This is a genomic window from Bradyrhizobium sp. USDA 4486 (assembly GCF_054057995.1).
The window spans coordinates 7,448,651-7,904,434 of sequence record NZ_JBSRZV010000001.1 but is presented as its reverse complement, the minus strand read 5'-3'; the positions used below and the strand labels follow the sequence as shown (position 1 = coordinate 7,904,434).

400 protein-coding genes, 4 tRNA genes, 20 pseudogenes and 1 riboswitch (2 of these 425 only partly in view) are annotated in these 455,784 nt (G+C 63.9%); of the genes and pseudogenes, 186 read left to right on the top strand and 238 right to left on the bottom strand.

Going from position 1 to position 455,784, the window contains the following annotated elements:
• The 3 genes from ACVWY3_RS37295 to ACVWY3_RS37285 all read right to left on the bottom strand — a co-directional run.
• Positions 1-691: the 5' portion of a cytochrome P450 gene (locus ACVWY3_RS37295; RefSeq protein WP_456842903.1), read on the bottom strand. It extends 611 nt beyond the left edge of the window; 691 of the gene's 1,302 nt are visible here — the first part of the coding sequence; the start codon lies at positions 689-691; the stop codon falls past the left edge of the window.
• A gap of 92 nt (positions 692-783) precedes the next feature.
• On the bottom strand, positions 784-1,986 hold the full coding sequence (locus ACVWY3_RS37290) for a cytochrome P450 (protein WP_456842902.1): 1,203 nt from the start codon (positions 1,984-1,986) through the stop codon (positions 784-786).
• Between the two features lie 615 nt (positions 1,987-2,601).
• Complete coding sequence (locus tag ACVWY3_RS37285; protein WP_456843548.1) at positions 2,602-2,685, bottom strand: hypothetical protein; 84 nt, start codon at positions 2,683-2,685, stop codon at positions 2,602-2,604.
• A 475-nt stretch (positions 2,686-3,160) separates the two neighbouring features.
• Here ACVWY3_RS37285 and ACVWY3_RS37280 point away from each other — a divergent pair, with 475 nt between their 5' ends.
• Together ACVWY3_RS37280 and ACVWY3_RS37275 are read left to right on the top strand one after the other, a co-directional pair.
• Positions 3,161-3,790, top strand: coding sequence for an FMN-binding negative transcriptional regulator (locus tag ACVWY3_RS37280; RefSeq protein WP_456842901.1), 630 nt, complete (start codon positions 3,161-3,163; stop codon positions 3,788-3,790).
• A 968-nt stretch (positions 3,791-4,758) separates the two neighbouring features.
• Positions 4,759-5,664 carry a TauD/TfdA dioxygenase family protein gene (locus ACVWY3_RS37275; protein WP_456842900.1) on the top strand — a complete coding sequence of 302 codons (906 nt, stop codon included), beginning with the start codon at positions 4,759-4,761 and terminating at the stop codon, positions 5,662-5,664.
• Between the two features lie 189 nt (positions 5,665-5,853).
• On the opposite strand, the gene ACVWY3_RS37270 is transcribed toward ACVWY3_RS37275, so the two are convergent.
• The 18 genes from ACVWY3_RS37270 to ACVWY3_RS37185 form a co-directional block, all read right to left on the bottom strand.
• Positions 5,854-6,093: a DUF2274 domain-containing protein gene (locus ACVWY3_RS37270; protein ID WP_456842899.1), complete on the bottom strand. Its 240-nt coding sequence runs from the start codon at positions 6,091-6,093 to the stop codon at positions 5,854-5,856.
• Between the two features lie 4 nt (positions 6,094-6,097).
• A complete protein-coding gene (locus ACVWY3_RS37265; protein ID WP_456842898.1) occupies positions 6,098-7,303 on the bottom strand; it encodes a TrbI/VirB10 family protein in 1,206 nt (401 codons plus the stop codon).
• Positions 7,300-8,334 carry a P-type conjugative transfer protein TrbG gene (gene trbG, locus ACVWY3_RS37260; RefSeq protein WP_456842897.1) on the bottom strand — a complete coding sequence of 345 codons (1,035 nt, stop codon included), beginning with the start codon at positions 8,332-8,334 and terminating at the stop codon, positions 7,300-7,302. Before trbG ends, ACVWY3_RS37265 begins: the two co-directional genes overlap by 4 nt.
• Entirely contained in the window at positions 8,331-9,014 is a 684-nt protein-coding gene (gene trbF, locus ACVWY3_RS37255; protein WP_456842896.1) for a conjugal transfer protein TrbF, read from the bottom strand. The genes trbG and trbF overlap by 4 nt, the downstream gene beginning before the upstream one ends.
• 93 nt (positions 9,015-9,107) lie before the next feature.
• Positions 9,108-10,337: a P-type conjugative transfer protein TrbL gene (gene trbL, locus ACVWY3_RS37250; protein ID WP_456842895.1), complete on the bottom strand. Its 1,230-nt coding sequence runs from the start codon at positions 10,335-10,337 to the stop codon at positions 9,108-9,110.
• On the bottom strand, positions 10,334-10,711 hold the full coding sequence (gene trbK-alt, locus ACVWY3_RS37245) for a putative entry exclusion protein TrbK-alt (RefSeq protein WP_456842894.1): 378 nt from the start codon (positions 10,709-10,711) through the stop codon (positions 10,334-10,336). Before trbK-alt ends, trbL begins: the two co-directional genes overlap by 4 nt.
• The gene (gene trbJ, locus ACVWY3_RS37240) at positions 10,708-11,442 is read right to left on the bottom strand and encodes a P-type conjugative transfer protein TrbJ (RefSeq protein ID WP_456842893.1); all 735 of its coding nucleotides are present in this window, start codon (positions 11,440-11,442) and stop codon (positions 10,708-10,710) included. Before trbJ ends, trbK-alt begins: the two co-directional genes overlap by 4 nt.
• Positions 11,439-13,880, bottom strand: coding sequence for a conjugal transfer protein TrbE (gene trbE, locus ACVWY3_RS37235; RefSeq protein WP_456842892.1), 2,442 nt, complete (start codon positions 13,878-13,880; stop codon positions 11,439-11,441). The genes trbJ and trbE overlap by 4 nt, the downstream gene beginning before the upstream one ends.
• A 10-nt stretch (positions 13,881-13,890) precedes the next feature.
• On the bottom strand, positions 13,891-14,154 hold the full coding sequence (locus tag ACVWY3_RS37230) for a VirB3 family type IV secretion system protein (protein WP_018317694.1): 264 nt from the start codon (positions 14,152-14,154) through the stop codon (positions 13,891-13,893).
• Positions 14,154-14,444, bottom strand: coding sequence for a TrbC/VirB2 family protein (locus ACVWY3_RS37225; protein WP_456842891.1), 291 nt, complete (start codon positions 14,442-14,444; stop codon positions 14,154-14,156). Before ACVWY3_RS37225 ends, ACVWY3_RS37230 begins: the two co-directional genes overlap by 1 nt.
• Positions 14,445-14,478: 34 nt before the next feature.
• Complete coding sequence (gene trbB, locus ACVWY3_RS37220; protein ID WP_456842890.1) at positions 14,479-15,393, bottom strand: P-type conjugative transfer ATPase TrbB; 915 nt, start codon at positions 15,391-15,393, stop codon at positions 14,479-14,481.
• A 229-nt stretch (positions 15,394-15,622) separates the two neighbouring features.
• Positions 15,623-16,951 carry an MFS transporter gene (locus ACVWY3_RS37215; protein ID WP_456842889.1) on the bottom strand — a complete coding sequence of 443 codons (1,329 nt, stop codon included), beginning with the start codon at positions 16,949-16,951 and terminating at the stop codon, positions 15,623-15,625.
• Positions 16,952-17,085: 134 nt separating this feature from the next.
• Positions 17,086-17,511, bottom strand: coding sequence for a CopG family transcriptional regulator (locus ACVWY3_RS37210; RefSeq protein ID WP_456842888.1), 426 nt, complete (start codon positions 17,509-17,511; stop codon positions 17,086-17,088).
• Between the two features lie 6 nt (positions 17,512-17,517).
• Positions 17,518-19,518: a conjugal transfer protein TraG gene (locus tag ACVWY3_RS37205; protein ID WP_456842887.1), complete on the bottom strand. Its 2,001-nt coding sequence runs from the start codon at positions 19,516-19,518 to the stop codon at positions 17,518-17,520.
• 36 nt (positions 19,519-19,554) lie between these two features.
• On the bottom strand, positions 19,555-21,318 hold the full coding sequence (locus ACVWY3_RS37200) for a relaxase/mobilization nuclease domain-containing protein (RefSeq protein ID WP_456842886.1): 1,764 nt from the start codon (positions 21,316-21,318) through the stop codon (positions 19,555-19,557).
• Positions 21,319-21,718: 400 nt separating this feature from the next.
• Positions 21,719-22,537, bottom strand: coding sequence for a lytic transglycosylase domain-containing protein (locus tag ACVWY3_RS37195; protein WP_456842885.1), 819 nt, complete (start codon positions 22,535-22,537; stop codon positions 21,719-21,721).
• Between the two features lie 2 nt (positions 22,538-22,539).
• The gene (locus ACVWY3_RS37190) at positions 22,540-23,052 is read right to left on the bottom strand and encodes a S26 family signal peptidase (RefSeq protein WP_456842884.1); all 513 of its coding nucleotides are present in this window, start codon (positions 23,050-23,052) and stop codon (positions 22,540-22,542) included.
• Positions 23,049-23,513 carry a DUF2840 domain-containing protein gene (locus ACVWY3_RS37185; protein WP_456842883.1) on the bottom strand — a complete coding sequence of 155 codons (465 nt, stop codon included), beginning with the start codon at positions 23,511-23,513 and terminating at the stop codon, positions 23,049-23,051. Before ACVWY3_RS37185 ends, ACVWY3_RS37190 begins: the two co-directional genes overlap by 4 nt.
• Before the next feature lie 278 nt (positions 23,514-23,791).
• On the opposite strand from ACVWY3_RS37185, the gene ACVWY3_RS37180 reads away from it, so the two are divergent.
• Positions 23,792-24,838 (top strand): IS110 family RNA-guided transposase, encoded by a 1,047-nt coding sequence (locus ACVWY3_RS37180; RefSeq protein ID WP_456842882.1) that lies wholly within the window; start codon positions 23,792-23,794, stop codon positions 24,836-24,838.
• Between the two features lie 587 nt (positions 24,839-25,425).
• On the opposite strand, the gene ACVWY3_RS37175 is transcribed toward ACVWY3_RS37180, so the two are convergent.
• The 10 genes and pseudogenes from ACVWY3_RS37175 to ACVWY3_RS37130 form a co-directional block, all read right to left on the bottom strand.
• Positions 25,426-26,307, bottom strand: coding sequence for a replication initiator protein A (locus ACVWY3_RS37175; protein WP_456842881.1), 882 nt, complete (start codon positions 26,305-26,307; stop codon positions 25,426-25,428).
• 22 nt (positions 26,308-26,329) lie between these two features.
• Entirely contained in the window at positions 26,330-26,611 is a 282-nt protein-coding gene (locus tag ACVWY3_RS37170) for a helix-turn-helix transcriptional regulator (RefSeq protein ID WP_456842880.1), read from the bottom strand.
• 131 nt (positions 26,612-26,742) lie between these two features.
• Positions 26,743-27,004: pseudogene (locus ACVWY3_RS37165) on the bottom strand (DUF2285 domain-containing protein).
• Between the two features lie 303 nt (positions 27,005-27,307).
• Positions 27,308-27,502, bottom strand: coding sequence for a transcriptional regulator domain-containing protein (locus ACVWY3_RS37160; protein WP_456842879.1), 195 nt, complete (start codon positions 27,500-27,502; stop codon positions 27,308-27,310).
• Positions 27,503-27,676: 174 nt separating this feature from the next.
• The gene (locus tag ACVWY3_RS37155) at positions 27,677-27,997 is read right to left on the bottom strand and encodes a DUF736 domain-containing protein (RefSeq protein WP_456842878.1); all 321 of its coding nucleotides are present in this window, start codon (positions 27,995-27,997) and stop codon (positions 27,677-27,679) included.
• A 1,157-nt stretch (positions 27,998-29,154) separates the two neighbouring features.
• The gene (locus ACVWY3_RS37150) at positions 29,155-30,078 is read right to left on the bottom strand and encodes a DUF2493 domain-containing protein (protein ID WP_456837109.1); all 924 of its coding nucleotides are present in this window, start codon (positions 30,076-30,078) and stop codon (positions 29,155-29,157) included.
• A gap of 334 nt (positions 30,079-30,412) precedes the next feature.
• Positions 30,413-31,474, bottom strand: coding sequence for a DUF7146 domain-containing protein (locus ACVWY3_RS37145; protein WP_456842877.1), 1,062 nt, complete (start codon positions 31,472-31,474; stop codon positions 30,413-30,415).
• Positions 31,475-31,572: 98 nt separating this feature from the next.
• A pseudogene (locus tag ACVWY3_RS37140) lies at positions 31,573-33,132 on the bottom strand (strawberry notch family protein); the annotation flags it as partial.
• A 183-nt stretch (positions 33,133-33,315) separates the two neighbouring features.
• A pseudogene (locus tag ACVWY3_RS37135) lies at positions 33,316-35,410 on the bottom strand (ParB/RepB/Spo0J family partition protein).
• A 126-nt stretch (positions 35,411-35,536) separates the two neighbouring features.
• Positions 35,537-36,484: an ArdC family protein gene (locus ACVWY3_RS37130; RefSeq protein WP_456842876.1), complete on the bottom strand. Its 948-nt coding sequence runs from the start codon at positions 36,482-36,484 to the stop codon at positions 35,537-35,539.
• A gap of 1,583 nt (positions 36,485-38,067) precedes the next feature.
• On the opposite strand from ACVWY3_RS37130, the gene ACVWY3_RS37125 reads away from it, so the two are divergent.
• The 3 genes from ACVWY3_RS37125 to ACVWY3_RS37115 all read left to right on the top strand — a co-directional run bounded on the left by ACVWY3_RS37125 (position 38,068) and on the right by ACVWY3_RS37115 (position 41,258).
• Entirely contained in the window at positions 38,068-39,930 is a 1,863-nt protein-coding gene (locus ACVWY3_RS37125) for a reverse transcriptase domain-containing protein (protein WP_456837107.1), read from the top strand.
• 414 nt (positions 39,931-40,344) lie between these two features.
• Positions 40,345-40,560 (top strand): hypothetical protein, encoded by a 216-nt coding sequence (locus tag ACVWY3_RS37120; RefSeq protein ID WP_456842875.1) that lies wholly within the window; start codon positions 40,345-40,347, stop codon positions 40,558-40,560.
• A 431-nt stretch (positions 40,561-40,991) separates the two neighbouring features.
• Positions 40,992-41,258 carry a hypothetical protein gene (locus ACVWY3_RS37115; RefSeq protein ID WP_456842874.1) on the top strand — a complete coding sequence of 89 codons (267 nt, stop codon included), beginning with the start codon at positions 40,992-40,994 and terminating at the stop codon, positions 41,256-41,258.
• 341 nt (positions 41,259-41,599) lie between these two features.
• On the opposite strand, the gene ACVWY3_RS37110 is transcribed toward ACVWY3_RS37115, so the two are convergent.
• The 9 genes from ACVWY3_RS37110 to ACVWY3_RS37070 form a co-directional block, all read right to left on the bottom strand.
• On the bottom strand, positions 41,600-42,067 hold the full coding sequence (locus ACVWY3_RS37110) for a hypothetical protein (RefSeq protein ID WP_456842873.1): 468 nt from the start codon (positions 42,065-42,067) through the stop codon (positions 41,600-41,602).
• 94 nt (positions 42,068-42,161) lie between these two features.
• The gene (locus tag ACVWY3_RS37105; protein WP_456843588.1) at positions 42,162-42,323 is read right to left on the bottom strand and encodes a hypothetical protein; all 162 of its coding nucleotides are present in this window, start codon (positions 42,321-42,323) and stop codon (positions 42,162-42,164) included.
• Between the two features lie 324 nt (positions 42,324-42,647).
• Positions 42,648-43,118 (bottom strand): response regulator, encoded by a 471-nt coding sequence (locus ACVWY3_RS37100; RefSeq protein ID WP_456842872.1) that lies wholly within the window; start codon positions 43,116-43,118, stop codon positions 42,648-42,650.
• A 216-nt stretch (positions 43,119-43,334) separates the two neighbouring features.
• On the bottom strand, positions 43,335-43,502 hold the full coding sequence (locus ACVWY3_RS37095) for a hypothetical protein (protein ID WP_456842871.1): 168 nt from the start codon (positions 43,500-43,502) through the stop codon (positions 43,335-43,337).
• Positions 43,503-43,669: 167 nt separating this feature from the next.
• Positions 43,670-44,620 carry a sensor histidine kinase gene (locus tag ACVWY3_RS37090; protein WP_456842870.1) on the bottom strand — a complete coding sequence of 317 codons (951 nt, stop codon included), beginning with the start codon at positions 44,618-44,620 and terminating at the stop codon, positions 43,670-43,672.
• A 531-nt stretch (positions 44,621-45,151) separates the two neighbouring features.
• On the bottom strand, positions 45,152-45,337 hold the full coding sequence (locus tag ACVWY3_RS37085; RefSeq protein ID WP_456842869.1) for a DUF3606 domain-containing protein: 186 nt from the start codon (positions 45,335-45,337) through the stop codon (positions 45,152-45,154).
• 149 nt (positions 45,338-45,486) lie between these two features.
• Positions 45,487-45,654, bottom strand: a complete 168-nt coding sequence (locus ACVWY3_RS37080) for a hypothetical protein (RefSeq protein ID WP_456842868.1) — start codon at positions 45,652-45,654, stop codon at positions 45,487-45,489.
• A complete protein-coding gene (locus ACVWY3_RS37075) occupies positions 45,654-45,956 on the bottom strand; it encodes a hypothetical protein (RefSeq protein ID WP_456842867.1) in 303 nt (100 codons plus the stop codon). The genes ACVWY3_RS37080 and ACVWY3_RS37075 overlap by 1 nt, the downstream gene beginning before the upstream one ends.
• Positions 45,957-45,990: 34 nt before the next feature.
• The gene (locus ACVWY3_RS37070; protein ID WP_456842866.1) at positions 45,991-46,389 is read right to left on the bottom strand and encodes an ATP dependent DNA ligase; all 399 of its coding nucleotides are present in this window, start codon (positions 46,387-46,389) and stop codon (positions 45,991-45,993) included.
• Positions 46,390-46,421: 32 nt separating this feature from the next.
• On the opposite strand from ACVWY3_RS37070, the gene istA reads away from it, so the two are divergent.
• The gene (gene istA, locus ACVWY3_RS37065; RefSeq protein WP_456843547.1) at positions 46,422-47,972 is read left to right on the top strand and encodes an IS21 family transposase; all 1,551 of its coding nucleotides are present in this window, start codon (positions 46,422-46,424) and stop codon (positions 47,970-47,972) included.
• A gap of 17 nt (positions 47,973-47,989) precedes the next feature.
• Positions 47,990-48,764, top strand: a pseudogene (gene istB / locus ACVWY3_RS37060) (IS21-like element helper ATPase IstB).
• 72 nt (positions 48,765-48,836) lie between these two features.
• Here istB and ACVWY3_RS37055 read toward each other — a convergent pair.
• Positions 48,837-49,505: an ATP-dependent DNA ligase gene (locus ACVWY3_RS37055; RefSeq protein ID WP_456842865.1), complete on the bottom strand. Its 669-nt coding sequence runs from the start codon at positions 49,503-49,505 to the stop codon at positions 48,837-48,839.
• A 359-nt stretch (positions 49,506-49,864) separates the two neighbouring features.
• Between ACVWY3_RS37055 and ACVWY3_RS37050 the strand changes: the two genes are divergently transcribed.
• Genes ACVWY3_RS37050 through ACVWY3_RS37040 form a run of 3 tightly spaced genes read left to right on the top strand, consistent with a single transcriptional unit; the run spans position 49,865 to position 52,308 of the window.
• On the top strand, positions 49,865-50,065 hold the full coding sequence (locus ACVWY3_RS37050) for a hypothetical protein (RefSeq protein ID WP_456842864.1): 201 nt from the start codon (positions 49,865-49,867) through the stop codon (positions 50,063-50,065).
• A complete protein-coding gene (locus ACVWY3_RS37045; protein WP_456842863.1) occupies positions 50,066-51,745 on the top strand; it encodes a PHP domain-containing protein in 1,680 nt (559 codons plus the stop codon).
• Positions 51,745-52,308, top strand: a complete 564-nt coding sequence (locus tag ACVWY3_RS37040) for an MOSC domain-containing protein (RefSeq protein ID WP_456842862.1) — start codon at positions 51,745-51,747, stop codon at positions 52,306-52,308. The genes ACVWY3_RS37045 and ACVWY3_RS37040 overlap by 1 nt, the downstream gene beginning before the upstream one ends.
• A gap of 177 nt (positions 52,309-52,485) precedes the next feature.
• On the opposite strand, the pseudogene ACVWY3_RS37035 reads toward ACVWY3_RS37040, so the two are convergent.
• Both ACVWY3_RS37035 and ACVWY3_RS37030 read right to left on the bottom strand, forming a co-directional pair.
• Positions 52,486-52,888: pseudogene (locus ACVWY3_RS37035) on the bottom strand (hypothetical protein).
• 15 nt (positions 52,889-52,903) lie between these two features.
• Positions 52,904-53,104: a hypothetical protein gene (locus tag ACVWY3_RS37030; RefSeq protein WP_456842861.1), complete on the bottom strand. Its 201-nt coding sequence runs from the start codon at positions 53,102-53,104 to the stop codon at positions 52,904-52,906.
• Positions 53,105-53,366: 262 nt separating this feature from the next.
• Here ACVWY3_RS37030 and ligD point away from each other — a divergent pair, with 262 nt between their 5' ends.
• Positions 53,367-54,314: a non-homologous end-joining DNA ligase gene (gene ligD, locus ACVWY3_RS37025; protein ID WP_456842860.1), complete on the top strand. Its 948-nt coding sequence runs from the start codon at positions 53,367-53,369 to the stop codon at positions 54,312-54,314.
• A gap of 27 nt (positions 54,315-54,341) precedes the next feature.
• On the opposite strand, the gene ACVWY3_RS37020 is transcribed toward ligD, so the two are convergent.
• The 3 genes from ACVWY3_RS37020 to ku form a co-directional block, all read right to left on the bottom strand.
• Positions 54,342-55,166, bottom strand: coding sequence for a ribonuclease HII (locus ACVWY3_RS37020; RefSeq protein ID WP_456842859.1), 825 nt, complete (start codon positions 55,164-55,166; stop codon positions 54,342-54,344).
• Between the two features lie 202 nt (positions 55,167-55,368).
• Entirely contained in the window at positions 55,369-55,614 is a 246-nt protein-coding gene (locus ACVWY3_RS37015) for a hypothetical protein (RefSeq protein WP_456842858.1), read from the bottom strand.
• 17 nt (positions 55,615-55,631) lie between these two features.
• A complete protein-coding gene (ku, locus tag ACVWY3_RS37010) occupies positions 55,632-56,561 on the bottom strand; it encodes a non-homologous end joining protein Ku (RefSeq protein ID WP_456843546.1) in 930 nt (309 codons plus the stop codon).
• A gap of 145 nt (positions 56,562-56,706) precedes the next feature.
• Here ku and ACVWY3_RS37005 point away from each other — a divergent pair, with 145 nt between their 5' ends.
• The 3 genes and pseudogenes from ACVWY3_RS37005 (at position 56,707) to ACVWY3_RS36995 (ending at position 58,026) form a co-directional block, all read left to right on the top strand.
• On the top strand, positions 56,707-57,102 hold the full coding sequence (locus ACVWY3_RS37005; protein WP_456842857.1) for a hypothetical protein: 396 nt from the start codon (positions 56,707-56,709) through the stop codon (positions 57,100-57,102).
• A gap of 46 nt (positions 57,103-57,148) precedes the next feature.
• Positions 57,149-57,598: a hypothetical protein gene (locus ACVWY3_RS37000; RefSeq protein WP_456842856.1), complete on the top strand. Its 450-nt coding sequence runs from the start codon at positions 57,149-57,151 to the stop codon at positions 57,596-57,598.
• Positions 57,599-57,601: 3 nt separating this feature from the next.
• Positions 57,602-58,026: pseudogene (locus ACVWY3_RS36995) on the top strand (hypothetical protein).
• A 92-nt stretch (positions 58,027-58,118) separates the two neighbouring features.
• Here the strand turns inward: ACVWY3_RS36995 and ACVWY3_RS36990 are convergent.
• The 4 genes from ACVWY3_RS36990 to ACVWY3_RS36975 all read right to left on the bottom strand — a co-directional run bounded on the left by ACVWY3_RS36990 (position 58,119) and on the right by ACVWY3_RS36975 (position 63,896).
• Positions 58,119-59,309, bottom strand: coding sequence for a DGQHR domain-containing protein (locus ACVWY3_RS36990; protein WP_456842855.1), 1,191 nt, complete (start codon positions 59,307-59,309; stop codon positions 58,119-58,121).
• Positions 59,310-59,313: 4 nt separating this feature from the next.
• Positions 59,314-60,207, bottom strand: a complete 894-nt coding sequence (locus ACVWY3_RS36985) for an HNH endonuclease (RefSeq protein WP_456842854.1) — start codon at positions 60,205-60,207, stop codon at positions 59,314-59,316.
• Between the two features lie 91 nt (positions 60,208-60,298).
• On the bottom strand, positions 60,299-61,495 hold the full coding sequence (locus ACVWY3_RS36980) for a PD-(D/E)XK nuclease family protein (RefSeq protein ID WP_456842853.1): 1,197 nt from the start codon (positions 61,493-61,495) through the stop codon (positions 60,299-60,301).
• A 7-nt stretch (positions 61,496-61,502) separates the two neighbouring features.
• On the bottom strand, positions 61,503-63,896 hold the full coding sequence (locus ACVWY3_RS36975) for a UvrD-helicase domain-containing protein (protein ID WP_456842852.1): 2,394 nt from the start codon (positions 63,894-63,896) through the stop codon (positions 61,503-61,505).
• Between the two features lie 473 nt (positions 63,897-64,369).
• On the opposite strand from ACVWY3_RS36975, the gene ACVWY3_RS36970 reads away from it, so the two are divergent.
• Genes ACVWY3_RS36970 through ACVWY3_RS36930 form a run of 9 tightly spaced genes read left to right on the top strand, consistent with a single transcriptional unit; the run spans position 64,370 to position 71,834 of the window.
• Positions 64,370-65,101, top strand: a complete 732-nt coding sequence (locus ACVWY3_RS36970) for a hypothetical protein (RefSeq protein WP_456842851.1) — start codon at positions 64,370-64,372, stop codon at positions 65,099-65,101.
• Entirely contained in the window at positions 65,044-66,216 is a 1,173-nt protein-coding gene (gene dbpB / locus ACVWY3_RS36965) for a DGQHR domain-containing protein DpdB (protein ID WP_456842850.1), read from the top strand. The genes ACVWY3_RS36970 and dbpB (ACVWY3_RS36965) overlap by 58 nt, the downstream gene beginning before the upstream one ends.
• Positions 66,213-67,496: a tRNA-guanine transglycosylase DpdA gene (gene dpdA / locus ACVWY3_RS36960; RefSeq protein ID WP_456842849.1), complete on the top strand. Its 1,284-nt coding sequence runs from the start codon at positions 66,213-66,215 to the stop codon at positions 67,494-67,496. Before dbpB (ACVWY3_RS36965) ends, dpdA begins: the two co-directional genes overlap by 4 nt.
• Positions 67,493-68,530, top strand: a complete 1,038-nt coding sequence (dbpB, locus tag ACVWY3_RS36955; RefSeq protein ID WP_456842848.1) for a DGQHR domain-containing protein DpdB — start codon at positions 67,493-67,495, stop codon at positions 68,528-68,530. Before dpdA ends, dbpB (ACVWY3_RS36955) begins: the two co-directional genes overlap by 4 nt.
• Positions 68,531-68,543: 13 nt before the next feature.
• Positions 68,544-69,179 (top strand): 7-carboxy-7-deazaguanine synthase, encoded by a 636-nt coding sequence (gene queE / locus ACVWY3_RS36950; protein ID WP_456842847.1) that lies wholly within the window; start codon positions 68,544-68,546, stop codon positions 69,177-69,179.
• On the top strand, positions 69,176-69,538 hold the full coding sequence (gene queD / locus ACVWY3_RS36945; protein ID WP_456843545.1) for a 6-carboxytetrahydropterin synthase QueD: 363 nt from the start codon (positions 69,176-69,178) through the stop codon (positions 69,536-69,538). The genes queE and queD overlap by 4 nt, the downstream gene beginning before the upstream one ends.
• Before the next feature lie 28 nt (positions 69,539-69,566).
• Positions 69,567-70,274 carry a 7-cyano-7-deazaguanine synthase QueC gene (queC, locus tag ACVWY3_RS36940; protein WP_456842846.1) on the top strand — a complete coding sequence of 236 codons (708 nt, stop codon included), beginning with the start codon at positions 69,567-69,569 and terminating at the stop codon, positions 70,272-70,274.
• A 15-nt stretch (positions 70,275-70,289) separates the two neighbouring features.
• Positions 70,290-71,069 carry a hypothetical protein gene (locus ACVWY3_RS36935; protein WP_456842845.1) on the top strand — a complete coding sequence of 260 codons (780 nt, stop codon included), beginning with the start codon at positions 70,290-70,292 and terminating at the stop codon, positions 71,067-71,069.
• Positions 71,070-71,072: 3 nt separating this feature from the next.
• Positions 71,073-71,834, top strand: coding sequence for an HAD family hydrolase (locus tag ACVWY3_RS36930; protein WP_456842844.1), 762 nt, complete (start codon positions 71,073-71,075; stop codon positions 71,832-71,834).
• Between the two features lie 601 nt (positions 71,835-72,435).
• On the opposite strand, the gene ACVWY3_RS36925 is transcribed toward ACVWY3_RS36930, so the two are convergent.
• The 6 genes from ACVWY3_RS36925 to ACVWY3_RS36900 form a co-directional block, all read right to left on the bottom strand.
• Positions 72,436-72,849 carry a hypothetical protein gene (locus ACVWY3_RS36925; protein WP_456842843.1) on the bottom strand — a complete coding sequence of 138 codons (414 nt, stop codon included), beginning with the start codon at positions 72,847-72,849 and terminating at the stop codon, positions 72,436-72,438.
• Positions 72,850-73,005: 156 nt separating this feature from the next.
• The gene (locus ACVWY3_RS36920) at positions 73,006-73,704 is read right to left on the bottom strand and encodes a hypothetical protein (RefSeq protein WP_456842842.1); all 699 of its coding nucleotides are present in this window, start codon (positions 73,702-73,704) and stop codon (positions 73,006-73,008) included.
• Positions 73,705-73,734: 30 nt separating this feature from the next.
• Complete coding sequence (locus ACVWY3_RS36915; RefSeq protein WP_456842841.1) at positions 73,735-79,143, bottom strand: hypothetical protein; 5,409 nt, start codon at positions 79,141-79,143, stop codon at positions 73,735-73,737.
• A gap of 3 nt (positions 79,144-79,146) precedes the next feature.
• Positions 79,147-87,321 carry a hypothetical protein gene (locus ACVWY3_RS36910; protein ID WP_456842840.1) on the bottom strand — a complete coding sequence of 2,725 codons (8,175 nt, stop codon included), beginning with the start codon at positions 87,319-87,321 and terminating at the stop codon, positions 79,147-79,149.
• Entirely contained in the window at positions 87,236-88,372 is a 1,137-nt protein-coding gene (locus tag ACVWY3_RS36905) for a hypothetical protein (RefSeq protein ID WP_456842839.1), read from the bottom strand. The genes ACVWY3_RS36910 and ACVWY3_RS36905 overlap by 86 nt, the downstream gene beginning before the upstream one ends.
• Positions 88,373-88,662: 290 nt before the next feature.
• Entirely contained in the window at positions 88,663-89,121 is a 459-nt protein-coding gene (locus ACVWY3_RS36900) for a M35 family metallo-endopeptidase (protein ID WP_456842838.1), read from the bottom strand.
• Between ACVWY3_RS36900 and ACVWY3_RS36895 the strand changes: the two genes are divergently transcribed.
• Positions 89,120-89,266 (top strand): hypothetical protein, encoded by a 147-nt coding sequence (locus tag ACVWY3_RS36895; RefSeq protein WP_456842837.1) that lies wholly within the window; start codon positions 89,120-89,122, stop codon positions 89,264-89,266. The genes ACVWY3_RS36900 and ACVWY3_RS36895 overlap by 2 nt on opposite strands.
• A 1,603-nt stretch (positions 89,267-90,869) precedes the next feature.
• On the opposite strand, the pseudogene ACVWY3_RS36890 reads toward ACVWY3_RS36895, so the two are convergent.
• The 3 genes and pseudogenes from ACVWY3_RS36890 to ACVWY3_RS36880 form a co-directional block, all read right to left on the bottom strand.
• Positions 90,870-92,206 (bottom strand): annotated as a pseudogene (locus tag ACVWY3_RS36890) (tyrosine-type recombinase/integrase).
• Between the two features lie 908 nt (positions 92,207-93,114).
• Positions 93,115-93,876: a bestrophin-like domain gene (locus tag ACVWY3_RS36885; RefSeq protein ID WP_456842836.1), complete on the bottom strand. Its 762-nt coding sequence runs from the start codon at positions 93,874-93,876 to the stop codon at positions 93,115-93,117.
• A gap of 41 nt (positions 93,877-93,917) precedes the next feature.
• Positions 93,918-95,243, bottom strand: coding sequence for a TAXI family TRAP transporter solute-binding subunit (locus ACVWY3_RS36880; RefSeq protein WP_456842835.1), 1,326 nt, complete (start codon positions 95,241-95,243; stop codon positions 93,918-93,920).
• Positions 95,244-95,959: 716 nt separating this feature from the next.
• Between ACVWY3_RS36880 and ACVWY3_RS36875 the strand changes: the two are divergent.
• A pseudogene (locus tag ACVWY3_RS36875) lies at positions 95,960-96,514 on the top strand (nucleotidyl transferase AbiEii/AbiGii toxin family protein); the annotation flags it as partial.
• On the opposite strand, the gene ACVWY3_RS36870 reads toward ACVWY3_RS36875, so the two are convergent.
• The 10 genes from ACVWY3_RS36870 to ACVWY3_RS36825 are packed head-to-tail and all read right to left on the bottom strand — an operon-like array spanning position 96,398 to position 105,596.
• Positions 96,398-97,756 (bottom strand): amidase family protein, encoded by a 1,359-nt coding sequence (locus ACVWY3_RS36870; RefSeq protein WP_456842834.1) that lies wholly within the window; start codon positions 97,754-97,756, stop codon positions 96,398-96,400. The pseudogene ACVWY3_RS36875 and the gene ACVWY3_RS36870 overlap by 117 nt on opposite strands.
• 24 nt (positions 97,757-97,780) lie before the next feature.
• Positions 97,781-98,464: a DUF2848 domain-containing protein gene (locus tag ACVWY3_RS36865; RefSeq protein ID WP_456842833.1), complete on the bottom strand. Its 684-nt coding sequence runs from the start codon at positions 98,462-98,464 to the stop codon at positions 97,781-97,783.
• Positions 98,448-99,140 (bottom strand): ABC transporter ATP-binding protein, encoded by a 693-nt coding sequence (locus ACVWY3_RS36860; RefSeq protein ID WP_456842832.1) that lies wholly within the window; start codon positions 99,138-99,140, stop codon positions 98,448-98,450. Before ACVWY3_RS36860 ends, ACVWY3_RS36865 begins: the two co-directional genes overlap by 17 nt.
• Positions 99,140-99,886, bottom strand: coding sequence for an ABC transporter ATP-binding protein (locus ACVWY3_RS36855; protein WP_456842831.1), 747 nt, complete (start codon positions 99,884-99,886; stop codon positions 99,140-99,142). Before ACVWY3_RS36855 ends, ACVWY3_RS36860 begins: the two co-directional genes overlap by 1 nt.
• On the bottom strand, positions 99,883-100,806 hold the full coding sequence (locus tag ACVWY3_RS36850) for a branched-chain amino acid ABC transporter permease (RefSeq protein WP_456842830.1): 924 nt from the start codon (positions 100,804-100,806) through the stop codon (positions 99,883-99,885). Before ACVWY3_RS36850 ends, ACVWY3_RS36855 begins: the two co-directional genes overlap by 4 nt.
• The gene (locus ACVWY3_RS36845) at positions 100,806-101,705 is read right to left on the bottom strand and encodes a branched-chain amino acid ABC transporter permease (protein ID WP_456842829.1); all 900 of its coding nucleotides are present in this window, start codon (positions 101,703-101,705) and stop codon (positions 100,806-100,808) included. The genes ACVWY3_RS36850 and ACVWY3_RS36845 overlap by 1 nt, the downstream gene beginning before the upstream one ends.
• Before the next feature lie 46 nt (positions 101,706-101,751).
• On the bottom strand, positions 101,752-103,140 hold the full coding sequence (locus tag ACVWY3_RS36840) for an ABC transporter substrate-binding protein (RefSeq protein WP_456842828.1): 1,389 nt from the start codon (positions 103,138-103,140) through the stop codon (positions 101,752-101,754).
• Between the two features lie 48 nt (positions 103,141-103,188).
• A complete protein-coding gene (locus ACVWY3_RS36835; protein ID WP_456842827.1) occupies positions 103,189-103,569 on the bottom strand; it encodes a cupin in 381 nt (126 codons plus the stop codon).
• 17 nt (positions 103,570-103,586) lie between these two features.
• Positions 103,587-105,056: a 4-hydroxyphenylacetate 3-hydroxylase family protein gene (locus ACVWY3_RS36830; protein ID WP_456842826.1), complete on the bottom strand. Its 1,470-nt coding sequence runs from the start codon at positions 105,054-105,056 to the stop codon at positions 103,587-103,589.
• Between the two features lie 21 nt (positions 105,057-105,077).
• Positions 105,078-105,596, bottom strand: a complete 519-nt coding sequence (locus ACVWY3_RS36825; RefSeq protein WP_456842825.1) for a flavin reductase family protein — start codon at positions 105,594-105,596, stop codon at positions 105,078-105,080.
• 154 nt (positions 105,597-105,750) lie between these two features.
• On the opposite strand from ACVWY3_RS36825, the gene ACVWY3_RS36820 reads away from it, so the two are divergent.
• On the top strand, positions 105,751-106,353 hold the full coding sequence (locus tag ACVWY3_RS36820) for a MarR family winged helix-turn-helix transcriptional regulator (RefSeq protein ID WP_456842824.1): 603 nt from the start codon (positions 105,751-105,753) through the stop codon (positions 106,351-106,353).
• An 86-nt stretch (positions 106,354-106,439) separates the two neighbouring features.
• Here ACVWY3_RS36820 and ACVWY3_RS36815 read toward each other — a convergent pair whose 3' ends face one another.
• On the bottom strand, positions 106,440-107,120 hold the full coding sequence (locus ACVWY3_RS36815; RefSeq protein WP_456842823.1) for a hypothetical protein: 681 nt from the start codon (positions 107,118-107,120) through the stop codon (positions 106,440-106,442).
• 511 nt (positions 107,121-107,631) lie between these two features.
• Here ACVWY3_RS36815 and ACVWY3_RS36810 point away from each other — a divergent pair.
• The 4 genes from ACVWY3_RS36810 (at position 107,632) to ACVWY3_RS36795 (ending at position 113,149) form a co-directional block, all read left to right on the top strand.
• Complete coding sequence (locus ACVWY3_RS36810; protein WP_456842822.1) at positions 107,632-109,083, top strand: hypothetical protein; 1,452 nt, start codon at positions 107,632-107,634, stop codon at positions 109,081-109,083.
• 264 nt (positions 109,084-109,347) lie between these two features.
• Positions 109,348-109,806, top strand: coding sequence for a hypothetical protein (locus ACVWY3_RS36805; RefSeq protein ID WP_456842821.1), 459 nt, complete (start codon positions 109,348-109,350; stop codon positions 109,804-109,806).
• A 137-nt stretch (positions 109,807-109,943) separates the two neighbouring features.
• Entirely contained in the window at positions 109,944-111,680 is a 1,737-nt protein-coding gene (locus ACVWY3_RS36800; RefSeq protein WP_456842820.1) for a type I secretion system permease/ATPase, read from the top strand.
• Positions 111,681-111,796: 116 nt separating this feature from the next.
• Positions 111,797-113,149, top strand: coding sequence for an HlyD family type I secretion periplasmic adaptor subunit (locus ACVWY3_RS36795; RefSeq protein WP_456842819.1), 1,353 nt, complete (start codon positions 111,797-111,799; stop codon positions 113,147-113,149).
• A gap of 97 nt (positions 113,150-113,246) precedes the next feature.
• Here the strand turns inward: ACVWY3_RS36795 and ACVWY3_RS36790 are convergent, their stop codons facing one another.
• The 3 genes from ACVWY3_RS36790 to ACVWY3_RS36780 form a co-directional block, all read right to left on the bottom strand.
• Positions 113,247-114,092 carry a LuxR C-terminal-related transcriptional regulator gene (locus tag ACVWY3_RS36790; protein ID WP_456842818.1) on the bottom strand — a complete coding sequence of 282 codons (846 nt, stop codon included), beginning with the start codon at positions 114,090-114,092 and terminating at the stop codon, positions 113,247-113,249.
• A gap of 146 nt (positions 114,093-114,238) precedes the next feature.
• On the bottom strand, positions 114,239-114,820 hold the full coding sequence (locus ACVWY3_RS36785) for a hypothetical protein (RefSeq protein WP_456842817.1): 582 nt from the start codon (positions 114,818-114,820) through the stop codon (positions 114,239-114,241).
• Between the two features lie 280 nt (positions 114,821-115,100).
• Positions 115,101-115,571, bottom strand: a complete 471-nt coding sequence (locus ACVWY3_RS36780) for a metallophosphoesterase family protein (protein ID WP_456842816.1) — start codon at positions 115,569-115,571, stop codon at positions 115,101-115,103.
• A 159-nt stretch (positions 115,572-115,730) separates the two neighbouring features.
• On the opposite strand from ACVWY3_RS36780, the gene ACVWY3_RS36775 reads away from it, so the two are divergent.
• Positions 115,731-118,934, top strand: a complete 3,204-nt coding sequence (locus tag ACVWY3_RS36775; protein WP_456842815.1) for a tetratricopeptide repeat protein — start codon at positions 115,731-115,733, stop codon at positions 118,932-118,934.
• Here ACVWY3_RS36775 and ACVWY3_RS36770 read toward each other — a convergent pair.
• A pseudogene (locus ACVWY3_RS36770) lies at positions 118,888-119,684 on the bottom strand (adenylate/guanylate cyclase domain-containing protein). The gene ACVWY3_RS36775 and the pseudogene ACVWY3_RS36770 overlap by 47 nt on opposite strands.
• On the opposite strand from ACVWY3_RS36770, the gene ACVWY3_RS36765 reads away from it, so the two are divergent.
• Positions 119,665-120,078, top strand: coding sequence for a hypothetical protein (locus ACVWY3_RS36765; RefSeq protein WP_456842814.1), 414 nt, complete (start codon positions 119,665-119,667; stop codon positions 120,076-120,078). The pseudogene ACVWY3_RS36770 and the gene ACVWY3_RS36765 overlap by 20 nt on opposite strands.
• A 463-nt stretch (positions 120,079-120,541) precedes the next feature.
• On the opposite strand, the gene ACVWY3_RS36760 is transcribed toward ACVWY3_RS36765, so the two are convergent.
• Together ACVWY3_RS36760 and ACVWY3_RS36755 are read right to left on the bottom strand one after the other, a co-directional pair.
• The gene (locus ACVWY3_RS36760; protein ID WP_456842813.1) at positions 120,542-121,735 is read right to left on the bottom strand and encodes an adenylate/guanylate cyclase domain-containing protein; all 1,194 of its coding nucleotides are present in this window, start codon (positions 121,733-121,735) and stop codon (positions 120,542-120,544) included.
• Positions 121,736-121,843: 108 nt separating this feature from the next.
• Positions 121,844-122,428, bottom strand: coding sequence for a HutD/Ves family protein (locus ACVWY3_RS36755; RefSeq protein WP_456842812.1), 585 nt, complete (start codon positions 122,426-122,428; stop codon positions 121,844-121,846).
• A 240-nt stretch (positions 122,429-122,668) separates the two neighbouring features.
• Between ACVWY3_RS36755 and ACVWY3_RS36750 the strand changes: the two genes are divergently transcribed.
• Positions 122,669-123,481 carry a class I SAM-dependent methyltransferase gene (locus tag ACVWY3_RS36750; RefSeq protein ID WP_456842811.1) on the top strand — a complete coding sequence of 271 codons (813 nt, stop codon included), beginning with the start codon at positions 122,669-122,671 and terminating at the stop codon, positions 123,479-123,481.
• Positions 123,482-123,505: 24 nt separating this feature from the next.
• On the opposite strand, the gene ACVWY3_RS36745 is transcribed toward ACVWY3_RS36750, so the two are convergent.
• From ACVWY3_RS36745 to ACVWY3_RS36710, 8 genes and pseudogenes are all read right to left on the bottom strand, one after another.
• Positions 123,506-125,071 carry a L,D-transpeptidase family protein gene (locus ACVWY3_RS36745; protein ID WP_456842810.1) on the bottom strand — a complete coding sequence of 522 codons (1,566 nt, stop codon included), beginning with the start codon at positions 125,069-125,071 and terminating at the stop codon, positions 123,506-123,508.
• A gap of 223 nt (positions 125,072-125,294) precedes the next feature.
• On the bottom strand, positions 125,295-125,513 hold the full coding sequence (locus ACVWY3_RS36740) for a hypothetical protein (RefSeq protein ID WP_456842809.1): 219 nt from the start codon (positions 125,511-125,513) through the stop codon (positions 125,295-125,297).
• A 160-nt stretch (positions 125,514-125,673) separates the two neighbouring features.
• The gene (locus tag ACVWY3_RS36735; RefSeq protein ID WP_456842808.1) at positions 125,674-126,369 is read right to left on the bottom strand and encodes an ABC transporter ATP-binding protein; all 696 of its coding nucleotides are present in this window, start codon (positions 126,367-126,369) and stop codon (positions 125,674-125,676) included.
• Positions 126,369-127,139: an ABC transporter ATP-binding protein gene (locus ACVWY3_RS36730; protein WP_456842807.1), complete on the bottom strand. Its 771-nt coding sequence runs from the start codon at positions 127,137-127,139 to the stop codon at positions 126,369-126,371. The genes ACVWY3_RS36735 and ACVWY3_RS36730 overlap by 1 nt, the downstream gene beginning before the upstream one ends.
• Entirely contained in the window at positions 127,136-128,428 is a 1,293-nt protein-coding gene (locus ACVWY3_RS36725) for a branched-chain amino acid ABC transporter permease (RefSeq protein ID WP_456842806.1), read from the bottom strand. Before ACVWY3_RS36725 ends, ACVWY3_RS36730 begins: the two co-directional genes overlap by 4 nt.
• Positions 128,425-129,372: a branched-chain amino acid ABC transporter permease gene (locus ACVWY3_RS36720; RefSeq protein ID WP_456842805.1), complete on the bottom strand. Its 948-nt coding sequence runs from the start codon at positions 129,370-129,372 to the stop codon at positions 128,425-128,427. Before ACVWY3_RS36720 ends, ACVWY3_RS36725 begins: the two co-directional genes overlap by 4 nt.
• Positions 129,373-129,492: 120 nt before the next feature.
• Positions 129,493-130,726, bottom strand: a pseudogene (locus tag ACVWY3_RS36715) (branched-chain amino acid ABC transporter substrate-binding protein).
• A 299-nt stretch (positions 130,727-131,025) separates the two neighbouring features.
• Positions 131,026-132,462, bottom strand: coding sequence for a lipopolysaccharide biosynthesis protein (locus ACVWY3_RS36710; protein WP_456842804.1), 1,437 nt, complete (start codon positions 132,460-132,462; stop codon positions 131,026-131,028).
• Between the two features lie 326 nt (positions 132,463-132,788).
• On the opposite strand from ACVWY3_RS36710, the gene ACVWY3_RS36705 reads away from it, so the two are divergent.
• Positions 132,789-133,856: an endo-1,4-beta-xylanase gene (locus tag ACVWY3_RS36705; RefSeq protein ID WP_456842803.1), complete on the top strand. Its 1,068-nt coding sequence runs from the start codon at positions 132,789-132,791 to the stop codon at positions 133,854-133,856.
• A gap of 12 nt (positions 133,857-133,868) precedes the next feature.
• On the opposite strand, the gene ACVWY3_RS36700 is transcribed toward ACVWY3_RS36705, so the two are convergent.
• From ACVWY3_RS36700 to ACVWY3_RS36690, 3 genes are all read right to left on the bottom strand, one after another.
• The gene (locus ACVWY3_RS36700) at positions 133,869-134,819 is read right to left on the bottom strand and encodes a DUF6492 family protein (protein WP_456842802.1); all 951 of its coding nucleotides are present in this window, start codon (positions 134,817-134,819) and stop codon (positions 133,869-133,871) included.
• A 95-nt stretch (positions 134,820-134,914) separates the two neighbouring features.
• The gene (locus tag ACVWY3_RS36695) at positions 134,915-135,709 is read right to left on the bottom strand and encodes a protein-L-isoaspartate O-methyltransferase family protein (protein WP_456842801.1); all 795 of its coding nucleotides are present in this window, start codon (positions 135,707-135,709) and stop codon (positions 134,915-134,917) included.
• Positions 135,706-139,176, bottom strand: coding sequence for an ATP-binding protein (locus ACVWY3_RS36690; protein WP_456842800.1), 3,471 nt, complete (start codon positions 139,174-139,176; stop codon positions 135,706-135,708). Before ACVWY3_RS36690 ends, ACVWY3_RS36695 begins: the two co-directional genes overlap by 4 nt.
• A 136-nt stretch (positions 139,177-139,312) precedes the next feature.
• Between ACVWY3_RS36690 and ACVWY3_RS36685 the strand changes: the two genes are divergently transcribed.
• The 4 genes from ACVWY3_RS36685 to ACVWY3_RS36670 all read left to right on the top strand — a co-directional run bounded on the left by ACVWY3_RS36685 (position 139,313) and on the right by ACVWY3_RS36670 (position 148,010).
• Positions 139,313-145,756 carry an amino acid adenylation domain-containing protein gene (locus ACVWY3_RS36685; protein WP_456842799.1) on the top strand — a complete coding sequence of 2,148 codons (6,444 nt, stop codon included), beginning with the start codon at positions 139,313-139,315 and terminating at the stop codon, positions 145,754-145,756.
• 142 nt (positions 145,757-145,898) lie between these two features.
• A complete protein-coding gene (locus ACVWY3_RS36680) occupies positions 145,899-146,069 on the top strand; it encodes a hypothetical protein (protein ID WP_456842798.1) in 171 nt (56 codons plus the stop codon).
• A gap of 232 nt (positions 146,070-146,301) precedes the next feature.
• Positions 146,302-147,033 (top strand): 4'-phosphopantetheinyl transferase family protein, encoded by a 732-nt coding sequence (locus tag ACVWY3_RS36675; RefSeq protein WP_456842797.1) that lies wholly within the window; start codon positions 146,302-146,304, stop codon positions 147,031-147,033.
• On the top strand, positions 147,030-148,010 hold the full coding sequence (locus tag ACVWY3_RS36670; protein ID WP_456842796.1) for an LLM class flavin-dependent oxidoreductase: 981 nt from the start codon (positions 147,030-147,032) through the stop codon (positions 148,008-148,010). The genes ACVWY3_RS36675 and ACVWY3_RS36670 overlap by 4 nt, the downstream gene beginning before the upstream one ends.
• A 134-nt stretch (positions 148,011-148,144) precedes the next feature.
• Here ACVWY3_RS36670 and ACVWY3_RS36665 read toward each other — a convergent pair whose 3' ends face one another.
• From ACVWY3_RS36665 to ACVWY3_RS36655, 3 genes are all read right to left on the bottom strand, one after another.
• Positions 148,145-149,170 (bottom strand): histone deacetylase family protein, encoded by a 1,026-nt coding sequence (locus tag ACVWY3_RS36665; protein ID WP_456842795.1) that lies wholly within the window; start codon positions 149,168-149,170, stop codon positions 148,145-148,147.
• A 190-nt stretch (positions 149,171-149,360) separates the two neighbouring features.
• A complete protein-coding gene (locus ACVWY3_RS36660; protein ID WP_456842794.1) occupies positions 149,361-150,302 on the bottom strand; it encodes an SMP-30/gluconolactonase/LRE family protein in 942 nt (313 codons plus the stop codon).
• On the bottom strand, positions 150,259-152,328 hold the full coding sequence (locus ACVWY3_RS36655) for a PQQ-dependent sugar dehydrogenase (RefSeq protein WP_456842793.1): 2,070 nt from the start codon (positions 152,326-152,328) through the stop codon (positions 150,259-150,261). Before ACVWY3_RS36655 ends, ACVWY3_RS36660 begins: the two co-directional genes overlap by 44 nt.
• Before the next feature lie 206 nt (positions 152,329-152,534).
• Here ACVWY3_RS36655 and ACVWY3_RS36650 point away from each other — a divergent pair, with 206 nt between their 5' ends.
• From ACVWY3_RS36650 to ACVWY3_RS36640, 3 genes are all read left to right on the top strand, one after another.
• Positions 152,535-152,768 carry a DUF6894 family protein gene (locus ACVWY3_RS36650; RefSeq protein WP_027562577.1) on the top strand — a complete coding sequence of 78 codons (234 nt, stop codon included), beginning with the start codon at positions 152,535-152,537 and terminating at the stop codon, positions 152,766-152,768.
• Positions 152,769-152,777: 9 nt separating this feature from the next.
• Entirely contained in the window at positions 152,778-152,948 is a 171-nt protein-coding gene (locus tag ACVWY3_RS36645) for a hypothetical protein (RefSeq protein WP_456843587.1), read from the top strand.
• A 592-nt stretch (positions 152,949-153,540) separates the two neighbouring features.
• Entirely contained in the window at positions 153,541-155,130 is a 1,590-nt protein-coding gene (locus ACVWY3_RS36640; RefSeq protein WP_456842792.1) for a gamma-glutamyltransferase family protein, read from the top strand.
• Positions 155,131-155,294: 164 nt separating this feature from the next.
• Here the strand turns inward: ACVWY3_RS36640 and ACVWY3_RS36635 are convergent.
• From ACVWY3_RS36635 to ACVWY3_RS36620, 4 genes and pseudogenes are all read right to left on the bottom strand, one after another.
• Positions 155,295-156,579, bottom strand: a pseudogene (locus tag ACVWY3_RS36635) (NAD(P)/FAD-dependent oxidoreductase).
• 13 nt (positions 156,580-156,592) lie between these two features.
• The gene (locus ACVWY3_RS36630) at positions 156,593-157,324 is read right to left on the bottom strand and encodes an amino acid ABC transporter ATP-binding protein (protein ID WP_456842791.1); all 732 of its coding nucleotides are present in this window, start codon (positions 157,322-157,324) and stop codon (positions 156,593-156,595) included.
• Complete coding sequence (locus ACVWY3_RS36625; RefSeq protein WP_456842790.1) at positions 157,321-157,974, bottom strand: amino acid ABC transporter permease; 654 nt, start codon at positions 157,972-157,974, stop codon at positions 157,321-157,323. Before ACVWY3_RS36625 ends, ACVWY3_RS36630 begins: the two co-directional genes overlap by 4 nt.
• A gap of 23 nt (positions 157,975-157,997) precedes the next feature.
• On the bottom strand, positions 157,998-158,756 hold the full coding sequence (locus ACVWY3_RS36620) for an ABC transporter substrate-binding protein (RefSeq protein ID WP_456842789.1): 759 nt from the start codon (positions 158,754-158,756) through the stop codon (positions 157,998-158,000).
• Positions 158,757-158,934: 178 nt separating this feature from the next.
• Between ACVWY3_RS36620 and ACVWY3_RS36615 the strand changes: the two genes are divergently transcribed.
• Positions 158,935-159,579 carry a helix-turn-helix domain-containing protein gene (locus ACVWY3_RS36615; RefSeq protein WP_456842788.1) on the top strand — a complete coding sequence of 215 codons (645 nt, stop codon included), beginning with the start codon at positions 158,935-158,937 and terminating at the stop codon, positions 159,577-159,579.
• A 96-nt stretch (positions 159,580-159,675) separates the two neighbouring features.
• On the opposite strand, the gene ACVWY3_RS36610 is transcribed toward ACVWY3_RS36615, so the two are convergent.
• Together ACVWY3_RS36610 and ACVWY3_RS36605 are read right to left on the bottom strand one after the other, a co-directional pair.
• On the bottom strand, positions 159,676-160,944 hold the full coding sequence (locus ACVWY3_RS36610; RefSeq protein ID WP_456842787.1) for a D-amino acid dehydrogenase: 1,269 nt from the start codon (positions 160,942-160,944) through the stop codon (positions 159,676-159,678).
• A 70-nt stretch (positions 160,945-161,014) separates the two neighbouring features.
• Entirely contained in the window at positions 161,015-162,343 is a 1,329-nt protein-coding gene (locus tag ACVWY3_RS36605) for an aminotransferase class III-fold pyridoxal phosphate-dependent enzyme (protein WP_456842786.1), read from the bottom strand.
• 148 nt (positions 162,344-162,491) lie between these two features.
• On the opposite strand from ACVWY3_RS36605, the gene ACVWY3_RS36600 reads away from it, so the two are divergent.
• Both ACVWY3_RS36600 and ACVWY3_RS36595 read left to right on the top strand, forming a co-directional pair.
• Positions 162,492-163,040 carry a cupin domain-containing protein gene (locus ACVWY3_RS36600; RefSeq protein WP_018646206.1) on the top strand — a complete coding sequence of 183 codons (549 nt, stop codon included), beginning with the start codon at positions 162,492-162,494 and terminating at the stop codon, positions 163,038-163,040.
• A 147-nt stretch (positions 163,041-163,187) separates the two neighbouring features.
• Positions 163,188-163,340, top strand: a complete 153-nt coding sequence (locus ACVWY3_RS36595) for a hypothetical protein (protein WP_456842785.1) — start codon at positions 163,188-163,190, stop codon at positions 163,338-163,340.
• Positions 163,341-163,382: 42 nt separating this feature from the next.
• Here ACVWY3_RS36595 and ACVWY3_RS36590 read toward each other — a convergent pair whose 3' ends face one another.
• From ACVWY3_RS36590 to ACVWY3_RS36580, 3 genes are read right to left on the bottom strand one after another with little or no spacing between them, the layout of a single operon-like run.
• Positions 163,383-165,644 (bottom strand): xanthine dehydrogenase family protein molybdopterin-binding subunit, encoded by a 2,262-nt coding sequence (locus tag ACVWY3_RS36590; protein WP_456842784.1) that lies wholly within the window; start codon positions 165,642-165,644, stop codon positions 163,383-163,385.
• The gene (locus ACVWY3_RS36585; protein WP_456842783.1) at positions 165,637-166,692 is read right to left on the bottom strand and encodes an FAD binding domain-containing protein; all 1,056 of its coding nucleotides are present in this window, start codon (positions 166,690-166,692) and stop codon (positions 165,637-165,639) included. The genes ACVWY3_RS36590 and ACVWY3_RS36585 overlap by 8 nt, the downstream gene beginning before the upstream one ends.
• On the bottom strand, positions 166,689-167,186 hold the full coding sequence (locus tag ACVWY3_RS36580; protein WP_456842782.1) for a (2Fe-2S)-binding protein: 498 nt from the start codon (positions 167,184-167,186) through the stop codon (positions 166,689-166,691). The genes ACVWY3_RS36585 and ACVWY3_RS36580 overlap by 4 nt, the downstream gene beginning before the upstream one ends.
• Positions 167,187-167,425: 239 nt before the next feature.
• On the opposite strand from ACVWY3_RS36580, the gene ACVWY3_RS36575 reads away from it, so the two are divergent.
• Entirely contained in the window at positions 167,426-168,067 is a 642-nt protein-coding gene (locus ACVWY3_RS36575) for a TetR/AcrR family transcriptional regulator (protein ID WP_456843544.1), read from the top strand.
• A gap of 1 nt (position 168,068) precedes the next feature.
• Positions 168,069-168,161: pseudogene (locus tag ACVWY3_RS36570) on the top strand (DUF4864 domain-containing protein); the annotation flags it as partial.
• Here ACVWY3_RS36570 and ACVWY3_RS36565 read toward each other — a convergent pair.
• Complete coding sequence (locus ACVWY3_RS36565) at positions 168,121-169,416, bottom strand: MFS transporter (protein WP_456842781.1); 1,296 nt, start codon at positions 169,414-169,416, stop codon at positions 168,121-168,123. The pseudogene ACVWY3_RS36570 and the gene ACVWY3_RS36565 sit on opposite strands and share 41 nt — an antisense overlap.
• 173 nt (positions 169,417-169,589) lie before the next feature.
• Between ACVWY3_RS36565 and ACVWY3_RS36560 the strand changes: the two genes are divergently transcribed.
• From ACVWY3_RS36560 to ACVWY3_RS36525, 8 genes and pseudogenes are all read left to right on the top strand, one after another.
• The gene (locus tag ACVWY3_RS36560) at positions 169,590-169,877 is read left to right on the top strand and encodes a hypothetical protein (protein WP_456842780.1); all 288 of its coding nucleotides are present in this window, start codon (positions 169,590-169,592) and stop codon (positions 169,875-169,877) included.
• A 214-nt stretch (positions 169,878-170,091) separates the two neighbouring features.
• Entirely contained in the window at positions 170,092-170,376 is a 285-nt protein-coding gene (locus tag ACVWY3_RS36555; RefSeq protein WP_456842779.1) for a hypothetical protein, read from the top strand.
• A gap of 7 nt (positions 170,377-170,383) precedes the next feature.
• Positions 170,384-171,805 (top strand): annotated as a pseudogene (locus ACVWY3_RS36550) (TolC family protein); the annotation flags it as partial.
• A gap of 16 nt (positions 171,806-171,821) precedes the next feature.
• Complete coding sequence (locus ACVWY3_RS36545; protein ID WP_456842778.1) at positions 171,822-173,153, top strand: multicopper oxidase family protein; 1,332 nt, start codon at positions 171,822-171,824, stop codon at positions 173,151-173,153.
• 32 nt (positions 173,154-173,185) lie between these two features.
• Positions 173,186-173,638, top strand: a complete 453-nt coding sequence (locus ACVWY3_RS36540) for a cupredoxin domain-containing protein (protein ID WP_456842777.1) — start codon at positions 173,186-173,188, stop codon at positions 173,636-173,638.
• Positions 173,639-173,655: 17 nt separating this feature from the next.
• Positions 173,656-173,952 carry a copper-binding protein gene (locus ACVWY3_RS36535; RefSeq protein ID WP_456842776.1) on the top strand — a complete coding sequence of 99 codons (297 nt, stop codon included), beginning with the start codon at positions 173,656-173,658 and terminating at the stop codon, positions 173,950-173,952.
• 323 nt (positions 173,953-174,275) lie between these two features.
• A complete protein-coding gene (gene flhA / locus ACVWY3_RS36530; RefSeq protein WP_456842775.1) occupies positions 174,276-176,417 on the top strand; it encodes a flagellar biosynthesis protein FlhA in 2,142 nt (713 codons plus the stop codon).
• A 294-nt stretch (positions 176,418-176,711) separates the two neighbouring features.
• Complete coding sequence (locus ACVWY3_RS36525; RefSeq protein ID WP_092193413.1) at positions 176,712-176,912, top strand: hypothetical protein; 201 nt, start codon at positions 176,712-176,714, stop codon at positions 176,910-176,912.
• 351 nt (positions 176,913-177,263) lie between these two features.
• Here the strand turns inward: ACVWY3_RS36525 and ACVWY3_RS36520 are convergent, their stop codons facing one another.
• The 6 genes from ACVWY3_RS36520 to fliI all read right to left on the bottom strand — a co-directional run bounded on the left by ACVWY3_RS36520 (position 177,264) and on the right by fliI (position 183,560).
• Entirely contained in the window at positions 177,264-178,481 is a 1,218-nt protein-coding gene (locus tag ACVWY3_RS36520; RefSeq protein WP_456842774.1) for an NAD(P)/FAD-dependent oxidoreductase, read from the bottom strand.
• 115 nt (positions 178,482-178,596) lie between these two features.
• Positions 178,597-179,556, bottom strand: coding sequence for an AraC family transcriptional regulator (locus ACVWY3_RS36515; protein ID WP_456842773.1), 960 nt, complete (start codon positions 179,554-179,556; stop codon positions 178,597-178,599).
• A gap of 157 nt (positions 179,557-179,713) precedes the next feature.
• A complete protein-coding gene (locus ACVWY3_RS36510) occupies positions 179,714-180,757 on the bottom strand; it encodes an anti-sigma factor (protein WP_456843543.1) in 1,044 nt (347 codons plus the stop codon).
• 74 nt (positions 180,758-180,831) lie between these two features.
• Positions 180,832-181,377 (bottom strand): sigma-70 family RNA polymerase sigma factor, encoded by a 546-nt coding sequence (locus tag ACVWY3_RS36505; protein WP_456842772.1) that lies wholly within the window; start codon positions 181,375-181,377, stop codon positions 180,832-180,834.
• 316 nt (positions 181,378-181,693) lie between these two features.
• Positions 181,694-182,113 carry a flagellar export protein FliJ gene (gene fliJ / locus ACVWY3_RS36500; RefSeq protein WP_011084990.1) on the bottom strand — a complete coding sequence of 140 codons (420 nt, stop codon included), beginning with the start codon at positions 182,111-182,113 and terminating at the stop codon, positions 181,694-181,696.
• A 121-nt stretch (positions 182,114-182,234) separates the two neighbouring features.
• Positions 182,235-183,560 carry a flagellar protein export ATPase FliI gene (gene fliI / locus ACVWY3_RS36495; RefSeq protein ID WP_456842771.1) on the bottom strand — a complete coding sequence of 442 codons (1,326 nt, stop codon included), beginning with the start codon at positions 183,558-183,560 and terminating at the stop codon, positions 182,235-182,237.
• A gap of 400 nt (positions 183,561-183,960) precedes the next feature.
• Between fliI and ctrA the strand changes: the two genes are divergently transcribed.
• The 4 genes from ctrA (at position 183,961) to ACVWY3_RS36475 (ending at position 186,785) form a co-directional block, all read left to right on the top strand.
• On the top strand, positions 183,961-184,662 hold the full coding sequence (ctrA, locus tag ACVWY3_RS36490; protein ID WP_016848562.1) for a response regulator transcription factor CtrA: 702 nt from the start codon (positions 183,961-183,963) through the stop codon (positions 184,660-184,662).
• Positions 184,663-184,822: 160 nt separating this feature from the next.
• Positions 184,823-185,227, top strand: a complete 405-nt coding sequence (locus ACVWY3_RS36485) for a DUF350 domain-containing protein (protein WP_456843542.1) — start codon at positions 184,823-184,825, stop codon at positions 185,225-185,227.
• A gap of 1 nt (position 185,228) precedes the next feature.
• Complete coding sequence (locus ACVWY3_RS36480) at positions 185,229-185,621, top strand: hypothetical protein (protein ID WP_456842770.1); 393 nt, start codon at positions 185,229-185,231, stop codon at positions 185,619-185,621.
• Positions 185,622-185,624: 3 nt separating this feature from the next.
• The gene (locus tag ACVWY3_RS36475; RefSeq protein WP_456842769.1) at positions 185,625-186,785 is read left to right on the top strand and encodes a glutathionylspermidine synthase family protein; all 1,161 of its coding nucleotides are present in this window, start codon (positions 185,625-185,627) and stop codon (positions 186,783-186,785) included.
• A gap of 156 nt (positions 186,786-186,941) precedes the next feature.
• On the opposite strand, the gene ACVWY3_RS36470 is transcribed toward ACVWY3_RS36475, so the two are convergent.
• The 7 genes and pseudogenes from ACVWY3_RS36470 to chpT form a co-directional block, all read right to left on the bottom strand.
• Positions 186,942-187,412: a hypothetical protein gene (locus tag ACVWY3_RS36470; RefSeq protein ID WP_456842768.1), complete on the bottom strand. Its 471-nt coding sequence runs from the start codon at positions 187,410-187,412 to the stop codon at positions 186,942-186,944.
• A gap of 260 nt (positions 187,413-187,672) precedes the next feature.
• Positions 187,673-188,545: a CheR family methyltransferase gene (locus ACVWY3_RS36465; protein WP_456842767.1), complete on the bottom strand. Its 873-nt coding sequence runs from the start codon at positions 188,543-188,545 to the stop codon at positions 187,673-187,675.
• A pseudogene (locus tag ACVWY3_RS36460) lies at positions 188,542-189,736 on the bottom strand (protein-glutamate methylesterase/protein-glutamine glutaminase). Before ACVWY3_RS36460 ends, ACVWY3_RS36465 begins: the two are co-directional and overlap by 4 nt.
• 74 nt (positions 189,737-189,810) lie before the next feature.
• Positions 189,811-190,176, bottom strand: coding sequence for a response regulator (locus tag ACVWY3_RS36455; protein ID WP_007600538.1), 366 nt, complete (start codon positions 190,174-190,176; stop codon positions 189,811-189,813).
• Between the two features lie 73 nt (positions 190,177-190,249).
• A complete protein-coding gene (locus ACVWY3_RS36450) occupies positions 190,250-190,720 on the bottom strand; it encodes a chemotaxis protein CheW (protein WP_456842766.1) in 471 nt (156 codons plus the stop codon).
• A gap of 80 nt (positions 190,721-190,800) precedes the next feature.
• A complete protein-coding gene (locus ACVWY3_RS36445; protein ID WP_456842765.1) occupies positions 190,801-193,656 on the bottom strand; it encodes a chemotaxis protein CheW in 2,856 nt (951 codons plus the stop codon).
• 197 nt (positions 193,657-193,853) lie between these two features.
• Entirely contained in the window at positions 193,854-194,507 is a 654-nt protein-coding gene (gene chpT, locus ACVWY3_RS36440; protein ID WP_456842764.1) for a histidine phosphotransferase ChpT, read from the bottom strand.
• A 189-nt stretch (positions 194,508-194,696) separates the two neighbouring features.
• Between chpT and ACVWY3_RS36435 the strand changes: the two genes are divergently transcribed.
• Positions 194,697-195,524: a 3'(2'),5'-bisphosphate nucleotidase CysQ family protein gene (locus ACVWY3_RS36435; RefSeq protein WP_456842763.1), complete on the top strand. Its 828-nt coding sequence runs from the start codon at positions 194,697-194,699 to the stop codon at positions 195,522-195,524.
• Between the two features lie 9 nt (positions 195,525-195,533).
• Here the strand turns inward: ACVWY3_RS36435 and ACVWY3_RS36430 are convergent, their stop codons facing one another.
• Positions 195,534-196,019, bottom strand: a complete 486-nt coding sequence (locus ACVWY3_RS36430; protein WP_456842762.1) for a YHS domain-containing (seleno)protein — start codon at positions 196,017-196,019, stop codon at positions 195,534-195,536.
• A 140-nt stretch (positions 196,020-196,159) separates the two neighbouring features.
• Between ACVWY3_RS36430 and ACVWY3_RS36425 the strand changes: the two genes are divergently transcribed.
• The 4 genes from ACVWY3_RS36425 (at position 196,160) to ACVWY3_RS36410 (ending at position 199,813) form a co-directional block, all read left to right on the top strand.
• Positions 196,160-196,765, top strand: coding sequence for a DUF1134 domain-containing protein (locus ACVWY3_RS36425; RefSeq protein WP_456842761.1), 606 nt, complete (start codon positions 196,160-196,162; stop codon positions 196,763-196,765).
• Between the two features lie 118 nt (positions 196,766-196,883).
• Positions 196,884-198,176 carry a hypothetical protein gene (locus tag ACVWY3_RS36420; RefSeq protein WP_456842760.1) on the top strand — a complete coding sequence of 431 codons (1,293 nt, stop codon included), beginning with the start codon at positions 196,884-196,886 and terminating at the stop codon, positions 198,174-198,176.
• 158 nt (positions 198,177-198,334) lie between these two features.
• Positions 198,335-198,409: transfer RNA gene (locus ACVWY3_RS36415), tRNA-Val, on the top strand.
• A 630-nt stretch (positions 198,410-199,039) separates the two neighbouring features.
• Positions 199,040-199,813: an SDR family NAD(P)-dependent oxidoreductase gene (locus ACVWY3_RS36410; protein WP_456842759.1), complete on the top strand. Its 774-nt coding sequence runs from the start codon at positions 199,040-199,042 to the stop codon at positions 199,811-199,813.
• A 205-nt stretch (positions 199,814-200,018) separates the two neighbouring features.
• On the opposite strand, the gene greA (ACVWY3_RS36405) is transcribed toward ACVWY3_RS36410, so the two are convergent.
• From greA (ACVWY3_RS36405) to ACVWY3_RS36395, 3 genes are all read right to left on the bottom strand, one after another.
• Positions 200,019-200,501, bottom strand: coding sequence for a transcription elongation factor GreA (gene greA, locus ACVWY3_RS36405; RefSeq protein ID WP_456842758.1), 483 nt, complete (start codon positions 200,499-200,501; stop codon positions 200,019-200,021).
• Positions 200,502-200,567: 66 nt separating this feature from the next.
• Complete coding sequence (locus tag ACVWY3_RS36400; protein WP_456842757.1) at positions 200,568-201,044, bottom strand: hypothetical protein; 477 nt, start codon at positions 201,042-201,044, stop codon at positions 200,568-200,570.
• A 136-nt stretch (positions 201,045-201,180) separates the two neighbouring features.
• On the bottom strand, positions 201,181-201,531 hold the full coding sequence (locus ACVWY3_RS36395; protein ID WP_456842756.1) for a hypothetical protein: 351 nt from the start codon (positions 201,529-201,531) through the stop codon (positions 201,181-201,183).
• Between the two features lie 271 nt (positions 201,532-201,802).
• On the opposite strand from ACVWY3_RS36395, the gene ACVWY3_RS36390 reads away from it, so the two are divergent.
• Together ACVWY3_RS36390 and ACVWY3_RS36385 are read left to right on the top strand one after the other, a co-directional pair.
• Positions 201,803-202,036, top strand: coding sequence for a DUF3551 domain-containing protein (locus ACVWY3_RS36390; protein WP_456842755.1), 234 nt, complete (start codon positions 201,803-201,805; stop codon positions 202,034-202,036).
• A gap of 335 nt (positions 202,037-202,371) precedes the next feature.
• A complete protein-coding gene (locus ACVWY3_RS36385) occupies positions 202,372-203,916 on the top strand; it encodes a peroxidase family protein (protein ID WP_456842754.1) in 1,545 nt (514 codons plus the stop codon).
• Positions 203,917-204,247: 331 nt separating this feature from the next.
• On the opposite strand, the gene ACVWY3_RS36380 is transcribed toward ACVWY3_RS36385, so the two are convergent.
• On the bottom strand, positions 204,248-204,481 hold the full coding sequence (locus ACVWY3_RS36380; RefSeq protein ID WP_456842753.1) for a DUF1127 domain-containing protein: 234 nt from the start codon (positions 204,479-204,481) through the stop codon (positions 204,248-204,250).
• A gap of 150 nt (positions 204,482-204,631) precedes the next feature.
• Between ACVWY3_RS36380 and ACVWY3_RS36375 the strand changes: the two genes are divergently transcribed.
• Positions 204,632-206,209, top strand: a complete 1,578-nt coding sequence (locus ACVWY3_RS36375) for a winged helix-turn-helix domain-containing tetratricopeptide repeat protein (protein ID WP_456842752.1) — start codon at positions 204,632-204,634, stop codon at positions 206,207-206,209.
• 141 nt (positions 206,210-206,350) lie between these two features.
• On the opposite strand, the gene ACVWY3_RS36370 is transcribed toward ACVWY3_RS36375, so the two are convergent.
• Both ACVWY3_RS36370 and ACVWY3_RS36365 read right to left on the bottom strand, forming a co-directional pair.
• The gene (locus tag ACVWY3_RS36370) at positions 206,351-206,869 is read right to left on the bottom strand and encodes a hypothetical protein (RefSeq protein ID WP_456842751.1); all 519 of its coding nucleotides are present in this window, start codon (positions 206,867-206,869) and stop codon (positions 206,351-206,353) included.
• Between the two features lie 86 nt (positions 206,870-206,955).
• On the bottom strand, positions 206,956-208,503 hold the full coding sequence (locus tag ACVWY3_RS36365; protein WP_456842750.1) for an acetolactate synthase large subunit: 1,548 nt from the start codon (positions 208,501-208,503) through the stop codon (positions 206,956-206,958).
• Positions 208,504-208,769: 266 nt separating this feature from the next.
• On the opposite strand from ACVWY3_RS36365, the gene ACVWY3_RS36360 reads away from it, so the two are divergent.
• Both ACVWY3_RS36360 and ACVWY3_RS36355 read left to right on the top strand, forming a co-directional pair.
• Positions 208,770-209,348, top strand: coding sequence for a L,D-transpeptidase (locus ACVWY3_RS36360; RefSeq protein WP_456842749.1), 579 nt, complete (start codon positions 208,770-208,772; stop codon positions 209,346-209,348).
• A 208-nt stretch (positions 209,349-209,556) separates the two neighbouring features.
• Positions 209,557-210,369: a DUF2927 domain-containing protein gene (locus ACVWY3_RS36355; protein WP_456842748.1), complete on the top strand. Its 813-nt coding sequence runs from the start codon at positions 209,557-209,559 to the stop codon at positions 210,367-210,369.
• 51 nt (positions 210,370-210,420) lie between these two features.
• Here the strand turns inward: ACVWY3_RS36355 and ACVWY3_RS36350 are convergent, their stop codons facing one another.
• The gene (locus ACVWY3_RS36350; RefSeq protein ID WP_456842747.1) at positions 210,421-211,548 is read right to left on the bottom strand and encodes a threonine synthase; all 1,128 of its coding nucleotides are present in this window, start codon (positions 211,546-211,548) and stop codon (positions 210,421-210,423) included.
• 395 nt (positions 211,549-211,943) lie between these two features.
• Here ACVWY3_RS36350 and ACVWY3_RS36345 point away from each other — a divergent pair, with 395 nt between their 5' ends.
• From ACVWY3_RS36345 to upp, 3 genes are read left to right on the top strand one after another with little or no spacing between them, the layout of a single operon-like run.
• On the top strand, positions 211,944-213,200 hold the full coding sequence (locus ACVWY3_RS36345) for a GTP cyclohydrolase II (protein ID WP_456842746.1): 1,257 nt from the start codon (positions 211,944-211,946) through the stop codon (positions 213,198-213,200).
• 7 nt (positions 213,201-213,207) lie between these two features.
• On the top strand, positions 213,208-214,449 hold the full coding sequence (locus ACVWY3_RS36340) for a URC4/urg3 family protein (RefSeq protein WP_456842745.1): 1,242 nt from the start codon (positions 213,208-213,210) through the stop codon (positions 214,447-214,449).
• A gap of 50 nt (positions 214,450-214,499) precedes the next feature.
• Positions 214,500-215,129, top strand: coding sequence for a uracil phosphoribosyltransferase (gene upp / locus ACVWY3_RS36335; RefSeq protein ID WP_456842744.1), 630 nt, complete (start codon positions 214,500-214,502; stop codon positions 215,127-215,129).
• A 111-nt stretch (positions 215,130-215,240) separates the two neighbouring features.
• On the opposite strand, the gene ACVWY3_RS36330 is transcribed toward upp, so the two are convergent.
• Both ACVWY3_RS36330 and ACVWY3_RS36325 read right to left on the bottom strand, forming a co-directional pair.
• On the bottom strand, positions 215,241-216,350 hold the full coding sequence (locus tag ACVWY3_RS36330) for a M48 family metallopeptidase (protein WP_456842743.1): 1,110 nt from the start codon (positions 216,348-216,350) through the stop codon (positions 215,241-215,243).
• 3 nt (positions 216,351-216,353) lie between these two features.
• Positions 216,354-217,499: a DUF898 family protein gene (locus ACVWY3_RS36325; RefSeq protein ID WP_456843541.1), complete on the bottom strand. Its 1,146-nt coding sequence runs from the start codon at positions 217,497-217,499 to the stop codon at positions 216,354-216,356.
• A gap of 305 nt (positions 217,500-217,804) precedes the next feature.
• On the opposite strand from ACVWY3_RS36325, the gene ACVWY3_RS36320 reads away from it, so the two are divergent.
• Both ACVWY3_RS36320 and ACVWY3_RS36315 read left to right on the top strand, forming a co-directional pair.
• Positions 217,805-219,070 carry a cytochrome P450 gene (locus ACVWY3_RS36320; protein ID WP_456842742.1) on the top strand — a complete coding sequence of 422 codons (1,266 nt, stop codon included), beginning with the start codon at positions 217,805-217,807 and terminating at the stop codon, positions 219,068-219,070.
• A gap of 190 nt (positions 219,071-219,260) precedes the next feature.
• Positions 219,261-220,535 (top strand): cytochrome P450, encoded by a 1,275-nt coding sequence (locus tag ACVWY3_RS36315; RefSeq protein WP_456842741.1) that lies wholly within the window; start codon positions 219,261-219,263, stop codon positions 220,533-220,535.
• Positions 220,536-220,761: 226 nt separating this feature from the next.
• Here the strand turns inward: ACVWY3_RS36315 and ACVWY3_RS36310 are convergent, their stop codons facing one another.
• Positions 220,762-221,682 carry a LysR substrate-binding domain-containing protein gene (locus ACVWY3_RS36310; RefSeq protein WP_456842740.1) on the bottom strand — a complete coding sequence of 307 codons (921 nt, stop codon included), beginning with the start codon at positions 221,680-221,682 and terminating at the stop codon, positions 220,762-220,764.
• 125 nt (positions 221,683-221,807) lie between these two features.
• On the opposite strand from ACVWY3_RS36310, the gene ACVWY3_RS36305 reads away from it, so the two are divergent.
• The 4 genes from ACVWY3_RS36305 to mdlC all read left to right on the top strand — a co-directional run bounded on the left by ACVWY3_RS36305 (position 221,808) and on the right by mdlC (position 226,692).
• Complete coding sequence (locus ACVWY3_RS36305; protein ID WP_456842739.1) at positions 221,808-222,977, top strand: acyl-CoA dehydrogenase family protein; 1,170 nt, start codon at positions 221,808-221,810, stop codon at positions 222,975-222,977.
• A 9-nt stretch (positions 222,978-222,986) separates the two neighbouring features.
• Positions 222,987-224,105 carry a CaiB/BaiF CoA transferase family protein gene (locus ACVWY3_RS36300; RefSeq protein WP_456842738.1) on the top strand — a complete coding sequence of 373 codons (1,119 nt, stop codon included), beginning with the start codon at positions 222,987-222,989 and terminating at the stop codon, positions 224,103-224,105.
• Positions 224,102-224,953, top strand: coding sequence for an FAS1-like dehydratase domain-containing protein (locus tag ACVWY3_RS36295; protein WP_456842737.1), 852 nt, complete (start codon positions 224,102-224,104; stop codon positions 224,951-224,953). Before ACVWY3_RS36300 ends, ACVWY3_RS36295 begins: the two co-directional genes overlap by 4 nt.
• A gap of 116 nt (positions 224,954-225,069) precedes the next feature.
• Positions 225,070-226,692, top strand: coding sequence for a benzoylformate decarboxylase (gene mdlC / locus ACVWY3_RS36290; RefSeq protein WP_456842736.1), 1,623 nt, complete (start codon positions 225,070-225,072; stop codon positions 226,690-226,692).
• A 141-nt stretch (positions 226,693-226,833) separates the two neighbouring features.
• On the opposite strand, the gene ACVWY3_RS36285 is transcribed toward mdlC, so the two are convergent.
• Positions 226,834-227,628, bottom strand: a complete 795-nt coding sequence (locus ACVWY3_RS36285) for an SDR family oxidoreductase (RefSeq protein WP_456842735.1) — start codon at positions 227,626-227,628, stop codon at positions 226,834-226,836.
• A 64-nt stretch (positions 227,629-227,692) separates the two neighbouring features.
• Entirely contained in the window at positions 227,693-228,388 is a 696-nt protein-coding gene (gene trhA / locus ACVWY3_RS36280; RefSeq protein WP_456842734.1) for a PAQR family membrane homeostasis protein TrhA, read from the bottom strand.
• A gap of 186 nt (positions 228,389-228,574) precedes the next feature.
• Here trhA and ACVWY3_RS36275 point away from each other — a divergent pair, with 186 nt between their 5' ends.
• Both ACVWY3_RS36275 and ACVWY3_RS36270 read left to right on the top strand, forming a co-directional pair.
• The gene (locus ACVWY3_RS36275) at positions 228,575-230,044 is read left to right on the top strand and encodes a YcjX family protein (RefSeq protein WP_456842733.1); all 1,470 of its coding nucleotides are present in this window, start codon (positions 228,575-228,577) and stop codon (positions 230,042-230,044) included.
• Positions 230,041-231,069, top strand: coding sequence for a YcjF family protein (locus tag ACVWY3_RS36270; protein ID WP_456842732.1), 1,029 nt, complete (start codon positions 230,041-230,043; stop codon positions 231,067-231,069). The genes ACVWY3_RS36275 and ACVWY3_RS36270 overlap by 4 nt, the downstream gene beginning before the upstream one ends.
• Here ACVWY3_RS36270 and ACVWY3_RS36265 read toward each other — a convergent pair.
• Entirely contained in the window at positions 230,978-232,609 is a 1,632-nt protein-coding gene (locus ACVWY3_RS36265) for a glycosyltransferase family 39 protein (RefSeq protein WP_456843540.1), read from the bottom strand. The two genes, ACVWY3_RS36270 and ACVWY3_RS36265, sit on opposite strands and share 92 nt — an antisense overlap.
• Before the next feature lie 463 nt (positions 232,610-233,072).
• Between ACVWY3_RS36265 and ACVWY3_RS36260 the strand changes: the two genes are divergently transcribed.
• The 4 genes from ACVWY3_RS36260 (at position 233,073) to ACVWY3_RS36245 (ending at position 236,952) form a co-directional block, all read left to right on the top strand.
• Positions 233,073-234,800 (top strand): adenylate/guanylate cyclase domain-containing protein, encoded by a 1,728-nt coding sequence (locus tag ACVWY3_RS36260; protein WP_456842731.1) that lies wholly within the window; start codon positions 233,073-233,075, stop codon positions 234,798-234,800.
• A gap of 221 nt (positions 234,801-235,021) precedes the next feature.
• Positions 235,022-236,221, top strand: coding sequence for a SorA family sulfite dehydrogenase catalytic subunit (sorA, locus tag ACVWY3_RS36255; RefSeq protein WP_456842730.1), 1,200 nt, complete (start codon positions 235,022-235,024; stop codon positions 236,219-236,221).
• 12 nt (positions 236,222-236,233) lie between these two features.
• Positions 236,234-236,542: a SorB family sulfite dehydrogenase c-type cytochrome subunit gene (sorB, locus tag ACVWY3_RS36250; protein ID WP_456842729.1), complete on the top strand. Its 309-nt coding sequence runs from the start codon at positions 236,234-236,236 to the stop codon at positions 236,540-236,542.
• 209 nt (positions 236,543-236,751) lie between these two features.
• The gene (locus ACVWY3_RS36245; protein ID WP_008563500.1) at positions 236,752-236,952 is read left to right on the top strand and encodes a cold-shock protein; all 201 of its coding nucleotides are present in this window, start codon (positions 236,752-236,754) and stop codon (positions 236,950-236,952) included.
• A gap of 171 nt (positions 236,953-237,123) precedes the next feature.
• Here the strand turns inward: ACVWY3_RS36245 and ACVWY3_RS36240 are convergent, their stop codons facing one another.
• Positions 237,124-237,585 carry an Lrp/AsnC ligand binding domain-containing protein gene (locus ACVWY3_RS36240; protein WP_027563828.1) on the bottom strand — a complete coding sequence of 154 codons (462 nt, stop codon included), beginning with the start codon at positions 237,583-237,585 and terminating at the stop codon, positions 237,124-237,126.
• 114 nt (positions 237,586-237,699) lie between these two features.
• Between ACVWY3_RS36240 and putA the strand changes: the two are divergent.
• From putA to ACVWY3_RS36225, 3 genes and pseudogenes are all read left to right on the top strand, one after another.
• Positions 237,700-240,697 (top strand): annotated as a pseudogene (putA, locus tag ACVWY3_RS36235) (bifunctional proline dehydrogenase/L-glutamate gamma-semialdehyde dehydrogenase PutA).
• Positions 240,698-240,847: 150 nt separating this feature from the next.
• Positions 240,848-242,053 (top strand): CaiB/BaiF CoA transferase family protein, encoded by a 1,206-nt coding sequence (locus tag ACVWY3_RS36230; protein WP_456842728.1) that lies wholly within the window; start codon positions 240,848-240,850, stop codon positions 242,051-242,053.
• 155 nt (positions 242,054-242,208) lie between these two features.
• On the top strand, positions 242,209-242,856 hold the full coding sequence (locus ACVWY3_RS36225) for a glutathione S-transferase family protein (protein ID WP_456842727.1): 648 nt from the start codon (positions 242,209-242,211) through the stop codon (positions 242,854-242,856).
• A gap of 159 nt (positions 242,857-243,015) precedes the next feature.
• Here ACVWY3_RS36225 and ACVWY3_RS36220 read toward each other — a convergent pair whose 3' ends face one another.
• The 6 genes from ACVWY3_RS36220 to ACVWY3_RS36195 all read right to left on the bottom strand — a co-directional run bounded on the left by ACVWY3_RS36220 (position 243,016) and on the right by ACVWY3_RS36195 (position 248,385).
• On the bottom strand, positions 243,016-243,180 hold the full coding sequence (locus tag ACVWY3_RS36220) for a hypothetical protein (RefSeq protein ID WP_456842726.1): 165 nt from the start codon (positions 243,178-243,180) through the stop codon (positions 243,016-243,018).
• A gap of 81 nt (positions 243,181-243,261) precedes the next feature.
• Positions 243,262-244,794: a hypothetical protein gene (locus ACVWY3_RS36215; RefSeq protein WP_456842725.1), complete on the bottom strand. Its 1,533-nt coding sequence runs from the start codon at positions 244,792-244,794 to the stop codon at positions 243,262-243,264.
• 93 nt (positions 244,795-244,887) lie between these two features.
• Positions 244,888-245,907: a hypothetical protein gene (locus tag ACVWY3_RS36210; protein ID WP_456842724.1), complete on the bottom strand. Its 1,020-nt coding sequence runs from the start codon at positions 245,905-245,907 to the stop codon at positions 244,888-244,890.
• A gap of 333 nt (positions 245,908-246,240) precedes the next feature.
• Complete coding sequence (locus tag ACVWY3_RS36205) at positions 246,241-246,738, bottom strand: TPM domain-containing protein (RefSeq protein WP_456842723.1); 498 nt, start codon at positions 246,736-246,738, stop codon at positions 246,241-246,243.
• 3 nt (positions 246,739-246,741) lie between these two features.
• Positions 246,742-247,638: a TPM domain-containing protein gene (locus ACVWY3_RS36200; RefSeq protein WP_456842722.1), complete on the bottom strand. Its 897-nt coding sequence runs from the start codon at positions 247,636-247,638 to the stop codon at positions 246,742-246,744.
• A 138-nt stretch (positions 247,639-247,776) separates the two neighbouring features.
• Positions 247,777-248,385, bottom strand: coding sequence for a LemA family protein (locus tag ACVWY3_RS36195; protein WP_456842721.1), 609 nt, complete (start codon positions 248,383-248,385; stop codon positions 247,777-247,779).
• Between the two features lie 270 nt (positions 248,386-248,655).
• Between ACVWY3_RS36195 and ACVWY3_RS36190 the strand changes: the two genes are divergently transcribed.
• Genes ACVWY3_RS36190 through ACVWY3_RS36180 form a run of 3 tightly spaced genes read left to right on the top strand, consistent with a single transcriptional unit; the run spans position 248,656 to position 251,866 of the window.
• A complete protein-coding gene (locus ACVWY3_RS36190; protein WP_456842720.1) occupies positions 248,656-249,510 on the top strand; it encodes an enoyl-CoA hydratase in 855 nt (284 codons plus the stop codon).
• A 4-nt stretch (positions 249,511-249,514) separates the two neighbouring features.
• Positions 249,515-250,654, top strand: coding sequence for an acyl-CoA dehydrogenase family protein (locus tag ACVWY3_RS36185; RefSeq protein ID WP_456842719.1), 1,140 nt, complete (start codon positions 249,515-249,517; stop codon positions 250,652-250,654).
• A 15-nt stretch (positions 250,655-250,669) separates the two neighbouring features.
• Positions 250,670-251,866: an acyl-CoA dehydrogenase family protein gene (locus ACVWY3_RS36180; protein ID WP_456842718.1), complete on the top strand. Its 1,197-nt coding sequence runs from the start codon at positions 250,670-250,672 to the stop codon at positions 251,864-251,866.
• Between the two features lie 122 nt (positions 251,867-251,988).
• On the opposite strand, the gene ACVWY3_RS36175 is transcribed toward ACVWY3_RS36180, so the two are convergent.
• The 4 genes from ACVWY3_RS36175 to ACVWY3_RS36160 all read right to left on the bottom strand — a co-directional run bounded on the left by ACVWY3_RS36175 (position 251,989) and on the right by ACVWY3_RS36160 (position 257,620).
• Positions 251,989-254,313 (bottom strand): xanthine dehydrogenase family protein molybdopterin-binding subunit, encoded by a 2,325-nt coding sequence (locus tag ACVWY3_RS36175; protein WP_456842717.1) that lies wholly within the window; start codon positions 254,311-254,313, stop codon positions 251,989-251,991.
• Between the two features lie 126 nt (positions 254,314-254,439).
• Positions 254,440-255,546, bottom strand: coding sequence for a S1C family serine protease (locus tag ACVWY3_RS36170; RefSeq protein ID WP_456842716.1), 1,107 nt, complete (start codon positions 255,544-255,546; stop codon positions 254,440-254,442).
• Between the two features lie 167 nt (positions 255,547-255,713).
• Positions 255,714-256,589 carry a dihydrodipicolinate synthase family protein gene (locus ACVWY3_RS36165; protein ID WP_456842715.1) on the bottom strand — a complete coding sequence of 292 codons (876 nt, stop codon included), beginning with the start codon at positions 256,587-256,589 and terminating at the stop codon, positions 255,714-255,716.
• 65 nt (positions 256,590-256,654) lie between these two features.
• Positions 256,655-257,620 (bottom strand): VOC family protein, encoded by a 966-nt coding sequence (locus ACVWY3_RS36160; protein ID WP_456842714.1) that lies wholly within the window; start codon positions 257,618-257,620, stop codon positions 256,655-256,657.
• Positions 257,621-257,840: 220 nt separating this feature from the next.
• On the opposite strand from ACVWY3_RS36160, the gene ACVWY3_RS36155 reads away from it, so the two are divergent.
• Positions 257,841-258,707, top strand: a complete 867-nt coding sequence (locus tag ACVWY3_RS36155; RefSeq protein ID WP_456842713.1) for a S1C family serine protease — start codon at positions 257,841-257,843, stop codon at positions 258,705-258,707.
• The gene (locus ACVWY3_RS36150) at positions 258,704-259,075 is read left to right on the top strand and encodes a response regulator transcription factor (RefSeq protein ID WP_456842712.1); all 372 of its coding nucleotides are present in this window, start codon (positions 258,704-258,706) and stop codon (positions 259,073-259,075) included. The genes ACVWY3_RS36155 and ACVWY3_RS36150 overlap by 4 nt, the downstream gene beginning before the upstream one ends.
• On the opposite strand, the gene ACVWY3_RS36145 is transcribed toward ACVWY3_RS36150, so the two are convergent.
• The 4 genes from ACVWY3_RS36145 to ACVWY3_RS36130 form a co-directional block, all read right to left on the bottom strand.
• Entirely contained in the window at positions 259,070-260,140 is a 1,071-nt protein-coding gene (locus tag ACVWY3_RS36145; protein WP_456842711.1) for a sensor histidine kinase, read from the bottom strand. The two genes, ACVWY3_RS36150 and ACVWY3_RS36145, sit on opposite strands and share 6 nt — an antisense overlap.
• The gene (locus tag ACVWY3_RS36140) at positions 260,127-260,819 is read right to left on the bottom strand and encodes a response regulator transcription factor (RefSeq protein ID WP_456842710.1); all 693 of its coding nucleotides are present in this window, start codon (positions 260,817-260,819) and stop codon (positions 260,127-260,129) included. The genes ACVWY3_RS36145 and ACVWY3_RS36140 overlap by 14 nt, the downstream gene beginning before the upstream one ends.
• A 100-nt stretch (positions 260,820-260,919) precedes the next feature.
• Positions 260,920-261,420, bottom strand: a complete 501-nt coding sequence (locus ACVWY3_RS36135) for a hypothetical protein (RefSeq protein ID WP_456842709.1) — start codon at positions 261,418-261,420, stop codon at positions 260,920-260,922.
• Positions 261,421-261,545: 125 nt separating this feature from the next.
• Complete coding sequence (locus ACVWY3_RS36130; protein WP_456842708.1) at positions 261,546-263,876, bottom strand: Tex family protein; 2,331 nt, start codon at positions 263,874-263,876, stop codon at positions 261,546-261,548.
• A gap of 241 nt (positions 263,877-264,117) precedes the next feature.
• Here ACVWY3_RS36130 and atzD point away from each other — a divergent pair, with 241 nt between their 5' ends.
• Entirely contained in the window at positions 264,118-265,227 is a 1,110-nt protein-coding gene (gene atzD, locus ACVWY3_RS36125; protein WP_456842707.1) for a cyanuric acid amidohydrolase, read from the top strand.
• A 106-nt stretch (positions 265,228-265,333) separates the two neighbouring features.
• Positions 265,334-266,803 carry an amidase gene (locus ACVWY3_RS36120; protein ID WP_456842706.1) on the top strand — a complete coding sequence of 490 codons (1,470 nt, stop codon included), beginning with the start codon at positions 265,334-265,336 and terminating at the stop codon, positions 266,801-266,803.
• Positions 266,804-266,988: 185 nt separating this feature from the next.
• On the opposite strand, the gene ACVWY3_RS36115 is transcribed toward ACVWY3_RS36120, so the two are convergent.
• Positions 266,989-267,300: a hypothetical protein gene (locus ACVWY3_RS36115; RefSeq protein WP_456842705.1), complete on the bottom strand. Its 312-nt coding sequence runs from the start codon at positions 267,298-267,300 to the stop codon at positions 266,989-266,991.
• Between the two features lie 130 nt (positions 267,301-267,430).
• On the opposite strand from ACVWY3_RS36115, the pseudogene ACVWY3_RS36110 reads away from it, so the two are divergent.
• Positions 267,431-268,341 (top strand): annotated as a pseudogene (locus ACVWY3_RS36110) (PaaI family thioesterase).
• A 68-nt stretch (positions 268,342-268,409) separates the two neighbouring features.
• Positions 268,410-268,775 (top strand): hypothetical protein, encoded by a 366-nt coding sequence (locus ACVWY3_RS36105; protein ID WP_456842704.1) that lies wholly within the window; start codon positions 268,410-268,412, stop codon positions 268,773-268,775.
• Here the strand turns inward: ACVWY3_RS36105 and poxB are convergent.
• The 3 genes from poxB to ACVWY3_RS36090 all read right to left on the bottom strand — a co-directional run bounded on the left by poxB (position 268,772) and on the right by ACVWY3_RS36090 (position 272,149).
• On the bottom strand, positions 268,772-270,508 hold the full coding sequence (gene poxB, locus ACVWY3_RS36100) for a ubiquinone-dependent pyruvate dehydrogenase (RefSeq protein ID WP_456842703.1): 1,737 nt from the start codon (positions 270,506-270,508) through the stop codon (positions 268,772-268,774). The two genes, ACVWY3_RS36105 and poxB, sit on opposite strands and share 4 nt — an antisense overlap.
• A gap of 80 nt (positions 270,509-270,588) precedes the next feature.
• Complete coding sequence (locus ACVWY3_RS36095; RefSeq protein WP_456842702.1) at positions 270,589-271,221, bottom strand: 2-dehydro-3-deoxy-6-phosphogalactonate aldolase; 633 nt, start codon at positions 271,219-271,221, stop codon at positions 270,589-270,591.
• A 13-nt stretch (positions 271,222-271,234) separates the two neighbouring features.
• The gene (locus ACVWY3_RS36090) at positions 271,235-272,149 is read right to left on the bottom strand and encodes a 2-dehydro-3-deoxygalactonokinase (protein WP_456842701.1); all 915 of its coding nucleotides are present in this window, start codon (positions 272,147-272,149) and stop codon (positions 271,235-271,237) included.
• A gap of 218 nt (positions 272,150-272,367) precedes the next feature.
• Between ACVWY3_RS36090 and ACVWY3_RS36085 the strand changes: the two genes are divergently transcribed.
• Complete coding sequence (locus ACVWY3_RS36085; protein WP_456843539.1) at positions 272,368-273,465, top strand: LLM class flavin-dependent oxidoreductase; 1,098 nt, start codon at positions 272,368-272,370, stop codon at positions 273,463-273,465.
• A gap of 57 nt (positions 273,466-273,522) precedes the next feature.
• Positions 273,523-274,077, top strand: a complete 555-nt coding sequence (locus ACVWY3_RS36080) for a flavin reductase family protein (protein WP_456842700.1) — start codon at positions 273,523-273,525, stop codon at positions 274,075-274,077.
• Between the two features lie 174 nt (positions 274,078-274,251).
• Here the strand turns inward: ACVWY3_RS36080 and ACVWY3_RS36075 are convergent, their stop codons facing one another.
• The 5 genes and pseudogenes from ACVWY3_RS36075 to ACVWY3_RS36055 form a co-directional block, all read right to left on the bottom strand.
• Positions 274,252-276,099, bottom strand: a complete 1,848-nt coding sequence (locus ACVWY3_RS36075; RefSeq protein WP_456842699.1) for a sigma-54-dependent Fis family transcriptional regulator — start codon at positions 276,097-276,099, stop codon at positions 274,252-274,254.
• A 222-nt stretch (positions 276,100-276,321) separates the two neighbouring features.
• Positions 276,322-279,624 carry a carboxyl transferase domain-containing protein gene (locus ACVWY3_RS36070; RefSeq protein WP_456842698.1) on the bottom strand — a complete coding sequence of 1,101 codons (3,303 nt, stop codon included), beginning with the start codon at positions 279,622-279,624 and terminating at the stop codon, positions 276,322-276,324.
• A gap of 190 nt (positions 279,625-279,814) precedes the next feature.
• Positions 279,815-281,498 (bottom strand): annotated as a pseudogene (locus ACVWY3_RS36065) (methyl-accepting chemotaxis protein).
• A 178-nt stretch (positions 281,499-281,676) separates the two neighbouring features.
• Positions 281,677-282,606 (bottom strand): CobW family GTP-binding protein, encoded by a 930-nt coding sequence (locus ACVWY3_RS36060; protein WP_456842697.1) that lies wholly within the window; start codon positions 282,604-282,606, stop codon positions 281,677-281,679.
• A 3-nt stretch (positions 282,607-282,609) separates the two neighbouring features.
• Complete coding sequence (locus ACVWY3_RS36055) at positions 282,610-284,100, bottom strand: amidohydrolase family protein (RefSeq protein ID WP_456842696.1); 1,491 nt, start codon at positions 284,098-284,100, stop codon at positions 282,610-282,612.
• Positions 284,101-284,355: 255 nt separating this feature from the next.
• On the opposite strand from ACVWY3_RS36055, the gene ACVWY3_RS36050 reads away from it, so the two are divergent.
• The 5 genes from ACVWY3_RS36050 to ACVWY3_RS36030 all read left to right on the top strand — a co-directional run bounded on the left by ACVWY3_RS36050 (position 284,356) and on the right by ACVWY3_RS36030 (position 289,197).
• The gene (locus ACVWY3_RS36050; RefSeq protein WP_456836948.1) at positions 284,356-285,456 is read left to right on the top strand and encodes an IS4 family transposase; all 1,101 of its coding nucleotides are present in this window, start codon (positions 284,356-284,358) and stop codon (positions 285,454-285,456) included.
• 1,028 nt (positions 285,457-286,484) lie between these two features.
• Positions 286,485-287,510 (top strand): alpha/beta hydrolase, encoded by a 1,026-nt coding sequence (locus ACVWY3_RS36045; protein ID WP_456842695.1) that lies wholly within the window; start codon positions 286,485-286,487, stop codon positions 287,508-287,510.
• A gap of 63 nt (positions 287,511-287,573) precedes the next feature.
• Complete coding sequence (locus tag ACVWY3_RS36040; RefSeq protein ID WP_456842694.1) at positions 287,574-287,849, top strand: hypothetical protein; 276 nt, start codon at positions 287,574-287,576, stop codon at positions 287,847-287,849.
• A gap of 278 nt (positions 287,850-288,127) precedes the next feature.
• A complete protein-coding gene (locus ACVWY3_RS36035) occupies positions 288,128-288,598 on the top strand; it encodes an aminoacyl-tRNA deacylase (protein WP_456842693.1) in 471 nt (156 codons plus the stop codon).
• A gap of 179 nt (positions 288,599-288,777) precedes the next feature.
• A complete protein-coding gene (locus tag ACVWY3_RS36030) occupies positions 288,778-289,197 on the top strand; it encodes a CBS domain-containing protein (RefSeq protein WP_456842692.1) in 420 nt (139 codons plus the stop codon).
• 99 nt (positions 289,198-289,296) lie between these two features.
• Here the strand turns inward: ACVWY3_RS36030 and dctA are convergent, their stop codons facing one another.
• The gene (gene dctA / locus ACVWY3_RS36025; protein ID WP_456842691.1) at positions 289,297-290,685 is read right to left on the bottom strand and encodes a C4-dicarboxylate transporter DctA; all 1,389 of its coding nucleotides are present in this window, start codon (positions 290,683-290,685) and stop codon (positions 289,297-289,299) included.
• 52 nt (positions 290,686-290,737) lie between these two features.
• Positions 290,738-291,814 carry a 4-oxalomesaconate tautomerase gene (locus ACVWY3_RS36020; protein WP_456842690.1) on the bottom strand — a complete coding sequence of 359 codons (1,077 nt, stop codon included), beginning with the start codon at positions 291,812-291,814 and terminating at the stop codon, positions 290,738-290,740.
• Between the two features lie 118 nt (positions 291,815-291,932).
• Here ACVWY3_RS36020 and ACVWY3_RS36015 point away from each other — a divergent pair, with 118 nt between their 5' ends.
• Positions 291,933-292,907 carry a LysR substrate-binding domain-containing protein gene (locus ACVWY3_RS36015; RefSeq protein WP_456842689.1) on the top strand — a complete coding sequence of 325 codons (975 nt, stop codon included), beginning with the start codon at positions 291,933-291,935 and terminating at the stop codon, positions 292,905-292,907.
• Between the two features lie 461 nt (positions 292,908-293,368).
• On the top strand, positions 293,369-294,400 hold the full coding sequence (locus ACVWY3_RS36010) for a helix-turn-helix transcriptional regulator (protein ID WP_456842688.1): 1,032 nt from the start codon (positions 293,369-293,371) through the stop codon (positions 294,398-294,400).
• A 43-nt stretch (positions 294,401-294,443) separates the two neighbouring features.
• Here the strand turns inward: ACVWY3_RS36010 and ACVWY3_RS36005 are convergent, their stop codons facing one another.
• The 6 genes from ACVWY3_RS36005 to ACVWY3_RS35980 all read right to left on the bottom strand — a co-directional run bounded on the left by ACVWY3_RS36005 (position 294,444) and on the right by ACVWY3_RS35980 (position 298,755).
• A complete protein-coding gene (locus ACVWY3_RS36005) occupies positions 294,444-296,435 on the bottom strand; it encodes an autotransporter outer membrane beta-barrel domain-containing protein (protein ID WP_456842687.1) in 1,992 nt (663 codons plus the stop codon).
• A gap of 122 nt (positions 296,436-296,557) precedes the next feature.
• Positions 296,558-296,956, bottom strand: coding sequence for a GAF domain-containing protein (locus tag ACVWY3_RS36000; RefSeq protein WP_456842686.1), 399 nt, complete (start codon positions 296,954-296,956; stop codon positions 296,558-296,560).
• A gap of 135 nt (positions 296,957-297,091) precedes the next feature.
• Positions 297,092-297,697: a PAS domain-containing protein gene (locus tag ACVWY3_RS35995; RefSeq protein WP_456843538.1), complete on the bottom strand. Its 606-nt coding sequence runs from the start codon at positions 297,695-297,697 to the stop codon at positions 297,092-297,094.
• Positions 297,698-297,745: 48 nt separating this feature from the next.
• Positions 297,746-298,003 carry an alpha/beta fold hydrolase gene (locus ACVWY3_RS35990; RefSeq protein ID WP_456842685.1) on the bottom strand — a complete coding sequence of 86 codons (258 nt, stop codon included), beginning with the start codon at positions 298,001-298,003 and terminating at the stop codon, positions 297,746-297,748.
• Between the two features lie 275 nt (positions 298,004-298,278).
• A tRNA-Glu gene (locus ACVWY3_RS35985) sits at positions 298,279-298,353 on the bottom strand.
• A gap of 57 nt (positions 298,354-298,410) precedes the next feature.
• A complete protein-coding gene (locus ACVWY3_RS35980; protein WP_456842684.1) occupies positions 298,411-298,755 on the bottom strand; it encodes a hypothetical protein in 345 nt (114 codons plus the stop codon).
• Here ACVWY3_RS35980 and ACVWY3_RS35975 point away from each other — a divergent pair.
• The 3 genes from ACVWY3_RS35975 to ACVWY3_RS35965 all read left to right on the top strand — a co-directional run bounded on the left by ACVWY3_RS35975 (position 298,754) and on the right by ACVWY3_RS35965 (position 301,428).
• Positions 298,754-299,761 (top strand): RluA family pseudouridine synthase, encoded by a 1,008-nt coding sequence (locus ACVWY3_RS35975; RefSeq protein WP_456842683.1) that lies wholly within the window; start codon positions 298,754-298,756, stop codon positions 299,759-299,761. The genes ACVWY3_RS35980 and ACVWY3_RS35975 overlap by 2 nt on opposite strands.
• Before the next feature lie 216 nt (positions 299,762-299,977).
• Positions 299,978-300,877, top strand: a complete 900-nt coding sequence (rpoH, locus tag ACVWY3_RS35970) for an RNA polymerase sigma factor RpoH (protein WP_456842682.1) — start codon at positions 299,978-299,980, stop codon at positions 300,875-300,877.
• Between the two features lie 209 nt (positions 300,878-301,086).
• Positions 301,087-301,428, top strand: a complete 342-nt coding sequence (locus tag ACVWY3_RS35965) for a hypothetical protein (protein WP_456842681.1) — start codon at positions 301,087-301,089, stop codon at positions 301,426-301,428.
• 117 nt (positions 301,429-301,545) lie between these two features.
• Here the strand turns inward: ACVWY3_RS35965 and ACVWY3_RS35960 are convergent, their stop codons facing one another.
• The 5 genes from ACVWY3_RS35960 to ACVWY3_RS35940 form a co-directional block, all read right to left on the bottom strand.
• The gene (locus ACVWY3_RS35960) at positions 301,546-302,169 is read right to left on the bottom strand and encodes a peptidoglycan recognition protein family protein (protein WP_456842680.1); all 624 of its coding nucleotides are present in this window, start codon (positions 302,167-302,169) and stop codon (positions 301,546-301,548) included.
• A gap of 34 nt (positions 302,170-302,203) precedes the next feature.
• A complete protein-coding gene (locus ACVWY3_RS35955) occupies positions 302,204-303,415 on the bottom strand; it encodes a GGDEF domain-containing protein (protein WP_456842679.1) in 1,212 nt (403 codons plus the stop codon).
• A gap of 649 nt (positions 303,416-304,064) precedes the next feature.
• Complete coding sequence (locus ACVWY3_RS35950) at positions 304,065-304,676, bottom strand: LysE family translocator (RefSeq protein WP_456842678.1); 612 nt, start codon at positions 304,674-304,676, stop codon at positions 304,065-304,067.
• Between the two features lie 66 nt (positions 304,677-304,742).
• The gene (locus ACVWY3_RS35945; protein WP_456843537.1) at positions 304,743-305,117 is read right to left on the bottom strand and encodes a response regulator; all 375 of its coding nucleotides are present in this window, start codon (positions 305,115-305,117) and stop codon (positions 304,743-304,745) included.
• Positions 305,118-305,366: 249 nt separating this feature from the next.
• On the bottom strand, positions 305,367-306,173 hold the full coding sequence (locus ACVWY3_RS35940) for a lytic murein transglycosylase (RefSeq protein WP_456842677.1): 807 nt from the start codon (positions 306,171-306,173) through the stop codon (positions 305,367-305,369).
• 791 nt (positions 306,174-306,964) lie between these two features.
• On the opposite strand from ACVWY3_RS35940, the gene ACVWY3_RS35935 reads away from it, so the two are divergent.
• Positions 306,965-307,201, top strand: a complete 237-nt coding sequence (locus tag ACVWY3_RS35935) for a hypothetical protein (RefSeq protein WP_456842676.1) — start codon at positions 306,965-306,967, stop codon at positions 307,199-307,201.
• Positions 307,202-307,413: 212 nt separating this feature from the next.
• Positions 307,414-307,758, top strand: a complete 345-nt coding sequence (locus ACVWY3_RS35930) for a hypothetical protein (protein WP_456842675.1) — start codon at positions 307,414-307,416, stop codon at positions 307,756-307,758.
• A 248-nt stretch (positions 307,759-308,006) separates the two neighbouring features.
• Here the strand turns inward: ACVWY3_RS35930 and rpoD are convergent.
• Both rpoD and dnaG read right to left on the bottom strand, forming a co-directional pair.
• Positions 308,007-310,146 (bottom strand): annotated as a pseudogene (rpoD, locus tag ACVWY3_RS35925) (RNA polymerase sigma factor RpoD).
• A gap of 376 nt (positions 310,147-310,522) precedes the next feature.
• Positions 310,523-312,535: a DNA primase gene (gene dnaG / locus ACVWY3_RS35920; protein WP_456842674.1), complete on the bottom strand. Its 2,013-nt coding sequence runs from the start codon at positions 312,533-312,535 to the stop codon at positions 310,523-310,525.
• Positions 312,536-312,793: 258 nt separating this feature from the next.
• Between dnaG and ACVWY3_RS35915 the strand changes: the two genes are divergently transcribed.
• A complete protein-coding gene (locus ACVWY3_RS35915) occupies positions 312,794-313,357 on the top strand; it encodes a chlorite dismutase family protein (protein WP_456842673.1) in 564 nt (187 codons plus the stop codon).
• A 42-nt stretch (positions 313,358-313,399) separates the two neighbouring features.
• On the opposite strand, the gene ACVWY3_RS35910 is transcribed toward ACVWY3_RS35915, so the two are convergent.
• The gene (locus tag ACVWY3_RS35910) at positions 313,400-313,798 is read right to left on the bottom strand and encodes a gamma-glutamylcyclotransferase family protein (protein ID WP_456842672.1); all 399 of its coding nucleotides are present in this window, start codon (positions 313,796-313,798) and stop codon (positions 313,400-313,402) included.
• Between the two features lie 201 nt (positions 313,799-313,999).
• On the opposite strand from ACVWY3_RS35910, the gene ACVWY3_RS35905 reads away from it, so the two are divergent.
• Entirely contained in the window at positions 314,000-314,803 is an 804-nt protein-coding gene (locus ACVWY3_RS35905) for an N-formylglutamate amidohydrolase (protein WP_456842671.1), read from the top strand.
• A gap of 130 nt (positions 314,804-314,933) precedes the next feature.
• Here the strand turns inward: ACVWY3_RS35905 and ACVWY3_RS35900 are convergent, their stop codons facing one another.
• From ACVWY3_RS35900 to ACVWY3_RS35890, 3 genes are all read right to left on the bottom strand, one after another.
• Positions 314,934-315,554: a LysE family translocator gene (locus ACVWY3_RS35900; protein ID WP_456842670.1), complete on the bottom strand. Its 621-nt coding sequence runs from the start codon at positions 315,552-315,554 to the stop codon at positions 314,934-314,936.
• A gap of 147 nt (positions 315,555-315,701) precedes the next feature.
• A complete protein-coding gene (locus ACVWY3_RS35895; RefSeq protein ID WP_456842669.1) occupies positions 315,702-316,235 on the bottom strand; it encodes a hypothetical protein in 534 nt (177 codons plus the stop codon).
• 2 nt (positions 316,236-316,237) lie between these two features.
• On the bottom strand, positions 316,238-317,683 hold the full coding sequence (locus tag ACVWY3_RS35890; RefSeq protein ID WP_456842668.1) for an LVIVD repeat-containing protein: 1,446 nt from the start codon (positions 317,681-317,683) through the stop codon (positions 316,238-316,240).
• 206 nt (positions 317,684-317,889) lie between these two features.
• Here ACVWY3_RS35890 and ACVWY3_RS35885 point away from each other — a divergent pair, with 206 nt between their 5' ends.
• From ACVWY3_RS35885 to ACVWY3_RS35875, 3 genes are read left to right on the top strand one after another with little or no spacing between them, the layout of a single operon-like run.
• Entirely contained in the window at positions 317,890-318,204 is a 315-nt protein-coding gene (locus tag ACVWY3_RS35885; RefSeq protein ID WP_456843536.1) for an ArsR/SmtB family transcription factor, read from the top strand.
• Entirely contained in the window at positions 318,197-318,667 is a 471-nt protein-coding gene (locus tag ACVWY3_RS35880; RefSeq protein WP_456842667.1) for an SRPBCC family protein, read from the top strand. Before ACVWY3_RS35885 ends, ACVWY3_RS35880 begins: the two co-directional genes overlap by 8 nt.
• Positions 318,664-319,176, top strand: coding sequence for an SRPBCC family protein (locus tag ACVWY3_RS35875; RefSeq protein WP_456842666.1), 513 nt, complete (start codon positions 318,664-318,666; stop codon positions 319,174-319,176). The genes ACVWY3_RS35880 and ACVWY3_RS35875 overlap by 4 nt, the downstream gene beginning before the upstream one ends.
• Positions 319,177-319,308: 132 nt before the next feature.
• Here ACVWY3_RS35875 and ACVWY3_RS35870 read toward each other — a convergent pair whose 3' ends face one another.
• The 4 genes from ACVWY3_RS35870 to ACVWY3_RS35855 form a co-directional block, all read right to left on the bottom strand.
• Positions 319,309-320,079: a DUF2189 domain-containing protein gene (locus ACVWY3_RS35870; protein ID WP_456842665.1), complete on the bottom strand. Its 771-nt coding sequence runs from the start codon at positions 320,077-320,079 to the stop codon at positions 319,309-319,311.
• A 274-nt stretch (positions 320,080-320,353) separates the two neighbouring features.
• A complete protein-coding gene (locus ACVWY3_RS35865) occupies positions 320,354-321,964 on the bottom strand; it encodes an acyl-CoA synthetase (RefSeq protein ID WP_456842664.1) in 1,611 nt (536 codons plus the stop codon).
• Positions 321,965-321,979: 15 nt separating this feature from the next.
• On the bottom strand, positions 321,980-322,690 hold the full coding sequence (locus ACVWY3_RS35860; protein ID WP_456842663.1) for a hypothetical protein: 711 nt from the start codon (positions 322,688-322,690) through the stop codon (positions 321,980-321,982).
• A complete protein-coding gene (locus tag ACVWY3_RS35855) occupies positions 322,690-323,148 on the bottom strand; it encodes a GatB/YqeY domain-containing protein (protein WP_456842662.1) in 459 nt (152 codons plus the stop codon). Before ACVWY3_RS35855 ends, ACVWY3_RS35860 begins: the two co-directional genes overlap by 1 nt.
• A 227-nt stretch (positions 323,149-323,375) precedes the next feature.
• Here ACVWY3_RS35855 and carA point away from each other — a divergent pair, with 227 nt between their 5' ends.
• Complete coding sequence (gene carA, locus ACVWY3_RS35850; protein ID WP_456842661.1) at positions 323,376-324,566, top strand: glutamine-hydrolyzing carbamoyl-phosphate synthase small subunit; 1,191 nt, start codon at positions 323,376-323,378, stop codon at positions 324,564-324,566.
• Positions 324,567-324,718: 152 nt separating this feature from the next.
• Entirely contained in the window at positions 324,719-325,240 is a 522-nt protein-coding gene (locus ACVWY3_RS35845) for a cupin domain-containing protein (RefSeq protein ID WP_456842660.1), read from the top strand.
• A gap of 112 nt (positions 325,241-325,352) precedes the next feature.
• On the opposite strand, the gene ACVWY3_RS35840 is transcribed toward ACVWY3_RS35845, so the two are convergent.
• Positions 325,353-325,877, bottom strand: a complete 525-nt coding sequence (locus tag ACVWY3_RS35840) for a Dps family protein (RefSeq protein WP_456842659.1) — start codon at positions 325,875-325,877, stop codon at positions 325,353-325,355.
• Positions 325,878-325,991: 114 nt separating this feature from the next.
• Here ACVWY3_RS35840 and ACVWY3_RS35835 point away from each other — a divergent pair, with 114 nt between their 5' ends.
• Together ACVWY3_RS35835 and ACVWY3_RS35830 are read left to right on the top strand one after the other, a co-directional pair.
• A complete protein-coding gene (locus ACVWY3_RS35835) occupies positions 325,992-326,693 on the top strand; it encodes a class I SAM-dependent methyltransferase (RefSeq protein WP_456842658.1) in 702 nt (233 codons plus the stop codon).
• A gap of 54 nt (positions 326,694-326,747) precedes the next feature.
• Positions 326,748-326,823 (top strand) — tRNA-OTHER (locus ACVWY3_RS35830).
• Between the two features lie 86 nt (positions 326,824-326,909).
• On the opposite strand, the gene ACVWY3_RS35825 is transcribed toward ACVWY3_RS35830, so the two are convergent.
• Positions 326,910-327,281, bottom strand: a complete 372-nt coding sequence (locus ACVWY3_RS35825) for an ArsR/SmtB family transcription factor (protein ID WP_456842657.1) — start codon at positions 327,279-327,281, stop codon at positions 326,910-326,912.
• Between the two features lie 113 nt (positions 327,282-327,394).
• Between ACVWY3_RS35825 and ACVWY3_RS35820 the strand changes: the two genes are divergently transcribed.
• From ACVWY3_RS35820 to greA (ACVWY3_RS35810), 3 genes are all read left to right on the top strand, one after another.
• Positions 327,395-328,564, top strand: coding sequence for an MFS transporter (locus ACVWY3_RS35820; RefSeq protein WP_456842656.1), 1,170 nt, complete (start codon positions 327,395-327,397; stop codon positions 328,562-328,564).
• Between the two features lie 254 nt (positions 328,565-328,818).
• Positions 328,819-332,283, top strand: a complete 3,465-nt coding sequence (carB, locus tag ACVWY3_RS35815; RefSeq protein ID WP_456842655.1) for a carbamoyl-phosphate synthase large subunit — start codon at positions 328,819-328,821, stop codon at positions 332,281-332,283.
• Between the two features lie 210 nt (positions 332,284-332,493).
• Positions 332,494-332,967 (top strand): transcription elongation factor GreA, encoded by a 474-nt coding sequence (greA, locus tag ACVWY3_RS35810; protein ID WP_027563740.1) that lies wholly within the window; start codon positions 332,494-332,496, stop codon positions 332,965-332,967.
• Positions 332,968-333,115: 148 nt separating this feature from the next.
• On the opposite strand, the gene ACVWY3_RS35805 is transcribed toward greA (ACVWY3_RS35810), so the two are convergent.
• Positions 333,116-333,595 (bottom strand): Lrp/AsnC family transcriptional regulator, encoded by a 480-nt coding sequence (locus tag ACVWY3_RS35805; protein WP_200498109.1) that lies wholly within the window; start codon positions 333,593-333,595, stop codon positions 333,116-333,118.
• Between the two features lie 265 nt (positions 333,596-333,860).
• Here ACVWY3_RS35805 and trxB point away from each other — a divergent pair, with 265 nt between their 5' ends.
• The 5 genes from trxB to ACVWY3_RS35780 all read left to right on the top strand — a co-directional run bounded on the left by trxB (position 333,861) and on the right by ACVWY3_RS35780 (position 337,826).
• Positions 333,861-334,826, top strand: a complete 966-nt coding sequence (trxB, locus tag ACVWY3_RS35800; protein WP_456842654.1) for a thioredoxin-disulfide reductase — start codon at positions 333,861-333,863, stop codon at positions 334,824-334,826.
• Between the two features lie 5 nt (positions 334,827-334,831).
• Positions 334,832-335,755: a LysR family transcriptional regulator gene (locus ACVWY3_RS35795; protein WP_027563737.1), complete on the top strand. Its 924-nt coding sequence runs from the start codon at positions 334,832-334,834 to the stop codon at positions 335,753-335,755.
• 446 nt (positions 335,756-336,201) lie between these two features.
• On the top strand, positions 336,202-337,110 hold the full coding sequence (locus ACVWY3_RS35790; protein ID WP_456842653.1) for a 4-hydroxy-tetrahydrodipicolinate synthase family protein: 909 nt from the start codon (positions 336,202-336,204) through the stop codon (positions 337,108-337,110).
• Between the two features lie 289 nt (positions 337,111-337,399).
• Entirely contained in the window at positions 337,400-337,546 is a 147-nt protein-coding gene (locus ACVWY3_RS35785; RefSeq protein ID WP_283084047.1) for a hypothetical protein, read from the top strand.
• 133 nt (positions 337,547-337,679) lie between these two features.
• Positions 337,680-337,826 carry a hypothetical protein gene (locus ACVWY3_RS35780; protein WP_456842652.1) on the top strand — a complete coding sequence of 49 codons (147 nt, stop codon included), beginning with the start codon at positions 337,680-337,682 and terminating at the stop codon, positions 337,824-337,826.
• Positions 337,827-337,946: 120 nt separating this feature from the next.
• On the opposite strand, the gene ACVWY3_RS35775 is transcribed toward ACVWY3_RS35780, so the two are convergent.
• Positions 337,947-338,624 (bottom strand): ParA family protein, encoded by a 678-nt coding sequence (locus tag ACVWY3_RS35775; RefSeq protein WP_235547902.1) that lies wholly within the window; start codon positions 338,622-338,624, stop codon positions 337,947-337,949.
• A gap of 472 nt (positions 338,625-339,096) precedes the next feature.
• A complete protein-coding gene (locus tag ACVWY3_RS35770; RefSeq protein WP_456842651.1) occupies positions 339,097-339,474 on the bottom strand; it encodes a hypothetical protein in 378 nt (125 codons plus the stop codon).
• A gap of 424 nt (positions 339,475-339,898) precedes the next feature.
• Between ACVWY3_RS35770 and ACVWY3_RS35765 the strand changes: the two genes are divergently transcribed.
• Positions 339,899-340,834 carry an AEC family transporter gene (locus ACVWY3_RS35765; RefSeq protein ID WP_456842650.1) on the top strand — a complete coding sequence of 312 codons (936 nt, stop codon included), beginning with the start codon at positions 339,899-339,901 and terminating at the stop codon, positions 340,832-340,834.
• Positions 340,835-340,849: 15 nt separating this feature from the next.
• Here the strand turns inward: ACVWY3_RS35765 and ACVWY3_RS35760 are convergent, their stop codons facing one another.
• From ACVWY3_RS35760 to ACVWY3_RS35740, 5 genes are all read right to left on the bottom strand, one after another.
• A complete protein-coding gene (locus ACVWY3_RS35760; RefSeq protein WP_456842649.1) occupies positions 340,850-341,326 on the bottom strand; it encodes an RES family NAD+ phosphorylase in 477 nt (158 codons plus the stop codon).
• A gap of 9 nt (positions 341,327-341,335) precedes the next feature.
• The gene (gene parS, locus ACVWY3_RS35755) at positions 341,336-341,920 is read right to left on the bottom strand and encodes a type II RES/Xre toxin-antitoxin system antitoxin (protein ID WP_456842648.1); all 585 of its coding nucleotides are present in this window, start codon (positions 341,918-341,920) and stop codon (positions 341,336-341,338) included.
• A gap of 302 nt (positions 341,921-342,222) precedes the next feature.
• Entirely contained in the window at positions 342,223-343,905 is a 1,683-nt protein-coding gene (locus tag ACVWY3_RS35750; RefSeq protein WP_456842647.1) for a DUF262 domain-containing protein, read from the bottom strand.
• Positions 343,906-344,093: 188 nt separating this feature from the next.
• Positions 344,094-344,170 (bottom strand) — tRNA-His (locus tag ACVWY3_RS35745).
• Positions 344,171-344,486: 316 nt separating this feature from the next.
• A complete protein-coding gene (locus ACVWY3_RS35740; RefSeq protein WP_456842646.1) occupies positions 344,487-344,921 on the bottom strand; it encodes a phasin in 435 nt (144 codons plus the stop codon).
• A 1,275-nt stretch (positions 344,922-346,196) separates the two neighbouring features.
• On the opposite strand from ACVWY3_RS35740, the gene ACVWY3_RS35735 reads away from it, so the two are divergent.
• Positions 346,197-349,598 carry a PAS domain S-box protein gene (locus tag ACVWY3_RS35735; protein WP_456842645.1) on the top strand — a complete coding sequence of 1,134 codons (3,402 nt, stop codon included), beginning with the start codon at positions 346,197-346,199 and terminating at the stop codon, positions 349,596-349,598.
• A gap of 93 nt (positions 349,599-349,691) precedes the next feature.
• Here the strand turns inward: ACVWY3_RS35735 and ltrA are convergent, their stop codons facing one another.
• From ltrA to ACVWY3_RS35680, 11 genes are all read right to left on the bottom strand, one after another.
• On the bottom strand, positions 349,692-351,071 hold the full coding sequence (gene ltrA, locus ACVWY3_RS35730) for a group II intron reverse transcriptase/maturase (protein ID WP_456837647.1): 1,380 nt from the start codon (positions 351,069-351,071) through the stop codon (positions 349,692-349,694).
• A gap of 471 nt (positions 351,072-351,542) precedes the next feature.
• Complete coding sequence (locus tag ACVWY3_RS35725; RefSeq protein ID WP_456842644.1) at positions 351,543-352,715, bottom strand: thiolase family protein; 1,173 nt, start codon at positions 352,713-352,715, stop codon at positions 351,543-351,545.
• A 224-nt stretch (positions 352,716-352,939) separates the two neighbouring features.
• On the bottom strand, positions 352,940-354,529 hold the full coding sequence (gene serA, locus ACVWY3_RS35720) for a phosphoglycerate dehydrogenase (RefSeq protein WP_456842643.1): 1,590 nt from the start codon (positions 354,527-354,529) through the stop codon (positions 352,940-352,942).
• Between the two features lie 227 nt (positions 354,530-354,756).
• Positions 354,757-355,929: a phosphoserine transaminase gene (locus tag ACVWY3_RS35715; protein WP_456842642.1), complete on the bottom strand. Its 1,173-nt coding sequence runs from the start codon at positions 355,927-355,929 to the stop codon at positions 354,757-354,759.
• Between the two features lie 79 nt (positions 355,930-356,008).
• Complete coding sequence (locus tag ACVWY3_RS35710; RefSeq protein WP_235540530.1) at positions 356,009-356,215, bottom strand: hypothetical protein; 207 nt, start codon at positions 356,213-356,215, stop codon at positions 356,009-356,011.
• Between the two features lie 255 nt (positions 356,216-356,470).
• Positions 356,471-356,935 (bottom strand): GNAT family N-acetyltransferase, encoded by a 465-nt coding sequence (locus tag ACVWY3_RS35705; protein ID WP_456842641.1) that lies wholly within the window; start codon positions 356,933-356,935, stop codon positions 356,471-356,473.
• 30 nt (positions 356,936-356,965) lie between these two features.
• Positions 356,966-357,556, bottom strand: coding sequence for a glutathione S-transferase family protein (locus tag ACVWY3_RS35700; protein WP_456842640.1), 591 nt, complete (start codon positions 357,554-357,556; stop codon positions 356,966-356,968).
• 74 nt (positions 357,557-357,630) lie between these two features.
• A complete protein-coding gene (locus tag ACVWY3_RS35695; protein WP_456842639.1) occupies positions 357,631-358,515 on the bottom strand; it encodes an outer membrane protein in 885 nt (294 codons plus the stop codon).
• 172 nt (positions 358,516-358,687) lie between these two features.
• A complete protein-coding gene (locus ACVWY3_RS35690; RefSeq protein ID WP_456842638.1) occupies positions 358,688-359,509 on the bottom strand; it encodes an outer membrane protein in 822 nt (273 codons plus the stop codon).
• A gap of 468 nt (positions 359,510-359,977) precedes the next feature.
• Positions 359,978-361,321 carry a phosphoglucosamine mutase gene (gene glmM, locus ACVWY3_RS35685; protein WP_456842637.1) on the bottom strand — a complete coding sequence of 448 codons (1,344 nt, stop codon included), beginning with the start codon at positions 361,319-361,321 and terminating at the stop codon, positions 359,978-359,980.
• A gap of 222 nt (positions 361,322-361,543) precedes the next feature.
• Entirely contained in the window at positions 361,544-361,711 is a 168-nt protein-coding gene (locus tag ACVWY3_RS35680; protein ID WP_456842636.1) for a hypothetical protein, read from the bottom strand.
• A 104-nt stretch (positions 361,712-361,815) separates the two neighbouring features.
• Between ACVWY3_RS35680 and ACVWY3_RS35675 the strand changes: the two genes are divergently transcribed.
• Positions 361,816-362,952 carry an alpha-hydroxy acid oxidase gene (locus ACVWY3_RS35675; RefSeq protein ID WP_456842635.1) on the top strand — a complete coding sequence of 379 codons (1,137 nt, stop codon included), beginning with the start codon at positions 361,816-361,818 and terminating at the stop codon, positions 362,950-362,952.
• 283 nt (positions 362,953-363,235) lie between these two features.
• Here ACVWY3_RS35675 and ACVWY3_RS35670 read toward each other — a convergent pair whose 3' ends face one another.
• The 7 genes from ACVWY3_RS35670 to ACVWY3_RS35640 form a co-directional block, all read right to left on the bottom strand.
• Positions 363,236-363,862 carry a hypothetical protein gene (locus ACVWY3_RS35670; RefSeq protein ID WP_456842634.1) on the bottom strand — a complete coding sequence of 209 codons (627 nt, stop codon included), beginning with the start codon at positions 363,860-363,862 and terminating at the stop codon, positions 363,236-363,238.
• Positions 363,863-364,000: 138 nt separating this feature from the next.
• Positions 364,001-364,840, bottom strand: a complete 840-nt coding sequence (locus ACVWY3_RS35665; protein WP_456842633.1) for a shikimate dehydrogenase — start codon at positions 364,838-364,840, stop codon at positions 364,001-364,003.
• 79 nt (positions 364,841-364,919) lie between these two features.
• Complete coding sequence (locus tag ACVWY3_RS35660) at positions 364,920-366,674, bottom strand: SulP family inorganic anion transporter (protein ID WP_456842632.1); 1,755 nt, start codon at positions 366,672-366,674, stop codon at positions 364,920-364,922.
• 94 nt (positions 366,675-366,768) lie between these two features.
• Positions 366,769-367,041: a helix-turn-helix domain-containing protein gene (locus tag ACVWY3_RS35655; protein WP_008566993.1), complete on the bottom strand. Its 273-nt coding sequence runs from the start codon at positions 367,039-367,041 to the stop codon at positions 366,769-366,771.
• A gap of 381 nt (positions 367,042-367,422) precedes the next feature.
• The gene (locus ACVWY3_RS35650; RefSeq protein WP_456842631.1) at positions 367,423-369,471 is read right to left on the bottom strand and encodes an elongation factor G; all 2,049 of its coding nucleotides are present in this window, start codon (positions 369,469-369,471) and stop codon (positions 367,423-367,425) included.
• Positions 369,472-369,671: 200 nt separating this feature from the next.
• Positions 369,672-370,154, bottom strand: coding sequence for a DUF992 domain-containing protein (locus ACVWY3_RS35645; RefSeq protein ID WP_456842630.1), 483 nt, complete (start codon positions 370,152-370,154; stop codon positions 369,672-369,674).
• 293 nt (positions 370,155-370,447) lie between these two features.
• Positions 370,448-371,650: a pyridoxal phosphate-dependent aminotransferase gene (locus ACVWY3_RS35640; protein WP_456842629.1), complete on the bottom strand. Its 1,203-nt coding sequence runs from the start codon at positions 371,648-371,650 to the stop codon at positions 370,448-370,450.
• A gap of 648 nt (positions 371,651-372,298) precedes the next feature.
• Here ACVWY3_RS35640 and ACVWY3_RS35635 point away from each other — a divergent pair.
• The 6 genes and pseudogenes from ACVWY3_RS35635 (at position 372,299) to ACVWY3_RS35610 (ending at position 376,596) form a co-directional block, all read left to right on the top strand.
• Positions 372,299-372,949 carry a glutathione S-transferase family protein gene (locus ACVWY3_RS35635; protein ID WP_456842628.1) on the top strand — a complete coding sequence of 217 codons (651 nt, stop codon included), beginning with the start codon at positions 372,299-372,301 and terminating at the stop codon, positions 372,947-372,949.
• Between the two features lie 154 nt (positions 372,950-373,103).
• Positions 373,104-373,232, top strand: a complete 129-nt coding sequence (locus ACVWY3_RS35630) for a hypothetical protein (RefSeq protein WP_456842627.1) — start codon at positions 373,104-373,106, stop codon at positions 373,230-373,232.
• Positions 373,233-373,352: 120 nt separating this feature from the next.
• Positions 373,353-373,535: a hypothetical protein gene (locus ACVWY3_RS35625; protein WP_456843535.1), complete on the top strand. Its 183-nt coding sequence runs from the start codon at positions 373,353-373,355 to the stop codon at positions 373,533-373,535.
• Between the two features lie 156 nt (positions 373,536-373,691).
• Positions 373,692-374,498 (top strand): annotated as a pseudogene (locus tag ACVWY3_RS35620) (PAS-domain containing protein).
• A gap of 438 nt (positions 374,499-374,936) precedes the next feature.
• On the top strand, positions 374,937-375,392 hold the full coding sequence (locus ACVWY3_RS35615) for a GNAT family N-acetyltransferase (protein ID WP_092215395.1): 456 nt from the start codon (positions 374,937-374,939) through the stop codon (positions 375,390-375,392).
• Positions 375,393-375,654: 262 nt separating this feature from the next.
• The gene (locus ACVWY3_RS35610; protein WP_456842626.1) at positions 375,655-376,596 is read left to right on the top strand and encodes an aldo/keto reductase; all 942 of its coding nucleotides are present in this window, start codon (positions 375,655-375,657) and stop codon (positions 376,594-376,596) included.
• A gap of 13 nt (positions 376,597-376,609) precedes the next feature.
• On the opposite strand, the gene ACVWY3_RS35605 is transcribed toward ACVWY3_RS35610, so the two are convergent.
• The 3 genes from ACVWY3_RS35605 to ACVWY3_RS35595 all read right to left on the bottom strand — a co-directional run bounded on the left by ACVWY3_RS35605 (position 376,610) and on the right by ACVWY3_RS35595 (position 379,951).
• Entirely contained in the window at positions 376,610-376,933 is a 324-nt protein-coding gene (locus ACVWY3_RS35605; RefSeq protein WP_456842625.1) for an antibiotic biosynthesis monooxygenase family protein, read from the bottom strand.
• A 250-nt stretch (positions 376,934-377,183) separates the two neighbouring features.
• Positions 377,184-378,401 (bottom strand): DUF1501 domain-containing protein, encoded by a 1,218-nt coding sequence (locus ACVWY3_RS35600; RefSeq protein ID WP_456842624.1) that lies wholly within the window; start codon positions 378,399-378,401, stop codon positions 377,184-377,186.
• Positions 378,402-378,403: 2 nt separating this feature from the next.
• Complete coding sequence (locus tag ACVWY3_RS35595; protein ID WP_456842623.1) at positions 378,404-379,951, bottom strand: DUF1800 domain-containing protein; 1,548 nt, start codon at positions 379,949-379,951, stop codon at positions 378,404-378,406.
• A 208-nt stretch (positions 379,952-380,159) separates the two neighbouring features.
• On the opposite strand from ACVWY3_RS35595, the gene ACVWY3_RS35590 reads away from it, so the two are divergent.
• Positions 380,160-380,363: a cysteine-rich CWC family protein gene (locus ACVWY3_RS35590; protein WP_456842622.1), complete on the top strand. Its 204-nt coding sequence runs from the start codon at positions 380,160-380,162 to the stop codon at positions 380,361-380,363.
• A 180-nt stretch (positions 380,364-380,543) separates the two neighbouring features.
• Here the strand turns inward: ACVWY3_RS35590 and ACVWY3_RS35585 are convergent, their stop codons facing one another.
• Positions 380,544-381,242 carry a glutathione S-transferase family protein gene (locus tag ACVWY3_RS35585; protein ID WP_456842621.1) on the bottom strand — a complete coding sequence of 233 codons (699 nt, stop codon included), beginning with the start codon at positions 381,240-381,242 and terminating at the stop codon, positions 380,544-380,546.
• Positions 381,243-381,443: 201 nt separating this feature from the next.
• Here ACVWY3_RS35585 and ACVWY3_RS35580 point away from each other — a divergent pair, with 201 nt between their 5' ends.
• The gene (locus ACVWY3_RS35580) at positions 381,444-382,559 is read left to right on the top strand and encodes an MBL fold metallo-hydrolase (protein ID WP_456842620.1); all 1,116 of its coding nucleotides are present in this window, start codon (positions 381,444-381,446) and stop codon (positions 382,557-382,559) included.
• Positions 382,559-383,158 carry an SCO family protein gene (locus ACVWY3_RS35575; RefSeq protein WP_456842619.1) on the top strand — a complete coding sequence of 200 codons (600 nt, stop codon included), beginning with the start codon at positions 382,559-382,561 and terminating at the stop codon, positions 383,156-383,158. Before ACVWY3_RS35580 ends, ACVWY3_RS35575 begins: the two co-directional genes overlap by 1 nt.
• 149 nt (positions 383,159-383,307) lie before the next feature.
• Here ACVWY3_RS35575 and ACVWY3_RS35570 read toward each other — a convergent pair whose 3' ends face one another.
• Together ACVWY3_RS35570 and ACVWY3_RS35565 are read right to left on the bottom strand one after the other, a co-directional pair.
• Complete coding sequence (locus ACVWY3_RS35570; RefSeq protein WP_456842618.1) at positions 383,308-383,538, bottom strand: hypothetical protein; 231 nt, start codon at positions 383,536-383,538, stop codon at positions 383,308-383,310.
• A gap of 13 nt (positions 383,539-383,551) precedes the next feature.
• Positions 383,552-384,331 carry a TSUP family transporter gene (locus ACVWY3_RS35565; protein ID WP_456842617.1) on the bottom strand — a complete coding sequence of 260 codons (780 nt, stop codon included), beginning with the start codon at positions 384,329-384,331 and terminating at the stop codon, positions 383,552-383,554.
• 186 nt (positions 384,332-384,517) lie between these two features.
• On the opposite strand from ACVWY3_RS35565, the gene ACVWY3_RS35560 reads away from it, so the two are divergent.
• The 4 genes from ACVWY3_RS35560 (at position 384,518) to uvrB (ending at position 389,100) form a co-directional block, all read left to right on the top strand.
• A complete protein-coding gene (locus tag ACVWY3_RS35560; protein WP_456842616.1) occupies positions 384,518-385,429 on the top strand; it encodes a LysR substrate-binding domain-containing protein in 912 nt (303 codons plus the stop codon).
• Positions 385,430-385,538: 109 nt separating this feature from the next.
• Positions 385,539-385,763, top strand: coding sequence for a hypothetical protein (locus tag ACVWY3_RS35555; protein ID WP_456842615.1), 225 nt, complete (start codon positions 385,539-385,541; stop codon positions 385,761-385,763).
• Positions 385,764-385,812: 49 nt separating this feature from the next.
• Positions 385,813-386,040 (top strand): hypothetical protein, encoded by a 228-nt coding sequence (locus ACVWY3_RS35550; RefSeq protein WP_456842614.1) that lies wholly within the window; start codon positions 385,813-385,815, stop codon positions 386,038-386,040.
• 93 nt (positions 386,041-386,133) lie between these two features.
• A complete protein-coding gene (gene uvrB, locus ACVWY3_RS35545; protein WP_456842613.1) occupies positions 386,134-389,100 on the top strand; it encodes an excinuclease ABC subunit UvrB in 2,967 nt (988 codons plus the stop codon).
• An 85-nt stretch (positions 389,101-389,185) separates the two neighbouring features.
• Here the strand turns inward: uvrB and ACVWY3_RS35540 are convergent, their stop codons facing one another.
• Both ACVWY3_RS35540 and ACVWY3_RS35535 read right to left on the bottom strand, forming a co-directional pair.
• On the bottom strand, positions 389,186-389,329 hold the full coding sequence (locus tag ACVWY3_RS35540; RefSeq protein ID WP_456842612.1) for a hypothetical protein: 144 nt from the start codon (positions 389,327-389,329) through the stop codon (positions 389,186-389,188).
• Positions 389,330-389,734: 405 nt separating this feature from the next.
• Entirely contained in the window at positions 389,735-389,971 is a 237-nt protein-coding gene (locus ACVWY3_RS35535) for a hypothetical protein (RefSeq protein WP_456842611.1), read from the bottom strand.
• Between the two features lie 268 nt (positions 389,972-390,239).
• Between ACVWY3_RS35535 and ACVWY3_RS35530 the strand changes: the two genes are divergently transcribed.
• The 5 genes from ACVWY3_RS35530 (at position 390,240) to ACVWY3_RS35510 (ending at position 393,885) form a co-directional block, all read left to right on the top strand.
• The gene (locus tag ACVWY3_RS35530) at positions 390,240-390,686 is read left to right on the top strand and encodes a nuclear transport factor 2 family protein (protein ID WP_456842610.1); all 447 of its coding nucleotides are present in this window, start codon (positions 390,240-390,242) and stop codon (positions 390,684-390,686) included.
• A 224-nt stretch (positions 390,687-390,910) separates the two neighbouring features.
• A complete protein-coding gene (locus tag ACVWY3_RS35525) occupies positions 390,911-391,351 on the top strand; it encodes a nuclear transport factor 2 family protein (protein WP_456842609.1) in 441 nt (146 codons plus the stop codon).
• Between the two features lie 399 nt (positions 391,352-391,750).
• A complete protein-coding gene (locus ACVWY3_RS35520; protein WP_456842608.1) occupies positions 391,751-392,665 on the top strand; it encodes a hypothetical protein in 915 nt (304 codons plus the stop codon).
• Between the two features lie 348 nt (positions 392,666-393,013).
• Positions 393,014-393,436 carry a hypothetical protein gene (locus ACVWY3_RS35515; protein ID WP_456842607.1) on the top strand — a complete coding sequence of 141 codons (423 nt, stop codon included), beginning with the start codon at positions 393,014-393,016 and terminating at the stop codon, positions 393,434-393,436.
• Positions 393,437-393,747: 311 nt separating this feature from the next.
• Positions 393,748-393,885 (top strand): hypothetical protein, encoded by a 138-nt coding sequence (locus ACVWY3_RS35510; protein ID WP_167336550.1) that lies wholly within the window; start codon positions 393,748-393,750, stop codon positions 393,883-393,885.
• Between the two features lie 49 nt (positions 393,886-393,934).
• On the opposite strand, the gene ACVWY3_RS35505 is transcribed toward ACVWY3_RS35510, so the two are convergent.
• The 3 genes from ACVWY3_RS35505 to ACVWY3_RS35495 form a co-directional block, all read right to left on the bottom strand.
• On the bottom strand, positions 393,935-394,081 hold the full coding sequence (locus tag ACVWY3_RS35505; RefSeq protein ID WP_007596790.1) for a hypothetical protein: 147 nt from the start codon (positions 394,079-394,081) through the stop codon (positions 393,935-393,937).
• A gap of 198 nt (positions 394,082-394,279) precedes the next feature.
• Positions 394,280-394,759 (bottom strand): MaoC family dehydratase, encoded by a 480-nt coding sequence (locus tag ACVWY3_RS35500; RefSeq protein WP_456842606.1) that lies wholly within the window; start codon positions 394,757-394,759, stop codon positions 394,280-394,282.
• Entirely contained in the window at positions 394,759-395,211 is a 453-nt protein-coding gene (locus ACVWY3_RS35495; RefSeq protein ID WP_456842605.1) for a MaoC family dehydratase, read from the bottom strand. The genes ACVWY3_RS35500 and ACVWY3_RS35495 overlap by 1 nt, the downstream gene beginning before the upstream one ends.
• A 172-nt stretch (positions 395,212-395,383) precedes the next feature.
• On the opposite strand from ACVWY3_RS35495, the gene ACVWY3_RS35490 reads away from it, so the two are divergent.
• Positions 395,384-395,680 carry a DUF4282 domain-containing protein gene (locus tag ACVWY3_RS35490; protein WP_456842604.1) on the top strand — a complete coding sequence of 99 codons (297 nt, stop codon included), beginning with the start codon at positions 395,384-395,386 and terminating at the stop codon, positions 395,678-395,680.
• 146 nt (positions 395,681-395,826) lie between these two features.
• On the opposite strand, the gene ychF is transcribed toward ACVWY3_RS35490, so the two are convergent.
• The 4 genes from ychF to ACVWY3_RS35470 form a co-directional block, all read right to left on the bottom strand.
• On the bottom strand, positions 395,827-396,924 hold the full coding sequence (gene ychF / locus ACVWY3_RS35485; protein WP_456842603.1) for a redox-regulated ATPase YchF: 1,098 nt from the start codon (positions 396,922-396,924) through the stop codon (positions 395,827-395,829).
• Positions 396,925-397,077: 153 nt separating this feature from the next.
• Positions 397,078-397,689 carry an aminoacyl-tRNA hydrolase gene (gene pth / locus ACVWY3_RS35480; RefSeq protein WP_456842602.1) on the bottom strand — a complete coding sequence of 204 codons (612 nt, stop codon included), beginning with the start codon at positions 397,687-397,689 and terminating at the stop codon, positions 397,078-397,080.
• Between the two features lie 59 nt (positions 397,690-397,748).
• Positions 397,749-398,474, bottom strand: a complete 726-nt coding sequence (locus tag ACVWY3_RS35475; RefSeq protein WP_456842601.1) for a 50S ribosomal protein L25/general stress protein Ctc — start codon at positions 398,472-398,474, stop codon at positions 397,749-397,751.
• A gap of 276 nt (positions 398,475-398,750) precedes the next feature.
• Positions 398,751-399,002 carry an accessory factor UbiK family protein gene (locus ACVWY3_RS35470; RefSeq protein WP_456842600.1) on the bottom strand — a complete coding sequence of 84 codons (252 nt, stop codon included), beginning with the start codon at positions 399,000-399,002 and terminating at the stop codon, positions 398,751-398,753.
• A gap of 168 nt (positions 399,003-399,170) precedes the next feature.
• Between ACVWY3_RS35470 and ACVWY3_RS35465 the strand changes: the two genes are divergently transcribed.
• The 6 genes from ACVWY3_RS35465 to ACVWY3_RS35440 all read left to right on the top strand — a co-directional run bounded on the left by ACVWY3_RS35465 (position 399,171) and on the right by ACVWY3_RS35440 (position 404,646).
• Positions 399,171-399,902, top strand: coding sequence for a dienelactone hydrolase family protein (locus ACVWY3_RS35465; RefSeq protein WP_456842599.1), 732 nt, complete (start codon positions 399,171-399,173; stop codon positions 399,900-399,902).
• Between the two features lie 13 nt (positions 399,903-399,915).
• Positions 399,916-400,764: a prolipoprotein diacylglyceryl transferase gene (gene lgt / locus ACVWY3_RS35460; protein WP_456842598.1), complete on the top strand. Its 849-nt coding sequence runs from the start codon at positions 399,916-399,918 to the stop codon at positions 400,762-400,764.
• A gap of 21 nt (positions 400,765-400,785) precedes the next feature.
• Entirely contained in the window at positions 400,786-401,901 is a 1,116-nt protein-coding gene (locus tag ACVWY3_RS35455) for a class I SAM-dependent methyltransferase (RefSeq protein WP_456842597.1), read from the top strand.
• On the top strand, positions 401,901-402,668 hold the full coding sequence (gene pgeF, locus ACVWY3_RS35450) for a peptidoglycan editing factor PgeF (RefSeq protein ID WP_456842596.1): 768 nt from the start codon (positions 401,901-401,903) through the stop codon (positions 402,666-402,668). Before ACVWY3_RS35455 ends, pgeF begins: the two co-directional genes overlap by 1 nt.
• A 200-nt stretch (positions 402,669-402,868) precedes the next feature.
• On the top strand, positions 402,869-403,498 hold the full coding sequence (locus ACVWY3_RS35445) for a hypothetical protein (protein ID WP_456842595.1): 630 nt from the start codon (positions 402,869-402,871) through the stop codon (positions 403,496-403,498).
• A 194-nt stretch (positions 403,499-403,692) separates the two neighbouring features.
• Positions 403,693-404,646, top strand: a complete 954-nt coding sequence (locus ACVWY3_RS35440) for a ribose-phosphate pyrophosphokinase (protein ID WP_456842594.1) — start codon at positions 403,693-403,695, stop codon at positions 404,644-404,646.
• A 96-nt stretch (positions 404,647-404,742) separates the two neighbouring features.
• Here the strand turns inward: ACVWY3_RS35440 and ACVWY3_RS35435 are convergent, their stop codons facing one another.
• Entirely contained in the window at positions 404,743-405,303 is a 561-nt protein-coding gene (locus tag ACVWY3_RS35435; protein ID WP_456842593.1) for a 6,7-dimethyl-8-ribityllumazine synthase, read from the bottom strand.
• Between the two features lie 76 nt (positions 405,304-405,379).
• Positions 405,380-405,538, bottom strand: a riboswitch (FMN riboswitch).
• A 407-nt stretch (positions 405,539-405,945) separates the two neighbouring features.
• Here ACVWY3_RS35435 and ACVWY3_RS35430 point away from each other — a divergent pair.
• Together ACVWY3_RS35430 and proC are read left to right on the top strand one after the other, a co-directional pair.
• Positions 405,946-406,446, top strand: a complete 501-nt coding sequence (locus tag ACVWY3_RS35430; protein WP_456842592.1) for a YbjN domain-containing protein — start codon at positions 405,946-405,948, stop codon at positions 406,444-406,446.
• Between the two features lie 201 nt (positions 406,447-406,647).
• Positions 406,648-407,472, top strand: coding sequence for a pyrroline-5-carboxylate reductase (gene proC / locus ACVWY3_RS35425; RefSeq protein ID WP_456842591.1), 825 nt, complete (start codon positions 406,648-406,650; stop codon positions 407,470-407,472).
• A 94-nt stretch (positions 407,473-407,566) separates the two neighbouring features.
• On the opposite strand, the gene ACVWY3_RS35420 is transcribed toward proC, so the two are convergent.
• The 4 genes from ACVWY3_RS35420 to ACVWY3_RS35405 form a co-directional block, all read right to left on the bottom strand.
• Positions 407,567-407,971 (bottom strand): thioesterase family protein, encoded by a 405-nt coding sequence (locus ACVWY3_RS35420; protein ID WP_456842590.1) that lies wholly within the window; start codon positions 407,969-407,971, stop codon positions 407,567-407,569.
• Positions 407,972-408,086: 115 nt separating this feature from the next.
• Positions 408,087-408,290: a tautomerase family protein gene (locus ACVWY3_RS35415; protein WP_025033847.1), complete on the bottom strand. Its 204-nt coding sequence runs from the start codon at positions 408,288-408,290 to the stop codon at positions 408,087-408,089.
• A 116-nt stretch (positions 408,291-408,406) separates the two neighbouring features.
• Positions 408,407-409,927, bottom strand: a complete 1,521-nt coding sequence (gene hisS / locus ACVWY3_RS35410) for a histidine--tRNA ligase (RefSeq protein ID WP_456842589.1) — start codon at positions 409,925-409,927, stop codon at positions 408,407-408,409.
• A 169-nt stretch (positions 409,928-410,096) separates the two neighbouring features.
• On the bottom strand, positions 410,097-411,179 hold the full coding sequence (locus ACVWY3_RS35405) for a branched-chain amino acid aminotransferase (protein WP_456842588.1): 1,083 nt from the start codon (positions 411,177-411,179) through the stop codon (positions 410,097-410,099).
• A gap of 338 nt (positions 411,180-411,517) precedes the next feature.
• On the opposite strand from ACVWY3_RS35405, the gene ACVWY3_RS35400 reads away from it, so the two are divergent.
• Genes ACVWY3_RS35400 through ACVWY3_RS35390 form a run of 3 tightly spaced genes read left to right on the top strand, consistent with a single transcriptional unit; the run spans position 411,518 to position 414,195 of the window.
• The gene (locus tag ACVWY3_RS35400; protein ID WP_456842587.1) at positions 411,518-412,060 is read left to right on the top strand and encodes a MarR family winged helix-turn-helix transcriptional regulator; all 543 of its coding nucleotides are present in this window, start codon (positions 411,518-411,520) and stop codon (positions 412,058-412,060) included.
• Positions 412,057-412,788 carry a response regulator gene (locus tag ACVWY3_RS35395; protein ID WP_456842586.1) on the top strand — a complete coding sequence of 244 codons (732 nt, stop codon included), beginning with the start codon at positions 412,057-412,059 and terminating at the stop codon, positions 412,786-412,788. Before ACVWY3_RS35400 ends, ACVWY3_RS35395 begins: the two co-directional genes overlap by 4 nt.
• Positions 412,789-412,806: 18 nt before the next feature.
• Positions 412,807-414,195 (top strand): ATP-binding protein, encoded by a 1,389-nt coding sequence (locus tag ACVWY3_RS35390; protein ID WP_456842585.1) that lies wholly within the window; start codon positions 412,807-412,809, stop codon positions 414,193-414,195.
• 179 nt (positions 414,196-414,374) lie between these two features.
• On the opposite strand, the gene ACVWY3_RS35385 is transcribed toward ACVWY3_RS35390, so the two are convergent.
• Together ACVWY3_RS35385 and ACVWY3_RS35380 are read right to left on the bottom strand one after the other, a co-directional pair.
• On the bottom strand, positions 414,375-414,905 hold the full coding sequence (locus ACVWY3_RS35385; protein ID WP_456842584.1) for a DUF3617 domain-containing protein: 531 nt from the start codon (positions 414,903-414,905) through the stop codon (positions 414,375-414,377).
• Positions 414,906-414,949: 44 nt separating this feature from the next.
• On the bottom strand, positions 414,950-415,243 hold the full coding sequence (locus ACVWY3_RS35380; RefSeq protein WP_456842583.1) for a hypothetical protein: 294 nt from the start codon (positions 415,241-415,243) through the stop codon (positions 414,950-414,952).
• Positions 415,244-415,425: 182 nt separating this feature from the next.
• Between ACVWY3_RS35380 and ACVWY3_RS35375 the strand changes: the two genes are divergently transcribed.
• From ACVWY3_RS35375 to ACVWY3_RS35360, 4 genes are all read left to right on the top strand, one after another.
• Positions 415,426-415,887 (top strand): hypothetical protein, encoded by a 462-nt coding sequence (locus ACVWY3_RS35375; protein WP_456842582.1) that lies wholly within the window; start codon positions 415,426-415,428, stop codon positions 415,885-415,887.
• Positions 415,888-416,005: 118 nt separating this feature from the next.
• Entirely contained in the window at positions 416,006-416,698 is a 693-nt protein-coding gene (locus ACVWY3_RS35370) for a ribonuclease T2 family protein (protein WP_456842581.1), read from the top strand.
• 158 nt (positions 416,699-416,856) lie between these two features.
• Positions 416,857-417,717 carry a 23S rRNA (adenine(2030)-N(6))-methyltransferase RlmJ gene (locus ACVWY3_RS35365; protein WP_456842580.1) on the top strand — a complete coding sequence of 287 codons (861 nt, stop codon included), beginning with the start codon at positions 416,857-416,859 and terminating at the stop codon, positions 417,715-417,717.
• A 250-nt stretch (positions 417,718-417,967) separates the two neighbouring features.
• Positions 417,968-418,183, top strand: a complete 216-nt coding sequence (locus ACVWY3_RS35360; RefSeq protein WP_008544396.1) for a cold-shock protein — start codon at positions 417,968-417,970, stop codon at positions 418,181-418,183.
• A gap of 70 nt (positions 418,184-418,253) precedes the next feature.
• On the opposite strand, the gene ACVWY3_RS35355 is transcribed toward ACVWY3_RS35360, so the two are convergent.
• Positions 418,254-418,877, bottom strand: a complete 624-nt coding sequence (locus ACVWY3_RS35355; RefSeq protein WP_456842579.1) for an outer membrane protein — start codon at positions 418,875-418,877, stop codon at positions 418,254-418,256.
• Between the two features lie 246 nt (positions 418,878-419,123).
• On the opposite strand from ACVWY3_RS35355, the gene uvrC reads away from it, so the two are divergent.
• The 7 genes and pseudogenes from uvrC (at position 419,124) to ACVWY3_RS35320 (ending at position 425,645) form a co-directional block, all read left to right on the top strand.
• Positions 419,124-421,184, top strand: coding sequence for an excinuclease ABC subunit UvrC (gene uvrC / locus ACVWY3_RS35350; protein ID WP_456842578.1), 2,061 nt, complete (start codon positions 419,124-419,126; stop codon positions 421,182-421,184).
• Between the two features lie 93 nt (positions 421,185-421,277).
• Positions 421,278-421,896, top strand: a pseudogene (pgsA, locus tag ACVWY3_RS35345) (CDP-diacylglycerol--glycerol-3-phosphate 3-phosphatidyltransferase).
• Positions 421,893-422,144, top strand: coding sequence for a molybdopterin converting factor subunit 1 (gene moaD / locus ACVWY3_RS35340; RefSeq protein ID WP_456842577.1), 252 nt, complete (start codon positions 421,893-421,895; stop codon positions 422,142-422,144). Before pgsA ends, moaD begins: the two are co-directional and overlap by 4 nt.
• 228 nt (positions 422,145-422,372) lie before the next feature.
• Positions 422,373-422,840: a molybdenum cofactor biosynthesis protein MoaE gene (locus ACVWY3_RS35335; RefSeq protein WP_456842576.1), complete on the top strand. Its 468-nt coding sequence runs from the start codon at positions 422,373-422,375 to the stop codon at positions 422,838-422,840.
• On the top strand, positions 422,840-423,820 hold the full coding sequence (gene prmB, locus ACVWY3_RS35330; protein WP_456842575.1) for a 50S ribosomal protein L3 N(5)-glutamine methyltransferase: 981 nt from the start codon (positions 422,840-422,842) through the stop codon (positions 423,818-423,820). Before ACVWY3_RS35335 ends, prmB begins: the two co-directional genes overlap by 1 nt.
• Before the next feature lie 108 nt (positions 423,821-423,928).
• A complete protein-coding gene (locus ACVWY3_RS35325) occupies positions 423,929-424,513 on the top strand; it encodes a phage holin family protein (protein ID WP_456842574.1) in 585 nt (194 codons plus the stop codon).
• A gap of 1 nt (position 424,514) precedes the next feature.
• A complete protein-coding gene (locus ACVWY3_RS35320) occupies positions 424,515-425,645 on the top strand; it encodes a YihY/virulence factor BrkB family protein (RefSeq protein ID WP_456842573.1) in 1,131 nt (376 codons plus the stop codon).
• A gap of 50 nt (positions 425,646-425,695) precedes the next feature.
• On the opposite strand, the gene ACVWY3_RS35315 is transcribed toward ACVWY3_RS35320, so the two are convergent.
• Positions 425,696-426,529, bottom strand: a complete 834-nt coding sequence (locus tag ACVWY3_RS35315) for a class I SAM-dependent methyltransferase (RefSeq protein WP_456842572.1) — start codon at positions 426,527-426,529, stop codon at positions 425,696-425,698.
• Positions 426,530-426,651: 122 nt separating this feature from the next.
• Here ACVWY3_RS35315 and ACVWY3_RS35310 point away from each other — a divergent pair, with 122 nt between their 5' ends.
• The 3 genes from ACVWY3_RS35310 (at position 426,652) to ACVWY3_RS35300 (ending at position 430,692) form a co-directional block, all read left to right on the top strand.
• Positions 426,652-428,202 (top strand): winged helix-turn-helix domain-containing tetratricopeptide repeat protein, encoded by a 1,551-nt coding sequence (locus ACVWY3_RS35310; protein WP_456842571.1) that lies wholly within the window; start codon positions 426,652-426,654, stop codon positions 428,200-428,202.
• Between the two features lie 144 nt (positions 428,203-428,346).
• Positions 428,347-429,822 carry an EAL domain-containing protein gene (locus ACVWY3_RS35305; protein ID WP_456842570.1) on the top strand — a complete coding sequence of 492 codons (1,476 nt, stop codon included), beginning with the start codon at positions 428,347-428,349 and terminating at the stop codon, positions 429,820-429,822.
• 15 nt (positions 429,823-429,837) lie between these two features.
• Positions 429,838-430,692, top strand: coding sequence for a TIGR01459 family HAD-type hydrolase (locus ACVWY3_RS35300; RefSeq protein WP_456842569.1), 855 nt, complete (start codon positions 429,838-429,840; stop codon positions 430,690-430,692).
• A gap of 166 nt (positions 430,693-430,858) precedes the next feature.
• On the opposite strand, the gene ACVWY3_RS35295 is transcribed toward ACVWY3_RS35300, so the two are convergent.
• Positions 430,859-431,254, bottom strand: coding sequence for a response regulator (locus tag ACVWY3_RS35295; protein WP_027551917.1), 396 nt, complete (start codon positions 431,252-431,254; stop codon positions 430,859-430,861).
• Between the two features lie 229 nt (positions 431,255-431,483).
• On the opposite strand from ACVWY3_RS35295, the gene ACVWY3_RS35290 reads away from it, so the two are divergent.
• The 7 genes from ACVWY3_RS35290 to arfB all read left to right on the top strand — a co-directional run bounded on the left by ACVWY3_RS35290 (position 431,484) and on the right by arfB (position 440,484).
• A complete protein-coding gene (locus tag ACVWY3_RS35290) occupies positions 431,484-432,455 on the top strand; it encodes a bifunctional riboflavin kinase/FAD synthetase (RefSeq protein ID WP_456842568.1) in 972 nt (323 codons plus the stop codon).
• Positions 432,456-432,655: 200 nt separating this feature from the next.
• Complete coding sequence (ileS, locus tag ACVWY3_RS35285; RefSeq protein WP_456842567.1) at positions 432,656-435,664, top strand: isoleucine--tRNA ligase; 3,009 nt, start codon at positions 432,656-432,658, stop codon at positions 435,662-435,664.
• A gap of 10 nt (positions 435,665-435,674) precedes the next feature.
• On the top strand, positions 435,675-436,169 hold the full coding sequence (gene lspA / locus ACVWY3_RS35280; protein ID WP_456842566.1) for a signal peptidase II: 495 nt from the start codon (positions 435,675-435,677) through the stop codon (positions 436,167-436,169).
• A gap of 96 nt (positions 436,170-436,265) precedes the next feature.
• Complete coding sequence (locus tag ACVWY3_RS35275; protein ID WP_456842565.1) at positions 436,266-436,991, top strand: hypothetical protein; 726 nt, start codon at positions 436,266-436,268, stop codon at positions 436,989-436,991.
• A gap of 200 nt (positions 436,992-437,191) precedes the next feature.
• Positions 437,192-438,583 carry a M16 family metallopeptidase gene (locus ACVWY3_RS35270; protein WP_456843534.1) on the top strand — a complete coding sequence of 464 codons (1,392 nt, stop codon included), beginning with the start codon at positions 437,192-437,194 and terminating at the stop codon, positions 438,581-438,583.
• A complete protein-coding gene (locus ACVWY3_RS35265; protein WP_456842564.1) occupies positions 438,580-439,947 on the top strand; it encodes a M16 family metallopeptidase in 1,368 nt (455 codons plus the stop codon). The genes ACVWY3_RS35270 and ACVWY3_RS35265 overlap by 4 nt, the downstream gene beginning before the upstream one ends.
• 120 nt (positions 439,948-440,067) lie before the next feature.
• Positions 440,068-440,484, top strand: coding sequence for an alternative ribosome rescue aminoacyl-tRNA hydrolase ArfB (gene arfB, locus ACVWY3_RS35260; RefSeq protein WP_456842563.1), 417 nt, complete (start codon positions 440,068-440,070; stop codon positions 440,482-440,484).
• Positions 440,485-440,547: 63 nt separating this feature from the next.
• On the opposite strand, the gene ACVWY3_RS35255 is transcribed toward arfB, so the two are convergent.
• A complete protein-coding gene (locus ACVWY3_RS35255) occupies positions 440,548-440,856 on the bottom strand; it encodes a hypothetical protein (protein ID WP_456842562.1) in 309 nt (102 codons plus the stop codon).
• 568 nt (positions 440,857-441,424) lie between these two features.
• Between ACVWY3_RS35255 and mutL the strand changes: the two genes are divergently transcribed.
• A complete protein-coding gene (gene mutL / locus ACVWY3_RS35250) occupies positions 441,425-443,236 on the top strand; it encodes a DNA mismatch repair endonuclease MutL (protein ID WP_456842561.1) in 1,812 nt (603 codons plus the stop codon).
• A gap of 22 nt (positions 443,237-443,258) precedes the next feature.
• Here the strand turns inward: mutL and rsmD are convergent, their stop codons facing one another.
• Positions 443,259-443,813 (bottom strand): 16S rRNA (guanine(966)-N(2))-methyltransferase RsmD, encoded by a 555-nt coding sequence (gene rsmD, locus ACVWY3_RS35245; protein WP_456842560.1) that lies wholly within the window; start codon positions 443,811-443,813, stop codon positions 443,259-443,261.
• A gap of 1 nt (position 443,814) precedes the next feature.
• Positions 443,815-445,746, bottom strand: a complete 1,932-nt coding sequence (locus tag ACVWY3_RS35240) for a pseudouridine synthase (RefSeq protein ID WP_456842559.1) — start codon at positions 445,744-445,746, stop codon at positions 443,815-443,817.
• Between the two features lie 120 nt (positions 445,747-445,866).
• Between ACVWY3_RS35240 and ACVWY3_RS35235 the strand changes: the two genes are divergently transcribed.
• Positions 445,867-446,325 (top strand): nucleoside deaminase, encoded by a 459-nt coding sequence (locus ACVWY3_RS35235; RefSeq protein WP_456842558.1) that lies wholly within the window; start codon positions 445,867-445,869, stop codon positions 446,323-446,325.
• Positions 446,326-446,471: 146 nt separating this feature from the next.
• Here the strand turns inward: ACVWY3_RS35235 and ACVWY3_RS35230 are convergent, their stop codons facing one another.
• Both ACVWY3_RS35230 and purD read right to left on the bottom strand, forming a co-directional pair.
• On the bottom strand, positions 446,472-447,374 hold the full coding sequence (locus ACVWY3_RS35230) for an alpha/beta fold hydrolase (protein WP_456842557.1): 903 nt from the start codon (positions 447,372-447,374) through the stop codon (positions 446,472-446,474).
• Between the two features lie 193 nt (positions 447,375-447,567).
• Positions 447,568-448,851, bottom strand: a complete 1,284-nt coding sequence (purD, locus tag ACVWY3_RS35225) for a phosphoribosylamine--glycine ligase (RefSeq protein ID WP_456842556.1) — start codon at positions 448,849-448,851, stop codon at positions 447,568-447,570.
• A gap of 528 nt (positions 448,852-449,379) precedes the next feature.
• On the opposite strand from purD, the gene ACVWY3_RS35220 reads away from it, so the two are divergent.
• Complete coding sequence (locus ACVWY3_RS35220; protein WP_456842555.1) at positions 449,380-449,778, top strand: hypothetical protein; 399 nt, start codon at positions 449,380-449,382, stop codon at positions 449,776-449,778.
• 137 nt (positions 449,779-449,915) lie between these two features.
• Here the strand turns inward: ACVWY3_RS35220 and ACVWY3_RS35215 are convergent, their stop codons facing one another.
• The 3 genes from ACVWY3_RS35215 to ACVWY3_RS35205 all read right to left on the bottom strand — a co-directional run bounded on the left by ACVWY3_RS35215 (position 449,916) and on the right by ACVWY3_RS35205 (position 451,943).
• Complete coding sequence (locus ACVWY3_RS35215) at positions 449,916-450,725, bottom strand: pPIWI-associating nuclease domain-containing protein (protein WP_456842554.1); 810 nt, start codon at positions 450,723-450,725, stop codon at positions 449,916-449,918.
• The gene (locus ACVWY3_RS35210) at positions 450,722-451,291 is read right to left on the bottom strand and encodes a hypothetical protein (RefSeq protein WP_456842553.1); all 570 of its coding nucleotides are present in this window, start codon (positions 451,289-451,291) and stop codon (positions 450,722-450,724) included. The genes ACVWY3_RS35215 and ACVWY3_RS35210 overlap by 4 nt, the downstream gene beginning before the upstream one ends.
• 352 nt (positions 451,292-451,643) lie before the next feature.
• Entirely contained in the window at positions 451,644-451,943 is a 300-nt protein-coding gene (locus ACVWY3_RS35205; RefSeq protein WP_456842552.1) for a winged helix-turn-helix domain-containing protein, read from the bottom strand.
• A gap of 185 nt (positions 451,944-452,128) precedes the next feature.
• On the opposite strand from ACVWY3_RS35205, the gene xseA reads away from it, so the two are divergent.
• A complete protein-coding gene (gene xseA / locus ACVWY3_RS35200) occupies positions 452,129-453,745 on the top strand; it encodes an exodeoxyribonuclease VII large subunit (RefSeq protein WP_456842551.1) in 1,617 nt (538 codons plus the stop codon).
• Positions 453,746-453,959: 214 nt separating this feature from the next.
• Here the strand turns inward: xseA and ACVWY3_RS35195 are convergent, their stop codons facing one another.
• Both ACVWY3_RS35195 and ACVWY3_RS35190 read right to left on the bottom strand, forming a co-directional pair.
• Entirely contained in the window at positions 453,960-454,109 is a 150-nt protein-coding gene (locus ACVWY3_RS35195; protein ID WP_456842550.1) for a hypothetical protein, read from the bottom strand.
• Positions 454,110-454,272: 163 nt separating this feature from the next.
• Positions 454,273-455,097, bottom strand: a complete 825-nt coding sequence (locus ACVWY3_RS35190) for a dienelactone hydrolase family protein (protein WP_456842549.1) — start codon at positions 455,095-455,097, stop codon at positions 454,273-454,275.
• Positions 455,098-455,273: 176 nt separating this feature from the next.
• Here ACVWY3_RS35190 and ACVWY3_RS35185 point away from each other — a divergent pair, with 176 nt between their 5' ends.
• Positions 455,274-455,498, top strand: coding sequence for a DUF2093 domain-containing protein (locus ACVWY3_RS35185; RefSeq protein WP_027563082.1), 225 nt, complete (start codon positions 455,274-455,276; stop codon positions 455,496-455,498).
• Between the two features lie 130 nt (positions 455,499-455,628).
• Here ACVWY3_RS35185 and ACVWY3_RS35180 read toward each other — a convergent pair whose 3' ends face one another.
• Positions 455,629-455,784 carry the 3' portion of a hypothetical protein gene (locus tag ACVWY3_RS35180; RefSeq protein WP_456842548.1) on the bottom strand. The gene runs 147 nt beyond the window's last position, so only the last 156 of its 303 coding nucleotides appear in the window; the start codon falls outside the window, past its right edge; the stop codon is at positions 455,629-455,631.

Genomic DNA, 455,784 nt, shown 5'->3' with positions numbered 1-455,784 from the left:
CGAGGACCAACATCGACACGATGTCGTGGCACGGATCGGTGCGCTTACGCTGTATGAGAGCGCCGAAGTAGGCCTTCACTTTGGCACTGGCCGCGTCCGCCGCGGCGAGCCGGGAATCGCTGGCGTGTGGGCTCAGGCCTTCCAGAATGGCGCCGGTGCCCGCGGCGAGCCCGAACATGTCGTCCTGGGGCATGCCGAACAGTTCGGCGAAGACCAGGATGGGCAAGGCCAGCGCGAACTCCCGATGCAGGTCCACGGCCTCCCCGCGCTCCAGCGCGGGCGTCATGCCGTCCAACCGCGCTTCGACGATCCGCGCGATGCTCGGCCGCAGGTTGTCGATCTGGCCCATGGTGAAATCGCGCGAGATCAGCCGCCGCAGACGCGTATGCGTCGGTGGGTCCTTCATCGCTAGCGTGGAGGCCAGCAGATTGAGCGACAGGCTGGTCGCCGCATGCGGAAAATAGCGCGCCAGTTCGCCCGGCGGCAGTCCCCGAAACGCATCGCCCGTGGCCTTGAGGGCCCAGTAGATGTCGGCGTGGCGGCTCAACAGAAAGAGGCCCGACGCCGCGCGATGCACCGGGTCGTGCTCGCGCAACCACCGCATGAACGGATACGGGTCGTGGATCCACGCTGGCGACGCCAGTTCGGCGAACGCGTCCCGGCATGCTGCCGTGGTTTCTTGCACGTCCATCTTCGTTACCTGTTGGCTGGCTGATCTGAGCGATGCAGGCAGGTGCGCCGGCAAACCGCGGACACGATTGCGTCCCCAGCGGCGTCCGCACATCACCAGAAAACCGGGAACTCCTCGAACCCGCCAGTGATGATCTCCTTGCGCAACTTCAATTGTTCGGGCGCGACAGCCAAGCGCAGCGCGGGAAAGCGCTGGAAGATCGAACCGAACACCGCCTTGAGTTCCAGCCTGGCCAGCTCTCCGCCGATACAGGAGTGCGGACCGTAAGAGAACGCCAGGTGCGGCTTTTCCTGGCGCCCGATGTCGAAGATTTCCGGCGCGTCGAAATGGCGCGGGTCGAACGACGTTGCCGGCAGGCCGACCAGCACCTTGCTCTCGGCGGGAATATGCACGCCCGCGATGGTCACGTCGGTTTTCGGATAGCGCATGATGCCGTCCCAGCCCGCGCCCGGCGGATACATGCGCAGGATTTCCTCCACGGCCTTGTCCACCAGGGATGGATCGCCGACCAGGCGTTCGCGCTGTTGCGGATGGCGGAACATGGCGAGCAGGCCGCATTCGATCTGCGCGACGGTGCTCTCGTGCCCCGCCACCAGTATGCCTGCCGCCAGGCCGATTGCTTCTTCCTCGGTCGCCTTGCCCTGGTCGACCGCCGCGAGCAGATCCGTCAGCAGGTTGTCGCCCGGATTCTGGCGCTTGTCCCGCATCTTGTCGCGAATGTAGGCGCGCAGTTCTTCCCAGGCCAAGCGCGACGCCCTGCGCGGGCCGCTTTCATGCTGGTGCGTCATCACCTCGTCGGACAGCCGAGCGAAAAAGGCGTGATCCTCATAGAGCAGGCCCATCAGGGCGCTGATGACCATCGCCGGAAGCGGAAACGAGAGGTGGCGCCGCAAGTCGGCGGGCTGGCGCTGGGCCGCCAGGTTCTCGAACAACTGCGCAGCGATCGCCTCGACATGCGGCGTCAGCAGCTTCACCCTGCGGCTGCTCAAGGCCGGCGCGACGAGCGTGCGTAACCGGACATGCTCGCCCCCCTCGTGCGACACGAGCCACCCCGGCGAACCAAGAATCACCGAATCCGGGGTGAACGCCGTCGGCGGCATTCCCGCCGGCCGGAACGCCGCGTCCGACAGCGCCGCCTTGGCCTCGTCGTAGCCTGTCACCCACCAGCCTTCGTGCCCAGACGGGAAACGCACGCGGTGTATCGGACCGTTGGCGCGTAGCGCCAACATCTCGGGCGAGGGCTCGATGTGATCGACGCGCCACATCGGCAGCATCGGCAGGGGTTGTTCGGACACGGTAGCACTTCACTCTCTAAGCGATGGAGGGGCGCAAGGTGCCCACAGGCGCTGCGGTCACCGACTTTACGTGCGCTTGCGTTCACTTCTGTTGGTCGATGATGCGGCGGGGAAGGCGACCGAACCGTAGGGCCTCAAGTTGGCTTTAGCCAGCTACCGAATCTTGTAGTAGCCTCCTAGGCTAAGCGCCTGGTGCCGCAAAACATATGCGGAAACTCTGTCGCCATGCGCTACCATAAGGAAACCTATTTTAGATGGGTATCCGCCTATGTTGGTCGGCCTCATGCGCGTCTCAGAACACGGGCCTGCAGCGCGATGCGCTGCTCGGCTCGCCATCGTGACCTCGCTCGAAGGACAATTGGGTGGCGTTCCACTCGCACGGCGATGCCCTCGGGCGAATTCCTTTTCCGGGTGCGCCGCGCTCGCGCAGAGCGCGGTTTAATCTAGGACCATGTTGCAAGCCACTTGCGCACGTTCGCGTTGGGACCATTGCCAAACTCAAGAACCGCGTTCTCGTCGATGAAATACGCGGTTGCGGAATCCGGCGCGGCGCAACCTCGCCCGCCTCGGCTTCGTCATCGAACCCAAGGCCGGCTAGCTCTGCCAGCGCCCGCTTCAGACTAGGGGCACCCTCGCTACGGCGTATTCGATCGCGGCCTCAACCTGATCGCGCGTCAGCGATGGAACATCGTCGACGATCTCCTCGGCCGATTGCCCTCGGGCGAGGCGTCCACCATAGACGGGAACTCCCGTGTTTTAATGACCGGTTGGTTGCGATCACCTTCGACTTCTACCAACCGACGCAGTTCAGACGATGAAGACGGCTTTAGACGTCGGTGTCGATCTTGCCAAGATCAAGGACTGGTTCGCCTAACCCGACTCGGTACGGGTCGAGGGACAGCTGCCGGATCGCTTCATACAGGCGAGCCGGGGTACGATCTCTGAAGGTCCATGGATGCCTGGCTCAGCCCGCAGGAAAATAGCTACGGAAACACCAACCCAACGGCAGCTTCACGCACTGAAGCGGCTGAGTGGAATTGCCCGCGTCCCAAATAAATCCGAAGCCGTCACGTCGAAAGAGGAAGCGGAGAAGCTCTACGGGAGCGACTAAAACTGGCAGTTTTCTCGCATATCGACTTGCGTCTATCTCGACGACCTGCAACGGAGAGCCTTCATGTACATACCAACCCACTTTCGAGATGACGACATCGAGAATATTCGAGCGACAATCCACTGCGCCCGATTGGCCAACCTAGTCACAGCGACATCAGATGGGCCACTTGCGACGCCTCTTCCGCTCTTCCTCGACGAGAGCGAAGGCGAACACGGCGCACTATACGGGCACTTGGCGAAGGGCAATCCGCAATGGCGCACGGCCCCGATCGGAGAAGCTCTGGCGATCTTTACTGGCGCAGAGGCTTATGTGACGCCATCCTGGTATCCTAGCAAGCGACAAGCTGAACATGTGGTTCCGACATGGAATTACATCGCGGTCCACGCCCATGGGCCGATTGAGTTCTTCGAGGATCCCACTCGCCTGCTTGAGGTTGTGACGCGTCTGACGAATATCCATGAGACATCACGTGCGACGCCCTGGGCCGTCAGCGATGCCCCCGCGGATTTCATCGCCGCCCAGTTGCGTGAAATCGTCGGCGTGCGCATCCCGATCACCATGGTCGAAGGCAAACGCAAGATGAGCCAAAACCGCCCCACGCCTGATCGCATTGGTATCGCCACCGGCCTAGCGGCGAGCAAACTGGCACGGGACCAGGAAGTTGCAGCTCTTATCTTGGTTCAGGACTGAGACGAAAATGCGCATGACCAGCAGCGCCGCAGCCATCTTACATCTACAGCTCTCACAAACCCCAGCGGTCGGGCCATCAATTAACTCGCGAAATTCACGAACGGAAACGTCAGCTCGGGCTTGCCGCACTGCGCAGACACTTGTCCGTATTCTGACAGAGGCACAATCTCGTGTCAGGTCCAGTACAACGCGCATAGTAAGCGTCCAGACTCTCGAAAGCCCATCCGACTCTGCGGCTCCCTGCGCCGCCTGGGACGGCCATTGCTCAAAATAAAGCAATCCAGAAAAGAGCCGCGGAGGCAGCAATGCTCACGCTCTCCAAACTCGATCTCGCACCCGGAAGCAATTACATTGTTGAACCAATTCGTGCACAAGTGACAACGACTTGGAATGGAGACTCACGTCAGCGACATTTTGACAGTTGCGAGCTGCGCAACTCAGTTTAGGAGCATGAGCAAGCAAGAGCCGCTACGCTTGTATATGCAGGCCAATGATTTGTCCCCAGAAAGAACCGTCATCGTCATAGTGAGCGATATGCCAGTTGAGACGGAACTTGCCCGCAATCTCGGTCTCGTCAACGTATCAATCGTGGGATGATTTTTGAGGCGCGCTTCCGCGCGGCAGGGCCGGACTACATAATTCATGACCACCATAAACTTCTGCCAACTCAACAAAAGCACTGCCTTCTTCAACGCTGTTAGTGATTACAAGAGCATGACCGAAGATCTGCCATTTGCTCGCTCCTGCTCTCGCTTCGCGATTCGACATTCGAAAGGGTGAGCTCGATGAGCGAGTTCTTTCGTCACTCGGCCCAACCACTGGCTCAGTTCGAGGGACTCGCGCCAAATGCCACGATTCGTTTACTGCCCATGATCGAGTACATGCTTGCGTTTTGCTTGGCACGATGCTTGCTGAAGATCATTTGTCCCAAGGGGTGAGGAAGAACTGCAAGGGCTTGGAAAAGCAAGATGAGCACAAACGCTTTGATCGCAGGCGCCATTCCGAGCACCGATGTTGTGAAACGTGCAGCGCGCATCGGAGCCGAAGTCAAAAATATCAAGCTATCAGGCGACCTACCGGACCACACGATCGCCGCGATCAACAGCTTATTGCTCGAGCACAAGGTGATCTTCTTCCGCAATCAAGGACATCTCAATGACGCTGAGCATGAGCGCTTTGCCGCTCGTCTCGGAAAGCTAGTGCCACATCCGATGCTCGGTGCTACCAAAGGGATGGCGTCTCTCCTCGAACTGGACTCCACTCGCGGCGGCGGTCGTGCCGACGTTTGGCATGCGGATGGGACCTTCGCCGACGCCTATCCCAAGATTTTGGTCCTGCGGGCCGTTGTAATGCCAGTGTTCGGAGGCGACACCGTATGGTCGAACACAGCTGCCGCTTATCTTGGTCTGCCGCCGCCGCTACAACGGCTTGCCGAGGCCCTATGGGCCGTTCACAGCAACGTCTTCGATTACGCCGGGATCGCACGGGTCCGTGAGGTCGACAAGAAACATTTTGACGAGGTGTTCACCAGAACGGTTTTTGAGACCGAGCATCCCGTCGTACGCGTCCATCCCGAAACGGGCGAGCGGACGCTAGTGCTCGGCGCCTTGGTGAAGCACTTTATTGGAATCCGCAAATACGACGGACAAAAGCTATTCGATCTGCTCCAGTCTCACATCACTGCGCCCGAAAACACTGTGCGTTGGAATTGGTTAGAGGGCGATATTGCGCTGTGGGATAACCGCGCAACGCAGCATTACGCGGTCAACGATTACGGGGACCAGCATCGCGTCGTACGTCGGGCCACGATCGAGGGTGACGTGCCTGTCAGTGTCGATGGCCGGAGCAGTGTAACGCGAAAGATGACCGAATAACTGCACGTCGACGCCCAGCGCCCCCCGCTGAAAACTGGGAAAAATTGGCAATCGGAGCTGTTTCGGGGCAAACTCGAAAGCACACACACTTTGCGACGCCATATCTCAGCTCTTGATGCCAACTGGGCAGCGTTTCGCTGTGCTGGCAACTATTTAGCGTGGGCAAGGGCTTCGAGGAAACCACGAGCATCACTGTCCTTCGGTGGCCGGTACGTGGCCTTCACGTTTCAGTTTAGAAAATTCTCGGTCAGTGGCCATAAAGCGCGCCAACATTGGGGCGATGAGTTTAGTTGGATCGACCAGTTGACCACACTGACGCGTAAGCACTTCTGCATATGCAATGAGATCACGATGCACGGCCGCGGGCAGCTCCGCACTCACTTTGACCGGCTTGTCGTCTGGAAGCTCTCCTATTTTAAGTTTGGGCATGTTGTCACCCTCTATACGGGGCAAGTATCAGATCATGATTGACAAGAACACGAACCGGGAAACCAGGTCGCACGGTCAGCGTGGGCTGGATGTTGAGACTGCGCCGAACTACCTGCTGTCCGGTCTGGTTCAGTGAGTCCGAGGCCCCGTGCCGCAATGCTTGGATGATTGCGCTGTCGTTGCTGTTGGTATCAGAGCCGGCTCCCAGTTCGGTCCCGACCGCCAGAAACGTGGACAGTGCCGCACCCTTAAACAGCTCACCCCAGTGATTGTCGACCTGGTCTTCGAGGCCTGCATATCCTGCGGCATCAGCGCCAGGCTGCCGCTCCAGAACGATTGAACGTCCATTCGGCATGATCAGCCGTGTCCAGACAAGCAACACACGGGATTGGCTGAACGCGACCTGGCTATCGTAGACCCCGATCAGACGCGCTCCCTGGGGCACAAGCAGAAAGCGGCCGGTCGGTGAGTCAAAAAGGTTCTCCACGACCTGCGCGGTCACTTGGCCTGGAAGGTCCGATCGGATCCCGGTGATAAGCGCCCCTGAAATCACCGTCCCAGCCTGCACGATGTATGGTGAAGAGGGTTTGGCGATACGGTCAGGGCTTACCGCTCGGCGGTCCACAGAGGCGTTCACGAAGGCAAGCTTGCGGTCCTGGCCGTTCTGCGCAGATCCATCGTCGCCAGTGCTCGTTGCATTCGGTGGCGTGACTCGGTCGTTTTCAACCGCCGCAGCGGGCGGACGCGCTCCGCCATTGATCGCAGCGAACAAATGGCTGGTGCGGGCTGCCTCGGTCTCTTGTTCCCGGCGCTGCTGCTCCGGATCGGCGCCGATCGCCGGCGACTGGCCCTGAGCGGCAAGGATCGGCCGACCAAGGTCCCCGGGGAGCGGCGGACCAAGCTGCGGGATTGGCTGGCGCGGAACGCCGGCATAGTCCTTCGGCAGCATCGTAATTCCGTCGGCAACATTGTGATGGTCGGTACTGTAAAGCTCATCGGCCGCTTGATTGCGTGGATGATTGCTCTGCAGCGACCACAGCACCGCTCCGCCGATGACAAGTAATGCAACTGCGCTCCCGCCGGCCAGGATCTTCCGCGACAATCGCGTCACGCGGGGATGCTCTGCTCTCAAGCGGAAGCTCTCTGACCGCTCCCCTTGTGTCTCCGGCGGAACTGCTTGCTCGTGATCGCTTACATTCCGAGTGTTCATGACGACGGCCTCCCGTCGGTCCGGACAATACGTACCTTCTGCTGGTGCTCACCGCCCAGCCGCAGTTCGGCGGCAGCAAACAGCCGATCGACGATCAAGACGTTGCCGTAAGCGCGATAGTTGACGAGTTCAGTCTTGCCGTCTGGACCGATGACGAAGAGCGGAGGCATCTCGCCTTGCACGATGCCTTGCGGGAATTCGACATAGACCTTGCGGCCATCGTCATATGCGGCGAGCGGCCGCCAGGGAGGACTGTCCCCTTCGATGGCATAGCGGGAGATGCGCTGCACCGGGTCCGGAAGAACGGGCTTCAGAGCGCCCGAACGGGATCGTTCGCGTGCCGATTCTGGATAGTACCAGGCAACGGATGGCATGTATGGCCGTTCGCGGGAGCGGAGCTCGATCAAGTAGGTGCGCCGGTCGGTATTGACGACGAGGTTGGTCTCGATCGAAGCGCGGGTCGGCTTGACCAGAATATGGACGCGCCGTGTGTCGCCGCTCCCGCTCTCGGTATCGCCGACGACCCAGCGCACGGTATCCCCGGCCGCGATCGGCCCCGATCCCGTCAACTGCTCTCCTTCCTCGAGTGCGATATCCGTGATCTGCCCGGGTGCGGCATAAATCTGATAGAGAGCCCCGGGACTGTAGGCGTAAATTTGCGCCGCATTGAAATACCCCCGCTTGCGCGGCTCGACCCGGGCGGCGCTGTTTGCCGTCTCGACCCGGCTCACGGGTTCGGCGTCTTCCTTCCCTCCCGACTTGCCGCCAAAAGCCGGTTTCCAGAGGGGTGGAACGTGAAGCGTTCTTGGTCTGTCGTCGAGAGCGACGGGTGGTGCTGGCAACGGAGGGACTTCAGCGTCATAGCTGATCTCCGGCGGAATGTACGTCGCGCACCCACCAAGCACCGATGAGCAAAGCAGGAGAGCCTGCAAACTTGTTCGCTTCAAGGTCACTAACCTGCGCCGGGCCAGGTTGAGCCTGCCTTGCGCGACAGGATGGTTCGAATGAACCTCAGACAGGGTCTTGATCACTGACTCAACTCCTTTGACCAGTTGATGGCGCGAACGTAGACGCCAAGAGGATTCTTGCGCAGGCGTTCGGCATCGCGCGGCGTTTCGATCACGATGGTGAAAATGGCAGTCCAGCGCTCGGTCGAGCTCAACGAACCGTTGTCGTAGACACGCTCGGTCCACGCGACGCGAAAACTTTCCGACGATGCGCGAATGACGCTCGATACGTCGACGGAGATTTGCGCCTTGCCCAACTTGGCAAAGGGGTCATTGTTGCGCGCGTAGTCGTTGAGCGCAGCGGCGCCGCGATCAGTTGTGAAATCATAGGCGCGGAGCCAGTTTTGGCGCAGAACGATGCCGTCGGCCGGCAGACCTCTGACATCCTCGATAAAGCGCGCCAGATGGTAGGCGATCTGCGCATCAGTGGGTTGATAATCGATTTTTGCTGGCGCGACCCTTTGAGCCTGGCCGAGATGATCCACTTCGACCACCCACGGCGTGATCGACCCCTGGCTCGATTGCCAGACAAGTCCACCCGCGAGTCCAGCCGATAACATCAAGCAGCCGAACGCCATCAGGCGCCAATTTTTGGCCTGGACGCGGGCAGATCCAATGCGTTCGTCCCAAACCTGCGCTGCTTTCTGATACGGTGTGACCGGTTCGGGCATGCGCCCGTAATGAACGGAAGTTCGTCTAAACATCGATGCTGCCCCTGATATCGAATGATTGGTTTCAAGTCGTGCGATGGGAAGGATTTGCGGCGCTCCTGTGCGGCGGAGGTGCATTTGTGCGTGTCAGCGCTCTCCTTCAGACAAATCGACGGAGGAGCCGCTGCCACCATGATCGCCCGAGCGAACGGCCTGGCTAGCGGCCGAGGCACCATGCCGAATAGACTCGGCGCGCTTCATGCGTCGCGCCCAATCGGGCTGCCCTTCGGCCGAAGTGTTCGCGGTCTGCGCACCGGCTTTCCCACCTCCACCGAGCACAGCCGCTGCACGACGCAACGGGCTCATTGAAGCGGAGCTACCCGCCTCCGCAACGCCGGCCATGCCTCCGCTTCGATAGGCGGCGGACGCACCGCTCAAGACGGCACCCCCACCGCGCGCGGCACCTGCAATCGCACCACCAGCAAGACTAGCGCCACCAGCGGCGAGACCTGCGCCCGCCGCAAGAACGCCGCCGGCAGCAAGGCCTGTTCCAACCGCGGCACCCACGCCGAGCTGCGGTCCGCCCGACACCAGGCCGTTTGCGATACCCGGACCAAAGATGCCGAGGCCCAGCAAGGAAAGCGCTGCGAGCACCAGCGTCATCGCGTCTTCGATTGTCGGCTGGGCGCCGCCGAAGCCTGCAGTGAACTGCGAAAACAGCGTCGAGCCGATCCCGACGATGACGGCCAGGACCAGGACCTTGATTCCTGAAGAGATGACGTTGCCCAGGACCCGCTCGGCCGCGAAGGCGGTCTTGCCAAACAATCCAAACGGAATGAGCACGAAGCCGGCCAGGGTGGTGAGCTTGAACTCGATCAGGGTAACGAAGAGCTGGATCGCCAGAATGAAGAAGGCGAGCAACACCACGACCCAGGCGAACAGGAGAACGACGATCTGGACGAAATTCTCGAAGAAACTGATGTAGCCCATCAGATTGGAGATCGAGTCGAGCAGCGGTCGGCCGGCGTCGAGCCCGACCTGTGCGATCTTACCGGGCCGAAGGAAAGCGGATGCGGACAGGCTTGCGCCCGATGCTTTCAGCCCAAGACCGGCAAAACTCTCGAAGACAATGCGTGCCAGACTGTTCCAGTTACTAATAAGATAGGCAAAAACGCCTACAAAGAGCGTTTTCTTGACGAGGCGCGCGATGATGTCTTCGTCTGGCCCCCAACTCCAGAACAACGCGGCGAGCGTGATGTCGATCGCAGCAAGGGTCGTTGCGAGATATCCGACATCGCTGCCGAGCAGCCCAAAACCGTTGTCGATATATCGCGTGAACGTTTCCAGGAATTGGTCGATGATCCCGGTACCAGTCATGGCTTGCTCGCGTCGGGTGTCGCCGGCTGCGTTTGCGGATATCCTTGTGGAATCCGGCTCTGATCCTTTGGGACGGGCGCCAACGCTGCGGCGGGTTCTTCTTGGCCAGAAACCGCGGCACCGGATTTCTTGGCCAAGAAGCGGCGCCTGTTTTCGGCCCAGACCTGCCTACAATGCTGATAGCCAGGCGTTTCCTCCGCAGTGACGCTGCGGCAGCGTGCGAGGTCCGCGCTGGTTGCATCGGTCGTCTGCTCCGCCTTCGGCGGCGGCGGAGAACCGTCTCCGCCACGAAGCTGAATCGTGCAGGCAGTGACAACAAACACGCCGATTGTCGTAAGTAGCGACAACGCCTTGAATGCCCTTATGTCGCTCATTGGTGGAACATCTGCACATTGGATGATTGATAGCCCTGCCCCGGTGTCAGGAAGCGCCGAAGCTGTTCCCGTCCCTGATCCTGGGCCGAGGTGCGCTGAGCGGCTTCGAGGCTCTGCGCCCTGCCTTGCGCCGTTACGACAGCGGTGAGGTCGGCGAGCTGCTGCGCGTTCAGCGCGAGGATCTGATTGCCGGCCTGCGTCGCTTGCAGAGCGCCGCTGGCGCCTTGACTCGATGTTACAAGCGCGGACGTCTGGATGCGGTTGGTGTCGAGATTACCAACGATGCCGGCCTGGACGCGAAGCGCGTCTTGTGTTGCCGAGTAAGTATTTTGCCACCGGGATTGGGCGTTGGAGATCAGCAACTGGTTCGATTGGCTGCCGATCGCCGGCGCGTAGCTGGTCGAGAAGGCACGATCGACCTGCTGCACGTCATAAGCGATACGCTGGGCCTGGGCCAGCAATTGCTGGGTCCGCTGGATCGAGGATTGCAATTGCTGCAGCGACGAATACGGCAGGTTTGCCAGGTTCTTCGCCTGGTTGATCAACATCTGCGCCTCGTTCTGCAGCGAGGTGATCTGATTGTTGATCTGCTGCAGCTCCCGCGCAGCAGTCAGAACATTCTGAACGTAGTTGTTGGGATCAAAGACGATCCACTGCGCCCGCGCGGGCACCGTGACGCCAAGCATCAGCGCGACGGTGCCAACGGCCGCCAATAGGCCAAAACGCCTCATAGCGATTTCTCCAGATTGACGAGATTGGGGATCAGGTCGAGGGCCCAGGCGACGCCACGGTGCTGGAGCCAGGCCGGCACGAAGCCGTCGGGTCCATGTTCGGCGAGGAGTTGCGCGATCGCGGCTTGGTCTGTCTTGGAAGAGGCTGCGGTAAAGGCGAGTGCGACCTCACCAAGCCCAAGTTCGAACATCCGGTTGCCCCGACGCGACTGGCAGTAGTAGTCGCGCTTTGGCGTTGCGCGGCTCAGAAGCTCGATCTGGCGGTCGTTGAGGCCGAAGCGACGGTAGATGGCGGTGATTTGCGGTTCGATCGCCCGTTCGTTCGGCAGCAACAACCGTGTTGGACAGCTCTCGATGATCGCCGGCGCAATCGCGGAGCCATCGATGTCCGAAAGTGACTGCGTGGCGAAGATGACGGACGCGTTCTTCTTCCGAAGCGTCTTCAGCCATTCCCGGAGCTGACCGGCGAAATCCTCGTCATCCAGGGCAAGCCAACCTTCATCGACAATCAGGAGTGTCGGACGGCCATCGAGACGGTCCCCAATACGATGAAAGAGATACGCCAGTACGGCCGGCGCAGCACTTGTTCCAATCAAGCCTTCGGTCTCAAACGCCTGGACCGACGCCTCGCCAAGGCGCTCGAATTCAGCATCAAGCAGGCGCCCGGATGGACCGCCGAGGCAATAGGGTTGCAAGGCGCGTTTTAGAGAGTTCGATTGGAGCAAGACTGACAGACCCGTCAGGGTGCGCTCCTCCCTCGGCGCCGAGGAGAGAGATGTCAGCGCCGACCAGAGATGATCCTTGACCTCCGGGGTGATCTCGACCTTTTCCCGTGCCAGGATCGCGCCGATCCATTCCGTGGCCCATCCGCGCTCAGAGGGATCATCGATCCAGGCTAGCGGCTGCAGGGCGACGGGGTTTCCACTCTCGTCAGACAATGCGCCGCCTAGATCATGCCAATCGCCACCCATGGCGAGGGCGGCCGCCCGGATCGACCCGCCGAAATCGAAGGCAAAGACCTGAGAGTTCGGGTAACGCCGGAATTGCAACGCCATCAGAGCGAGCAATACCGACTTGCCCGCGCCAGTCGGGCCGACCACGAGGGTGTGGCCGACGTCACCGACGTGAAGGGAGAAGCGGAACGGCGTTGATCCCTCGGTCTTGCCGAACAGAAGCGGCGGACCCTTGAAGTGCAGGTCCCTCGCCTCGCCCGCCCACACGGCCGACATCGGAATCATATGAGCGAGATTGAGGGTCGAAACCGGCGGCTGCCGGACATTGGCGTAGACGTGCCCGGGCAGACTGCCGAGCCAGGCTTCTACGGCATTCACCGTTTCAATCATACAGGTGAAATCGCGGCCCTGAATGACCTTCTCGACCAGCCGCAGCTTTTCATCTGCAGCATTGGGATCGCGGTCCCAGACAGTGATGGTTGCCGTAACAAAGGCTTGTCCGGTCTGATCCGATCCCAGTTCCTGCAATGCCGCGTCGGCATCGATCGCCTTATTGTGGGCGTCTGTATCGAGCAGCGCCGACGGCTCGTTGGTTATGACCTCCTTGAGGATGAAACCGATGGACTTTCTCTTCGCGAACCACTGGCGGCGGATTTTGGTCAGCAGCTTGGTGGCGTCGGTCTTGTCGAGCATGATCGCCCGGGTTGACCAGCGATACGAAAACGGCAGGCGATTCAGGTCATCCAGAATTCCCGGGGTCGTCGCCCCAGGAAAGCCCACGATCGTCAGCACCCGCACATTGGCCGAACCCAGCATCGGCTCGAGCCCGCCGGTCAGCGGCTGGTCGGCCAACAGCGCATCGATATACATCGGAATTTCTGGCACCCGAACACGATGACGCTTGGTTGAGATCGTCGAATGCAGGTAGGTCAGCGTGTCCTGATCATCGAGCCAGGTACATTCCGGCATGAACCCTTCGACGAGTTGCAGAACACGGTTTGTTTGGTCGACAAACCCGCGCAGCACCTCACGCGCGTCCGCTCCAACGGTACGATCACGACCCTCGTAAAGCAGTTGCTCTGCCCTGGCGGCCCCCTCCTCCGGCGGTAGATAGAGAAAGGTGAGGAAGTAGCTGGACTCATAGTGAGCGCCCGCCTCCTCAAACTGCGCTCTGCGCTCAGCGTCAACCAGTGCGGATGCGACATCCGGAAAGGTGCTCGGAGGATAGGTCCCTGCAAAATGGCGCTGCGCCTCGACAAACACGGCCCAGCCTGACCCCAGGCGACGCAAGGCGTTATTTAAGCGACCGGCGACGGCGACGAGTTCAGCCGGTACTGCGCTATCCAGGTCGGGTCCGCGGAACCTTGCTGTCCGCTGGAACGAGCCGTCCTTGTTCAGAATGATTCCTTCGTCGACAAGAGCTGCCCAAGGCAGGAAGTCGGCGAGGCGCGCGCTGGAACGGCGATATTCGGCAAGGTTCATCATGGACAGGAGCTCAGGTGTTGAGATGGGCGGGAATGCGCAGATGCCGGCGCACCACATCGACGAAGGCGGGATCGCGCTTGGTGGCCCAGACGGCGGCCATGTGGCCGATGAACCAGAGGACGAGGCCCGCGATCCAGAGCCGCAATCCCAGCCCAAGGGCTGCCGCAAGCGTACCGTTCACGATCGCAACTGACCGCGGCGCGCCGCCCATCAGGATCGGCTCAGTGAGCGCGCGATGAACGGGCACGACAAAGCCTGCGACCTGATCATCCATCAGATCACCACGCCGCCGCCGAATGAAAAGAACGACAGGAAGAAGCTCGAGGCCGCAAACGCGATCGAAAGACCGAACACGATCTGGATCAGCCTGCGGAAACCGCCTGACGAGTCCCCGAACGCGAGCGTCAGTCCGGTCACCACGATGATGATGACGGCGATGATCTTGGCGACCGGACCTTCCACCGACTGCAAGATCTGATTGAGTGGCTGCTCCCACGGCATGTTCGAGCCAGCCGCCCATGCCGGCGCCGCTCCTAAAAGCACCGTGCCGAAAGCGCCCAACATTGAATCTCGAAGAAAGCGAACTTTCTGACGCATGTCAGTCTCCTGCTGATGAAAGGTTGTAGTCGCCAGCGGCACTAAGCCCTGTTACGCGGGCGAGTTCAGCGAGGCGGCGGTCAGCGCCGCGGCCCGCAAGGACGGCGACGAGGTTGATCGTCTCAGCGATCAGGGCGCGCGGAACGGTGATGACGGCTTCCTGGATGAGCTGCTCGAGCCGCCGCAACGCACCGGTCGCGCTGCCCGCATGAATGGTGCCGATGCCGCCGGGGTGGCCTGTGCCCCATGCCTTGAGCAGGTCGAGCGCTTCGGCACCGCGGACCTCGCCAACCGGAATGCGATCAGGTCGTAGGCGCAGCGAGGACCGAACGAGATCCGATAGCGTAGCCACGCCATCTTTGGTCCGCAGCGCCACTAGATTGGGCGCTTTGCACTGAAGTTCGCGGGTATCTTCGATCAGCACGACCCGATCAGCAGTCTTTGCCACCTCGGTCAGGAGCGCATTCGTCAAGGTCGTCTTGCCGGTCGATGTCCCACCGGCGACAAGAATATTTTTTCGTGCGGCGACCGCGTTCTTCAGGATCCTGGCCTGCTCCGAGGTCATGATCTCCCTGGCGACGTAGTCGTCGAGCGTAAACACGGCGACGGCGGGCTTGCGGATGGCAAAGGCGGGTGCGGCAACGACCGGAGGCAAGAGACCTTCGAAGCGCTCGCCAGTCCCGGGTAGCTCGGCCGAAACCCGTGGCGCGCCGGCATGCACCTCGGCGCCTACGTGATGGGCTACCAAGCGAACAATGCGCTCGCCATCCGCTGCGGACAGGGTTTCGCCTGTGTCGATAAGGCCATTCGACAACCGGTCGATCCACAGCCGCCCATCGGGATTGAGCATCACCTCGATGATCGCTTCGTCTTCGAGGTAGCCAGCAATCGCCGAGCCTAGCGCGCTGCGCAGCATTCGTGCGCCGCGTGAACTCGCTTCCGATTGAAAGGAATGGATTGCCACCGTTCGTCCCCACCGAATGAGGGCGTCCACAGAGGGCCCTCAGATGGGGATGATTAGAAAAAGCACCAATGGACTTGGCGCAACAACCGCTTTCGGTGATCGTAGGCTGGCGTAGAAAAAGGAAGACTGAGACTGATATTCGGCGGCCACTCAATCGTACCCGTCCACGGCGAGGTGTTGTTTACCACGCGGCATCGTCTTCCGCGGGCGGGAGAATGACCCAATCCTCATACGAGGTTGCCGACAGGGCAAGGTCGAAAACATCAGCCGGCGCCAAGAACGGAGTCGACCTCATCCGTGAAGCTAGGTATCCGCCCCAAGGTAGCGCGAACCAGAGCAGCGCCGCGATCTGAAGTGCTACGTTGAGACCGAACGCGACTTGATAGGCCTGGACGGGCCTATGGCCACCATTCGCAGACCATTGCTCCAGAATCAGGCCAGTCCCGAATTGAGCCAAAAATGCCCAACCGAAGTGCAGGACGTTCAGGGCGCCATTGGCGCGACCAGCTACCTCAGGCGGAAAGTAATCCGCTATCACCGCGAAGCTGGCTACACTGGCCGTTCCGACGATGGCGACTACGGACCAGGGCACAATGGACGGCAGAGGTGCTCGCAAGGTCAAGGCTAACTCGGCTGCGACAAACAGAACTGCTACCATCACTAATATCCTCTCCGCCCCGATTCCCCTCCGCTTGATGTAATGGACCGTCGTACCGAACAACCAGGCACCGCCGCTCAAGACGATCGACATTGTAAGAAGCTGTCGGACCAGACTTGCGCGATCAAGCCCCTCGACGTCTGTCAGCCATGGCGATGCCCACAAACCTTGCAGAGACCAGGCCGATCCAATGCAAGTCGCCGACAACGGTGCGATTCGCCAGAAGCGCCGATCGCCGAAAACGGAGCCAAGGGTGGCGTGCACGGTTGATGGGACAATGGGTCGTTCAGGCACCACGACATAGATGAGAATGGCCGTCACACCCGTAGCGGCTGCCAGGATTTCAAAGAGCGGTCGCCAGCCCATCCAGGCGAGCAGGTGCTCGACGGGAGCCGTAGCGGTCACCGCTCCTAGCGATCCCAGCATGATCATGTAGCCGTTCAGCAAGGCAACTCGCTCCCTGGGGAACCAAAGGATGATGGATTTGAGTCCTGCCGTCAGCGCCGCGGCCACGCCGAGTCCAATCATTGCACGGGCGATCAAAAGTGACAGGAAGCTGGTCGATACCGCGAACAGCCCAGCGCCCGCTGCTGCGAGTAAGAGCAGAACACTTTGGACGCGCCGCGGACCAAAGCGGTCCAACAGTATACCGACGGGGATCTGAGCCGCCGCAAAAACCAGGAAATAGACTGACGTGAGCAACCCGAGGTCGGCAGTCCCAAGCCCGGCATCCGAGCTGAGATGACTGGCGATCAAAGCGTTGATCGTTCGAAATAGATACGAAAGATAGTATCCAGCAGCAAAAGGGAGAAAAACGCGCGCAATTCCACGCCATCCATTTGAAATTTGCATGCCGGCCCCTCTCGCTGTCAGCTCTTTTGAGCCGATAGCGCGACCAGCTTTTCGTCAGTTCGGCTAAATCGCTGCGATCGTAGGCTGGCGTAGAAAAAGAAGGACCGGCGAAGTGGTCTGTCTACATGGTTCGATCAGGTTTCTTCGGCCGGTTCCTGACGGCGGATATCTTCCGGAATTTCGCGCAGAAAGCTTTGCCCCTTTTGCAAGCGGCGCCCGAGCGCTTCGACAAATCCTTCAAACCGCTCCCGGCCTTTTGCCTGCGCGGCCGCCTGCGCGTCGTTGGGTAGTGGGGGCGTGATCATCAGCCAGAACCGAATGAAGAGCGCCAAAGTCTCGGCTGTCAAACCAACGTCGCGCTCTAACCTCTGCATCTGACGGGACAGCCGATCCAGGCGCCGGGCAAAGGCTGCCTCCCGCCTGTCCGCACCGTCCGGCGATAGAAACGAAGCGACAGCCGCTTCCACGATAGCAGACCGGGAAAGTTTTTTGTGATCGGCGAGGTCGGAGATCTGTTTCAGAAGTTCTGGCGGGAAATAGACGTTCATCCGGTCGCGCATATTGCCTCAGACCTCCATACCGTCATTCGGATCCATGGCGACCTGACGGGCGACGCCACGCATCTGCTGGCGTATAAGTCGAGACTGGCGGACCGCATCCTCGTCATCGTCAAGAACCACGGCAAACTCCTCTGCCGGTGTCGGTTCGGTTGTCTCCTTGGCGATCGCGACGTGATCGGGGAGTTCGGGCTCGCGACGGAGCCCGCTGTTCGCCGTGTCGTCCTCCGCCTCCGCGGCTTTGTCAGTTGGACCTGCCGTCGACTTCAATGGTCCGCGCGCTGACCATCCGTCCGACCATCCGTCCGTTCGCGATGATCGGCCGGCGCTCGCCGGATCGGGCGGCGGCAGAACCCGCTCGGTGAACCGCCGATCCTCGTAGTAGCGGACCTTCTTCGCCCGGATCGGCGCCGTCCCCGCCACCATGACGATCTCGTCCATCGGCGGAAGCTGCATGACCTCGCCCGGGGTCAAAAGCGGCCTTGCCGTCTCCTGGCGCGAGACCATCAGGTGCCCCAGCCACGGGTTCAATCTGTGACCGGCATAGTTCTTCATCGCCCTCATCTCGGTCGCCGTACCGAGCGCGTCGGACACACGCTTCGCCGTCCGCTCGTCATTGGTCGCAAAGCTGACCCGGACGTGGCAGTTGTCCAGAATGGCGTTGTTGGGCCCGTAAGCCTTCTCGATCTGATTGAGCGACTGCGCGATCAAGAAACTCTTGATGCCGTATCCCGCCATGAAGGCGAGCGCGGATTCGAAAAAATCGAGCCGCCCGAGTGCGGGAAACTCATCGAGCATCATCAGAACGCGATGCCGGCGATCGCGGGCGTGCAAGTCCTCGGTCAGGCGTCGGCCGATCTGATTCAGCACCAGCCGGATCAGGGGCTTGGTCCGCGAGATATCCGAGGGTGGCACCACCAGGTACAGCGTCGTCGGGCGGCTATCTGCGATCAGATCGGCGATCCGCCAATCGCAGCGGCAGGTCACCTGGGCCACAACAGGGTCGCGGTAGAGCCCAAGGAACGACATCGCGGTAGAGAGGACGCCTGAACGTTCATTCTCGGATTTGTTGAGGAGCTCGCGCGCGGTCGAGGCGACCACGGGATGGGCGCCCTGCTCGCCGAGATGCGCCGTGGTCATCATCGCCTTCAGTGTCACCTCGATCGGCCGCTTCGGGTCGGACAGAAAAGCGGCGACGCCAGCCAAGGTCTTGTCAGCCTCGGCATAGAGGACATGAAGGATGGCGCCGACCAGGAGCGAATGACTGGTCTTCTCCCAATGGTTCCGCTTGTCGAGGGAGCCTTCGGGGTCGACCAGAACGTCGGCCACGTTCTGGACGTCGCGAACCTCCCATTCCCCTCGGCGGACCTCGAGGAGCGGATTGTAGGCTGAGGACTTTGGGTTGGTCGGGTCGAACAACAAGACGCGCCCATGCCGCGAGCGGAAGCCGGCGGTCAGCTGCCAGTTCTCACCCTTGATGTCGTGGACGATGGCCGAGCCAGGCCAAGCCAGCAACGAAGGAACGACGAGCCCGACACCCTTGCCGGACCGAGTCGGTGCAAAACACAGCACGTGCTCCGGTCCGTCATGGCGGAGGTAGTCGCGGTCGAGCTTACCCAGCACCACACCATCCGGACCGAGTAATCCCGTCGCCCGAACCTCCTCCGCGTCAGCCCAGCGCGCAGAACCATAGGTCTCGACATTCTTGGCTTCACGTGCCCGCCACACCGACATGCCGATCGCCACCGCGATCGAAATGAACGTCCCCGACGCCGCGATGAAGGCCCCCTCGACAAAAACCTGCGGAGCGTAGGCGTCGTAGACGAACCACCACCAGAAGAAGACGGGCGGGTAATAGATCTTGAAGCCCAACAGTTCGAACCAGGGCCGCCCAAGCTCAGGCTGCCAGGCGAGCCGCCAGGCCGTCCACTCGGTTGCTCCCCAGATGGCCAGCAAGACGATCAGGCCGACAACGATCACCTGCCCCCAGAGTATTTTGGTTCCGGACATCCCGAACGCCCTTCCGCAACTGAACTAGCGAGATTGCTAGAGGCCAAGGTCGCGCTTCCGACCAAAGCCCCATTCGATGCCACCGCCGTCCTTCACGACGCCGGTGACATGTTGGCCGAGGCGCTTTTCGAGTTCGCGCGACCAGGGCACGAGCTGGAAGCCGAGCCCATTGTCGATCATGGCGAAGCGTCCCGAGGCGAGCGTCAGACGCTGGCGATACGTGCCCGCCACATGCTCCCCGGAGTCAGGCTTCACGTAAGGGAGGCTGGTGTCGGCCGAGACTTTTGCTGCCACCTCCTCCACCTCACGCCGGCGCAACGTGTTCAGGAGGTCCCGCTGCAAGATGACGCGTTGGCCCTGCCGCCGTGCCAGGCCCTTCTGGATCAGATGCTCGGTACGGGCTCCCATGGCGTCGCGGGTCTCGCGGCCGAATCCGCCCATGGCCAGCGGCATGGGGTCGCGTTCGACCAGCCTGTAGTCGAGCCAGGTTGCGCCCTTCGCGGTGACCTGCTCGGCTAGATCGAGGTCAGAGCGGATGGCCAGCACCACGGTCGTCCGCGGATCGCCGGCCTGACCGAAGCGTCGGACTTCGACGATGCCCCCGACCGGCGGTGCGTGGTCGAAGGCCTCGATCCCGCGGAAGCGCACGTGGTGTGCACGTCCGTCTGTTCCGTCGATCAAGGCGTAGGCCTCGCCAGTCAGTTCGTCATGCAATCCACGGCCGACCAGCCGTCCGATGATTTGGGACGTCGGCTGTCCACCCTCGATGACGAAGTCGGCAATGCCGCGCGCTTCACCACGCTCGGTAAAAGCGCGGTGCATGGTCTTGATGATGTCGCCGCGCATGCCAAGGTCGCGCAAGCTGCGCTCGGCCTCGAGCCCGACCATCCACTCCCCCGGCCCGGCGGAGACAGCAAGGCCCATCTTCTCCAGGTGTTGAAGGCGGCCGACCATCAGGCGCCGGATCTCGGGATCGGACTTGCCATGATTCTGTGGGCGAAGATCGATAGTGCCGGTCTCATCTGCCGCCAGCCGGATTTCCCGATCGAGCCGCGTCCATCGCTCCGCAGTGACTTCCCTCTCCAGCGAATTGCGGATCTCGTGCTCAGGTTTTGGACCGAGTTCAATGGCAACCAGTTCCTCGGCGCGTGAACGCAGGCCCCGGCTGATATAGTCGCGGGACATGACGAGATCCGCCCCTTCCTCATCTACTCCCCGAACCAGAAGATGGACGTGAGGATTGTCGGTATTCCAATGATCGACAGCAACCCAATCGAGCCGTGTGCCGAGATCGATCTCCATTTGCTTGGCGAGATCGCGGGTAAAGGCCTTCAAGTCGGTCATATCGCCGGCGTCCTCGGGGGAGACGATGAACCGGAAATGATGCCGGTCGTCCTTGCACCGTTCTGCGAAAGCCGCGCTATCGGCGCGGTCGCTGCCGGCATCGAACATCTCGGCCCGCTCACCACTCCGGGTCACGCCGTCGCGCTTCAGATATGAGAGATGGGCGGTCAATGGTGCTGAACGGAAGGCCCGTCCTTTGTGACGAACCACGCGCGCCTTCACCATGACACGCCGTGTCGGGCTGAACAATCTGGCGCGGCTGAAGGCGAGGCGCCCGCGGCCAAACGTCGAGCGCCCATAGGACGCAGAACGCCTGCTGGCCACGACCTGACCCGAGGTGTGTCCGGCTTTCTTCGCGGCGCGCAGCACCTGGTTGATAAAGCTCTTTTGCTTCGGCGCGCGGGTACTGCGGATGCGCCCGGGCCGAATACGCAGATCGCTGTCGCGCACGCTCACGGCATGGCCTCCAAACGATTAAACACCCACACGGTGCTGAAAACGCCCTTGATTACATTCGTCAAAATGCAAGGCGCGGCACGCGTCCCGACCGACCGGCACGCCAGAACCCAAGCCATGCCAATGGCTTGCGGTTCGACCGGCGAGCCCCTTTTATCTCGCCTGGTCTCCCGGTCGCTAGTCGTGTTCGTGGTCTCGCGCTCGCCGGTTCCCGAAAGAGCCGCCGCAAATTGGCAGCCAACTCGCGAAGCCCCCACTGCTTCCGAGCGCTTGCGATAGCGATCGTTACCCGAAGGGCCGAGACACCCGAAGGGTGGCTCGGTGAGGAGCGAAGCGACGAGTAGAGCGCGGGCCGAAGGCATCGCCCATACGCCATCGGCTTGCGAACCCGCACACTTGGTCATTGCGATGCTCCCGAATGCGATCGAGGGACGAACATGCCAATTGGCCGAGGCACCATGGGCGAAACATCGGGCGCCGAGATTGCGGTCGTGACGCCGCTCGACGGCATGAGCGCCGGTAACCGGTCGAGCGTTTTCATGAGATCGGATCGCCTGACAAACAGCGTCGCAACTGCTGATGCCTGTCCGCTGGATGTCCACCTCGGCGGGAGTTCGATGGCAAGCAGATTTGCAAGCTTTGCAACGTAGGCTCGCGTCTCCTCTGGCAAAGAGCCGCCTGCGAGATGCTCTTCATAGCGAGTTGGTCCCGCGTTGTACGCGGCAAACACGCCAGGCGCGCCATACCGATCGAGCAGTTCGCGCAAGTAGGCCGTGCCGGCCAGAATATTGTCACGCGGGTCGTAGGGGTCGTTCCCGAGATTGTAGCGCTCGCGAAGTTCCGCCCAGGTCGCTGGCATGATTTGCATCAGGCCCATTGCGCCTTTCGGCGATCTGGCGCGCACGTCACCAGCACTCTCGATGCTTTGGACTGATCGGATCCAGTTCGGCGGAATAGCAAAACGTTGTGAAGCTTCGTTGATGAAGCTTGCAAACGAGTTAGGTGTCTGACGTCCGGCTGATGCGCTCTGGGCCAAAGCAGCACTGTCGGACGCGGTCAGAAGAAGCAGCACGGGCAGGACAGCACAAACACACGCGCCCAACTGAGCCAAGCGTGCTGTCGCGCTCGCGCCGGCCTTACAGACCTGGATCGGAATGCAGGAATGGCCCCGCAATCGATCGAACAGAGGAATGGCGGGGTTGGAGCGGGGAACACGCACGATCACTCCTCCCACGTCCATACGGGCAGCGCACGGCCGATCACCGCCGACGCAGGCAAGAATCCGAAATATCGGCCATCCAGGGAGTCGCCGGACTGCCAGTTCATCAGAAACAGCTCGCCGTCTCCGATGACACGGCAGCCCTGCCATTTCGGCAATGGCCGCCCACGTCCGTCGCGATCCCTCGCCTCGCCCACCGAGACGTCATCGACCGAAATCGTGAGGCCGGTTCTGCAAACGGTCTGCCCAGGAAGGGCGAGCACGCGCTTCAGCATGGGGACTCCAATGGGCAAATAGCCGTTAAGGTCGAGCAAGGTTGCGAGCGGCTCCGGCGGCTGCACGGCGACCAATTCAGTGACTTGGAATTGGTCCGCCGGTCGGAGGCGGTAGAGACCGATCGGCACGCTCGCGGATGCGTTCCAGATGTAAAGCGGAAGCGGCTCCAGGACGATCGTCGCAATGAGCGCAGCAGCGAGCCCAATCGTCGCGGCCACCATCATGAGGCGGCCCCTCATCGCATCACCTTTTGGCGATGAAGCCAGGCCTGATGGCGCGCTTTCGTGTAGGAACGTGGGTTTTCGTTGACGGACAGGCGGTTATGAACGTGGTGCCAATGATCGGGCGCAACATCAACCGGATCGATGGCGAGCGCCTCAATGGCATCGATCATCTGCAGCACGCGCTCGACTTTCGACCAACCTGAGAGACGCAGCAAAATCTCTCCGCCGGGTGTCACATATGGCACGGTCGAGCAGCGCTGTCCCGGTGCGACCGCTCGCAAGATGTCGATGCGAGAAATGATCGTGCCAAAATCATTGGAGGTCCAACGGACGAAGGCAAAGATGCTGCCGGGCGCAAATGACAGGACGCGCCGATGGCGATCAAGCTTCCGTTCCTTGACGACGCGACCAAACCGAATGCGGTTTTCGATCCGCTTCTCGAGCCACAACACTTCCACTTCCGTGTGATCGCTCATGCGGCGACTCCCCGACACTGGAGCTGGCAGCCGTGAGCTTGAGGCTCGGTGGAGAATGTGTATGGCCTGCAAAGCGAGGCTGGACTCTCGGACTGCCGTTGCCGAGCGTCGCCATGTTCGCTTTTGGCCAGGTGTGTTAGAAGAAATCCGAAGGATTTCTGGTTAGCCGGGGTACTGACCGGTGTCCCCTCGGCGGCCGCATTGCGGCGATGATGCCTCACAACGATTCGCGAACGGAACGCGCGGTGCGTTCCGGCGATCGGCGGTGGAGGCGAACGATGGACTTCTATGCAGGGCTCGACGTGTCGCTGGAGGCGACAAACGTTTGCGTGGTCGATGGCGACGGCCAGGCCGTCCGGGAGGTGAAACTCGAGACCGATCCGGACGCGATCGAGCTGTTTTTGGCGGAACGGGGCATCCACCTGAAGCGCGTCGGCCTGGAAGCGTTCTCCTACTCGGCCTGGCTGTTCACGGCGCTTTCCGAAAAGGGCCTGCCGGTGATTTGCATTGAGACCCGGCATGCCAAGGCGGCGCTGAACGCGATGCTGAACAAGACCGATAGGAATGACTCCAAGGGCATCGCCCAGATGATGGGGACCGGCTGGTTCCGTGCCGTCCACGTCAAGTCGGAGGGCGCGCAGATGCTCCGCGCGCTGCTCGTCGGGCGCAAGGCGCTGCTCGGCAAGGTGCTCGACATGGAGAACATGATCCGCGGCCTGTTGCGCCCGTTCGGCCTCAAGGTCGGCGAGATCTCCGTCGGCCGCTTTGACGCGCGGGTGCGCGAGATCGTGGCCGGGAAGAGGGATTTGGAGGCCCTTGTCGCACCGTTGCTGGACGCCCGAGCTGCCATGCGGCTGCAGCTGGCAAAGCTGCAGCGCCTCGCGCTGGCAGCGGCGCGGAGCGACAATGCCGTGCGGCGGATGATGACGGTGCCCGGTGTTGGCGCACTGGTGGCGCTGACCTTCCGCGCCACTGTCGGCGATCCGGCGCGATTCAGGAAGTCGACCAATGTCGGCGCACATTTCGGCCTGACGCCGCGGCGTTATCAATCCGGACAGACCGATCGCATCGGCGGCATCTCCAAATGCGGCGACGAGCTGACGCGGGCGATGCTGTACGAGGCGGCGATCGCGATTCTCACGCGCATTCCGAAGAATTTCAAGCTGCGACTGTGGGGCCTGCGGCTGGCCAGGAAGAAGGGTCTGAAGCGCGCGGCAACCGCGGTAGCGCGCGCGCTCGCCGTGCTGCTGCACATCTGGATCGATGGCACCACCTTCCGATTTGGCGCCGGCGGCAAGCGCGGCCGGGTCGCTGCGGTGATGTAAGGGCCTCCGCAACCCGGCCGCTTCCACGCGCGCCTTTTCCTTCCGCCACGGCGGAGCAGCGTCTCCCGAGGAGACGGGGATGTGGGTGAGATCGCAACTTTTCTTGCCGGCGGCTTCATGCAGGCGATTGAAGCCATCATGCACGACGCAGGTTAGCCTGACCGCCCATTCCTCAGATTCTGGCTTGTGGTGGCCATCGCGCCAACCACGGATATTAGCGCGTTCTCCTCGACGAGCGAGTGGCCGCAAAAGGACGTGGCGCGCATCAGGTGATGATGTCGACGTCAACGATCGCGCAGATTTGCGCGCGATCGCGTTGGCGCGCGTGCATTGGCGACAACAATCGTATTGCAGCGAAGCTTTGCGCGTGAGAGAGTGGATGCATGAGGCATCCTCAAAGCACGCGCGGCCGACTTGTTCACAACGTACTGATTCACAACAAGAAGTTAGTGTCAGTATGTTAGTAAAGTTAGAGCGGCTAGAAAACGCGGAGAAACAACCTCTTAAGTCCGATTCCGGTCCTCGATAGCACGAGAGTCGGGTCCCCGATAGCACGAGGGTTGCGGTCCGCGATAGCACGAGCTGATTCACAGGTTGTCCTTTCGAATTTGAAGGAGACCGCGCCGACGCAGGCGGGCCGTTAAGGGAGCAACAGGCGTTGGCGTGAAGTTCAGCAGATCGATGCCGTTCGGGTCGCGCGTCAGCACGAGCTGATAGCCGGGCAATGTCTGGCGCTGAACGATCTGGCGCACGTCGTAAGCAAAGTGCTTGAGCGGCGAGAGGATGCCGGACTTGGCATGGAGGTGCCCAAGATCAAAACTCCAGCCGCCGTCCTGGTGCCCACCGTGCTTGCGCACGAGCCGGTACAGCCACCGCTCAAGCCCGCCTGTGAGCTCGAAATAGGCACGGTCGATCGTCAGCACGAGCGCGTCATCGATGACGCCCGCGTAGAACCAATCCGGCAGGATCAGCTCGAGTCCGAACGGACGTCCGTTTGCATCGGACGTCTCCTTCCACTCGTTGATCCAGGAGAAGCGATGTCGTCGCCGCTCTGCCGGCTGGCGGATCGACGTCAGCACGGTCGTTGACTGAAGTCTGTCAAGAGCAGCCTTCAGGCGGTCATAGTCACGTGCGCTGGTGCCGCGACCCACGAACGTCAAAATCTCGTAAGGCGTTGCAGCCATCAGGCGCGACGTCTTCAAGCCGGCGTCACGGGCTACAACGATCTGAGACGCGGCCCAGATCAGAACATCCGCATCCCAGATCGTCGCCATGCCATGTTCCGGCACGGCTTCGACACGAATTGCGATCGCGCCGGCTCGGAAATCGATCGGCACGATCCGCTTGGTCTTTGCGAGCGAGAAGAACGGATATGCCATCAGATCCTGCGCGTCGCGGGGCGCAAGATCACCGGGCAGCGCCCGAAAGAGCTCAAGCTGCTCGCGCTCGGAATTGTGTCTGCGCCGCATGGTCACTGCTCTCACGCGGCAATCAGCGACGTTCCTGGCCCGCATAAGGGCGCAGCACTGGGTGCTTCTTGGCCGGCAGCACGGTCCCCTTCCCGGGGTCGGAGGTCGACGTCTTGGCGCCGCGATCGGCCCACGCTTTCAGATCATCGACGGCGTAGACGACACGTCCGCCGATCTTCCGATACGTCGGTCCGGTGCCGTATGTGCGGTGCTTCTCGAGCGTGCGACCTGACAAGCCAAGATAGCGCGCGGCCTCAGGTGTACGCAGGAAGCGCGGGGGAAGACCGGCCATCGGATCGGACATTTGAGAGCTCCAGGAGGACATCGCACTACGCTCGGCTAGGCCGGCGGCTGTGCGGTCATCATGGAGGGGCAGGATCTCGGAGGGGGATGCCGAATCTTGAGGGAGCGATTTTCGGCACCCTTGGGACTGCGCTACTCGTCCTTGCGCCCGGGCCGCAGGAGTTTGCGGTAACCATCGCGCATCAACGCGATGCCGCCTTGTACCAGGCGGATCGTTCGATTGCGCAGATCATGCGTCTTCGGGGATGCGCTTTTTGCCGAACAGCGCTTCGGCGATAACGCGATAGCTACCGCCGGCGCTATGCGCATCGAGCGCGCGCATCGCGGCGCTCAGACGTTCGCGCCGCTGTTTGGACAGTGTGTGAAATGCCGGACCTGGCCCGCGACCATTCATCGCGCGCCACAGCCGTCGGGCTGCATAGGCGCGCGCGCCGAAATCGCCATCAAACGGCAGTTCGGCTGCGTATTTCGAGTCGAGCACCGGCGGCTCTTTGGAACAGACGCGGTGATCTACCGCACCGATGCGCAGCACGGCGCACCAGCCGTCGACAGTGCGGCGCTCCTGACCTGCTGCAAGGTCAAGCAGCGGCTGAGACGCTGAACTGCGATCGGCGGTCGAGGCAACCTTGACCGGAACGACCGCCCTAGAACCTCGGGCGCCCAAAAGATCGTCTTCTGGTCGAACGACCCCTGTGGGTCATGGGCGAAAGCAGATGCCCCATTTCCTCCTGAATGCGTCAGTCACTTCGCCGTTCGGACTGTTGGCAATCATCACCTCGTACTCACGCCGATAGTCGGCCTTACGACGAAGACATTCCCAGGCGATGTCGGTGACTTCCGCGTCTTGTAGGCTCTTGTAGGAATCCGGCGACCGCCAGTCGAATTCAGGCATTGCTTCCACCCCATTGCACTCAGCTAAAAAGGATTCGGGCAATTGCTGAAGCATTGGGGGTCGAACCGGGGGACCTGCTCAAAAAGGCTGCACGGCTTAGCAAATCGTAAGCCGCTTCAGGCTGTCCGCGAAGCGCCCCGCCCGGCGGACCGGACGGGGCTTGGTGGGGCGCTCTTAGTCGCCGGTCTTGCGCGGGCGCGACCAGAGCAGGGTGTAGCCTTCTCCGCCCTCGTCGTCGAACAGGCTTGCGTAGATCGGCGCGTTGAACGAGGGATCATCGAGCTTGAGCGAGAGGTAGTCGCGGCCCTCTTCCGATCGCTTCGACCAGGCCGCACCGATCTCCGCGCGACCCACATAGATGCGGTGGCTGGGAGCGTTGTCGTTGGACCGGTTGGTCTCGGCGACGATGCGGACCCCCTTGGCTTGCAGGCTCAGGGTGACGATCTCGCCCTGGAAATCGTTGCCGACCTTCTTGAAAGAACCGATGTTAGCCATGTTACTTCTCCTGTTATGTTTCGAGCCCGCGACCATCGCGGCCTCGATGGCGATCTAGGGCCGAGGACGATCGGCGACGCACCCGACTCGGGCCGGAGCGCAGCGGAGGACGTCGTTGTGGCGACTTTCTTGTCTCGCGAGGAATGGGCGAAGCCCAGGGGAAGAAAGTCGCATCAACGACGTTGCGGCTCAGACGATCGAGGCGAAGCCGGTCTTTGGCCAGATCAAGCCATCAACGAGGCGACGTGCGTCCGCGTGCTGAACCACAATCTTACGGAGAAGCGTGGCTATCTTGGTTTTGACGAACAAGAGGTCGGAACGATTTGGCGCAGAAAGAGAAACAATCTCCTGCAAAGGGCGGTATCGTCTCTCAAGAACGGATCGAGGTAACACCGCTCCGCCGCGGCTGCGTGGGCTAGGCCGAATGCCGACGGCTGGATTGAGGACTTCCGAGGAGGACTGCCTCTCTCGCGCTCAGGTTTCGAGCATCTCCCGCTCACCACGCCGATTTACGCACACCTGTTCGACGATGAAGGCGGGAAACGATCATCGCTCGGTCAATGCGGCCGTAAGAACTGCTTAGGACGGCTTCTCCACCACCCCGCCCGGCTCCGACGGGCGGGGCTCCGCCAAAACCATCAAGCGCGTCCATGACGTGACGCCAATGCAAACCGCGCCCAGGCAAGCGAAGACCTCACGCCAACCCAGCGAAGGCCCCCCGATCTGGGACAGGGCGACACCACATGATAGCCAGCGGCGGCGGCGGCGGGAACAGCGAATGCCGTCGCGATCGCGATGCGCAAGAGCAATGACCGGGTAATATCGACGGCGACCTGGCCGAGGACGAGCGTCAGCGAACGCCGGCCGTCGCGATAAGCAGCGCGCCAACGAGGCCGGCGCCGCTCTGAAACGCCGCGATCCCGCTACTCAGTGCGACAGGGCATACACTGCGAGCGCGAAAATCGCCCAGCAGAATAGGCCGATGCCGAGTGTCTTGAGAACAAGCCCAAGGGTGAGCATGGTGGTGGCTCCATGTGCACATATCGACCAGTCGCGCCTTCCACCACCACCACGGCGCAACTCTGGATCTGAGAAAGGAGGCGGAGTTGCGGCGTGAGCAATTTCGCCCCGATGGCTTGGAGTCGAGGAGACGGCGCTCACGCGCCGCCGAACCTCCAGACGGGAATGCCGAGCCGCCTTGCCTTGTCGGCGAGATTGTCCTGGATTCCCGTGCCCGGGAAGTGCATGACGCCGATCGGCAGGAGTTCGAGCATGGCATCGTTGCGCTTGAAGGGCGCTGCCTTGGCATGCTTCGTCCAGTCGGGCTTGAAAGCGATCTGGGGCACCTTGCGGGTCGTCGCCCATTTGGAGGCGATCAGTTCGGCCCCTTTCGGCGACCCGCCATGGAGCAGGACCATGTCGGGATGCTTGGCGTGAACCTTATCGAGACGATCCCAGATCAGGTGGTGGTCGTTGAAGTCGAGCCCGCCGGTGAGTGCGATCTTTGGCCCTGACGGCAACAGGACCTCGGTCTCGGCGCGACGCTTGGCCGAGATGAAGTCGCGAGAGTCAATCATAGCTGCGGTCAGCGTGCGGTAGCTCACCAGCGATCCTGATCGGGGGCGCCAGAATGTGCCGGTTTGAGTCTCAAAGCGCTCGATGGCTTGGTCGCGGAAGAGCTCCAGGCAATTGCGGCGCTCGATCAGTGTGATGCCTTCCGCCGTCACGCGCTCAAGTTCGACTGATCGAACTTCGGAGCCGTCCTGCTCGCGCTGGCTCTTCTGCTGCGCCAGTTCGTTGCCGTCGAGTTGGCGTTCGATGCGGTCGACGGCACGATGGAACAGGTTGACAGTCGACCAGAGCAGATCGTCGAGGTCCGGCTCGAGCCGAGTGTCGCTCAACGCCGCGACCAGGGCATCAAAGATGTCAATAACCGCGCCAGCAACGATTTTGCCGTCGGGAAGCGGCCGTGGATCGGGCTGCTCGTCGAACGGGCGGTACCCCAAGAGCTGCAATTCGGTGATAGCGTGGTCGGTCGGAGATATCGCGTACGGCGGTTCAATATCGTCGTGGTCGGTCATCGGGGAGGTCCTTTGCCGAATTGACCGCGACCATCGCGGCCTTCGTGGCGATCACTCAGACGGCAGGCGGAACGGGCCAGAACCCGGAGCAGAGCGGAGGGCCGAAGCGCAGCGAAGGATGGCGAAGACCGGCTATTTTGCTTCGCGATGCAAAGCGCGCTCCCAGATGGCTTATGTGCCTTCGCGTCTCCGGCGCGCGGCGGAAAATAGCCGAACGCAGCCATTGCCGGCCCGAGCCGCTTGCCGTCCGATCGCCCTCTAGAAGGCCGTGGTCGCGTCTCTCCCGGCATTGACCTCGGCCCGACCGATCTCGAAGCCGGTCGAAGCGCCAGGGCTATTCCCCGGCGAGCGCCGGAGAATGCAGGAAGCGCGCGACGTCCTCTGGTACGAGTTGAAGCCGCAGGCGTGCGCGGAGAGCATCAATCCCGAAGATATGCAGATCTTCGTTGAAGTCGCCCAGTCGAGGCGACAGCGGGATCGCTTCAATGCCGATGGCTTCAGCGCACTTGGTAAGGATAGCCTGTACGGCATCTCCGGCAGCATCGTTATCGCGGGCGATGTAGAGCCGACGCAGGCCAGACGGCAGCAACATGGCTGCGAGGTGATTAGCCGAAAGCGCAGCCGCCATCGGCAAGGTCGGCAACGCGTAACGAAGTGACAGCATGGTCTCGATCCCCTCGCCGGCGCCGAGCACGTCATCGACCACACCGAAACGAACGGCGTTGCCGAGCAAGTTTCCCATGGCGCGTCGCGGCGTCTCGATCGGAGCCTTGCCGAGCCGCACGCGATCAAAGCCGTCTGGATCAAGCCAGGTGCGGTGTACGCCAGTGATCTGTCCATCGCGGCCCGTGACGGAGGCTATCATCGCCGGCCAGGTTTCTGTCGGCGAATGCTCGTCCGGTCGATAGTAGCAACGAGGATGGAAGCGCAAGCTGCCACCATGGTTGATGCGGGTTATCCCCCGGCGCTGCAAGTACGTCTCGGCTAGCGTCCCTTCGATTCGGCTGGATATTGCAAAGAGCCGACGGGCAGCTTGCTGCGATCCGGCCACTACACCTGGATGAAGGGGTTTCGGAGCCAGCTGCGGCTCCAGACGAGGCAGTTTCAGAAACCGCCTCGCCTCCTCGGCGACCTCGCGAAAGTCTCGCAACGTCAGACTCTCGCGGATGACGTCGAGGAGATCGCCATGTTCGCCGGTTGCAGCATCGGTCCACTTGCCGGCGGCGCCCTTCGGCGTTTCCTGGAGACGCACGAACAACGAGCGGCCCGGCGTGTTGTGGACGTCGCCGACCACCCAATACCGACCCGCCCGCTTGCCATTGGAGAGATAGTGTCGGCACACCGCCTCGGCCTCGCGCGCGAGGCGGCGTGCCAGTTCGGAAGCATCGTGGGGCATCACGCGGCCTCCCGCGCACTGATGCGCGCCACTGGATAGGTGCCGAGCACCCTCGACAGGATCTCGACGCCGCTCGAGTCCGTAGGCACGAATATGCGGAGCTTCCAGGAGATGATCTCCCCAAAGAGGCCGTAAGCCCGGAGACGGTCGCGCATCGTGAGGTCGCGCGCCAGCACCTCCATGGCCGCGACGCCGCCCTGCTCGATCGCTTCGACGAGCTCGACGCGTGTGGCGAACGGGAAGTCGGCGCCGCCCCAAAGGCCGACGCGTTGGGCATAAGCGAGGTTATGAACCGTGGTGGCCCCGGTCGCTGACACATAAACCACGCGTGCATTCGGCAAGGCGTGCTGAAGCCTCAAGCCCGCGCGCCCCTGCTGAGAGGCCGCCTGGTCGCCGCGCTCGGCCCTGCCTCCGACCGCATTCTGTATGGCGTGGCTCTCGTCGAAGACGATCACTCCGTCGAAGTCCGAGCCCAACCATTCAACGATCTGCCTGACGCGCGAAAGCTTTTCGCCGCGCTCGTCGGTCCGTAGCGTGGCGTAGGTGGTAAATAGGATGCCTTCCGAAAGCCGGATCGGGGTGTCCCGGCTAAATCGGCACAGAGGCGTAACAAGCAATCGCTCCATGCCCAGCGCCGACCAGTCGGGCTGCGCCTCCTCAATCAGCTTGTCGGACTTGCTGATCCAGACCGCCCAGCGGCTGCCCTTGAGCCAGTTGTCGAGCAGGATGCCGGTGACCTGCCGTCCCTTGCCCGCCCCGGTGCCATCCCCCAAGAACCAGCCGCGGCGAAAGCGGATGGCATTCTCCGCGTCGTCGCGCGCGGCAGCCACAACTTCAAAAGTGGCGTCGACCGTCCAGGAGCCCGCGAGAAACTCGGAATGCGCTTCGCCGGCATAGATCACGCTCTCGAGCTGCGCGTTCGACAGAAGTCCATCCGCCACCAGGCTCGATGGCAGGTGCGGACGATAGGTCGGCTTCGGTGGCGCGACGGACGCCATTGCCGCGGACTGCACGAGTATCGTCGGATGCATGCGCGATCCCGGGATATGGATCGACTGCAATCCGTCCTCCCGGTAAAGCGCATCGGTCAGCCGGACGCCTTCCGGCGGCGACCATTCGGCCACCTCGAATGCAAGTTCAACGCCTTCTGGCGCTGCGCTGATCGAAGAGGACGATGAGCGAGGCGCAACGGCGCCGGTCGACCGCGACTTCGCGCGGTGTCTAATGACGTCGACCGCGGCCGCCGTGACGAGGGGTAGCGCAAGGGGGATCGGCGTCGAGAATCGCTGAAGCGCCTGGCTGTCCTCGGAACGCCGCGTATGGGTCGGCAAACAGCTCGCGATCTTCGCGCGCATCGGCAGCATGGCAGCCGTCGCGCCAGCCCTGGCCCGCATGGCCGGTCCGAACTTGCAAAGAAACAGAACGGCTGCCGCCTCGCAGACATCATAGGCGGTCTTCCAGTTCCAGGCGCCGGTCGCGTCGGCGGCGCCGAAGGCAGCCTCCATGGCGCTACGCAGAACAGCGGCATCGATGCGCCGGCCGCGTCCGAGCTCGGCCAGGAGCTGTCGCGCGGCCCTGACAGCAGCGGAGGTAAAAGTTGCAGCGGCGCGCAACGAAAGCGGCGCGGCGGCAGCGCCGCCAGCGAGAGATTCGGTCATGGCAGGATTTCTTTCGGAGAGCAGGAAGGGTCGAACCGCCAGGCGCTCTCCTCTGACCTCGACGGCTCAAACCCTTCCCGGCTCGGCTCTCCCTCTCAGACCTGGGGCATAAAATGGGGACCGGCGCTGCACACAGGTCCCCGAACAATCGCAGGACAGCTTCAGCCGTCCCGCCACATGATGTCACTCAGCCGCATCGAGTTGTCGCGGATCATCATCGCTGACGATTTCCGAATCCTCCTCGTCGGCGAGGGACTCGGGCAGCGGGCCCGCTTCGCCGTCCTGAGCCACTGGTGCCGTATCGGAATCGATCGGACGGAGAGGCTCCGGCAACCAGCCCGAGCAATCCAGAAGACGCTTGGCCTCCTTGGCCATGTCGGCCTTCTTCAGATGATCGATTATTTGCGCCGACGACTCGCCCTTGGCTTCCCGCACGGCCTCCAGAATACGAGACTTGGTGATCCGGCCGAGATAGTTGTCGACAGTCGGTCGCCAGCCAGCCTGCACCATGTCGAGCCCGACCGCGCGCGCCAGCACATCAGCCTGGTCGAGACGCGTGCGAATGCCATGGGCGGAGACGCGGCCCTGATTGTAGCGGTTGGCCGGTTCATAGACGGCGTTGGCCGCAAATGATGCACAGTGGGCGGACAGCGATGCTTGTGCACCACCATCGAGAGCCGTCAGCGCATCCCAAAGATCGTTCTCGCTCTTCGGCAACCGCGCCTTCCAGTCCTCATGCCGCGCCTCGACAGCTTTGGCCGAGATGCTCTCCCTCAGCCCCGGAGCTTGGGTGGGAAAGTTCGGTGTGCGAAGGCTGATCTCAAGACAGGTCCGGACGACGCGAACCGGTAAAAGGACGTCAGCACGAAGTTATGCAGCACTGCTTGGAACGCAATCGCAGGTTTCTCTGCCAACGCATCCCGCAACGCCAGCGTCCGATGCGCCGTCAGCTCGGCGATCAGCCGATCCGGCAGAGGCTTGGCGGCGTCCCCATCATCCTCTTCGGCATCAGCCGCACCACCTGCGACTGCGATGATCGTGCGCTGGACGGAGGGGCCCTCTTCTTGACCCTTGGCCGACGACGTTTCGGCGCCATCAGGATCAGTTGCCTGAATCTCGTCCTCTGGCCGGACGTAACCCCGGTCCACGGGGAGGCGTCCTTCGGAATCGATGCTGATGAAGACACCAGCTCGGGCGATGTCGGTCGCTTCGTAAAGCATCGGCCGGTCTTCAAGTGCGGCCAGTGCCGACTCGATTTCGCCGAGACGTTGATCGACTTCGTCGGGCAATTCGTCGGCATCTTCGAGCTTGGCCTGCTCGGCGCTCAGCGCATCGAAGGTCGCCTGCTCCTCAGGCGAGAGATCGGCAGGTCTGCGCTCGATTTCTCTTAGGCCTTGGGTGTGACCGTAGGGGAACTCACGGCGACCGATATCCACTTCCAACCTTCGGCGGCAATCATCTCAGCCTCGGCTTTGAGGTTTTCGGTTACGAGGCGGTCGAGCAACACGACGTCCTGAAGCCAGCCGCCGTCGTCGTGCTCGAACAGATCCCGCAGAACGCCGCCACCCGCGTGCTGATAGGTATCGAGGCCCACAAACTGCACTCGGCGATCGGACCCGCTCACGATGTTCTCAGTGAGCAGCCGGCGGGTCTGGTAATGCTCGTCATAGCTGGAGCGGCTGACGTTCTCCCAGACTTGCTCCTGGCGCGCGTGCTCGGCTGGGACCGAGAACGCCATGAGCTGCTCGAGCGTCATGCTATCTTCGGCATAGACGTCGTGCAGCTTTGGCGAGACCGACGCCAGGCGCAGGCGCTGCTTGACGATCGCTGGCGCCACGAAATGCCGTGCGGCGATCTCCTCTTCGTTCATGCCGCCATCACGGAGGATCTGGAACGCGCGGAATTGATCGAGTGGATGCAGGCCGATACGCTCGTCGTTTTCCGCGAGCGAGTCGTCCTCAGCGATACCGGCATCCCTGATCACACAGGGGACCGTTTTGGTCTTCGCCATGCGCTTCTGCTTCACTAACAGTTCAAGAGCGCGGTACCGCCGCCCGCCCGCAGGAACCTCGAACATGCCGGTTTCCATGCCGTCGGCATCGACGATGGCACGGGCGCTGAGGCTTTGTAGCAAGGTACGCTGCGCAATGCTCTCGGCCAGTTGCTCGATAGAGACGCCGGCCTTGACCTTGCGAACATTGGACTGGCTCAAGACCAGCTTGTTGAACGGAATGTCCCGGGATGGACTGAGTTTGATCTTCTGAACGGCGCTAGCCATGTCGGATTCTCCGCGACGGGCGGCCGAAAGACTCTCTCGACCTCCAACCCGTCACGAACTGCACCGCCCGTCCTCTCACTCTCTGAGGCCCCGCCGCGAAGGCAGCCGAAACAGCCGGCGGACGCATTAGGCGGCCTCCTCGTCGCCCTCGTCGAAGTAGGCGATCGGCCGTTGCTGAAAGCCGAGCAGGAAATCGGCGGCCTTCGACGCCGCGCTCGCCGCCCGTACAACTGCGCGGTTGTCTTCACGCAGCACCTCCAGCCAGGAGCCGATATAGTCGGCGTGGCGCACGGTCGGCACGATGCCAAGTGAAGCGCAGACGAACGCACCTGCCATCTCGGCGACCAGTTCCTCGCGCGCGTAAGATTTGGAGCCGAACGAGCCCGAGAGGTCACGACCAAGCCGGGAAGCAGCTCCGCTCCAATGCGACAGTTCGTGGAACGCGGTCCGATGCCAGTTGATCGGCTCGAAATACGCTGCCGGCGGCGGCACCTGCACAAAATCGCTGGTCATATTGTAGTAAGCGCGCACCCCGCCAATGCGGAAGTCGGCGCCGGTTGCGGCGATCAGCGCTTCCGCCTGCGGTTCGATCTGATCCGGTGGCGGCGGGACGACCGAGCCAGCAACGTCCTCGGGTAAGCCGGCGCATTGCTCAATGTTGAAAACGGTGAAGCGCTTGAGAAACGGAATCGTGCCCGGCTCCTCTCCGGTCTCTGCGGTACGCCGACGCTCGTCCTCGGGAATGAAGCGATCCGCGTAGACAACGGTCGTACCTCGCTCTCCCTTCCTGACATGGCCGCCGAGCCCGAGCGCCTGACGAAAGGTCAGCCAGCTCTGGCTGGAGAAGCCGCACTCAAAAACGGCACCCCACAAAATCAGCACGTTAATTCCGGAATAATTGCGTAGCGTCGAAGCATTGCGCGGCATGGCGAGCGGCGCCTTGATCGCCGCCGTTCCCCATGGCTGCACCCAAGGGATACGGCCCGCCTCCAGTTCTGCGATGATCTTGTCGGTGATTTCAGTGTAAAGGCTCGCCCGGCCATCGCCAACGCGAGCTCGTGTGTGTCTGGACATCGCGGCTCTCCGCGACAGGCGCCGGAAGCCTCTCTCCCGACCTTTGACCTGTCACGACGAACCCGGTCCGCACTCTCACTCTCAATCTCGATGGCAGCGCACAGCTGGAAGAGAGTTGCACACGCGGTAGAGTTCAAACCGAGTGGGCCACGTGTCGGCCCGTCTTTATAACCTTCGGCTCGATGCCGAAGATCATGAATCGCGCCGCGCCCTACCCGTCTGACGGCCCGCGACGTCTGAGCGGCGAGGTGGTGGAGGGGGAAGCTTTGTGCCTGAGGTGCTCGTCTCCCGTCATTAATATAGAAGAGAAGCGTGTGGGCGGAGCGAAGCGGAGACCACTAAGGGTCGCGAGACCCGGCTAAGAGGCACCCGCAGGAGGGTCAGCATAGCGCCGACGCGTAGCGGCGGGACCCGGGACCGAGTGCAGTCGCGAGACCGGTTAAAAAGGCACCCGACCCGAAGGGCAGTGATAGCGACGCCGGCATGCAATGACGGCGGGCCCGAGGGCGAGTGCCTCCGGCGAGCGACTCAATGCGGATTTACGTCGCCTTGGTATCAATTTTGCTTTTGTGATAACGTCTCACTCGTGTGCATGTCTATGCACGGCGTGGGCATGTTCACTGAGAGCCAATTCTTAAAGAGGACGACATGGCCAAGAAAGCGAAGAAGGCAAAGAAGACCGCGAAGGCAGCTACCAAGAAGGTGGCAAAGAAGACTTCAAAGAAAAAGAAGTAATCGTATCGGCGACTGATATATTGCCGCCTCCGGGTCGCAACCCGGATGAAAAGCGAGACCTTCCAAAGGATATGAAGCGTCCTTTGCAGCCGTTTGGTATCGCGGCACGCTAAGCTAAGGCCGGACCTTTGTGCAGGTGGCTGCTGCATAAAGGTCCGGTTTTTCGTTTCTGCCCCGCGGGGGCGCGATCTGCTCGTGCGCGAGGGATCGAAGCCGCAAGGCGTGCGCCGTTGAGGCGTGGAGAAGAAGGGAGTGTTCGAAAGAATGGAGCCTGCTGGTTATGGCTCTTACTTGCCCGGCTTACCGGTGTCGGAAACGACTGAAACTCCGAAAGGAGAACGGGACCAAAGCATGCCGGGAAACGTCTCGAAATCGAGCGCCGCAGCCTGATGGAGAGCACAGAGTAAGGTGTGCATGGTGAAAGCTGTATTGCCTGAATCCCAGTTTCCAGTTGCCAAAGGGCTGGCCGTAGCGAACGCGGCTGACACGCTATGCCACGCGGGGCAGATCGCACCGGCCAGTGCGATCCGCCACCAGTCCGCGTGGGACGACCACTATCCGTGGGTCAAGGAGACGAAGGGGACACCTAAACACACCGCAACTTCCTACACACGCAACTACGGGATCGCCTGCAGCAGGCTCTTTCAAGAACCTGTATGGCGACGGAGCCGTCATAGTACTCAAATGCCCGGCGTAATGGCTGGGACAGCCACCGCAAGGTGGACGATCATGCGTATAAGGCCGGGTGACCGGACCGAAAGCGCCTCCGATCGGGGGAAGGACGATGCCGCTAAAAACGGCATTTGCAGTATGCGTAGAAGAGATTCTTCGACGGAGAGGTTCTGCTGATGCAGGCCGCTACCATCCAGAGAAGAATTGAATCACTGCCGACTTTGTCGCGGTCGGGTAAGCGCGTAAATGGCCTTCACCGCCTGATGAGATCTCCGCATCTCTTCGAGTGGGCCTACGAAAAGGTCTCCCGCAACAAGGGAGCCCTGACGCCCGGTGTAGATGGCAAGACCTTCGACGGCATGTCGCTGGCGAAGCTCGCTGACATCGCCAGGCGCGTAGCGGATGGCACTTATCGCTTCCGACCAGTCCGGCGGGTCTATATCCCAAAGGACAACGGCAAAACACGACCGCTGGGTATCCCAACGGTGGAAGACCGGCTCGTTCAGGAGGCGGTCAGGATTCTGCTCGAGGCGATCTACGAACCTGTGTTCCTCGATGAGTCGCATGGGTTCCGCCCGAGACGATCCTGTCATACCGCACTCAAGTCCATCAAGAAGACCTGGACGGGCTGCAAGTGGCTGGTCGAAGTGGATGTGCGTGGGTTCTTCGACAACATCGACCATGACATTCTTCTTGGGCTTCTAAAGAATCGGATCGATGACGATAGGTTCATCGCTCTGATCGAAGGAATGCTCAAAGCAGGTTACATGGAAGATTGGGTCTACGGACGCACTTACAGTGGCACGCCACAGGGCGGCGTTGTCTCGCCCCTGCTCGCTAACATCTATCTGCACGAGCTGGACCAGCACATGCAGACGATGAAGGCGGACTTCGACAAAGGCCGCGACCGACGTCCATTCCCGCGCTACGCGGCGCTGGAACGGCGCGTCCTCAGTCTCCGCCGGAAAATTGAACGGCTCCGTGCCGACGGCGCGGAACAGGCCGAGATCGACGCTGCATTTGCAGAGATCAAAGCCGTCAACAAGGAGAGACGGAAAGTGCCGTCCGTCGATCCTATGGACCCCAACTTCAAAAGGCTCCGTTACTGCCGCTACGCCGACGACTTCCTCATCGGCGTAATCGGGAGCAAGCGGGAAGCGTGTGAGATCATGGCTCGCGTCGAACAGTTCCTGACGCAGGCCTTGAAGCTCGCCGTATCGCCCGAGAAAAGTGGAGTTCATGCCGCTTCAAAGGGAGTGACCTTCCTCAGCTATCGCATCTCGACATACACATCCTATGGGGCTGGACGCAAATCCAACCGCACGGGGCCGGATGGGCGGGCATGGCGCGTGGTACGCCGGCCGACCACCGGTAATGTCAGTTTGCGAGTGCCGCGCAGGGAGGTTACCGCGTTCTGCAAGCGACACGGCTATGGCGATCTCACCAGAAAGACCGGCCGTCCTCGCGAGCAGTTCTTGGTCACAAGCGATGTCGCAACCGTCCTCGCCTATAACTCAGAGTTCCGTGGTTTTGCGAACTACCATTCGTTTGCCGATGACTTCAAAAGCGCCTTGGGACTGTTGGAGCTTGTTGTGTTCCGCAGCCTTGTGAAGACGCTCGCGATGCGACATCGGACGACGAGAGCGAGAACCATGGCACGTCTGTGGAAGGGTACGGACTACGAAGTCAGCTCCGTGGTCCGTGGTAAACTTCGCAGTATCAAGCTGTGGAGACTGAAGCATCTGACCCAGACCTACTGGACGAGTCCTGTGGTGGACTACGTCACGGCAGGGGCGTGGTGGGTCAAAAGCCCAAATGATCTGATCGATCGCCTCAACGCTCGCAGGTGCGAAGCGTGCGGTGATAGGACCGGACCATTTGAGATGCATCACCTCCGCCGCGTTGGAGACCTGCGAGGCGGATCGCTGACGGTTTGGAAACAGTCCGGTTGGCGGCGCAAGACCATCGTCCTGTGTCCGTCATGCCGCGCAACAGTCTCCGGTCGAGCGCATGCGCGTATGGAAAGCCGTGTGCATTGAAAAGTGCCCGCACGGTTTGGGGGGAGGCGTAGGGATATCCTCGACGAGGTATCCCGCGCCTACCCTACCGAGACGCAAAGCGGCTCGGTTCACGAGAGCCCGGTGCGGCCCTGGCCGCACGCGCACGCCAAGGCCGATCGCCGACCTCCGGCGACACGGCTACAGCTCTCGCAGCGAGCCCGCCATGCGTCCGAGAGCCTGAATGTGTAACCTTTGCTCGATCACCACCAATCAGGCCGCGATCAGCGCGCTGTCCCGCATCGTCAACCTATACGTCAGCAACCTGTCGCCGAAGCCCGACGTCTTACGAAAATCCCGCGCTTTAATTCGACGCGCGTCGCTTACCGGACTCAAGGATTTCAGTCCTCGCCAAATACCTAGTGTTCGGCATCCGTTGGCCGTATGGTTCCATGCATGGACCTGCGGCTGATCCGAGAACACCTTGCTCAAGCTGAGCGCCACGTTGCGCTCAGCGATAAGCATATCGCCCGTCAGATCGAAATCATTGATGGACTGGAACGTTCCGGCCGCTCGACCGACTTAGCCTTGGACCTACTCGCCACGTTTCGGCTGCTTCGGGCTTCTCATGTCGAGCACAGAGATACGATCCGCAGAGAATTGGGGATCTAATCTGCTCGGTTGGCGCGCGACCTTGATATGCGTCAAGCGCAACGAAATTGCGCAGCAGACCGTAAGGTATGCCCCACTCCGACCAACAGACCGATAACAGGGATGTCAGACCCTCGCCCTTATCCGAGGCGCGCCGGGTAATCGAGGAGTACGCCGCCGAGCTGCGTGAGATCATCAAGAAGCTCCGCGGCAAGTTGCATTAGGGCCACGGTGAGCGGAATCCTTCATCCGATCCAAGAGGCTTCCTTTCAGGTGGTGTTCGATCGCTTCTGGAACAGCGAACGTCGCGGCCGGGCAGATCCTGGCTTTTTTCACAGGCAATACGGAACACGGGGACAAACTCCAGTCCCGCGGATCGCGAATCCCTGACCCGTGCTAACCGCCCGGAACGAGCAGGGGGGCGGAAGGATTCGTCCGCAGGAGCGATCTCGATGCTGATGACGAAGGAACGACGACCGGCGATCAGGACGCTGCGCGGCTGGGCGATCCAAGTGCTGCAGGAGGCAGGCGCCGTCCGCGAGTGCGAGGAGCACGGGTGGATGCAGGACCGTGGGGACCCGCACGCGCGCGAGCGAGCCTTCGACATCGCACGTCAGGATTCGCCGACCGGCTTGTCTCCGGAGGAGGCTGTCGCCGAGATCCGCGATGTTCTGGATTCGATCGGCGATTCCTGTCCGGAGTGCGCCTCCGACGACTAGGCCGTCTCTTCTCGCGGCTCGCGGCCGAACGATGCCCGCAGACGAGTGAGTTCGAGCCAACGCCAATGCGGCGTTGATCCATCTCTGCCGTTCGGCTCCATCGGCTTGCGCGGCGAGCTTCATCGCCGCCAGCGCCTCACGCTCGGGGTCGTACTCGACGTTCATGGGCTGAAATATAATCGCGGATGGTAAACGATCCCGGAGCGCTCGAACCGTAGGAATCCGGGGTCATGAAGGCTGATGTCTCCCCAAGTCTCCGGAAGCGTCAGGCCATCCTGTGGAGCATCGGGCCCTGGGTCGGCATGGTCGCTCCGATCAAAGCGGCACGCCGATTCGGACTACTACCTGCTGCGAAGTGACAGGCTGATGCGCCTGACGATGTCGTCCCAATCGTGCTCCTCGCTGGCAGGATAATTGATCAGCACGCAATGAACCATCTGGCCGACGAAGTTGCAGCGGTCGTACCAGACCTTGTCGCCCTTGTAGCTGGAGACTGCGAAGAAGCGACGCGTCACTCGCTTGTACTGAATGCGCGACGGTGGACCCTTCTTGGCGAGGAAGGCAGCCGGCGAATCCTTGGCGACGTTGGGGGCTGCTTGTATCGTAATGTCGGCGCGGCCGTCGGCGGTCCGGAAGCGCTGGCCATATCCGTCCGGTCGGCCCGCCTCCTCGGTGAATATCGAGGACGGGAAATCGACCGAGGTGCCGGTCTGAGGGATGCTGTAGGTCGTCCATCTGACCGGTTGCGCCGAGACCGCCGATGCGGAGGCTGCGAATGCAAATGCGATCGCCCGTGCCGTCGCTCTCATTGAAATCTCCTCCAACCTTCCCCAGCATTGCGCTGCTTGCCATTGGGGAAAGCTGGACGACCAACTCCGTTCCCATAGACAGGCTATCGAAGAACTACAGAGGTCCGTCTTCCTCGACCGGGGCGTTAGACTCGAGCCACGTCAGAGCGGTCTCGATCTTGGCGAGCAACCTCTCGATTTCTTCGCGCTCGTTCGGACCCGGATCGTTCTCCAGCCGTTCGATCAGCTGTTGCTTTTGCGCAAGCAGGTTCGCCACTGTCGACATCGCACGTCCTCCAGCAGGCTTCCTCAAGGTGGTGCGCCGGCGTGCCTCGTTCTATTGGCGCGGTCGTCTCACTCAGAAGATTCCGAGGAGGGCAAAAACCGCAACTTCGCCGACGAAGGCGATGGTCATGACGGCGACCGTGAGAACCATGTCGCCGATTGGCATGCTGGACATTGGCCGCGCCTCCCGTTGCAGCCCCTGACCTGAATTCATGAGGGCATGAAAAAGTTTCGGTTCCGGAAGGCCGGTTGCGGAGTATAGCGTCCGCGTGGGGCAGGAATCGAGCGGGGGCGCTGGATGCGATTCCTTGAACTATCATGCTGGTGCGTGACCGCGGTAGGTCTGGTTGCCATGGTCACGGTCGTTGCCCTGTTCTGAAGCGGGAGCGACACGCTCTCTCAGGGAGCGGCCTGTCCCTTGTTGAGAAGCTGCGAGACGGCGGTAACGAGCTGGGCGGGCGCGAACGGCTTGGTGAGCAGAATGCTGTTGGGCACTCCCGAGGCTCGCCCATTCGTCGGCGGCCATGCCGGTCATGTAGACGACGGGAAACTCCGGATCCGGCTCGCGAACAAGACGCGCGAGGTCCCAGCCGCTCGTCTTGCCCTTCAAGTTCACGTCCGCGACCAGTGCCCGGAATTCGTAGACGCCGCTTTTCAGAACGGTCGCGGCTTCTTCCGCCGACGACAGGATCTGCGGCCGGAAGCCAGCTTCGGTCAGCGCCTCCTCCAGCATTTCCTGGATCTGGTAGTCGTCCTCGGCGACGAGGATGGTGAGAGATTGGGTCAACTTGCGCCCTGCCTAGATGTCGACTCTACGCAGCGCGGATGACCAGGTTCCCTTGGAACTGTTCAAAAGTGAACATTGCGGAGGCGGGACCAAAACGATTTCTTGGCCGCGGCCCCGGCCCTCGCGCGGTGGCCGCGCGTGCCGCGCTCGGCGAGTTCCCCCTACGGGATAAAGGTCTCACGCCGGCTCCATTGCCAATTCCGACGTCTATCCCGACTACGACTCTTGCTCCCTCGGCCTGTCCAGATCGCGCAGACGCTCGATCAAGGATTCCAGAAAATCGGGCAGCTGCGGATCTGGGACGACATTCGAACGAAGGCGGTCGCCAATCTCACGAACGATCGCAAGGGTGTGGCGGTGATCCAGATCGACTGAGTTTTCCATGGCGTAACCTCGACGGAAAAACTTCGGTAGGACCGAATAGTTACGCCGGCGGGCGCTTCTATCACTCACTACGAGCGGCGAGGCCTCCTCGCCGCCCCTTGCGGCGCCTGTGACCAAGAGAACTGTGCTCGCTATTCGCTACTGCGCAGGCCGGAACAGGCCTGCAATTAGCGAGGCTTCGCCCGAACTCGGACGCGCAGACCGGCGTCGAGCCGTTCATAGGTGATCTCCCCCTCGAGCTGTTCGGTGAGAAGCTGGACGATGCGCGAGCCAAGTCCTCCCGGCTCGCCGGGGGCCAAAAGTCCAACCCCGTTGTCGGAGACTAGGAGTTCTATGCCATCGGCCTTAGAGAGCTCGATGGTGACGTGACCCGCAGCCTCGTTCGGAAAAGCGTACTTGAGCGCGTTGGTGACGAGCTCGTTGGCGATGATGCCGATCGCGAGCGCTTGGTTGTGCGGCAAGGAAAAGTCGCCGCAAACCACCTGGAAGGCGACGGGCCCAGATGGTGACAGAGACTGGAAGACCTTTTCGACGACGTCGTTCAGGAAGTATCGCATGTTGACCGAGCGGGAGTCCTGCTTGACCGAGAGGTGGTCGTAGACCTCGGCCATCACCTGCAGCCTCCGTGCGGTCGCCTCAAGCGCGGCGGCGGCCTCGGGTCCACCGTGCCTCGCCTCCAGCCGGATCATCCCGCCGAGGATCGCCAGGTTGTTCTTGGTCCGGTGCGCCATCTCCTGCAGCAGCAGGGCTTTGGTCTTGTCGGCCAGCATCACGCGCCGAAGCTCCGTCCGCTGGAATTCGGCGACGGTGGCGGTACCAGCCGCGGTGATGGCGAAGAGCGAATTCGTGGCCAGGAAATCAAGGCCGACCCGACCCGCGTAGCTGACGTAGGCCCCGACCCCCACGGCAATCACGGCGGCGAAGATTCCCGAGCCCCGATCGAAGATCAGACCGGACAGGAACACTCCGGGAAGCAACAGGAAGTACCCCGGCGCGCCCGTCTGCATCTGAAGCGCGATCTGCAGGACGGCGCAGACGAGCATGATGCAGGCCGAGATGCCGTACCGGACGAGAATCGGAAGCCGATGCTCCAGTACAAGCGGATATAGCCTGTTCATGGATTTGAAATCGCCGACGGAAAGGTGAAGTTCCCTCGCTCGTGCAGCAGTTCGGGACGTCGGTCGCCTAAGCCGACGTCTGCGAGGCATTGTCGCATAGACCACGGGAAGTTGAGATGCCTCAAAGCGAACCAATGCACCGGTCGTATAGTTGATTCCATACCGAGCGGCATGCGAGCGTCGGTGCTGTTACGGTTGCGGAGACCCGGACTCCTAGGCACTCCGGGCTCCGCTCCCAGTTTGCGACCGAGGCGACTTGCGACCGAGGCGACCGCACTATGCCGTGACCAGGCCGACGCTGCGCGTCTGGGCGGAGCAGACCGCATTCGGACTCAAGAACTCGCTGAAGAGGCGCGGCTATCGCTCGAACGAGGGCAGCGACGGCAGGCCGAGTTCTGGTTCAGAGACTTCGAGACCGCGCTCGACGACGAACTCGCGTTCCTGCGGACCGAGATCTACATGCAAGACGTTGAGCCAACCGTGCAGAGGCTGACCGCATTTACACGATTGTCCGGACGCATCTGAGACGACCTACCGGCCGAGACGCTTCTCGACGCGCTTGCGGGAATTGCCGACCTTCTTGACGGCCTTCTTCACCGCAGAGGCCGAGCGCCCGGTCTTCTTCGCTTCATACCGGACTTCGTAGTCCTGCCCTTTCGCGACCCGGGCGCGATCCTGTTTGCGTCCACGCGCGGTCTTCTTCTTCGTTGCGGCCATCGGCTCCTCCTCTTAGAAGAATGCAACGCTCCAGGGATTCGCGGGTTCCGTGCGAGCTATAGCCGCGGGTCAGTGGCCACAAGAACGGCCGTGGACTATGGGAGCCCAGCCGTCGAGCAACAGGCCGTCCCAGAACGTGTCCATCGAGTTCATGCCGGATGTCCGGGATCGACGTCCTTGGGCGTCTTCTTCTCCCGCTGAGGTGTCATCGTCGCCGGACTTTCCTTGCCGGGTACGCCGCGCGGACCCAGCTGATCGCGTTGAATGTCGTCCTCGGAGCGCTGGGGCTCCACGCCATTCATCGGCTTCGTAGTCATCATTCCATCCGAGCCTTCTCTTTCAGGTCGCGGATTTGGATCTCAGCCTCTTCATTCGAGGTGACAATCTCCGACTCATCCGGCACCCGTGCGATCGCGCTGAGCCTCTTGAGCTCGGCGAGTTGTTCTGCCGTTGGTTTTTCCATCTTCGAATCCTTGACCGCCTGCACGACGGCCTCGTCGAGCACATCCAGCAGCTGGTTTATGGTTTGCTCGCAATCTCTGGGGCCAGGCTCGACATACCGGGCCAGGATGCCCTGAGCGTCTTCCAAGGCCTTCGCAACTCGCCGTTCCGGATCCATGACCGGTACTCCAGATACTCTGAGGCAAACGCGGCTATGAACGGCGCGTTCCTTTGCTCAGCCCCTTGAACGAGCTGGCCCGCAGGAGTCCTTCGGAGGTGATGTCGCGGTACTCGATGTCGGCAAAGAACTTGGGTTCGACCCAGGTGGCCTTCGGTTTCCTGATGGTCTTGGTCAACTTCTGCTTGGGGCTGACGACGGTATCGAGCGCCTTGCGGATCTGCGCCGAGGTGGTCCGGCTCCATCCCGTGCCGACCTTTCCCATGTAGACGAGGTCCTTACCTTCCTGCTTACCCAGATTGCGTGTTTCGGCAATTTCCGGACACCGATTTCGGTAATTCGCGGACAGCGATTTCAGTAATTTCGGGACAGGGATTCCGCTAAATCGCGGACAGTTGCGGGAGGTTGGTTTTCGGGAGCGCCGTTCAGGCAATGTTCTCTCTCAAGCTGAGTTTGAGAGGGGCAATGCCGAGACGGAAGCAAGCGAAACGAACCACTGTGAAGGACCTACGATCGATCCTGAGGCTGACGTACGAGCAGGACCTGTCGGTTCGGGAGATCTCGGAACGGCTGCAGATCAGCAAGAGCTCGGTTGCCACCTACCTGCTGCGGGCACGCGAGGCGGGCTTAAGCTGGCCGTTACCGCCGATTTACGCGAGCGAGGCGGCGTTGCAGCGGGCTCTGTTCCGGCGGGTCGGGCGGCCTCCGCAGGACTTGAGCGAGCCTGAGTGGCCGCGGGTGGCGCAGGAGCTCAAGCGCAAGGGCGTGACACTGACGCTGCTGTGGCAGGAATACCGGACGGCGCATCCCGAGGGCTATGGTTACACGTGGTTCTGCGAGAAGTTTGACGTCTATCGGCGCCGGGCGAACCCGACCTTCCGTCATCGCCACGCGGCGGGTGCAGTTATGCAGACCGACTATGCCGGTCCGACGGTGGAGGTGATCGATCCGCAAACCGGCGAGATCCGTCAGGCGCAGATATTTGTCGCGGTGCTCGGGGCCTCGTCGCTGACCTTCGCTATGGGAAGCTTCGGTCAGCGACTACCAGATTGGATCGAAGGCCAGACCCGAGCCTTGTCGTACTTCGGCGGAGTTCCCAAGGCGATCGTCTGCGACAATCTGAAGGCCGGGGTCGTCAAGGCGTTGTGGTTCGAGCCGACGCTCAATCAAACCTTTGCCGCCATGGCCGAGCACTACGACACGACGATTTTGCCGACCCGCAGCCGCAAGCCCCGCGACAAGGGCAAGGTTGAAGGCGCGGTGCTGATTGTTGAGCGCTGGATTCTGGCACGGCTGCGCCATCGGCGGTTCTTCAACCTGACCGATCTCAATACTGCGATCGGCGGTTTGCTGGAGGAGCTGAACCATCGGCCGATGCGCCATATCGGCAAATCCCGCCGGCAGCTGTTCGAGGAGATCGAGCGCGCTGCGTTGACGCCGCTGCCGAGCGAACCGTTCGAATACGCCGAATGGAAAACGGCGAAGGTCCATCCCGATTATCACGTCGAAGTCGACAAGACCTTTTACTCAGTGCCGCACCGGCTGATCGGCCGTCGGGTGGACATCCGGCTCACCTATCGAGCCGTCGAGATCTTCCAGGATCACACGCGTGTCGCCAGCCATGTGCGCCGCTCTCAGCGCGGCGGCCATGTCACCGTGAACGAGCACATGCCCAAGGCCCATCAGCGTTATGCCAATATGACGCCGGCGAGCTTGATCAAGATGGCGGCGCGGATCGGCGTCAACACCGCCACTCTGGTCGAGCGGATGATGCGTGAGCGCCCGCATCCCGAGCAGGGTTATCTCTCCGCCATGGGGATCATCGCCCTGGCACGGCGCTACGAGCGCGATCGGCTCGAAGCGGCCTGCGAGCGGGCACTCGTCATCAACGCGATCAGCTACTCCTCGGTGAGCGCGATCCTCAAATCCGGGCTCGACCGCGCGAGCCCTGCTGCCGCACCCGTCAAAGCCACCCCCTCGCACACCAACATCCGTGGTGGGGGCTATTATCAATGAATGAAAGGAACATCGCGATGCTGACCCACCCGACCCTCGACCAGATGCAGGCGCTCGGCCTTGCCGGAATGGCGGCGGCCTACCGGCAATTGGCTGAACAGGACAATGCCGCCGATCTCAGCCGCGACGAGTGGCTCGGCCTGATGCTCGATCGCGAAGCTGCCATGCGCCGACCGGCGCCTGACCAATCGGCTGGCCGCAGCCAAGCTGCGCTTCGTCGACGCCTGTATCGAAGACGTCGACTTCACGTCCCGCCGTGGCCTTGACCGGCGCAACACCCTGCAACTGGCGCAAGGCGCCTGGCTGAAAGCCCATGAGAACTTCATCATCACCGGCCTGACCGGGACTGGCAAAACCTGGCTGGCGTGTGCCTTCGGACGCCAGGCGGCCAGGCTCGATCATTCCGTCCTTTATTTGCGTATGCCGCGCCTGTTCGAAGACCTCGCCATGGCCCGTCTCGATGGTCGCTTCCCGCGCCTCATCGATAAGCTCGCACGTGTCCAGGTGCTCATCCTCGACGACTGGGGCACCCACACCCTCAATGACCAGCAGCGCCTTGATCTCCTCGAAATCTTCGAAGAGCGCTACAGGCGCAAATCGACCTTGATTACCGCTCAGCTGCCCGTTGCCCAATGGCACGATATGATCGGCGAGCCGACAATCGCAGGTGCTATCCTCGACCGGATCATCCACAACTCCCACCGTATCGCCCTCGAAGGCGACAGCATGCGAAGGAAAAAAGCTGCGCGCCCCTTGACCGACGTCGAAAACAGCGAAACGAATACCAACTGACTTCAACAACCAGGCAACCAAAAGCCAGCGCCGCCACGCTGTCCGCGATTTAGCGAAACTGCTGTCCGTCAGTTAGCGAAACCACTGTCCCGTTTTTGCGAAATACGCACCCAGATAGAGGGCGGCCACGCCGGATGGGTCCTTGATGAAGCCGACCACGGGAAACTTGCCCTTCTGGACGACCTTGATCTTCTGCCAGGCTTCGACCCGCTCCGATCGGTATGGCGCGTCCACGCGCTTTGAGATGATGCCCTCATAGTTCAACTTGCTGGCGGCGACGAACAGAGCCTGCCCGTCGCCTTCATGATGTTCACTAAAGAAGATGGGCTCCTCGAGCCTGTGCTCCTCGATCAGTTCTTTGAGCAGCCTCTTCCGCTCGAGCTGCGGCTCCTTGCGCAAATCCTTGCCGTCGAGCCACAGCAGATCGAACGCGAAGAAGATCAGGCGGTCCTGGTCGCCTCTGCCGAGGTCTGCCTGCAGCTCGGAAAAATTGGTGCGGCCGTCATGGATGACGACGACTTCGCCGTCGACGATGGCCTGACCTTCAATGTCGAAAGCGCCAGCAATTCCTGAAAACTTGCTGACCCAATTGTAGCCGTTGCGGGTGTAGGCGCGGCGATCGTCACCGTCGATCCGGAGCTGGATGCGGTACCCGTCGTATTTGACTTCGTGAATCCATCGGGATCCCGAAGGTGCCTTCATCTTCAGGGTCGCCAGTTGGGGGCTGATGAACCCCGGCATCTGAGGAGCTTCTGGCTTCTCGGCCGGAGGCGCCGCTCTTGTACGCTTCGCCACGCTACGCAACTCACAAAAAACCCGCCGCCGGGTGGGGGCCCGTGGCGGGCAGTTTACCTACCTTACTCAACGAGTCTCGCAACTTCGAAGGTGGCGAGGAGTTCCTACGACCTCGCTGGTTCTCAAGCTTTCGAATATGAGCGACCCGGCCCGCGTTTAGTGCAGTGCCAAAACGGCCAATCCCTGCCGCATCGAACTCCGGTCGATAGCGGGCGTTTACTGACATCATGTCAGACGCATTCGATTACTTCCGAGCCTACGCGGTGCGAGCTCTCTGCAAAGCGAGATCCATGCCGCGGGGCAGGATGAAGCATCTGCAGCTGGTGGCCGGACGGATCTACAATCTCCTCAAGAAGGAAGCTGCCTACGGACCCAATATTCAGCACCTGAACGATTTCCGCGCAGCCCAGGAGCTTGAGAGCTCTCTCGATCGCCAGCCAAGTGACCGCCCCGGCGGTCGCCTTGCTCCAATGGCGACCCAAAGCGCGGACCGGGAGGCTCGCTGAATGCCAGCGCTCGACGCTCGCGGTGTGGCAAGTCTCCTGCGAGAGTACGCGCAGCGCACCGCCTTGCGAGGCGGCAATCCGTACCGGGCAAAAGCCTACTCGCGAGCTGCCGACAGCCTGGCGTCTCTTGCCGTCCCTCTGGACATGCTCATCGCCGAAGACCGTCTTACGGAGATCCCTGGCGTCGGCGACGCGATAGCCGACATCATCACCAAACTTCACAAGACCGGCACTCATCCGAGCCTGGAAAAGCTCAGGAAGGAAATACCAGCTGGCGTGCTTGAGCTGCTGGCTGTACCGGGCTTGCGGCCCGAGAAGGTGCTACGGCTCTACCAGGATCTCGGCATCACCTCGCTCGCGGAATTGGAAGCCGCGGCGAAGGACGACCGCATCAAGAAGGCCAAGGGTCTCGGCGCCGCGCTGCAGGCCAAGATCCTGCAGAACCTGGCGGTTGCGAAAAGCGGAGAAGGCCGCCTTCACCTGCACCGAGCCGCTGCCCTGCTCGCGCACGCGAAGGACTCCATCCGCAAGGCCCGGCCTGAGCTCAAGCGCATAACGATCGCTGGCGATTTCCGTCGAGGCTGCGAACTCGTCGCCGACCTCGCAATCGTTGCGGAGGCTGCCAAATCAGACATGACGGCAATGCCATCGTCCGAAGGACTGCAAGTCCGGGTGTCCGACCGCAAACATTTCGGCGCCGCCCTTCTCTTCGCCACCGGCTCCGCCGCTCACATCGAGCAGCTCCGGACGCTGGCCGCCGAGAAGGACATGCGGTTGGACGCTCACGGCCTGCACAAGGGCCGCACACTGATCGCCGGCGAGGAGGCTGACATCTACCAGGCTCTCGGGCTGCCCTTCATCGATCCCGAGCTCAGGGAGGGCCGCGGCGAGGTCGAGCTGGCCTTGAAGGGCAAGTTGCCGAAGCTTGTGACCGACAAGGACCTGCGCGGAATCCTGCACTGCCACACCGATGCTTCCGATGGGACAGAGACCCTGGAGACCATGGCGAAGGCGACCCGTCAGCGCGGCTTCGAGTATTTCGGAGTGGCGGACCATTCCAAGTCCGCCCACTACGCCGGCGGCCTCTCCCTCGAGGAGATCGTGCAGCAGCACCGGGAAGCCGAGCGCCTGAACAAGCGTTTCGGCAAGGACTTCCGGGTCCTGAAAGGCATCGAGTCCGACATTCTGGCTGACGGGTCGCTCGACTATGACGACGAGGTGCTTGAACGCTTCGACTTCGTGGTCGCCAGCGTCCACAGCCGTTTCAAGCTGGATCGCAAGGCGCAGACGCAGCGCCTGCTGCGGGCCATTTCCGATCCTCACACGACCATCATCGGCCACATGACTGGGCGGCAGCTCCAGCGGCGGCCGGGCTATGAGATCGACGTCGAGAAGGTGCTTCGGGCCTGTGTGAAGCACAACGTCGTCGTTGAGATCAACGCACATCCATGGCGGCTCGACCTGGACTGGCGTTGGCACCAGGCGGCCCTCGAATTCGGCTGCATGATGAGCATCAATCCGGACGCGCACTCGATTCCAGAGCTCGACCACATGCACTGGGGCGTCGAGATGGCCCGCAAGGGCGGCGTCCCCGCCGACCGTATCCTGAATGCGATGACGCTTCCCGAGATCACGCGCTACCTCCGCCAGAAGCGGCGCTCGCTCGCCCGCGCTGCCTGATGTCGCACGCGCTCGACCTTTCGCTTGAGGGAAGGGTGATTTCGGTGGCTGCCGATCGCGGGCACCACTTCAGCAAGCCGCCACGGGATCAGATCGTTCTGGTGGAAGGCCATGGTGTCGAAGGTGACGCCCACGCCGGTCCGTTTGTCAGGCACCGATACCTCGCCCGTCGCCGGCCCCGGCTTCCCAATCTGCGGCAGGTTCACCTGATCGCATCGGAGCGATTTGCGCACCTCCGGGAAGCTGGCTTCGCGGTCGCAGCGGGAGACCTCGGTGAGAACATCACCACGGCCGGACTGGACCTCGAACTGATGCCGCTCGGGACGCTGATCGAGTTCGGGCCCACGGCGATCATCGAGTTGACAGGCCTCCGCACGCCCTGTGTCCTGATCGACCGCTTCCGAGCTGGCCTGAATCGGCACATGCTCTCGTCGGCGGAAACGGGCCCTCCATTCAAATGCGGGGTGCTGGGAGTGGTTCGGGCCGGTGGAGCGGTAGCGGCCTTCGACATCGCGGGGGTGCGCCTCCCGTCCACCTCTTCTGAAACCTTGCCGGCGCTTTAAGAGCCCGGTGTACAACTCGGCCGATCGATGGCCGAATCGAAAAGCGTCGGTAGATCGGGCTGGCATGGCCGCAAACAAGGTAACGGCGGTACGCTAGGGGCTGGGGAAGCAATCGACGGTCCGGTACTGGCAAGCCGCCCAGCTTCGCTGGCGGCTTTTTCTTTGGCTCGACGTCCCTCAAGAGGCATTCGCCCTCGCTCGTTCACGGGCCTCACGGCGACGCTCCCGGCGCTCGCGGCGACGCTTGGCACGATCGGCGGGCTGCCGCAGAGGAGGAACGAGCTGTAGTCTCCTCGACCACCGACGCCTGGCTCGGCTCGGGTGCAGCAGGGCGGGCTTCCATGAACTCCAGCGCCGCCCGTCCTTTGGACGTGATCTTCCAACCGCCGCTGGTGCGTTCGACCAGCCCTTGTGACCAGATGTCGAGATCCGGGACCCGCGCCGCAAGGCGTCTGGTCCGATCCGCCCAATCGCGTTCGCTGGTTGCCAGGATGGCCATGTCCCTCTTGAGGTCCTCCATCACGGCAAACCCATCCGGATATGCCACCAGGATCTTGAGGACGGTCACCTGGAAATTCACGTCCGCTCCTCCGGATCAGCGCCACATCGTGGGCGCGTGCGAGAGGGCATCGCGACCGACCTGCTTAAGAGCCTCCGGAGAAATCTCGCCCCTGGTCGCGGCCTCCAGAATCTTCGAGCCGACGTGGGTACGAGCACCAATCTCGCGCTGCGAGACGCATTCGCAGACTTCATCAAGGACCGCGCGCAAAAGCGCGGTGGTTGCCGTGTCGAACATGAGATGCCCCCAAGAGGGAAAATCCCATCCTAACCGGTCTTTGCCGGCTTGTGGATTCAGGAATGTTAAGCTTCGCGGCAAGTACAGCTTCGAACTGGCGAGCAGAATTGTCACAACGGCCGCTCAGAGCGCGGGCAGCGCACCCGGTGACGTTGCACGCCCGAAGCTTTGGGACCTGGGCTCGACCATCTTCTTCGAGTGTCGTACGGAACTTACGATACATACCACTCGTTCCTCCCATCTCTCTTCCCGTCGTCCAGCCATGGCTCGAAAATCAACCCTGCCTCGCCGCCTGCAGCCCATGCTGGCCACGCTGACAGATTCACCGTTCGACGATCCAAATTGGTTGTTCGAGGACAAATTCGATGGTTTCCGTATGGTCGCGGAAATCCGGCGCGGTCGGGTCGCGCTCTACAGCCGCAACGGGAAAATCATCAGCCACTCCTATGTGGAGGTCGCGAAAGCCCTTGAGGGCGTGAAGGTGGATGCCGTGATCGATGGCGAGCTCGTCGCGATCGGGAAGGACGGCGTATCCCATTTCCAGTTGCTTCAAAACGCCCTGCGCCACGAGGCTAAGCTTTTGTACTGCGCGTTCGACCTGATGTTCGCCGACGGCGAGGATCTGCGTGCGCTGCCGCTCCTCGAGCGCAAGAAGCGGCTCAAGGCCATCCTGCCGCGCCACAAGCTGATCGCGTTCAGCAACCATCGCAAAGGCAGCGGCACAAAGTTTTTCGCAGAAGCCGAGCTGAGACATCTCGAAGGCATCATGGCCAAGCGCGCGGACAGCCCGTACGCGTCCGGACGCCGGACCGCCGACTGGCTGAAGGTGAAGACCGCGCAGCGGCAGGAGGTTGTGATAGCCGGCTTCACGGCGCCGAGGAGAACCCGGCCCTTCTTCGGCGCTCTCGTGCTGGCGGTACGCGAAGACGATGCATGGCGGTACATCGGCCACGTCGGCACCGGCTTCGGCCACCAGGCTCTCGAAGAGCTTCACGCCAAGCTCATGAAGCTAAAAACGGCAAAGTCGCCGTTCCCAGCCAAGGTGAAGGATGAGCGGGTCACGACCTGGGTACGTCCTTCCTTGGTCGCAGAAGTGAAGTTTGCGGAGTGGACCAGCAAGGGCGAGCTGCGCCAGCCGGTCTATCTCGGCCTGCGGTCCGATAAAAAGGCCAAGGACGTCGTGCGCGAAAAGAGCTGGTCGCGAAAATAGCTCCGGGACGAAGCGGCGACTTGGAATTCAGCCGGCTTCGCGCTCGGATGCCGAAGGCCATGGCGGCAGGGGCGGCAAGCCGAGAGCCTTGCGTACAGGTCCGAACGACCGCCGGTGAGCTGCGCATGCGCCAAGTCTGGCGAGCGCATCATAATGAGCGGGCACCGGGTAGCCCTTGTGATCCGCAAATCCGTAGCCGGGGTGACGCACGTCGAGCGTCCGCATAACTGCGTCGCGCTCGACTTTCGCGAGGATGGACGCGGCGGCGATGCTGGCGGACTTGGCATCGCCCTTAATAATCGCCTGCTGGGGGATGTCGATTTCCTTCAACCGTTTCGCATCGATCAGCAAGTGTTGCGGCGTCAGCCCTAGCCCCCGGACCGCGCGCTGCATAGCCTGGATGCCTGCCCAATAGATGTTGATCGCGTCGATCTCCTCGACCTCGACGAACGCCACATACCAACTGACTGCCTTTTCCTTGATCTCCTTCGCGAGTTCTTCGCGAGCCGCGGCGTCAAGTTTTTTCGAGTCGTCGATCCCAACTATCCGCGTGCCGGGTTTCAGGATGACGGCACCGGCGGAGACCGGCCCGGCGAGAGGGCTCATTCCAGCCTCGTCCACGCCTGCCACGGCATGATGGCCGCTTTCCCAGAGAGAGGTCTCGAAGCGGAGCATCTTGCGGAGCCGCTGCCCTTCGGACCTATTTTCATAGCGCCGTTTATCGATTGCAGCCAGGATGGCACGCGCTCCCGCGCGGCTGTCGGCCCGCAAGATCTGCTCCACGCTAGCCTCGAGCGGTCTTTTCTCGATGACATAGCGCTGACGCAAAACCTCAAGTGAATATTGGGACATCGCGGCTTTGGTGGAGAAAGGCTGTGGGGGATCGTGTCGGTGAACTTTGTGACGATTGTCTGAAGTATCTATCCCGCCTGATTGCTTGCGCAACGCCCTCTCGAAGGAACCGGCCGGCTCTCATTGGGCCCGATTCCGCGCCACCGCGCCCATCAGCCTCAGAGGAACCAATACTCGTGTGTTCATCCCGAGAGCCAGTACGTCATGCAAGCGACGGAGAAGAGGCGATCGCGTGGTAATCGCGGTAGCCGAGCGCTCGCTTAATCTCTTCCATGGCCCTATACGCCGTTGCTTCGGCTTCGCCGTCACCTTTCCTGGCGTCGCGCACCGCACGCCGGCCAACCATTAGTCTGTCGACGAAATGATCTCGCGTGACATTGTCGAAAGCGGGATTTGCCATCCGCCAGAGCTTGCCGCGAACGGAGAAGTAGTGGCCGTCCGGCGTCACCTGATGCTTAACTTCACCTAAGCCGACTTTCGCTGCGGCTTGGCCGTCGGCTTCTTCGCCGCGGTCTCCTTCGCTGGCTTTTTGCCTGCGATCGGCATCAGCATTTCCTTCTGCCCCGCAGCCGCCTTGCGCGGCTTCTTGCCTGGTTTCTTCGGCGCCTCTGTCGCGGCCTCCTCTCTTCCGATGCTCTTGCGCAGCGCGTCCATCAGGTCCACGACGTTCTCACCTCGAGGACGCGCTTTTGCCGTGATCGGTTTGCCGGCGCGCTTCTGGTTGATGAGATCGATGAGGGCGGTTTCGTACTGGTCTTCAAACTTATCGGGCTCGAAATGGCCCGCCTTCTGATTGACGATGTGTTTGGCGAGATCGAGCATGTCCTTGGTGACTTTGACATCCTGGATGTCGTCGAAATACTCCTTTTCGGAGCGAACCTCATAGGGATAGCGCAACAGCGTGCCCATCAGGCCCTTATCCAGCGGCTCGAGCGCGATGATGTGCTCGCGATTGGTCAGCACCACACGACCGATCGCGACCTTGTTCATCTCGCGGATGGTTTCTCGAATGACGGCGAAGGCATCGTGCCCGACTTTACCGTCAGGACGCAGGTAGTAGGGACGAATGAGATACCGCGGATCGATCTCGCTGCGGTCGACGAACTCATCGATCTCGATGGTTCGCGTCGACTCCAGCGCGACGTTCTCAAGCTCCTCCTTGGTCACCTCAATGAAGGTGTCGGTGTCGACCTTGTAGCCTTTGACGATATCTTCGTTGTCGACCTCCTCGCCGGTGTCGGCGTCGACCTTGGCGTATTTGATCCGATGGCCGGTCTTTCGGTTCAGCTGGTTGAAAGAGACCTTTTCGGATTCCGAGGTGGCCGGATAGAGCGCGACCGGACAAGTGACGAGGGAAAGACGCAGGAAGCCTTTCCAGTTGGCGCGGGGGGCCATCGCGGGGGAACTCCATACTGATGCCGGATTCAAGACGAACGGCCCGGCTTGGTTCCGACATTGCGGACCGTCCAACAGGAGGATTTTTCTTAGGCGGCGGCATCGTCGGACTCGACATTTGTTCTTGTTATGTTCTAATTCAGGCATGACTGACCGACCCGCGAGCTGGCGCATGCCGACCCCGAAGCAGATGGAAAAATTGGCCGCGGAAGCTGACCGCAGAAGATCGCCGTCCGCGGCGGGTCCGGATGCTCCCCTCCCGGCCGAATATTGGAAATCGGTCCTCAAAGACCCTCGCGCCGGCGCGACTGTGGCCCGGAGCCGACAGCGACGCGTTTCGGAAATTAAGGCCCACGTGCTGCGCGTCTCCTGCCGCCGCTGCGAGCGGACCGTGGAAATCCAGACCGCCGATGCCGTCCGTTTGTATGGCGCCAACGCAGTCTGGAAGGACGTAGCGCAGCGGTTGCTCGACAACACCTGCCAGCAGCGCACCGGCAGGCATGAAGAAGACGGGTGCTGGCCAGCGTTCGAAATGCCGTAGTCGCTCAGAATTTGCCGATCCGATCTCTTGGCGCCTGGATGTCCGGATGGCCCCGAAATATCACCCCACGCCCCTATCAGGCGGCGATCGCAAGGCTCTGGCAAAAGCGCTCGGCAAGGCACGCGCGATGTCTAACATCCTGGCGACCCAATCGGCGGAGATGCGGGCCAAAGGCGAGGCAATGATACAGCAAGCCGATAGGCTGCTCTGCGAAAGCTGGAACGAGCGGATGTGGAGTGACGGCGAACCGATCGATCCGTCACCGACCATCGACCAGGCTGTGAACGGAGGCTTCCCCTGGCTGGAGATCAGGTGCGCGCGCTGCAAGACGCCGAGCGATGTCGATCTTGCGGCGATGAAGCACCCGCCGACCACCTTCGTGCACGATCTCGCCAGCCGGCTGCGTTGCCGCAAATGCGCCAAGGCGGGCCGGCGTCCATCCGCGACTCTGCTACAGTTGACGTGGCAGCCGCGCCACCCTCGAACCGAATCCTGACCGATGTGCAATCTTTATTCGATCACGACCAACCAAACCGCGATCAGCGCGCTGTTCCGCGTCGTGAACCGATACGTTGGAAATCTGGCGCCGATGCCGGGGGTTTTTCCCGACTACAAGGCGCCGATCGTGCGCAACGGAGCCGAGGGTCGCGAACTCGCTACGGCGCGATGGGGAATGCCGTCGTCGTCAAAGGCGCTGAGACTACCAACGACCTCTATGCATTCCTCACGACGGAGCCGAACGCCGAGGTCGGTGCCATCCACCCCAAAGCCATGCCGGTAATCCTTACGACGCCGCAGGAAGTCGAGACCTGGATGACGTCCCCTGTGGACGAGGCCCTAAAGCTGCAGAGGCCGCTGCCGGATGGATCACTCCGGATCGTCGCTCGCGGAGTGAAAGAAGACACGGCCGGACAAGCAACTTGAGCATCAAGGGCGATGAAGGCCATGCAGCGTGGGCCGTAAGACCATTTATCTAGATAGATGCGCTGTTAGCGGCGAACGGACTTTCGAAGCGTTCAATCCTCTTCGCCTCCATCCTCCCTGTAGAGCTCCAGATTGGTTCTCCACTCAGCGCCAGCGGCCCCCTGCGAGAGGTTGAAGGATTTCTTGATGTTGGCGATGTCCTTGAGAATAATCTTTCGTCCTGCCTGAGTGTCGAGCCCCTTAAGAATCCACTCGGCCTTCCAGAACTCCTCGGGAATCTTTGCGATGTAACCTTTCGTGACCTCTTCAATGAATGAAGAGTTGGTAATGTCTATCTGGTCGGAGGTGTTCACCACCCGCTGTTCGATTGAGTTGGCGATGTGCTCCGTAATCGCCTGTATAGTTGGCTTCTTAAAGAGATTCCTGAACTGCTCAATGTCGGCGAGGGTTATCCCGTATTGCTTTTTGATCGTCGTCCATATCGTAAACATCATGTCTCTGATTGTGTCATCATCCTGATCCGGATAATCCTTGAAAGTCTTTTCGAGTACCTTGATGGAATTTTCGATGGCCTGAGGCGCCACGATCCTTCGAGCGTCTTTGGAGCGATTGTTGACCCAGTCTACACATTTGTAGAACGGACTATCCTTGTTCTCGTTGAAGACGTCGATTGTTGATGCGAATTGACCTACCCTGATCGAGGCGGTCGTAAGGCGCGACTTTAGATCAGCTTCGATAGCATCGAAATTAGCGATACACGCCTTGATATTATCGGTTGGAACCTTATTGGCTTTGTTGTTGATCGTGATGAACTGGAAGGCCCGTTCGAGCGCCGGCGCGCTTAGGAATAAGGAGACCGGCACTTTGACGTCGAAGTCGAGTTCAGACATGCCCTTGAGACGGTGTTGCCCGTCAATGGTGTACGAGCTTTCTAGCACGCCCTTTCCAAAACTGATGCGGACGAGGCCTTCTGCGTCAAGGTGTTCCAGACAGTATGCCTTTTGATCCTGCTTGAGATCGGCCATCGATTGCACCGACTGTACCTCAGGATCGAAAGCAATGATGACGCTGCTTGGAATCACGTTTTCATCCTTAGCGGTGAAAAATTTGCGGATTTGCTTCCATCGCGCCTGAGTCAACTCCCGCTGAATCCCGCCTCGATCTATCTCGATACTGTCGGCATGCGTCCACTGGACGATCTCTTTAGCTGGCGCGACAAGGCTCACAAACTGCAGCGACGTCATAGGAGTCTGGCGTACTAAAAAACCTCGATATTGAAACATGAAATCAATTCCTCAATGGGAGCGGAACGTCGATCTCTATTCCGTCAATTCCGACCCGTTCCGCGCACGGTTCGCACGCGACATAGCAATTCCGGAAATGATAGTAGTCATCCTCCTCGCGTCGTGTGAGCACGATTTTCTCCGGCGCGATGGCGTAGAAGTACCTCTCGCAATGAAAGCATTTCCCATCTTGCTTCATAAGAAGTGCGAAGACGATGTGGGGTCCAAGCTTCTGGGAAACGTTCTCCTTCTTGTCGCTCACGACGCAAAAATGTTCATGATAGACATCAACGAAGGACAGTCGATCCTCTTTAATCTTATTGCACCTGTTGCAGGCAACGGTGATGTTGCTGCGATGACTCGAACCGCCTAATGCCTGAGCGATTAGATGTTCAATCTCGAGGGCGGTTTCGGCCCCCTCGTCCCGCGTGAGCGAACTGCCGCAGAAGCGGCAATTGTGCAGATGCGTCCTAGCCAATTTAAGGATGCGCGAGCGATTGCCTTTGCTGATTTTGCCCTTCTTGTTCGTGACGAACTCCGAGACTCGTCGGCCCAATCTGAATATTCGTTCGAACAGCGCAGCGTCCACGTCGAGAAGATTCTCCAATTGGCGCCTGTACTCGTTCTCGAACTCACCGACGGCTTCCTTGCGCTTCGCCAGAAAAACTCCAAGTCTAATGATCCTGCCGACGATATGATGCGTAGTGCGCAACCTAACGTCGCGCTCGATATCCGGATCTTTCAGGATGGACGTCTGTACCCTTACGGTGTCATAGATCAGACCGATGAGCAGGCCGACGTCCGCGACCTGCTCAGCGGCGGCTTCGTCCTGCAAAGGATACTGTCGATCAAGGGTTGGATAGACCTTGCTTCGAACAGCGGCCCAATCTTCGCTCATGCAACGAACTCTACTGAATTTCCGGACAGAAGGATTGGCATTTGGTTCACAATTAAATTTGGTCCGTCATCTGCGGCGAAGGAGCGTGGCACTAGACATCGTCATCGTCACCAACCGCTTCCACTGTTGCCATTTCCTGTCGTGTGCCTGCCGGCCTCGGGCAGAAGTGCCGAAAGTCGCAGGCGACGCATGTCTCAAGCGAGTCGCAGGTCGGTGGCCACGTGTTGCGGATGCTTCCCCTGATCTCTTCATCCCGCACGCGCTGCTCGATTTCCGCGACGATTTGATCGAATTGCGTGGTAGCGTTGTCAATGCTCTGCTGGGTGACGGGAATGACCCGAATGGCGCGCCTGTATCGAAAGGCAGCGCTTAGTCGGGGTGCTGGTCCTCCTGTCCAAGTGTTCAACGCATAATAATCCGGATCGCCGCGGGTCGGAGCGACGTCGGTCCTGCCATTCTGGATCGCCGCCTTCATTTTTCTGATGTCGTCCGCGCCGGGCGCAAGTTCGTTGACGTAGATAAGTATCCCGGCGGCGACCGGGTATCCCAATTGCTGCCGTTGGCGTAACCATGCGTAGGTTTGAACCTGCCATTCGCCGAGCTGCCAATAGTCCTCCGCCGAATCGGGCCTGTGAGACCCTTTGTAGTCAACAATGACTTCAAATGTCCCCTGCAGCTCGGGACACGCTGCTCTCACAGCTTCACGGATGATGTTTCCTTCGCCCACGTTGGCCAACTCAACGTTTGTAAGGACGTCAATGACACCGTGGAGCGCGTACCGCTCGGATCTGAGCATCGTCCCCGTCGCCGAGCGGGGAAGCAGGCGCGTACCAATCACCTTCTGCTCGGCGTCCGCGATCAGCGGGAACAGATGCGGCCCCAGCATATTAACGGCCGCCTCAGCGCGACGATAGGCTGAGACGCGCGCGCGGCGGCTTCGCGCCCGCTTGCCTTCGTAAGCCAGCGCCTGCTCGATCGGCCATCCGATCACCCGAAGATCGTTCGCGGCGAGCCCGTCGGGCGGCGGCGCCGGAGGACCGGCATCCGGAATTGGAGTGGACGGCCAAGGAAAGGGATACACGCCGGGGTTCGCACGCCACATTCCGAACGCGCCTTCTAGGACGCCGTGAATGAACTCGCCATACCACATCTGGACCGGACGGGAAGGCGGCAGTGCACTGCCATTGTAGTAGCGGTACTGCATGGCGCAGCGCCGATACGAGAGAAGATCTCCAGTCAGGCTGTACTCAGGCACGACCCGGTCCGGCGGTTTAATCGGAAGCTCCATGCTCACCTCAAATCAGCGTAAGAGGAATGTTGTTCGCCAACGAGGGGGCGCTTCCACTTACGGGCCGTCGCCAGGCCCAGTCACCGTCGCGCGGCCAGAAAGTAGCGATGTTCTTGATCGTCGTATTGTAGCGGAGGCACGGCAGGCATCCTACCAGCAGAAGAACGCTCTGCGGCCTGCTGTATGCAACATAGTAGAGGCGAATCAGGTCCTCGAAACTACGCTGAATGGCAGTCCGTGCCGTACGCAACCCCCCGATCGGCGTGCAGCGCGCCAGATCATCCTCCATCTCGGTGACCGAGGAAGGAGAATCCGGAAATCTGCGGAAACGTTGCGTACGGTGATTGGTTTTGAAGTCGGATGCAACGTCGACGATGACCAGCGGGTACTCGAGACCTTTGGCCTGATGGATCGTCATGATATTCAGGCGATCCCGTGGGACGCTTGCCATGATATCCTCGTCCACCTCCACCAAATCGTCGGCAATCGGAGCGATGATGTCGCGGATGGTGGACTCGATGCTACGCGTCCGGTGAGGCTCGGTGATCAAGACGAGCGAACGGTAGGGGGAGAACGTGGCGGCCTGCGCCGCGGCTCGGGAGACGGCTTCCAAATAGACTTGATGCTCGGGATCATCCTGAAGCGAGGGCAGCCAAGGCAGAAAGCTGTAAAGAATGTCGAGCACTGGCCATTCCGTGGCTTCGCGCGTGCCGGTCGAAAAGCGTTCCTGCCACCGCTGCATTACACGGCGCAGGTTGTCTCCTCCTTGGATCGCAGCGCGCGGATTGGTAGCAACGAACGCCCGTGCGGCATTACGCCAGCGAAGCAGCACGTCCTTCGCGGAATTCGTGATCCGCATCGCGCCCACGATCCGGCCGTTGGGACTCGATTGGTCGGACGGGTCAATTGCTTCAAGCGAGAGCCCCAGCATCCGCTGGACTTCGTCGATATCTTTCAATGCCCGACCGCGCGGGTTGAAGCAAAACATCCCACGGTTCTCCAACTCTCGACGAAGGCGGAACGGCAGACGCTCTGTCGCCGGATTTCCAAATGCCGCACGCCGATACTCGTTCACTGTGTGGGCGATGAAAACCGCATCTCCGAGATCACCGCCGTTCGGCGCGGCTCTGATCGCTTCAGCCAACTGCGCGTCCGCGGGACGGCCGCCACCGCGGAAGATCGCCTGCAGAAGATCGGCGAGATCTATGGCAAGCGTTGCTGCATCGTCGCGGAACATGCCAAGCACCGGCACGTTCTCGGAAGGCCTATTGGCGACAATCCGCGGCTTAGGCGGCTGTATCCTGGCGCCCGCAAAGTCCGGATCATTCTGGGCGAAGCTGTTAAAGAACGCGACGATTTCGGGCGTCGACCGATAGTTCTGGATCAGATACAGCATGCGGGGTGTACTGTTTGGAATGGCCTGCCTGGCGCGCGCGCAGAAGTCCCTGAACAATTCTATGGTCGCTCCGCGGAAGCGATACAATGACTGATCGTCGTCGCCGACAACCGTGAGGGCGGCGCCCGATCGGGCCGCAAGCTCCAGATAGATGCGCTCCTGCACAGGATTTGTGTCCTGGTATTCGTCGACCAGCATGGCGCGGAGGTTGCCAACTAAACCGGGCGGGTTCGCTCCCCGGACCCTTTCGAGGAAGACGCGTTCGAGGGTTGGGAAGTCCATCTGATTGGTCGACTGCAGATATTCCCTATACTTGCGGAAGATCTCGGCTACGGCGCGCCGCGCGTTGAGATCCGGCCCGCGCGCAACGTAACCCCGCTCGTCCACCTCGTCTTGTACGAAGCGGTCAACGAGCGTCCTGACGACGCGAGTCATGTCCCCGAGCGTGTTCGGTGCGTCGCCCGAGTTACTGTATTTCCCAAGATAGTCCTGGAACTCGGACTGGAGGGTCCGGAAGGCCTCGTACACCTCACCTCGTCTCGCCAGAATTTGATTGGCAACGAAGGCCTCGACGACAACCGGGGGCCGCTCAGCCGGATCTCTAGCTTCAGAAAGCGCCTCTTCGCAGATGCTGTCGAGCGTACCTGTGACGAACCTGTTGATGTCGACATCGCGCAAAAAATCCCGCAGCCCGGCATCGGCCCGCCTATCGACGGCGGCAGCCTCGAGGAGCGGGATGTCCCACTCGATCAGGCGCGTGCGGATCTCCTTCGCTGCCTTCCGGGTGAAGGTCGTTATCATGATGTTCTCGGGAGCGATCCTGTCGACCACGACGTGCCGAAGGGCCCGCAACACCAGCACTGTTGTCTTTCCTGATCCGGGACCGGCCACGATCAGCAGCGGAGATGTCCCGTTTTCCAGGATGCAGGCGCGCTGCTCCTGATTCGGACGCCGTCGCGTTCCCAGGACCTGCGCGATCAGGTCGACAAAATCTTCAACATTCAAGTGCGATTTCCCCCGATTCTCAGACGGAGATTATAAACGGGTCAATCCGAAGTTGTCCCTTATCCATCAGTCGCTTATGGGCCGGAAAACTGCGGGGAGAAGTGAAAAAATGGCCTTAGAAACTGCAAATGGAAAATTGCGAATGGACGGGAGTTGCTCGATTAGCTAAGTAAGGTCGGAAATGCAACGCCAAGGATTCGCGAGACTTATGCGACTTGGGCCCGCTGCAGTAGGAGTGCGCTTTGGCGGCCAAACGAGCGACAGTTACGAAGAAGTCCGACGCAAGATCCCCTCGCAAACTCACGCTGGTAGTTACCACGTGCTCAGCGGGTAAGCGTTGCCGTCGGCCGCTATCCGCCGAAACGCTGCGACGCGGTAAGCTCGTGGATACCGCGGCGGCCTGGATCGCTAAATTGCATCGAGAGAGGGCTCTCGTGCCAGCTTCGTCCCTTTACAAAGGGCGGGCGTTTCGGATGGCGGTCGAGGCGTCGACAGCGACTTCGGCCGATCTGGCCATTCTGTCTGCCGGGTTGGGTTATGTTGGGGGCGAAACGCCAATACCTGGATACGACCTAACGATCAGGCCGAGCGGACCAGGCTCTATTGCATCCAAGATCACCGACGGGCTCGATGCGGCCCGTTGGTGGAAGGCCGTCAAGAAAGGCCCCTTCTCGGCGGATCCCATTCGCGACGCGCGCGGACGTGCGAGGATCCTGGTGTGTCTTTCAAAAGCCTACGCCGACATGGTCGAGACTGATCTCATCGCCATTTCGCGCATCGAAGGATTGGAGCTCAGGATATTCGGCCTATCGCTTGCCGAACATCTAGATGAAAAGCTGCGCCCCTTCGTAATGCCCTACGACGAAAGGCTCGATTTCCTCGGTCGTCCTGGTACGCGCGTCGACTTCCCGCAGCGCGCCTTGGTCGATTACGTGACCCATATCGCCCCCATGAGCGCTGGCAATCTCGAAGCGGATCGGCAGGCGGTCGCAGACAGGTTGGCCCCCGTTTTGGTAACGCGCACGTATCGGAGGCAGCGTCGGCTCCCGGACGCGGAGATCCGGGCACTCGTTGCTGACCTCATACCGAAGATTGGTGGCGCGTCGACGCGGGTACTTCGCCACCTTCGAGATGTCGAGCAGGTGTCGTGCGAGCAGTCACGTTTCGCCAGGATTTTCAACGACGTAAAGCGGAAAACGACATGAAACCTATCCCATCCGTCAACGTCCATGCTGTGAAGACGCACCAGAGCGGGAAGGAGGTATTCCTGTTCTTCATCCGCGGATCGCGCATTCAGGAGGTGGCGGACATTGCCCGCATCAAGCATTCGGCCGGCTCTCAGATCGAAGGATTCCAGCGTCCTGAGATCAAGGCACACGTGAGGGCAATCGCGGACTATCTGTCGGGGGGCGACGTTCTGTTTCCGAATGCCATCATTCTCGCGATCGCGTCGGACGCGAGATTCGTGCAGAAGCGAGGCACGAAGAACGCGTCCATTGACGGCACGAGCGAAGTCGGAGTGCTATCCATTCCTATCCGTCCGGGACGGAAGTCGGCTTGGATCGTCGACGGCCAGCAGCGGGCGCTCGCGTTGGCCGCCGCCGGTTCGTCCGACCTGTCTGTTCCTGTCGCCGCCTTCGTGTCCAGCGACATCGCGGTCCATCGCGAACAATTTATTCTCGTCAATAAGGCTCGTCCGCTCGACAAGCGGCTAATCGACGAGCTTCTTCCGACCGTTGGCACGGTACTTCCTCGCGACCTGTCTGCCCGTCGCGTTCCCAGCCTGCTGTGCGCTGCGTTGGCCGACACGCCCGGTTCGCCATTCCATCAACTGGTCAAGAGACCCTCGAACGCCTATCCATCCGCGATCGTGAACGACTCCGCGCTCGTAAACCTCATGAAGAGAAGTTTGCAGGATCCGCGTGGGGCTCTAGCCGCGCACGTCGACACAGACGGCACGGCCGACACCGATTCCATGTACAGGTTGCTCGTTTCATTCTGGACCGCGGTGAAGGACGTATTTCCCGACGCTTGGGCGCTTCCGCCCGACCGCAGCCGCCTGATGCACTCTGTAGGGCTGACCGCAATGGGCATCCTTATGGATCAGGTCATGACGCGCGCCGGGAATTTCGGAGGAGACTACGCCGCGGCGAAGTCCATCCTGACGCGCATTGCACCGTACTGCCGATGGACCGAAGGACGGTGGGAGGCCCTGGATAGAGACTGGAACGACCTTCAGTCGACGCCGAAGGACCAGCGTCTGCTCTCCAACTACCTGATCCAACTCGACCGCGACGTCTCGAGAGCTTCCGCGGCATGAAGTTCTTGTATTCCGATAGCCTTGACTTCGTAGATCCGGAGTTCGACTTTGTAGCCGACCGGGCCGGCAAGCGGCGGCGCGCGCACGCCGACGATGACTTCCCACACGAGCATCTCGATCGCCCACCTTACGATGGCCTGCTGGTCTCGCGCGCGATCGTCGGCGACGCGACCGTCACTGGAAAGTATTCGGAGGCGCAAGCAATGCGCTTCCGAAGAGAAGGAGCGCGGGAATTTCTCCGCTACCCACTTTCCAAATACCCCGAAAGCATTGTGATGGGGGACAATGGCGCCTTCACGTATCGCGATCGGAAGGATCCGCCTTACACGATCCACGACACCCTCGAATTCTACGAGGATGGCGGTTTCACGCACGGTTGCTCGATCGATCATCTCGTCTTCGACTTTCTCGAGGACGGCGCGAAGCCTTCGGCGGAGGCGAAGCGGCGCGTCGACATCACGATCGAGAACGCGCGCCGATTTCTTCCGGCGTCGAAAGCGCTGGGCAGAAGGTTCACTCCGGTCGGTGTTATCCAAGGCTGGTCGGCGCGGAGTATGGCCGACTGTGCGACCGCGCTCGCCAAGATGGGCTACAGCTATCTGGCGGTGGGCGGCATGGTGCCTTTACGCATCGAGCAGATCGAGAAGGCCCTGGCGACGATCCGGGGATCCTTGCCGAGGAGGGTGAAACTGCATCTTCTCGGCTTCGGCAAGACCGAGCACCTCGGAGCGGTCAGGAAATACGGCGTCGCGAGTTTCGACACCACGTCCCCACTGCTGCGCGCGTTCAAAGACGGAAAACGCAATTATTATGCCTTGGGCAAAGGCGGCGAACTGACTTATTACACTGCGGTTCGGATTCCGCAGGCGATCGACAACGACAAGCTCCTGAGGAACGCCCGCAGGGGTCGCCTCGACCAGGAGAACCTGCTCCGGCTTGAAACACGCGCCCTCGAAGCGGTCCGTAAGTTCGCTTCCCGAAGGATGAAGGTCGAGCCCGCTGTGGACGCCGTCATCGAGTACGGCCGATACGCACTTTGGGACGAGCGTGTGACCGATGCCCGCAACGAGGCGAAGCTCGCCGAATTGCGTACCGCCTATCTCAAGACCCTGGGCGATCGGCCGTGGGAACGCTGCCGCTGCCGTGTGTGCCGCGACGCCGGCGTGGAGGCGCTGATCTTCCGCTCGTCCAATCGCAACAAGAGGCGTGGCATCCACAATCTGCATGTCTTCTACGCCCATCTAACGGCAGACAGCCAACGAGTTAAAAAAGAACGATGACTAAGGTAAGGTTTGAGCCCACGATTTCGCCGCGCCAGGGTAAAGGTCCCAAGGTTATTTGCTTTTCAGCGACCCCGCAGGAGATCACGCAGATCGCCCGCATTGAGCGGATAGGTCGCGACGCGAAAGGCCGTCTCAACGGCTTCCAACGCCCGCAGATCGCTGGCCATATTAGGGAGATCAGCGACTATCTCGGACAGGAAGACGCCATGCTACCTAACGCGATCGTACTTGCGTTCGCCAAGGGAGCCTCTGCCACCCGTGACGGCGGCTTCGTGGTCGACACCTCCGACGGGCCGCCCGGATGGGTGGTAGACGGGCAGCAGCGTCTTTGCGCGGCGCTGACCTTGCCAGAAAGGAAGTTCGAATTCCTCGTCTCTTCCTTCCTTTGTGACGACATGGCCGAACTCAACCGCCAGTTCATCCTGGTGAACAACACGAGGCCGATCGCGAAACCCCTCATCTACGAACTGCTGCCGGGCCTGGATGGATTGCCGCATCGGCTATCAGATCGTGCCGGCGCCGCTCTGCTGACCGAACGTCTCAACTATGATCCAAACTCGTCGCTCCGCGGCCAGATCAATCAGCAAACCCACCCCGAAGGCATCATCAAGGACACCCTGCTGCAACGTCTGCTGATGAATTCATTGCAGCAAGGCGCGCTCCGCGGATTTGAAGACAGCGGAGAGCTGATGTCAGCGGGCGTGGAACTCGTTAGCAACTTCTTCGGAGCCGTCCAGCACGCGTTCGCGAAGGATTGGAAGGATCATACGCCGAAGACGTCGCGTCTCGTGCACGGTGTAGGTCTGATTTCCCTAGGCTACGTGATGGACGAACTTGTCATCAGGAACAAGGCGAAGTCGCAGCGTCAGTTCGAGAACGGGCTGAAGTGCCTCGTGGGCAAGACGCATTGGTCCAGTGGCGAATGGAATTTCGGTACTGAAAAGCGTCCGTGGCACGCGCTTCAGAACACAAAGGCCGACTATCGGTTGGTGTCGCACTATCTCGTGCGCCTCGTTCGACGCGCCAGTTGAAGGCGATCTGAAGATGGGTTCTTACGCAGTCAAGGAGATATTCCTCACGCTGCAAGGCGAGGGCATGCAGGCCGGGCGCCCTGCGGTGTTCTGCCGCTTCGCCGGCTGCAATCTCTGGTCAGGACGTGAACAGGACCGGCACGAAGCGGTCTGTCGCTTTTGCGACACAGATTTCGTCGGGACCGACGGTACGAAGGGCGGGCGGTATAGAGATGCCCAAAGCCTGGCCGATACGATTGTCTCCGAATGGACGGCCGGCGATGCCCATCGCCTATGCGTGCTGACGGGAGGAGAACCGCTGCTGCAGGTCGACGACGATCTCGTGCGAGCGCTCCACGAACGTGGCTTCCGCATTGCGATCGAAACGAACGGCACCCTGCCCGCCGTGGCTGGTATCGATTGGATCTGCGTCAGTCCCAAATCGAATGCCGGACTCGCGATCACCCGCGGACACGAGCTCAAACTCGTCTATCCGCAGCGGGAAGCTCAACCGGAACGGTTCGAAGAGATGGGTTTCGACAATTTCTTGCTTCAACCGATGGATGGCCCCGATGTGATCGAACATACGCGGCAGGCCATCGCCTATTGCCTTGCTCATCCGAAATGGCGGCTCAGCGTCCAAACCCACAAACACCTCGGCATCAGATGAAGATATCCCAGGCATTCACGTTCGAGGCCGCACACCGGCTTCCAAACGTTCCGCAGACCCATCGCTGTCACCGCATGCACGGTCACTCCTATCGAATCGAGGTCGTGTTGAACGGGCCCGTCGATGCGCATACCGGATTCGTCGTTGACTTCTTCGACATTGAGGAGGCCTTCGGCCCGCTTCTGAAAGCGCTCGATCATCATTGTCTGAACGACGTCCCCGGCTTGGAAAATCCGACGGCGGAAAACATCGCCACCTGGATTTGGGAACGGACGAAACCGCGCCTGCCACAGCTTTCGAGCGTGAGGGTCTACGAGACGACCGATTGCTGGGCGGAATACGACGGACCCGATCGCTGACCACGTACCTTTATCCCTGGAGATCGCGATGACGCAATCGGCAATCGTTCTGTTCTCGGGCGGCCAAGATTCGACGACCTGCCTGGCATGGGCCTTGTCGCGCTACGACAGCGTCGAGACGATCGGATTCGGATACGGTCAGCGCCACGCGATCGAGATGGATTGCCGCGAGACGGTACGGTCGGGCATCGCCGCTATTGACCGAGATTGGGAAGGCAAGCTCGGCCGCGATCACGTCATCGATCTCACCGTTCTCGGTCAGGTGAGCACGAGCGCCCTCACGGCGGATCTGCCGCTTTCGAAGCGACCTGACGGACTTCCCGCCACTTTCGTTCCGGGCCGCAATCTGGTCTTTCTGACCTTTGCGGCGATCGTCGCCCACCAGCGCGGCCTCAAGCACGTGGTCACGGGTGTCTGCGAGACCGACTTCTCGGGCTATCCCGATTGCAGAGACGATTCCGTGAAGGCGCTGCAAGTCGCGATCAACCTCGGAATGGAGGCCCGCCTCGTGCTCAAGACCCCTCTCATGTGGATTGACAAGGCTGCAACATGGCGCCTCGCTGAGGAGCTTGGAGGCCGGGCATTGGTCGATCTGATCGTCGAGAAGACTCATACCTGCTACCTGGGAGACAGGAACAATCGCCACGAATGGGGTTTCGGATGCGATAAATGCGACGCCTGCGGGTTGCGGCGCGAAGGATGGCGGCGATATATGGGCGACGCGGTCGAGCCGTAGAGTGGGTGATTCGGCATGTTTGGCATCAGCAAACCTCCCAGTGATACGGGCTTCGCGGAACTGTTGGTCAAGCTCGACGGGTGGTCTATACCGACGGATGCGCTCGATCGCGTCCACGACGGAGCGAAGGCGAGTCTCGCCGAAGTGAAGGCGCTCACCGAGTACGAGGACGGCAAAGCCTCGCGTTTGCTCACGATCGTGGCGTTCTTGAGCGCCGTAGTGGCCGCCGTCTTCACCCGATTCGCGACCGATTATCCCTGGCCTGGATTCGGAGCGATCGACACGGATCGTTATTCGGCGCTCACCATGGCGACTTATGCCGCATTCTTCACCTACGTCCTGCTGGTAACTGTGTCCGTTTTGATCATCCTCGGGGCGGTGAAGCCGCGATTCAACATACCCAAGACCTGGAAAGCAGGATCGAAGCCCGATCGACCGCCATCCATGCTCTTCTATAAGGGCATCCTGGACGTCACCGCTCCGACCTGGGGCGAAGCATTCATTGGTCTCGGCACCAAAAAGGGCGACGACCTGAAGGCCTACTATGCCAAATGCTACATCGCGGAATCGTATCTCATTGCGGAAAAGGTGGCCGACAAGCTCCGCCTGCTGAGCCCCGGTGTCGGACTGCTGCAAGCGGCGATGTGGGTGCTGTTGGTCTTCTTTCTCCTTTCCGGCGCCAATGTGATGATGGTCAAATCCTCGAACGCCGTCGCCTCGGCAGCCAAGGTGTCGTCTCCCGTCGCGCCGACTGCGCCGCCGCCCGGCACCGTTCCAGGTAAGAAAGGGGGCTGACATTTGAAGTCGCACCTCTTCACTGACGCCGACAATACACTTTGGGACACTGATTCCGTATTCGCTGCCGCGCAGTTGGGAATGCTGCGACAGATCGAGCGCCTCACCGGTCGAGACGCTCCGCAGGATGACGATCGAGCATTGGCGTTTTTACGGGACTTGGACCAAAAGATCGCGGCGACACATCCCGATCATCTGCGCTATCCCCCAGCGTTACTTGCGCAAGGACTCGCGATGGTGCTTCGCGGGCGTGCCGTGGAAGAAGCGCTCGCGCTGATCGCCGGACCGGAGGTTGGAACGGACGAGGTCTTCGAGACGGCTCAATCGCGCTTCCTGGAAGCTATCCAGAGCCTCCCGCCGCTTCGCAGCGGCGTTCGCGAGGGCCTTGACGCCATCTCGAAAGCTGGCGTGCCGATCACCATCGTTACCGAGGAGAAGGCCGAAAAGTGCCGTAAGTTCGTTGCCGGACACCACCTCGGAAATCTGATCGGCGAGGTAGTCTCTGTGCGCAAGACCCCGGCAGCCTATCTCGACCTCAAGCTGAGCACCGGCTCGGCTCGGTGTTTCATGGTAGGTGACCAGATCGACCGAGACATCCTGGCCGCCGCGGCGGCCGGCTTCTCTACATTCTACTTCCCAGGCGGCTTTGCCCCGTACTGGAACGAGGACCTGGAAATAGGTGAAGCGAAGACGATCGACCGGTATGATGCAATCGTTCCGGACATCGTTGCCGAGACCCTTCGGCAGTCTGATTTGTTTCGATGAGCCCCCGCTAGTTTCGGCCACTTCGCAATGAACCGACGCTAGGAATCCGATAGAACGGAACGACGCGACGCCGTGGCTACCGAGCTCCCCCGCGAACAAGCTGCCAAACGTCCTTCGTCGAACCCCGGATTTCGATCGGGTGGTTGGCACGCCTGTTCGAATCGAGACAGACAACGGAGGTTTAACCGACGCTCGTCACCGAGCCAGACGTTGCTTTTCATTAACGGGTCCTTTGGGTGAAGGTCGCACCCCCAGTTCGTCGACGACGTCAATCTGGCACAATGCGGAGATCGCGCGCGTTAGTAACCGCAGCGAGCTTTCCAAACTAACCCACAAAGTACCTCCCAAGGCCTTTGGCAGCGTCGACTCTGGGGCGATTTGCGAGAACAGGCTCGCCGACCTGGGGCGAAGGACAGACGGCCTCCAGATTTGCGCGGCCGGCCAAGCTGAACAAAGAGAAATGCGCTGCAACTTGATCCGGTCTCGACAGGTGAACACGCCCCTACTGTTCATCATCAAGGGACCCCGCAATATTTAATGACGAAAACGTTGTTGCCCTTGGGCGTTATTGGACTGGCAAACGGCCCCCAATCACTTGATCTTATCGGTTTGCTCGTAAGGCCATTTTTTCGATTTCCTGCGGCTTTTTGGACGGCGTCTTGCCGTCCTCGTCGGAAAACCAGACGACGAAGTGCTTGCAGTTTGCCACGTCGTCGGCCGCAGCATCCTTCGCCGCCGTCAGACATCTGTCCCAGATCGCCTTGGTATTCGGATTTTTGAGGTCTTCATCGGCTGGAATCACCGAGGGCGCCATTCCCCGTCCGTTCCGCTTGTAGGCTACTCCGGAAATGAAGCGCCCGGCTGCCTTCAGCTTATCCGCATTGTTGGAGAGTACGCTGGTCTCGCCGAAGACATGCCCGGCGCAAGTTGTTTCATCGAGTGACAGTAACACGTCTGTGGCGAAAAGCAGGCGTCCAATGGGCTCCAGAGTACCGGTCTTGCTTGCCGACTTCACCGCCCCTCTGGCTTTTTTCGTTCCGAGCTTACCCCGCTTGATAAGCAGCCCGATGTCGTACTCCTTTTTTCTTCGCGAATTTTCTCCTCCTGAGTTGCCGACGACCGCCGTCGACTGGGCGTGGCCGCCGGCACAGGACCTCAGGCCGACCTATCTCTAATCGCTTAGTGCCGTCACCGTGGTCTGGAGTGCCTTCAATGCCTCTCCGGCAAAGGAACCGAGGCACTTCGACAGGACTGCCTTGAACTGCGTTCGCGAATCTGGGTCGGTTATCGTTGAGCCCAGTCCGACTGTGTTGAGGATCTTCAGCATGTCAGTGGCGGGAAGGGTGCAGATCGAGGGATCGGAAAGGTAGCACTTGACGTGGGTCTCGAAAGCGAAGGCGCGCATTGCCTTGCAATCGCAAGAGGGATTTTCCGAAATATCGAGCTTCGGGACGATCGCCTCCTGCAGGCAGAGCAACGTCTTGTCTCGCCATTTCACACCGGTCTGAGAAAAGTTGCTGAGTCCGAGAAATTTCTCGCAGTATTTCTTGCCATACGCGAGGAAGTATTCGTTTTGTTCCTTGCACGGACAGTATTTCGCAAAACAGGTCGCATAAACGTTGCACGACAGGTTGACGTTGTTTGCGCACTGCGCCATCGCCGGTGCTGTTAATAGCATGCCAGAAAGCAAAACCAGGATCGCCGAGAAAGTCCTGATCTTTGCTTCCATAGCTGCCCTTATCGATACCACCGCTTGGCTGAAGTGTGATCGCATCGAAAGTTTGGCGAGGGACTGTCGTTTTGGTGCCAGGATGAATCGGACCCCGAGGAACTGCGCAACGGTACTCAAATTGCTGAAGCTGATCGACATTGTTACCTCCATCCCACGCCGGACAACGCATCACGAAATGACGTGAAAAACGATTCTCGCATTAAACCGCGGACCCGAGCTGACAATCGTTTCCTCGGCGAGGATGGCGTTCTTGTCGATGGGCTCGCTGGGATAGGTCGCAGGCATGCGCCTCTCCACTTCCTCGATATACGCAACGAGCGCTCCCTTGCCGAGGCCGGCAAGCCACGTTGCCTTTACCTCCTTGTCCTCTTTGAAGGTCCATCGCATCAATCCGTCGCGATAGCCGTTCTTGTCGAACTGAATCGGAGTGTCGAAGGGGACGAGCGTGCGCGTCAGCACGTTATCGGCCGTACGACCTTCGTGCCACAGCGTCATTTGCATGATCGGAATCTGAATATCGTTCAGGGTCTTTTCTTGTGGTTTGGTCAGAGTAACCTTGTTTCTCTCTTCATCCGTGCCCTCTTTGGTCCCGATGGAAGCCTGACCAGACACGGTCGCGCTGACGAAGACGCTCCCGTCCTTGTGGGAGTGGGTCAACTCGACGTCTCGCTGCGGCAGCAACTGGGTCCAGACGACAACCGGCTCGGACATCATTAGGTCAGCAGCAATGGAGTTCGGCTGATAGCGGACCAGTCCGAACCGAACGAAGGGGTTGGTCGCGACTGAGGGATGGAGATCGACGTCGACGTACCATTCCTCACGATCGAGGTCGAAGCAGGGCTCGTATGTGAGCAAAGAAACCTCGAGAAACTCCGGCGCTTCGTTCTCATCGACGACGACCTCTCCGGTCTCGGGGTTCACCTCTTCATGCACCCGAACGGGCATTCGGGCTTTCGCGACATAGCGAGGACGATGAGGCCCTTTATCCAACCGGTCGAAATCCTTGAAGGCAATTGCAGGAATGAAATTGCCATCCTGCTTCGCAACGTCTTTTCGGATTGGATCTCCGCCCCAGCGAGTCACAAACCGTCCGCCCGGACCGAGGTCGGCATCGTCCAGATCGGCAAGCAACATCTTGCGATCGCCGACGGAGACCTTGTTGTTGAGCATGTCGTCCGAGCTTTGCTCCTGGTAGCCGGGCGGCCAAAGCACGATGCCGATACGCTCGCCCTCTCCCGAGCTGAACATCCCCCGTCCGAAGTGCAGCCGTGTTTTTGCCGTGCGAGTCAACTTCTGGCAAAGCGGGCCGGCTTCACGTCCCACGACGAATTTCGGCGTCGGTGCGCGCACATCGCATTTTGGCGGCCTGATCGTGGCTGGAATCCAGATTTCCTGCTCGGCGCTCGATATCGTCTGATGGCCCGCCGCCAGCGCCTGGCGCCGCTTGAGCAGTTTCCGATCCGTGTAATGCGGCGCGCTCTCGAACAGCGAGCTGAACCGCGAGACGGCCACCACTTTCACCGCGAGTTTTCTAGCGCGCGCGTCCTCGAATACCGCAGGCGTGTTGGCGACGACGGTTCGCATTTCCGGGGTTGGGCAGGGCGCGGCGGTGCCAACCGGAATCTTGATCGGCTCCTTCAAAATTCCCGCGGCGTGGAGTCGCGCCAGATTAATTTCGGTCAGCCCACTGTCAGCTGGCTGGAAATAGTCATCCTGCGGCACTGCGCGCGGATCCGGCAGATTGTCGACCCGAAGCAGAGTCACCGCCTCCCGTTCGAACTCGACCTGCCCGTCGCCCGACACCTTGAAGCCGAGCACGTCCCGCGTCGACACATAGTGGCTTCGAACGCGGCGTTCACCGTTTTCATCATCGTTCCGGATAATTTCCGGCCAGCGTCCGGAACGCCGCGCCAGCAGGCTCCGCGACCTCGATCTGTCGTCGAGCGCCTTGCCGCCGGTTCCTGCCGCCCGCACTACGATCTCGAAGGCATCGATCTGCTCCAGGTCCAGGGAGACCCTGCCCTGCAGCAAGGATACCAGGGCTCCCTGAGCGCTATCTGCCTTAATCAGATCGGCGACCTTTTGGTCCTTCTTGACCAAGGGACGCGAAACTCGATCTTCCGGCTTCGCCGGCAACACGAGCGTGGCAGCCGCCAACGGCGCGTTGATGCCATGGGAAACGCGAAGCCTTTGAACGGCCGCCAGTTCCTCAACCTGCCACTTCGATTGGATGGTTCTGATGATTTCCCCGGCCACGAAGGTGATGGCCGGCATGGTCGGCGCCTTCCACCCGCCGAGTCCGACCCCGTCGGTCTTCTTGTCGGGGTTCGCGGCATTCATGCCATTCTTGATGTCCGACAACCTCCCGGTTGCGGTCGGTCCGCAGAGGCAGGAAAGATCATCGGCCGAACAGGCATCGGCGGTTGCGTGAGCGAGTTGCATCGCCATGGTCTCGGGCAAGGCGAACATGCCGGCAAGCGTAGCAACCTCTGGCAGACAGACCACCTCAAGGTCAAAATCCTCGCCCTGGCCAAGTCGTACGGTCAGATGCCGCACCTTGACGCCCGCCCCGCCCGCGCGAACGTTTCCGTTCGGGTCCATCGTCCTGATCGCGGTCGCCTCGCCGATGAAAACGTCGGTACAGGCGACGGCCCGTTTGGTGCGCCGGCGAGGAAGCTTTTCGATGCTGACCACGAGTGGCAGCGCGTGTGGATACGAGATTCCAGCCCGGGGATCGTAAAGCGACGTGACCCAGGCGCCATCGAGATAGCGGTCGGAGCCGCGAATCCGCAAACGCACGACCATCTTCTCAGCCGCGGGGTCCGGCAGGTAACCGGTCTCGCCTGACTTGGCCGTGTTCTTCCGATCAGATGCAAAGACAGCCAGTCCCCGCTTCTTTTGCTCAGGCTTTGCGTTGGTTGGATTCCTGACGATGGATCGCGTGACAGTGGCGACGCCGCCGTTGAATTCGGCAACCTCTTCGGTCATGGCCAACGGGAAACCGTCATTTGCCGGATCGTAGTCGACGTCCCGGAGACCGCCCCGCATAACTTCGATCCCGCCCACGCCGTCAAGCTTTCGGTGCCGGAGCACGGTATCCAGCGCGGCCATCGGGGCGACAAAGACACGTGCCGACATATCCGGCCCGAGCCGGTCCTGCAGGGCAATGTACCGGTCCGGCAAATCCGCATGATCGCTCGGTGTTGCGCTCCGCAACGCGACCCGGTCGGTGATTTCAAACCCCATTGCCTCCGATTTCGACAGAGCGATGCGTTTCGGGAGCAACGCGATCGGCGCATCAATACCTTCATGCCGCAGGAAGCGCTTGCGGACCGGCGTCGTTTTTCCGTCGTTCGACGTGAACGCCGGCGGCAGCATCTTGGCGCCTTTCGTAGCCTTGTGCAGCGCGGATGCCATCTCGGTCGTGGGCGAGCCGCCGCCCGCGAAAACAGACCGCATCGAAAAGGCATACGCTGCGCCGTAGCGCAGGGGCGGAGGACGATGGGATCCCGACGTCTCCAGCCGGTGCCTGCGTGTGAACGGCAATTGTGCCGTTCCCGGCTCGACAGGCTGGTCGGTACCATGCCTGGCCAGCGCCGCAAGCGGCGTTCCGTCCCACATCACGAGCGCTTCGTCCGCGATCGCCTCGACCTTGCGCACCGGCTGAACATCGTCTCCATCGTCGAGCAGCGGCATCGTGCGGGTGACCACCTGAAACGACGTCTCTTCCTGAAAGTAGTCGCCGCCGTGATTTTGGCCTGTGGCAAGGCCGAGCAATTTCCTGACCTCCGCTTCGACTCCGAAAGCCACATCGCGGCGCATCAAGCCTCGCCATTCGAGCGTCTCGACCGTGGACTTCTGCTTCACCACCGCGATATCCAGCCGGCGGCCAATCGTGAGTTCTTCGGCCCACAGGACCACGCAATGCCGGGTGTCCGTCGTGCACTGCGCCTGATCGCACACCTTCTCCATCTGCACCGCGGAAATCGCCAGATCGCGCGCGATCTGTTCGCCGCGGCCGCGGTCCATCACCGATATTCCCGCCGTGATGTGGCGCTGGCCGCGGTCGACCGTATCCGTCGTCGCATCGACGGCCCTGCGGAAATCGAGACTGGTGAGCTGATAACGCGGATCATGCGCATCGCCATACCCGCCGCCGAGATTCCAGATGCCGGACTGCTGTTCTACAAGGGCCTGTGCTTTCGAATCCGCTCCGGGCACGTCGAACCGCGAGACGGGCCAGAAACTCTTTCCGTCGTATCTTGCCGCGGTGAGGGTCTGCGTGGTCGCACGCGCCTCATCACAACCTTCCGCCACCAGATAGATGAAGAGCGGATTCGGCGCGTCTTTGATATGATCGGGAATCTTTATGGTTACGTCCGCGGCAAAGCAGAACAGTCGCGAGAGGAAATAATCGCCCTGAAAGCTGTAGTAGACGCCACGGACCTGCTCGAGAGCCGTCGCCTCTATGGCGGTAAGCGAAGCGCTTTTCGTCGCCATGTAAGGCTTGCCATCAGCGACCCGATCTCCCTCCTTGACCGTCTGGAGCCAGCCTCCGTATACGTGGCCGGCTCTGAGCTCACGTCTCCCCTTTCCTTTCAGTACCCGCTCGGCAGGAACGACTGCCGAGGAAGGACCGGGCTGGTGAGTTTTCAAGTTCGCGGCCACGCTGCCCGTGTTTTTGAGAAGCTTCTTGACGTCATCGAAGCGAGTATTGGAATCCTTTCGGCTGGGGTCCGTCGCGCGGACATTCTGCTTGAAATTATCGAAATGATTCTGACGGATTTGCTCGTCGAACCGCTTCTTCTTTTCGGCGTCCGCTTGGTCCTTATAGCGGTCGTCGGGTACCGATTGATCTTGCGAATTTCCGGCCGGCTGGTCGTCGGCGTCTCCCGGCAGTCCGGGGCCTGCGATGATCTTTCGCAATACCCGCTGCGCGCGCACGGCCTCTTCGTCAACGGCTAAAGCGCCTTGATTGTTCGCAACGACGCCGCTGACCTGGATCTTGTCGGACGGATTGGGGCGCCTGGCGACCATGGCGCCGTCAGAGGTGAAACTGCCCGGTGCCGCACCGAGTGGCTTCGAATATGTGTCGGAGAGTGCAGACTCGTGCTTGGCACCGGTCAAGGATGCGTCGATGTCGCCGCGCAGCTTATCCCACACCTTTGCGAGTGTCTGGTTTGCCACGCCATTGATCGACGTTTTTGCCGCACCCTCAATCGACGTTTTCCAGAGCGCGGTAACCCGCTTCCACGACGCTTCATCGTGCGCCGCGTGGCCGGCGATCGAGATATCGGAAGGCTTGATCTGGATCGTCTCGGCGGGACCGCCGGCAAATATCTGCAAGGCGATGGCGGGCAACAACGTTGCTTCACCCACGGGAACGCCGCCTGCCCCGAGGTGAACAGACTTCAAAATCCGCGCCATCTGGCCCGGCCAGTCCTTCAGCTCAAAACCGGGCGCCCCGGTCTTGGGCAGTTCGGGTGACATCAGCAACGTCGCCTTCAGCCTGCCGCCCTCGATTCCGTTTGCGACCAGCCGGTAGAAGGGCCTCACTAGCGTCGGATCGTCCGCCATTCGTTACACCTTGTCCAGAAGTCCGAGATCGAAATACGATAGATAGGAATGCAGGTTGGTGCCCGGCCCGACGGCTTCCGACATGACGTCGGAGCGCGGTAGTTCGGACTTGGGCTTCGGCTTCGGTTTCGGCTTTTTGACGTACTGCGCGTAAGCCGGAGGCGCATCCGACATCACCAATCCGTCGTCCGCCGAAGCGAGGCGAGTCCGGCCGTTGAATTGCTCCTCGTCCTCCATCTGGCCGGACGACTTGCTGCTATTGCCGATCGCCTTCTCGCGCTTGAACGCTGTAATCGAGTAGTCGTAGTCAACAATTCCCAACGAGAATGAAAACGAATAGATCGCCTCTCCATACATGTCGCCGCCGTCGCTGCGGCCGAGCCGCACGTAAAGCGAGGTCGCGAAGCTGAAGATCCAGATGCTGGCGCTGCCACCGGCGAAAAATGTTCCGAAGATGGTGCACGAGTTGGTGTTGTCGACGCGCAGCACCCTGACGAAGACGCCAACCATAATCCGGACCTGCGCCTGCAGCGGCCCGAAGCCGATGGAACCGCCGCCGCCAAACTCGAACGAGGCTTCGAATCCGCGGATTCCGTCGGGCGCGGCAAAAATCGAGAAATAGCCGGCGCCGGCAAACGGGATCACGCTGATGGTGAACGGCCGCAGCCGGCGCCCCAGCGACACCTTGAACAGCGACTCGCTGTTGGTGAACGGCAGCTCGGCGGACACGTTAAGCGTGACGTTGAAGAACGATGTCACGCCGCAGCCGATGCTGCCGAGATCAATACCGTAGCCGGCCTCGATTCCGGCGGTGCGCGTCATCGGCTGGATGAAGACGCCGTTACCGTCCTTGGGACTGAGGAACGACTGCAATTGCTGCGCGAACTTTAGAGATTCTCCGATCTCGAAATCCTTGTAAGCGACGTCGAAGTGCGGCGCGGAACCGTCGACCATCTCAAACACGGCGCCCTCGAACTTCAGCGTCAACGCATCGATCAGGCCACCCACGAGCTTGACGTCGAACGGACCCAGGGACCCGTTGGCGCGGAAGTCGATCTTGCCGGGCTTCAGCAGGTTGACGACCGCACGAACCTTGATCTCAAAGACGGATCCCTGCTGCGCCTGGAACAGCGCCGACTTGCTTGGCGGATTCTTGACGGTGCGCCTGAAATCGAAAGCCAGGGTCGCGCGGGACGGGATCAGCCCGGCGATCGCGTCTTCGATCGCGTCGCGGAATGTCGATACATCAATGAGACTCAGGACGTCGCCCTTGAGTACTTGAGCGGCAAGACCGCGCACCTGGGTGCCGATCACGAGCGGCGCGGCCTTGCCGTCGATCCAGCTTCCGAAGAAGCGTACGGCCAGATCCTGCTTAGCGGCATTCATCGTTCCGGTCATCTTGGTCAGAACGACCGCGTGCTCTTCGAACAGCCGGTCACAACCGGCCAGTTGGATGGGATCCGCGGCAGTATCTCCGATATTGCAAGCGGTGCCGTACGCAGGCGCCACCAGCAACACGTGCCTGGCCTGCGCCGACAGCAGCGGGACCTCGGCAAGTTTCGTGATCGCCGCTTTGCGGAGGTCGAGCAGCTTGGAATAGCCGGCGGCCATTTTGTCGAAGACACCGCTGGCGACGATCGCCTCCGCGAGTTTCTGTCGCGCGAGGTCCGGCAGGCCAGCGATCTTCTGTTGCAGTTTGCGCCAGGCCGCCAGCGCTTTCGCCTCGGTATCCCGCGCAGCGGCGATGATCTCGTCCAGCCGATTCTTGAGATCGGTGCCGTTGAGAGCCTGCTGGACCTCGACGTCGAGCCCCTTGAGCTTCGCCTCGCGCAACTGCTTGATGGTCGTGTAGGAACTCGGCGTATCGGGGAGATCGACCGCCGCCAGCTTCTTGAGCTGTTCGTTGAGGTCTCCGAGAGACGTTCCGACCTCGCTCGAGGCCTTGCCAAGATCGCGATCGAACTTGGCGAGTTCAGCGCTGAGACCGGAAACCGCCTTGCGGAGATCGTCGGCAAGCGTGGCGCCGAACATCGAGCCTTCATTCGTCAGCTTGAGCACGAACTTCAACAGGGTTGCGAGCGCTACCGCGAGCTTTGCTTCGACGGCGGCCCCCTTCGCTTGCAGATCTTTGGCTGCGATGGAAACCGGACCGGTCAGCCCCGCATCAAGAACGGCTTTGGCGCCACCGATAAACAGAGCGGCCCCAACATATTGAACATTTTGCCCGTCGCTCACGAATTTGACGACAACGTCGATGATTTTCGCCAGCCTGGCCGTAATCGTCTTGATCGAACCATCGATGCGCGCGTTGAACCGCGTGAGCTGCTCGAGGGCCTTCTGGTCGAGCGTGCTCCATGCATCGGTCGCCAGCCATTGCTTGACTTCGTTCAGCAGCGCCCAGGCTTCGACCGTCGCGCAATAGAGCTGCTTGTTAGCCTCGGTAAGATCCGCAACCAGCTTGGTAAGATTGGCGTGGAATGTGACCAGGCCATTCAATTGGGGCGGCAACGGATCGGGCTGCGCCGCCAGCGTCGCCCTGAACGCCTCCAAAGGTTGTCTCAGGGACTGGATTTCCTTCAAGGCCTGCGCGATTTCGCTGAGCGGCGTTTTGCTCAGCGGCGGATCTGTGAGTGAGGACGCCACCGGCAGAACAACACCGGTCTCACCATTCTTGTAACGCAGGCAGGCCGCTAGCTCTGCCGCCAAGCGATCGCGCTCGTTGTCATCTACAACCGTAAACGGCTTGATGAACGCCGTGATCCGCGCGTGCACCGCTCCGATCTTTGCCTTGTAAGGAGCCGTGGAGCCGGCGGCGTACGCATCGAGATTGAATCCGAACGCGTCCGAGGAGAACGTGCCGGCCGCGCGGATGACGCTGGTAACGTCGCCGGCCTTGGCCGCCTTGGCAATCGCGTCGACTTCGGCGTACAGCTCCAGCGCCCGGTTGATCGAGTCCAACACATAGATGCATTCGGGAAGGACACGATCGACCACCCATTTGCCGATGCGAGCTTCGAAGTCTTCGAGGGCCGCGGTCGCCGCGAGACGAACTGCCTCGACCTGGATATCGACTGCATCGCGAATCCTGAACTTCGCCGCCAGAACCGCCTGATGGAGGGCGTTCTTTTTCGCGGCGATCCAGCCGTTGAAAGCCTCCTTCAACGCGTCTTCCGGCTTTTTCTGGCCGAGCAGGACAGCGCGGGCAGCCGGCACCAGAATATCCGCCAAGTCCTTCGCCGTGGGTATCACCTGGTCGAGGTCGCTCACCGTGTCGTGCACCGATTGCGGGACCGGCTTGCTGCTCAAGCCGTTCGCAACCGCGACGAGATCCGGCCGAACGAAGCTGAAGGACAGTTGCTCCGTGAGGTCGGCAGCGACGTAATCCGCGACCCACTTCCAGATCTGCGCTTCATCGAGACTCTGCGCCACCTTGACGGCCGCGACCACCTGCTCCTTGAACTGGGAGAGCGTCTGGAAGTCGCCGCTGAATCCCTCGATGACGTCATTGATGGCCCGCGTCGCAGAGTCCTTCAGCCGCTCGACCGGATCGGCCGCTATGGCGGCAAGCACGCGGATGAACCGCCGCCCGCTCTCGTAGACCGTCGCCAGTTGATCGGCTAGGCGGATCGGGTCGGTCTCGTTACTGGCAGCGCTCAGCGCCTTCTCGATATCCGCAAGGCCGTTCTCAATCTCAGGAAAGATCTTCGCGAGCGTGAAACTGGATGCCTGCTGGCCAAACTTCTTCTTGAGCGATGCATCGAGCGTATCCCACTGCGTTCGCAGGCGGTGGATGACTTCCGCGAGTGGAAAGATCACGCGCGTCCGCACGTCGGTCGCAAGGTCTGCGATCCCATTGGCTGCGGCGGTGCCATATTCCAGTGTCTCACGCAGCACCGGAACAGCGGAGAGAAGGTCGTCGAGATCGAGCAGTGCCAGTAGATATTTGATCTTGACCGTGCCAAGCAACTTGGCTTCGCCGCTGAAATAGGATTGCAGGATCTGCAGCGTCTTGAGGACACTGTCCTTCTGCGAGTTGCCGTCCTGGCGCGGCACGACATCGACAGGACCAGGAGGTTGCGGATCCACCTTCGGAAGGCCGGGAGCCGTGAGTTCGTGCCGGTGATCGAAATAAGTCGCCAACGACCAGATCTTCTCCCAGCTGGCCGCTTCAGTGAAGATCGAGGTGTCTTCCGGAACCGCCGCTATCGAGACCAGCCTCGTCTGCGCCTCCGCAGCACCTTGTGTGGGTTCGTCGTAGCCGAGGGTCTCGTATTTGAGGTAGCGATCCCCGCCCAGCGGGCCTTTGGACCGGCTCACCGCGACGATGTTGGACGCCGGGCGGCCGATGGCGCCGCCGCGGGCGCCATTGTCTCCCATGCCCGACGTGATGATGTTGCGCAGGTTGAGATAGACCTCGAGCGGATTCCATTTCAGTTCGCCATCGCCCGGATTTTTCTCAGTGGCGAAGCCATGCCGCACATAATGCCCGTCGTATTGAACTGCCACTGGCTTGCGCTGGCCGCCGCTGAAGCGTTCGACCTGCTCCAGCCGCACGACAGCCATATCCATCGCTGGATAGAACGGCGGCTGCTGCGCGCCTTCGAGCGTACCCGTCGTATTGTAAGTGCTGAGGTTTCCTGCCCAGCCGCCGCCAAAGTCCTTTACACGGCCGTGCGCCGCAACCTGGATGCTTTCGGTCGTGAGGATCGTATCGCCGGAGCGGTTTTCCGGTGCGAAGCGGATCTTCTGGCCATTCATCGGTAATGTACGCCGCGATGACACCCATTTCTTGTCGGTGCTGTTGTAGAACTTAATCAGGTTTCCGAGCGAAGACGCGGTCGTGGACGCAATGTTGTCGACGAAGATCAATGGAAACCGCGTTGGAGCGCCGTCCACCAGCAATTCGAAGCTGACCAAGCCGCGCTCGGTAATGTCGGTGCGCGGGAAGAAGGCGAGACCGGGATTCCCGGCGCCAAGATCGATCCGCCCGTTCAGCGACTCGCCATTCTTGACGATCGGCGCCGCGGTCGGATCCAGGATGTCGGGCGTCCAGATGGTTCGCAGCGTGACCGACTCGCCGCACCACATTGCGCCGCGGTGCGGCTGTCCGAGCGCGGGAAATCTTTGCAATGGCTGCGCGACATGCAAGAAAATGCGCTGGCGCAGTATCGCTTTCACGCCTTGTGTCGTCGTCCGCAGGAATATCCGCTCGGTCTGCTTGATCATCGATGCGCGATGGCCGAACGGGAACAGATATCCCTTGTACACAACCTGACCCAGCACATCGCGTCCGAGCACAATGTTCTGTTGCCAGCGCTCGATCGAAAAGCCCTCGAAGAGCTTGCGACCCCACAGGTCGTCCGCACCCGCGGACGGCTGGAACGCCGTGTCGTGATTGAACGAGCCGCCCAAAGCCGTAAGCGTCAACTCGCGAACGCTAAGAGGAATCGGACGATAGATCGCCTGGTCATTACGGGCATCGCTGAGCGCATATTCGCCCGGATTTCCCGGCTCGAACTGGCCGGAGTCGGCAATAAGAGGCCCGACCGTTTCGACGTCCGATCCCACCGCCTGGCGCCTGCCGATGACCGGCAGGCCGTAGGCCGAGGACAACATCACCAGTTGATGCCGGTCGTAGGCATCGAGCGTGGTGCGGAACATCTGCCACGAGATTGGTGTCCCCTTCCGTACGTCGGCACGCCCGCAAAGCCACTTGAGAACCTGAAATACTTTTTCGGAAAACGTCGGGCCGTCGGGACCAACGGGCGGACATGAATCGTCCTTTAGTCGTCCGGAGCTTTCCTTCGGGAGCTTCGCGCTGACCTCTTCGGCCGTGACGGTCGTCGACTCCATCTGTTCCGCCCCGATGAACCAGGGCGCCAGCGGGCCGCGCGGCGGCGCGCCACGCCCGGGCATCGGCTGATTTCCGTCCTGCTTTGCCGGTGCGAGAACCATCGGTCGGAAATCGGGTGAATCGATAATGCGCAGCGAAGGATTGATGTCCTCGACCGCGAGACGCGCGGACCAAAGCGCGCCTTGAGGTGACTTGCCTGACGGCTGCTTGAACTGCCCCGCCTCAAGCACCGGAGACGGCAGCTTCTCTGCCACAGCACCGGCATTGAGCTTGTCGGCGGAGGGTAGTCGCCGCACGGTCTGCCAAACGGCGTCCTGAGCGGTCGAGAGAATGAGGCGCGAAGGAATCTCGACCGCGGTCTCGTAAAGCGTCGGCTTGCGGGCCATCGACGCCCTGATCTCGCCCAGTCGCTGCTCGGCCGTGACGAAGCCCTTGCTAATCCCCTGGAAGGCCAGCACTTCGTGATCGCTGAGATTAGCGGCGCGCTCTCCGAGCGGCGGAACGACACCCGAGGGCAATGCGCTGAACAGCTTCCTGGCGCGCAGCGTGACTGCGGGCTCGTGCCGGGACCAGTCGGTCAGGGCCTCGAAGGTGAATGGCATCGGATCGTAGGCGAAGCCGCCGCCTTTTGGCGTCCAGGGATTCGCGCCAGAGTTCTGGTGCAGTCCGGCTTCCTGACTCGTCGCATTCGACGGCGGCATGCAATTAACATGAAAGGCGAGCCTGCTGGGCCCCGAGAGGCGGCCTGACATGAGATCCGCAATTGGGTCGGCTCCACGCACTTGGTCGATGAATCCGTGAAGATCGTCCTTTCCGAGTAGGATGTCCCTGAACCATTGCTCCCGCTCGGTGGGCGTCGGATACTTCGTAGAGCCGTTCGGCACTTTTGGGCGATTGCCTTCCGACAAGAATTCGGTCCGCCAGAGCAGCCGGTTCGTTACCTCGGGCGGCTGTGGATTTGCGGGAGGGACCTTCTGTTCCGCGGCGAGCCTTTGTTCGCGGTAAAAGCTGCGGAATGCCGCATAGACGGGCTCAACTTCCTCAAACGAACGCTCGTTGCGAAGCGCGTTGTCGAAGCTCTCGCCCACCCGCTTGTCGTCGGCGGAATTGTCGCTGGTCGAATCCTTGAGGTGACCGGCAGCCATCAGACTCGGGATCACCTCGCTCTGAATTCGCGTGAATGTCTGCCTGACGACGGCCTCGACCGCGGCCTGCAGATCGTTTTTGAACACGCTGCGGGCCAGGTGCATCGCGTCCGCATCGAGCCCGTACGGGCCAAGGTAAATTCTCTGATCGTCCGGCAGGTTCGCGGACTTGGCCTTTTCGGCATATTTCTCCGCAAAAGTACGAAAGACGGGGGTAGCACCCGGGAAAGTTACGCCCGGATTGTCCCGCTCGAACTTCTCTTTTTCCTTGTCGATCCTGGCTTGTTCGGCGTCGTACTTGTCTTTCCGAATTCCTGTGCGGTAGTTGATCAGGCCGTCATGGTCGTTCTTCCGGCGTGCCAACTGAGCCAGGATTTCCTCGCGGGTGACCTGATCTTCCCCGTGCTTGATCTCGACATCAGGCAGATCAGGCGGCTCGGGCCGGAACAGCGCCTCCTCGAACACATGCTGCGAATCGAATTCGGCCACCAGCACAGGACGGCTGTCGATGTATTTACCGTCGTCGCTTCGGAGCAGCCGGCAGTCGGCGCGCGCCGGGCGAATGACCGGCGCGGGCGTGAACGCCAGCACAAAATCGAGAAACCGGAAGCGCAGTTTCATCAGGTCGTAGTCGCGAGCCACTGTCAGCGTCGCGCGCGACAGATCGATATCGGCGCGATGCCGCGATGGCTCATCGAGCGGCCCGACCCAGACGAAACTCGAAGGATTGACGCGCGGAAACTCGCCGCCGGACGGCCTGAGTTCCAACAACTGGTCGCCATCCTCAAAGATCAGCCGCAGGTCGCTTCCGTTGTCCCTGAACACGAGGCTGCTGAAGCTGACATCCTCAGGCGCGACATCGGCCTTCAACAACGCGAGGTCAAACGAGACCCGGCGCAACCTCCGTGAAGTGGTCGGCGTCTGTCCCTCCCGCACATCGTCCACGATCCAGGCGGTTGCCTGCCGCGCGCCGGCACGATCGCCGCAGGAAGCCCTGAAGAACAGTTCCCTTTCCTTCTTCTTGGCGGACGGGTCAGGCACTGTCGCAGACGGTGCCGGCGTGGGGACGGGATTACCAGGCACGGCATCCCTCTTATCCGAAGATACCGCCGCCTCGTCGGGCGGGAATGCGCCGACCGCAAGCCGTCCGATCGGCGTTGCGATTTCCTCGCTGATCACCTTTCCGGTTCCTCGGATCCGGCGCAGTACCGGCGCTGCCCCACAACGTCGTTCGCCTGGTTCTGGTCGTCGGCAGCACCGTTTGCGCCAAGATCAGGTCTCTGGACGTCAGCGGCCCCGCCATCGTCGCCTTGACGTCCTTTAGCGCTACAGAAGCCGCGCCGACCTCCAGCCGCGACACTACTTGGTCGAGCGACGGATACAGCGGCGATACGCCGATCCGGACGTCGAAGTTCCGCGCGCGGCCAGTGTCGGTGAGTTTCACCACGGCGTGGTGGCCGTTACCGATCGTGATCGTCTTCTCGTTTATTCCGTCGAGAGCTATCGTGCCGCTGCCTGACAGGGTGACTTCGCCGAGGATCTTTTCGTGCGCCGCGTCAAACTGATCGGCCTGCCACCCGAATTCGAACGTCTCGAGAAAGGCCTTGGCATCCAGCACCGCAAAAATATGCGTATTGACCGGACCTGAAGAATTTACCGCCGCCAGAGTCCAGAGCAGCCCGCTGTCGAAACCGGCGTTAAAGTGCGACGGCGCGGCGGCCGCAACCCGCACATGGTCGCGAAACACCTGCCGAAGCGTGCCATCGACGTCTGACGACCCGACCCGGCACACGAGCGGCGCCGCGGCCGTGGCAAATCGATTGAAAGCGACGGTCTTGGCATCTGCATTTCCGCCGCCGCCGGACGACCGCCACAGGCTGGTCGACAGATCAATGCTCCAGGGATCTTTCTCTTTCTTGCGGGTGAAGCTGAACGTAAATTCGACATCGTCGCGGTCGCCGAACCGGGCATCGAAGACTTTTAGCAAGAACTCGTTGGCCGATTGAGGTTTGACTAGATCGAACCACGCCTTGGGCCCGAACAGCACGGCGTGCATGGGCCACTTGGCAAGAACGACAGCGGTATCGCTTTGCTTGTAGACCGGCTTCTCGATGACGGTCAGAAGCCGGTCATCCTGCGACAGAATCAGTGAAAGCTCGTAGCTCTCAGGCGTGGCGGCGAGCGCTGCGGCCGGAGACAGCAGGATCGACGTCGACGCTGCGCCCTGCAATAGGTCACGCCGTGAAAGCGCACCCCCCGGGCCTCCCGCGGTACCCTCAACGCACGACGTGTCGGACGGCGAAGTGCCGTCTGGTTGGCCCGTCTTCATCAGCCTGCCCTTTGGCTATGTCGTCGGAATTTCCGCCTCACCGAAACCCATGAGACAAACTTGTCGAATGCAGCGACGTCCAGATCAGTGTTCAGATATTCACGACTCTCAATAAACCGGCTTCGAAATACTAACCTTGCGGCCGCGACCCACGGCAACGCCAAAAGGATTTCAACCGCCCGCGCTACCGACTACGGCAGGTCGAATGCGACGGCCTCGACGAAATATTCATAGTTGTTTGCGTTCCCGCGGGCCGCGACCGGATCGGTCAACGCCAGTGCCCGCGACGAAGCCACATCGAGCGCGAAGTCCTGCGTCGCTCCCGTCAGGCCAAAATGGGTCATCTCGTGAACCAGGGTGCCGGGCTTGGAATCGAATCCGCTATCCGGCGCGTTCCAGAAGAACGTCCCCAGTTTGATGACAAACGGATCACTCGGGAGAACGTGCGCATAGACGTCTCCAAGGGTGGGATAGGTCGAGTTGTCGCAAAGATAGGCGGGATCGCCCGCCAGCGTCAGGACCCGTTGCAGGACACCCTTGGCCGTCTGCGCATCGCTGGACGAGTGAACGCCAAGCCAGGTCGTCGCCTTGTCATCAGCGCTGTCCAACGCCGATATCGCGGTGGTCACGGCCTGTCTGGCGACGCCCATGGCGCTTTTCGCCGTCACCAAATCTGCTCCCGCGCAGGGAGGCGAAGCCGCGATGACCGACGACGAGACCCACGGCATTCCAACGGCAGCAAGAGTGAAAATTAAAACGGCATGTCTTCCCGCAAACAAAGGCAGCCTGAAATGACGTAGCATTGCCCCCTCCAACCTCAGGTCTATCTTCTTTCCTTCTTAGTGAATTTGCAAGCACCGGTTGCGCCCTTGGACCTCCCGAATCCGCTGCAGCGCACAATGTCGGCTGGTGCGACAATGCGCGGCCACTCGCAATTACCGGCTGAGCAGCGACAGCTGGCAAACGGGCAACTTCGAACATGACTTTTCGAGAGAGCATCGCTGCTACTGATCGATCGCGCCACTAGCTAGGGATGAGCGATGGTGATTGGCGGTGCTGGCGCTACCGCTAAAACCTGACCGGGGCGTAGCACGTGACGAGGATCGTGCTATCGACTACTCGCTTAATAGTCCGCACCTAGGCGGCTGTGGTGGCGGCTTGTCACCTTTGTTTTTCAGCTCGTCTTTCGCAGCGTCGAGCACGACATCAATTGCGAATCCTTTGCCCGTACTGCTCCTCCCACGCCTAACGCTTTGCTTTGACCTCAAGGGACGTGAGATAGTTGCGGTCGATCTTCATGCGGCCACAATGTCGCGCGGGTTTACCGCCGTATCCCCACCCTCCCTCTTGCATCATCAACTGCGTGCTACAATGGAGCCATGCAGAAGAAAAAGGAGCTACTAAAACAGGTTCGCATTTATTAGAAAGAGCATGGCATTTTGCGCCGCTTGGTCGGCCGCAAGCACCTTGGCAAGTCGAAAGACGACTACAGGATCGCTGACGCAATTCGCGATCTGATAGTCCGCTAAGCACAAGCACGATCCCACGTTGGCCGGTATGGGGGGCTAGAGGCCGGATCGTGCAGGCCCAGCAATTGGCGGCAATCTGGCCCGCCGATTCAAACCGCGCTGATTGTTTCCGGTTCTAGTCGCGCGTGAGGCAAGCTTTCCAGCGTACGTCCTGCCAGACCTCCAGCGACGGAGGCTTTGCGAGCAGAGATGTGAGCCTCGCGCTTGGCACCTTCGTCATCGACCGCGACAAGCTGATACGAGGCAGAGCGCCACGACGGAGTGATCCACCTGATGAGCCACGAAAGGGATCACCTTTTTGCGCACACAGGCCCTCTAATGCCGGAGGTGCTCCAATAATCGATTGTGCGCAGTTCTTCCCTAATGCGAGGTCTCTCTGACATTTAGGTACTGATCGGCGCCGCGACGCCCCTTACGAGGCCCCATCACCTCTCGGCAGATGGATGCAATTCGTCCTTTTTGCACGCCACAGCTACCCGGCAGCTATGCTTAAGCTCGAGATCTCTTTGTTCCTGGAGAAGCCTGCGCTTCTGTTGTCTCAGCGGGTCACGGTTCGGGCAAAGGCATGGGCGGGAAGACTCCGATCGAGGCATTAGGGGTGCCAGACGGTGGCAAGCAGCTGCACGCTACGAAGCGGCCACGCAAAAACCGTGGCATGCCGCCGCCCGCGACGTTCGATATCGATACGCTGCCCGGTAGCTCCAATTTGACGGCATTGGAAACGGCCGCGGTCATCCGGCGCACACCTGGCGCGCTGGAGCAGTGGCGGCGCGACCCGAACCACCCGCTGAAATGGCGCTACGTCGATGGCCGGCCACTCTATCGTGTCGATGCGGTTCGCGACTATCTGGCCCAGTGCGACAAAACCACTAAGACGCCTCAGCCGCATAGTGCTCACGGAGACGCCCGAGGAGCTCGGCCTTGATCAGATCAAGCGGGTTCGTCCGTTGCAGGCGCACGATCTTGCCGCCCCGTTTCGCGCCGACCAACTCCGCAATGTAGTCGTGAGCCGCTTCGAACGCCATCTTGCGGATGATCCATTGTTCGTCGTGATTGTAGACCTGATCGATTCCGCTTGGCTTTTGCCCAACACACAGCCGCTGGATTTCGTTGTCGTAACCACAGCGTGACATAATAGTGCGCAAGCTGCGCCTTAAGTCATGCATGGTGAACTTGGCGACGCCCGCTTCCTTGACCAGGCGGTTGACCATCTTGGTGAAGCCGGACATCTGGCCGCCGGTCTTTGGTGACGGGAAGACATAGTCGGAGGTTGCCCGCTGGAAATGTTTCGCGGCCGAGAGCACCTCGTCAACCAAGTGAGTGCGCGGCACATCATGGTGCAGCCCCATCTTGGTCCACGCCGCATCGAAGGTGATCCGGTCATCCATAATGTGCTTTCGCCACTCGATCATGGTCGGCTCGCTGCGGCGCGGGCCACCGAGCAGGCACACGCGAGCCAGGAGGCCGAAAGCCCCGAGCTTGCCGGATGCATCCCAGACCTTAATGATCTCCTCATCGGTCAGCGCGCGGCCCTTTGTTCGGCGCCCGACTCTCTGCGCTCGGGTTTCCTTGGGAGCGCGATAGCCAGCGAGCACGTTGTGCTCGACGTAACCTTCGCCGACGCACCATTCGAGGAAGGTATGCACGTGCTTGCGCAAGTCCTTGGCTGCGCCGCGCCTGCCGGTCTTGGTAATCTTGTCGACCGCAGCCATGATCTGCCGTCGCGTCAGGTCCCCCACGCCGCTCTCGGCGTGATCCTTCAGCCCGCGCCGGAGCGCCGACATTGCTGGCTTCCAGTTGACGACTTGACGTTCGGTCAAGGACGTCTGGTAGGGACCATCTTCAACAATGAGCGTCGCGAGCGTGGTGCGCTGTTTCTGTGCTACCTGTTGGCGCCTCTCCTCGCGCTTCGCGTCGTTCGGGTCCAAGCCCTTGACGACCTCGCCTGCGGCGATGGTGGCGGCCTTGCGCGCGGCCTTTTCATTATATTTGGGCCATGCACCGAGGGTCTTGCGCTGGGTCCCCCTCACCCCCGGCTTGGTGAAGAGGTAGACGTCGGCCAGGTCCGGCCGCCCGTGGCGCGCATGCGTAAGGCGAGGCCGGGCAGCTTGTCGTCGTGGAGATAATGCTGCGCCTTACCCGGCGGCAGCGTTGCGTTGCGGATCACCGTATCGGTGAGTGTCAGCTGGTTGGCCGGCTCCGTCATGATTCCTTCCCTCTCTCTGCGCCCGGTGCGCCCCAGAAGGCAGTCAGCCCTCGAACAGAACCGGCTCTCAGACCTCCCCTCATTTTGTGCCCCAAGGGAAAATCCACGGTGGGCACAACGGGGGCATACAAAATGTAGCGAGGCCGCTTATGGGCTCCTATGGTCGCATGGGCCGTAACTTCCCTCAATTAAAGGAGTTTTTACATTCTAACTATGGCCGGATTTGGTTGGCTCGGGTCTACGGATTGTGGTTCACGGGGGAGAGATCCAAGGTTCGATCCTTGCCCGCCCACGAAGCTCGCTACGCGTGCTACGGGCACTCCGCCAAAACAGCCAAGTCAGTTTCGGCTGGAGATTTACCGCACCAGTTTCGCACCAGAAACGGCCTGAACGAGATGCGGCGAACGCGGTCGAACTCGAACGAAAACACAAGAAAATCAGCGATCGCGATCATTGTCCCGCCGCTCATAACGGTCTGGTTGCAGGTTCGAGTCCTGCCGGGCCCACCAAAAAAAATGCATCATACGGACACTGTGAAAACGACTCGATTTCCCTTTAAGAGCGGCTCGATTTCGCTTTGAAAAGACGACTCGATCTCACATCCCGCTGATACGTCTTGCGAATTTCCCGTCGATTTTTCCGATTTTTGAGCGGGAGAAAAAGCGAAGGGATCGTTCAGTGTCTTTGTGTTCCCCAACACGCCTTGCATATCCCGGCTCCAAAGGCCGCACCAGGGAAAAGCCATGAAGCTGATGAAGTTCGTGCTTCATGAGCAGGAAGTCGCCGACGTCGCGTTTCGCGCGATGGTGGAAACCGGCGGTGTTGGCACTGAAGCATTCCGTTGCTTCGCCAGGCGCGATCGCGCCGTCCCACGGTACGAATGGCCGCGCGACGTAGAAAAAAGGGGCTTAGAGACTCAGTGGTGCGAGGGCGTTCCGCAGTGGCGCACTGGAGATTTGCATCAATCCCGCAAACGGCTGACCCAGCTCAAGGATCAAGTAAATCGCCCCGGCAGCCGACAGCGCAAAGATGAGCAGAGAGCCGATGATGATTGCATTTGGTTGGGCAAACAGACTGAAACTTGCAAAGATGATAGTCAGCCAGAAAATCAGCACCACGAGAAATGGCATGGGAATCGAATTGTCCGCCTGCGAGAACAGCAGCAGGCGTGTTTGTGCGATATCGGTGCTGATTTGTATTGCCCGGGCTTGCACCGAGCGTTGGGAATCGTTCGTTGGCGAAAGTTCCTGGAGCTTCGTATAGAACGCTTCGCTTGCAGCGCTTGCCTCGAAAGATGTCATCTTGGCAACATCGGACCTTTTCTCGCGCCACATGCGGTCGGCTAGAATGACGACGCCACGTCGCATGAGATTGCGGGCTGCGCCTGTCTCCGGCCCGTACTGCGCCAGGATTTGGTCTAGCAGGATAATGCTTGCCGTCATCTGATTGACCTGAGAACTCTGCGTGTCGTACGAACTCTTCGCCGAGGCGATGAGCAGGCCGAGCACGAGTGCCGCGATCGTCCCAATGAGGCCTGTACCCAGCCTGACCACATCCTTTGCATCCGCGCTGAGGTGATGGTCCGGCAACTTGTTGCGAAGAAACATACCAAGCAAGGCGCCGGCTGAAATGCACACGAACGTGATGGCCGATATTGCTATTGCGTTCATGATCTATCACTCATGCCTAGCTCAATTGGAGCGCAACTCGCTTAGGCCGCGGAAGCAACTGACGGTTTGTTCGCAAGCAGCGCTCGCCGATCGTGAATCAGGTTCTCCAGCCGGTGTGCCGCCACGTTCAACGTGACGGCATCCACCGCGCTCTCGTCGCCACTCGCGGCTTTGGCACGTTCTGCTTTGAGAATGTTGTCGATCTCCTCTTCGATCGCCGACAGCTCTGCCTCCGTGTCAACGTTCCGGATCCGTCGGGCCAAGGCATAGAGAGTATCCAAAGGACCATGCGGAGTGGCGGGCCCGCCGATCCCGAGGAATTTCCAGGCTGCGGCGAGAACGGTGGCGGCACCTCCCAGCACCATCGGCGTCAAATAGATCCAGTTGCCGTATTCATCCATGAAGCTCTGCGTGGTGCTGTTGTAGACGGCTGCCGCGCCAGGGTGCAGCGGAAGGTATGCATCCTGGTCGGTGCTGGGCGCGGTGATCTGCGCGAAAATCGGCTGCTCGCGGAGCAGATTCCTGCGCGCGCTCATGATCGCTTGCGTGAGGCTGGTTACCAGATCAGTGCCGAGCTTCTTTTGCGCAACCAGGTACAGCGAGGTCCTCAGGGTCGTCAGGTCATCGTCCGGCACCGGCGGCGATCCCCGCAGCGTGCCCTTCGGGACGTCGAAGCTTTCAAAGGCGCGTTCATTCTCTGCAATTGCCCCCGCGGACTCGATTGGGATCAATACCGGGACCTTCTTATGATCGAGCTGGAAAAATCCGCGAACGAGCGAGAGGTACTTTTCGGCGAGCGGGATCACAACAAGCAGGGCACTGACCTGTTTCGACTGAATGGCTTGCCGGACATCCGTCAAAGCAAGGTTCTTGAATGCAACTTTTGCGCTCGCCAGATCGTATTCCCTGGTTAGCACATCGACAATTTTGGCGTTCGCTACTCCACCGATCACGCCGACCGCGCGTCCCTTCAGGCTGCCAATGCTGTCGATGGGCGATCCCGGCGGAGCGATGATCAGCACGACCATATGGCTGACGACGACGACGGCTTGCGCCTGCGACAAGTCGCCGACATCGCCGCGAACCACAGCGAGATCGACCTTACCCGCGGAGAACGCGGCAGCAGCCTCAAGCGCGGTGCCGCTGTCGATGACCTTGAGCCGGACCGGCGCGTTCGTTGAAACGAGCTCGCCTGCTATCGCTGACATTGCCTTGGCCGCCTCGCCGTCGATGGAGCCGACCGCCACGGTCAGCGTTGCCGGGCGGCTGTAGTACCGATAGGCAAGGAGACCTGCGCCTGCCGCAGCAACGACGACGCCGAGAAGCAGGACAAAGCGAAGCCACAGCGGCAGTTTTATCGACATCATGCTCGTCACTCCAAATCCTCGGGCCGATTACCGCCGCTCCGCCAGCAGAGGCCACGATCGCGAAAGCCAGCGCAGCTCGCGTCTCCCATTCCTCGACGAGCAAGGCCTTTAAGCTTCCTGATCTCCTACTTCAGGTCGGCAATAAACTTCAAAGCGGGGATGCTGGACCGGAAGCAGTAGGCGACTGCCCGCGTTGTCATGAATCCAGAGAATCCATTGATCCTTAGCGGTCGTGCACCTCCCGACTGTGGAATCTCGAATACGCTGTCGGCGGCGGCGTTGGGGCGGTGATGACATCCTTGGACTTCGGATTGAGCCCTGCGCCGCCGACGAGCCCGAAGTCGTTCACCCACTCTCGCAGCAGAACTCGTATTGGTTCTCGATCGACGAATTGATCATATACCCAGCAATCCACGTTCGATACCATCCGGCGCCGAGACGGCAGGGGCGGAGATCAGCGCAATAAAGGTCTGCGAAAAACAGCCATTGCAACATCCCCCCGCGCGGGAAGGCATTGCAGATCGCATCTAGCCGTTGCGCCTTGATACAGATCAAACAAGCCGATGGGTGCAGAGGTCGAGCCAGGCCTGTTGTGCGTGCAAGATCAGCGCCGATTTCCCAGTATTTTTAATGGCTTGCAATCGAGTCGTTAACGCCATTCCCTGTTGGAGCGCGCACTTGAGCGGCTGACGCAGGCCACTTGGTCGAAACTCTCGATGGGCCTTCGGACCTGGAGCAACAGGGCCAGCGTGTGCCCGACTGGTTACTCGGTGGGGACGGCCCTGATGCTCTACGCCAATCATCGATGTAGTCGAGACATCGATGCGTTCCTCCACGATCCGCAATATCTCGCCGTGTTGTCGCCGGAGACGACGGACGTATGGAATTGCGACGATTGGGACAAGGCGGCCCAATACCCCAAGCTCAGGTATCCCGAAGGCGAGATCGATTTCATCGTCAGCGGCGCAATCTCTGATCTTGATCCCGTCGAGAAGGAAATCGACCTGACGTCAATTCGAGCGGGGTGGAAGCCAACGATTGCGATCGAACCGCCAGCGGAGATCGCTCTCAAGAAGATGTGCCATGGGGCGACGATGCTAAAGCCTCGCGACATTTTCGACATCGCAATCATCAAGGAATCGATGGCGGCCCCCTCATCGCAAACTTGGGCGAAGTCGCCTCCACTCCACCGCAGCAGAAACGTCTCGCAGCAGCGTTTCGACACTGGCCGCGATCTCCAGCAAGCGCCGGTCGGCGTTCCTACGACCGATCAGCATCAGACCGACGGGAAGACCGTCGAGCGGCAATGGCAGCGAAATCGACGGGCAGTCGAGCAAGTTGGCGATGCGTGGATTGCGCAGGACAAGACCGTTGAGTTCATGAAATGTCGCATCCTCCGCAACAGCGGAGAGAAGCGGCGCACGGATCGGCGTCGTCGGCAGGACGAAAACCTCATTGTTGCCGAAGGATTGTTCGAAGAACTGGATCGCCGCCTGCCGTAGCCGCACCATGCGCACATAGTCCGTGCCGAGGATGCTGGCGCCGGCTTCGATGCGAACCCGCGTTCGGGGATCGAGACCGTCCAGCCCGGGCAGGCCCAGACCGCGCAGCGTCGCGCCAACCTCGATTGAGGGAAAAGTGCCGATCTTGTCGATCTCTACGATGTCATCGAGAGTCGACTCGATCGATCCCTCCTCTATCCGCAAACCACCAGATCGAAGCCGCTCTATGGCGGCCTCGAACGCGCCGAGCACGTCCGGCTCGCAGCGATGAAACAGCCGCCCGCGGGCAACGACAAGGCGGAACGTGCCGGCAGGGGCCGGGCGCAGCCGCGCTGGCGTGCCTTCACCTGAAAGGACCTGATCAGCGACGAAGCAATCGGCGACATTCGCCGCGATCGGGCCGATCGTGTCGAGGCTCGAGGATAGCGAGAATGCGCCGGCGGTCGGCACGAAACCGCTGGTCGGCTTGAAACCGACCGCGCCCGACAGCGCAGCCGGGATTCGGAGAGAACCGCCGGTATCGCTGCCGATGGCGATGTCGGCCATGCCGTCGATCACCGACACCACCGCGCCTGATGACGAGCCCCCCGGCACGCGCTCGCGGTCTCGCGGGTTGCCCGGCGTTCCATCATGCGGGTTCGTTCCGAGCGCGGAGAAGGCAAACTCCGTCATCTGGGTCTTGCCAATGACGATGGCACCTGCAGCCCGCAGCCGCTGCACGACTTCAGCGTCCTCAAGGGCCGGCGGCAGACGGCGCAACACGGCGGATCCGGAGCTCGTGACCGTGCCCGCGACGTCGAACAACGCCTTCACCGAAACGATGCGACCATCGAGCGGACCGCGGGGCGCTCCGGCAGTAGCGCGGCGATCCGCAGCCTCGGCCTCCCACCTGGCGCTGTCTGCGAAAACGGCCGTAAACACGCTCCTTGCTTCAGGCGAGCGAATACGTGCAAGTGCCGCCTCGAGCCGTGCCACGGCGGAAGGCTGCGATCGATCCTGCGTTGCTGCCATCAGACGCGCTCGAGGGGAGAACGATCAGGAGACGACCGGGAGGACGTCCATGTCGTAACCATGGGTCAGGGTCCTGTTGAGGACCGGATCCTTCAGCTCCATCTCGAAACGCGTTCCCGGCCGAATGCCGCCGATCGCGCCCGGCGTACCGCAGAACATCAGCGTGCCGCCGGGCAGTGTGTCCGTTCCGTTGTAGCGACGAATGAGATCGCGCGGCGTCCTGAGAGCGGAAACACGGCTTTCCTGGTAGAGAATCCGTTTTCCGTCGATCGTCGCCCACGAGCGAAGGACCAATTCATCCCAATGCCGATCCACGTCGGCATAGGACCAGAGCTGAGGGCCGACCGGCTTGCCGCAGAGCTGCTTCGAAAGCGCGATGCCCGAAGCTTCGGCCTTGCGGTCGGTATGGTCGGATCCGATGCCGACCCAGAGCCCGTCAGCCATCGCGACAATGACCGGCTCGACCTCGCCGGAACTGTCCGGGCCGAGGACGGTCAGCTGGCTTTCCTGGGTCAGGGTTTGTGCGGCGACTCGATAGTAGAGTGGTGTCATCGAAGGGCGCGGGATGCCGAGCGCGGCGAGCTCCTCGATATGGTGCTCGATCGCCGCGGCATCCCTGCCCGCCCAGCCGGCAATGACGAGAGAGTTGATCTCGACACTGACGCGGTCGGTCCTGTCGTTTGCGACGCGGTCAAATTGCAGCAGCATGGGAGGGCCTACTCTTGGTCGATGTGGTCAGGATTTCGCCGCGCTCGATCTGCAGCGTCCTGTCGGCGATCCGATCGAGCAGCGCCGGCGACGATTCGGTGATCAGCATGGCAAGCTCGGGCCGGTGCTTGCGCAATTCGCCAAGCGTGCGCGCATAGTCGAGCGCGAGGGCCGGCGCCAGGCCCTGGAAAGGTTCGTCGAGCAACAGAACCTTGCGCGCCACCGTCAGTGCGCGGCCCAGCGCGACCATCTTTCCCTGCCCACCGGACACGCCGCCCGCGGGCCTGGAGCGCATCACGTGCAATTCAGGCAATAGCTGATAGATTTCGTCCAGCCTGCGAGCGATCTCGGCCCGATCGAGCTTCAACGCCAGCGCCGGCAGACGGATGTTCTCCTCGACGCTCAACTCCGAAATCAGGCGACGGTCCTCCGGCGCGTAGCCGATGCCGGCACGGGCGCGCGTGTGGGCAGGCCTGCGGCCGAGATCGTCGGCATCGAGCCGGATCGAACCCTCGTCATGCCCGATGAGTCCCATGATCGCGCGTAGCGTCGTGGTCTTGCCGGCACCGTTGCGGCCGATCAACACGGTCGTCTTGCCCGCGACGATCTCGCAACTGACCGCGCGCAGCACGCGGACGCCCTCGATCGAGACGCTGACCTTGTCGAGATTGAGCATCAGGCAACTCCCACGACACGTTGGCGGACTTGCGCGTTGCTGAACACCTCGTCGGGCCGCCCCTCAGCCATGATGTTGCCGGCGTTCCACACCAGGACCCGGCTTGCGTAACGCGCGACGACGTCCATATCGTGCTCGACGAACAGTGCGGTGATGCGGCGCTGGCGCAGCGCCCCCATCAGGGCCTCCATCAGCGGGAAGCGTTCGAGAGCGCTGACGCCACTGGTCGGCTCGTCGAGCAGCAGAAGGCGCGGCCTCAGCGCCAGCGCAACGGCAATGTCGAGCAGCTTGCGGTGCCCTTCGGGAAGCGTGCTGCTGATCCGGTCGGCATCGCCAGCGAGACCGACGAGGTCGAGCAACGCCGTTGCCTCATTGCGTCGCTTCGCGGTCTCGAGCGGGCGGACCGCGCTCCACAGGCCGTCCGTTGCCGCCAGCGCCAGCATCATGTTGTCGATCACGCGCTGTGCCGAGAAGAGCTGCGGGATCTGGAATGCGCGGGCGACACCGCGGCGCGCGATGGCGCGCGGCGACAGACGGGTGATGTCGTCACCGTCGAGCAGCACGCTGCCGGATCTCGGACGGATATAGCCCGTGCAGATGTTGAGCAGCGTCGTCTTGCCCGACCCGTTCGGGCCGATGATCGCGAGGAACTCGCCGTCATGAACCGCGATGCTGACGTCGTCGGCGGCCCTGACACCATTGAATGAGACGTGGAGACCCCTGGCTTCCAGGATGGGACGCGTCATAGGCTCGCCGCCTCCTTGCGCGCGAACAGTCCATAGACTCCTTGCGGCATGAACACGATCACGATGATCAGCGTCATGCCCACGATCAAATTCCAGGAATCCGTAACTGTCACCGCTGCGCTGTGCAGCAGTTCCAGGAACACGGCGCCTATGAACGCGCCCGGAACACCGCCGATGCCGCCAAGGACGGCGATGAGCACGAGGTGACCGGATGCGGTCCAGAACGCGAATTCCGGGACCACGCGACCGATCGCAAACCCGGCGATCGCGCCGCCAAGGCCGGCGAGCGCCGCCGAGACGACGTAGGCGATCAGCAGGATCGCCCAGACCGGGATGCCCAAATATTCGAGCCGGATCTCGTTGGTGTGCACGGCCGAGAGGGCATGACCGAGCGGGCTGTTCAGGTAGCGCTGCACGGCAAGACCGACGAGCACCATCAGCCCCAGGCTGAGATAGAACAGCACGCCTTTGAAAGCCGGTTCGCCAAGCAGAACGCCAAAGATTGCCGGGACCGGCACCGGCATGCCGTCGGTCCCGCCGGTGACGCCGTACAATTTTGCGCACAGCGCGTAAAACACCATCGAGACCGCGAGATTCAACATCGCGAAGAAGATCGCGCGATAGCGGACGAGAAACGATCCGGCGATGGCGCCCACGACGGCGCCGCCCAGCACCGACAGAATCAGCAGCAGCCCAAGATCGTTGACGCCGGCGCGCGCCAGGAACGCGACCGCATAGGCGCTCGCGGCAAAGAACATGGCATGACCGATCGAGATCAGCCCGGCGCGGAGCAGCACGGCGACGCCGAGGGCCGCAAATCCCTTGGCGATCGCCAGAGTCAGGACGAATTGAAGCCAGGGCGCGGCCACAGGCAACAGCGCGAGGACGAGGACCGCCGCGGCGGCCGTGATCGTTCGCATCATATCCTCCGCGCGGTTACCGATCCGAACAGCCCGTAGGGACGGATCAGGAGAACGACAAGCATCGCCGCATAGGGTGCGACGGCATCCAGCGACGGCGCCAGATATATCGCGAGCACGCGCGCCAGGCCGACGATCAAAGAGGCCAATGCGGCCCCCTCGATCTGTCCGAGCCCTCCGATCGCCGCGACCGCGAAGGCGAGCACCATGGTGTCGGCGCCGAGGCCCGGCGCGATGCCCGAGGTCGGCGTCGCCAGCGCGCCGCCCAATGCGGCGAGAAACACGCCGACAGAGAACGCCAGGATGAAGATCCGGTTGGTATCGATGCCGATCGACTGCGCCATCTCGCGATCAGTAACCACGGCCGTGATCAGGCGGCCCAACCGGGTGTGGTTGATCAGGAGTCGCAGGCCGATGACGACGAGGAGCGCCATGCCGACCAGGAGGATCTGGTAGTTGAGATAGACGACGCCACCGATGCTCGTGGTGCCGAGCAATCGCATCGGCGCGTCTTCGTAGAAAGATTGCACGCCAAAGATCACGCGCTGGAGATCCTCCAGGATGAGGAACAGCCCGAACGTGATCAGGATCTGCACGGCCTCCGACTTGCCATAGGTCCAGCGGACGAGCCCCCGTTCGATCAACGGACCGAAGATCGCCGCGACGCACACGGCACTGAACAGGAGCGCCAGGAACGACCAATACGGGTTGAGCTGCCGGCTGGCGATGAACAGGCAGATCGAGGCCGCGACATAGCCGCCAATCGAATAGAGGCTGCCATGGGCAACATTGAGGACGCGCAGCACGCTGAAGACGAGCGTCAGGCCGACCGCCGCGAAGAAGATCAACGCGGCACTCGCCAGACTGTCCAGCAACAGGGGGATGATTGCATTCAACATCGGCTCACGCCTTCCGTGATTGGAATCAGGTGAACGTGGTCCCGATCTATTTGTAGCTGCCCGGCTTCGGCAGGCTTTTGGCGAACGCGGGCCTGAGCGTCGCGATCCAGGCCAGCGGATCTTGACCTGCCTGCGGCATCAGGCTGTCGCCCTTGTAGCGGACCATGTCGCCAATGATGGGAAACTGCTGCGCCGACGTCTTTACGGTCACGCCGACGATCTGGTCGACAAGGCCGTCATTGTCGGCCCGCGTCTGCGCGGTGCCGGTCAGGGTCTCGACCTTGCTGCCCTTCATGGCGTCGGCGAGCTCGGCACGCGTCGGCCATTTGCCGCCGTTCTTCTGCATCGCGGCCTCGTAGGCGGCTTTCACATAGATCAGCGCGTTGGCCATCTTGATCGACGGGAACACCGGATACTCACCGAAGCGCGCTTTATAGGCTTCGGCGAACTTCACGGTCTCCGGCTTGGCCCTGGCGTCCGGCGACATCCACCAGCCGTCGCCGAGAACGCCGACGATCACGCCGTCGGGCAACGGCACGCGTTGCAGTACGGTCTCGCCGAGCGCCAGGATCACCTGACTGGAGGTGAAGATCCCACGCGGTGCGGCCTGACGAACGAAGTTCTCGAGATCGGCGCCCCAAAGGTTGGAGAAAACGACATCAGGGCGCGCGGTGGCGAGGCGCGAGATTTCGGTCTGGTAGTTCGGCGATCCCAGCTTCGGATAGAGCTCCGCGACGATCTCTACGTCCGGCTTCAGGGCTTTCAGCGCCGCTGTGAATATCTTTGCTGCGTCGTGGCCGAACGCATAGTCCGGGTTGATGATCGCAACCGTCTTCACGTCAGGCTTGTGATCGAGCAGGTAGATCGCGTAGGCGATGAATTCGGGTACGGTGTTGCCGTTCGGGCGAAACACATATTTGCTCTTGCCATCCATGAGCAGCTGATGGGTATCGCAGTTCCAGCCAACAGTGGGAACCTCGAGCTGCTCCGCGAGCGGCGCCAGTGCCAGGCAATTGGCGCTCGACAAGGCGGCGACCATCACCTGGTTCTTCGCGTCCCCGGCGAGCCGCCGATACTCCGCGATCACGCCTTGCGCGCCCTGCGCCTCGTCGACATAGGTCGCGCTGACCGGCACGCCTCCGATGCCGCCCTTTGCATTGATCTCGTCGATCATGAGGTCGGCCGCGTTCTTACCCGGCATGCCGTAGGCGGCGGCAGGACCGGATGTGAACGTGAAGATGCCCAGTCCCAACGCGCTCGGCTTTTCCTGTGCCGCGACCGGGGTCGCCGCCACGATGCCGATTGCAAGCGCGCCTGCAAGACCATCAACCACCAGCCGGACTTTGCTGCGCGGCAACCCGCGATCAAGCCTGAAGAGCCGTTCAAACGACGACAGGCAACGTGCAACGATGATGGACATACCTTTGGACGTCATGACTCCCCCTGAGCCGGTCAAAATGAGTTGTGCAGCGACGATCCGGCATCACACCGGATCGAAATAATGGATCTCCAGAAGCAGGCAGCCGTTTGCGGACTTGAACGGGCCATGCGGCGCGTGCGGCGGCCGGCAGGCATAGGTATTCGGCGGGAAGCTCTTGCCGCCCTCGCCGTTCGCGTCGTTGCCGACGATCAGGTCGCCCGAGACGAGATAGACCTCTTCCCAATATTCGTGCGAGAACGGTGCTGTCGTGTAGACGCCGGGCTCGAAGCGGAGCAGTCGCGTCCGCGTCCCGCGCCGGTTCTCCTCGTCCAGTCCACCCGCGATGATCTTCTGCTGGATTCCGGGCGGATAACCCGCCGGCACTTCCCAGCCGGTCGCCATATCAAGCGTATGGAATTCGTCGTGCTTCTTGTTGACGGGCATGAATTGTCTCCTTCGGATCAGGCGGCTTTGCTGGCGGTCGAGACGCCATTGAGATCGTAGGAATCGAGCATGGTCTGGACGAGCCGGTCGGCGCCCGCCCAGTCGTAGGTGCGATAGGAGTGGCCCTTGGTGACGAAGGTCGCGCCGGCGTAGAACATCTCGTATTGCTGGTGGCGCGAGCCGAACTCGGAGCCGACGGCATCCCAGGCGAGCTTGTAAAATTTCACGCGGTCATGCGAATTGGCCTTCGGCGACTGCTGGGTCTTGCCGATGAGCGCCGCGATCTCGGGGTTGTCGAAGTCCGCGACCGACGAGGGCAGCATGATCATGCCGCCGCCGGCGAGTTCGCGAAGCGTGTTGATGACGTGTCCATAGAGCTGCTGCGTCAGCACCTGCGCGGAGTAGAGCGTGTGCCGGTCCGGGATGAAATAAGGACCGACCTGCGTGCCCTTGGCCTCCATCGCAGCCACCAGCGCGTCGACCATGCCGGTCTCGGCCGCGAGCTGGCCGAGCATTTCGCGCACCTGCGGGAACTGGGTGACGCCGTTCATGTCGGCGGTCCGATGCGCAAGGCCGGTGAGGAATTTGAGCTTCACGCTCAACCGCACCATCGCCTGGTAATTCTGATAGACGTGGCAAGGCGTGGCGTGAAACTGCTTCTGGCACATTTCGACGTTGCCTTCGATGAAGACGCGATCCCACGACACCTTCACATCGTCGAAATAGAGCACCGAGTCGTTCTCGTCGAAGCGGCTCGACAACGGATTGTCGAACACGGCGCCGGCGGCGTCCTCGTAGGATTTGCGCGACAGCATCTTGAGGCCCCTCGTATTCATCGGGATCGCGAAGGACATCGCGTAGCGCTCTTCGCCCGGACGCATCGGCTGGATGGTCGTGACGAAGACCTCGTCGGCAACCACGCCGCCGGTGGCGAGCATCTTGGCACCGCGGATCGTGATCCCCTCCGCGTCGCGGTCGACCACGCCGGCGGTGAGGAACGGATCGGCCTGTTCGGCCGCACCCTTCGAACGATCGGCCTGCGGATTGATGATGACGTAGGTGAGGTAGAGGTCCTTGTCGCGGGCGTATCGGTAGTAGCTCTCGAGCGCGCCGGCGCGGGCAGGATCATACGACTTGAAGACGTCCAGACCCATGTAGAGCCCGGAGATACAGGACGCTACATGGTCCGGGGCCCGGCCCATGAAGCCGGCATGCAGCGAGGCCCACGCCTCCAGCGCCTTTCGCCGCGTCATGAGCTCGGCATAGGAGGTCGGAAGCTGCCAGATGCGGTTGGCGCGACCTGCGCCCGTGTCGAACGTCATCAGCTCCGAATTCTCGGGCGCGCTCGCGAAGTCGAACAAGCCGGCCATGGAGCCGGCGAGATTGCGAAAGGCGCGGTGCGTCGTGACATCGCCGACCGAGGCGCCGTTGATGTAGATGGCGCGGCCGTCCTTCAGGCCTGACAGATATTCCTTTGCGCTGCGCATGGCGGTTTCTCCGGTTCGAAACTAGTAGTGAATGGGAAGTGGCCAGCTCGGCTCGCGCTGGGTTTCATCGACGAGATCGCGATATCGACCACGAAAGAAGATCAGGGGAGCGGCTGCCTCGGCGCGGCTCGCGTGCCTGATGACGCGGACGACGAAGATCACGTGGTCGCCACCCTCGTAGACCGCGTAGGGCGCGCATTCGAAATGCGCCATCGCGCCCGAGATCAGCGGCGCCTCGGCATGGCCGACCGAGGTCTTCACCTGGTCCCACTTGTTCGAGAGAGCGCGTGCGAACTGGTTGGAGATGGCTTCCTGGTCTCGCGCCAAGATGTTCACGGCAAAGCCCCCCGCTTCAAGCATCGCGGGCAAGCTGCGCGCCTTGCGATCGACGCTGAAGAGAACGAGCGGCGGATCGAGCGAGACGGAGTTGAACGAGCTCATGGTCATGCCAATGAGCTCTCCCCCCTTGCCGCGCGCGGTCACCACCGCCACGCCGGTGGCGAATTCGCCGAGAGCACGCCTGAACGCACGATCCTCCATGGACACCCGCCTCGTCGCCTGGCACCTGATTTATAATTCTCAGATAGCTTTCTGACAAAGCTATATGGAAATGTCAAGCCCACTTGCTGGGCGGACGCATGCGTGCTTTTTAAGCAAGCGCGCAATGCCATGGTTTGGCGAGGAGATTGACCGCGTGACCGATGCACTCTTGACGGCGTCGAAACCCGAGCTGCTCGACAAGGAAGGAGACCGCACGCTTCGCGGCCTGCTCTACGACTATTTTGCGTTCGGACGCAGTCTGGAAGCCTGCCGTGAAATATTCGCAGGCTTCGTCGACCTATCGCCTACCCAGTATCTGATCCTGATCGCGATCAAGAATTCGACTGCGGAAGAACCGATGGGCGTGAATCAGGTCGCCGAGCGGCTGTACCTGAGCGGCGCCTTCGTCACCAACGAGATCAACAAACTGGTTTCCGACGACCTGATCGAGAAAAGCCCCCATCCCGAAGATGGACGGAGGGTGCAACTTGCCCTCACCCAGCGCGGAATGAGCCTATTGATCCGCCTTGCCGCCTTGCAGCGACCGGTCAATGACGCGCTGTTTGGAATGCTGACGCGCGAGGAGTTCAAGATGCTGGCCCAGCTGCTGTCCCGGCTTGCCTCAAACGCTGATAGCGCGTTGAAGCTGGCCGTGCATGTGCAGGCTACGCTCAAATTGGAGGATCAGCGGGCCTCCACAGCGAATGCGCCGGACTCCCGCAAGAAGCGGCGCGCGACGCGCCGCAACGGTCGATAACGCCAATCGGACCTTGTCGTTCAGCCTCATCCCGCGGCTCGATTTCGAAGGCGGAAGACGCGGAAACAGAAGCTGAAAACAACGGCTCAGGGCGAATGGCCGCTTTGCCGCACCTTTCCGCGAGGTCGCGTTTGGACCGGCATCAGCCTCTGGCCAGCGAAAGATGACCTCAGCTGGTGCAGCAGCACATCCGATCGAATGATTGGACTGGCGCTCAGGACCGACACAAGCCCCACAGCCATCAGCAGCATGCCAAGCCAGGTCCAGCCCCATTCGTTATCGCCCGCCTCAGTAGTGGAAAGTGCGAGCGGCATCGCCGCAGCGGCAACGACGTCACTGGCGGCCGGCGTCGCCGCCAGCAGTGCCTCGACGTCGACCTGGCGCGGCGTGATCTCGTCAGCCTGGAGCCTGTCGCGTTTGGAAAGGGAGGGCGGCGACGCGCGGGTTGCGATCCCGGTGGCGAGGACGGGACTGGCATCAACCACCTGCGCGGGCACGGACGGGCTCGGCCGAGACGCATCCGCAGATGCGGAGCGCGGCAGCTCTGCGCGCGCATCCACCATCGTCTTCCGCTTGGGCGTCGCGGTCTGGTTCTCTTCGGACGTGGCGACACGATATTTGGCGACGCGATGCCTGGCGGCGCGTTGCCGGACCAGCTTCTTCACCGTCTCTGTTCCTTCGGCGGCCTGGAACCAGCATCTGCGCTGGCCTTCCACCCGATAGACCCAATGCTGGCCATCGGCGGTCGACTTGCCGGGCCGCGTCAAGCACTCCGCTTCCGTGGAAGCGGGCGCAGGGACTGTGGTGCGACCGACATTCAAGAGTTCGGAAAGAGAGGCCGAAAACGCGGATGATGTCGACAGACCCGCAAGGAGTGCAAAAGCTATGTAACAAACTCGCAAATGACCGGACATGAAAACCCCGGTGTTGCGCCCCCTGCCCGGACGGCAGTTTTGGCCGTGACCTAGGTCGCAATGCGACTTAAATCGGGCAATGCGGTGGATTCATTTTGGCCGCAGGCGAGACGCAGGCGACCTGGCCGTCAGCCCGATTGTCCATTTTCGCCATCCCCCTCAAGGCCGCACTTTCAAGCATCGGCGCACGCAATTTGCGAAGGCCGCAGCTTTTACCCGAACGGATGTAGCCGATGTTACGGCTGCCAGACGAAGCGCTATATCCGAACTGACGACTGGGCTTTCGACCTTCCCGGGATGACATTCTGTCCGGAGTGCAGAACCCGTCCGATTGCGTGGAGCGATTGCGATGAGGGAGGCTAGGATGGATTTTTCGCGGATGTCGGATGGGATCCGGCTGCATCACGCCTCTCATCGACACGATGGCTACGATGGTGACGACGAAGCGGGCCCGGCACCGAGCGCCCCGTTCCTGACCGATGCGGTTGGCGGTAGCGCCCTGGTCCATGGTCCCGGCTCGTCTGCAGGTCAATTCTTGGGGCAATTTGCAAGTCCTGAAGCACACTCCGCGAGCGCGCATACCCAGTATCGTGACTCCGACCCGATTCAATTCAAACATCCCACAGCGGGCGTCGACATAGGTGGCCATGCCGGCAATCACGCTGCGGCGGGCCTCGATGTTTCGTCCACCAAACCCGCCGCCGGCACATCCCATCCCGGGATGGGCGTTGCTACGGTCGCGAGCGGAGCCAACACGGCCGGGAACGGCGGAGACGGCTACCTCTACGGAAGTCTCATTCACGCGTCCCTGTTGGTCTATGAACCGATCAACATCTCGGTGAGCCTGGGATACGGCTCGGTCGCCCTGGCCAACCAGTCCAACAATTTGAATGTCGATCAATCCGCCTTTCAGATGGCCGGCATCGGCGGCCATGGCGGCAATGACAACATGGCATCGGGCGGCAGCGTCAATACGTCCTTAGGCGCCGGCCTGATCGCGAGCGGCGACAATGGCGCCGGAAACGGCGGCAGCGGCTATTTCTCGGGTGCGATCGTGGACGCACCCGTGGTGATCTATCATCCGATCAATTTTGCGGTGGCGGCCTCGAGCGGCACTGCGCATGCAAGTCAATCGAACACGGTGGACATCGATCAGTCGGCCACCCAGATCGCGGGGGTCGGCGGCAATGGCGGAAATGGCAACCTCGCCGCCGGCGGCAGCGTGATGACGCTCGACCCCAGCTGGGGATCAAGCAACGCAGGGGGCGTCCTGAACGTTCAAACGGGCGGAGGCCAGGCCGGCAATGGCGGCGACGGCGCGTTCCACGGCGGGCTCGTCCATTCCTCCGTCGTGGTGTACGACCCGATCAACATCGCAGTCGCGGGTTATGGCTCCAACGCTCATTCGGTCCAGACCAACGACGCCTACCTGGATCAATCCATCATAGAGATCGCCGGCATTGGCGGGCACGGCGGCAACGCCAACGCCGCGGCGGGCGGCCATGCAAACGTTCTTTCTCATGGCCTGTGGAGCGGCTCCGACACGATCGCGACCGGTTCGAACGGCGCAGGCAATGGCGGCAACGGATATTTTGCCGGCGGTCTGATCGACGTCAGCGTCGCGATCTATGCGCCCATCAATATCGCAATCGCAGGTCCCCTTTCGACTGCCGTAGCCGATCAGGTCAACAACGTGCACATCGACCAGAGTGCGATCCAGATCGCCGGTATTGGCGGGGACGGCGGCCACGGCAATCTCGCGCTGGGTGGCGATCTCTCCTCCCATCTTCTGTCGGATCTTCACCTGATGGGATAGCGACACATTGCGCTGCTCGCACAAGGACCGATCGCGAGCTGCGTCGATGCTCTGCGCATGCAAGCTCGCCCTGCGGGCCCCCCGATGTCTCGAACTCCGGTGTTGCGCGACGAATGTCATACTTTCGTACGTAGGTCGTCCCGGCGGGATGGTGTCCGATTTGACATCTATCGCCATCGCGCGTGGGCGGATCAGACTTGCCGCGCGCGTCCGCCTGATCGGGATGGATGATGCACGAAAGCCAACAGAACGAGGGAGGCACACATGATGCCCAAAGCGATCAAGATCTCGGACTCGATCGAATTCAAATCGATCAGCACCGGTGGTCAGAGCGTCGGAAATGGCGGCGACGGCACCTTCAAGGGAGCCATCATCAGCAAGCCGACGCTCAACTTCGATCCGACCAACAAGGCAGTCGGTGCCGACGTGCACGTGAACACCGGCGATCACGTCAAACAGACGGCAGATTGGGATGCCGGCGGCGCCAACGCGAAGGCCTCGTGGTTTTCGAAGGCTCACGGCGGCGACGCCGAGTCGAACGGAAGCCAGAAGTCCTACAGCGGCTACGACACCTCCAAGGTCTACGCCAATACGGATGCGACCCAGATCAACAAGGTCTGGGTGGACCAGCACCAGGAGGTCGTGGCCGGCATCGGCGGCCATGGCGGAGACGGCAACGCCGCGCTGGGCGGCGAAGTCAGCTTCCATCTCGATACGTTCTGACCACCGGCTCGTCCGGCAGGACCGGTGGCCGCCGCCACCGGTCCTGAAGTTCGAGTCAATATCCCGCCGAACTCGTTGGCGGATGATTTTGGCCATCGACCAAGTGCGCCGGACCTCTATGTCAGGCGGTGACGATCATGCTGATGCCGCCCATTCGGTTGCCCATCCTGCCGCAGATCGGGACGCCGCTGCACGCGGCCCTTCGGTCCTGCGCGGGACCGCTCGGTCTCGTCTTCGCGTATAGCTGCAGCTATAATCTGCTTCTGTTTGCCCCCTCAATCTATCTTCTTCAGATCTACGACCGGGTGTTGTCGAGCCGGAGCGGCGACACGTTGCTCCTGCTCACGCTCATTGTCGCGATCACGGTGGTCGTCGGCGGCGTGTTCGATGCATTGCGGCGCGCCGTCCTTGGGCGCCTTGGCGCCTGGCTCGACGATCGCCTTCGTCCTTGCGTGCTCTCGGCCGGTCTCGAATCGGCGCTTCGCAGCGATTGGACGCAGGCATCGGGCGCATATCGGGATCTCACGGTGCTGCGCCAGTTCGTCGAGTCCGGCGCCTGTCCGATGCTGTTCGACGCGCTCTGGGCGCCCTTGTTCCTCCTTGTCCTCTTTCTGATCCATCCCCTGCTTGGCGTGGTGGGGGCCTGCTGCGTCGCCTTCCTGTTCGCACTCACGGTTGCCGGAGAGCTGGTCACGGAAGACGTTCTGCTCAGATCCGCCGCCGCGCTGTCCAGAAGCTGCGGCCGTCTCCAGACTGCAGCGACCAACATCCACATGATCCGCGCCATGGGAATGTTCGACAACGCTGCGCGCATGATCCACCGTGACGCGCAGCACGCGCGCAGGGAGCACGATGTGGCACTCCGGCGAGGCGAGATCGTCTCCCTGGCCGCCAAGCCGGTTCGCGCGCTGTCGCAGGTCCTGATCATGGGCGCCGCCGCATGGCTCGTCCTCGATCACGGGAAGAGTCCGGCCATCATCTTTGCTGCCACGCTGATGTTCAGCCGGGCGCTCGCGCCGGTCGAAAGCGCGGTCGCAGGCTGGAAATCACTCGTGACGGCGGTGAGCGCCTGTCAGCGGCTCGGCGCACTTCTGGCCGCATTCCCCGTCGCCCGGCAGCAGAGCGCTGAGCCTGCTCCGCTACAGGCGCGAAGCGGCCTCGTCGTCGACAATGTCGACGTGCGGCTCGCGGGGACCAACCACCTTCTCTTGAACGGCGTCTCGTTCAGCCTCCTGCCCGGAGAATGCCTTGGCATTATCGGTCCATCCGGGTCGGGCAAGTCCTTGCTCGGCCAGGTGATCGCCGGGCTGTCGATGCCAACGCGTGGCCGCGTCCTCCTCGACAACACCGACGTCGCGCTGCTTCGCGAGGGCCGAAATGGCGACCGCCTCGGATATCTTCCCCAAGACATCAACCTCCTCGGCGACACGATCAACGACATCATCGCACGCCTGGACGATGCCGATCGGCGGAAGGTCATCGAAGCGGCCAAGCTCGTCGGTATCCATGGGGCGATCATGCGCCTGCCGCTGGGTTATGACACGGTGGTTCAGAGTGAAACAACCTTCTCACGCGGGTATCGGCAGCGCCTCGGTCTTGCCCGCGCCTTTTTCGGCAATCCACGTCTTGTCGTTCTCGACGAACCCAACGCCAGCCTCGACTACGGGGGCGAGCGAATGCTCCTGGACGCGATCGAGCGCATGAAGCTCGCAGGCGTCATCCTTGTCGTCGTCACTCACCGGATGGGTCTCCTCGCGGCCACGGACAAGATTGCCATCATGGAAGACGGTGCGGTCGCCGCGTTCGGTGACAGCGAGGACATCTTTGAACGGCACCTGAGCCGCCCCCAGGTTACTTCGCAGATTGCGCCATGATCTGGAATTCTCTCGCCATATGGAAGCATCCCGCCGTCTCGAGACTTCCCGTGATCTGGCACCAGCTCATGCGAGCGCCGACAGGCCCCCCGCCCGCCCGGCGATCTGGCGTCGTGGTGACCGCGATCGACGATTTCGAGCCTCTGGAATTTCCGTGGTGCTCGACGCCCACGCCGACCTCTCCGCGCGGAAGGCTTCGCGGTATTACCGTTGCGGGCAATCTGCTGGTGCTCTGCTTCATGCTGGGGCTTGGGACGTGGGCGAGCTTCGCGCCGCTCGAGAGCGCCGCGATCGCGCCCGGCGTCGTGGAATCGGAATCGAGTCGCAAGACGATCCAGCACCTGGAAGGCGGCATCGTCAGCAAGATCCTGGTTTCAGACGGCGATATCGTGCGCAGCGGCCAGACGCTGATCGCGCTGGAGGACACAAGGGCGAGCTCGGAGGTGCAAAGTCTTCAAGGCCAATTTTGGGATGCAGCTGCTCGTGCTGCTCGGCTTCAAGCCGAGCAGCAGCGATCCGAGAGGATCGCAATTCCGGACGCGCTGGAACAAGACAGCAGGCAGAGCGGAGTGGCCGCCGCTGCGGTGTCGGCGCAGCAATTCATTTTCCAGGCGCGCCTGCAGGTTCACGAGTCGCAGCTTGCGGTCATTCGCGAACGAAGGCGTCAGGTCGAGAAGGAGATCGAAGGTCTCAAGGCTCAGGAAACCGCCGCCGGGCAGCGGGTCGACATCGTTCGGGAGGAATTGGATATGGTCACGACCCTCGTCAACAAGGGGCTTGAACGCCGGCCGCGGCTTCTGAACCTGCAGCGGGAGCTGGCCGACGTCGAGGGCCGCCGTGGCGAGATCGCCGCGCAGATTGCCCGCGCCGGGCAGGTCATCAGCGAACAGCAGGCCACCTTGTTCAAGCTCGAGAGCGAGAGGCAGAACGAGATCGCACAGTCGCTTCGCGAAGCACAGAACCAGATATTCCAGCTCCGCGAGCGGTTGCTTGCGGCCAGGGATCAGCTATCGCGAACGGAGGTCAAAGCGCCCGAGGACGGCGTGATAACCGATCTGCGGATTCATACGACCGGCGGCGTCATCGGAGCGGGTGCACCGCTCATGGACCTGGTGCCCCGGCAAGACCGCCTGATCGTAACCGCGCGCCTGAGGCCCGAGGACATCGATGTGGTTCATCCCGGCCTCAACGCCGAGGTTCACCTCGTACCGTACAATCAGCGCCGCGTACCCCGCCTGAAGGGAACGGTCGTGCACGTGTCCGCAGACCGGCTCCTCGACAAGCGTACCGACCAGCCATACTACGCGACCAAGATTCGGATCGACGACGGGCAGATCGTTGCGAACGACATCCAGATCGTCCCCGGCATGCCGGTTCAAGTGTTCATCACGACGGGGCGCGGCACCGTGGCTCTCTACGCGCTCAGGCCCCTGCTCGACAGCTTCCGTGGTGCCTTCAGAGAAGACTAAAGCGCGATGAGATTTGGATGAATCGTCATCGCGCTTTAGGTTGTTGTTTACGCATGATCTTCCCGGAAAACCGCTTCGCACTTTTTCGGATCATGCTTTAGGTCTCATGTATGGGAGCTGCGCCGCGGTCGTGATCGCGATTCTGCGCGGGCAACCGGCCGCGCCAGCGGAGGACGGCTTCCGTGCGATTGTGCGCAGCACATTTCCTCATGATATGCTGAATGTGCATTTTGACTGTGCTTTCCGAGAGCCCCAATTTGGCGGCGATCAGCTTGTTGGGCAGGCCGAGCTCCAGTTCCGCCAGAACCTGTTGCTCACGAGGCGTGAGATCGGTCACGCTCCTGTCGATAGCCACTCTGGCTCCCTCGTTCATCAGATATGCGGGTCCGCGCGCATCCGGTGGCTCGAAATCCGGTATCCTGTTGATCCCGGCGACGGGCAACGGCGTGTAGGCGCCGCCGACAAGAACAAGGCGCAGGCCAGCTATCGCGATCTCGATCGGTAGCGAGGCGGACAGAAAGCCGCGCACGCCCCGCTGCATCGCGGCCCGCACGGTCGGCTCGTCGTCATGGTTTGACAGGACCACAGTGGCGGCGTTGGGACAACACTCCGCAACGAAGGCGAGATCGTCCTCAACCGAGGGATCGCCGATGGGCTTGTCCGCGATACTCAGCATAACCAGACGAACATCGCGGGCTGACGTGCAGTCCAGGCCTTGGACCGTTGCCATGTCAAGGATCTCGAGTTCGTCCAACTCCCTCCTGAGGATGTGCAGAATGCATGTACGAGGCAACAGGAGCGGCTCGATGATCACCAGAACGGGCAAGTGAAGCGATTCGTCGAGCCGTTTTGAAGCGTTGGTTATGTCGTGCATGATGTCCTCGAGATGAAAAGAACTTCCGCGATATTCCCATTCCGCATTGCGTCTCCCTTGCTGCTGCATTCATCCTGAATGCATCATCACGAGAGCGGCGCAATGCCGCCGTTCGCGCCGCACCGACTGCGGGATCATTTGACACCTGGGTGGAAATTCTTTCCGCTCAAATCATTTGGGCGCACACCGCGCCGCGGCGCAGTCGACCCATTCCGTCAATTGCAGATATTTCGATACGCCGTTGATGCCGCCGACCACGACTTGCCGTCGACGACATATGCTTCATCCTCCTTCACGAGATAAAGAAACGGTCTCTCAGTCTCGGCGCCCGATGCGCTTCTTCCTTTTACACGCCCGCAAATCGTATCCACGGAGCGTCCAAGCATGTTCTTTCGCATTGTGCGCTTCACATCGGTGAATTCGACCGATCCTGGGTCCTCCATCTTCGCCGCGATGGTGACCTTCGCCTTGTCCAGGACAGGATCTGATACTTCCGCGGGCCGTTCGGATGCCGGGACGGCTAGCTTCGTCCGCGGGGACGCCGCTTTGGCAAGATCCGTCGATCCGCGCTTCTTCGGAGTTGATGGCTTGCCGGGCTTTGCCGGCGTTGTGGAATTCGATCTGACAGCCGCGGGCTCTGGCGCCAACGCCTTCGGCATTGGCTGCGCGGGTTGGGCGACAGCAACCCTGTCGAAACAGGGGCGTGACGCGCACCCGAGGAAATACCCCCGGGAAGGCGCGAACCAGCCAAAGCCGATCAGGATTCCTGCCAGCACTCCGACAAAAAGCAGTCCCATCCGATTCCCCTCCTCGGGAGCTCGGTTCGCACTCGTAACTAGGACTAATTCCGCGCTGGTAATCTATCTGTTGCGCAAAAGCATTAAGCGCCCATTAAGCGCGCGACGCTGGCCGGCCCATGCCCGGATGGCCGGATGAGATCGGGTTCCAGACCCCTGCCGAGATGACCGCAGTCGTGAGAGCCATCATGGTCATTTGGTCCGCTCTTGGACGGTTCCGCAACTTGCGAGTTTGTTGGAATGTTTTCGCTACCAAACGCTGTCGATCGCCGTGTGTCCGTCACACCTCGCCGAGATCATGAATAACAGGCTGGAGCGCGCCGTTTCGATCGAGATCGAGTGTCGCCAGCGTGATCGGCAGCTTGAAGCGCCTGCGCCCCGCACTTCCCGGGTTCAGGTAGAGCACGCCGTCGACGGCGCCGATCGCGACGCGGTGGGAGTGGCCCGATATCACGACATCGATCCCAAGCGCCTTCGGCTCGATCGTAAGCTGCTTGAGATCGTGCAAGACGTAGAGGCAGCGGCCGCCAAGGCGCAACGTTGCGGTCTCAGGGAAGCGCCTCGCCCAGGCGCCCGTGTCGACGTTCCCTCTGATGGCGGTCACGGGCGCGATCCGGGTAAGGCGGTCCACGATCTCCGGAGTGCCGATATCACCAGCGTGGATGATGTGGGACACGCCGGCGAGGCAGCGCTCCGCCTCCGGCCTCAACAGCCCATGCGTGTCTGAAATCACCCCAATCTTGAACGTCATCCTGGATCGCGATTCCCGCTTCTGATGAGGATCGAAAAGCGACGACCTTGAAGGACTACGGTAACAGTGCACTCAACGACTCGGCCGTCTTCACGGATCCAAAGATTCGTGAATTGACTGCGCCGCGCGCGCCCCATCCTCCATCAGGAGATCAGGGCGATGAACGCGACGATTCATCTTGCGAACCTGAGCATTCGATCACGGAAGGTTCAACCCGCATCAGCTTCACACCAGCTTCGCGCCAGAAACTGCCGCAACGGGACGCTACGGCCATGCTCGGTGGATTCCGCACACATGGCCTGGTCAACAATTTTTACCTGGTCTCCTTCTGGTCACCTCATGAATCGCCAAGAGCGCCGGGCTGCGGCCAAGCAACAGTCCAAAACGGTCGCACCACGAGCCTTGCCGCAGCATTTCGAGGCCTTGAAGCAAGGCCAATCGCTATTTCATCTCGGCCGCTATGCCGAAGCCCTGGAATGCTTCGACCTGTTCGAGCGGCACAATCCCGCTATCGCGCCGCTGTATCAGACGCGTGGGCTTTGCCTGCAGCGGCTGGGCCGGTTCGCGCAGGCGCAGGCGGATTTCGAGCGGTCGATCGCGCTCGCCCCCCTCGAGGCCGAGACTCACAAGAATCTCGGCACGCTTCATTCGCGGCTGGGCCGGATGGAGCAGGCCCTTGCCTGCATCGATCGCGCAATCGCGCTTCGTCCGAATTTCCCCGCAGCGCTGACCGAAAAGGCGCGGGCGTTGTGGAGCATGCATCTGCTGGACGAGGCGTTCGCGGCGCTCGGCGCGGCACTGGCGGCCGATCCAGCCAGTGCGCACACGATCTGGCATCTCGCGCTGCTCCAGATGCTGACCGGAGATTTCGAGCGGGGCCTGTCGGGACGCGAGGCGCGCTGGAAAGCCTCGCTCGGCCTCGTCGATCGCGGCTTTTCCGCGCCGCTCTGGCTCGGCGACAAGCCGATCGCAGGCAAGACCATCCTGCTGCATGCCGACGAGGGATTGGGCGATTCGATCCAGTTCGCGCGCTATGTACCGATGGTTGCCGCGCTCGGGGCTCGGGTCATCCTGGAGGTGCCGCCGCCGATCCAGCCACTCCTGCAAGGCATCAGCGGCGTCGCAGCATGTATCGGCCGATCGGCTGCGGCGTCGATCGCGTTCGACCTGCACTGTCCGCTTGGAAGCCTGCCGCTGGCGTTCGCAACGCGGCTCGACACGATCCCGTTCGCGGATGCTTACCTTCCTGCGCCGCCGGCGACGCGAGTGAATGCGTGGGAGGACCGGCTTGGCCGGCGCGGCCGCTTCCGCGTCGGCCTCGTCTGGTCGGGCAATCCGGATCACAACAACGATCACAACCGATCGATCGCGCTGAACACGCTCGCGCCGCTGCTCGATTGCGACGTTCAGTTCGTCAGCCTGCAGAAGGGCCCCCGGGATCAGGATCGCGCCTTCCTCGCCGAACGCCGTGATATCGTCGACCTGACGGAGCATCTCACGGATTTCAGCGAAACCGCGGCGCTGATCGGCTGTCTCGACCTGGTGATCGCGGTGGACACCAGCGTCGCTCACCTCGCCGGTGCGCTGGGCGCGCCGGTCTGGACCATGCTGCCTTTCAATCCGGACTGGCGCTGGCTGCTCCACCGCGACGACAGCCCGTGGTACCGGTCGATGCGGCTGTTCAGGCAGCCGAAGCGAGACGACTGGGCGAGCGTCGTCGACTGCGTTCGGCGCGAGCTCGATGGGCTGGTTTCCGAATGGCGGTCGGGAGCGCGGCAACGCCAGAGCAAGGCCCCGATCGCCAAACCACAAGATGCCGTCGTCGCGAATTACCTTGGCCATATGCACTGGCAACACAGGCGCACGGACGAGGCCGAGCAACACTTCCAGCGGGCGTTACGGCTGCATCCCCAATATCTGGAGGCGGCGAACAGCTGCGGAAGACTGTTGTTCAGTCTCGGGCGGTATGCAGAAGCGCTCGAATGCCTTGATGTCGCCGAGGAGCCGGATCCGAATTCCGCGCTCCTGCATCAAATTCGCGGCGATTGCCTCCAGGAGATGAAGCGATACGAGGAGGCGGAAGCCGCCTACGAGACGTCCATCGCGCTCGACTCCAGCCTGGCGGACACGCACAACAAATTCGGCGTGCTTCATGTGAAGCTTGGCCGAATGGATCAGGCCTTGGCGTGTTTCGACCGAGCGCTCGAGCTTCAACCGGCTTTTTCGGGAGCGCTCTCCAACAAGGCGTTGGTTCTGCTGAATCTGCAATTGCTGGATGAAGCTTTCGCGACCTTTGGCAGATCTCTGACCGTGGACCCGGGCAATGCGGTGGCCACCTACAATCTGGCGACACTTCAGCTGCTGACCGGAGACTTCGAGCCAGGCTGGCTTGGGCGCGAAGCGCGCTGGAAACTTCCGGTCGGTCTGCTCCATCGTGGTTTTTCCCAGCCTGTCTGGCTTGGCGACCAGCCGATCGAAGGCAAGACCATATTGCTTCATGCCGACGAGGGATTTGGCGACGCAATCCAGTTCGCGCGCTATGTCCCCATGGTGGCCGCGCTCGGAGCACGGGTCATCCTGGAGGTCCAGCCTCCGATCCAGCAGCTCCTGGCCGAGGTGACCGGCGTCGCAATGTGTGTCGGCCGACCGTCTGCGGCGTCGCTGCCGTTCGACCTCCACTGTCCTCTTGGAACCCTGCCCTTGGCGCTCAAGACACGGCCCGATACGATCCCGAGCCCGGAGCCGTACCTTCCTGCGCCCCCGGTGGCACGCGTGAAGGCCTGGGAGGACCGGCTCGGTGAGCGCAAGCGCTTCCGCGTCGGCCTGGTCTGGTCGGGCAATCCGGCGCACAAGAACGATCACGATCGATCGATCGCGCTCAAGACGCTTGCGCCGCTCCTCGATTGCGACGTTCAGTTCGTCAGCCTGCAGAAGGGCCCCCGGGATCAAGACAAGGCCTTGCTCGACGAACGTCCCGATATCGTCGACCTGACGGATCAGCTCACGGATTTCAGCGACACGGCGGCACTGATCGGCTGTCTGGATCTGGTGATCACGGTGGACACCAGCGTCGCTCACCTCGCCGGCGCGCTTGGCGCGCCGGTCTGGACCATGCTGCCTTTCAATCCTGACTGGCGCTGGCTGCTCAATCGCGACGACAGCCCGTGGTATCGGTCGATGCGGCTGTTCAGGCAGCCGAAGCGAGACGACTGGGCGAGCGTCGTGGACAGCGTTCGGCGCGAGCTGGAGCGCCTCTTGTCCGCGTGGCGCAGCCGCGACGCGGCGAACGAGGAAGGACTGGCTGCCCGCGCAGCCCTCAGCCCTCCACCCGGTACAGCCGCCAGCGCTCCGGCACGCCCTTGAGCTGATGGCTGCCATGGTCCCTGAAGCGGATCGTGGACTGCGTCTTCATCAGCTCCTTGACCGCGCTCGACACCAGCACCTCGCCGGCGCGCGCCTTGGCCGCGACGCGCGTGCCGATGTGGAAGGCGAGGCCGACCATCTCGCCGCCGCTGATGGTGTATTCGCCGGCATGCAGCCCACCCTGATCTCGAGGCCCAGCGTACGCACGGCCTTCTGGATCGCTGTCGCGCAATTGATGCCGGCAGCCGGTGCCTTGAAGGTCGCGAGCACGCCGTCTCCGGTCGTCACCACCTCCTTGCCGCGCGAGCTCTTCAGCTCCTTGCGCACCGCGGCGTAATAGTGGCCCATCACCTTGGTCCAGCGCGCATCGCCAAGTTTGGCCGCTTTTGCGGTTGAGCCGACAATGTCGACGATCAGGATGGTGGCGAGCGCCTGCTTGAGCCCGGCGCTTGGCGCGGCCGATCGGGGCCGGTTCGTGATGGACCCGCTCAACGGCTCATAGCGATGGCTGCGGCGGCGCGCGATCGCGGATTTCGCATAGTCCTGGGCGCGCTGCGCGGTACCGCAACGGATCGTTTTCTCCTGCGGCACGCGCGACCAATAGACCTTGCGCCCCTTGCCGGCCCCGTCCACCTCCACCGCCCCCCATTTCAGGAAGATCGTCGAGCCGACGCGCCTGACGCACCACGCCTTCGACGTGTACCCGGAGACATTCGACTGATGGAGACCGATGCGAAGGAATTTCGGCATGGAAATGCGGCCAATCGCAGGACCGTTTGAGCATCTGTGGGACGGAGCCTATTCGGACAATCCTGCATCGGCAATAGGGCTTCGCAGCGTTCGTTTCGGTCTCGCGAGGGATGCCTTTGATGCCGCACCTTCCGCAATTGGCACTTCCTGCGGTCAGGCGCGTTGCAGTCTATTCGAGGAGATGAAGATGACCAAGACGAAAGCTCCTGACACGCAAGGCGCAAAGGCCGCGCCGCAGCCGATGCTCAATCCCGGCGACGAAGCCCCGCCGGGAACAGTGGGCACCGGCGAAGATGTCTGTCCTGATTGTCATGGCAAGGGACGGATCGACGGCGCTCCGTGCGCCACCTGCGGCGGCAGCGGGACCGTCATCCGGGCAGTTGGCGGCGCCTGATCGGCATAACGCGCCGCTCCTGTCAGCCAGATAGGAACACTCATCCCTCACCGCGCATTGGCCCGCGCCGGGTCCCACATGTTCCGGCAAATGGCGGCTCCGGCTCGAACCCGCCCCCGGACCAGGGTCGGGGCTGCCTGACCTCAAGCAAAGGAGCAGACATGAAAGCGCTTGTAGTGGCGGGACTCATTGCGGCTCTCGCGGCACAATCCTCCGCGTTCGCGCAGAGCGGCGCGGGTGCATCCAGGACGGGGTCCAGCATCGATTCGACCGGCACCGGTGGTGCGGCGGGAGCCGGCGCTTCGAGCCTCAATACGTCGTCGGACAACAATGGCGGTGGCGCGAACGCTCCGGCAAAGTCGTCAACGACGGACACAAGACAAAGCCAGGGTGGCCAGATCGCGCCGGGTGCCGGAACGACGGGAACAAACCGCAAATAGTCCGGCTGGATTGCGCCGAACGTTCAACCGGGAAAGGCGAACAGCTCGATCGGATCGCTGAAGCCGCGCACCTCGTATTTGCCGATGCGCTCCAGCTCGAACTTCGGCTGGACCAGCTCGGCGAAGTCGCGCGAAAGCAGCACGTTCCGCCCGATCTGCTTGGTCAGCGCCTCGAGCCGCGAGGCCATGTTGACGGCGGGGCCGATCACGGTGAAGTCGAGCCGGCTCATTGATCCGATATTGCCGTACATGACGTCGCCGACATGGACGCCGATGCCATAGTTCAGCGGCGCGCGGCCCGTGCCGTTGTTGCGCGCGTTCAGCGCGGCCATGGCCTCACGGGCTTCGCTGACGGCATGCAGCAGGTTGGCGCAGGCGCCCGCCTGGCTGAGTGGGAAGATCGCGAGCAGGCCATCGCCGATGAATTTCAGGATCTCGCCGCCGTGCTTGGCGATCGGCTCTGACATCGCGTCGAAATAATCGTTGAGGAGATCGATGACGTCGTCGCGCGGCCAGTTGTCGGAGATCTTGGTGAAATCCCGCAGGTCGCAGATCATGATCGCGGCGCGCACCGTGGTGCCGGCGCCGCGCCTCGTGGCACCGGCGAGGATCAGCTCGCCGGCGTGCGAGCCGACATAGGTCTCGAGCAGCGTTCGCGCCAGGCGGTTCTTGATGCGGATCTCGCTGACCAGCGCCAGCACCGGCAACACGTTCTTCAAGGCCGCGAGATGCGCCTCGTCGAAGCCGCCGGGCCGGTCGGTCGCGAAGGTGACGAAATGGCGCTTGCCGAGGGTGTGATGGAGCGGCCAGACGACGTAGTCGGTGAGGCCCTTCGCGCGCATCTCGTCATAGATCGCATGCTTGCGGCCGAGCGACGGATCGCCCTCGAGCCGTTCGCGTAGCTCGGTCGCGCCGTCCATCATTTCATTGATGGGGCTACCGATGAACTCGGATCGCTCGAGGACGTCGAAGTCCACCCGCGTGATCGTCGCCTCACGCATACCGTCCGACCACATAAAGCCGGCGCCGAGCCATTGCGGATGCTGGATCCGGATGTGCATCGTCGACCGCTTGAGCGGAATGCCGGCCTGCTGCAGGCGGATGCACATCTCGGCGAAGATGTTGTCGATGAAGCGCTCGTCGCGCGTGCCGTTGGTCAGCCAGTCGACGACGCCGTCGGACAGCGTGGCGGAGGGTTTTTGGTCTGACGCGCTCATATCCTGCCCTTCGCGGCGGTCCTGCATCAGGGCAGATATCGTGCTCCGGCGCCGCCGCGTCAACCTGGCCAGTTGCGCAGATTGTACCCAGCGGCCGGGGCCGGCCGCTCAGCCGACGAGCTGGACCGACGCCAGCACCGCAAGTCCCGACACGAAGGTCAGCCTGGACGCCTCGGTCAGCTCGACCTTCAGCGTGCAGCCGCCGGGAATGACGAAATCCTCGCTATTGAGGCGAATGCCGCAATCGCCGGAAACCGCGTAAACCAGATGCGTGCCGGCGGACAATGGCCTTTCGCCGGGCTCCCTGAGCGCCGCCAGCGCGATCTCCGCCGCACCGCGCCGCGCCATCAGATTGACCACCTCGACGGGGCCTGCCTCGAGCGCGGTCACGATCTCGAGCTCGCCGGCGAAGCGCACGGTCGTGAAAGGCTCACGCTCGTCGAACTCCTGTCCGGGTGCTTTCAGCACCAGGCCGCGCCCGGCGACCACCATCTGCAGGCGGTCGATTCCGGGCATGTAGGAAAAGGGACCGGGCGCTACGATCGGCGTCGAGGCGAAGCGCCACAAAAGGCTATTCCAATCCTTCACCGGCGCGTCGGTGCGATGCGCCCCCGCGATGTCGGTGAAGATGCCGCCGCCGTTCTTCCAGGGCGAGCGGGTATAGTCTTCGGATGTCAGCAGCGTGGTTGTCATGGGATGAAGCTGTCTTGGCAAAACGGGCGAGCCGATGTCATCCGCGCATCATGCGCGCGATGAAACCGGCAACCGGCTATAGGCGCAACTCGCGCTACGGACAAGGCGCCCGCGCTGCCGCAATCCTCGATGAGCTTGCCGAGCTGTTCCACCGATGGCATCGCCAACCGGCTCAGCGCGCGGTGGAAGGCGAACCGTGGTAGCATAGAGCCTCGTGTCCGCACCTTCAGCGAGGCAAGCATGTCCAGCATCGACAAGGTTTTCGCCGGCTCGATTCCAAAAATCTACGACGAATATCTGGTCCCGATGATCTTCTCCGTTTACGCGGAGGACATCGCAAGACGCGTCGCGGCTCGCTCACCTGCCGTGCTGCTCGAGATCGCGGCGGGCACCGGTGCGGTGACGCGCGCGGTCGCGGCGGCACTGCCGCGCGGCGTCCGCTATGTCGCGACCGACCTCAACGAGCCGATGCTCGCGGTTGCAGCGCAGCGCCAGGCCGATGATGATCGCATCAGCTGGCGCCAGGCGGACGGCATGGCGCTGCCCTTTGGCGATGCCGAGTTCGACCTGGTCTGCTGCCAGTTCGGCGCAATGTTCTTTCCGGACCGCGTCAAGGCCTACGGCGAAGTGAAGCGCGTCCTGAAACGCGACGGCACTTTCGTGTTCAACGTCTGGGACCGCATCGAGGACAATGTGCTCACCGATGAAGCAACGGCCGCGCTCGCCAGGATGTTTCCCGACGATCCGCCCCGTTTCATGAGCCGGACGCCGCACGGCTATCATGACAAGGCGCTGATCAGATCCGACCTCGAACGTGCCGGCTTCCGCGGCATCTCGATCGAGACGCGCTCGGAGATCAGCCGCGCCCCGTCGGCCGACTATGTCGCGATCGCACTCTGCCAGGGCACGCCGCTGCGCAACGAGATCGAGGCCAGGGACGCCAGCAAGCTTCAGGCCGCGACGGATATCGTCGCCGAGGCGATCCGGACGCGCCACGGGCCGGGAGCGGTCGAAGGCAAGATTCAGGCGATCGTGATCGAAGCGCGGCCGTAGTCGCGCCCTTCGGAGGCCCGCCTCCTACCAGAAGCTCCGCGGCATCGGCTGCGCCGGCTGATAATATTGGTACTGGCCGCGGCGACGTGGATTGGCGGGCTGCACATACGGATCGCGCTGCTGGAAGAAGAAGCCGAAACCGTTGCCGCCATTGTCCCAGTAGCCGTCATCGCTGGCAACGTCCATCGGCGGTGCGGTCGGCTTGCGCGTGATGAAGCCGCCCTGCGGATGATTGCTCAGCACCGCGACGAATTCGGTGCGGTAGTTGGTCTCGCTGCTCAGCGGCTCGTCCGAGATGATGATCGACGAGCGCGGCAATGCGGTCGGCCCGATGCGATCCCAGACTTCCTGCGGGATGGTGATGCGATCGAGCGCGTTCCTGGCATTGTCGCCGTCGTCGATCGTGACCACGCTCCAGCGCAGGCCCGTATCGTTCTTCGCCATCGCCGTGAAGACATGCGTGCCAAGCGGCTGGTCGGGATTGCGGATGCTGACGGGAACCTCGATGCTGGTGTCGAACACCTCGCCGCCGCCGTCCGGCGCCGGCTTGTGGGTGTTCCGCCGCACATAGAGTTTCTGCGTCGACCGGCTGATGTAGACCGAGACCGGCTCGAGCGCGAGCTTGGCGTCGAGCGCAGCCTTCACGGCATCGGCCTTCCTGGTCGCCGCGATCTTGGCGGCTTCCTTGGTTGCGGCGACGGCATCGCGCTTCGGCTGCGCCGCGGCCTTGGCGGCATCGAGCTGGCTCGCCGCATCGGCAGCCTTGGCGGCCGCCTTCTGCTTCAGCTCCTCGGCCTTTGTCTTGGCCTGGTCGGTCTTGGCATTCGCAAGCAGCTTGTCGGCGTAAGCGTTCTCGGCGTCGGCGCGGGTCTTCTGCTGCTCCAGCTTGCGCAGCATCGCCGGGAGCGATTGCGCCTCTTTCGCCGCCGCGGCGGCGGCCCTCTTGGTCTCGTCCGCAGCGCGCGTCGCCTCCTCGGCTTCGGCCGAGAGCTTGCCGATGCGGCCTGGCGCTGCCGCGATGGCCTCCGGCTTCGGGACGAATAGCGAGGGATGAGTGAAATCGACCGGCGCTGCGTCGTTCGGCGAGATGATCACCCGCATTCCGATGTTGGTCTTGTCGAACAGGCCCTCGGCGAAGTCGAAGGGCATGCGCACGCAGCCGTGCGAGGCGGCATAGCCGGGCAGCGGCCCACCATGCAGCGCGATGCCGTTCCAGGTGATGCGCTGCATGTTCGGCATCCAGGCATCGTCATACATGGTCGAGTGGTGGTCCTTGTCCTTCTCGATGATGGCGAAGACGCCGGCCGGCGTCTCGCGGCCGGTGGTGCCGGTCGAGACCGGCGCCCGCAGGATCCAGCCGTCGGCGTCGTAAAAGGTGACCTGCTGGCTCTTGATCGATACGATCGCCATGATCGGCTCGCCGGCTACGCGCGGCGCCACCGCCTCGGCCGCCTGGCGGGCCTGCTTGGCCGCTTCGGCGCTGGCGGTCAGCCCGGCCAGGGCGGCGATCGTCGCGAGCGCAAGAAGTCCGGGGGTTCGCCAACGCCGCGTCGCCATAGTGGATTGCGCCGTCGTCATCAGGTCTTTCATGCCATACCCCGGTCCAATGCCAGTCCGCGCCCGTGCGTCGACCGCATGTCAGATTGCGGTCTTTGGATTAAGAATTCGCAGCCACCTTGCGTTCCGTATCTGGCGATATTCGGTCCGGTCCGGCGGCAAATCTCTCATATACGAGGGCCCGAAAAGGCGGAAGATGGTCCGGCGCCGGGGCTGGTCCGAGGCTGGCCGCGAATCACTGCGGCAGAATGTCCGGCTAGTGGGTCCTGCGCCCGATCAGCCGGGTCATTGCAGCGCCAAACAGGCCGAACAGCGCAAAGACCATGAGGGGCAGAGCGCGCGCTGCGGCCTGCGCGACCGGCTCATGCTGCATGATCAGCAGCACGGCGAACACGGTGAGGCTCAGCAGCGCGCAAATGAGCGCGGCGGCAACACCCAGCTTGCGCAAAACGGAAGCAAAGTCGGTGGCGGTCATGACCGGAACCCGGGCGAAGATGAACAAATCTGTGCTAGCGCCGTTTGGAGGCCGCACGATGTGACCGTCATCACACAGAGCCGTGTCATAGGCCTAACATGCCGGGCGCAGCCCGGGTGCAGCCCTGTCAGACGCCAGCGGAGGTCCTGTACCGTGAGCGTCAGACCTCGAGCCACTCTTGCCGCACGGCAGCATTGGCTTTGAGCTCGTCGGGCGTGCCCTCGAATACGACGCGGCCGTGGCCCATGATGTAGACGCGTTTCGAGATGCGCATCGCGATCGACAGCTTCTGCTCGACGAGCAAGATCGCGACACCGGCCTGTGCGATACGCGCGATGAGATCGCCGACCTGCTGCACGATCAGCGGCGCGAGACCTTCGGTCGGCTCGTCGATCATGATGAGATCCGGATCGCCCATCAGCGTGCGGCAGGTCGTGAGCATCTGCTTCTCGCCGCCGGACAGCACGCCCGCAGCCGTGTCGGCGCGCGCCGCGAGATTGGGGAACATGTCGAGCATGTCCTGCAATCGCCACTTGCCGGGACGGCGCGTGTCCTTGACCCCGAGCAGGAGGTTCTGGCGGACCGTCAGGCTCGGAAAGATGTCACGATGTTCAGGCACATAGCCAAGGCCAAGCCGCGCGATCCTGTAGCTGGGAAGACCTGCGATATCCTGGCCCTTGAAGCGGATCGTGCCTTGCGGCGCGACCTCGCCCATGATCGCCTTGACCGTGGTGGAGCGGCCGACGCCGTTGCGGCCGAGCAGGCTCACGACCTCGCCGGCGGCGACATCGAGATCGACGCCCTGGAGAATGTGGCTCTTGCCGTAATAGGCGTGCAGATCCCTGACCTCGAGCATCAGTGCGCGTCCTCGCCGAGATAGGCTTCCTTGACCTTGGGGTCGCGGCGGATCTGTTCCGGCGTGCCCGAGGCGATGATGTGGCCGTAGACCAGCACGGAGATGCGGTCGGCCAGACCGAACACGACGCTCATATCGTGCTCGACGATGACGAGGGTCTTGCTCTCGGTCAGCCGGCGGATCAGCGACACCGCGCGATCGGTCTCGGCATGGCTCATGCCGGCAGTCGGCTCGTCCAGCATGACAACCGTGGCGCCGCTCGCGATCGTGATGCCGATCTCGAGCTCGCGCTGCTCGGCATAGGTGAGGAGCCCGGCCGGAACATCGCGCCGATGCGTCAGATGGATGTCGTCCAGGATCTGCGCGGTGCGCTCGCGCACTTCTGGCAGGTTGTCGACGTTCTTCCAGAACGCGTAGCGATGGCCCGTTGCCCACAACACGGCGCAGCGGACATTCTCCCAGACCGACATGCGGGCAAATACGTTGGTGACCTGGAACGAGCGCGACAGGCCGCGCCTGTTGATCTCGAAGGGCCGCAAGCCCGAGATCAGGTCGCCATTCAGCCTCACCTCGCCCGAGGTCGGCTTGATGTGCCCGCTGATCAGGTTGAACGTCGTGGACTTGCCGGCGCCGTTGGGACCGATGATGGCGTGACGCTCGCCTTGCGCGACGCTGAGATTGAGGTCGCGGATGATTCCGACATTGCCAAAACGCTTTTCGACGGCGCGGACTTCGATGGCCGCGCGCTTTCCAGACACCGCTCCGCTCATGCGAGATACCCCCGGTCACGGGCGACCGTTGCCGCCCTGTCCCACGCATCCGCAGTCCGCCGCCAGGTCAGCCGCGCGACGAATCCGCCGCCGATCACGAGAACCGCGGCAGCGACCCAAGTCACCGGCGATGTCGGCTTGAAGCCGACCCCTAACAGGTTGATGACTTCCCCGCCCGAATAGCGCGCGATGGTCTCGATGGTGAGAATGATTCCGCAGGCAAGCGCCACCGTCGGGACAACAGCGACGAGATAGGACGGGATCACCGTCCACAGCGTTCCGGCGCGCACCAGCGGCCGGTGCATCATCACCAGGCCCGCGATGCCGCCCGGCGAGAACATCACGATGCCGATGAAGATGATGCCGAAATAGAGCTGCCACACGCTGGTGACACTGGTCAGCCCGAGCTGCAGGTAAGTCACCAGGATCGCGCCGAGGATCGGGCCGAAGAAATAGGCGGTGCCGCCGATGAAGGTGGAGAATAGCACGAGGCCGGACTGGATCGCGCCGAGATAGGCGGAGTTGGCGATCTCGAAATTGATCGCGGCAAGACCGCCGGCGACGCCGGCAAAGAATCCGGCAAAGCAGAAGGCGAGATAGCGCACGACATGCGGATCGTAGCCGATGAACTGGACGCGCTCCGGATTGTCGCGGACGGCATTGCTGATCCGGCCCAGCGGTGTCCGGGTCAGCGCGTACATCGCGATCGCCGACAGCACGAGCCAGAACGCAATGAGGTAGTAGACCTGAAGCTGCGGCCCGAACGACCAGCCGAACATTTTTGGCAACGCGGTGCGGTCCGTGGTGATGCCAGACTCGCCCCCGAACACGGAGCGCAGGATCAGCGAGGACGACGCCACCAGCTCGCCGATGCCGAGCGAGATCATCGCGAACACGGTGCCGGCGCGCTTGGTCATCACCCAGCCGATGATAATCGCAAAGACGAGGCCGCCGAGGCCGCCGAACAGCGGAATGAACGGCAGCGGGATCGGCCAGCCGTGCGAGACCACGGCGTTCATCAGGTGGCAGGCGGCGAAACCGCCGAGGCCGTAATGCACGGCATGGCCGAATGACAAGAGCCCAGTCTGGCCAAGCAGGATGTTGTAGGACAGCGCAAAGACGATCGCGATGCCGATCAGGCTGAACGACGTCAGCGAACCGCCGGTGGAGAAGACCATCGGCAGGACGATCAGCGCGGCAATGCCGATCAGCCAGACGCCGTAGAAGCGCAGGCCGTCGCCGGCGGGTTTGTCTGCAATCTTAGATGTCGAAGTCTTCGTGGCGGTCATGTCTCGCGCGTCCCCATCAGGCCCATGGGGCGTACGATCAGAATGATGACCAGCAGAAGATAAGGCACGATCGGCGCGACCTGGGCGATGGTGACGTTCCAGATGTCGGTAAGGACGGACGGGCCCGCCGAGGGATCGAGGGGGCCGAAGGCGCTGGCGAGCGAGCCGTTCAGCGCGACCGCAAAGGTCTGGACCAGGCCGATGACCAGCGAGGCGATGAAGGCGCCGGGCAAGGAGCCGAGACCACCGAACACGATGACCACGAACAGGATCGGCCCGAGCGCCGCGGCCATGTCGGACTGCGTCACCAGGGCGGGGCCGGCAATGACGCCGGCAAGGCCAGCGAGCGCGCTGCCGACGCCGAACACCACCATGAACACACGGCCGACATTGTGGCCGAGATGCCCGACCATGTGTGGATGCGTCAGCGCCGCCTGCACGATCAGACCGACACGGGTGCGCTTGAGCACGATCAGCAGCGCGACAAAGATCACGACCGACACGGCCAGCATGAAGATCTTGTAGGCGGGATAGTTGGTCGAGAACACCGTGAAGGCCGGAAAGTCGAGCAGCGTCGGCACGCGGTAATCGACCGGGCTCTTGCCCCAGATCATCGACACGATCTCTTCGATCGCGAACGCGAGACCGAATGTCAGAAGCAGTTCCGCGACATGGCCATGCTTGTGGGTGTTGCGCAGGCCGTAGCGCTCCACCGCCATGCCGATGGCGCCGACCAGCAGCGGCGCCAGCACCAGTGCCGGCCAGAAGCCGATCCACTTCGTCAGCTGGAAGCCGAAGAAGGCGCCGAGCATGTAGAAGCTCGCATGGGCGAAATTGAGCACGCCCATCATGCTGAAGATGACGGTGAGTCCGCTCGACAGCAGGAAGAGCAGCATGCCGAACAGCACGCCGTTCAGGATCGAAATGACAATGAGTTCAAGCACAGCGCACTCATGGATATCCGGGGCCTGATGGCCCCGGCGAACATCGCCCAATCAAAAACAGTCCTGCTGCCGTCAACCCGCGGCCCATGACGGCCCGCGGGACAACGACAGGGTTCATGCTTACGGCCGCGCCATCTTGCAGGTCGTGGAGACCATGGCCTGCGGCGTGTCGATTCTGGAGACCAGATGCCAGCCCCAACCGGTGCTCTCCTCGTCGAACGGCTCGCTCTCGGTCAGCTTGCCGAACGAGGAGATGTAGATCGGTTGCAAGAACTGATGGTCGTCCTTGCGCATGATGCCCTGCCCGCCGTCGAGGACCTCGAACTTCAGGTCCTCGAGCGCCGCCGCCACCTTCACGGGGTCAATCGAATTGGCCTTCTCGGCCGCCGCCTTGAACATGCGCATCTCGTTGACCGCGCGCGGATACCACAGCGACAGATTGACCTTGGCGCGGAACGCCCTTCTCGTAGTCCATCGCAGCCTTGTTGCCCGAATTCGCAAAGCCTTCGGTGATCTGGAAGACCTGATGATCCAGGCCGGTCTGCTTGACGGCAGTGGGACCGCCGGCGCCGCCGGCATAATAGGTGTACCAGTTGACCTTCAGACCGGCATCCGCCGCAGCCTTGAGCAGCAGCGCGAAATCCTGCCCCCAATTGCCGGTGACGACGCTATCGGCGCCGGACGCCTTGATCTTGGCGATGTAGGGCGAGAAATCCGTGACCTTCAGCAGCGGATGCAGCTCGTCACCCACGATCTGGATGTCGGGCCGTTTCGCACCCAGCATCTTGCGCGCATCCGTGCGGACCGACTGGCCGAACGAATAGTCCTGGTTGATCAGGTACACCTTTTTGATCGACGGCGCTTCCTTCATGTAGTTGGTGAGCGCTTCCATCTTGATGTCGGAGCTCGCATCCCAGCGGAAATGCCAATAGCTGCACTTCTCGTTGGTCAGGCTCGGATCTACCGCGGCGTAGTTGAAGTACAGGACCTCCTTGCCGGGATTACGCGAGTTGTTCTTGGTGACGAAGTCCGAGAGCGCCGCGGCGACGGACGAGCCGTTGCCTTGCGTGATGTAACGCACCCCGGCGTCGATCGCCTTCTGAGCCTGCACCAGGCTCTCCTGCGGATTGGTCTTGTTGTCGAGCGGGACGATCTCGATCTTGTGGCCGAGAATGCCGCCCTTGGCGTTGAGCTCGTCGGCCAGATACTGGAAGGTCTTCAAACCACCCTCGCCGACGCTGGCACCGCCGCCGGAGAGCGGATCGATATAGCCGATCTTGATGGTGTCCTCGGCCGACGCTGGTTGACCGAGCATCGGGGCGATCACGGCAATGGCCAATGTGAGCTTGCGCATTATTGTTTCCTCGCTGGCTATCGACTTTAGTCGATGGGTTTTTTGCGCAGGTTGCAGCGCATTTTCAAAACCCTAATGAGCAGAACGAACTTTGCTTTTCAAGCGCTACAGGACATGGCTCGGGCTGCCACCATGAAATCGTGATCCGGCCGCCTGACCTGTCTTCAGAATTCCGCGACAAGGAATAGAACGCAAGAGGAAATTCGCATGCGGCGGACAGCGGTACCGCCGGCGATGCTCTCCACCTAGAGCCAGTCGATCGGATCCTTGCTGTCTGCTTCCGGGTGCAATGCGCCGGGCTAGACCCCCAGCGCTTTGCGGTTGAAGGTCCGCACGAAGCGCAGCGACAGCGTCCGCACATTGGCGACGTTCAGCAGCCAGACGGCGGCAACGTAGGCAAGACCGCCGGCGAGACTCACGACGATGAGCGACACGGGTCCGGTGCCGCCGGCCTGCGATCGCACAATCAGGATTGCAGCCGCCATCACGGCGGCGGAGGCGGCAATGCCGGCGAGGCGGTTGAGGTCGAACGGGACCGGATGGGCGCGGTGCATCAGCACGATAGCGACGAGGAAGCCGATGGCCTCGGTCGCAAGCGTCGCCAGCGCCGCACCGTAGAGGCCGTAGCCGGCGACCAGGACGAACATCAGCGCCACGCTCAGAACGAGCGTGAGGAGGGACTGCGCCGCCAGCATGAACGGCCGCTCGGCGAGCTGGAAGCTGATCTGGACATAGAACTGGTTGGCGATGCCGAAGAATCGCGCGAGCACGAGGGTCGGCAGCAGCGCCGACACGCCGGCGCGGAAGTCCACGCCGACGAGCGTGCCGGCGACCTGGTCGGCCGCGAGCGCAAGCCAGACCGCGACCGGCGCGACGACGACGAGCAGCAGCTCGAGACTTTCGGTCAGCCGCTCCCGCGTCGTCTCCTTGTTGTTCTCGGACAGTGACCGGAACACCAGCGGCACGGTCGCCGCGGCAACGCTGGAGGCGATCATGACCATGAACTGGCGCGGCAGATCGGCGGCGACGCCGAAAATGCCGGTGGCGTCCTTGCCGAGGAGGTAAGCCACAATGAGCCGGTCGCAAGCCGAGTAGACTGCCACGGACAGTCCGGCCAGCGTCAGCGGCAGACCGTAGCGGGCGAGCTGCATGAATTGGCTGCGCTGGAAGCGACCAATTTTGGTGCGGTCGCCTACGAGATTGAGAATGATGCCGGTGAGCGAGCCGAGGCCAAAGGCCGCCAGCAGCCCCAATCCACCCCAGCCGAGCCAGATGCCGAGGAGGCCGAAGCCGACGCTGGAGACGCTGCGCACGATCGAGATCGCGGCGAATCGATAGGGGCGCAGCTTGGCGCGCTCGAACTCCTGGCCGACATCGACCGCATTGGCCATGATCGCGACGAACATGCTGGCGAGCAGCAGCTCGATGCTGAGATCGCTGCGGAACAGGAACGCCAGCGGCGCGGTGGCGCAGAGCACCGCCGCCGTCAGCGCAAAGGCGACCATCGCCGTGCCGCGAAAATCCACCTCCGCCGACATCGCCTGATAGCGCGACACCGACAGCTTGATCCAGGCAAAGAAGATCGCGCCCAGAATGCCGGCAAGGCTGATGCCGACGACATAAACGCCGTACTCCGCGGGCGTCAGCAGGCGCGTGTAGGCCGTGACGGCGAAGAAGCCCACCGCCGCGGGCAGGATATAGGCGACGAGATAGATCGAGAAATGGCGGTTCAGCATGCGAGCACGGGACCGGCAGCAAGACGTTGGCGGCCGTTCATCAATGGGGCCTTGTCAGGGACCTTGGCGGAGCGAACGAACTGCGCCGCAGCATCGCTCAAGAGTGTCACATAAGTCTGGAGATCGGGCGGCGAATGCGGCTGAGCGGCCGCTTTCGCGCGTTAGCGTTAAATTTGCCCTGTCGTCGAAGCGCATTTTTGCCGACCGTGAGGCGAAAGCCCTGATCCAGACCGGAACAGCGCCACAAGGTTAACCCAACAACGGAAAACCCCGACGTTGCAAGGCGCCGCTTGGTACGATGGCGCGTTGGTTCCGAAAGGACTGCTGTGACCAGGCTCAACAGACGCGAATTTCTCCTCGGCAGCGCCGTGACGCTCGCGGCCGGCGCATCGGTGTCGGCCGCTCCCGCGTCGAAATTTGCCCAGCGCCGGCCCGGCTATGGCGCAGCCGCGACGCTGTGGGATCTGCAAGCCGATCCGCGGCTCGGCGACGCCATCAGCACCTATTGCACGCAGGTCGTGCCGGTGCTCGAGCTGAAATGGCCGATGCTGCGGCCGGATGCGCATACATTCGCGTTCGAACGCGCCGACGCCATCTATGAATTCGCCCAGAAGAACGATCTGACCATGCGCGGTCACGCGCTCGCCTGGTATCACGACATTCCGGACTGGACCAAGCAGATCAAGGACGCCAAAGCGGTCGAGCGGGCCTATGTCGATCACATCGGCACCGTGGTCTCCTATTACAAGGACAAGCTGACCTCGTGGGACGTCGTCAACGAGCCGATCCCGGACAATCCGCGCAGTGCGAAGGATCGGCGCGACACGTTCTGGACGCAACATCTCGGCGAGCGCTGGATTCCGCTGGCCTTCCGCACGGCGGCGGCGGCCGATCCATTCGTCAAGCTCGCGATCAACGAATATGACATCGAATCGGCGAAGGACTCGTTCATCGCGAAGCGCGCTGCGTACCGCAACCTGATCATGGACCTGCTCGACCAGGGCGTTCCGCTGCATGCGGTGGGCCTGCAATCACATCTGCATGCCGAGCTCGATATCGATACGCATGGCCTCGCCGAGTTCGTCACCGAGCTGCGCTCGTGGGGGCTCGAGGTATACGTCACCGAACTCGACGTCGACGATCAGAAGCTGGCGGGCAGTCCGGCGGAGCGCGATGCCATCGTCGCCAAGCGTGTCGACGATCTCCTGACGGCGATCTCGACCAGCGGCCCGGTGCGCTCGATCCTGACCTGGGGCATCTGCGACCGTTACAGCTGGATCAACGGCACCTTCGCGCGCAAGGACAAGCAGCCGAACCGTCCCTTGCCGCTCGATGGCGAGTTCAAGCCAAAACCGTTCATGGACGTGATCAGCAAGTTCACGAAGGACGTTTGAGAACGGCGGCGCTTAGCGGGTCTTCGGCACTTCGAATTCCGCCGCATCGCTGATGTGATCCGGCGACAGACTCGGGCCGCGGCGATCGCGCGAGCTGAAGCGGAACACGTCGCGGATGTCGTCGATCGAGGTAGACGAATAGGACTGGATGCAGAGCGCGACCTGCTCCGGTGAAGCGGCCCGCATCATCGCCTCGATCGCCTCGCGGTCGAGGCGGGTGTCATCCCAATGCGAGACGGCGATGCCGTCCTCGGTGACGCGATGCGCCGCCAGATGTTCCGGCGAATTCGCGACGAAGTTTGCGTAGAGCAGGTATTCGGAGAACTTCTTCTTCCGGCACAACGCCAGCGTCCAGCTGAGGCCCGTCGCCGATTTGATGGCCGCGGTCATCGCCCGCGCGCTGTCCTTGTCCCAGACCAGTGCGTTGCCGACATAGTCGTCCGCGGGGAAGGACCGGTCCTTGATGCCGAGGAGCTGGTCGACGGTGCGCAGCCACAGCACGTGCAAGGGATGGTCGGCGTCGATCCCCTTGCGCGTGACGAAGAGCGGCGCCTTCTCACCGCCGGCATATTGGCCGACGTCGAATTCGCGAAAGAACAGATTGTCCGAGTCGAGGATGCAAACGCGCTGCTCGGGCGCGTTGAGGACGCCGGCGATCTTCAGGATCTGCTGGATGTGCCAACCGTGCACGGGCGACGACAGCAGCGACAACCAGACCCGACGGCTGCTGACGAACTGAAGCGCCGGCGGCAGGGCGAACAGCCATTTCGGCAAATAGCGCGAGGCCGGAACGATGACGCGCTTGTCGGACGCGAACCGTTCGAACAGCGGCACGTCCTCATCATTAACAAGGACATAATGCCGCGTGTATCCCGTCAGCCAGGTGTCGATGCTCTCGCTGAGCAGCGAAAAGCGTTCGATATCCTTGGCATAGCTGGCAGTCAGCAGTGCAACGGAATGCATGAAGCGCGCCCGAATGACCATCAAGCCGCAGTCATACAAGTGGTGCGCGACATTGGAAACTTGGATTCGCAATCAAGGTAAAATGAAACGAATCGTTAGCCATCCGATGGCAGCCCCTGCTCTATCCGCCGAAAGCGCAGCGGCTGCAGGGCGGAGGCGCGCTGCCACCAGTCCGCGACGCGGTCGTCGAGCGCGGTCACGCCGCGGCCCTGGCCGGGAAAGATCCGGATCTGCTGCACCGCCTCGGCTTCGAAGCCTTTGACCTTGCGCGTGATCTTGATCGCGGCGCCTTCGCGGTCCCGCTGGGTCAACGGCACCAACAGGCGGCCGCGCGGGCGGAGCGCCTGGAGCCAGAGCGGATGCGGGTGCGAGAAGCCGGCATGGATGATGATCACGTCGGCGCGTTCGCGGATCTCCTCACATCCATCGCCATGAAACACGATGACGTTGCGATAGGGGCGAAGATAGTGCGCAGCGCGGAATGCCAGACGCTCATCGCAATCGACCGCCATCACGCGCCCTTTCGGGCCGACCATCTTCGACAGTATTGCCGAGTAATAGCCGAGCCCGCAGCCGATCTGCACGACGCGGTCCTTCTCCTTGATGTCGAGCACGTCGATGAAATGCGCCCACAGGCTCGGCAGACCCACATCCAGCTTGCGGCGCGCGTCGATCGCGACCAGCACGTTGTCATAGAGATGAATCGGATCGGCATCGGGCGTCAGCCGGTAGCTGCGTGCCGCCTCACTCTTGACGCGCCAGCGCCCCCTGGGCAGAAAATCCTCGCGCGGGACGGCGGCCAGCGCTTCGAGCAGCCGCGGCGAGGAAATCCGCTCGCGCTTCGCAATCATCGCGACGTAACGCGCACGCGCGGCGGCAAGATCGCTCATCGCACCGGATCAGCCGGTTCGCGCACGGACAGGTTCGCGCCGAGCTCGTTGACCAGTTGCATCGCCTGCTTCAGGTCGGGCGTATAAAAGCCCTCGCTGAACTTGGCGACGATCGGCACCAGCAGGAGGCTTGCGTGCTCGCGCTTGCCCGCCTCGTGCGACAGGCGCGCGAGGCTGACGGCGGTACGGAGCTCCCACGACAGTGCGCCCTGCTTACGCGCGGTCTCCAGCGACAGCGCGAACAGATCCTCGGCCTCCTGGACCGAAGCCGGATCGCGGTCCAGCAGCGTGATCTCGCCTTGCAGGCGGTAGACCTCGGCGAGGTAGGAATGATCACCGGTCCTCCGCGCGGTCGCGAGCGCGCCGTCGAGCGCGCGCAAGGCGGCTTCGCGCATCCCGACCTTGGCATAGGCTTCCGCCAGCAGGCAGCGGAACCAGCAGCCGGCGAGCCAGGAATCCATCGCCTCGTACTCGTCGAGGCCGAAGCGCATCTGGCTGATGCCTTCGTCGGCCTCGCCGAGCTGCGCCAGCGCCCAGCCGCGCAGGATCGCGGCCTGCTGCTTCCAGTGCAGGAAATTGTGCTCGGTGGCGATGATCATGGCACGGTTGGCATAGTCGCGCGTGCCCTCGATATCGCGCAGATGCTGGCAGAGATAGGCGCCGAACACGAGCGCGAAGGCGAGCGAGAACGGATGCCGGAGCTTCTCCGCATGCAGGATCGCCTGCTCGCTGTGCTGGCGCGCCGCGTCGGGCCGGCCGAGAAACCACAGGAGATAACCGAGATAGGACAGCGAGACGACGCCGGGATCGGTGCCGTGCCGCTCCATCAGATCGGAGTGCAGGTCGGGGCTGTAGAGGTTGATGCAGCGGTGCAGATGATGCTGGGACGCGGCGAAGCGGCCGCGATAGAGCATCGTCATCGCGATCGAGCGGTGCGCCTCGATCAGGTAGCCGGTCTGCTGCGCCGAATGAGCCCGCTCGTTGAGCCGCTCGCGCTTGGCGAACTTCAACAGCTCGACGCTGAGATCGTGCGCGCGGGTCAGGTCAGCGCGGATGAAATGGCACACCCAGAGGCCGCGCGTGGCAGCAAAAGCCTTCTCCTCGTCGTCGAGCTGCTGGCCGAGCTCGAGCGCGCGGGTGTAATTCTCCTCGACCTCCTGCACCGCATAGCCCTTGGCCGCGATCAGCGCGTTGCCGAGCGCAATACGCAGCTCAAGCTCCATCTCGTCGGCGCCCTGCATGCGCGCATTGGCCTGCACGACGCTGAGGCCGCGCCTGAGATGGCCGATCGCCTCCAGATTGCCTCCGCTCTTGGCCGCCTGCTTGCCGGCCTTGAGCCAGAAGCTGGCAGCGCCCTCGCTCTGGCCGGATTCGGTCAGGTGATGGGCGAGCAGCTCCGGCTCGCGCTCGGTCTTCTCCGGATACATCTCCGCGAGCACCTGCGCGATGCGGGAATGCAGCTTGCGCCGCTCGCTGTGCAAAAGGCTTGCATGCGCGGCGTTCTGGATCATCACATGCTTGAAGGAGTAGAGCGCATCGGGCGGATGGCCGCGGCGCATGATCAGCCCTGCTTCTTCCAGGTGATCGAGCGCGGCCTCGATCTCATCGGCCGGCGTGTTGGCGACCGCGTGCAGCGTCTCGTAGGAGAATTCGCGGCCGATGGTGGCACCGATCTGCGCGATCCGCTTGAACGGCCCCATCCGGTCCAACCGCGCCATCAGCGAATCGGTCAGCGTTGCCGGGATCGCGAGCTGACGCCACGGGCCAGACAGCACGTAGCGGCCGTGCCGTTCGGTGAGCAGGTTGGATTCAAGGACGGTCTTGGTCAGCTCCTCCAGGAATAACGGCACACCGTCGGTCTTGACGATGATCTCCTCGACGACCTCCTTGGGAAGCTCCCTGCCGGCGACGCGCTCGACCAGCGTCGTGCGGAGCTGCCGGCTCAGACGATTCAGCACCAGGGTGGTGATGTGCGAATGCGCGTTCCAGCTCGGCTGGAATTCGGATCGCGCGGTGATGATGACCAGGATCGGCCGGTTCTGCACCCGGTCGACCAGGAGGTCGATCACCTCGCGGGAGGTCGGATCGATCCAGTGCAGATCCTCGAACGCGATCACCAGCGGCATCTCGCGCGCAAGGCCGAGGAAGTGATTGACGAGCGCGGCGACGGTCGCATCCTTCTGCTGCTGCGGCGACAGGTCGAGCGGGGGGTAGCGATCGCCGGTCGGAATCGACAGCAGCGCGGCGAACAGCGGCGTGACCTGCTCGATGTCGCCATGCGCGGCAGCGATCGCGGTCTCCAGGTTCGCCAGCGACAACGCGGAGGCATCCTCGCGGTCGAGGCCAAGCGAGAATTTGAGCTGCTCGGCGAACGGATAGAACGCCGTCGAGGTGTAATACGGCGAGCACTGAAACGAAACCTGGCCGTGGCGGTCGCCCGAGATCCGCTCGAAGATCTCCTGGATGATGCGCGACTTGCCGATGCCGGGCTCGCCGAACTTGACCACGACCTGGCCGTCGCCGTCCTTGGCCTGCTGCCAGCGGCCGACCAAGAGGGCGATCTCCTCCTCGCGGTTGACGAGCGGTGTCAGCCGCCCGCCCATGGCGGCGGCGAAACGGGTCTCCACCCGCGTGGCGCGCACCACGTGCCAGGCCTGCGCCTTCTCCGAGAGGCCCTTCAGGGCATGGACGCCGAGATTGCGGTAGTCGAACTTTCCCTTCAGTAGCGACTGGGTCAAGGAGGAAATCACGACGCCATTGGGCGGCGCCAGCGCCTGCAGGCGCGCGGCGAGATTGACGGTCTCTCCGACCGCGGAGTCGCGCTCTTCGGTGCCTTGTCCAACGAGGTCGCCGACCACCACGAGCCCGGTCGCGATGCCGATGCGAACGGCAGGGGAGTGGCTAAGCGCCCCGCGCGGCTCGATCGCGCGCGCGGTCGAGAGCACGCGCACGATCTCGAGCCCGGCACGCACCGCGCGCTCGGCGTCGTCCTCATGCGCGGTCGGATAACCGAAATAGACCAGAATGCCGTCGCCGACGAAGCGGGCGGCGAAACCTTCGTAGTGCTTGACCACGCGAACGCAGGTCTCGCGAAAACTCGCGATCATGTCGCGCACGTCTTCCGGATCGAACTGCACCGAGAGCGAGGTGGAATCCACCATGTCGCAGAACATGGTGGTGAGCTGACGCCGTTCGGCGCCGACCTCCGTCCGGGTTTGCGGGCGCGCCGCCGGCGCCGGCGTCTCCGCGGTTTCCGCCTTGAACAGCGCGGCCATCGCCCGTTGGAGCCGCTTGCGATCGCCAAGCGGCAAGCCGAGCTCGACCAGATCGGATTCGGTCAGGTCCGCGATGACATCGAGATCGAGGCGGTGCTGCGCGAAGAGATCGCTGTAGTGGCCGAGGCCGATGGACTCGAGCCAGCGCTTCAGCCCGCTTTCCGCCCCGATGTCCGGCTCGTTCTCCAGCATGGTGATTTCTGCCCGACCCTCACTCCGTCGAAGGGCTTTGGGTCCCTCAACCACAGATTTTGGGGCCCGAACTTCACCTCAGACTGGACGCGTTCCGTAAGTCTTGGGAAGAATAGCCCAATCAGATCAAAAGGGAATGGCGTTGTCCGACATTGCATCCGGAGCGGGAGAGGGATCGGACGGCGAAAGCGCCGAAACCGGCACCTTTGCCCATATCGGCGGTCTTCTCGAGCATTATGCACGGAAGACGCCGTCGGCACCGGCCCTCCTCGCCCCTGGCCGGCCGGCCCTCACCTATGGCGGGCTGGGCGAGCTGATCCGGCATCTGGTCCGCACGCTGCGCGGGTCCGGCATCGGTCCTGCCGACCGCATCGCCGTTGCATTGCCGCGCGGCGCCGACGGCGCGCTGGCGTTGATCGCGGTCGCATCAAGCTGCGCCTGCGTTCCCGTCAACCCCGACCTGACCGCGGACGAGCTGCAACGCTATTTCAGCGAACTCGAGCTGACCGCGCTCGTCACCCGGGCCGACATGAACTCACCGAGTCGTGACGTCGCCAAGGCGCTCGATATCGCGGTGATCGATTTCGTGCCGGGACCGAAAGACGATCTCGGCGGCTGCGCATTCATCGGTCCGACGATTGCTCCAGCGAGCAGCAGCGGCGCTTCGCGCGCCGACGATGATGCGTTCATCCTGCTGACGTCGGGCACGGCGGCGCGACCGAAAATGGTGCCGCTGACGCAGCGCAATGTGTGCCTCTCCGCCCACAATGCCGGCCGCGTGCTGTCGCTCGCGCCGAACGACCGCCTGCTCAACGTCCTGCCGCTGTTTCACGCCCATGGCCTGATCTCCGGCCTGCTGACGGCGCTCGCCGCAGGCTCCAGCGTGATCTGCACCGATGGCTTCGACGCTGCATCCTTCTTCGGCTGGATGCGGGAGCTGCAACCGACCTGGTACACGGCTGTGCCGACCATCCATCGCGCGCTGCTGACAGCGGCGGAAGCCGACCCGGACCGCGCCCGCTCGTCGTCGCTGCGCGTGATCCGTTCGGCCTCCGCCTCGCTCGCGCCTGCGATCCTGAACGGATTGGAGACGACGTTCGGCGTTCCCGTGCTCGAGACCTACGGCATGACCGAAGCGGCCTCGCAGATCGCGGCCAATCCCTTCGAGCTGCGCAAGGTCGGATCTGTAGGGCGTGCCGCAGGTCCCGAGATCGCGATCATGGACGAGACCGGCCGGCTGCTCGCGAGCGGCGAGCGCGGCGAGATCATGCTGCGCGGCCTCAATATGAGCCGCGGCTATTATAATGACGAGGTGGCGACGCGGGCCGCGTTCCGCGACGGCTGGTTCAGGACCGGCGATCTCGGCTATCTCGATGCCGACGGCTACCTCTTCATCATCGGCCGCATCAAGGATGTCATCAATCGCGGCGGCCAGAAGATTTCGCCGCTCGAGGTGGAAGAGATCCTCTTGAGCCATCCCGCGGTGCTGGAGGCGGGCGTGTTCGCCGTTCCGCATCCAAAGCTCGGCGAGAACGTCGCCGCCGTCGTGGTGTTGCGGCCGAATTCCGCGGCGACCTCGGACCAGCTGCGCCAGTTCGCGCGGAAGCGTCTCGCCGCCTACAAGGTGCCGAGCCTGATCCGCCCCGTGGCGGCGCTGCCGAAAGGCGCCAGCGGCAAGGTCAAGCGCAATGCGCTCGCCGAGCTGATCGCAAGGACTGAGGACGCCGACGAAGAGCAACTGCCGCGCAATACGTTGGAGACCCAGCTCGCCACGATCTGGGCCAGCCTGCTGGAGCTGCCGCGAGTCGGCATCGATCAGGACGTCTTCGCGCTCGGCGCGGATTCGCTCGCGGTGACGCAGATGCGCTCGCGCCTGCGCGAACGCTTTGGCGTCGACTTCTCGTTCGAGGACATCTTCGATTGCGCCACGGTTACTGCGCTTGCGAGGCGGATCGAGACCGCCGTAAACCATCGTGAAGCCACGCTGCCCGCCTGGCGCCAGGCCAGAGGAACCGACGCGCCGCTGTCGTTCCAGCAGCAGCGAATGTACGTGCTTTCCCGGCTCGATCCGACCCGGTACAATTATAATGTCGTCGAAGTCGCGCTGCTGAAAGGGCAGGTCGATGTCGCCGCGCTTTCTGCGAGCCTCACCGCGATCTGCGCGCGCCACGAGGCGCTGCGCTCGGTCGTCGTGGAACAGCAGGGCGAACCGGCGCAGCGCGTGCTGCGATCGCCGCCGCGGTTCGATCGGATCAAGCTCAAGCCTTGCCCTGCCGGCAAGCAGCCCGCGGTCGTCAGGCGCGAGGCGCTCAAGCTCGCGCAATATCCATTTGATCTCTCGCGCGAGCCGCCACTGAAGGTCACACTGCTCTCGTTCGACAGATCCAGCCACGCGCTGGTGGTCAACGTCCATCACCTCGTCACCGACGGCTGGTCGCAGCGGCTGTTCTGGGAGGAGCTTGCCGCGCATTACGCTGCCGCGCGCAAGACGAGCGTGGCGGCGCTCCCCTCGCCGGCCTTCCAGTATCGCGACTTTGCGCTGTGGCAGCAGAGCTGGGCGCGGACGCCGGCGGCAAAAGAGCAGCTCGGTTACTGGAGGACCCAGCTCGACGGCGTCACCACGCTGCCGCTGCGGACCGACCGGCCGAGGCCGGAGGTCTGGAGCGGTCACGGCGCCCGCCATTATTTCGAGTTCTCCAAGACGCTGTCGGGCGATATCCGTGCGCTGAGCCAGGACCAGGGCGTCACGCCGTTCATGACGCTGCTCGCGACGTTCCAGTGCTTGCTGTTCCGCCACACCGGACATGAGGACGTCGCGACCGGGTCGCTGATCGCCAACCGTAACCAGATCGAGAGCGAGCGGCTGATCGGGCTGTTCGCCAACACGCTGATCCTGCGCAACGATTTCGGCGGCGATCCGAGCTTTGGCGAAATGCTGCGGCGAGTGCGGCAGGTCACGCTCGATGCCTACCGCAACCAGGACCTCCCGATCGAGGAGGTGCTGCGCGCACTGCAGGTGGCGCGAAGGACGGATGGCAATCCGCTGTTCCGGATCATGTTCATCCTCCAGAACGCCTCGATCGAGGCGGCGCGTTTCCCTGGCCTCTCGATGCGGCGGATCGAGATCGACCCGAACGTGGCGCGCTTCGACATCACGCTCGAATTGGTCGAGGCCGACGGCCGCTTCACCGGATTCTTCGAATACGCCACCGATCTGTTCGACGCCGAGACGATCGAGGACATGGTCAGGCAATTCAAGACCCTGCTCAAGGCCGCCATCGCCAATCCGGAGCAGCAGATCTCGCGCCTGCCGCTACTGACCGAGGCGGAACGCCGGCAGTTGCTGTTGCAAGGCCGCGGAGTCCAAATCAATTTTGGCAAGCGCGGCAATCTCGGCGAACGCTTCGATGCCCAGGCGAAAAAGACACCGTACGCGATCGCCGTGTCCGACGGTCGAACGTCCCTGACCTATCGCGAGCTGGCGCGCCGCAGCGCGGCGGTGGCGGGCTGGCTGGCGCGTGAAGGTGTCGGTGCCGAGAGCGTGGTTGCCCTGCTTGCGGAGCGCGGGCCCGGGCTGCTCGCCGCAATGATCGGCGTGCAACGTGCCGGCGCGGCTTTCCTGAACCTCGATCCCGAGCAGCCGCCGACGCGGCTCGCGACCATTTTGGGATCGAGCTGCGCCCGGGTGCTGCTGGCCGGCCGCGCGCAGTCGCCCATGGTCGAGGCGCTGCTCGAACCGCTGGTCGCGCGCATCCATGTGGCCGAGCTCGAAGACGCGATCGCGCCGGGCGCGACCAGGCCGGCCCGCGCCGCGCGGCGCGACGCCGCGAGCCTTGCCTATCTCATCTACACGTCCGGCTCCTCCGGCGCGCCGAAGGGCGTCACGATCGAGCAGCGCGGACTGTCCAATCATCTCGTCTCGCTCATCTCCGAGCTCGGCCTCACGGCCAGGGACGTGATCGCCCAGACCGCCCCACAGAGCTTCGTCATCTCGGTCTGGCAGTTCCTCGCCGGCCCGATGGTCGGCGGGCGCGTTCACATCTGCGCCGACGAGGTCGTGAAAGACCCGATCCGGCTCGCACAGGAGATCGCGCGCGAAGGCATCACGGTGCTGGAGGTCGTGCCGTCGCTGCTCCGCGTGATCCTCGATCGCATGGACGAGGCGCAGATCCGGCGCGCCTTCGCAAGGCTGCGGCTGCTGATCTCGACCGGCGAGCCGCTGCCGGTCGATCTCTGCCGCGCCTGGTTCGCCCGCTGCCCGAAAGTGCCGCTGATCAACGCCTATGGCGCGTCGGAATGCTCTGACGACGTCTCGCTGCATCGCCTGACCAAGGCGCCGGCGACAGCGACAGGCAACGTCCCGGTCGGCGCGCCGCTGCCGAACACCCAGCTCTACGTGCTCGATGCAAACCTCCAGCCGCAGCCGGTCGGGGTGGTCGGCGAGCTCTGCATCGGCGGCGCCGGCGTCGGCCGCTTCTATGTCAACGATCCCGCGCAGAGCCGGCAGCGCTTCCTGCCCGATCCATTTGCGCGCAAGGCCGGCAGCCGTCTCTACCGGACCGGCGACCTTGCCCGCCGCCGCAGTGACGGCACGATCGAATGCCTCGGCCGCGCCGACCATCAGGTCAAGGTCCGTGGCTACCGTATCGAGCTCAAGGAGATCGAGACCGCGCTGGCCGAGCATCCGGCGGTGCGCACCGGCATCGTCGAGCCGCGTCGCGAGGCGAGCGGCGAGGTCAGGCTGATCGCCCATATCGTCGCAAAACCGGGCAGCCGGAGCAGCGCCAGCGAGCTGCGTGAATTCCTGAAGACCCGGCTGCCGAGCCACGCCATTCCGTCGGCGTTCCTGTTCCTGGAGCAGGTGCCGCTCAACGCCCATGGCAAGATCGACCGGTCTGCGCTGCTCGCGCCGGCGCAGGTGGAGGCGTCCGGGCCGGATGCGGCCGTGCCGGCGCGGCGCTTCACCGAAAAGGTGCTCTCCGACATCTGGATCGACCTGCTCAAGGTCGAGAGCATCGGCGTCACCGACAATTTCTTCGATCTCGGCGGCCATTCGCTGCTGGCGGGCCAGGCGATGGCGCGCGTCGCCCGCGCGCTCGGCGTGTCGCTGCCAATCAAGACCATCTTCGAGGCACCGACGATCGAGCAGCTTGCCCGGCGGGTCGATGAGGCCGTGGCGGCAAAGCCGCGCAAGCTTGCCGCAACGGCGCCGCTTCTGACCGAGCGCGGACCTCCGACACTTTCGATCGCGCAGGACCAGATGCTGCGGATCGAGCAGAACCTGCCGGGACTGCCGCTGTTCAACCTGCCCTTTGCCTTCCATCTTCACGGCCCGCTCGATCCGGCCGCCCTGGCACAGGCGATCGATGATGTCGCAGCCCGGCACGAATCGCTGCGGACCGCGTTCGGCTGGAACGGCGAGGAGCCAACCACCCGCATCTTTCCGCCCGGAAAACTCCGCCGGGTGCTGACCGTCGAGACCATCGGCGACGGTCATCCCCACAACAACAAGCGCCGCAAGGCCCTGGAGCTCAGGAAGATCGGCCTCCTGATCGAACAGGAGACCTACACCCCGATCGACACCGCGCAGGCGCCGCTGCTGCGAGCCCGGTTGTTGCGGCTCCACGCGAACGATCACGTGCTGCTGCTGACGCTGCATCACGCCATCGTCGACGGCTGGTCGATCGGCGTGCTGTTCGAGGAGTTGTCGAGCCGCTATGCAGCGCTGGCCGGATATCCGTCGGTGCCGCTGCCGAAACCACCACCGGCCTTCGCGGACGTCGCACGCTGGCAGCGCTGGTGGTGCGGCACAGACGCCGCCCGCCGCCAGGCCGCCGACTGGACCGCGAGTCTGCGCGGCGCGGCGCCGCTCTTCGACGGCGAATCAAGCCCGGGTCCATCCACCGGCCATCATCCGGTCAGTCTCGAGCCCGACCTGATCGCACGGCTCACGGCCTTTGCCAGTCAGCACAATGCCACGCTGTTCATGTGCCTCCTCACCGGCCTGAAGGCCCTGCTGCTGGCGTGGACCGGCCGTAGCGACATCGCGGTCGCCACCGCGATGGCCAACCGTGCCCAGTCGCACACCGACCGAATCGTCGGCCCGTTCGAGAATACGGTGATCGTTCGCACGAGACTCTCGCCGGAGCTGTCGTTCGTGGAAGCCCTGGCCCGGGTGCGCCAGAGCGTGCTCGACGCGCATGCGCGGCAGGAACTGCCGTTCAATATCGTCGCCGACCATCTGGAGCAGGCGGGGATCGATCCGGCCGCCCTGCTCCAGGTCTATTTCACGCTGCAAAATCCGTTGCGGCAGCCGCTCGACCTGCCTGATCTCACGACAGCGTCGATCGGCAACATTGCACGCGAAGGCCAGCCTGTGCTGCCGATCGACCAGACCTGGCTCTCGCTGATGCTCAAGGAGCGTCCGACCGGAATCACGGGGTCATGCAATTACAAAAGCGAATTGCTCGACGGCGGTTTGGTCAGCGAGTGGATGGAAGATCTCGTCGCGCTGCTGGTGGCCGGAAGCGCCCAACCCAACGCACCGCTCGGCCGACTGCTCGCGCGCAGGGCGGCATGACCGGCTATACAGCACGGACGAATACGGGTTCACTCGCCAAAGCTGTGAATGAGCAAGTTGCATCTTGATTATTTGACGCCACCGCGCAAGATTATTCCCGTGTTTTGATTTGGACGATCATTTTTAACCGGGGGAGTGTGTTATGGGTTTCATCAAATTTACCAAGGGCACCTCGTTGAGCGACAAGGATCGCAAGGCCCTGCAAAAGCTACTGAGCGACGAGAAGAAGAAGCTCCAGGCCGCGCTGAAGGACGTCGACGTCAGCCTTTCGATGCTGGGCGGCGCGAAGAAGACCAAGAAGAAGAAGAGGTAAGACTCGCCGGCCGGGACGCCGCACGAATCTTCCAGCTTCATTTACGGAAATCAGCCGCTCGCACCTCGAGTTGGGGTCTCGCACAAGCTTGCGTCTGTAAACCGGCCTGCAAATCGACAAGAATTTGCCCGGGTGGACCGTTACAAGCGGTCCACTCAGTTGATTCTTGCTCGGTTGCTTCTTCTGTCGGGACCGGCAATCCAGCCTCCGCCCGATGCCAAAGGCCCAATTGATGGCAGACGACAGAATTGAACTGTTTGTCGGATTGATCGAGACCATTGACGCGCCGGGCGCCGCCGATGCGTGCCGCCGCCTGCTGTCGGTCGACGAACGCGTCCGCGCAGACCGCTTCATGTTCGAGCGGCACCGGCGGCAATATATTTTCGCGCACGCGATGCTGCGCTTGGCGCTGTCCCAGGTCGCGCCCAACGTCGCGCCCTCCGACTGGTCGTTTGGTGCCGGGCGATATGGACGGCCGTATGTCGCGGCGCCCAAGACCTCGACCGCGCTGCATTTCAGCCTGTCGCATGCCGACGGCTGCGTCGCCTGTGTCGTGTCAGGGCATGAGGCCGTCGGCGTCGACGTCGAAACCGTGTCGCGGCGCGTCGCACCGCTGTCGACCGCGCTTCGCTTCTTCGCGCCGGAAGAGGTCGAAACCTTGCGCGGACTGCCGGAGCCTGCCGCGATCGAGCGCTTCTTCGATTACTGGACGCTCAAGGAGGCCTATCTCAAGGCCAGGGGCTTCGGGCTCAATCTGCCGCTCGACGCCTTCGCAATGCAGGTGTCGCGCGAGGCGATCGAGATCAGCTTCAAACCGGATATCGCCGACGATCCCCAGGGCTGGCGCTTCTCACTTTGCTCGCCCTCCCCCTCGCATCGCCTCGCGATCGCCGACGGCTCGCGTGCGGACGGCGGCCTTCCGATCAGGCGCAACGCCTGGCCGTTCCAGGAAGCGGCGGAATGACGCCGCCGCGGCTGCGCGTCTTCCCGGCGATCTCGCGCAACCGCGACCCCAAAAAATATGTCGGCGAGCTGATGGGCGTCGCGCAGTTCGCCGACCGCAACGGCTTCGAAGGCATTTTGCTGTTCGAAGGCAATGACGTGTTCGTCGAGCCCTGGGCGATGGCCCAGCACATCATGGCGGAGACGACGCGGTGTTCGCCGCTGATCGCGGTCAATCCGGTCTACATGCACCCGTTCACGGCGGCGAAGTTCGTCTCCTCCTTCGCGCAGCTCTACGGCCGCAAGGTCTATCTCAATATGATCACGGGGACCGCGGTCAGCGACTTGCAGGGGCTGGGGGACGAGCAGTCGCATGGCGACCGTTATGTCAGGCTGGGCGAGTTCGTCGCGCTGATGCGCCAGCTGCTCTCGAGCCCGCGTCCGGTGAACATGGAGGGCCGGTTCTACCGCGCCAGCAATTTGCAGCTGCGTCCGCGCCTGCCGGCGGAGCTGATGCCCGAATTTCTGATCGCAGGTCAGTCCGAGGCGGCGCAGCGCGTGGCAAAGGAGACCGGCTGCATCAAGATGCAGATGCTGCCGCCCGACCTCGATCAAGGTCTCGATGCGCCGGCCGTGAATTTTGGAATATTCGCCCGCGAAAGCCGCGAGGAGGCGCGGCGGGCGGCGAAGGCGCGCTTTCGCGATAATGTCGATGATCGCGAACTGCTGGCGCTCACGGTGGAGAACAGCGACTCCGTGTGGAAGCGGCGGCTGTATGAGGGCCAGAGCGGCGAGCTTCAGGACAATGGCTACTGGCTATTGCCGTTTTTGACCTTCCAGGCCGACTGCCCCTATCTCGTCGGCAGCTACGCAGAGATCGGCGCGAAGCTGAAAGAGTTTGCCGCGAAAGGCCTGACCACGATCATGCTCGACATGGTCGCGGACGAGACCGAGATGCAGCACGTCTGCAAGGCGCTCGCGGCGAGCGGGATGTTTTGAATTTCGGCCGGCGCTCTCTCCACGTCATGGCCGGGCCTTGTCCCGGCCATCCACGCCTTGCTCCACGGCGCAAAGGACGTGGATGCCCGGGACAAGGCCGGGCATGAAGACCTACTCGGGGAGAGGTGAAAGCCTCACCTTGCCTCTTCAAACCCTGCCAGCACCGAGGTCAGGTTCGCGCCCAGAATATCCGAGAGATAGCCGCCTTCCTGCACGAACACGGTCGGCAGACCGAGCTTGGCGATGGCCTGGCCGATACGGCGGAAGCCGGGCGTGGTGACGGCAAGGCCCTTCAGCGGATCGTGCTCGGAGGCATCGAGGCCGAGGGCGATGACCAGGGCGCCGGGCGCGAAGGCCTCGATCGCCTTGCGCGCGACGTCCATTGCCTGAATGTAGCCGTCATCACCGGTGCCGATGGCGAGCGGGATGTTGAGATTGGTGCCGAGGCCGGGGCCCTCGCCGCGCTCATGCGCATAGCCCCACACGAACGGATAGTACGCGACGGGATCGGCATGGATCGAGATCGTGTAGACGTCCGGCCGCGCGTAGAAGATGCCTTGCGTGCCGTTGCCGTGATGGACGTCGACGTCGAGGATCACGACGCGCTCGTGCTTGAGCCGGAGATGTGCGGCGGCGATCGCGCTGTTGTTGAGGAAGCAGAAGCCGCCGGCCATATCGCGATAGGCGTGATGGCCGGGCGGACGGCAGAGCGCGTAGGTCGCATCCTCGCCGTCCATCACCATTTGCGCGGCGGTGACAGCAACGTCGGTCGCAGCGCAGGCCGCGGCCCAGGTGCCGGGACCGATCGGCGCCGCGGTGTCGGCGGTGTGCCAGCCGAGCTTGCCGACGATATGGGTGGGATAGGTCGCGGCATGACGCACGGGATGGATGTTGCCGATCATCTCCGGGCCGGAATCGCCGAGCGCCGTCCAGGCGTCCCAGGCTTCGCTCAGGAACGATAGATATTCCGGGCTGTGAATGCGTGCACGCGGGCCCTGCCCGAATGTCTTGGGCTCGACCAGTTGATGCTTGCCGTCCTTCAGCCCCTTGAGCAGGCGGTCGGCGCGCTCGGGTTGCTCGGTGGTGCGCTTGACGACGCCGCGAACCAGGAAGAATTGCGGATCGTGGCTCCGGTGCAGTTCGGTATGGACGGCTTTCACTCAAACACTCCGTGGTCGCGTGCTCTTGGGTTAGTGCCACAGATGTCTTGATCCCTGCGGCGGCCGGATGCAAGCAAGAAGAATGCCGCCTCTCATCGCGCCGCTCTGCGCGGAAGCAGAACGCCTCTGATGCTCTTTTAGTTGAGCATGATCTTTTCGGAAAACCGCTTCACACTTCTCCGGATCATGCTCAGCAGCGCCCGCGCTGGAGGCAGTGCTCGCGGCCCTCCTGGTCGGTGCGGAAGGCCTCGATGAAGCCGCCCTGGCGCTGGGTGACGATGACGGTCTTGCCGTCGCTGCCGCCGAAGGCGAGATTGGTCGGCTCCTTGGCCCTGAGCGCGATCTCGCGCTCGACTGCGCCATTGGGCCTCATCACCGCGATGGTGCCCTTGAGAATGCGCGCAACGAAAAGACGGCCGGCGACATCCGTGCGCAGGCCGTCGACGGTGTCGGGCTGGAACGCCTTGACCATCTTTGCAGCAGTGAGCTCGTTGCCGTTGATCGCGTAGGACCAGATCTGGCCGTTGCTGGATTCCCCGACATAGAGCGTCTTGCCGTCGGGGCTGAGATCGATGCCGTTGGTGGTGCCCATCGCACGCGGCGCCGACATCACCTGCCCCTGCACCGAGCCATCGGCGGCCTTGGCGATGCGCCAGATGTGGCCTTCCCTGCCCTTCCAGTTCGGATCGCTCGCATAGATCGTGCCGTCGCGCGCGACCGTGATGTCGTTGGGCTGGCTCATCTCGTCGGAATGAAACCACACGACGGGCTCGGTCGCGCCCTTCGGGATCGCGAAGATGTTGTGCTTCTTGTAGTCGGCGATGAACATGGTGCCGCTGCGATCGAAGCGGATGGCGTTGCCGACGCTGCCCTCGGGCAGCGCCGTGAACAGCTCCGACGCCGCACCACCTGCCGGCAGCCTGCCGATAGTGCCGGACTTGCCAAAATTGACCACGAACAGATTGCCGTCGAGATCCGCCGCTGGCCCTTCGATGCCGAAGGTGTATTCGCCCGGCGGCGTGACTTGCACGCTCTCGAACAGCTTCGTCTCCGCTTGCGCGGACGCCGCCGCGATGACGAGGAAAATGCTACCGCACAGGCACCAGAAATTCCTGCCGGATGTAATAGCCATCGTCGTCGCTGCACTCGCCGTTCAGATAGGGATCGGCTGGCCGGAAGAACCGGCTGAAGCCGGATTTGTCTACAGCGCTCCTTTGTGTCACGACGACGACCTTGCCGGCCGGTATTTCGCCGCATTCCTTGTTGGTTTTGCCAAAGAACTTGCGTTGCGGCGGACCGGCCTTGATCTGCATCCGCGTGCCCGGAACCATTTTTGCAACCAGCAAATCCGCGGTGTCGAGCAGGCGCGTGTAGCCGGGCTCCGTCTTCGGCAGGCTCTCACCGCCGGGCGGCATCAGCTTCTCCGCGCCGAGCCCGCGCAGCCGCGTGCGCAGCCTGCCGGACTCGGGGTCGCCGGGATAGATCCAGCCGTCCTGCGACAGCATGAAGCGCAGCACCGCCTTGTCCTTCTCGGCATCCGACTGTCCCGCCTTCAGGCCGAAGTCGGAATGGCAGCCGAGGCAATGCTTCTCGACGAGGCCCTTGCGCAAGCTGGTGAGGCGGCTGCTGTTCTGTACGTCCCTGGCAACGAAGGCCGCGAGCTGGTCGATCACCGACTGGCTGCGCGTGTCGCAGGGGAGCGGCTGACGCGCTTCGCCTTCAGCGCGATCGACGCGGATCACGGTCTGATTCTTGTCCTCCACCAGCCAGATCGCGCCGTCCTCGGCGACCGTCATGCCGACTGGCGCGCCTTGCGGCCGCGCGCCGTTGACGCGGTGCCAGCCCGCGATCAACTCCTCGAACGGTGCGGCCGCGATCTCGCCGGCCTCGGTCTGAAAGCTGTGGGTCGGATCGGCGGCACAGCTGACATGGTAGCGCACCGGCGCCGGGGCGGGTTTTGGGAAGCCGTGATCGTCGACGTCGTAGATAAGGACGCGGCTGCCGGTCGGGCGATAGCCGTGCAGGCCGACCAGCAGCTTGCCCTCGAGCTCCGGAAATTTTGTGCCGTGATAATAAAGCATCGCGAGCGGCGCCCCGTGCGGCGGCAGCAGCGAGAATGGCGGCTTGTAGAGCGCATTGGCAGTGCAGAGGGACTTGTAGACGCCCGATTGCAGCACCAGCCTGAATTCGGGGCTTGGCGTCGAAAGGTCGTAGCAATAGGGCCAGCCATAGTGCCTGCCCTGCTCGATCGCGTTGATCTCCTCATTCGGCTTGAAGATGTCGGGCAGGTCGCGCCCGTTCTCGCCTTGCAGGAAGGCGTAGCCGGCGTCGGGGAAATTCGGATGCAGCGCCAGCGCCATCGAATTGCGCAGCCCCCGCGCGTAGACCGTGTGCGGCGGATCGGGATCGTTCGGCTTCAAGGCCGGAAAGACGCCGCCCGCGGGCGGTGTGAACAGCCAGATCGATGCCATCGCGGAGGCGCCCTCGGCGGCCGCGCAAGGCTTTGTGATCGGCGCCGGCGTGATGCAGTCGTCGCTGTGCGAGCCGACATTGACGAACAGCCGACCATTTTTATCAAACACGAATTGCTTGAGCGGATGCGCGCTCTCGTCGAGCTTGGTGCCATCGGGCAGCTTGATCCGCCGGCCCGGCATATGACGGATGATGGTCTCGACCGTGCTGCGCGGATTCTCCGCCTGCGGATCGAACCGGAAGATCGCCTCGGCGCTCGAAGCATAGAGTTTCTTGTCCGGCCCGATCACGAGGCCGAACGGGTACTCAACGTCAGTCAGCAGCTCCTTGAAGCGCTGGCGCTGCGGCGCGTGCGGATCGAGCAGCAGTAGCCGGCCATTGGTGTGGCCCCAGCCACCCATGTCGGCGACCACGAACAGGTCGCGGCCCGGCACCTGGACGATCGAGCGCGGAAATTTGAGATGGTCCTCTTCGCTGCCGACGAGGCCGGCGCAGAAGCCCGCCTTCATGTCGATCTGGATTCTGGGAAAGGCGAGATCGCCGCTGCCGCAGAGTTCCGTGCCGAGCGCGTAGCCGCTCCTCCTCACCGGTTCGGAGGAGGCGACCGGCGCGACACCAAGCAGCACGCCGGCGAGGATCGCCGCCAACCGGCGTCGGTATCTGCGCGACAATGTGAGCTGATTCACGGCGGCCCCCAGATTTTCCCGTAAAGCTTGTTCCATGCCGCCCATACGCCGTCCAGTCGATCATCACCCCGCTGTGATTAAACCTGTAACGAGCTTGGAGCCGACCAATCTCCGTAATTTCCCTTACCGGGCTCGCCCCGAATGTTTCGCGAAGGCCTCGGGTGGTATCGGTTTGCCGTCCCAATCGCTCCCAATAGGAGACGCATATGGTCCAGGTCTACTTTCACTGCTCCAACACCGAGGGCACGCTGATTGATCGCAGCGGCGCTGCCGTGGCCAACCTGACTGAAGCGCGTGATCGCGCCGCCCAGATCATGAGCTCGATGATCCTGACGCCCGGCGCCGAAGACTGGCGCGACTGGGTAATCCATGTCAGCGGCTCCGATGGCGAAGATCTGTTCGATCTCCCCTTCACCGCCATGCTCGGCAAGCCGCATTGAGATGGTGCCGTGCTGCCACTGAGCCTCATTCGCCAGCCGCTGAGCTTCGTCGCCGCCAAATGGCAGAAGCTGGTCCGGATCGCCGGCAATCCCTATCGCCCCGAGCTTCACTACATGCGCGGGCCCGGCCCGAAATGGCACGCCAAGTATGAGGCCAGCCGCCTGAACCGCGGGATTTGAGCGCGGCGGCTTCGCCGTTTTTCAATTAACGGTCTCTCCACTCATGCCCGGGCCTGTCCCGGGCATCCACATTTTGGCCTCCACGAAACAATGTGGATGGCCGGGGCCTAGGCGAGCGGAAGCGACGCCGTCCTTCGGACCACTATGCCCGGCCATGACGGCTTGGGAAACTCTACCGCCCCTTAAACTTCGCCTTGCGCTTCTCGACGAAGGCGTTGCGGCCCCTCGATCGCATCCGCGCTCTTGCGGTGGCGATGTCCTCGCCGAGTGCTTCCGAGGCTCTTAAATTCTGTCCTGAGCAAATCCGCGCTCCGCGCCGGTGAGGACCAGCGCACGGACGTCGTCATCTCCTGTCATCTCGGCGCTGGCGGCGGCGAGCGCGCCGAGCAGGTCCGGCGTCATCGCGTTCAGGCTCGCGGGCTCGTCGAGCGTCAGGATCCGACCGCGCCATCCCGCGCCTGTTTCACACCTGCCATGTCGCTCCTCCGTTTGTTCTCGTTGACGGCAATGTGCCATCCTCCGCGCGCCCCGCCAATGCTGAGCTTCCCCGCCAGCGCCACAACGCAAAAACAACAGAGATCAAGACGACATCATGCCTCATCAGTTCAGCCTCAGCCAAACCGTCCGCAAGCCCGCCGTCACATCCAAGGGCGGCATCGTCGCCTCGCAATCGCAGCGGGCGGCTGAGGTCGGGGCGCAGGTGTTGGCGGCGGGCGGCGATTGCGTGGACGCGATCGTCGCGACCACCTTTGCGCTGAACGTGCTTGAGCCCTGGAACAGCGGCATCGGCGGCGGCGGCGCGATGGTGCTCTACCGCGCCAAGGAAAATCGCTATGACGTGATCGACTACGGCATGTGCGCACCGCAGAGCCTGCGCACCGCCGACTACCCGCTCAGCGGCGAGGGTGCGGCCTCCGACCTGTTTCCGTGGCCGCGGGTGAAGGACGATCGCAACATCCACGGTCCCGGCTCGATCGCCGTGCCTGGCGTCGTCGCCGGCATGGAGGAGGCGCATCGCCGCCACGCCAAGCTGCCGTGGAAGGATCTGGTCGCGCCGGCCGCCAGGCTCGCCGGCGCAGGGCTGCTGGTCGATTGGTGGACCACGGTGACGATCGCGGGCGCGGCGGCCGATCTCCGGCGCTATTCCGCCAGCGCGGCGGCATATCTGAAGGACGGCCTGCCGCCGAGTGCACCATGGGGCGTCAAGTCCGAGACGCGGCTGCCGCAGGACAGTTTGAAAGCAACGCTGTTGCATCTCGCCGAAGCCGGGCCGCGCGACTTCTATCAGGGCGATCTCGCCCGGAGCATCGCCTCCGACATCAAGGCCGATGGCGGCTCGCTCTCGGCGGAGGATCTCGCCGCCTTCCGCGCGCATCTGCGCGAGCCGCTGGCGATCCCCTATCGCGACGGCAAGGTGTATGCGACGCCGGAGCTGACGGCCGGGCCGACCATGGCGCATGCGCTGCGGCTGTTGCAGCAGAGCCTGAAGCCGGGAAGCGCGCCGGATGCAACCGCCTATGTCGAATATGCGCTTGCTTTGCAAGCGGCCTTCCGCGAGCGGCTCAAGGACATGGGCGATGCCGACGGCAAGCGCTCGCTCGGCGCCGAATATCTCGCGCCCGCCTGCACCACGCATTTCTCCGTGGTCGACCGAAACGGCAACATCGCGGCGGTGACGCAGACGCTGCTCTCGTCCTTCGGCTCGAAATACGTGACGTCACACAGCGGCATCACCATGAACAACGGCATCATGTGGTTCGATCCGACGCCGGGCACCACCAACTCGCTCGCGCCCGGCAAGCGCTGCCTCTGCAACTACACGCCCGTCATCGGCGAAACCAGGGACGGCAAGCGTCTCGCCGTCGGCGCCTCCGGCGGCCGCCGCATCCTGCCCTCGGTGATGCAGCTCGTGTCATTTGCGATGGATTTCGGCATGGACTTGGATGCCGCCATCCACCAGCCGCGCATCGACGCCAGCGAGGGCGCGATCGTGATCGGCGATGCCCGCCTGCCAGCCGACGTGCGCAAGACGCTGGCAGAGCGCTTCGATTATGAGGAGAGCCTGGTGCAGGCGGTGCCGCAGAAGTTCGCCTGCCCTAGCGTCGTAATGCGCGAGGGCGACACCAATTCGGGCGCGGTCGATATCTTCCAGCCCTGGGCCGACGCAGTGGCGGAAGGTTGAGGCTTAAGCAAAAACGATCGGGCCGTGAGCAGCACTGCACCTCTCCCGCTTGCTTGCGGGAGAGGTCGACGCGCACAGCGCGGCGGGTGAGGGCTCTCTCCTCTTAGGGGTTCTCGATTGCGGAGACACCCTCTGTCCTACCTCCCCCGCAAGCGAGCGAGGCGCTATATCCCCAGCCGGTCCCGGACGCGGCCCGTGATCACGGCCGCCGTCACGCCGACTGGCCAGAACGCATGCATCGGGATCGCTTTGATGCCCGATATCGGCATGTCGATCTCGGCCTTGGCACCGCCGATCAGGCGGCGCGCGAGCTGCGCGCCCATCGCGGTCGAGAGCGCGACGCCGCGGCCGTTGCAGCCGAGCGAGATCAGGATGTTCTCCGCCGGCTCGTGCACATGCGGGTAATGATCTTTGGTGATGGCGAGCCGGCTGTTCCAGCCATGAGTCCAGGTGACGCCCTTGAGCTGCGGCCACAGCCGCTCGGCATAACGCATGAGATAAGCGACGTCGTGCGGCGAGTTGATCCAGCGCATCGGGCCGCGACCGCCCATCAAGAGGCGGTTCTGCTGGTCGATGCGATAGTAGACGGTGATGTGGCCGCTTTCGTAGAGCACCGGGCGCGTCGGCATGATCGAGCGCGCGACGTCGTCGGACAGCGGCGCGGTGGCGGCGATCGAGGAAAACACCGGAACGATGGTGCGGGCGGAGCGCGGGCCAGAGATCGTCCGTAAAGCCATTGGTAGCGAGCAACACCTTTTCGGCATGCACCACCGCACGCGGCGTCTCGATGCGCCAGCGCGAGCCTTCGCGGCGCAGCGACAACGCCGGCGTCTCGCCGTGGACCTTCGCGCCGGCAGAGATCGCGGCGCGCGCGAGACCGCGGGCGTAGCTGAGCGGATGCAGATCGCCGCCGCGAGTATCAAGCATGGCGCCGATGTAGCGGTCGGTGCCCGTCATCTCGCGAAGCTGCTCGCGGTTCAGATAGGTCACCGGCATGCCGCGGCGGATGCATTGCTGCGCGGTGCTCTCGATCGCGGCGGCGCTGGCCTCGTTGTAGGCCGCACGCAGCGTGCCGTTCTGTCGCGCCTCGCACGGGATCTGGTAGCGGCGGATCAGATCATGCGTGAAATTCGTCGTGCCATAGGAGAACGCGATCATGCGGCGGCCGAGCTCCGCGCCGAAATCGGCCTCGATCTGATCGGGATCGTGCTTCAGGCCGGGATTGGTGTGGCCGCCATTGTTGCCGGACGCGCCCCAGCCCGGCTCCTGCGCTTCCAGCACCAGCGCCTCGACGCTCTGCTCCGCCAGATGCAGCGCGGTGGAAAGCCCCGTGTAGCCGCCGCCCACGATCGCGACGGAAACGCTCTTGTCCGTATCGAGCGGCGGCGTCGCAACCGCTGCGACGGCGGTGTCGGCGTAGAGCGAGGGCGGCAGAGGCAGGCGCGTCATTATGAAAGACCGGTCAAAGCGGATGCAGCACGCGCCGCAAGAAATCCTGCGTGCGCGGGTGCTGGGGTTGGTTGAGCAGCGTCTTGGCCGGCCCCTGCTCGACGATGACGCCGCCGTCGATGAACAGCACCCGATCGGCAACGTCGCGGGCAAAGCCCATCTCGTGGGTGACGACGACCATGGTCATGCCGTCGTCGGCGAGCTTGCGCATCACGCCGAGCACGTCGCCGACCAGTTCGGGATCGAGCGCCGAGGTCGGCTCGTCGAACAGAATCGCCTTGGGCTGCATCGCCAGCGCGCGCGCGATCGCGACGCGCTGCTGCTGGCCGCCGGAGAGTTGTGGTGGATGTGCATCGGCCTTCTCGGCGAGCCCGACCTGGGCAAGCAGCGCGCGGCCACGCTCTAGCACCTGGGCACGCGGCTCCTTTTTCACGAACAGCGGTCCCTCGACCACGTTCTCCAGCGCGGTTCGGTGCGGGAAGAGGTTGAAGCGCTGGAACACCATCGAGACCTGGGTGCGGATGTTCACGATCGACGGCGCATTGCAATCGACCTTGAGGCCCTCGACGCTGATCTCGCCACGGTCGTAGCTTTCGAGGCCATTGATACAGCGCAGGATGGTGGACTTGCCGGAGCCCGAGGGACCGATGATGCAGACCACCTCGCCCTTCTCGACGGAAGCCGTGATGCCCTTGAGCACCTCGACCTTGCCGAAGCTCTTGTGGATATCGCTCAGCTCGATCATTTCTTGCCAGCCCGCTTCTCGAAGTGACGAACCAGCAGGATCAGCGGAATGCTCATGGTGAGATACATCAGCGCCACCAGTGTGAACACGCTGGTGTTCTTGAAGGTGGAGGACGCGATCAGCTTGCCTTGCAGCGCTAGCTCGGCCACCGTGATCGTCGAGGCCTGCGAGGAATCCTTCAGCATCATGATCATGACGTTGCCGTAAGGCGGCAGCACGATGCGCACGGCCTGCGGCAGCACAACGCGGCGCATGGTCAGCCACCAGCCCATGCCGATCGACTGCGCCGCCTCGATCTGCCCCTTGTCGATGGCCTCGATGCCGGCGCGGAAATTTTCGGCTTGATAGGCGGAATAGGCGATCCCGAGGCCGAGGATCGCGGCCTGCAGGGCCGTCAGCCTGACGCCGAGATCAGGCATCACGAAATAGAGATAGAACAGCAGCACGATGATCGGGATGCCGCGGATCACGTTGATCAGGCTGGCGCTGAGCATCGACAGCGCCTTGATGCCGGAGACCCGCATCATCGCCCAGATCAGGCCGAGCACCGTCGAGAGCAGCAGCGAGCCGATGGTGACGATGATCGTCAGCGCGACGCCGTTCATCAGGATCGGGAAGAACTCGACGGTGTCGTGCCAAAAGCCTTTCATCGGCAGCCTTCAATGACGCGCTATCAGCCTTGAGCCTTCAGGCCCCATTTATCGAGGATCTTGTCGATGGTGCCGTTGGCCTTCAACTTGGCGAGCGAGGCGTTGATCTTGCCGAGTAGCGCGGCCTCGCCCTTGCGGACGCCGATGCCGACCGAGCCGACAGTGACGGGCTTGTAGCCGTCGACGAGCCGCACCTCGGGGAAGCCGCCCTGCTTCAGATTGTAGGCGAGGATGGGATAATCGGCATAGCCAGCCTTCAGGCGGCCGGTGTTCACGTCGCGCAGGATGTCGGGAATGGTGTCGTAGACCTTGACCTCGGCGAACAGGCCGGTCTTCTTCAGTGCGTCGACGAAAGCGGTGCCGACCTGCGCGCCGACCGTCTCGCCCTTCAGGTCGTCCTGCGTCGCATAGGCCTTGGTGTCGCTCTTCGGCACAACGAGGCCTTCGCCATAGGTGTAGATCGGGTCGGAGAAATCGACGACTTCCTTGCGCGGCGCGGTGATGAACATCGCGGCGGCGATGATGTCGATCTTGCTCGAGGTCAGCGACGGGATCAGGGCCGAGAACTGCATCGGCTCGATCAGCACGTTGAAGCCGGCATCCTTGCCGATTTCGGTGACGAGATCGACCATGATGCCCTGGATCGTGTTGGTCTTGGTGTCGAGGAAGGTGAAGGGAATGCCAGTCGGTGTCGAGCCGACCTTGAGCACCTGCTGCGCCGAAGCCGGCGTCGCCGCTGCAATTACGAGTGCCGCGACCGCGGCTAGACAAAAACGCTTCATGGCATCCCCTTTGGGCTCGGCCGATGACGGCGATCGCGCAGGTCGTGATCAGACGTTGCGGGCCAAGCCGTTTCGGCCTATTTTCACCAATATGAAATTTTGGTCACACTTTCGCGGACGATGCAAGCGGTTTTCATGCACATGAAGGAAGCGGTTTGACGTGAGCGGTGGCAAAAGAATGCGCAGACCGGCCGCCGCAAAGCCGGTGAAGAAGGCCAGGACGAAGGCCAGCATCAAATCGGCTGAGCCGGCGATGGACGTCGCAGTCGGCCGCCGCATCCGCGATCTCCGCCGCGTCAGGCAATTCTCGCTGGAAACGGTCGCTTCGCGCACGGATCTCTCTATCGGCTTCCTCAGCCAGATCGAGCGCGGCCTGTCGTCGCCGTCGCTGCGCGTGCTGGCAACGATTGCCGACGTGCTCGGTGTCGGCATCGCCGCGCTGTTCGGCGCCAGCCCGAGCGCCGACGGCGCATCGGATCAGGTGGTGACGCGCGGGTTGCAGCGGCCCGAGCTGAAGCTCTGGCGCACCGGCGTCTCAAAACAATTGTTGAGCCCGGCGAGCGCGGACAACAAGCTCAACCTGTTCCTGGTGCATCTGGAGCCCGGCGGCTCCACCGGCGACGAGCTCTACACCCATGACGGCGAAGAGGCAGGTCTCGTGCTCGACGGCGAGATGATGCTGACGGTGGACAGCGAGACATGGTCGCTGAAGACCGGCGACAGTTTTAGATTTGCGAGCCGCAGGCCGCACCGGTTCTCGAACCCGGCGAATGATGCGAAGGCCGTGGTGCTGTGGGTGAATTGCGTGACGGGGGCGGGGTAGATTGCACGTCATTCCTTGGGCGATGCAAAGCATCGAACCCGGAATCTCGAGATTCCGGGTTCGGCTCTTACGAGCCGCCCGGAATGACAGCGTCAATCACCCAAAGCGATGCTTGTACCGCTCCACCGTCAGCGAACTTACATCGATCTCCGGCTTCTTGCCGGACAGCATGTCCGCGAGCACGCGCCCAGAACCGCAGGACATGGTCCAACCGAGCGTGCCGTGGCCGGTGTTCAGATGGAGGTTGGCGTATTGCGTCGGGCCGATCACGGGCGGGCCGTCCGGCGTCATCGGACGCAGGCCGCTCCAGAAGGTCGCTTTGGAGAGATCATCGCCGCCGCGCGGGAACAGGTCGGTCAAGGAATGATCGAGCGTGGCGCGGCGCGCGTCGTACAGCTTGCTCGAATAGCCGGAGATTTCGGCGGTGCCGCCGACGCGGATGCGGTTGCCGAGGCGGGTGATCGCGACCTTGTAGCTCTCGTCCATCACGGTCGATTCCGGCGCGCCGGAGGCGTCCTTGATCGGCACCGTGATCGAATAGCCCTTCACCGGATAGACCGGAAGCGAGATCCCGAGCGGCGCAGCGAGCCGTGACGACCAGCTGCCGAGCGCGAGCACATAAGCGTCGGCCTGCAGCATCCCCGCGCTGGTCGCGACACCGCTGACGCGTCCGCTGTCTGTAACGATGCGGTCGATGCTGGTGTTGAACATGAAGCGCACGCCGAGCGCCGCCGCATGCGTGGCCAGCGCCTGCGTGAACATGTGGCAATCGCCGGTCTCGTCCTGCGGCAGGCGAAGCCCGCCGGCGAACTTTTCCTTCACGCCAGCGAGCGCCGGCTCGACGGCGATACAGCCTTCGCGGCTCAGCACCTCGAAGGGAACGCCATATTGCTTGAGCACGGCGATGTCCTCAGCCGTTCCGTCGAGCTGCGCCTGGTAACGGAACAGCTGGAGCGTACCTTTCGAGCGCTCGTCATATTGAATGCCGATGTCGCGGCGCAGATCGCGCAGGGAATCGCGACTGTATTCCGCGATCGGGATCATCCGGCTCTTGTTGACCGCGTAACGCGCGCTGGTGCAGTTGCGCAGCATCTTCAGCAGCCAGACCCACATGACGGGATCGAGCTTCGGCCGGATCACCAGCGGACCGTGCTTCATCAACAGCCACTTGACCGCCTTCACCGGCACGCCGGGGCCGGCCCACGGCGAGGAATAGCCGGGCGACACCTCGCCGGCATTGGCAAACGAAGTCTCCAGCGCCGGTTCGGGTTGACGGTCGACGACCGTCACTTCGTGGCCGGCACGTGCGAGGTAGTAAGCAGAGGTGACACCGATGACGCCGCTGCCGAGGATCAGAACTTTCACGCTTGGTCAAACTCCCGCGGCATCACGCTCGCCGCTGCAAGATAAAACTCCACAGCGGCAAGAGCAATTATCAGGCCACCTTCTTGATGGCGTCGCCGAGGATCGAGACGATCTGGTCGATGTGGCTCTTCTCGACGATGAGCGGAGGCGACATCGCGAAGCTGTCGCCGCTCATGCGCAGGTAAAGGCCGGTGTTGAAGCAGTCGACCATCACGTCATAGCCGCGCGCGCCGACGACACCGTCGCGCGGCGCGAGCTCGACCGCGCCCATCAGGCCGCAATTGCGGATGTCGACGACGTTCGGCAACCCCTTCAGCGAATGCAGCGCATCGCGCCAGTATTCGGCCATCGTCGCTCCGCGCGTGAGCAAGCCCTCGTCCTTGTAGATGTCGAGCGTGGCGATACCCGCGGCGCAGGCAGTCGGATGCGCCGAATAGGTGTAGCCGTGGAACAGCTCCATCTGGTTCTCGGGGCCGACCATCATGCCGTCATGCACCTTGCGGCTCGCGAACACCGCGCCGCAGGGAATCGTGCCGTTGGTGATGCCCTTGGCGGTCGTCATCAGGTCCGGCGTGACGCCGAAGAAGTTGGCGGCGAATGGCGTGCCGAGGCGGCCGAAGCCGGTGATGACCTCGTCGAAGATCAGGAGGATGCCGTGCTTGTCGCAGATCTCGCGCAGACGCTGCAGATAACCCTTCGGCGGCGGCAGCACCGCGGTCGAGCCCGGCACCGGCTCGACGATGACGGCGGCGATGGTCTCGGCGCCGTGCAGGCCGACCAGACGCTCGAGATCGTCGGCCAGCTCGGCGCCGTGCTCGGGCTGGTCCTTGGCAAAGGCGTTGCGGGAGAGATCATGGGTGTGGCGGATGTGGTCGACGCCGGGCAGCAGGGTCGCGAAGGCGCGGCGGTTGGCGACCATGCCGCCGACCGAGGTGCCGCCGAAACCGACGCCGTGATAGCCGCGCTCGCGGCCGATCAGGCGGGTGCGGCTCGACTGGCCGTTGGCGCGGTGATAGGCCAGCGCGATCTTCAGCGCCGTGTCGACCGACTCGGAGCCGGAGTTGGTGAAGAAGACGCGGTCAAGGCCCTTCGGCGCGATGTCGGCGAGCCGCTCGGCGAAATCGAACGCCAGCGGGTGGCCCATCTGGAAGGTCGGCGCGAAGTCCAGCGTCATCAGCTGCCGCTCGACCGCAGCCGCAATCTGCTTGCGGCCGTGACCGGCGTTGACGCACCACAGGCCGGCGGAGCCATCGATCACCTTGCGGCCGTCGACAGTGGTGTAGTGCATCCCCTCGGCCGAGGAGAACAGGCGCGGCGCCTTCTTGAACTGCCGGTTGGCCGTGAACGGCATCCAGAACGAGTCGGTCTTGATAGTGTTCGGAATCTGATGAAGGGTCACGGCCGCGCTCCTTTGCTGACCTGCTAGCAGAGCCACGGCTTCGATAGCGCAACAAGTCCTTTTCTGGTGACCTGCAAGCCATTGATTTCGCTGGGGCAGCCGGTCCATATTTGCGCGATCCGCAACACCTGCAACACGGGACCAGGGCATGAGCGTCGACATCGGTGGACGGCTGCGATTCATCCGGGCGCGCCACAAGCTGTCGCAGCGCGAGCTGGCCAAACGGGCCGGCGTCACCAATTCGACCATCTCGCTGATCGAATCCAACCAGATGAACCCTTCGGTGGGCGCGCTCAAGCGCATCCTCGACGGCATCCCGATGGGGCTCGCCGAGTTCTTCGCGCTGGAGCCGGAGTCCAGGCGCAAGATCTTCTACCGCGCCGAGGAGCTCACCGAGGTCGGCAAGAAGCCAATCTCGTATCGGCAGGTCGGCGACAATCTGTTCGGCCGCAGCCTGCAGATCCTGAAGGAACGTTACGAGCCCGGCAGCGACACCGGGCGCGTGCACCTCGTCCATGACGGCGAGGAAGGCGGCATCGTGATCTCAGGGAAGCTCGAAGTCACCGTCGAGGACGAGCGCCGCATCCTCAATCCCGGCGACGCCTATTATTTCGAGAGCCGCCGCCCGCATCGCTTTCGCTGTGTCGGGGGCAAGCCGTGCGAAGTGATCTCGGCCTGCACGCCGCCGACGTTCTGACGTACACCAACGTCACCCGGGATCCTACGCGATGCCCCGGTGTCTTACGGAGCTTGAGGCATCTCAATTTCCGCAGGGTCACTCCTCTATATGATGCGAGCCGTCGCCGAGAGACATTGCGGCGCCGCTTCATAACCGGGCTCGCAGATGAGGATCACGCCCACCAATGCAGAGGCTACGCTCGACGAAGTGCAGCGCGATGCCGACAAGCTTCATTCGCAGGAGCTGCGCAAGGCGATCGCCGACCACATCGAGACGCAGCGACAGGCGCTGAAGGCGCTTCGCAAGAAGCTGCATTAAGGTGCGCGGCGGAGCGAGACGATCTCGCCCCGCCTTCTTGCTTCAACGCGGCGTCAGCAATGCCTCGATCTTGATCGGAAAGCGACGGACACGCACGCCGGTCGCATGCCAGACGGCGTTGGCAATGGCGCCGGCACTGCCGGTGATGCCGATTTCGCCGACACCCTTGATGCCGAGCGCATTCACATGCGGATCGTGCTCCTCGACCGTGATCACGTCGAGCGGCGGCACGTCGGCATTCACCGGAATGTGGTACTCGCCGAGATTGGCATTCATGATCCGCCCGCTGCGGCGATCGGTGATGGCCTCCTCGTGCAGTGCAAAGGACAGCCCCCAGATCATGCCGCCGAACAGCTGGCTCTTCACCAGGTGCGGATTGACGATGCGTCCCGCAGCGAAGGCGCCGACCATGCGGGTGACGCGGACCTGGCCGAGCTCGGGATCGACCTTCACCTCCGCGAACACCGCGCCGTGGGCATGCATCGCATATTCCTGCATCGCCGCAGGGTTCGGCGCGCCGGTGCCGCGCGCCTCGACCTCAGCGACGCCGGCGCGCGCGAGGATCTCGACGTAGCTCTCACTGCGGCTCTCGTCGTCGCGGCGGACCAGCCTGCCGTCCCGTGCGATGACGCCGGCATTGCCGGCACCGAATAGCGGCGAGCGCTCGTCGCCAGTCGCGAGATCGGCGAGCTTTGCGATCACGGCCGCGCCGGCGCTGTGGATCGCGGCACCTGCGGTCGCCGTATGGGCCGAGCCGCCGGCGATGCCGGCATCAGGCAGGTCGGATGTGCCGGCCTTGAAGTCGACACGGTCGATGTCGAGGCCGACGGCATCGGCCGCGATCTGGGCGAGGGCCGTCCAGGCGCCCTGCCCCATGTCATGCGCACCAATCTCCATCGCGCCGCTACCATCGCGGCGGATCACAGCGCGCGCCTCGGCCTGGAACATCAGCGCCGGGAAGGTCGCGGTGCCCATGCCCCAGCCGACCAGCAGGCCGGCATCGTCGCGCATCTGCCGCGGCTGGAGCGAGCGTTTGGCCCAGCCGAAGCGCGTCGCGCCCTGCTCGTAGCAGGCCCGCAGCGCCTTCGAGGAGAAGGGTCGCCCCGTCATCGGCTCGACCTCGGCATAGTTCTTCAGGCGGAAGGCGAGCGGATCGATGCCGCAGGCCCAGGCCATCTCGTCGATCGCGCTTTCGAGCGCGATCGAGCCGGTCGCTTCCCCCGGCGCACGCATGAACAGCGGCGTGCCGGTGTTGACGCGCACGGCATCGTGCGAGGTGCGGATTGCCGGGCTCGCGTAGAGCGTATGCGAAGCATCAGCCGCCGGCTCGTAGAAATCGTCGAACGTGCTCGACACGGTCCTGGCGTGATGATCGAGCGCGGTCAGGCGCCCATCGCCGTCGGTGCCGATGCGCAGGCGCTGCCGCGTCGGCGCGCGGTGGCCAACCGGCCCATACATCTGCTCGCGGCGCAGCACCAGCTTGACCGGCTTGCCGACGAGCTTGGCCGCCATGATGCCGAGAACCGGGGGGCCGGCCATCAGCCCCTTCGAGCCAAAGCCACCGCCAAGGAACGGACTGCGGATGTGGATCTTGTCATGTGCAAGGCCGAACAGCTCGGCGACGCGTGCCAAGGACAGCATGAGACCCTGGGTCGGCATGTCGATCCGGAGATGGTCGCCGTCCCAGTGCGCGACGATCGCGTGCGGTTCCATCGCGTTGTGATATTGCGGCGGCGTCTCGTAGGTCGCGTCGATCTGCTTCTCGGCCGCGGCAAACCCCGCCTTGACATCGCCGCGGTGGCTTTCCGTGGGATTGCCGACGCCAACGACCGGCGGCACATAACTTTCGCCGGCATCGAGGCCGATCAAAGCGGGCAGCGTCTCGTAGCGCGGCGCAAGCAATGCGGCGCCTTCGGTGGCGGCTTCCAGCGTTTGCGCGATCACGACAGCGATCGGCTGGTTGGCGTAGCGGACCTCATTGCTCTGCAACACCTCCATCCGGAACACGAACGGATTGGTCTTGATCTCCGGATCGATCGCGAGCTGCGGTTTGTGGTCCGGCGTCATGACGTCGACCACGCCGGGATGACGTTTTGCGGCGGCGACATCGAGCGAGGTGACCCGGCCGTGCGCGATGCTGGCAACTGCCATCACCGCGAACAGCATGCCGGGTGGATGATTGTCGGCGGCATAGGTGGCACGGCCGGTGACTTTGAGCACGCCGTCGCGGCGGGTCAGCGGCTGGCCGATGTTCGAGCCGTGGCGCAGATGGGCGGGAGCGCTGGTGAGATTGAGCTCAGGCATGGATGGCTCCGGACATGGAGGCAAAGGGTGAGGCCGGCAGTGCGGGAATACGCGCGGGCGTCCCCGCGGCCGCAAGGGTCAGCGCGCGGACCAGGATGCGGCGTGCGAGCTCGATCTTGAAGCCGTTGTCGCCGGACGGTTTTGCGTCGGTGAGCGCGCGCCAGGCGGCTTCCTGGAAGGCGTCGGCCGTGGGCGCGACGTTCCTGAGAACGTCTTCTGCGGCGCGGGCGCGCCAGGGCTTTGCGGCGACGCCGCCGAGCGCAAGCCGCGCCTCGGCGATCTTGCCGTTGTCGATCCGCAGCGCAGCCGCAGCTGAGACGACGGCAAAAGCATAGGAGGTGCGCTCGCGAACCTTGAGATAACGCGCATGCGTTGCGAAGCTGCGCGCCGCAGGCGGCAAACGAACGGCAACGATGAGATCGCCGGGCTCCAGCGCCGATTCACGCTCAGGCGTGTTGCCGGGCAGACGATGCAGCTCGTCGAGGGCGATCTCGCGGGGGCCGTTCCTGCCCTCGATCTCGACGACAGCATCGAGCGCAACCAGGGGCACACAGAAATCGGACGGGTGCGTGGCGATGCAGCTCTCGCTCCAGCCGAGCACGGCATGGCCGCGGTTCTCGCCGTCGCGGGCATCGCAGCCGGAGCCCGCCTCGCGCTTGTTGCAGCGGCTGGCGGTGTCGTAAAAATACGCACAGCGCGTCCGTTGCAGCAGATTGCCACCGACGGTCGCGGCATTGCGCAGCTGCGCCGAGGCGCCGGAGAGCAGCGCTTCCGCCACGGCAGGATAGGACCGCGCGAACTCCGGGGCATGCGCGAGATCGGCATTGCTGACCAGCGCGCCGATGCGCAATGATCCATCGGCAAGACGCTCGATCTGATCGAGCCCGCCGAGATGCGTGACGTCGACCAGGCGATCCGGACGGCTGACACCGCCCTTCATCAGATCGAGAAGATTGGTGCCGGCGGCAAGATAGACAGCCCCCGGCTGGGCGGCGGCGGCAACGGCCTCAGCGACCGTGGCCGGCCTGACATAATCGAACTGTTTCATGCGGAGCGCCTCTGGTTGGATTCATCCATGCCGGCCTGCGCCTCCAGCACGGCATCGACGATGCCGGCATAGGCGCCGCAGCGGCAGAGATTGCCGCTCATGCATTCGCGGATGCGTTCGGGATCGTTGCCGGCCTGCGCCTCCTGCATCATGCCGATCGCGCTCATGATCTGCCCGGGCGTGCAGAAGCCGCACTGGAAGCCGTCATGGGCGATGAAGGCGGCCTGTACAGGGTGAAGCTGGTCTCCGTGCGCGACGCCTTCGATGGTGAGGACGTCGGCGCCGTCGTGGCTGATGGCGAGCGCGAGGCAGGAATTGATGCGCTTGCCGTCGATCAGAATGGTGCAGGCGCCGCATTGGCCGCGGTCGCATCCCTTCTTGGTGCCGGTGACATGGAGGCGCTCACGCAGGAGATCGAGCAGCGTGACGCGCGGATCGTCGAGGACGAAGTCGCGCCGCGCACCGTTCACGGTGAGGCTGATGGAGTGGTTCATACAAGGCTCCGATCAGATATGGACATGGCTCATCGCTCGGCGCACCACCGCCGTGGCCGCCGTCGATATCGCGTGGCCGGGGAAAACGCGGCCAACATCCCAGCGAAGATACGGAGGCATCCTCCGCTTAACAAGGGCCGCCAAAAAATATTGGAAATCCTCAAAACTCCATGCGCGTACAACGCGATGCAGCGAGCCGAGGGTTCAATCTAACCAATTCGTGATCTACATTGCCTGATATGGACGACCACACCGACCATACCCGCAAGCCTCGCGCCGATGCCGTGCGCAATCGCGAGCGCGTGCTCGAGGCGGCCAAGGTCGTGTTCAATGCGGGCGGACCGGAAGCCAGCCTGGAAGCGGTGGCCAAGCGCGCCGGCGTCGGCATCGGCACGCTCTACCGGCATTTCCCGACACGCGAGGATCTGTTCGAGGCGGTGTACCGGCGCGAGGTCGAGCAGCTCAGCGAACTTGCCGAGCAGCTCAAGAATGCCAAGGATCCGGTCGATGCGCTCCGGCGCTGGCTGCGCTCAGGTGTCGAATTCGTCGCCACCAAGAAGGGCATGGTGGCAGCGCTCGCGCTTGCGGTGCAGAGCGGTTCCGAGCTGCACGCATTCTCGTTCGATCGGCTGACGAAGGCCATCGGCTCGCTGCTCGACCGCGCAGTCGCGGCCTGCGAGATGCGCGCCGACATCAGTCCCGAGGACTTGCTGCGCGCGTTCTTCGGCATGTGCTACATGCACGACCAGCCCGGCTGGCAATCCTCGGTGCTGCGGATGCTTGATGTGTTCGTGGACGGGCTGCGGGTGCAGACCTCCACCAAGACTAGGGCGCGCAGTGCGGCCAAGCCCGCGAAGCCGGCGGTGAAACGGAAGCGATAGCGGCTGGGAAGCGCTCTACACGCTCGAGCAACAGGCCGACGGCAGCTACAAGATCACCGGCTGCTCGCTGCTGAAGGTGGGGCAGGAAGCCTAGTGGCAAAGCCGGTGTTGACCGCGTTCATGCGCGAGCGGATCAGCAGCAGCAGGACGATGCCGATGTTCAGGGCATTCCACGCCACGCCGTTCGCGAACGCCGCGGCATACGAGCCCGTGGCGTCGAAGATCACGCCCGACACCCAGCCACCGAAGGACATGCCGAACACCGAGGCGAAGATCACGATACCGACCCGGGTGGCGGCTTCGCTCGCCGGCATCGCCTCGCGCACGATGATGGCATAGCTCGGCACGATGCCGCCCTGGAACAGGCCGAACATCGCCGAGATGATGTAGAGCGAGGCGAGGCTGTCGAAGAACAGGTAAAACACCAGCGCAAAACCCTGCGCCAGCGATCCCACCAGCAGCGTGCGAATGCCGCCGATCTTGTCGGCGAGATAACCCGAGCCGATGCGGCTGACGATGCCGCAGGCCATCATCAAGGACAGCATCTCGGCGCCGCGCGCCACGCCATAGCCGAGGTCGCCGCAATAGGCGACGATATGGACCTGCGGCATCGCCATGGCGACGCAGCAGGAGATGCTGGCAATCGAGAGCAGCACCGTCAGCGTATTGGTCGAGAGCTTGAGATCGACCCGCGGCGGAGGTGCCTTGGCGTGGTCATGGACCGTGTCATTGCCAATCTGCGCGCGCAGGACCAGCACCAGGATGGTCATCAACCCCACGCAGACGAGACCGATGCCGATATGAGTGGTGCGCCAGCCGATCGCCTGCATGCCCCAATTGACGAGCGGCGGCCACATCGTGCCGGCGAAATAGTTGCCGCTGGCGACGATGGTCACGGCAAGGCCGCGATAGCGCTCGAACCAGTGCGAAGCCTCCGCCATCAGCGGCGCGAAGGTCGCGGACGTGCCGAGCCCGATCAGGAAATAGGCCGCAACGAACTGCCAGAGCTGCGTCGAAAGCCCTGCCAGCGTGTTGGCGATGCCGAGGAAGGCGATGCTGATCGCCATCGCCGGGACGATGCCGAACTTGTCGGTGATCTTGCCGGCGATCACGCCGCCGAGCCCGAAACCGAACATCATCAGCGTAAAGGCCAGCGACACCGCGCCGCGCGTGGCGGCGAAATCGGCCTGCACCGCGGGAATCATCACCACGATCGCCCACATGCCGACGCCGCCGATCGAGCCGATCACGAGCGCGAGCAGCAGCCGTATCCACGCCTGACGGGAATCAGGGGTGAAGGAAGCCGGTCTTTGTCCTGGGTGATTTGGCGCGTGCACGGGCGGAACCATGTTTGCTGAGCGCCTGACGGTCAAGCAGCGTGCCGCGATATTGGGCATGCGCGGTGCGCTGCGGTAAGAAGGGCTTGGCGAAAGCGCGCTTTGCCATTAGTTTGCAATCAGCGTGTGCAACACTGCCGCGCGAAGGACATGTCGACGGAATGTTGCTGCGATTGACACGATCGATGCGGATCAGGGTGGGGCGCCTCATTGCCCTCGCCTATCTGTTCTGCGTGCTCGCGCCGGCAGCAAGCCTCGCCTGGGGTACTGGTCCAGCGCCGTGCCTTGGTGACGACGTTGTGCTGGCTGATCTCGTGACGGCGCATCATCAGATGCAGGACGGCCACATCATGCATGGCGGTGTGCCGCATGACCGCGCAGGGTCACACCCGCATCACCAGGCGACCGCCGACGCCCCCACTCCGCATCAGCACGACGGCAAAGGCCAGGTTGGCCCCTGCTCGGCGCGATGATGTGCGTCAGCGCGCTGCCGGCCGAGCTGCCCGGCATCGCCACGCCGGCCCAGCCGATGTCGACCTGCGCGCCCGAGATCATGGCCAGCCTGCACGGCGCGGCGCCTTCCCGGCACTACCGCCCTCCCATCGCCTGATCTGACTCGCGACGACGTCAGGCCGCGCGCGTCCGCGCGAGCGAACCTGTGGTCTCCAGACAGATCAGGGATGATTCATGTTTACGCTTTCCGGGGCGAGATCCGCCGCCGCATCCGCGGCGCGTGGAGGATACTTTCGACTCCATTGGCCGCTGCTGGTCTTGGCTGCATTGGCGCCGTCCGGCTGCATGCCGGCAACGACGCAAATTGCGAGCGCGGATCCCGCCGATCCCGCTGCAAAGGTCGCGCGCGCCGGCTATCGGTCGACGATCGCGCCCTACACCAGCCTCCGGCCGGCAGCGCCGGCCCCATGGCGCGAGCGCAACGACAGCGCCGCGCCGCAGCCCAAGCAAGACCGGTAGGCGCGTCATGGCACACCATTTTGGACGAGGCCTGCTCGTTGTTGCTGCCTTCGGTCTCTCCGGCTGCGCCGTGTTCTCGCCCGACAGCGGCATGGGCACGGTTTCGGAGCTGACGAGCCAGACCATCAACAAGGACATTGCCTTCGTGCGCACGGCGGAGGGAGCAGGTGCGGTCGACGCGCGAGTTCGCCAACTGCTGTCGCGGCCGCTCAGCGCAGATGCGGCCGTTCAGATCGCGTTGCTCAACAACAAGGGGCTGCAAGCCGCCTATAACGAGTTGGCGCTGGCCGAGACCGATCTGGTCGAGCAGAGCTTGCCGCCGAATCCCGTGTTCTCGATCTCGCGGATCTCGGGCGATGGCGCCAGCGAGATCGAGCGTCAGGTGGTCGGCGACATCCTCGCGCTCGCCACCCTGCCCTTCCGCTCCGACATCGCGCGCGAGCGTTTCCGTCAGGCGCAATTGCGCGCAGCGCTGGCGACGCTGCGGCTTGCCGCCGACGTCCGCCGCGCTTACATCGGCGCAGTCGCCGGCCACGAGATGGTGGCGCTGCTCACCGACGCCAAGGCGACGGCGGAATCGACCGCGCAGCTTGCGGTGAAACTTGGCGAGACCGGCTCGCTCAACAAGCTCGACCAGGCTCGCGAGCAGGTGTTTTATGCCGAAACCACCGCCGATCTCGCCACCGCGCGGCAAACGGCAACGAGCGCGCGCGAGAAGCTGGCGCGGCTGATGGGATTATGGGACGGCGGCCTCGACTTCCGCTTGCCGAACCAGTTGCCGCCGCTGCCGCGCCGGCCGCAGGCGCTGCCGACGATCGAAGCCGACGCGGTCGCCCACCGCATCGATCTGCAGATCGCGCGGCTGGAGCTGACCGCCCTGGCGAAATCGCTGAACCTCACGGAAGCGACGCGCTTCGTGACCCTGCTCGATCTCGCCGGCATCTCCCGCCGCACCCAGGATCCGGAGGGGCCACCGTTCCGCGAGCGCGGCTTCGACGTGCAGTTCCAGATCCCGATCTTCGACGGCGGCGAGGTGCGGGTGCGGCAGGCCGCGGAGACCTACAATTTCGCCTTCAACCGCCTGACCGAGCGTGCCGTCAACGTCCGCTCGGAGGCACGCGATGCCTATCGCGTCTATCGCTCGACCTATGACATCGCCAGTCACTATCAGCGCGAGATTCTGCCATTGCGAAAGATCATCACCGAGGAGATGCAGCTCCGCTTCTCCAGCATGCAGGTTGACATCTTCGCGCTGCTGACCGAGGCGCGGCAGCGCCTGGCCTCACTGCGTGGCGCCATCGATGCCAGGCAGAGATTCTTCCTCGCCCAGTCCGACCTGCAGACCGCCGTCAACGGCGGCGCCGCACCTGCGATCGGTAGCGCCAATTCAACCACCATCGCCGCGGCAGGGCCTGCCGAGGGCGGCCACCGAGACGGAGACCAGCATGTTTTCCCGCCGAGGATTTTTGGGCACCGCCGCGCTTGCCAGCGCTTCGGCCATCAGCGGCCGCGTGCAGGCCGCCTCGATTCCGGAGGCCCTGCACATGGACAAGGTGGTCATGCAGCCGCCGCTGCACCCGACCAGCGGACCAGATTATCGCCCCGTGGTCACGCTGAACGGCTGGTCGCTGCCGTTCCGCATGAACGGCGACTGGAAGGAATTCCATCTCGTTGCCGAACCTGTGGTGCGCGAATTCGCCGAAGGCATGAAGGTGAATCTGTGGGGCTATAACGGCCAGTCGCCGGGCCCCACCATCGAGGCGGTCGAGGGCGACAAGGTCCGCATCTTCGTCACCAACCGCCTGCCCGAATACACCACCGTGCACTGGCACGGCATGATCATTCCCAGCGGCATGGACGGCGTCGGCGGGCTGACCCAGCCGCACATCCAGCCGGGAAAAACCTTCGTCTACGAATTCGAGATGAAGAAGAGCGGCACCTTCATGTACCACCCGCATTCCGACGAGATGGTGCAGATGGCGATGGGCATGATGGGCATGATCGTCGTGCATCCGCGTGACCAAAGTTTCCGGCCCGTCGACCGCGACTTCGTCTTCGTGATGAGCACCTATCGCGTCGATCCCGGCACCTATCTGCCGCAGGTCAACGAGATGACCGACTTCAACATGTGGACCTGGAATGCGCGGGTGTTTCCCGGCATCGATCCCTTGCCAGTGCGGCTCGGCGACAAGGTGCGCGTGCGCATCGGCAATCTCAGCATGACCAACCATCCAATCCATCTGCACGGCCACAGCTTTGCGGTGACCTGCACCGACGGCGGCTGGATTCCCGAGAGCGCGCAATATCCGGAGACGACGACCGATGTCCCGGTCGGCGCGGTGCGGGTGTTCGACGTGCTCGCAGACAATCCCGGCGACTGGGCGTTCCACTGCCACAAGTCGCATCACACCATGAACGCGATGGGCCACGAGGTGCGCAATCTCATCGGCGTGTCGCGCAAGGATCTCGCGAGGGCGGTCGGCAAGCTGGCGCCGGATGCGATGGCGATGGGCTCCACCGGCATGGCGATGGGCAACATGGAGATGCCGGCGCCCGACAACACATTGCCGATGATGACCGGCACCGGTCAGTTCGGGCCGATCGAGATGGGTGGCATGTTCACGGTGATGAAGATCCGCGAGGACCTCGCCCGCGACGATTTCTGCGATCCCGGTCCCTACAAATTCCCGCAAGGCACCGTCGCCTACGAGGTCACGGCACCAGCCGCGGAGCCAGCGCGGCAGCCCGGCGCGCCCGCGCGCAAGATGAAGATGTGAAGATTTCGATGACCCATCAACTGGAGAACAAGATGAAGACGATCAAACTCGCACTCGCGCTGGCCGCGCTGTCGATCGCGCCGGCTTTTGCCCATGAGCAGCACGGGCATGAGTCCTTCTCTGCCGGTGAGCCCGGCAATCCCAAGAAGCCCGCGCGCACCATCGAGATCCTGATGAACGAGATGGACTACACCCCCGCCAAGATCGAGGTCAAACGCGGCGAGCAGATCCGCTTCGTGCTGCGCAATGTCGGCAAGGAGGATCATGAATTCCTGCTCGCCACCACCAAGGAAAATCTCGCCCATGCCGAGGTGATGAAGAAGCATCCGCACATGGAGCACGACGATCCGAACGGCGTGCGCCTCGCACCAAGCAAGACCGCCGAGGTCCTCTGGAAATTCACCAAGGCCGGTACGTTCGAATTTTCCTGTCTCATCCCCGACCACCGCGAGTACGGCATGGTCGGCCACGTCACCGTGAAGTAACGCAAAGGAAGACTCCCATGAGCCGTATCATCCGCATCGCCGCAGCGCTGGCGCTGACCGTCGGTCTTGCCACTGAAGCCTTGGCGGCCGGCGCCGCCATCAGCGGCGAGGTCAAGAAGATCGACGAGAGCGCCGGCAAGGTCACGCTCAAGCACGGCCCCGCCAAGAGCCTCGGCATGGAGGAGCCGATGACCATGGTCTACCGCGTCAAAGACGCCACGATGCTCAAGCAGGTGAAGGTCGGCGACAAGGTGACCTTCGAGGCCGAGGAGGCGCCGGCCGGGTACACGGTGACGAAGATGGAGAAGAAGTAGAGCGGCGGCCTGTCATTCCGGGGCGACTCGAAGAGCCGAACCTGGAATCTCGAGATTCCGGGTTCGATGCTGCCCATCGCCCCGGAATGACGCCTCGCCTCCAATCCCCCCGCCCAGACCCCCTCCCGCCCCCTCCGTTAACCCTTTGCTAACCATACACCGGGCAAAAATTGCCGGGTGAAGTCGAGTGTCGTCGGCCGCGTTAGAACGGGGGATCCCCTGTGGACGCCAGTGCGGTGCCTCACTTTCGGAACGGCGGCCCCTCGGCCGCTGCGCAGACGTTTGGGGCGCGCGGCCGGCGGTCGCGCGGGGAGGCAGCTACCATGGTCGACGTCACCGCGGGTCAGGGCGTAGGCGCAGCAAGGCCCGGGATACCCTCCCTCAACGAGATCGTCAGTATCCTGAAGCGCGGCGACATCGCGCTCGCGCTCGGCATCCTCACCATCCTGGTGGTGCTGATCCTCCCGCTGCCCTCGATCGTTCTGGACCTGTTCTTGGCGATCTCGATCACGCTCTCGATCCTGATCCTGATGACCTCGCTGTTCATCCAGGCGCCGCTCGAATTCTCGGCCTTCCCGACCATCCTCCTGATCTCGACCATGCTGCGCCTGTCGCTCAACATGGCCTCGACCCGCCTGATCCTGTCGCACGGACACGAGGGCACGGATGCCGCCGGTCACGTCATCGAAGCCTTCGGCAGCTTCGTGATGGGCGGCAATTTCGTCATCGGCATCATCGTCTTTGCGATCCTGATCATCGTCAATTTCGTCGTCATCACCAAGGGCTCGGGCCGCATCGCCGAAGTCGCCGCCCGCTTCCACCTCGACGCCATGCCCGGCAAGCAGATGGCGATCGACGCCGATCTCTCCGCCGGCCTGATCGACGAGAAGGTCGCCAAGCAGCGGCGCAAGGAGCTGGAGGACGAGAGCGGCTTCTTCGGCGCCATGGACGGTGCTTCCAAATTCGTCCGCGGCGATGCCATCGCCGGCCTCCTGATCGTCTTCATCAACGTCGTGGGCGGCATGATCATCGGCGTCGCGCAGCAGGGCCTCTCCTTTGCCGACGCCGGCCGCAGCTACACGCTGCTGACCGTCGGTGACGGCCTCGTCACCCAGGTGCCGGCGCTGATCGTCTCGACCGCGGCCGGTCTGCTCGTCTCCAAGGCCGGCGTCTCCGGCGCCGCCGACAAGGCGCTGATGAAACAGTTCTCGGGTTACCCGCAGGCGCTGGCGATGTCCTCGGCGGTGATGCTGGTGCTGGCGGCCCTGCCGGGCATCCCGACCATCCCGTTCCTTGCGCTCGGCGCCGGCGCCGGCGCGCTGGCCTGGCACGCCCGCAACCACAAGCGCACCACGGTCAAGGCCGAGGAAGCCGCCAAGGCGGCCCCGGCGGCAGGTCAGCCCGGCGCGCCGGGCGCTGCTGCAGCCGAGGAGCCGATTTCCGCGGCGCTGAAGATCGACGATCTCAAGATCGAGCTCGGCTATGCCCTGCTGCCGCTCGTCAATGGCCCCGACGGCACCGACCGCCTCACCGAGCAGATCAAGGCGCTGCGCCGCTCGCTGGCGATCGAGATGGGCTTCGTCATGCCGGCGGTGCGCATCCTCGACAACGTCCAGCTCGAAGCCAACACCTACATCATCAAGATCAAGGAGGTCGACGCCGGCACCGGCAAGATCTGGCCGAACCAGTTCATGGTCATGGACCCCGGCGGCAGCCAAGTGCAGGTGCCCGGCATTCACACCACCGAGCCGACCTTCGGCCTGCCGGCGACCTGGGTCGACGCCAGCCTCAAGGAAGAAGCCTCGCTCAAGGGCTACACCGTCGTCGACGCCGCGACCGTGCTCTCGACCCACCTTACCGAGCTGCTCAAGGCCAACATGTCGGACCTGCTCTCCTACGGCGAGGTGCAGAAGCTGCTCAAGGAGCTGCCGAAGGAGCAGAGCGAGCTGGTCAAGGACATCGTGCCGGGCCAGGTCACGGTCTCCGGCATCCAGCGCGTGCTGCAGCTGCTGCTGGCCGAGCGCATCTCGATCCGCGACCTCTCAACCATCCTCGAAGGCATTGCCGACTCGCTCGCCTTCTCGCGCAACCCCGCGACCATGGTCGAGCACGTCCGCGCCCGCCTGGCGCGGCAGATCTGCGCGCAAAACACCAGCTACAACGGCTATCTGCCGCTGATCGCGCTGTCGGCGAAGTGGGAGCAGGCGTTCGCCGAATCCATCATCGGCCAGGGCGAGGAGCGCAGCCTCGCGATGCAGCCCTCGAAACTATCGGAGTTCATGACGGCCGTCCGCGAGGCTTTCGAGCGCGCCGCCCGCGAAGGCGAGGCTCCGGTGCTGGTCACCTCTGCGGCAATTCGTCCCTTCGTGCGTTCCCTGGTGGAGCGGTTCCGGGCCCAGACGACCGTGCTGTCGCAGGCCGAAATCCACCCCAGGGCGAGGTTGAAAACGGTCGGAAGCATCTGATTTGCCTTAAGAAGCCGTGTGTTTTTCGGCCACAGGCAAATGGTTTTTAAGTTCCTGGCGTCTTGTCGACCTGAGGTCGACAGAGCGCCAGATAAGCACATTACATCTTTGAAATAATTATATAATCGAACGATTCCGGCGCGTTTTCGATCGCGATCTTTCACGAGCTGTCACGCTCTTGTGATGGCCTCTTGGGAACGAATCCTTCCAATACTACGTTGTTGGGCACCGGAAGCATGAACCTGCCTGAACTGGCCGGCGACTACTTCGGGTAGATGGCGGCAGGAGGCTTCCATGAACCACTCGATCTACAGCGCCGATCGCTCGACCCATCTGAAGATTGTGGTCGTGGCCCTCGTCGCAGGGATCGCAGTGGCAGGCTTCGGCATCACGGCACGCTCGGGTTCGGATGAAGGCCTGACCCAGACGGCCCGCGTCATCAAGGCCGGCAAGCCGGTCGTTATCACCAGCTCGAACGCGTCCCTCGTTCGATAAGGAGATCTAGCGAGTTTTTTGAATTCACGCGGCTCTTTACCAGCCCCCCAAAGTCGCCACGTGGATATGTAGACGACCCCAACCCCAAGTCGACTACAGAAAGCGCCCGCCCCCCACGGGCGCTTTCTCATGTCTGGGGTATGGTTGTCGCAGCGGATGTAGCGAGTGCGCCGGCCCAAACACTACTTCATTCCCCTTGGAGGCGGGGAATCCAGTACGCCGCAGCCGCTCCGTATTGCCTTACTGCCTCAGGAATACTGGATCGTCCGCCCGCGCAATTGCGCTCAAGGCGGACGATGACAGCGAGAATGTGGTGCGAGCGGCCATCACACGACGATCCTCGGCGAGCAGCTACCGCGCCCCATACGTCGGCGGTGGTGCCTGCACTGTCGGCGCAGCAGCAGCGAACAGCTCTTCCTTGCTGCCCGAGAGCGGCGGATAGATCCGCTTGCGGTTGATGGTCTGCTTTGTCGCCTTCGCAGCCGCGCCGGTGGTGCGAACCTCGCGGTCCCAGCCCTCCGTGTAGAGCGCGCCCCAGCCGCCGAGATCGAGCACGGTCACGTACCAGTCGATCCGCAGCGGCAGCATCGGCCGGCCCGCGAGATCGGCCACGACATTGTGGCCGGCGAAGCGGCCCATCGGCCGCGCGAACTGGCAGGACATCACGGTCGGATGCAAGCCGTCGACCACGCTTGAGGCGACGTCGCCGGCCGCGAACACGCCGCCCACATCCGCAACCCGCATGAAGGGATCGACCAGCAGGCGCCCCAGGCGGTCGCGCGCGTCCGGAAAGCTCGCCGCCAGACGGCTCGCACGCATCCCGGCACACCAGATCACCGTCTGTGTCGGGATAAACTCGCCCGAGCTCAGGTGCATGCCGGCGGCCTCGACCGAGACGACGCGCACGCCGAGCCGTGTCTCGACCTCGAGCGAGGCCAGCGCGGTCTCAATGACGGGACGCGCATGCGCGCCAATGGTGGCGCCGACCGTCGGATTGGGATCGACCAGGATGATGCGGCGGCTGCCGGTGATACCCACACGCGCCAGCCGGTCCGGCATCTCGGCCGCAACCTCGATACCGGTGAAGCCGGCGCCGACCACCACGACCGTCGAGCGCCCCGGCGACGGCGCGCTGCGTCCGAGCGAAGTGAGATGGTCCTCGAGATTGAGCGCTGCAGCATAGGTATCGACGTCGAACGCATGCTCGGCAAGGCCCGGAATGTCGGGCCGCATCACTTCGCTGCCGAGCGCCAGCACAAGGCGGTCGTATCTCAGCGTCTCGTCGCCGCGGCCGGTGACGAGCGAAACCTCACGCCGTGCCGGATCGATGGCCTCGACCTCGCCGATGCCGTGGGTGACGCCGATCGGATCGAGCAGTTGCGGCAGCGGGATGGCGACCTCGGAAAGATCGACCTCGTAATTGCGCACGCGGATATTGTGATAGGGGTTGCGGTCAATGAGGCGGATCTCGATGTCGCCGACAGCGCCGATCTCCTCGCGCATGCGCGCAGCACCGATGGCCGACCACAGGCCTGCAAACCCGGCGCCGAGCACGACGATACGCGCCATCTCCGCCTGCTACGCTTTCCCAAGTTTGAGCGGTCAGCCCGCGCATCAGGTATAGCGCATTCGCTTCGGCAGACCAACTATGGCAGCACGGCGCCCGCTGCACAGCAACGTGGACTCAGGCCTCGCGCAATTCCGACGGCGTCGCGCCAAAGCGCTTGCGGAAGGCGCGGTTGAAGTAGGACAGATCCGAGAAGCCCGAGGAGTGCGCGATGTCGCTGATCTTGCGCGCCCTGGCGCGGGGATCGCCGAGCAGCTTGCGCGCCTGCAACAGGCGCTGCTCCAGCACGAATTCGGTGAAGGTGGTGCCGGCCTGCTCGAACAGCCGTTGCGCCTGGCGCGGGCTGAGGCCCGAGCGCGTCGCGATCTCGGACAGGCAGAGATCGTTGCGGCCGAGCGCCGCCATCACGTCGGCGCGCATGAGATCGAGGCGGGCCGCGGCATGTCCGCGGCCACGGGCGAGGCTTGCATGCTCGGCATCGGTGCCGAGCAGCAGGCCAACGAGATCGACCATGTGCTGCGCCGTCAGGCGCTGGCCCACGGCGTCGAGATGCGGCGCGTGATGGGCTGCAAGCGCGTGATAGCGGAAGATGGTCTCGGCAACCGCACCGTCGGAGAGCACTTGCGACAGCTTCTCCTCGGCGCGCGGATTGATGTCGAGCAGCGCGCGGCGCGGCATGCGGATGGTGGTGAATCGGTCCTCGTCGGTATGACCGACTGTACCGGTGACGCCCATGTCGACCAGCACCATCTGCGCCGGCGCAAGCTCGACGGTATGGCCGTTCTGTCCGACCCGGACGAGGCCCGCATGGGCCGATATCAAGACGAGGTCGTCGCTGCCGTCGGCAAGATGGCTTTGCGTGCGCGTATATTGCGCGGAGGTGCCTTCGGGAATGGCCAGCGCGATATTGTCGACGATGCTGATCTGGAGCCGGCAATCGATGCTGTCGCCGTGGCTCGGCCCGATATCGAGGCCGCAGGGACCGAACGCCCGCTCGCGCCAATGTTCGAAGGCCGGACCGTGCGGCAGTCCTGAATATTGGTGCACGAAGATGCCCGGCGTCCTTGCTGCATCCATCTGAATTCCTGCCCCTCTCCGGCATCATGATCGGCGACGCCGACTGCAAATTCCGGGCATTTGACGCCCCGAATTGCGGGGAGGTTCAAATCGAGGCGGGATTTGTCGGAATGCGACGGCGGAATGGGCCGTGACGACAGAAAAACAGCTCAGTCGCCTACTTCTGCGCGGGCGCCTGCGGCTGGGACGGCGGCACGGTCTCGATCAGCTTGCCGGAAAACACCGGCGCGGAGGTCGGCTGTCCCGTGGGCGAGCCGCCGGCCTGCTCGACGGTGACCGCGTAGGTGGCGCCGCTGACGACGTCGGCATCGTAGGATCCGAGCACCGGACGTGCCGTGAAATCGCCGGAGCCGATCACGCCGAGCGAGCGTGGACGCGGCAGCTTGTCGGAGATCAGCCAGAGCTCAAAACTCTTGCCGGGCTCCGGCGTCGCGCCGACCTTGCGCAGGGTGAAATTCCGCGTCGCGCCGTCGATGGTGAGGATGAAGGCCGGGCCGCCGCCCTGGCCCTGCAACAGCGCCACGTATTGCGCGGAGGCGGCGAGCGGCGCCGCCGGCGTCTTCACCTCCACGGTCTGGATGCGCGGTGCGGGACGCAACGCGCCCGGCAGCGCCTCGGGCCGGAAGATCTGGAGCGACAGCGTCACCAGCAGCGCGGCCGCAAGCGCACCGACGGACGATGCAATGGTGCGCCAGCGCTTCACGCGGCTCTCGAGATAGATCACGTTGGTGTCGTCGACGATCGGCACCTGCTGCACGCGCACGACGTCGGGATCGGGCGCGTGGACCTGCGGCATGAAGACCGGCGCGATGTCACCAATCGCATCGGATGAGGTGCGCATCGTCTCGGGCTGCCCTGCCTCGGCAGGCTGCGGCTCCGGCGTCTGCTCCGATGGAAAGTCCGGCGGCGCCGTTTCGGCCGGCGGAGGTGGCGGCGGCTCGACTGCGGACGGGACCGGCGGCCCCTGCGCAAGCGCTGTGCGCTCGATCTCGGACCTGATGTTCTCCCACACGATCGGACGCGGCTCGATATTGCCGACCATCTGGTTGAGGGCGCCGAGCCGATAAGACCAGGCCTGCACGATGTCGGCGAACGCCTTGTCCACCGCCATCATGGTCTCGACCTGCGCGCGCTCCTCGGCGTCGAGCGTACCGAGCACATATTCCGCGGCGAGCGCGATATGGTCCTCCGTGTAGGCCATCACTGTCCTTCACCTCTTCCGAAGGGAACGGTGAATCGAGAACGCTGCGTCAGCATACACACTCTCGTCATGCTCTAAAGTCCGAGGCACTCGCGGATATCCAACATGCTGCGCCGCAGCCACGTCTTCACCGTGTTGACGGGCGCGGCAAATTTCTCCGCCAGCTGCTCGCGGCTCCAGCCGTTGTAATAGGCGAGAAGGACGAGCCTCTGACGATCCGGCTCGAGCCGGCCGATGCATTCCAGGAGCCGCTTCAATTCCTCCGTCATCTCCCGCCGGGCCAGCGGATCGGGGCTGTCGGCCGCAACCTCCATCGCCTGAGGCTCTTCCTCGATGGAGACTTCGGACTTTTTGCGGATGATATCGATGGCGCGGTTGCGCGCGATCGACGCCATCCACGTGATCGGCGACGACAAGGCCGGATTGAACTGGGCGGCCCCGTTCCAGATCTTGACATAGGTCTCCTGAATGACCTCCTCTGCGAGATCCTGTCGGCGCAAGATACGGAGCACGACGCCATAGAGTTTCGCCCGCGTGGCGACGTAGAGACGCTCGAACGCGGCCTGGTCGCCCTTCGCCACCGCCTCGATCAGCCCGACCAGCTCTGTCGGCGTCAGCATTCAGCCCCCTGAAACGCGGCCCGTCGCTTCCCTTCACCTCTCCCCGACGGGAAGAGATCGATTTGCGCAGCAAATCGGGTGAGGGGGTGCAGGGCCAACGGGAGACCGTCACCCCTCACCCGGCGCTCCGCGCCGACCTCTCCCAAGGGAGAGGTGGACACCGCCGTCGCTGGCACAGCATTCATTTCCGCTACCATAGCGCGCGGCAAAGCCGACCACCAAGTGGGCGCGGCGCCACACTGTGGACAGCAGATGCAAAAACCCGGACCTTGCGGTCCGGGTTTTGTGAATTCCCAGCAGGTATGCCCTGGCGCCTTCAGGCGACGGCCCCGATGCGGGCGCGCATCAGGCCGATGCTGTCGAGGTCCGCCTGCTCGCGGGCGTTCTCCTCGGCGCGTTCGCGGGCCTGGTCGCGCTCGTCGAGCAGCTCGACCTTCTTCAGCTCTTCGAAGGCCTCGGCCAGCGCGGCCTTGGCTTCGTCGAGCTGGCCCTTGAGTTCGTCCGCCGAGCGAGTCAGGTTCTCGCGGCGCTGGATCGCGGCCTTGGCATAGGTCGGATAGGCGAAATGCGAGGGATCGTTGATCCCGGCGCGCTCCTGCTCGGTCTGGATCTCGCGCTCGAGATCGACCGACATCCGCTGGAAGTCAGCGATCATGGTCTCGATCTGGGTGACGCGGCGGCGCTTCTCGTCGACCTGAAACTTCTTCAGGCGGATGAGGGTATCTCGTGACTTCATCGACTCGTACTCCCCAGAAGTCCCCTAGCTGCGCGTGGGACAACACCGGTCTGCCCACAGGCCCAATTTGGGCCAAGACCGGCTCTGCTACTCTGTGGGATCGGATGATGACGCGACAAAGTTAGCGTTCCGTTTCCAAATCACCGAGGATTTGCGCCAACTGGCGATAGCCGTCCGCCAGTGATGCATTTTCGTCCTTGCGCTGGCGCAGGAAGGCCTCGAGCGGCTCGTGCAGGCGGATCGCCTCGTCGACCTCCGGGCTGGAGCCGGCCCGGTAGGCCCCTAACCGGATCAACTCCTCCATGTCGGCATAGGTCGCCATCACCTGGCGCGCCCGCTGGATGATCGGCCAGAACTGCGGATCGGCCGATTTCGGCATGGTGCGGGAGACGGATTTGAGGATGTTGATGGCGGGGTAGCGGCCGCGCTCGGCGATCGAGCGCTGCATCACGATATGGCCGTCGAGGATGCCGCGCACCGCATCCGCGATCGGCTCGTTATGGTCGTCGCCGTCGACCAGCACCGTGAAGATCGCGGTGATGGCGCCCGCGCCCAGGCCCGGCCCAGCGCGTTCCAGCAGCTTCGGCAGTTCGGTGAATACTGTCGGCGTATAGCCCTTGGCGGTCGGCGGCTCGCCGGCGGAGAGGCCGATCTCGCGCTGCGCCATCGCAAAGCGCGTCACCGAGTCCATCAGGCAGAGGACATCCTTGTCCTCGTCGCGAAAATATTCGGCGACCGCGAGCGTCAGATACGCCGCCTGGCGGCGCATCAGCGCCGGCTCGTCGGAGGTCGCGACCACGACGACGGAACGCGCGAGGCCCTCCTCGCCGAGATCGTCCTGCAAGAACTCCTGCACCTCGCGGCCGCGTTCGCCGATCAGCCCGATGACGCTGACCGCGGCATCGACGTTGCGCGCGAGCATCGAGAGCAGCACCGATTTGCCGACGCCGGAGCCTGCGAAGATGCCCATGCGCTGGCCGCGGCAGCAGGTGAGGAAGGTGTTCATCGCGCGCACGCCGAGATCGAGCGGGCTGCCGACGCGCTTGCGCGAATGCGCCGGCGGCGGTGAATTGCGGTACGGCATCGGCGAGGAACCCTGCGGCAGCGGCCCCTTGCCGTCGATCGGCTCGCCCAGTGCGTTGACGACGCGGCCGAGCCAGGCCGACGACGGCCGCACTTGATTTGCGGCATTGGCGATCACCGCCTTGCAACCGCGGCGCACGCCGTCGAGACCGGCGAACGGCATCACGACGGCGTTGTTGCCGGAGAAGCCGATCACCTCACAAGGAATGGACCGGTTGGCGCCGGTCTCGATCACGAGCCGTGCGCCGACCGACATCGCATGGATGGGTCCGGCGACCTCGACCATCAGGCCGCGCACGCCGACCACGCGGCCATAAATGTTGACGCCGTCGATGTCACCGATCTGTTCGGCCAAAGCCTTCATAAGGTGTGCGCCTTCATGATTTGGCCCTCACCGTGGAAACCTTAAGTTTCGCCATATTTCTGAACGGCGCTTAACTTCGTGTTTACCCGCATCATTAATCATTGCGTCACTGTCTTTGTGACTGAGCGTGACTCCCCTTCAGAAGAAGGCTGAGTCGCGGGAGTCGGTTAGCGCCGTCTCTTAAAGTGGAGCTTGAACGGAATCGGGTGACGAAAGCTGCTTCGCGCGCAAGACCTTAGGGCGATTCGACAAAAATTGCACCGGGGGGACTTGCGTTCCAGAATCAGGATTTGTTAACCATCTGTCGTCAGGATCCGAATCAGTTGTTCAAAGGCGTTTTGTTGAGTGCCGCGAATGCGGCCGACCTGACGCCCGGGAGCGGCGACTATGGGGAACTGGCATGCGCGTTTTGCTGATTGAAGATGACAGCGCCGTCGCGCAGTCGATCGAGCTGATGCTGAAGTCGGAGAGCTTCAACGTCTACACGACCGATTTGGGGGAAGAAGGCGTCGATCTCGGTAAGTTATACGATTACGACATTATTCTCCTCGACCTCAACCTGCCCGACATGTCCGGTTACGACGTGCTCAAGCAGCTGCGGGTCTCCAAGATCAAGACACCGATTCTGATCCTCTCCGGCCTCGCCGGCATCGAGGACAAGGTCAAGGGTCTCGGCGTCGGCGCCGACGACTACATGACCAAGCCCTTCCACAAGGACGAGCTGGTGGCCCGCATCCACGCGATCGTGCGCCGCTCCAAAGGCCATGCCCAGTCGGTCATCCAGACCGGCGATCTCGTTGTCAACCTCGACACCAAGACGGTGGAAGTCGGCGGCCAGCGCGTGCATCTGACCGGCAAGGAATATCAGATGCTGGAGCTGCTTTCGCTCCGCAAGGGCACGACCCTCACCAAGGAAATGTTCCTCAACCACCTCTATGGCGGCATGGATGAGCCCGAGTTGAAGATCATCGACGTCTTCATCTGCAAGCTCCGCAAGAAGCTGGCCAACGCCTCCGAAGGCCGCAACTTCATCGAGACCGTATGGGGCCGCGGCTACGTGCTGCGCGAGCCGCACGAGGCCGACGAGCGCATCCCCGCCTGATCTCAGGGTTATGTCGCGAGCCCATGGGGCTCGCTCCTTCCAGCCTCGACCCCGCCGCAAATGGCGGGGTTTTGTTTTTTGGGACGCTTCATCCGAAGCTTAATCTTTGAACCGCTATCCTCCCGAGGCCGACGAATGGTCGCTGCACGACGGGGGAACGATGATCCTGCAATCACTTGCCGGCCTGCCCGCCTTCCTGGTCTATTTCTGCACCGGCCTGACCGCCATCATGGCGTATCTGTTCGTCTATACACGCATCACCCCGCACAACGAGTTTCAGCTGATCCGCGACAACGAGCCGGCCGCGGCGATCGCGCTCGGCCTCAGTCTGCTCGGCTTCGTGGCGCCGCTGGTCAGCGCCATCGCGCATTCGGCCAACGTGCTGGACTGCATGGTCTGGGCGATCATCGCGCTGATCGTGCAGATCATCGTGCTGTTTCTCGTCAAGGTGCCGGTGCCGAACCTGTCGGCGCGGATCGCCGCCGGCGAGCTCGCGCCCGCGATCTGGCTCGGGCTGTCCTCGTTCGCGGCAGGCCTCCTGAACGCGGCCTGCATGATCTACTGAGATGGCCGACAAACCCGCCAAAAAGGATTTCGGCAAGCGCCGGCCGCCCGCTGAGCCGCCGCCTCCGCGGCCGCCGGTGAAGCGCTCCGGCCATGTCGCGCTGCTGGTGATGGGCACGATCGCGGTCGGCACCACTGCCTACACGCTGATGCCGCGCCAGACCTGCGAACCCTCCCCCGGAGCCGTGCCGGAGCAGACGACAACGACGTGCACGAGCAGCAGCAGCAGTTCGGCAGGCGGCAGCGGCGGCTCGCGCGGGTCGTCGCGCTCAAGCTTCTTCAGCGCCGATTCATCGAGCCACTCCCCGTCGAGCACGTCGTCGGATTCAGGCTCGAGCAGCGTGAGCCGCGGCGGCTTCGGCTCGTTCGGCCATGGCTTTTCCGGCGGCGGCTGAACCATGCAACGCATTGCCTGCCTCGAGCGCGACGATTGGCGAGAGACCGCAGCGCGATACGGCTTCGCCTTCCACACCATTAACGGCGAGCGCTATTGGGACGAGCGCGCCTATTACGCCTTCACGCTTGACGAGATCGAGCGCGGCATCGAGACGCCGACCGGCGAGATCGACGCAATGTGCCTGGAACTCGCCGGCCGCGTCATCGGCGATGAGCGCTATTTGCGGCGTTTGAAGATCCCGGAAGCGTTCTGGAGCTTCATCGCCGAAAGCTGGAAGCGCGACGACCGCAGCCTCTACGGCCGGCTCGACTTGAAGTTCGACGGCCAAGGTCCGGCAAAGCTGCTCGAATACAATGCGGATACGCCGACCTCGATCTTCGAGGCCGCCGTGTTTCAATGGACCTGGCTCGAGCAGGCGATCGAACGCCGCATCATCCCGTCGCGCGCCGATCAGTTCAACTCGATCCACGAGCGGCTGATCGCGGCATGGACGGAGATCGCTGCTGGCCGCCATGTTCACCTCACCGGCGTGACCGGGAACGACGAAGACGCCGGCACGCTGGCTTATCTCGAGGACACCGCACGCCAGGCAGGGCTCTCGACCAGGCTGCTCGACATCGAGGAGGTCGGCTGGCGCGATGCGCCCGGCGGCTTCATCGATCTCGACAATGACGATATCGCGCTCGCCTTCAAGCTCTATCCCTGGGAATGGATGTTCCAGGATGCCTTCGGTGCGAAGCTCGCGAGCGCAGCGACACGCTGGCTTGAGCCGCCATGGAAGGCGGTGCTCTCCAACAAGGGAATCCTGCCGCTGCTCTGGGAGATGTTTCCAAATCATCCCAATCTGCTGCCTGCCTTCTTCGAAGATGATCCGCGTGCCGCTGAGCTTGCGACTTCTTATGTGCGCAAGCCGCTGCTGTCGCGCGAAGGCGCCAATGTCACGCTGATCTCCGGCGGCATGCCGCTCGACGAGGAGGCGGGCCCCTATGGCGCTGAAGGTTTCATACGCCAGGCGTTGTCGCCGCTGCCGAATTTCTCAGGCAACTATCCGGTGATCGGAAGCTGGCTGGTGAACCACGTGCCGTGCGGCCTGTCGATCCGCGAGGACGAGAGCCCGATCACAGGCAACCGCTCGCGCTTCCTTCCTCATGCGATTTTGTGAAGTGCGCTCGCGACCTCATCGGCAAAGGCGCGCGAGCGCGAGTTTCGCGTGCCGGCCTAAAGCGCGATAGATTTGGATGAATCATTATCGCGCTTCAGGTTGTTGTTTGAGCATGATCTCTTCGGAAAACCGCTGCGCACTTTTCCGGATCATGCTCTACGGGGTCTTGACGATAAATCTTCCGTCGTACAGGCCGGCGCCCTTGAACCCACTTTGCACGCTCTCGAAGCCGCCCGTGCCCGTCGCGTTTGCGTACGTTCCGGTGCCCGACAAAATCGTATACTCGCCCTTTGCCTTTCCGTCCTTGACCGCGCCGGTGTAGCGCGCCGTGATCGAGGAGCCATCGTCGAAGGTGTAGGTGCTGTAGCCGAATATCGGTCCTGAGCCCTTGAGCAAGTCGGAGGAATTGACGAAGTCCTTCACGGCGATACGGCCGTCCTTGAAGAAGGCAACGCCGAACATCTTGCCGGACATGACTGTCTGTCCTTCGACATTCGCGACTTCAGTGACCTTGACGTCCACCGGCTTGGTGACGAGCTTGAATTCGAGCACCTGCTCGCCAGCAAGAGCGGTCGCGGGCAACGAGAGCGTCGCCAACAGGAAATAAGAGGCACAAGACATTCGCATGGTATGCCCTCCTCAAAATAGGTCATGATGTCGAACGAATTCCCGCCTCGGTCCGGCGGGACGATCGGGACCATAACACAACCGCCAGATGCTGATGAGGGTCGCGATCGCGTCGCATCACAGCGCGCGTTCTGCTGCGCGGTAGCGGAGTAATCTGCGCTGCTCAATTGCTGGTGATGCGTCACGCGCAAATGGAGGCGCCGGCAAGTACTGCCGGTCATCCGCAACAACGTCGCTCACTCCGATCGCCGCGCGGCAAATCACCTCGCCGCGGCAACCTTCAGCGGCTGCGGCATCAATCCGCCCATCGGACGGCCGGAGCGCGCGGGATTGAGCTGATAGAGACCGCGGCGCTCGGTGATGGGACGGAATGCATCGGTGATGCCGACAACGGATTCGGCGGCGCCAAGCAGCAGCGTGCCGTCGGCTTCCAACCCCTTCGCCATCCGCTCGAAGATCACCGCCTTGGTGTCCTGGTCGAAATAGATCAGCACGTTGCGGCAGAAGATCACGTCGAACGTGCCGAGATGGGAGAAGTCCTGCAACAAGTTGAGCTGGCGGAACTGCACCATGGCGCGGATGTCGGCGTTGAGCTGCCAGAGCTCGCCAACTTGCGTGAAGTACTTCATCAGGTGCTGGATCGGCAGGCCGCGCTGCACCTCGAACTGGCTGTAGACGCCGGCCTTGGATTTCTCCAGCACCTCCTGCGAAAGGTCGGTGGCGATGATCTCGATGCGCCAGCCGGCCAGAGCCGCGCCCATCTCCTTCACGCACATCGCGATCGAATAGGGCTCCTGCCCCGTCGAGGACGCCGCCGACCAGATACGCAAAGACTTGCGCGCCGCGCGCGCCTGGATCAGGCCCGGCAGGATGGTTTCGCGCAAATGATCGAACGGGATCTTGTCGCGGTAGAAGAAGGTCTCGTTGGTGGTCATCGCTTCGACCACGTCGGTCGCAAGCCGGCCGTCGCCGTTCCTGATCTTCAGCACGAGATCGGGAATGCCTGATAGACTTGCCTTGCGCGCGAGCGGCAGCAAGCGGCTCTCCACCAGATACTGCTTGTCGGCGGAGAGATCGAGGCCGGAGCGCTCTTTCAGGAACTTGCGCAGATAATCGTAATCTGCGGGCGTCACGAGCGGTCTCCCGCAAACAGGCGGTTGACCTTGGCGCCGATCTGGTTGAGCGGCAGGATCGCCGCGCAGATGCCCGCATTGGCAGCCGCGCCCGGCATGCCCCAGACCACGCTGGAGGCTTCGTCCTGCGCGATCACGCTGCCGCCGGCCGCGACGATGTCCTTGCCGCCGCGCATGCCGTCCGAGCCCATGCCCGTCAGAATCACCGAGAGAATGCCGCCGTGCCAGATGTCGATGGCGGAGGTGAACAACGGATCGACCGCGGGCTTGCAGAAATTGACGGCCGGCCCCGTCATCGAGCGCGATCGCGACGTCCGCACCGCTGCGCGCGACTCGCATGTGCTTGCCGCCGGGCGCCAGATAAATCCGTCCCGGCTTCACCGGCTCGCCATCGACCGCCTCGGCTGCCGGCCGGCGGCTCGAACGCGCCAGATGCTCGGCGAGAATGGTGGTGAAGGTCGGCGGCATGTGCTGGGTGATCAGCACCGGGAAGCGGTCGATCACCGAGCCAAGCTCGGTGACGAGCGCCATCAGCGCTTGCGGGCCGCCGGTCGAGGAGCCGATCAGCAGCACCTTCGGAACCTGAGTCGAGAACGGGCGTGTCGACAGCGCTCCTGACGACGGCGCATGCACGGTCGGCGCCGGCGCAGCAGGCCGCGCAACGATAGGTCCGCGTGCGGCCGGAGCCGGGCTCGCGGGCGCCAGCGGCGGGCTCGCAATGGCGGTCTTGCGGCGCAGCCGCGCGCCGAGGTGACGGATCTTCTGGATCAGGTCATGATGAAAGATGTCCGCGGCCTGCGCCTCGCGCGTCGATTCCGGTTTCGGAATGTAGTCGGCCGCGCCGAGCGACAGCGCCTTGAAGCTGATCTCCGCGTTGCGGCGGGTCAGGGTCGAAGCCATGATGATGACGAGGTCGCGCTTCTTTGCCAGCAGTCGCGGCAGCGCCGATAGGCCGTCGAGCTCGGGCATTTCGATGTCGAGCACGGCAACGTCGGGATTGATGCGTTCGAGCTGGTTGACCGCCTCGAGTCCGGTGCGCAAGGAGGCTGCGACCTCCATGTCGTGCTCGGCACCGATCCAGCGCGAGATCAGACCGCGGATGACGACGGAATCGTCGACGATCATCACCCGCAGCGGCCCGGCTTCGCGCGAGGGACCCGTGGTCGAATTACCTGCGAACGCAACACTCATTACTCACCAACTCAGACTGAAACGGTTCAGTTGAAACAATCGCCGAAGGATCCGTTCAGCCTCCGGGCGTTCGCTCAGATCAGGCCGACTTCCTGGAATTTCGCCGTCACGATGTCCTTGTCGAACGGCTTCATGATGTACTCGTTGGCGCCGGCGTGCAGCGCGCGCGCGATATGCGCGACGTCGTTCTCGGTGGTGCAGAACACCACCTTCGGCTGGTCGCCGCCCGGCATGCGCCTCAGGTGGCCGAGGAATTCGTAGCCGTCCATCACGGGCATGTTCCAGTCGAGCAGCACCGCATCGGGCAGACCGCGCTTGCAGGCCTCCAGCGCCTTCTCACCGTCTTCGGCTTCGAGGATCTGGAAGTCGAGGCCCTCCAGGATCCGGCGCGCAACCTTGCGGATGACGCTGGAATCATCAACGACGAGACAAGTTCGCATGTGAACCTCTGCTTCCTCCCCCTTTGCCGGGGGCACTTCCGATTGCAAGTCGTTGGCGGCGCTTGCTGCCGTATCAGGCCGCCATCATCTCGGGCGCGAGCTCGAGCACGCGGTCGACGTCGAGGACGACCATGAGCTGGCCCTCGAGACGGTGGACGCCGCCGGCGAGCTTGGCCATGCGGGGATCGAGGTTGACGGGGTTTTCCTCCTTGCCGTCCTCGGGCAGGCGCAGCACCTCGCCGATCTGGTCGATCAGAAGGCCGTAGGATTCACCGCGCAGATCGACGCCGACCGCCATCGGCGCCTTGCCGTCCTCGGCCTTGGGCAGGCCGAGACGGGCGCGCATGTCGATCACGGTGACGATGCGGCCGCGCAGGTTCAACACGCCCGCGATCTCGCGGGAGGCGAGCGGCACGCGGGTGACGCGCTCGGGCATGAACACGTCCTGGACGCGCGAGATCGGCAGGCCGAACAGCTGGCCGCCGATCATCGCGGTGACGTATTCGACCATGGCGCCTTCGGCGGACTGGGTCTTCTTGCTCATTGGCGAACTCCTCGTCCCGTTCCTTAGGTTTTGAGCATGATCTGATCGGAAAACCGCTTCACACTTTTCCGGATCATGCTCTAGGCCGCTGCCCGGCTCAGCTCGGAGGCGCCGGCCGCGCCCGCGGTCTGCTCCTTCAGCGCCGCGATCAGGCCGGGACGGTCGAACTTGGCGACATAGTCGTGGAAGCCGGCCTGCCGGCCGCGCTCGATCGCCGCCGGCGACACCAGCGCCGACAGGCCGATGATCGGCGTGGCCGCGAGGTTGTTGTCGGAGCGGATCACTTCCGCGAACTCGAACCCGTTCATGTCAGGCATCTCGATGTCGGTCAGGATCACGTCGAAGCTTTGCGCGCGCAGGGCAGCGAGGCCCTCCTGCGCGGTCGGCGCGGTGCGGACGCGGTAGCCGGCCGCCTTCAGCACGGGCGCCAGCATGTTGCGGAAGAAGGCGCTGTCGTCGACCAGCAGCACCGACTGCGAATGCATCGACGGCTTCATCTCCTTGCGGGTGAACCAGTCGGCGAACGCCATCGGCAGGAAGTGGCCGACGTCGATCACTTCGGTGGCCTGGCCCTTGATCACGGCCGAGCCGAGAATGCCGGAGGAGGAGCCGCCGACCTCGATGTTGAGCCGTTCCTCGACGATGTCGATGATCTCGTCGACGACGAGGCCCATGGAGCGGCCGTCGTCGGCGAACACCAGGATCGGCTGGGCGCCCTGGCTCGCGATGGTGACGCTCTCCATGGCGACCAGCGGCATCAGCTGCTCGCGGTACTGCACCATGTAGCGGCCGTTGGAGAACTCGATCTTGTCGGCGGGCAGCTCTTCCAGGCGCGTGACGAGGCCAAGCGGGACCGCCTTGGGCTGCGACGAGCCGGCGCGGAACACCAGCAGCGAGGTGGTCTGCTCGCCCGAGCCGACGTGATGGCCGGCGGCCTCGTCGGCCATGTCATGGGCCGAGGAGCCGGAGGCGCCGAGCGCTTTGGCGATGCCGTTGGGGTCGATGATCATGATGACGGCGCCGTCGCCCAAAATGGTGTTGCCGGAGAACATGTCGATGTGGCGCAGCTTCGTCGACATCGGCTTGACCACGATCTCTTCGGTGTGGAACACGCCGTCGACGACGATGCCGAAGGTCTGGCTGCCCACTTGCGTCACCACGATGAAGCCGTTCTCGGGATCGGAGGCCGCGCCGTCGTCGATCTTGAGCAGCTTCTTGAGATGGATCAGCGGCAGGAGCTTGTTGCGCAGGCGCAGCACCGCGGTGTCCTTGATGCGCTCGATGCGGTGCTCGGAGTTGGCGCGGGCGCGGACCAGCTCGACCACCGAGAGCTGCGGGATCGCAAAGCGGTCGCCGGCAGCTTCCACGATCAGCGCGGAGACGATGGCGAGGGTCAGCGGGATCTTGATGGTGACGGAGGAGCCTTCGCCGGCCACCGACTTGATGTCGATGGTGCCGCCGATCTGGTCGATATTGGTGCGGACCACGTCCATGCCGACGCCGCGGCCGGAGACCGAGGTGACGGCGGCCGCGGTGGAAAACCCCGGCGCGAAGATGAACTTGTGAATCTGCGCTTCGCTCATCTTCTCGAGCTCGGCCTCGGTGACGAGACCGGACGAGAGCGCCTTGGCCTTGATCTTCTCGGTGTTGAGGCCTCTTCCGTTGTCGGCGATGCAGATGATGATGTGGCCGCCCTCGTGGTAGGCGGACAGGCGAATGGTGCCCTGCTCGCCCTTGCCGCTCGCCAAGCGCTCGGCGGGGGTCTCGAGGCCGTGATCGGCGGAGTTGCGCACCATGTGGGTGAGCGGGTCCTTGATCAGGTCGAGCACCTGGCGGTCAAGCTCGGTGTCGGCGCCGTGCATCTCCAATTCGATCTGCTTGCCGAGTTCGCTGGAGAGGTCGCGGACGATGCGGGGCAGCTTCTGCCAGGCGTTGCCGATCGGCTGCATGCGCGTCTTCATGACGCCTTCCTGCAGCTCGGCGGTGACGTTGGAGAGGCGCTGCAGCGGCACCTTGAACTCGGTGTCCTCGTTGCGGCGGGAGATCTCCAAAAGCTGGTTGCGGGTCAAGACCAGCTCGGAGACCATGGTCATCAAATGCTCCAGCGTATCCACGTTGACGCGGATCGACTGGTTGGCGACGCGGTCGCCCTCGCCGGCACTCTCGTCGGCCATCGACTTCTTCGGCGCGGCCTTCTCCTTGGCGGGCTTGGCGGTTTCCTTGGCCTGCTTCGCTGCTTGCTTGGCGGCAGGCGCTTCGGCAGCCGGCGCGGGCTCGGCCTTGGCCACCGGGGCGGGGACCGGCGCTTCGATCGCGGTCTCGCGGAAGGCGCGCTCGAGCTCGTCGAGCGAGACTTCGCCCGGACGCAGCGGACGCTCCAGCGTCTGCTCGACCAGCGAGCCGGTGGTCATCTCTTTTGCCGGGGCCGGCTTGGCTTCGGCACCAGGTGCGTCCGGCACCAGCGGCGGCGCTTCGGCAAAAGGAGCAGAGCTTCCCGCGGCCGGCATCGGCTGCGCCGAGCCTGACGCGATCGGCAAAGCCGACGCTGACATCGCCGCCATGCCCTGCTCGACCATCGCTTCCAGCTTGTCGATGAGATCGCGGTCGTTGCCCTCGGGCTCGGCTTCGGTCGCCTCGAGGCCGGCGAGGATCTCCTTGATGCGGTCGATCGAGGACAGGATCACCGTCACGGCCTGCCCGGTTACCGGCATGCCGTCGCGGAATTTGCCCATCAGGGTCTCGCCGGCATGCGCCAGCGCTTCGAGCCGCGGCAGGCCGAGGAAGCCGCAGGTGCCCTTGATGGTGTGGACCAGGCGGAAGATGTTATCCAGGATCTTGGCGTTGTTCGGCTCCTGCTCGAACTTCACCAGCTGATTGTCAACGGTGTCCAGGCTCTCGCTGGTCTCCGTCAAGAACTCCCGCAACAGATCATCCATGAAAACAGGCCTTCATACAGCGAGGGCGCGCACGCGGCGTGATGCGCCATTTCGGAATGAGGCCAGCTTCACCGCAAAGCGTTTAATAATGGTTGAGTATGTGCAAAAGAACGGAACCAACAAAGAGATAAGGCGCTCCGGACAAGCCGAAGCGCCTCGTCAAGATTGGATTAACGCTTCAGGCCCGATGGGCGCGTTTACGAAGCGGTAACGATGATGGCTTCGCCTTCCGGCGCGAGCTTCACGCTGAGCCCGCAGGCCTCTGCGAGCAGGCGCGTGTAATAAGGCTGGATCGCGTGCGCATCCGCGGCAGGTCCCCGCTCGCCGCTCAGGAGCTCGGAGATGTTCTGCGGCAGGCGCGCATTGTGTCCGGTCGCGGTGATGCGGAAGCTCATGGTCTCGCCCTCGCCGATCGGATCGACCGTCAGCATGCCGCCGCGTGGAATCGTATGCTGGGCGACGACCAGCATGTTGAGCAGCAGCTTGACGCGGTTCTTCGGCAGCAGGAGCCGCGGCAGATTCCACGTGATCGCGCACTTGCCATCCTCGATGTGGCCGCGCGCCATGGTCTGGGCGTCGCCGAGGTCGATCTGCGCACCGGACGAGCCGGCTGCGCCGAAGGCGAGACGACAGAACTGGAGGCGGGCGGAGGCCGTCTTGGCGCTCTTGCGAATGAGGTCGAGCGCGAATTCGCGATCTTCCGGCTTGGGATCGTCGTCAAGCACTTCGAGTCCGTTGACGATGGCGCCGACGGGACTGATGAGATCGTGGCAGACCCGCGAGCACAGCAGCGCGGCGAGTTCGAGCATATCGGGAGCAGTAGCGGTCGCGGGCGACGAGGCGTCAGACATATAAAGGGGTCCTGGAGGGTTCCTGGAATTGCGCGGCGCTGGACGCCGCGAATCACGCATGCTTGACGGATGCTGCGGGTTCTAACATTCGCCAGCCCGTGGCAGCTAGCTTGCGATAGGCTCGAAGCGGCCATAAAGGGCTGCGGGCGAATCAGGTGAAGAGGGGCGAGATTTGCCGATGAATGAGGCATGCAGGTGAACATCATCGACGCCGAGGCCGCGGCCGAATTGATGGAGCCGCTCACCGCGCTGGTGGTGAAGGCGGGCGAGGCAATTCTCGCTGTCAATCGTGCGGCGATGCGGATCGAGGGCAAGAAGGACGGCTCGCCGGTGACCGAGGCCGACCTTGCCGCCGACCGCATCATCGCGGACGGCCTGGCGCAGCTTGCGCGGGATGTCCCGACGCTCTCGGAGGAGCGGACCCAGCTCGCCGCACCGCGGTTTCAAGGCAGCTTCTTTCTGATCGATCCGCTCGACGGCACCAAGGAGTTCGTCGCCGGCCGCGACGAGTTCACCGTCAACCTCGCCCTCGTGACTGAAGGCGTGCCGTTGCTGGGCATCGTCAGCGCGCCCGCGCTGGGGCTGCTCTGGCGCGGCATCGTGGGCCGCGGCGCCGAGCGCGTCAGGTTCAACGGCGCCAACATCGTTGCCGCTGAACCGATCCGCACCCGCAAGCTGCCGAAGCCGGGCGAGCCTTGGGTCGCGGCGGTGAGCCGCTCGCATGGCGATCCCGCGAGCGAGGCGTTCATCGCTGGCCGGCCCAATTTTGTGAGATTGACGTGTGGCTCGGCCGTGAAGTTCGGCCGGATCGCCGAGGGCAACGCCGACATCTATCCCCGCTTCGGGCCGACCTCGGAATGGGACGTCGGGGCCGGCTGCGCGGTCGTGACCGCCGCCGGCGGCAAGGTCACCGACGGCAAGGGCGGCGCGCTCCTTTTCGGCCAGCGCGGCGATACCGGCTTCATCATCCCGGACTTCATCGCCTGGGGGGACCCGCAGGCGGTAGGCAGCTACTGACCGGGCTTATCACTGGCTAAGCTTGTCCTGGAGCGCCGGCCAGCGCTTGCCGACCTCATAGAGGAAGCGTTCCGGATCGGCAGCGAAGGCGTCGCGATTGGCTTCCAGGCTGAACAGATAGAGCCGCTGCGCCGCGATCACGAAGAAGCGGGGATTGCCAGGGACGGTGACGCCGCGGGCGATGTCGGCGGGGTCATAGCCGCCGAACTGCGGGCCGTAGATCTCGGGATGGGCCAGGAAGGAGGCCCGGTTGCCCTCGTTCCGGAAGCGCCAGACCGCTCCCCAGAGGTTGGCCTCGAACTCCGCCGTCCCCTGCTCGGCGGTGCCGTCGACGAAATAACCGACGGGGTCGAAGCCCTCGATGGCGACGCCCGAGAAGCGGTTGACTACGATGCGCTCGGTCGTGGCCGCTTGCGCCGATGACCCCAAGCCCGAGAGCCAAATGCCCGCCAGCAAGCAGATCGCGAGCCCGATCAAGGCAATTCCGGGGCGCAAAGGGCTATCTTCCTGCCGTTGTGCCGTCATAGTTGCTGCGGATAACATCCGAGTCGAGGGGACATCCGGCGCAACCTAGAGCCGTGCCTGTTGGCGTCAGGTTAAGGAAGCGATCGGATTCGATAGCAGGGGTTTCTTTTATGACTTTCGCATCACGCCTTGCTGCGCTCGCGCTTGCCGCGATGGTGGGCTGGATCGTGCCGGCCTCCGCCCAGCAGGCGCCGCCGCCCAACCTGCCGCCGCCGCAGCGGGCCCCGACGCCCAACACCTACGGGCCGGACGAGCTGGTGACCGCCGGCCATCGCTTCTTCGGCAACGTCTCGCGCGGGCTCGCCTCGATCATCGAGAAGGCGGTCAGCCAATGGGGCCTGCCCAACGGCTATATCCTCGGCGAGGAAGGCTCCGGCGCCTTCGTCGCGGGCCTGCGCTACGGCGAAGGCACGCTCTACACCAAGAACGCCGGCGACCTCCGCGTCTACTGGCAGGGTCCGTCGCTCGGCTTCGACTGGGGCGGCGACGGCGCGCGCACGATGACGCTGGTCTACAACCTGCCCGCCACCAATGCGATCTACCAGCGCTTCGCCGGCATCGACGGCTCGGCCTATATCATCGGCGGCTTCGGCATGACCGCGCTCACCGCCAACAACATCGTGCTGGTGCCGATCCGCTCCGGCCTCGGCCTGCGGCTGGGCGCCAATATCGGCTATCTCAAATACACACCGCGCGCGACCTGGAACCCGTTCTAGGCCTCCCTCCCCGATCCAGTTCCGGATTCACGTTAACGACAGGGCGGGGCTGGCTTTTTGCCGGTCCGCCATGCATTGTCGTTGGTAAATTTTTCCTTAGCTCTCGGAGTTCTGGCCCATGGTCGAACCGATCATGTACCTGGCGATCGGTTTCCTGCTTTCGATGCTGTGCGGGCTGGCCATCGTGCCGCTGGTGCATAACCGCGCGGTGCGCCTGACCACGCGCCGGCTCGAGGCCGCCACCCCGCTGTCGATGGCCGAGATCCAGGCCGACAAGGACCAGCTGCGCGCCGAATTCGCGATGTCGGCGCGGCGGCTCGAGATGAGCGTCGAGCAGCTCAAGAACAAGACCACCAGCCAGCTCGCCGAGCTCGGCAAGAAGAGCGACGCCATCAACCGCATGAAGATCGAGCTCGGCGAAAAGAACGCCACGATCTTCGCGCTCGAGGCGCGCGAGAAGGCGGTGAAGGAGCAGCTTCGCGCCACCGAAGAGGAATTCAACGCCAAGACCGAATCCTTGCGGGCCGCCGAGCAGGCGCTGACCGACAAGCAAAGCGAGCTCGCGAAAATCACTTCCGAGCTGTCCGACCGTTCGATGATGGCGGAGAGCCGCCAGGTCGAGCTGGTCGCGGTGCGCGCCCAGATCGAAGAGCTCAAGAACCGCGTCGGCGATGCCGAGAAGGAATTTGCCGCAACCCAAGCGCGCCTCGCGCAGGAGCGCACCGAATCCGAGACCGCCTCGCGCGAGCTCGCCGATGCACGCGGCCGGGTCGAGAATCTGAGCCAGCGCGTCACCGAGCTCGATCGCCAGCTCCTGGTGCAGGTCAAGGAAGCCGAAATGCTGTCGGGCCGCGTCGCCGACCTCGAGGGACGGCTCGCCACGCAAGGCAAGCTGCTCGCCGAACGCGACTACGAGAACAACCAGCTGCGTCAGGCCAATGAGGCCTCCGAGCGCACCGTCAAGGAGCTGCGCGTCGAGATCGCGGCCTTGAGCGGCGGCAAGTCGTCGGCCGCGCTCGAATCGCTGCGCGCGGAAAAAACCGCGCTGGAGGAACAGCTCCGCACCGCGCGCGACGAGCGGGCAAAGCTGCAGCGCGACATCAACGCGATCCAGCAGCAGGCAGAAAGCTCCTGGGCCACCGAGCGGATGGAAAACGCGCTGCTGCGCGAGCGCATCAACGACATCGCCGCCGAGGTGGCCAAGCTCGCGATGCAGCTCGAAGGCCCGAACTCGCCGATCGAGGCGCTGCTCGCGGCCGAGGCCGGCCAGCCGCCGAAGCCGGCGCCGCGCCCGGCCAACGACGCCGCGAGCAATGGCACGCCGAGCCTGCCCGAGGGCGGTGGAACGCTCGCCGAACGCATCCGCGCGCTGCAGGCTCACGCCTCCCGCGCCCGCCAGCAGGGCGCGTAAGCGGGCCGAAACCCGGCCTTGCAGCCGGATTGCGCGACTGGCCGAGGTTTTCGCCCCCGCAGGGCACCTCGAAACTTGACACCTTCGGCCCACACTTCTAAATCGCGGGCTCCAATGCACCGGCCGGCCGCAAGTCCGGCCGCCTGCATGATGGTCCCGGGCGCATAGCTCAGCGGGAGAGCGTTCCCTTCACACGGGAGAGGTCCAAGGTTCGATCCCTTGTGCGCCCACCATCCATCTTCCTGAACCCCATCGGTTGCGGACGACCATCGACCATGGCGGCTTTTTGGGCTGCCTCGCCAAAAATCTCGAAAACAACCCCACGCACAGTAGGCCGACAGCAATCGGATCAAGGCGTTACGATTTTTCCGAATTTTTATTGACCCGTCGGGCAAAACAGGGGCATGATGGCAGGATCGGGACTGTCCCACGTGCCTTCATTGCGAGCGCAGCGAAGATCCAGAGTATGTCCGCGGAGGCAGACTGGATTTGCTTCGCTGCGCTCGCAATGACGGAGCATGACTGAGGCGGCGCCAGGTTGGGCACACGCCTCCAAGCTTTACGCACGCTCCCCGAGAGAAACCGTCTCATCCAAGCATCGGGCTTTGTTGCGCGGACATAGCGGAAACCATCGATATCAGAACAAGACGGCGGAAACGCATGGATCATGCGTCAGACGAATGCGACTGCTGCTGTCGATGGCGCGCTTTGCCGCGCAATCCTCAAGGAACCGGCAGGATGGCAGCGTCCGGAGAGAGGTAAGACACGGAGCCGAACGATGGAGAAAGTGAGCGACGAACAGTATCGGAAGCCGTGAGCGCGCGTTGTAGGGTGTCAGCAGAAACGCTTTCGAGGAGCAGCGCATGGCGACCATCTTCATCACCGGCAGCACCGACGGCCTCGGCCGGGCGGCGGCGCAATCGCTCGTCGATCAGGGACATCGCGTGGTGCTGCACGCGCGATCGGCGGGTCGCACTGGCGCGCTCGGCGAGCTCGCATCGCGTTCCGCCGGGATCGTGGTCGGCGACCTCGCGCGAGCCGCAGACGTGAGAAGCATCGCCGAACAGGTCAACGCGATCGGGCGCATGGATGCGGTCATCCACAATGCCGGCGTCTACACGCGGCCGGGCCGTGGCGCAACGCCGGAGGGCCATGCCGAAACGCTGGCCATCAACACGCTTGCGCCGTACATGCTGACGGCCCTGATCGAGCGGCCTCGCCGATTGGTGTATCTCAGCAGCGGATTGCACCGGGGTGGAGAGGGCTCGCTGGATGACCTCGACTGGACGAAGCGGTCGTGGGATTCGGCCAAGGCGTATGCCGAGAGCAAGCTGCACGTCGTCGCACTGGCCTTCGCGCTGGCACGACGCTGGCCCAAGGTCCTGAGCAACGCCGTCGATCCCGGATGGGTCCGCACCAAGATGGGCGGCGCGGGCGCGCCGGTCGATATCGACACCGGACAGCGGACCCAGGCCTGGCTGGCGGTGAGCGAGGATGCCGCGGCTCAGGTCAGCGGGCGCTATTGGCATCATCTCCAGCAGCAGCAGCCGGCAAGTGAGGCGAGCGATCCGGAATTTCAGGACGACCTCATTGAGAAGCTAGGCGGGCTGACCGGTGTGGAATTGCCGCAGGTCTGAGCGCGCGCCTCGTCCTTCGAGACGACCGCTTCCAGCGATCTCCTCAGGATGAGGTTCATCAGCATCGGTGCCCGCTGAAAGGGCTGCCGCGCACTCCCTCCTCATCCTGAGGAGCCCGCCCAAAAGCGGGCGTCTCGAAGGATGGTCGCAGCAAAGCCGCTTCCATATGCGACAACCCTGCCCACGAAAATCTGCGCACGACGCCCTACGCGATCGACAGGATTTCGATCTCCTGCGCGCCCGAACCCACGACGTCGCCGACCGCCTTTCCCATCAGCGACCTTGCGACCGGCGCGACGAACGAGATCGAACCCGCCTTCGGATCGGCTTCGTCCTCGCCGACGATGCGATAGGTCTGCACGCGGCCGTCAGCGCGGCTGAAGGTTACCGTGCTGCCGAAGGCGACCACATCTGATGACTCGGGCTTCGGAACAAGCTGTGCCGTGCGCAGCCGTTCGGTGAGATAGCGAACGTCGCGCAACGGCACCGCGGACTGCCGGCGCTTCTCGTTGACGTCCTCGATGGCCTGCGCAGCCTCATAGGCCTCGCGCGCCTCGGCAAGCTGCGTCTGCAACGCCTGCAAGCCGGCTTCCGTTACGAGATTGGGATGCGGCGAGATCGGGCGATCCGGCAATAGCGTCTCGGACGCGGTCTCGGCGCTTTCTTCCTTGGTAAAGGCGACGCTCAAATCGAAAATCCTGTCGAACTTGTCTGGCTGATCGCGGCGCGTTCGCGCCGCGGGCGATTTGCCAGATTATATCTCAAGTTCGACGAAACGACGGAGCTTGAACACGAGATCCGGCATGGCCTGGCGGAACCGTGTCGCGTTCTGGAAGCTGGTCGAGAACGGCGCGAAGGTGATCATGGCGTTCCAGTGGCGATAGCCGTAGACCGTGACCGAGGCGCCGGTTGCCGGAAAGTCTTCCAGCTTGCGCAGCTCGCCGAGCACGAGCTCGGCGATCGCTTCCGCGGGCAGCAATTGCTTGCCGTCCGCCGTCCTCGTGATTTTCGGAGGCGGCGCGACCGGCTCCGGCGCGATCGGTGCAGCCGCATCCTCGCGCTTGACCGGGGTCGCTTCGGGGACGATGGCGGCAATCCCATCGAATCCGTTCGACGGCGCGGTTGGCGGAACCTCCGCGAGCGGCGGCACAACGCTGTCCGCGCGCTTGTTGCCTCCCAGGATGCTGCTGATCATGGCCACAAGGCCAGCATCCTTCACGTCGTCGCTCATTCCTCCCCCCGGGATTCGGCCTACTCTATCATCGCTCGGGCAGGCCGCCACAAGGGATGCATCGCCCGATTCCGGCCGCTGGGACCACTGTGACGACGGCGCGACCCCAAGTCACGCTGCGCCGCCGCACAGGGGATCACTGCTTATCAAACGGAATATATCGCTGGTACTGCTTGGGCACCGAGCTGCGATAGCGCGCGGGAACCGTGCCGGTGTCGATCGAATGGTCGATCTCCTGCTGCCGCGTCATCTTCTTCTTGGCCGGCTTCTTCGAGGCGCTCTTCTTGGAGTCGGACGGCTGGCTGGCGGTGTCGGTGGTTGCGGCCGGCGTGGACGTTGTCGCGGCGGGCGCTGTCGTGGTCGACGGCGCAGCAGTGGTCGCGGGCGCCGCGGTTCCGTCCGCAGGCGCGTTCTGTGCCAACGCCAGCGGTGTTTGCGCAAGAATCGCCAGCGCTGCTGTCGCAGCCAGCAAATATGATTTTTGCATCAAAGCCTCCAAAATGTCCTGATCCGAACGAGACGAAGCGGCGGCTTCCCGGGGATCGGCGCGTGCAAGTCCGCACACGATAGGCACGAAGCCGGACGCCAACTGTGGCCGAGATCACATTGCTGACCGCGGCTCACGCCTCATCATAGACCCATGTCGAACGCAGTGCCCACTGCGCAGACCAAGACGGGCACGACAAAGTGTCGGCCAGGTCCCGGAACACAGATGGACCTTGCGGTTCCTCATCCACTCGTACTCGAAGGAGTTTGAAATGCGCCGCATGATTCTCACCCTCGCATCGTTCGCAGCCCTGAGCGCCGCGACCTTCCCGGCGTCCCAGGCTCACGCCGCAAACGACCGCTATTGCCTGCAAGGCCGCATCTGGGGCTATCCCGGCAATTGCCAGTTCGCGAGCTATCAGCAGTGCCAGGCCAGCGCATCCGGCACGTCGGCCTATTGCGGCATCAATCCGCGCTACGCATTCTCGCAGCAGCGCTATGACTGAGCGCATTGCGGCGGCGTGCGCACGAGGCGCGCGCCGCCACAATCTTCACGTGAAGACTTTCTGCTTCGCCGACAGTTCAGCGAACTCACGCACGCAAAGCCGCTTACGCCCGTCGATGACGAGAATGTTATCCCTCCTCGCTCCGGGATAAATTCGCAAAGCACGGCCAGAGCTTGCGCGCAACGCCCTCCCCCGGAACAGCATCGATGTCGCGAAGTGTGTGAAGCGACCGCTTGTGGCGCAAGAATCCCTGATCTAGCCTCACCTGCATATTACGTTACGAACAACTTTAACTTTAGTCTTTTTCGGTGTGACTTTTCAGGGAGGAATTTGAAATGAGCAGTCGCCACGCAATTCTTCCGCGCGGATTGAACAATATCCGTTCGCCGCTGTCGCAAGGCCGCTTCGGCCGCATGTTCCGCAAACCCAGCCTCACGCCGGCCACATTCGGCCTCACCGAAGCAGACAATATCGCCAACCTGTCGGCGCTCGCCGACAAGATGGTCGGTAGCTTCGATGCGCCGAAAGACGCGCCGGACGCGGAGGAGAGCGGCATTCCCGCGCTCTACACCTATTTCGGCCAGTTCGTCGATCACGACATCACCTTCGACCCGGTGAGTTCGCTGACCAAGCAGCAGGATCCCGACGGCCTGGTCGATTTCCGCACGCCGTCGTTCGATCTGGACAATCTCTACGGCCGTGGCCCGAGCGACCAGCCCTACATGTACGACGGCAAAAGGTTTCTGCTCGGCGAGAAGTTGACCGGTGCGGGCGTCCCCGATGCCAACGACCTGCCGCGCTTCAAGGGCCGCGCGCTGATCGGCGATCCCCGCAACGACGAGAACAGCATCGTCTCGCAGTTCCAGGGCCTGATGCTGCGCTTTCACAACCGCATGGTCGACGACAACGACAGCCTGTCGTTCGAGGAGGTGCAGCAGCGCGTCCGCTTCCACTATCAATATGTCGTGCTGAACGATTTCCTGCCGCGCATCGTCAAAGCCGACGTGCTGAACGCGCTGAAGACCGCGGGCCGCTACGACCGTAGCAAGCTCGCCCACTATCACTGGCACAACTACCCGTTCATGCCGGTGGAGTTCTCCGTCGCCGCCTACCGCCTCGGGCATTCCATGATCCGCCCGGGCTATCGGCTGAACGACGCGGACAACATGCTGCTGCAGATCTTCCCAGACCCCAACAATCCCGATCTCAATGCGCTGACCGGCTTCCGCGCCATGGGCCCGGGACGCGCCATCGACTGGGGCCGCTTCATCGACATCGACACGCGCCCCTATGGCGACGAGGACGACGAGAGCAATCCCGACAACAAGCGGCGGCTTCAGTTCGCCTATCGCATCGATACCTCGCTGGTCGATCCGCTGCGCAAGCTGCCGCCGGAAGTCGGCTCTAACCCGGCCTCGCTGGCGCTGCGCAATCTCGAGCGCGGTTGGCGGCTCAGCCTGCCCTCCGGCCAGGCCGTCGCCAGCGCGATGCAGCTGACGCCGCTGAGCGACGATGAGATCATCATCGGCAAGGCTGTCGACCACGCCGAAGCAGGCGATCCGCAAACCAGGATCGCAACCATCGCGAACGGCGTGTTTGCCGGCAATTGTCCGCTCTGGACCTATATCCTGGCCGAGGCGCGGCAGCAGCCCCCGACCGAGGTCACGATTCCCGTCTCCGGCGCCCCCCGCACTGTCAACACGCCGCAGCTCGGACCCGTGGGCGGCCGCATCGTCGCCGAGGTCTTCCTCGGCATGATGTTCGGCGACAGCTCCTCCGTGCTGTCGCTCGACCCGCAATGGACCCCGGTGACCGGCGCCGGCTTCGCACTGAAGGACCTCGTCGCCTACGCGCTGGGACAGGGCGATCCGCTGCATTGAGCCGCGAGGACGGTCATGCAGGGCCGCCCGCGTTGCGAGGGCGGCCTTGTCGTCTACTCGCGCCCCAAAGGGGGTAGGTGGACCGCGCGCCCTAAAGCGCGATGAGATCAGGATGAATCGTCATCGCGCTTTAGCTTGTTGTTTGCGCATGATCTTTTCGGAAAACCGCTGCGCACTTTTCCGGATCATGCTTTAGAAGCGCGATGAGATCAGGATGAATCGTCATCGCGCTTTAGCTTGTTGTTTGCGCATGATCTTTTCGGAAAACCGCTGCGCACTTTTCCGGATCATGCTTTAGGGCCGCGTCGATGCAACCAGAGCTCATTCCGGTTTAGAAGCCGCGTGGGTCGATCGAAGGATCAGCTCGAACGAGATAGTCGATCTCGCCCCTCGCAACCCCGATGTCCCTGAGCTCCAGGTCGCTCAGGTCCTCTAACGTCGCGCGCAAGGTCTGGCGGATACACCAAGCACAATAAGCGTCAAAATACCTCTTGAGAAAGTTTGGGGATCGCCGCGTCGCCGCGGACGTCTGCGCCGATCCGGCCGCAGTATAGATCGTGCTCATCGCTCTCTCCCGGGGAGGTGATTACCCACCGAGCGAACTTGCCAAGGCAGATCGGAGCGCGCTTGACACCGGGCTCACATTTTCCTCACCAGCAGCTTATTTTTCGCGTTGCATCCTATGCTACATTCCTGATGCTAGACGGGAGGGATCTTGCGCTATCTCTTCGAGGGCCATGCATTGGACACCGACCGGCGCGAGCTTCGTCGCGGACCGGATGTGTTGCCCGTGGCGCCCCAAGTATTTGACCTGCTCGCGTACCTGATAGGTCACCGGGAACGCGTCGTCAGCAAGGATGAGCTGATCAGTGTGATCTGGAACGGACGCGCGGTATCTGATGCCGCGCTCACGACCCGTTTGAATGCCGTACGATGCGCCATCGGCGACAGCGGTGAACAACAGCATCTCATCAAGACGCTGCCGCGCAAAGGTTTCCGCTTCGTTGGCGTCGTGCGGGGCGTGGATAACGTTATGGTTGAGCCTACAGGCTCGGCCATGCATGACAGCAACTCGACGCCAGTACCGTCACCGCCACATCTTTCCATTCTTGTGCTTCCTCTGGCCAGCCTCGGCGGTGAGCCGGATCAGGATTATTTCGCCGCCGGCATCACCGAAAGCTTGACCGCCGATCTGTCAAGGATCGACGGCACGTTCGTGATTGCCTGCAACACTGCGCTCACTTTCCGCGGCAAGGCTATAGACGTGCGACAGCTCGGCAGGGAGCTGAATGTAAAGTACGTCCTGCAGGGCTCGGTTCAGCGCGGATCCAATCGCCTCCGCGTGAATGTCCAGCTGATCGATGCCGAAACACGCGCCCATCTTTGGACCGATCGCTTCGACAAGCCGATGACCGACCTGCTCGAAATGCAGGATGAAATCGTTACCAGACTTGCCAATGCCCTGGACGCTCAGCTGATCGAAGCCGAGGCGCGACGCGCGGAGCGCGCGCCGCATCCCGATGCGATAGATTTGTGTTTCCAAGGCCGCCATTTGTGGAACACAGGACTGACGCCCGAACGCCTGGCACAGGCGCGCGGCTTTTTTGAACGGGCCCTGGTGCTTGATCCAGAGAATGTCGAAGCATTGGTCGGCATAGCTCACGTCGATCTGTCAACCGCCACCACGTTCATGGTGAATGACCGTGACGCGTATTTCAAAGCGGCGGAGGTTAACCTGACCAAGGTCCTATCGATGAATCCGCGCCACGCCCGCGCACGTCTTGCATTTGGCGTCTTGCACCTGTTCACGGGACGCGGGTCGGAGGCAATCGTCGAGTTCGAGCAGGCGCTGGCGCTTGACCGCAACATGGCCACGGCCCACGCGCTGATCGGATTTGCAAAGGTCTTTGTTGGCCAAGGCGCCGAAAGCGAGGCTCACATCCAGCAAGCGCTTCGGATTTCTCCCCGCGACAGTTTCACCTATCGATGGATGCACTGGCTCGGCGTCGCCAAGCTGATCCTGGGCGCCTATGAAGAGGCGATCGATTGGTTGCGCCGGAGTCTTGAAGCGAACCGGAACAATTCGATCGTGCATCTCCAGCTCGCTGCGGCCTTGGCGCTGGTGGGATCGATCGAAGACGCAAAGGCTGCCGCCCGCGAGGGACTTGCGCTCGATCCCGCCTTCACAACACGCCGCACGCGAGGGCTCATACTGAGCACTGATCCAACGTTTCGTGCCGGAAGCAGGCGTATTCGCGATGGCATGCTGTTGGCGGGCATACCCGAAGGCTGACATTGCTTCCACGGCCTTTGGCAGCCCACAGCCACCACCGAGCGCCGCGGCCGAGGTCATCGAGCAGGTCGAACACTTGTGGGGCGATCGAGAGGGGGGCCATCCCGCGATGCAGCTCGCGGTTCGCGCGCGGCACACCCGTTAACGCGCAGCGCCGAGACCGCTCTCGCCAAGCCGCGCCGCAAACCAGAGCGACAGCGGCTGGTCGACGAGGCCGCTGACATAGACTTCCGATGTCGTCACCCCGTGCTTGTCCAGCACCAGCAGCACGCCGATCCAATAGGCGAACCAGACATGCGGATCGGTCATCGCTTTCAGCTTGTGCTGGTCGTGATCGAGCGGGGTATGATTGCTGGCCTTGCGGATCTCCACAGCGAGCAGGTTGTTCGGGATCTCGCGCTGATGCACCACGACGTCGGGATAGATCGACTTGCCGAGATGATCGTCGGTCGAGATGATGGTGCCGTGCGGCAGATGCAGCGTGCGCTCGCCGAGCCGGTCGTAATTGCAGTCGACCGCCCAGCCCGAGAACTGCCGCTCCAGATAGACGGCGAAGCGATGCGTGATCGCACGCTCGCCGATGTCCTTCTCGAACAAAAATGCTTCGTGCGCGTAGAAGTCCCGGAGCGCCGCGATCACCTTGTTCAGCTCGGTCTGCATCGTGCCTCCCGGCCCCTCACACCTATCGATCAGGTTCCGCGCGGCGACCTCTCCCGGCAGAGGGGCGGGAGACGTCAAGATACATCCTACATCTGCACTTCGATCAGCCGCGGCCCGGGCTCGGCGACGGCTTCCGCCAGCGCCTTGTTGAACTCGTCGGCATTGGTGACGGCGCGGCCGGGCACGCCCATGCCTTTGGCCAGCGCGACGAAATCCAGCGTCGGACGGTCGAGGCGGAGCATGTCGTTGGCGCGCTGGCCGGGCTCGCCGGCGCCGACATTGTCGAACTCGCCGCGCAGGATCTGATAGATGCGGTTGGCGAACACGATGGTGACGATATCGAGGTTCTCGCGCGCCTGCGTCCACAGCGACTGGATCGTGTACATCGCGCTGCCGTCGCCGACCATGGTGATCACCTTGCGGTCCGGGCAGGCGATTGCGGCGCCGATCGACAGCGGCGTCGAGAAGCCGATCGAGCCGCCCATGTTCTGCAGCCAGTCGTGCGGCGCGGCCGCCGCGGTCGGCGGGAAGAAGCCGCGGCCGGTGGTGAGCGATTCGTCGACCATGATCGCGTTCTCGGGGATGGCGCAGGCGATCGCCTGCGCGATCGAGGCGAAGGTCAGCGCGCCGGTCGGCTTCACCAGTTCCTGCAACGCCTGCGGCTTGACGTCCTTCGCGCTCGCCTTCACGGCGCCGGCCAGCGCTTCGAGCGCTGCGACCGAGTTCTCGCCCCAGGAGGTCATGCGATGCACCTCGCAGCCCTGGGGCTTGAGCATGCTCGGCTTGTTCGGATAGGCGAAGAACGCCACGGGATCGTCGGACTCGACCAGCACGATGTGGCGGAACTTCGCCAGCATCGGCAGCGCGTTCTCGATCACGTAATGGATGCGGTCGATCGAGAAGCGGCCGCGGCCGCGCGCCATCTTCGGGCGGAAGGTCGGGCCCATCACGGTGCAGCCGGTCTTGCCGGCGATGCGCTCGGCCAGCGCCAGGCCCTGCTCGCTCAGCGCGCTGCCGGTCATCAGCAGCAGCGTACCCTCGCCGTCGCCGTGCAAGATCTTGGCAGCCCGCTCGACCGCCTGCGGCGAATAGCTCGCGCGCTGCTGCTCGGCCGGCACCTCGGCGATGCCGTCGGCCTCGTTCCAGGCGGTGTCGGCGGGCAGGATCAGGGTCGCGATCTGCGGGGGCGCGCTCTTCGCAGCCGCAATCGCCGCGGCGCCGTCGGCGGCGACCGATTTGGCATCCGGGGAGGTGCGGACCCAGGACGACATCGGCCGGGCCAGGCCCTCGATGTCGGAGGTCAACGGCGCGTTGTAGCCGATGTGGTAGACCGCGTGCTGGCCGACGATGTTGACAATACCGGAATTGGCCTTCTTGGCGTTGTGCAGATTGGCAAGACCGTTGGCGAGGCCCGGGCCGAGATGCAGCAGGGTCGAGGCAGGCGTGCCCTTCATGCGGAAATAGCCATCGGCAGCACCCGTCACCACGCCCTCGAACAGGCCGAGCACGCAGCGCATGCCGGGAACGCGGTCGAGCGCCGCGACAAAATGCATCTCCGAGGTGCCCGGGTTGGTGAAGCAGACGTCCACCCCGCCCTTGACCATCGTTCGCACCAGGCTTTCCGCACCGTTCATTCTGTCTGCTCCCGCAACCGGCGATTTCCAGTGACCCGTTCGATCAATCATTGTTCGCGCGTGCCGTCAAAGCAAGAGCGGCCATTGCGGCCCTGCCCCGTGTGACGACGCGCCGGTTTGGCTAACACTTTCTGCAGATTGGCGGGATTGCCGATTTGGTAACGCCAATGGCCAAGCATGGCGCCCCTCACGGGGCCGTGGCTTGCGAAAAGCCCGCAAATATGGCCTCTGGCCTTCGTTGAATCGATTTTTTGCTGGGGGTACCAATGATCCGGTTTTTCGCCGCGCCGATTACCGCCATCGCACTGCTGACCGCCACCGTGGCCGGTGCCTTCGCCGAAGAGTTCGACTCGCGCGACATCATGGGCGGCGGCCCGAACTTCTTCCGCGGCGGCTCGAGCCCAATCCCCCGCACCACCGTCATGTACAACGGCAACTATGCCCCCGGCACGATCGTGGTGAACACCGCCGAGCGCCGGCTCTATCTGGTGCTCCAGAACGGCCAGGCGCTGCGCTACGGCATCGGCGTCGGCCGCGACGGCTTCCGCTGGGGCGGGGTGCACAGGATCACCGCCAAGAAGGAATGGCCGGATTGGACGCCGCCCTCGCAGATGCTGGCCCGCCGCCCCGACCTGCCGCGCCACATGAAGGGCGGCATCGAGAACCCGCTCGGCGCGCGCGCGATGTATCTCGGCTCGACGCTGTACCGCATCCACGGCTCCAACGAGCCGGAGACGATCGGCCAGGCGGTGTCCTCAGGCTGCTTCCGCATGACCAACGAGGACGTCACCGACCTCTACAGCCGCGTCTCGGTCGGGACCACCGTGGTCGTGCTGAACAACTAAGGCCTGCGCGAACTTCCGTACGGTGGGCAAAGCCGAAGGAACGCGCCAACGCGCGGTCCTTTGGCGTGGCCACCATTTTGAGTTGGTGGGCACGGCGCTTTGCGCCTTTGCCCACCCTTCGGCATCGTGCTTGAGCGCCTGGAACCCGCCACACGCGTGAATTTGTGGTCTTGTGCGCGCGCGGCGAATACGGCAGCGTCGCGCGACGATGAGCGCATTCAACCAGCCCGCGGCTGCCGTCCGCCTCGCCCTGCTGGCGTTCGCCGCGCTCACATCCGTGCCTGACACCGCTACCATGGCCGCAGGCGAATTGCCCGCGATCGCCTCGCGCCAGCGCAGCGAGAAAAAGAGTTTTGCCGACGGCGAGATCGTCGAAGGTTTCCTGAAGACGGCGTTCGGCGCCGAATACCACCTCGCCGGCCGTGTCGATCGCATCCGCAAGTTCGACGGGCCGGTGCGGGTCTACGCCGAGAGCGACCGCGCCGACCGCAAGGCGCAGCTGGCAAAAGTCGTCGCCGACATCGGCAAGCGCGTGCAGCATCTCGACATCGCCATGACCGCCACCAGCGAGGCGGCGAACGTGCGGGTCAAGCTCGTGCGCGACCGCGATCTCTTCCGCACCATCGCGACCTTCTACGGCGTGGACAAGGCGCGCGAGATCCGCACCTCGCTCGATCCGCAATGCCTGTCCGGCTTCCGCAAGAACGACAATTTCGAGATCGAGCATTCCGACGTCATCCTCACCGTCGACAATGGCGACTTCACCTTCCTCGACTGCGCCTATGAGGAGCTCTTGCAATCGCTCGGACCGATCAACGACACCACGAGCGTGCCCTGGACCATGTTCAACGACAAAGTCTCGATGGGCTATTTCGACGTCTATGACCAGTACATCCTCAACCTGCTCTACGACCCCCGTATCAAGGCCGGCATGACCGTGCCGGAGGTCAGGGCCGTGCTGCCGCAAGTGCTCGCGGACGTGCGCGCCTGGGTGAAGCAGGTGAATGATCTGAAGGAGTGAGCTGCTCTTACCCTCCCCCTCCAGGGGAAGGTAAATCCAGCGCCGCTTCCGCTACTGCACGAGATCGGCGACCGTGGTCGCGGCCTTGAGGCCCGTGCCGGTGAGGACGGCGACCGTGGTCTCGTTCGTCCTGATCGATCCGGCAGCAGAGAGCTTGTCCAGCGCCGCCGCTGCGCTGGCGCTGGTCGGCTCGGCGAACAGGCCCTGACGCGCGAGGCGGCGCAAGGCGGTGACGATCTCGCCCTCGGTGAGCGCGATGGTGCCGCCGCCGCTCTCGCGCAAGGCGGCGATGATCTCGCGCAGGCGTAGCGGGTTCTTGATCGCGGTGCCCTCCGCAATGGTCTTGCTCACCTCGCGCGCGACGGGCGTATCGACGCCGGCCTTGAAGCTCGCATCGATCGGCGAGCAATTGAGCGGCTGCGCCGCGAACAGGCGCGGCAGCCTTGTAATCTGGCCGGCATTCAAGAGCTCGCGAAAGCCGAAGGCGCAGCCGAGCAGGCTGCTGCCGGCGCCGACGGGGACGATGACGTTGTCGGGCGCGCGGAAGCCGAGGTCCTCCCAGATCTCATAGGCGAGCGATTTGGTGCCTTCGAGGAAGAACGGCTGCCAATTGTGGCTGGCATAAAAAGTCTGGCTCGACTGGCGGATGGCCTCGGCCTCCGACTCTTCACGAGGCCCCTCGACGAGCTGTACCGTCGCACCGTAAGCGCGCACCTGCGCGATCTTGGCCGGCGACGTCGAGGCTGGCGCCAGAATCTTCACGCGCATGCCGCCGGCGGCACCCAGCCCCGCCATCGACGAGCCGCCATTGCCGGAGGAGTCTTCCAGGATGGCGTCGACGCCGATCTGCCGCAGGAAGGACAGCATCACCGAGGAGCCGCGGTCCTTGAAGCTGCCGGTCGGGTTGAACCATTCGAGCTTGAAGAACGGGCGCAGATCGCCCCAACCCTGCTGAACCAGCGGCGTGCAGCCTTCGCCGAGCGTGATCGGATTGTTGACGTCGACCGGCAGCGCCGCGCGGTAGCGCCAGAGCGAGCGCGTGCGGCTGTCGATATCGTCGCGCGCGATCCCCGCCCCCGGCGTCACCAGCAGCGGCGTGCGCTCGTCCGAGCACCAGCGCGGCTGGTCGAGCGGGTAGAGCTTTCCGTTGCGGGGATCGATGTAGGCGGCGGTGGACATGGCATTCTCCGGGGCAGAGCCGATCCGGACCATATGTCCGAATGCAGGCGGCTTATCCAGTCGGTCGTGGCCACGCCACCGCGCACGGAGCATGGCACGCCAGCGCCCGCCGCGGCTCCGCCGAATCCTTATAAATATAGTAATTTCAATATGTTACGCATTTCGCCGCGCGAGCCGCCGGACCCCGGCGGTCCGCCGGACCATGGCGCCTGGCAGCCGCGCGCCATATCTCATGGGACGAAGCAGCCCGCCCCGACGGCACGATTAACTTGTCTGTCGTGGCTCGCCGCTACAATATGTTGGATTGAGCTTGCGTCGCCGGTGCTCTGCATGGGCGATGCAGGTGAGCCAGGCCCGTCCGAGCGGCGGGCCGTTGGCTTTTTGGGAGCCTGGACATGAGCCGCGCGAACCGTACCGAGCATATCCGCCTGACCTCCCATCCGGAGCCGGGCAAGAAAGCCGCCTATCCGATCCATTGGGGCGCCGCAGACGCGCACGCCCGCGGGCCGATCATCGGCACGGTGTCGCGCGCCGGGGATCGCAACGTGATCGGCAGCCATGGCGGCTCCTATGCGATGTACCGCGCGCTCGCAGTGTCCGCCGGCGCGCTCGATCCGATCCGCCGGCCAGATCTCACCAACACCTTTCCGGCCGCGACCATCGGTCCGTTCGAGCAATGGCGCGATCCCGCAAAGATCGTCGCGCTCGATCCGTGGGGGCATCTCGTCGCCGAGAATTTCGGCAAGGACATCGCCGAGGGCGTCGATATCCGCCCGAGCATCGCGGTGACGCGCGCGCGGCTCGATCTGCCGGAGATCCGCGAGGCGCTGGCCGCGAAGCGGCTGCGCGCCGACGGCGAGGTCGTGCACGCCAATGGCAGCGTCTCGGTGGTGAAGATCGCGATCGATCCGGTCTGGTACCTGCCCGGCCTTGCGACGCGGTTCGGCACCAACGAGACCGAGCTGCGGCGCACGCTGTTCGAGCAGACCGCCGGCATGTTCCCCGAGCTCGTGACCCGGCCGGACCTGAAGGTGTTTCTGCCGCCGATCGGCGGCACCACCGTCTATCTGTTCGGCGATGTGACAAAACTGCCGGACCATCGCACAAAAATCACCTGCCGCGTGCATGACGAGTGCAACGGCTCCGACGTGTTCGGCTCGGACATCTGCACCTGCCGGCCCTACCTCATCCACGGCATCGAGGAATCCGCGCGCGGCGCGCAGGAGGGCGGGCTCGGGCTCGTCGTCTACAACCGCAAGGAAGGCCGCGCGCTCGGCGAGGTCACGAAATTCCTGGTCTACAATGCGCGCAAGCGCCAGGAGGATGGCGATGCGGCCGCCGCCTATTTCGAGCGCACCGAATGCGTCGCCGGCGTCCAGGACGCACGCTTCCAGCAGCTGATGCCGGATACGATCCACTGGCTCGGCCTGAAGCGCATCGACCGCTTCCTGTCGATGAGCGACATGAAATACGACGCGCTGACCTCGCAGGGCATCGACATCGTCGAGCGTGTGCCGATCCCGCCCGAGCTGATCCCGGCCGACGCCCATGTCGAGATCGCCGCCAAGAAGGCCGCGGGCTACTACTCGACCGACATTGCGCCGGAGAAGGACGTGGACGGCGTGGTCGGGCGTTCGCTGGAAAAATACTGATCGCGCGATGGCGAACGCTTTGGAACGACAGGCGCGCTCGCTGCTCACCGCGACGGCGGTGCGCGCGCGGGCCGGGCAGATGCTCGAGACCGGCCTCGCCGGCGGCGGCTTGAGTCACTTCACGATCGATCTCGGCCGCATGGATGGCGTCGCGGAGGCCGTGTTAGCGGTGACGCGCAAAGCCTATCCGGCGCTGGACATTCCCTTCCATGCGCGCTGGCGGCATTTCGTGCTTGGCGGCATCGATCGCTGGGCGCGGCTCGCCGACGCCGCATCCTGGCCCGACCGCGCGGCACGGGCGCGCACCGAGTTCGATCTCGCTATCGTCAGCGTGCTGCTCGACGCCGGCGCAGGTGCCGCGTGGCGCTATCGTGACGCGGTGACAGGGGAAAGCATCGGGCGGTCCGAGGGGCTGGCGATCGCGAGCCTCGACATGTTCGCAACCGGACTCTTCTCCGGCGATGCCCGCGCGCCATTCAGGGCCGACGCGGGCGTGCTCGCAGAGCTGCCGCTCGCGGCGCTCACATCAGCCTTTCAGGTAAGCGATGCCAATCCGCTGCTCGGGCTGGAGGGACGCACCGATCTGCTGCGGCGCCTGGGCCGGCTGATTGCCGGGCGTGCGGACATTTTCGGCCTGCAGGACACGCCGCGGCCCGGCGGGCTGTTCGACCACATCGCGGCCCGAGCCGTAAGCGGTGCTATCGCCGCGCCGGCGATCTTGTCCGCGGTGCTGAACCAGCTCGGGCCGATCTGGCCATCGCGGCTCGAGCTCGCGGGCGTCCCGCTCGGCGATTGCTGGCATCACCCTGCGCTCAAGACGGATGACGTAACCGCGGGCCTCGTGCCGCTGCACAAGCTGTCGCAATGGCTGAGCTATTCGCTGATCGAGCCGCTCCAGCGCGCAGGCTTTGTTGTCACCGACATCGACGGCCTCACCGGGCTTGCCGAATACCGCAATGGCGGCCTGTTCGTCGATCACGAGGTGCTGCGCCTGCGCGACGCCGCGGATGCCGAGCGCGCGCATCCGGTGGATTCCCTGCTCGTCGTCGAATGGCGCGCGCTGACGGTCGCGTTGCTCGACCGGCTCGCCGAACTCATTCGCGCGAAACTTGGCCGCACGCCCGAGACATTGCCGCTCGCCAGCATCCTCGAAGGCGGCACCTGGGCCGCGGGCCGCGCGATTGCCTTTGCGCGCCGCCCAGATGGTTCGCCGCCGCTCAAGGTGATCAGCGACGGCACGGTTTTCTGACCCTATTGTCGCTCACGCACCCACTTGATGAATTTCAGGAGCAACCGATCATGGAAGGCGTCACGATCGTCGATCATCCGCTGGTGCAGCACAAGCTGACGCTGGTGCGGGACAAATCCATCTCGACCAAATCGTTTCGCGAGCTGATCAAGGAGATCGGCATGCTCTTGTGTTACGAGGTGACGCGCGATCTGCCGCTCGCCGACACCGTGATCGATACGCCGCTGGCGACGATGCACTCGGCCAAGATCGCCGGCAAGAAGCTGGTGTTCGTGCCGATGCTGCGCGCCGGCACCACCTTCGTCGACGGCATGATGGACCTGGTCCCGACCGCGCGCGTCGCCCATATCGGTCTTTATCGCGAGCCGCACAGCTTTGCCGCGGTCGAATATTTCTTCAAATCACCGTCCGATCTCGGTGAGCGTCTCGCCATCGTGGTGACGCCTGTCGTCGCCACCGCCAACACCGCCGTCGCCGCGATCGACCGGCTGAAGGAACGCGGCGCCAGGGACATCCGCCTCGCCTGCCTGATCGCAGCACCGGAAGGACTGGAGCGGCTGCGCGGACTGCATCCGGACGTGCCGATCTGGACCGCCGCGGTCGACGAAGGTCTCGACGAGAACGGCTTCATCCTGCCGGGCCTCGGCGACGCCGGCGACCGCGCCTACGGGACGCGGTAGTTCAGAGACAATGATGTTAGGCCCGGTTGGCTGTCCGTTGCTTACCTCTCTCTTCGGGAGAGGTGCTTCGAGTTCTGGGCTCGCACCAATTCAAGCAAAGCTCATCCCGCGCTAAACCTTCCCGCTGCCGCAAATCCCCTTCAGCGCCTGCCATTCCTTGTCGCTCAAGAGCGGCGGGCCACTGGCGGGGCGATCCTCTTTCGTCATCCGCGCGAGACGGTCCTCGGTCAGCGGATGGCTCGCCAGGATCGTGAAGCCGCTGCCGCCTTCCTTGCCGGTGATGCGGAACATCAGCTCGGCCGCGGGTTTTGGCGAGCGACCGAGCTTGTGCATGATCTCGATCGCGAAGGTGTCGGCGCCGGTCTCGGCCTCGCGCGAATAGGAGGCTTCGACCACGCTGCGCGAGGCGAAGATCACGGCGCTCGAGCCGGTGATGTCGCCGAACAACAGGCCGATCAGGAACGAGGTGCCGCCGTTGTAGATCAGGCCGCGCATGTTGTCGTAGTGCTTGAGATGGCCGAGCTCGTGGGCGAGGATGCCGGCGAGCTCGTCGGGGTTTTGTGCCTTGTCGAGCAGCCCCCTCAGCACGTAGACCTTGCCGCCCGGCAGCGCGAACGCATTCGGCACCGAGCTCGGCAGCACTCCGGCGGTCATGGCATCGTCGTCGAGGCCGGCGGCATCGCGCAGGCGGTTGACGAGCTTGGTGAACGCGGCCTTGCCCGCGGGCTCTTCGCACACGCTGCCACCGAAGATGGTCTTCACCTGGACTTCGGAGGCATCCCCGATGCGGCGCTCGATCGGCTTCGGCACCAGTGGCGCCAGCCGGTCGGCCGCGAGCGGCACGCCGAACAGCACGACGCAGACGATGGACACGGCGGCGGCCACCGACCAGCCGACGATTTTCGCCAGCCCGCGGCGCGAGGTCTGGTGCTCGTCGAGCCGCGCACAGCGGACGATCACCTGCGTCGCCAGGGTGACGTCGCGGACCTCGAGCCGCGCCAGAGGCGGCGCGGTCGTGCAGGAAAGCCGCAAGATGCCGGCCGGACTGTCGGCGCGGCGGATGTCGGCATAGGCCCAGCGCACCGGTGCTGCGCCCTCCTCGACGATCTCGAGGGCATCGCCGAGCACCAGCGTCACCTGCCGCCTGCGGCTCGACACGCCGTCGAAGAAGATGGTCGGCTTGGCCGACTGCGCCGGGGCCCCGGTGAACAGCTCGCTCACAGATCAGAATCCCGCGACATCCAGCCCGTCGGCAAAGCCTTCGCCGAGCGCGCTGGCAAGCTCGCCGCTGCCGCGTACATCCGCGGCCGCGCCGATATTGTGCACCTCGACCGTTTCCAGCACCTTGGCCCAGAGATCGCGCTGAAGATAAACGCGCATGATGATGTTGACCGCGAGGGCAACGGCGAAATAGCCAACGACCATCATCACCAGCATAGCGATGTTGGCTCTATGAGCATTGGGCCCGAACACCTCATCGGCCGGGAGGCCGGTCAGCTTGCTGGCAAGCGCTATGGCGCCGCCGATATAGAAGCCGAAGATGGTGCTCAGCAGCAGCCACCAGCCGATCACCTTCCAGTACAGGCCGTAGAAGACATTGTGCGGCAACTCCGAAGACACGCTGACGCCGCCGATACGGATGCCGTCGAGCCACCAGCGCCATTCGCGCGCCTTGAACTCGGCATAGAAGAACGGGGCCAACGGGAAGATGATGAGCGCGATCGGGCTGAGCAGCCACAGCCACCAGCCGCGCTTGAAGAAGGTCCAGCCGTCGCCTTCGAAATCGCCGCGCAAATCGCCGTAATGGGTGTGCCGCATCTTGTAGCGTTCCAGCGAAGCCTCGCGCCAGGGCAGCGCCAGGCCGAGGGTGAGAAATAGCAGCAGGCCCCACGCCATGGCCCGGAACGAATAGGCCCAGCCCGAGCCGTCCATCCAGAACCGCACGCCGCGCCAGACCGTGCGCGTCAACCGATAGCGCCGCGCGCGAAAGATCGCGAACTGGCCGAAGGCGTAGAAGCTGATGAACAGCGGCGTCGAGGCGAAGCCCTGCCAGCGCTCGAACTCGATGCCGATGAGGAAATAGGCGAGATAGATCGGCACCAGGATCGCGAGCGCGAACAGGAAGCCGATCAAAAGCTCCTTGCCCCGCCCGGTGTATTCGGCGGCGTCGCCGTCGATCGAAGTGTTCGACCAGAGATGACGGCGGATGTCGGTGACCAGCCAGAACCGGTAGAAGCCGAAGGTGACCAGCTCCAGCACGGCACCCGTGGTGACCATTTTCCGGAACTTGGTGCGGTTGCCGGCGAAATCGACGCGCGTCGGCGGCAGCGGCGGCGGTAAGGGTTCGGACCCGATCGGGGTCCATTGCATGTCGTTCACGGCGGCAACCTCGGGGTGCTTACGGCCAAACTATAGATCACAAGATTAGTCGGTCCCCAAGATGAGGGGGTTCGATTGACCTCGTTTCCAGTCGATTTCTCGCTGGATTGCTGGGCAGCAGCGTGCGGGAGATCACGTTGACACATCCACGTGACATTCGCCCGAATCCCTCTCGCAAAGGTTGGATGCGGCAAAACTCTCCCTTGCTCCGGCGCAGACAACCGGCTGTAATTGCAAATCAAATACCGCGGCGCAGAATTCATAAAAAGGCGCGTGGGAAGCCAGGGAGAACGGTCATGCATGGGACCATGGAGAGCGCGTCCAAGCTCGACGCATTGCGCGAGCGGGCGTCGTCACTGCCGCTGGAGCAGTTCGATCCAGGCGATCCTGAATTGTTCAGGACCGATACGTTCTGGCCCTATTTCGATCGCCTGCGCCGCGAGGATCCCGTGCACTATTGCAAGCACTCGATGTTCGGGCCGTATTGGTCGGTGACGCGCTACAACGACATCATGGAGATCGAGACCAACCATGCGGTGTTCTCCTCGGCCTCCGCGCTCGGTGGCATCACCATCCGCGACATCGATCCGGATCTGCGCCGCGAAAGCTTCATCTCGATGGACCCGCCGCGCCACGCGGCGCAGCGCAAGACCGTGGCGCCGATGTTCACGCCGACGCACCTGGACAATCTCGCCATCAACATCCGCAAGCGCTCGGCCGAGTGCCTGGACAATCTGCCGCGCGGCGAGGTGTTCGACTGGGTCGACCAGGTCTCGATCGAGCTCACCACGCAGATGCTCGCGGTGCTGTTCGACTTTCCCTGGGAGGACCGCCGCAAGCTGACGCGCTGGTCCGACATCGCCACCACCATCCCCGGTCCCGACGGCTTAGTGGCGACCGAGGACGAGCGGCAGGCCGAGCTGACGGAATGCGCGGCGTATTTCTCCCGCCTCTGGAAGGAGCGCATCGCGCAGCCGCCGAAGAGCGACCTCCTGTCGATGATGGCGCATGGCGCCGCGACGCGCGACATGGATGCCAAGAATTTCCTCGGCAATCTCATCTTGTTGATCGTCGGCGGCAACGACACCACGCGCAACACGATGTCGGGTTCGCTTCTCGCGCTGAGCCAGCACCCGGAGCAATATCGCAAGCTGCGCGAAAACCCCGCGCTGCTCGACAGCTTCGTGCCGGAGGTGATCCGCTGGCAGACGCCGCTCGCTCATATGCGGCGCACCGCGCTCTCCGATTTCGAGTTCCGCGGCAAGCAGATCAAGAAGGGTGACAAGGTCGTGATGTGGTACGTCTCGGGCAATCGCGACGAGGAGGCGATCGAAAAGCCCTACGACTTCATCATCGACCGCGCCCGTCCCCGCACGCATCTCTCCTTCGGCTTCGGCATCCATCGCTGCGTGGGCCTGCGGCTTGCTGAACTCCAGCTCAAGATTATTTGGGAAGAGATTCTCAAGCGCTTCGACCATATTGACGTGGTCGGCGAACCGAAGCGGGTCTATTCGAGTTTCGTGAAGGGGCTGGAGACGTTGCCGGTGAAGATTGCGGCGTAGATTCGCAAAATGATGAGTTCGAGCAACATCCGCAAAGAAGCTGCGCCCCTCCCCCGCCTGCGGGGGAAGGCTGGGGAGAGGGTATCTCCACAATGGGACAATGCCCAAGAGGAGAAAGCCCTCACCCGGCGCTGCGCGCTCACCTCTCCCGCAAGCGGGAGAGGTGAGAAACCAACCTGGAGCCACCACCATGAACTTCCAAGCGCCGGTTAAAGCGGACAAGGCCGAACGCATGCGCAGGGCGCGCGAGGAGGCCTATGCGACGCCGCTGGCGCAGTTCCACCCCGGCGCTCCCAGGCTGTTCCAGGACGACACGCTGTGGCCGTGGTTCGAGCGGCTGCGCAAGGAAGAGCCGGTGCATTACTGCACCAACGCGCCGATCGAGCCGTACTGGTCGGTGGTGAAATACAACGACATCATGCATGTCGACACCAATCACGGCATCTTCTCCTCGGACTCGACGCTTGGCGGCATCTCGATCCGCGACGTGCCGGAAGGCTATGACTGGCCGAGCTTCATCGCCATGGACCAGCCCCGCCATTCGGCGCAGCGCAAGACGGTCTCGCCGATGTTCACGCCGACCCATCTCGACGAATTGGCCAAGCTGATCCGGCAGCGCTCGCAGACCGTGCTTGACAACCTGCCGCGCAACGAGACCTTCAATTTCGTCGAGCGCGTCTCGATCGAGCTCACCACGCAGATGCTGGCGACGCTGTTCGACTTCCCCTGGGAGGAGCGGCGCAAGCTGACGCGCTGGTCCGACGTCTCGACCGCGCTGCCCAAGAGCGGCATCGTCGCGTCCGCCGAGGAACGCCGCCGCGAGATGGACGAGTGCTATGCCTATATGTCGAAGCTCTGGAACGAGCGCGTCAACTCCGCGCCGCGCAACGACCTGTTGTCGCTGATGGCGCATAACGACGCCACGCGCTTCATGGACCCCGACAACCTCATGGGCAACATCATCCTGCTCATCGTCGGCGGCAACGACACTACGCGCAACACCATGACCGGCTCCGTGCTGGCGCTGAACGAGAATCCGGACCAGTACGACAAGCTGCGCGAAAATCCCGCGCTGATCGATTCCATGGTCCCCGAGGTGATCCGCTGGCAGACGCCGCTGGCGCATATGCGGCGCACCGCGCTCCAGGATACCGAGATCGGCGGCAAGCATATCAAGAAGGGCGACCGCGTCGTGATGTGGTACGTCTCGGGCAACCGCGACGAGGACATGTTCGAGAGGCCGAACGACTTCATCATCGACCGCCCGCGCCCGCGCACGCATCTGTCGTTCGGCTTCGGCATCCACCGCTGCGTCGGCATGCGCCTTGCCGAATTGCAGCTCAAGATCGTCTGGGAGGAGATGCTGAAGCGCTTCGACCGCATCGAGGTGGTCGGCGAACCCAAGCGGATCTATTCGAGCTTCATCAAGGGATATGAGTCGCTGCCGGTGCGGATTCCGGGGTAGCGGCGCCATCCTTCGTCGTTGCGAGGAGCTCTTGCGACGAAGCAATCCAGACTGCCACCGCGGAGGGATTCCTGGATTGCTTCGCTGCGCTCGCAATGACGAGGTTTTGGGTGCACCTGTGCATCAAACGCGCGGCATCCCAGCCCAGCTATAAAATTCCGGCATGACAGCTCGCAAAGGATGCGAAGTGCCGACCGCGCCTGGCTGGTCTACGACACGAGCGCATCTAACTCAATTTGATGTCCCACACGCCGTCCTTGCGGCAGGCGGCGACCTCCTCGCGCAGGAGTGCGGTGATGGCGATGGACGCTGTCGAAGGCGGGCGATCGATCGGAGAGGCAAAAATGAGCTCGCGTGTCATCGGCTTGGAAACCATTGCCGTTTCCAGCCGCCCGTCCGCGACCTCGCCATGGACCGACGAGGGCGGCAAGAGCGCGAACCCAAGCCCTTCCTCAACCAGACTCGTCAGCACGCGGAACGAATCTGCCTCCAGCTGGACGTTGAGCTTGATCTTGCGCTGGGCGGCGGCGTGCTCGATCAGCGCGCGGAGACCGTGGGAATGACTGGGCAGCACCAGCCGCTGCCGCAGCAGCCAACCAATGTCGACGTTCTTCTTGCGCGCGAGGCCGCAGCCGCGCGGGCCGACCGCGACGATGTTGTCGCGCCCCAGGCTCTGCACGTTGAGATGAAGATCGGCCGAGCGGCCATAGAGGATGGCGAGATCCATCTCGCCGCGATGCAGCCATTCGACGAGATGCCCGCTATAGCTCTCGACGATGCGCAGCGAGATGCCTGGAAATTTTTCGACGCAACGCCGTGCAAAACGCGCCGACAGCACACAGCTCACGGTCGGAACCAGGCCGAGCACGACCTGGCCCGACGGCGGCCCCTTGGCCGACTGGATGTCGTCGCGGATCTGGTCGATCTGCCGCACGATACCGGAGGTGCGCGCCAGCAGCAGACGGCCGGCTTCGGTCAGCACCATGCCGCGGCCGTTGCGGGTGAACAGATCGGTGCGCAGCTCGTGTTCCAGGAGCTTGATCTGCCGGGAGAGCGCCGGCTGCGCCACGCGCAGCGTGTCGGAGGCCTTGGACAGGCTGCCAAGCTCCGCCACGCAACTGAAGGTCCTGAGCTGCCGGAAATCCATGCTTGCCAATCCTGGAAGGCTACTCCATACGCTATAGCAAATGAGCATAGGGGGCTGACGTTGTTTTCACAACGCCAGAGCATCGGCCGGCGTTATCTTAACTGCCGCTAGATACGGGAAACGCCATGAGTGACGAACACCACACCGACGATCACGCCGACATCCGCGAAGCCGTCGCAAAGCTCTGCGCGCAGTTTCCCGGCGAGTATTGGCGCAAGCTCGATCGCGAGATGGCCTATCCCAAGGCCTTCGTCGATGCGCTGACCGAGGCCGGCTATCTCTCGGTGCTGATCCCGGAAGAATATGGCGGCGCGGGACTGAAGCTTTCGGCGGCGGCGGCGATCCTCGAAGAGATTCAGCGCGCGGGCTGCAACGGCGGCGGCTGCCATGCCCAGATGTACACGATGGGCACCGTGCTGCGGCACGGCAATGCCGAGCAGAAGGCAAAATACCTGCCGAAGATCGCGAGCGGCGAGTTGCGGCTGCAGGCCTTCGGCGTCACCGAGCCGACCAGCGGCACCGACACCTCCTCGCTGAAGACCTTTGCGCGCAAGGAAGGCAACGACAGCTACATCGTCAACGGCCAGAAGATCTGGACCAGCCGCGCCGAGCATTCCGATTTGATGATCCTGCTGGCGCGCACCACGCCGAAGGAGCAGGTCAAGAAGCGCACCGATGGTCTGTCGGTCTTCATCGTCGACATGCGCGAGGCCAAGAACAATGGGCTCGAGATCCGCCCGATCCGCACCCTGATGAACCATGCCACGACAGAGGTGTTCTTCACCGACATGAAGGTGCCGGCGGAGAATCTGATCGGCGAGGAAGGCAAGGGCTTCCGCTACATCCTCTCCGGCATGAATGCCGAGCGCATTTTGATCGCGGCCGAATGCGTCGGCGATGCCAAATGGTTCATCGCGAAGGCGACGAACTACGCCAAGGAACGCAGCGTTTTCGGCCGGCCGATCGGCCAAAATCAAGGCATCCAGTTCCCGATCGCGAAGGCCTACGCGTCGATGCGCGCCGCTGAATTGATGGTGAAGGAAGCCACGCGCAAATACGAGTCCGGGCTTGACTGCGGCGCGGAGGCCAACATGGCAAAAATGCTGGCGGCGGATGCGTCGTGGGAAGCGGCGAATGCCTGCATCCAGACCCATGGCGGCTTCGGCTTTGCCGAGGAATACGACGTCGAGCGCAAGTTCCGCGAGACCCGGCTTTATCAAGTCGCGCCGATCTCGACCAACCTCGTGCTGTCCTTTGTCGCCGAGCATGTGCTCGGCATGCCGCGCTCGTACTGAGGTCGCATCATGGGAGCACTTGACGGGATCAGGGTGATTGCGGTCGAGCAGGCGGTGGCGGCGCCGTTTTGCTCCTCGCGCCTGGCCGATGCCGGCGCGGAGGTGATCAAGATCGAGCGGCCCGAGGGCGATTTCGCCCGCGGCTATGACGCGGCGGCGAAGGGCCAGAGCAGCTACTTCGTGTGGCTCAACCGCGGGAAGCAATCCGTCGTGGTCGATCTTGCCACGAAGGAAGGCTGCGCCGAGTTGGAGAGGCTGATCGCGAGCGCCGACGTGCTGATCCAGAATCTGAAGCCGGGCTCGATGGACAAGCTCGGCTTTTCGCGCGAGCGCTTGCTGAAGGACTATCCAAAACTGATCTCGTGCACGATCACCGGCTATGGCGACGAAGGTCCCTACGCCCATCGCAAGGCCTATGATCTCTTGATCCAGGCCGAGAGCGGACTCGCCTCGATCACCGGCAATCCCGATGGCGCCTCGCGCGTCGGCATGTCGATCGTGGACGTTGCGACCGGCGCCACCGCGCATGCGGCGATTTTGGAGGCGCTGATCGGGCGCGGGCGCACTGGCAAGGGTGCCGATATCCGCATCTCCATGTTCGACGTCATGGCCGACTGGTGCACTGTGCCGCTGCTCAACTCCGAAGCCGGCAATCCGCCCAAGCGCATGGGCCTGCGCCATCCCTCGATCGCTCCCTACGGCGTGTTCACCTCGAAGGACGGCAAGGACATCCTGATCTCGATCCAGAGCGAGCGCGAGTGGAAGACGCTATGCGTGAAGGTGCTGGACCAGCCGGATCTTCCGGCCGATCCGCGCGTCGCCAACATGGTCGAGCGCGTTCGCAACCGCGATTTCACGGACACGATTGTCGCCGATATCTTCGGCAAGATGACGCGCGACGAGCTGCTGAAGCGGCTGTCGGACGCCGACATCGCCTTTGCCGAGGTCAACACCATGGCCGACCTCACCAATCATCCGCATCTGCGCCGCATCGAGGTCGATACGCCGAACGGCCGCGTCAGCTATCCCGCGCCGGCCCCGATCATCGTCGGCGAGACGCGCACTTATGGCGCTGTGCCCGCGATCGGCGAAAAGCCCCAGAACAAGCAACAGAGCGAGGCGTCATGACCGAGAAGCTCGACATCGATCACTTGCGGCAATGGATCGGCCGCAGCACGGAGGCGACCGACATCGTCACCGCGCAGCTCGTGAAAGGCCTGCGCGCGACGCTGTTCCAGGAGGTCGGCGAGCCCAAAAACGGCGATGCCGCACCGTTCACGGTGCATTGGTGCCTGGCGCAGCCGGTGTTTCCGATGTCGATGCTCGGGCCGGACGGCCACCCCACCCGCGGCGGCTTCCTGCCGCCGGTGCCGCTGCCGCGCCGGATGTGGGCCGGCGGCGAGATCGAGTTCTTGCTGCCGCTGCAGGTCGGCGATGAATCGACGCGAACCTCGCGCATTGCCGATGTGCAGGTGAAGACGGGCTCGACCGGCACGCTGTGCTTCGTCTCGGTCGAGCACAGCATCTCCTCCCCGCGCGGCACCGCGATCCGCGAGCGGCAGGACATCGTCTATCGCGAGATGACCAGCAACGTGCCCACCACTGCGAAGGCGCCGCCTGCGCCGCCGAAGGCGCAGCATCGCGAGACGCATGTCTCCGATCCCGTGCTGCTGTTCCGCTATTCCGCGCTGACCTTCAACGGCCACCGCATCCATTACGACCGCGACTACGTCACCAAGGTCGAGGGTTATCCGGGCCTGATCTTCCATGGGCCCTTGCAGGCGGCGCTCATCATCGAGATGGCCGCAAAGCTGCGCGGCGGCAAGGCGCCGAAGAAGTTTACCTATCGCGGCGTGCAGCCGCTGTTCGAGGGCACGGAGTTTTCGGTCAATGCCAATGAGACCGAGGCGGGCATGGAGCTGTGGACCGCGAATGCGGAGGGGCAGCCGACGATGAAGGGCACGGCGGTGTGGTAGCTCCGTCACCGTCATTCCGGGGCGATGCAAAGCATCGAACCCGGAATCTCGAGATTCCGGGTTCGCTCCGCGCCCCGGAATGACGAACCTGACAATAAGCACACGGGACGGAAACCATGTCCAAGAACGGCAAGACCGGCAGCAAGTCCGTCACCGTGAAGCAGGCGACGCTCGACCTGCTGCGCGCCTTCGGCATCAACAAAGTGTTCGGCAATCCCGGCTCGACCGAGCTGCCGTTCCTGAGCGATTGGCCCGACGACATTGACTATGTGCTGGCACTGCAAGAGGCCTCCGCCGTCGGCATGGCCGATGGCTATGCGCAGGCGACGCGCAATGCCGGCTTCGTCAACCTGCATTCGGCGGCCGGCGTCGGCAACGCGCTCGGCAATATCTACACAGCGCATCGCAACCAGACGCCGCTGGTGATCACCGCGGGCCAGCAGGCGCGCTCGATCCTCCCCTTGCAGGCGTTCCTCTATGCCGAGCGCGCCTCCGAATTTCCGCGGCCTTACGTCAAATACAGCGTCGAGCCGGCGCGACCCGAGGACGTGCCGGCCGCGATCGCACGGGCCTATTACACTGCGATGCAGCCGCCCTGCGGGCCGACCTTCGTGTCGATCCCGATCGACGACTGGACGCATGCCTGCGCGCCGGTCGAGGCGCGCAAGGTCAGCCGCGAGATCGGTCCCGACCCGGAAGCGATGGAGGCGCTGGTCACAGCACTCGGCTCGGCAAAGCGCCCTGCCCTCGTGGTCGGCCCCGGCGTCGATCGTGCCGGGGCAGTCGATTTGATGGTGCGCGTCGCCGAGAAGGCCAAGGCGAGCGTCTGGGTGAGCCCGTTCTCGGCGCGCTGCTCGTTCCCCGAGCGCCACCCGCAATTCGCAGGCTTCCTGCATGCCTCGCCCGCACAACTCTCCGATGCGCTGCGCGAGCACGACCTCGTCGTCGTCATCGGCGCACCGGTGTTCACCTTCCATGTCGAGGGCCACGCCGCGATCTTTGACGGCGGCGCGACGATCTTCCAGATCACGGACGATCCGGATGCGGCTGCGGTGACGCCGGTCGGGACCAGCATCATCGCGACGATGAAGCCGGCGCTGAGCCTGCTGCTCGATATGCTGCCGGAAAGCAAGCGCGCTACGCCGAAGGGACGCACGCTGCCGCCGGCGCCGCAGGCCGCCGATCCGTTGCCGGTCGAATTCCTGCTGCATTCGCTATCGCAGGCGATGCCGGATGGCGCCTCGCTGGTCGAGGAAGTGCCCTCGCACCGGCCGGCGATGCAAAAATTCCTGCCGATGCGCGGCCAGGATTCCTTCTACACCATGGCGAGCGGCGGCCTCGGCTACTCCCTGCCGGCTGCCGTCGGCATGGCGCTCGGCAAGCCGAAGCAGCGCACCGTCTGCCTGATCGGCGACGGCTCGGCGATGTATTCGATCCAGGCGCTGTGGACCGCCGCGCAGCGCAAGCTGCCGCTGAGCATCGTCGTCATCAACAATTCCGGCTATGGCGCGATGCGCTCGTTCAGCCAGGTGATGCAGGTGCGCAACGTGCCCGGGCTGGAGCTGCCGGGGATCGATTTCGTGAAGATCGCCGAGGGCATGGGCTGCCATGCGGCGCGGGTGAGCAAGGCCGCAGAGCTCGGCGAGGCGCTCAAGCGCGGGATGGCGTTTGAGGGCACCAGCCTCGTCGAAGTCGTCGTGGATTCGGCGGTGCCGGTGCTGTATGGGCAGAAGCATTGATCGCGTCGTCCCCGCCTCGAGCGCAATTGCGCACCAGGCAGGGACGATAGGGAGTATTTGGCGCGAGCGGTGGCTAGCAACGTAGCCCGCTCTCGAGATCTCGGGTTCGGTCCTGCGAACCGCCCAGGGATGAGCTAACGGTCACTTCCCGAACTCCTCCCGCATCCTGGCCTGGATCTTCGCCATGCCGCCGATCCAGCGGTCGTAGTTCTCGGTCTTCTTGCGCATGTAGCCGAGCACCTGGGGGTGCGGCAGGATCAGGAACGTCTCTTGTTCGAGGCCGGCGAGCACGTCCTTGGCCACCTGCTCCGGCGTGAGATCGCCGTCGCCGGATTGCGGGCCTTTCGGGATCGAGCGCAGCATGCTGGTGTCGACGCCCTGCGGGCACAGGATCGAGACCTTGATGTTGTGCGCCTTGTGCGAGATCGCGAGGTTCTCGGCAAAGCCGACCGCGGCATGCTTGGTCGTCGAATAGGCCGGGCTGCCGACCTGCGACAAAAGGCCCGCCGCCGAGATGGTGTTGAGGAAATAGCCGCCGCCGCGCGCCTTCATGCGGGGGATCAGATGCCGCGCGGCATAGACATGGGCCATGACGTGGATCGCCCAGCTGCGCTGCCAGGGCTCGTCGGAGTTACCGCCGGCATTCTCCGACATCGGATCGAAACCGCCGCCGATGCCGGCATTGGAGCAGAAGAGATCAATGGGGCCGAACTGCCGCTCGGTCTCCTCGATGACGTGCGCGATGTCCTTTTCCTGCGCGACGTCGCATTTGAACGCCGCGCCGTTCACCGTGGCGGCGACCGCCCGCGCATTGGCGGCGTCCATGTCGGCGACGACGACCTTGGCCGCGCCCGCATGATGAAAGGCCTCGCACAGCGCCTTGCCGATGCCGTTGGCGCCGCCCGTGACGACCACGACCTTGCCGGTCACCTGCATGCGACGTCTCCTCTTGCCTTGTACCGCTTTATACCGCGCCGCTTATTCCGCGTCGCGGTCCTGCTCAGCTCAACACGAGGTCGAGCACCGCGGTATAATGGCATGCCGCGCCGGCCAAGACAAAGCCGTGCCAGATCGCATTCTGGAAGCGCAGCCGTCGCCAGGCATGGAAGATCACGCCGAGGCTGTAGAAGATGCCGCCGGCAAACACGAAGCCCAGCGCGAGCGCAGGCAGTGCCTTGACCACGGCGTCGTAGAGCATGACGCCGCTCCAGCCCATCGCGAGGTAAATTCCGACCGAGACGCGATCGAACCGGCCGGGGTAAAACAGCTTCAGCACGATGCCGAGGATGGCGACGCACCAGACGCCGGCGAGCAGCACCAATGCGAACACGCTGTCCTTCACTTCCAGGATGAACGGCGTGTAGGTCGCGGCGATCAGCAGGTAGATCGCGGAATGGTCGAACCGGCGCAGCAGCCATTTGGCCGGCGAGACCGGCCAGAGATTATAGATCGCCGACAGCACCAGCATCGAAAGCAGGCCGGCGACATAGATCGAGACGCCGACGATGTCGATCGCGGTTGCATAGATCACCGTCAGCACCACCAGCACGGTCGCGGAGATGAGGCCGGCAAGGACGCCGATCGCATGGACGATTCCATCGGCGATCACCTCGGCGCGATCGTAGTCCCAGCCGATCACGTCGGCCGCGGCGTGGACTGAGGAGGATGCGAACTGTTTCAGTTGGAAGACGGTCATGGCAATCCGGGAAAGCTTGAGGCAATGCCCCTCTTTATCGGTCTTTCGGCGTCGGCGCGTCGTTCAAACGGCTGATTTGCCGACAAAGGCGGTAGAAGTATGAAAGCTTGATTTTCCTCAGGCAGTTGCCACTTTTGTGATTAGTCCATTTTGCGTATCCCTCGCCCGAGCCCCCTCAACGTTCATATGGCATTCAGTTTCCAGGACATGGTCGAGGAGGCGCGCCTGTCGGCCCGGGCGCTGATCGACTATGGCGAGCACTTCTTCAACCCGACGGTGCGGCTCGGTGTCACCGGCTTGTCGCGCGCCGGTAAGACCGTATTTATCACCGCGCTGATCCATGGCCTCACCCGCGGCGGGCGGTTTCCGGTGTTCGAAGCCTATGCCTCGGGCCGGATCGCGCGGGCGCATCTGGCGCCGCAGCCGGACGATGCCGTGCCGCGATTTGCCTATGAGAACCATCTGCGCGCGCTGATCGAGGAACGGCGCTGGCCCAACTCGACGGTCGACATCAGCGAGCTGCGCCTCGTCATCGACTACCAGCGCCCGAACGGCGCCGACCGCACGCTGACGCTCGACATCGTCGACTATCCCGGCGAGTGGCTGCTCGACCTGCCGCTGCTGCAAAAGAGCTATGAGCAATGGTCCGCCGAAAGCCTGGCGCTGTCGCGCGAGGCGCCGCGGGCGCATCTGGCTGCGGACTGGCACGCGCATCTCGCAACGCTGAAGCCGGAGGCGCGCGAGGACGAGCAGGCGACGCTCACGGCCGCAAGGCTTTTCACCAACTATCTTCGCGCCTGCCGCGACGAGCGCTTTGCGATGAGCCTGCTGCCGCCCGGCCGCTTCCTGATGCCCGGCAATCTCGCCGACACGCCGGCGCTGACCTTCGCGCCGCTGGACCTGCCCGTGGGCGAGCAAGCGGGCGAGGGATCGCTGTGGGCGATGATGGTGCGCCGTTACGAGGCCTATAAGGACGTCGTGGTGCGGCCGTTCTTCCGCGATCATTTCGCCCGGCTCGATCGCCAAATCGTGCTGGCCGACGCGCTCGCCGCATTCAACTCCGGCCCCGAGGCGCTGCACGATCTCGAGGCCGCGCTGGCCGGCATTCTCGACTGCTTCAACATCGGCCGGAGCACCATCCTCTCCAGCCTGTTCCGGCCGCGCATCGACCGCATCCTGTTCGCGGCGACCAAGGCGGATCATCTGCATCATTCCAGCCACGACCGGCTCGAGGCCGTGCTGCGCCGCGCGGTGAGCCGCGCCGTGGCGCGCGCGGAAAATACCGGCGCGGGAATCGATGTCGTCGCGCTCGCAGCCGTCCGCGCCACGCGCGAAGCCCAGGTCGCGCATGGGCGCGACAAATTGCCGTCGATCCTGGGAACACCGGCCGCGGGCGAAAGCGCCGGCGGCGAGTTCTTCGACGGCAACACCGAAGTTGCTACCTTTCCGGGCGACCTGCCGCTGGATCCCGAGCCGCTGTTCAACGGCAGGGACGCGTTCCGCGGGCTGTCAACTGAGGCCGCCGAGAGAAGCGATTTCCGTTTCCTGCGCTTCCGCCCGCCCAAGCTCGAGCGCGAAGGCGCGAGCGAGCCGGCGCTGCCACACATCCGCCTCGACCGCGCCTTGCAGTTCCTGATCGGAGACAAGCTCGCATGAACGACCGATCCCAGCCGCGGCGGCCGGCAACGTTCCGGCTCGACGATCCCGGCGTCGTCGTCACCGAAGCCGACGAGATCAGCCGACTCAGCCGCGCCACCATCCAGATCACGCCGGAGCACGATCCGCAGGCGCTGCCGGTGCCGATTGAAGCTGCGCTGCCGGCGCGGCGCCGATTTTCGTGGGGCACGCTGTTCTGGTCCGGTCTCGCCGGGCTGACGCTGCTCGGCACCGGGCTCGGTGTCGTTCATCTGATCGAGGATCTGTTTGCGCGCAGCGAAAGCCTCGGCTTCGTCGGCCTCGCCCTCGCCTTCGTCACCGCGCTCGCGCTTGCAGTGGTGATCGGACGCGAGGCGTTCGGGCTCGCGCGTCTTGCGACCATCGAAAAGCTGCATCAGCGCGCAGCCGCCGTGCTTGCCAGCGACGACCGCAAGGAGAGCCGCGTCATCGTGCAGGACCTCATCAAGATCGCGCACCAGAACCCGCAGCTGGCGCGCGCCCGCGCCACGCTGGAAAGCCATGCCGGCGAGATCATCGACGGCGCCGACATGATCCGCCTCGCCGAGCGCGAGCTGATGTCGCCGCTGGATGCGGAGGCGCGGCGGCTGGTGTCGTCGGCCGCGCAAAAAGTCTCGATCGTGACCGCGGTCTCGCCCCGCGCGGCGATCGATGTGCTGTTCGTGCTCGTCGCAGCGCTGCGGCTGATCCGCCAGCTCGCTTATCTCTACGGCGGCCGTCCCGGCGCGCTCGGCATGATCCGCCTGCTCCGCCACGTCATCGCCCATCTCGCCATCACCGGCGGCATGGCTGCAAGCGACAGCCTGGTGCAGCAGATGCTCGGGCACGGGATTGCAGCAAAGCTGTCGCAGCGGCTGGGCGAAGGCGTGCTGAACGGGCTCTTGACGGCCAGGCTCGGGTTGGCGGCGATCGACGTCACGCGCCCGCTGCCGTTCGCGGCCCTGCCGCCGCCAAAACTGTCGGACCTCGCGACGGATCTGCTGCGGAAGAAGGACGAGGAGGAGTAGCCACTTCGCCTCTCCGCGCTTGCGGGGAGAGGGAGAGAGAGGCCAGCACTTTCCACCAGAACAGCGGCGAGTCCTTCGGCGGGGACAGCTCCGGGGTCCAGCCGGTGAGCCTCTCAATCACATAGGTATCCGCCAGGACACCGCGCCAGCGGCGTTCGACGTCACCGAGCGGCTGGCGCTGCGCGGGGATCGAATCCCACACCGGGGCGCGATTGTCCGGCACGCGGCCGACGTAGATGCCGGCGTGGCCCTTGATCCGGTCCATGCCGGGATCGCCGAAATCCTGGAAGCGGCCGCGCTCGTTGATCTCGATCACGGGCACGCGGCCGCGGAACAGCCAGCGCATCATGGCGTAGGTGCGGTAGTCCGTGGTGGCGATCCAGGTCGCGCCGGTCTCGTCGAGCGCGGCCTGCGCACCGGCGGCGACCTGCTCGTAGCCGCCCTCGGCGCCGATCGGGTCGATCTTGCCGAGCAGATTCCAGGGCGCTGCGACGTAATACAGGAACACGATGACGACGAAGGCGAGGCCCGAGACGACCGCCGTGTCGAGCCAGAACACGCTCGACCGGATCAGCCTTGCCGACCAACCCTCGCGCGACAGCACGACGAGATTGACGGCCGTGGCGGCGAAGCCCACCGGCCACATGAACATCGGCCAGGTGTCGCCGACGCGGAGCGTCATCGACTTCACGAGGAAATAGAGGAACGGCACCAGCACCGCGGTCGAGAGCAGGATCGCGACCGGCTCGCGGGCGCGATAGCCGCGCCACGCCGTCATCCCGAGGCCCGTCAGCACCACCGGCAGCATCACGAAGCCGACGAGGCCGAATTGCAGGCCGATGTAGTCGCCGATCGTGCGCAACGAGATGCCGTAATTGGCGGTGGCGCGCACGCCCTGGAAGCGGAACGAGGCCCAATCATGCTGCGCGTTCCAGATCAAGACCGGCGAGAATAGTGCGATGGCGATCAGCACCGCGAGGTAGGGATACGGGCTGCGCAGCCAGCGCCAGCGCCAATCCGGCACCAGCAGGAACGCCGCAACCGCTGGCGCGAACATGATCGCGGTGAATTTCGACAGCAGCGACAGGCCGGCGAACAGTCCGGCCGCGAGCCACCACCGTCCGTCGCCGCTTTGCCCCAGCCGCACCAGCGACCACATCATCGCCATCGCAAACGGGATCATGGCGACATCGGGCGCGACTTTGGCCATCAGCAGGCCGTAATAGAGCGCGGCCTCCGGCATCAGCAGCGCGAACATGATCGCGCGGGCATCATGGGTGAGACGGCGGACGATGTCGGCGAGCAGCAGCTGCGTCACCAGCATGGCGACGATTCCGCCGAAGCGCACGCCGAGCGTGGTGTCGCCGAAAATCGCCGTGCCGAAGCGGATCAGCCAGGCGATCATGGGGGGATGATCGAGGAAGCTGAGCGCGCCCTCCTTCGACCAGGTCCAATAATAGGCCTCGTCGGTGCGCAGCTCGAGCGCGGAGGCGTAGACGATGCGAAGTACCGTCATCGCGGCGACGACGAGCACGGCCATGAGGATGAGCCGGCGCTGGGCGCCGTCAGGCTTCGCAGAGATGTCGGGAGCGATCGTCACGGCCGCGCTTTTCCCCGACTTGAGAGGGGGAGTCAATGTGTGGGAGGTGCAGCACACACCGCTGTCGTGCCGGGGCGCGACGTAGTCGCAAGCCCGGGCACCTGATCACCAGGGGAGAAGTTTGACGACGACTTGCAACCACGCCCTGTCGTTATCGCGACGAGCGCAAGCGCTCGCGCGGGGGTCCCGGATCGGCGCGCGCCTGGGGGCGCGCTTGTCGGGGACGACAGTGGGCATAATGGGTGCCGATCGGTGGGCACGGCGCACAAGAGCGCGCCTTTGCCCACCCTAGAATTCCCTACGGTTTCGTAACCTGCCGCGCATGTGACCGGCCCTGCTGTCCACTCCGGGAATTAAACGCTAGGCTGGCTGTTCTCGTTGATGAAACTGATACAACCGAATCATGGCCACCGCTCTCGCACAGATGACCGAACTCGTCCGCTCGACCGGCGTGCGCCAGGTGCGGCTGGTCTGCGGCGTCATCCTGTTCGCTTACGTGATCAGCCATTTCCTCAACCATGCGCTCGGCAACATCTCGGTCGATGCCATGGAGGCCGGCGTCTACTATCACATGGCGTTCTGGCAATTCCTGCCTGTCGCGATCGTGTTCTACGGCGCCGCTCTCACCCATATGGGGCTCGGCGTCTACGCGCTGTATCAGCGCCGGCAGTTCCGCTGGAAGACGATCGAGCCGCTCCAGCTCGTGCTGGGACTGAGCATTCCGGCGCTGGTCATGGCGCATGTGATCGGCGTGCGGCTCGGCCAAACCTTGTATGGGCACCAGAAGCTCTACCCGCAGGAGCTTTATCTCTTCTTCAGCTCAAACCGCATCTGGACCATGACGATCCTGCTCACCATCGCCTGGATCCACGGCTGCATCGGCATCTATTTCTGGCTTCGCCTGAAACCATTCTTCACGCGTGGGGCGCCCTATCTGCTCGCGGCCGCCGTGCTGATTCCGACGCTGTCGCTGCTCGGCGTCTACCAGGGCGGCCGCAGCGTGATGCTCGATGCCGATGACGGCGAATGGCGCACGCACAATCTCACCCGCCGCCAGCTCGGAACGACGGCCGAGGCTGCAACGCTCGACCGCATCACCAACACCCTCACCATCGGCTATGTCGGCCTGCTCGGACTGGTGCTGGCGGCGCGCGGTTTGCGGGCCTTGCGCGAACGGCGCGGCGGCATGATCGCGCTGTCCTACGGAAACGGCAAGACGGTGCGGGTCCCCAAGGGCCTCTCTGTGCTGGAGGCGAGCCTGCGCCACAACGTGCCACATGCCAGCGTCTGCGGCGGCCGCGCCCGCTGCTCGACCTGCCGCATCCGCATCATCGGCGACCATGCCGCCCTGCCCGAGCCGTCGCAGCGCGAGGCTTTCGTGCTCGCCCGCGTCGGCACCGCCGATCCCTCGATCCGGCTCGCCTGCCAGCTGCGGCCCGAGTGCGACCTCTCCTTCTTCCAGCTCTTCACCCCGCACACGCATGCAGCGGGCGGGCAGGCCTCGACACCGGCCCGGATCGGTCAGGAGCGCTATCTCGTCAGCCTGTTCGTGGACATGCGCGGCTCGACGCAGCTGGCCGAGAAGCGGCTGCCGTTCGACACCGTCTTCATCGTCAACCGCTTCCTCGGCGCGGTATCGCAGGCGGTGATCGAGCATGGCGGCCAGCCGAACCAGTTCGTCGGCGATGGCATGCTGGCGCTGTTCGGGCTGTCGGCCGATCCGCAACAGGCCTGCCGGCAGGCGCTGAAGGCGGCCAGCAGCATCGCCGCGAATATCGACGAGCTCAACGAGCTGCTCAGCCACGACCTCCGCGAGCCGATCCGCTTCGGCATCGGCATCCATGGCGGCGAAGTCATCATCGGCGACATCGGCTATCGCGATCACATCGTGTTCACCGCGCTCGGCGATGCCGTCAACGTCGCCGCCCGCCTCCAGGACATGACCAAGACGCTGGCCTGCGAGGCCATTGTCTCCGAGGAAGTGCGCCGCACCGCGGGCCTTGGCGACGATTCGCTGCCGCAGCAGGAAGTCGCGATTCGCGGCCGCGACGAGCCGATGGCCGTGCGCGTGGTCGCGGATGCGAGGCAGCTTGCGGCGCTGGTCGATCGCGGCGAGCGCGTGGCGGCCTGATTCTTCTTCAGCTCTCCCCGCAAGAACGGGGCGAGGGAGCACACCTTCGCCGCCGCGACAATCCGGCTCAATCTCGTGACAGCATAACCCGGCTTGCTGCAACGCAGCGGCATGGCCTTGCTGCGAAAGCACGAATTGACTCCGCCCGAGTCGTCGCGACAGATGCGCGAGGGATTGCGGTGATGACCGCTGCTCCAACGAAAGCTCCGGGAGGAGACCACATGTTCGATCGACGCGACCTGCTCAAAGGAGCGGGCCTTGCCGCCGCGGCGGCGACACTGAATTCGACCAAAGCGCTGGCCCTCGAGACCGTCACGCTGCCCTTCGCCAATGGCGAGCGGTCGCTGGTGAAGTACCCGCAGAAGCGGCCGATGATCGTGTTGACCAGCCGGCCGCCGCAGCTCGAGACGCCGTTCGCGGTGTTCAACGACGGCCCGATCACGCCGAACAACGCGTTCTTCGTGCGCTATCATCTCTCCGACCTGCCCTACAATCTCGACCCCGACAAGTTTACGCTTCAAGTCAAGGGCAAGGTCGACAAGCCGCTCAAGCTGTCGCTCCAGGACATCAGGAAAATGAAGGCGACCGAGATCGTCGCCGTCAACCAGTGCTCCGGCAACAGCCGCGGCTTTTCCGAGCCGCGCGTCGCCGGCGGCCAGCTCGCCAACGGCGCGATGGGCTGCGCGCGCTGGCGCGGCGTGCCGCTGAAGGCCGTGCTGGAGATGGCCGGCGTGCAGGCCGGCGCCAAGCAGGTCACGTTCAACGGCATGGACGGCCCGGCCAGCGACAAGACGCCCGATTTCATCAAGGCGCTCGACATCGACCACGCCAGCGACGGCGAGGTGATGCTGGCCTACGGCATGAACGGCGAGGACCTGCCGTTCCTCAACGGCTTTCCGTTGCGCCTGGTCGTGCCCGGCTATTACGGCACCTACTGGGTCAAGCACCTCAACGAGATCACCGTCATCGACAACGTCTATGACGGCTTCTGGATGAAGTCGGCCTATCGCATTCCCGATACGCCGAACAATGCGATCGAGCCGGGCACCGCGCCGAAGGCGACCATCCCGATCAACCGCTTCACCATCCGCTCCTTCATCACCAGCGTCGCCGACGGTGCCAAGCTGAAAGCGGGACGCACGACGCTGCGGGGGATCGCCTTCGACGGCGGCAAGGGCATCAAGGAGGTCCAGGTCTCCACCGACGGCGGCAAGACCTGGGCGAGCGCCAAGCTCGGCAAGGATCTCGGCAAATACGCATTCCGCGAATGGAAGCTGCCGGTGCAACTCGCCGCCGGCGGCGTCGAGCTCAAGGTGCGCGCCACCGGCAATGACGGCGAGACCCAGCCGGATACACCGCGCTGGAACCCGGCGGGTTACCTGCGCAACGTCATCGAAACCACGCGCGTCACCGTGGCCTGAGGGAGAATGATCATGCAGCGCACCGCTCTCCTCGCCGCCTCGCTCACGCTCGCCAGCATCATCAGCGCAGTGACTGCGGCGCCGATCAACTACAAGACTCCCGATGAGGTCGCCGCGTTCAAGCCTGGTCCCAATCTGGAGGTGGCGCAGGGCAACTGCACCGCCTGCCACTCGTCCGACTACGTCGCCACGCAGCCGCCGATGAAGGACAAGAAGGGCTTCTGGCAGGCCGAGGTCACCAAGATGATCAAGGTCTATGGCGCACCGATCGACGATGCCGATGTCGGCAAGATCGTCGATTATCTGGCCGCGACTTATTGACGGAGGGCACGCGGCATTCCCGGCCATTTGACCGCTAAACGGGCAAAACCGGCAAAAACGCCGCGAAGTTGAGCTGAATTCGGCGAAATGCGGATGTGGTTTGAGCTACCAAGCCCGCCACAATCCGCGTATTCTGTTAGGACCGAACCGGCCGGTTGGCGGGGATTGGCGGTTCGCGATCTCGGAGGAAGACCCGCGGAGAAGTCGTGATGGCTAAAGGTACGGTCAAGTGGTTCAACCCGACGAAGGGTTATGGATTTATCCAGCCTGCGTCGGGGGGCAAGGATGTGTTCGTGCATATCTCGGCAGTGCAGAAAGCCGGCCTGTCCACCCTCAACGAGGGACAGACGGTTGAATACGAAGAGATCGCAAACCGGGGCAAGACCTCCGCAGAGAACCTCAAAGTATAAGCCCGCCAGCCTTTGCTGACTCCCGGATCAGTCCGGGAGCGGGGCCAAGAAAATTTCAGAAGACAGCCAGTGCATTCGACGACAGGCGTTGCGACTGCACACGGAAAGCTATTTTTCCCGCGAAAACCGCATCCTTAACGCCACAGCAACGACAATCGCGACCGCACTTCGTTACTCCACCGGCAACGGTGCGTCGCGCTTGATCTCCTCCATCACCGCATAGGTTCGCGTCTCGCGCACGCCGGGCATCGACAGCAGGGTCTCGCCGAGGAAGCGTCGATAGGCGGTCATGTCCGCAAGCCGCGCCTTCACCAGATAATCGAAGCCGCCTGCAACCATGTGACACTCGAGCACCTCAGGGGCGAGTTTCACGGCGCGCGCGAAGCGCTCGAAATTGTCGGGCGTGGTCTTGTCGAGCAGCACCTCGACGAACACCAGAAGACCGAGGCCGAGCCGGTGCGGATTGAGCCGCGCGCCGTAGCCCTCGATAAAGCCCTCGCGCTGCAACCGCTTCAGCCGCTCGCCGATCGAGGTCGGCGACAGGCCGATGCGCTCGGCCAGCTCGACATTGGCGATTCGCCCGTCCTGCTGCAAAACCGAGAGGATCTTGCGGTCTATGCGGTCAAGTTCCATATTTTCTTTGGCTAGATCATCGATAATCTTCATTTCTTAAGGCAAAACAACTAGATTGTCTATCGAACGACGGTCATGCCGGCCTTATCTTGGATTTCAGCCACAGGACACGCCATGCCGAACATTCCCCCCTTCACCGCGCCGTACGCGCCCGACGATGCCGAGATCGCGGCAAAGCTTCTGCCCGCCTCGCATCTGGCGCCGCCGCAGGAGGCGCGGATCGACCGCACCGCGACGCGGCTGATCGAGGCGATCCGCAAGCGCGATGACCGGCTCGGGGGCGTCGAGGACATGCTGCGCGAGTTCGCGCTCTCGACCAAGGAGGGGCTGGCGCTGATGGTGCTGGCCGAAGCACTGCTGCGCGTGCCTGATACCCGCACGGCCGACCAGTTCATCGAGGACAAGCTCGGCGAGGGCGACTTCATCCATCACGAGACCAAGTCCACGGCGTTTCTGGTCAATGCCTCGGCCTGGGCGCTCGGCTTGTCGGCGCGGGTGATCCAGCCCGGCGAGACGCCCGACGGCACCATCGGCCGCCTCGTGAAGCGGCTCGGCGCCCCGGCGGTGCGCACCGCGACGCGCCAGGCGATGCGGCTGATGGGCAATCATTTCGTGCTGGGCGAGACCATCGAGCAGGCGCTGGAGCGGGGCAGGCCGCGCTCAGGCCAGAAGCCGCGCTATTCCTTCGACATGCTCGGCGAAGGCGCCCGCACGGCGGCGGACGCCAAGCGCTATTTCGATGCCTATGCCAGTGCGATCGAGACTATCGGCAAGGCGGCCGGTGATCATCCCCTGCCCGACCGACCCGGCATCTCGGTCAAGCTCTCGGCGCTGCATCCGCGTTTCGAGGCGATCAGCCGCGACCGCGTGATGGCCGAGCTGGTGCCGCTGCTGCTGGACCTCGCTCAGCGGGCCAAGGCCCACGACTTGAACTTCACCGTCGACGCCGAGGAGGCCGACCGGCTGGAGCTGTCGCTCGACGTGATCGCGGCGACGCTCGCCGATCCCTCGCTGGCCGGCTGGGATGGCTTTGGTCTCGCGATCCAGGCCTATCAGAAGCGCGCCAGCGCGGTGATCGATTATGTCGACGCCCTGGCGCGCGCGCATGACCGCAAGCTGATGGTGCGCCTCGTCAAGGGCGCCTATTGGGACACCGAAATCAAGCGCGCGCAGGAGCGCGGGCTCGACGGCTATCCCGTGTTCACGCGCAAGGCAATGACGGATCTCAACTACGTCGCCTGTGCCGCCAAGATGCTGGCCTTGCGGCCGCGCATCTTCCCACAATTCGCCACTCACAACGCGCTGACGGTCGCGACCGTGCTGGAGCTTGCGCACGGCAGCGGCGGCTTCGAATTCCAGCGTTTGCACGGTATGGGTGAAGCGCTCTACGAGCAGCTCGCCAAGGATCACCCTGATATCGCCTACCGCACCTATGCGCCGGTCGGCAGCCATCGCGATCTGCTCGCTTATCTGGTGCGGCGGCTCTTGGAGAACGGCGCCAACTCTTCGTTCGTGGCGCAGGCGGCCGATTATCGCGTCCCCGTTTCCGCACTGTTGCAGCGGCCGGCGGATGTCATCGTCCGACCCGAGGCGGCGGTGCATCCCAAAATTCCGTTGCCGGGCGATCTGTTCGCGCCGGAGCGGCGCAATTCGCGCGGCATCGAGTTCGGCGAGCGCGCCGCGCTCGATCGGTTGCTGACGGACGTCAGGGCTGAAGCGGCAGATTTGAAGCCCATTGCCGATGCGACGCCGGATCAGGCCAACGCGGCGGTGGCCTCGGCACGTGCCGGCTTCGCAGCCTGGAGCCGGACGCCGGCGGCCGTGCGCGCGGCAGCGCTGGAGCAGGCCGCGCATCTTCTGGAGAGCCGGGGCGCGCATTTCATCGCACTGCTGCAAAGCGAGGGCGGCAAGACGCTCGAGGACGCGCTGTCGGAGCTGCGTGAGGCCGCCGATTTCTGCCGTTACTATGCCGCGCAGGGCCGAAAACTGTTCGGCACCGATGCCGCGATGCCGGGGCCGACCGGCGAGAGCAACGCGCTCGCGATGCGCGGCCGCGGCGTATTCGTCGCGATCTCACCGTGGAATTTTCCGCTGGCAATCTTCCTCGGTCAGGTCACAGCGGCGCTGATGGCCGGCAACAGCGTCGTGGCAAAACCGGCCGAGCAGACGCCGCGCATCGCGCGCGAGGCCGTCGCTTTGCTGCACGAGGCCGGCATCCCGAAAAGCGCGCTGCATCTCGTCACCGGCGACGGCCGCATCGGTGCCGTCCTGACTGCGCACCAGGACATCGCCGGCGTCGTGTTCACCGGCTCGACTGAAGTGGCGCGCCTGATCAACCGGACGCTTGCTGCCAAGGACGGGCCGATCGTGCCGCTGATCGCGGAGACCGGCGGCATCAACGCGATGATCGCCGATGCGACCGCGCTGCCGGAGCAGGTTGCCGACGACGTCGTGACATCGGCGTTCCGTTCCGCCGGCCAACGGTGCTCGGCGTTGCGGCTCTTGTTCGTGCAGGAGGACGTCGCCGACCGCATGATCGAGATGATCGCGGGCGCGGCGCGCGAATTGAAGATCGGCGATCCCGCAGATGTCGCAACCCACGTCGGCCCGGTGATCGACCGGGAGGCCAAGCAGAAGCTCGATGCGCACATCGCGCGAATGACGCGCGAGGCGAAGCTGCACTTTGCCGGCAGCGCGCCCGAAGGCTGTTTCGTCGCGCCGCACATCTTCGAGCTCAAGGAAGCCGCGCCAGCTCAAAGAGGAAGTGTTCGGCCCGATCCTCCACGTCGTGCGCTACCGTGCCGAGAACCTCGAGCGCGTGCTGCAGGCGATCGCGCGCACCGGCTACGGGCTCACGCTCGGCGTCCACTCGCGCATCGACGACACCATCGAAGCCATCATCGATCGCGTCCAGATCGGCAACATCTATGTCAACCGCAACATGATCGGCGCCGTGGTCGGCGTGCAGCCGTTCGGCGGCAATGGCCTGTCTGGAACCGGCCCCAAGGCCGGCGGCCCGCACTATCTTGCGCGGTTTGCGACCGAGCAGACCGTGACGATCAACACCGCGGCAGCAGGTGGCAATGCGGCGCTGCTGGCGGGAGAGGAGTGAGGACGCGTCTGAATTCGCGGCCCGGATGCAGCTGGGCCCTGCGCCCGGCGCCGTTGCATCCCGGCGAAACATCGGTCTAATTGCTCCGTGACTTTGCCTGCGCCAATTCCAGCGCGCGGGAAACGACAAGAGCGAGGGAGCAACGCCGCGATGGACAAGGGCATTTTTGCGGGGCTGAAGGTTCTGGACTGCGCGAGCTTCATCGCAGCGCCCGCGGCCGCGACCGTGCTGTCGGATTTCGGCGCCGACGTCATCAAGATCGAGCCGCCCGGCGCTGGGGATCCCTATCGCAACCTGCCCAACCTGCCCGGCTATCCCACCGGCGAGCACAATTTCGCCTGGCTGCTGGAGGCCCGCAACAAGAAGAGCATCGCGCTCGATCTCGCAAAGCCGGAAGCACAGGCCGTGCTCTACAAGCTGGTGGAAGAGGCCGACGTCTTCATCACCAACATGCCGCCGCCGGTGCGCGCCAAGCTCGGCATCACCTATGACCACCTCGCCCATCTCAACGACCGGCTGATCTATGCCTCCTTCACCGGCTATGGCGAGAAAGGCGAGGAAGCCAACAAGCCCGGGTTCGACAGCAACGCCTATTGGGCGCGGTCCGGCCTGATGGACCTCGTCCGCGCCGATACCAACACCACGCCGGCGCGCTCGGTCGCCGGCATGGGCGACCATCCCTGCGCCATGGCGTTCTACGGCGCGATCGTCACCGCGCTGTACCAGCGCGAGAAGACCGGCAAGGGCTCGCATGTCGCCTCCAATTTGATGGCGAATGGCGTGTGGGCCGCGAGCGTGCTGGCGCAGGCAAAGCTCTGCGGCGCCAAGTTCGGCGAGCGCCGCCCGCGCGAGCGCGCGCTCAACGCGGTTGCCAACCACTACCAGTGCAAGGACGGCCGCTGGCTGATCCTGTCGCTGCTGAACGAGGAGAAGCAGTTTCCGACGCTGGCGAAGTGCCTCGGACGCGAAGACCTCATCACCGATCCGCGCTTCGCCACCAAGCCCGACCGCCACGCCCGCTCGGTGGAACTGATCAAGATCTTTGACGAGACTTTTGCCACCAAGGATCTCGCCGAGTGGCGAAAGATTCTCGACGGCAACGGCCTCGTGTTCGGCATCGTCGGCATTCTCGACGACATCCCGAACGACAAGCAGATGCTCGACAACGAGGTGCTGGTGCCGTTCGAGAATGACACCATGCTCACCATCTCCAGTCCGATCTGGATCGACGGCGTCAAGAAGGTCCAGCCGCGCAAGCCGCCCGCTGTCGGCGAGCACAGTGACGAGATTTTGCGCGGGGCGGGATACGACGAGGCGGCGATCAAGGAGCTGCGGTCGAAGGGGGCGGTGGGGTAAGGGACGCACCGCTCTAACCCCGTCATTGCGAGCGCAGCGAAGCAATCCAGAATCCCACCGCGGATGCATTGCTGGATTGCTTCGCTGCGCTCGCAATGACGACGTAGAGCCGGCGCGGTATAATCATCGGCAAAACACAAATGCCGTGAGGTCCCATGCCCAGCTACCGCCTGCACTACTTCCCGGAATCCGGCAACAGCTACAAGCTTGCACTGATGCTGACGCTTTGCGGCGAGACCTTCGAGCCGGTGTGGACCGACTTTGGCGGCGGCGTCACCCGCACGGCGGAATGGCGTAAGGCCGTCAACGAGATGGGCGAGATTCCCGTGCTCGAAGTGGACGGCGTGAAGATGACGCAGACCGCGCCGCTCCTCTTGAGACTCGCCGAGCAGTATGGCCGGTTCGGTGCCGAGACCGAGGATGAAAAATTCGAGCTGTTGCGCTGGCTGTTCTGGGACAACCACAAGCTCACCGGCTACATGGCAACCTATCGCTTCATGCGCGCCTTCACCGAGAAGAACGACCCGCAGGTGCTGAAGCATTTTCGCCGGCGGCTGGACGACTTCCTCGGGATTCTCGACGGGCACCTCCAGCACAATGTATTCGCGATCGGAGCAAAGCCGACGGTCGCCGATATCTCGATGATGGCGTATCTGCACTATCCGAGCGATGAGCACGGCTTCGATTTCGCGGCGAGCCATCCCGCGATCCACGCCTGGCTCGGCCGCATGGCCGCGCTGCCCGCCTGGAAATCGGCGTATGAGCTGTTGCCGGGTAAGCGGATGACGAATTACGCGAAGTGAGGGTTTCTTCTCCCTCGCCCCGTTCTTACGGGGAGAGGGTTGGGGTGAGCGGCCTCTCTCCACACGTGAGACGGTCGATGGACCTGTACCCCCTCACCCGGATTGCATCTTCGATGCAATCCGACCTGGCCCCGCAAGCAGGACGAGGTGAACTCGCACCTACCTCAACGCCAGCCAGCCGAGCGTGAACAAAACCCCGCCGACGATCACGACCACCGCGACCGCCCAGATGCTGACGCGCACGCTGCCGGTGACCTGTTTGGCCTCTTCATTGCGCGCGATCTCGCGATTGCGCTCCTTGTTGGCTTCGCTGGTGTCCGTCATGGGTCAATCAAATCGCTTGCTTGGCTTTATCTTGCGCGTGATCTTTTCGAAAAACCGCTACACACTCTTTCGGATCACGCGCTAGCGCGTCTTGATGAAGCACATGCCGATGCGGCGCGAGGCCGCGGCAGCCTGACAGGTCAAACCTTTAGCACAGCTCCATGACGTAAAACTCTCGTCCCGCGTTCCCGATCCCGCATTTTGCAGGGAACAATGTGCGCCCCAGCCGTCCTGATATTCGCTGCCGGCGAGCTCTTGGCTGCCGCGGGTCTGCGGCCGGCTGGCAAATCCGCGTGAGAAATCGGGGCGTTTGCCCGCGGCGAACGCGGTCAGTATCTCGCGACGGCGGAGCTGGTCGCCGACAAAATGCGGCGAGGCCGGCACGATGGTGGAGTTGGACGGCTTGTCCGCGAGCCAGTCAACGCCCGGGAAATGAAAGCCGCCGATGCCACGGGTCTGGTGGCAGCCGGCGCAGGTGACGTCGTTGAGGCGGCGCTGGAAGCCGGCGACCGAGCGGATGTTCTGGATGTCTCCGCGCGCAGCCGCCTGCTTCAGCGCGCCGACCACGTCGTTGTCGGTGAACACCGGATTGTCCTTGCCCTCGCCCTCCATCATGCCGAATTCCGGCTGCAGCGCGGAGGCATCGAGCCCGGCCGGTGTCGGCACCAGCGCGGCCTTGGCCAGGAATTTCTCGGGGATCAGCACGGTGCCGCGATCGAACGCGCGCAGATTTTCCGGCGCAAGCAGCCAGTCCCTGAATTCGCGGCGAAGCGCATCGTCCGCGAGGATGCGGTCGCGGTCGATCTGGTTCTCCAGCGCCGATTCCTCGAACGTCTTCGTCGCGGCATCGTACTTGAAGACCTTGAGCAGATAGTCGGAGCGGAAATCGTGCAGCGCCGATTTCGGCGCGACGGAGACCTGGATGTTGGTCTCGATGCGGTCGAGCATGGCGTCGGAGGGATGAATACCGCCGCCGATCGACCCCTGCCAGCCGCCATTGTCGAGCCAGCGCCGCGCGACCTCGGCGCAGGTGAGCGGCTTACCGCTCGCATCCGTCTGGCGCGGGTCCCTCGCCTTCATCACCAGATTGAACGTCATCGGCAGGCGCGTTGCGGTCTTGGTCCCATCCGGCCCCGTATCGAAACGTGCCAGTCGATAGATCAACCTAATTTCGCCGCAGGATTCTTCCGAGACATAGGCGCGGTCCATGCGGTTGACGATGCCGGCCATCACGAAGCGCGTGTCGGGCGATTTCAGATTGGCCCGGTCGAACAGCTGCACGTCGAAGCCTTCGCCGACGCCGATGGTCTCGCTCGGCCAGGCCACCTTCTGCTGGGCGACGTAGCGCTCGAGCTCCGCGTCGATCGCGGGTGGAATCTGCTTGAGCTGCGGCAGCTGCGAGAACATCTGCTCGGTCGTCAGCGGAGAGTCCGCATTCCGCTCCGGCCAGAGCAGGCGCGAGATCGTGAGTTCGTCGTGCTGGTCGAGCTTCTTCAGCAGATCAGGATCGGTGATCGCCGTGCCGCGCATCAGCGCGTTCTCCGCCGCGAAAAGCGGAACGGCGCCGGCGACCAATGCGGCAACAGCAACCAGAATTCGCAACGCGCGGCTCATGCCTGAGGTAACACCGCGCGAGGACACCTATTCAAGCAAAAAGGCGCTTCACAGGGTGGTGAAGCGCCTCTTCGGAAGTCGGATATGAGCCACTCAGCGCGCCACGATCAGGCCCTTGCTGGTGACGACCACCCAGCGGCCGTCCTGGCGCCGGATCGCATCAACACGACCCAGGCCGGGAATGGGATCGCCGGCATAGACCTCATAGAGGCCGTCGCGGCCCTCGATCAGTGCGCCGCCATTGGCGACGTCGCGCAGCCTCCAGCCTTCGAGCGTCGGCAGGCGGCCGACCTCGGTCTTCGGCGCGGCCGGCGCGGGAGCCGGTGTGGCGGCTGCGGCCGCAGCCTGGGTCGGCGCGATCGAGCCGGTGGTTTCCTTGGCGGGCGCTGCCGCAGCCTGCGCGGGAGCGGCGGGCGGCGTGGCACGGAGCTTGTCGACGGTCTCCGAAAGCTTCGCGATCTTGGCCATCGGCTCGGCCTGTGCCTTCTCGAGCTTGTCGAGGCGATCATTGGCCCGGTTGAACTGGCTTAGCCCGGTCTTGGAGGTGTGCTCGATATTGGCCCTGAGAGCGGCGAGGTCAGCATCGATCCGGGCGATCGAGGATTCCAGAGCGCTGGTATCGGCGACCTGCACCGGCGCGGGGGGCGGCGCTGCGAAATGCATCATGCCGGCGGTCGCCAGCGCGCCGCTGATGGCACCGACGCTGGCGGCGATCGCGACCACCGCGGCCATCGCCGAGCGGCGGCGGTTGTCGCCGGTCGCGCGCGGGGTGTCCGGCTTCACATGCGGGGCAAACTCCTCGCGCTCCCAGGACCGCTCCGAGGGCGCCATCACGATGATCTGGGCGGGCTTCGGCTCAGGCTTCGTCTCGGGCTTGGTCTCGGGCTTGGTCTCGGCCTTGCTCTCGGTCTTGGCTTCGAGCTTCGGCACCTCGATCCGGGGCGGTTCGATCCTGGGGGCATCTGCTCTCACCGGATCAGGCTTGGGCGGCGCCTCATGATCGGGGGCGATCGAGGGGGCCTCGATGCCGGCGGCAGCCTCCACGGCCTGCGGCGCGGCGGCCTCGGCAACGCTCGTCTGTTCGCCGGTTTCCTGGGCAGCCTGCTCGGGCATTGGTTCGCTCACAGCTCAAATACTCCAGTCTGGATTGACCTTTTGGTAACTTTCATTGCTTGCGAAATCCTTACCTGCGGACCCGCTTACGGAAATTTTAGGAACTCATCCGGGGCCGAATTGGGTCGGGAAAATGGAACCGGCGTGGCGGGCGTGAAACAATTTGTAACCAGGCAAGATGAACGGCCGCGGAATGGCCGCGTCCACAGCGTCATTGCGAGCGCAGCGAAGCAATCCAGAGTCCTTCTGCGGCGACAGTCTGGATTGCTTCGTCGCAAGGGCTCCTCGCAATGACGGAGCGGGCGGTGCCTGCTCCGTCCACATCATTATCCGTCACATCACCACCGGCGCATCCGGCAGCTCGTTCGGATGCGGGCCGGCCGGTGGAAAGTGCTTCGCCAGCTCCCGCGACACCGCAGCGATGCCGCCGATCACGCCGGGCTCGAACCGGCCCGCGGCGAACTCCGCCTCCATCGCGCGGCAGATCGTCTCCCAGCCCGCTGCACCCACCTTCGCGTCGATGCCGCGATCGGCGACGATCTCGACGTCGCGGTCGGCGAGCAGGAGATAGATCAGCACGCCGTTGTTATGCGCAGTGTCCCAGATCCGCAAATGCGAGAATACGTCGAGCGCGCGCTCGCGCGCCGGCTGATTGCGGAACAGCGGGCGGCCGTCGAGCGCGCCTTCCACCACGAAGCGAACCTGGCCGCAATGGGTCGTCTCGCCCTGCTTGATCGCCTGCGCGATGCGGTCAAGCACGGCTTGCGGAAATATCTGCTTTGCCCGCCAATGATGCTGCACGAGATGTCTGGCAATGCGCTTGATGCTCATGACCTACCAGCTCCCCGAGGCGCCGCCGCCGCCGAAACCGCCGCCCCCGCCGCTGAAGCTACCGCTGTCGCTGGATGACGATCCGCTGCTCCAGGCCCCTCCCGAGCTGCCGCTCGACCACGCGCCGCCGCGCGACGACCGCGTAGCCGGCGCCATCGCCGAGGACAGATCGGCAATGAACCCGATGATGAAGCCGAGGACGCCGAGCGCCATGGCCAGCGCAAAAGAGCCGAGAATGAACCAGCTCAACGCTGCGATGATTCCGCCAGTCGCCAGCGAACCGAGCAGCCGCCCCAGCATGGCACGGAAGAACCCGCCGACCCCGATTGAGGCGAACAGCGTCACGACGAAGAGCGGCCCGAGGTCGTCCAGATTGCCGAAATTCACGCTCGGTGAGGGAACCGGCAGTGGCTCGCCGTCGATGACGCGGATCATCCGGTCGACGCCGTCCGAGATGCCGCCGCCAAAATCGCCTGTCCTGAATTTCGGCGTGATGATCTCGTCGATGATGCGCCGCGAGGTGACGTCGGTGAGCGCGCCTTCGAGGCCGTAGCCGACCTCGATGCGCAAGTGCCGGTCGTTCTTGGCGACGATCAGGATCGCGCCATCATCGATCTTCTTGCGGCCGATCTTCCACGCTTCCGCGACGCGGATCGAGAACTGCTCGATCGTCTCGGGCTGCGTCGTCGGTACGATCAGGACCGCGATCTGGCTGCCCTTGCGCGTCTCGAAGTCGCGCAGCTTCTGCGACAGTGTGGCGATGTCGCTGCTCGACAAGGTGCCGGTCTGGTCGACCACGCGGCCTGTGAGCTGGGGGATAGCGACGTCGGCGAGGGCGGGGAAGGGGAAGGTGAACACAAGAGCGACTAGGGCTATCGCCCCCCACAACCTCGCTGTCATCGCGCGGTTTGACCGGGCGATCCAGTATTCCAGAGACGCCTGCAGGATACGGAGAAGCCGCGGCGTACTGGATTCCCCGCTTGCGCGGGGAATGACGGTGGTGGGTGGGGTGAAGCCCATTCGCAAAACGAACTACACTTACTTCGACGGCGCAGGCGCAGGGTTGAAATCCACCTTCGGCGCGGTCGAGATCTCCTTCTCGTTCTCGACCGAGAAATTCGGCTTCTCCTTGTAGCCGAACGCCATCGCGGTGAGGTTGGTCGGGAACGAGCGGATGGTGACGTTATAGTCCTGCACCGCCTTGATGTAGCGGTTGCGGGCGACCGTGATGCGGTTCTCGGTGCCCTCGAGCTGCGACATCAAATCCCTGAACAGCGCGTCCGACTTGAGCTGCGGATAGTTCTCGGTGACGACAAGGAGCCGCGACAGCGCGCTGGAGAGCTCGCCCTGGGCGGCCTGGAATTTCTGGAAGGCGGCGGGATCGTTCAGCACCTCCGGCGTCGCCTGGACGCTGCCGACCTTGGCGCGCGCATTGGTGACGCCGAGCAGCACGTCCTTCTCCTGCTGCGCAAAGCCCTTCACCGAGTTGACGAGATTGGGCACGAGATCGGCACGGCGCTGATACTGGTTCACGACCTCGGACCAGTTGCCCTTGATCTGCTCGTCCTCGGTCTGGATCGCGTTGTAGCCGCAGTTCGTCAGAGTCAGCGAGGTCAGCGCCGCCAGCACTGTCAGGATCTTGCGCATCAAATTTCTCCCGGTGGAATCTGGTGCAAATTACCAGATTGAGCGCGCACGGCGCCAGCTTGGCGACGTCATTCCGGGGCGCAAAGCGAACTATGGTGCGCAATTGTGCACCTGAGAATCTCGAGATTCCGGGTTCGATGCTTCGCACCGCCCCGGAATGACTCAAACCACATCTCAACCACCAGCCGACAAACGCAAGCCTCTTGCCTATCCCCGGCTGGCATAGTCAACTCCGGCAAAACAACATAGGAAACGCCGGGAGGAAGCACGATGTCCTCGTTCGAGACCATCCTCGTGGAGCGGCCGGAGCCGGCGATCGCCCGGATCGTCATGAACCGGCCCGAGGCGCGCAACGCGCAGAACCTGCAAATGACCTACGACCTCAACGCCGCCTTCGACGCGGCGGTGCAGGACGATGCGGTCAAGGTCATCATCCTCGCCGGCAACGGGCCGCACTTCTCCTCAGGCCATGACCTGCGCCCCGGGGCCAAGAATGTCGCAGGCGTTCATTTTCCGCCGGTAGGAAATTGGGGCGGATTTGCTGAACCCAATGCGCATGGCCGCTTCGCACGCGAGCAGGAAATCTATCTCCAGATCACGCGGCGCTGGCGTAATCTCGCCAAGCCCACGATTGCCGAGGTGCACGGCAAGTGCATCGCCGGCGGTCTGATGCTGGCCTGGGCCTGCGACCTCATCGTCGCCAGCGAGGATGCGCAGTTCTGCGATCCTGTCGTCACCATGGGCGTCTGCGGCGTCGAATGGTTCGTGCATCCCTGGGAGCTCGGCCCGCGCAAGGCCAAGGAATTTCTGTTCACCGCGGACAGCTGGAGCGCGCAAGAGGCGCATCAGCTCGGCATGGTCAATCAGGTCGTGCCGCGCGCCGAGCTGTCATCGCGCGTGCTGGAACTGGCGCGCCGGATCGCGTCAAAACCATCCTTTGCGCTGAAGCTGACCAAGGAGGCGGTGAACCGCTCGGTCGACGTGATGGGCCAGCCCGCCGCGATCGATCAGGCCTTTGCGCTGCATCAGCTCTGTCACGCCCATAATCTTCAGGAGTTCGGCATGATCGTAGATCCGTCCGGCCTGCATCCGTCCGTGCGCAAGCCGCCGGCGGCCGCGGAGTAACGACATGGACCTCAATCTCAGTGACGAGCAACGGCTGCTGCGCGAGAGCGCAGAACGTTTTGTGGCCGAAAGCTACGACGCCGACCACCGCCGCAAGATGGCGAACGATCCGCTCGGATACAGTCCTGATGTCTGGAAGCAGTTCGCCGAGCTCGGCTGGCTGGCGCTGCCGATCCCTGAGGAGTTTGGCGGGCTCGGCGGCGGCGCGGTCGAGATCGGGATTCTGATGGAAGCCTTCGGCCGCGGGCTGGTGTCCGAGCCGTATATCGCGACAGTGGTGCTCGGAGCGGCGCTGGTCGAGAAGTGCGGCAGCACCGCGCAGAAGCAGGCGCGGCTGCCGAAGGTCGCCGACGGATCGCTAAAACTCGCCTTTGCGCATTCCGAGCGCGCGGCGCGGTTCGATCTCGCCAAGGTCGCGACCGTCGCCCACAAGACGGCGGAGGGCTGGCGCCTTTCCGGCAGCAAGATCGCCGTGCTCGACGGCAAGGCTGCCGACGAGATCATCGTCTCCGCGCATATCCACGATCATCAGGGACCTTCGGGACGGATCGGCCTGTTCCTGGTACAGGCGAAAACGCCGAGCGTTGCCATGAGTGACTATCAACGCCTCGGCGGCGGACGGGCCTGCAACATCGAGCTGTCAGGCCTCGAGCTGCCGGAGGACGCGCTCCTCGGTGGCGGCAGCGACGCGCTGCCCGCGATCGAATGGGCCGTCGATCGCGCCATGGCCGCGCTTGGCGCCGAAGCCGTCGGCATCATGCAGACGCTGCTCGACACCACGCTGGACTACACCAAGATCCGAAAACAGTTCGGCCGGCCGCTCTCGGCCAACCAGGTGATCCGCCACCGCCTCGCCGACATGGCGATGCAGGTCGACGAGGCGCGTTCGATGGCGCTGCGGGCGGCGTTGAAGGTGGATGCTGCGCCGCTCGAGCGCGCACGGGCGGCATCAGGCGCGAAAGCCAAAATCGGCAAATGCGCCCGCTTCGTCGGCGAGCAGTCGATCCAGCTTCATGGCGGCATGGGCGTCACCGAGGAGCTCGAGGTCGGCGCCTATTTCAAGCGCCTGGTCGCCTTCGACACGCTGTTCGGCGGCAGCGCGCATCATTATGCCCGCCACGCCCAGCTTGGCCGCACAACCTGATCCAAGGAGCGCATCATGGACCTCACGTTCAATGCCGAGGAGCGCGCCTTCCAGAGCGAGGTGCGCGGCTTCATCGCAAAGAATCTCACCGACGAGATGAAGCGCGCGACCGCGCTGACGCCGTCGGTGTTCTCCGACCCGGATATCGGCATGGCCTGGCAGCGCGCGCTGCACAGGCAGGGCTGGGGCGCGCCGGGCTGGCCGGTCGAATATGGCGGCCCGGACTGGACGCCGGCGCAGCGCTGGATCTTTGAAACCGAATCTGCGCGCGCGGGCGTGCCGAATGTGAACGTGATGGGCGTGAAGATGGTCGGGCCCGTCATCATCGGTTTTGGCTCGCCGGAGCAGAAGAACTTTTACCTGCCGCGGATTCTCTCCGGCGAGGATTACTGGTGCCAGGGCTATTCCGAGCCGGGCTCCGGCTCCGACCTGTCCTCACTGAAGACGCGCGCGGTGCGCGACGGAGACGACTACATCATCAACGGCACCAAGATCTGGACCACGCATGCCCATCACGCCAACCGCATGTTCGCGCTGGTGCGCACCAGCGACGGTGAGCGGCAGCAGGACGGCATCAGCTTCATCCTGATCGACATGAAGACACCGGGCATCACGACGCGACCCATTCTCACCATCGGCGGCGACCACGAGGTCAACCAGGTGTTTTTCGACGACGTACGCGTGCCCGTCGCCAATCGCGTCGGCGAGGAAGGCAAGGGCTGGACCTATGGCAAGTACCTGCTCGAGTTCGAGCGCGGCTCCGGCATCGCGTCAGCGAAGCTGCGCGAGGGGCTGAAGGCGGTCGCAGAGCTGGCCGAGTCCGACCTGACCGGACGCGCGATCAACAGTCCGGATATCGCGACGCGCATCTCGGAGATCGAGATCGACATCGACGCGCTGGAGATGACCGAGCTGCGCGTGCTCTCGGCGCTCCAGACCGGACAAAATCCCGGCGCGGTGTCGTCGATCCTGAAGCTGCGCAACAGCGAGATCCGCCAGGCCGTGACGCGGCTCGGGGTCGACGTGATCGGCCACGACGCCCTCGCCGTCGAGCCGATGCGCCCGCTCTACAGGCTCAACCACGAGCCGGCGATCCCGGAGGAGATGCTGACGGTGGTGCCGGAATATCTCAACGGGCGTGCGTACACGATCTTCGGTGGCACGTCGGAGATCCAGCGCGATATCATCGCGAAGATGATGCTTGGGATTTGAGGGGCCTGGGATTTAACCCAAGCTGGTACGGCACACTCAACTGTCGTCCCGGACAAGCGAAAGCGCCGATCCGGGACCACAGTTGAGTGTGTCGCGCCAGCCAGCGCAACAGGGCGCCGCGCTTACCCTGCCGCCTTCGCGTCCCTGATCGCCTGCCAGATCTTCTGCGGCGTCAGCGGGGTGTTCAGCTGGGTGATGCCGAGCTCGGCGAGCGCATCCATCACGCCGTTGGTGACGCAGGGAGGACCGCCGATGGCGCCGGATTCGCCGCAACCCTTGGCGCCGAGCGGATTGGTGCGGCAGGGCGCGGAATCATCTAGCGTCACCAAGATCGGCGGCACGTCGTCGGCGCGCGGGATGCAATAGTCCTGGTAGCTCGCGGTGAGGAGCTGGCCGTCCGCGTCGTAGGACACGCCCTCATACAGCGCCTGGCCGATTCCTTGCGCGACACCGCCATGGATCTGGCCGGTGACCAGCATCGGGTTCACTGCGACGCCGACGTCATCGACCGTGGTGTAGCGCACGACCTTGGAGACGCCGGTCTCCGGATCGATCTCGACCTCGCAGATATGCGTGCCGTTCGGCCAGCTCGGACCATCGACCTCGCCCTCGGAATCCACGCTGAGCTTCGCGCCGCTCTCCTTTTCGGCGAGATCGAACAGGCTGATGCGGCGGTCGGTGCCGACCACGGTGAGCATGCCGCTCTGATATTCGATGTCCTCGACCGAGGTCTCAAGCACGTTCGCCGCTTTCTCGCGCGCCTTCTGGATCAGGTCGTTGGAGGAGACCGCCACCGCCGTGCCGCCGACGAACAGCGAGCGCGAGCCGACGCTGCCGAAACCCATGGCCAGATCAGTGTCGCCCTGGACGACGTCGATCTTGTCCATGGGGATGCCGAGCGTGTCGGAGATCATCTGCGTGTAGGTGGTCTGCAGCCCCTGCCCCATCGCCATGGTGCCGGAATGCAAGACGACGCGCCCTTGCGAGGTCGCGTGCAGGCTGACCTTCTCGGTATGGGCGCGGCCCCCGGTCCATTCGATGTAGGAGGTGAGGCCGCGGCCGTAGAGCAGGCCCTTCTTCTTCGCCGCCTTCTTGCGCGCGGCAAAGCCGTCCCAGTCGGCGAGCTTGACGGCGCGGTCGAGCATGTGCGCGAACGCGCCGGAATCGTAAACCTGGCCGGCCGCGTTGGTGTAGGGCAACTGCGCCGGCTTGATGTAGTTCGCTTTCCGGATCGCGCGCGGATCCATGCCGATTTTTCGCGCGGCAGCATCAAAGAGGCGCTCGACGATGAAGACGGCCTCGGGCCGGCCCGCGCCGCGATAGGCACCGACGGGCGCGGTGTGGGTCATCACCGACTGCACCTCGAAATGCACCAGTGGCAGGTCATAGACGCCGGTCTGCACGAACGGCCCGAGCACCAGCGGGATGATGTTGGCCGCACCCGAGGAATAGGCGCCGGTGCAGCCGATCGACTTGACGCGATAGGCCAGCACCTTGCCTTTCTCGTCGAGCGCGAAGGAGGCGGTCGAGGTGAGATCGCGGCCATGGGTGCCGCCGACGAACTCGTCGGTGCGGTCACCGCGCCAGCGGATCTTCCTATTCAGCTTGGTCGCGGCATAGGCGACGATGCCGTCCTCGGGATAGAGGTTGGTCTTCTGGCCAAACCCGCCGCCGATGTCGCCGACCAGCACGCGCACGCTGTCCTTCGGACGCTTGAGCACGGCTTCCGCCAGCACATCGCGAGTCGAGGCCGGGGTCTGCGACTGCACGTGCAGGAGCAGGCGGCCGGACTTCTTGTCGATCTCGGCAATGGTCGAGCGCGGCTCCATCGCGGAGGGCACCAGGCGCTGGCTGACGAGGTCGAGCTCGACGGTGTGCGCGGCCTTGGCGAACGCTTCGTCCACCTTGGCGGCGTCACCATAACTCATGGCGCCGACAATGTTGTCGGGCGCCTCCGGCCACACCACGGGCGCGCCGGGCTTTACGGCCTCGACCGGATCGACCACCGCGGGCTGCACGTCGTATTCGACCACGATCGCTTCGGCCGCGCTCTGCGCCTCAGCGCGAGACGAAGCGACGACTGCGGCGACGGACTCGCCGGCATAGCGCACGATCTCATGGGCCAGCAGCCGGCGCGGCGGCACCGTCATCGGCTTGCCGTCCGGGCGCTTGAAAATGCTCAGGGTCGGGATGGCGCCGATGTCGTCCTTGACGAGGTCGGCGCCGGTGTAGACCGCGGTGACGCCGGACATCGCGGCCGCCGCGCTGGTATCGATCGAGACGATCTTCGCGTGCGCATGCGGCGAGCGCAGCACGTGCAGCCACAGCGCGCCGTCTTCCGGCTTGTCGTCGATGAATTGCCCCTTCCCGGTGAGCAGCCGCTGGTCTTCCAAACGCTTGACGGGCTGGCCCGCTCCGAAACGCAAATTGCCGGGAAGAATGTTCATTCCGCTGTATCCTCGAGATACCGGAAAACGACCGCGGCGGTTTTAACCGATTTTGCGCGCCAGACAACCGAGCCCCGGCACATCTGCAATGCGCATCGGAGCCCCTTGCAGGCTTGTATTTCGCCGTCAGGAACGCTCGATGTCGACGATGCCCACATTCACGTCGCGAGCCTCCGAGCCGCGCTTGACCGAGAGCCGGACGGTCTTGCCCGCCCCGGCCTGCTCCAACGCATCGGTGAGATCGGATAGGCGCCGCACCGGTTTGCCATCCACGGCGGTGATGATGTCTCCGACCGCCCCCGTCGAGAAGTTCACGCCGCGAATCCCTGCCCGCTCGGCAGGGCTGCCGGGCGCCGTGCGCACCACGATGACCCCCTCGACGCCAAGCCGCGTCGAGACATCCTCGCCGGCGGCCACGATGCCGATGCCCGGCGTCGGCACCCGGCCGTTGCGGATGAGCTCGGGCACGATCCGGTTCACGACGTCGACGGGCACCGCGAAGCCGATCCCGGCGTTCGATCCGGAGGGCGATATGATCGCGGTCGTGACGCCGATCAGCCGGCCGGCGGAATCCAGCAAGGGCCCGCCCGAGTTGCCGGGATTGATCGCGGCATCGGTCTGGATGACGTTGGCGATCTCCCGGCCGCCATGGGTCGGGAGCCTGCGCTTGAGCGCGCTGATGATACCAGAGGTCATCGACTGATCCAGCCCGAACGGATTGCCGATCGCGAAGGCGGATTGGCCGACCTTCAGGTCGCTCGAACTGCCAAGAGCGACCGGCGACGGAAGCCGGCGCAGGCTGCGGATGCGCAGCACCGCGAGATCGTAATTGGGAGCCGTGCCGACCAGGTCGACCTGGGCCACTTCTCCCGACGCAAAGCGCACGGCGATCTCGCCGCCACTGGCGACGACATGATTGTTCGTCACCAGGTGCCCCTCGCGGTCCCAGACGAATCCCGTGCCGGAAGCGCCGCCACCGCCCTGGCTCTCCTCCCCCATCAGGGGACTTGCCGCCGACCTGACCGCAACCTGAACGACCGACGGCGATACGCGCTCGAAGATGTCGATGGTCGCCCTTTCTGCGTCCGACAGCGGGCCGCGCTGCTCGACGGCACGTGCGGAGGGCGCCGCCCAGGGCACATACGAGGACGGAACGTGCAGGATCTTCGCGGCCGTGACGGCGACCAGCAGGGCGGCGAAGGCTGCCGCGACAATCGCGTAGCGACGATTCATTGGTGATCACCGTGTCTTGTGCTGAATGCGGGCTTTGACATGCGCATGCGTAGGCGACAGACGTCCCTGACGCAGCAACGTCGGAAACGGACGGAAGTTTCTCGGTTGGGTAAGGGCCTTTTTGGCCCCCCGCAGGGAGCCGGGGCATATTGCCGCGTGGCAAACAGCTATTTCAGCTCGCGCAACGCCGCTTCCACCACCTTGCGCGCATCGGCCGCCAGCGGCGCCTGCGGCGGGACGGGGTCGCCGACCTCATAGCCCTGGATCGTGAGGCCCGCCTTGATGCAGGCGGCGAGGTTGAAGCGGGCGAAGGCTTCGTTGATGCGCCACAGCCTGCGCTGGAGCGCCATGGCCTCGTCCCAGCGGCCGGCCTTGCAAAGGTCGTAGAGCGCAACGCTCTGGCGCGGGATGATGCAGGCCGGGCCTGCCATCCAGCCGAGCCCGCCGATCAGCATCACTGCGGCCGGGATATGGGCGGAGGCCGAGAACACGCGCAAGCCATCGCCGCAGCGGTTCATGATCGAGAGCAGCCGGCCGGTGTTGGTCGAGGCGTCCTTGATGTAGCCGATGCGCGGATGCTCGGCGAGGCGCGCGATGACGTCGAGCGTCAGATCAGAACGCTGGAATTGCGGGTTGGTGTAGATGACGACGGGGATATCCACGGCATCCGCGATGGCGCGGAAATAGGATTCCACCTGGGCATCGGTGAGCGGGAAATACGCCTCCAGGATCGCCAGGATGCCGTTCGCACCACACGTCTGGTACGCCTTCGCCTGCGCCACCGCATCCGCCGTCGAGGTGGAGGCGACGCCGGCCACGACCGGCACGCGGCCCTTCGCAGCCTCGATCGTGGTCTGCACGATCGCCATCCGCTGCGCGGAATTGAGATAGGCGAACTCGCCGGTCGATCCCAGCGGGGTCAGCCCGTGCACGCCGGCGCCGATCAGATCGTCGCAGAGCTTTGCCAGCACCTGCCTGCGGACCGCGCCATCGGCATCGACGGGCGAGACGAGATAGGGGAAGACGCCGTGGAAGTCGCTCATGTCAGGTGGGGCCCCCGGGAAGCTGGCTAGCGCCTGACCGGTCTTAGCAACGCCCGCGCCGGCGATCAAACCTTGATCAGCCGCACCCGCGTGCCCCAGGGATCGACGGCTTCCACGCCATCTGCAAGCGAGGTGACCTTCGCGCCGCCCTTGCGCAGGCGTTCCTCCTGTGCGGCGAGCAGCTCCTGCTTCGCCATCACCAGCGAGAACCAGGCAAGGCCCGTCGCAGTTTCGTCGCGCTGGCCGGCGCCCTGGCTCTGCCAGACATTCATGCCGAGGTGATGGTGATAGCGGCCCGACGACAGGAACGCCGCGCCGTTGCGGCTGCGGGTCGGGTCGAGGCCGATCGTGCCGTGATAGAAACTCTGCGCCTGCGCGAGATCGCCGACCCGCAGATGCATGTGGCCGATGCGCAGCCCGTCCGGCGCCCTGGCATAATCAGGCACGCGCGTATTGGTGAGCGACAACAGGTCGGGAATGTTGAGCTCGTCCGTTGCCATCTTCACGCTGCCCTCGCTCCACTGCCATTGCGAGGGATCGCGGTCGGCATAGACCTCGATGCCGTTGCCTTCGGGATCGTCGAGATAGACGGATTCGCTGACGAGGTGATCGGCAAAGCCCGACAGTTTCACGCGATGCGAGGCTGCGTGCACCAGCCAGCGCGCGAGATCCTTGCGCATCGGCATCAGGAAGGCGGTGTGGTAGAGGCCGGCGGCGCTGCGCGATTCAATCGCGGCCTCGGGACGGGCTTCCAGCACCAGCAGCGCGATGCCGGCCGTGCCCAGCTTTGCTGCGGCCGCCGAGCGCTCCATCACGGTGAGCCCGATCACGTCGCGGTAATAATTCGCGACCGTGTCGAGATTCTTCACCCGCAGCGTCACCATGCCGACCCGCATCGGCGTACGGCTGGCATAGGTCGGTCCGCCGCCTTGCAGCGTGCCCTCGGCGCGCGCAGCCGCAGCCGCGGCCATCGCGAGCGAGGTTGCGCCGGCGAGTTGAAGCAGGGTGCGGCGTGTGAGGTCGATGGTCATCAATCGGGGCTCGCGAGACGGGTTTGAGGCCGGGCGGTGCAATTCGGCGATTGCTACACGTTCCCGTGAGCGCCTCCCAATCACATATTCGTCGGCCGTGGTCCTACGGGAGCCAGGTCCTGACGCGAAGTCCTGGCCACCCGGCCAGTTTCGCAAATGCCGGCGACATCCCAGATTGAGGACAGCTTACAGGAGCCTTGATACCTTGCAGGAGCCTTGCATGACCGATCCCACTCCTCTGTCTTCGCTCTCGTCCGCGCTTGCGGACGTCGTGGCGCGCACCGCACCGTCCATCGTCGCGGTACATTCGCATCGCTCGCGCTCCACCGGCTTCGTCTGGAAACCCGGCCTGATCGTCACCGCCGACGAGGCGCTGGCCGAAGAGGGTGAGGTCCAGGTCGGCCTGCCCGATGGCAATACCGCCGTCGCCACGACCGCGGGGCGCGACCACACCACCGACATCGCGCTGCTGCGCACTGAGACCAGCATCGCCCCGGTCAGGCTGACTACGGCGGTGCCTGCCCTCGGCACGCTCTCGGTCGTCGTCGCCACTGACCGCGACGCGCCGAGCGCGACGCTTGGCATGGTCTCGGCGTCGGGCAAGGGCTGGCGCTCCTTGCGCGGCGGCGACATCGATGCGCGGATCGAACTCGATGTCCGCCTGCGCGATAGCCAGGAGGGCGGGCTTGCGCTCAATGCATCGGGCGAGGCCTTCGGCATGGCGGTGCTCGGGCCGCGACGCGTGCTGGTGATCCCGACGGCGACAATCGAGCGCGTCGCGGCGCAGCTCGAGACGCGCGGCCGCATCGCCCGCGGTTATCTCGGCCTCGGACTCCAGCCGGTACGGCTCGAGGATGGCGTCGGCGCGATGGTGATGAATGTCGACAAGGCCGGACCTTCGGCCGCGGCCGGCATCCGCCAGGGTGACGTGATCGTCGCGGTCAACGACCAGAAACTATCAGGCGTGCGCGCGCTGTCGCGGACACTGGGTCCCGCGAGCGTCGGCACGGTGGTCGATGTCGCGGTGCGTCGCGGCGGCGAGCCGGCCAGCTTCAAGGTCACGATCGGCGAGAGGCCGGAGGCGTGAGCGCGGACACGACGCCGGAGATCGTGCTGTCGCTGGAGATCGACGATCCTGCGCTGGCCGATCGCCTCGCAACGCTGCTCGGCAGCGTCGCGGGGCTTCGCCTTGCCGGGCCAGGTGAGCAGGCTGCGGCGACAGTCATCGCGCGCGATCCGCGCCGCATGCCGGAGGATATCGCGCTGACGCAGCGCGAGCTCGACGTGCTGGCGCTGATGGCGGAAGGCGCTTCCAACAAGATGATCGCCCGGCAGCTCAACATCTCCGTGCATACGGTGAAATTTCATGTCGGGTCGCTGCTGGACAAGCTCGATGCCACCGGCCGCACCGACGCGGTGGCGCATGCTGCACGCCGCGGCGTGATCGAGCTATGACGTCGTGGGGAAGCTGAGCCGGACCGTGAGACCAGGCGCATTGTCGTGCAGGGTGATCTCGGCGCCATGGAGCCGCGCGACCGCAGCGACGAGGCTGAGGCCCAGGCCGTTACCCGGCGTGTAGCGGCTCTGCTCGAGCCGGTAGAAGCGCTTGAAGACGTGATCGCGCTGCTCGGCGGGAATGCCCGGGCCGTCGTCCGCGACCGCGATGTCCGCCCCGCCATCGGCGCTGCGGCAGGTCACGGTGACCTGCCCGCCCGCACGGCCGTGCTTGATCGCATTGTCGACGAGATTGGCGATGGCGTCGAACAGCAGGTCGCGGTCGCCCGTGACGGAGACCTCGCGCTCGCCACTGATGCTGAGACGGGTCGCGACCTCTTCGGCAGCAGCGTCGTAGAGCTCGACCACCTCGCCGGCAACCTCGACGAGATTGAGCCTGCGGAAAGCGCCCTTGCGGGCGCGGCTCTCGATCTCCGAGATCCGGGTGATCGAGGCGAACATGCCGAGCACGGCATCGAGATCGGCGATAGTGTCGCCGATCAGCGCGGCGTCGGCTTCGCTGTCGCGCGGGGTGTGGTACGCCTTTTCCAGCCGGCCGCGCATGCGCGTCAGCGGCGTGCGCAGATCGTGGGCGACGTTGTCGCTGACCTGCTTGACCTCGCCCATCAGCGTCTCGATGCGGTCGAGCATCTGGTTGAGGTTCTCGGCGACGCGGTCCCATTCGTCGTGACTGCCGCGCAAGGGAATGCGCCGGTCGAGGCCGGAGAGCATGATGGCGCGGCTGGTGGCATTGATCTCCTCGATCCGCCCGACCGTGCGCCGCGTCACCAGCACCGCCGCCAGGCCGGCCAACATCGCCAGCAGCATGGCGACTGCGATCATCGCAAGCTCGATCATCGCGGTGAAGTCACCGTGATCGCCGGCATCGCCGACACGGCTCCGCACGTAGGCAACCGTGCCGAAATAGACATAGGCCATGATCGCCGCGACGATCAGCCCGAACACCGCGATCGCGATCAGCGCCAGGCGAAAGGTCGAGGAGCGGAGCGTCTTAGCCAGGAGCACGGAGGCAATATCCGATGCCGCGGATGGTGTGGATCAGCGGATAGGCCTGGGCATCGTCGACCTTGCGGCGGACGCGGCCGACATAGACGTCGATGATGTTGGTGGACGGATCGAAATGCAGGTCCCAGACATGCTGGAGCAGCATCGCGCGCGAGACGACGCGCCCCTCGTTGCGCACGAGATATTCGAGCAGCTGGAATTCGCGTGGCAGCAACGGAATCTTGCGGCCGCGGCGGCTGGCGTTGCGCGCAATCAGATCGACGGCGAGATCGCCGACGCGCAAGATCGTTTCCTTGGCGATGGTCTCGCTGCGACGGCCCAACGCCTCAAGACGGGCAAGAAGCTCGACGAAGGAGAACGGCTTGACGAGATAGTCATCGCCGCCGGCGCGCAAGCCGCGCACGCGGTCGTCGACCTCGCCGAGCGCCGAGATGATCAGGAACGGCGCGGCGATGCCGTCGTCGCGCAGCTGGCGCATCACAGTGATGCCGTCGATATCGGGCAGCATGCGGTCGATCGTGATCACGGCATAATCGCGCGCCGCGCCGTGGCTAAGGGCCTCGCGCCCCGTAGCGGCGAGATCGACGTCATAGCCCGAGCTGGTCAATTCCTCGACGAGCTGGCCTGCGGTCTCCGGATCGTCCTCGACGACCAGGATGCGGCGGTGACCTCCGGTCATACGAAACTCCGCGCGACGATCGCCACCAGACTATCCCGTTCCGGGGCTGAGCGGAACCGCCCGGTGGCGATCGCGACAATGGTGCGGTACGGCGATGCGACTACCAATAGTCTCCGCACACATTGACCCATTGCCATCCCCAGGGCGTCCAGCTCCGGCGCCAGCAGCCGTCATAGTAGCCGGCGTAGATGAAAGGCGCGCCGAAGAAGGCGAAGCGGTGGAAGCGATGATGCCGGAAGAAGAAGGCGTGGCGGCCGATGAAGGGTCTGCCGTGCCAGCCGGCGCCGGCAAAGCGCGGTCCGATCGCCGCATGCGCGAAGCGTGGTCCGCCGAAGCCAGGTCGAGCAAAGCCCGGTCCGCCGACACGGGCGAAGCTGGCGCCGCCCATCCCGCCGGCGCGCATGCCGCCGAAACCTCCGGCATGCATGCCACCGCCGAAGCCACCCGCATGCATCCCGCCGCCGCCGAAATGCCCGCCGCCGCCGAAGCCGCCATGGCCGCCGCCACCGAAGCCGCCACGAGCGAGTACCGGCGGCGAAGCGAGCGCCATCATCGCGGCGAGCGTCACCGCGGTGAGGCCTTTGAGAAGCCTGTTGTCCATCGAAGCATCCTCCTTGCAGCGCGGCGCCACGCCTGCCGCGCGAGGAGGATCAGATGAGGGGAAGGAACGGGCAGCTTCAACTTACAAACGCGCCAGATTCTGACGCGGGTGTTAGGGAGGAAGAGTCACACCCGCTTGCCGTTGCTCTTCTCGGCGGCGCGGCGCATGGCTTCGGCGAGCGCGCCGCCGCCGGAGGATTCCTGCTTGCGCGGCGCCGACGAGGTCATGCGGCTCGTGTTGCGTGTGTTGTCGCGCGGCATGCCCGGCGCGTCCTTCTTGGCGCCGACCTCGTCATCGAGGCGCAGGGTCAGCGAGATGCGCTTGCGGGCGACCTCGAAGTCCAGCACCTTGACCTTGACGATGTCGCCGGGCTTCACCACCTCGCGCGGATCCTTGATGTAGTTCCTGGACATCGCCGAGATGTGCACGAGGCCGTCCTGGTGCACGCCGATGTCGACGAAGGCGCCGAAGGCGGCGACGTTGGTCACGGTGCCCTCGAGGATCATGCCCTTCTGGAGGTCCTTGATCTCCTCAACGCCTTCCTTGAACACCGCCGCCTTGAACGCGGGGCGCGGGTCGCGGCCGGGCTTTTCCAATTCGCGCAGGATGTCGGTGACGGTCGGCAGACCGAAAGTCTCGTCGACAAAGTCCTTCGGCTTCAGCGTACGGACGATCTCGCCAGAGCCGATCAGCGCCTTGATGTCGCTCTTGGTCGCCGCGAGAATCCGGCGCACCACCGGATAGGCTTCCGGATGCACGCCGGAGGCATCGAGCGGGTCCTCGCCGCCGAGGATGCGCAGGAAGCCGGCGCACTGCTCGAACGCCTTCGGCCCGAGCCGCGGCACGTCCTTGAGCGCCTTGCGCGACTTGAACGGACCATTGGCGTCACGGTGCGCCACGATGCTCTGCGCAAGACCCGCTCCGACACCGGACACGCGGGCGAGCAGCGGCGCGGACGCCGTGTTGACGTCGACGCCGACGGCGTTCACGCAGTCTTCGACCACGGCATCGAGTGATTTGGCGAGCTTGGCCTGGCCGAGATCGTGCTGATACTGGCCGACGCCGATCGCCTTGGGCTCGATCTTGACGAGCTCGGCGAGTGGGTCCTGCAGACGGCGGGCGATCGAGACCGCGCCGCGCAGGGTGACGTCGAGGCCCGGCAATTCCTCCGACGCGAAGGCCGAGGCCGAATAGACCGACGCGCCGGCTTCCGACACCACGATCTTGGACATCTTCAGCTCGGCAAGGCCCTTGACCAGCTCGCCCGCGAGCTTGTCGGTCTCGCGCGAGGCGGTGCCGTTGCCGATCGCGATCAGCTCGACGCGATGCTTCATCGCGAGCCGGCCGAGCGTCGCCAGCGACTCATTCCACTGCCGCTGCGGCTCGTGCGGATAGATCGCGGTGGTATCGACCACCTTGCCGGTCGCATCGACGACGGCGACCTTGACGCCGGTGCGGTAGCCGGGATCGAGACCCATGGTGACGCGGGTGCCGGCCGGCGCGGCGAGCAGCAGGTCGCGCAGATTGGAGGCGAACACGCGGACGGCCTCGGTCTCCGCCGCATTCCACAGCCGCATGCGCAGATCGATGTTGAGATGCACCTGGATCTTGGTGCGCCAGGCCCAGCGCACGGTATCGATCAGCCAGCGGTCGCCGGGACGCTTGAGGTCGGCGATGCCGAAGCGCTTCATGATCTTAAGCTCATAGGCCCCCGGAACGCCGGCGGGCGGCGCTTCCTCGGCCTGGATCTGGAGATCGAGGATTTCTTCCTTCTCGCCGCGGAACATCGCGAGGATGCGGTGCGACGGCAGCTTGGTCAGTGGCTCGGAGAAATCGAAATAGTCGCCGAACTTCTCGCCCTCGGTCTTCTTGCCGTCGCGCACCTTGGAGACCATGCGCGCATTGGTCCACATCTCCTCGCGAAGCGCGCCGATCAGGTCGGCGTCCTCGTCGAAACGCTCGACCAGGATGGCGCGGGCGCCGTCGAGCGCAGCAGTGGCATCCGCAACGCCCTTCTCGGCGTTGATGAAGCCTTCGGCCACGACCTTCGGGTCGTTGCCGGGCTCGGCGATGAGCTGATTGGCGAGCGGCTCGAGGCCGGCTTCCTTGGCCACTTCCGCCTTGGTGCGGCGCTTCGGCTTGAACGGCAGATAGATGTCTTCGAGGCGGGCCTTGCTGTCGGCGGCCATGATCGATGCTTCGAGCGCGGCATCGAGCTTGCCCTGCTCGCGTACGGACTCCAGAATGGCCTTGCGACGATCCTCGAGCTCGCGCAGGTAGACCAGGCGCTCCTCCAGGGTGCGCAATTGCGCGTCGTCGAGCGCGCCGGTCGCTTCCTTGCGGTAGCGGGCGATGAAGGGAACCGTGGCGCCGCCGTCGAGCAGCGTCACCGCCGCCTCGACCTGCTCGGCCCGAACCCCAAGCTCCTGCGCAATTTTCTGGTTGATATTGGCCACGCGAGAATTCCCTCCAAGCACGCGACGCGAACCGAACCCGGCCGCGGGACGCCGCTTATGGACCAACCGAGGTTGATTCATCAAGGTGCGGCGGAGGGCCGTCGACAGAGGTTTTTTTGCCAGACCGATGCGATCTCGCCACAATCGTGGGGATGCCAACGCACCGCTTGTGGCTTGACAGAAGCCGCTGTTCCACGGCTGGTGGACTCGCCGGACGACCGAACTCCACACGAGGACTATCATGCGGACCACTGCGGTCGGCGTCTTCAAGATCGCCACCACCGGCCCCGGCGACGTCTCCGGCCTGATGGCCATGATCGACTCCGGCGCGATCGACCCCACATCCGTCCTCGCCATCCTCGGCAAGACCGAGGGCAATGGCGGCGTCAACGATTTTACGCGGGAATATGCTGTCGCCGCACTGTGCACGGCATTGGCGCCAAGGCTCAGTCTGTCGCCAGAGGCGGTCGAGCAGCGCATCGCCTTCGTGATGTCCGGCGGCACCGAAGGCGTGCTCAGCCCGCATATCACCGTGTTCACGCGTAGCGAGGCTGAGCGGCCGGCAAGCCTCTCCGGCAAGCGGCTCAGCATCGGGATGGCGCACACGCGGGATTTCCTCCCCGAAGAGCTTGGCCGCGCCGCGCAGATCACGGAGACGGCCAAGGCCGTGAAAGCCGCGATGGCGGATGCCGGCATCAACGATGCCGCCGATGTCCATTTCGTCCAGATCAAATGCCCGCTGCTCACCAGCGAACGGGTCGAGGCGGCAAATGCGCGCGGCAACAAGACGGCGACGACGAGCGCCTACAGCTCGATGGCCTATTCGCGCGGCGCCTCCGCGCTCGGGGTTGCCGTCGCACTCGGCGAGATCGCTTCCGACATTCGCGATGAGGACGTGCTGCGGCGCTACGATTTGTTCTCGAACGTCGCCTCGACCTCGTCGGGCATCGAGCTGATGCACAACGTCGTCATTGTGCTCGGCAATTCGGGAAGCTCCGCAAGCGATTTCGAGATCGGACATGCCGTGATGAGAGATGCGATCGATGCCCCGGCTGTAATATCGGCATTGACGAGTGTTGGGCTTGGCGTCGCACCGCAAGTTGCTGCGAACCGCGAGCTCGTCAACATCTTCGCCAAGGCCGAGGCCTCACCCGACGGCGCCGTGCGCGGTTTCCGCCACACCATGCTCGAGGATACCGACATCAGCTCGACGCGCCACGCCCGCGCTGCGGTCGGCGGCCTGATCGCCGGCCTTGCCGGCACCGGCTCGGTCTACGTCTCCGGCGGCGCCGAGCATCAGGGACCCGCGGGCGGCGGCCCGGTTGCGGCGATAGCGCGGCTCTCCCATTGAGCGGCCACCTCTCCGCTCGGCGCAACCCTGCCCCTCGCGGCGGCTCAGTTGATTCACGCTGGCCCTTGCGAAAAAGGTGACGCCACACCTTGAGGGATCTGACTTTATGACTTTGCCGATGAGCTGGAATGAATGGACGCAGCATGACGGCGTCGGACTTGCGGCGCGCGTCCGCAAGGGCGAGCTGACGGCGAAGGAGTTGGCCCGTCAGGCGGCCGCTGCCGTCGCCAAGGTCAATCCGGCGCTGTCGGGCGTGGTCGAGCTGTTCGAGGACGTGATCGCCGATCCCGCCAAGGACGGCGCCAATCTCGCCGGTCCGTTTGCCGGCCTGCCGTTCCTGATGAAGGATCTCGGTCCGACCATGAAGGGCCGGCTGCAGGAGATGGGCTCGCTGTTGATGCGCGGCAACCGCGCCGCGGCCGACACGTTCCTCACCGGCAAGTTTCGCCAGGCGGGATTGAACCTGATCGGGCGCACCACGACGCCGGAATTCGGCGTGTGCTCTTCGGCCGACAATCCCGCGGTCTATGTCACGCGCAATCCCTGGAATACCGACTACACCACCTGTGGCTCGTCGGCCGGCAGCGCGGCGATGGTCGCGGCCGGCGTCGTGCCGATCGCGCATGCGACCGACGGCGGCGGCTCGATCCGCATTCCCGCCGGCGTCAATGGCAATATCGGCCTGAAAGTCTCGCGCGGCGTGTTCTCGCTGGCGCCGCACATGTCAGACCTCACCGGCCTCGTCTCGATCCAGGGCTGCCAGTCGCGCTCGGTGCGCGACACCGCCGCCTTCGTCGATCACGCCCGCGGGCCCGCGCCCGGCGAGTTCATGCCGTTCTGGACCACGGCGCAGCCTTATTCGGAGATGATCAAGCGCGATCCCGGCAAGCTTCGCATCGCGCTGTCGCACACCTGGGGCGATTACACCGCGACGCCCGAGATCGCCGCCGAGCTGGAGAAGAGCGGCCGTTTCCTCGAAGGCCTCGGCCATCACGTCGAGTACGCGCTGCCGGAGCTCGATTTCCGCGCTGCTTTCGCCGCGCAGACCACCTGCTACATCAGCAATTTTGCGGTGGTGATCTCCAACATGCTCGCCGCACGCGGGCTGGAAAAGCCGCCGGAAGATCTGATCGAGCCCATGAACATCCGCATCTGGGAGGCCGGCCGTCACACCAGCTTCGCCGAGCGCGCGAAGATGCAGGCCGTGTTCAACACGACCTCGCGCGGCTTCGGCGCGTTCTTTGAGCAGTGGGACGTGATCCTGACGCCGATCACGGCGCTGCCGACGCCGAAGGTCGGCACGAAGGAATATCTCACCATCTCCGACAATCCCGACGTGCTCGACTGGTTCGGCAATCTGTGGCGCTTCTTCGCCTTCACGCCGCTCGCCAACCTCTGCGGCATGCCGGCGATCTCGATGCCGATGGCAGCGCAGGACCACGGCCTGCCGCTCGGCATCCAGGCGATCGCCAAGCAGGCCAATGACGGCCTCCTGCTGCAACTCGCCGCCCAGATCGAACGTGCGCTCGACGGCAAGTGGAACGGCGGCAAGAAGCCGAAGGTGCATGTAGGCTGACGCAGGCCTGTTTGTTTCGTAAGCCCCGCGCTTGCGGCTATCCTTCGAGACGCCCGCCGTTCGCGAGCCCTCAGGATGAGGACTTGTTTCGCGGCGAGATGTTAAGACCCCTGATGGTGAGGAGCGCCGCGTTGCGGCGCGTCGCGAACCATGAAGGCCCGAACACGATCTCCAAGAACGCGTCGTCAGTTCTTCACCGCCGGAATGTCCTCCGCCGGCTGCTGCTGACCCTGCTTGTACATCGCGAGCGCCTTGTCGAGCGCTTCGCGCAGCGCCAGCGCTGCGGCGACGCTGCAACGCAGGTGTGCGGTCTGAACCACATCGACCCTGACCGCGGCGCCGACCGGCATCAACAGGTTCGCGGCGAGCTCGATCTGGATCGCGCCGTTGTGATGGCCAAAGCAGGAGGCGCCGTCGAAATAGATGATCGGCGCGCGCTCCGAACTGGAGCTCGAAATGGTGACGGGCCCCTGAGCGGGCGTTTCGGGGTCGGTCATGGGCGCTCCTTGCGGCTGGTCGAACGGATGCCCACCATCGTTGCTTCCGTCCGCCCTGTCGAGGCCCAACTGCCCTCCGGCAGCCTGTTCCGGTTTTGCACCGCGCGCGGCGCTGGTCTAGAACATCACCATGTCCACTCTACCGACCACTCTCCCCTTCGAGGAACTCGCTGAGGCCATCCGGGGGCGCCGTTCCGATTACGGCCATATCAGCGGGCTTCAGCTCGATCGCTTTGCGCCGGGCGAGGCCTGGTCCAGCCTGTCCTACCGGCCCGTCTTCGTGGGCGACACCGAGACCGGCGTGCTGCATGGTGGCGTCGTCACCGCGATGCTGGACGAGAGCTGCGGCATGGCCGTGCAACTTGCGCTCGACGGCACACGCGCGATCGCAACCCTGGACTTGCGCATCGACTATCAGAAGCCGGCAACGCCGGGCCTCGACATCAAGGCGCATTCGGTCTGCTACCGCACCACGCGCTCGATCGCCTTCTCGTGCGCTCCACAGCCTATCAGGAATCCGAGGACGATCCGGTCGCGACCGCAACCGCCTGCTTCATGATCGGGGCCAACCGCACCAACATGCTCGCCGACCGCAGGATGGATGCGCGCAACATCCCGACGCTGGAGGCGCCGGATGATCCGGACGGCCCGTTCGCAAGCAGCCCGTTCGCGCGTTGCCTCGGCATCCGTATCAACGACGACGGCACGCTGACGATGCCGTTCTCGCCAAAAATCATCGGCAACCCGATCCTGCCCGCGATCCATGGCGGCATGACTGGCGCCTTTCTCGAGACCACCGCGATTGTCGGCGTGACGCGCGAGCTCGGCACCGCTGCGCTGCCCAAGCCGATCGGGCTCACCGTCAATTATCTACGCTCCGGCCGCGCGCTCGACAGCATTGCCAATGTTTCGATCGTGAAGCAGGGCCGCCGCATCGTCGCCTTCGAGGCGCGGGCCTGGCAGGACGATGCGGACAAGCCGATCGCCACCGCCTTCGGCCATTTCATGCTGCGGCCGACGCCTGGAAGTGACGAGGAATAGTCGTATTTTCCCTTGACGGCAGGGGGCCGGACCACAACGATAGCACGTTTCCTGCGAGAGGTATTGAGTTGCGGCATCCGCTCGACATCGTCGCCATGTTCGCCGCGCTCTGGCTGCTGGCAGCGATGGTGCTCGATGCGCTGACGCCAAAAGAGCTGACGGCGGTGATGATCGGCATTGCGATCGGGCCCGCCATCGTCATCACCGCGGTATTCTACTATCTGCGCTGCCCGCGCACCGATTTCGCGGTGATGTTCGCAGCGCTCTGGCTGATCTCCGACATCGCCATGGCCTTCATCTCGCCGACGCAGCTGCCGCATTTCCTGATCGCGCTCGGCTTTCTGCCAGCCTTGCTGATCGGCCTCGTGCTGCACTGGCAACGCTTCCAGCGCCGCCACGAACGGCTGCCATTGCCTTCGGCAAAGCGCGGTTAGCGCGGCAGCAGGTTGGTCTTGGCGAGGTCGAGCACCTCGTCGCCACGGCCGTTCATCACCGCGCGCAGCACCCAGAGGCTGAAGCCCTTGATCTGCTCGGGCGTGATGGTCGGCGGCATCGACAGCTCCTGCTTCGCCGTGATGACGTCGAGCAGCGCCGGCCCGTTGTGCGCCAACATTTCCTTCATCGCGCCCGGAAGCTCGCCAGGATCCTCGACGCGTTTGGCGAAGATGCCCATCGCGCGCGCCATCGCCGCGAAGTCCGGATTCTCCAGGTCGACATTGGTGTCGACGAAGCCGGCCGCCTTCATCTCCAGCGCGACGAAGCCGAGCACGCCGTTGTTGAAAACAACCACCTTTACCGGCAGCTTCATCTGCGTCAGCGTGATCAGATCGCCCATCAGCATGGTGAAGCCGCCGTCGCCCGAGAGCGAGATCACCTGCCGTCCCGGCTGCGCGGCCTGCGCGCCGATCGCCTGCGGCATCGCATTGGCCATCGAGCCATGCACGAACGAACCGATCAGCCGACGGCGGCCATTCATGTCGAGATATCGCGCGGCCCATACCGTGGGCGTGCCGACATCGGCGGTGAACACGGCATCGTCGGACGCGTGGTCGCTGATGACCTTGGCCAGATATTGCGGATGGATCGGTTTGCTGCCGGGGGTGCCCTTGGCGAGCGAGTCGAGGCCTTCGCGGGCCTTCTTGTAGTGCGCGATCGCATCGTCGAGATGCCGGCGCTGCGTCTTGGTCTTGAGCAGCGGCAGCAGCGCCTCGATGGTCAGCTTGACGTCGCCGACGAGGCCGAGATCGATCTTGCAGCGGCGGCCGAGATTTTCCGGGCGGATGTCGATCTGCGCGACCTTCGTATCGGTCGGAAAGAACTGCTTGTAGGGGAAATCGGTGCCAAGCATCACCAGCGCGTCGCAGGCATGCATCGCGGCGTAGCCCGAGGAGAAGCCGATGAAGCCGGTCATGCCGACATCGTAGGGGTTGTCGTATTCGACATGCTCCTTGCCGCCGAGCGCATGCACGATCGGGCTCTTCAGGGCTTCGGCCAATTGCATCAGCGGCGCGTGCGCGCCGGCGCAGCCGCGGCCGCAGAACAGCGTGATGCGCTCGGCGCCGTTGAGGAGATCGGCCAGCGCCTTCAGCTCATCGGCCTGCGGCACGATCTTCGGTGCGGACAACGCGAGGCCACGCGTCGTCGACAGTGCACGCTTTGGCGGCGCGCGGAAAGCGACGTCGCCGGGCATGGCAACGACGGCGACGCCGCGCAGGCCGACCGCCGCGCGGATGGCGTTCTCCAGCACATAAGGCAATTGGCTCGGATCGGAGACCAGCTCGCAATAGTGGCTGCATTCGCGAAAGAGGTTTTGCGGATGGGTCTCCTGGAAATAGCCGCCGCCGATCTCGGCGGTCGGAATCTGCGCCGCGATCGCCAGCACGGGGACGCGGCTGCGATGCGCATCGAACAGGCCGTTGATAAGATGCAGATTGCCCGGACCGCAGGAGCCCGCGCAGACTGCGAGGCTTCCCGTCATCTCGGCTTCGCCAGCAGCGGCGAAGGCCGCGACCTCCTCGTGCCGGACATGGATCCATTCGATAGTGCTGCGGCGGCGCAGCGCCTCGGTCAGCGCGTTCAGGCTGTCGCCGACGATGCCGTAGATGCGCTTGACGCCGGCCTGCTCGAGCGTTGCCACGAACAGATCGGCCACGTTGTTGATCGCCATGTCGGTCTCCTGATCTCGCTGATGCAGCAAGATAGGATAACGCGGGGCGGTGACGGCATCACGGCTTGTTTATTGCGCGCTCAGTCTTTCGCAATCGCCCGATCATAGGCCACAATCGTCGCCTTTGCGCGCGCCGCGACGTCGGCGGCCGACATGCCGGGCTTGTAGAGGCTGGAGCCGAGTCCGAACGCAGTCACGCCGCCCTTGATGTACTCGGCAAAATTCTGGTCGGAGACGCCGCCGACGGCGGCGATCATCACACCCGCAGGCAGCACGGCGCGGATCGCAGCAACGCCGGAGGCACCCAGCACGCTTGCCGGAAAGAATTTCAGGCCCGATGCGCCGGAGCGCGCCGCGAGCAGCGCCTCGGTCGGCGAGAACACGCCGGGCAGGGTCACCATCCCGTGCTGATGCGCGCGCGCCAGCACGTCAGCATCGACATTGGGCGAGACCATCAGCTTGCCGCCGACGTCGTTGAGCCGATCGACATCCTGCGCGGCGAGCACCGTGCCGGCGCCGATCAGCACGCCGGCCGGCGCGAGCTTCACGGCGGTTGCGATCGAACGGAACGGATCGGGCGAGTTCAGGGGAATCTCGATCGCGGTCATGCCGGCCTCGATCAGCACGCCGACGATGAGCTCGGTCTCCTCCGGCTTCACGCCGCGCAGGATCGCGACCAGCGGACGCTGCATCGATGGAAAAGGTATACTCATCTGAAAAATCCCTCTACGTCGTCCAGATCGCCGCGGCGGCCATGGACAGGCCGCGGCGGACCGCTTCGTCCGCATCGACCGGCCGCACGGTCACCGACAATGCATCGAAAGCGTGGCGATACAGCGCTGCCAGCCGCCCCGACGCAATCAACGTGATGCCGGCGTTCGGCAGAGCGCCCGAAAGCCCCGCCGCCAGCTCGGCACCGATCAGCGTGCCCGACAGCGTTTCGCGCGCCGCAGCCGGCGTGCCGCCGAACAGCAGCTGACGCGAGCGCGCGGTGAACAGAAGGTTGGCGGCGAAGGCCGGAGCTTCGTAAGCAGCTTTCACGGCGGCCTCGAAGCTCGCAACGTCCTCGGCGTCACCGGCGCCGGCCACCGCGAGCGACAGGATCGTCTCGCGCGAAACGACGCTGAAGAGCTCGCCAGTCATGAAGGTGGAAAAGTGGACGACCGTACCGTCCTTCACCCGCACCCATTTCGAATGGGTCCCGGGCATGCAGACCAGCGCCTCGCCGGCGGCATCGAGGCCAAGCGCGCCGAGCAGTTGCGTCTCTTCGCCGCGCATCACGTCCGGCGCGCTTGCGTCGCGCTGGGCGATGCCAGGCAGGATGCGAATGTCGCGGGCCTCACCCGGCACGCGCGCGGCCTGCTTCAAGATGGCCGCGAGCGGCGCCGGCGTGTCGACATAGCCGGCCTCGATCCAGCCGGTTTTTGCGCCGGCCATGCCGCAGACGAGAATGGGCAGACGAGCGGGCGCCTCGACTGCGGCAAGATGCGATTGCAGCACGCCGGCAAACCCGGTTCTGGCTGCGGCCAGCATGCCCTCGCCGCTGCGGCGCTCGGCCAGCACCTGGCCGGCACGATCGACCAGCCAGAGGCGAAAACTGCTGGTGCCCCAGTCCACCGCGACAAAAGCGGGTTCGGTCATTGTGGCGCGCATCCTTGTCTCACCGGCAAGACGGCGTCTCGCGACGATGAGACGGACGCTTGCAAATCCGCCCCGGGATATCGGCTATTGCGGCCGCGAACCAGTGTTTTATCGCAGGTCTGAGGCGCGGGCCGCGCTGGCACACGCCTTGCTGAAGCCTCTCCACTCACATCCGTGAACCGCGCAGCAAGACGCGTCAATATCAGATGAGGAAACCCATGGAGATCGGCTATTTCACGATGCCTTCGCATCCGCCAGAGTGCGGCCTGAAGGAAGGAAACGACTGGGACCTGCAAGTCATGCGCTGGCTCGACGAGCTCGGCTATCAGGAAGCCTGGGTCGGCGAGCACCACACCGCCCCCTGGGAACCCAATCCCACGCCGGACCTCCTGATCGCACAGGCCTTGATGCAGACCAAGCGCCTGCGCATCGGGCCGGGCGGCTTCCTGCTGCCCTATCACCACCCGGCCGAGCTCGCCAACCGCGTCGCGATGCTCGACCACATGTCCGAGGGCCGGCTCAATTTCGGCGTCGCGGCGAGCGGCCTGCCGAGCGACTGGGCGATGTTCAACGTCGACGGCATGAGCGGGCAGAACCGCGACATGACCCGCGAGGCGCTGGAGATCATCCTGAAGCTCTGGACCGAGCCCGCGCCGTTCACCCACAAGGGCAAATACTGGACGGTGACCAAGCCGGACACGATGTTCGACTTCCTGAAGCCGCACATCAAGCCGCTGCAGGCCCCGCATCCGCCGATCGGCGTTGCGGGCCTGTCGAAGAACTCGGACACGCTGAAGCTCGCCGGCGAGCGCGGCTTCATCCCTATGAGCCTCAACCTCAACCCGGCTTATGTCGGCAGCCATTGGGACTCCGTGGAAATCGGCGCGGCCAAGACCGGTCGCAAGCCGAACCGGCAGGACTGGCGGCTGGTGCGCGAGGTGTTCGTCGCCGACACCGACGAGGAGGCCTGGAAGCTCTCGACCGGTGACATGATGGGCCGGATGATGCACGAATACTTCCTGCCGCTGCTCGGGCATTTCGGCTTCAAGGACTATCTCAAGCACGCCCCTGACGTGCCCGACAGCGACGTCACCGTCGAATATTGCGCCAAGCGGAACTGGATTGTCGGCTCGCCCGCTACCGTCGCCGAGAAGATCGAGAAGATCTACGAGGAAGTCGGCGGCTTCGGCGTGCTGTTGGTGTTCGGCTTCGACTACAAGCACAAGGCCGAAGCCTGGCACCATTCCCTCTCGCTGCTCAAGAACGAGGTGATGCCGCGCCTGACGCATCTCGGCTCCGCGCGCAAGGCAGCTTGACCCGATACGGGTGCGGCGCGATCGTGCCGCACCCGCTTTCATTTCGGAGATTTCCGCGTGAGCGTCGACGCAAAGGATTTCAAGCAGGCGATGCGGCAGTGCGCCGGCGCGGTCGCGCTGGTCACGGTCGGCGCCGAGCACGGCAAGCGCACGGGATTGACGGTGACGTCGGCCTGCTCACTGTCCGACAATCCGCCGTCGCTGATCGTCTGTGTCAACCGAAACGCAAGTGCGCACGCCCGCATCCGCGAGGAAGGCGCCTTCGCGATCAACTTCCTGCACGAGGATCACGCGATACTGGCGCTGACCTTCAGCGGCCAGAAGGGCGTCAACGGCGATGACCGTTTTGCGTTCGGCCAGTGGACGCGCGGGGTGACCGGCGCACCGGTGCTGACCGACGCGGTCGCCGCGTTCGACTGCGTGCTGGCGCAGGAGTTCGAGACCAAGACGCACTCGATCTTCGTCGGCGAGGTGCGCGGTGTAACGCATTCGGCGACCGCCACACCGCTCGTTTACTTGCGCAGCAGCTTCCACACGCCGCAGGAAATCCGCGAGACCGTTACAGCCGGCGATCTCGATTCGCGGCATCTGAGCTGGACGGATTTTTCGTAAAGGCGCTCCTTCCCTTCTCCCCTTGTGGGAGAAGGTGGCGCGTAGCGCCGGATGAGGGGTATCTCTCCGCAAATTCGGGTGAGAGTTGGATTCGCGGAGAGATATACCCCTCACCCGTCTCGCCGCTTCGCGGCGAGCCACGCTCTCCCACAAGGGGAGAGGGGAAGAGGGGCGCTACCGCGTCGTCTCGATCTTCAGCTGCTTGATCTTGCGGTACAACGTCGCGCGGCTGAGTTTTAGGGCACGCGCTGCTTCCGTCACGCGTCCGCCGTGCTTGCGGAGCGCATCGGTGATCGTCGCGCGCTCGGCTGCCGCAAGATCGGTCCCCGCGGCTCTGCCGCCGAACGGCGGCAGATCCAGATCCGCATCCGTGATGACGCGGTCCTCCGCCGTGCAACCGGCAAGCCGCAGCACATGGCGGAGCTGGCGCATGTTGCCGGGATAGGGATACGCCGTGAGCAACAACCAGGCGTCATCCGACAGGCGGCAGTTCGGCGCTTCCTCGCGCGCGACCTGGCGGATGATATCGTCGCGGTCCGCGCGATCGCGTAAGGCCGGCAGCCGCACCTCCATGCCGCGCAGGCGGAAATAGAGATCGGGACGGAAGGCGCCTTCCTCCGCCATGCGACCAAGATCGCGATGGGTGGCGCTGATCAGGCGGATGTCGACCGGCACCGGCCTGCGCGCGCCGAGCGGCCAGACCTCGCGGTTCTCCAGCACACGCAACAAGCGCGTCTGCAGCGCGATCGGCATGTCGCCGATCTCGTCGAGGAACAGCGTGCCGCCGTCGGCCTGTACGATCAGGCCCTTCGAGCCGTCGCGCCGCGCGCCGGTGAAGGCGCCGGCCTCGTAGCCAAACAGCTCGGCATCGATCAGGCTTTCCGGCATTGCCGCGCAGTTCAGTGCAACGTAATTGTTGCGCGCGCGGTTGCTCGCGGCATGAATGGCGCGCGCGAACACGTCCTTGCCGACGCCGGTCTCGCCATGCAGCAGCACCGGCAGATTGTGATCGCCGATGCTCCGCAAACGCTTGACGCTCTTGACCAGGCCGGGATCGCGGCCGGCGAGCCGGTTCAGCGCGTCGAAGCGGTCCGCAGGCACATCGCGGCGCGGAACAGGCGACCTCGTACGTAGCGGCGGCGCGATATGGCCCTGACCTAATGCACTGCCGTCGGCGCGGCGCAGCTCGACGCGTTCGTCCGCGTTATGCGCGGCGTGATGATCGAATTTGATATAGCGCGACAGATCGATGCCGGATGCGATCATGCCATCGGTGAGACCGAGCAGCGCACGCGCCGAGCGGCAGGCGCCCACGATGCGGCGGTCATCGTCATAGGCGATGAGTCCGTCGCCCGGCACGGTCGCGATCCAGGCATTGCGGAAATGACCGCGGAAGATCGCGCCCTCCATCCGCCGCGTCGCCTCCATCGTCACCGCCAGCGCGAGCTGATGCGCGGCGCGCTCGAGATCCTCGCGGCAGGAGGTGATGTTGATCGCGCCGGCAAGCCGCCCGGCCTGATCGAACAGCGGCGCCACCGCGCAGGAGAACATGTGCCACTGCGCACGGAAATGTTCGTCGCGATGCACCAGGATGGGCTTCTTCTCCGCAAGCGCGGTGCCGAGCCCGTTGGTGCCCTCGAAGGTCTCGGCGAAGTTGGAGCCGGTGTAGATCTTCCAGTCCAGGAACATTTTTGCGTCGGCCTCGCCGGGCAGGCGGCTGAACAGCATGGTCGCATTCGCGTCAGCCAGATTGACGCAGTAGCCGGCATCGCGCAGCACGCGCGCGAGATCGTCGAGCTCCGGCGTCGCGAGCCTGATCACCTCTTCCAGGGGTTCTGCGACGTGACGGATCTCGGCCTCGGTCAGCGTCTGCGGCGGGCCTTGGCGGGCGGGATCGAGCTTGTGGCTGATCAGGCAGCGCCGCCAGGAATTGGCGATACGCGAGGAGGCATCGACGTCGGCCACATGATTGGCGACGGATAGAACACGGGCGACATGGTTCGAGGCCGATAAGCTGGCCATCGCGGACGTCTCCACCCTGTATTGTTGTGCAAAGTCTGGCAGCACGGGCGGGGATGTCAATCGGGAACCGGGAACGACCGAGTGGCGCGCTGTCTCGAGCTGTCATTCCAGGGCGATGAAGCATCGAACCCGGAATCTCGAGATTCCGGGTTCGCGCTGCGCGTGCCCCGGAATGACTGCTGGAGCAACGGCCGCGGCACAATCAAAATTGCTGCACCGCCCTCACCACGTGTCGATACACGGCCGCTTCTTCTCCGTCCTCGGCGCAGGCTTCGGCACCGAGCGCAGGCCGGCCATGATCCAGCGCCGTGTCTCTGCGGGGTCGATGACGTTGTCGATCTCGAACACCGAGGCGATCGAGACCGCCTTGCCGTTGGCATAGAGCTCGGCGACCTTGTTGCGATAATACGTCTCGCGCTCCTCGGGGTCGGCGATCGCCTCCATCTCCTTGCGGAAGCCGAGGCGGACATAGCCTTCCAGACCCATGCCGCCGAACTCGCCGGTCGGCCAGGCCGCGGTGAAGAACGAGGCATGGAAGCCTCCGCCGATCATCGACTGCGCCCCTAAGCCATAGCCCTTGCGCAGCACGATGCCGAACAAGGGCACGGTGAGGCTCGCACCGGTCACGAACATGCGCGAGACATGGCGGACGATCGCGGTTTTCTCGGCCTCGGGGCCAACCATGAAGCCGGGCGTATCGCAGAGCGAGACGATGGGCAGATCGAAGGCATCGCAGAGCTGGAGGAAGCGAGCGGCCTTGTCGCCGGCGTCGGCATCGATGGCGCCGCCGAGATGGCGCGGATTGTTGGCGATGAGGCCGAACGGCTTGCCTTCGATGCGGATCAATGCGGTGATCATGCCGACACCATAGTCGCGGCGCAGCTCCAGCACGCTGTCCTTGTCGGCGACGAGGTCGATCACGCTGAGGATGTCGTAGACGCGCAAACGGTTCTCCGGGATGGCGCGGCGAAGCAGGCGCTGGTCGGCGGCTTCCCACTCCGTCACCGCGCCCTGGAAATAGGACAGGTATTTTTGCGCGACACGCGTCGCTTCCTCCTCGTCCGCGACCAGGATGTCGATGACGCCGTTCGGGCACTGGAATGTAACGGGCCCGACCTCGGCTGGATGATAGACACCGAGGCCGCCGCCCTCAATCATGGCGGGACCGCCCATGCCGATCGAGGCGTTCTTGGTGGCGATGATGACGTCGCAGCAACCGAGCATCGCGGCGTTGCCGGCGAAGCAATAGCCGGAGACGACACCGACCACCGGCACGAGGCCGGAGAGCTTGGCGAACTGGACGAAGGACGGGCCGTCGAGGCCGGTCATGCCGAGCCGGTCGGTATCGCCGGGACGGCCGCCGCCGCCTTCGGCGTAAAACACCAGCGGCACGCGCCAGTCTTCCGCAAGCGTGAGCATGCGGTCGATCTTCTTGTGGTTCATGTGGCCCTGCGTGCCCGCGAGCACGGTATAGTCATAGGCGACGACGATGCATCGCGCGCCTTCGGGTCCGAACTTCTCTGCGTTGACGGTGGCGATGCCCATGACGAGGCCGTCGGCCGGCGTGTTCTTGATGAGATCGTCGAGCTTGCGGCGACGGCGCTGGGCGGCGATCGCAAGACTCCCGTATTCCATGAACGAGCCATCGTCGACGAGCTGGTCAACATTCTCGCGCGCGGTGCGCTGGTTGGTGTTGCGGCGGCGCTCGACCGAGGCGGGGCGGTTCGCATCGAGCGTGTTGGCCTGGCGCGCGATCAGCTCGGCGAGATCAGGACGGATACGGTCGAGATCGATGTCGGCTTCCGCCGCCGTGCTGTCAGCCGCAACGTCGAGCGGCTCCAGATACAGGATCGGCTCGCCATGCATCAGCGTGACGCCGTCGCCGGCGACGAGTTTTGTCACGCGACCGCCCTGCTCCGCCATGACGAGATGCTCCATTTTCATGGATTCGATCACGGCGAGCTGCTGGCCGGGTCGGACGATTTCGCCCTCTTTCACCTGGACGGTGACGATGGTGCCCTGCAGGGGCGCTGCGACCATCACTGACCCTTCGGGCACGATTTGCGCGATATGCGCTTCCGCGCCGTGACCGCTGCGCTCCGTCGCCACAAAATAGAGCGGCTTTGCGGCACCATCGGCCGCTTCGACCAGTTTTGCGATGTTGCGATCGATGAAGTCGGTCGCGATCCGGTTGGTCCTGAAATCGGGATGCGCCAGCACTGCCTGCAGAAAGGCGATGTTGGTGACGACGCCGTCGATCCGGAACTCGCGCAAAGCGCGCGAGGCCTTTGCGACAACATCATGCCAGGCTTCGCCCGGTGTGTGCACGATGACTTTTGCCAGCAGCGAGTCGAAGGCGGCGCTGGTCTTGTAGCCGGCATAGCCAAAGCTATCGACGCGGACGCCGGGTCCGGACGGCGGCTCGAACACGGCGAGCACGCCGCCGGTCGGATGGGTCGCGCCAGTTTCGTCCAGCGTCTCCATGTTGACACGGAGCTGCATGGCATAGCCGCGCGGCTTCGAGATCGCGCTCTGCGCAAGGCCGAGCGAGGCCAGCGTGCTGCCGGCTGCGACCGCGAGTTGGGCCCGGACGAGGTCGAGGCCAAGCACCTCTTCGGTCACGGTGTGCTCGACCTGGAGCCGCGGATTGGCTTCGATGAAGGCAAAGCTGTCCTCGGCAGCGCCATCGACCAGGAACTCGAAGGTGCCGAGATTGTCGTAAGCCGCAGCTGCCGCAAGCTGCTTCGCCGCCTCGATGATACGGCCGCGCAAACCCTCGCTGAGCGAGGGGCTCGGCGCGACCTCGATCAGCTTCTGATGGCGGCGCTGGATCGTGCATTCGCGCTCCCAGAGATGGGAGATCGCGCCGTGCTTGTCGCCGATGATCTGCACCTCGATATGGCGCGCCTGCCGGACCAGTCGCTCGGCGTAGACGCCGTCGAGACCGAACGCCGCCTTGGCCTCGGACCGGCAGCGGGCATAGGCCTCCGCAAGATCAGACGCCTTCTCCACCACGCGCATGCCGCGCCCGCCGCCGCCGGCCATCGCCTTGATCACGATCGCGGCGCCCTTGCCGAGGGATTCGAAGAATGCCGTGACCTCCTCCAGCGACGACGGGCCGCTGGTACCTGCGATGATCGGCACGCCGTAGCGCTTTGCAAGTTGCCGTGCCGCAATCTTGTCGCCGAACAGCTCCAGCGCGGCCGGCTTCGGTCCGACAAAGGCAATCCCTGCGTCAGCGCAGGCTTTCGCGAACGCGGCATTCTCACTGAGGAATCCATAGCCGGGATGCACGGCATCGCAGCCTGCGTTCTTCGCCGCCTTCACGACAGCGTCGGTGTCGAGATAAGCCCGCGCGCCGCGGCCAGGAATTTCGACCGCCTCGTCGGCGACGCGCACATGCAGCGACAGCGCATCGTCAGCGGGATGGATCGCGACCGTCGCGATGCCGGCATCGGCCGCCGCGCGCGCGATGCGGATCGCGATCTCGCCGCGATTGGCGATCAGGAGTTTCTTGAACGACATGCGGCGTCTCCATGCCCGCGCGGGCCGCGGGTCGGCAGGTTCGATGATCCTGCTTCTTCACTTTAGCCGCAGCCGTCAAGGGCTGGAAAGCCGGTCGGACGTCGGGTCCCGCCCTCCGGAATATCAATGGCCCGCACGCGCCGCCACGCGGTGAATAATCCGCGCCACGGCAGACGCGACTGGCGCCGCATCAAGCCGCCCGCACGCCCGCCACGAAGGCGCTGACCTCGTTCTCCAGCGATTGCAGCTTCTGAGTCAGCCGACCGCTCGATTGCAGCACGAGGCCGGCGGCCTGGCCGGTTTCCGCCGTCGCATCAGTGACGCCGGAGATGTTTTGCGAGACCTGGTCGGTGCCGGAGGCAGCTTCCTGCACGCTGTGGGCAATCGCCTGCGTCGCGGCGCCCTGCTCCTCGACGGCAGCCGCGATCGAGGAGGAGATCTCGTTGACCTCCATGATGGTCTTGCGGATGCTGTCGATGTTGCCGACGACCTGGTTGGTCTCGGCCTGGATCGCGGCGATCTGCGCGCCGATCTCGTCGGTCGCTTTCGCGGTCTGGCTCGCCAGCGACTTCACTTCGCTGGCGACCACCGCAAAACCCTTGCCGGCTTCGCCCGCACGCGCCGCCTCGATGGTGGCGTTGAGCGCGAGCAGATTGGTCTGCGAGGCGATCTGGTTGATGAGGTCGATGACCTCGCCGATCTTGTGCGCGGCGGCGGCGAGCCCCTGCACGGTGTCGTTGGTGCGCTGGCCGTCGGCGGCAGCCTTGTCGGCGACGCTCGCTGCCTGCGCGACGCGCTGGCTGATCTCGGTGATCGAAGACGACAGCTGGCCGGCGGCGGAGGCCACCGTCTGCACGTTGCTGGAGGCCTGCTGGCAGGCGGTGGCGACGAAGCTGGCGCGGTCCGTCGCCTTGTTCGCGGTTTCCGACATGCCCTGCGCGGCCTGCTGCATCGCGCGCGCCTCATTGAAGACGTCGCGGACCACGGCCTGCACGCTCGCCTCGAACTTGCCGGCGAGATCGGCCATGGTCTTGCGCTTCTCGTCGTCGGCCTTCTGCTTGGCTTCCTGCTGCTCGGCATGCATCCGGCCCACCGCCGACGCATTGTCCTTGAACACGGCGAGCGCCTTGGCGAGCCCGCCGACCTCGTCGCGGCGATCGGTATAGGGCACATCGAAGGCGCTGTCGCCGGCCGGCAAGGCGTTCGGTCAGCGCGGTGATCTTCGCCAGCGGCTTGGTGACGCTGCGCCCGATCACGAAGGAGGCGCCGAGCACGAGCGCGAACACCGCAAGGCACACCAGCGCGAACGTCGTCGCGTCCTGCCGGAACACGGCGTCGACGTCGTCGAGATAGATGCCGGTGCCGATGATCCAACCCCAGGGCGCAAAGCCCTTCACATAGGAGATTTTCCCGACCGGCTGGTCGAAGCCGGGCTTCGGCCAGAGATAGCCATAGAAGCCCGCGCCCTGTTTCTTGACGACATCGACGAAGCCGAGGAACAGCGCATTGCCGGCGGGGTCCTTCATCGCGGAGAGATCCTTGCCGTCGAGCTCGGGCTTGATCGGATGCATGACCATCTTCGGGGTCATGTCGTTGATCCAGAAATACTCGACCTTGTCGTAGCGCAAGCTCTTGATCTCGGCCATTGCGCCGGCCTGTGCCTGCTCGCGCGAGAGCTTTCCGTCGCTCTCGAGCTTTTGGTAGTGCGCCAGGATGCCGTAGCCGACATCCACCATGTGCTGCGTCTTGGCCTGGCGGTCGGCGATCATCTGGCTGCGCAGGGTCGACAGCGCGATTGGCGCCATCGCGATCATACCGAGAAGGCTGATGCCGACAATCAGGACCAGCTTGAAACTGATGCGGGAGAAAATCATCGGTGCTCGCACGAATGAAGAGGGCTGATATGCCAATTTATCCCGGCTCCCTTAGCAAAGCTCTAAACATTCGGGTTCCCGTCGCCCGAGGCGGAGTGACATGGCCGCATTCCGCGGGAGCTGCCTTTTGCGGCGAGGTCGCGAGTTCACCTGACGCCCGCGCGTGACGCGATCCGCGCTATCCGACCGCAACGCATGTCTCCATGATCCGGTCGAGCTCGGCCTTCGAGAGCACGCCGAGCTCGGCGATGAAGACGATCCGCGATCGCGGCACGCCTTCCGCGGGTGCATCGCCCGGCGCGAGCGTGGCGCGGCCGCCGGCGAACTGGAACACCATCATCCGGCCGGGCTGCTCGATCGTCTCGAACAGGCCCTTCGCGCGCGCAAGCTTGGGCGCGAGCCGGCCGATCGCCTGCTGCAAGCGCGGCAGCGAGAGCGGCTGCTCGGAGGTCCAGCTCAGCGTCTCGAACCGCTCCTCTGCCGGGCGCTTCGGCCCTGGATCGCGCGGCGCGGGCACACGATCCTGGGTCGCCGGGAATAGCAGCGCGGACGGAATCTCGCCGTGGCTCGCATCGACCACCACGGCGGGGACGCGCTGTGCGCGGATGGCCTCGCGCATTCGCGCGCCGGCGCCCTCGTCCGCCAAATCGAGCTTGCTCAGCGCCACGATATCGGCGACGCGCAGCTGCGAGCGCTGAAGAGCGTCTTCGAGCGCTCGAGGCGGAGTCGCCGCGTCGATCACGCAGAGCACGGTCTCCAGCGGCGCCTCGCGCAGGATCACGGGGTCCATCAGGTTACGGACGATGTCGGCGGGATCGGCGACGCCGCTGGTCTCGATGACGATGTACTCCGGCTTCGGATCGCGCCGCAGCAGCGTCGCGAGCGTACGCAACAGATCGCCTTGGAGCGAGCAGCAGATGCAACCATTGGAAAGGTTGACCACGCCGTCGCTCGCACCCGCGATCAGCTCCGCATCGATGTTGATCGCGCCGAAATCGTTGACCACGGCGGCGATTCGCCGTCCCTCCGCGTTCGCCAGCAAGTGATTGACGACCGTGGTCTTGCCGGCCCCCAGAAAGCCCGTCACCAAGAGAATGGGGACCGGCATGGGTCAGCCCTCGACCATTGGTCGGCGCACGGGTTTTCCGGGCCGCGCGGCCACATCGAGCACGCCGTCAGTGATGAGCGGCTGGCCGCTGACGATTAGATGCCGCACGCCTTCCGACGGGCGGTTCATCGCCGTGAAGGTCGCGCGGTCCGAGAGCTTCTCGTAGTCGAACACGACGATGTCAGCATCGGCGCCCCTATCGAGCCTGCCCTTGGCGCGCATTGCGGGCGTGCTTTGCGACAGGATCTCCGCCGGGATCAGCGCGCATTTGCGCACGCCTTCCAGCAGCGACACGGTCTTGCGCTCGCGCACCCATTCGCGGATGAATTTTGTGAAGCAGCCGGCCGAGCGCGGATGCGAGGTGGCATCGTCAGGCAGTGGCCAGGCGTCGCCGGTGTAGGTCTTGCCATCCGACGTCGTCCACGGCATCGCATCCGACGCGATCGCGCCGCCGGGATACAGCACCGACATGTCGAGCAGGTCGCGGTGATGCGCATTGTTCTCGGTGTCGAGGATGTGCCAGAGCACGAGCGAGGACGGCTCCTCGGCCTGCGCCTTCAAGAGCTCCTCGCGGTCGTTGAAGCGATAGCCGTCGGTGACGCGCTGCACCGAGTCGTAGCCGGTGCCGTTGCGCTCGACGAATTGCGGATCGCTGAAGAAGGCGGCGGCCAGCACGGTCGAGCCGGTGCCGTAAGGATAGGCCTCGACCGTGATCGGCAGGCCCTGGGCCTGCGCCTTCTCGACCAGCATGCGGCAGCGCTCGATGTCGGTCTTGCTCGAGGAGTTGAAATGGCAGATGTGCATATGCGCGCCGGTGGCGCCGGCATAGCCGATCAGGCGGATATAGGCCTCGGCCGCACTTTCCGGGTCGATGCGCGACATGTAGGCGACCTGGGTGAAGGTCGGCACGTTCTGCTTGGCGGCGAGCTGGCAGACCGCGGTCAGCTCCTGCACGCCGGCGCCCGGCGCATAGGCGTTCAAAATGCCGATGCCGATGCCGCCTTCGTTGAGGCCGCGCGAGAGGCGCTCGAGAATGCCTGATACCTCCACGTCGGTTGCGACATTGTCCATCCAGCGGCGGTCGCGCATCGCGTTGCCGAACGCCTCGAGCGAGCTCTCGGCATTGGAGCCCGTCATCGCGCCGATGCGCGCAAAGGCCCAGTTGGTGGCGGCGCCGTAGTTCAGCACGCGGCCCTTGCGCGCCTGGCGGTCATACCAGGAGCCGACCGGCAGCACGCCGGCCTCCAGATCAAGCGTGGTCGTCACGCCGTCGAACGCCTGCATGCGGTCGGCCGGGATCGACTGGCCATGGGCATGCAGATCGATGAAGCCGGGGGCGACCACGAGGCCGCTGGCGTCGATCACCCGCTCGGCGCCGCCGAGACCTGTGCCGACCGCGGCGATCTTGCCGTCCACCACCGCCACATCGCCAATGGCATCCATCCCGCTCGCGGGATCCACCACCCGGCCGCCAGAGATCACCAAGCCGCTCATGTCAAAACTCCTCCGCGCTGAAACAGCATCAAGGCAGATTCCGGGAACAACGACCACCCTCCTCGATGCCGATGCATCATGCTCGGATAGGAGATCATTTGGCAGGTGGGTGTCGGACATGCGCCTGCAGTCTCGCGGCATGGTTTGCCCGAGCTGTGCTTTTCGCTTCACCCCTTCGAAAAAAGGGCGCAGGGAAGACCGCATAGGCGTTAAGTTTATTCTTGAGTGTTGGAATCACACGTGATTCCAAGGGGCATGGCAGACGAATCGCTTCTAAATGAGGACTGGACGAGAGTGGTTGCGCAGCTGGGTGGGGCTGAGCAGCTTGAGATAAGCGCGCGCCAGACGAAGGCTTTCGCGCGGCGGCGCCAAATTCCAGACGCGGTGGCGTTGCTTCGGCTGATGCTGGCCTATTGTTTAGGGGAAAGAGGATTGAGATCGACAGCTGCGTGGGCGGCTTCTGTTGGCCTTGCGGACCTCAGCAGCGTGGCGTTGTTCTATCGCCTGCGTCAATGTGGCGATTGGTTTGCAGTGCTGGTGGAGAGCTTGCTCGATGCGGCAGCGCCGAAGGCGAGCCGAGGCCGCCTGATCCGCATCGTCGATGCGACGACAGTACCTCAGGCCGGGCCGACTGCCCGCAGGAGCAGTGAGCTTTGGCGGCTTCATAGTGCATTTGATCTGCCAAGTGAGCGCTTTGGTCACTTCGAGCTAACGGATCAGCAAGAGGGCGAAACGTTTGACCGGATACCAGTAGTCAAGAACGAGATCCGCATTGCTGACCGCGCTTATCTGCAACCTGACCGCATCGCGGCTGTCCGCGCGGCTGGTGCCGACGTTCTGATCCGAGCAGGCTGGAAGAACGCGCGCTGGCTTGATGCCCAAGGCCTTCCATTCGATCTGATGGCCCAATTGCGTGCGGCAAAGGCACGCGGACTGATCGATCGGAGGATTTGGATCAAACGCAAGGACGGGGCGCCTCTGGCTATGCGTCTGGTTGCGGTCAAGAAGCCCACCGGTGCGGCCGCGGCTTCGCGTCGTAAAGCTCGGCGAGACGCACGAGACGAAAACCGCATCATCTCCAAAGGGACTCTGGAAGCCGCGGATTGGGTCATTCTGGTCACGTCGCTCGCACGGGACGAGTTCTCCGCCAAGGATGTGCTTGCACTCTATCGACTGCGATGGCGGATCGAACTTGGCTTCAAGCGACTGAAAAGCCTGATTGGTCTCAAGACACCGCCTGGAACTGATCAGCGTTCGGCGAAGCCCTACCTGCTGGCTCACCTCTTGATTATCCTGCTGCTCGAGCCGCTTGTCCGCGACTTCGAGGACTCTCCCCACTGGAAGCAGGCCGCCTGACGACACCTGGCGGTTGGCGTATCTTGCAACAACTCGTTGCATCCTTGCTGCAAGCAATCATTCCACAACCAACCATCCGCCGCTTGCGCCGCAGTAAGCGAGCGCTCGGGCGGCACCTGCGCGAGCCTCCCCGAAAACGTCAATATCAATCAATGCTTGCGCTACCTTAACGCCTATGGGGAAGACCGGGCGCCAGCTGGCACCCACGAAACCCCTGCGCTGAACGAATGCACACGCAATGCACAGGGGAGACACAGGGCAGCCGAAACCAGGCCTTCCCTGCGCGATGGTTTGACGGCTTATGCGCGCTCTCCCGGGAGCCGAGTTCCTTCTGGCCTCCCTCGCCCTCGCGAAATGCACGGCAACGCGCCGGTTGACGCGATGACGCCTTCGCCAGGGCTTGACCGTAGCAACGACGGCCAGGACCACGCGGTTTCGCCGTACGCAGGCTTTCATGCGTCGCCAAGAGGCTTCGCAAGACATTGGGCGCCGTCCGTCTTCGCGGTTCGCGCCATGCTCACGAGGTTCATCTCGCCCTGCACGCGCGAAACCGCCTTAACGCCGCCCGCGTCCACCGCAACTCCCAGCCCGCGTTCGAAACGACGTACGACCGCCCCTTTGGTGGGCCGAGATGGCCGACACATACGACAATTCCGAATTTCGGTAAAGTGGAATATCTTTTGACGAGAGGGGATTGACAGCGGATTGGGGTGTTCTGACCGTCGGGTGTTTCCTACCGCAGGCCTATGAGGCCCGGAGTTAAACGGGGCGCCGATCCGAAATTCAAGTCGCTGCTCGCGCGACGAGGTGCGATCGATCGCTAGCACGCCTACGAGAATGAGGCGGCGAAGCGGGCATTGCGCGACTGGTGTAAGCTCCATTCGATTGACGTCATCGACTGATCCGGCAATCGACCGGAGACCACCACTGAAGGGCCGCGACACAGCTCTGCCGTCTTCTCGCCCGCATTGTCATTCAGGGAGACGGGCGGGGCGGCTTACGGTGGGCAAAGTTCCCTGGGGTTCCGTGTGATCGTCCGACATCCTCTGCAACGCGATTCCCGTCATTCTGTTTCGCGCCGCGCTCTCCTCCGCGGATTTGTATCGGCAGGGAGTGCCCTCGCGCTCGGCGGATGCGCCGGCCTGGGCGCCACCGGCGCGCGATTTGACGCCTCGTCCCTCTCCGTCGACCCCACCTTGCTTGTCACCACCACGCGCAAGCCCGTGAACGGCGGCCGCACCAAACCATGGTTTGGGCCGGAGCGCGCGACCGCCATGACGGTCGCGAAGGCAAAGCTGGTGGCGCCGGACGAAAGCCGCCTGTCGCTCGCCTCGGTGGGACTCGGCGATTGGCGCCTCGATCGGATCGAACCGGTGTCGGCCGACGCGGCCGATCTCGCTACGCAGACTGGCGGAGGGGACGTGCTGATCTATGTGCACGGCTTCAAGCAGACATTCGAGACCGCGGTGCTGGACGCCGCCCATCTCTCCGATGGCATCAGGTTCCGCGGACGGACCATGGCATTCTCCTGGCCTTCCAAGGCAGGCCTGTTCGACTATGCCTATGATCGCGACAGCGGGATGTGGTCTCGCGACGATTTCGAGCGCGTGCTCTCCGCGCTCGTGTCGGCCCCAGGCGGCGGCCGCGTGCATATCGTTGCGCACAGCATGGGAACCATGCTGACGCTCGAAAGCCTGCGTCAGCTCCATGCGCGATACGGCGACACGGTGACGAGCAAGATCGGCGCGGTCGTGTTTGCCGCGCCCGATATCGACATGGACGTGTTCTCATCGGCAATCCACCGCATCGGCCCGCTCGCCGGCAAGATCACCGTCATCGCCGCGACGAACGATCGCGCACTCGCGCTGTCGGGCCAAATCGCAGGTGGAATGACCAGGGTCGGCGCCGCCGAGAAGGATGTCATTCAGCGGCTCGGCGTACGCGTGGTCGATGCCTCCCAGGAGGGCTGGGGCATCATCAACCACGATCTGTTTCTTTCGAACGCCGAAGTCCTGCGGGTGATCCGCCGCTCGATCGACAGCACGACGGCGTGAGAGCCCACGTACTCGGCTCGGAACGCAAGGATCAGGGTCTTGCCCGATCCGGCGACGCCGCGAATGATGCGATACCCCGCCCAGACTGCGCGCGAGCTGCTCCTGATGCAGGTCCATGACTGCAAGCGTCCGGTCCGAAGGATCGGCCTCGGGCGCGTGGTCGAGAGGCAGGGCAATCTGCCGGATGCGGATCTCCGGAAAGAGCAGCGCGCGCAGGCGGTCGAACTGCGGCATGGAGAGCGGCTCGCCGGGACGCGGATGAACCATCTGCCACAGCAATGGCTTAGGATTGGGCTGGCGATCCGCTCAGAGGAAAGTCGCAGCCTCTCATCTGATTGAAATGCTTCATAATTTCGACGAGACCTCTTGCGCTCAAGCGGAGCGCAGCCAGAGCCAGTTCGAAAAGGAGGCGCGTGCGGCATCCGCATATTCTCAAGCGCCGGACAGGACGATGACCAAACGATCTCGCCACGAAGTTGGTCAACGATGATGAATTGCAGCTTGCGGATGGAAGACCTATGTTGGGCCTCTAGTCAGGCAGCCGCCCATCGTTTGGCAAGAGTCTGCAAGGTCGACCTCACGGTGGATGGTTTCCATTCTGCATCGGAGGTGATGCCATGGCCATTGCTCCCACGCTCCAGAAATACCTAGCCGCTGAGAACATCCAGTACGAGGTGATCCCGCACGAACTCAGCATGACGTCCGCTCGAACGGCCCAGACATGCCACATCTCGGGCGACCGCCTCGCCAAGGGCATCGTGTTGCGGCGCGACGGCGGATACATGCTGGCGATCTTGCCCGCATCGCATCACCTCCGCCTGTCGGACCTGAGGACCAGCCTCGGCGACAATGTCCACATGGCCAATGAAACCGAGATCAATCGGCTGTTCAGCGACTGTGCACACGGCGCAGTTCCTGCCGTCGGCAAATGCTACGGATTGGATATCATCGTCGACGACAGCATCGAGGCACAGCCGGACGTCTATATGGAAGCCGGCGATCACGAGACGCTGCTTCATATGGGTCACGCGCAGTTTGCACGCATGACGGCCAACGCACCGCACGGGCGCTTCAGCGCGCATGACTGAGGATCGTGCGCCGCCCATGGCCCTTGCGAGCCTGGGCGGGAACTCTGGCCGCGAGCTCGCCGCCATACTGTTCAGCAGGTTGGCGGCGGGAGTGTCAGCGCCTGTCCGGTCGGAGTTCGGAAGATGGGAGTAGCGCTGCATCGCATTGACGCACTTGCAACCCACGAAAGGAGGCCGCCATGAAAGTCAAAGACGTGATGCACAAGGGTGTCGACTGGGTCAGCCCCGACACCCCGATCACCGAGCTTGCCAAACTGATGCGGGCCCATGACATCGGCTGCATTCCGATTGGCGAGGACGACAAGCTGGTCGGAATGGTGACCGACCGCGATATCGTCTGCAAAGGGCTCGCGAGCCACAGCTTCGATGCCGGCCGCGCCACGGCGCGCGACGTGATGACCGAGGGCATCCATTGTTGCCGCGAGGACGATGACCTCGCCAAGGCGATGCATCATATGGAGAAGCTGCAGGTCCGCAGGCTGCCGGTGATCAACAAGAGCAAGCGGATGGTCGGCATCATCAGCCTGGGTGACGTCGGCCATTCCGCGTCGGGTGACATGCTCACCGAGACCGTCAGGAGCGTTGCGGCGCATCACTGAACTTGCGGCCAGGGCTCTCCTCGCGATCGCCGCTCGAACAGGCGTTGAGGGGAGCCCGGGCCATGCGCTCATCGTGTGGTGTCGCAGAAGGTCGAGGAATCAAGCGGCCGACTGAGTCGTCGAAATCCACGGACGGCAGTCTTGCGCAACGTCCACCACACCGGCGGCCGAATCCAAGGCGGCCTTCAAGGTGGGCCCGTCCTGATCGAGTTCACGGGCCAGCACCTCGCGATCGCAGGCATTCTCCCAGAGCGAAACCGTGATGCTGGCGACGCAGTTGCTGATCATACTCGTCAGCGCCCGCGCTTCCGACATGAAACGGTCAATGCCGATCAGCAGCGCCACGCCGGTCACCGGCAGGTCCGGCATGACTGTCAGCGTGGCAACGAGGGCGACGAACCCGCTGCCGGTTACCCCTGCCGCGCCTTTGGAGGTCAGCAACATCAGCCCGAGCATCGCCGCGATCTGCCCCCACGACAGGTGAATGTCGCAGGCCTGCGCGATGAACATCGAGGCGAGCGTGAGGTAGATCGCGCTGCCGTCGAGATTGAACGAATAGCCCATCGGAAGCACAAGTCCGGACACACCCTTCTGGCAGCCGAGTTGTTCGAGCTTGCGCAACGCGCCAGGCAGCGCTGGCTCCGACGACGACGTGCCGAGCACGATCAGCAGCTCCTCCTTGAAGTAGCGCATGGTCTTCCACAGGCTGAAGCCGTTCACCCACGCCAGCGTCCCGAGCACCACGACAACGAAGACGGAGCAGGCGAGGTAGAATGTCAGGATCAGAAGCCCGAGCGAGCCGATCGAATGGATGCCGTATCGGCCGACGGTGAATGCCATCGCACCGAAAGCGCCGAGCGGGGCAAGCTTCATGACGAAGCTGAAGGACGCAAACAGCACCTGCGAGAACGAGTCGATCCCCTTCATCACCGCGCTACCGCCATCGCCGGCACGGCTCAGACCAAACGCCACCAGGATGGAGACCAGCAGCACAGGCAGCACTTCGCCGTCGGCGAAAGCGCCAAAGAACGAGTGCGGGATGATGTGGAGGAGGAAATCGGCAAAGCCGGACACGGCCGCCTGCTTGGAATATTTCGCAGCCACCGACGGATCCAGCGTGCTGACGGAGACGTGCATGCCGACACCCGGCTGGATCAGCATCACGGCGGCGAAGCCAGCCAGCAGCGCGAGCGCGGTCAGCAAATAGAACAGCGCCATGGATTTGACCAGCGTGCGGCCGATCTCGCGGGAGTCGCTGATGCTGTTGATGCCGCTGACGATCGTGCAGAACACGATCGGCGCGATCATCATCTTGACCAGTTTAACGAACCCGTCTCCCAGGGGTTTCAGCGCAGCGCCGAATTCGGGCCAGAAATGGCCGATGGTGATACCCAGCACGAGTCCGATCAGCACCTGAACGTAGAGAATTTGATAGAACGGCTTTCGTGTTTCACGGGACGAGCCCGCAACCGACGCTTCGATTCGCATTTTCATTTCTCCCTGTGCTTATTTTTTTCAGCAACGTCGCCCCGGACGAAATTCACGCCGCGAGAACGGCCTCCCGAGGCACATGCGACCGCCGTGCGAACACCATGCCTTCGAAGATTCGCCGGGCTGTGCGCTGCACCCGGGCAACCGGACCTGACTCCAACCGGACCACGAGATGGCCGGAAGGATGGGCGAGTGTCACCGATGCCGGAAGATCCAACCGGCCCACCATCTCGGCGGCGAGCGTGCCCGATGTTACGCAAGCGGTCGCGACAGCGACGGCCCCGGTCACGGCCAGCGCGCTATGGCAGTCGTGCGGCATGAAGTAGCGGGTGTTCAGGGTGGCGTTCATGGCCGGCGCGATCATGATCGGCTTCGGAATCACCATCGACCCTGGATCGGCGAAGCCCATGCGACGTCCGGCTTCGATGCGCAAACCTTCCAGTCGTGCGCGAAAGCCGGGGTCGACAAATGTGGAAGGGGCTTCGCAGCCGGTCCATCCGAGGTCCGCGGCGCGGATCAGCATGACGGGCATGGCGGCATCGACGCAGGTTACATCGATCCCATCGATCACGTCGATCGGGCGTCCGGTCGGCAGCAAGCGGCCGGTGCGTGCACCGGCAGCGTTGGGGAACGACAGCTCGATGGGCGCAGCTCTGCCTGGTACGCCGTCGATCTGTGCCTCGCCCTCGTAGGTCACCCGGCCCCCGGGGGTCGCGACCGTGGCCTCGATCAGCTTGGCGGTGTTGACGTTGTGGATGCGCACATGAGTGCGATCACCGGTGGCGGCAACCAAACCGGCTTCAATCGCGAAGGGCCCTACCGCCGCCAGCATGTTCCCGCAATTGGGCGAGGTATCGACGATTCCTTCGCGGATGCGCACCTGGGCGAACAGATAGTCCACATCGGCCCCTGGCACCGACGGCGGCCCGACGATCGCTACCTTGTTGGTGACGGCGTTACCGCCGCCGATACCGTCGATTCCGAGATCGTGCCCACCTCCCATGACCGACAACAGCAGAGCGTCGCGCAGCCTGGGATCGGCCGGCAGATCGCTGGCCAAAAAGAACGGGCCGCGCGAGGTGCCACCGCGCATGACCACGCAGGGAATAGCGATCTGATCGTTCATGGGGCCTTCCTCGCCGCGACATTTCTCACTTGCGCCAGACCATCCCTCACCCCCTTAATTTTGTGAAATGCAAAGATTTGATCTATTATTGCGGATATCGAAATAGAAGGAATTCGCCATGAATGCTGAATTGCTCGATCTCAGAGCGTTCGTCACCATCGCTGAGTTGGGCAGCTTCGTCCGCACTGCGAAGGCCTTGAACCTGTCGCAACCGGCACTCAGCCGGCGCATCCAGAAATTGGAAGAAAGCCTTGGTGCGCCATTGCTCGAACGGTCAACGCGCCACGTCAATCTGACCATGGTCGGCCGCGACTTCCTGCCCAAGGTGCGCCGCCTCATCGACGAGTTCGAGACCTCGGTGCTCGGCATCCATGACCTCGGAGCGCGCAGTTCGGGTCTGGTTTCGGTCGCCGCCGTGCCGACCGCGGTTTTCTACTTCCTGCCGCGCGCGATCGGCCGGTTCGCCGCGGCGTATCCGCGCATTCGCATCCGGATTCTGGATATCGGCGCCAATGAAGGGCTGGAGGCGGTGGCGCGCGGAGAAGCCGATTTCGGCATCAATTTCATCGGCGCCTCGCATGCCGAAATTGAATTCCAGAAACTGGTTGAAGACCCTTTCGTCCTTGCATGCCGTCACGATCATCCACTGGCGTCTCGCAAGGAGGTGAGTTGGCCGGAATTGGTCTCGCACCGCATCATCACTGTCGGCCGCAACAGCGGCAATCGCGCGCTGATCGACAATGCATTGGTGCGACACGGCCTGCAGCTGAACTGGGCCTACGAGGTCGCACATCTCTCCGGCTCGCTTGGTCTCGTTGAAGCCGGACTTGGTGTCGCCGTGCTACCGAAGCTGGCGACGCCGGCGGCCGGCCATCCGATCATCCGCACCATCCGGCTGGTCGAGCCGGAGGTATCGCGGACGATTGGAATCGTGCGCCGGCACGGAGCGACACTGTCGCCTCATGCGAGCCAGTTCCTCAACATGCTTCTGGAGGCATGGCGCTCTCCTTCACCGACGCGGACAAGGCAGGCCGCGACGCATGGAGAAGCAAGTTCGAGCGCCAGGTCGAAGAGCCCGAAGCGGAAGCGCTGAGTACCCGCAGCGGGGCTCGGCTCCACTTCGCCGCTCAGGTTTGCGAGGCCTCACGTGATCCTGTGCGAATTGACAAACCAATAGGACGCGCTCCTCAAGCGGGGCGCATCGTACAATTGGCCTGGCCGCTGACGAGCCGGCGTTTGCAATGTACAAAAAACGTTGCGAACTGGCTCTTTCCAGATTTTTCTCGCAAGAATCTCCTGAGATCGCTTGCAATTCGCTGTGCTGTCGCGAGAGAGTTCCAGGTTGCCGGCCCACCTGTTGGAGCAGGGGATGAGCCGGGCCGGCACGCAGGCTCTTGTGTCTGGGGGCTTGCCGTGTCGGAGAACGAACGCCTGTGCAGCCGTTGGAGGAAACGGACGCCACGGGAATAAGCGGAAAGGGGCCCGCTCTTGGGGACGAATGGAATTGATAACGATCAATTGTCGAAAGTCATCGATCGATTTGGGGAGGCTGCGGTGGATCCTGCCGCTTGGCCCGCCATCATGGACGACATCTGCAGGGCGGTCGGCGCATCGGCGGCCGTCCTTCTCCAGAGCGACGTTCGGACGCCGGACGTCCCGCGGACGCAATCGATGGATGAGGGCACCCAGTTCTACTTCAAGGAAGGTTGGCACCTGACTGACCCGCGAGCCGCTGGATTTCCGCGCATGATGTCCGGCGAGATCGTCACCGACCACGATATCCTGACACCGGAGCAGATTCGCTCCGACCCCATGTACAACGAGGTGCTTTATCCGTTCGGGTTGCAATGGTTCGCGGGTGTTGGCTTTTGGGCCGGGTCCGCCGCATGGGCGTTGGCCATCCAGCGGACCGGGCACGAGGGTCCGTTCGAGGCGCGGGAGAAGCGCTTGCTTGCACGGCTTGCGCCGCGTTTGACGGAGACGGCCACCCTTTCGACCGCGGTAGGCCGGGTCGCCCTCACCTCCATGACGGACGTGCTGAGCAGGATCCGCCAGCCTGCACTGGTTATCGACCGGCAGGGCATGGTGCTGAGCACGAACGCTGCGGCCGATGCCGGATTTGACGAGGAAATCCGGATTAGAGATCGACAACTGGTCGTACGTGACAAGAAGGCGGCCGCCGAGCTTGATCAACTTGTCGACATGATCCGATCGACGCCCGATACCGCCGCGCTGCCCGCCGCCCCTGTGGTGGTCCGTCGCGCTGAAAAGCCACCGGTCGTCATCCGCATGTTGCCCGTCGATGGTGCGGCCCGCAGCGTCTTTCTCGGAGCGCGGTCGCTGCTTGTCTTGTCCAACCTGACTCCACGCACGCCCGAGCCCGCGTTGATTTCGCAGGCGTTCGATCTCACCTCGGCTGAATCCCGGCTGGTATCGCTGTTGGCGAGCGGCAGGTCTCTGGACGAAGCGGCACAACAGCTAGGGATTGCGCGAGAGACAGCACGTAATCAGCTGAAATCAGCGTTCTCCAAGACGGGTACGCACCGCCAGGCTGAATTGGTCAGCCTGGTATCGCAGCTGGCATGAGCAAAACGATCGCATCAGCACGCGTGCCAATCTCAGTGCTTTCTCAGTACTTGGGACGAACTGCGGAGGATTCGAACGCAACGTTCAGTCCGAACTGCGCGCCATAAGTGGCGACATTGTTCTGGCCGAATTGAGAGTAGAGCGCCGCGAAGGCGGTCGTATTGGGCGCGAACTTGACGCGCGTGCCAACCGTACCCGAGCCCCAGTCCTTTCCGAGCAACACTGCCGGCAGCGAATAGCTCGGGGCCGTGATGCTGAGCAGTGACGCCGTAACGAGCCTGCCGCTGCCGGCGAGTTCGTGATTCCACACCGCCCTGGCGTAAGGCTCCCAGATACCGAGGTTCAAGCTCGCCTGATAGCCAAGCTCGCTCACCGCGGAATTGCGAAGCTGGCTTCCGAACGCCAGGTTGGTCGGAGCGCCACTCGCATTGGTTTCCGCAAACGCGTCGATGTGCACCTGCTGGGCGATGATTCCGACGATGGGCCCGTGCGTGAGATAGATCGGCGCGGCCGCCGGTGCCTTAAGAGCCCTGCCAGCTCCATCGGGAAGGGCTCCGACAGCGGTCCGGAAGTGATAACCCGTCTCGGCCGCAACCGAGATGTTGGTACCATTGGTGCTTCCTCTGTTGGACTGCGTCGTGATGCCGAGCGGGACCACGCGATTGATCCCGTCGCTCAATGCGCCCCAAGTCGCAATGCCGTTCAGCCAGAACGCATCCTTGCGATACGCGCTGTAGAGGCTGATCGCGTATTCGGTCTGCCGGTAATCGCCGCCAAGGCTGAAGCTCTGCTTGGTGGTGCCGCCGGAGAATGCCGCGCCGACCAGCCAGTCGCGCGTGACCGCGTAGTCAAATCCGGCCGTCGCCGCCACCGGCGTTCCTGGATCGTCCGGAAAACCTGGAGAGCTGTTCGTCATCTTCAGCCAGGAGACGTCGCCGCTGACCCAGCCGTGGAACGCGCCAGGGGTGCTGAAGGACAGCGGGATCTGGTTGGTGATCGCGTTGACCACTGCGGTTCGCGTTTTCACCGGCGCCTCGGCCAGGTACGATATCTGGCTTGGCGCGACGATCAGGCCATAGAAATAGTCCGCTTCGATTTTATATCCGGTCGGTGAAAGATGCTGGTCATCCGAGAACAAACTCGTCAGCAAGGAATTCTGCGAGTTGAGATACGCCGTGCCGTTTAGTCCGGCACCGGCCGGCGTCGTCGAGGGAACGCAAATGAGGCCATAGCCTTGCGCGGCCGGGGCGCCAATCGGCGTGTTGCAAGCAGAAACGCCGCCGCTTGCTGTTGGCAAAACCGATGTAAGGCCGAACGCCGCCGGGTTCGCAACGACGAACTGTCGAAGCGCGCCTGAATCTGCGGGAATGAATTTGACGCCGCCGGCCGAGAGGTCTCCCCAAAGCTGCTGGTGATAAGCCACGAAATCAGAATTGGTCGTGAAGTAGGTCGGCAAAATGATGTAGCGCGCACCGGCTGCGCTCAGTTGCCCGATCGATGCCTCCAGAGCGGCCAGGCTGGGCTGCACGGCCACGTTGAACAAGCCGGCCGGCGGTGAGGCGCCGCCGTGGGTGGCCTTGTAAGCGTTGACGAAGGCGGTGCGGTCATTACCACCGGAGCGGATGATGTAGAGAGCGTCCGGATTGGCCTGCCCGCCCGTCGCCGCAAGATAATTGCCAATCTGCTGCACGGTGGAAGGGCTGGTACCTCCTCCGATGTTGGGCGAATTGTTCTTCGCGCCGGAGACCGCAAAATTCGTTCCTCCGCCTGGTGCATCACTCGGCGCCAGCGTCAGCCCGAAGGAGGCGGCCAGGAAATCAGTGTTCATGAGTCCGGCGGACGGCGTAATCGACCCGCCATTGGCGCGGGCCGTTACAAATCGGGCTTCATTCGACCAGCCCGAGCTCGTATACCGAAAGTATCCGCTGTCGAGCGAACTATCGCCAAATCCAACCAGCTGATTGAAGGTCTGTGCCGATGCGGAACCGGCGATGATCAATCCCAGACTCAGCGCCCCCAGGCCGCGCAACATCATTTCGGACCCCAAAAGTATGCACCCCGATACCTTGCCGCTCATAATGTTTCGGCTCTGATCGGGCATGACCCAATTGGGTTAATCCAAGCAAAGAATTCTCCTCATCGCGGTGAGCGAGGTCGCTATGATCCAAGTCCCGCGAGCAGCCGCTGACGGGAGGCAAAGCCATCCAACTCGAGAAAAGCGGATTTCGCAGCGCGCCAACGGAGTATGCCGTTAGCCGTTCGCATGGCTAAGCTTCTGATCAGACCCAGTTGTTCCTCACTTGGGGTGTGTTGGCCGTGCGTCGAAAGTACCCCGACGAGGGCGCCAGAGGAGGTCATAAGCGGGGTCGATTGGACGGCCTTGAACCCAGCCCGTTCGGCGATTCCCCGAAAAGGCAGAAATCGCGGGTCGATCGTGATGTCATTGAGAACGACCGGCTGCCGATTAAACAGCGCACGACCGCAGGCACAGCCATCGCGGATCGTTACACGACGAAAGCAGTCGAGAAACTCTTGGGTAAAGCCCTGCTGAGCCATGATCTCCAGGTGGCCCACCTTCCAGTCAATCAGTTGAACGTTCCCCAGCTCTTGGCCAGGAGCGGCAGTTCCGAAACGTCATGCATGATGGGAGCCTTCCGCAACCCAATTGGCATCAGTTGGACGCTTTCACCTTTAGCCGGAGCCCTGAGGAGGCAAACTCTCCTCGATCAACGCGCGAGATACCAAGATTGCCTCGCAAGTTTCCCTTACAATCTCGCGCGCCTCGAAAATCGCCTTGTCAGCCGACTGCAAGAGCGCCTCAGACGAAGAAGGAGGCGGACCGGCTCTCTCAGCCTTTCTGGCCAGAACAGCGGTCGTTGCGTCGGTCACATGATGGACCACCGCGACGATCGCGCCATTGTCATCGAGGACTGGCCAGTTCTTAGGGTGCCAATAGCGGACTTGCCAAGGGCGTCCTTCAGGCTGGATATCATATCTTTGCAGAGGCATCACCTGCCCGCGCCTTTCGTGAAGGACTTTGCCAAACGACGCGGCCAGATTGGCAACGCCGTCGGCACGCGTCAGGTGCGGATTGTCAGGGAAGGCCTCGAACATATCCAAACCGGCAAGCGTATCTCTCGAGCGAGAGACGCCGCCGAGATATGCGTCGTTGCCATTGACAATCTTCAGATCCGGCGTGAGCAGAAGTACGGGTATAGGGCAATGCTCGAATAACCGATGCCACGCGTCTTGTGCGCCGGCCAACAAAGCTTTCGGGGACCGGAAGTTCGGTTGCATAGTCGTCATTGTCGACCCGTGCCTCTGAGATCCCCCTTAATTTCGATCTTAGCTAAACCCGGCTCTTACGCCATCGAAAGGCATCGCCTCAAATCCAACCGCGTCAGCAAGGATCATTGTCTTGATGACCTCCGGATGGGTTTTGGCCACGGTGACGACAACCCCGCCTCCCCTTGAATGGCCGAGCAGATGCACCTGTCCAAGATCCAACCTGTTGATCAGCGGCACGACGTCGTCCGCGTGTTGCTCAAAAGAAAAAATCGTTGCCGAGATGATTTGTAGAAGAATCTGAGGTGCGGTTGACAACGTTTGACTGCTAGGCCGCTCGCGCTCCGGCACGCGCAGTGAGTGGGCTGTGTTCCGAGAAGATCCGACCTTCTCTCGTTCCACGAGAGCGGGGTTCAAGTGACACCAGCCTTAGTGCTTCATTTCGACCCGAGCCGGGCCAAACGCTAGTTGTTGCCGCACTAAGGGGCGTAAGCCCTCGCTGTCGATCACCGAACGCCAGCTATAACTGAGATGCCGCTATAGAACGCCGCTAGGCGCGCTATTCGTCCGGCTAAGTTATTGAAGTTATTTGCTGGCGCTCCCTAGGGGAATCGAACCCCTGTTTCAGCCTTGAGAGGGCCGCGTCCTAACCGCTAGACGAAGGGAGCGTGAGGGCTAGCCAATAGCCTCGAAATCTGTCCGCCGCAAGGACCCGAACCGCCCTTTTACGGTTCATTGGCAAATTTCAGCTTTCCGGCCGGCTTCAAGGTGTGGGCGTCGAAGGTGCGGATCTCGATGACCCCGCCGATATCGAGCGTGACCACCAGCCGGTCGCCGGCAACGGCGGTGGCTACGATTTTGGCGCCCTTGGGTAGGGTGGCGGTGACATCGCCGGCGGCTTCCGCCGCCCTTCCCTCCGACTTGAAAAGGCGGTAGCCCACCGCGATCAAGACGGCGCAGATCGCCAGCGCCGTGGTCAACCCCGCGATCAGCATCATCCGCCGCACCCGCGCGAACAGCGCGGCCTGCTCGGGGGTCGGTTCGGGAACAGCGGTATCAGTCGTCGTCATGGAAAGTCTTGGCTCTGCGCAAAGGTTGGAGGTCGTGGTCGAAGGCTCCGAGGGCTCGGCCCGGCTCGACCGCGTGCTGGCGGCGCGCCTGCCCGAGCTGTCGCGATCGAGGCTCAAAACCCTGATCCTGGCGGGCGCGGTGAGCCTTAAGGCCGCCGCCATCCGGGACCCCGCTTATCACGTCGCATCCGGCGATACGATCACAATCGACGTGCCGGAAGCGGCGCCCGCCGAGCCGAAGGGCGAGGAGATCGCGCTGGATATCGTGTTCGAGGACGACGACATCATCGTCATCAACAAGCCCAAGGGCCTCGTGGTGCACCCCGCAGCCGGCCACGAGACCGGCACGCTGGTGAATGCGCTGATCGCCCATTGCGGCGCTTCGCTGTCGGGCATCGGGGGGGTGCGCCGGCCCGGCATCGTCCACCGGCTCGACAAGGACACGACGGGGCTGATGGTGATCGCCAAGAACGACATGGCGCATGCCTCGCTGTCGGCGCAGTTCGCCGATCACGGCCGCACGGGCGAGATGCGGCGCGGCTATATGGCCTTCGCCTGGGGGCTGCCCGGACGTCATCGCGGCACGGTGGACGCGCCGATCGACCGCCATCCGCATGCGCGCGAGAAGATGGCGGTGCGCCAGGGCGGCCGCGAGGCCGTGACGCATTGGGAGATCATCGAGAGCTTTGCCGGGCGCGACGGCAAGGGCGTCGCCGCCCTGCTCGCCTGCGAGCTCGAGACCGGACGCACCCACCAGATCCGCGTCCACCTCGCCTATATCGGCCATCCCCTGATGGGGGATGCCGTCTATGGCCCCCATTTCAAGACCAAGGCCAACCAGCTCGGCCCTGAGTCGCAGGCCGCCTTGGCGGCGCTTGGACGCCAGGCATTGCATGCCTATTTGCTGGTATTGCAGCACCCGCGGACGGGAGAATTACTCCACTGGGAGGCGCCGCTGCCGAAGGATTTGCTTCTCCTTCGAGGCGCGCTGAAAGCGGCGCTATGACGCAGGCAGTTTCAGAAAAGCGTTACCTTACAAAAAGTTATAGCTGCCACACGGGGACGTGACGTCAGCAATCCTTCCCTTTTCGACCCCCCATGGGGTATAGTGCCCCTGCGTTGAAATGACCAACGCGGAACATCGCAGCCCGGCCGGCTTTGACACAGCGGTCGTCTGCCTGGCCCGCCGCTATCGGGGGCCTGAACCTTTGGAGGGCGCACTATGGCCCGTACCGTTGCTTTGCCGGTCCTCAATGGAGAATCCGGCCTTTCTCGCTACCTCGCCGAGATCCGCAAGTTCCCGATGCTGGAACCCCAGCAGGAATACATGCTCGCCAAGCGTTGGCGCGAGCATGACGATCGCGACGCGGCGCACCAACTCGTCACCAGCCATCTCCGGCTCGTCGCCAAGATCGCCATGGGCTATCGCGGCTACGGCTTGCCGATCTCCGAGGTCGTCTCGGAAGGCAATGTCGGCCTGATGCAGGCGGTGAAGCGTTTCGAACCCGAGAAGGGGTTCCGTCTCGCCACCTACGCGATGTGGTGGATCAAGGCGTCGATTCAAGAGTACATCCTGCGTTCCTGGTCGCTCGTGAAGATGGGCACCACCGCGAACCAGAAGAAGCTCTTCTTCAACCTGCGCAAGGCGAAGAGCAAGATCAACGCGCTGGACGAAGGCGATCTCCGCCCCGACCAGGTCGCGACCATTGCCAAGCGCCTCGGCGTGACGGACCAGGACGTGATCGACATGAACCGCCGCCTCGGTGGCGATGCGTCGCTCAACGCTCCGATCCGTGATGACGGCGAAGCCGGCGAATGGCAGGACTGGCTGGTCGACAATACGCCCAACCAGGAAGCCATGATGGCGGAGCACGAGGAGTATGATCACCGCCGTGACGCCCTCAACGGCGCCATGGGCGTGCTCAACCCGCGCGAACGCCGCATCTTCGAGGCCCGTCGCCTCGCCGATGAGCCGATGACGCTGGAAGATCTTGCCGCCGAGTTCGGCGTGTCGCGCGAGCGCGTCCGCCAGATCGAAGTCCGCGCCTTCGAGAAGGTGCAGTCCGCGGTCAAGGGCACCATCGCGAGGCAGGAACAGGCTGCGCTGGAAGCCGCGCTGTAAAGCGGCGCGACCGGCGCCACAAATTGGCGGATCGAAAGACAGAAAGCCGGCGGTGACGCCGGCTTTTTTGTTGGGAGTGAAGTTTCTTCGCCTCTCCCCCCGTGCGGGAGAGGGAGACACCCACCTCGACAAGACGTGCGAGCCTGCCTTGAACCCGCGCGGCCGGTCCACCGACCCAAAATGACCGACAGCATCCATGGACGGACACCATGTCGATCATCCTGCAGTCCACCGTTGGCGGCTTCTCCGCCCAGTTCATGCGCAAGCTGCCGCTGGTCGAGCAAGCGATGCGCGAGCAAGGGCTCGATCCCGCGGCGTTCGTGATCTCCAAGGATTATGCCTCGACTGCGACGGTGCCGCTCGTCGGGCCGTTCTTCTATGACTACAGCGTGTTCTTCGGCGACGAGAAGTTCACCGTCACCGAGCCGAACGACATGGTCTTTCTGGACTACTTCTTCAAACGCGTGCTGGCGGCGGACGGCCCCCCGGAGGTGCCGCGGCGGCCTGGATTGATCCGGCGCCTGTTCGGCTGGATTGCGGCGCCGGTGTAGCTGCTCGTTAATCCGAAGCGCGCGCGGCGCGAGCCCGGAATTCGTCGAACCGCAGCGTGAGTGGATGAATGGATTTCGGGCTCGCGCCTTCGTCGCGCCCCGCAATGACCGCCAACGCTACTCCCCCCACACCCGCGCCAGCGTCGCGAGCCAGCAGCCTTCGCAATAGCGCGCGTCCTTGTAGTCGATCCAGTTGTGGGCATAGACGTGTTCGAGCGGGATGTCGTAGCGCGCGCGCAGCACCTTGACGAGGATCCTCCAGGCCGCGACCTGCGCCTCCGTCGGTCCGCTCGCAACATCGGGATAGTTGCCGGCGAACTCGACGCCGATCGAGTTGTCGCGCACCACCTGGCGGTAGGTCGATCGGTTGTCGATGTACTTGTTGTCGTTGCGGTTGGCGCCGTCGCCATGGGTCGGCACCAGGTCTTCTGCGACCGCCCAATACACCGTGCCGTCGGTCTCGACCCACACCGTGACGCCGCGGCGCGTCGGGTTCTTCGCCTGCTCCGCCGCGCCGCCACGCGCCGAGCCTGATGGCCCCTCGGTCTGGTGCACGATGATGTTGCGCCAGGCATGAGCCTTGGCGACGTCGCCCCACGGCGCCAGCCAGACGATCTTCAGGCCGGGAATGTCGGGCGCGCCTGAGGCGCGCGCGAGCTTTGCGAGCTCGGCGTCGGCGGCGACAGCGGGAGAGATCAGGAGCGCGGCGAGAATAGCCGCGAGCAGGCGGGAGATCATCATGCGGGTCCAATGTGGACCTAAATCGTAGCAGGCTTTACGCGAATGTGCGCTTGCTCTCGACCGGCCCGATCGCCCCCGGCGCGAGCGGCGGGGCCGGATCGTAAACCGCGAAATTGTTCTTGCCGTTCTTCTTGGCGGCATAGAGCGCGTGGTCGGCATGCGCGATCAGCCTATCAGGGAATTGACCGACGCTGTGGTCCCACTCGGCAACGCCGATCGAAATCGCGATCGGGATGTCGGCGCCGGTGCAGCTCGCGGCATCCTGCCGGCACACGTCGAGCACGCGGCGGGCGATCGCCGCGCCCTCGCGCAAGGAGGAGGACGGCAGCACGACGCAGAACTCGTCACCGCCGGTGCGGGCGAGCATGTCGCCGGGCCGCAGGCGCGTCTGCGCCATCAGCGTGAAGTGCCGCAGGCAGGCATCGCCGGCGGCATGGCCATGGGTGTCGTTGATGGTCTTGAAGCCGTCGAGGTCGATCACCAGCAGCGAGAACGGCTCGCCGCTGCGCTCCGAGCGGGCGCATTCCTCGGACAGGCGCTGCAACAGGTGCCGCCGGTTGGCAACGCCGGTGAGATCGTCGAGCAGCGCGAGGTCGGCAACCTCGCCGCGCAGGCGGTCCATCGCCATCAGGAGGAAGCCGAAATTGAGCGTCATCGAGAGGAACAGCAGCACCAGCACCATGACGGCATGGTTCTGACCGCCAGCCACGGCCGAGAAATCATAGTCGAGCAGGTTGCCTACGACGCGCGTGCTGAACGTCGCGACCAGGGCGATGATGACGATGCCGGACAGCCGGGCTCCCGGACTAACTCGCCCTTCCGGCGGAGACAGCAACAAATGCAGCGAGCACAACAGCGGCAAGGACTGCCCGAGTGTGTAGCAGAGCATCCGCAGCGGCATGTGATCGAAGCCGAACTTGAAGAAAGCGACTGTGCTGAGGCTCAGGGCCGACGTCGCGACCATGAACCGCCAGGAGACTGGCCGATCATAGAAGCGTTGGATGCCCATTGCGGCGAAGCAGCTCGCCGCGATGATGCCGGCGCCTGCAATCAGAAGCGGGACAGGAGACATGGCCGAGAGGCCAATCAGGGCGACCATCGCGCCGGCCGCACCGACGAAGGCCGATGCCATCCAGAACCGCGCAGCCGCGAAACTCGGATAGGAGCGCGTCACGTACGCCCAGATCACGCCGAGCGCCAGGAAGTTGACGATGAAGACCGTCCACAATGTCGGTACGTTCAGCATGGCTCGTACAGCACGCGCAGCGTCCCGCCCCCCGTTCCCGGCAGCCGTCCGTCCATGACCCATCCCCGTTTTCTTGCGGAAGACAATGCGACGGTTGCGCTTAATGGAGTCTCACTGCGACCTGCGAAAACGCGCCTTTGGTTTTGGATTCATGAACGTCACGCGGCCGTTGTCGGATCGTTAAGCCTGTCGCCGCCGATGCGCCGTGTTGACGCGTGAGGCGAATTCGCGACCAAAAATCATCCGGAAATGCATCTGAGCTGTGGATAACGCGATGACACCGATGTGACAGCGCGGGGCAGAGGCTCGCGAATCTGCTGAGTTTGTCATCGAGGATATTGCGAGGCTGGCCCTCCGCCGAGCATCCCTCGTGTCGCGTTTAACCATGAACCCTTTGAGAGGATACTATGGCTAAGAAAGCGAAGAAGGCGGCGAAGAAGAAGGCGAAGAAGGCCAAGAAGGCGAAGAAGAAGTAACGAGGCTTCTTTTTCTTTGCCCGGGTGGAGCCTCGCTCCGCCCGGGTATCGAGTCAGGCTGGTTTGAGGTGGCGGGCGAGAGGCCCGCTTTTTTGTTGGTGAGTTATCGCGACACGCTCGGTCTCTCACTCCCTCTCCTCTCCCCGTTCTTACGGGGCTAGGTGAAGAAGAGGCTACCGCTCCGCGAACGCCAGCTTGGCGCCGAGCATCGCAAACCCCGCGGCAAAACTGCGGCGCAGCCAGGTCATCACGGCGGGACGGGAGATCACACGCTCGCGCACCGAGGCGGCGCAAAGGCCGTAGACGACGAACACGGCAAAGGTCATCGCCATGAAGGCGCCGCTCAATTCCAGCATCCGCGTCAGGACATGCGCCTCGTCCGCGGCGATGAACTGCGGCAGGAAGGCGAGGAAGAAGATCGACAGTTTTGGATTGAGGATGTTGATCAGGAAGCCGGTGACGATGACGCGGCCGGCCGATCGCTCCTTGATCCTGCTCTCAAGCGCGAGCGCCCCGGTCTCGCGCAGCGCCTGCCAGGACATCCACAGCAGATAGAGCACGCCGCACCATTTCAGCGCGGCGAAGGCGAGCGCGCTGGTGTGCAGCACGGCGGCAAGCCCGAGCATCGCCGCCATCATGTGCGGCACGATCCCGAGCGTGCAGCCGAACGCGGCCGCCACGCTGGCACGCGAGCCGCGCGTCAGCGCCGCCGCCAGCGTGTAGAGCACGCCGGTGCCGGGCGAGGCGACGACGATCAGTGAAGTGAGCAGGAAGGACCAGGTCATGGGCGGAGCTTAGCAGTCCGCCTCACGGCGAGAAAGCCGGACCTCGCTCCCTGAACAATCGGGCCGTCAAGCCAGCTGCGCGAGCTCTGCCTCGCGCAGCACGTCCAGCGGCGCCCAGGGCTTGGCCCAGAATTTCGCGCCGTCAGGCAAGGGCTGCTTCAGGGGACGGCCGGAGGTGACGACGACGTCGAGCCGGGGGTTGCGATCCTTGGCGACGTGCGCGAGCTCGACCCCGTTCATGCGGCCGGCGAGCTGCACGTCGGTCATCATCAAACAAAGCGCGCCTGCGTTCTTGTCCAGGATGCGCTCGGCGGCCTCGGCGCTGTCGCACTGGATTACTTGGTAGCCGCTTTCTTCCAGCAGGACACAGAGCATCTCCCGCTGCATGACGTCGTCTTCAACAATGAGCGCTGTCGCGCGAAATGGCTGTGCTTGTCCCATCAGCGGCTCCAATGCTTGGCCTCATAACGTATGTTAAAAACTCGGGGAGGCTACGGTTCGGTTTCGTTTTCAAAAAAATGTAAGGCACGGTTCCATCGTCAGGGCTTGACGGGGAATATGGCGCGAGCAGCCGACGTTCCACAAACTCGTCATGCCCGGGCCCGGCCATGACGATGTGGAAACGGCAGCCCCAAAAGTTACGCCGTTTTCATATGCGATAGCCATCACCCTTCCAGGTTCGGGTGAAGCTCACTGCCCCATCAGCCGGTCCGCGAAATAGCCGATCGTCTTGCGGTAGACCACTGCCCTGTTCCACTCGCGCATCGCCTCGAAATTGGCACTGCCCTCGCCATACGGCTGGCCCATCTTGAAGCCGCTCGAGTGCAGCAGGTTCGCGGTCGAGGCGAGCACGTCGGGGACGCTGTGGCGGAGATCGACATGGCCGTCGCCGTCGAAGTCGACGCCGTATTTGATGTAGGACGACGGCAGGAACTGGGTCTGGCCGATTTCGCCGGCATAGGCGCCGATGAGATCGCGCAGCGGCAGGTCGCCGCGCTGCACGATCTTGAGCGCGGCGAGCAGCTCGCCCTGGAACAGATCGGTGCGGCGGCAGTCATGCGCGAGCGTCGCCAGCGTGCGGATCACCGGCAGCTTGCCCATATCGCCCTTGCCGAAATCGCTCTCGAGGCCCCAGATCGCGACCAGGATCTGGCGGGGCACGCCGAACTGCTGCTCGATGCGCGAGAGCAGCGCGGCATGGCGCTGCAGCAGCGCGCGGCCGCCATTGATGCGGCCGGCGCCGACGCGGGTCGAAACATATTGCTCGAAGCTCTTATTGAAAGTGTAGCGCTGGCGCCGGTCGAAGGCGAGGACGGCGCCGTCCTGGGTGATGCCGCTGAACGCCGCGCTGGTCACGCTCGCCGAGACGCCGGCGGCTTGCGCCTCCGCAGCCATGCTGGCGATGAAGCTGTTGAAGTCGCCGCCGCAGCGCGCAGCCTCCGCCGAGCCACCGGCCAGCGAGACGATGACGGCGGCGGCGAAAAGCGATCTCAACATGCGAAAGCTTCCTCATGAGGCGGGTGCGAAACAGATGGCGATCATGCCCGGGAACGGGATTCGCGTCAAAGCGAGCTGGATCAGATCATATCGGATGCCCGCGCCCGACGGCGGCAAAACAAAAATCGCAAAACAACCCCATGCACAGTAGGAGCACGGCGAGGATCGCTTACGCCTATTCCGAATTTCGGTTGACCCGTCGGGCAAAACAGGGATATTGTGTCAGCATCGCAGACTCCGGAGCTTGACGCCTGCCCGCGCCGCACCTTGAGAGCCTCGTGCGATCCACCATCATCCCCGACGACACATGAATGCCGATGTTGCATCCCGCTGCGCATGGTCGGGGGCTTCGCGCAGCTCAATCCCAGCCCTCGCGCGCGTTCTCGCTGCCTTGCGAGAGCGCGGCAAGATGAACAAAGTACTTCGATGATTCAAGCATCTGCTTTTCGAATTGCGGGAACTCGCGATGCCATCAGCTGAATATCTGATGCGCCCGCTGCGACACCATCGCCGCGACGATTTGCCTTGCCATCACAGAGCGCAAGGGATATTATTCTATTTTAGGTTGTCGCCCTGCCAGCCCCGGGCGGCGCTGAAGACCAAAAATAAACGGCGGGCTTTCGCGGCCCGCCGTTTATTGAGGGCGCGCATCGAACCTTGCGAAGCGCCGGGCGCTTCAATCTCACGAACAGATGTCGCCGATTGGCGGCCAGAGCGGCAGCCGCTCACTTTCGCGTTTGACAAGTCGCGAAGTCATTTGACTGCGGCGCACTGATCGACGACAAGCCGCCATGGCCAAAAAACCCGGTACCAATCCCAAAGGCGAATTCGCCTTTTTCAACGTCGTCTACGAAGACGGCTCCCAGCGCTCGAACCGCCGCGTCCCCGCCGAGCTGCTCGGCGGCCTCGACGGCGACGAACCCGCGCGCGCCTTCATCATGGAGCAGGACCGCGAGATCGCGGAGAAATCGGGACGGCCGGCGCTTGAGATCAAGCGGATCGAGCGGGTCGGGGCGAAGAAGAAGTAGGCTTCGGCTCCATCCACGTCGTTGCGAGCGCAGCGAAGCAATCCAGAAATGCGTCGGCGGAGATGGGCGGCAGAGCAGACCGTATTTGCTCAACCTGAGTTCTTCGCATTTTGACCCACAGCTACGCCGCCGCACTTGTTTTAGCGATCCGGCTAATCGTCCCTTAGCAAATACTGATCTTCTGCCGGATACAACTGGGTCATGGGCTGAACATGAGTGGGATCGATCTCCTGACAATCATTGCGGCCACGTGGGTCGGCACGTTCGCTATCCTCCTGCTCCCTGGCCGTTGGCTCGGAAGTTGGATTGCCGCAAATAGCCCGAACACTTTCTTCAGTGTACTGTACTGCTTGGTATTCTCGAAGCTGCTGATAGTCATTCTGGCGGTGGTGGCCGTATTTGTTCGGCTGCCATTCCTGCCTCATGTCAATACAGACGAAGGCTTCGCGCTTGCATTCATGGCGACGCTGTTCTTTGTGCCGGCGGTGGTAGCTCAGTTTTTGGGTTTTCGTCGTGCGAGGGCACAGGGAAAATTCACAAGCATTGCTGCGAACTAAATGCCCAAAGGCCGCTACCGTAGCATCTTAGATGACCGCTTCTGGCGCATCTCGGAAGTCGGGCACCGTCCGCTCTTTTGTTGCTGTTGGAATAGGAGCGGACAGGGGTCGGGCAATCGCCTGGTGATTACAAGCCGCAGCCTGGATTGCTTCGTCGCAAGTGCTCCTCGCAATGACGGGGTGAGAGCCGAGTCAAAGAAAAACGGCGGGCTGTTGGCCCGCCGTTTTCGTTCTGATTGAAATTCGTATCAGTTATCCAAGAAGCTCCGCAGCTTCCGCGACCGCGACGGATGCTTCAGCTTGCGCAGCGCTTTTGCTTCGATCTGGCGGATGCGCTCGCGCGTCACCGAGAACTGCTGGCCGACTTCTTCCAGCGTGTGATCGGTGTTCATGCCGATGCCGAAGCGCATGCGGAGCACGCGCTCTTCGCGCGGGGTGAGCGAGGCGAGCACGCGCGTGGTGGTCTCGCGCAGGTTGGACTGGATCGCGGCGTCGATCGGCAGGATCGCGTTCTTGTCCTCGATGAAATCGCCGAGATGTGAATCCTCTTCGTCACCGACCGGCGTCTCCAGCGAGAGCGGCTCCTTGGCGATCTTGAGGACCTTGCGGACCTTCTCCAAGGGCATGCCGAGCTTCTCGGCGAGCTCTTCCGGGGTCGGCTCGCGGCCGATCTCGTTGAGCATCTGGCGGGACGTGCGCACGATCTTGTTGATCGTCTCGATCATGTGCACGGGGATGCGGATGGTGCGGGCCTGGTCGGCGATCGAGCGGGTGATCGCCTGCCGGATCCACCACGTGGCGTAGGTCGAGAACTTGTAGCCGCGGCGGTACTCGAACTTGTCGACCGCCTTCATCAGGCCGATGTTGCCTTCCTGGATCAGGTCGAGGAACTGCAGGCCGCGGTTGGTGTACTTCTTCGCGATCGAGATCACGAGACGGAGGTTGGCTTCCACCATCTCCTTCTTGGCCTGGCGTGCCTCGCGCTCGCCCTTCTGCACGGAGTGCACGATCTTGCGGAACTCGACGATCTCGAGGCCGGTCAGCGCGGCGAGCTGATGCACCTCGTGACGGAGGTCCTTGATGCGGTCCTTCTCGTGGTGGACGAAATTCTTCCAGCCCTTGGCCGACAGCTTCGAGACGCGGTTGAGCCAGCGCGGATCGAGCTCCGAGCCGGTGTAGTTGCGCAGGAAGTCGTCGCGCGCGACGCCGTGGCTGTCGGCAAGGCGCATCAGACGGCCCTCGTACGAGACGAGGCGCTTGTTGATGTCGTAGAGCTGCTCGACGAGACTGTCGATGCGGGCCTGGTTGAGGCGCAGCGACTTCACCTCGACGATGATCTCGTCCTTCAGCTTCTTGTACTTGCGCTCCTGATGCGGCGAGAGCGACTCGTTCTGGAGCTGGTTCTGGATGTCCTGCTCCTGAAGCTTGCGCAGCTTCTTGTAGCTGTCGGCGATCTTGTCGAAGATCTCGACGACCTTCGGCTTGAGCTCGGCCTCGATGGCGGCAAGTGACATCTGGTTCTCGAACTCGTCGTCGTCCATGTCGGCTTCGGCCGCGACCTCGCCCGGGTCCCTTCTCCTCGCCGGCTTCGTCGCCGGCGGCAGGCGCGGCGCGGAACGGGGTCGGCGACGGCGGCGCTGCGGGCGGGGCGACATGCGCGGGCGCAGCGGCGGCGGCGACAGCCTCACCGCCTTCAGCCGGGGCTTCGCCGTTCTCGGTTGCCGGGGCGCCGATCATCGCGGTGTTCATGCCGCCCTTGGCGTCGGGGCCGGCATAGGTCGCTTCGAGATCGATGATGTCGCGGAGGAAGATCTTGCCCTCGTTGAGCTCGTCGCGCCAGATGATGATGGCCTGGAAGGTCAGCGGGCTTTCGCACAGGCCCGCGATCATCGCCTCGCGGCCGGCCTCGATGCGCTTCGCGATCGCGATTTCGCCTTCGCGGGAGAGCAGCTCGACCGTGCCCATCTCGCGCAGATACATGCGCACGGGATCGTCGGTGCGCTCGCCCGGCTCGCTCTTCTTGACCTCGGTGACAGCCTTCTGGGTGACCTCGACGAGCTCGTTATCGGTCTCGTCGTCGGCCTCGTCCTTCTCTTCCTCGCCGTCGGTGTCGTCGGCTTCGGTGACGTTGATGCCCATGTCCGAGAGCATGGACATGATGTCCTCGATCTGCTCGGGCGAGGTCTGGTCGGAGGGCAAAACTTCATTGAGCTGATCGAAGGTCACGAAGCCGCGCTTCTTGGCCTGCTTGATCATCTTCTTCACGGCCGCGTCGGACAGATCGAGCAACGGCGAGGGCGCGTCCTGGGAATCCTTCTCCGGAGCATCCGCTGCCTTGTCGTCTTTTTCCTTGTCCTTCGCCTGCAGCGTCTTTGCCTTGGTGGCCATCCATTGCTCCTAAACGCGCTTCATGCGAGACGATCGCCGCGCCCCGCGTGAATTCACTTGAACCTGTTGCTCGACGCTCTCGCTTCGGCAGCTCTCGACACGGAAAGGGCGGCGCACGTCTCTCTCGCCACCCCCAACTCTCTCTCGCCGGATTTGCCTAACGCTTCGTGAGCCTCTTTGTCGCAGCGGATGCAGGTGTAGTGCCAACAGCGATTGCGCGGATTCATTCCTGACGCGTCTGTTCTGCCTGCGGCCGCTTCTGGGCCAAAGTGCTACAAGACCGTTAAGCCTCGATTAACCCTGTTTTTGCCGCCAAACCTTGGATTTGGCGAGTCTTTTAGCGGTCGCGGCCCCGGCCGTCCGCATGATTCTTTCATCACACGCTCTTCTGGAACCGGCCCGACAGCTCACCAAAGCCCTCGATCAGGGCCTCGGTACCGTCGACCTCGGCCAGCCGAGCCTTCACATCACGCAGCCACGCCAAATTGGCCTCGCTGGGGTCCTCCCCCAAGGCCAGCTCGGCGTCTTTCAGCTCTCTAAGTAGTGAATGGTATTGCCGATGCAAGGCAACGAGCTGATGCCAGGTGGCAAGAACATCATCCCGCGCCGCTCCCTCGCGGGCGCCAAACACCGCGGCGGTGGTGATGGCATTCTCAACCCTTTGAAGAACCTGCGAAAAACCGCTCTTTTCGAGGTCGCCGCGCATCTTCTCGGCCTGCTCCTCGGGGTCCGGGGAGTGGTGATGGTCGTTGGCGAAGGCGGCGATGATGCCGGCCCTGAGCTTGTGGGCCTCGGGATGGGCCAGCTCCAGGGCGGCCACCTCCTCGAGGTGCTCATGCAGCAGCAGCCAGGGGTGGTTGATCAGGCATTGCAGGATCAGGGCCTCCCGGCGGGAGATGGCGCTGCGTTGCCCCTTCATGATCGGGCTGGCCGCCAGCTGCGGGCTCGCCGCCTGATAGGGGCCGGAGGGCAGCAGGGTCGGACCGGGCGCGCCGCGGCGCCCTTGGCCGCCGAATCCCTGGCCGCCGAATCGATTCGCACCGGCCGCGCCCCGCGGCTGGAACGGGCGGCCGCCGCCGGGGCGGAAATTGCCCCGGCCGCCAAAGCCGCGCCCGCCCTCCGGAGCAAACGTGCGCTGAAGCCGCTCGACGAAATCGTCGCGATAATAGCGCCGCACCACCTCGTCGCGAATGCCGTTCGTGAGCTCCTTGATGCGCGCCTCCAGCGCAGCGCGGCGCTCGGGGGTGGCAAAATTGCCGCCTTCGAGCTCGCGCGACCAGATCATGTCGGCGAGCGGACGCGCAGCTGAGATCACCTCCTCGATCGCGCCGCGCCCACCGGAGCGGACGAGATCGTCGGGATCCTGCCCTTCCGGCAGCAGCGCAATACGCAGGCTCTTGCCGGGGGCGAGGAACGGCAAGGCAAGGTCCGCAGCACGATAAGCCGCCTTCTGCCCGGCGCGGTCGCCGTCGAAGCAGAGGATCGGCTCGTTCGCCATCTTCCAGAGCAGCGCGAGCTGGCTCTCGGTCAGCGCGGTGCCGAGCGGCGCCACAGTGCCGGCAAAGCCCGCGGTGACCATGGCGATGACGTCGACATAGCCTTCGACCACGATCAGCGCGCCGCCGTCATGCGTGGCTTTGCGCGCGGTCTGGTGGTTGTAGAGATTGTCACCCTTGTGAAAGAGCGGCGTCTCCGGCGAATTCAGGTATTTTGCCGGAACGTCCTTCTCCAGCGCGCGCCCGCCGAAGGCGATGACGCGGCCGCGCAAGTCGGTGATCGGAAACATCACGCGATCGCGGAAGCGGTCGTAAGGAACGGGAATGTCGTTGCCGGCGACCAGCAGCCCGGTCTCGACCATGTCGTCGACGGAGATGCCAAGCTTGCCGAGATGCTCCTTCAGCGCGAAGCGATCCGGCGGCGCATAGCCGAGGCGAAACTGCAATTGCGTCGCCGGCGAGATCGCGCGGTCGGCGAGATAGCCGCGCGCCTTGGCACCGACCCGCGAGGCCAGCGTCTCCGCGAAAAACTGGGCGGCGAGATCCATGACGTCATGCAGCGACTTGCGCCGCTGCTCGAACCGCGCCGCATCCGGCGTCACCGCCGGCAGCGGCAGGCCCGCCATGCCCGCGAGGCGCTCGACGGCTTCCGCGAACGGCAGTCCGTCGGTCTCCATCACGAAGCTGATGATGTCGCCATGCTTGCCGGAGGAGAAGTCGTGGTAAAAGCCCTTCTGGTCGTTGACGTAGAAGGACGGCGTCTTCTCCTGCTGGAACGGCGACAGCCCCTTCCACTCCCGTCCCGCCTTCTTCAGCTTGACGCGCTTGCCCACGACCTCGGAGACCGAAAGCCGGGCACGAAGCTCGTCGAGAAATTGAGGCGTGAAGCGCATGGCGTGGGTTTAGCGCAAACCGGGATGAGTCGGGCGAAGGATCAGGGATATAGGTGCGGGCTGGCCAGAAGTCAGGTTTAGGCGGGTTATCCGGCTTATTCGACCTATTCACAGGGCGTTCCGTCATTCCTGGGCTCCCTGCCGCCTTCGAGGCTCACATGGCTATGCCGTGGGAGTACCTCAGGATGACGGGACCAATATCCCGGAATCGCGGTGGCAAGGCTTGAACCGCGCCCGGTTCCACGCTTCCATAGCTGCATGTTCAGGACCTTTCGAGGCGGTCACAGCGGGGGCTGGCGCGTCACCTCGATTTCACCGGTGACAGGCGAGCCCCTGCCCTTCGTGCCGGCGGTGTCGGTCACCGACAGCGAGGCCGTCTCGTTGCCGCTGGTGCCCTCGCGCAATGCGTGGCGGCTGGTCGGTGTGCCCTCTAGCTTGCGCTATACCGAGCGGGCCGAGAAGGAGCAGCTCGTGGCCGTGCAGGCCGGGCTCGGCCGTCCGGAGGCAACCAGCGCCGCGCTGATCCCGATCCGCAAATCGGACGCCTGGTGGGAGCTGACGCAGGAAGAGCGCCGCAAGATCTTCGAGGACAAGTCGCACCACATCGCCAGCAGCCTTCGCTTCCTGCCCGCCATCGCGCGCCAGCTCTATCATTGCCGCGACCTCGGCGGCCCCTTCGATTTCCTGACCTGGTTCGAATTCGCGCCCGCGGACACCTCGCTGTTCGATGAGCTGGTGGGGATGCTCAGGCAGACCGAGGAATGGACTTACGTCGAGCACGAGGTCGACGTGCGCGTGGTGAAGGAAGTGCTGTCGGCGTAGAGCATGATCCGCAAAAGTGCGCCGCAGTTTTCCGACGAGCAATCAGTGTTCGAGAAAGCGCCCGGATGCGATGCGCGGCAGGTCGTTGACGGGCCAGTTGTAGATATAGGTCCAGGCCTTCCTAGTGACGCCATCCGCGTCCGTCACGTCGATCAACCGGCGCAGATATTCCGTGGGCTCCGGAAAGCCTTCGCCGCAAGCCTCGTACATGTCGAGCTCGGCCAGCAGCTCGTCCGGCACGCGCAGGTGAAACAGCTCGCCATGAACGATGTCGGAGGCCGCATCCGACAGCAGCAGGCCCGGATAATGCTTCACCAGGACGAGCCGGCCGCGGCAGGTCGCTTCACCCAGGAAATCCGCGTGGCCCGCAAGCAGCCGCGCCATCGGATGGTCGAAGCCGCGCATCAGGGTGCCGTAGACGAAGAGACGATCGGAGGTCATGGCGTGTCTATAACCGCCAATCGCGCGAAGCGACAGCATCGCGCGTCACAAATGTCGCCCCAGTCAAGGGCGGAGCGCGCGATATTCGCTCTTGAGATGAATCGCCGCTGGCGGCATCGTCCGGCAAGCCGGATCAATTTCGAACAGGCGATTCCTGCCTGATTTCGAGGGGGCAATTGCATTTTCGGTAGGCAATCAGGAATGACGCTGGACGCAGTCGACACGGCCGATCAACTCCTTGGCGAGGAGGATATTCCACCAGTGCATGAGGTGAATGTAGCAAGCGCATCGCCGTTCCTGCTCACCTCGGATCATTACGGACGGGTGCTGCCGCGCGCGCTCGGCGACCTCGGCCTCGCCGAGAGCGAGCTGACGAGGCACATCGCCTGGGACATCGGCATTGCCGGCGTCGCCGAGCGGCTGGCAAAAGTGCTCGATGCGCATCTGATCGCGCAGCGCTATTCACGGCTCGTGATCGACTGCAACCGCTCGCCCGCCGTTGCAAGCTCGATCCCCGTGATCTCGGAAGCCACCAGAATTCCGCGCAACGAGGGCATCTCCGAGAGCGAGCGCACGGCACGGCGGCGCGAGATCTTCGAGCCCTATCATCATCGCATCAATGCTGCGATCGAGCGCCGCCTGCATCACAAGCGGCCGACCGTGCTGGTGTCGCTGCACAGCTTCACGCCGGTCTATGCCGGCGTCGCGCGGCCCTGGCATATCGGCGCGCTCTACAACCGCGACACCGTGCTGCCGCAGCTGCTGCTGAAACATCTGCGCAGCGAGGGCGATCTCGTCGTCGGCGACAACGAGCCTTATGCGGTGAGCGATCTCAGCGACTACACCATCCCCGTCCACGGCGAGGCCCGCGGCCTCGTCAACACCGGCATCGAGATCCGCCAGGATCTGATCGCCGATCAATCCGGCCAGCAGCAATGGGCCGAGCGGCTGGGAAGGATCTTTGCCGAGATCGAGGTGGAGTTGCGGGCCGAGCAGCGGGCCTGAAGCATGATCCGGAAAAGGCCGGAGCGGTTTTCCCTCGCGACAAACGCGGAACGCGTTTGCGCGGAGATCATGCGCAAACAACAACCGAAAGCGCGATGAGGATTGATCCCAATCTCATCGCGCTTCGGACTCACTTCGCCCGGGTGAGCGCCAGCCAGATGCCGCCGCCGATCATGAAGCCGCCCGAGATGCGCGACATCATCCGGGTGCGGCGGGCCGAGAAGAACTTTCGCGCGCGGCCGGCAGCGATGGCGTAGAGCGCATCGGTCATCACCGCGGTGACCATGAAGGTGGCGCCCAGCAAAGCGACTTGCGGAAAGTGCGGCTGGCTCATGTCCATGAACTGCGGGATGAAGGCGCCGAAGAACACCAGCACTTTCGGGTTCGACAGCAGCACCAGGAAGCCCTGCAGGAAGAAGCCGCCGCGCGGCGGCGCCGGCGGCTCGCCGACATTGACGCCCTCGACCGGCGTCCAGATCAGCTTGATGCCGAGCCAGACCAGATAGGCCGCGCCGGCAAAGCGCACCCAGTCGAACCAGTAGCCCATGGTCGCCATCAGCGAGGTCAGGCCGACCGCGACGATGCCGATCACGATCGCGAGTCCCGCCTGCGCGCCCGCGACATTGGTCAGCGCCGCGCGCGTGCCATGGCGCAGGCCGTTGGCGATGACGAGCGTGACGATCGGCCCCGGCAGCAGCGCCAGCGCAATGCAGGCGGCGACGAAGGCGAGATAGGCTTGCAAGGACATCATGGGCGGGACTCGGCTGAGGAGGGTTTGGGGATATTAATGCATGGGACAGGCCGGGAGGGAAGACGTGACTGCGTGGCACCGAGGCCTCTCAATTGCCGGTGCCATCAGCCGTGAAAGCGAGTGATGACACCAGAGGTGGTGGAGACCTCACCGGCCATCCAGCGCCGCCGTCATCCATCCCCTCATCTCCTCCGTCTCCAGAAACACGAGCGCCGCGCGCTGCATCGCAGCCGCCTCTCCAGGCCCCTGCACCACTGCAACGAGCAGATCGCACCTGCGCGAGACTGCGACCCCGATCGCGGCGTGATGAACACCGTCGGAGATGTCGAGATCATACCGCCTCGCGCGGCCAGGCATCGCTGCAACGCTGACTTCCTCCCCTGCCGCGATAGCTGCAAAGCGCGGGCTGACCAGATCGATGTCGGTGACACGGTCGACTTCGTCGTCATCGACAACGCCGTTGTCGCAATTGCAGAAACCCCGCTTGGCACGCACGTAGAGCTCGGCTCCACTGCAGCCGCGCGCGGTGCAGCGGAACGCACGGCCCGCGGGCCAGCCGTCGCGGGGAAACGGCCATGTGATCTCCCGCCATTGCCCGACGCGTTCCGTCCCATCTGCGCACACGCGCGACGGCGCGCCGAGAGCGATCATGACCATCAGCATGATTGCGCCGCGCCGCATCGTCAGTTCTTCGGCAGGCCGGCCACGGCGCGCGCGGGTCCTGTCAGTTCGAGGATATGCAGGCCGGTATTGGCGCGATCGACGATGTAGATGTAGCCGCGATCGTCGGTCTCGACATTGTTGGTCTGGATTGCGACCTTGCAGCGCTCGCCGCCCTCGACCGGGATGCAGCGCTTGTCGGTCGCGCTCGTGATCGACGGGATGAAATAGCCGACCTCCTTCGGATGATAGGGATCGCGGATGTCGAGCGCGCGCACGCCGGCATTGAAGAAGGCGATGAAGGCCATCTTCTTGTAATAGACCGGCGCCATGCTCTCGTTCGAGGAATGTGAGCCGAACCGGCCACCGCGCTGGCAGAACCGCCCGCTCTCCTCCGGCACGGTGTAACTGGAGATCGTCATCGGCCGCGTCTCGGTGGTGACGTCGGCGAACCACACCATCTGCCGCGCCTCGCCGCATTCGTTGAGGATCGCCTCGTCGACGATCATGACGATGTCGCGAGTCCTGCCGTCCTTGTCCTCGGCGAACTCGGCGACGGGCATGTCGAGCATCGGGAACGTGGTGTGGGCGCCGTTGAAGGCGGACATCGGCAGCCGCGCGATCTCGGGGTAGCGCAGATTGTCCGCCGTCGGCTCCTTCGGCCCGTTCAACAGCTTCTCGCGATCGACGATCTGCAGGATGCCGGCCTTGTTGGTGCCGTAGCCGAAATAGACGCGATTGCCGTTCGGCCCGGTCGAGATCGGCCCGTGCAATTCGGTCGGCACCGCGCCGGTCGAGCCAGGCTCCTGTCCCGGCAGGCCGAAATCCCGGATCTTCTGCGGATGCGCGGGATCGCCGAGATCATAGACCTGCGTCATCCGCCGCGTGCGCCAGTCCGGCGCGCCCGAGACGAGAAAGGCGATGCCGGTGTCGCATTCCCACCAGCTCTTGTGCGTGTCCTTCAGACCGCCAATGCGCGTCATGAGCACGGGATTGGCGGGATCGGCCACGTTCCAGATCTCATGCGCCTCGCTGCCGAAGGTGCGCAGCATGTAGACCGCGTTGGGATCGCCCTTCGGCAACGATTTGCCGTCGCAGACCCGCACCATCTGCGCGCCGCCGGATTCGTATTTGCCTTCCTGCCCCGGCAGATGCCGCAGATATTTGGGATGCGCGGCATCGGTGACGTCGACGATCGAGGTCCCGTTCGGCTCCGCCTGCCCCGTCATCGGATTGACGGGAGACGGCACATCGTCGGTGCCGCCATGATGGCCGATATAGGCGATCCAGCGGTCGCCCTGATGGTGAATGGTGGGCTGGTAGGCGCTGCGCGCCTGGAGATCGTTGGTGCCGACCAGCTTCATGTTGGAGGCTTCCGGCGGCGCGCCGATGGTCTGCTTCTGCGCATGGACGAAGGTGCTGCCGGCGAAAAGGACCAGACAGGCAGCAGTCAGGACGCAACGGAACATCAAAGTCCTCCCGGAACCAATCGGTGCTGGCTGAGCTTCAACGCTAGCACGGCAAATTGCACGGACCAAAGACACGTTCTTTTGCACGTCATTCCGGAAACCGCGCAGCGTTATCCGGAATCTCGAGATTCCGGGTTCGCACTTCTCGCGTCCCGGAATGACGTCACGCTTGACATGCAACCATTTGGTTGCCTATTATCGCCGCCATGGATGAGGTCTTCAAAGCGCTCGCCGACGCGTCACGACGCTCGCTCTTGGACAGGCTTCACGCCAAAAACGGCCAAACGCTCAACGAACTTTGCGAAGGCCTCGCGATGACGCGGCAGGCCGTCACAAAACATCTTGTCATTCTCGAAGAGGCCAACCTGGTCACGACCATCAGGCATGGCCGGGAGAAGCTGCACTACCTCAATCCGGTGCCGATCCATCAGATCGGCGAACGCTGGATCAAGAAGTTCGAGCGCGGCAAGCTCGCCGCGCTCAGCGAGTTGAAACGCCAGTTGGAGAAGCGCGATGAGTAAGCCGCAATTCGTCTATGTGAGCTATATCGAGACCACCCCGGAAAAACTCTGGGAGGCACTGACGTCGAGCGCGTTCACACGGCAATACTGGTTCGGCGCCGAGGTGAAGTCGGACTGGAAAGTCGGCTCGCCCTTTGCGCTTTCGCTGGACGGCGAGGTCACCGATTCCGGTGAGATTCTGGAGGCCGATCCGCCGCGGCGCCTGTCCTACAGCTTCAAGCACCACAAATACGAAGAGCTGCGCGGTGAGCCGATCTCACGCGTCGTCTTCACCATCGAACCCTTTGGCCAGGTCGTGCGTTTGACCGTGCTGCATGACGGCTTCATCGAGGGCGGCAAATATCTCGGCGCCGTTTCCAACGGCTGGCCGGCGATCCTGTCGCAGCTCAAGAGCCTGCTGGAGCGAGGCCAGGTGCTCGCCATTCCGCGCGCAGCCCTCAACAAGGGACTCGACGCAAGATGAACCTCGATCAATTCAAGCCGCTGACGGTCTACACCATCTACATCGCCTCCACGCCGGAGAAGGTGTGGGAAGCGCTGACCTCGGCCGAGTTCAGCAAGCTCTATTTCTTCGGCAATAGCGTGGAGGTGGAGCCGCGCCATGGCGGCGCGTTCATCGTGCGCACGCCTGATGGAGCCCTGCACATCAGCGGCGAGGTTCTCGCCTACGATCCGCCACGAAAGCTCTCGGTCACGTTCAACGTGAACTGGCCCGAGCTGATCGAGAAGCTAGGGCCGACGCTCGTCACCTACGACATCGAGCAGGTCGGCGACGCGGTGCGCCTGACCATGAGCGAGGGCCACGACCGGCCGCTCAGCGACGACATCCTCGCCGGCGGCCGCTCCGGCTGGCCCGCGATCCTGTCGAGCCTGAAGAGCCTGCTCGAGACCGGCAAGCCGCTGGTGGTGAAGATGGGCCCGCCGCAGCGTATGCTCGATGCGCTGAAAGCGATGGGGATCAAGACGCCGTAGTCGTTTTGGTCATTCCGGGGCGCGCCATCGGGTCCGCGCAAGGCGCGGCCCGATGACAACCAGGCGGGCACCGGCACCACCATCGCTTTGTCCACCCGGCACTGTCCGAGGGGCGAAGGACCAGCGACAACCTCACACCGGCACCACCAGCCGCCGATACAGATGCCACGTCGCATGCCCGAGCACCGGCAGCGTCACGACCAGACCGAGAAAGTAAGGCAGCGCCGAGACGATCAGCAGCATCACGATCACGGCGGCCCATCCGATCATCGGCAGCGGGCTCGTCACCACCGCGCGCACGCTCGTCACCATCGCCGTGACGAAGTCGACCTCGCGGTCGAGCAGCAGCGGAAACGACACCACCGTCAGCGAGAACAGAATCAGCGACAGAGCGGCGCCGACCGCGTTGCCGATCGCGAGGAACAGCAGGCCCTCGTTCGTCGTCAGCACCACCGTCATGAACTCCTGGAGGCTGGAGAACGAGGCGTGCAGACCGAGCAGCAGCGCGATCAGGAGCCTCACCTGGTACATCCAGATCACGAACATGAACAGCGTGACGAAGGCCATCCAGCCGATCTCGCTGCGCGAACGTACCGCCGACCAGATCGCACCGAACGAAACCGGCTCGCCGCATTCGCGGCGGCGGCTGACCTCATAAAGGCCGATCGCCACGAAAGGCCCGATCAGCGCGAAGCCGGCGGCAAGGGGATAGACCAGATAGACCATGCCGAAGGCCGTGAGGCAGAGCATGATGACGATGCCGCCCGCGGCATAGAGCGCGCCGAAGGCGAGGCCGTAGAGCGGCAGCGCCTGGAAGTCCCGCAGCCCCTCCACCAACGCCTCGGCGATGTCGGTCGCCGCAACGGCACGCACTACCGGATCGACCTTGCCCGAGATGGACATCGGCTTCCTCCCTCGTTTGCGGGCGCGATCTTTCGTCGCGCGCGGACCACAATATTAGTGCTGCCGCGCGGACGCGCAACGTGATGCCCCGCAGCGCAAAGATTGCCATGACGCAGCAATGCTCGCAGCGTGAAATGCCTCTCGTCCGTACGATTTTCGAGCCTATACCTATGGACTGTCCGCAGGGTGGTGCCGCAATTGTACCTCCGAACAAACATGCGTGAAGAGCGGACCCGCCCATCGATGAGCCTGCGTACCCCGTTACTGATCCTCGTCATCCCCTCTCCCGCAGCTCGCGCCGCAGCACCTTGCCGGTCGCCGTCATCGGCAAGGTCTCAGCGAACTCCACGAAGCGCGGATATTCATGGGCGGCAAGCTGCACCTTGACGAAGTCCTGGATCTCGCGCGCGAGCGCATCGCTGCCGGTAAAGCCCGGACGCAGCACGATCCACGCCTTGATCGACTCGGTGCGGATCGGATCGGGAATGCCGACCACGGCCGCCATCGCCACCGACGGATGCTTCATCAAGGTGTGCTCGATCTCGGAGGGGCCGACGCGGTAGCCGGCGGTGGTGATGACGTCGTCCTCGCGGCTGACATACCAGAAATAGCCGTCCGTATCCTGCACGCCGAGATCGCCGGTGAGCAGGAATTCGCCGGCATATTTCTTCGCCGTCGCTTCCGGATTGCGCCAATATTCAAGCATCGTGCACGGGCACGGCTGGCGCACGCCGATGATGCCGCGCTGGCCGCGCGGCTGCTCCTCGCCCCTGTCGTTGACGATGCGGACGTCGAAGCCCGGCGTTGCCTTGCCCATCGCGCCAGGGCGGATCGGAAACAGGTTCGAGTTGCTGCCGATCACGAGATTGCACTCGGTCTGCCCGAACACTTCGTGCGCGTCGATGCCGAAGGTCTCTCGCACCCAGCCGAGCAGCTCACCGCCGAGCGATTCACCGCCGGTGAAAATGCTGCGCAGCTTGACGCCGGGATGCTTCACGCCCGCCTGCCGCATCAGCTTGAGCGCCGTCGGCGGCAGGAAGACGTTGCGCACGCCGAGGTCGGCCATCATCTGCATCGCCGCCTGCGGCTCGAACTTTCGCGCGCGATGTCCGACCAGCGGAATGCCGTGGTACCAGAATGCGAACAGGCCGTTGATGAGGCCGCCGATCCAGGCCCAGTCCGCCGGCGTCCACATGAGATCGCCGGGCCTCGGCAAGAAGTTGTGGCACATTTCGACATTCGGCAGATGGCCAAGCACGACGCGATGCGCATGCAGCGCGCCCTTCGGATTGCCCGTGGTACCTGAAGTGTAGATGATCAGGGCGGGATCGTCGCACGACGTGTCGACCCGCGCGAAGTCGGGCGAAGCGGCCTTCAGCGCATCCCAGAACGATTTGGTGCCCGAGGGCGCACGCTCCCCGACGACATAAACGTGCTTCAGATCCGGCAGGCGATCGCGGATCTTTGCCAGCTTCTCCCAGCCGCCCTCGTCGGTGACGATCGCTTTGGCCTGCGAGTTGGACAAGCGGAATTCCAGTGCGTCCTCGCCGAACAGCGCGAACAGCGGGATCGAGATCAGACCGGCGCGGAATGCCGCTACATGCGCGATCGGCAATTCCAGCGACTGCGACAGGAACACCGCGACGCGGTCGCCGCGCACAAGGCCGTCGGCCTTCAGCACGTTGGCAAAGCGCCGCGACATCTCGGCGACCTCGTCGAACGAGGTGCGCGTGGTCGCGCCGTTCTCGTCGACATAGACCAGCGCGAGGCGCCCGGTGCCGTCGGCATGGCGGTCGCAGCACGCCTCCGCCATGTTGAAGCGCGCCGGGATGTCCCAGCGGAAGTTGCGGTAGAGCTCGTCGTAGGTTGCGGCTTCGGTGAGCATGGCCTGTGATTCCAATCAGTCGTCAGAATCCTCGATAGTCATTCTCCAAAGAGACGCGTCGTCATCTTTCTCATCAGCAAGGATATTCCGATCAACGAACGTTGCGCCATTGTCGCTGAATACCTTCTCTTTCCAGCGCACATGAATGGCGGCGAAGGGATCGACCGGTTGGGCGAGCAAAGAGCGAATTGCGCCTTCAGTTTGTTTCTGCCGAATCCCGTACTCCCCAATGTTGAGATATACAAACAGCTCCGTGGATTGAGGATATGACTTGGCCTTCTTCTTTTGGATTGCGTGGGCTAGAGCGCCGGGAATAGCATGTGCTCGACGAATCCAATTTTCGACCTGGTCCATAGAAATGCTCGGAGCATGTGGACCAAATTCAAGGTTTCGCTTTCGTCCGGGCTCTAGAAGCTCCAGAATTTCGGCAGGTATCTGTTCGTTCCCTCGACCAATATATCCATCTGGCGGATCTCGCGGGCATAACCTGATCCTTGGAAGGTCCATCGGGACCGCGCATTTCGCTAGCACCCAGATCTCGCGCAACTGCTTTGCCTCGCGATGAGTGACGAACGCGCCACTGAAGAGCGAATAGTCTGATAGGATCGTTCTGTTAATACGATCCAGCTCCTTAAGAACCTCGGCCGGCGAACGCCAGTGCCAAAACCACTCTCTGCTAGAAGAAAGAAGCGCCTTCAGCCGCGCGTGGTCATCAAGCTCCAACATCAGCCTCCCGACAGCGCCGCCTTCACCAAGCCGGACGCCTTGCCGAAATCCATCTGTCCCGCATATTTCGCGCGCAACAGCGCGATCACCTTGCCCATGTCCTTCATGCCGGCCGCGCCGGTTTCGCCAATGGCGTCCGCGATCGCCTTCTTCACCTCGTCGTCCGACATCTGCTTCGGCAAATACGCCGAGATCACCGCGATCTCCTCGCGCTCCTGCGCGGCGAGCTCGGCGCGGCCGCCCTTGTCGTAGAGCTCGACCGATTCCTGGCGCTGCTTGATCATCTTCTGCAGCACCGCGAGCAGGTCGGCATCGGTCAGCGGCGGCTTGCCCTGCCCGCGCGCGTCGATGTCGGCGTTCTTGATGGTCGAGTTGACCATGCGCAGCGTGGACAGCTTGCGCTCGTCCTTGGCCTTCATGGCCTCCTTGACCGCATTGTTGATGTCGTCGCGCAGCATGGCCGGGGTCCTCTCAATCTGTCGCGCCTGATCTAAGCCGTTCGCGGCCAAGAGGCCAGACTGGACCGGCTGCCGGTGCTTTGTTTCCCGATCGGGGGCCGAAATGGCGCAAAGTTGCTGGTTCCTGCCTAAGTGCCTGAAGCCGCCCGTCAAATATGCAAAAACGCATGTGAATCGGCGTTTGTCCGCTTTGACGGGCGCCCGTGGGGGGCTTATGAAGCGGGCTCATGACCCAACATGAAAACGATACCGCCTGGCCGGACCATAAACCGACCGCGCTCCTCGTGCTCGCCGATGGCACGGTGCTCGAAGGCTTCGGTCTCGGCGCTGAAGGCCACGCCGTCGGTGAAGTCTGCTTCAACACCGCGATGACCGGCTATGAGGAGATCCTCACCGATCCCTCCTATGCCGGCCAGCTCATCACCTTCACCTTCCCGCATATCGGCAATGTCGGTACCAACGAAGAAGACATCGAGACGGTGAACATGGCGGCGACGCCCGGCGCGCGCGGCGTGATCCTGCGCACCGCGATCACCGATCCCTCGAATTACCGCGCCACCAAGCATCTCGACGCCTGGCTCAAGGCGCGCGGCATCATCGGCCTCTCCGGCATCGACACCCGCGCGCTAACCGCGCTGATCCGCAGCAAGGGCATGCCCAATGCCGTGATCGCGCATTCCAGGAGCGGCGAATTCGACCTGCACGGCCTCAAGGAAGAAGCGCGCGAATGGCCGGGCCTCGAGGGCATGGACCTCGTGCCGATGGTCACGAGCGGCCAGCGCTTCACCTGGGACGAGACGCCGTGGGCCTGGGGCAAGGGCTTTGGCCGCCAGGACAAGCCGGAGTTCAACGTCGTCGCCATCGACTACGGCATCAAGCGCAACATCCTGCGCCTGCTTGCCGGCGTCGGCTGCAAGGTGACGGTGGTGCCGGCGACAACCTCGTCGGAAGACATCCTGGCGATGAAGCCGGACGGCGTGTTCCTGTCGAACGGTCCGGGCGATCCGGCCGCGACCGGCAAATACGCCGTGCCCGTGATCCAGGACGTCATCAAGTCGGGCACGCCGACCTTCGGCATCTGCCTCGGTCACCAGATGCTGGGCCTCGCGGTCGGGGCTAGAACTAAGAAGATGCATCAGGGCCATCACGGCGCCAATCATCCCGTGAAGGACGAGACCACCGGCAAGGTCGAGATCACCTCGATGAACCACGGCTTTGCCGTGGACGAGACGACGCTGCCGAAGGGCGCGACGCAGACCCATATCTCGCTGTTCGACGGATCCAATTGCGGCATCCAGCTCGACGGCAAGCCGGTGTTCTCGGTGCAGTACCACCCCGAGGCCTCGCCCGGTCCGCGCGACTCGCACTATCTGTTCCAGCGCTTTGCCGATCTGATGCGGCAGAAGAAGAGCGCGTAAGGCGCGCTCCGGCTCTCGTGCTCCGGGCGCAGTGCGATAGCGCGTCGAAGAGCGCGTGAACGCGCTTCGCTGCATCGCGTCCGGGACACGAGAGGAACGTACTACGGGCAATGCCAGTTGACCCCTGCTACGCTCACGCAGGAGTCCCAGCGATGTCCGTCGTCCGCAACAATGCCGAGCCGCTCGCCATCGTGTTCGAGGATGACGGGCTCGTGCCGAACAACATTCTTCCCTTCCTCGTCTACCAGGGCGCCGTGAAGCTCGATCCCGAGCATCCGGAAGAGACAATCGAAAACCTGTTCGAGGCGAATGACTGGGGCGGCACGTGGCGCAATGGCGTCTACGATTATCTCCACTATCATTCGACCGTGCATGAGGTGCTCGGCGTCGCGCGCGGCCATGCGCGGGTCCGCTTCGGCGGCGACCACGGCCAGGAGCTGGAGATCAAGGCCGGCGATGTCGCGATCCTGCCCGCCGGCACCGGGCATCAATGTATCAAGGCGAGTGACGATTTCTGCGTGATCGGTGCTTACCCGCCGGGTGCCAAGATGGAGATCACACGGCCAACACCGGAGAACCACGCCAACGCGCTGAAGACGATTCCGAAAGTGGCGCTGCCACCGGCCGATCCGGTGACAGGCAAGGATGGCGCTTTGATGCGATTGTGGCGATAGCTGCAAGGGCGACGCCGTCGGGTGGGTTAGCGAGGCGTAACCCACCTCTTCTCCTCCCGTGGATAGACAAGCGGTGGGTTGCGCCTTCGGCTAACCCCCTTACGCAATTCCCCTACGCCTCGTTGCCGCCTTCCTGCCGCGTGGCTTCGAACAGGAACCAGGTCCGCCGCTCGGTCTCGTCGATGAAGACTTCAAGGATGCTGGCGCTGGCGACATCGCCAGCCTCGTCGCAGACCTCGTGAGCCTTCCGCATGGCAGCCGCGACATGCTTGTTGTCCTGCATCAATTCGCGCAGCATCTCGCGCGGCGGGACGTAGTCGTCGTTGTTGTCCTTGATGGTCTGGAGCTTTGCGACCTGGCCGATCGATTTCAGCGTGGTGCCGCCGATCTTGCGGACGCGCTCGGCAAGCTGGTCGGTGGTGGCGAAGATCTGTTCGGACTGCTCGTCGAGCAGCAGGTGGTAGTCGCGGAAATGCCGGCCGCTGATGTGCCAGTGGAAATTCTTGGTCTTCAGATACAGCGCGAACGCGTCGGCCAGAAGCACGTTGAGCGCCTCCGAAACCTTGTTGACTGCCTGGGGTGACAGATCGGTGGGCGTGTCGAGGTCGGGCGAGACCTTGCTGGGGGCTTTGCTCACGATGAACCTTCCTGTTAGGACGCGGACATTGACGGCGCGCCGTCGCACCCCTAACGCAAGGCGGGCAGCGCCGGTTCCTTCCCAGGAACTACTCGGCCGGGACCCTCGGATATCATGGACGATTGGATCGATTATTACGACTCGACGCATACGATCTATGTCAGCAAGCTGCATCGCGACTTGCATTTCCAGATCATCGCGCGGGACATCATCGGTTACATCCCTTCGCCGGACGCGGTGGTGCTGGACTATGCCTGCGGCGAGGCGCTGTCGGCGGGCCTGGTGGCATCGGCCTGCGGCAAGCTGATCCTGGCCGAGCCGGCCCCCGGCGTGCGCGGCCGGCTGATCGCGCGCTTCGCCCCGAACACGAAAATCCGCGTCCGTTCGCTCGACGACGTGCGCAAGATGCAGGACCAGTCGATCGACCTCGCGGTGATGAACTCGGTCGCGCAATACATGACACCGGAGGAGCTCGACGCCGCGCTGCTCAACATCCGCCGCATCCTGAAGCCCTCCGGCAAGCTGGTACTCGGCGATATCTTGCAGCCCAATGTGGGCATGGGCCGCGACGTGATGGCGCTGCTCGGCTTCGGCCTGCGGCACGGCTTTCTCAAGGACGCGTTGATCGGGCTGATCAGCACCGCGCTGTCCGATTATCGTCACTTGCGCTCGCGCATCGGACTCCAGCGCTACAGCGAGGACGAGATCACCGCCAAGCTGAAAGCGGCGGGCTTCGCGGTCCAGCGCGCCCACGGCAATATCGGCCACAATCGCTGGCGCATGACCTTCATCGCGCGACCGCCCATGGTTCGTTAAGCATAACAATTAGCTGAGGTGGCTTGCTGAACCCCGATCAGGCATGATCCTGACGGCCCGGTGGCGGAAGCGTCTACGCGAGGGCGGTGCAACGCTCTTCATCCTGGTTCAAATCCAGGCCGGGTCTCCACGCTTCGCCCTTCCGGGCTACGCGTGGCGCAGCTTGTCGCGTAGCTGGAGCGAAGCACAAGCGAAGACCGCACCACCCTCTCAGCTTCAATCCGCCTCGACCACATCGCATTCCGGAAGCAGCTGAAGCCGGTCCGCATCCTTGGCCGCCGAGCTGATCACGGCATCGAGCAGGCCCGGAAAGCGTGCATCCAGGTCCTCGCGGCGCAGCCGCATGAAGCGGTTGGTGCCGGCGATGCGCGTCAGCATCAGGCCGCATTCGCGCAGCTTGGCGAAGTGATAGGCGAGGTTGGATTTGCCGGCGAGCGCGGAGAAGTCGCCGCAGCAGAGTTCACTGCTGACACGTTCCTGCCGCGCGAGCTGGTAGACGATCGCCAGTCGGATCGGATCGCTCAGGCAATCCAGAACCATCGGCAGCTCGATCTGCTCGCGGGTGGGATGGAGGGGCGTGCGGCTCATGATCTGCGAATCATAGCAAAGCGGCCTCAATGTTCAATACTTCTTGAACCAATTGACACCAAAGCCGTTGCGTTCGATAGTTCAATAAGCATTGAACATATGGACCGACCTCAATGAGCGTATTCTGGCTGGCCCTCGGGGCCTTCGCGATCGGCACCGAAGGCTTTGTCATTGCTGGTCTTTTGCCGGCGATCGCGACCGATCTCTCGATTTCCGTCTCGGCCGCCGGCCAGCTCGTCACCGCCTATGCCCTCAGCTATGCCGTGGGCTCGCCGATCCTGGCCGTAGCGCTGAACAATATCGACCGGCGCACCGTGCTGGCCTTGGCGCTGACCACCTTCATCGCCGGCAATCTCGCGGCCATGGTGGCGACCAACTATGCCCTGCTGCTGGCCTCGCGGATGCTGATGGCACTGGGTTCGGGCTTGTGCATGCCGACGGCGCTCGCCGTGTCGGTGGCCGTCGCCTCCCCCGCGAGGCGCGGCCGCGCGGTAGCGCTGGTGACCTCGGGCCTCACGGTGGCCACGGTCATTGGCGTTCCCCTCGGCAATCTCGTCGGCAGCCTGCTCGGCTGGCGCGCGACCTTCGCCATGGTCGCGCTGATCGGCGCCGTCGCGCTCGCGGGCCTCCTGCTCGGCCTGCCCCGCGGCCTGCCACGCAACACGGCCTCGCTCGCCGAACGGCTGGCGGTCGCACGTCACAGCAACGTCGTGATCGCGCTATTGATCACCATTCTCTGGGCGCTCGGCGGATTCACCGTATTCACCTATTTCGCGGTCCCGCTGCACGGCCTCGGCTTCGATGCCTCGCAGATCAGCCTCGCGCTGCTGGTGTTCGGCGGCGCCGCCGCGATCGGGAACATGCTCGGCGGCATCCTCGCCGACCGGCTCGGCACGCTCGCGACGGCAGCTCTTGGCCTCGCCGGCATGGCGAGCGCGCTGATCCTGCACTCGGTGGTCCTGAAGCTGATGCCGGGCCAGGCGCATTACGCGGTGCTGGGCGCGATCTTCCTCTGGGGCCTCTCCGGCTGGGCGTTTTATCCAGCGCAGATCGCCAGCATCATCCGGATCGAGCCGCAGGCGTCGATGATCGCGCTCTCGCTCAATGCCTCCGCGATGTATCTCGGCTTCGCCATCGGCGGGGCGCTCGGCGGCGCGGTGCTCGCCACCCTCACGGCAACCGACCTCGGTTGGATCGGCGGATCGAGCGTTACGGCCTCGCTTCTGGTGCACCTCGCCCGCGGCTGGCAGGCACGGCCAAAACCCGTCAAAATTGCCGGTTGATGGGCGTTTTTCGGGGTTTCGCCGCTCGGAAAACTGGTCTAAGACCCACCCGCGCGCGAGGGACGACCCCGCGCGCGCGCATGATCCGCCAAAGTGTAGGCGGTTTGGCGTTGAGATCATGCGCTTCTTCAAAGAGTAGAAGCGCGATCGGACGCAAAACCGGTGGCCACTTTTGCTGATCGCGCTTTGACACAAGGGGACGCGCGGCAAGCGCGCCCTTTTTTTGTGCCTAAATTCCAGTTCGGCGAGAGTTGATGCCCAAACGTACAGACATCACCACCATCCTGATCATCGGCGCCGGTCCCATCGTGATCGGCCAGGCCTGCGAGTTCGATTATTCGGGCACGCAAGCGGTGAAGACGCTGAAGGAAGAGGGCTATCGCATCGTCCTCGTCAATTCCAACCCGGCCACCATCATGACCGACCCGGAATTGGCCGATGCGACCTACATCGAGCCGATCACCCCCGAGATCGTCGCCAAGATCATCGAGAAGGAACGTCACGTCATTCCCGGCGGCTTCGCGCTGCTGCCGACCATGGGCGGCCAGACCGCGCTGAACTGCGCGCTGTCGCTGCGCCGGCAGGGCACCCTGGAGAAGTTCGATGTCGAGATGATCGGCGCCACCGCGGATGCGATCGACAAGGCCGAGGACCGCCAGCTGTTCCGCAACGCCATGGAGAAGATCGGGCTGCAGACGCCGAAGTCGCGGCTCGCGAACGCATCCGAATTGAAGAAGTCGTTCCGCGACAAATACCTCGCCGAACGCGAGAAGCTGTCGGGTGCCGCGCTCGAAGAGCTCGACCGGCAATGGACTCTCGGCGAAAGCGACCGCCGCAAGCGCTATCAGGAATATGCGCTCGGACAGGCGATGATGGCGCTGTCCGAGATCGGCCTGCCCGCGATCATCCGCCCCTCCTTCACCATGGGCGGCACCGGCGGCGGCATCGCCTACAACAAGGAAGAGTTCCTCGACATCATCGAGCGCGGCTTAGATGCCTCTCCAACCAACGAAGTGCTAATCGAAGAATCCGTGCTCGGCTGGAAAGAGTACGAGATGGAGGTGGTGCGCGACAAGAAAGACAATTGCATCATCGTCTGCTCGATCGAGAACCTCGATCCGATGGGCGTGCACACCGGCGATTCCATCACGGTCGCGCCGGCGCTGACGCTGACCGACAAGGAATACCAGATCATGCGCGACGCCTCGCTGGCGGTTCTGCGCGAGATCGGCGTCGAGACCGGCGGCTCCAACGTGCAGTTCGGCGTCAACCCCGAGGACGGCCGCATGGTCGTGATCGAGATGAACCCGCGCGTGTCTCGCTCATCCGCGCTGGCCTCGAAGGCGACAGGCTTCCCGATCGCCAAGGTCGCCGCCAAGCTCGCGGTCGGCTACACGCTGGACGAGATCGCCAACGATATTACCGGCGGCGCGACGCCCGCCTCGTTCGAGCCGACGATCGACTACGTCGTCACCAAGGTGCCGCGCTTCGCGTTCGAGAAATTCCCCGGCGCGTCCACCACCCTGACCACGTCGATGAAGTCGGTCGGCGAAGTCATGGCGATCGGCCGGACCTTCCAGGAAAGCCTGCAAAAGGCATTGCGCGGGCTCGAGACCGGCCTGACCGGCCTCGACGAGATCGAGATCGAAGGCCTCGGCCGCGACGACGACAAGAACGCGATCCGCGCCGCGCTCGGCACGCCGACGCCGAACCGGCTGCTCCAGGTCGCGCAAGCGATGCGGCTCGGCTGGACCGACGAGGAGATCTTCAAGTCCTGCAAGATCGATCCTTGGTTCCTCGGCCAGATGCGCGGCATCGTCGACATGGAGGAGAAGGTTCGCAAGAACGGCCTGCCCGGCAATGCCTTCGGCATGCGCACGCTCAAGGCCATGGGTTTCTCCGACGCGCGGCTCGCGGTGCTCGCCCAGACCACGGAAGCCGAGGTGACGGCGAAGCGCCACGCGCTCGGCGTCCGTCCCGTCTACAAGCGCATCGACACCTGCGCGGCCGAATTCGCTTCGCCCACTGCCTACATGTACTCGACCTATGAGGCGCCGTTTGCGGGCGCGGCGGCCGACGAGAGCACGCCGTCCGAGAAGAAGAAGGTCATCATCCTCGGCGGCGGGCCCAACCGCATCGGCCAGGGCATCGAGTTCGACTATTGCTGCTGTCACGCCTGCTTCGCGCTGCATGACGCAGGCTACGAATCCATCATGGTCAACTGCAACCCGGAGACCGTGTCGACCGACTACGACACCGCCGATCGGCTCTATTTCGAGCCGCTTACCGCGGAGGACGTGCTGGAGATCATCGCGAAGGAGCGCAGCAACGGCACGCTGCACGGGGTGATCGTGCAGTTCGGCGGCCAGACGCCGCTGAAGCTCGCGCGTGCGCTGGAAGCTGCCGAAGTGCCGATCCTCGGCACCTCGCCCGACGCCATCGATCTCGCCGAAGACCGCGACCGCTTCAAGCGCGTGCTCGACAAGCTCAGGCTGAAGCAGCCGAAGAACGGCATCGCCTATTCGGTCGAGCAGGCGCGGCTCGTTTCCGCCGATCTCGGTCTGCCGCTGGTGGTGCGCCCGTCCTACGTGCTCGGCGGCCGCGCCATGCAGATCATCCGCGAGGAGAACCAGCTCAACGATTATCTGCTCGGCACGCTGCCGGAGCTGGTGCCCGCCGACGTCAAGGCGCGCTACCCGAACGACAAGACCGGGCAGATCAACACCGTGCTCGGCAAGAATCCGCTGCTGTTCGATCGCTATTTGTCCGACGCCACGGAGGTCGACGTCGACTGCCTCTGCGACGGCAGGGACGTCTTCATCGTCGGTATCATGGAGCACATCGAGGAGGCCGGCATCCATTCCGGCGACAGCGCCTGCTCACTGCCACCGCACTCGCTCGACGCGGAGATGATCGACGAGCTGGAGCGGCAGACCCGCGAGCTCGCGCTCGGCCTCGACGTCGTCGGTCTGATGAACGTGCAATACGCCATCAAGGACGGCGAGATCTATGTGCTCGAAGTCAATCCGCGCGCCTCGCGCACGGTGCCCTTCGTCGCCAAGGTGATCGGCACGCCGGTCGCGAAGATCGCCGCGCGCATCATGGCCGGCGAGAAGCTCGCCGACTTCAAATTGAAGAAGGGCGAGTTCAAGCACGTCGGCGTCAAGGAATCGGTGTTTCCGTTCGCGCGCTTCCCCGGCGTCGACACTGTGCTCGGCCCGGAGATGCGCTCGACCGGCGAGGTCATGGGCATCGACCGCAATTTCGAGGTCGCCTTTGCCAAGAGCCAGCTCGGCGGCGGCACGCGGGTGCCGCGCAAGGGCACGGTGTTCGTCTCGGTGCGCGAGAGCGACAAGACGCGCATCGCGGACGCCGTGCGCGAACTGCATTCGCTCGGCTTCAAGGTGCTGGCGACCTCAGGCACGGCACGCTTCCTCACCGACGAGGGCATCCCGGCCGAGAAGGTAAACAAGGTGCTGGAAGGACGGCCGCACATCGTCGATGCCATCACCAATGGCGATGTCCAGCTCGTCTTCAACACCACCGAAGGCCCGCAGGCGCTGGCCGACAGCCGTTCGCTGCGGCGCGCGGCCCTCTTGCATAAAGTGCCGTATTACACCACTCTTTCCGGGGCCGTGGCGGCCGCGCAGGGCATCCGCGCCTATCTGGGCGGGGACCTTGAGGTTCGTACCCTGCAAAGCTACTTTTCGGAAACCTGATCGCGGGCGCGGAAAGCTGGCCTTTCCGCTAAGTGATTGGCAGTGAAGCCACAATGGCCGGAGGAACTGTCCGGCCATGTGGTTGTTCTGTTCCGGCGCCAGACCCACATAACCCTCCGGTGGCCGCGTGCTCCGCCCCGGACATTGCGACGAATCAAGGTTACCGCGCCCTCCGTTTCGGGGGCGCGAAGCCGAAGGACGAGAGAAGAGATGGAAAAGGTTCCGATGACCCAGGCCGGCTTTGTCGCGCTCGGGGAAGAATTGAAGCAGCGCCAGTCCGTGGACCGTCCGCGGATCATCGAGCATATCGCCGAGGCGCGCTCGCACGGAGACCTGTCGGAGAACGCGGAATATCATGCCGCGAAGGAAGAGCAGTCGCACAACGAGGGCCGCATCGCTGAGCTCGAGGACAAGCTCGCGCGCGCCGACATCATCGACATCTCGAAGCTCTCCGGCGACACCATCAAGTTCGGCGCCACTGTGACGCTGGTCGACGAGGACACCGAGAAGAAGACGGTGTGGCAGATCGTCGGCGAGGTCGAGGCCGATGCCAAGAAGGGCCGCATCTCCATCACCTCGCCCCTTGCCCGCGCGCTGATCGGCAAGAAGAAGGGCGCCTCCGTCGAGGTGAATACGCCCGGCGGCGCCAAGGCGTATGAGATCACCAAGGTGGAGTGGCGGTAGGGATTTGCGGCGGCGCCTGCCGACGTTTCGAAAAAGGCCGCGCGATGCGCGGCCCTTTTTCTTCGGCATTTGCGTGGATGTCAGGGCCCGTGCTCGCCTCAGGAAGACTCTGGATTGCTTTCGCTCCGTTCGCAATGACGGATGGGCGCTACCTCCGCCCCTTCACATCCAGCGGCACCGCCGCCTCGTATTTCGAATTGTGCAGCACCAGTGACGTCCGCACGTTGCGCACGTGCGGGGCGGCGGTGAGGTGCGTCACGAAATCCTGGAAGGTCGCCATGTCGGGCGCGACGCATTTCAGGATGAAATCGACCTCGCCCGACAGCATCCAGCATTCCCGCACCAGGGGCTCGGCGCGGACGAATTCCTCGAAGGCGCGCAAATCCGCCTCGGCCTGGCTGGAGAGGTGCACGGCGGCGAACACGGTGACGTCGAAGCCGAGCTTGCGGGCGTCGAGCAGGCCGCGATAGCCGTGGATGTAGCCCTCCTCCTCCAGAGTCCGGACCCGGCGCAGGCACGGCGGCGGCGAGATGCCAACCCGCTTGGCCAGCTCGACATTCGTGATTCGACCGTCGGCCTGGATTTCGGTGAGAATTTTCAGGTCGATCTCGTCTAGGTTCCGCGACACGTGATTGGAACTCCTGGCCTTTGCAGCGGTATTGGGTGGTTTGTCGCAATCCTCATACCCAGTCCGCGCGGCCAGCGCAATTTTATTGCGCGTGCAGCGCGATCGACTTTTGTTCCGTGTTGGAAAAATCCGCCGACAGGGAATGCAATTCTTGCATGGCTCACCAGAAGGCTTAGATTAGCTCTGATATTTCAGCGCCTCCGCAAGGCCTCCCGGCACGTTCCGCGCCCGCGCTGCAAATCCCCCGTGAAAGGCGTCCATCGAAATGTCCGCTCCTGTTCATGCAAAGGTCGTCATCATTGGCTCCGGGCCCGCCGGCTACACCGCGGCGATCTACGCCGCGCGGGCGATGCTTGAGCCGATCCTGATCCAGGGCATCCAGCCGGGCGGCCAGCTCACCATCACCACCGACGTCGAGAACTATCCGGGCTTCGCCGACGTGATCCAGGGCCCCTGGCTGATGGAACAGATGGAGAAGCAGGCGGTGCATGTCGGCACCAGCATCGTCTCCGATCTGGTGATCAAGCTCGACACCTCCCAGCGGCCGTTCCGCCTGACCTGCGACTCGGGCGACGTCTATCTCGCCGATAGCGTGATTCTCGCCACTGGCGCGCAGGCGCGCTGGCTCGGGTTGCCGTCCGAGGCGAAGTTCCAGGGCGGCGGCGTCTCGGCCTGCGCCACCTGCGACGGATTCTTCTACCGCAACAAGGACGTCATGGTGGTCGGCGGCGGCAACACCGCGGTCGAGGAAGCCCTGTATCTCACCAACCACGCTTCGCAGGTCACCATCGTGCATCGCCGCGATCATTTCCGCGCCGAGCGGATCCTGCAGGAGCGTCTGTTCAAGCATCCGAAGATCAAGGTGATCTGGGATTCCGCGGTCGACGAGATCTGCGGCACCGAGAACCCGAACAAGGTCACCCATGTGCGCCTCAAGAACGTCAGGACCGGCGCCCTCACGGAGGTGAAGACCGACGGCGTCTTCATCGCCATCGGCCATGCGCCGGCGACCGAGCTCGTGAAAGACCAGGTCAAGCTGAAACCGTCGGGCTATGTCGAGGTCGCCCCGAACTCGACCGCGACTTCGGTGCCGGGCCTGTTCGCCGCCGGCGACGTCGCCGACGAGACCTACCGCCAGGCGGTCACCGCCGCGGGCCTCGGCTGCATGGCAGCTCTGGAAGCCGAACGATTCTTGTCCCTGCGCGCCAGCGAGCGCGCGGCAGCGGAATAACGATCATGCCTCGAACACGCGACGGATTTACAGACATGGACTGGGACAAGCTGAAGGTGTTTCACGCGGCGGCGGAAGCAGGCAGCTTCACGCATGCGGGCGAGCAGCTCGGCCTGTCGCAATCGGCGGTCTCGCGCCAGGTCTCGGCGCTGGAGCAGGAACTCTCGGTCTCGCTGTTCCATCGCCATGCCCGCGGCCTGATCCTCACCGAGCAGGGCGACCTGTTGTTCCGCACCGCGCATGACGTGTTCATGCAGCTGCAGGCGGCGCGCGCCAAGCTGACCGACAGCCGCGAGCGGCCGAGCGGCGATCTCAAGATCACCACCACGCCCGGCGTCGGGATCAACTGGCTGATCCCGCGGCTCGGCGAGTTCACCGCGCTCTATCCGGAGATCCGGATCTCGCTGATCGTCACCGACGAGGAGCTCGACCTGTCCATGCGCGAGGCGGACGTCGCGATCCGCACCCGCAAGCCGACGCAGCCGGACCTCATCCAGCGCAAGCTGTTCGCGATGGGTTTCCACGCCTATTGCTCGCCGGAATACATCAAGCGCTTCGGCACGCCGCGCACGCTGGAGGAACTCGACTCCCATCGCATCATCACGCTCTCCGACGGCAACTTCGCGCCGCATCTTCAGAACCGCAACTGGCTGGTCGAAGCTGCGCGCAACGGCTCGGGTCCGCGCGAGGCCTATTTCAAGGTCAACAACATCCTCGGTCTCGTCCGCGCCTGCCAGCAGGGCCTCGGCATCGCCGCGCTGCCGGATTATCTCGTCGAGGAACAGAGCCGCCTCGTGCAACTGTTCGGCGAGTCCGATTCGATCCAGCTCGACACCTATTTCGTCTATCCCGAGGAGTTGAAGACGGTCGCGCGCGTGCAGGTGTTCCGCGACTTCGTGGTGAGCAAGGCGCAGCGCTGGCCGTCCTGATTTCCGCATGTCTGACATGCGGCCTCGGCTGTTGCTGCATGGCGCTGGAGAAGCCCATACTGATTGCACGCTGAGCCTTCGCGTTGCGCATTTGTCCCCCTCCTCCAGTGGCGCGGGAGTTCAGTAATCCCTCTTGGAAGGTGATTGTGTCGGCCTCACGTGGCCAATACCTAAGCCGGGCCCGTTCGGGTCCGGCTTTTTTTCGCATCATTCGGCTTTCGCCCTCCGCGTGTATTGACAGTTCCAGGCATACCCCGCATCATTTGCCCATGATCACAAAGTCGTGCGCCCTGGTTTCGAAAAAAAGGCCCCCAGCCGGGGACCTCGGAATCTTGCGCGCGCTAGGCTGACTTCGTCATCGCGACAATCCCGAAAACCCCGCCACCTGGACGGGGTTTTTTCATGTGCCCTCCGTCTCAGGTTTTTTCCCGAGAAGGAGATGGAACATGACCGGACTACGCGATCAATTGCACGGGCTGTGGCTGCCGCTGGTGACGCCGTTTCAGGACGGCCAGCTCGACGAGGCCTCGCTGCGGCGGCTGACCCGGCGCTATTGCGGACAGGCTGTCGATGGTTTCATCCTGGGGGCGACCTCCGGTGAAGGCATGACCTTGCGCGAGGCCGAGCTCGAGCGCCTCGTCGCCGTGGTGCGCGAGGAGATGGCGGCGGGCCGCCGCAGCATCCCGATCTGGCTCGGCCTGTCGGGCGCGGACACGGCGCGGCTGAAGGATCGGCTCGACGAGACCGCGGACTGGCCGATCGACGGCTATTTGATCGCGAGCCCCTATTACGTGCGGCCGTCGCAGCGCGGCTTGTCAGCGCATTTCGAGGCGCTGGCCGATCACGCCGCCTGGCCGCTCGCGCTCTACAACATCCCCTACCGCTGCGCGGTCAACATCACCAACCAGACCATGCTGCGGCTTGCCGAGCATCAAAACATCGTCGGCCTCAAGGATTGCGGCGCGAGCCGCGAGCAATCGATCGCGCTGCTGCGCGACCGCCCGAAGGGCTTTCGGGTGCTGACCGGCGAGGACGCCAACTATCTCGACGCGCTCACCGACGGCGCCGACGGCGGCATCGTGCTGTCCGCCCATGTCGAGACCGCGACGTTCGCGGCGATCTACAGCGAGCACCAGCGCGGCAATCACGACGCGGCGCAGGCGCGCTGGAATGAGGTCGCGGAGCTGACGCGGCTGTTGTTCGCCGAGCCGAGCCCTGCACCGGCAAAGTATTGGCTGTGGCGCAGTGGCCTGATCGACAGCCCCGAAGTGCGCCTGCCGATGGTGGAGGTGAGCAGCGAGCTCGCCGCCACGATCGATCGCGAGATCGCGCGGCGGATGAAACTCGCAGCGTAGTCACGCTCTCCCCAAGGACGCTGCCTTTCTCCCCTTGTGGGAGAAGGTGGCGCGAAGCGCCGGATGAGGGGTCTCTGTCCACGCGCAAGACTGCCCGTGAGGAGAGAGACCCCTCACCCGTCTCGCCGCTACGCGGCGAGCCACCCTCTCCCGCAAGGGGAGAGGGTAAGAGGCGCCGTGGTTAACCGTGCGCGAACTCCCTTCGCAGGCGCCGCATGGTGCATCCACGTCTCGTTTACGCTTCCGGTCCTATCGTTTCCCTCAAAGTCTACCAAAGGGGGAATATCCAATGGGGAATCGCAACCGGCCTACGGCCGCGAGCCAGTTCGCGCCCGCCGATCTCTTGCAGGGAATTCTCGTGGTGTCGTCGTTCGGATTCTGGGCGGTGGTGCTCGGCCTGATGCCGGTGCTGCTGTTTCGGATCTGGCTGACCTGAAGGCGGCGCGCGGCGCGAATGGTTAATCCGTGGTGGCAGATGCGCTCGCAAAGCGCAGGAGCTTGCGGGGCGGAATCTTAAAACATCCCGCCTATCGTCCACGCCCATAAGCGAAGAAATCGCGGGGGCGTTTGTGAATAATCATAACGAGGCGGCGTCGCATTACGACGCCACGCAGCAGAGCTTTACCACCGAGGACATTCTCTGGGCCGTCGGCATCTGGTCCGTGATCCTGACCCTGTCGCCGGTCATCGTGTTCTACATGCTGATGGTGGCGTGAGCTTCATCTCGAGATTCCGGGTCCGGCGCTTGCGCGCCATCGCGGAATGACGAGTGAAGCCCAGAAACGCAAAACGCGCGGACCTCCGCGCGTTTGTCGTCCGGGGAATGAATTGTGAAATTATGCTGCCTGCTTGTGCATTGCGCCGGACGCCGACGCCGTGCCGCGAATAGCCTTCACTGAACGCTCGATCGCCGCCCACAGCCTTGCGATCTCCTGAGCCGCGCGGCTCTCGGCCTGATACTCGCGCGCGCCTTCGCCGTGGCTGAGCGCCATCAGCAAATCCGAGCGGTTGGTGATCTGGCCGCCCCACACCGGAGCGCGGAATTTCGCCAGCGCCTCGCGGGCGATGGTGACGATCGGGCTTTCGGCTTCGTCGCGCTTGGCCGGCGCACCGTTGAGCACGACCGCGTAGGGCTTGCGCGCCGCACGGCACATCTGGATGGTTTCCTGCACCGCGTTGACGTCGAACACGCCGGGACGGGCCGGGATCACAACCATGGTGGCATTCTTGATCGCGTCATCGACGACGGCCGAGAGGTTCGGCGGCGTGTCGATCAACACCCATTCATAACCGTCGCGCTTGGCAGCGGAGACGATGCCGCTGACAGAGTTCACCGCCGCCTTGATCGGCGGCTCGTTGGTGCCACGCAGCTTGTGCCACAGCGTGAGCGAGCCCTGCGGATCCGCATCGACGAGCAGAATGGGCTTGGTCGCCTTGATCTGCGCGGCGAGATGTGCAGCCAGGGTGCTCTTGCCCGAGCCGCCTTTACGCGATGCAAAAACAATAACGTTCATACCTTCGGCCTCCAGATTGACCCCAGGCCACGAAAATGAATCACGACGCTGATTCGTGAAAGAAAAATTTATCGGGAGTTGCGTCGCCGCCACGAAATAACAAGACGTGTTGGCTTTTGAGTCACACTGCCAAACACGCGGCCAAGCACGACGAGACACGAAGTGCAATGAAACGCGGGCGGCGCGTGCGCTCGTGCGCTTATTGAGCAGCGTGGCGGGCAAAACGCAATGCAACCTGCCCGCGCAAACCTTCCAGCGACTCTTTTCCATCGCGGCCGTTCGTAATCACCGCAAATCGGCGCGGGACTTGCGCGAACAAAACGAGTCCGGCGGCTGTCGCGAGGCCGAGGCCGGACCGGCCCCCTTCCCGATGTGAGCTGCGTCACATCTCCTGCCATCGGAGGACGGAACGCAAATGCCCGGGCAGGCGCCCGGGCATCACGCGATTTCAGAAGCGGAACGCTGGTCGCGCTCAGCCCTCGTCGGTTTTCTTCTTCTTGCTCGCCTTTGCCGGCTTCTTCTTCGCGGTGGTCGAGGCGCTCCTTGACGCAGTCTTTGGCGCGATGTTGGCCGGCCTGCCGGCGCGCCGCGTGGCCGCCTCGCCTCCCTCTGGCCCACGGCGGAAGAACACCGCACATTCCGGCGAGAGCTGCGACTTCTTCTGGATCATGCAGGCGGTGATGGCGTCGACGTTCGGAACGAACTCGCCGCACAGCCGCATCGCGTCCGGCGTGCAGGCCTGCTGCTGCTCCGGCGTGTAGGCAAAGCCAGAGCCTGGATGGACCAGGACGGCCAGGGCAAGCGCGAGGCCTGCAGCAGCCACGGATTGTCTGAAGCGAAGCAGCGGCATCGATCCCCCCCAATGTCGAACAGGAGAGAATAGTGGGTGAACGGCGGTTGGTTGGCAACCGAGGGGGGAAGCGAAAACGGGCCGCTGTGCGCTCTCGGCAACAGCGGCGGGAGGCTCCCCGTCTTGCGCTGTCGTCGCCCGGCTTGACCGGGCGACCCAGTACTCCGAGACGCCTGACGTTGCTCGATGAGCCGCGGCGTACTGGATCCCCCGCCTTCGCGGGGGATGACGGCAGTGGGGTCCGCCAAAAAAGATTCGAAACAACCCCATGCACAGTAGCCATGGCCCTGCGCCGCCTGACGAATTCGCGACATTTGCGGATTTTACGAAATCCATTTGACTCGTCGGGCAAAACAAGGGCATGATGGCACCATCGAGGGCGCGTGGGGTGGTGAGGCCATATCCCCGTGAGGTTGAGGGGCGCATGGCCACCATATTGATCGTCGCGCCGGTGTTCGCCCTGATCGCGGCGGGCTATGCGTCGGTGCTGTTCCGCTTCGTCTCGGAGAGCGCGCACAAGGGCATCAGCGAATTCGCCTTCAGCATCGCGATCCCCGCGCTGCTATTCCGCACCATCGTCGTGTCGGAATTCCCCGACGTCAGCCCTTACAGGATGTGGGGCGCCTATTACGGCGCGCTCGCGCTCACCTGGATCGCGGCGCTGATGCTCTCGGCCCTGCTCCGCGCGCGGCGCGACGACCGCGAGGACGGCGTCGTGTTCGCGATCGGCTCGGTCTACGGCAACATCGTGATGCTCGGCATTCCGCTGGTGCTCTCGGCACTCGGCAACGAGGCGGCGGGGCCGATGGCGCTGATCCTGTCGGTGAACACGCCGCTGCTCTGGCTCTGCGGCATCCTGCAGATGGAGTTCGTCAGCCGCAAGCGCACCGGCTCGCCGCTATCGGTGATCCGCCCCGTGCTCGCAGACCTCTTGCGCAACCCTTTGATGCTGGCGATCGGCTTCGGCGTGGTCTGGCGCTTCACCGGCCTCGGCCTCAACGCGGTCGTCGACAGGACGATCGAGCTGCTCACGCAGGCGGGATCGCCGGCAGCCTTGATCGCGCTCGGCATCAACCTGTTTCGCTTCGAGGTGAAGGGCGAGAAGCTCAGCATCTTGGTGATGTGCGCGCTCAAGCTGATCGCGATGCCGGCGACGGCGTTCGTGCTGGCAAAACTGCTGAACCTGCCGCCGAATGCTGCCGGCGTCATCGTGCTGTTCGCGGCGATGCCGACCGGCGCCAACGCCTACATCTTCGCGGCCCAGTATCAGCGGCTGTTGAACCCGGTGTCGGGCGCGGTGGCGCTGGGCACGCTGCTGGCGGCGGCGACGTTGCCGGTGGTGGTGATCGTGATGGCGTGAGATAGGGCAGCAGCGTTACGCATTTCCCGTCCTGCGCCCGAACAGCCTGAGGTCATAGGGGTAGCGGGCGACATGCGACACGCGGATGCGCGCGGCATCCTGATGCCGGGGATTGATGATGTAGTTCTGCGCAAACGGCATGATGACTGAAGGCACCGAGACCATCGCCGTGCGCGCCTGGTCGTACCACGGCCGCAGCAGACCGCGCGTCACCCTGGGATCGCCGGCCCAATCCTTCGATATCTTCTCGATGTCGGTCAGGTGCACCGTTTCGACGGCGAGATCATCCGGCACGTCGATGCCGAGCAACTGGTACGTCGTCGGCAAGTCCTCGAAATCGATCTCGAGATGCACCATCACTTCGAGCAGCGCCGAAGCCGGATGATCCGCGGCGTAGACCGCGTGCCGTCCGCGATCATGCCAGCGGCCACTGGCTTTCAGGCCACCTACTCCCGACAGATCGCTGAAATTGGAAATCCGCCAGATCCTCACGCCAAATCCTCAAGCGAGGATGCCGTGATCGATCCGGTGCAACATCTCCTCGACAACGCGCGCGCCCGCCTCCGTCGCGAGGTAAGCCAGCGGCGTTTCTCCGCGAAGCGCCTTCTTCGGCTTGCGCAGCCAGCGATGCGCCTTCGACGCATCGCCGAACACGTTCGCGGCCAGCCGGTCGACCCGCGCCAGCCGTACGGCCTTGTCGGTTTCCTCGACCGTCAACGGCTCGCCATCCGACAGCCGCCGCGCCAATGTGCGCTTCGGCACGACGAGCGCGTGGATTTCGTCGTCGCTGTAATTGGCGAGGCGCTTGAGCGCCGCCGGCTCGATGCGAAACAGGGTGTTGGCATCGATGACGACGTTGAACAGCTCGGCCGAGGGCAATTCATCCTCTGCACTTCTGCCAAGCCCGAAAGGCGCATCGGTAACAGTGGAAAGCCCCGTGACCGCATCGAAATGCCCGCGTACGACCATCGCGCCGCCCTGTGGTTGATAGGTCTGATCCGGCTCGGCGACGGACAAGCGTTCAGGCGCTGCCGGCTTGCGCTTGCTGGCGCGGATGCCCTTGCTCGTGCGAAGACCCTTGCCCATCTCGAACCGCCTCGCGCCAAATGCCCAGAAAGTTCGGCCAAGTGGCATTTAAGCATAATGGGGGAGCGGTTCAAGTGTGGTCTGGCTTCCTGAGACGGCGAAGAAGTAGCCGTTAGGGAACGGCAGGAAATACGGTGAGGGTGCACAAAATTGGCGTTTGATCAGCGCTTCAGATCGCGCGCCGGATCAGTGCACTGTCACCGTAATTCTGCTCGCGCATACACTAACGACAATACTCGCTGCCGTTCTTGATACGCATTAACTTGCGCCGGTGGACAAACGGTTCGCACCTGAATGCTTAATTACCCAATTGGCCAAGTCTTAACGGCTATTTTCGCGAGTTTGCTTTGTCGTGTGTTTATTTGCTCTAGAGACCAAGCAGAAGATTTGGCGACCTCCTTGGTGATGAGAAAATTGGATTGCTGGTAGGTCTTTTTCTTGTCGGAGAAGGACGAATTTCCTGCGGCAACATTCTTCGTCGCCTGAAGAAGAACCATGTTTCCGATACGACGCTCGCATGCTGCCGCAACTTCGGGATCAACCCTCCAAGCTTGGCTGGGCGTTTTCGGCATTACGTGCTCCAGGTTGATCACGTCGGACTCTGGATTTGCAATGTATTCCGGCTCATCTTCGCCTCGCATTTTGCGATCGAGAGTTCGGAGATAGTAACGCGCCAAAAACGCCTGTGACACTCGCGCCTTCTTGAAATCCTCCTCAAATGTGGCGTCGTTCGGGATCAGGTCCTTCATCGCTGCGAGCAACTGCTTAGCTTTTGTAATTTTTCCAATTCCGATTTCGTGGGCGCATAGCGAGTAGTTGCGATCCAGAACACCGCCTCTTCCTCCTGAAATCAAAAACCGGACCGACCAGCTAACAAGCATCTTGAGTGCTTTGACAGCTTCCTCAGGAGAAAACTTCCTTGCCACGGCGAAAAGGAGGGGACGGATTTGCTCGACCTTCAAATCCTGATCGATGTTCTGCACGTATGTTCTTACGACACCCTTGTACTTATTCCATTTGCTGTGACCCGGGTTGAATAGCGCCACGTAATCGGGTGCAGCCTCATCAAGCTGCCGTAAGAAGTCTCTGGTCTTCTGGTCGCCAGAGATTTTCTTACGGATGCTGTCAGCCAGCTCTCTCTCCTTCGTGGGGCCGTGCTGCGTGATCCAAAAGTGACGTATATATGTAACAAGTAGGTCGTCGCTACCCACTGACTCTACAGCGCCGGCAATCGAGGACCATCGAGCATTGGCTTCCTCAATCTTGGTTGTCTTGCTGAAAAAGTAATTCTTCAGCAGGTCTGCTTGAGAAGCCCGAAGCCCACGATCGTTAAGCGTCTCAAACATGCGATACGTCAAAGCACTGTCGGTGACCCGCACGACTACCACCTTCGCGCTTTCGTCGAGAAAAGTGACCCAACGGACGAGAACTTCCTCGGCATCCTTGGGATTGTAGGGGGCGACTATTTTTCCGATATGCTGCCGAGCGAGTTGAGCTGCGCGCAAAATGCGATGGTTAGACTCCCTCAAGTTCTCGTGCGGCGCGACCTCGGTCCGTTCCTCGGCATCGAGAAGGACATTGTTGATGAAGAATTGCTGATCGTCAGCATTGAGGCCAAGACGCGGTTTCGTTTCATCCGTTTTCAGGTCGATCGTGCGTAGATAGTCTTGATCGATTTGCCGCGCCTTCTTTGGCTTTCCCTCTTTCTGAAAATAGTCGCGTATCGTGGCGAGTAGGATGGAGGTGGTAGCTAGACGCTGCTGACCATCAGAGACGTCCGGCACTCCTTCGCCCGTCAGGACGACCGTCCCCAGAAAATAATCGGTATCGCCGTCCTTGATCGCGCCTGAGAGATCAGTGAAAAGGTCAAGTACATGATCTTCTTCCCACGCGTACGAACGCTGATTGGGAGGCACAGTTAGACGCCCACTGCGTAACAGGGCGCCGATACCCGTGTACTCAAAACCGATTTTGCCTCCCGCCATACTGCTCCCCTTGCAACGGTTGTTGGCTGGGGATGATACTAGATCACAGCTACGGGTTGCGAGTGGACGCCGAAGAATACGAACAAGATTGAAGCGAGCACGAAGCCATGCACCAGCGATTACCTAAATTCGGTAACCCAAGCAGGTCGAACAGAGCAGGCACAGAGCTAAATTATTGAAACGGATATTGGTACAGTTGGGTGGGCTCGAACCACCGACCTCCTGTTCCACAGACAGGCGCTCTAACCAACTGAGCTACAACTGCATCCTTGCGAGCCGCGCCTTGGGGCGCCCTGGGAGGGCCGGTCACCTGAGGGGGCTGGACGGGGCGGAAACTAGGTGCAACGGCCGCTTTTGGCAAGGCCGCAAACGGACGAAAAACCAGCGGAAACCACACTCGACGCGGCGAATCTCAAGAATTCGACGGCCTGTCAGGGATCGAGGCGCCGCGTCGGCTCGTGAGACCAGAACCCCTCGCCCGGCTCGCATCTTCGATGCGATCCGACCTCTCCTCCCGACAGGTGAAGAAAAACCCGGGCCTCGCGGCCCGGGTGTCTTAAACGTGCGATCCGCCGTTTTGATCAGGCTGCGGGCTTGTAGAACTTCGAGGCGCTGGCCTTGATCGGCTCGGCGGTCTCGTTGGCGATGCGCTGGGTGAGCTCGACCAGCTCCTTGGCCTGGGCCTGGAAGGTCTCGAGCTGGGTGCGGGCGTGGCCGGTCCACAGCGTGAACGCATCCGAGGGGGACTTGGCGGCGAGCAGCTCCTGGGCGAAGTCGAGCGAGGCCGAGGTGTTGGCCTTCATGAACTCCACCAGCTTGGCGGTGTACTCGCTCGCGCCCTTGCTGGCGGTGGTGAACACGGCCTCGACGGTGCCGTTATGGGTCTCGGCGGCATCCTTGAACTTGGCGTAGTTCTCGCGGGCCTGCGACACGCCCTTCTCGGCGAACGCACGCATCTGCTCAGGAACCTCGAACGGAATGATCGAGGCAGAAAACGGATCAGTCGCACCTGTCATGTTGGTCCCTCACGCTAATGAAAAATGGAGTGAGCCTTCTGGCGCGCCCGCCGGGCCCCGATCTAGGCCACAATTCGGCGGGTACGAAAGACTGGCAACGCGAAACAATGAAGATGGCTCGCCCAGCGCCGCCACTATTGCTGCCCATCATGTCAACATTGTGCAGCGCAATGCGATGTCGGGAGCGGCGCGAAAATTTAATCTCGGAGGATGAGGTTCCCAGGTTGGGGAACCCTGGGTTGAGGTATTTTGGTGCTGATAACTAGCGAACGCCGGCCGTCCTACCCTCCCCTGGAGGGGAGGGTCGATCGCGCGAAGCGCGAGCGGGGTGGGGTGATCTCTCCACTCGGGCACCGCCTCGGAGGAGATACTGTCACCCCACCTCGGTTCGCATTGCATGCGAACCGATCCGCGGGCGAGCTACGCTCGTCCCGGACCCCTTCAGGGGAGGATGGGCAGCCGTGATGCCGGGGCAGCTCTGCTGTTCGGCAAAGTATCTCGGTCGGGTCGCCCCACGACGCGGCCTACCCTCCCCTGGAGGGGGAGGGTCGATCGCGCGAAGCGCGAGCGGGGTGGGGTGGTCTCTCCACTCGGGCACCGCCTATGAAGAGAGACTGTCACCCCACCTCGGTTCGCATTGCATGCGAACCGATCCACGGGCGAGCTACGCTCGTCCCGGACCCCTTCAGGGGAGGATGGGCACCGTTGATGCCGGGGCAGCTCTGCTGTTCGGCAAAGTATCTCGGTCGGGTCGCCCCACGACGCGGCCTACCCTCCCCTGGAGGGGGAGGGTCGATCGCGCGAAGCGCGAGCGGGGTGGGGTGATCTCTCCACTCGGGCACCGCCTCGGAGGAGATACTGTCACCCCACCTCGGTTCGCATTGCATGCGAACCGATCCACGGGCGAGCTACGCTCGTCCCGGACCCCTTCAGGGGAGGATGGGCATGCCGGCGGGGCTGACGATCTCGTCCATCGCGGATTCCTGCGCATGCAACCGGGGACGGCTTGCGGGTTCAGCCACATTAAGGTTATCGCGGCTTTAGGCTGCCCCCCACGGACCGGGGCCGTGGACCTGCCCGCGCCTGCGGGCGATACTCAGGCGCGATGAGATTGTGTCAACGCGCTTTAGGTCGTTGTTTCAGCATGATCTTTTCGGAAAACCGCTTCGCGCTTTTCCGGATCATGCTGTAACACTTTCTTAAGGCTGCCATTCCCGGCAGTCTTGGCCTTGATCTTGCCCCTGAGACAGACATGCGGGACTTAAAGCCGGTCGGATGACGAGTTCGGATTTCCAGTTGCGAGGCGTCGGCGATCCCCGGCTGGCCGTGCACGCGACCTCGCCATTGCCGAGCTGGCTCTGGTCGATCGATGGTGCCCGCGTGCTGTGGGCCAATCCGGTCGGGGCAAAATTCTTCGGCGCGGCTCACGCCGCAGCGCTGGCGGAAAAGACCTTCGGCCCGGCCGACAGCCATCGCCGCCAGGTGGCACGGCTGGCGCGGCGGCTGCCCATGGGCGGCGCTATCAGGCTGGAGCGGCTGCAAGGTTTCGGCGCAAGGCTCGGCATGCTGATGACCTGCGCCTGCGCGCGGCTCGACTTTGCCGATGGCAGCTCCGGCGTGCTTGTCACCGCGATGGACGCCGCGACGCGCATGCCGCTGACCGAGCGGCTGCATCGCCTCGTCGCCGGCGCCAAGGTGCCGATGGCGGCGTTCGCGCCCGACGGACTATTCGCCGGCGCCAGCGAAGCCGCCCGTCCCCTGCTCGGCTGCCACGATCTCTCGGAGGCCGGCCTCGCGCGAGCGCGCAGCGATGCGCTGAGATACGGCCGCGCCGAGGCGGCGATCGCTAGCGGGAAGATGGTGCTGCAACGGGTCGGCACCGGAGGGGATGTCGCGCTGGTCGCGCTGATCGCGCCGGCTGTGCAGCATGCGGCGGCGGCTGCGCGCGCGCCTGCAAGCGTGCCGGAGGCGCCGGTTCAAGCCGCGCAGCAGGCCGCCGAGATCCCGGGCGAAGCGCCGCCAGCGCAGGATGCGCCTGCCGGTATCGACCTGTTCGATGCTTTCGCGGAGCCGATCGAGACGGTGGACGATACGATCGAGACTTCGCCCGAGCCGGCTGCGCGCGAAGCGGCCGCAGAGATCGAGCCGATCCAGGACGCGGTCAAAGCGGCTGAGGAGCCCGTCCACGACTCGCAGGACAACGCGGCCAAAACTCCGGTTGAAAACCACCCCGCAGCCATTGTGCCGCCCCAAGCCGCGCCGATCACATCAGTCATGGGCGAGTCGCCGTCACCAGCGTCACCGCGCCAGCATCCGCTGCGCTTCCTGTGGCAGATGGATGCAGAAGGCCGCTTTGTGCTCGGCTCGGACGAATTCATCCGCCTGATGGGCGCGCACACCGCCGCAGCCTTCGGCCGGCCCTGGCGCGAGATCGCGGAAGAATTCTCGCTCGATCCGGAGGGCCGCGTCGCGCAGGCGCTGGCGAGCCACGACACCTGGGCCGGCATCACCGTGAACTGGCCGGCCGATGGCGGCGAGCATATTCCGGTCGAGCTTGCGGGCCTGCCGATCTACGACCGCGACCGCAACTTTGCCGGCTTCCGGGGCTTCGGCGTCTGCCGCGATCTCGACGGCCTCAACCGGCTCGATGCGCTGCGCCGCTTCGAGCTGCTCGTCGAACCAATGGCGCCGCGCGAGGCGCCCGCCGATGCCGCCGCGGCTGAGGCCGAGCCTGAGATCGAGCCCGAAGCAGCCGCGCCGCCGCCGATCGAGCCGCCCGCACCTGAGCCTGAACCTACGCCTGAGCCTGTCGCCGAACTGCCCGATCCCACCCCCGACGCGAATTCACATCCAACCGATCCGGAAATGCCAGTGGAAACGCCCTCGGAAATTCCCTCGGAAACTCGCTTGGAAACTCCTTTGGAAACCCCGCCCAATGTCGTGCCGTTCCGCCCGCCCGGCGACGCCAGATCGCCGACGCTGACGCCGGTCGAGAACAGCGCGTTCAACGAGCTCGCGAGGCAACTCTCCGAGCGGCTCGAACGCGAGCGCGAGGCGCTCGGTGCGGCCGAGCCGCCGGCCGCCGAGATCGCGCAGCCGTTCGCCGAGCCCGAGGCGCCGCACGCGCCGGCGCAATGGCTGCGCGAGCCCGCGCCGCCCGCGTACGGCCACAGCATGCGTGACCGCGCGCTGCTCGACCTCGTGCCGACGGGCATTTTGATCTACCGCCTCGACCGCCTTCTCTATGCCAACCCCGCCTTCCTCGCGCGCATGGGCTACACCAGTATCCACGCGCTGGAGGAGGCCGGCGGGCTCGATGCGCTCTATGTCGAGCCGGGCGTGTCCGCGGCGAGCAGCACCTCGCAAGCCGGCACGCCGGTGACAATCAGCGCGGCGATCGCCAATGGCGAGGCGCCGCTTGCGACCACCGAAGCGCATCTGCACACGATCGACTGGGACGGCGACAGCGCGCATGCGCTGATCTGCGCCCTGCCGCAGGCCGCCATCGCGCCTGTCGTCGCCGAGCAGGTCGCGACGGTCCCGGTCGAGCCGGAGCCCGAAGCAGGCGATGCCGACGCAGAAGATCTCGCCGCGATCCTCGACACTACGGCCGAGGGCATCGTCATGTTCGATGCCGAAGGCAACATCCACGCCTGCAACCGCAGCGCCGAGGCGCTGTTCGGCTATGACGGCGCGGCGCTGCTCGAGCAGAACCTCGTCAGCCTGTTCGCGCCCGAGAGCCAGCAGGTCGTGATCGACTATCTCCAAAGCCTCAAGAGCCAGGACATTTCGAGCCTGCTCGACCACGGCCGCGAGGTGCTGGGCCGCGAGAAGAAGGGCGGCGTCATTCCGCTCGCGATGATCATGGGCCGCACGCGGCCGGACGGGCCGAACTTCTTCGCCGTGTTCCGCGACCTCTCGCACGCCAAGAAGGGCGAGAGCGAGTTGACGCAGGCGCGCCGCCTCGTCGACGGCGCGGCCAACGCCAAGGCCGACCTGCTGGCGCGGATCAGCCACGAGATCCGCACCCCGCTCAACGCCATCATCGGCTTTGCCGAGGTGATGATCTCCGAGCGCTTCGGCGCGCTCGGCAACGAGCGCTACGGCGAATACCTGAAGGACATCCGCGCCTCCGGCGAGCGCGTCATCGCCATCATCGACGATCTGCTGGAGCTGTCGCGGATCGAGACCGGCAAGCTCGATCTCAATTTCGCCAACCTCAACCTCAACGACCTCGTCGAGGCCTGCGTCGTGGTGATGCAGCCGCAGGCCAACCGCGAGCGCATCATCATCCGCACCTCGCTCGGCCATGCGCTGCCGCAGGTCACAGTCGATGCGCGCGCGATGCGGCAGATCACCATGAACCTGATCTCGAACTCGATCCGCCTTGCCAGCGCCGGCGGCCAGGTGATCGTCTCCACCGCGATGACCGACCGCGGCGAGATTGCGCTCCGCATCCGCGACACCGGCCACGGTCTCTCCGAGCGCGAGCTCGCCGCCGCGATGGAGCCGTTCCGCACGCCGCCGCCCGGCGACGCCGCCGACAGTTCCGCGCTCAGCCTGTCGCTGACGAAAGCGCTGGTCGAAGCCAACCGCGCCCGCTTCAATATCAAGAGTGCCGGCAGCTCGGGCACGCTGATCGAAGTCGTGTTCACGCCGCTGGCGGCGGGGGCGTAGGAAGTACCACCCAATCGGGATAGGGGGGAGTCTCGCGACTCCTCCCCTCCCACACCACCGTACATACGGGTCCGTATACGGCGGTTCGGCGGATTATGCAGGCCACTGTCCCGTGACGGAAGCCAAGCCGAGCGAAGCGAAGAAGCTGTTTGGCAGAGCAATGGCGAGCGCGGGGCTGTTCGCGAGCCGCCAAGGGCCATGCGGGGCGCCGGCAGTTTGCGCTGCCAGATCCCGGCCGACGCCACGGCGTCGCAGCTCGGCGAAGCGAGCGGGTCCATACTTCCATTGCTTCCAGACGACGGCGCGCAGCCGCCGCCTGATCCACCGGTCAAGCACGCGCAACACCGACGGGGTTTGGCAGAAGCCGAAGTAGCCGCGCCACCCGATCAGGTAGGCTGACAGCTCCTTGGTAATCTGCACGAGGCTTCGACCGCACGTGCGTCGCGTCAGCTCCAGAACTTTTACCTTGAAGCGGGCGAGCGCCTGCGGCGCGATGCGCCGTCGCGGTGGTTCACTTCCGCCGGTAAAGCTGAAGCCCAGGAACTTGCGAACGCTCGGTTTGGCGACCGCACTCTTGGCCTTGTTGATCTTGAGCTTGAGGTGCTTTTCGAGGAACCGTTCGAGGCCGGCCAACACCCGCTCGCCCGCCTTCTGACTGCGTACATAGATATTGCAGTCGTCGGCGTAGCGCACGAAGCGATGGCCGCGTTTCTCCAGTTCCTTGTCCAGCACATCCAGCATCAGGTTCGACAACAGCGGCGAGAGCGGTCCGCCTTGCGGCGTACCCTCCTCCGTCGGGCTGACCAGCCCTGCCTCCATCACACCCGCAGTCAAGAAGCCACGGATGAGCTTGAGGAGGCGCTTGTCAGCGACCCGTTTGGCAATGAGCCCCATCAGGATGTCGTGGTTGACCCGGTCGAAGAACTTTTCCAGATCGATGTCGACGACGACGGCGTAACCGGATGCGATGTAGGTCTGCGCCCGTTCCACCGCCTGATGCGCCGAGCGGGTCGGCCGGAAGCCGAAGCTCGCCTCGGAGAACGTTCCGTCCCAATCTGCCTGCAACACCTGCATCACCGCCTGCTGGATGAAGCGGTCGAGCACCGTCGGGATGCCGAGCGGCCGCAGGCCGCCCGACGCCTTCGGTATCTCCACCCGCCGCACCGGCTGTGGCTTATAGGTGCCGTCAAGCAACTGGGCGCGGATCGTGAGCCAGTGCTCCTTCAGATAGGCCGATAGCTCGCCGACGGTCATCCCATCGACGCCTGCCGCACCCTTGTTGCGCTTCACTTGCGCCAATGCTGCTTGCAGATTCTCACGCTCGACGACTACTTCCATCGACGGTCCTGCGACCGCCGGGCGTTCGAGGCTGGCTCTCACCGCGCTTGCTTCGGTCTCTCCGGCGGCGGAGCTTGCGGCTTCACCGCCTGCTCCGGTGCCCAAGTTCAGTTCGACCTGATTCTTCTGCCGCATGGCTCGCGCGAGATCGTTGCTCTACTAACCACTTCCACCGTTCGGGCCTTCGGCGGCACACGCCACCTACTATGCCCTCAGCTGACTTCTGCGCTGCGGTCGGGCCGCCTTACGACGACCTCAGTCCCGTTGCCGGGACACAACGCAGACCTCCCGAGGTAAGACCGACCGCCTTCACCGCGCGCCCGCCGAATTTACCACCCCGACCCTTGATGACCCTGGACTTCGCGATCAGTTGCTCGCTCGTCCGGCCGGGTAGGCCTCGTTATCCGGTGTTTGTCCATCGGGCCGCGGCTTTGCTCCACGCTTTCTTCAGACCCCACCTCGCGGTGACGCCCTTGCGCTTCGCTAATCCTTCGCCGCCATCAGGCTGGATAGAGGACTTCCACCTCCAAGCTGTCGTTCATACTCGGCACACAACAAAAAGGGCACGGCTCACACCGTGCCCTTTCGCATTCATATCGCGCGATCTCAGCTGTAGATCTCGAACAGCCCCGCGCCGCCCTGGCCGCCGCCGATGCACATGGTGACGACGCCCCACTTCGCCTTGCGGCGGGCGCCTTCCTGGAGGAGATGGCCGGTGAGCCGGGCGCCGGTCATGCCGAAGGGATGGCCGATCGCGATCGAGCCGCCGTTGACGTTGTACTTGGCCGGATCGATCTCGAGCTTGTCGCGGCAATAGAGGCACTGGCTCGCGAAGGCCTCGTTGAGCTCCCACAGATCGATGTCGTCGATCTTGAGGCCGGTGCGCTTCAAGAGCTTCGGGATCGCGAACACCGGGCCGATGCCCATCTCGTCGGGCTCGCAGCCGGCGGTCGCCCAGGCGACGAAGCGGCCGAGCGGCTTGAGGCCGCGCTTCTCGGCGTCCTTGGCTTCCATCAGCACCACGGCGGCAGCACCGTCAGAGAGCTGGCTGGCGTTGCCGGCGGTGACGAACTTGCCGGGGCCCTTGACCGGCTCGAGCTTTGCAAGGCCTTGCATCGTGGTGTCAGGCCGGTTGCATTCGTCGCGGTCGACGACGTAGTCGACGATGCTCTCGGCCTTGGTCTGCTTGTCGACGACCTTCATCCTGGTCTTCATCGGGACGATCTCGTCCTTGAACTTGTTCGCCTGCTGCGCCGCCGCCATGCGGCGCTGCGATTCCAGCGAGAACTCGTCCTGGTATTCGCGGCTGACCTTGTAGCGCTCGGCGACGATGTCGGCGGTATCGATCATCGCCATGAAGATGTCGGGCGCGACCTTCAGCAGCTCCGGATCGATCGATTCCTTCGGCGAGCCGCCGCCGGGGATCGAGATGCTCTCGACGCCGCCGGCCACGATGCAGTCGGCGCCGTCCGAGCGGATCGAGTTGGCGGCCATCGCGATGGTCTGCAGCCCCGAGGAGCAGAACCGGTTCACCGAGACGCCGGCGGTGGTCTTCGGCAGACCTGCGAGCAGCGCGGCCTGACGGCCGATGTTCGGCGCGCCATGGGCGCAATTGCCGAGATAGCAGTCCTCGACATAATCCTTCTCGACGCCGGCGCGGTCGACCGCGTGATGGATGGCGTGGGCCGCCAGCGACATCGGCGGCGTGATGTTGAACCCGCCGCGGCCGGATTTCGCGAGGCCCGTGCGTGCATAGGAAACGATAACGGCTTCACGCATTGTTTTCTCCCTTGTCGAACGTCTGATACGGAGCGTCCTGGCGCCATTGGTACACTGAGATAGCCGGCTGCGGAAAACAAAAACGCCGCCTCCGATGAAGGAGACGGCGTTGTTCCGTGGGTCGGAATATATGATCCTCGTCATTCCGGGGCGATGCGCGAGCATCGAACCCGGAATCTCGAGATTCCGGGTTCTCGCTTCGCGAGCCCCGGAATGACGGTGGGTCAGAACGTCAGCGCCTTGGCCTGCTTGACCTGCGGCAGGGCCTGCACCTTGGCGAGAAGGTCCGCCGGCACTGCGCCGTCGACCTCGACCAGCGCGATGGCATCGCTGCCGGGCGCGACGCGGCCGAGATGGAAGGTCGCGATATTGATCTTGGCGTCGCCGAGCAGGCTTGCGAACCTGCCGATGAAGCCCGGCTTGTCCTCGTTGGTGATGTAGATCATCGACTTGCCGAACTCGGCATCGATGCGGATGCCCTTGACATCGACGAGGCGCGGCTTGCCGTCATGGTACACGGTGCCGGACACCGAGCGCTCCTGGCGTTCGGTAGCGACGGTGACGGTGATCAGGCTCTCATAGTCGCTCTGCGCGGCGCGCACGATCTCGTCGACGATCATGCCGCGCTCCTTGGCGACCACGGGTGCCGACACCACGTTGACCTCGCCCAGCATCGGCCGCAACAGGCCCGACAGCACGGCCGAGGTGATCGCCTTGATCTTCATCTCGGCGACGTGGCCCTCATAGGTGATCTCGACCTTGCGGATGCCGGACTCGGTGAGCTGGCCGGCGAACGAGCCGAGCTTCCCGGCGAGCGCGATGAAGGGCTTGAGCTTCGGCGCCTCTTCCGCCGTGATCGAGGGAAAGTTGACCGCGTTCGAGATCGCGCCGGTGAGCAGATAGTCCGACATCTGCTCGGCGACCTGCAGCGCGACGTTCTCCTGCGCTTCCGTGGTGGAGGCGCCGAGATGCGGCGTGCAGATCACGTTGGGATGGCCGAACAGCACGTTCGAGGTCGCGGGCTCCTCGACGAAGACGTCGAAGGCGGCGCCGGCGATGTGCTTGGAGTTGAGCGCATCGACCACCGCCTGCTCGTCGACGAGGCCGCCGCGGGCGCAGTTGATCAGGCGCACGCCCTTCTTCATCTTGGCGATCGCGGCCGCGTCGATGATGTTCTTCGTCTTCTCGGTCAGCGGCGTGTGCAGCGTGATGAAGTCGGCGCGCTTCAAGAGGTCGTCGAGCTCGACCTTCTCGACGCCGATGTCCTTGGCGCGCTCCGGCGACAGGAACGGGTCGAACGCGATCACCTTCATGCGCAGGCCGAGCGCGCGGTCGGCGACGATCGAGCCGATATTGCCGCAGCCGATCACGCCGAGCACCTTGCCGGTGATCTCGACGCCCATGAAGCGGTTCTTCTCCCACTTGCCGGCCTGGGTGGAAGCATCGGCCTGCGGGATCTCGCGGGCGAGCGCGAGCATCAGAGTAATCGCGTGCTCGGCGGTCGTGATCGAATTGCCGAACGGCGTGTTCATCACGATGATGCCCTTGGCCGTCGCGGCGGGGATGTCGACATTGTCGACGCCGATGCCGGCGCGGCCGATCACCTTGAGGTTGGTGGCCTTCTCCAGGATCTTTGCGGTCGCTTTCGTCGCGGAGCGGATCGCAAGGCCATCGTAATTGCCGATGATCTCGGCGAGCTTGTCCTTGTCCTTGCCGAGGTTGGGCTGGAAGTCGACCTCGACGCCGCGGTCCTTGAAGATCTGGACGGCGGCGGGAGACAGAGCGTCGGAAATGAGAACTTTGGGTTTGCTCATGGGGATCTGTCCTTCACACCCTCCCCTGGAGGGGGAGGGTCGGCGCGAAGCGCCGGGGTGGGGTGAAGCTGCAACAAAGAAAATTGCCGGTGCGCCGCGTGGAGAGATCACCCCACCCCGCCGCACCTGCTTGTTTGAGCATGATCTTGTCGGAAAACCGGGGACCCACTTTTCCGGATCATGCTCGCCGGTGCGTCGACCCTCCCCCTCCAGGGGAGGGTAAGAACTTAGGCCGCCTTGGCGAGCTGCGCCTTGGTCTCGGCAAAGGCCCAGTCGATCCACTGCGTCAGCAGCTCGACGTCCTTGGCCTCCACCGTGGCGCCGCACCAGATGCGCAGGCCCGCCGGCGCATCGCGGTAATAGGCGAAATCGTAGCCGGCGCCTTCCTTCTCGACCAGGGCGACCAGCTTCTTGGAGAACTCCGCCTGCGCGTCGTCGGAGAGCGAGGTGATCGCGGGATCGGTGAACTTCAGGCACACCGAGGTATTGGAGCGGATCGACGCGTCCTTGGCGAGGAAGTCGATCCACGGCGTCTTCGCCTTCCAGTCGGCCAGCACCTTGGTGTTGGCGTCGGCGCGGGCGATCAGCGCCTTGAGGCCGCCGATCGACTTGGCCCAGTTCAGCGCATCGAGATAGTCCTCGACGCAGAGCATCGACGGCGTGTTTATGGTCTCGCCGACGAAAATGCCTTCGTTGAGCTTGCCGCCCTTGGTCATGCGGAAGATCTTCGGCAGCGGCCAGGCCGGCTTGTAGGTCTCGAGCCGTTCAACGGCACGCGGCGAGAGGATCAGCATGCCGTGCGCGGCTTCGCCGCCGAGCGCCTTCTGCCAGGAGAAGGTGACGACGTCGAGCTTGGGCCAGTCGAGGGCTTGCGCGAACGCGGCCGAGGTCGCATCGCAGATGGTCAGGCCTTCGCGGGTCGCGCTGATCCAGCCCGCGTTCGGCACGCGCACGCCCGAGGTGGTGCCGTTCCAGGTGAAGACGACGTCGCTCGCGGGGTCCACCTTGGAGAGGTCGGGGATCTCACCGTAAGCAGCGTTGAGCTTGGTGACGTCCTTGAGCTTCAATTCCTTGACGATGTCGCTGACCCAGCCCTCGCCGAAGGATTCCCAGGCGAGCGTGGTGACGGGCCGTGCACCAAGCAGCGACCACAGCGCCATCTCGACCGCGCCGGTATCGGACGCGGGCACGATGCCGATGCGATAATCGGCGGGGACTTCAAGCACTTCGCGCGTCAGATCGATCGCGAGCTTGAGCTTGGTCTTGCCGACCTTCGCGCGATGCGAACGGCCGAGCGCTGCGTCCTTGAGATTTTGGGCATTCCAGCCGGGGCGCTTGGCGCAGGGGCCGGAGGAGAAATGCGGCACGGTCGGCCGTGAAGCGGGCTTCGCTACAGTCATGATCTACCCTTCCAGATAGTAAGCCTCCCGTTGGGGGGAGGTGTCCCGCCGCGGCTGATACGGGAATCGGGCAGACCAGTCAAGAAAGTTCCGGCGGCTCACGGCGGAGTGATGGCGGCTCGGCTGCGATATCGGGCGATTCAACCGGCGTGAGCGCATTCAGCAAGTCCGTGGCCTCGCTGATCAATTGCGCGGCCCGGCGGCGACTGCCGACTTTCAAAATGCACTTGTCATTGGCCTGCACAACGTAGCCGTTGCCGACCTTGATCATGGAATAGCTTGTCATCGAAATCCCCGAACCGACCGAGCCCGGTGTCCGACGTTGCGTAGCACCGTTCGTTCCTGCTTCCACATGAACGACGGGCGGGTAGTTTATCAGCTCTTAAGATGAACGAATGCGCGATCCGATTTGGTAGCTTGCACAACGTCTGCGGCCGGAGCTCCATTCCGATACAATCGACATGGGACTCTGGATTTTTGTATTGACGCGTTTTCTTTACGCGAACCGCTATCCACTTCGCTCGAAAACGCTCCTGGCGCCTCAAAAGCGGACGGTCATGCCGACATGGCTCGCTGCAAATCCCAGCCGCTTGTAGAAGCGCTGCGCATCGACGCGCGTCTGATGCGTCAGCAGCTCGACCAGATTGCAGCCGCGCGCTTTGGCTTCCGCGACGGCCCATTGCACCAATTGCTCGCCGATGCCACGGCTGCGACAATCGGTGGCAACACGCACGTCCTCAAGCAGGCCACGAATGCCGCCTTGCGAGCTGATGCCTGCGAGCACCGCAAGTTGCAGGCAGCCGACCACCCTGCCCTCGCTCTCGGCGACGACGAGCGAGAGATTGGAATCGCGCGCGACGCGCTCGAACGCTTCGTAGTAGACGGCGGGCAGCGGATCCTCGACGCGCTCGCGGGCGCGGCCGAGATGATCGTCGGCGAGCATCGCCACGATCGCGGGAACATCCTCGCGGCGCGCGGGGCGAATCGAGACGGACTTATCGTTCATACCGGAAACTCCAAAACTCGGGCGATGGGCTCAGCGCGCCGGCGGCAGACCGAGCGAGGCCTCGGCCTCGCCGATCCAGCGGCGGATGGCCGCATAGCGAGCGAGATCGAAGCCGCCTTCATGCGCGAGGCGCGTATAAGCGAGCAGCGACACGTCGGCGAGCGAGATCGCATCGCCTGCGAAGAAACGGCTTGCTGCCAGATGTTGCTCCATGCGGTCGAGCGCCGCATAGCCGCGCTTGACCTTCTCAGGGTCGAGCTCCGAGGCAGCCTTGCCGAGATAGACGATGAGGAAACGGCACACCGCGATATAGGGCTCGTGGCTGTATTGCTCCCAGAACAGCCATTCGTCCATCTTGGCCGCGGCAAAGGCGTCACGCGGGATCAGCGCGCTGTCGCCGGCGAGATAGCGGATGATGGCGTTGGACTGCGCCAGCGTGCGGCCGTCTTCGAAGGCGACGGTTGGCACCTGACCGGCGCCGTTCATCGCCAAGAACTGCGCCGTGCGCGTCTCGCCCTTGCGCGTGTCGATCTCGATCCATTGATAGGGCAGTGCGAGATGATCACAGACCCACTTCACCTTCAGACAATTGCCGGAATTGCTGTCGCCGTAGATCTTCATCGCCTCGCCCCGCGTTGAGGCGACAGAGCATCAGGACGATGCGGGGCTGTCAACCGCGATGCAGCGATGCTGTGTCAGAACTTGTAGCCGAGCCCGACGCGTGCATTGTTCAGCGTCACCGAGGTGTTCATGACCGGCGAGAATTTCACATATTCGTATTCGACGCGCGCGAACAGACCGTTCCAGATGCAGTATTCGACGCCAAGGCCGGCAGTCCAGCCCACCGCGAAGGCGTTGGTCCGGCGCTGGCTCTGCGTCTGGGACTGCGCGGGAACGGGGTTCGGTCCGTTCGTGACGATCGTCGTGACGCCAGCGACCGTCGTCGTCATCACCTGGGTCAACGTCACGTCGCTTGTCACGGTACGCGATACGTCCATGCGACCGACGGCAGCGCCAGCGAACGCGTATGGCATGAAATCGCCGCCATCCCAGCCCACGCGGCCGCGGAGCGCAATCATGTCCTTGACCTGTGCCGCGGCGGTACCAGTCAACTTTACGTTCCAATGATCGGTCACGTTGTCGGGGTGAATGTCACCGGGGGGATTGATGATATCGAGTTGATTGGAGCCGCTGGTCTGCGTGTAGAGATTGTTGAAGTGACTGTAGGTGCCCTCGAGACCGAGAATGGCATCGTACCATTGCCAGTTGCGGCCGACGAAGGCGCCGAAATTCGTGCTCTGCGTGTTGGTCTTGTTCATCAGCGACCAATTCGCGGTCGGCTGCTGCAGCACGCTGTCGCGGAAGATGTAGTTGGTCAGGCCAACCACGCTCTGGCTGAAATCGGTCGCATCAGCCGTGTAGCCGCCGTTGACGCCGAAATAGGCGCCATCCCAATTACGGGACGTCTTGGACAGGCCGTCGGTGAAGCCGCCGCGCAGGACGGGCAGATCCGGCATGTCGGCCGCGTGTGCGGCGGACATCGATCCGAACACCGCCGCCACCAACCAAAGCCTACGCATCGCAACGCTCCATCGAACTCTCGAACTGTTGCGATGATCATGGCTCGTTAACCTTAACCAATGGTTGCGTCCGGCGCGATTTCGTCGCCGTTGCGCCATGAAAAACCCGCAAAGCAAAACGGCGCGGGATGGCCCCGCGCCGTTAAGAGACGTTAAGCGATGGGCTAGAAGATCAGCCCTTGGTGACGAGCGGCGGCGTTGCGTAGACCGGCGGGCTGTCGAGATTCCAGCGCACGCCGAACTTCAAGTCATGCGATGTGATGTCCTTGAACTGCATGGTCCGGCCGCGGGTGAAGCCGGTGAAGTCGGTAAGAGCGCCGGTGACGCCGTCTCCGAGATCCACATAGCGATAAGCCAGTTCGAGCGTCAGGCTCGGGTTGACCTTGTAAGCAAGACCGGCATGCGCGGCCCATGCGAAATTCCACTTCGAAGCGTTGGGCGCGTACGCAACACCAGCGTTCGGCGTGTTGATATCCTGGAAGTTCGAAATCGTGTTGCGCGACGTACCAACACCGGCGCCGATGAACGGGGTAATGCACCACCAAGTGCCGAGATCGACGTACGCGTTGGCGAGGATCAGCCATTCCGACTTGCTGCCGTGATACTCATCGGTGAACGCGGGAGCGCCGTTGAAGTTGACGAGATCGAGCCCATGCAGATTAGCGTTGCTGCGATACTCACCCGTCACGTCGGCGCGGAACCAATTGTTGAACCGGTAGCCGGCGCCGAGACCGAAGATGCCCGCCGAGTCGAAGCCGAGGCCCTGCGTCGATGCAACGGAGATACCGGGATCCACGAAGCTCGGGGTGAGCTTGTTCACCTTCTGATTGCTGATGCCGATGTCACCGCGCAGATACCAGCCGCCGAAGTCGGCGGGCGGAGCCGGCGGCGCGTACATGGGGGGCGGTGCCGCGATCGGCATGTCGGCGGCAAACGCCACCGAGGAGATCAGGGTTGCCGCACCCGCGGCAAGGAGAGACTTAACGCTACGCATTGGCTTCGTCCTTATGGCCGGTGAGGCAAAATGCAGACGCCCCACGTTCTGGAAACTCGCGACCCGGACGATGGCAGCAAATGCTTAAGCGCCACTTAACCCTAATTTTTAAGGTTGATTTTTTCTGAGTGCACACACGGACGCGGCGCGAGCGTTGCAGAAATGCAGCAGCCCGGGCGGCGCAATTGCTAACGATCGATGAAGGAGTGTTGCGACGAAACAGGATCTGTTAACGCGCGCCGCGGCAGCGGGGCGTGCATGGTTCGAGACGCCTCCTTCAACGGGCTCCCTACCATGAGGATCCAGGGTCTCGCCTGGAAACAGGAATCGTAAGGGGCAAAGGCGCGCTGCGCCGTGGCCACCACCTATTCATTGCGGCGACAGAAGCGTGGGCACGCTGTCGCTTTGCCCACCCAACGATAGTGCCCGTGAGGTGAGATCACCCACCCCGCTCCTGCTTGAAAGACCTTAGGCCGCGACCTGGCCCAGCGCGGAGACGATGGTGTCGACCACGTCCTCGACCAGGATGCGGTCCTCGCCTTCGCCCATGACGCGGATCACGGGCTCGGTGCCGGAGGAGCGGATCAGGAGGCGGCCGTGGCCGTTGAGGCGCTTCTCGCCGTCGGAGATCGCCGACTTCACGTCGGAATCATCGAGCGGCTTGCCGCCCTTGTGGCGGACGTTCTTGAGGATCTGCGGCAGCGGATCGAAGCGGTGACAGACTTCCGACACCGGGCGGCGCAGCTTCTGCACCACCGCGAGCACTTGCAGCGCAGCGACGAAGCCGTCGCCGGTGGTGGCGTAGTCGGACAGGATGATGTGGCCGGACTGCTCGCCGCCGAGATTGTAGCCGCCGCTCAGCATCTGCTCGAGCACGTAGCGGTCGCCGACCGGCGTGCGCACGAGATCGAGCCCCTGCCCCTTCAGGAAGCGTTCGAGGCCGAGATTGGACATCACGGTGGCGACGATGCCGGGCCGCGACAGGCGGCCGTCTTCCTTCCAGCTCTGCGCGATCACTGCGAGGAGCTGGTCGCCGTCGACGATATGGCCGCGCTCGTCGACGAGGATGACGCGATCGGCGTCGCCATCAAGCGCAATGCCGATGTCGGCGCGCATCTCGCGCACCTTCTTCGAGAGAGCTTCGGGCGAGGTCGAGCCGCATTCCTTGTTGATGTTGAAGCCATCGGGATCGACGCCGATCGGCACCACGTCGGCGCCCAGCTCCCACAGCGCCTCCGGCACGACCTTGTACGCGGCGCCGTGAGCGCAATCGACCACGACCCGCAGGCCGTCGAGCGAAAGGTCGCGCGGCAGCGTGCGCTTGGCGAATTCGATGTAGCGGTCATGCACGCCGTCGATACGGCGGGCGCGGCCGAGGCTGGCGCTCTGAGCGAGCCGCTTGTCGATGGGCTCGTCGAGCAACTGCTCGATCTGCTTCTCGACATCGTCGGAGAGCTTGAACCCTTGCGGGCCGAACAGCTTGATGCCGTTGTCCTCGAACAGATTGTGCGAGGCCGAGATCATCACGCCGAGATCGGCGCGCATCGACTTGGTCAGCATCGCCACCGCCGGGGTCGGCATCGGGCCGACCAGCAGCACGTCCATGCCGACCGAGGTGAAGCCCGCGACCATCGCATATTCGATCATATAGCCGGACAGGCGGGTGTCCTTGCCGATCACGACGCGATGGCGGTGGTCGCCACGCTGAAACGCAAGGCCCGCGGCCTGGCCGACCTTGAGCGCGAGCTCCGGCGTGATCAGTCCGTTGGCGCGGCCCCGGATCCCGTCAGTCCCGAAATATTTGCGGCTCATATCGTCCCCCAGCACAACAACCAGGGACCCCCTCTACAACCACGGGCTGCCCGGACGGGCCCCGCATCCCTGATTTGCTGAGGTCTTATAAGCCCAACGCGGCCAACTTGGCTTCAAAAAATGTGATCAATCGTTACGGAACAGAGGTACTCCCTCCGTCACATAAGCGGCTGTTAACACTATATTTCCTACCGCAGCGCCGAAATCGAGCCGGAACCCGCCCTAGCCTGCGCGCTTGACATGCCCATCGTCGCGGCTCGGCGGCGGCTGGGTGACGTTGACGGGATCGGAGCCGGGGAAGGTCTCCTCCAGCCCCTCTTCCAGGGCGTCGTCGAGAGCCTCCTTCTCCTTGATCTGTTCCGGCGACGGTCCCGCGTGCGGCTTGGCCATGGCGCCCTCCTCTCAAACGATTGGGCTGTGCATCCAACCATGCTAGATGACCCCTCAATCTTCCGACGCAAGACTTCCGCTACGAAATGGGCCGGGGAACGTTCATGAAGCACATCACCTGTATCGACGATCTTCGTGCGCTGCATAAGCGCCGCGTGCCGAAGGCGTTCTTCGACTATTGCGACCGCGGTTCCTATGCCGAGGAAACGCTGCGCGCCAACCGCGAGGACCTGCAGGCGATCAAATTCCGCCAGCGCATCCTGGTCGACGTCTCCAAGCGCGACACCTCGACCACGATTTTGGGCGAGCCCTCGACCATGCCGCTGATCCTCGCGCCGGTCGGCCTGCTCGGCATGCAGCATGGCGACGGCGAAATTCACGCCTGCCGCGCCGCGCAGGCCGCCGGCATCCCGTTCACGCAATCGACTATGTCGATCTGCTCGATCGAGGACATCGCCGCCAATGTCGAGAAGCCGTTCTGGTTCCAGCTCTACGTGATGAAGGACCGCGGCTTCATCAAGGAGCTGATCCAGCGCGCCGCCGCCGCCAAATGCAGCGCGCTGGTGCTCACCGTCGACCTGCAGGTGATCGGCCAGCGCCATGCCGACATCAAGAACGGCATGACGGTGCCGCCCGAATGGTCGCTGTCCAAGCTCTTGGACTTCGCCAGCAAGCCGGCCTGGGTCTCGGGCGTGCTGCAGGGCAAGCGCCGCACCTTCGGCAACATCGCAGGCCATGTGAAGAACACCGAGGATCTCAACCGCCTCGCGGAGTGGACGGCATCGCAGTTCGACACGTCGCTGAACTGGAAGGACGTCGAGTGGGTCCGCAGCATCTGGCCGGGCAAGCTCATCATCAAGGGCATCCTCGACGTCGAGGACGCCGAGGAAGCGGCGAAGACCGGCGCGCAGGCGCTGGTGGTGTCGAACCATGGCGGCCGCCAACTCGACGGCGCGCCATCCTCGATCGAGGTGCTGCCGGAGATCGCCGATGCGGTCGGCGGCAAGATGGAGATCATGTTCGACGGCGGCATCCGCTCCGGCCAGGACGTGATGCGCGCGCTCGCGCTCGGCGCAAAGTCCTGCATGATCGGCCGCGCCTATGCCTATGGGCTCGGCGCAGGCGGCCAGGCCGGCGTCGCCAAGGCGATCGACATCATCCAGAAGGAGCTGCTGACCACGATGGGCCTGTGCGGCGTCAACCGGATCGACGAGATCGACGATCACGTGATTGCGGTGTGAGTGCTAGTCTAACCTCTCCCCGCCCTTCCGCGGCAGGGCAATCGCATATGAAAACGGCGTGATTTTTGGTGCTACCGTTTCCACATCGTCATGGCCGGCTTGTCCCGGGCCATCCACGTCTTCACTCCTGCAAAACAAGACATGGATGCCCGGGACATAGGCGAGCGAAGCGACGCCGTCCTTGCGGACGGCTATGCCCGGGCATGACGAGTTTGTGGAGCGATCGGCTGCTCACAAGGCACATCGGGCGAGGGAGTGCGAGAGCGGGGCGTCCCGCACAGCCTCACATCGGCGGCGTGATCCCGTCCCGCCCGACATTCACCCGGTTCGCCTCCAGCGAGCCGTCCTCCTTCTTCGCCGCGCCGAAGATGATCAGCTTGGCGCCGGGCTTCACCTCCGACTTGTCGCTGGCAACGAAGGTGACGATCGGGGTGTCCGGCGGCACCACGACTTTCTTCTCGCCGTCCTTGTATTTCACCGTGATGTTCTGGCCCTCGGTGCCCTTCACCGTCTGCGCCACGGTCGCATTCGTCATGGTCGAATTGGCGCGGGCATCCCAGGGGCGAAAACCTTCGGCGGCGCCGCGCTGGTTCTCCGGGAAGATGTGGACCGCGATCGCCTTCTGAGTGCCGTCGGGCTCGGGCATGCCGGTGACGCCGATGTAGGAGCCTTCCTTGATCTCGGAGAGCTCCGTCTTCACCACGGCAAAGATCGCGACATTATCGGTCATCCTCACCTTCACGTCGCTGCCCTCGCGCGTCTTGATGCCGAGCATGTTGCCGTCGACGCTCTCGATGGTGCCGCGGATACGCACCGTCGGCGCTTGCTGCGCCGAGACGGATGATGTCGCGATGCAGGTGATGAAGGCAGCCACGACAGCGCGTGGCATCCAGTTGGTCAGCTTTGACATGGCATTGTCCCTCCAGGGCGTTGCGGTGGTCAGACACGGCAACCCCGCGTGACCACCGCTATTCCCTCAATTCTTGGAGCATGCTGGTCTTCGATTGTCCCCACGGATCGAGAACGCCGAAGGACGCTGACTATTCTCTCAAGTCTTTGTGAGATCAGCCTCGACCAATGCGCGCAGCTCGGCCGTCACCTCAGGCCTGCGGCCGAACCACAGTTCGAAGCCGCGCACCGCCTGGTGCAAGAGCATGCCGAGCCCGTCGGCGGTCTTGAGCCCGCGCGCTTGCGCGGCCCCGAGCAGCGGCGTCACCAGCGGGACATAGACGAGATCGGCAACGACGGCCTCGTTCGGCAGGCGCGCGACATCGACGTCGAGTGACGGCTGGCCATGCATGCCGAGCGAGGTCGTGTTCACGAGAAGTTTTGCGCGCGGCAAGAGGTCGTCGATCGCGTCCCACGCAACGGGATGCACGTTCGGTCCGAACTGTCCTGCAAGTGTCTCGGCCCGCGCGATGGTGCGATTGGCGAGATGGATGCGCTTGACGCCACGCTCGCGCAGGCCGAACACGACCGCGCGCGAGGAACCGCCTGCCCCGAGCACCAGCGCTTCCTCCGCCCTGTCCCAGCCGGGCGCGCTGGCGTCGAGATTGCCAATGAAGCCTTCCACATCGGTGTTCGTAGAGCGCAGCTCGCCGTCCTCAAACCACAGCGTGTTGGCAGCGCCCACGGCCCTTGCCCGCGCGTCGGGCGAGGACAATGCGAGGGCGGCCTCCTTGTGCGGGATGGTGACATTGGCGCCGACAAAGCCGCGCAGCGACAGCCGCAGCACGAAGTCGCGTAAATCATCAGGCGGAACCGCCTCGATGACATAGCCGCCTGCGATGCCGAGCGTGCGCAGCCAGTAATGATGGATCAGCGGCGAGCGCGAATGCGCGGCCGGCCATCCGATCAAGCAGGCTGCGGGAGCCTTGGTCACCGTCATCGTCTCCTTGGGGTCGTATTTGGAGGCGATCCATTTCGCGTCCCGCGGGCTCTGTCAAGCCGGGAGACTCAGTGCGACATCAGCTCCCGGCTGCGTCGGCGGCCGCGGGCTGGACAGCACCGCCCTTGATGTCCGAGACCGCGCGCTCGATGGTCTCGCGATAGCGGGCGCGCGGCGGCGTCACGCCATGGGTGAGCAGCGCGCGGCGGACCGCGGGCGTGGCTCCGGTGATGAACAGGCGGATGCCCCGGCGATGCGCCTTGACGGCGACGCGGCCGAGCACGTTGGCCGCAGTCGAATCCAGGAACGGCACCGCGGCGAAATCGACCACAAATCCCTTGCGCTTGTCGCCAACGTCATCGAGCACGTTGCCGATGGCCGAGGCTGCGCCAAAGAAGAACGCGCCGGTGATGCGATAGACCAGCACGTCGCGATCGACCGCGAGCGCGGCATCGTAGGGCACGCGATCGCCATTGCCGTCATCAGCGCGATCGGCGGTCACCAGCGGCGTGCGCTCCTCGATGCCGGTCATCTCCGCCATGCGATGAATGAACAGCACCGCGCCGAGCGCGAAGCCGACCAGAATGCCTTCGGTGAGATCGCGGAAGATCGTGAGCAGGAAGGTTGCGAGCAGCACCACGGCATCGCCCCAGGACGAGCGCAGCAGCGTCGCGAACTCCTGCTTCTCCGCCATGGTCCAGGCGACGACCACGAGCACGGCGGCGAGCGCTGCGAGCGGGATGTAGCTCGCAAGCGGCGCCGCGATCAGCATGAACAGGAGCAGGAAGACCGCATGCAGCATGCCCGCGAGCGGTCCGCGTGCGCCGGCGCGGATGTTGGTCGCCGTGCGCGCGATCAGGCCGGTGACGCAGATGCCGCCGAACAGCGCCGATCCGATATTGGCGACACCTTGCGCCACCAGCTCACAATTGGAGCGGTGACGGCGTCCGGTCATGCCGTCGGCCACCACCGCCGACAGCAGCGATTCGATCGCGGCCAGCAGCGCGAACGCAATCGCGTCAGGGAGCACGGCTTTCGCCTTGGCAAGCGAGAATGCGGGCAGCGCCGGCGACGGCAATTCGCGCGGGATGCCGCCAAAACGGCTGCCGATGGTTTCTACCGGCAGCGAGAGCACCGCGCATACGACCGCGGCGAACACGACCGCGATCAGGATGCCGGGCCAGGACGGCCGCCAGACCCGTAAGCCAGCGATGATGGCGATGCTGGCAAGCGCAACGGCAACCGCGGACGGATTGACGGTGTGCAGGCCGTCCGCGAGCGCGACGAGCTTCGGCACGAATTCGCTTGGCTCCTTCCCCGCCATCGTGATGCCGCCGAGATCGTGCAACTGGCTGGCAAAGATGATCACGGCAATGCCGGCGGTGAAGCCAACCGTGACAGGATAGGGAATGAACTTGATGTAGGTTCCGATCCGCAGCAGGCCCGCGGCAATCAGGATGACGCCCGCCATCATGGTGGCGAGGATGACACCGTCGACGCCGTGCCGCTCCGCGGTCACCGCGACCAGCACGATGAAGGCGCCGGCGGGCCCGCCGATCTGGAAGCGGCTGCCGCCGAGCAGCGACACGATGAAACCGCCGACGACGGCGGTGTAGAGGCCGCGGTCCGGCGTCACGCCGGAGGCGATCGCGATCGCCATCGACAGCGGCAGCGCGACGATCGCGACGGTGAGGCCGGCGAACACATCGGCGCGGAAATCCGATAGGCCATAGCCCTCGCGCCAGACCGTGACGAGTTTCGGCAGATATAGTTCGGCGAAAGTCGGTCGGCGCAGCCGATGCAGCCCGCCTGCCCGCTCGCTGGTGATGCTCATGCTCCGCGGCCCCCACACACTGCATCGTGCGGCCGCGATCTCGGACGCCACGGTGCGTTAGCTCATCTTCTTGCAGGCATGATCACCGCAGCGATCATGCCCCCACGCGGCGCGGTGGCCCGGGCTCCTTCAGGCGAACACCGCGCCCACCGCTGTCGCTGCGCGCCTGCTCGCCGATCAGCTCGACGCCGGCCCGGTCGAACGCCTCGACTACCTTAATTAAAGTCTCGACCACGCCGCGAACATTGCCGGTCGAGGCCTCCATCCGCTGGATGGTCGGCAGCGACACGCCGGCAAGCTCGGCCAGGGTTTTCTGGTCAATGCCGAGCAGCGCGCGGGCTGCCCGCATCTGGAATGACGTGATCACCGCGGCCTCACGTATCAGGAGTTATAAATGATATCTGAAGCGTGTACAATGATGTAAAATACATCATATGGGAGTGAGCGCAAGTGCTCACCCTTTCGCCGCTTTTCCGGGGGAGAGACGTAGGCCGCCTTCCGGCGGCCGTTTCAAGAACGCCGAAGCGAAGCTTCGGCTATGTCGCCCCCCGGGCGATGCGCAGCATCGTCCGGCGCGATCCTGGTGAGGGGCAAGGCACGCTATTGCCTTGAGCGTACGCCCATCCCGCTCATGAGCTCGATTACGATTCCAACCGCGCGCGTGGAGACAACCCCTCACTCCCTCTCTCCGTGAAGAACGGGAGAGGGAGTGAGAGAGTGGCGCCTCCTTACGCGACCGCTAACCGACTCACGCCGCGTGCTGATGCGCGGCGATGATTTGGTCGGCGGCGCGGCCGGTGACTTCGGCCATGTGGTCGAACTGACGGGTGAAGCTGCCGGCGCCGGCCGTGGCCGAGCGCAGCTCGACGATGAGCTCGCCGATCTCCGCTTCCGGCATCATGGCGCGGACGCAGTCCCAGCCGCTCCAGCCGTCGCGGGTGTCGAAGCCGAGGATCTGACCGCGGCGCGCCGACAGGATCGCGTTGATCTTGGCGGTGGCGTCGGTCGGACAGACGATCTCGACGACGTGGATCGGCTCCAGCAACACCGGCTGGCATTGCGGGAGGCCTTCGTTCAATCCGATCCGCGCCGCGGTACGGAAGGCGAGATCGGAGCTGTCGACGCTGTGATAGGAGCCGTCGGTCAGCGTCACCTCCACATCGGTAACCGGGAAGCCGAGCGGACCGCGCGCCAATCCGTCGATGACGCCCTCCTCCACCGCCGGGATGTAGTTGCGCGGCACCGCGCCGCCCACCACCTTCTCGGCGAATTTGAAGCCCTCGCCGCGCGGCAGCGGCTTGATATCGAGCACGACGTCGCCGAACTGACCATGGCCACCGGACTGCTTCTTGTGGCGGCCGCGCTGGGTGATCGGCTTGCGGATGGTCTCCTGGTAGCCGATCGCGGGCGGATGCGAGGAGATCTTGACGCCGAAGCGGTCGCGCAAGCGCTCGACCTCGACGCGGAGATGCATCTCGCCCTGCCCCCACAGCACGGTGTCATGGGTCTGGGGATTCTGCACGATGACCAGCGAGGGATCCTCCTCGTGCAGGCGAGCCAGGGCCTGACCGAGCTTCACGTCGTCCTTGCGGTCGGTGGACGCGATCGAGATCGCCAGCACCGGCGGCGTCGGCTCGGGGGCGGCGAGCGCAGCCGGCGGAGTCTTGCCGTTCGAAACCGTGTCACCTGTCTTGAACAGGTCCAGCTTGGCGAGCGCGACAGTGTCGCCGGCGTCCGCCGCGGCACGCTTGGTGTCGTAGGCGCCGTTGACGGCGAGGATGCCGGAGATGCGGCCGGTCCCGCCGGAGGAGGATTGCAGCGTCGCACCGTCGTCGAGATGGCCGGCGAGCAACCGCGTCAGCGACAGCTTGCCGCCATGCTGCGAATGCAGCGTCTTGAAGACGTAGCCGAGCGCATCCTTGGTGTCGGGAACGCCGAGCCGTTTTGCGGTCTCCGCGATTCCGGGCGCCTCGTGGCGCAACGCCTTCATCAGGCGCAGCACGCCATTTTCGCGCGCCGCCGATCCCAGCAGCACGGGGCAGATCAGCCCTTCGCGGAGTTCGCGGGCGAGATCGTCGAACACGGCATCACGCGGCGGCTGGATGTCTTCGAGCAGCTGCTCCATCAGCGCATCGTCGTGGTCGGCGAGCTTCTCCAGCATCGAGAAGCGCGCCTCCTTCTCGCGATCGAGATCGCCACCTTCGAGTGCGACCACCTCGGAGGCTTTGTGCTCGCGATAGATGAACGCGCGCTCCAGCGCGAGATCGACAAACCCCTCGATCAGATCGCCCTTCCAGATCGGGATCTGGCGCAGCACCAGCGGCACGCGCGAGGCGGGCTGGAGCATCGCGAGCGTCTCGCGGATGCGCTGGCTGGCGCGATCGATCTTGTTGAGGAACAGGAAACGCGGGATCTTCAGCTCTTCCAGCTCGCGCAGGATGATCTGAAGCTGCGGCAGCTTCTTCTCGTCGGCCTCGCAGACCACGACCGCGGCATCGATCGCGGGCAGCGCGGCGCGCATGTCGTGGGCGAATTCGACGGAACCGGGACAATCCAGGAAGGTATAGCTGTCGCCCATGAAACTCGTGGTCGCAGCAGTGAGGCCGACGGTCATCTTGTGGTGACGGGCCTCGGGCGTGGCGTCGCCGACGGACGTTCCGGCATCGACGCTGCCGGCGCGCGGGATTGCGCCCGTTCGCGCCAGGATTGCTTCAAGAAGTGTGGTTTTACCGCTTTGGAAAGGGCCCACCAGCGCAATGCACCGTGGACCTCGGGGACTTCTGACGTCTTGTCCCATTTCGCCGCCTCCCTGGTGTGGAGCTCGGCCCGTGATTGGGTCGGCAAACGGTGATGCTCTGCCCGTCGCCGAGATTTGGCAAGCAACAAACGTCGCTGCGGTGCGTCGTCCCTTAGATCCGTTGTAACGTCTTAGAGATGAGCCGGCGTATTCCACCTCTTCCCGACTGGAAGAGGTGGAAGCAGTACTGTCCTTGGTGCTTAGCGGCCCGGACGGAGTTCCAGGCTCTCGAGGCCGGCGGCGACGTTGAGGCCGACCTGGCCCTGCACACTGAGCGGCTGGAGCGCGATCGAATTGTTGGAGCCGCCGACCAGCACGTTGCCGCCTAAGCCGACACCGACCGAGGCGCTGCCCTGCGCGCCCGCGTAATTGCCGGAGAGGTCGCCGGGGCCGAGCCGATCGACCGGCGCGAACACGCCCCAGGCGAGCGTGGTCTCCTGGGTGATGCCGATGTCGAGACCCACTTTACGGATCGTTGCGACATAGCGGTCTTCAGGCAAGCCATCGGCGCGCAGCACGCAGCCGAGATTGGTTACCGATCCCACGATGAAGCCGACGCTGGCGCCGCCGCGGCATTCGAGCACACCGACGCGAACCATACGCTGCTGCTGCGCATCGCCGTTTGCGACGGAGGCAACAAGGCTGGCGGCAGCGAGCCCGGCGAAGATGAACGAACGGCGCATGAAAGATCTCCGGCTATGAATGTGATGCGAGCAGAGAGAGCGCGGCACACGCCGCGCGATGGTCTATGCCACAAGAGCTTTGCACGTGCCAGATCGTGCGCGACGAATTGGTGCGCTGTCTTCCCTTCTCCCCTTGTGGGAGCAGGTGGCGCGAAGCGCCGGATGAGGGGCTGTCTCCGCGCATTGAACTGGCAGAGGGACTCGCGGAGAGAACCCCTCACCCGTCTCGCCGCTTCGCGGCGATCCACCCTCTCCCACAGGGGGAGAGGGTGAAATCGCATGTCGCAAGAAGCTTACCGCAGATTGCCGCAGAAGCGCTGGATGCGCTTGCAGGCGTCTTCGAGGTCGGAGGTCTTGGTCGCGTAGGAGATGCGGAAGGCCGGGCCGAGGCCGAAGGCCGAGCCCTGCACCACGGCGACGCCCTCGGTCTCCAGCAGCTCGGTGACGAACTGCTCGTCATTCGAGATCACGTTGCCCGACGGCGCCTTCTTGCCGATCGTGCCGGCGCAGGACGGATAGACGTAGAACGCACCCTCGGGCCGCGGGCACTCGATGCCATTGGCCTGGTTGAGCATGGAGACGACGAGGTCGCGGCGCTCCTTGAACACCTTGTTGTTGGCGGGGATGAAGTCCTGCGGACCGTTCAGCGCCTCGACCGAAGCCCACTGCGCGATCGAGCACGGGTTCGAGGTCGATTGCGACTGGATAGTCGACATCGCCTTGATGAGCTGCGCCGGACCGCCGGCGTAGCCGATGCGCCAGCCGGTCATGCAATAGGCCTTCGACACGCCGTTCACCGTGAGCGTGCGGTCGTAAAGGCTCGGCTCGACCTGCGCGACGGTGGTGAACTGGAAGTCGTCATAGACGAGGTGCTCGTACATGTCGTCGGTCATCACCCAGACATGCGGGTGCTTGACCAGCACGTCGGTGAGCGCCTTGAGCTCGGCCCTCGTGTAGGCCGCCCCCGTCGGGTTCGACGGCGAGCACAGGATCACCCATTTGGTCTTCGGCGTGATCGCGCGATCGAGCGCCTCGGCCCCGAGCTTGAAGCCGGTCGCGGCGGTGCAGACCACCGGCACCGGCTCACCGCCGGCGAGCGCCACCATCTCAGGATAGCTGACCCAATAGGGCGCGGGGATGATTACCTCGTCGCCCGGATTCATGGTCGCCATCAGCGCGTTGTAGAGCACCTGCTTGCCGCCGGTGCCGACGATGATCTGGTTCGGCTTGTAGGCGACACCGTTCTCGCGCTGAAACTTCGCGATGATGGCTTCCTTCAGCTCGGGGATGCCGTCGACCGCGGTGTACTTGGTCTTGCCGGCCTCGATGGCGCGGATCGCCGCCAGCTTGATGTTGGCGGGCGTGTCGAAGTCCGGCTCGCCGGCGCCGAGCCCGATGACGTTGCGGCCCGCCGCTTTCAGCGCCCGTGCTTTGTCCGTGACCGCGATGGTCGCGGACGGCTTCACACGGTCGAGCGCAGCGGCAAGGAAGGACATCGTCATCTCCTGACAAGCGTCGTGAAGCCTTTCGCCTCACGACTCTGATTGTGGGAATGCGACCACCCTAAGACGTGTGCCGCTGCGCCGCAAGAAACTTCGGCCCGATCTCGCAAAAGTTTACGGATTTGGAGCGTTTCAAGGCGCGATTTCCCGCAATTTTCCGCAACTTTGCCAGGCAAACCGCTCATATCCGGCAAGGCTTGTCCTCGGAGCAATTTTGCGTGTTGCGTGCTGCTATGAACCGGCACTCGTCATGCCCGGGCTTGTCCCGGGCATCCATGTTCTTCGTGCGTCAAGTAAGCCAAGCAAGACGTGAATGGCCGGGTCATAGGCGAGTGGAAGCGACGCCGTCCTTTGGACGGCTATGCCCGGCCATGACGATGTGGATATTTCAGCGCCCTGTCACTGGCCGCTCAACCGTTTCACACAATGCACGGTCGAATGCATCCCGTGCGTTGACGCACGCGTCAACTCATTTGCATCATCGCGCGGAAATGATCTTCCTCGGCGTTGCAGTGCGGTAGGGTTTTCGAGTTTTTCTATCGGCTGGCCCTTGCGGCGGATTCGCATCGGCATCATTGTTTACCCGCGCTGCGGGGCAACACGTGCCGCGCCTTCCCTATCCACGGATTCGAAACTCCCCGAATGTACAAGCTCTATTCGATGCAACGCTCGGGCAACAGCTACAAGGTCCGCCTTGCGCTGGCGCTGCTCAACGTGCCCTACGAAGCGATCGAGGTGGACATTCTGCGCGGCGAAAGCCGCACGCCGGATTTTCTGACGAAGAATCCGTCGGGCCAGGTGCCGCTGCTCGAGGTCGGCGACGGCCGCTTTCTCGCCGAGTCCAACGCGATCCTCTGGTACGTCGCCGTCGGCACGCCGCTCGCGCCGGAGAACCGCATCGACCGGGCCGAGGCGCTGCAATGGATGTTCTTCGAGCAGCACGCGCTCGAGCCGAACATCGGCGCCGCCTATTTCTGGCTGTCGCTGGTCAAGGGCGGCCGCGACCTGCAGACGCACGCGCTGGAGGACTGGATGGAGCGCGGCTATGGCGCGCTGCAAGTGATGGAGAATCATCTCAAGGCCAACGCCTATTTCGCCGCCCGCCAGCTCACGGTCGCCGACATCGCGCTGTACGGCTACACCCACCTTGCCGATCGCTGCGATTTCGACCTCCAGGCTTTCCCGGCGATCCGGGAGTGGCTGAAGCGGGTGGAAGCCACGCCCGGCTTCGTGTCGATGGACTGGCGGCCGGCCGACATCGACGACCCCGCCAGCATCGCCGCGGGCGCCTGACGACGCACCCGAGCTGGCGAATGGCGGGTATAAGGTTCATCCTCGCCGCAATCTCGCCATTTTCGGCGCGATAGCCGCCGCAATATTGCCCGTTGAAATAGTGAAATTGTTCGATGTCGCGGGTGATTCGCTTGCACGTTGAAGGATTTAAACCATGATTCGGGCGTCCGGCACGGCAGGCTTTCAGGGCCATACCGATACCGTTTCGTCTTCCCGGCTGACCAACGCGGTCGCGGCCTCGCTCGCCGTCGCCGCGCTCTCGCTGTGCCTGATCGTCACCTGACGGTGCTGTCGACCAAGGCCACGATGGCGATGGGCCTGCCGGTCTGATTCCCGTCTCATCCTCGACCAGCCTTCAAGGCGCCGCGTGGCCCGCGCCAACCGGCATCGCGACAGGACGTCGATGAAATCGCCTGTGGTCATCGTTGCAATCACCCTGACTGCGGCCATCCTGGTCGCGGCATCGCTGCTGATTTTGGTCGGCACGCGTAAGGGATCGGGAACGTCGACGTTGAATGTCCCCGCGCAGCAACAGCGCGCGAATCGGAACGGGGCTCTCGATTCTCGTGTTGACGCGTTTTCTTGACGTGAACCGATATCCACGTCGCTCGAAAACGCTCTAAATCATCCGAAAGCTTTTCCCGGAACCGCAAGCGCCTGTTAAGCGCACCGCACGAAATCGGATTGCGCTCGTGCTACCGTAGGCCAATCTGACCGCCCTACTCGTTCAGGGAGGAACGAGATGCGGTTCGGATGGCGCGCGATCTCCGGTCCGGTGCTGACGGCAGCCATTGCGCTGCTCGCGATCCTACTCGATCGCACCATTGTCGTTCCCTCGCCAGCGCCTGTGTTCGTCTGCGTCGTCGCGCTTGCCGGCGCGTTGTCGGGTTTCGCCTCCGCGATGACCAGCGCGGCACTCGCCGTGATCGGCGCGGCGCTGTTCTGCCTCGGCCATCGCGCCATGTCCTTCCATGCTGCGGCCGACCTGGTCGGCCTCCTCGCCGTGACCGCCTTCGGCACCGCAGGCATCACCGGCCTGATGCGCGAGCGGCTGCTCGCCACATTCGCCGCCGAGCGCCAAAGCCACGCCACCGCCGCGCGGTTGTCGGCCGCGCTCGACCAGGTCGACATCGGCATCGTGCTGCTCGATACCGAGACGCGAGCCGAATTCATCAACCGCGCGTTCCGCGATTATTTTGCGCTGCCGGACGAAATCGCCGCCGGCAAGCCGCCCTTCATCGCGCTGATGTATCACGGCCGCGACACCGGCGCGTTCGAGCTGCCCGAGGACGAGCTCGGCACTTTCATCGCGCAGCGCATGGAGATGGTGCGGATCGGCGACGCCACGCCGATCAACATCAAGCTGCGCAACGGCGAGGTGCTGCGCTTCGTCTGCACAGCGCTGCCCGACGGCGGCCGCATGCTGAGCTAAACGCCAGTGACCGACCTCGTGCGCCACACCGATGCGCCGGAGCGCGCCGACTACTACCGTTCGCTGCGCGATCCCACGAACCGCAAGCTGATCCGGTATCTGCGCGTGGCGGAATGAGGGTGCTTTAGCCCAAGAACATCGCCTTCCGGCGCCCGCGGAGACAACCCTCACTCAAGCGAGCGTTGCTCGTCTTAACCTCTCCCCCGCCCTTCCGCGGCAGGCGTCATTTTTGGCGCTACCGTTTCCACATCGTCATGGCCGGGCTTGTCCCGGCCATCCACGTCTTCACTCCGGCAAAACAAGACGTGGATGCCCGGGACAAGCCCGGGCATGACGAGTTTGTGGAGGGATTGGCTACTCACAAGACACAACGAACCTGCAGCGTTACGCATATCGCGATAGCCCGCCCTTCCGCGGAAAGAGGTGCGAAGCAATCCGGGTGAGGGGCATGGCACACCGTCGCCACGACTGAATATCCAGCCGTCGCGCAAAGACATTTGATCATCTGCGCGAACATCCCTTATGAATGACGTTCAATGCTCGCAGGATCTTCACATGTCTCTCACCATTCGCGCCGTCACCAAGCAGGATTACGATCAATGGCTGCCGCTGTGGGACGGCTACAACGCTTTCTACGGCCGCTCGGGCCCGACCGCGCTGGCGCCCGAGATCACGAAGGTGACGTGGCAGCGCTTCTTCGACGCCTATGAGCCGGTGCATGCGCTGGTCGCCGAGAGCGACGGCAAGCTGCTCGGACTGACGCACTATCTGTTCCATCGCAGCACCACCGCGATCGAGCCGTCCTGCTATCTGCAGGACCTGTTCACGCTGGAAGCGGCGCGCGGCAAGGGCGTCGCCTCGGCGCTGATCTACGGCGTCTACGAGCGCGCCAAGCTTGCGGGATCGCCACGGGTCTACTGGCAGACGCACGAGACAAACGTCACCGCGCAAAGCCTGTACGACAAGGTCGCGGAACGCTCCGGCTTCATTGTCTATCGCAAGATCTTCTGATTTTAGCCGCCTTTTCCCGGACCACGCGGCCTGTGGATAACTCCACCTGTCACCGGCGCGTAACACACCGGGACTAAGTTGCTGCTGCGTCTGATCAGGCCCCCCGTCACCGATCAAGCGCCCCAAAGCGGTCCCCGTCAGTCGCCGCGTCTGACAGGGGCCGCATTTTTTTGCCCGCATGGCAGCACCGCAGGCAACGGCTTGCCGCTGGGGCAGGCCGCCTTCACAATGCACCGCGGCTCATCTCTCACGGGGATCTCTCATGGAAATTCGCAATCTCGGCGCCTCCGGCCTTCGCGTGTCCGCGGTCGGGCTCGGCTGCAACAATTTCGGCCAGCGCACCGATCTCGAGACCTCGCGCAAGGTGATCCATCGCGCGCTCGATCTCGGCATCACGCTGTTCGACACCGCCGACATCTATTCCAACATGGGCGGCTCGGAGACGGTGCTCGGCACCGTCCTGGGCGACCGCCGCAAGGACATCGTGCTGGCGACGAAATATTCGAAGCCCATGGCCGAGGACGGCACCAAGCAGGGCGCCTCGCGCCGCTACATCATGGAAGCCGTGGAAGCGAGCCTGAAGCGGCTGAAGACCGACTACATCGATCTCTACCAGCAGCACGACTACGACCCGCTGACGCCGATCGAAGAGAGCCTGCGCGCGCTCGACGATCTCGTCCGCCAGGGCAAGGTGCGCTACATCGGCAATTCGAACTTTCCGGCCTGGCGCGTCGCGGAAGCCGAATACGTCGCACGCGCGATGAATGTCAGCCGCTTCGTTTCCTGCCAGGACGAATATTCGCTGGTGGTGCGTGACATCGAGAAGGATCTGCTGCCGGCTGCGCAAGAGTACAAGCTTGGCCTGTTGCCGTTCTTCCCGCTCGCCAGCGGGCTGCTCACCGGCAAATACAAGAAGGGCGAAGCTGCGCCCGACGATAGCCGCTTCGGCAAGGTGCCGCGGCTGCGCGACCGCTACGTCACGCCGCGCAACGAGGATATCGTCGAGAAGCTCCAGGCGTTTGCGACGTCCCGCGGACACAGCATGCTGGAGCTCGCCTTCTCCTGGCTCGCAGCCCGCCCGCAGGTGTCGAGCGTGATCGCGGGCGCGACCCGCGTCGAACAGATCGAGCAGAACGTCAAGGCGATCGCCTGGAAGCTCAGCGCGGAGGAGATGTCCGAGATCGACAGGATCACGCTGGGCTGACTCTGAAGTGGCACTACTTGGCGCCGCGCCTCACCGTCTGCATCACCTCGAAGCCTTCGAATTGGGGATGGCCGAGATAGAGCGGCTTGTTGTCGCCAGCCTTGTGATGCGCGGCACGAAACGCCTCCGACTTGGTCCAGGCCTCGAACGCGGCATGGTTCGCCCACACGGTATGCGAGGCGTAGAGCGTGTGGTCCTCGAGCTCAGGCCCGCGCAGCAGATGGAATTCAACGAAGCCCGGCACCTTGTCCAAATGCGTATCGCGCGAGAGCCAGACCTGCTCGAAGGCGGACTCAGAGCCCTTGGCGACGCGGAAGCGGTTCATGGCGATGTACATGGGTTGAGGTCTCCTTAAGCTTGGAATTGTCAGGCACGCATTGCCCTCTCACTCCCTCGCCCTGTTCTTACGGGGAAAGGGCGGGGTGAGCGGCTGCCTCCGCGAGTTCGGCCTGAATGTAAGCGAAGCGGACGATGCGCGCACCGTCAATGTGGGAGTCGGATGGACTCCCCTCTTTGCAACAGCATGCCCTGCCCCTCACCCGGATTGCTGCGCAATCCGACCTCTCCCCACCAAGAGCGGGGAGAGGCTAGGCAACCAGGTCCTTCATCGGCCGTGCCGCCGCGCTGTCCGGGAACACGTTTTCCGCCAGCACACGGTCGGACAAACCAAACTGGCCCTGCAGCACGCCCTTGATCACGGAGCGCAGATCTGCCGTCGGCTTGAGATCGCGACCCTCGTAGAGGTTCGCGGACTTCAAACCGGGCCAATCCGAGATGACACGGCCGCCTTTGACGGCGCCGCCGGCGAGGAGCGCGATGGTGGCGGTGCCGTGATCGGTGCCGTCGGTGCCATTGATGCGCGCGGTGCGGCCGAATTCAGTGGCGACGACGATGGCCGTGTCGCGCCAGCGATCGCCAAGTCCGCTTTCGAATTCGGCAAGCGCGCCGTCGAGGCCGCCGAGCAGGAAGGCGAGGCGCCCGACCGGGCCGCCTTCATTCGCATGCGTGTCCCAGCCGTCGAAGGCGAGCGCGGCGATGCGCGGGCCGTCGTCCGCCGCCATCAGCTTGGCGGCGCCGCGCGCGACCTGGCGCATCTGCGCAACCTGATTGCCGGGCTTGCGCTTCATGTCATCGCCGCTCGCAGCCTTCTCGAGCTGGAGGCCTTGCGACAGCGCCGCAGCAAGCGCGGGATCACGATGGCGGTAGAGATCGGCGAGCCGAATTGCGGTGTCGTCGTCGGCCTGCGGCAGCGCCACCGGCGCCCAACCGACGGTCGGCGCATTGCCGCGCAGCACCAGCGGCGTGGTCGGGCCGACCGCAAGCCCGTTCGACACGCGCTCGCCGCGCGGCAGCGCTTCCAGCGCGCGGTTGAGCCAGCCGGATTGCACGCGGCCCGGGCCGGCATAGCCGCTTTCGAGCACGTCCTGGCCGTCGAAATGCGAACGGTCGCGATAGGGCGTTGCGACCGCATGGATCACTGCGGCATGTCCGTCGCGATACATCCGTGCGAACTCCGGCATTGACGGATGCAGCGCGAAGAAACTGTCGAGCATGATTGCGGGATGCGCGCCATCCGCGGCGAGCGCGATCGAGCCGTGCAGGCCGGCATAGTCGGGATCGCCGACCGGCGCGACGGTCGAGAGCCCATCGAGGGCGCCGCGCAGGATCACGACAATCATCCTGGGATCGCGCCCGTCGGCCGCGCGCGCGAATTTCGGCAAATAGGCCCAGGCAGCGAAGGAGGCGCCGCCGAGCAAGAGGCCGCGGCGCGAGGTGAGGAGCCGGTTCTCGACGCAGTCGATCATCTTCATCTCCTCTGCATTTCCGGGGACATCAGCAAGAGCGCCAGCGCCTGCTGGCGCGATTCTGCGCGCTCGATGGTTTTGCGGGTTTCGACGGACGCGGCGTCCGCTGCGGCAAATTCAAGCAGGTCGAGCGGATCGATGTTGTTGCCGAGGCGGGCGCCGATTTGCGCGGCGATGTCGAGCCTCAGCTTGATGCCTTCGGGCGCGGCCCATGCCGCGCTGGTATCCGGGAAACCGTTGGGGCCGGCCGGCGACCACAGCGGCTGTCCCAGTAGATTGAGATTGTTGAGATAGGCGCCGGGATCCTCCGGCACGCGCGCCACCAGCCGGCCGCTCGCGACCAGGAAATCATAGGGGCTGCGCATCTTGGTCAGCGGCGCCTTCCACGCTTCGTCGGAATCGACCAGCGCGGTGGCGAGCGCCTTGAGATCGCCGTCGGTCCTGACGAAGACGTCGCGCAGCCGCGCCACCAAGGCGGGCGGCGGATCGTCCGCCACGAAATGGCGGACGAATTTTGTCGCGATGAAATTCGCCGTCGAGGGATGGCGCGCGATGTCGGCGAGCGCAGCCTCGCCTTGCGCGAGGCCCGCCGGCTCGTAGGTCTTGCCGAGCAGCACCTGCGGTCCCGGCTGATGCGCATTGGTGTTGAAGACGAAGGAGCCGGGCGTTCCCAGTTGCCCTTGGCGGCCGGCAAAGGTCCACCCCGTGATGATGCGGGCGAGCGAGGTGACGTCCTCCTGGGTGTAGCCGCCGCCGACACCAAGCGTGTGCAGCTCCATGATCTCGCGCGCGAGATTTTCGTTCAGCCCGCGCTTGCGGTTCTGCCCCGCGCGCGAGTCCGGACCCAGCGATTGCTGGTTGTCGAGGAAGAACAGCATCGCCGGATGCTGCTCGACCGCCTTCAGCATATCAGCGAAACGCCCGAGCACGTGCGGGCGGATCGCCTCGCGCTCGAACGCGCCGGCCCAGATCCGCGCCAGCTCGCCCTTGCTGGCGGAGATGCAGAAATGGTTGGACCAGAACACGACCAGACGCTCGGTGAAGCCGCACTCGACCAGCGTCGCGCGCTGCAGGCGCGCCAGCGCCTCGGCACGAAAGGTCTTCTGAATGACGTTGAGTGGCTGCGGCGCGGGCTTTGCGGCCGCCGGCGGGAGCGCGTTCGGTTGCATCGTCTCGGGCTTTGCCGCGGTGTCGACAGGCTTCGCATCGGTCATCTGGCCGGCGATCTCGGTTGCGGCAGTGCTCAGCGAGAGATTGCGGCGCAGCCCCGGCTTCTGATCCGATGGCGCTTCGGGCGGCGTGCCGGCCTTGGCGGCCGCCTCACGCGCCTGCTTGACCTCGTCCTGATACGCAAACACCGCCTGCCCGAGTTGCGGCGTCGACTGCAGGCCCGGCGCCTCCAGCAGCACGCCATTGGGACGGGCCAGCTCAGCCTTCACGAACCCCCTGGGGTCGGAGGCCGCATTGATGAGATCGCCCGATGCACCGCCGCGGGCGCCGAAGCCGAAGCGGTTGAGCGCGACGAGCGCGGCTTGCGAATCGCGGGTCATCGATTTGTCCTTCGCGCCTTGCCAACCGCTTTCCCAATAGGTGCGCGGCGCCTAAAGCGCGATGAGATTAGCATCATCGCGCTTAAGGTTGTTGTTTGAGCATGATCTTTTCGGAAAACCGCTGCGCACTTTTCCGGATCATGCTCTAATATACCGCAGCGGCAGATGAACCCGACATGAAAATGACGTCGAAGCTTTTGCGTAAATCATGACAATTCCGAAAGAATCACCGGCGCCGGAACTTCGCCGCCTCGCCTGCTCCCGCTGCGGCACCGAGTTCGGCTGCGATCTCTCGGGCAATTGCTGGTGCGCGGAGGAAACCGCAAAGCTGCCGATGCCGCTCATGGGTGAAGATTGTCTGTGCCGGGAGTGCTTAAGGAGGGCGGCGGAAGCGGCGAGCACTGCGCGTTGAGCGCGGGAGGATCACCACACCCTCGCTGTAGTCCCTGCGAAAGCAGGGACCCATAACCCCAGGGAGAGGTTTGGCTAAGACCCGTCGTCCGGTACTCATACCAAGCGCGCCCGAGAGATCACGCGGTGTGGGTCCCTGCGCCCGCATTGCGTTCGCAGGGACGACAGTGGAGAGTGTGCCCTACACCTGATGTCCCGGCGACTTGCGCGCCATGCCGTCGAACGCGTCGAGCAGCTTCTCGCGCCAGGCGTAGATCGGATCATCCGCCTCCAGCAGCTTGAACGGGCTCGTCACCCGCGCCCATTGGAAACCGCCGAACACGATGTAATCGGCATAGTTCGGCGCGCTGCCGCCGATGAAAGGCTGCTTCTTTAGAGTCTGCCGCATCACCTCCAGCGACTTGCGGAAGGCGACCACGCCGGTATCGCGGCTCGCCATCACCGCTTCCAGGCTGTTGCCGCCAAAACGCGCCTCGCGCGTCTGGCGGAAATAGGCGGCATCGGCTTCGGCCAGATGCTTCGGGATGTCGGCGACGATCAGCGGAAAGATGCCGCCCACGATGGCGATGTCGCCCCACGCATTGATCATGCGGGCCATGGTGCGGCCACCTTCGCCGCCGAACAGCGACGCGCGATCCGGAAAATTGTCTTCGAGATAGTTCGCGATCGCCCAGGAATCGACCACGGGCTTGTCGTGATGCAAGAGCACCGGAACCTTCTCCGAGCCATGCGGCGCGATCGCGCTCTTCTCGGTGAAGCGCCAGGGCAGCGATTCCGCCGACAGGCCCTTATGCGCCAGCGCCATCCGCGCGCGCCAGCAATATGGGCTAAAGGGGCGCGCCGCATCGGTGCCGACGAGTTCGAAGAGTTTCAGTGACATGATCAATCCCATTGCTGCAACTGCCGAACAGAGTAGTCTTCATGGCAGCGAGCGCAAGAAAACTGTGCTGTCGCCGGTGTCCGGGTGTGACGGGGTAACCGATGACCTCGCTCGCCCTCGCGCCGGAGCGACCGTTGTTTATTGAGCCGGCCTCGGATTGGACCTAAGCTCGGGCATTTCGAACAGCGGGGAGGCATGGCAATGACCAGGACCATTCCACGGCGCGATTTCCTCCTTGGCGCGGCCGCATTCGCCGGCGCTGCGGCCGCCAATGCCTTCACCTGCATCGAGATCACGAGCGCTGCGCCGATCGCCGTTCCAACCGTCGACAAGCTCTCGATCCGCGTTCTCGTGGATTCGAGTTTCGACCTGTTCTTCCGTCCCAAGCAGATCAATGGCGTCTCGATCGCGCCGGCTGCGCGCGGCGGCGATTTCCGCAAGTCGCTGCACAATGAATGGGGCCTGTCGCTCTGGCTGGAATCCGAGGGCGGCGGCAACCAGCGCACGCTGATGCTGGACTACGGCTACACGCCCGAGGTGCTGCTCAACAACATGGCGCTGATCGGCGTCGATCCGGCCAAGCTCAATGCGCTGATCGTCAGCCACGGCCACTACGATCATTTCGGCGGCCTGAACGGCTTCCTCGACAAGTTCCGCGACAAGCTGCCGGCTGACCTCAAGCTCTATGCGGGCGGCGAGGACAATTTCTGCCATCGTCTCAACCCGACGCCGACGCAGGCGCAGTTCGCCGATTTCGGCACGCTCGACCGCCGCCAGCTCGCGGCGCAGAAGGTGACGACCGTGCTGTGCGAAACGCCGACCGTGATCGCGGACCATGCCTTCACCACCGGCAAGATCACACGCCGCAGCAGCGAGCGCGTGCTGCCGAACACGCTGGTCGAGTTCGGCATCAAGGACGGGCTGGGCTGCAATGTCGGCCACTATCTGCCCGCGGAGATGGACGGCAAGATCGTGCCCGACGAGCACATCCACGAGCACGCCACCTGCTTCAACGTGCGGGATCTCGGCCTCGTCGTGATCTCGTCCTGCGGCCATGTCGGCATCGTCAATTCGGTGAAGCAGGCGCAGGAGGTGTCGGGCATCCAGAAGGTGCACGCGATCGTCGGCGGCTTCCATCTCGGCCCGGCGCCCAAGGACTACCTCACGCAGGTCGTGAGCGAGATCAAGGCGCTCGATCCTGACGTCGTGGTGCCCATGCATTGCAGCGGCCTCAACTTCGCGCAGGAAGCCAATGCCCAGATGGAGGGCAAGGTGTTGATGACGACCACGGGCAGCCGCCTTACCTTCGGGCTGTGATGCCCAGCGCCTGGCTCTGCGTGATGTTGGCGCTCGCCTGCGCGGGAGCGGCGCAGGCGCGCTCGGCCGCGGAGACCATGGACATCCTGATGTGGAATCGGGAGCCGGTCGGCGGGCCGTTCGAGCTGATCGACCAGACCGGCAAACGACGCAGCGACCGCGAATTCCGCGGGCGGCTGATGCTGGTCTATTTCGGTTTCACCTACTGCCCCGACGTCTGTCCGACCGACCTGATGGCCATCGGACAGGCGCTCGAGCAGCTCGGGCCGGATGCCGACGCCGTGCAGCCGGTCTTCATCACCGTCGATCCCGAACGCGACACGGCTGAGCATCTTGCCGAATACGTCCCGATGTTTCATCCGCGGCTGCTCGGGCTGACCGGCAGCCTTGATGCCATTGCGGCAGCGGCAGAGGCCTACAAGGTCTATTTTGCCAAGATCCCGATCGGCAAGGACGCCGGCGACTACACGGTCGACCACACATCCTTCATCTATCTCATGGGTCGCGACGGAAAATATCTCGGCTTCTTTCCGCCGGGCACCTCGGCTGAACGCATGGTCGAGATCATCCGGCCACGGCTGGCGGCGCCTTCGCGCTAACGCACGATGAGATCAGGATGAATCGTCATCGCGCTTTATATGTTGTTTGAGCATGATCTCCGCGCAAACGCGTTCCGCGTTTGTCGCGAGGGAAAACCGCTGCGCACTTTTCCGGACATGCTTTAGCACTCCGGCGAGAGCCGTCGAACTCACCGCCCGTTGGTGCGCAGCAATTTCTCGCCGCCTTCCGTCACTGCGATGACCAGCCCGATACCGGGCAGCGTTGCGCGGGCGACGTAGCCGCGCTCACTGGCGTCCTCCCAGATGGTGAGGCGCGGGCACGAGGTCTTCCAGGTCGCGATCACCTCGGCATAGGCGCGGGGCTCGCGCGCGACCCATTCGACGAAATCAAGCACCAACGGATCGGCCGTCTCGCTCATTGCAAGCCTCCCTTTATTGCAAGCCACCTTTGGCAAAGGCGGCCAGCACCGGCGCGCGAAGCTGGAGCCAGCCGCCATAGGCGATATAGTAGCAGGCGATAGTGGTGATCAGCCTGTTCGACCAGGCCACGAATTGCTGATCGGTCATGGCTTCGAGAATGCGCCGTGCGAGCGTAGTGCCGAGCATCGAGGCTGCGATCGCGACGCCGGCGAGCAGAGGATCGAGGCTCGCGGCCTGATCGATCACGCCGCCGAAATAGATCAGTTTTGTGAAATGGCTGATGAGCTGGCACATCGCCTTGGTCGCGACCTTCTCACGCCGGCCGAAATCGCCGCCGAGGAAGAAGGTGTCGAGCAGCGGACCGGAGACGCCGGTCATCAGCATCAGGCCCATGCAGACCGTGCCGTAGACCGTGCCCTGCCAAAGACGGTCGGGGTCCGGCTTGATGTTCGCCGGCAGCAGCCGCGCCATGAACGGCGTCGCGCCCAGCATCAGCAGCGCGACCGGCTTGTCCGGCACGTAACGTGTGAGCGACCACGCCGCGAGCGCGGTGGCAGCGCCGACCATGTAGTTCGCGACCGGCCGCCAGCGGATATGCGCCCGCCACAGGAACGCGCGCCAGCCGTTCGAGGCCATCTGCGTGATCGCATGCAGCACCATCGCGGTCGGCAGTGGCATCAGCGCCAGGAGAACACCGATCAGGATCAGCCCGCCCGCCATGCCGAACAGCCCCGACAGGAACGCGGTGGCCACCATCAGCAATCCAAGGGCAGCGATCATGATGGGCGTCACGTGAAAATTCTCCTGCGGTGGTTCAACGTCAGGGACGCAGACTGTTTCACTCCGGGGAGAGGCGAAGGGACCGCGCCCGCCCTCAACAAATCGGCACGAATTACGCTGATGTTTGTGCCTCGCTTGCCCGTTCTCCGCAAACTGAGTTATCTTGGCCTGGCATCAGCTTTCCTGAGGGTCGGACATTTGCGGCGGCTGCTGTTTCTCAACGGCATCAAGGCATTCGAGGCGGCGGCGCGGACCGGCAGCTTTGCGGCGGCCGGGCTCGAGCTCAGCGTGTCGGCGGCCGCGGTCAGCCGCATGGTGCATCTGCTGGAAGAGCGGCTCGGCGTCGCGCTGTTTGAGCGCAAGGCCAACCGGCTGGTGCTGACGCAGGCCGGCCGCGCCTATCAGAGCGGACTGACGCCGATCTTCGACGCGCTGGCGAGCCTCACCGCGCAAGTGACGGCGCCGTCCGGCATGCGCGTGCTCACCATCGGCGTCGGCCACACCTTCGCGATGCGCTGGCTGATCCCGCGCCTATCGGAGTTTCGCAGCGAGGAGCCGGACATCGAGGTGCGCTTCACCACCGGTGGCGCCTTGGTGCCGTTCGGTGAGGACTGGAGCTGCGGCATCAAGCTCGGCACCGGCGACTGGCCCGGCCTCGTCGCTGAGCCGCTGTTCGCCGGCGACCTCACCCCCGTCTGCGTGCCGCGCCTCGCCACGTCGTTGAAGCGCCCCGCCGACCTCAAGGGCCCGAGCCTGATCCGCGTCGAGCATTCGCCGGAGGACTGGCCGATCTGGCTCAAGGCCGCCAACCTCACCCGCATCACTCCGCGCGGACCCGAGTTCCAGTTCTACGGCCAGGCGCTGCAGGCCGCCGCCGACGGCCTCGGCATCGCCATGGGCATCCGGCCCTATATCGACGACGACATCGCCGCCGGCCGGCTGGTGGCACCCTTCGATCTCTCGGTGCCCAAGGGCATGCGCTGGTATCTCGTTTATCGCAGCTTCCAGACCGAGCAGCGCGACTTCGCCGCGTTCCGCCGCTGGATCATGCGCGCTGCGGCGGAACCCGCAGCCCGCCCGCGACGGCTGAGCCGGGCCGGACGCGGCTGATCCTTCACCCGTTCGGGTGAAAAAGCCGGGCGCATGTGAACGGCTTCACATACCGAACCGGGCAAACGTGGTCCTCTAACCCTCCGACAAGAGCATTTGGGGACTACCAATGACGACCCTCTACGACGGCTTTGACATTGAATCCTTCGAGGCCGGCAAAGGCCTCTGGCACGCCCGGATCCGGCGCGCCGATTTCAGCCCGCTTGCCATCGACGGCGTGCTGTTTCCGGCTATGGAAGTCGGCTTCGCCTGGCCCGACCGCGACGCCGCGATCGCCGACGCCAAGCACCACATCGATCGTTTCCGCCGTCGGGCCAACAGCGACGACCAATAAGCCGATTCCCGAGGGACCAGCAGCAGCGAGGTACAACAGGGAACCGGTCATGTCAGTGATGGAATTCGAAGACACACCGCGGCCCCGGATCTATGGCCGCAGCGTGCTGTCGAAATGCCCGGAATGCGACGGCGATCTCGCGGTGCTCCGTGTGATCGGCGGTCGCGCCGGATGCGAGTACTGGACCATGCGCTGTACCGATTGCGGCGGCATCCATCTCGACATCCTGAAGCCGCATCAGGCGGGCGACGACGGGGGCCCCCGGCCGGCCGCGTGACATCGCAGCCTGCTGCCAACCTGCTGTCAGCAGCCTGAACGTATCAGGGCATTCGCCCTTTATTGAGGGGCGGACTCGTCCCATATTCGCCTCATGGCGAAGAAACCTGCTCCCCCCAAATCCCCGAAATCCAAAGCTCCCAACTCGAAGGCTCATCGGCCTGACGTGCAGCCGATCGGGCCGGCGCTGGCCGAGCTGCTCAATCCCGCGATCAATCGCGGCGATGCCGGGCTGGGATCGGGCACCGGGCTGCAGCCGCCGCCGGACAATTCACGCGACCGCCGCGCCGGCGGCGAGACCGCGGCGCATCGTGCTCGCGCCTCGACGCCGAAGGAGTTTCCGCAGGACACGGCCAAGAATACTGCAAAGCCGATGCCGCTGCGGCCCAATCCGCAGCCGCCGGGGGCTCGCGCCTCGACCGAAGGCTTTGACGAGGCACCGCAGGCCAATTACGGCACCGCGGCCACGATCCCGATGCTCGATCCGGAACTGGCGCGGCAGCTCGGCCTGCCCACCGAGGAAGACGATGCCGAAGCGCTGGCGCGCCCGCCGCGCTCCAAGATGGAGGCGCTCGGCGTCAAGGCCACCGCCGACGCGCTCGAAGCGCTGATCCGCGAGGGCCGGCCGGAGTTCCGCAAGGACGACGGCTCCATGAAGGTGTGGACGCCGCACCGTCCGCCGCGCCCGGAAAAGTCCGAAGGCGGCGTGCGCTTCGAAATCAAATCGTCCTACGAGCCCAAGGGCGACCAGCCGACCGCCATCAAGGAGCTGGTCGAGGGCATCGAGCGCAACGACCGCAGCCAAGTGCTGCTCGGCGTCACCGGCTCCGGCAAGACCTACACCATGGCCAAGGTGATCGAGGCGACGCAGCGCCCCGCGCTGATCCTCGCACCGAACAAGACGCTCGCCGCGCAGCTCTATGGCGAGTTCAAGAACTTTTTTCCCGACAACGCGGTCGAGTATTTCGTCAGCTACTACGACTACTACCAGCCGGAAGCCTATGTCCCTCGCACGGACACGTACATAGAGAAGGACTCGTCCATCAACGAGCAGATCGACCGCATGCGCCACTCGGCGACGCGCGCGCTGCTCGAACGCGACGACGTCATCATCGTCGCATCGGTTTCCTGCATCTACGGTATCGGCTCGGTCGAGACCTACACCGCGATGACCTTTGCGCTGAAGAAGGGCGAGCGCATCGACCAGCGCCAGCTGATCGCCGATCTCGTCGCGCTCCAGTACAAGCGTACCCAGGCCGATTTTACCCGCGGCACGTTCCGTGTCCGCGGCGATGTCATCGACATCTTCCCGGCGCACTATGAGGACCGCGCCTGGCGCGTGAACCTGTTCGGGGACACCATCGAACAGATCGAGGAATTCGACCCGCTCACCGGCCACAAGCAGGACGAACTCGAATTCATCAAGATGTACGCCAATTCGCACTATGTGACGCCGCGCCCAACCTTGGTGCAGGCGATCAAGTCGATCAAGTTCGAATTGAAGCAGCGGCTCGACCAGCTCCATAACCAGGGCCGCCTTCTGGAAGCGCAGCGGCTGGAGCAGCGGACCACCTTCGACCTCGAGATGATGGAGGCGACCGGAAGCTGCGCCGGCATCGAGAACTATTCGCGCTATCTCACCGGACGGCGTCCCGGCGAGCCGCCGCCGACGCTGTTCGAATACGTGCCCGACAACGCCCTGATCTTCGCCGACGAAAGCCACGTCACCATCCCGCAGATCGGCGCCATGTTCCGCGGCGACTTCCGCCGCAAGGCGACGCTGGCCGAATACGGTTTTCGCCTGCCCTCCTGCATGGATAACCGCCCGCTCCGCTTCGAGGAGTGGGACATGATGCGGCCGCAGACCATCGCGGTGTCGGCGACGCCGGGCGGCTGGGAGCTGAACGAGAGCGGCGGCGTGTTCGTCGAGCAGGTCATCCGCCCCACGGGGCTTATTGATCCACCCGTTGATATTCGCCCTGCCCGCACCCAGGTCGACGATCTCGTCGGCGAGGTTCGCGCCACCGCGCAGGCGGGCTACCGCTCGTTGATCACGGTGCTGACGAAGCGCATGGCCGAGGACCTCACCGAATATCTGCACGAGCAGGGCATTCGCGTCCGTTACATGCACAGCGACATCGACACCATCGAGCGCATCGAGATCATCAGGGATTTGCGCCTCGGCGCGTTCGACGCGCTGGTCGGCATCAACCTCTTGCGCGAAGGCCTCGACATTCCCGAATGCGCGCTGGTCGCGATCCTCGACGCCGACAAGGAAGGCTTTTTGCGCAGCGAGACCTCGCTGATCCAGACCATCGGCCGCGCCGCGCGCAACGTCGACGGCAAGGTGATCCTCTACGCCGACAGCATGACCGGCTCGATGGAGCGCGCCATCGCCGAGACCAACCGCCGCCGCGAGAAGCAGGTCGAGTACAACAATGCCAACGGCATCACGCCGGAGAGCGTGAAGAAACAGATCGGCGACATCCTCAACTCCGTTTACGAGCGCGACCACGTGCTGGTCGAGGTCGGCGGCCACGACATGACCGACGACGTCATCTCGATCGGCCACAATTTCGAAGCCGTGCTCGCCGATTTGGAAACGCGGATGCGCGAGGCCGCGGCCGATCTGAACTTCGAGGAAGCCGCCCGCCTGCGCGACGAAGTCAAGCGCCTGCGCGCCACCGAGCTCGCCGTCGTCGACGACCCCACCGCAAAGCAGCGCACCGTCGCGACCAAGGCCGGCGCCTATGCGGGGGCGAAGAAATACGGCGAGGCCGCCAACCTCCCCGTCAGCGCCATGAAGAACAAGAGCGCCGCAACCGCCCTCAAAGCCGGCGGCGGCAAGGGCTCACGCGTGCACAAGCCGCATCTCGACGAGATGCACGGCCCGGAGTCGCTGCCCTACCGGCCAAGCCCGAGCCTGCCGGCAAAGCCGTTCGGCAGCACGAGCCGGATCATCCAGCCGACGGACTCAAGGCAGTCAGGGCCGGAGTTCGGGCCCGCGCCGAAGTCGACGGGTGGTGCACCGGGGCGAAGGGGCGGGTGGAAGAAGAGGTGAACGAGGCGCGTCAGCGCCAGTCGCGGTTATGGATTCCGGGCTCGCCCCTTTGCGGCGCCCTGGAACCGCGGAGAGATTCTCGCCCTCACCCGACGCTCGCCGTCACAACCGCCATCACCGACAGCAGCAGCACGATGGTCACGAGTTGCAGCGAGGCGATCGGCTGGGTGCGCCATACCGTGATCTTGTCGGAGAGCGACAGACGGGCCTCGAAGAATTTGGGGCTCATAGACGGTCTTGAATAGGTGCGGGAAGCTCGGGCCGAGGGTCACGGCCAGCATCGCGTGGGCGAGCGAGGCGACGGCGACGAAGATGGCGACGCCGGGGTCGCCGACGAGGTCGTGGTTGCCGATGAGCTTGAGCAGGAAGGCCGCAGTGGCAAAGGTCGGGAAGCTCTGCAGCGTCGCGGTCAGTGCGAGGCCTTCGAGCGCGTTGTGCAGGCGGGACTTTCTCGCGGCGGCAACAGTGGCGGCCATGGCATGTCTCCGTGATGACACGCGGATGACGATAGCCACGTTGCCGGAGGGGAGATGTGAGATGAGTCACGCGATGCTTCGCCTCTCCCCGCAAGCGGGGCGAGGGAGTAGACCGCTGATGCCATGGCGGGCTCGGGCTATTCCAGGAAGACGAAGCGCTACAGCTTCCCCTGCCCGTTCACCTGACCCTGCTGTTGCTGCTGCTTCGCCTGTTCTTTGGCATGATGACGGCCGTAGAGGCAGCCGGCAGCGGCCCCGAGCATGCCGTGATGGCCGGCATAGTGGCCGGCGACGCCGCCGACGATGGCGCCCTTGATGCAGCCCTTGGCGTTGGCGGCGGAGCTTGCGCCGAGCATCAGAAGTGCGGCGGCGATGGCGGGAAGCGGCGATTTCATGGATCGTTGTCTCCGGATGCGATGTCGGATTCTCAACGATTGCAAGCAGGCCGGGGTTCCCTGGCGCGGCGCGCCAGCCGCTGTGCACCGGGCATCACGGAGCGCGCCTGAATTCGCGCATGTGGATGCAGGCATAATCTTTAATTGCATCACATGAACCGGGCATTGCGCTCGCGCGTCATACCTCTGCCCTGTGTTCTTGCGGATTGAAGCGCGCGCGCACGGCGCGATAGCGTTTGCAATCCACGGCCGAGGAAGGCGGCGCGGCATGACGGTTGAAAAGCTGAACAGGCGGCGCGTGCTGCATCTGCTCGACGCCTTCGCACGCGGCGATCTCGAAGCCGCGCTGTCGTGCTGCACCGAGGACGTCGACTTCCTCACCCATGCGCCGATCGACGTGCTGCCGCACATGGTGCCGCGTCACGGCAAGGCTGAGCTGCGCGAGCTCTGGCAGACGATCTGGTCGCGCTATTCGGAGATCCGCTACAAGGCGCCGCACATCATCGCCGACGGCGACGAGGTCGCGATCTACATGCACAGCTACTTCAAGAAGCGGAGCAACGACCGCATCGTGCAGTTCGACATGGCGGTGTTCTACACCTTCCGCGGCGGGCAGGTCTCACAGATCCGCGAGATCATCGATTCCTACGACCTGGTGCAGCAGGTGCTGGAGCGCGAGATCGGGCCGCTGATCATGGGGCAGCGCGTGGATTGAAGTCCTTGCCCTTGTTAGGGGCGAGCTTCGACCGGAAGATTACGGGGGTCTATTGTAAATTTCACAAAATGCCATCAATTGCGCATTGCGAAAACGTGAGTTGCGCTTTGGCCGAAATCCCGTACCTTGTTCGCATACAAATGAGTTGAACGCCCCGGGGCACATTGCGGTGCATGGGGCCGCTTTCCGTTTTTTCTGCAAGCCAGCTTCAGGACTGCCCCCAAATGACAGAGCACAGCCTCTGGCGTTTCTCGCGTGCGTTGCACCGCGCGATCAACGACCGGCATTTCGATGAAATCGAGGCCCTGATCGACGAGGACGTCGAGTGGGCACTCTATGGCCCAATCGACATGTTTCCGTTCCTCGGCGCCCGCCAGGGCCGGGACGCTGTGCTCGATGTCATCCGCCAGCTGGCCGACAATTTCCAGGTCCGCCGCTTCGACCGCGAGAGCATCATGCTGGGCGTCGACTCCGCCGCCTCGATGCTGCGCTATTCGCTGACGGCGCTCGATTCCAACAAGCCGATCTCCCTGCGGGTCGCGCAATTCGCCCAGTTCAAGGCAGGCAAGCTGATCAGCATGCGCGTGCTGATCGACACCTTCGACCTGGTCGAGCAGGCACTTGGCCGCGCCATTCATCTGCCGAAGATGACCAGCGCCGGCTGAGGGGGACGCCAACGGGTCCCGCGGTCTGGGACCGATGACGATGCCTGACGCGACGTCCTGGCCTCCAGCCCCGCCGGATGCCGTCGTGTCACGAACTCGTCATCGGGCGCGCGCCCTTCGCGCGGCCCGTTGGTTCGCGTCCAAAGCGCGATGAGATCAGGATGGATCGTCATCGCGCTTTGGGTTGTTTGAGCATGATCTCCGCGCAAACGCGTTCCGAGTTTGTCGCGAGGGAAAACCGCTGCGCACTTTTTCCGGATCATGCTTCAGAGGCGAGCCGCCACAATTTCGCAACGATAGATCAGCATTGATGCAAGCGGACCGAAGGCGCATGGTCATCACCGAAGGCCGCCTTATATTCTTGGCGGACGGCATGCGCCGGGGCTCGCGGGCAGGACGATGGAATTCTCGACAGGTTTTGGCTGGACCAGGCTGCCGGTGCTGGCGGCCGTGTTCATTTTCGGCTCGGTGCTGACGGCCTCGGCGCAGATCATTCCGCCCTTTTCTCCCGGCCCGGCGGCGCCCGACGAAGAAGCCGAGGCGGCCGAGGCCCCTGATGTCAACGATCCCGACGTGATGAAAGGCATCGACGTCGACAAGCTCGACTGGAGCCAGCTCGCGATCGACGCCGGCACGCTCAACGACATCATCGCAGCCAAGAAGCGCGCCCAGGCCGCGGCCAATAACGGGCTGAACTGGTCGTCGAGCGCCAACGCCAACGGCTCCTCGGCGGTGACCGTGAAGCAGTCGGTGTTCGAGTTCTGGGACACCAGGATCGGGGCCGACATGACCCTGGCGAGCGAGCCGCGGACGATGTCCGAGCTGCTTGCACAGAAGGCCGCCAATGGCGGCAGCCTGCCGCAATCCTCGGGCAGCGCCTGGGCCACCGCGACCGCGCCGGGTGCGGGTGCGATCTGGGACAAGACCGCGGTGGAAGCCCGCGTCGATCCCGGCTCCGAACAGAGCAAGCTCGGGGCCTCGCTGACCAAATCGATGCCGCTAACGGGCGACACGTCGCTGACGCTGCAGAACGGCTACAGCGTCAACCAGCAGGGCACCACCGCCGTCCCTGGCATCGGCGGCCACATCACCCGGAACTACGAGACCGACCAGAGCGCCAAGGTCACCCTTACCGACACCGGCACCAGCATCATGGCCGGCCAGTCGCTGTCCACCGCCGACGACAAATGGCTGCGCAAGGTCGGCGCCGAGCAAAAGCTGTTTGAGAACGTCACCGTCTCCGGCTCGGTCGGCGAGACCTCGCAGGGCGCGATCAACAAGAGCGTGACGGCGGGCTTCAAGAAGAGCTGGTAGCGGCCAGCCAAGCGCCCCACCCTGTCTCCTCATCCTGAGGGCGCTCCGAACGAGCGCGTCTCGAAGGATCGAGGCCGCCGCCGAGAGAGCCGGGCCTTTCATGGTTCTCGCGCCGATGCGCAGCATCGTCCGCTGCCGGCTTCGCGCTCCTCACCATGAGGGGATAGAGGCTCTTTGCCGCGGGCCATTCACACTTCCCTAACCATACGCCACGGCAAAGCCCCCGAATGGTCCGTCCTTGCCGCATCTTGGCCCATTTGCGGTCAAAATCGGGCGCCCTAGTCGCCTCCCAGAACGCCGTCGTGCGGGGACACTCGCGCTGCGCTCAACGCGATCAGGGGAACAACGATGAACGCTACTCGTCCGGAAAAGATCGAATCCACCGAGACCGAGACGGTCGACAACAACCTCGCCGCCGTGACCGAGGTCGAAGCCGGCATCCGCGACTTCGTCCGCAACGACATCGCCTATCTGCGCCGGCCGGCGACGCCGACCACCGACGCGCCGCCGCTCGACCCGAGCGCGGAGGCGACCGTCACCAACGTCAACTCGCTGATCCAGCGCGTCGCCGGCACTTCGCTCGCCGAGATCGAGAATCTGATCTCCGAGCTGGAGAGCCTGCGCGACCTGCTCCATGCCGAAGGCCAGCGCGTCCAGCGCGAGATCTCCGGCTACGCCCAGCTCAGCCAGGCCGCGATGAAGTCGACCCGCATGATCGCCGACAACGTCGCGCAGTGGAAGCGCGCCGCCGACGGCCTGCGCAACAGTTAAGCACCAGCTTCAAACGTCAGTGGCTGCCGCGTTCCCGCAAGGGAGCGCGGCGGTTTTGATTTGTGCGGCTCTCGTGCCCCGGACGCGGTGCGGCACCACAAGCGCGTTTACGCGCGTCTTCGACGCACTATGGTGACGCGCCGTAGAGCCGAGGGCCCACCGCGAGGATGAAAGCGCGGCGCGATAGGTCCCCGCTCTGCGCAGCAGCGTTGCACGCTGCAGCGCGTCCGTACGTTTTGAACCCTCTCCCGCTCCCCCGCGACCAATGCCAAGCGCCCGTGCCGTCACGGCCGGGCCTGGGGACATGTCAGATGGAAAGCATTCGGCCCGACAACACGGACCCCATACCGCTGCGGCCCGCGCCGAACCAGTTCGGCACGATCATGCTGCGCTTTGTCGGGCTGCTCGTGGTCGCGATCGCCATCCTGGCGTTCGTCTATAGCCGCTGAGCCAAAGGCCGATCCCGGCCGCGAAGAGTTGAGATCTTACCGGGATATCTTACCTGGCCGCTTCCACGGTCGAGGCTTCCAGGGTGTAGGCGCCGTCGGCGTAGCCCTTCACCACCATACCCGCGACCAGCATGACGGCCAGCGTGGCGGTAGCAAAAATGAATCCGACCAGCTTGAGTGCGCCGCGATCTGCCATGGTCCTCGTCCCCTGTATCTGCCCAATTCGTTTCAATTAGACAGCGACAGGTTCATAATTGGTTAGCAACTCGATGGTTCCGCCGACTGCTTCGCCGGTAAACCACGTTGGGCAGGCTTATGGCAGCCACCCGGAATCACGTCCATAGCGCGCGGGCAACACTCGTGCATTCATTTGCCGGTTCATCCTGGAACAGATCTAAGCCTTCGCGCGCATCGGCACGAAGGCCGAGGCGGTGATGGAGTACACCTCCTCGCCGCGCTGGTTGGTGCCGGTGGTCTGGGCCGTCACGATGCCCCAGCCGGGACGAGAGGCGGAGGTGCGCTTGTCGATAACGACGTTGACGTAACTGACGGTATCGCCCGCGAGCACCGGCCTGATCCAGCGCAAATCGCGAAAGCCTGGTGACGGGCCCCACACCGCGACCTCCTCGCCGCGCGCTGCGGCCTCCCGCGCCAGACGCTGGCCGTCGGCGACAAGCAGGCTCATGCAGGCCGAGCCGACATGCCAGCCGGAAGCAGCTAACCCGCCGAACAGCGAGTTCTTGCCCTCCTCCTCGTCGAGGTGGAAGCGCTGCGGATCGAACTTTGCAGCGAACGTCTTGATCGACTCCGCCGTGAACGTATAGGCGCCGATCTCGCGACGCTGGCCGATCGCGATGTCTTCGAAGAACCGCATCAGACCGCTCCCTCGCGCCGCTTGATCAGGATCGGCGAGGTCATCTCGGCGAGCGCCTGCCCGGCAGCATTGCGCACGGTGCATTTGAACTTGACGATGCCGAGTGTGGGGCGGCTCTTCGAGGCGCGCGCCTCCACGACGTCGACGTCCAGCGTGAGATTGTCACCCGGCCTGAGCGGCGAGAGCCAGCGCACCTCGTCGACACCGGGCGAGCCGAGCGAAGCGGTGCGGGTGATGAACCCGTCGGCCATCATCCGCATCATCAACGAGCAGAGGTGCCAGCCGGAGCCGGACAGGCCGCGCAGCATGCTCTTGCTGGCAGCCTCCTCGTCGAGATGCATCGGCTGCGGGTCGAACTCGGCGGCGAAAGCCAGGATCTCGTCGCGGGTGACATGGCGTGGGCCGAATGTGCCGAACCGGCCGGCCGGGAAGTCTTCGAAGGTCAAGGTCATCTTGGGAGGGCTTTGCTGAAATGACAGATTGTGGCCGCAGTTTGCGGCAATCTCAACCCGCCGCCCCGCATGGCTCGTGCTACATAGGAGGCGGCTGTCTTGATTTGAGTGATCAAGACCGAGGCCCGATTGACGTCCCGATCCGAAAGTCCCGATTTCCCTGGGGAGAGCAATGTTTTCATTCAGCGATCTGTTTCAATGGGACCGCTTCATCACGCCGACCATCATCAAGACCTTCTACTGGCTCGTGATCGCACTGATCTGCCTGTTCGGCCTCTCCGGCATCTTCTCGGGTCTCGCGACGATGGCGATCAGTCCGTTCGGCGGCTTCCTGGTGCTGCTGTCGTCGATCGCCAGCGTCGTCGTCGGCGTCGTGTTCTCGCGCATCGCCGCGGAGCTGATCCTGATCGTATTCCGCATCAACGAGCATCTCGGCGCGATTCGGGATCAGGGCGGCGGGATGCGGTGAGGCTCTCGTGTCCCGGACGCGGCGCGGCGTGCAATGACGCGACGCAGAGCCGGGACCCATGCGTCCGCAATCAAGGCTCCTCGGCCCCGGCTCTGCAGCGCACCGCTGAAGAAGCGCTGCGCTGCGTCCGGGCCACGAGATCCAGCCTACGTATTAAACCTGAAATGCATCACGTCGCCGTCGGCGACGACGTATTCCTTGCCTTCGAGGCGCAGCTTGCCGGCATCGCGGGCGCCGGCTTCGCCGCCGAGCGCGACGTAGTCGTCATACGCGATGGTCTCGGCGCGGATGAAACCCTTCTCGAAATCGGTGTGGATCACACCGGCCGCGCCCGGCGCCTTGGTGCCGCGATGGATGGTCCAGGCGCGCGCTTCCTTCGGGCCCACCGTGAAATAGGTGATGAGCCGGAGCAGCGAATAGCCGGCGCGGATCAGGCGGTCGAGGCCCGCCTCTTCAAGACCCAGCGTCTCCAGGAAATCGGCGCGCTCCTCGCGCGAGATGGTGGCGATCTCGGATTCGATCTTGGCGGAGATGACGACGGCGACGGCGCCTTCCTTCGCCGCCTGCTCCTCGACCGCCCTGGAGAAGGCATTGCCGGTCGCGGCCGAGCCTTCCTCGACGTTGCAGACGTAGAGCACCGGCTTGGACGAGAGGAGGCCGAGCATGGAGAACGCCCGCTCCTCCTCCGCCTTGCGCTCAACGAGGCGCGCCGGCTTGCCGTCGCGCAGCAGCACCAGGGTGCGGTTGACGAGGTCGAGCTGCTCCTTGGCGTCCTTGTCGTTGCCCTTAGCCTTCTTGGTGAGATTGTCGACCCGCTTCTCGAGGCTGTCGAGGTCGGCGAGCATCAGCTCGGTCTCGATGGTCTCGATGTCGGCGAGCGGGGCGATCTTGCCCTCGACATGGGTGATGTCGGAGTCCTCGAAGCAGCGCACGACATGCGCGATGGCGTCGACCTCGCGGATGTTGGCCAAAAACTGGTTACCGAGGCCTTCACCCTTTGAGGCGCCGCGCACGAGGCCGGCGATGTCGACGAAGGTCAGCCGGGTCGGGATGATCTGCCCAGACTTGGCGATCGCCGCGAGCTTGTCCAGCCGCGGATCGGGCACGGCGACCTCACCGACATTCGGCTCGATGGTGCAGAACGGATAGTTCGCAGCCTGCGCCGCGGCCGTCTCGGTCAGCGCGTTGAACAAAGTCGACTTGCCGACATTAGGCAATCCGACGATCCCGCATTTGAATCCCATGGTCTCTTCCAGTCTTCGCGCCGCGGGCGCGTGCATTCGTTGAAGTGGTCATGCCCGGCCTTGTGCCGCCTTGAGCCGGGCATCCACGTCCTTCGCTCCGCGGAAAAAGAAGGCGTGGATGGCCGGGACAAGCCCGGCCATGACGGAGAGAGATCAGTTCGACTTCTCTCCGTTCTCGTCCTTGGTCAAAAATCCCTTCGCCTGCATGGCGAGATGCACCCTGTTGGCGAAGGTCGCATCCGTGCCTTTGGCGATCAGTGCGGCGTGCTCGGCGACCGCGTCGCAGAGCGTCCTCACCCAGTCGTTGTCGGCCTTGGCGAAGTCCGACAGCACGTGGCCGTGCACCAGTTCCTTGACGCCGGGATGACCGATGCCGAGCCGCACCCGGCGATAGTCGTTGCCGATATGGGCGGAGATCGAGCGCAGGCCGTTGTGGCCGGCGATGCCGCCGCCGATCTTCACCCGCACCTTGCCCGGCGGCAGCTCGAGCTCGTCGTGAAACACGGTAACGTCGCCCGGCGCGATCTTGAAGAAGCCTGCGGCCTCCTGAACGCTGCGACCGGACTCGTTCATGTAGGTCGCGGGCTTGAGCAGGATCACGCGCTCGGTGCCGAGCGCACCTTCCGAGGTCTCGCCCTGAAAACGACGGCGCCACGGTGAAAAACCATGACGCCGCGCGATCTCGTCGACGGCCATGAAGCCGATATTGTGCCGGTTACGTGCGTATTTCGCGCCGGGATTGCCGAGCCCAACAAAGAGTCGCATGACGCGGCGCGCCCCTCGCTCGGCGCGCGGTTAGAAAACCGCGCGCCAGCTTTGACAGATTACTTCTTCTTGTCGCCGCCGGCGGGAGCCTTGGCAGCCGCCGGAGCAGCAGCACCAGCCGCCGGAGCAGCCGCGCCAGCCGCCGGAGCAGCAGCACCCGCAGCCGGAGCCGCGCCACCAGCGGCAGCCGCTGCTGCGGCCTTCTGCTCTTCGGCGTAGCCGGACGGCGGCACGATGGTGACGAGGGTCGCGTCCTCGCGGGTCAGCGCCTTGACGCCGGCCGGCAGCTTGACATCAGACAGATGCAGCGAGTGACCGATTTCGAGCGAGCCGACGTCGGCCTCGATGTACTGCGGGATGCTCTCGACGCCGCATTCGAGCTCGATGGCGTGGGCGGCGATGTTGACGGTGCCGCCGCGCTTCACGCCCGGGGAGGATTCCGCCTTCACCACGTGCAGGGGAACGCTGATGCGGATGGTGGCGCCTTCGCCGAGACGCATGAAGTCGACATGGATCGGGAAGTCCTTGACCGGATCCAGGTGATAGTCGCGCGGAATCACGCGGTGCTTCTTGCCGTCGAGGTCGATGTCGACCAGCGTGGTCAGGAACCGACCGGCGAGGATGCGCTGGCGCAGTTCACGATCTGCGATCGAGATCGTCAGCGGGGGCTGGTTGTCACCATAGATCACTCCGGGCACTCGCCCGGCGCGACGCTCAGCCCGGGCGGCCCCCTTGCCGCTCTTCGGACGTGCGGTCGCCTTCAATTCCTTGACGGTCGTCGCCATGTCGTTAAGTCCTTGTTTTTGCAAAAGTTAATGGGCCGCAGCGCGGCCCATGGCATGGTCCGCAGCAAGCCTCCAGGGGTGCGGGGGCCGCGGACGTGGCGGGCTTTTACCCGGAAGATGCGGAAATGACAAGGAGAATGGGCGGCCGGAAGGTACCGGACTGCAGTCATTCCGGAGGCGGTGGCGACAGCGACCGAACGCGGAACCTCGAGATTCTCAGGTGCGCAATTGCGCACCATAGTTCGATGCTGCGCATCGCCTCGGAATGACGAAAACCTACCCGCCGAGCTTGGCCTCCAGCGCGGCGATCCGCGCCTTCAAGACCTCGTTCTCCTCACGCGCCAGGCGCGCCATGTCCTTGACCGCCTCGAACTCCTCGCGTTTGACGAGGTCCATGTCGCGCAGGAATTTTTCGGCCTGGGTACGCATCACCGTGTCGAACTCGCGCTTGACGCCCTGGGCCGCACCGGCGGCGTCGTTCATCAGGCGGCCGATCTCGTCGAAAAACCGGTTGCTGGTCTGGGTCATGTCGGTCTCCTGGCCGTCTTCCGATAAACTTTGCGCGAACGCTCGGAAAGACAATGGCAATCCGCACCGAACGGTTCAAGGGCGAAGCGGCGGTATCCTTGTCATGCCCTGGTTTCCTTGCAATCGTATTCAACGTCCCGGCATAAGAAGAACTAGAAAGCGCACGAGATGATCGACCAGCAGATCGCGATCCCGACCAAGGACGGCCACACCGCAACCTTCATCACCCATCCCGAACGTGGCGGGCCGTTTCCGGTCATCCTGTTCTACATGGACGCGCCGGCAATCCGCGAGGAGCTGCGCGACATGGCGCGCCGGCTCGCGACCTCAGGCTATTACGTGATGCTGCCGAACCTCTATTACCGCTCCGGCGTGATGGAGCTCGGGCCACTGCCGGCCGATCCGAACGCGCCCGAGCGCAAGCGCATGTTTCGACTGATGGGCTCGCTCACCATTCCCATGATCATGGACGACACGCGCGCATTGCTCACCTATGCGGAGGGCCAGGCGGCCGCGAACGCCGAAATCGTCGGTACCGTCGGCTATTGCATGAGCGGCCGCTACGCGGTCAACGCCGCCACGCACTTCCCCGACCGGGTCAAGGCCGCCGCCTCGATCTACGGCACCCAGCTTGCGACCGACCAGGACGACAGCCCGCATCTCGCCGCGAGCAAGACCAGGGCGGAGCTCTATTTCGCCTGCGCCGAGACGGACATCTATGCGCCCACGGACATCATCGAAAAGCTCAGGCAGGGCATGAGCGGCGCGAAGGCCGAGGTCGAGATCTATCCCGGCACCCATCACGGCTTCGCGTTCCCCAAGCGCCCCGTCTACGACCGCGACGCCGCCGAGCGGCATTGGGAGCGCCTGCTGGCGCTCTATCGCCGCAATCTCGTCTAGACATAGAGGCCTGATGCCCTTTCTGCTCATCGACTTTCCCGCCTTCAGGCCGATCGCGATCGAGATCGGGCCGTTCGCGATCCGCTGGTATGCGCTGGCTTATATCTGCGGCATCGTGTTCGGCTGGCTCTATGCGCGCTCGCTCTTGAAGAACGAGCGGCTGTGGGGCGGGCCCGCGCCGATCTCGCTGGTGCAGATCGACGACTTCATCCTGTGGGTCACGCTCGGCATCATCCTCGGCGGCCGCACCGGCTATGTGCTGTTCTACAATCTGCCCTTCTTCATGGAGCATCCCGCCGCGATCATCCGGTTGTGGGAGGGAGGCATGTCGTTCCATGGCGGCTTTCTCGGCTGCGTCGTCGCGGTGATGTGGTTTGCCTATCGCAACCACATCTCGATCCTGTCGCTCGGCGACATCACCACCGCAGTCGCCCCGGTCGGATTGCTGCTCGGACGCATCGCCAATTTCATCAACGGCGAATTGTGGGGCCGCGCCACCGATCCCAGCCTGCCCTGGGCGATGATCTTCCCGAACGATCCCACCCAGCTGCCGCGCCATCCGAGCCAGCTCTACGAAGCCGGCATGGAGGGCATCCTGCTGTTCACCGTGCTGGCGATCATGATCCGCTGCGGCGCCCTGAAGCGGCCCGGCATGATCCTCGGCGCCTTCATCCTGATCTATGGCCTGACCCGCATCGCCGGCGAGCACTTCCGCGAGCCGGACGCCCAGCTCGGCTTCCTCTGGGGCGGGTTAACCATGGGTATGCTGTTGTCGATCCCGATGCTTATTGTCGGGGGCATACTTATTGTATGGGCAATCAGGCGCGGTGCGCCGCCGAGGCCGATCGAGGCCGTTCGTTAATTCATTTCGAGAAAGCACGCCGTGACCGACCAGCCGCTCCTCAACGAGATCAAGGCGCTGATCAAATCCTCGGGCCCCATGCCGGTCTGGCGGTACATGGAACTGTGCCTGATGCATCCGCGCTACGGTTACTATGTCTCGCGTGACCCGCTCGGGCGTGAGGGCGACTTCACCACCTCCCCGGAGGTCAGCCAGATGTTCGGCGAGCTGCTCGGCCTGTGGACCGCCTCGGTGTGGAAGCAGATGGGCTCGCCGCAGTTTTTGCGGCTCATCGAGCTCGGCCCCGGCCGCGGCACCATGATGGCTGATGCGCTGCGCGCGCTGCGCGTGCTCCCGCCGCTGTACCAGGCGCTTCACATCCACATGGTCGAGGTCAATCCCGTGCTGCGCGAGCGTCAGAGCGCGACGCTGGCGGGCGTGCGCAATATCACCTGGCACGACAGCATCGACGACGTGCCGGAAGGCCCCAGCGTCATCCTCGCCAACGAATATTTCGACGTGCTGCCGATCCACCAGATGGTTCGCCACGAGAACGGCTGGCACGAGCGCACGATCGAGCTCGATCCCAACGGCAAGCTTCAATTCGGCGCGGCGGCCGAGCCGACGCCGCGCTTCGACGTGCTGCTGCCGCCACTGGTGCGCGCTGCCCCCGTCGGCGCGGTGTTCGAATGGCGCCCTGACGCCGAGATCATGAAGCTTGCGACGCGCGTGCGCGACCAGGATGGCGCGGCGCTGATCATCGACTACGGCCATTTGCGCAGCGATGCTGGGGACACCTTCCAGGCGATCGCGCGCCACACTTTCACCGATCCCTTGAAGGCGCCGGGCCAGGCCGACGTTACCGCCCATGTCGATTTCCAGGCGCTGGCGCGTGCAGCAGAAGACCTCGGCGCGCGCGTGCATGGCCCGGTGACGCAGGGCGATTTCCTCAAGCGCGTCGGCATCGATACGCGTGCGGCGGCGCTGATGCAGAAGGCGACGCCGGAAGTCGCTACCGACATTTCCGTGGCGCTGAAGCGCCTCACTGATACCGGGCGCGGCGGCATGGGCTCGATGTTCAAGGTGCTCGGCATCTCCGAGCCGCGGCTGTCGGGCATTGCGGGCCTCAGCGATCTCGAGCACGCCGGAGGCGATTGATGACTCTCACTTCGTCGCTGCTGTCGGCGGTGCCCGGCCTGCGGCATGCCTTCTTCACCCGCGAGGGCGGCGTCTCCAGCGGGATCTATTCCGCGCTGAACGGCGGGCTCGGCTCGAACGACGATCAGGCCCTCGTCGCGGAGAACCGCCGCCGCATGGCCGAGCATGTCGGCGTCGCCCCCGAACGCTTTCTCAGCCTGCACCAGATCCATTCGCCCGACGTGCGCGTTGCGGACGCGCCGTGGCCGAGCGGACCGCGGCCGAAGGGCGATGCGCTGGTGACGAGGACGCCGGGCATCGCGCTCGGCGTCTCCACCGCCGATTGCGGTCCGGTGCTGTTCGTCGATCCCAATGCGGGCGTGATCGGCGGCGCCCATGCCGGCTGGAAGGGCGCGCTCACGGGCGTGCTGGAGGCGACGATTTCGGCGATGGAAAAACTCGGCGCCACGCGCAGCGGCATCATCGCGGCGATCGGCCCGCTGATCCGGCAAGAGAGCTATGAGGTCAGCAACGAGTTCGTGGCGCGCTTCATCGAGGCGGACGCCGACAACGCGATGTTCTTCATCCCGTCGGTGCGCGAGGGCCACGCGATGTTCGATCTCGCCGGCTTTATCCGCAAGCGGCTCGAGGCTGCCGGCGTCCTGATGATCGACGATCTCGGCCTCGACACCTACGCCGATGAACGCTTCTTCAGCTACCGCCGCTCGGTGCATCGCAAGGAGCCGGATTACGGCCGCCACATCCATGCGATCGCACTGGAAGGGTGAACGCAAGGGCAACCCCGTGTCATTCCGGGGCTCGCGTAGCGAGAACTATGGTGCGCAATTGCGCACCTGAGAATCTCGAGATTCCGGGTTCGATGCTTGCGCATCGCCCCGGAATGACGGTGGACAGACGCGACGACAGTGGTCTGTGTCGCCTCTGCCCTAGACGTTAATGCATTTTAACGATATCGCTGCCCTCCATAATGAGGGATGCGTCATTCATCTTGGGCCGCGCGGGTTCGCGCGTGCTGGCGATCGTGCTGCTGGCGGCGGCGACCGCGCTTGGCGGCTGCGCCGGTGGCGGCGGAAGTGCGGCCAATTCCTACGCGATGGCGCCGAGCGCCGGCTCCGGAGCGACGGTGGCCTTCGAATCCATCGACGGGCCGCCGCCGCAGGTGTTCGACCGCATGGTCGGCGTGCTCGAGAGCGAATCCAAGCTGCGCAGCCTGTCCGTGGTCTCCCGCGAGGGGACGGCCGCCTACCGCGTGCGCAGCTACCTCTCCGCCCAGGTGGTGCGCGGCAAGACAATGATCGCCTGGGTCTGGGACGTCTACGACGCCAACCAGCAGCGGGCGCTGCGCCTCTCCGGCGAGGAACCGACCTCGGCCAATGGCGGCCGCGATGCGACGCGTGACCCTTGGCAAGCCGCCGACGACCTCGTGCTGCGGAAGATCGCCCAGGCCGGATTCAGCGGACTTTCCAACATGATCAATGGGACGCCGGATACCCCGGGGGCGGCTCCCGGCTTGCGGGGACCGGCGGTGGCGAGCGTCGTTCCGGCGGCGCCCGCACCTGAGATGCCGACCTCGGCGCTCGGCTATGCCGCGCAATAACCCCCGCTAAACCACGGCCCCAACTACCGGCCAAGCCGTTGGCCCGACTCAGGATTTTCGAAGGGAAAACGTAGCATCCCGGGTTGCCATTGCAGCCTCTCGCCTGATATTTGCTCGCTCGTCGTAACCGTGCTGCCAGTGGGTATTCTCTGATGTTGAACGTCGTATCCAGCAAAGCGCGGGAGGAAGCGTCCATGTCGGCCAAGAACGGCTCCATCAAGCTTGTCGCCGGCAACTCCAATCCGGCTCTCGCCCAGGCCATCGCGCAAGGTCTCGACCTGCCGCTGACCAAGGCGGTGGTCCGGCGCTTCGCCGACATGGAAATCTTCGTCGAGATCCAGGAGAACGTCCGCGGCTCGGATGCCTTCATCATCCAGTCGACCTCGTTCCCGGCCAACGACCATCTGATGGAATTGCTCATCATCACCGACGCGCTGCGCCGCTCCTCGGCGCGCCGCATCACCGCGGTGCTGCCCTATTTCGGCTACGCAAGGCAGGACCGTAAGTCCGGTTCGCGTACCCCGATCTCGGCCAAGCTCGTCGCCAATCTGATCACGCAGGCCGGCGTCGACCGCGTCATGACGCTCGACCTGCATGCCGGCCAGATCCAGGGCTTCTTCGACATCCCGACCGACAATCTCTATGCAGCGCCTCTGATGGTGCGCGACATCAAGGAGCGGTTCGACCTCTCCAAGGTGATGGTGATCTCGCCCGACGTCGGCGGCGTGGCGCGTGCGCGCGGCCTCGCCAAGCGCATCAACACCCCGCTCGCCATCGTCGACAAGCGCCGCGAGCGCCCGGGCGAGTCCGAGGTCATGAACGTGATCGGCGACGTCGCCGGCTACACCTGTATCCTCGTCGACGACATCGTCGATTCCGGCGGCACGCTGGTGAACGCGGCCGACGCGCTGATCGCCAAGGGCGCCAAGGACGTCTACGCCTACATCACCCATGGCGTGCTCTCGGGCGGCGCGGCCGCCCGCATCGCCGGCTCCAAGCTGAAGGAGCTCGTGATCACCGACTCGATCCTGCCGACCGAGGCGGTGACCAAGGCGCCGAACATCCGCACGCTGCCGATCGGCAGCCTGATCTCCGACGCCATCGCGCGCACCGCCGCGGAAGAGTCGGTATCGAGCCTGTTCGACTAGCCGATCGACGTCATTCCGGGGCCCGCGAAGCGAGAACCCGGAGGCTTGAGATTCCGGGTTCGGCGCTGAGGCGCCGTCCCGGAATGACTTTGCAGCCTAACCCACGATCCCCGCCGCGACCTGGCCGCGCAGACGCTCAAGGCCGAGCAACGTCTCCGCACAGGCGGCCGCGACCTCGACGCCCTTGATGGCGAAGTGCCGGCGGAAGAAGTCGTAATGCACCTCGGTCTCGTGGAATTGCTGCGGCGTCAACACCGCGGAGAACACCGGGACCTCGGTGCGCAGCTGCACGTCCATCAGCGCCTTGATCACGGTGTCGGCGACGAATTCGTGGCGATAGATGCCGCCGTCGACGACGAGACCGGCCGCGACGATCGCAGTGTAGCGCCGCGTCTTGGCGAGGATCTGCGCGTGCAGCGGAATCTCGAACGAGCCCGGCACCTCGAACACGTCGACATGGGTGAGGTGGCGCGCCTCGGCCTCCTTCATGAAGGCGATGCGGGCTTCCGCGACCACGTCGCGGTGCCAGCAGGCCTGAACGAAGGCCACCCGCTGCGGCTTGGCAAAGCGGGGATGCTCCGTCACCGGTCCTTGCGGAACCGGCGGTTGGGTGACTTCGGACGTTTCGGTTTGGGGGTCTTGCAACATCTGATTCATGGCTTTCCTCAGTTAAGGACCAGAATCAGGGCACACGGAACGACAAACAGCCGCACCTTGCGATGCGTCTGCCACCGACCGTTCTCTTTCATCCGGACTTTAACCGTCGGCTTCGGAGTTGCACCGAATCTGCTGACCCTTCCCTTCGGGATAACCCTCACGGAAGGCGCTCGCGGGCTTGGGCCTTTCGGCCCTTACCGCCGGTGGGGACTTTCACCCCGCCCTGAGAACATCGGCCGCTCGGGATTGAGCGACCTGAAAGGAAATATGACGCCGGTTCGGGGCCACAGCAAGCGCGTTCGGCATGGAAAAACCGCATGGTCCCATGCCGCCGGGGCGGTGCGGTCATCGCGGGGCGGAATTAACGATCGGCGCTTTCAGGGAATCCGATTCCGGTTTGTTCTCGTCATTAAGAATTGTGGCCAAGAGATGAGCTGTGGACGAAGGAGTCCTGGCTTGTGGACGGACTCGGCAGCCAGTTGCGCAGATTCCGCAAATCACATCACTTGATCCGCGACAGGCCGCGCCGATCCGAGGGAGATCGCGAAAGCGACTCCCGCGATCGACGACGTTTAGGGAGCGCGCGCCGGACCTAACCGCGTGCGTATCAAAGACAACAAGAAGGCAAGAGGTCGAGACGGCATGTCCCTGCTCGAAGGCAATATCGATTCCCGAAATCACCCGCTCGCGGTGGTCGAGGATATCGCCGCCAGCAATAACTGGCCGTTCGAACGCTCCGGCGAGGACGAGCTCACCATTGTCTCGAAGGGACAATGGACCGACTACCAGCTCTCCTTCACCTGGATGGGCGAGATCGAGGCGCTGCATCTGGCCTGTGCGTTCGACATGAAGATTCCGCTTCCGCGCCGCGGCGAGGTGCAGCGGCTCGTCGCTGCGGTCAACGAGCAATTGTGGATCGGCCATTTCGACCTGTGGACCAACACCGGCATGATCATGCATCGCCAGGCACTGGTGCTGCCGGGCGGGCTCACCGCCTCGACCGCGCAATGCGAGGCCATGCTCGCCGGCGCGATCCATGCCTGCGAGCGCTACTTCCCGGCGTTCCAGTTCGTGGTGTGGGCCGGCAAGACCACCGCGCAGGCCATGGACGCGGCGATGTTCGACACGGCGGGAGAGGCGTAAGGCGCGCCTCACCCACCGCCGTCGTCCCGGACGAGCGCAGCGAACATCCGGGGATCCATACCGCGTGATGCCCCTTGGGGCACGCGGCTTGTTGCCAGCACCTTCATCCACTAGAACCGCGTGTGGTTATGCGACGAGCGCAAGCGCCCGCGCAGGGGTCCCCGCATTCGCGGGGGCGACATCGAGCATGTGGCGGCAACGATGGCAAACAGCACTCTTCAAAACATCACCGGCACCATCCTCCTCGCCGGCGCCGGCAAGATGGGCGGCGCGATGCTGACCGGATGGCTGGCCGGCGGGCTCGACCCGCGCCGCGTCGCGGTCGTCGATCCCTTCATCTCGCCCGAGATCACCGCGCTGGCCACCAAGGGCGTCGCACTCAATCCCGATGTGGCGTCGACAGGCGCTGTCGAGACCATGGTCGTCGCGGTGAAGCCGCAGATGTTCCGCGAGGCCGGCGCGAAGCTGAAAGCGTTCGTATCCGGCAAGACCTCGGTGGTTTCGATCATGGCGGGAACCACGATCGCCTTGCTCGAAGCAGTCATCGGCGGCGCGGTGGTGCGCGCGATGCCGAACACGCCGGCCGCGATCGGCCGTGGCATCACCGTGGCGGTCGCGGCGAAGAATGTCAGCGCCGCGCAGCGCGCGGTGGCCGACGCGCTGCTACGCGCCACCGGCTCGGTCGAATGGGTCGAGGATGAAGGCCTGATGGACGCGGTGACCGCCGTGTCCGGCTCGGGCCCAGCCTATGTGTTCCTGCTCGCCGAAGAACTGGCCCGCGCCGGAATGGAGGCAGGATTGCCCGAGGCGCTGGCGACCAAGCTTGCGCGCGAGACCGTCGCCGGCGCCGGCGAGCTATTGCACCAGTCGGAGCTCCCTTCCGCCACGCTGCGGCAGAACGTCACCTCGCCCGGCGGCACCACCGCGGCGGCGCTCGGCGTGCTGATGGGCGAGCCCGGCCTGCGCGAGTTGATGATCCGAGCGATCGCGGCGGCGACGAAGCGATCCAGGGAATTGGCCAAGTAGCAAGATGCCGTAGGGTGGGCAAAGCGAAGCGTGCCCACGATCTCTATCCATCACGGAGGGATGGTGGGCACGGCGCTTTGCGCCTTCGCCCACCCTATGGCTTCGTGCCTGCGAGCAATCGCTTGTTGAACATCTCGACATTGACGAGCCCGCGCGCATGGCGACCCTCGCCGAGCTTGCGCGTGCCTTCGTATGCCTCCACCTCGAAGCGGATGACGCGGCGCTCGACCGCAACCACTTTCGCGGTGGTCCGCACCGTCGCGCCGACCAGCGCTGCTGCGAGATGGCGGATGTCGACCTCGGTGCCGACCGTGACCCAGCCCGGCTGTAGCGCTGAGCGGATCGCATCGCCCGACGTCATCTCCATCTCCAGGATCATCATCGGCGTCGCATAGATCATCGGCATATCAGGCACGAAATGCCCGACCGTGCGCTCGGCCAGAACCACCAGCGTGCGCTCGGCGCTCATGCCGATCTTGATGAAGTCGCGTGCGTCCATGGTGCTTGCTCGTCATTCCGGGGGCGCGCCAAGCGCGAACCCGGAATCCAGAAGTTTTACGGCGCGAGACTCCGCGTTCAGCCCTGGCGGGCTGCCCCGGAATGACGCTAACGCGTCACTTCTTCGCCGCCGCCGCGCGCTCCACGAACGTCTTGCCGCCCTTCATCTTGTGGCGGAGCGGAGCTTCGTTGATCTGGATGACGACGGCATCGGCATCGACGCCGAGATTCTTCACAAGCGCCTGGGTGATGTCGCGCATCATGCCGGCCTTCTGCTCGTCGGTGCGGCCTTCGGCCATGCTGATGGTGATCTCAGGCATTGTCGTCTCCCTGCTTTTCGTCATGGCCGGGCTTGTCCCGGCCATCCACGTTCTCTTCCATCAAACAAGACGTGGATGCCCGGGACAAGCCCGAGCATGACGGCCTGCCGGAATGGCTATCCCCACTCTACGTCATGGCGCGCGAGGACCTCGCGCACCTTGGCGACGAGATCGGCTTCGCTGCACGAGAACTGCGCCGGCCTCGTCTCGCGCCATTCCTGGTTGGAGGCGATCGCAGCGGCGGCCTTGGCGCCCTCGATCAGGTCCTTGACCTGCACTTCGCCGCGCGCCTTTTCGTCCGAGCCTTGGATGATCACGCAAGGAGAATTGCGACGATCGGCATATTTGAGCTGGTTGCCCATGTTCTTGGGATTGCCCAGATAGAGCTCGGCACGGACGCCTGCGGTGCGCAGGGACGCGACCATCTTCTGATAGTCGGCGACGCGGTCGCGATCGAACACGGTGACCACGACAGGCCCGAACTCGGGCCGGGTGTCGAGCTTGCCGAGCAAGGTCAGCGCGGCCTGCAGGCGCGAGACGCCGATCGAGAAGCCGGTCGCCGGCACCGGCTCGCCGCGGAAGCGCGAGACGAGACCGTCATAACGCCCGCCGCCACCGACCGACCCGAACCGCACCGGGCGCCCCTTCTCGTCCTTGGTCTCCAGCAGCAGTTCGACCTCGTAGACAGGGCCGGTATAATATTCGAGACCGCGCACGACGGAGGGATCGATCTTGATGCGGTCCGCACCGTAACCCGACGCCGTCACCAGTTTTGCGATCTCTTCCAGCTCGCTCACGCCGGCCTGACCGACTTCGCTCTTGGCGAGGTAGGTTTCCGCCGCGGCGATCGCCTCTTTCCAATCGTCGCGCGGCTTGGTGATGGCGAGAACAACATCCGCTTCGGCTTCGCTCAGACTGGCGCCCTTGGTGAAGTCGCCCTTGCCTTCTTCGCCGCCATCCCATCGTCCGGGACCGAGCAGCTTGCGCACTTCGTCGGCGGAGAACTTGTCGAGCTTGTCGATCGCGCGCAGCACCGTCAGGCGGCGTGCGGCGTTCTCGTCGCCGCCGAGACCGATGGCTTCGAGAACGCCGTCCAGCACTTTGCGGTTGTTGACCTTCACGACGTAGGAGCCGCGCGCAATGCCGAGCGCTTCCATCGTGTCCGCCGCCATCATGCAGATCTCGGCATCCGCCGCCGGCGTCGCCGAGCCGACGGTGTCGGCGTCGAACTGCATGAACTGGCGGAAGCGGCCGGGGCCGGGCTTCTCGTTGCGGAACACGTAGCCCACGCGGTAGCTGCGATAGGGCAACACCAGACCGTCGGTGCCGTAGCGCTCGCCGACATAGCGCGCGAGCGGCGCGGTCAGGTCGTAGCGCAGGCTGATCCACTGCTCGTCGTCGTCCTGGAACGAGAACACGCCCTCGTTCGGGCGGTCCTGGTCGGGCAGGAACTTGCCGAGCGCGTCGGTGTATTCCATCGCCGGCGTCTCCACCGGCTCGAAACCGTAGAGCTCGTAGACGGCGCGGATCTTCTCGACCATCTCGCGCGTCGCCCGGATCGCGGCGGGGTCGCGATCCTCGAGCCCGCGCGGCAGGCGCGCCTTCAGTTTCTGGGGTTTTTTGGGTTTCTCGGCCATGCGCGGCGTTTACCAGCCGACGCGCGATGCAGCAACTGCTGGCTGCTGGCGTTCCCCGGATGCTGCGCAGCGCGCCGCTTCTCGGCGGCGTGGTGCGCTGCTGATCCGGGGCCCAGCAACTTGCATTCTGGGTCCCGGCTCGCGCTTCGCGCGTCCGGGACACGAGGCCTCAAAGCACCTTGCGGATCCAGTTGTGCGGATCGTTGGTGCGGCCGTACTGGATGTCGACGAGCTGCTTGCGCAGGCCCATGGCGACGGGGCCGGCGGCGCCGCCCGATATCTCGAAGTCGCCGCTCACCGAGCGCACCTTGCCGATCGGCGAGATCACCGCCGCGGTGCCGCAGGCGAACGCTTCCTTCAGCCTGCCGGAGGCCGCATCCTTGCGCCACTGATCGAGCGCGTACGGCTCCTCGCGCACGGTCTTTCCGGCATCGCGGGCGAGCGTGATGATGGAGTCGCGGGTGATGCCGGGCAGGATGGTGCCGAGCGGCGGCGTCGAGAGCGAGCCGTCGTCGAACACGAAGAACACGTTCATGCCGCCGAGCTCCTCGATGTAGCGGCGCTCAAGCGCGTCGAGGAACACGACCTGATCGCAGCCGTGCTGGATCGCCTCGGCCTGGGCGCGCAGACTCGCGGCGTAATTGCCGCCGCATTTGACGGCGCCGGTGCCGCCGACGGCAGCGCGCGTATAATTTTCCGAGACCCAGATCGAGACCGGCGCAGGACCGCCTTTGAAGTAGGAGCCGACAGGCGACGCGATGACCGCGAAGATGTATTCGGACGACGGCTTGACGCCGAGGAAGGTCTCGCTCGCGATCATGAAGGGACGCAGGTAAAGGCTACCCTCGCCACCCGGCATCCAGGCACGGTCGATACGCACGACCTGCTCGACCGCCTCGAGGAAGACGTCCTCAGGCAGCTGCGCCATCGCCATGCGATCGGCCGAGTCCTTGAAGCGGCGCGCATTGGCGTCGGGACGGAATAGGTTCACGCCGCCATCGTCGCGCTTGTAGGCCTTGAGCCCCTCGAAGATTTCCTGGGCGTAGTGCAGCACGGCGCCGGCCGGATCGAGCTGGAAGTTGGCGCGCGCCTCGATCTTCGCTTCGTACCAGCCGCCCTTTGCCTGATTGTAGCGGACGATCGCCATGTGATCGGTGAAGATCCGCCCGAAGCCGGGGTCGACCAGCTTGGCGACGCGGTCCTTCTCTGGCGTGGGATTGGATGCGGGCTGGATGTCGAATGTCATGCTCATGTCCTTGCCTCCCGCTGCCGGTCGCGGCGCTGTTCTGGCGCCCGCCTGCCCGTATCCGGGCCCGGCTGGCTTGATTGAGTTTCTGGCCGGACCGCCGCCAGCCATGTTACGGCCGGTTTCCGTGGCCAGCATGTCGCCGAGGACATGCTTTTGCAGAAGGCGGAAGTCCAGTATGTTTTGCCGAAATGCCGCTCGACAATCGCACGGTAGATCTGCTCCGGCCGTCGCCGCTGTCCGGCTCACTCCGGCCGACCTGCTTCGATGCCGCCCGACACAAAACGACCTAAAATTTCGTGCGGCTCGATGGTTTTGTAACATTGAACCCAAGATACGTCAATATGCCTGACATAAATTTCGCGACTCCCTCCCAAGACGCTGCCGAGCCGCGGCCGGCCGCGGGTGACGGAGGCAATTTGCGCTGGGATATCATCGAGCTGCTGTTCTTCGCCTATCGCGATTTCGTCGGCGATCCTGACCAGGAGCTGGAAGCCTTCGGCTTCGGCCGGGCCCATCACCGGGTCATGCATTTCGTGTACCGCTATCCCGGGCTGAAGGTCGCCGACCTGCTCGACGTCCTCAGGATCACCAAGCAGTCGCTCGGCCGCGTGCTCAAGCAGCTGCTGGACGAGGGCTATATCGTGCAGAAGACCGGCGACAATGACCGTCGCCAGCGGCTGCTCTACGCAACGCCCAAGGGCGAGGCGCTGGTGCAGAAGCTCGCCGGGCTCCAGACCACGCGGATCACGAGAGCGCTCGCCGAGATGGCGCCGCAGGACGCCGAGACCGTCAAGCGCTTCCTGCGCGCGATGATCGACCGCGACGATCCGGACAAGGTGCTCGAGACGATCTTCGCTTCCGTCAATCAAGACAGGAAGGAATGACCGTGCCGCTCGCTGCCACGCTCGCCCGCCCGCCGGCGCAACCGGCCGATGACGCCCCGCATCTCCTGCTGGTCGATGACGACCGCCGCATCCGCGATCTGCTCTCGCGCTTCCTCGCCGCAGAAGGCTACCGCGTCTCGACCGCCGCCAGCGCCAGCGATGCGCGTTCAAAGCTTCAGAGCCTGCATTTCGACTTGCTGATCCTCGACGTCATGATGCCCGGCGAGACCGGCTTCGACCTCGCCCGCTTCATCCGGACCTCGTCCTCGGTGCCGATCGTGATGCTGACGGCGCGGCATGAAGCCGAGGCCCGCATCGAGGGGCTGCAGATCGGCGCCGACGATTACGTGGCAAAGCCGTTCGAGCCGCGCGAGCTGGCGCTGCGCATCAACAACATCCTCAAGCGCGCCGCGCCGCCGCCACAAACCGCGGTGATCGAGAAGATCGCCTTCGGCCCCTATGTCTACCATCTCGATCGCGGCGAATTGCGCCAGGGCGAGGAGGTCATCCACCTCACCGACCGCGAGCGTGAGATGCTGCGGATCCTGTCGGAGACACCGGGCGAGACCGTGCCGCGCAGCGCGCTGACCGGCAATGGCAGCGTCAACGAGCGCGCCGTTGACGTGCAGATCAACCGCCTCCGGCGCAAGATCGAGACCGATCCCGCCAATCCGCTGTTCCTCCAGGCGGTGCGGGGCATCGGCTACCGCCTGGTGGCCTCGCCATAAATCAGTGAAGCGCGAGCGATGAGCACGATCGATACCGGCCTGACGCTTCTGAAGAGCGCCGCCGGCCGCGTCTCGGCCGCCAATGGCTGGATGGGCAATGCGTTCAAGGGCTGGATGCCGACCGGGCTCTATGCCCGCGCGCTGCTGATCATGATCGTGCCGATGGTGATCCTGCAATCGGTCGTCGCCTTCGTGTTCATGGAGCGACACTGGAATACGGTGACGCGCCGCCTGTCAGCCGCGGTGGTGCAGGACATCGCCGCGCTGATCGACGTCTACAAGGGCTATCCGCAGGACAAGGACCGCGACCAGATCCGCCGCATCGCGCAGCAACGCCTCGGCCTCGTCGTCGATTTCCTGCCCGCCGGTGACATGCCGCCGCCGGGACCAAAGCCGTTCTTCTCGCTGCTCGACCAGACGCTGTCGGTGCAGCTCGGCCGCCAGATCGGACGCTCGTTCTGGATCGACACCGTCGGCCGCTCCAACCTGGTCGAGATCCGCATCCAGCTCGACGATGCCGTGATGCGCGTGTTCGCGCAGCGCAGCGCGGCCTATGCCTCGAACTCGGAGATCTTCCTGTTCTGGATGGTCGGCACGTCCTCGATCCTGCTGATCGTTGCGGTGCTGTTCCTGCGCAACCAGATCAAGCCGATCCTGCGCCTTGCCGACGCCGCCGAAAGCTTCGGCAAGGGCCGCGAAGCCCCGAACTTCAGACCCAGAGGTGCGCGCGAGGTGCGGCGCGCGGCGGTCGCCTTCATCGAGATGAAGTCGCGCATCGAGCGCACCATGGAGCAGCGCACCGCGATGCTCGCCGGCGTGAGCCATGACCTGCGCACAATCCTGACCCGCTTCAAGCTCGAGCTGGCGCTGATCGGCGACAATCCCGAGCTCGAGGGCATGCGCAAGGACGTCGACGAGATGTCAATGATGCTGGAGGATTACCTCGCTTTTGCCCGCGGCGATTCCGGCGAGCAGTCGCAGCCGACCGACATGGCGCAGGCCCTGGAAGAGCTGCGCAGCGATGCCGAGCGCCACGGCCACACCGCGACCGTGGCCTTCCACGGCCTGCCCGTCGTCACGGTGAAGCCGGCCTCGTTCAAGCGCTGCCTCGCCAACCTCGTCACCAACGCCGCGCGCTACGGCAAGGCCATCGCCATCACCGGCCAGCGCGATCACCGCTATCTCACCGTCACCGTCGATGACGACGGCCCGGGCATTCCCGTCCACTTGCGCGAAGAGGTGTTCAAGCCGTTCCTGCGGCTCGACAACGCCCGCAACCAGGATGAAGGCGGCACGGGCCTCGGCCTCGCCATCGCCCGCGACATCGCCCGCTCCCACGGCGGCGACATCACGCTCGGCGACAGCCCGATGGGGGGATTGAGAGCAAGCGTGAGAATTCCGGTGTAGTTTCTTACCTCGCCCGCTTGCGGAGAGAGGTCGAATTCGATCGCCGATCGAATGAGGGGGTACAGGTCTCAGGACAATCTCATTCGCGGAGAGAGCCCCTCACCCCGACCTTCCAGCGCGAGCGAAGCTCGTCGCGGCCCCGTAAGAACGGGGCGAGGGAGCACACCGGCATTTGCCGCTTACTTCGGCAGCAACGCTTTCAGCTTGTCCACGTCGCGCACGTTCATCTTGAAGCCGCCGGGCATCACGATGTCGCCCGGCTTCTGGTCCGGCTTGCAGGCGCCTAGCCACTTCGCTTCGAGCGTCATGGAGGTATCGCGGCCCGCGGCACCGGCAGCGCCGCCTTGCGCGTGCGAGGAGGTCTTCACCGTGTAGGCAGAATTGAAATCGCCCGTAATCTCGGCATGCGAGGTCGTGCTGATGCCGGCGACGCTGCACTCGGAATCGCTGACATAGCCGGTCGCGGTCTTCTTGATGTCCTGCTTGGAGCAGATCTGCTTGGCCATCGGGGAGACGTTGTTGCTCATCTCCTTGTCGACGGTCTCGTCAGTGCAGTGCTGCATGGTCATTTCGGGCATCGCCGAGCCGCTCCTGACCATCTTCATTTCCCAGAGACCGGCCTTGCGCACCGGCAGGTCGTCGGCGCCGGCTGCGCCCGCCGACAAGACGAGGCAAAGGCTTGAGCCGAGCAAAGCGAGTTTGCGCGTCATGTTCGAGGCTCCCGGCTTGAGAGAGGCAGCGTTACGACGACGCCTCAGTACAGCGTGCGGATCGGCTGTTCGGCGGCGCCATAGGGCACCCAGCGGCAGGAGAACGAGATATAGCCGCCCTCATAGGCCTGCACCGCGAGGAATTTCACGACCTTGCCGTAGCGCGCGCAGTGATCGACCGCGACCTGACGGGCATCGACCTGGGTCGCCATCGAATAGGCGATGATGCCGCCGGTGTCGTTGCCCTTGAACGGCGGGACCGGAAGGATGTCAGCGCGCGCCGATTGGCTCGCCAAAATACCCAGGGCGAGAAGGCCCGCGGCCGCAATGATTCGCATTCCCGTTACTCCAGTTTGGAGGCGCCAGTTTACGGCGCCGGGATGGAAGTGAAAAGAACCGAAGCCCTGCCGGCCACGCCCTTATGGTCAACTCCTCGCCAAGTGTTGCCGCGCTGCACTTGACCCCGCCCGGCCTTCGCGGCACCGTCCGAACTTCGCAAGACTAGCTGTCCGGATTGCCCATGCGCGCCCTCTCCCTGAAATCGCTCCGCTTTGCCACCGTGCTCGGCCTCATGTTCGGAGCGCTGTCGCTCGGTGAGGCGAAGGCCGCCAATCCGCTCGAGTTGAACTTCTGGCTGAGCGGGCCGCGCTATGACGGCGCCGTCGCCGATTGCGACAAGGCGCTGCCGACGATTGCCACCCAGTTCTGGGAGAAGGAAAGCTCGTTCTGGAATTCCCCGTTGAAGATCACGGGGTTCGCCGCCGTTCACGAGGTCGCGTTCCGGCCCTGGCAGTCCGACAACATTCCGCGCCGCTATTGCACCGGCGACGCCCTGCTCAACGACGGCAAGGTGCGCAAGGTGCATTTCTCGATCATCGAGGACGGCGGCTTTGCCGGCTACGGCAACGGCGTCGAATGGTGCGTGGTCGGGCTCGACCGCAACTGGGCCTACAATCCGGCCTGCCGCGCTGCCCGGCAGTAATTCGAGAAGCCTGATTCGGCCCGATCAGGCCGCCGAACGTGTCTCGGCTGAATTTTGTTCTTGAAATGTTCCTTTCGCCTGCTAGGCTGGCTGCACAGTCTAGTTGAGGGGCATCGCCATGTTTCATTCCAGATTGCATTCATTCTCCCGCCTGATGATCTCGCTGACCCTGGCTGCCGGGCTGGTCACGCTGGCCGGCGGCGCCAAGGCGCAGGACAAGCGGCAGAACGCGCCCGGCGAATTCGATTTCTATGTGCTGTCGCTGTCATGGTCGCCCTCGTTCTGCGAGGAGGCGGCGGAGCGCGGCGGCCGCTCCCAGATCCAGTGCAGCGGCCGGCCCTACGCCTTCGTGGTGCACGGGCTATGGCCGCAATATGAGAGCGGTTTCCCCGAATATTGCCAGCGGCCGGCGCCGCGGCTGAACCGCAACATCGTCTCCTCAATGCTCGATCTGATGCCGGCGCCGGGCCTGATCTTCAACGAATGGGACAAGCACGGCACCTGCTCCGGTCTCGAAGGCCGCAGCTATTTCGAGATGATCCGCAAGGCGCGCGCCGCGATCAAGATTCCGGCCGAGTATCTCGACTTGTCGCAGGCCAAGACCGTGGCGCCGGCGGAGGTCGAGGAGGCCTTCATCAAGGCCAATCCGGGCCTGAGCAATGCCGCCATTTCGGTCACCTGCAACCGGACGCGGCTGTCCGAAGTGCGCATTTGCCTCAGCAAGGATCTGCAATTCCGCTCCTGCGAGGAAACCGACCGCCGCGCCTGCCGCCGCGACCAGGTGACGATGCCGCCGATCAGGGGCGGTTGAGGCACAACTCTCTCGTCGTCATTCCGGGATGGTGCGCTAGCACCAGACCCGGAATCTCGGGATTCTCAGGTGCGCAATTGCGCACCATAGCTCGGTGCTAACGCACCGCCCGAAATGACGGCAGTTACTTTCATCGCGCGATGTCGTAACTGTCCGCCATGAACTACCGCCACGCTTTCCATGCCGGCAACTTCGCCGATGTCATCAAGCACATCGTGCTGGCGCGCATCATCACGTACCTGCAGGACAAGCCGGGCGCGTTCCGCGTCATCGACACCCATGCCGGCGCCGGGCTCTACGATCTCGAAAGCGACGAGGCGCGGCGCGGCGGCGAGTGGCTGACCGGCATCGCGCGGCTGATGCAGGCACGTCTTTCCAACGAGACTGCGGCGCTGACGAAACCCTATCTCGACATCGTCCGCGCCTTCAATCCGAAGGGCGAGCTCAAGGCTTATCCGGGCTCGCCGCTGATCGCGCGCGGCCTGCTCCGGCCGCAGGACCGGCTCGTTGCCTGCGAGCTCGAGCCGAAGGCGCGCAAGGCGCTGATCGACGTGCTGCGACGCGACGAGCAGGCCCGCGTCGTCGATCTCGACGGCTGGGTCGCGCTGCCCGCCTTCGTACCGCCGAAGGAGCGACGCGGCCTCGTGCTGATCGATCCGCCGTTCGAGGACAAGGACGAGTTCGAAAAGCTCGGCGAAGCCTTCGCAAAGGCCTTCGCGAAATGGCCGACCGGTATCTATGTAATCTGGTATCCGGCCAAGAACCGGCGCGCCACCGACACGCTGGCGCAATCGGTGGCACGGCTCGCAGCCGCAGCAAAGCCTCCCGGAAAATGTCTGCGCCTCGAATTCAGCGTGTCGCCGCAGCTTGATGGCGCAGCGCTCACCTCCACGGGGCTCCTGATTGTCAATCCCCCCTACACACTGCAAGGCGAACTCAAGACCGTCCTGCCGGAGCTCGAAATGCCGCTTGGCCAGGGCGGCGCTGCCAGATTCCGATTAGAGGTACCTCGACCGTAACACTCCGGCATTCTTGGGAAAAAGATGCAGGAGCGGTAGTCAATCTGCAACGAACCGTATTATGCTGTTTGCGTGACTGGCTTTACGTTCCGCTTCCGCGAATGGTTGCGGCGGAGTGAAGGCCTAAGAAAGATCCGACGGACCGATGAGGTCCGCCCAAGGATGGCCAGCTCCCGGGCTTCGTGAGGCCCGGTCATGTTGTGACGTGAGTCTGCGTCGCGACGGAGGAGCAATGAGGGGGAGTTTCCCGATGGCCATGACGGGGACGGTCAAGTTCTTCAACGGCGAGCGCGGCTACGGTTTCATCAAACCTGACGACGGCGGTCGCGATGTCTTCGTTCACATCACCGCTGTGGAGCGGGCAGGATTGAAGGACCTTGCCGAAGGACAGCGTATTACTTTCGAAGTCGAACCGGACAAGAAGGGGAAGGGACCGAAGGCGGTCAACTTGGTCATCCTCTCCTAGCGCGCCTGGCTAAAAAAATCCCGGCCGCGAGCGGCCGGGAAGTTGTGTCCGGTATTTTCTTCTTCAGCTATCAGAAGTGATAGTTCACGCCTGCGCGCACAACACTGGCGCTATAGCCGTTGGATACGCCTGTAATCGCGAACTGGCTCGTCGACAGATCGATGTAGAGGTATTCGAGCTTCGCGCTCCAGTTCGGCGCGAGCCCGACTTCGGCGCCGGCGCCGATGGTCCAGCCGGCGCTGGTGTGCGACTCCGTCCAGCCGAAGGTCTGCGCGCGCAGCTCGCCGAAGGCGAGGCCTGCGGTGCCGTAGAACAGCACGTTGCTGAACGCATAGCCGGCGCGGCCGCGCAGCGTGCCGAACCACGGATTTGAGAACTTCCACGGCGCGAAGGTGTCGTCGGCGCCGGCTGCCTGGATGTCGCCCTCGACGCCGAACACCCACGGGCCGTTCTGGAAATTATAGCCGGCCTGCACGCCGCCGACGAAGCCGGACGGCTTTGCCGGGTTGTTGTCGACTGAGCCCCATTCGTAGCCGATGTTGCCGCCGAGATAGGGACCGGCCCAGCTATACGCATTCAGCGGCTGGTTGACGGTATAGGGCGCACGCGGCCCGTAATTGAGATCGGCGGCCTCTGCCGAAGCTGTCCAGCCGGCGGCAACCAACGCGGCTGCGCCCACAACGAACCACTTCATCGGTACTCTCCAACACAACTTGCCGCCCCCACGATGCCGCGCCGCCGCGCGAGGCCACCGCATGGTTACGGAACCACGACTTTTTCGCGTAGGATTTATCGAGAGTTTTAAGTTAAAGGCCTGTTAAGCCGGGTTACCGCGCTGTTAACAGGCTTAAGCAAGCGTTACCGGGAACTGCGCCGCCTGCCTGTGCGCGCGGCATGGCCGGAACTTCAAATCGGTCCCCCCAGCGCCTAAATTCGCCCCATGGTTCACGACTCCCCCGACAGTCCGGACGAGCGCGCGCGCAAACCGCTCCGCCCTGATACAACCAACGCGCCGCCGGAGAGCCTGACGCCGCCGGACCTCGATCCCGCCACCACCGGCGGCGAGGATGAGGACGATGCGCTGCTGCCTGACATCCTCGAAGAGAGCGGCGCGGTCGGCGAAGGTCCGCTGGCGATCGGCCATGAGGCGATCGAGCGCGCGGTCCGGCTGGCCCCGACCTCGCCCGGCGTCTACCGCATGCTCAATGCCAATGCCGACGTGCTCTATGTCGGCAAGGCCAAGAACGTCAAAAAGCGCCTGTCGAACTATGCGCGCCAGAGCGCGCCGCAGCCGGCCCGCATCCTGCGCATGATCGCGGCCACGGTGACCGTGGAGATCGTCTCGACCAACACCGAGACCGAGGCGCTGCTGCTGGAAGCCAACCTCATCAAGCAGCTGCGGCCGCGCTTCAACGTGCAACTGCGCGACGACAAATCGTTTCCCTATATCCTGATCACCGGCGACCATTGGGCTCCGCAGATCCTCAAGCATCGCGGCGCGCAGACCCGGCCCGGGCGCTATTTCGGCCCGTTCGCCTCTGCCGGCGCCGTCAACCGCACCATCACCGCACTTCAGCGCGCGTTCCTGATCCGCTCCTGCACGGATTCCTTCTTCGAGAGCCGCACCCGGCCCTGCCTGCTCTACCAGATCCGCCGCTGCGCCGGGCCCTGCACCCGCGAGATCGACTTCGGCGGCTATACGACGCTGGTGCGCGAGGCGACGGACTTCCTCTCCGGCAAGAGCCATGCGGTGAAGCAGGAGCTTGCCGGCGAGATGGAGAAGGCGGCCAGCGAGCTCGAATTCGAGCGCGCCGCGCTCTACCGCGACCGCCTCGCCGCGCTGTCGGCGATCCAGTCGCAGCAGGGCATCAATCCGCGCACCGTGGAGGAAGCCGACGTGTTCGCCATCCACCAGGAGGGCGGCTTTTCCTGCGTCGAGGTGTTCTTCTTCCGCACCGGCCAGAACTGGGGCAACCGCGCCTATTTCCCGCGCGCGGAGAAGACCTTCACACCGGAGGAAGTGCTGAGCGCGTTCCTTGCCCAGTTCTACGACGACAAGCCGCCGCCGAAAGTCATTCTGCTCTCGCACGAGATCGAAGAGAGCGAGCTGCTCGCCAACGCGCTGGCGATCAAGGCCGGCCACAAGGTCGAGGTCACCGCGCCCAAGCGCGGCGAGAAGAAGGAACTCGTCGCACACGCGCTGACCAATGCGCGCGAGGCGCTCGGCCGCAAGCTCGCGGATACTGCCACGCAAAGCCGCCTGCTCGACGCCATGGCCACCACGCTCGGCCTACCGCATGCGCCCAAGCGCATCGAGGTCTACGACAACAGCCACATCCAGGGCACCAATGCGGTCGGTGCCATGATCGTCGCGGGACCCGATGGCTTCGTGAAAAACCAGTACCGCAAGTTCAACATCAAGTCGGAAGGGCTCACGCCGGGCGACGACTACGCCATGATGCGCGAGGTGCTGGAGCGCCGCTTCAAGCGCCTGATCAATCCGCCCGAGGACGCCGCCGGCAAGGCGAAAGACGACGACTTCCCGCAATGGCCCGACCTCGTGATCATCGACGGCGGCCGCGGCCAGCTCAACGCCGTCAGGGAGATCTTTGCCAATCTCGGCCTGACCCAGGTCTCGCTGATGTCGGTCGCCAAAGGGCCCGACCGGGATGCCGGCCGCGAGACCCTGTTCATGCCGGAGCGCGAGGCGATCAAGCTCGAGCCGCGCGATCCCGTGCTCTATTTCATCCAACGGCTCCGAGACGAGGCCCACCGCTTCGTCATCGGCTCGCACCGCAAGCTGCGCAAGAAGGACATCCGTGAGGCCGGCTTGCAGGAGATCCCAGGCATCGGCCCGTCGCGCAAACGCGCCTTGCTGCACCATTTCGGAACCCTGAAGGAGATCGAACGGGCCTCGATCGCCGATCTCGGTAAGGTTCCGGGGGTCAGCGCCGAGAGCGCCCGCCGGATTTTCGAGTATTTCCATCCCCAGCCGGGATGAACTAAAGGGGACGGGGTCATATCGTCGTCGCATCCCGTAGCCCATGTGGGAGGAACGGTTGACCTCAGGCCATCAGCGGTATTGGTAGGACGGATGAACATCGCCACGACACGAGGGACGACCAGCCGCGCGATGTCCCTTCCCGAACATCCTGACCTATGGCCGGATCGCCGCGATCCCGGTCGTGGTCGGATGCATCTATGCGCAGTCGATCATGGACTATCCGCTGTGGCTGCGCTGGGTCGCGGTCGCCATCTTCATCGGCGCCGCGGTCACGGACTATCTCGACGGCTATTACGCGCGGATCTGGAATCAGCAATCGGCGTTCGGCCGGATGCTGGACCCGATCGCCGACAAGCTGCTGGTCGCCTCTTGCCTCCTGATGCTGGCCGCCGACGGCATCATCCATGGCTGGTCGCTGTGGGCCGCCATCGTGATCCTGTGCCGCGAGATCCTGGTCTCGGGCCTGCGCGAATATCTCGCGGCGCTTCGCGTCAGCGTGCCCGTGACCAAGCTCGCCAAATGGAAGACCACCGTTCAGCTCGTCGCCATCGGCTTCCTGCTCGCAGGTCCCGCCGGCGACGAGATCGTTCCCGTCGTCTCGCTGATCGGCCTCGTCCTGCTGTGGGCCTCGGCGCTGTTGACCATGTACACCGGCTACGACTATTTCCGCGCCGGCATCCATCATCTCATCAAGGAGGATGAAGGATGAAGGTGAAGTACTTCGCCTGGGTGCGCGAGCGCATCGGCAAGGCCGAGGAGACCATCGAGCCGCCCGCGACGGTGCGCACCGTCGAGGAGCTGATCGCCTGGCTGTCCGCTCAAAGCGAGGCCTACGCCTACGCGTTCGAGAAGCCCAAGGTGATCCGCGCCGCGATCGATCACGCCCACGTCAAGTCGGATGCCGCGATCGCAGGTGCCCGCGAGATCGCGTTCTTCCCGCCGATGACCGGCGGCTAGGCCGATGTTGTCGAACAGACCAGCGTGCGACCTCGCCTCACCTCTCCCCAACGGGGAGAGGCGTAGGCCGCCTTCGGCGGCCGTGTTGGAGAACGCCGAGGCAAAGCCTCGGCTATGTCGCGGAAGCGATCCGGGTGAGGAGCGCAGGTCTCACGAGAGAGCAGATCCCCTCACCCGCGCCTTCAGCGCGACCTCTCCCTATGGGAGAGGTGTAGAAGCGGCTAGACCATGACCTGCCCCGTCACCATTCGCATCCAGGAAGACGATTTCGACATCGCACGCGAGATCGCGATCCTGACCAGGAGCCGCACCGACATCGGCGCGGTCGTGAGCTTCTCCGGTATCTGCCGCGCCGACGAGGGCAGTTCGACGATCTCCGCGCTCACGCTCGAACATTATCCCGGCATGGCGGAGGAGGAGATCCAGCGCCACGTCGACGAGGCCATCTCGCGCTGGCCGCTCAACGGCGTGACGGTCATCCACCGCGTCGGGCGGTTCGTGCCCGGCCAGAACATCGTGCTGGTGCTCACCGCCTCGCAACACCGCCGGGCGGCGTTCGAAGCGGCCGAGTTCCTGATGGATTACCTGAAGACCAGCGCACCGTTCTGGAAAAAGGAAGAGAGCGCCACCGGGAGCGGCTGGGTCGAGGCCCACGCCCGTGACGACGAGGCCGCCGCACGCTGGACGAAATCCTGATGGCAAGAGCATCCAAGAAGACAACGCGCGGCCGCGCCGCACCGAAACTCGCGCAAGCCACACCAAGGCTCGCGAAGGTCGGCCGCGGCGAGCTGCTCAGGCTGATCGATTTCGTCCGCTACGCGGTGAGCCGTTTCACCGAGGCGAAGCTCGCCTTCGCCCATGGCACGACCGATCCGGTCGCCGAGGCCGTCTTCCTGGTCTGCGAGGCCTTGCATCTGCATCCCGACCAGTTCGAGATCTTTGGTCATGCCTGCGTCACGGCGGCGGAAAGCAAGACCCTGCTCGATCTCATCCACAAGCGCATCACCACGCGCAAGCCGGCGGCTTATCTCGTCAACAAGGTCTACATGCGCGGCCTGCCGTTCTATGTCGACGAGCGCGTCATCGTTCCGCGCTCCTTCATCGGCGAGCTCCTGGATTCCCATTTCGGCGGCGACGGCGAGCCCGGCTCGCTGATCGACGACCCCGCGGGTGTCGATCGCGCGCTCGATCTCTGCACCGGCTCCGGCTGTCTTGCGATCCTCGCCGCGTATCATTTCGCGAATGCCACGGTCGATGCCGTCGACATCTCCAAGGGTGCGCTCGAAGTCGCCGCGCGCAACGTCGGCGAGCACGGGCTCGATGACCGCATCACGCTCCACCGCGGCGATCTGTTCGCCCCGCTTGGCGATGCCAGATATGACCTCATCATCACCAATCCGCCCTACGTGGATGCCGAAGGCATGGCAGCATTGCCGCCCGAATGCCGGGCCGAGCCGAAGCTGGCCTTCGACGGCGGGGCCGATGGTCTCGACGTGGTCCGTCGCATCCTGAGCGGGGCACCCGACCATCTGACGCCGAATGGCGGCTTGATCTGCGAGATTGGCCGCGGTCGCGAGCTCGTCGACGAAGCCTTCCCGGAACTGCCGCTGCTGTGGCTGGACACGGAAGACTCCGAAGGCGAGGTATTCTGGATCGCGGCCGCCGACCTTGGCTGATCCGTTACGACCGCCACCGTCCCAACGGAAGCCACCGTGCAACGGAACAAGTCAAATTCGGCCACGTTCATCCCCCGATGCATTGTCTCGCTCTCGGAGGATGTCCGCATGCTCGCGCCATCGGGCGAATTGCTACGCGCCGGCGTGGCGCTCAAGCTCAATCACGTCAAACGCGCTGCTCAATCCTATCTGCGTGACCAGACCAGCCAGGCCACCGGCAAGGTGACATCTTACGCCGTGGCGGCCGGGCTGTTCGCCGTCGCCGGCCTGTTCGTTGTTGCGGCATTTTTCGTGGGACTGATCGCATTGTACCGCTGGGTCGCGATCACCTACGGACAATTCTGGGGGTTGGGCGCCGTCGCCGCCATACTGCTGGTGCTGGCCGCCGTCTGCGCCGGAGTCGCGATGGCTCAGATGAAGCGCAAGGCCAAGCCGATCGTGCCGCTTGCGAGCCGTCTGCGCGTGGCGGTCACGACGCCGCGGATTCCCCGCGGAACGGTCAAGCAGGCAGTGAAGGAGGTGGCGACGACGATTCCCCTCGCGCCGCGCGCACCCGGCGAACGCGGCCATGGCGGGACTTGGCCGGTTCGGACCAACCGGCCCGTGCAGCTTGGCCTGATGCTCGCAGCGGTCGGGCTGCTGGGCGTCACGGCGGCGCGCCGGCGGCGCCACGGGCAAAGGTTGGAGACGTGACATGCTGGTGCGGCGCACAGAGCAGCTCGACTCCTGGCTGCTGATCGCCGCCACGGCCGTGTTCGTGCTGACCGCCGAGCGCTACTTCCAGGACTCCGGCCTGATCCGTCCGGGACCTCCGCAGGATCGCCGCAACAGCGAGGGGAATTCACCGGAAACGAGCCCGGCAGGCGCGGCGACGCAGCCAGGCCACGGCCGCCGGTCGAAAAGCCCGTTCGCGATCCCCTGGGCCGGCTGGAAGGACATCTTCTGGCGCACCTATCAGCGCATCGACGACGATCGCCTGCTCGCCACCGCCGGCGGCGTCGTGTTCTTCGGCCTGCTGGCGATCTTTCCGGCTATCACGGCGCTGGTCTCGTTCTACGGATTGTTCGCCAATCCCGCCACCATCAGCGACAATCTCCAGAAGCTGGCGATGATGCTGCCCCAGGGCACGTTTGAAATCGTCGAGGAGCAGGTCGGACGCGTGGTGTCGAAGGGCAACACTGCGCTCGGCGCTACCTTCCTGTTCGGCCTCCTGCTCGCGATCTGGAGCGCCAATGCCGGGGTCAAGGCGATCTTCGACGCGCTCAACGTCGCCTATGAGGAGCGCGAGAAGCGCAGCTTCATCAAGCTGAACCTGGTGTCGCTGGCCTTCACGGTCGGCGGCATTGTCGCGCTCCTGGTGATGGTCGGCGCCGTGGTCGCCTTCCCGCTCGCGCTCGATCATCTCGGCATCGCCCCCGAGAGCAAGCTGATCGTCGCGCTGGCCCGCTGGCCGCTGCTGTTCCTGATTCTGATGGTTGCGCTCGCCATCCTCTACCGCTTCGCGCCAAGCCGCGATGCGCCGCGCTGGCAATGGCTGAGCCCTGGCGCACTGACGGCCGCCATTCTCTGGATCGCCGGCTCGTCGCTGCTGTCCTGGTATCTCTCGTCCTTCGCCAATTACAACGCGACCTACGGCTCGCTTGGTGCGGCGATCGGCCTGATGATGTGGATGTGGATGTCGGCGATCGTCATCATGTTCGGCGCCGAGCTGAACTCGGAGATCGAGCGACAGACCCTGCGCGACACGACCACTGGTCGTCCCAAACCGCTCGGCAGCCGCGAGGCGGTCGCGGCCGACACGGTCGGTGCCACCGCGCCATTCTAACCAGTGGCGACGATCAGGCCGAAGTCGATCCGGCCTGATCGCACTAAATCTCAGCGCTTGGTGATGACCGCTTCCAGATATTCGCTGTGCACGACGATGGTGCCGTCATCGGCATGGTTGAACTCGTCGAGCAGCGCCATAAGATCGCGCTTCAGCGCCGCCTGGCCGGTTTCGTCGAGCGCGGCAAACGCCTTCAGCGTCGGCCCGTAGAAGGTCTTGAAGATTTCGAGCCAGTGGTCCGGCGAGCGGTAGCGGAACACGAACATGCGCGGCTCGGCGGCGATCTCGGAAGCCTTGCTGCCGAACATCTCCTCGAGCCGCGCTCGGGTGCCCCACAGCGCCGGCGACTTCACGCCCGCGGGCGGGGCGACATGCTTGCCGATGGTCTTGAAGAGCTGGCCGATAAAACCCTGCGGCGTCCAGTTGGCGAGGCCGATCCTGCCGCCTGACTTGCACACCCGCGCGAGCTCTGAAGCTGCCTTGTCCTGGTCCGGCGTGAACATCACCCCGAAGGTCGAGAGCACGACGTCGTAGCTGTTGTCCGCAAACGGCAGCGCCTCGGCATCCGCCTCGCGGAATTCGACCGTCAGATGTTCCGCCGCCGCGCGCTCCTGTCCGCGCTTGAGCAGCGCCGGCACGTAATCGGTGGAAGTGACCTCGCACCAGCGCCGCGCCGCGGCCAATGTCGCGTTGCCATTGCCGGCGGCGACGTCCAGCACCTTGCTGCCGGCGCGTATGTCGAGTGCCTCACAGAGCTGCTCGCCGACAATCTGCAAGGTGGTGCCGACGACGGCATAGTCGCCGGACGACCAGGCGCCATGCTGGCGCTGCTTGACGGCGGCAAGATCGGGTATGGCGGGCTTGAGTGCGGCGGAGGTCGACATGAGCAATCTCCTGCGGGTTGAAAACGCCGGGACGATAGGGCGCACGCGCATCGCTGGCCTTGAGAGCGGCGTTATTTTACGCTGAGGCCGCCTTGATTTCCGCGCGGGAGCGAGGAGGGATTGTGACGTTTCAGTTCGAGGATTTCGTGCTCGATCCCGAGCGTCGCGAATTGCGGCGGGCGGACGCGCTCATCGCGCTCGAACCTCAGGTGTTCGATCTCCTCATCTATCTCGTCCGCAACCGGGAGCGCGTGGTGACGCGGGATAATCTGCTCGACGCGGTCTGGAACGGCCGCGTCGTCTCGGAATCGACGCTGACCAGCCGGATCAATGCGGCACGGCGCGCGGTCAATGACAATGGCGAGGAGCAGCGGCTGATCCGCACCATCGCACGCAAGGGCGTGCGATTCGTAGGCGCGGTGACCGAGCGCACCGACGCAGCGAAACCGGCCCCCACGGCCGCAGCGCCGGCCGGACTGCCCCTACCTGATCGCCCGGCGATCGCCGTCCTGCCCTTCACCAACATGAGCGGCGAGGCCGAGCAGGACTATTTCTCCGACGGCATCAGCGAGGACATCATCACCGCGCTATCGAAGCTGCGCTGGTTCTTCGTGATCGCGCGCAACTCCTCCTTCATCTACAAGGGCCGAACGGTACATCTGCGGCAGGTCGCCGAAGAGCTCGGCGTGCGCTATGTCGTCGAAGGCAGCGTCCGCAGGGGCGGCGACCGCGTCCGCATCACCGCGCAGCTCAACGACGTCGCCACTGGCAGTCATCTCTGGGCCGAGCGCTACGACCGCGAGCTCGCCGACGTGTTCGCCATGCAGGACGAGATCACCGAAGCCATCGTCGCCGCGATCGAGCCCCAGCTTTACGCCGCGGAAAATTTTCGTGCAGAGCGCAAGCCGCCCGACAGCCTGGACGCCTGGGACCTCGTGATGCGCGCGCTGTCGCATTACTGGCGCGTGACGCGGCAGGACCATGTCGTGGCACAGGCGCTGCTCGAAAAGGCCATCGCGCTAGACCCGAACTACGGCAAGGCGCTCGGCCTGCTCGGCTCCAGCTACATGTTCACCGCGCATATGGGCTGGATGGAGATGGCGACCGCTATCACCGCCGCCGAGCGCGCGGCGCGCGCGGCGATCCGGGCCGACGACGAGGATGCCTGGGCACATAATGCGCTCGGCCACGTCAATCTGTTCGCCCGGCGCTTCGAGGACTCGCTCGCCGAGTTCGAAACCGCGCTCCGGCTCAACCCGAATTTTGCGTTGGCGCAGGGCTATTATGGACTGGCCTTGGGCTATTGCGGCCGCTGGCAGGAGGCCGACGAGGCGGCGCGCAGGGCCATCCGCCTCAGCCCGCGCGATCCCTATGGCCCCGTCTATTTCGGCATCGCCGCCTATGCCCGCTTCCTCGGCAGCGACTACGCGGAAGCCATCCGCCTTGCCCAGGAATCCCTGCGCCAGCGCAGCGACTTCGTCGGCGCACACCGGGTGCTGACCGCGGCCGCAGGCATGGCCGGGCAAACCGCGATCGCCCGTGCCGCCCTGGAGGAGCTCCGCCGCACCCAGCCCAACGTGTCGCTGGCCTGGATCGCCGAGTTCATGCCGATCAAGCTCGCCGCCGACCGCGAGCACTACCTCGAGGGCTTTCGCCGCGCCGGTCTGAAATAAGCCGCAACGAGGCCGCTATCCCCCGAATCAACAATGATGTTAAGCTCATGCGGCTTGGGGGAGCATGAGGCGTGACGGGGTTCGGACCGCGACCCGTGTTTTCCCGGGATGAGGCAGTCAGCTCTTTGAGGCGTAACGCGCGGCATGATTCGCATTTCGACGATCTTCATCGCCATCTGCATGGTTCTGGTTGCCGCCTCGCTCGGCCTGGTGCTCTTCTCGGTCGCTGGCATCAGCGGAACCGAATCAGCGATCGTGGCGCTGACCGCGCTGACCTTCCTGATCCTCTACAACGCCGTCTCGATGCGGCTGCGCGACCGCAGCGACGTCGGCGGCCAGATCGCCGATCTCTCGCGCGGCACCGCCGACCTCGCCCGCCAGGTCGCCGAGTTCGGCCGCCGCTTGGCTGCAATCGAGGGACGCATCGCCTCGTCCAATTCGACCAATTCCGACCGCATCCAGTCAGTGGTCGGCGAGATCAACGAGCTCGGCGGGCTGGTCAAGCAGCTCGCCACCACGGTGTCGGCGCATGAGGATCTCCTGGCTGGTGCAGCGCCAGGGCCCTCTCCCGCTCCCGTCGCAGGGCCGGAAGCGGAGGCGCCAATCGACGTGGTTGCACCGTTCGATCAGACGCCGGTCGCCCCTCCCCCGCTTGCCGCGCCGCCATCGCGGCCGGCGGCACCGGTGGTCCAGACCCACACCGCCAATCAGGCTCACGCCGCCAGCGGCCGTAACCAGACCCAATTGCTGGCGACGCTGCGCAACGCGGTCGACGAGAACCGCATCGACATCTTCCTCCAGCCGATGGTGACGCTGCCGCAGCGCAAGGTGCGGTTCTACGAGGCCGTGACGCGGGTCCGTGACGAGCGCGACCAGCTGATCGCGGCCGAGGAGTTCATCAGCATCGCCGAGGCCTCCGGGCTGATCGGGCGCATCGACAACATGGTGATGCTGCGCTGCGTGCAGGTGCTGCGGCGCCTGATGGTGCGCAACAAGGATGTCGGCGTGTTCTGCAACGTCGCGGCCTCGACGCTCGGCAACTCCACCACGTTCGCGCACTGCCTCGACTTCCTCGAGGCTAACCGGGCGCTGGCGCCCTCGCTGGTGCTGGAGTTCAAGCAATCGACCTTCCGCAATCTCGGCCCGGCCGAGACCGAGAACCTCGCCGCGCTCGCCCAGCGCGGCTTCCGCTTCTCGATCGACCATGTCACCGATCTCAGGATCGAGCCGCGCGAGTTCGCCGATCGCGGCGTGCGCTTCATCAAGGTGCCGGCGACGCTGCTGCTCGATCCCAGGCAGGCGTCGGCCTCCGATATCCACCCGTCCGACCTTTCCGACCTGCTCGGCCGCTTCGGCATCGACCTCATCGCCGAGCGGATCGAGGGCGAGCGCGCCGTGGTCGACCTGCTCGACTATGACGTGCGGTTCGGCCAGGGCTTCCTGTTCGCACCGCCCCGGCCATTGCGGCCGGAGGGGGCATCTGCTACCGGCGGGTCCGCGCCGAACCAGGCGCAGGACACTCAGGGATCCAATGGCCCCGCTTCCCGCAGCCCAAGCGCGTCAACCGCACCTCCGACACAACGCATCACCGGTAACGCCGCGCTCGCGCGCCGCATCTGATCGGCCGCGCGCATCATGACCACGCTGCATTTCGCCCAAGGCCTGCGCCAGCTCGTGGGCGGCGTCGAGGTCGTGCTCAGCGACATCTGGGGCGTGGTCCATAACGGCCTAGAATCCTTTCCCGAGGCTTGCGAGGCGCTGCACACCTATCGCAGCCGCGGCGGTACCGTGATCCTGATCACCAACGCGCCGCGCCCGGCCGACTCCGTGCAGCGGCAGTTGCGCAAGCTCGGCGTCGCCGACGAGACCTATGACGCCATCGTGTCATCGGGCGATTTGACCCGGCTCTATGTCGGCGAGCACCCCGGCAGCAAGATGTTCTGGCTCGGCCCCGAGCGCGATAACTCGATCTACCGCGGCCTCAATGCGACCACCGCGCCGCTCGAGGAAGCTGACTACATCGTCTGCACCGGCCTCTATGACGACGAGACCGAGACGGCGGAAGACTATCGCGGCATGATGCTGAAGGCGCGCGAGCGCAAGCTGACGTTGGTCTGCGCCAACCCCGACATCGTGGTCGAACGCGGCGACCGGCTGATCTATTGCGCCGGCGCGATCGCGGAGCTCTATCGCGAGCTCGGCGGCGAGGTGATCTTCTACGGCAAGCCGCACCGGCCGATTTACGAGCGCGCAATGCGGCTGGCCGGCGAACGCCAGGGCCACATGATCGACCGGAAGAAGGTGCTGGCGATCGGCGATTCCGTCCGTACTGACTTAACCGGCGCGCGCGAGTTCGGCATCGACTGCCTGTTCGTCACCCGCGGCATCCACGCCGAGGAGTTCGAGGGCCTCGACCAGCTCGACCCGAATTCGGTGATGGAATTGTTCGGACATCCACCGAAGGCGCTGATGCGCGAATTGAAGTGGTGATTTTCTAGATTTAGCTGCGTCATTCCGGGGCGCGCGAAGCGCGAACCCGGAATCTCGAGATTCCGGGTTCGGTGCTAACGCACCGCCCCGGAATGACGAACCCAACACAGAAAGCCCGGGACAACGCCCGGGCCTTCCGAATTCAGCCGATACCTTTGAGCTGCGCTTACGCGCTCGCCATGTCCGGGAAGACCGCTTCGATCTTGGTCTTCAGCGTCGCCGCATTGAACGGCTTGACGATGTAATTGTTCACGCCGGCCTTCTTGGCCGCGATCACGTTCTCGGTCTTCGATTCCGCCGTGATCATGATGAACGGCGTGGTGGCGAGGTTCGGATCCGCGCGCACTTCGCGCAGCAGGTCGTAGCCCGTCATCGGCTCCATGTTCCAGTCGGAAATCACGAGCCCGTATTTCTTGCCGCGCATCTTGTTCAGCGCCGCCGAACCGTCGCTGGCATCATCGATGTTATCGAAGCCAAGCTGCTTCAGCAGATTCCGGATGATACGGATCATGGTGCTATAGTCATCCACCACCAGAACCGGCATCGACAAATCAACCGCCATCTCGACTCCCCCAACGCATACCCAGGAATATTACGATCGGACCTGCCAGGCCGAAGCCCGGCGGTTCCACGCTCAAGGACTAGCATCAAGGCGTTAAACAGCCCGTTAACTGGGGACGCCTTCGAAGAATTGAAATGGTGTTCAATCCGGTCGCACCCTGCCGCTTGACTTCATCCGGCCGGTCGCGCCACGGTCCCGGCCGGTCCCGCCGGCTCCGAGAATTCCCCTGATGGCTCCGCCTTTTACCGTTATCCGCGACAGCACGCCGGATTCCGCCATTCCCCGGGGCGCCGTGGTCGCCATGGGCAATTTCGACGGCGTTCATCTCGGCCATCGGGCCGTGATCGCGGCAGCCCTGGCAATGGGCCGGGCGCATGGGCGCCCTGCGCTGGCCTTGACCTTCGAGCCGCATCCGCGGCGGTTTTTCAGTCCCAACACCCCGCAATTCCGCCTCACGGACGAGCGGGCCAAGCTGCGGCTTCTGGCCGGCACCGGGCTTGCCGGCGCCGTGGTCATGACCTTCGACAAGGCGCGCGCCGGCACCAGCGCGCAAGATTTCATTCACCATGACCTGATCGGGCGGCTCGGCGTCAGCGGGATCGCGGTCGGCTACGACTTCCATTTCGGCAAAGGTCGGGTCGGCTCGCCGAGCCTGCTGGTCAACGAGGCGCCCCGGCTCGGCATCGAGGTCGACGTTCAGCCGCATGTCGATATCGACGAGCGGCCGGTCTCCTCCAGTGCGATCCGGATCGCGCTCGCCGAAGGCCTGCTCGACGAAGCTACCACCATGCTGGGGGCGCCCTGGTTCGTCACCGGCGAGGTGGTCCATGGCGAGAAGCGCGGCCGCGACCTTGGCTATCCCACCGCCAATATCCGCCTGGATGCCAATTGCGGCCTCAAGCACGGCATCTATGCGGTGCGGGTCGGCCGCGGCGCCGAGCGGCTGGATGGGGTAGCGAGTTTCGGCCGTCGCCCGACCTTTGATAATGGCGCCCCGCTCCTTGAAATCTTCCTGTTCGACTTCAAGGGCGACCTCTACGGCCAGACCCTCGACTGCGCCTTCGTCGGCTTCATCCGCGAGGAGCTGAAATTCGACAGCCTGGAGGCCCTGATCCGCCAGATGGACGACGATTCAGCCCGCGCCCGCGCCATTCTGGCCGCCGCCCCGGACGCATTTCCGCGGCTTGGCGTGATCGATTGAGGCCGAAAACGACCCGCCGACCTTTGCGCTTGCCCGGCCCGGCTGCTATGGAGGGCCAATGTTTGCGCGGCGCATCATAGGGATTAGCGGCCCGGCTTCCGCCTGAGCCTGAAGGCTCGGCGCAAGACCGGGATTTTGACGTTTCGCCCCGCGATCCCTATCGCCATCCGTTCCCGCGCCCTTCCGAGCCAGTCAGCCTCATGTCCGAAAAGCCGCAAAAGTCCCAAAAGTCTGAAGCCAAAGACTATTCGAAGACCCTGTTCCTGCCGCAGACCGAATTCCCGATGCGCGCCGGGCTGCCGCAGCGCGAGCCGGAGATCCTGAAATACTGGAACGACATCGGCCTCTACGACAGACTGCGCAAGGGCGCCGCGGGCCGCGCCAAGTTCGTGCTGCATGACGGCCCGCCCTACGCCAACGGCAACATCCATATCGGGCACGCGCTGAACAAGATCCTCAAGGACGTCGTGACCAAGAGCCAGCAGATGCTCGGCTTCGACTCCAACTACGTGCCCGGCTGGGACTGCCACGGTCTGCCGATCGAATGGAAGATCGAGGAGGAGAACTACCGCAAGAAGGGCAAGCAGAAGCCCGATTTCCGCGACTCCGCCGCGATGGTGGCGTTCCGGAAGGAGTGCCGCGCCTATGCGACGCACTGGATCAACGTGCAACGCGAGGAATTCAAGCGCCTCGGCATCATCGGCGACTGGGATCATCCCTATCAGACCATGAGCTACCCGGCCGAAGCGCAGATTGCGCGCGAGCTGATGAAGTTCGCGGCCAACGGCACGCTCTATCGCGGCTCCAAGCCGGTGATGTGGAGCGTGGTCGAGAAGACTGCGCTGGCGGAGGCCGAGGTTGAGTATGAGGACTACACCTCGGATACGGTCTGGGTGAAGTTTCCGGTCACCTCGCCCACGCATGGCGCGCTCGCCTCCGCCAGCGTCGTGATCTGGACCACCACGCCGTGGACCCTGCCAGGCAACCGCGCCATCTCGTTCTCGCCGAAGATCGCCTACGGGCTCTACAAGGTCACGGACGCCCCCGCGGATAATTGGGCCAAGACCGGCGATCTCCTGATCCTGGCCGATGCGCTGGCTGCGGACGTGTTCAAGCAGGCGCGCGTCACCTCTTACGAGAAGGTGCGCGACATTCCCGGCGACACGCTGGACGCGGTCGAATGCGCCCATCCGCTGCGCGGGGTCGGCGGCGGTTACGAGTTCGTCGTTCCGCTGCTCGCCGGAGAGCATGTCACCGACGACACCGGCACCGGCTTCGTGCACACCGCCCCCGGCCATGGCCGCGAGGATTTCGATGCCTGGATGGCGAATGCGCGCGAGCTCGATGCGCGCGGCATCTCGACTGCGATCCCCTACACCGTCGACGAGAACGGCGCCTACACCGCCCATGCCCCCGGCTTCACCGGCAAGCGCGTGCTCAACGACAAGGGCGAGAAGGGCGATGCCAACGAGGCGGTGATCAAGGCGCTGATCGAGGGCGGCAAGCTGCTCGCACGCGGCCGCCTCAAGCACCAATATCCGCATTCCTGGCGCTCGAAGAAGCCGGTGATCTTCCGCAACACGCCGCAATGGTTCATCGCGATGGACAAGGACGTCAGCGAGAACGGCCATGCGAAGAAGGGCGACACGCTGCGCGCCCGCGCGCTGCACGCGATCTCGGTGACCCAATGGGTGCCGCCGTCCGGCGAGAACCGCATCAACGGCATGATCGCCAATCGCCCCGACTGGGTGATCTCGCGTCAGCGCGCCTGGGGCGTGCCGATCGCCGTGTTCGTGCGCGAGAAGGCCGACGGCTCGGCCGAAATCCTGCAGGACGAGATCGTCAACCAGCGCATCACCGAAGCCTTCATGGAGGAAGGCGCCGACGCCTGGTACATGGACGGCGCCCGCGAGCGCTTCCTCGGCGCCCGCGCGAACGAAGACTGGAAGAAGGTCGACGACATCTGCGATGTCTGGTTCGATTCCGGCTCGACGCACGCCTTCGTGCTCGAGGATCGCCAGAACTTTCCGCAGCTCGGCAACATCGTCCGCAAGGTCGACGGCGGCGACGACACCGTGATGTATCTGGAAGGCAGCGACCAGCATCGCGGCTGGTTCCACTCCTCGCTGCTGGAGAGCTCGGGCACGCGCGGCCGCGCACCTTATGACATCGTGCTGACCCACGGCTTCACGCTCGACGAGAACGGCCGCAAGATGTCGAAGTCGCTCGGCAACACCGTCGAGCCGCAGAAGGTGATCAAGGATTCCGGCGCGGATATCCTGCGTCTGTGGGTCTGCGCCACCGACTATGCCGACGACCAGCGCATCGGCCCGGAGATCCTGAAGAACACCATCGAGACCTATCGCAAGCTGCGCAACTCGATCCGCTGGATGCTCGGGACGCTGCATCACTTCAAGGCGAGCGAGAAGGTCGCCTATGCCGAGATGCCCGAGCTCGAGCGGCTGATGCTGCACGAGCTGGCCGGCCACGCCGAAACCATCCGCAAGGCCTATGCCGCGTTTGACTACAAGACCGTGGTCGCAAGCCTGTCGGCTTTCATGAACTCCGAGCTGTCGGCGTTCTACTTCGATATCCGCAAGGACACGCTGTATTGCGATCCGCCGTCCTCGGTGGCGCGCAAGGCGGCGCTCACCGCGATCGAGCTCTTGTGCGATGCCCTCTTGAAGTGGCTCGCGCCGATCCTGAGCTTTACGACGGACGAGGCCTGGCGGATGTTCCGCCCCAACGCGGAGCCGTCGGTCCATCTGACCCTGTTCCCCACCGATATCGAAAGCCTGCGCGACGACAAGCTCGCCGCGAAGTGGGAGACGATCCGCGACATTCGCCGCGTCGTCACCGGCGCGCTCGAGCTCGAGCGCGCCGCCAAGAACATCGGCTCGTCGCTGGAAGCCTCGCCGGTGATCTATGTCGCCGACAGGGACGTGATGATGACGCTGTTCGACGTCGATCTCGCCGAGGTCTGCATCACCTCGAACTACGAGCTGCGCGAGGGCGAGGCGCCGGCGAGCGCGTTCCGCCTCGATGCCGTGCCCGGTGTTGCGGTCGTGGTCGAGAAGGCGGTCGGCACCAAATGCGCCCGCTCCTGGAAGATCTCGCCAAGCGTCGGCGAGGACGCCGAATATCCCGACGTCACCCCGCGCGATGCGAAGGCACTGCGCGAATGGAAGGCGTTGGGCGTGAGCGTCTGATCGGCCAGCCATGACCCCGCTCCGCCTCGGCACCCTCTCGGCCGTGGTCACGGTCATCCTCGACCAGGCCTCGAAGCTTTGGCTGCTGAACGTGTTCGACCTCGCCCATCGCGGCGTGGTGCGGGTGACGCCGTTCTTCGACCTGGTGCTGGCCTGGAACATCGGCATCAGCTTCGGCTGGCTCCAGAACGACGGCCAGGCGGCGCAGATCGCGCTGATGGCGGTCAAGGCCATTGCCGTGGTGGCGCTGGCGATCTGGATGACCCGCTCGCACACCTTGCTCGCGACGGTCGCGCTCGGCCTGATCATCGGGGGCGCGATCGGCAACGGCATCGACCGCCTCGCTTATGGCGCGGTGGTCGATTTCGCCTTGCTCCACGTCGAAATCGCCGGAAAAACCTATAATTGGTATGTGTTTAATCTCGCGGACGTGGCCATCGTTGCTGGGGTGGGGGCGCTATTGTATGATTCCTTCCTGGGGGTACCCGCCGCAAAAGCGCCCTGATCCCGGCCGATACGGACCGGCAGGTGGAACCCTGTTTTTGCGAGGGTTAGGCCGCGTGCGAGCGGCAATCTGCCACAATATGGAACAGGTACGGTGATGCGCAGCTCGAAAACCAGCGGTTCAATGGTTCGAGATCCCCAAGGCGGGGTCTGGCGGGCGTTGAAAGTGTCCGCTGTCGCGCTCGGCATCGGTCTCGTCATGGCAGCAGGCGCCGCCCGCGCCGGTGACGACGAGGACGAAGATGATGGGATGACCTTCGAAGAGAAGCTCATCGACAATCTGATGTCCGGCATCGGCGCCAAGAGCATGGAAAAGCCCGGCATCGAATACCGCGAGCGCTCGCCGTTGGTCGTGCCGCCCAAGCTCGACCTGCCGCCGCCCGCAGCCGCCCAGGCCAAGAATGCGCCGAACTGGCCGAAGGACCCCGACGAGAAACGCCGCAAGGAGGCGATCGCCGCGCGGAAGAAGGCCGTCAAGGCGACGGAGAATTGGCAGGCTGGCCGCACGCTTTCACCGGCCGAGATGGAAGTGGGCAGGACCGCGGCCCCCGAGCGTACCAGCAATGATCCGATTCAGCCGGGCACCAACGCCAATCCGTCGCTGAGCCCGGCCCAGCTCGGTTTCACCGGCGGCCTATGGGGCATGTTGAAGGGCGGCACCCCTGAAGAAAAGCAATTCACCAGCGAGCCGCCGCGTCAGTCGCTGGTCGAGCCGCCGCCGGGCTACCAGACTCCCTCGCCGAACTACGCCTACGGCGCCGGCAAGGACAATACGAAGAAGACTTACTTCGACATCATGTCGGGCAAGGACAAGGAACAATAACGTTCCGTCCCAACGCGACATCCTGACCCAAGCGGACCTGGCGCCGGCGGCCCCTGCACGCCGGACGCGTCCGATAAATTGCCTATCAGTAACTTGCCTATGCGTTGAGTTCTCTGCTTCGTGACGCGAAGCCTCAGCCGCGCGGTGTAGCATACCGCGCCACCGAGCCGGAGATCCGGACTGGGCCTTTCATAAGGATGATGATGTCCTCTTACCGATCGGCTGCCTGCCTCCTTGCCGCGCTGCTTTCGACGAGCGTCCTCTCAGCCAGCGCCCTCGCCCAGACCAGTGTGACGTCGGCCCCGCCGGCCAGCTTCACGCTTCAGAACGGCATGCAGGTCGTGGTGATCCCGGACCACCGCACGCCCGTGGTCACCGAGATGATCTGGTACAAGGTCGGCTCGGCCGACGAGACCCCGGGCAAGTCCGGCCTGGCGCACTTCCTCGAGCATCTGATGTTCAAGGGTACCTCGAAGCATCCGGTCGGCGAATTCTCCCAGACCGTGCTCCGCGTCGGCGGCAACGAGAACGCCTCGACCTCGGTCGACTACACCAACTACTACCAGCGCGTTCCGAAAGAGCAGCTGCCGACCATGATGGAGTTCGAGGCCGACCGCATGACCGGCCTGATTCTCAAGGATGAGAACGTGCTGCCGGAGCGCGACGTGGTGCTCGAAGAGTACAACATGCGCGTTGCCAACAATCCCGATGCGCGGCTCAACGAGCAGATCATGGCCGCGCTCTATCTCAATCATCCCTACGGCCGGCCGGTGATCGGCTGGCACCAGGAGATCGAGAAGCTCGACCGCGAGGACGCGCTCGCCTTCTACCGCCGCTTCTACGCGCCGAACAATGCGATCCTGGTGATCGCCGGCGACGTCGAGGCCGCCGATGTCCGCCCGCTGGTCGAGCGCAATTTCGGCGCGATCCCGGCGCAGCCCGCGATTCCGGCGCGGCGCGTCCGGCCGCAGGAGCCGGAGCCGGCGGCGCCGCGCACCGTCACGCTGGCCGATCCGCGCGTCGAGCAGCCGAACCTGCGGCGCTACTATCTCGTGCCCTCGGCGACGACCGCCGCGGCCGGCGAAAGCGCAGCCCTCGACGTGCTGGCGCAGCTGATGGGCAGCGGCAGCAACTCCTATCTCTACCGCGCCCTCGTCGTCGACAAGCCGCTCGCGGTCTCCGCCAGCGCCAGCTATTCGAGCATCTCGCTCGACCCGACCCAGTTCGCGATCTCGGCCGCGCCGAAACCCGGCGTCAGCTTCACCGAGGTCGAGCAGGTGATCGATGGCGTCATCGCCGACATCGCGCAGAACCCGATCCGCGCCGAGGACCTCGAGCGGGTGAAGACCCAGCTCATTGCCGAGGCGATCTACGCCCAGGACAATCAGGCGGTGCTCGCGCGCTGGTATGGCGGCGCGCTGACCACGGGCCTGTCGATCGAGGATATCAGGAGCTGGCCGGACCGCATCCGCGCGGTCACCGCCGAACAGGTGCGCGCCGTTGCGCAGAAATGGCTAGAGAAGAAGCGCTCGGTGACCGGCTATCTGATCAAGGACACCGCCACCGCCAAGCGCGAGGAGAAGCGTTCGTGACCTATCCCTTCCTTCGACGCGTTGCATTCTCCCTTGCCACCGGCGCGGCGCTCGCGCTCGCGAGCATCTCGCCATCGCAAGCGGCCGCAAAGATCCAGCGCCTGGTCTCGCCGGGCGGCATCGAGGCCTGGTTCGTGCAGGACGCGACCGTGCCCCTGATCGCCATGGAATATTCCTTTGCCGGCGGCTCGGCGCAGGATCCCAAGGACAAGTCGGGCGTCGCCAACCTCGTCGGCGACCTGCTCGACGAAGGCTCGGGCGATCTCGACTCCAAGACCTTCCATGAGCGGCTCGACCGCCGCGCCATCGAGCTCTCCTTCAGCGCCACCCGCGATGCATTCCGCGGCAGCCTGCGTATGCTGCGCGACAACAAGGACGAGGCCTTCGACCTGCTCAGGAGCGCGCTGACCTCGCCGCATTTTGACGGCACCGATGTCGAGCGCATCCGCTCGCAGGTAGTCTCGGGCCTGCGCCGCGAGACCACCAATCCGACCTCGCTGGCGAGCCGCAAGTTCCTGGAGGTCGCCTTCGGCGATCATCCCTATGGCCGGCAGACCAACGGCACCCTCGACAGCGTGCCGAACATCACGGTCGCCGACCTGAAGGATTATGTCGGCCGCGTGCTCGCCAAGGGCGGGCTGAAGATCGCCGTGGTCGGCGACGTCGATCCCGAGACCCTCGGCAAGCTGCTCGACCATACCTTTGGCAGTCTTCCCGCCAAGGCCAACCTGACGCCGGTACCCGACATCGAGGCGGCCAAGCCGCCGCAGCGCGCCTTCGTGACGCTCGACGTGCCGCAGACCGTCATCACCTTCGGCGGTCCCGGCGTGAAGCGCAGCGATCCCAACTTCATGGCGGCCTATGTCGTCAACCACATCCTGGGCGGCGGCGGACTGTCCTCGCGGCTCTATCGCGAGGTGCGCGAGAAGCGCGGCCTCGCCTATTCGGTGTTCGAATCGCTGCTCTGGATGGAGCATTCGGCCGTCTTCATCGGCAACACCGGCACGCGCGCCGACCGGGCCGGCGACACCATTGATGCCATCGAGAAGGAGGTGCGCCGCATCGCCGAGGAGGGCCCGACGCAGAAGGAGCTCGACGAGGCCAAGTCCTACCTCAAGGGCTCGCAGATGCTGGCGCTCGACACCTCCTCCAAGCTCGCCCAGGCGCTGCTGCAGTACCAGCAGGACAAGCTGCCGATCGACTATATCGAGAAGCGCAACGCCATCGTCGATGCGGTGACGCTGGACGACGCCAAGGCAGCCGCCAGGCGCCTCTGGGGCCAGGGCCTGCTGACCGTCGTGGTCGGCCGCACCCCGCAGGCCGCCGCGCAGCCGGCGGCTGCACCGGCGGCGAAGTCGAACTGAGCCCCTTCTCCAGCGGTTCATCAGATGGCCGGGCTTAGCCCCGGCGATTCGCGTTTGCATGAGCGCCATTGCCGAACGTGGACGTCCGCGATATGTCCGGACATCGCAAATGGTGCCATCATGCTGCGGATATCCCGCGATCTCGTCATCGACGAGGACGACATCGAGATCGGCTTTGTCCGCGCCTCCGGCCCGGGCGGGCAGAACGTCAACAAGGTCGCGACCTCGGCCCAGTTGCGTTTCGACACCCGCAAGCTGACCATTCCGGAGGATGCGGCCATCCGGCTCGCCCGCATCGCCGGCCAGCGCATGACCAAGGACGGCGTGATCGTGATCCATGCGCAGCGCTTCCGCACCCAGGAGCGCAACCGCCAGGATGCCATCGACCGCCTCACGGAGATGTTGCGCGAGGCGATGGTGCGCCCGACGCCGCGCCGCGCGACGCGGCCGACCTTCGCCTCCAAGCAGCGCAGACTCGAAGGCAAGAAGCGCCGCAGCGATGTCAAGGCCGGCCGTGGCGGCCGCTTCGACGATTAGCAGACGCAGTCGAAAAAACTCCGGCCGCAACGCGACCGGAGTTTTGCCGTGTCACCGGCGGGACTAGTAACGCTTGGATGGAGCTGCACCGCCCGTCGCGGCATCGTCGGCGGTCCCCTTGTGCGCGGAGCTGCCCGTGGTGCCGACCGTGCTTCTGGTGCCCTTTGTCGGCTTCATGCCCGTCGTCTCACCCGCTGCGCCCGGCTGGGCGTTCATCTCCTCGTCGCCGCTGCCGATCGTGTTGCCTTGCATGGGTTTGCTTTGCACGGTGCCGCCAGGCTTGGCACCAGACGACGTACCTTGCGCGAGGACGGGCGTGACAACGAGCGCCGAGAGAGCGCATGCGATTGCAGTGGTCTTCACCAACTTCATCCAATTCTCCTGGATTTTCGCGATGAATGGATCGGCGGCTGGCTGCGCCGTCCGACTGGGCCGAACCAGTTCATCGCGTAGAGAAGTTCGAACGGCGCGACCATGATGCAATCCGGTTCGTGTGGTGATCGTTTAGGGATTTGGCGGCGCTTTCGCGGAATTGTGCTCCGCATATAAGGCAACGCGGAACACGCAACGCCGCGAGCCTCTCCGCACATGTGGACGGGCGAGCCTTGACGATGCGCGCGATCGTGCTGGGATTGCAGGCGCACTACATTGCGGGGGGATGCAGAAGGAGATCTAAGGCCCGATAGCTAGACCGTGGAGACAGAAGGCACATGGCGTCCTCCCGTCCTGTTGCCATTTTTCACGATGCTGGCACCCACAAAGAGGACGGTCACCGCACGGCGCTCGATCCGGCTTGCGCGATTTTCTCGAACGTCCAATGTCTTCAATGTGATAGGCATCTCTCTTCCCCAGGGCACGACGCCGCTGTTGCCGAACACATGCTTTTGACGCAACACGGCTTAAGATATAGCGCCGTCAGCGAATCCAGATCGTAAGCCCCATGCCTGTCCGCCAGCTTCCAGAGCAAGTCGTCAACCGCATCGCCGCTGGCGAGGTGGTCGAGCGTCCGGCGAGCGTGGTCAAGGAACTGGTCGAGAACGCCATCGATGCCGGCGCGAGCCGGATCGACGTTTTCACCGACGGCGGTGGGCGGCGGCGGATCGGCATCACCGACGATGGCAGCGGCATGACCGCAAACGACCTCGCGCTCGCGGTCGAGCGCCATGCCACGTCAAAGCTCGACGATGAGGATCTGCTCCAGATCCGCACGCTCGGGTTCCGCGGCGAGGCGCTGCCCTCGATCGGTTCGGTGGCGCGGCTGTCGATCACCACGCGCCATGCCAGCGAGCCGCATGCCTGGGCTCTCAATGTCGAGGGCGGCGAGAAGTCCGAGATCATGCCGGCGGCGCTGGCGCTCGGCACGCGCGTCGAGGTCAATGATCTCTTCTACGCGACGCCGGCGCGGCTGAAATTTTTGAAGACCGACCGGACCGAGGCAGAGGCGATCCGCGAGGTGGTGCGGCGCCTTGCGATGGCGCGGCCCGACGTCGCCTTCACGCTTGCCGGAGAAGAGCGCGCGCCGGTGACCTGGGCCGCCGCCCTGCCCGGCGCCGCAGGCCGCCTGACACGGCTAGGCGATATCCTGGGCGCAGAATTCCGCAGCCATGCTTTCGAAGTGCATGCCGAACGCGAGGGCGTCGTCGTCGCTGGTTATGCCGCGGCTCCCGCGCTGACCAAGGCCAATGCGCTCGGGCAATATCTCTTCGTCAACGGCCGCCCGGTCCGCGACAAGCTGATCCTGGGGGCCGTGCGCGGGGCCTATGCCGACTATCTGCCGCGCGACCGCCATCCGGTGCTGGCGCTGTTCGTCACGCTCGATCCGCGCGAGGTCGATGCCAACGTGCACCCGGCCAAGACCGAGGTGCGCTTCCGCAATGCCGGCCTTGTCCGCGCGCTAATCGTACACGGGTTGAAGGAAGGCCTCGCGCGCGAGGGCCGCCGCACCGCTGCCAATAGCGGCGAGAGTGCCTTGGCATCGTTCCGGCCCGCCTTCACGCCGCGCCCCGCAGGCTGGGACTGGCGCGCCTCGCCGTCGGCTCCGGTCGCGCCGATGCCATCCTTCGAACGTTCGGCCGCGCCGGTCTTCGCCGAGCGCGCGCAGGCTGCGTTCGATGTCGGCGGACCCAGCGCTGACATCCGGATCGAAACACAGCCCGTAGCCGACCTCGTCGACCGCCCGCTCGGCGCGGCGCGCACGCAGATCCACGAGACCTATATCGTCTCGCAGACCCGCGACGGCCTCATCATCGTCGACCAGCACGCCGCGCATGAGCGCATCGTCTATGAGCGGCTGAAGGCCTCGCTCGCCGCGAACGGCGTGCAGCGGCAGATCCTCCTGATCCCCGAGATCGTCGAGATGGACGAGGCCACGGTGGAGCGCCTACTGGAGCGCAGCGAGGAGCTTGCTTCATTTGGGCTCGCGATCGAATCCTTCGGCCCCGGCGCCGTTGCGGTGCGCGAGACGCCGTCGCTGCTCGGCAAGACCAATGCCGGCGGCTTGCTGCGTGATCTCTCCGAGCACATGGCCGAGTGGGACGAGGCGCTCCCTCTCGAACGCCGCCTGATGCATGTCGCGGCGACCATGGCCTGTCACGGCTCGGTGCGCGCCGGCCGCCGCTTGCGGCCCGAGGAGATGAACGCCCTGCTCCGCGAGATGGAGGAGACGCCGAACTCCGGCCAGTGCAATCACGGCCGGCCGACCTATGTCGAACTGAAGCTCGCTGATGTCGAGAAGCTGTTCGGGCGGCGGTGACGGTGCCGTAGGCAGCGCGGCCCTACGGCCTCTTCAAGAAGACGAACTCCGTGTCGTCGTATGCCCGCCGCTCCAGCTCCTCATACCCTTCCGGCGTCACGAACTGCGCGGCCTTCGCCTCCTCCACCACCACCAGTGCACCCGGCGTCAGCCAGCCACCATCGCGCAAGGACGCTAGCGCCTTCTCCGCAAAGCCCTTGCCATAGGGCGGATCGAGGAACACCAGCGAGAACGGCTCGACCGGATGGGCGGGGCCGAGATCGGTCGCATCACGGCGATAGACCTTCGTCACGCCGCCAAGGCCGAGCGACTCGACATTATTCCGCAGCAGCGCTCGCGCCTCCGCGCCGTTGTCCACGAACAATGTGAACTTCGCCCCGCGCGACGATGCTTCGATGCCGAGCGCGCCGGTGCCGGCAAAGAGATCGAGCACGCGCGCATCCGCAATCGGATCGTCATAGGCGTGCACGAGGATGTTGAACACGGACTCGCGTAAGCGATCCGCAGTCGGGCGGATATCGCGCGAGGACGGTGAGGCGAGATTGCGCCCCTTCAACCTGCCGCCGACGACGCGCAAGCTAGTCCTCCCGCGGCGTCAGGTCGCGCTTGCCGTGATAGCCGCGCTTGGGACGGCGCGGCGGGCCGTAGCCGTTCGCTTCCATCTCGTTACGCTCGCGCGCTTCCTCGCTGCCGGTGCGCTGCACCAGGACGCGGCGGCCCTTACGGTCGTTGATCACCGCGCGCTTCATCGGCTTCTTCGGCGCATCCTCACCGCGACCGGCGGATTTCGCGGGCACGTCGAACTCGGCGCCCGATTTCTCGATCACCTTGTGGCCGAGCTGCTCGCGCAGCACGCGCGAGCGGATCTCCTCGACCTGGCCTTCGGGGATCTCGCCGAGCTGGAACGGGCCGTAGGAGACCCGGATCAGCCGGTTCACCTCGAGCCCGAGATGGGCGCAGACGTTGCGCACCTCGCGGTTCTTGCCTTCGCGGATCGCGAACACCAGCCAGACATTGGCGCCCTGGTCGCGTTCCAGCGTCGCTTCGATCGGACCATATTTGACACCGTCGATCTCGATGCCGCCCTTGAGCTCGTCGAGCTGCGCCTGCGTGACGTCGCCATGGGCGCGGACGCGGTAGCGGCGCAGCCACCCGGTGTCCGGCAGCTCGAGCGTGCGGGCGAGCCCGCCGTCATTTGTGAGCAGCAGCAGCCCTTCGGTATTGAAGTCGAGCCGGCCGACACTGATCAGCCGCGGCAGACCTTCCGGCAGATTGTCGAACACGGTCGGCCGGCCTTCCGGGTCGTCATGCGTCGTCATCAGCCCGCGCGGCTTGTGATAGAGGAACAGCCGGGTGCGCTCGCGCGGCGGCAACGGCTTGCCGTCGACCAGGACGACGTCGTTCTGCGTGATGTCGAGCGCCGGCGAGTTGATCACCCTTCCGTTGACGGTGACGCGGCCCTGCGTGACCATCTCCTCGGCGTCGCGTCGCGAGGCGAGGCCCGCACGGGCCAGCGCCTTGGCGATGCGCTCACCGGCCTTCTTCGGCTTCGGCGCTTCCTCACGACGCGGACGCCCGTCGAAATCGCGGTCGCGCTCGCGATAGGCGCCGCGGCCGCCAAAGGCGGGGCGCTTCTCGAAGATCCTGCTGTCGTCCTCATTGTCGCGGCGCGGCCGGTCGCGAAAACGGCCCTCGCTGCGCGGATGCTCCTGCCAGTCCATGCGTCCCTCAGGCCGCTGGCGCGGGCGATCGAATTTCGGACGGTCCCCACGTTCGCTGTCGCGGTCACGCGGCCGATCGAATTTCGGCCGATCGCGGAACGGGCGATCACCCGGCGCCCGATCATCGCGCGCGCGCGAGAAGCGGGGACGGTCCTCGCCGCGGCCGCCTTCGCGGCGATCGTCGCGCTGACGCCAGGGTTTTTCCTCGCCGCGATCGCGGCCGCCGAAATCCTTGTCGAAGCTCTTGCGGGGCCGGTCGCCGCGCGCACGATCATCGCGCTTCTGCCACGGCTTTGAATCCCTGGGTTCGCCACGATCGCGCGGACGGTCACCAAAGCTGCGCTTGCGATCGCCGAAGTCGCGGTCTCGGCCAAAATCCTTGCGCGGACGATCCGAGCTGCCGCGCGAAAACTTGCGCTCATCGGAGCGGCGCTCGGAGCGCTCGCCTCGCCCGGCGCGATCGTCACGATCGAATTTCGGACGGTCGCCGCGCGATTTGAACGGACGGTCGCCACGCGGCTTGAAGCTGCGCGCCTCGCCGCCGCGCTCGTCGCGCTTGAAGCGCGGGCGGTCGCCAAAATCGCGGCGCGGGGCATCGCCGTCCTCGCGACGGCGGAAGGGGCGGCTGTCGCGGTCACCACGGGGGCGGTCGTCCCTACGCTCGCCTTTGCCCTCAAAGCCGCGCTTGGCGAATTTCTTCTCGGGGCCGCGGGGCTTGCCGCTGCGGCCGCCTCTGGCCGGGCCTCGCCGGCCGCGGGAATCGTTGTCTTTGTCGCTGTCGCGAGGCATGAATAATCTCACTTAAGGGGGCGGCGCGGGAGCAGTGCGCGCGCTCGTTCCGAGCCGCATGCTCAGGCAAAACCGGTATTCACTCTTGCTGAAGGCGGAGCTACTAGCAGGTTTCTGGCGATGATACGAGGCATGAAAGCCCCTTCTTTCATGGATTTGGCGCTCCAGGCAGCCGAAAATGCCGGAAAATCGGGCGAGGTTCCGATCGGATGCGCGGTGGTCAGGGATAACGAGGTCGTCGCGACCGCCGGCAACCGGACGCTGACCGACCATGACCCCACCGCCCATGCCGAACTCGTTGCGCTGCGCGAGGCAGCCAGGAAAATCGGCAGCGAGCGTCTCGTCGATTGCGACCTCTACGTGACGCTGGAGCCCTGCACCATGTGTGCGGGCGCGATCTCATTTGCAAGGGTCCGCCGGCTCTATTACGGCGCCGCCGACCCCAAGGGCGGCGCGGTCGAGTCCGGCGTGCGGTTCTTTGCCTCGCCGACGTGCCATCACGCACCGGACGTCTATTCCGGCGTCGGGGAGAGCGAGGCGGCGCGGCTGCTCAAGGACTTCTTTCGGGAGCGGCGGTAGCAGCGCCACACACTCCGCTGTCATGCCCCGCGAAGGCGGGGCATCCAGTACGCCGCGGCTTATCGGTTCAACCACATCCGTCTCGGAGTACTGGAGCGCCCGCCTTCGCGGGCGATGACAGTTGCATGCTTGGCGTGCGGTGTGGCTCAAGCCGAGAAAAACGCGCGCAGCGCTTTCGCGGTGACGTCGGGATTCTCCTCGGTGAGGAAGTGCCCGGAATCCACCGGCATGCCGTCGACGTTGGTCGCCCATTGCTTCCAGGTGTCGAGCGGCGTCGCGGCGGCCTGTGCCACGCCGGCATTGCCCCACAGGGCGAGCATCGGCACCGTGATCTTCTTGCCGGCCTCGAAATCGGCCTTGTCGAGATCGTAGTCGAAATAGGCGCCGGCGCGATAGTCCTCGCACATCGCATGCACGCGGGCGGGATCGCGGAACGGGGCGATGTAATGTTCGAGCGCGCGCTTGTCGATCGCGTCCAGCGTCCTCGACTTGGTCTGGCTCGCCATCTTGAAGCGCAGGAAGAATTCGCCGTTGGCGGAGATCAGCGTCTCCGGCAGCGGCGCGGGCTGGGCCAGAAAAGTCCAGTGATAGATCTTCAGCGCATAGGCGCGGTTTATCCGCTCCCAGTAATTATAGGTCGGCAGGATATCGAGCACCGCGAGCTTCGACAGTCGGCCGGGATGGTCGAGCGCCAGGCGATACGACACGCGGCCGCCGCGGTCGTGGCCGGCGAGCGCGAAGTGCACGTGGCCGAGCCGCTCCATCGCCTCGACCATGGCTTTCGCCATCGCGCGCTTGCTGTAGGGGATGTGCAGCGCGTCGCTCTCGGGCATGTCGGACCAGCCATAGCCGGGCAGGTCAGCGATGATCAGCGTGAACTTGTCGGCAAGCTGCGGCGCCACGCGGTGCCACATCACGTGCGTCTCGGAAAAGCCGTGCAGCAGCAACAGCGGCGGCCCCTCGCCACTGATGCGGGCGAAGATGCGGCCGAAGGAGGTGTTGATCCATTCCGAGGCGAAGCCGGGATAGAGGTCGGCGAGATCGGACATCTTGTTGCATCCTTAACTGGTCAGTCGCGAGGGGGCCTCGACAAAATTCGAAAACAACCCCATGCACAGTAGCGGTATTATCAGCGGGGCTGCTAACCCCAACAGCTGATTGCGCATTTCTGGAATGTCGAGATGGCGCCCGCATGTCGAGATTCCGGATCGGCGCGCTGCACGCGCCGTCCGGAATGACGGGCTAGGTCTTCGCCTTCTCGGCTTCCACCGCCTGCCAGCCGATGTCGCGGCGGCAGAAGCCGTCCGGCCAGTGGATGCGGTCGACGGCCTGATACGCGCGGCTCTGCGCCTCCGTCACGGTCTTGCCCAGCGCGCAGACATTGAGCACGCGGCCGCCATTGGCGAGGATCGCGCCGTCCTTCTCGACCGTGCCGGCATGGAAGATCTCGACCGTCTCGACCTGCCCGGCCTCATCGAGCCCCTCGATGCGCGTGCCCTTCTGGTAGTCGCCGGGATAGCCCTTCGCCGCCATCACCACGGTCAGCGCGGTTTCCGGATGCCAGCGCAGATCGAAGTGCTTGAGCTCCCCGTCGCAGGCGGCGAGGAAGGCCGGCACGATGTCGCTCATCATGCGCAGCATCAGCACCTGGCACTCGGGGTCGCCGAAACGCACGTTGAACTCGAACAGCTTTGGCCCCTGCGTCGTCAGCATGATGCCGGCGTAGAGAATGCCGCGGAACGGCGTGCCGCGCTGCTTCATGCCTGATACCGTCGGCCGGATGATCTTCGCCATGATCGCGTCGTGGATCGCCGGCGTCACCAAAGGCGTCGGCGAATAGGCGCCCATGCCGCCGGTGTTCGGGCCGACGTCGTGGTCGAACACGCGCTTGTGGTCCTGCGCCGAGGCGAGCGGGATCGCGGTCTCGCCGTCGCAGAGGGCAAAGAAGCTGATCTCGCGTCCCGGCAGAAACTCCTCGATCACGACCTCCGCGCCGGCCTCGCCAAAGGCGCCCTCGAACATCATGGCGATGGCGTCCTCCGCCTCGCGCACGGTCTTGGCGACGACGACGCCCTTGCCGGCGGCAAGACCGTCGGCCTTCACGACGATCGGCGCGCCCCGGCTCTGCACGTAAGCGAGCGCATCCTTGGCGCTGGTGAAGCGCTTGTAGGCGCCGGTCGGAATGCCGAACTCGGTGCACAGCGCCTTGGTGAAGCCCTTGGAGCTCTCGAGCTGCGCCGCCGCCCGGCTCGGCCCGAATGCCTTGATGCCGGCGGCGGTGAGATCATCGACGATGCCGGCCGCCAGCGGCGTCTCCGGGCCGATCACGACCAGCTCGACCGCGTTCGCCTTGCAGAAGGCGATCATGGCGGCATGGTCGGCGATGTCGAGCGCCACGCATTCCGCCTCGCGCGCGATGCCGGCATTGCCGGGCGCGCACCAGAATTTGGTCACCAGGGGGGAGGCCGCGATCTTCCACGCCAGAGCATGTTCGCGGCCGCCGGAACCAAGCAGGAGAATGTGCATCGAAGGCTCGGAAAATGAGGGGTTTTGCTGGTCGCGGAGGTCGCACGAATCGGGGTGGGGCTCAAGGGGGTGGGCCCGAACTCTCCGTCATTCCGGGGCGTGCCAAGCCCTTCTACCTTCTCCTCTTGTGGGATCAGGTACAGACCACCGACGGAATTCGCCGCACCGATGGAGATGATGGTCACGCCGTTCTGAAGGCCGCAACTTTCGGTGGCGCCCTCCTGAACGCTGTACTAGCGTGACCGGGGGGGAAATCACATGGCACGGTTTGGGTCCGTATTGCTTTGCTTGGCCGCGATTCTGCTGTCAGGCTGCATAACTACTGCCATGCAGGGTTACGCTGACCGAGATTTACCGGCGCGGCCCGTACAACGCATAGCAGCTTACGTCGTCGCGCCTACAGGACTGGCTTCCAGTTTCCAATCGAGCATCGCTGAGGAATCGGCGAAGCGAGGTATTGGGGCCGAGGATGCCTACGCGCTCCTTCCACCGACGCGAACTTACACTGACGCGGAAATTCGGAAAGTATTGGCCGACAACAGCGTCGATGCAGTTCTAATCATAACTGTGGGGGATACGGGCGTCGTCAAGGAATACGCTGGCACGTTCTTTCAAGGCCAATATTCGGGTTCGACCGATGTTAACGGCACTGTTACACGCAACGGAAATATCTCGAATGTTTCCCTAGCAGGAAGTACGTCCGGCACGATGACTGGAACAGCAACCCCCATGCACAGATACAGCCGTCAAACGGTGTTCAAGGCACGCCTCGTTGATCCAGCTACCGCAAGAAACCTCTGGGTGGGATCGGGAGAGGTGAGCGCGGGTGGCCGACTTTTCGTGGGAAACGGAAGCAGCGCATCAAGCTCTGTTTCCGCAATTTTTGATGATCTGCGCTCCAAGAAGATAATCGGCGGCACCTCTTAGTTACGGTGACAGTGCACTAATATCCAAAGCCTAAGCATCAGTTGACGGGTTTAGTGCACTGTCACCGTAATTCCGTTACAAATTTGCATGAGTGCGACGGAGGGCTTCGGACGTTATGCGACGGAACGTCACTGGACTTAAATCTCCAGAATTTCGTGGAGGATGGCGACGATGTACCTTTTGATTTGGAGAACAGCCTTGCGTTCCGTTCCAACATGAGCCGCGACAGAGGATCGGTCGTACACCGCGCGAAAGAGGCTCCCTACCAGTTCATCAATCGTCAAGGCCGTCTGCTCCGGCACCACCCCTGACGATTTGCTCTCGCCCCTTGCCTTGCGGATGAAGCGAACCTTTTGCTTCATCGTCGGGCCTTTTCTGTCTGGCTCGCGCTTATACCCATCAGACGCCTCGACATCGGCGTCAGGGGCAAGATGATCCAATGTTTCTCGGAACGCCTCGCGTAGTTCTAGCGCGGGACCGCGAAACGAGACCCGATTGTCGTCGGCTAAGTCGGCGATTGCCTGCCGGAATGAGAGCGCGGCAGACGGTACGAGTCCCTCCAAGGTCTCGATGATGCGCTGGTCCTCGTTGGTGATGCCGACCTCCACCTTGACCGATCGCCTGCGATCCCTTTCCAATTTGGCGACCACATCAGGGGAAATCTCCCGAAGCACGCGGAACGCGGCTGCGTACTTCGATTTCGCACTCTCGGCCTCGGCGAGCCGAATCAGGGTTTCGAACTCATCTGACAAAAGCTGAGCTTCTTCTTCGAGCCCAGCGCCGATAAGCCCGAGCTGCAAGTTCTGAAAGAACGACCGTCCCAGGCCGCGAGCTTCGTCCCGCAGCGGAATTGACTTAACCCTAGCGTTGGGGACGCGATTGATCTTCTTTTGGACCTTTGAAGCTTCTGATATGAGCGCCCGCCAATCATCGACGGTGTCGCTCATCGCTTGCCTTTCTTTACTGGCTTCTTGACCGGCCGGCGTGTCGCTTTCGCGCCAGCGTCCTTGTTTGGCAGCTTATGGGCCACGAGGTTATGCCCGACCGAGTTAAGCCTATATTGGCCGCGTTCTAGAGCGTTGAGGTAGCCCGCGTTCTTAGCGTTAGTGAGCGTCATACTCCCGGTGGCCGTCGGCAGCTCGAAATCAGCCTGGATGAAATAGGGCTTGATGTCCTCCGGCGTAATGTAATCACGCCGCTCTGCCGGGGGCGCAAGCTGCGCAAGATAATAGGCCATCACCGCCACCTTCTCGTTCATCGTCTTTGGCGACTTGAGAGCCGCGAACGACCTGATGTCCTGCCCCGGTTGATCTGAGATGGGCGGCGTGGCTGGGGTTATGAGCGTGGGCGGGCTCGGCGAACCGGGATGCTGCATTGGAGCCGCTGCCGCGGCAAGCGATATACCAAGACGCTTCATAACGAAATCCAGCGCGTGCTCTCGGGCCTCCTTATCGAGAGGCGTCAGTGCGTCCATCAGTGTAGAAATTGCCTTTACGACCTCGTCCTCAGCCATGCCTACCCCCGGGCAATAAAAAAGCCGAGACATAGTCTCGGCTAAAAACCTCAGGTAGCAGATTCATCCCGGATAGGCTACCAAACGTTGTCGGCTTTCAACTGCTCCCGGATGTGCTGATCCCGCGGCGGTACGGCCTCAGCTGTGACGACCACGAGGCAAATCAGCTCGTGGGGTGGGTTGAGCCCTTGCGAAACCCACCACTCTTGTTTCCACGAAGCGTCCGTCGAGCTCACTGACCCGAGCGGCATCTGCGGCGGCGGCGTTGGTGGCGAAATGGATTCCGGGCTCGCCGCTTCGCGACGCCCCGGAATGACGATCGAGAGAGGCGCGCCCGGATGACCGAAAAGGCCTAAACCTGCTTCCCCGCAATCATCTCCTGCAATGTCGCCACGTGCCGCGCAAACGCGCCACGCCCCGCCGCCGTGGCAGTCACCGTCGTCTGCGGCTTCTTCCCGACGAACGCCTTCTCCACCGACACGTAGCCCGCCTTCGCCAACGTCTCGATATGGGCACCAAGATTGCCGTCGGTGGCGCCGGTGAGTTTCTTCAGGCGCGCGAACTCCAGTCCGACCCCCGCAGGCAGGGCGTTCAGCGCCGCCATGATCTTCAGTCGCAGCGGCTGGTGGATGATGTCGTCGAACTTGGCCATGGCGCTAGCTCCGCCGCATCCAGAGGCCGCTGCGCTTGCAGCAAGGTGCCACGAGCAATGCCGTTGAGTTACCCAGATAACTCTGTATTACAGAGTACTCTCTTCAAATCAACTTAGGGATTGGCACTGCGGGGCGAAAATCCTTAACGTCGGGTCTGACCCCAAAATGCCGAATCGATTGCTAGATGCCGCCTGCGGAACAACTTCACAACGCGCCCGAATTCACTGTCTCCGAGCTCTCGCAGTCCCTGAAGCGGACGGTGGAGGACACCTACGGCCATGTCCGGGTCCGCGGTGAGATCTCCGGGTTCCGCGGCGCGCACTCCTCCGGGCACTGCTATTTCGCGCTCAAGGACGAGAGCGCCAAGATCGAGGCGGTGATCTGGAAGGGCGTGCACAGCCGCATGCGCTTCAAGCCCCAAGAGGGGCTCGAGGTCATCGCCACAGGCAAGCTCACGACCTATCCGGGCTCCTCGAAGTACCAGATCGTGATCGAGGCGCTGGAGCCGGCCGGCATCGGCGCGCTGATGGCGCTGATGGAGGAGCGCAAGAAGAAGCTCGCCGCCGAGGGCCTGTTCGACGAATCGCGCAAACAGCTCTTGCCCTGGCTGCCCGAGGTGATCGGCGTCGTGACCTCGCCGACCGGCGCCGTCATCCGCGACATCCTGCATCGGCTCGAAGACCGCTTCCCCCGCCGCGTGCTGGTGTGGCCGGTCAAGGTGCAGGGCGAAGGCTCGGCCGAGCAGGTCGCGGCCGCGATCCGCGGCTTCAACGCGATTGCCCCGGGCGGCAGGATTCCGCGGCCCGACGTGCTGATCGTCGCGCGCGGCGGCGGCTCGCTGGAGGATCTCTGGTCGTTCAACGAGGAGATCGTGGTGCGCGCGGCGGCCGAGAGCATGATCCCGCTGATCTCGGCCGTGGGCCACGAGACCGACATCACGCTGATCGATTTCGTCGCCGACAAGCGCGCGCCGACGCCGACGGCGGCGGCCGAGATGGCCGTGCCGGTGCGCAGCGAATTGTTCGTCGAGGTCGCCGATCTCGCACGCCGCACCCGCGCCTATTGGCAGCGCGCCCAGGAGAGCCGCCGCAGCGAATTGCGCGCCGCCGCGCGCGCGCTGCCGGCGGCAGGCGATCTGCTGGCAATCCCGCGGCAGCGGCTGGATTCGGCGGGCGCGTCCCTGCCCCGCTGCCTCAAGGCCAACACGCATGCGCATTTCCGCAGATTCACCGCAGCCAGCGCAAAACTGACGCTGCGGGTGCTGCACGGCCAGATCTCGCAGGCCGATCACCGCCTCACCGTATGCGGCGAGCGGCTTGGCCTGTCCGCACGCTCGCTGCTGCGGCAGCGGCGCGACCGCTTTGCCGGGCTGGAGGTGCGCCTGCGCGCCTCAAAGCTGTCGAATGCGCAGGCGCAGCGCAACGCCATTGCGCGCCAGCGCGAGCGCACGCATCGGCTGGCCGAGCGCGCACAGCGCGCGCTGGCAACGCTGCTGCACCGGCTCGATACCCGCGTCGAGAACAGCGGCAAGCTGCTTTCGGCGCTGTCCTATCGCAGCGTGCTCGCGCGCGGCTTTGCCTTGGTGCGCGATGAAGCGGGACATCCCGTGCATGCGGCGGACTCGATCGGTCCCGGCGCTCGTGTCGAGATCGAATTCGCCGACGGCCGTCTCAGTGCGACCACGGATGCGGATCGCGCTGTGCCGGCGGCAAAGCGCGCGCCGCAGCCGAAGCCGGCTACGGACACAAAGCCCGCGCCGAAGCGCGTCGGCAAGCCGGTGGATCAGGGCAGCTTGTTCTGAGAAGTGAAGGTGCTGGCACGCCCTCGCTGTCATTCTCCGCCCCCGGGTCTCGCCTTCGGCGAGCCCGATGACAGGCTCTCAGCGGGAAATCCAGTACGCCGAGGCTTCTCGGTGAATCACAGGGGTCTCGGAGTACTGGATCGCCCGCCTGCGCGGGCGATGACCCTGTGTGTGAGGCGCGAGCGTGCCAAGCGAGCTGCGCGCACCGTCTCGCCTACCGGCAGGACAATCCCGCGTCGATCGTGGTCCAGAAGCCGCAATGTTCCGGCGCGTGCATGGGTGCGCCGGCGTGGGCTTCGAACAGGAAGACGGCGACGGTGAAGACGATCAGGGCGGAGGCGAAGAGCGTGATGCGGTTGCGCATGAGGATTGCGTTTAATCGACATCGTGGTCGAAAGATGGCGCCGTCGCGCATTGAAACCGGCACTGCACGCGATCCGTAGATTCCCGGTCGGCCATCAGGCTCCGTGCAGGGCGGTGGTCGATGCGGGACTGTCCGCCTCACCTTGTTCCTCGGGCGGCCCCGCTTAGCGCGCCAGCCACTCCGCGACTTCCTTCTGCGACTCCGCGCGCGCTATCGCATCCGTGCCGAGATGGCCGTGCTCGGGTGCGGCGGCGTCGCCGCTCGCAGCGGCTGCGTGCAGCGGCGTGTTGGCGCGGTCGAAATCGTGGTAGGCGCCGGGATAGACCACGATGCGCGCGAGCGCGCTGCGGCCGTGCGCGCCATCCACCATCTGGCGGCAGGCCGGCGGCGAGGAAACATCGTCATTGCCGCCGATCAGCACCAGGGTCGGCACCCGCGTGCTCCAGCCCAAGCCGGCGGAAATCCGGCAATCGGGATAGAACGCGATGGCGGCGCGGAAGTCCGGGCTCGCGTCGCGCGCCCCGCCCTGCGGCCGCACCGCCCAGAGCAGCGCGCTGGCGCCGTTGGCCCAACCGATCAGGCTGACGCGGCTGCGCGCCACCCAGGTCTGCTTCATCAGCCAGGCGCGTGAGGCCGCGATGTCGGCTACGCGCTCGCGCCGCGCCTTGACGTGCATGTCCTTGACGCGGCATTGCGGACCGAGCTCGCGCGAGCCGTAGCTGTCGGGCAGCAGCACGGCATTGCCCGCCTTGAGCAGGCGCTCGGCCCAGTCACGATAGCGCGGCAGCACCGGTTCGGAATGGTTGCCGAGGCCGCCGCAGCCATGCAGCGCGATCACGGTCGGAAACGGCCCCTCGCCTTCGGGCTTGTAGAGCTGCGCATGCAGCACGCCCGAGGACAGCGGAATATCGACCTGCTGCGGCGCCGGCGACGCATGCGCGGCCGGCATCAGCAGCATCAGGAACAGGGCGGTCAGTCGAAGGCGCATCGGCGTCTGCGTCCAAATGCTTCGGCCCAGCACTATCACGCGGAAACGGCGGCAAAACATCACAAACCGGTGGGTTTAACGGGCGGACAGGCCGCCCTATCTATGCTACATCCCGTCCAACACACGTGCCCTCCCGGGTTTTCTACGGAGCGGCCCTTCCACGGAGACTTTCGACCGTGCTGAACAAGTTCGGCCCCTCGGGCCATGGCGAAGCGCAGGTGCAGTATCTCGACGGCGATTTCCGCGTGATCTCGCCGGGGACCTTCGTGCGCTGTGCCATCACCGACACGCGCATCCCGCTCGACGAGCTGAAATACTGGAGCGTCGATTTGCAGGAAGCCTACGCCACGCCCGCGGCGGTGCTGCAGCGGCACTTTCCGGGCGCGCTGAAGCAGCCGTGATCCTTCGGCTCTCGTAGGGTGGGCAAAGGCGCAACGCGCCGTGCCTACCATCACTCCGCGATGGCAACGAACATGGTGGGCACGCGTTGCTTTGCCCACCCTACGAGATCGAGATCGTGGCATCGTTCGGTTATTGCTGCTCGGGACCATCCCCGCCCACGCAAGTCTTGATCGCACTCTTGCGCGCTTCGCCGACGATCTTCTGATCGATCGCCTGCTTCAGGCAATCGAGCCGCGCCTGCGCCATGCAGAGCTGCATCTGGTCGCGCTTGTCCTGCCCCTTCAG

Coding starts and splice junctions, on each gene's coding strand:
- ACVWY3_RS35365 (WP_456842580.1), top strand. CDS start 416,857: ATGAACTACCGCCACGCTTTCCATGCCGGCAACTTCGCCGATGTCATC.
- ACVWY3_RS36265 (WP_456843540.1), bottom strand. CDS start 232,609: ATGGCCGTGCTCGTCGTCGCCGCGATGACGGTACTTCGCATCGTCTAC.
- ACVWY3_RS35445 (WP_456842595.1), top strand. CDS start 402,869: ATGAGGGATGCGTCATTCATCTTGGGCCGCGCGGGTTCGCGCGTGCTG.
- ACVWY3_RS35995 (WP_456843538.1), bottom strand. CDS start 297,697: ATGCAACCGAACTTCCGGTCCCCGAAAGCTTTGTTGGCCGGCGCACAA.
- ACVWY3_RS36630 (WP_456842791.1), bottom strand. CDS start 157,324: ATGATCGAGCTGAGCGATATCCACAAGAGCTTCGGCAAGGTCGAGGTG.
- ACVWY3_RS37090 (WP_456842870.1), bottom strand. CDS start 44,620: ATGAACAGGCTATATCCGCTTGTACTGGAGCATCGGCTTCCGATTCTC.
- ACVWY3_RS37075 (WP_456842867.1), bottom strand. CDS start 45,956: ATGGATCCGGAACGGCGAGTTGCGAAGGCCTTGGAAGACGCTCAGGGC.
- ACVWY3_RS35770 (WP_456842651.1), bottom strand. CDS start 339,474: ATGCCGCTGCTTCGCTTCAGACAATCCGTGGCTGCTGCAGGCCTCGCG.
- ACVWY3_RS36750 (WP_456842811.1), top strand. CDS start 122,669: ATGTCCAGCATCGACAAGGTTTTCGCCGGCTCGATTCCAAAAATCTAC.
- ACVWY3_RS36555 (WP_456842779.1), top strand. CDS start 170,092: ATGTTTACGCTTTCCGGGGCGAGATCCGCCGCCGCATCCGCGGCGCGT.
- trbF (WP_456842896.1), bottom strand. CDS start 9,014: ATGTTTAGACGAACTTCCGTTCATTACGGGCGCATGCCCGAACCGGTC.
- ACVWY3_RS35195 (WP_456842550.1), bottom strand. CDS start 454,109: ATGCGCAACCGCATCACGCTCTTCGCCTCCGCCCTGATCGTCTTCACC.
- trbJ (WP_456842893.1), bottom strand. CDS start 11,442: ATGAGGCGTTTTGGCCTATTGGCGGCCGTTGGCACCGTCGCGCTGATG.
- ACVWY3_RS36670 (WP_456842796.1), top strand. CDS start 147,030: ATGACGCCGCCGCGGCTGCGCGTCTTCCCGGCGATCTCGCGCAACCGC.
- fliI (WP_456842771.1), bottom strand. CDS start 183,560: ATGAAGGCTTTGGCCGAACAGATCGGTGACATCGACGGCGTCAACATT.
- ACVWY3_RS35845 (WP_456842660.1), top strand. CDS start 324,719: ATGTCCGTCGTCCGCAACAATGCCGAGCCGCTCGCCATCGTGTTCGAG.
- istA (WP_456843547.1), top strand. CDS start 46,422: ATGCCGAGACGGAAGCAAGCGAAACGAACCACTGTGAAGGACCTACGA.
- ACVWY3_RS36710 (WP_456842804.1), bottom strand. CDS start 132,462: ATGCTGAACCGCCATTTCTCGATCTATCTCGTCGCCTATATCCTGCCC.
- ACVWY3_RS35510 (WP_167336550.1), top strand. CDS start 393,748: ATGGAAAGCATTCGGCCCGACAACACGGACCCCATACCGCTGCGGCCC.
- ACVWY3_RS36625 (WP_456842790.1), bottom strand. CDS start 157,974: ATGAAAGGCTTTTGGCACGACACCGTCGAGTTCTTCCCGATCCTGATG.
- ACVWY3_RS36445 (WP_456842765.1), bottom strand. CDS start 193,656: ATGGATGATCTGTTGCGGGAGTTCTTGACGGAGACCAGCGAGAGCCTG.
- ACVWY3_RS36565 (WP_456842781.1), bottom strand. CDS start 169,416: ATGGTTCCGCCCGTGCACGCGCCAAATCACCCAGGACAAAGACCGGCT.
- ACVWY3_RS35525 (WP_456842609.1), top strand. CDS start 390,911: ATGACAGAGCACAGCCTCTGGCGTTTCTCGCGTGCGTTGCACCGCGCG.
- ACVWY3_RS36360 (WP_456842749.1), top strand. CDS start 208,770: ATGATCCGGTTTTTCGCCGCGCCGATTACCGCCATCGCACTGCTGACC.
- chpT (WP_456842764.1), bottom strand. CDS start 194,507: ATGTCTGACGCCTCGTCGCCCGCGACCGCTACTGCTCCCGATATGCTC.
- ACVWY3_RS36730 (WP_456842807.1), bottom strand. CDS start 127,139: ATGAGCGGAGCGGTGTCTGGAAAGCGCGCGGCCATCGAAGTCCGCGCC.
- ACVWY3_RS36340 (WP_456842745.1), top strand. CDS start 213,208: ATGGCGAACGCTTTGGAACGACAGGCGCGCTCGCTGCTCACCGCGACG.
- ACVWY3_RS36865 (WP_456842833.1), bottom strand. CDS start 98,464: ATGCTGCTGCAATTTGACCGCGTCGCAAACGACAGGACCGACCGCGTC.
- greA (WP_027563740.1), top strand. CDS start 332,494: ATGGAAAAGGTTCCGATGACCCAGGCCGGCTTTGTCGCGCTCGGGGAA.
- ACVWY3_RS35940 (WP_456842677.1), bottom strand. CDS start 306,173: ATGTTGAGATCGCTTTTCGCCGCCGCCGTCATCGTCTCGCTGGCCGGT.
- trxB (WP_456842654.1), top strand. CDS start 333,861: ATGTCCGCTCCTGTTCATGCAAAGGTCGTCATCATTGGCTCCGGGCCC.
- ACVWY3_RS36880 (WP_456842835.1), bottom strand. CDS start 95,243: ATGATGTCGATAAAACTGCCGCTGTGGCTTCGCTTTGTCCTGCTTCTC.
- ACVWY3_RS35205 (WP_456842552.1), bottom strand. CDS start 451,943: ATGGCCAAGTTCGACGACATCATCCACCAGCCGCTGCGACTGAAGATC.
- ACVWY3_RS35295 (WP_027551917.1), bottom strand. CDS start 431,254: ATGGCGGTTGATTTGTCGATGCCGGTTCTGGTGGTGGATGACTATAGC.
- ACVWY3_RS37020 (WP_456842859.1), bottom strand. CDS start 55,166: ATGTCCCAATATTCACTTGAGGTTTTGCGTCAGCGCTATGTCATCGAG.
- ACVWY3_RS36205 (WP_456842723.1), bottom strand. CDS start 246,738: ATGAGCATCAAGCGCATTGCCAGACATCTCGTGCAGCATCATTGGCGG.
- hisS (WP_456842589.1), bottom strand. CDS start 409,927: ATGGCCGAGAAACCCAAAAAACCCCAGAAACTGAAGGCGCGCCTGCCG.
- ACVWY3_RS37130 (WP_456842876.1), bottom strand. CDS start 36,484: ATGTCCAGACACACACGAGCTCGCGTTGGCGATGGCCGGGCGAGCCTT.
- ACVWY3_RS35550 (WP_456842614.1), top strand. CDS start 385,813: ATGTCAGTGATGGAATTCGAAGACACACCGCGGCCCCGGATCTATGGC.
- ACVWY3_RS36190 (WP_456842720.1), top strand. CDS start 248,656: ATGTCCTCGTTCGAGACCATCCTCGTGGAGCGGCCGGAGCCGGCGATC.
- ACVWY3_RS36175 (WP_456842717.1), bottom strand. CDS start 254,313: ATGAACATTCTTCCCGGCAATTTGCGTTTCGGAGCGGGCCAGCCCGTC.
- lgt (WP_456842598.1), top strand. CDS start 399,916: ATGCCCTTTCTGCTCATCGACTTTCCCGCCTTCAGGCCGATCGCGATC.
- ACVWY3_RS36615 (WP_456842788.1), top strand. CDS start 158,935: ATGCGCAGACCGGCCGCCGCAAAGCCGGTGAAGAAGGCCAGGACGAAG.
- ACVWY3_RS36810 (WP_456842822.1), top strand. CDS start 107,632: ATGGATTTTTCGCGGATGTCGGATGGGATCCGGCTGCATCACGCCTCT.
- ACVWY3_RS35860 (WP_456842663.1), bottom strand. CDS start 322,690: ATGTTGGAGCTTGATGACCACGCGCGGCTGAAGGCGCTTCTTTCTTCT.
- ACVWY3_RS35605 (WP_456842625.1), bottom strand. CDS start 376,933: ATGTACATCGCCATGAACCGCTTCCGCGTCGCCAAGGGCTCTGAGTCC.
- ACVWY3_RS35500 (WP_456842606.1), bottom strand. CDS start 394,759: ATGCGGTTCTTCGAAGACATCGCGATCGGCCAGCGTCGCGAGATCGGC.
- ACVWY3_RS37125 (WP_456837107.1), top strand. CDS start 38,068: ATGCAGGCCGCTACCATCCAGAGAAGAATTGAATCACTGCCGACTTTG.
- carB (WP_456842655.1), top strand. CDS start 328,819: ATGCCCAAACGTACAGACATCACCACCATCCTGATCATCGGCGCCGGT.
- ACVWY3_RS36760 (WP_456842813.1), bottom strand. CDS start 121,735: ATGAGCGCGTCAGACCAAAAACCCTCCGCCACGCTGTCCGACGGCGTC.
- ACVWY3_RS36685 (WP_456842799.1), top strand. CDS start 139,313: ATGGCGTTGTCCGACATTGCATCCGGAGCGGGAGAGGGATCGGACGGC.
- ACVWY3_RS35210 (WP_456842553.1), bottom strand. CDS start 451,291: ATGGCTGAGGACGAGGTCGTAAAGGCAATTTCTACACTGATGGACGCA.
- ACVWY3_RS37045 (WP_456842863.1), top strand. CDS start 50,066: ATGCCAGCGCTCGACGCTCGCGGTGTGGCAAGTCTCCTGCGAGAGTAC.
- ACVWY3_RS36830 (WP_456842826.1), bottom strand. CDS start 105,056: ATGCGCAGCGCAAAGGAATATCTGTCAGGCCTGAAGGACGGCCGCGCC.
- ligD (WP_456842860.1), top strand. CDS start 53,367: ATGGCTCGAAAATCAACCCTGCCTCGCCGCCTGCAGCCCATGCTGGCC.
- ACVWY3_RS36285 (WP_456842735.1), bottom strand. CDS start 227,628: ATGCAGGTGACCGGCAAGGTCGTGGTCGTCACGGGCGGCGCCAACGGC.
- ACVWY3_RS36935 (WP_456842845.1), top strand. CDS start 70,290: ATGTTTGGCATCAGCAAACCTCCCAGTGATACGGGCTTCGCGGAACTG.
- ACVWY3_RS35515 (WP_456842607.1), top strand. CDS start 393,014: ATGAACGCTACTCGTCCGGAAAAGATCGAATCCACCGAGACCGAGACG.
- ACVWY3_RS36775 (WP_456842815.1), top strand. CDS start 115,731: ATGAACGCGACGATTCATCTTGCGAACCTGAGCATTCGATCACGGAAG.
- uvrC (WP_456842578.1), top strand. CDS start 419,124: ATGGTTCACGACTCCCCCGACAGTCCGGACGAGCGCGCGCGCAAACCG.
- ACVWY3_RS36180 (WP_456842718.1), top strand. CDS start 250,670: ATGGACCTCACGTTCAATGCCGAGGAGCGCGCCTTCCAGAGCGAGGTG.
- ACVWY3_RS35650 (WP_456842631.1), bottom strand. CDS start 369,471: ATGGGACAAGACGTCAGAAGTCCCCGAGGTCCACGGTGCATTGCGCTG.
- ACVWY3_RS37180 (WP_456842882.1), top strand. CDS start 23,792: ATGGACTTCTATGCAGGGCTCGACGTGTCGCTGGAGGCGACAAACGTT.
- ACVWY3_RS36085 (WP_456843539.1), top strand. CDS start 272,368: ATGGAGATCGGCTATTTCACGATGCCTTCGCATCCGCCAGAGTGCGGC.
- ACVWY3_RS35635 (WP_456842628.1), top strand. CDS start 372,299: ATGTACAAGCTCTATTCGATGCAACGCTCGGGCAACAGCTACAAGGTC.
- ACVWY3_RS36075 (WP_456842699.1), bottom strand. CDS start 276,099: ATGGCCAGCTTATCGGCCTCGAACCATGTCGCCCGTGTTCTATCCGTC.
- ACVWY3_RS36825 (WP_456842825.1), bottom strand. CDS start 105,596: ATGGAGGATCGTGCGTTCAGGCGTGCTCTCGGCGAATTCGCCACCGGC.
- ACVWY3_RS35290 (WP_456842568.1), top strand. CDS start 431,484: ATGGCTCCGCCTTTTACCGTTATCCGCGACAGCACGCCGGATTCCGCC.
- ACVWY3_RS35355 (WP_456842579.1), bottom strand. CDS start 418,877: ATGAAGTGGTTCGTTGTGGGCGCAGCCGCGTTGGTTGCCGCCGGCTGG.
- ACVWY3_RS36220 (WP_456842726.1), bottom strand. CDS start 243,180: ATGACGGACACCAGCGAAGCCAACAAGGAGCGCAATCGCGAGATCGCG.
- ACVWY3_RS35415 (WP_025033847.1), bottom strand. CDS start 408,290: ATGCCTGAGATCACCATCAGCATGGCCGAAGGCCGCACCGACGAGCAG.
- ACVWY3_RS36400 (WP_456842757.1), bottom strand. CDS start 201,044: ATGAGCGACGACGTGAAGGATGCTGGCCTTGTGGCCATGATCAGCAGC.
- ACVWY3_RS36515 (WP_456842773.1), bottom strand. CDS start 179,556: ATGGATGCAGCAAGGACGCCGGGCATCTTCGTGCACCAATATTCAGGA.
- ACVWY3_RS36115 (WP_456842705.1), bottom strand. CDS start 267,300: ATGACCGACCCCGAAACGCCCGCTCAGGGGCCCGTCACCATTTCGAGC.
- ACVWY3_RS35595 (WP_456842623.1), bottom strand. CDS start 379,951: ATGACCCGCGATTCGCAAGCCGCGCTCGTCGCGCTCAACCGCTTCGGC.
- ACVWY3_RS35240 (WP_456842559.1), bottom strand. CDS start 445,746: ATGCCTCGCGACAGCGACAAAGACAACGATTCCCGCGGCCGGCGAGGC.
- ACVWY3_RS36120 (WP_456842706.1), top strand. CDS start 265,334: ATGACTTTGCCGATGAGCTGGAATGAATGGACGCAGCATGACGGCGTC.
- ACVWY3_RS36040 (WP_456842694.1), top strand. CDS start 287,574: ATGATGCGATACCCCGCCCAGACTGCGCGCGAGCTGCTCCTGATGCAG.
- ACVWY3_RS36095 (WP_456842702.1), bottom strand. CDS start 271,221: ATGAGTATACCTTTTCCATCGATGCAGCGTCCGCTGGTCGCGATCCTG.
- ACVWY3_RS37085 (WP_456842869.1), bottom strand. CDS start 45,337: ATGGCCGCAACGAAGAAGAAGACCGCGCGTGGACGCAAACAGGATCGC.
- ACVWY3_RS36680 (WP_456842798.1), top strand. CDS start 145,899: ATGGGTTTCATCAAATTTACCAAGGGCACCTCGTTGAGCGACAAGGAT.
- ku (WP_456843546.1), bottom strand. CDS start 56,561: ATGGCCCCCCGCGCCAACTGGAAAGGCTTCCTGCGTCTTTCCCTCGTC.
- ACVWY3_RS36525 (WP_092193413.1), top strand. CDS start 176,712: ATGAACCACTCGATCTACAGCGCCGATCGCTCGACCCATCTGAAGATT.
- ACVWY3_RS37230 (WP_018317694.1), bottom strand. CDS start 14,154: ATGGATGATCAGGTCGCAGGCTTTGTCGTGCCCGTTCATCGCGCGCTC.
- ACVWY3_RS36310 (WP_456842740.1), bottom strand. CDS start 221,682: ATGGATTTCCGGCAGCTCAGGACCTTCAGTTGCGTGGCGGAGCTTGGC.
- ACVWY3_RS37225 (WP_456842891.1), bottom strand. CDS start 14,444: ATGTTGGGCGCTTTCGGCACGGTGCTTTTAGGAGCGGCGCCGGCATGG.
- ACVWY3_RS37030 (WP_456842861.1), bottom strand. CDS start 53,104: ATGTTCGACACGGCAACCACCGCGCTTTTGCGCGCGGTCCTTGATGAA.
- ACVWY3_RS37215 (WP_456842889.1), bottom strand. CDS start 16,951: ATGCAAATTTCAAATGGATGGCGTGGAATTGCGCGCGTTTTTCTCCCT.
- ACVWY3_RS36595 (WP_456842785.1), top strand. CDS start 163,188: ATGAGGATCACGCCCACCAATGCAGAGGCTACGCTCGACGAAGTGCAG.
- ACVWY3_RS35610 (WP_456842626.1), top strand. CDS start 375,655: ATGGAAATTCGCAATCTCGGCGCCTCCGGCCTTCGCGTGTCCGCGGTC.
- ACVWY3_RS36755 (WP_456842812.1), bottom strand. CDS start 122,428: ATGACAACCACGCTGCTGACATCCGAAGACTATACCCGCTCGCCCTGG.
- proC (WP_456842591.1), top strand. CDS start 406,648: ATGGCAAACAGCACTCTTCAAAACATCACCGGCACCATCCTCCTCGCC.
- ACVWY3_RS35360 (WP_008544396.1), top strand. CDS start 417,968: ATGGCCATGACGGGGACGGTCAAGTTCTTCAACGGCGAGCGCGGCTAC.
- ACVWY3_RS36395 (WP_456842756.1), bottom strand. CDS start 201,531: ATGCAAAAATCATATTTGCTGGCTGCGACAGCAGCGCTGGCGATTCTT.
- ACVWY3_RS35400 (WP_456842587.1), top strand. CDS start 411,518: ATGCCTGACATAAATTTCGCGACTCCCTCCCAAGACGCTGCCGAGCCG.
- ACVWY3_RS35740 (WP_456842646.1), bottom strand. CDS start 344,921: ATGACAGGTGCGACTGATCCGTTTTCTGCCTCGATCATTCCGTTCGAG.
- ACVWY3_RS36915 (WP_456842841.1), bottom strand. CDS start 79,143: ATGGCGGACGATCCGACGCTAGTGAGGCCCTTCTACCGGCTGGTCGCA.
- ACVWY3_RS35855 (WP_456842662.1), bottom strand. CDS start 323,148: ATGCTGCGCGACGACATCAACAATGCGGTCAAGGAGGCCATGAAGGCC.
- ACVWY3_RS37205 (WP_456842887.1), bottom strand. CDS start 19,518: ATGTCCGGAACCAAAATACTCTGGGGGCAGGTGATCGTTGTCGGCCTG.
- ACVWY3_RS37155 (WP_456842878.1), bottom strand. CDS start 27,997: ATGGCTAACATCGGTTCTTTCAAGAAGGTCGGCAACGATTTCCAGGGC.
- ACVWY3_RS37145 (WP_456842877.1), bottom strand. CDS start 31,474: ATGCCCCACGATGCTTCCGAACTGGCACGCCGCCTCGCGCGCGAGGCC.
- ACVWY3_RS35600 (WP_456842624.1), bottom strand. CDS start 378,401: ATGATCGACTGCGTCGAGAACCGGCTCCTCACCTCGCGCCGCGGCCTC.
- ACVWY3_RS36060 (WP_456842697.1), bottom strand. CDS start 282,606: ATGCCGGTCCCCATTCTCTTGGTGACGGGCTTTCTGGGGGCCGGCAAG.
- ACVWY3_RS36545 (WP_456842778.1), top strand. CDS start 171,822: ATGTTTTCCCGCCGAGGATTTTTGGGCACCGCCGCGCTTGCCAGCGCT.
- ACVWY3_RS35490 (WP_456842604.1), top strand. CDS start 395,384: ATGTTTTCATTCAGCGATCTGTTTCAATGGGACCGCTTCATCACGCCG.
- ACVWY3_RS37000 (WP_456842856.1), top strand. CDS start 57,149: ATGGCCCCGAAATATCACCCCACGCCCCTATCAGGCGGCGATCGCAAG.
- trbB (WP_456842890.1), bottom strand. CDS start 15,393: ATGCTGCGCAGCGCGCTAGGCTCGGCGATTGCTGGCTACCTCGAAGAC.
- queD (WP_456843545.1), top strand. CDS start 69,176: ATGAAGATATCCCAGGCATTCACGTTCGAGGCCGCACACCGGCTTCCA.
- ACVWY3_RS35625 (WP_456843535.1), top strand. CDS start 373,353: ATGAAATCGCCTGTGGTCATCGTTGCAATCACCCTGACTGCGGCCATC.
- ACVWY3_RS36435 (WP_456842763.1), top strand. CDS start 194,697: ATGCAGGTGAACATCATCGACGCCGAGGCCGCGGCCGAATTGATGGAG.
- ACVWY3_RS36380 (WP_456842753.1), bottom strand. CDS start 204,481: ATGAGCACGATCTATACTGCGGCCGGATCGGCGCAGACGTCCGCGGCG.
- ACVWY3_RS36370 (WP_456842751.1), bottom strand. CDS start 206,869: ATGCAGACCGAGCTGAACAAGGTGATCGCGGCGCTCCGGGACTTCTAC.
- ACVWY3_RS36200 (WP_456842722.1), bottom strand. CDS start 247,638: ATGACAGCGAGGTTGTGGGGGGCGATAGCCCTAGTCGCTCTTGTGTTC.
- ACVWY3_RS36210 (WP_456842724.1), bottom strand. CDS start 245,907: ATGCCCGAGCAGGCTGCCCAGGAAACCGGCGAACAGACGAGCGTTGCC.
- ACVWY3_RS35420 (WP_456842590.1), bottom strand. CDS start 407,971: ATGGACGCACGCGACTTCATCAAGATCGGCATGAGCGCCGAGCGCACG.
- ACVWY3_RS36745 (WP_456842810.1), bottom strand. CDS start 125,071: ATGAAAGACCTGATGACGACGGCGCAATCCACTATGGCGACGCGGCGT.
- ACVWY3_RS37185 (WP_456842883.1), bottom strand. CDS start 23,513: ATGAGCGATCACACGGAAGTGGAAGTGTTGTGGCTCGAGAAGCGGATC.
- queC (WP_456842846.1), top strand. CDS start 69,567: ATGACGCAATCGGCAATCGTTCTGTTCTCGGGCGGCCAAGATTCGACG.
- ACVWY3_RS35630 (WP_456842627.1), top strand. CDS start 373,104: ATGATTCGGGCGTCCGGCACGGCAGGCTTTCAGGGCCATACCGATACC.
- ACVWY3_RS36240 (WP_027563828.1), bottom strand. CDS start 237,585: ATGGAACTTGACCGCATAGACCGCAAGATCCTCTCGGTTTTGCAGCAG.
- ACVWY3_RS35305 (WP_456842570.1), top strand. CDS start 428,347: ATGATTCGCATTTCGACGATCTTCATCGCCATCTGCATGGTTCTGGTT.
- dnaG (WP_456842674.1), bottom strand. CDS start 312,535: ATGCGCTTCACGCCTCAATTTCTCGACGAGCTTCGTGCCCGGCTTTCG.
- ACVWY3_RS36505 (WP_456842772.1), bottom strand. CDS start 181,377: ATGCTGACGCCGACAGAGCTGGTCGGGCTGATCGAGGCGGTGGCGAAG.
- ACVWY3_RS36140 (WP_456842710.1), bottom strand. CDS start 260,819: ATGACCGGAGGTCACCGCCGCATCCTGGTCGTCGAGGACGATCCGGAG.
- ACVWY3_RS36215 (WP_456842725.1), bottom strand. CDS start 244,794: ATGAGCCGCGCGTTGCGAATTCTGGTTGCTGTTGCCGCATTGGTCGCC.
- ACVWY3_RS37160 (WP_456842879.1), bottom strand. CDS start 27,502: ATGCCTGAATTCGACTGGCGGTCGCCGGATTCCTACAAGAGCCTACAA.
- ACVWY3_RS35785 (WP_283084047.1), top strand. CDS start 337,400: ATGGGGAATCGCAACCGGCCTACGGCCGCGAGCCAGTTCGCGCCCGCC.
- ACVWY3_RS37210 (WP_456842888.1), bottom strand. CDS start 17,511: ATGCGCGACCGGATGAACGTCTATTTCCCGCCAGAACTTCTGAAACAG.
- ACVWY3_RS36780 (WP_456842816.1), bottom strand. CDS start 115,571: ATGACGTTCAAGATTGGGGTGATTTCAGACACGCATGGGCTGTTGAGG.
- ACVWY3_RS36985 (WP_456842854.1), bottom strand. CDS start 60,207: ATGAGCGAAGATTGGGCCGCTGTTCGAAGCAAGGTCTATCCAACCCTT.
- ACVWY3_RS36245 (WP_008563500.1), top strand. CDS start 236,752: ATGGCTAAAGGTACGGTCAAGTGGTTCAACCCGACGAAGGGTTATGGA.
- ACVWY3_RS36260 (WP_456842731.1), top strand. CDS start 233,073: ATGGCCACCGCTCTCGCACAGATGACCGAACTCGTCCGCTCGACCGGC.
- mdlC (WP_456842736.1), top strand. CDS start 225,070: ATGTCCAAGAACGGCAAGACCGGCAGCAAGTCCGTCACCGTGAAGCAG.
- ACVWY3_RS36700 (WP_456842802.1), bottom strand. CDS start 134,819: ATGCATTCCGTTGCACTGCTGACTGCCAGCTATGCCAAGGATATCGAA.
- atzD (WP_456842707.1), top strand. CDS start 264,118: ATGCGGACCACTGCGGTCGGCGTCTTCAAGATCGCCACCACCGGCCCC.
- ACVWY3_RS36270 (WP_456842732.1), top strand. CDS start 230,041: ATGAACGACCGATCCCAGCCGCGGCGGCCGGCAACGTTCCGGCTCGAC.
- ACVWY3_RS37055 (WP_456842865.1), bottom strand. CDS start 49,505: ATGCCGGGGTTCATCAGCCCCCAACTGGCGACCCTGAAGATGAAGGCA.
- ACVWY3_RS35315 (WP_456842572.1), bottom strand. CDS start 426,529: ATGTCGACCTCCGCCGCACTCAAGCCCGCCATACCCGATCTTGCCGCC.
- ACVWY3_RS36600 (WP_018646206.1), top strand. CDS start 162,492: ATGAGCGTCGACATCGGTGGACGGCTGCGATTCATCCGGGCGCGCCAC.
- ACVWY3_RS35675 (WP_456842635.1), top strand. CDS start 361,816: ATGAAGCACATCACCTGTATCGACGATCTTCGTGCGCTGCATAAGCGC.
- ACVWY3_RS36185 (WP_456842719.1), top strand. CDS start 249,515: ATGGACCTCAATCTCAGTGACGAGCAACGGCTGCTGCGCGAGAGCGCA.
- ACVWY3_RS35715 (WP_456842642.1), bottom strand. CDS start 355,929: ATGACTGTAGCGAAGCCCGCTTCACGGCCGACCGTGCCGCATTTCTCC.
- ACVWY3_RS35885 (WP_456843536.1), top strand. CDS start 317,890: ATGGATGAGGTCTTCAAAGCGCTCGCCGACGCGTCACGACGCTCGCTC.
- ACVWY3_RS36390 (WP_456842755.1), top strand. CDS start 201,803: ATGCGCCGCATGATTCTCACCCTCGCATCGTTCGCAGCCCTGAGCGCC.
- ACVWY3_RS36885 (WP_456842836.1), bottom strand. CDS start 93,876: ATGAACGCAATAGCAATATCGGCCATCACGTTCGTGTGCATTTCAGCC.
- ACVWY3_RS36155 (WP_456842713.1), top strand. CDS start 257,841: ATGACCGATCCCACTCCTCTGTCTTCGCTCTCGTCCGCGCTTGCGGAC.
- ACVWY3_RS36450 (WP_456842766.1), bottom strand. CDS start 190,720: ATGAGCAAGAAGACCCAGTCCGCCGAAGGCGCCATGGTCGAATACGTC.
- ACVWY3_RS35470 (WP_456842600.1), bottom strand. CDS start 399,002: ATGACCCAGACCAGCAACCGGTTTTTCGACGAGATCGGCCGCCTGATG.
- trbL (WP_456842895.1), bottom strand. CDS start 10,337: ATGACTGGTACCGGGATCATCGACCAATTCCTGGAAACGTTCACGCGA.
- ACVWY3_RS36320 (WP_456842742.1), top strand. CDS start 217,805: ATGCATGGGACCATGGAGAGCGCGTCCAAGCTCGACGCATTGCGCGAG.
- ACVWY3_RS37110 (WP_456842873.1), bottom strand. CDS start 42,067: ATGAGAGCGACGGCACGGGCGATCGCATTTGCATTCGCAGCCTCCGCA.
- ACVWY3_RS35775 (WP_235547902.1), bottom strand. CDS start 338,624: ATGAACGTTATTGTTTTTGCATCGCGTAAAGGCGGCTCGGGCAAGAGC.
- ACVWY3_RS36735 (WP_456842808.1), bottom strand. CDS start 126,369: ATGCTCGAGGTCAGGGATCTGCACGCCTATTACGGCAAGAGCCACATT.
- ACVWY3_RS36900 (WP_456842838.1), bottom strand. CDS start 89,121: ATGGGCGTCGCCAGACAGGCCGTGACCACCGCGATATCGGCGTTGGAC.
- ACVWY3_RS35255 (WP_456842562.1), bottom strand. CDS start 440,856: ATGAAGTTGGTGAAGACCACTGCAATCGCATGCGCTCTCTCGGCGCTC.
- ltrA (WP_456837647.1), bottom strand. CDS start 351,071: ATGCGGCAGAAGAATCAGGTCGAACTGAACTTGGGCACCGGAGCAGGC.
- ACVWY3_RS35430 (WP_456842592.1), top strand. CDS start 405,946: ATGTCCCTGCTCGAAGGCAATATCGATTCCCGAAATCACCCGCTCGCG.
- ACVWY3_RS36510 (WP_456843543.1), bottom strand. CDS start 180,757: ATGGCCTACACGGAGGACCATATCGCGCTCGCCGCGGAATATGTGCTC.
- xseA (WP_456842551.1), top strand. CDS start 452,129: ATGCCGCCTGCGGAACAACTTCACAACGCGCCCGAATTCACTGTCTCC.
- ACVWY3_RS36520 (WP_456842774.1), bottom strand. CDS start 178,481: ATGGCGCGTATCGTCGTGCTCGGCGCCGGGTTTGCAGGCCTGTGGTCG.
- ACVWY3_RS36920 (WP_456842842.1), bottom strand. CDS start 73,704: ATGTCGATCAGCTTCAGCAATTTGAGTACCGTTGCGCAGTTCCTCGGG.
- ACVWY3_RS36090 (WP_456842701.1), bottom strand. CDS start 272,149: ATGACCGAACCCGCTTTTGTCGCGGTGGACTGGGGCACCAGCAGTTTT.
- ACVWY3_RS37040 (WP_456842862.1), top strand. CDS start 51,745: ATGTCGCACGCGCTCGACCTTTCGCTTGAGGGAAGGGTGATTTCGGTG.
- ACVWY3_RS36230 (WP_456842728.1), top strand. CDS start 240,848: ATGGACAAGGGCATTTTTGCGGGGCTGAAGGTTCTGGACTGCGCGAGC.
- ACVWY3_RS36980 (WP_456842853.1), bottom strand. CDS start 61,495: ATGGAGCTTCCGATTAAACCGCCGGACCGGGTCGTGCCTGAGTACAGC.
- ACVWY3_RS37050 (WP_456842864.1), top strand. CDS start 49,865: ATGAAGCATCTGCAGCTGGTGGCCGGACGGATCTACAATCTCCTCAAG.
- serA (WP_456842643.1), bottom strand. CDS start 354,529: ATGAGCAAACCCAAAGTTCTCATTTCCGACGCTCTGTCTCCCGCCGCC.
- upp (WP_456842744.1), top strand. CDS start 214,500: ATGGAAGGCGTCACGATCGTCGATCATCCGCTGGTGCAGCACAAGCTG.
- ACVWY3_RS35520 (WP_456842608.1), top strand. CDS start 391,751: ATGGAATTCTCGACAGGTTTTGGCTGGACCAGGCTGCCGGTGCTGGCG.
- ACVWY3_RS36350 (WP_456842747.1), bottom strand. CDS start 211,548: ATGTCCACCGCCGCCTACATCGATCCCCGCAACGGAAAGCTCTACCCG.
- ACVWY3_RS36485 (WP_456843542.1), top strand. CDS start 184,823: ATGATCCTGCAATCACTTGCCGGCCTGCCCGCCTTCCTGGTCTATTTC.
- ACVWY3_RS36480 (WP_456842770.1), top strand. CDS start 185,229: ATGGCCGACAAACCCGCCAAAAAGGATTTCGGCAAGCGCCGGCCGCCC.
- ACVWY3_RS36765 (WP_456842814.1), top strand. CDS start 119,665: ATGCGAAGGAATTTCGGCATGGAAATGCGGCCAATCGCAGGACCGTTT.
- pth (WP_456842602.1), bottom strand. CDS start 397,689: ATGCGACTCTTTGTTGGGCTCGGCAATCCCGGCGCGAAATACGCACGT.
- fliJ (WP_011084990.1), bottom strand. CDS start 182,113: ATGAAGTCACGAGATACCCTCATCCGCCTGAAGAAGTTTCAGGTCGAC.
- ACVWY3_RS36470 (WP_456842768.1), bottom strand. CDS start 187,412: ATGCGAATGTCTTGTGCCTCTTATTTCCTGTTGGCGACGCTCTCGTTG.
- ACVWY3_RS35530 (WP_456842610.1), top strand. CDS start 390,240: ATGACGGTTGAAAAGCTGAACAGGCGGCGCGTGCTGCATCTGCTCGAC.
- ACVWY3_RS36845 (WP_456842829.1), bottom strand. CDS start 101,705: ATGTTGAATGCAATCATCCCCCTGTTGCTGGACAGTCTGGCGAGTGCC.
- ACVWY3_RS37095 (WP_456842871.1), bottom strand. CDS start 43,502: ATGGAAAACTCAGTCGATCTGGATCACCGCCACACCCTTGCGATCGTT.
- ACVWY3_RS35585 (WP_456842621.1), bottom strand. CDS start 381,242: ATGTCACTGAAACTCTTCGAACTCGTCGGCACCGATGCGGCGCGCCCC.
- ACVWY3_RS35660 (WP_456842632.1), bottom strand. CDS start 366,674: ATGAGCATCACCAGCGAGCGGGCAGGCGGGCTGCATCGGCTGCGCCGA.
- pgeF (WP_456842596.1), top strand. CDS start 401,901: ATGACTCTCACTTCGTCGCTGCTGTCGGCGGTGCCCGGCCTGCGGCAT.
- ACVWY3_RS36170 (WP_456842716.1), bottom strand. CDS start 255,546: ATGAATCGTCGCTACGCGATTGTCGCGGCAGCCTTCGCCGCCCTGCTG.
- ACVWY3_RS35215 (WP_456842554.1), bottom strand. CDS start 450,725: ATGAGCGACACCGTCGATGATTGGCGGGCGCTCATATCAGAAGCTTCA.
- ctrA (WP_016848562.1), top strand. CDS start 183,961: ATGCGCGTTTTGCTGATTGAAGATGACAGCGCCGTCGCGCAGTCGATC.
- ACVWY3_RS35965 (WP_456842681.1), top strand. CDS start 301,087: ATGTCGATCATCCTGCAGTCCACCGTTGGCGGCTTCTCCGCCCAGTTC.
- ACVWY3_RS36015 (WP_456842689.1), top strand. CDS start 291,933: ATGAATGCTGAATTGCTCGATCTCAGAGCGTTCGTCACCATCGCTGAG.
- ACVWY3_RS37080 (WP_456842868.1), bottom strand. CDS start 45,654: ATGACTACGAAGCCGATGAATGGCGTGGAGCCCCAGCGCTCCGAGGAC.
- ACVWY3_RS36160 (WP_456842714.1), bottom strand. CDS start 257,620: ATGACCATCGACCTCACACGCCGCACCCTGCTTCAACTCGCCGGCGCA.
- ACVWY3_RS36640 (WP_456842792.1), top strand. CDS start 153,541: ATGCCTCATCAGTTCAGCCTCAGCCAAACCGTCCGCAAGCCCGCCGTC.
- ACVWY3_RS36325 (WP_456843541.1), bottom strand. CDS start 217,499: ATGCAATGGACCCCGATCGGGTCCGAACCCTTACCGCCGCCGCTGCCG.
- ACVWY3_RS36165 (WP_456842715.1), bottom strand. CDS start 256,589: ATGAGCGACTTCCACGGCGTCTTCCCCTATCTCGTCTCGCCCGTCGAT.
- ACVWY3_RS35895 (WP_456842669.1), bottom strand. CDS start 316,235: ATGCGGCGCGGCGCAATCATGCTGATGGTCATGATCGCTCTCGGCGCG.
- ACVWY3_RS37280 (WP_456842901.1), top strand. CDS start 3,161: ATGTACATACCAACCCACTTTCGAGATGACGACATCGAGAATATTCGA.
- ACVWY3_RS35910 (WP_456842672.1), bottom strand. CDS start 313,798: ATGACCTCCGATCGTCTCTTCGTCTACGGCACCCTGATGCGCGGCTTC.
- ACVWY3_RS36660 (WP_456842794.1), bottom strand. CDS start 150,302: ATGGCTATTACATCCGGCAGGAATTTCTGGTGCCTGTGCGGTAGCATT.
- ACVWY3_RS36840 (WP_456842828.1), bottom strand. CDS start 103,140: ATGACGTCCAAAGGTATGTCCATCATCGTTGCACGTTGCCTGTCGTCG.
- ACVWY3_RS35235 (WP_456842558.1), top strand. CDS start 445,867: ATGATACGAGGCATGAAAGCCCCTTCTTTCATGGATTTGGCGCTCCAG.
- ACVWY3_RS36050 (WP_456836948.1), top strand. CDS start 284,356: ATGGCAGACGAATCGCTTCTAAATGAGGACTGGACGAGAGTGGTTGCG.
- ACVWY3_RS35705 (WP_456842641.1), bottom strand. CDS start 356,935: ATGAACGATAAGTCCGTCTCGATTCGCCCCGCGCGCCGCGAGGATGTT.
- ACVWY3_RS36475 (WP_456842769.1), top strand. CDS start 185,625: ATGCAACGCATTGCCTGCCTCGAGCGCGACGATTGGCGAGAGACCGCA.
- ACVWY3_RS36560 (WP_456842780.1), top strand. CDS start 169,590: ATGCGGATCAGGGTGGGGCGCCTCATTGCCCTCGCCTATCTGTTCTGC.
- dbpB (WP_456842848.1), top strand. CDS start 67,493: ATGACTAAGGTAAGGTTTGAGCCCACGATTTCGCCGCGCCAGGGTAAA.
- purD (WP_456842556.1), bottom strand. CDS start 448,851: ATGCACATTCTCCTGCTTGGTTCCGGCGGCCGCGAACATGCTCTGGCG.
- ACVWY3_RS36785 (WP_456842817.1), bottom strand. CDS start 114,820: ATGGGACTGCTTTTTGTCGGAGTGCTGGCAGGAATCCTGATCGGCTTT.
- ACVWY3_RS35320 (WP_456842573.1), top strand. CDS start 424,515: ATGCTGGTGCGGCGCACAGAGCAGCTCGACTCCTGGCTGCTGATCGCC.
- ACVWY3_RS36275 (WP_456842733.1), top strand. CDS start 228,575: ATGGCATTCAGTTTCCAGGACATGGTCGAGGAGGCGCGCCTGTCGGCC.
- queE (WP_456842847.1), top strand. CDS start 68,544: ATGGGTTCTTACGCAGTCAAGGAGATATTCCTCACGCTGCAAGGCGAG.
- ACVWY3_RS35890 (WP_456842668.1), bottom strand. CDS start 317,683: ATGTTCCGTTGCGTCCTGACTGCTGCCTGTCTGGTCCTTTTCGCCGGC.
- ACVWY3_RS35640 (WP_456842629.1), bottom strand. CDS start 371,650: ATGTCCTTCCTTGCCGCTGCGCTCGACCGTGTGAAGCCGTCCGCGACC.
- ACVWY3_RS35580 (WP_456842620.1), top strand. CDS start 381,444: ATGACCAGGACCATTCCACGGCGCGATTTCCTCCTTGGCGCGGCCGCA.
- ACVWY3_RS36790 (WP_456842818.1), bottom strand. CDS start 114,092: ATGCAGCAGCAAGGGAGACGCAATGCGGAATGGGAATATCGCGGAAGT.
- ACVWY3_RS36455 (WP_007600538.1), bottom strand. CDS start 190,176: ATGCGAACTTGTCTCGTCGTTGATGATTCCAGCGTCATCCGCAAGGTT.
- ACVWY3_RS36870 (WP_456842834.1), bottom strand. CDS start 97,756: ATGGCAGCAACGCAGGATCGATCGCAGCCTTCCGCCGTGGCACGGCTC.
- ACVWY3_RS36590 (WP_456842784.1), bottom strand. CDS start 165,644: ATGCCTGAGCTCAATCTCACCAGCGCTCCCGCCCATCTGCGCCACGGC.
- ACVWY3_RS36195 (WP_456842721.1), bottom strand. CDS start 248,385: ATGCGCAAGATCCTGACAGTGCTGGCGGCGCTGACCTCGCTGACTCTG.
- ACVWY3_RS35670 (WP_456842634.1), bottom strand. CDS start 363,862: ATGTCAAAGCTGACCAACTGGATGCCACGCGCTGTCGTGGCTGCCTTC.
- ACVWY3_RS35275 (WP_456842565.1), top strand. CDS start 436,266: ATGCGCAGCTCGAAAACCAGCGGTTCAATGGTTCGAGATCCCCAAGGC.
- ACVWY3_RS35690 (WP_456842638.1), bottom strand. CDS start 359,509: ATGCGTAGCGTTAAGTCTCTCCTTGCCGCGGGTGCGGCAACCCTGATC.
- ACVWY3_RS36000 (WP_456842686.1), bottom strand. CDS start 296,956: ATGGCTCAGCAGGGCTTTACCCAAGAGTTTCTCGACTGCTTTCGTCGT.
- ACVWY3_RS35710 (WP_235540530.1), bottom strand. CDS start 356,215: ATGACAAGCTATTCCATGATCAAGGTCGGCAACGGCTACGTTGTGCAG.
- ACVWY3_RS35645 (WP_456842630.1), bottom strand. CDS start 370,154: ATGCGCCGTTCGTTCATCTTCGCCGGGCTCGCTGCCGCCAGCCTTGTT.
- ACVWY3_RS35950 (WP_456842678.1), bottom strand. CDS start 304,676: ATGACCTGGTCCTTCCTGCTCACTTCACTGATCGTCGTCGCCTCGCCC.
- ACVWY3_RS36585 (WP_456842783.1), bottom strand. CDS start 166,692: ATGAAACAGTTCGATTATGTCAGGCCGGCCACGGTCGCTGAGGCCGTT.
- ACVWY3_RS37170 (WP_456842880.1), bottom strand. CDS start 26,611: ATGTCCGATCCGATGGCCGGTCTTCCCCCGCGCTTCCTGCGTACACCT.
- ACVWY3_RS35875 (WP_456842666.1), top strand. CDS start 318,664: ATGAACCTCGATCAATTCAAGCCGCTGACGGTCTACACCATCTACATC.
- ACVWY3_RS36695 (WP_456842801.1), bottom strand. CDS start 135,709: ATGAGCGATCTTGCCGCCGCGCGTGCGCGTTACGTCGCGATGATTGCG.
- ACVWY3_RS35725 (WP_456842644.1), bottom strand. CDS start 352,715: ATGCGTGAAGCCGTTATCGTTTCCTATGCACGCACGGGCCTCGCGAAA.
- sorA (WP_456842730.1), top strand. CDS start 235,022: ATGTTCGATCGACGCGACCTGCTCAAAGGAGCGGGCCTTGCCGCCGCG.
- ACVWY3_RS36020 (WP_456842690.1), bottom strand. CDS start 291,814: ATGAACGATCAGATCGCTATTCCCTGCGTGGTCATGCGCGGTGGCACC.
- ACVWY3_RS35325 (WP_456842574.1), top strand. CDS start 423,929: ATGCTCGCGCCATCGGGCGAATTGCTACGCGCCGGCGTGGCGCTCAAG.
- ACVWY3_RS36385 (WP_456842754.1), top strand. CDS start 202,372: ATGAGCAGTCGCCACGCAATTCTTCCGCGCGGATTGAACAATATCCGT.
- ACVWY3_RS35335 (WP_456842576.1), top strand. CDS start 422,373: ATGACCTGCCCCGTCACCATTCGCATCCAGGAAGACGATTTCGACATC.
- ACVWY3_RS35935 (WP_456842676.1), top strand. CDS start 306,965: ATGGCCAAAAAACCCGGTACCAATCCCAAAGGCGAATTCGCCTTTTTC.
- ACVWY3_RS36580 (WP_456842782.1), bottom strand. CDS start 167,186: ATGAACCACTCCATCAGCCTCACCGTGAACGGTGCGCGGCGCGACTTC.
- ACVWY3_RS35230 (WP_456842557.1), bottom strand. CDS start 447,374: ATGTCCGATCTCGCCGACCTCTATCCCGGCTTCGCCTCGGAATGGATC.
- ACVWY3_RS35390 (WP_456842585.1), top strand. CDS start 412,807: ATGAGCACGATCGATACCGGCCTGACGCTTCTGAAGAGCGCCGCCGGC.
- ACVWY3_RS35735 (WP_456842645.1), top strand. CDS start 346,197: ATGACGAGTTCGGATTTCCAGTTGCGAGGCGTCGGCGATCCCCGGCTG.
- ACVWY3_RS36860 (WP_456842832.1), bottom strand. CDS start 99,140: ATGCTCAATCTCGACAAGGTCAGCGTCTCGATCGAGGGCGTCCGCGTG.
- ACVWY3_RS35270 (WP_456843534.1), top strand. CDS start 437,192: ATGATGTCCTCTTACCGATCGGCTGCCTGCCTCCTTGCCGCGCTGCTT.
- ACVWY3_RS35505 (WP_007596790.1), bottom strand. CDS start 394,081: ATGGCAGATCGCGGCGCACTCAAGCTGGTCGGATTCATTTTTGCTACC.
- ACVWY3_RS36425 (WP_456842761.1), top strand. CDS start 196,160: ATGACTTTCGCATCACGCCTTGCTGCGCTCGCGCTTGCCGCGATGGTG.
- ACVWY3_RS36355 (WP_456842748.1), top strand. CDS start 209,557: ATGAGCGCATTCAACCAGCCCGCGGCTGCCGTCCGCCTCGCCCTGCTG.
- ACVWY3_RS35865 (WP_456842664.1), bottom strand. CDS start 321,964: ATGCTCACCGAAGCCGCAACCTACGACGAGCTCTACCGCAACTTCCGC.
- ACVWY3_RS36030 (WP_456842692.1), top strand. CDS start 288,778: ATGAAAGTCAAAGACGTGATGCACAAGGGTGTCGACTGGGTCAGCCCC.
- ACVWY3_RS35750 (WP_456842647.1), bottom strand. CDS start 343,905: ATGGCGGGAGGCAAAATCGGTTTTGAGTACACGGGTATCGGCGCCCTG.
- ACVWY3_RS36135 (WP_456842709.1), bottom strand. CDS start 261,420: ATGGACAACAGGCTTCTCAAAGGCCTCACCGCGGTGACGCTCGCCGCG.
- ACVWY3_RS37265 (WP_456842898.1), bottom strand. CDS start 7,303: ATGAACACTCGGAATGTAAGCGATCACGAGCAAGCAGTTCCGCCGGAG.
- ACVWY3_RS35535 (WP_456842611.1), bottom strand. CDS start 389,971: ATGAAATCGCCGCTTCCCGCCATCGCCGCCGCACTTCTGATGCTCGGC.
- ACVWY3_RS36740 (WP_456842809.1), bottom strand. CDS start 125,513: ATGACCGCCACCGACTTTGCTTCCGTTTTGCGCAAGCTGGGTGTTGCC.
- ACVWY3_RS35955 (WP_456842679.1), bottom strand. CDS start 303,415: ATGCTGAACGTACCGACATTGTGGACGGTCTTCATCGTCAACTTCCTG.
- ACVWY3_RS36305 (WP_456842739.1), top strand. CDS start 221,808: ATGAGTGACGAACACCACACCGACGATCACGCCGACATCCGCGAAGCC.
- ACVWY3_RS36005 (WP_456842687.1), bottom strand. CDS start 296,435: ATGATGTTGCGCGGCCTGGGGGCGCTGAGTCTGGGATTGATCATCGCC.
- ACVWY3_RS36295 (WP_456842737.1), top strand. CDS start 224,102: ATGACCGAGAAGCTCGACATCGATCACTTGCGGCAATGGATCGGCCGC.
- ACVWY3_RS36345 (WP_456842746.1), top strand. CDS start 211,944: ATGAGCCGCGCGAACCGTACCGAGCATATCCGCCTGACCTCCCATCCG.
- ACVWY3_RS36575 (WP_456843544.1), top strand. CDS start 167,426: ATGGACGACCACACCGACCATACCCGCAAGCCTCGCGCCGATGCCGTG.
- lspA (WP_456842566.1), top strand. CDS start 435,675: ATGACCCCGCTCCGCCTCGGCACCCTCTCGGCCGTGGTCACGGTCATC.
- glmM (WP_456842637.1), bottom strand. CDS start 361,321: ATGAGCCGCAAATATTTCGGGACTGACGGGATCCGGGGCCGCGCCAAC.
- parS (WP_456842648.1), bottom strand. CDS start 341,920: ATGGGCAAGGGTCTTCGCACGAGCAAGGGCATCCGCGCCAGCAAGCGC.
- ACVWY3_RS36300 (WP_456842738.1), top strand. CDS start 222,987: ATGGGAGCACTTGACGGGATCAGGGTGATTGCGGTCGAGCAGGCGGTG.
- ACVWY3_RS36420 (WP_456842760.1), top strand. CDS start 196,884: ATGGTCGAACCGATCATGTACCTGGCGATCGGTTTCCTGCTTTCGATG.
- ACVWY3_RS36690 (WP_456842800.1), bottom strand. CDS start 139,176: ATGCTGGAGAACGAGCCGGACATCGGGGCGGAAAGCGGGCTGAAGCGC.
- ACVWY3_RS35790 (WP_456842653.1), top strand. CDS start 336,202: ATGACCGGACTACGCGATCAATTGCACGGGCTGTGGCTGCCGCTGGTG.
- mutL (WP_456842561.1), top strand. CDS start 441,425: ATGCCTGTCCGCCAGCTTCCAGAGCAAGTCGTCAACCGCATCGCCGCT.
- arfB (WP_456842563.1), top strand. CDS start 440,068: ATGCTGCGGATATCCCGCGATCTCGTCATCGACGAGGACGACATCGAG.
- ACVWY3_RS35540 (WP_456842612.1), bottom strand. CDS start 389,329: ATGAGCCCCAAATTCTTCGAGGCCCGTCTGTCGCTCTCCGACAAGATC.
- trbK-alt (WP_456842894.1), bottom strand. CDS start 10,711: ATGAGCGACATAAGGGCATTCAAGGCGTTGTCGCTACTTACGACAATC.
- ychF (WP_456842603.1), bottom strand. CDS start 396,924: ATGGGATTCAAATGCGGGATCGTCGGATTGCCTAATGTCGGCAAGTCG.
- ACVWY3_RS35440 (WP_456842594.1), top strand. CDS start 403,693: ATGTCGGCCAAGAACGGCTCCATCAAGCTTGTCGCCGGCAACTCCAAT.
- ACVWY3_RS35385 (WP_456842584.1), bottom strand. CDS start 414,905: ATGACGCGCAAACTCGCTTTGCTCGGCTCAAGCCTTTGCCTCGTCTTG.
- ileS (WP_456842567.1), top strand. CDS start 432,656: ATGTCCGAAAAGCCGCAAAAGTCCCAAAAGTCTGAAGCCAAAGACTAT.
- ACVWY3_RS36675 (WP_456842797.1), top strand. CDS start 146,302: ATGGCAGACGACAGAATTGAACTGTTTGTCGGATTGATCGAGACCATT.
- uvrB (WP_456842613.1), top strand. CDS start 386,134: ATGGCGAAGAAACCTGCTCCCCCCAAATCCCCGAAATCCAAAGCTCCC.
- carA (WP_456842661.1), top strand. CDS start 323,376: ATGACCCAACATGAAAACGATACCGCCTGGCCGGACCATAAACCGACC.
- ACVWY3_RS36805 (WP_456842821.1), top strand. CDS start 109,348: ATGATGCCCAAAGCGATCAAGATCTCGGACTCGATCGAATTCAAATCG.
- prmB (WP_456842575.1), top strand. CDS start 422,840: ATGGCAAGAGCATCCAAGAAGACAACGCGCGGCCGCGCCGCACCGAAA.
- ACVWY3_RS37005 (WP_456842857.1), top strand. CDS start 56,707: ATGACTGACCGACCCGCGAGCTGGCGCATGCCGACCCCGAAGCAGATG.
- ACVWY3_RS36725 (WP_456842806.1), bottom strand. CDS start 128,428: ATGACCGCCACGAAGACTTCGACATCTAAGATTGCAGACAAACCCGCC.
- ACVWY3_RS35395 (WP_456842586.1), top strand. CDS start 412,057: ATGACCGTGCCGCTCGCTGCCACGCTCGCCCGCCCGCCGGCGCAACCG.
- ACVWY3_RS35765 (WP_456842650.1), top strand. CDS start 339,899: ATGGCCACCATATTGATCGTCGCGCCGGTGTTCGCCCTGATCGCGGCG.
- ACVWY3_RS37190 (WP_456842884.1), bottom strand. CDS start 23,052: ATGAGGGGCCGCCTCATGATGGTGGCCGCGACGATTGGGCTCGCTGCT.
- ACVWY3_RS35435 (WP_456842593.1), bottom strand. CDS start 405,303: ATGAATCAGATGTTGCAAGACCCCCAAACCGAAACGTCCGAAGTCACC.
- ACVWY3_RS35615 (WP_092215395.1), top strand. CDS start 374,937: ATGTCTCTCACCATTCGCGCCGTCACCAAGCAGGATTACGATCAATGG.
- ACVWY3_RS36315 (WP_456842741.1), top strand. CDS start 219,261: ATGAACTTCCAAGCGCCGGTTAAAGCGGACAAGGCCGAACGCATGCGC.
- ACVWY3_RS35915 (WP_456842673.1), top strand. CDS start 312,794: ATGTTCAGGACCTTTCGAGGCGGTCACAGCGGGGGCTGGCGCGTCACC.
- ACVWY3_RS35475 (WP_456842601.1), bottom strand. CDS start 398,474: ATGGCGACGACCGTCAAGGAATTGAAGGCGACCGCACGTCCGAAGAGC.
- ACVWY3_RS35960 (WP_456842680.1), bottom strand. CDS start 302,169: ATGATGATCTCCCGCCTGCTCGCGGCTATTCTCGCCGCGCTCCTGATC.
- ACVWY3_RS35930 (WP_456842675.1), top strand. CDS start 307,414: ATGAGTGGGATCGATCTCCTGACAATCATTGCGGCCACGTGGGTCGGC.
- ACVWY3_RS35300 (WP_456842569.1), top strand. CDS start 429,838: ATGACCACGCTGCATTTCGCCCAAGGCCTGCGCCAGCTCGTGGGCGGC.
- ACVWY3_RS36055 (WP_456842696.1), bottom strand. CDS start 284,100: ATGAGCGGCTTGGTGATCTCTGGCGGCCGGGTGGTGGATCCCGCGAGC.
- ACVWY3_RS35575 (WP_456842619.1), top strand. CDS start 382,559: ATGCCCAGCGCCTGGCTCTGCGTGATGTTGGCGCTCGCCTGCGCGGGA.
- ACVWY3_RS36035 (WP_456842693.1), top strand. CDS start 288,128: ATGGCCATTGCTCCCACGCTCCAGAAATACCTAGCCGCTGAGAACATC.
- ACVWY3_RS35190 (WP_456842549.1), bottom strand. CDS start 455,097: ATGCGCCTTCGACTGACCGCCCTGTTCCTGATGCTGCTGATGCCGGCC.
- ACVWY3_RS36990 (WP_456842855.1), bottom strand. CDS start 59,309: ATGTTTCAATATCGAGGTTTTTTAGTACGCCAGACTCCTATGACGTCG.
- ACVWY3_RS35665 (WP_456842633.1), bottom strand. CDS start 364,840: ATGACGGTGACCAAGGCTCCCGCAGCCTGCTTGATCGGATGGCCGGCC.
- ACVWY3_RS36895 (WP_456842837.1), top strand. CDS start 89,120: ATGGCGCTTTTCGCCGTCACCAAATCTGCTCCCGCGCAGGGAGGCGAA.
- ACVWY3_RS36070 (WP_456842698.1), bottom strand. CDS start 279,624: ATGTCGTTCAAGAAACTCCTGATCGCCAATCGCGGCGAGATCGCGATC.
- ACVWY3_RS35465 (WP_456842599.1), top strand. CDS start 399,171: ATGATCGACCAGCAGATCGCGATCCCGACCAAGGACGGCCACACCGCA.
- ACVWY3_RS35695 (WP_456842639.1), bottom strand. CDS start 358,515: ATGCGTAGGCTTTGGTTGGTGGCGGCGGTGTTCGGATCGATGTCCGCC.
- ACVWY3_RS35975 (WP_456842683.1), top strand. CDS start 298,754: ATGGAAAGTCTTGGCTCTGCGCAAAGGTTGGAGGTCGTGGTCGAAGGC.
- ACVWY3_RS35880 (WP_456842667.1), top strand. CDS start 318,197: ATGAGTAAGCCGCAATTCGTCTATGTGAGCTATATCGAGACCACCCCG.
- flhA (WP_456842775.1), top strand. CDS start 174,276: ATGGTCGACGTCACCGCGGGTCAGGGCGTAGGCGCAGCAAGGCCCGGG.
- ACVWY3_RS36850 (WP_456842830.1), bottom strand. CDS start 100,806: ATGCGAACGATCACGGCCGCCGCGGCGGTCCTCGTCCTCGCGCTGTTG.
- ACVWY3_RS35820 (WP_456842656.1), top strand. CDS start 327,395: ATGAGCGTATTCTGGCTGGCCCTCGGGGCCTTCGCGATCGGCACCGAA.
- ACVWY3_RS36800 (WP_456842820.1), top strand. CDS start 109,944: ATGCTGATGCCGCCCATTCGGTTGCCCATCCTGCCGCAGATCGGGACG.
- ACVWY3_RS35980 (WP_456842684.1), bottom strand. CDS start 298,755: ATGACGACGACTGATACCGCTGTTCCCGAACCGACCCCCGAGCAGGCC.
- ACVWY3_RS37275 (WP_456842900.1), top strand. CDS start 4,759: ATGAGCACAAACGCTTTGATCGCAGGCGCCATTCCGAGCACCGATGTT.
- ACVWY3_RS35375 (WP_456842582.1), top strand. CDS start 415,426: ATGCGCGCCCTCTCCCTGAAATCGCTCCGCTTTGCCACCGTGCTCGGC.
- ACVWY3_RS35680 (WP_456842636.1), bottom strand. CDS start 361,711: ATGGCCAAGCCGCACGCGGGACCGTCGCCGGAACAGATCAAGGAGAAG.
- ACVWY3_RS35380 (WP_456842583.1), bottom strand. CDS start 415,243: ATGCGAATCATTGCGGCCGCGGGCCTTCTCGCCCTGGGTATTTTGGCG.
- sorB (WP_456842729.1), top strand. CDS start 236,234: ATGCAGCGCACCGCTCTCCTCGCCGCCTCGCTCACGCTCGCCAGCATC.
- ACVWY3_RS35590 (WP_456842622.1), top strand. CDS start 380,160: ATGACAATTCCGAAAGAATCACCGGCGCCGGAACTTCGCCGCCTCGCC.
- dpdA (WP_456842849.1), top strand. CDS start 66,213: ATGAAGTTCTTGTATTCCGATAGCCTTGACTTCGTAGATCCGGAGTTC.
- ACVWY3_RS36855 (WP_456842831.1), bottom strand. CDS start 99,886: ATGACGCGTCCCATCCTGGAAGCCAGGGGTCTCCACGTCTCATTCAAT.
- ACVWY3_RS35570 (WP_456842618.1), bottom strand. CDS start 383,538: ATGAGCGAGACGGCCGATCCGTTGGTGCTTGATTTCGTCGAATGGGTC.
- ACVWY3_RS37115 (WP_456842874.1), top strand. CDS start 40,992: ATGCTGATGACGAAGGAACGACGACCGGCGATCAGGACGCTGCGCGGC.
- ACVWY3_RS36540 (WP_456842777.1), top strand. CDS start 173,186: ATGAAGACGATCAAACTCGCACTCGCGCTGGCCGCGCTGTCGATCGCG.
- ACVWY3_RS35870 (WP_456842665.1), bottom strand. CDS start 320,079: ATGTCCATCTCGGGCAAGGTCGATCCGGTAGTGCGTGCCGTTGCGGCG.
- ACVWY3_RS35835 (WP_456842658.1), top strand. CDS start 325,992: ATGGACGATTGGATCGATTATTACGACTCGACGCATACGATCTATGTC.
- ACVWY3_RS35905 (WP_456842671.1), top strand. CDS start 314,000: ATGACGCTGGACGCAGTCGACACGGCCGATCAACTCCTTGGCGAGGAG.
- ACVWY3_RS37175 (WP_456842881.1), bottom strand. CDS start 26,307: ATGCGGCGCAGACACAATTCCGAGCGCGAGCAGCTTGAGCTCTTTCGG.
- moaD (WP_456842577.1), top strand. CDS start 421,893: ATGAAGGTGAAGTACTTCGCCTGGGTGCGCGAGCGCATCGGCAAGGCC.
- ACVWY3_RS36835 (WP_456842827.1), bottom strand. CDS start 103,569: ATGCCCGTCAACAAGAAGCACGACGAATTCCATACGCTTGATATGGCG.
- ACVWY3_RS35795 (WP_027563737.1), top strand. CDS start 334,832: ATGCCTCGAACACGCGACGGATTTACAGACATGGACTGGGACAAGCTG.
- ACVWY3_RS37150 (WP_456837109.1), bottom strand. CDS start 30,078: ATGACCGACCACGACGATATTGAACCGCCGTACGCGATATCTCCGACC.
- ACVWY3_RS36535 (WP_456842776.1), top strand. CDS start 173,656: ATGAGCCGTATCATCCGCATCGCCGCAGCGCTGGCGCTGACCGTCGGT.
- ACVWY3_RS36365 (WP_456842750.1), bottom strand. CDS start 208,503: ATGAACGGTGCGGAAAGCCTGGTGCGAACGATGGTCAAGGGCGGGGTG.
- ACVWY3_RS36225 (WP_456842727.1), top strand. CDS start 242,209: ATGCCCAGCTACCGCCTGCACTACTTCCCGGAATCCGGCAACAGCTAC.
- ACVWY3_RS35370 (WP_456842581.1), top strand. CDS start 416,006: ATGTTTCATTCCAGATTGCATTCATTCTCCCGCCTGATGATCTCGCTG.
- ACVWY3_RS36650 (WP_027562577.1), top strand. CDS start 152,535: ATGGTCCAGGTCTACTTTCACTGCTCCAACACCGAGGGCACGCTGATT.
- ACVWY3_RS35900 (WP_456842670.1), bottom strand. CDS start 315,554: ATGATGTCCTTGCAAGCCTATCTCGCCTTCGTCGCCGCCTGCATTGCG.
- ACVWY3_RS37270 (WP_456842899.1), bottom strand. CDS start 6,093: ATGCCCAAACTTAAAATAGGAGAGCTTCCAGACGACAAGCCGGTCAAA.
- ACVWY3_RS36970 (WP_456842851.1), top strand. CDS start 64,370: ATGGCGGTCGAGGCGTCGACAGCGACTTCGGCCGATCTGGCCATTCTG.
- poxB (WP_456842703.1), bottom strand. CDS start 270,508: ATGGCGATCAACAACGTGGCCGATCTGTTCGTGGCAACGCTCGAGCAG.
- ACVWY3_RS35825 (WP_456842657.1), bottom strand. CDS start 327,281: ATGAGCCGCACGCCCCTCCATCCCACCCGCGAGCAGATCGAGCTGCCG.
- trbE (WP_456842892.1), bottom strand. CDS start 13,880: ATGATGAACCTTGCCGAATATCGCCGTTCCAGCGCGCGCCTCGCCGAC.
- ACVWY3_RS35495 (WP_456842605.1), bottom strand. CDS start 395,211: ATGACCTTGACCTTCGAAGACTTCCCGGCCGGCCGGTTCGGCACATTC.
- ACVWY3_RS35405 (WP_456842588.1), bottom strand. CDS start 411,179: ATGAGCATGACATTCGACATCCAGCCCGCATCCAATCCCACGCCAGAG.
- ACVWY3_RS37120 (WP_456842875.1), top strand. CDS start 40,345: ATGGACCTGCGGCTGATCCGAGAACACCTTGCTCAAGCTGAGCGCCAC.
- ACVWY3_RS35945 (WP_456843537.1), bottom strand. CDS start 305,117: ATGGGACAAGCACAGCCATTTCGCGCGACAGCGCTCATTGTTGAAGAC.
- trhA (WP_456842734.1), bottom strand. CDS start 228,388: ATGACCGTCTTCCAACTGAAACAGTTCGCATCCTCCTCAGTCCACGCC.
- ACVWY3_RS35700 (WP_456842640.1), bottom strand. CDS start 357,556: ATGAAGATCTACGGCGACAGCAATTCCGGCAATTGTCTGAAGGTGAAG.
- dctA (WP_456842691.1), bottom strand. CDS start 290,685: ATGCGAATCGAAGCGTCGGTTGCGGGCTCGTCCCGTGAAACACGAAAG.
- ACVWY3_RS36620 (WP_456842789.1), bottom strand. CDS start 158,756: ATGAAGCGTTTTTGTCTAGCCGCGGTCGCGGCACTCGTAATTGCAGCG.
- ACVWY3_RS36410 (WP_456842759.1), top strand. CDS start 199,040: ATGGCGACCATCTTCATCACCGGCAGCACCGACGGCCTCGGCCGGGCG.
- ACVWY3_RS35555 (WP_456842615.1), top strand. CDS start 385,539: ATGACGACCCTCTACGACGGCTTTGACATTGAATCCTTCGAGGCCGGC.
- rpoH (WP_456842682.1), top strand. CDS start 299,978: ATGGCCCGTACCGTTGCTTTGCCGGTCCTCAATGGAGAATCCGGCCTT.